The organism is Amycolatopsis sp. NPDC101161 (genome assembly GCF_044768185.1).
Classification (GTDB): Bacteria; Actinomycetota; Actinomycetes; order Mycobacteriales; family Pseudonocardiaceae; genus Amycolatopsis.
The window spans coordinates 490,916-936,165 of sequence record NZ_JBIWPI010000001.1 but is presented as its reverse complement, the minus strand read 5'-3'; the positions used below and the strand labels follow the sequence as shown (position 1 = coordinate 936,165).

Genomic DNA, 445,250 nt, shown 5'->3' with positions numbered 1-445,250 from the left:
CTCACCGCGCGGACGCACCGCGACCTCGGCGAGGTCGACACCGCCGCGAAGGTCGCCACCGCCGCGCTGGCCGAAGCGGGCGAAGACCCTTGGGCGACCGGCTGGGCCCTGCACGTGCTGAGCCTGGTGGCGATGATGCGCGGCGAGTGGGCCGAGGCGCTGCCGCTGTTCGACCGCGCGATGGCCACGGCCGCGGACGATCCCGCGCTCACCGACCTCGGACTGCTGCTGCGCATCAACCAGGCGGTCACCTTCGGCGCGCTCGACCGCTACCCGGAGGCGCTGGCCGCGGCCGAACGCGCTCGCGAACGGGCGGACCGCGCCGGCAGCGTCGTGCGGCTGACCCAGGCCCAGAGCGCGCTCGGCCAGCTGCTGCTGGGCAGCGGCCGGTGGGACGACGCCCTGGCCGAGGTGGACGTCGTCCCCGACGACCTCAAGGATCCGAGCGTGGCGTGCTGCGACCACGGCGTGGCCGCGATCATCCACTTCCACCGCGGCGAAACGGCCGCGGCGCACCGGCACCTGGAGTTGGCGGCCCCGTGCGCGGAGCGGATCGGCGGCCGGGTGGTCGAATCGCTGACGCTGGCGCGCGGCCACGCCTTCGAGCAGGCCGGCGAACCGGACCGGGCGCTCGCCGCGTTGACCGCCGCGCTCGCGGGCGAGGACGAAGGCGAGGGCCTGCTCGCGGACGCCGTCCGGCTGGCCGTGGAAACCGGCGACACCGCGACCGCGGACGGGATCGGGGCCCGGGTCCACGCGTTCACCGCCGGTGCGGAAGTCCCGCACCGGCAGGCGCTGCGGCTCCACTGCCGGGGAATGACGGAACGGGACGCCGCCGCGTTGCTGCGCGCGGCCGACGGCTACCGGGACGCGGGCCGTCCGCTCCCCCGCGCCCAGGCGCTGGAAGCCGCCGCGGCCGCGTTCGCCGAAGCCGGCGACCGCGGTTCGGCGCGGGCCGCGTTCACCCACGCGCTGGGCCTGTTCGAGGGCTTGGGCGCGCAGCGGGACGTGGCGCGGCTGCGCGCCCGCTTCCGGGCGCTGGGGATCCGGCGTGGCCCGACGGTGAAGCACCGCCAGGCCACGCACGGCTGGGAGAGCCTCACGCCGACCGAGACCAAGATCGCCGGCCTGGTGGTGGAAGGCCTGTCGAACCCGCAGATCGCGGCGCGGCTGTTCCTGTCCCCGCGCACGGTCGCCACGCACGTCTCGCACATCCTGGCCAAGCTCGGCGTGCACTCGCGCATCGACATCGCGCGGGAAGCGACCCGCAAGTCGGCGTCGGGCTGAGCGTTAGCGGGAGTGGCGGATCCGGCTCCACAGCGGCACGACGAACCACCACAGGGCGAACCAGCCCAGCGCACCGGCGGTGAACCACCCGGCGAGCGCGGGCCCGAGCGTGACGCTGAGGATCAGCAGCAGCGCGGAGCCGATGGAGAGCATCAGCAGCGTCAGCCCGTACAGGGCGAACCGGCTGGAGGCGTGCACGAGCTGCTGCTTGAGCCGCCGCTGGAACACCAGCCGGTGGAACGCGGCCGGCGCGATCAGCAACGCGGTGGCGGCGGCCCCGAGCACGAGCGCGGCCACGTAGACGCGCCGTTCGAACTCGGTCAGCGTCGCGAAGCGCGGCGTGAAGGCGACGGTGAGCAGGAACGCGAGCAGCAGCTGCACCCCGGTCTGCGCCACCCGCACTTCCTGCAGTATCTCGGCGTAGTTCCGGTCGAGCCGCTGGGTCGGGGTTTCGCGGCGCGCCGCGAAGTTCCACTGGTCGTGGGCATCCGGAGCCTCGCCGAGCGGCAGCCGGTCCGGGTGGGTCTTCTCGATCCCGTTCACCTTCATGCCGCAACGGTGCCGCGATCGCGGACGCGAGACATCAGTCGATCAGAGGATCTCGGAAGCCGGGTTCAGCCGGCAGCTGCCGGCGTTTCCGGAGCCGGGCCAAGTCCTCCCGCACCTCCGCGGGCAGCAGCTCGGCCATCTGCTCCGGCCGCAGCGGCAGGTCGAGGAGGCTGAGCTTGACGCGGCTGCGCTGGGCGTGCCGGCCCGGATCCAGGCGCACGACCTGGGCCGCGTCCGGGCGCAGGGTCGCCGTCAGCGGGGTGGCCGGCTCCAGGGGCCGCCACGCGTTGCCGTCGACGCGCAGCATCGGCGGCGCGCTGCCGGCCACTCCGCGCAGCGTGACGACGTCACGAGCCGGCAGCACTATCGAGCGGCTGACGCCCGACATCGACGCGACCGGCGTCACCGCCAGCACCTCCGCCGCCGGGGAGATCACCGGCCCGCCGGCCGCGTAGTTGTAGGCGGTCGAACCGGTCGGCGTGCTCAGGATCAGCGCGTCGCAGCGGTAGTACCCGAACTGCGTCCCGTCGACCAGCAGGTCGACCTCCACCGTCGCGCCGGGCTCGGCCCCGCCGACGACGACGTCGTTGAACGCGACCACGGCCGCGTCGCCCGCCGCCAGCGCGACGCAGCTGTGCGGTTCGACCTCGAAGTCCCCCGCCTGCAGCCGGTCGAGCGCCCCGGCGAGCTCCGCCGGGGTGATCTCGACCAGGAACCCGACGTTGCCGTAGTTCACCCCGAGCACCGGCACCGGCCGGTCCACGGCCAGCCGCAGCGCGCCCAGCATCGTCCCGTCCCCGCCGAGGCTGACGATGGCGTCGACCCCGGCCGCGAACGCGGCGTCGGACACCACCGCCACGCCGGCCCCGACCTGCGCGGCATCGGTTTCCCGCGCCACGAGCTCGACCCCGTGGCGCGCGGCGTGGGAGACGAGCACTTCGACGGAGTCGCGCACCGGCTTGCGGGGGTGCGCCACCACGCCGACTCGGGTGATCTCGGAGTCCGGCACCCGATCATTCTGGCCGCCCGGACGTGCGCGGCGCGACCGCGGGCCTACGAAGTGATCGAGGCCCCCGAGTCCGGCGCCTCCGCGTAGTCCGGCAGCTCGACACCGTTGAGCGCGCGCTCGACCAGGTCGGTGAGCGCCGCCATGTCGGGCTCCGGGGCCGGCTCGGCGTCCGGGTCGGGGATGCCCCGCATCTTCGCGTGCAGCCGGCCGATCTCCTGGTTCGCCTCGACGAACGGACGCATCCGCTCTTCGTACGCGGCGAACGCCACCGCCGGGTCCCACCCGGCGACGGCCAGCTCCCCGGCCAGCAGGTAGGCGCCGACCAGCGCCAGCCCGGTGCCCTGCCCGGACAGCGGCGACGAGCTGAACGCCGCGTCCCCGAGCAGCGCCACCCGGCCGTCCGACCAGCGGTCCAAAACGACCTGGGCGACCTGGTCGAGGTAGAAGTCGGGGCTGTCGTCCAGGTGCTCGAGCAGCTGCGGCGTCAGCCAGCCCAGACCGGCCACCCGCTCGCGCAGCAGGCGCTTCTGCCCTTCGACGTCGCGGTAGTCGACGGCGAAGTCGGGCGAGACGAAGGAGAACATGGCCATCGCGCGGGTGGCGTCCCCGATCGGCCGCAACATCGCCGAGCGCCCGGGTTCCTGGTGCTCGAGCACGTGGCGGTCGAGCCCGAACTCGTTGGGCACGCTGTAGAAGGCCAGCACGTGCCCGAGGTGCCGGACGCACTCGTCGTGCGGCCCGAAGACCATCCCTCGCAGCGCGGAGTGCAGCCCGTCCGCCCCGACCACCAGGTCGAAGCGCCGCCGGTCGCCGCTCGCGAAGACCACGTCGACGCCGTCGGCGTCCTGGGTGAGCTCGGCGATCCGGTCGTCGAAGACGTACTCGACACCGTCGCGCGTGTCGTCGTAGAGCACCTGCGACAGGTCCCCGCGCAGGATTTCGATCTCCGAGATGTAGCCGTCGCCGCCGTCGTCCTCGGCGCTGAAGGTCTCCAGCACGGTCCCGTCCGCGGCCACGGTGTGCGCGCCCGCGGTTTCGGTGCGAGCCGCGCGCACGGCCGCGTCCAGCCCCATCCGCCGGATGACTTCCCTGGTCACCCCGCGCGCGTCCACCGCCTGCCCACCGGGGCGCAGCCCGGGCGCCCGCTCCACGACGGTGACCTCGGCCCCCCGCCGGCGCAGCCAGTGGGCCAGCGCGGGCCCCGCGATGCTCGCCCCGGCCACCAGCACCTTGACTCCGGTCACTTGCGTCCCCCTGCTCATCGGTCCGGATCAGTGCCCGGATCGTATAGCGGTCGACGGCTTCAGCCGGCGGTTCCGGCGAACAGGCGGCCGCCGGCGATGAGGGAACCCGCCTGTTTCAGCGGCCGGACCCGGACGCTGACCTCGTACCCCTCGATGGCCCGCAGCTTCGCGATGCGCGTGGTCAGGTACCGGTAGAGACCGTCGGAATCCCGGCAGATCACGACGGCCATCAGGTTGTCCGGTCCGCTGACCGCGAGCGTCACGGCGACTTCGTCGTGCCGCGCGAGCTCCTCCCCGACCTCCTCCAGGTGCCGTGGGGCGACGCGGATCCACACGGTCGCGTGGGAGTGGTAGCCGAGCCGTTCGGGCAGCAGGTCGACGTCGTAGTACAGCGTGCCGGAGGACTCCAGGACCTCCAGGCGCCGCGCCACCCGGGTCTGGGTCCACCCCGTCTCGCGGGCGAGCCGCGAGTGGGCGGCCCGGCCGTCCCGGGCCAGCATCGCCAGCAGCGGCGCGTCCTCCGCGGCCGGCTCGACGGGCGGCCCGGTGACCGGCGGGAGCTCGGCGCGCAGGGCCTGCTCCTGCTCCGGGGTCAGGCGGCCGTCGTAGCCGGTCCAGTCCGAGGTGCCGGGCGGCCCGAACCGGTGCAGCAGCAGGTCGATCCGCACCCCGAGGACGGACACGGACTTCGGCAGCCGCTGCAGCAGGACGTCGGTGCCGGCGCCGGCCCGGACCAGGCACATGACCTCCGCGCCGCCGGAGGTGACGTGGGCGAACGAGACGTCGGAGCGCCGGGCGAGCGCGTCGGCGACGGCGTCGACGCGGTCGGGGCGGCACCGGATCCGGGCCACCCACTCGTCGTGGCGCCGCGAGGCCGGCGCGACCCGCCCGAGCACCCGCAGCACGCCGTCCCGGCGCAGCGCCTGGTAGCGGCGGGCGACCGTCTGCTCGGACACCCCGATCAGCTGCGCCAGGCGCCGGAAGGTGACCCGCGGATGGCACTGCAGTGCGTGGAGGACTTGCGTGTCGATCCGGTCGACCATGGAGGAATGGTCGCACGGTCGAGATCTATTTGGCGATAAATCGCGGTTTCCAGCTTCTTGATGGATGCGACGAGCCGTGGCCGCGCATGCTGGCCGAAGACACCTCGGACAAGGAGAAACCCTCGTGACGACCCTCGTGATCGGCGCCCGCGGGAGCATCGGGCGCCACGTCCTGGACCAACTGCGCGACGCGGGCGAGCCGGTCCGCGCCTCGGTGCGCGACCCCGCCGCGGCCGGGCTGCCGGGCGGCGTCCCGGTGGTCGCCGCCGACCTCGCCGCACCGGAGACGCTGCGGGCCGCGCTGGCCGGCGTGCGTCAGGTGTTCTTGTACGCCACCGCGGAAGGAACGGCGGCCTTCGCCGAAGCGGCGCTCGCGGCCGGGGTCGAGCACGTGGTGCTCCTGTCGTCCGGCAGTGTGCTGCTGCCGTCCGCCCGCGGGAACGCGGTGACCGAGCACCACCGCGGCATCGAGCGGATCTTCGGGACGTCCGGGCTGAAGTGGACGCCGATCCGGCCGCTGGTGCTGGCGAACAACGCGCTCGGCTGGGCGCGTCCGGTCCGCGAGACCGGCATCGTCCGACTGCTGCACGCCGACGCGGTCACCGCGCCGATCCACGAGCGCGACATCGCCGCGGTCGCGGTCGCGGCGCTGCTCGACCCCGGCACCGACGGCGTGACCGACCTGCTGACCGGCGGCGTGCTGATTTCCCAACGGCGTCAAGTCGAACTCCTCGCCGAGGCCGCCGGGCGGCCCATCCGGGTCGAGGAGCTCACGCCCGCCCAAGCCCAGCAGCACTTCGAGCGCTTCCAGCCGCCCGAGGTCGCGAAGTCGATCGTCCAGTTCATCACCGCTTCGGCGCGCGGCGAGTCACCGGCAACCTCGACGGCGCACCGGGTTCTGGGCCGCGAGCCGCGGTCGTTCGCGCAGTGGGCGGCCGAGCACGCCGGGGCGTTCGCATGAGCACGCGCGTCAGCACGGGCAAGGTCCTGCTCACGCTCAGCGCGGTGTGGTCGGCGTGCGGCTCGTACCGCTTCGACTGGAACGAAACCCACATCCACAACCCGGACTGGCCGCCGCACGCCAAGTTCCACAACGCGCAGACGATGAGCACGGGCGCGGTCCTCGGCGCGGCCGCGACGTACTTGCTGTGGGTCCGCCGCGGCCCGTGGACGAAGGCGCGCCTGCAGGTGGCAACAGCGGCGGCGTCGGTCTACTGGGTCACGCAGCTGTCGGCCACGCTGTACCCGGGCACGGCGTTGTTCGACCGGGCCCGCCCGGCCACCGGGGAAACCGAGCCACCTCGCTGGCGTGGACCGCAGACAGTGGTGGCCGGCGCGGCCTTGGCGGTCAACACGCTGTCGTACGCCCTCGAACGCCGCCAGCTCGGTTCGTGAGGCCGGCGGTCAGCCGCCGTGGGCGTGTTCGAAGGCCTCGCCCGGGTCGTGGCCTTCGAAGCCGTCCGGCCCGAAACCGTGCACGGCGCTCAGGACGATCGCCGCGGTGACGAAGAGTCCGATGAGGACGGTGGCGATGACCAGCAGCCGGCGGCGGCCGGGCGTGGGTTCCGGCGTCCGGCCGCGCAGCACGGCGAACTCCGCGGCGAGCGCCGCGCCCGCGGCGGCGAGGATCTGCCGCCACCCCACGGGGGAGCGCTGCTCCGGGGCGGGCAGGTCGGCGGTCACCGCGGCCAGTTCGTGCCGGTAGCGCAGCTCTTCCACCCGGCCCAGGCGCTCCTCGACCTCGGCCATCGTCAGCCGGCCTTCCCCGGCCGCGGCGCAGAGGGCGGCCCGGACCTGCTCACGTTCCGCATCCGAGCAGCGGATCCCTTCGGGCGCAGCGGTTCCCGGCGCGTTCTCGGTCATGATGTCCTCCTCCGCTTCGAAATGGACCCTCCCGAGGCTAACCGCGGAAAACCGGAACGGGCCGCCGCGATCGTTAATCTTCGATGAGAGTTCGGCTGCCCGGCGAGAACCTCAACTACAGTTACCGTGTGTCATCAGCAGCGGGACGAAGGGACGCCGGGTGCACTTGGTGATCGTCGACGACGAGACGGCCGTGCAGGACTCGCTGTCGCGCACGCTGCGGTTCGAGGGCTACACGGTCGCCACCGCGGGCGACGGCGCCGCCGGGCTCACCATGATCCGCGACGAGAACCCCGACGGCGTGCTGCTCGACGTCACGATGCCGGTGCTCGGCGGCCTCGAGGTGTGCCGGGTGCTGCGCGCGGAAGGCAACACCGTGCCGGTCCTCATGCTGACCGCGCGGACCGCCGTCACCGACCGGGTCGCCGGCCTCGACGCGGGCGCCGACGACTACCTCGTCAAGCCGTTCGCCCTGCAGGAACTGCTGGCCCGGGTCCGCGCGCTGCTGCGCCGCACCGAGTACCACGTCCCGCCCGCGCCGGCCGCGCCCGCGGTGCTGCGGTTCGCCGACGTCACCCTCGACCCGGCCACCCGCGAGGTCTTCCGCGGCGACCGCGCGCTGCACCTGACCCGCACCGAGTTCGCGATGCTCGAAACGTTCCTCCGCCACCCCCGGATCGTGCTCACCCGCTCGGTGATGTTCGAGAACGTCTGGGGCTACGACTTCGGGGCCGCGTCCAACGGGCTCGACGTCTACGTCAGCTACCTGCGCCGCAAGCTGGAGGCCGACGGCCGGTCCCGCCTGCTGCACACGGTGCGCGGCGTCGGCTACGTGCTGCGCGAGGAGCCGCTGTGAGGCGGCCCCGCTGGAAGACGCTGTCCCTGCGCGCCCGGCTCGGCGTCCTGGTGGCCGCCGCGGTCGCGCTCACCGTGGTGACGGTCTCGGCGATCTCCTGGGGCATCACCCGGGCCGACCTCTACGACCAGTTCGACGCCCGGCTGCAGTCCTACACCCAGCTCGCCGCGAAAGCCGCCACGCCGGAGGAAGCCCTCTCGACCCTGATCGCCACCACCGCCAAGCCCGGGCCCGACCGGCACAACGGCCTGACCGTCCAGTTCGACTCGGCCGCCGGCACGGTCATCGGAACCGCGGGCGCGATCCCGCGGCTCCCGCTCCCGCCGCCGGAAGCGCCGTACTCCGCCAGCCGGGCGGTCGACGTCCACCGCGACGAGGGCGACCGGTTCCGCATCTGGTCGGGTCCGCGGGCCGACGGGGGCACGGTCCAGGTCGCCCAGGACTCCGAAGACGTCGAGGACGCGCTGGGCCGGCTGGGTTTCTGGCTGCTCGTGGTGTCCGCCGCCGGGGTGCTCGGCGCCACGGTGGTCGGCCGGGCGGTCGCCCGCTCGGCACTCCAGCCTGTCGACGACCTCTCCTCCGCCGCCGAGAACGTGGCTCGCACGCAGGAGCTGTCGGCGGCGATCGACGTCACCGCGTCCGGCGAGATCGGGCGGCTGGCGACGTCGTTCAACGCGATGCTCTCCGCGCTGAGCCGCTCCCGCGACGAGCAGCGGCGGCTGGTCGAGGACGCCGGGCACGAGCTGCGGACGCCGTTGACGAGCCTGCGCAACAACATCGAGCTGCTGATCCACGCGGACGCGAACCCTCAGCGGCAGCTTTCGGCCGACGACCGCTCCCGGCTGCTGACCGACCTCGACACCCAGGCCGTCGAGCTGACGGCGTTGATCGGCGAGCTGGTCGAGCTGTCCACCGGGGAACGGCCGAGCGAAGCCGAGGAGCGCCTGGCCCTGGCCGACGTCGTCACCGCGGCCGTCGAACGCACCCGGTCGCGGTGGCCGAACGTCGTGTTCGAGGCCGAGCTGGCCGAGGCCGACGTGCTCGCCCGGCCGGCCGCGCTCGAGCGGGCGGTGCTGAACGTGCTCGACAACGCCGCCAAGTGGTCGCCGGCCGGGGGCAAGGTGCGGGTGACCATGTCGGTCGAGGGCGAGGCGGTGCGCGTCCGGGTCGACGACGAAGGTCCGGGCATCCCCGAGGCTGATCTGCCGCACGTGTTCGAGCGGTTCTACCGGGCCGACGCCGCCCGGGCGCTCCCGGGTTCGGGGCTGGGGCTGGCCATCGTCGAGCAGGTCGTCACCCAGCACGGCGGGCGGGCCACGGCCTCCCGGTCCGACGGCGGGGGCGCCCGGTTCGACCTCGTCTTCCCGCCGGCCGCTTCTTAAGGAAACCCCGCGCGATCTTCATCGAACTCTCATGGACGGTCAGCACTGTCTGAAGGGTGACGACACGGATCGCGCTCGCGCCGACGCTGACACTGGTCATGGCCGCGGTCGCGCAGGCGATCATCGCGGGGTTGACGTTCGGGTTCGCGGGCGACGTCAGCCCGTGGCGCGACCCGGTGAGCGACTACGCCTGGCACCGCGGCGGCCGGCCCCTGTTCACGGCGGCCATCCTGCTGCTGCTCGCCGCCGCGGCCGCGCTGGCGATCGCCGCGCGGCGGGCAGCTCTGCCGGTTAGCCCGCTGGTGAGCACGCTGTTCCTGCTGTGGGCGGCCGGGATGGCGGTGGTGCTGGTCTTCCGGAGCAACGTCAGCGCGGCGGAACCGACGGTGTCCGGCGAGATCCACCGCGCGGGCGGGGCGATGTTGTTCGCCAGCTTGCCGCTCGCGGCGTGGACGTTGAGCACACGGTTGCGCGCCGAGCCTCGCTGGTCAGGCGCGGCCCCGACCCTCCGGCGCGGCGCGCTGGCCGGAGTCGTGACGGCGGCCGCGTTCGGGACGGCGCAGGTGGTGGAGTGGCTTCCGGCCGGATTGCTCGAACGGGCGGCGCTGCTGGCGGAGTTCTTGATCGTGGCCACGATGGCGATCGCCTTGCGCCGCGCGGCGGGGGCGGTTGGTCCGGTCGAGGCGCCGATCGAAGCCGCGGTGGCCGAGTCTGGGCGGGCCGTCCGATGACCGCCATCGCCGCGCTGCTCGGCACGCCAAACGCAGCCGCAGTGGCCAAGCCCCGGCGGGGCCGCGCAATGACCGCCATCGCCGCGCTGTTCTGCACGCCGATCGAAACCCCAGTCGCCGAACCTCGGCGGGCCGTCCGATGACCGCCCTCGCCATCGCTTGCGCCCTCGTCGCTGCCGTGCTTTTCGCCGTCGCCGCTATCCGGCAGCATGCCGAAGTCACCGAGCTCGCCGTCGACGGCGCTCCCGGCCTGCGTGCCCTCGCCCGGCTGCTGCGCTCCCCCGGCTGGTGGGCCGGTACCGGCCTCGCGGTCGGCGGCAGTCTTCTCCACGTCGTCGCTCTCTCGCTGGCCCCGCTCCCGGTCGTCCAGCCGCTCGGGGTGTTCAGCCTGGTCCTGACCGTCCTTTTCGGACGGCGGGCCCGCGACCGCCGGGTCGTCACCGCGGTCGTGCTCGTCGTGGCGGGCATTGCCGGGTTCGTGGTCCTCTCGGCCTCGGCCACCCCCGCCACGACCATCAGCGCGGGGACGGCCGAAGTCGTTGCGGTGACCGGGTTCGCCGTCGCGGGGCTCGCCTGGTTCGCCCGGGCCGGGTGCGCCGCGCTCGCCGCCGCCGCGGCCGTCCTCTTCGGACTCGGCTCCTCGGTCGTGCACGCCGCCGCGTCGCAACCGCTCGTGACCGCGGTCCTCCTCGGTGGCCAGGCCCTGCTGCTGCTCGGCGCCGGTGGCGTGCTCCTGCACCGCGCCTACGCCGCCGGGTCCACCGCCGTCGTCGTCGGCACGACGACCGTGCTCGATCCGCTCACCGCCGTCGCCGTGGCCGCGCTGGCCTACGGCGAGGTTCCCCAGCCCGCGGCCGCGCTCGCCGCGGTCGTCGCTCTCGCCGGTGTGCGCGTGCTCGCCGGCGCCGTTCGGCACGTCCCACCGAAATCCGAGGAGAATCCCGTGCACCCGACCGGCCTTCGCGTTCTGATCGGCGCCGACACGTTCCCGCCCGACATCAACGGCGCCGCGTTCTTCGCCGAGCGCCTCGCCCGCGGCCTCGCCGGCCGCGGCCACGACGTCCACGTCGTCTGCCCCTCCGACGACGGCCCGGCCCGCACCGAGCCGCGCGACGGCTACACGATCCACCGGCTCCGCTCGCGCGCCATCCCCTTCCACGGCAACTACCGGTTCTGCACGCCCGGCGGCGCCCGGCCGGCGGTCGGCGAGATCCTGGACCGCGTCCGCCCGGACGTCGTCCACGTCCAAGCCCACTTCGGCGTCGGCCGCACCCTGCTCGAAGCCGCCGCCGAACGCGCTGTCCCCGGCATGGCCACCAACCACTTCATGCCGGACAACCTCCTCGGCTACACGCCGTTCCCCCGGCGCGTCAAGGACGCGCTCGCCCGCTGGGCCTGGAAGGACCTCGTGCGCGTCTACCGCGACGCCCGCATCATCACCACGCCGACCCCGCGCGCGGCCGAAGTCCTCGCGGGGATCGGCCTCGACCGGCCGGCCCAGGTCGTGTCGTGCGGCATCGACCTCGCCCACTACGCCGCACCGGCCCGCCCGGCCGACCGGCCGATGTCGGTCCTGTTCGTCGGCCGGCTCGACGCGGAGAAGAACATCGACCAGCTGCTGCGCGCCCTCGCGCCGCTGCCGCACGTCCGCGCCGACCTCGTCGGGGACGGCACCCGCCGCCGCGAGCTCGAAGACCTCGCCGCCGAGCTGGGCGTCGCCGGCCGCGTGACGTTCCACGGGTTCGTCCCCGACGCCGAGCTCGTGCACCGCTACGCCGCGGCCGACGTCTTCTGCATGCCGGGGACCGCCGAGCTGCAGAGCCTCGCCACGATGGAGGCCATGGCCGCGGGCCTCCCGGTCGTCGCCGCCGACGCGCTCGCCCTGCCCCACCTGGTCCACCACGGCGAAAACGGCTACCTGTTCACCCCGGGCGCGATCACGACGATCTCCCGGTGGCTCGCCGACCTGGCCGCCGACCCGGCCGCGCGCGCCCGCATGGGCGAGGCGTCCCGCACGATCATCGCCGGGCACGACATCGCCGGCGCGCTCGCGACTTTCGAGGCGCAATACCGGATCCTGGTCGGGCTCCCCGCGACGGCCACCGCCGACCAGGCGGCGTAACCGATCCGGGGCCGGCGTTCATACGTGGCGAGGCGCCAGCGCCGGGGTGAGGTCCAGGTGGACGCGGTAGTCGACGACTTGCTCGCCCGACAGCCAAATCACCGTCACACACGGCAGGGCCAGCGGCTTGCCCACCGGGGACTCCGTTTCGATCGTGAAGCGGCAGAACAGCTGGTCCTCCCCCACGAGCGCCACCTGGTCGACGACGTGCCGCACCCACGGCAGGGCCCCTGCCGCACCGGCCGTCGCCGCGGTGATCGCGGCGCGGCCGGTCAGCGGCTCGTCGTTGGCGAACACGTACGTCGCCTCCTCGGCGAACCACGACGCGAAGGCCGGCGCGTCCCCCGCGTCGACCGCCGCGCACATCTCGCGGACCATGCGTTCGTGGTTCACTTCTGCAGCGCCAAGCCGTAGCGGGTCATCACTTCCGCCACCAGCTCCATGTCGCGGCCCGGCGGCAGCTCGGACAGCTCGCGGTAGTAGTTCTCCAGCCCCGGCGGGGAAACCACCGCGATGACGCGCGTCTCCTCGTCGAACGGGTTGCGGAACACGTGCGGCACGCCGCGCGGCATCAGCAGCGAATCGCCCGGGCCGAGGACGTGCCGGACGCCGTCGAGCTCGACCTCGACGCGGCCCCGCACGCACGTGAACAGCTCGTCTTCGCGGCTGTGGATGTGGGTCGGCGGGCCGCCGAGGCCCGGCGGCACCACGTATTCGAACAGGGAGTACGCGCCTTTCGTGTCGGCGCCGGTGAGCCGGGCGTGGATGCCCAGCCCGATCGCGCCGAGGTTCGTTCCGTCGCCGGGGTGGATGACGCCGGTCGTGGTGTCCATTCGGGACTCCTTCCTACAGCGGGGCCGTGGCGGATTCGGGGGTCTTTTCCAGGCGCGCCAATACTTTCGGCGTCAGCGACCGGTACGCCGCCGGCGCGACCGGGTTCAGCCAGTGCGTGAAGCGGGTGAACCGGCCGAGCTGGACGCCGAGGTCGCCGAGCACCTCGTCGACGTTGTGGATGGAGAACGGGATGATCTTCGTGCCGCGGCAGTGGTGCGCGCCGGTCGCGACGTCCAGGAACGCCAGCTGCGCGACGACGTCTTCGCGCCGCGCGGCCTCGTCCGGCAGGGTCAGCGCCCCGTCGAGGTCGGCCGCGATCCACAGCGCCGCCATTTCGGCGTTGAGCGGGCTGAAGAACGACGAGTTGTAGCCGTTGAAGTACAGCCCCGGCACGCCGATCGGCTGGATCTGCCGGTACAGGAGGAAGTTCCGGCGCTCGTCGAACAGCCGCTCCTGCACGGCCGCCGGCAGGAACGGCACGCCCTGGGTGAACCCGGTCGCGCAGACGACCAGGTCGGCGGGCAGCGCGGTCCCGTCGGCCAGGTGCGCCACCGGGTGGCCGCCGTCGGCGGCGAGCCGGTCGATCACCTGGTCGCGGTGGACGCGGATCGAGCCGCCGGCCACGCCTTCGAAGAACCCCTCGGTGGCCAGGCCGATCGCGTTCTTGACGATGTCCTCCATCCGCCCGCGCGGCACCAGATCGTGCCGGGCGAGGCCGAACTGCCGCACCGACACCGACCCGATCGAGTTCAGCATCGCCCGCCGCAGCCGGTTTCCCGGGCCGTGCAAGAACTTCTCGAAGCCGCGCAGCCACCGGTAGCGGAACAGCGCCTCGCCCAGCCGCGTCAGCAGCAGCATCTTGAAGTTGAGGAACCCGGCGATCTTGCGCGGCACCTTCCACAGCAGCTGCCGGGCGACGACGTCGGTGCTCGCGGCGACACCGCTGATCGCGACCGTCACGTCGCAGGCGGACTTGCCGTAGCCGACGACGAGCACGTGCTTGCCCCGCGCGTCCTCGACGTCGTGGAAGTCCGAGCCGGCCAGCAGCCGCCCGCCGGCCGCCTCGAACTCCGCGCGGCCGGGGTAGTCCGGGAGCGCCGGCTCGCAGAACACGCCGTTCGCGACCACCACCCGGTCGAACCCCGCGGCCCCCTGCGCCGCGGTGGTCACCACCCACCGGCCGCCGTCGGGCACCACCGACGTCACCTCGGTGCCGAGCCGCAGGTGCGGCGTGACGCCGTACTCGTCGGCGTAGGCGGCGAGGTACTCCTGGATCTGCGCGCCCGTCGGCCATTCCGGGAACTCCCGCGGCATCGGGAAGTCCGAAAAGGAGTACTGCGCCTTCGGGCTCTGCGTGGTCAGCCCCGGGTAGCGGCGGGTCCGGCTCCACACCCCGCCGACGTCCGGGGCCTTGTCGAACACCTCGACGTCGTGGCCGGCCCGCAGCAGCACCTTGGCCGTCGTCAGCCCGGCGAGCCCGGCCCCGATGATCGCGACGCGCATGCTGCTCCTCCTCGTCGAGGCCTCCGGGCGGCGTGCCCGGCTCGGTGTGCGCCACAGCGTTCATCAGCGGACCGCCCCGGGCCAATCCGGAGTCCTAGTCACTGGGACCGCGGTACCGCCCACCGCCGCGCGGAGTAGGCGCGGCTGGCCGCGGCGGCCGCCATCCGCACCGCCGGCGCGATCCGGTCCGGCTGCACGGCGGCGCTCGGCCCGGTGACCGACAGGGCGGCCGTGACGTTGCCGGTGAAGTCGAAGATCGGCGCCGCAACGCAGCTGATGCCGGGGTTGCCCTCTTCGCGGTCGTAGGCCCAGCCACGCTCCTGGACGACGGCGAGCTCGCGGGCCAGCGCGTCCGCGGTGGTGATCGTGCGCGGGGTCCGCCGGGCCAGGCCGGCCGCGACGACGGCGTCGACCGTCTCCGCGTCCGCCCACGCGAGGATCGCCCGGCCGAGGCCCGAGCAGTGCGCCGGGATGAAGCCGCCGACCTGGTCGAGCATCGGCAGCGCGCGGTGCCCGCTGATCTTCTCGACGACCAGGATCCGCGTGCCCTCGAGCACGCCGAGCTGCACGGTCGTCTTGGCCGCCGCGTAGAGGTCCTGCAGGTAGGGCAGCACGGCTTCGCGCAGCTCGTGGCGCACCGGCACCAGGCCGGACAGCTCGAACAGGCGGGTGCCGATCCGGTACTTCTCCCCCGGCTTGTCCAGCCAGCCGAGCTCGATCATCCGGGCCGCGGTGCGGTGCACGGTCGAGCGCGGCAGACCGGAGCGTTCGACGAGCCGGGCGAGGGTGAGCTCGCGGTGGGTCGCGTCGAACGCGTCCAGCAGCGCGGCGGCCCGTTCGAGCGCGCCTGCTTTGTCGTTCCAGTCCCGGGCAGTGGGACTCATCCTTGGTCGCCGGGGGTCATGCGCCGAATGTAGGACACATCATGGAGACCAACCAGTCCTTCGCGAAGCGGCGCCGCGTCGCGCTCGTCGGCGGTGGCGCCGGCGGCATCGGCTCGGCGTGCGCGGCCGCGCTGCACGCGAGTGGCCACCGCGTGGTCCTCGCCGGGCGCACGGAGTCCACGCTCGCCGAGACCGCGCTCGAGCTCGGCCCCGGCGTCGGCTACGTCGTGTGCGACCTCGCGGACCCGGCCGCGGCGGCGGCCGCCGTGGAGCGCGTGCGCGAGCGGCACGGCACGCTCGACGTCCTGGTCGCCAACGCGGGCGGTCCCGCGCCGGGCCCGGTGTTCGACGTCCCCGCCGAGCAATGGCACCACGACCTCGACCTGCTGGTCCTCGGCCCCCTGGCGCTGCTGCGGGCCGCGCTGCCCGCCATGGCCGAGCGCGGGTTCGGCCGCGTCGTCGTGCTGACCTCGACGGCGGTGCGCCAGCCGCAGCCCGGGCTCGCCGCGTCGACCGTGCTGCGCTCGGCGACGACGTCGGCGGCGAAGCTGGCCGCGCTCGAGTACGCCGACCGGGGTGTCACCGTCAACTGCGTCGCTGTCGGTGCCACGCTCACCGAGCGGCGCCTCGAAGTGGTGCGCAGCCGGGCCGGCGCGGCCGGGATCGACGTCGCGAAGGCGATGGCCGAAGACCTCGCCGCCATCCCCGCCGGGCGAGCGGCGGCACCCCGCGAGGTCGCGGCCGCGGTGGCGTTCCTCGCGTCCCCCGAAGCGGGGTACGTCAACGGGACGGTGCTGACGGTCGACGGCGGCCGCACGGAATGCCCAGCCTGAAAGGTGCGCCCATGACCACGTCCGGACCCGGCTTCGCGATGCCCGACTTCCTCGCGAGCATCGGCCACGCCGTCCGCCCCGGCGGGCAGCGGCCGCTCGTCGTGCACGACGGCGAGCTCGAGGAGATCCCGCCCGGCGCCGTCCCGAACCCGACGTCGCTGCGGATCGCCGGGAAGCTGCCGACCACGACGTTCGAGCTCTTCCGGCAGGTCATCCCGGCCGGCGAAAGCTCGGACATGCAGCGCCACCACCACGAGACCGTCCACTTCGTCCTGTCGGGCGACGGGCACAGCGAGATCGAGGACGAGACCGTGTCGTGGACGACCGGCTCGTTCGTCTACACCCCGCCGTGGACGTGGCACCGGCACTACAACGACTCGGCGTCCCGGCCGGTCGAGTTCCTGACCATCGAAAACTCGCGGCTGCTGGGCCTGTTCGGGCTCGGCCGCCGCCAGAGCGCGGGCCTGGCGAGCATGGCCGAAGCCCGCGCCGGGCACCGGGAGGACCAGTGACGACCACCGGACGCGCCGCGCCGCCGATCCCCGACCACGTCGGGATCTGGGGCGAGCTGGGCGAGCTCGAACACACCCTGCGCTACGTCGACGTGCCGCTGGACGGGCAGCCGGTGCGGACGCGGGTGCTGCGGGCGGGGACCGGACCGGACCTGGTCCTGCTGCACGGCACCGGCGGGCACCTCGAGGCCTACGCCCGCGACCTGGCCGGCCTGGCGCGCGACTTCCGCGTCACGGCCTACGACATGGTCGGCCACGGCTGGTCGGACCTGCCGGACCGGCCGTACACGATCGACGTCCTCTCGGCCCACCTGGTGTCCCTTTTGGACGTTCTCGGCATCGAACGGACGCACCTGTCCGGGGAATCGCTCGGCGGCTGGGTGGTCGCCTGGACCGCCGCCCACCACCCGGACCGCGTCGAACGGCTCGTGCTGAACACCCCCGGGAACATCGCGAACAAGCCCGAGGTGATGGCGCGGATGCGGGACAGCACGATGGCGGCGGTGCTCGACCCCAGCGACGAGACGGTCCGCCGCCGCGTCGAATTCCTGTTCCACCACAAGGAGATGGTCACCGACGAGCTGGTGAACCTGCGCCGCCGGGTGTACTCCCGGCCCGGCTTCGTCCAGGCGATCACGAACACGCTGGTCCTGCAGGATCCCGCGGTGCGCAAGGACTTTGCCTGGGACCCGGCGTGGGTGTCGCGCGTGACGGCGCCGACGTTGCTGCTGTGGACCAGCCACGACCCGACCGGCGGGCTCGACGAGGCCGAGCTGCTGCTGGGCTGGCTGCCGGACGCGCGTCTGCACGTCATCGACGACGCCGGCCACTGGCCGCAGTGGGAGAAGGCCGGCGAGTTCCTCGACGTCCACCGCACGTGGCTGCTGACCGGGAAGGACCCGTCCTGATGGCCGAGATCGCGGGGTTCGCCGGGATGTCTCACAGTCCTTTCGCGACACTGCTGCCGCCGCCGGCCGCGGGTGGGCCGGGTGCGAAGTTCCTCGCGGACGCGTCGGTGGTGCGCCGCGCGGTGGAGGAGCTGGCCCCGGACGCGATCGTCGTGCTCGGCCCCGACCACTTCCACGGCAACTTCTACGACGTGATGCCGCCGTTCGTCCTCGGCGTCGAGCACGCGGCGGGCTTCGGGGACTTCGGCAGCACGGAAGGTCCGCTGCCGGTGGCGGGTCCGCTGGCGTGGTCTGTCCACAACGGACTGACCGAGTCGGGCTTCGACGTGTCGCTGTCGTATTCGCTGACGGTCGACCACGGGATCGTGCAGACGTACGAGATGCTGACCGGCGGCACGACGCTGCCGATGGTGCCCTTGGTCGTCAACACCGCGGCTCCGCCCTTGCCGTCGCTGCGGCGGTGCGTCGCGCTGGGCCGCGCGCTGGGCACGGCGCTGCGTTCGGCCGCGTTCCCCGGCCGGGTCCTGGTGGCGGCGAGCGGCGGGCTGTCGCATTGGCTGCCGTCCAACGACCCGCGCGAGGTGGCGGGCGAGCGCCGCGAGTCGTTGATCCACGGGAGAGCGGACGTCCGCGCGTTCGCGGCGGCGCGCGAACCACGGGTCCGGGCCATGGGCGGCGACCCGGCCGCCCGGGTGAACACGGAGTGGGACCGCTGGTTCTTGGACCGGCTGTCCGCTGACGACGCCGAGTCGGTGGCAAAGCTGGGCCACGAGGCGCTGGAGGAGGCGGCGGGCAGCGGGGGCCACGAGGTGCGTTGCTGGCTGATCGGCCAGGTGGCGGCGGGGAAGCCGTTGGTGTGGACGAGCTACGAGCCGGTGCCGGAGTGGATCACGGGCATGGGCATCGGGACGACCTTCCCGGTTGGCTGAGCAGGCCGAACAGCTCCACTCGCCCCCGACGGATCGACATCCGGCTGAACAGCCATCTCGCTGAGGTGGAACGCCGGCCACCGCGGGATTCCAGGCCGACCCGGGTTGACGGGCGTGGCCACGAAACTCGGCGCGACATCGTTTCGGTTGCCGACCCCAGCCACCCACGATTCGGTGATCCGCCGGAAAACGCGGCGAACAACTGAGCGAAACCCGGGTCCACCGTTTGCGGACTGTGCTCACGCCACACCCGGTAATAGCGTGGGCGTGGAGCGTGATGACTGTGGATCAATTCCCCCGGCGGGAACGGCTCGAAGTGGCACGCACCCGGGTGTCGCCCGGCGTCGTCGTTCTCGCCCTGGCCGGTGAACTCGACACGGCGACGGCCGCGCGGGTCACCCGCGCCACGGACGAAGTACTGGCCACCGGTGACCGGCCACCGGTCCTGATCGTCGACCTCTCCGCCGTCTCGTTCCTCTCCGTCGCCGGGGTCCGGGCGATCCATTCCGCGCACGACGCCGCCGGGCACCAGCGGTTCCGGGTGGTGACCGGTGAAAATCCGGGCGTGCGCGAATTCCTGCACGCCACCGGCTTCGACGCGGTGCTGAATTGCTACCGCTCCCGGAAAGCCGCACTCACCGCGGGCAGTCTCGCCGAGTTCGTCAACCGGGCGAAAGCCGTCCGGAACGCGGGCTGAGCGTTCCGGACGGACGCACACGCAACGGACGCACCCGTACCGGTCACGCCGGGATCGCGGGCCGCCGGTCCTGCTCGGCCGCCGGTTCGGCGTCGAGCTTCGCGGGCGGGGCGCCGCGGTGGAGGTCCGCTTCGGTCCGCACCTGGGTGCGGTTCGGGTTGGCGACGAGGCGCGGGGTGGAGTTCTCGTTCACGGCGGTCCTTTCGACTGCTTCCAGCCTGGTGACTACCCCGGCACCACCGCCTTGAACAGTGGTCAAGAGCACCTGTGGCGCGCGCCTCATCCTGCGAGTTGAGTGCACGCCTGTACACTCAATGGGCATGTCCACTATCCAAGCCGGCCGCGCCCCGGGTGGTGCGTGATGGCCGAAGTCGGGATGCGTCCCCCGGCGTCGCCGCTGCGGCGCCGGGCCCTGCGCGCGGTGCGCTGGCTCTTCACCCCGCTGCGGGCGGATGACTACCTCGAACTGATCAACCCCCTGTGGTCGACCCGTGAGCTGCGCGGACGCGTCGAACGGGTCGAGCCCGAACGCGGCGGGGCGGCCACCGTGCTGATCCGGCCGGGCTACGACTGGGTCGGGCACCGGCCGGGCCAGTACGTGCGCCTCGGCGTGGTCATCGACGGCGTCCACCACTGGCGGGCGTACTCGCTGACGTCCAGCCCGGACCGCGCCGACGGGCTGATCTCGATCACGCCGAAGAAGGTCGACGGCGGGGTCGTCTCGCCCTACCTCGTCAACCGGGCCCGGCCCGGCGAGCTCGTCCGGCTCGGCGAGGTCGAAGGGTCGTTCACCCTGCCGGAGCGGCTCGACCGCGGCCTGCTGTTCGTCACGGCCGGCAGCGGCATCACGCCGGTCATGAGCATGCTGCGGCACCTGGCGCCGGGTCCGGGACTGCGCGACGTCGTGCACGTCCACTCGGCGCGGGAGGCGGACGGCGTCATCTTCGGCGAAGAGCTGGCCGCGCTCGAAAAGCAGCACGAAGGCTTCCGGCTCGAGCTGCGCATCACCGGCCGGGACGGCCGGTTCACCCCCGCCGACCTGGCCACCCTGTGCCCGGACTGGCCGGAGCGGGACACCTACGCCTGCGGCCCCGGCGAGCTCCTCGACGCCCTGCGGGCGCACTGGAAGCAACACGGCGACGTCGACCGGCTCCACCACGAACGGTTCCAGCCGATCGTCGGCGGCGAAGGCGCCGAAGGAGCCGGCGGGACGGTGCACTTCGCCCACCGCAACGTCGACGCGGACTGCCCGCCCGGCACCCCCATCCTCGTCGCCGGCGAGGAAGCGGGCGTCGACATGCCGTTCGGCTGCCGGGTGGGGGTCTGCCACACGTGCGTGCTGCCGATCCGGGAGGGCCGGATCCGCGACCTGCGCACGAACGTCGTCAGCCGGAAGCAGAACGAGATCGTGCGCACCTGCGTGCACGGCGCCGAAGGCCGGGTCACGGTCGACCTCTGAACGGAGAAAGGAACCCATGTCCCCCACAACGCACCCGTTCGCCCACCTGAGCGCGGACCAGCTCGACGAGCTCGCCCGCGAGTTCGACGCCATCCACGACGAGGTGCGCGCCGACCTGGGCGAGCGCGATCGCCGGTACATCAAGGGCGTCATCCGGCTGCACCGCCAGATCGCGGTGGCCGGCCGGGCCCTGCTGCTCGGCTCCCGGTCCAAAGCGGCCTGGACGGCGGGCACCGGCTGCCTGGCGCTCGCCAAAATCCTGGAAAACATGGAGATCGGGCACAACGTCCTGCACGGCCAGTGGGACTGGATGAACGACCCCGCCATCCATTCGTCCACTTGGGACTGGGACACCGCCTCGACGGCCGCGGCGTGGAAGCACTCGCACAACTACATCCACCACACCTACACCAACATCCGCGGCAAGGACAAAGATCTCGGCTACGAGATCATGCGCATCGACCCGCACCAGAAGTGGCACCCCGCGTACCTGGCGCAGCCGCTGTACAACCTGCTCCTGATGGCCTTCTTCGAGTGGGGCGTCGCGGTGCACGACCTGGACGTCGAAGCCATCCGCGCCGGCGAGAAGCCGATGAAGGACGTGTGGCACGACCTCAAGGGCATCTCCGGCAAGGCCCGCGACCAGATCCTCAAGGACTACGTCGGCTGGCCGCTGGTGAGCGCGCTCGCCGCGACCGCCGTGGGCCGGCTCGTCAAACCCGAACCCCGCTCGCGGCGCCGGGTCCTGGCCGACCGCGCCCGCGGCCGCGGGTTCAAGGGCGCGGTGCGGGCCCAGCTCGCGGCCGTCCGGAAGGAGGGCGGCGGCACGTTCGCGGCGACGTTCTGGGCGGACTTCACCGCGAACATCATCCGCAACCTGTGGGCGCACTCGATCATCTTCTGCGGCCACTTCCCCGACCAGACCTACACGTTCAGCCAGGAGGAGGTCCGCGACGAAACCCGCGGCGGCTGGTACGTCCGGCAGCTCGTCGGCGCCGCGAACATCACCGGCTCCCCGCTGTTCCACCTGCTCAGCGGCAACCTCGGCTACCAGGTCGAGCACCACCTGTTCCCGGACATGCCCAGCAGCCGCTACGCCGAGATCGCGCCGCGGGTCCGGGACATCTGCCGGCGCTACGGCTTGCCGTACAACACCGGCCCGCTGTCCCGCCAGCTCGGCACGGTGCACCGCACGATCCTGCGGCTGGCGTTCCCGGGCGGGAAGCCGCGCCCGAAGCCCGGCCCCTACCAGGGCGACGAGGAGCTGGGACGCGCCGCCTGAGCGCCGGCCGGTTTCTCATGCGGGTGGGAACGCGTGTTTGGCCGGAGGTCGTCGTGGGCATCCCGGGGCCGAGTCGAGCCGGCACCGACCCCGGGTGCCGGCCTCTCGGAAAAGGAGCAACCCCACCGTGATCATCCTCGGCGTCATCCTGATCATCCTCGGTTTCGTGATCGGCATCCCCGTGCTGTACACGATCGGCATCGTGCTCGCGATCGCGGGCGTCGTGCTGGCCATCCTGGGCGGAACCGGGCGCAAGATCGGCGGTCGCGCGCACTGGTTCTGAGCCACCGCGGCAACAACAGCGGCCGGCCCGTCACCCGACGGGCCGGCCGCTGTGCGCGGTGGTCAATGACCGGCGCCGAGGACGATTTCCGCCCAGACGGTCTTCCCGGTGCTGCGCTGCCACTGCCCCCAGGACAAGCTAACGCCGGCGACCGCGCGCAATCCCCCGCCGCCACCGGCCCGGCGCACGCACGCGGTGTCCAGGCAGCCGTCGTCGACTTCGACGCACAGCCACCCGGGCCGGCGCAGTAACCGGACCTGCCGCGGGGGTTCGCCGTGGCGCAAGGCGTTGGTGACCAGCTCTTCGACGACCCACACGACGACGCGCCGCCGTTCGTCCGGCAGGTCCGCGAGGAGGCGGTCGGCCCAGGCGCGCACGGCGGCCACCTCCCCGAGATCGTCGGCCACCTCCAGCGCGACGACCCGGAGCTGCTCATCCGGAGGGGTGAGTTGGTGCGTCGTCATCGGCGGTCGCCTTTCGTCGTGGTCCACGGCGGGCGGTTCCGCCCGAGGGGGTATTACCCCGCGGACCCGTCGCGAACACGCGGCGTCAAGACGCGGCGATACCGCTCACCGGCGGTGCGGCGGGTTTCGTGGCGTCCCAGCCGTCCCAGTGGATGACCTGCTCCGCCTCCGGGCGCCGGGCGGGGCCGAACTTCTCCCCGCGCGTGAACGCCAGCGGCGTCAGGCACACCTGCTGCACGCTCTCGTAGGGAATGCCCAGCACCTCGGCGACGTCCTTCTCCCGCGCCAGGTGCATCGTCGTCCAGCAGGTGCCGAGGCCGCGCGCCCGCGCCGCGAGCATGAAGCTCCACGTCGCCGGGAGCACGCCGCCGAGCATCGACGCGCTCGTGAACGCCGGGCTGCCGTCCAGGCGGACGCCGTCGAGGCAGGCGATCACGATCGTGCCGACCTCGTGCAGGGCTCGTTCCAGGGCGTCGGCCGATCCCGCCGTGCGACGCTGGACTTCGGCGGCTTCCTCGCCCGCGACCTCGACCCGGCCGATGTAGCCGGCCGAAGCGCGGTAGGAGCTGAGGTAGATGTCGGAGTAGATGTCCGCGACCGCCGCCCGCCGGGCCGGGTCCCGCACCACCACGAACCTCGTGCGCGGCAGGTTGGACCCGGCCGGCGCCTGCAGGGCGAGGGTGACGCACTCGCGGATGAGGCTTTCGGGCACCTCGCGATCGGGGTCGAGCCGCTTGCGCACGGCACGGGTCGTGGACAGCACTTCGTCGGCGTCCATGGGGTGACCACTCTCCTGTCAACGGACGGGGGTGAGCACGGCGCGGCCGACGATCTCGCCGGCCCGCAGCCGGTCGAACACCTCGGGCGCGGCCGCCAGGCCGAACTCTTCGGTACGCACCGGCAGCAGCCCCTCGCGAGCGAGCGCGACCACCTCGGCCAGCTCGTCGCGCGATCCCCAGAACGGCAGCCGCACCCGGCTGCCGGCCGGCAGCGAACCGGGCTTCGTCACGGGCACGACTCCGCCGCCGCTGCCGACGATCACCAGGTCCCCGCCCTTGCGCAGCAAGGACGGCGCGAGGTCCGCGGTGCTCTGCGCGGCGGCGAAGTCGAACACGACGTCCGCGCCGCGGCCGCCGGTCGCGGCGCGGACCTCCCCGGCGCCGGAGCCGAGGGTCGCGGTGCGGTCGGCGCCCAGCGTCCGGGCCAGTTCGAGGGCCGGCTCCCGGATGTCGACGGCCACCACGGTCGCCCGCGTCCGGGCCCGCAGGATGCTCACGGCGACGTGGCCGAGGCCGCCGACGCCGATCACGACGGCCACCGCGTCCTCGCCGGCCAAGCGCGACAGCGACCCGGCGACGGCGTGGTACGACGTCAACCCCGCGTCCGCCAGGACGGCGGCGTGCGCGGGCTCCAGGCCCGCGCTCGGCACCAGCCGGGCGGCGTCGACGACGACGGCGTCCGCCATGCCGCCGTCCAAGCCCAGCCCGAAGCCCGTGGCCCCGCTCTCGTGGCCGTCGTCGCAGTAGTTCGTTTCCCCGCGGGCGCACCGGTCGCACCGCCCGCAGCCGACCGGCGCGTGCACCACGACCTCGTCCCCGGGCGCGAACTCGGGCACGCCGGGGCCGACCGCGGCCACGCGTCCGCAGATCTCGTGGCCGAAGGTGAACGGGAGGGGGTAGCCGAGTGCCTCCACGCGCTCGAGGACCGCCAGATCGGACCGGCACACGCCGGCCGCGAGCACGTCGAGCCGCACCTGCCCGGGGCCCGGCACGGGGGTGGCGACCTCGTCGAGCCGCGCGGTTCCCGGGCCGGTCAGCCGGAACGCCCGCATACCCGGTCCTCCTCACCGCGCAGGCGATCCGCGATCGCCGCCGCTTCGCGCCGCGCGAGCTTGCCGACGCGGTTCTGCGGTAGCGCGTCGACGCGGAAGACGTACTCCGGCCACTTGCCCTTCGTCAGGCCCTCGCGGTGGAGGTGGTCCTGCAGCGCGGGAACGTCCAGGTCTTCGCGCGCGGTCACCAGGAGCGCCGCGACGCGCTCGCCCAGCACCTCGTCGGCGACCGGCACCACGCACACCTGGTCGACCTCCGGGTGCCGCGCGATCGCGCTTTCGACCTCGGTGATGTCGATGTTGCGCCCGCCGCGGATGATGATGTCCTTCTCGCGGCCCTTCACGATCACCGAGCCGTCGGGCCGCAGCTCCATCAGGTCGCCGGTGGCCAGGAACCCGTCGTCGGTCAGCCGCGGACGCTCGACCGTCCCCTGGCGCGCGTACCCCAGGAACAGCGAGGGACCGCGGACCTGGGCGTGCCCCGCGACTCCCGCGGCCAGCGGGGCGCCGGTCTCGTCGACGACGCGGAGATCCGTGCCGGGGAACGGCTTTCCGTCGGTTCCGAGCCGCTGCTCCGCCGGGTCCGAAGGCGCCGGTGTGGTGTGCCCCAGGCACTCGGACATGCCGAACACCCGCAGGAACCGCGTGCCCAGCCGGCGTTCGGCCCGGCCGAGCGCGCCGGCGTCCATCGGGCCGCCGCCGACCGTCATCGCGGTCATCGCCGCGAGCGCGCCGTCGACGCCGTCCGCCGCGCCCATCTGCAGCGCCATGGTGGGGACGCACATGGTCCACCGGGCGTCGTGCCCGGCCATCAGCCGGACCGCGGCGCCCGGTTCCCACTTCTCCAGCAGGAGCATCGGGCCGCCGAGCAGGAGCGGCAGGTACAGGCCGAAGCAGACCGCCGCGGCCGACGACAGCGGCACCAGCGCGCCGACCGCGTCACCGGGCCGGAGCCCCACCGCGTCGATCGTGCAGCGGCTCGCGTAGCGGAGCGCGGCCTCGCTCTGCACCACGCCCTTGGCGCGGCCGGTCGAGCCGGACGTCAACCCGATGACCACGCCGCCCGCCCACCGGTCCGGCGCGCCCCGCTCGCCGACGGCGAGGCGCCAGCCGTCGAGGACCGGGCCGCCGGCCGGTTCGGTGTCCCAAGTGGACAGTGCCGCGGCGGACGCGACGACGACGTCCGGGGCGATGTCCTCACGCGCGGCGGCGAACTCTTCGCGCGTGCTGTGCCGGTTGATCAGCGCGAGCGTGCCGCCGAGCCGGCCGGCCGCCAGCGCGCCGACGACCGTGCGCCAGGTGTTGTCGGCCTGGATGAGCAGCGTGACGCCGGGTCCGGCCACTTCGGCCAGTACCTTCGCGAAGTCGTCCGCCGCCCCCAGGAGGGTGGCGAGCGTGTGCGGCCCGTCGGCGTCGATCGCCACCACCGCGTCGGGTGCGGTGCGCGCCCGCGCGTCGAGTTCCGCGACCAGTTCCCTCATCGCGGGAACATCTCGCGCTCGTCGCCGAGCAAGGCGATGCGCTTGCCCCGCATGGCGCCGACGTGGCGCACCGCGGCGTCCCACTCGGGGCTGGCGAGCGCGGCCCGGGCCGCGGCTTCGTCGTCGAAGGTGAGCACGGACAGGCCGTCCCAGCCTTCCGAGCGGGGCTCGAGCGCGCTCGACACGGCGGTGTGCCGCCAGGCGCGCAGGCCGGGCAGCGGGTAGGTCATTTCGGCGTGCTCGCCGCGCCACCACTCGATGAACCGCTCGTGGGTCCACTCGGGTGGGCGAGCGGCGAGCAGGACAAGGTTGAACATCGCAGCCTCCGTCGGGTGCGCCTGCCTCAGGCCGCGCCGATCTCCAGTTCCGGGGACCGGCCGATCATCAGCGAGACGACGTTGCCGTCTTCGTCGAGCCTCGCGGCCGCGACGAAGGTGGATTCGAACTCTTCGCCGCGGCGGGTCTGGCCCAGGACCAGCTCGTCCCGGCCGCGCGCCGAGCCGGTCAGGACGTGGTGGGTGAGCACGCCCTTCTCCCGCTGGGCCAGGTATCCCTCCATGGCCGCGCGGCCGCCCGCGAAGTCGGTCGCCGCGCCGCCCCCGGTGCCGAAGACGATCGAAAACCGGAAGTCCGGGGCGATCATGTCGAGGATGCCTTCGGGCCGGGCCGAGTCGATCGCGGCGAACCAGCGCTCCAGCGTCGGGGCGTCACTCATGCGGGACCACCTTCCGGCAGGGGGAAAATGCTGAACTCCGGGTGGAAGAAGACCTGGTAGCGCGCCACGCGCCCGGCCGGCGAGATCTCGGCGGCCGCGGAGAACGAGCCGGTCCCCCGGCCGTCGCCTTCGGTGATGAGGCCGTAGACCATCTCCAGCTCGCCGTCGACCCCGCGCCGGCGGACGTTGTGCCGGCGTCCCACGTCGGGCCGGGCGGTGATGTAGGCCGTCAGGTCGGCCAGGCCGGTCCCGCGGACCTCGTTGCCCGGCAACGCGATCAGGAACTCGACCCGCGGTTCCACCAGCTCGAGCGCGCTCAGCGGCTCAGGACCGTCCAGCCGCGCGTAATAGTCCTCGATGATCACTGCACCGGCCTCCTTGGCGGGGCATCGAACTGACCTGAAGTCAGTTCTGTTATTCCGACTCTAAACAGCCTTGAACTGGAGAGCAAGGACTTCCGGCCGCGCTCAGGCGGCCGGATCGGCCTCGGCGACCATCCGCACGCAGCACCCTTCGATGAACCCGGCGATGGCGTCGAGCTCGAGGGTCCCGCCCGGCCGGTACCAGCGCCACACCCCGACGATCATCCCCAGGATGCTGCGCGCCATGAGCAGCGGATCGCGGTCCGGGAACTCGCCGGTGGCGATGCCGCGCTCGAGCAGCTCCGCCCAGTTGTGTTCGATCTTCACGACGAGGGCGCGGCACGCCAGCCGTTCGTCTTCTTCGCGCTTCGACGCCCGTTCGTTGGCCAGCAAAGCGATGTTGGCCTGCAGGATCCGGTTCTGCTGCACCTCCGACGGCGGGATCGCGCAGGCGGCGGCCACCGCCGCGCGCAGCGCCGCCAACGCGGTGGGCGTGCCCTCGGTCGCTTCGCGGAACGCCCGGTCGGAGTTGCGCAGCCCGAGCCGCATGATCGTGAGCAGGCAGTGCGCCTTGGACTCGAAGTAGTGGTAGAGCGCCGTGTGCCCGATCCCGACCCGGTCGGCGATCTCGGCCCACTTGGTGGCCTCGTAGCCCACCTCGCCGAAGCACTCGACGGCGACCGCCAGGATGGCCGGCCGCTTGGAGCGCGGACCGTCCTCGGCTTCGGTCAAGGACTCAATGCTCACGATGGCTCTCCCTGGTGCGGCGACCGACCCCACTTTAGCCCGACCTCCTGAACCGGATTCAGGTCATTCGCCGGGCGGTGTGTTCCGCCGCCGCGATCCCGAAGACGACCGCGGGCGCGAGACCACCGGCGTAGGCGCGCACGTAGAGGCCGCCGATGTCGGAGCCCGCCGCGTACAAACCGGCCACCGGGGCCCCGCCGGCGCCCAGCACCCGGCCGGACGCGTCCACCTCGATCCCGGCGAAGGGGAACGTGATGGCGGGGGTGACCTCGATGACGTAGTACGGCGGCTCGTCGAGCGGCCGCGGGTCGAACCGCCGGCCGGGACCCTCGGGGACGTCACCGGCGGCGATCCGCGTCAGCTCTCCGGCAACGACGTCCCCCGCGTAGCCCCACTCGGGTGGCATCTCCGCGAAGTCGCCGGCGGACTCGGCGACGACGCACCGCCCGCCGCGCCGGCGGGCCAGCGCGAACTTGTCCGTGGCCGGGCCGCCCTCGACGTAGGCGCCGACGCCCCATTCGCGGTACCCGCGGGCGTCGGTGACCAGCAGGCCCCGGGCTTCCGGCTGGTCGAGCAGGGCCATCGTGGTCAGGTGGTCCCCCACGGTCTCGTCGACGAAGCGCTCGCCCTTCAGGTTGAAGAGCACGGCGTGTTCGCTGTAGTAGAGGGCCAGTTCCACGAAGAGGTCCGGGTCGAGCCGGACGCCGGCCGGGACCAGGTGCCCGTAGAAGCCCCCGCCGCGGTTGACGACCCGCCCGCCGGCTTCCCGGGCGAGCCGGAGCCCGTCGCCCCGGCTCGACGGGTTGGACCTCAGCTCGATCCGCTCGGCCTCGGGGTGGACCAGCTCCGCGCGCAGCCCGGGATCGGCCTGGAACCCGCCGGTGGCCAGCACGGTCGCGGCCGCGCGCACCTCCCGGTGCGTGCCGTCGGCGAGCGTCACGTCCGCGCCGGTGACCTCGCCGTCCGGCCCGGTCAGCAGCCGGTCGGTCCGCGCGCCGGTCACGATCTCGCCGGCGGCCGCGACCCGGCGGCGGCCGGCGTCGACGAACGACGCCGTGTCGAACTGGTGCCCAGTGCCGTGGCGCAGCACGGTGACGGGTGGTCCGTAGGGCACCCCGAGGTCGTCGAGCAGGGCCAGCGCGGCCGGGAAGCCGTCGACGACCGCGGCGGTCAGCGCCGGGTCGCCGTCCGGGTTCAGCGCGTGCATCGCCTCGGCCGTCACCCCCGTCCACAGGTAACCCGCGTGCAGCGCCGACCCGCCGAGCTGGGGCGCGCGCTCGACCAGCAGCACCCGCGACCCGAGCGCGACCGCCCGCGCGGCCGCGCTGAGACCGGCCATGCCGCCGCCGAGCACGAGCAGGTCGACGACGTCCGCGTCAGACCCCGATGGCGTCGAGGAGGGCATCTCCGTGACTCCCTTCGAAGAGGACCGCGCTGCTCAGCGCGCGCCGGACGTGCAGGTGGGCCGAATGCTCCCAGGTGAAGCCGATCCCGCCGTGCACCTGGACGTTCTCGTCGGCGACCCAGCGGTACGCCTGCCCGCACACGAGCGCCGCCGTCGCGGCCGCCCGGGCCGCCTCCGGCGTTCCTTCGGCGAGCTCGGCGGCCGCCCACAGGGACGCCGAGCGAGCCGCTTCGACCTGGACGGCCATGTCGGCGCACCGGTGCTTGACCGCCTGGAACGTGGCGATGGGCCGGCCGAACTGCAGCCGGGTGGCCGCGTAGCCCACCGCGGCCTCCATCGCCGCGGCGGCCCCGCCGGTCTGTTCACAAGCCAAGGCGGCCGACGCCCGGAGCAACACCCGTTCGAGGATTGGCGCGGCCGGGCCCAGCAGGACCGCCGGCGCGCTGTCGAAGGCCAGGGTCGCCAGCTGCCGGTTCGGATCGATGGCCCGCGACGGACGACGGCTGACTTCCGGGAGCGCGGCCTCGACCGCGAACATCGAGGGGCCATCGGCGGTTTCCGCCGTGACGAACACCAGGTCCGCCGTCGCGCCCTCCAGCACGAGGATCTTCTCCCCCGAGACGAACCAGTCCCCGCGCGCGTCCGCGACCGCGCGGGTCTGGCTGTGCTCGCGGTAGGCGAGGGTGGCGGTCGTCGTGCCGTCGAGCAAGGACGGGAGCAGATCCGTGCCCGGGGCGTGCAACAGGACGCCGACGCCGAGCACCGCCGTGGTGAACCACGGCAGCCGGGCCAGGGACCGGCCCAGCTCCTCCGCGACCACCGCGACCTCGCGGAACCCCGCGCCCGCCCCGCCGTGCTCCTCCGGGACGTCCAGCCCCACCAGGCCGAGCTCGCCGGCCAGCCGCCGCCAGGTCGCGGGGTCCCAGCCGTGCTCGGGGTCGCGCGTGGGTTCGACGTGCTTCAGCAGGAACTCCCGCACGACCGTCCGCAGTTCTTCGGCGTCGGCGTCCGGGGTGAGGCGCGGGCTCATGCGTGCTCCTCGAGAACGTCGGCGAAGCGGCGACGGGCTTCGGCCTGCCGGTTCGGCAGCGTGTACGGCGGGAACAAGCCGTCGTCGGGCTCCGTGCCGCGCAACAGCGCCTGGGCGAGGTTGACCTTGTGCACCTCGGTGGCGCCGTCGGCCAGTCCCATGTGGAAGGACTCCATGACCCACTTGCCGAACGGCAGCTCCTTCGAGATCCCGAGCGACCCGTGGATCTGGATCGCCCGCCCGGCGATGTCCGCCAGCACCTTCGGCATCGCGGCCTTCACCGCGGAGATGTCGGCGCGCACCTTCTTGTAGTCGTCGAACCGGTCGATCCGCCACGCGGTGCGCAGCACCAGCAGCCGGAACTGCTCCAGCTGGATCCACGAGTCGGCGATCATCTCCTGGACCAGCTGCTTGTCGGCGAGCCGGCCACCCCTCGAGGTCCGGGAGACCGCCCGGCGCTTCATCATGTCGAAGGCGGCCTGCACGAGCCCGACGGTGCGCATGGCGTGGTGGATCCGGCCACCGCCCAGCCGGGTCTGGGCGACCGCGAACGCCTCGCCCCGGCCGCCGAGCAGGTTCTCGGCGGGGATCCGCACGTCGGTGTAGCGCAGGTACTGGTGGGTGCCGACCGGCTCCTCGTGGCCCCACACGGAGACGTCGCGGACGCGCTCGATCCCCGGCGCGCCGGCCGGGACGACGAACATCGACATCGACTTGTGCGGCGGCGCCTCGGGTTCGGTCACCGCCATGACGATGAGGAACTCGGCGAACAAGGCGTGGCTGGAGAACCACTTCTCGCCGTTGATCACCCAGCTGTCGCCGTCGAGGCGCGCGGTCGTGCGGAAACCGGTCGGGTCGGAGCCACCGTGCGGCTCGGTCATGGAGAAGCACGACACGATCTCGCCGTCGACGAGCGGTTTCAGGTACGTCGCCTTCAGGTGCTCGCTGCCGTAGTGCGCCAGGATCTCGGCGTTGCCCGAATCGGGGGCCTGACAGCCGAACACCACCGGGCCGGAGTGGGTCCGGCCGAGCTTTTCGTTCAGCAGGGCCAGCCGCAGCTGCCCGAACCCCTTGCCGCCGAGCTCCGGGCCGAGGTGCGCCGCCCACAGGTTCCGATCGCGCACGCGCTGCTGCAACGGCTTGATGAGCGCGTTGCGCACCGGGTCGCGCGGGTTCCAGGCGTGCTCGACGACCTGGTCGACCGGTTCGACCTCCGTCCGGACGAAGTCCTCGACCCAGTCCAGTTCCGCCTGGACCTCGGGATCGGTTTCGAATCCCCAGCTCATGGGCCGCTCCTAACGCTTCAGCACCGTGCAGGCGGAGATGCCCGGTGCGCCGTAGACGTGGGTGAACCCGACCCGCGGGTCACCCGGGACCTGGTGCCCGCCCGCGTCGCCGCGCAGCTGGAGCACGTTCTCGAAGACCTGCCGCAGCCCGGACGCCCCGATGGGCTCGCCGTTGGCGATGCAGCCGCCGTCGGTGTTGACCGGCAGCGCGCCGCCGATCCCGGTGGCCCCGGCCCGGACCAGGCTCTCCTGTTCGCCGTCTTCGCAGAGCCCGGTTTCCGCGAGGTGCATCAGTTCGGCCCCCGCCTCGGTGTCCTGGATCTGCGCGATGTCCACTTCGGACGGTCCGATGCCCGCCCGCTCGAAGACCGCCGCCGAGGCTTCGACGGTGGGCGACTGAGCGCGCTCGGAGGCGATCCAGGGGGCGAAGACTTCGAACGAGCCGTAGCGCCGGCTGCGGAACTCGGCTGCGGCCAGGAACACCGGGCGGTCGGTGAAGGTGCGGGCTTTCTCCGCCCGGCACAGCACCAGCGCCACCGCGCCTTCCCCGGGTGAGCAGTACATGTACTGCGTCAGCGGGTGCGAGATCATCGGCGCGGCGGCGATCTCGGCCGCGCTCAGCTCCTTGCGCCGCCACGCCATCGGGTTGCGGGCGCCGTTGCGAAAGGACTTCTCGGCGATCAGCGCCAGCACGGCCGGGTCGATGCCGTGGTCGTGCAGGTAGCGCCGGATCTTCATGCCGAAGAACTGGGTCGTCACCATCAGGCCGGTTTCGCCGTACCAGGACCCGATCCCGTGTTCGGCCGGGTCGGTGTCGAACGCGCCCCGCGGGTGCTTGTCGAACCCGATCACGATGCCGACGTCGTGCTGCCCGGACCGGATGGCGGCCTCGGCGGCGATCAGCGCGCTGCCGCCGGTCGCGCACCCGTTGGCGACGTTGATGAACGGCAGCCCCGTCAGACCCAGCTCGGACACCAGGGTGTCCGCGTCCCCCGCGGAGTGGGAACCGCCGAAGCCGAACTGCATGTCGGAGAACTTCAGGCCCGCGTCACGCAGGGCCTCGCGCGCGGCGTGCACGGCCTGGGCCCGGCCGGACACGCCGTCCGTGCGGCCGAAGCGGTGCATGCCGATCCCGACGACGGCGACCTCAGACATGGTCGGCCGCCACGAAACCGAAGGTGTAGACGGGACGCCCGTCGGCGTCGTCGCGGAAGGGCACGAACATCAGCTCCATCTCCGTTCCGATCGTGAGCTCGGCGGGGTCGGCCGCGGCCAGCCGGGCCTCGACGATCAGCTGGCCGGGCAGGGCGACGTAACCGACGCCGTAGGGCTCGTACGCCTCGGATCCCGTGTACGGCGGTTTCGGGCGGAACCCCTGGACGGTCCACGACCAGAGCGTCCCGCGCCGCGCGAGGGCGACGTCGGCCATTTCCGAACCGGTGCACCGGGGACAGCCGTCCTGCCGGGGAAAGGTGTGGGCTCCGCAGTCCCGGCACCGGCTCCCCCGCAGCGCGGGGCCCTCGGGGGTCTCGATCAGGAGCGTGTCGTCGACGAAGTTCACGGCGCCGCCAGCCTTCCGCCGTCGACCGCGAGCAATGCGCCGGTGGTGTAGCTCGCGTGGGGCCCGCACAGGTACAGGGCCGCGCCGACGATCTCTTCGGGCCGCCCGACCCGGCCGGACGGCCAGGCCTTGGCCAGCTCGTCGACGGCGGCCATGTCCCAGGCCTTGCTGATGTCGGTGAGGAAGGGACCGGCGACGATGGTGTTGACCCGGACGGACGGGCCGTATTCCTGGGCGAACCCGGCCGTCAGCGTGTTGAGCGCGGACTTCGCGGCGGCGTAGACGAGGTCGTGGGCCGTCGGGCGGCCGGTGGCCATCGAGGAGATGTTCAGCATCACCCCGCCGCCGCGTCCGGCCATGCGGGCGCCGGCGAGGGCCAGCAAGCGGAACGGCCCCTTGAAGTTGACCGCGACGACCTTGTCGAACAGGGTTTCGCGGACTTCGGCCAGGCTCGGGTAGAGCGGCGCCATCCCGGCGTTGTTGACCAGGACGTCGACCGGGCCGAGCGCCTCCTCGACCTCGTCCAGCAGCCCCTCGAGCCGGTTCCAGTCGCCGACGTGCGCGGCGTGCGCGGTGATCTTCCGCCCGGTCGCCTCGGTGAGTTCTTCGGCGAGCGCGACGCAGTTGTCCCGTTTGCGGGACACCACGGCGACATCGGCGCCGGCCGCTGCGAAGGCGATGGCGATTTCCCGGCCGAGGCCGCGTGATCCGCCGGTGACCAGGGCGGTGCGGCCTTCGAGCGGCTGACCGCCCGTCCGCACCCTGGCGACGGCTTCCGTCGTGTTCACTTCGGGATGTCCTTCCAGGCGACGCCGCGATCGGCGCGCGGTTCCGGGGGGAGGCCGAGCAGGCGCTCGGCGATGATCGTGCGCTGCACTTCGTCCGAGCCGCCGGCGATGCGGTAGCCGGGTGCGCCGAGCACGTGCTCGGTCCAGCGGTAGCTGCCGTCGCCGAAGTCGGCGACGAGCCGCGGCCCCAGGACCGCCGCGGCGGCTTCGGAGACCAGCTTGAGCCGCTGCGCCCACGCCAGTTTGCGCAGGGAGCCGAGGGGCCCGGGTTCCCGGCCGGCCAGCCGCGACTCGCGGTCGCGCTGGGCGGACACGACGGCCACCTTTTCCGCCGCCCACACCTCGGCCAGCAGCCGGCGGACCTCCGGGTTGTTGACCCGGCCGAGCCGGCGGGCGTCGTCCAGCAGTTCGGCGAACCCGCCGCCGAGGTCCGCGTTGGCCCCGGAGTGGCCGCGCTCGAACCCCAGGGTCGCGAGCGTCACGGCCCAGCCGCCGCCGACGTCGCCGAGGCGCAGGGTGTCGGGGATCCGCACCTCGTCGAGGAAGACTTCGCAGAACGACGAACCACCCGACATCTGCCGCAACGGCCGCACGTCGACGCCCGGTGAGTCCATCGGCAGCAGGAAAGCCGTGAGCCCGCGGTGTTTCGGCACCTCGGGGTCGGTCCGGGTGATCAGCTCGCCCCACCCGGCGAACTGGGCGCCCGAGCTCCAGACCTTCTGCCCGGTCACGACCCACTCGTCGCCGTCGCGCACCGCGCGCGTGCCCAGGCCGGCGAGGTCGGACCCGGCGGACGGCTCGGAGAACAGCTGACAGGCCAAGGCATCGCCGCGCAACAGCGGCCGGACCAGAAGCTCTTTCTGTTCCGCGGTACCGAACATCTGCACGGTGGGGGCGATCAGCGCCGTGCTCACCGAGGTCAGCTCGTGCTGCCCCGGCGTCTCGAACTCCCGTTCCACTTCGGCGAACGCTTCTTCGTACAGCGGGGGGAGCCCGGCTCCCCCGTAGCCGGCGTCGAACTTCGTGCGCTGCCAGGCTTGGATGCGCTCGATGAGAGCGCGTTCCTCGTCGTGGGGAAGGTCGTGGAACACCGCCACCGAGCGTCGAGGCGCACCGTCGCGCCGGGGCAGCCGTTCGGCCAGCCAGGCGCGGGCGTCCTCGGTGAACTCGTCCAGCTCTTCGGTCATCGCGCGGTCCACCCTCCGTCGACGGCCAGCACTTGGCCGGTGCAGTACGTCGAGGCCGCCGAAGCCAGGAACAGCAAGGCGCCGTCGAGTTCGGCCGGCTCGCCCGGGCGGCGCACCATGGTGTTCCGCTCGATCCAGCGCAGGGACGCCTCGTCGTCGAACATCGCGTCGTTCATCTCCGTGCGGAACCACCCGGGTGCCAGGGCGTTGGCCCGGACTCCGTCGCGGCCCCAGTGCCCGGCGAGCTGCCTGGTCAAGCCGATGAGCCCGGCTTTCCCGGCCGCGTAGCTCGCTCCGCCGCGCGGTGCCGTCGAGACGACGCCGACGATCGAGCTCACGTTGACGATCGAGACCGGCTGCCCGGCCGCGGCCGCGGCGACGAGCTGGGCGAGGTGGAACGGGCCGACCAGGTTCGTGCCGAGCACGTCGGCGAACGCCTCGGGAGTTTCTTCGTGCGGGCGCGCTTTGCTGCCGGTGCCCGCGTTGTTGACCAGGATGTCGACGCGGCCGTCCCGCGCCACGACCCGCTCGACCATCGCCGCGCGGTCCGTGGCCAGCGAGACGTCGCACGGAACCGGTTGCACGCCGGGCACTTCGGCGGCGAGCCGGTCGAGCCGCTCCTTGCGGCGCGCGGACGCCCACACCGTCGCCCCCGCCGCGGCGAGCACGCGGGCGAACCGTTCGCCCAGCCCGGAAGACGCGCCCGTCACGATCGCGACGCGGCCCGTCAGGTCGAAGAGCTCGCCCGGAGTCGGGACCTTCATCGCCGCTCCCCCGCCAGCAGCCCGCGGGCGTCCGAAATCATCTTGGCGATCGTCGGCGGCAGCTGTTCCTGCACCGGGTCGTGGTGCGCTCCGCTGCGGTGCCGCACGAGGTTGTGGCCCATGATCGCCGCCATCTTCATCCGGCTCAGGGCTGCGAACCACGCCGCGTCGCGATCGTCGCCCGCCTTCCCGTACGCCTGGAGCAGCAGTTCCTCGGCCGGGAGACCGTCGACCGCTTGCCCGGCGCCAGGGAACAGCGTCCCGTCGGTGAACACCCCGAACCAGCCGAGGTCGACCCGCGGGTCGCCGATGCTCCAGATCTCCCAGTCGATGAGCGCGGTGGGTTCGAGCCCGTCGAACAGCACGTTGCCGAGGCGGAAGTCCCCGTGCACGAGGACGGGCTCGACCGCGCCGGGGACGTCGGCGACGAGCTCGGTGATCAGCTCCGCGCCCTGCGGCCGGAGGTCCTCCGGCACGGCGTGCATGGTGCGTGCCCACTTCTCGATCTCCGCTTCGAGCGTGGTCGCCTCGGGGACCGGACGGCCGCCCGCGGCCGCCGAACGCTCGATCTTCTCGACCGGAATCGAGTGGAGTGCGCCCAGCACCTCGGCGGCCGTGAGCATCCGCGCGTGGGCCAGCTCCGGATCGAGCGCCCGGCCCGGCTCGAGCACCGGCTCGACGGCTTCCCCGGCGGCGAGGTCCATCGCGAACCACGCCGGTTCCTCCGCGTCCACGGCCCGCACGGCGGGGACGGGCACGCCCGTCCCCGCCACCGCGTCGAGGATCGCGGCCTGCCGCAGCACGTCGTCGCGCCCGGCGGCCTTCCGCCCCGGGGGCACCGCCTTGACGACGTACCCGGATTCCGGGCCCCGGATGGCGTAGGTCAGCCCCGAGCGGCCGCCTTCCAGCACCGTCAACGGCTCGGCGGACGCGAGGCCGAGCGCGGTGCGCACGCGGGCGCCGAGCTCCGGGTCGGCGTCCGTCTCCACGGTGGATGTCCTCATCTCGGCGTCAGCGACCGGTCCACTTGGGTTCGCGCTTCTCGAGGAAGGCGGCGACCCCCTCGGCGGCGTCGTCGGAGTTCAGCGTGACCCCGACCGCGAGGTGCTCGAGGACCATGAGGGACGCGATGTCGGCGTCCAGGCCGCGGTCGATCGCCATCTTGGTCAGCTTGAGCTGGAACGGGCTCTTGTCGGTGAGGTGGCTGATGAACTCGTCGACCGTCGCGTCCAGCTCCGCGGCCGGCGCGCTCGCGTTGACCAGGTCGAACTCGTCCGCTTCCTTGCCGGACAGGAGCTTCCCGGTGAGCATGAGCTCCTTCGTCTTCCGGATGCCGAGCATGCGCGGGAGCCGGTAGATCGGCCCGGCGCCGCCGAAGAGCGCGCGGCGGATGTGGAAGTCGCCGATCTTCGCGGCCTCGTCGGCGATCGCGAAGTCGCACGAGATCATGACTTCGAAACCGCCGGCGGTGACGTACCCCTCGAGCACCGCCACGGACGGCTTCGACATGTTGTAGAGCCGGTCGCAGACCTTCGCCGAGACGACCGCGACGTCCATCGCGGTGCTCGTGCCGATGAAGTCGGCCTGCAGGCTGTCGAGGTCGAACCCCGAGGAGAAGGTGTTTTCGCGCCCGCGCACGACCACGACGCGCAGCTCCGCGTCGGCTTCGATCTCGGTGATGATCTCGTCGAGCCGGTGCAGCATCGGCACCGTGATGCAGTTGCGCTTGTGCGGCCGGTTGAACCAGATCCGCGCGATGTGCCCGTCCCGCTCGAACTGGATGTCGTCCTCGACTGCCATGGATCCTCCCAAACTGAACTGACTTCAACTCAGCTTGCACGCCGTCCGCAGCGTCGTCAAGACCGTTCCTGCTGAAACCCGTAGCGATCAGTCCACGCAGAGTCGCGTACTTGAACTGACCTCAGTTCAGATCTAGGGTGAGCCCGTCGCGGCGGCTGACCCCCGCGGCAGCCGATCCGCGCAAGCGCAAAGGAGCGCAGATGCCGACACCGTCGCTTCCCGACCAGGATCGAGTCGCCCGCAGAGCGGGTATCGCCGCCGCGGTCGGAACCGCCATCGAGTACTACGACTTCGCGATCTACGGCTACCTGGCCGTCGTGCTGGCCCCGCTGTTCTTCCCCGGCCAGCACGGGCTGCTCGGCGTGCTCAGCACGCTCGGCGTCGTCTCCAGCGGCTTCCTCGCCCGGCCGATCGGCGGGCTGATCTTCGGGCGGCTCGGGGACCGCCGCGGGCGCAAGACCGTCCTCATGGCGACGGTGACCCTCATGGGCATCGCCACCACGCTCACCGGCCTGCTGCCGACCTACAGCACCGCCGGGATCGCCGCCCCGATCCTGCTGACCGCGCTCCGCATCCTGCAAGGACTTTCCGCCGGCGGCGAGATCGGCGGCGCCGCGTCACTGTCGACGGAGTCGGCGCCGACGCGCAGCCGGGGCCTGTTCGGCTCCGCGACCGCGATCGGCATCTCCCTCGGCCTCGCCGCGGCCGCCGCCTCGGTGGGCACGCTCAGCGCCGTGACCAGCACGCAGCAGCTGAGCAGCTGGGGCTGGCGCATCCCCTTCCTGGTCGCCGCGCCGCTGCTGGTCCTCGCCGTCCTCTACCGCATGCGCGTCGAGGACTCCCCGCTGTTCCTCCGCATGGTGCGGGAACAGGCCCCGCCGAAGGCGCCGGTCACCGAGGTGCTGCGCCGGCACAAGGCGGGCCTCCTGCGCGTGGTCGGCATCGCGTACTCGACGCAGACCACCGGCGGCATCGCCTCGGTCTACCTCCTCGTCCACCTCTCCGCGGTCCTGCACTACCCGCTGACCGGCGCGCTGTGGCTGATCGTCCTCATCGTCCTGATGCCGCTCGCGCTGATCCCGTGGTCGGGCTCGCTCAGCGACCGCTTCGGCCGGCGGCGCATCCTCGCCGGGGCCATGACGGGTTTCGTGGTGCTGGCCGTGCCGTGCTTCTGGCTCATGCAACAGGGTTCGCTCGCGCTGGCCATCGTCGCCGCGCTCGTGCTGAACGTGCCCTTCAGCGTCCAGCAAGGCGTCATCTACGCCCAGTACGCCGAGCTCTTCCCGACGCGGGTCCGCTACACGGGCGTGTCCCTCGGCTTCAACATCGGTGGCGTGGTGGGCACCGGGATCGTCTCGGTCGTGACGACCTGGCTCGTCTCCACGACCGGGATCACCCTCGCCCCGGCGTTCTACATCATCTTCGCCGCGGTCGTGGGCCTGATCGTGGTCGCGACCATGCGGGAGACGGCGTCCGCCAAGCTCTCGGGCCGTGAAGACGAAGACACCGTCACGGAAAGGTCGACGTCGCGATCATGACCCGCACCCCGAACGGCCGGCTCGCCGGTCGCCGCCTGGTGGTGACCGGCGGCGCCGGCGGGATCGGCCTGGCCACCGCGCGCCGGCTCCTCGCCGACGGCGCGACCGTCACCGTGCTCGACCGGACCACCCTCGACGCGGTTCCCGAGCCGTTCAGCGTGGCGTGTGACGTCGCCTCGCCGGAGTCGGTGGCCGCGGCCATCGAGGACGCCGGGTCGCGGATGGGCGGCATCGACGGGATCGTCACGTGCGCCGGCGTGACCCATGGGTCCTCAGTGGAGGAAACGCCGTTCTCCGCGTGGGAGCGCCTGGTCGGCGTGAACCTCACCGGCACCTTCCTCTGCCTCCGGCAGGCGATCCCCCGCTTGCTCGAGAACGCCGAAAGCGCGATCGTCACGATCGGCTCGGTGGGCGCGCTCGTGGCGGCCGGGAGGTCGGCGGCCTACGACGCGACCAAGGGCGGCGTCCTGGCGCTCACCCGCAGCATCGCGGTCGAGTACGCCGACCGCGGGCTGCGCGCGAACTGCGTCTGCCCCGGGCTCGTCGCGACGGGCCTGGCGGCGAACAGCGTCGCGGACGCCGCGGGCCTGCGGGCGGACGTCCGCCCGACCGTCGCGGGCCGGGTGCGGCCGCCGGCCGAGCGGGCGGCCGACCCGGCGGAGATCGCCGCCGTCATCGCGTTCGCGCTGTCGGCGGACGCTTCGTTCGTCAACGGCGCCTGCCTCGCCGCCGACGGCGGCTACACCGCCGTCTGACCGCACGACCAAGGAGACCGAGTGCACCGATTCGAGAACCGGCGCGTGCTGCTGACCGGCGCGACCGGCGGCCTGGGCACGGCCATCGCCACCCGGCTGGCCGCCGAAGGCGCGTCCCTCGCGCTCAGCGACGTCGACGAGGCCGCCTGCAAGGACTTGGCGGACCGCCTCGGCGGCGACGCGGTGCCGGTCAAGCTCGACGTCGCCGCCGAAGCCGACTGGCCGGCGGCCCTGGAGGTCGTGCGCGAACGGTGGGGCGCGCTCCACGTCCTCGTGAACAACGCCGGCATCGGCAGCACCGGCACCGTCGAGACCGAAGAGCGGCACCGGTGGGACCAGGTCGTCGCGGTCGACCAGCTCGGCACCTGGCTCGGCATGAAACACGCGGGGCCCGCCATCGAGCGGGCGGGCGGCGGCGCGATCGTGAACGTGGGCTCGATCCTCGGCCGGACGGGCGGCCTCGCGAACAGCTTCTCCTACGCGGCGGCCAAAGGCGCGGTGCGGTCGATGACCATGAACGCCGCCCTGCACTGGGCCACCTCCGGCGTCCGGGTCAATTCCGTGGTCCCCGGCTTCATCGGCACGCGGCAGCTGCTGGACCGCTTCGCGAACACCGAGCGCCACACCGCGATGCTGGCGAACACGCCGATGGGCCGGCTGGGCCGCCCGGAGGAGGTCGCCGCCGCGGTCGCTTACCTGGCCAGCGACGATTCCGGCTACACCACCGGGTCCGATCTGTACGTCGACGGCGGCTGGAGCGCCCGGTGACCGCCGCGAGTCCACAGTGGAGCGAGCCGGGCTGCCACGAAGTGGCCGAAGGGGTCTACCGGATCCCGCTCCCCCTGCCGAACGACGCCCTGCGCGCGATCAACGTGTACGCGCTGACCGACGGCACCGACCTGGTCCTCATCGACTCGGGCTGGGCCCTCGCCGAGTCGCGCAAGCTGCTCGCCGAGGCACTCGCGACCCTCGGCGCGGAACTCGGCGACGTCCGGGAGTTCCTGATCACCCACATCCACCGCGACCACTACACACAGGCGGTGGCGCTGAGGCGGGAGTTCGGCACCAAGGTCTCCTTGGGCGTCGGCGAACGCCCCAGTTTGCGCCTGGTCGCCGACCCCGGCCTCGACCCGCTCCAGGCCCAGCTCGACGGCGTCCGCCTCGGCGGAGGCGCGGAACTCCTCGCCGGGCTTTCCGAGGAGCTGTCGGACGAGGAACCGGAAATCTGGGAGCCACCCGACGAGTGGCTGACCCCCGGCCGGCGTTCGGTGCTTCCCGGCCGGGAGCTCGAGGTCGTCGCCACCCCGGGCCACACCGACGGGCACGTGGTTTTCGTGGACGGCAAGGCGAACCTGCTGTTCTCGGGCGACCACGTGCTCCCCCACATCACGCCGTCCATCGGGTTCCAGGCCGCGGCCACCGAACTGCCGCTGAAGGACTACCTCGGCTCCCTGCGCGTGGTGCGGGAGATGCCGGACCGCCGGCTGCTGCCGGCCCACGGACCGGTCACCGAAAGCGTCCACGCCCGCGTCGACGAACTCCTGACGCACCACCGGGAACGGCTGGACTCGATCCTCGCGCTCGTCGCCGCCGGAGCCACGACGGCGTTCGAGACCGCGCTGCGGATGGGCTGGACCCGCCGGGCGCGCAAGCTGCCGGACCTGGACCCGTTCAACCGGATGCTGGCGGTCTTGGAAACGGGAGCGCACCTGGACGTGCTGACCGCGCAGGGCAAGCTCACGGCCACCGAGATCGACGGCGTCCGCTACTACCGGTGCGCCTGATCGCCGCCGCGCTCATCGCCACCCAGCTGCCCGGCGGCCCGATCCACGTCGACAAAGCGGCTCACCGACCGCGAACCGGGCTCCGAACCCGGCCGACCTCGGCTGCGCGGCCGGCGTGGCCCGCTGGGCCGCGGGCCGACCGGAAGGACCGCGGTCCAAGTCGGCCCCTACGGGCATTTCGTGCTGCGGCAGACGAGGGGCGCTCCCCTGTCACGCGGAGACGTCCGGTAACTGCGTCGCCGTTCTCGCGAGGATGTCCGCGGCCACCCGGTCGGGGACTTCGAGGTGCGGGCAGTGGCCGACGTCGGGGTACTCGACCAGGTCGGCGTCCGGCCGGCGGCTCCGCAGCTCCCGCGCCACCCTCGGCCCGGACACCGGATCACGCATCCCCCACAGGAACGACAAGGGCACCGGTGATTCCGTGAAAACCGGCTCGAAGCGGTCGCGGTGGGCCGCGCGCTCGGGGATGTAGCGCAGCAGCCGCGCCGTCAGGTCGGGGTCGGGGTGGCCCGCGCGCAACGCGCGGTAGTGCAGGGCGGCCAGCTCGGGGTCCAACGGGTGCCCGGGAGAGAAGATCCGGGACCAGGACCGGGTGAACTGCCGCTCGGTCAGGGAGCGGGCGAGCAGGCTCCCGAGCACCGGCCACAGCGACGCCCGCTGGATCAGCCGGGGCCGGTACTGGTCGGCGTACAGCCCCGCGTTCAGGAACACGCACCGGCCGACCTCGAACGGCAGGTCGCGGGCGAGGAGCTCCGAAGCCACGATGGCGCCGTAGTCGTAGGCCACCAGGGCGACCTTCGCCAAGCCGAGCGACTCGATCAGTGCCTGGGCGAGGTCGGCTTGCTCGAAGACGCTGTAGCGGTGCTTGCGGGGCTTCTCGGACGCGCCGTAGCCGAGGAAGTCGAACGTCACGACGGTGTGCCGGCGTGCCGCGAGCGGCTCCACCCGGGCCCACTCGAACGACGACGCGGGGAAGCCGTGCAGGAAAACCACCGGGCTTCCGCTTCCCGACACCCGGTGGAACACCGCGCGGGGCACGCCCCGGACCGGCACCGTGGTCGTCACGCCCTGCCGGTGCCATTCCGTCAGCTGGTCGGTCACGGCTTCACCCACTAACCTAGCGATCGTTAGGTTAAGGATCGGACGGGAGCCGGGCGGATGTCAAGGGAACCGAAGCGGCGGATGTCCGCGGCGAAGCGGCGCGAGGTGATCGTCGAGAGCGCGACCGAGGTGTTCGCCGAACGCGGGTACGACGGTGCGCCGATCGACGAGATCGCCCGCCGTTCGGGGATCTCGGCACCGGTGCTGTACGACCACTTCCCGTCGAAGCTCGCCCTGTTCCAGGAAGTGCTCGCCGCCGAGTACGCGCGGCTGCGCGCCGCCTGGCAGGTCACCTTCGCCGCCCCGGAGCCGCTGCGGCAGCGGTTCGCCGCCGCGCTCGACGCCTGGTTCGCGCACGTCGAGCAGCGCCGGAAGTCGATCCCCGTGCTGTTCCAGGTCGCCACCGCCGACGAAGGCGCCCGTCAGGCGCAGGTCGACGCCACGCGCGCGAGCCGGGCGGCGCTGGCCCCCTTCGTCACCGACGTCCTGGCGTCCGCCGAGTCCGAAGTGGACGAACTCGACACGGAGATGCTGATCGAGATCATCGCCGCCTCCCTGCGCGCCCTCGCGCTCTGGTGGCACGACCACCCCGCGGTGCCGCGCGTCAGGCTGGTGGACGCGGCGCTCGACGCCCTGTGGCCGGCCGTCGAACGGCGCTTACCACCGTCGTCGTGAGGGTCACCACGGCGAAATCCCGGTGGCGTCGAGGAAACTCCCGGTCGGATCCGCCGCGGTGAACCGCGCGGCCCGCACGATCGGCGCCGCGCCGGCCTCGACGGGCTGCACCCCCGGGAGCGAGTTCATGCCGGTCGCCGTGGGTCCGGGGTCGACGACGTTGATCCGCAGGCCCGGGTACGCCTTGGCGTACTGCACCGTCAGCATCGAGAGAGCCGCTTTCGACGCCGTGTAAGGGATTTCGACGAGCCGGGACTCCAGCCGGTCCGGGTCGTGGACGCGGCCGAACGATCCGGTGCCGCTGCCGACGTTGACGACGACGCCGTGGGCCGCCTTCTCCAGCAGGGGCAGGAAGGCGTGCATGACCCGGATGACGCCGGTGGTGTTGGTGTCGAAGACCGTCCGCGCGTAGGCGGCGGTCACCTCCGCCACCGGCTTCAGCTCCGGCCGGATGGCGGCGTTGTTGACGAGCACGTCGAGGTGGCCCTGTTCGCGCTCGACGAGCGCGGCCGCCTCGGCGACGGAGTCGTCGTCGGTGACGTCGAGGACAAGCGCCCGCGCTCCCAGCTTCGCCGCCGCTTCGGTGGCTTTGCCTTCGTCACGGGCAGCGAGGTAGAGGTCGAACCCGGCGGCGGCGAGCTGCTTGGCGGTTTCGAAGCCGAGGCCGCGGTTGGCCCCGGTCACCAGCGCGATGGGCAAGGAATTCCCTTTCATGCAAAGAAATCCGGATCAGAACGCGTACGGCCCGAACCGGCCCCACGCCACCACCGCCGCCAGGACCAGCAGCACCCCGCTCGGCACCAGCGCCGGGAACTCACGCCGCCGCAGGTGCAGCACGACGGCGCCGGCCATCACCAGCGCCAGGCCGGTCGCGGCGAAGGGGACGAGGATCGGCGCGACGCCGAGCACGGCGGGCAGGACCACGCCGAGGGCGCCGAGCACCTCCAGCACGCCGATCGCGTGCGGAGCCCAGGGCGGCGCGTCCGCGGCCCAAGCCTGCGCCGCGACGTACTTCTCGTGCGGCAAGGCGAGCTTGTACGCGCCGGAAAACAGGAAACCGGCGGCGACCAGGCCGGCCAGGAACCACAGAACGATGTTCACGACAGATAGTCTACTGAGCAGACGATCTACTTGGCAACTCATCCGTCTTGCAAGTCATCTCGGCCGCCACCTACCATCACGGGGGTGACGCCCCGAGCCTCCGAGCGCAAGCCGCCGGCCGACGAACCCCTCGGCCTGGACAGCGACCTGGGGTGGGCGCTGCGGGTGGTGTCCGGCGCGTTCCGCCGGACCGCCACGAGCTCCGTCGCCGCCTTGCCTGGCGGTCCCCGGGGGTACCTGGTGCTGATGGCGGTCGTGTCCGGGCCACCCCGTTCGCAGCTCGCGCTCGCCCAGCAGCTGACGCTGAACAAGACGGTGATGACCTACCTGCTCGACGACCTGGAAGCCGAGGGGTTGCTCACGCGGCAGCAGGACCCCGTCGACCGCCGGGCGCGTCAGGTGCTCATCACGGAGAAGGGAACGCGGGCGCTGAAGGAGGCCCGGGAGCGCCTAAGCAAGGCGGAGGCGCAACTGCTGGCCGATCTGGACCCGGCCGAGCAACAGCAGCTGCGGACGTTGCTGGAGCGGGTCGCGCGGACCGCCCCCCAAGACGGGGAAGACCCCGAAGACTGCCGTCTCCGAGGCTGACCTTCCGGCGCGGGGCTTTCGCCCGCGGGCTCAGATCTTGTAGAAGTCCGTGTAGTGGTTCGGCGAGAACCAGACCACGCCGGTCGTCAGGTCGACGATGATCCGGTACGCGTCGCGGGCCGCCCCGCAGGTGCGCGGGTAGACGTCGAACTCGCGGAACGAGTGGCCGGCCGGGAGCTCGCCTTCGCGGTTCTGGTAGGTGCCGCCCGCGTAGCTGCACTTGCCGCCGGGCCAGTCGTACCAGCCGCGGGTACCCGGGTAGCCCTTGGCCTGCCAGGTCGAGTTGGCCGAGCGTGCGTCGGTGCACCGCGACTGCGTGCAGGAGCTGTACACGGTGGCGTCGGCGGCGGGGGCGGCGACGCCGAGCACGGCGGCCACCGCGGTGACGGTGACGGCGAGCCGTTTCACGGTCCGGGAAAGCGTCAAGGCGGGCACGGAACCTCCTCGTCTCGTACGGGCACGGGAATGCTGGCCGACGCGCATCGCCGGAAGGGAACCGGGAACGTGCCGAACCGGTGAACTTCCGGCGACGTCCCGTGTCCCGCGCTCAGCGCAGCACGGCCGCCAGCAGGTCGGACCCCAGCGCCGTCAAGTCGGGCACGTTGACGGTGTACCGGACGTACCGCCCCTGCCGCCGCGGCGTGACCAGGCCCGCGCGCCGCAGGACCGCCAGGTGGCGGGAAACCTCCGGCGCCGACAGGTCCCACGCGTGGGCCAGCTCGCCGGTCGTGTGCGGGCCGCGGGCCAAGGTGCGCAGCAGCCGCAGCCGGACCGGGTGCGCCAGCGCCTCCAGCCGCAGCGTGACCGTCTCCAGCGGGACCGGCTCCGGCGCCGCGACCGGGTACTGCACCACCGGCTGCCACCCGGGCGCGTGCACCGCCACCAGGTGCGGGTGGCCGAAGACGCTGGGGAGGAACGTGACGCCGGCGCCGTCGGCCGTGATCGCGTTGTCCTGCAGCTTGTCCACGAGGATGCCGGTGCCGTCCGGGGCCAGGGTGACCGCGCCGGAGACCGACGCGAGCGCCGCTCCGATGCCCTGGCGCCGCAGCAAGTCGGTCTTCCGGCGCACGTCGGCGGCGAGGTGCCCGGCGACGCCTTGCCAGGCCGCGTCGAAGAACGCTTCGGCGCACTGCTCGAGGGTGTCCCGCACCCGCGCCCGCACGGCGGCCGGGTCCGCGAGCAGCCGTTCCGCGAACGCCTCTTGCAGCGCACCGCGGGCCTGGGCCAGGTCCAGGGCCCGCTCGCGGGCCGCCGCGTCCGCGAGTGGCGACGGCGCTCCGAAGTGGACGCGGTTGCTGCCGCACGTCGTGGTGAGCGCGGCGGTCACGTAGGTTTCGTCGTCGATCCGGTCCACGTCGTCCAGTTCCTCGGCCAGCGTCGGCCGGGGCCGGGCGGGCACCAGGAAGTCGGCTCGCGACGAGCGCCAGAGGAACTCCGCCTCCCGCAGCCGCTCGGCCAGTTCCGGCCGCAGCCCCGCCCAGACGTCCGCGGCCCAGCCGGCGAGCTGCGGGTGGTGCCCGGGTTCGGCCAGGACGTGCAGCATCGCCGTCAGCTCGGCCAGCGGCGAGGCCGCGAACCGCAGCCGCCCGGCCGGCAGTCCGCTGATGTCGATCCGCACGGTCATGCCCGCATTCTCGCTGGCCGCGCGGCCGGCGACGGCGCCGGTTGACGGAGTTCGTCAACCGGCGTGGCGGAACCGGTGGCCGAACGCACGGTGGACGCCATGACGACCCAGATCCGGCCGCGCGCCCTCGTCCGGGCTTCCGGCGGCCCCCGCTACGCCGTCGCGCTGGCCGTGGACGCGCTCGGCACCGGCCTGCTGCGCCCTTTCCTGCTGCTCTACGGGGTGCTGGTGCTGGGGCTGTCCGCGACGGCCACCGGCATCGCCATGACGGCCGGGGTCGTCGTGGGCCTCGGGTGCATGCCCGCGGTCGGCCGCCTGCTGGACCGCGGCGTGCGCAGCACCGCCGTGGCCGCGTCGATGCTCGTGCGGGTGCTGGGGGTCGCGCTGCTGCTCGTCACCCCCGCGGGCGACGTGGGGCTGTTCGCGACGGCGGCGCTCTTCCTGGGCATCGGCAACCAGGCGTGGCCGGCCGCCCACGCGGCGCTCGTGGCCACGGTCGCGCACGGACGCGACCGCGACGCCGCGCTCGCGGGCGGCCGCGCGCTGCGCAACGCCGGGCTCGGGGTGGGCGGGCTGCTCGCGACGGCGTGCCTGGCGGGCGGCGCCCCCGCGTTGCACGCACTGGCCGTCGGCACCGGGCTTGCCTACCTCGTCGCGGCGGCCTTGGCGTGGTCGGTCCACGTCCGCGCCCGGCCGGCGGCCACCCCGGCCGCCACCGGCGGACCCGCACCGCGGCTGCGCGGGCTCTTGGCCGCCAACGTCGTCTACGTCTTCTGCCTCAACGTCCCCGAAGTCGCGCTCCCGCTGATCCTGGTGACGCAGCTGCACGCGTCCCCGGTGTGGCCGGCGGCCGTCTTCGTGGCGAACACGGTGCTGGTGGTCACCCTGCAGGTGCCGGTCACCGTCCTGATGGCCCGCTTCGCCCGGCGGACCGCGCTGGCTCTCGGCGGCGTGGTGATCGCGGTGTCCTACCTCGGTTTCCTCGCCGTGACGCCGTGGGGCGCCCCGGCTGTCGCCGTGGTGTCGGTGGTCTGCACGCTCGGCGAGATCGTCTACGCGGGCAGCGCCACGGCGCTCGTGACCGCCCTCGCGCCGGACCACGTCCTGGGGCGCGCTCTCGCCCGCTTCCAGCTCTCCACGGGGTTCGGGTTGGCGGTCTCCCCCGCGGTCATCACCGCGCTCGCCGCCCGCGGCTCGGCCGTCCTGTGGGGCAGTCTCGCGGCGGCGACGCTCGTCTCGGCTTCCGCTGTCGCGACCGGGAAGGAGCGTTAGTTCGGCGGCTGCTGGTAGTAGTTGACGGGCCCCGGGTAGGGCGCGAAGGCGGCTCGCGCACGGCCGCTCTTGACGACCCCGATCGCGACCAGCAGCCAGGAAAGCACCGCGGCGCCGTCGAGCGGGACGCCCACGGCCAGGAAGATCACGTTGATGTCCGACGCGCTCAGGTGGTTGGCCCGGATCCACGACGGCGCGTTCAGCGAAACGAACTGCCACGCGATGCCCGCGACCGTCGTGACGAGCACGACGGCGAAGGCGGCAACGAGCAGACCGGAGACACCCCGGGCCCGTCCCTTGATGGAAAAGATCAGGCCGAGCACGCCGACGACGAGCAGCAGCACGCGCGGGATGACCTCGATGGTCGTCAACACCAGGGGCGTCATGCGTGGATCGTAAGCGGTGACGCCGTCCCGCGTGGCGCTTTCGGCGAAGGCGGGGTCAGCCTCGCCGGGCTCCACGGCCGAGACGATCCCGCCGAGCCGCAGCCCCCAGGATTACCCGGGCGAGGACGAGCCGGTCGTCCGGCCCGTGCGGATCGGCCGCACGGATCGGAGCCGAACTTCGCGCCACGGGTGACACCGCCGGCTACCGCGCGATCAGCTCCGCGAAGCGCTCCGGGCTGATGTTCCCGCCGCTGATGATCACCCCGATCCGGCCGGACGCGGCCACCTGCCCGTCCATCAGCGCGGCCAACCCCGTCGCTCCGCTGGGTTCCAGCACCAGCTTCAAGCGCTCGAACGCGAACCTCATCGCCTCGCGCACGGCGTCGTCGGACACCAACGCTATGTCGTCGACCAGGTTGCGGTTGATCGAGAACGTCAGCTCGCCCGGGATCGAAGCGGCCTGGCCGTCGGCGATGGTGCGCGGGACCGGGATCGAAACGCGTTCGCCCGCCTCGAGCGAACGCTTGGTGTCGTCCCCCTCCGCCGGTTCGACGCCGACGACGCGGATGCCCGGCTGCAGGGCCTTCGCGGCGGTCGAACTGCCCGCGATGAGACCGCCGCCGCCGACCGGGACGACCAGGGTGCCGACCGGGCCCGCGTCTTCGAGCAGTTCCAGCGCCGCGGTGCCCTGGCCGGCGATGACGTGCGGGTGCTCGTACGGCGGGATCAGCGCCAGCCCCCGCTCGGCCGCCAGCGCCTCGCCGAGCGCGACGCGGTCGCCCGTGTACCGGTCGTACGTGACGATCTCGGCGCCGTAGCCGCGGGTTGCGTCCACTTTGGACTTCGGGGTGTCCTCGGGGACGAGGATGACCGCGCTGCTCCCGAGTTCCCGGGCGGCGAGCGCGACGGCCTGGGCGTGGTTGCCCGACGAGTACGCGGCGATCCCCTTGGCCAGCTGCTCCGGCGAGAGCCGCGAGGCGGCGTTGTACGCGCCGCGGAACTTGAACGCCCCGATGCGCTGGAGGTTTTCGCACTTCATCAGGACTTCGGCGCCGACGAGGTCGTCGAGGGTGCGCGAGCGCACGACCGGGGTGCGGTGGGCGACGCCGGCCAGCCGGGCGGCGGCGTCGCGGATGTCGTCGAGGGTCACGGGCGGGGTCATGGTGCTCCTTCGGCGCGGATTTCGGCGAGGTAGGCGTAGGCGGAGGCGCGGGAGATGCCGATCCGGGCGGCGACCTGGGGCACCGCGCGCCGGACGGCGAAGACGCCGCGCCGGTTCAGGCTGCGGAAGAGCTCGAGGCGTTCCTCGCGGCTGAGCGCGGCCCACGGCTTGGCGAGACGCAGCTGGTGTTCGTCGACGATCGCGTCCACGACGGCGTCGACGTCGTCACCGAACGTCGTGGTCGGCGCTTCCGCGGCCGTCCCGACGTCGGCGAGCTCGCCGACGAGGGTCCGCAGCTGCCCGAGCGCGGTGACGTCGAGGTTGACGCACAGCGCGCCGAAGACCGCGCCGCCGCTGTCGCGCACCAGCATGGTCGAGGACTTCACGAGCTTCCCGGACGCGGTGCGGGTGACGTAGTTCAGCCGGTCCTCGGCGTCGTCCCCCTGCGCCAGCAGGCCCATGCCGATCTCGCTCATCGCCCCGCCGACGCTGCGTTCGGTGACCGAGCCGGCGATCGCCACCACCGACGCCTCCGGCCGGCGGAAGTCGTGGACGACGACTTCGCAGAAGGAGCCCAGGGTCGCGGCGATGCCGTCGGCGACCGGAGCCAGCGCGGCGAGGATGGCGTCCCGCTCAGACATCGCGCACCCGGGCGAGCGCTTCGACTTCGACGACACCGCCGTAGGGCAGCGACGCGGCACCGACGCAGCTGCGCGCGGGTCGAGGCTCGGCGAAGAACTCTTCGTAGACGCGGTTGAGGCCGACGCGATCGGCGACGTCGGTCAGGTAGACGACCACCTTGACCACATCCGCCCGGCTCGCCCCGACGGAGTGCAACGCGGCGTCGAGGTTGGCGAACGCCTGGGCGCATTCGGCATCGAAACCACCGGCCACCAGGGCGCCGGTTTCCGTCACGCCGAGCCGCCCGGACACCGCGACGAGGTCACCGCTGCGGAACGCGGCGGGATAGGGGTGTTCGCTGCTCACCAGACAGACTGTACAGAGCCTGGACGAACAGTCCAGATGACGCCGCTCACCTCAGGCCGGCGGCCAGTTCCGCAGCGCGACCTCGGCCACCCGCCGGAGGTCTTCCCGGGTCGCGCCGCCCGCCGCCTGCACGGCCAAGCCGTTCGCGATCGTCATGAGGTAGCGAGCGAGCAGCTCCGGCTCGGCGTCGGCCGAGCGGTGGGCGCCCGCAGCGCCTCGAGGATGTAGGCGCCGGGGCCTTCCGTGTAGCGCTGCAACACCAGGCGGAACAGGTCTTCTTTGTTGCCGTAGGCCGCGTACATGCTCTTGCGGGAGATGCCCATCGCCTCGGTCAGGTCGGCGAGACTGGCGCCCTCGTAGCCCTGCTCGGCTCGGCTCGGCTCGGCTCGGCTCGGCTCGGCTCGCTCCCAGAAGACCACCATGGCCTTCTGCAGCGCCGCCTCGGCACACGAGGGATCGGCCGGGCCACCGTCGCCGAAGGCGCGCACGTGTTCATCACCGGGCGGCGCGAGACCGAGTTGAAGGAGGCGGCCGAAACATCACGGACCCGGCCGACCTCGACCGCCTCTACGACGCGGTCGCAGCCCGCGGCCAAGGTCTGGACGTGCTCTTCGCCAACGCGGCCACCGCATCGTTCGCGACCATCGAGACGATCACCCCCGAAGACCTCGACCAGGTCCTCGGCGTCAACGTCAAGGGCACCGTTTTCACGGTCCAGAACGCCATCTCCCCCGGCCCGACCGACACCTCCGGCATCACCGAGCTGGTCGGCGAAGAGAACGCGTCGGCGTTCAAGGCGAACGAAGGCGCGCGGATCGCCCTCGGCCGGATCGGGCACGTGGACGAGGTCGCGGCCGCGGTGGCCTTCCTCGCGTCCGCCGACAGCAGTTTCATGCTGGGCGCCAACGTGTACGTCGACGGCGGGGAAACCAGCCCGTCACGCCGTCGGCGGGAAACCCCGCAGGGACAACGCCGACGGCGCCGGCAACGGCTCGTTCGCCGCGCCGGCGCGGAAGGACTGCAGCAGGTACGCGACCAACCGCCGGGACGCCGCGCCGTCGGCCGGCGCCGCCGTCACGAGGCCGCCGTGCGCCAGGAAGACCACCGCGAGGTCGGAGGGGCGGAAGTCGGGCCGCAGCGCCCCCGCCGCCTGTGCCCGGCAGACCAGCTCCGCCAGCCCGCGGTCGGCGCTGCCCCGCAGCTCCACGTGGGCCGCCGCGTCGTCCGGGAAGGCGGCCAGGAACGCGGCCGGGAAGCCCCGCTCCTCGCGCTGCAGCTCGCACACCGCCTCGACCAGCCGGCGGAACCCGCGCCACGGATCGGGATCGGCGAGCGCCTCGGCGAAAACCCGCGTGCAGGTTTTCATCTGCTGCGCGAACGCGGCCCGCACCAGGGCGTCGCGGTTCGGGAAACGCCGGTACAGCGTCGCCACGCCGACGCCCGCGCGCCGGGCCACGGTCGCCATGGGCGCGTCGATCCCGCGCTCGGCGAAGACCGCGCGGGCGGCGACCAGGAGGCGCTCCTGGTTGCGCCGCGCGTCCGCCCGCAGGTCGGGCCGGGCCGGTATCCGAGAAGGTGCCGCGGGCATTGTCTCTCACCTCGACCGAACCGGATGATCTCGTCCACTTGCGAGCCTACGCTCGCCGCCATGACCGACCGCACGATGAAAGCAGTGCTCTTCGACCGCTACGGCGACCCGGACGTCCTCTACGTCGGCCGGGTGCCGCGACCCGAGCCGGCACCGGGCGAAGTCCTGGTGCGGGTGCGCGCCTTCAGCGTCAACGGCGGCGAACTCGCCGCCCGCTCCGGGAAGCTCCGCCTCCTCACCGGCCGGAAGTTCCCGAAGCGCGTCGGGCTCGACTTCACCGGCGAGGTTGCGGCGCTCGGCACCGGGACGACGGCGTTCGCGATCGGCGACCGCGTCTGGGGCGTGCTGGCGCGCACCGCCGGTTTCGGCAGTGCCGCCGAATACGTGACGGTGCCGGCCGACCGGCTCGGTCCGGTCCCCGAGGGTCTGGACCTGGTGGCCGCCGCGGCGCTGCCGGTCGCGACCACAGCGGTGACCGCACTGCGGGACAAGGTCGCGCTGCGCCCCGGCGAACGGCTGCTCGTGCGGGGTGCGGCGGGCGGCGTCGGCAACGCCGCCGTCCAGCTCGGACGCGCGTACGGGGCCGAAGTCACGGCCTTGGCGCGCGCCGCCAACCTCGACTTCGTCCGCGGGCTCGGCGCCACGACGGCGCTGGACCACCGGAGCGTCCGGCTCCCGGAGCTGGGCCGGTTCGACGTCGTGCTGGACACCGCGGGCACCGGACTGCCGGACTTCCGGCGGCTGCTGGCCCCCGGCGGCCGCATGGTCACGATCGCCTTCGACCTCACCCGGCCGGTCCGCTCGCTGGGTTACCTCGCCGTGAGCGCCCGCCACGGACGCGGTCGCGTCCGCGCGTTCAGCGGAAATCCCCGGCGGACGGACTTCGACGACCTGGCCCGGCACGTGACCGAAGGGCAACTCGCCCCGGCGGTCGACCGGGTGTTCCCCTTGGCGGAGACGGCGGCAGCGCACCGCGCCCTGGAAGCCGGTGGTGTGCGGGGGAAGTACGTCGTGCGGGTCGACTGAACCCGGCGACTTCACGGCACGGGGACGGGCGGGGCGTCGAGGAGGCTCCGGTCACCGTCGGCACCGGAGGCCAGGGCGGCCGCCACGTCCTCGTGCGGGGTGCCGAGGCGGATCGCGCTCACCTCGTCCAGCCGGCGGTGGTGTTCCGCGCTCAGCTCGACGTCCAGCGCGGCGAGGTAGCCCTCCAGGTGGGCCGGGGTGCGGGGCCCGACGATCGGGATCATCGAGGTCCGCGCGGCGCGCTGCCGCAGCCACGCCAGCGCGACCTGGACCGGGCCCGTCCCCGCCTCCTCGGCGACGGCGAGGACGGCGTCGAGCACGTCGGCGCGCTGCCCCGTGACCGCCGGCCGGGCGCTGAGCCGCCCTCGCTCGCCGCGCTGGTACTTCCCCGTCAGCAGGCCGCCCGCCAGCGGCGAGTACGCGACGACACCGAGCCCGTGGGCCTGCGCCATCGGCAGGAGCTCCCGCTCCGCCGACCGTTCGGCCAGGCTGTACTCGGTCTGGATCCCGGCCAGCGGTCCGCCCCGGACCGCGGCGCCGGCGACCCGCCAGGCCGGGAAGTTCGACAGCCCGCCGTAGCGGATCTTCCCCGCCCGGACCAGGTCTTCGAAGCCGGCCAGGATCTCCGGCACCGGCGTGACGCCGTCCGGGAAGTGCGGCATGAAGACGTCGACGTAGTCCGTCTTCAGGCGCCGCAGGCTCTCCTCCAGGGAACGGATCATCGTCTTGCGGCTGTTGCCGGTGGTGCCCGGCCGGACGGCCGCCTGCCTGCTGCCGCCGTACTTGGTGATCAGCACGAAGTCGTCGCGCTCGCGGCCGAGGAGCTCGCCGAGGACGGTCTCGGCCTCGCCGTCCTGGTAGATGTTCGAGACGTCGAAGGTGGTACCGCCGGCCGCGACGAACGCGCCGAAGATCGCCTTCGCGCCCTCGACGCCCGCCGCGGTGGGCGCCGAGCCGAAGTTGGCCGTGCCCAGCACGTACTCCGAAACCCGCAACCCGGTCTGCCGTCCGAAAGTCCGGTAACGCACCCAAAGCCTCCTCGAGCCGGTATGGTGGCGACGTTAGCACAAAAAACGAATGGTCATTCTTTTATGCCGAGAGTCACCCAAGCCCACCTCGACGCCCGCCGCCGGCAGATCGTCGACGCCGCCCGCGCCCGCTTCGCCACGCACGGCTTCGCCCGGACGTCCATGACCGACCTCGTCGAAGCGTCCGGCCTGTCGGTCGGGGCGATCTACCGGTACTTCAAGGGCAAGGACGAGATCGTCGCCGCCATCTGCGAGCAGTCGAGCCAGGCGCTCCCCGCCGAGCTGACGGCCGAGTCCGTGCGCGGGTTCCTCGAGCACCTCCGCACCCTGGCCCGCGAGGAGGACCACGCCCGGCTGGTCGCGCAGATCTACGCCGAAGCCGCCGTCTCCCCGCCCCTCGCGGCCCTCGTCGACCGGCAGCTCGAAGACCTGCGCGCCGAGGTCGCCGCGCTCCTGCCCGAGCGCGAGCCGGCGGACGCGGCGCGGATCGCCGAAGCCTTCTTGGCCCTCTGCCACGGCTACACCCAGCAGCTCGCCGTCCGCGGCGACCTCGACCCCGCCCCCTTCACCGCGGCGCTGGTGGCGATCCTCGCGTCGTGACCGGCCCCACGGCAAAACGCTTTCCGGAACCGCGCTCCGGCGGGCTAAGCTGCGTTCGTGCCCCTCACCGTCCGCTTCGCCCGTGGCCGTCGGCAGCATGGCTGCCAGGCGCCCGCGCGACGCGTACGCGGACGCCGGGTGCGGTACGCGATCGGCTCCGAGGCGGGCCAGGTCGACGGGATGCGATGGCACCGGGTGCCGCGCGCCGCCCGGGCTCACTGACGACTTCGTGAGCCCGCGCGTTCGTGCGCTCCGGTGATCCCCGACCAGCCACGAACCACCCGGGACCTCCCGGGTCAGGAGCACCTCCACCATGGACTTCTTCTTCCCGGCCGCGCCGGGGACCTTTCCCAACGCCCAGGGGTACTTCGGTGCCTTCGGCGGCCAGTTCGTCCCGCAGGCGCTCGTCGCCGCCGTCGATCAGGTGGCGGCCGAATACGAACGGGCGAAAGCGGATCCCGCCTTCGTCGCCCGGTTCGAGGACCTGCTCGCCCACTACGTCGGGCGCCCGAGCGCCCTCACCGAGGTGCCGCGCTTCGCCGCGCACGCCGGGGGCGCGCGGGTCTTCCTCAAACGCGAAGACCTCAACCACACCGGCTCGCACAAGGTGAACAACGCGCTCGGCCAGGCGTTGCTGGCCCAGCGGATGGGCAAGACGCGCGTGATCGCCGAGACCGGCGCGGGCTCGCACGGCGTCGCGACCGCCACCGCGTGCGCGCTGACCGGCCTCGCCTGCACCGTCTACATGGGAGAGACGGACATCCGCCGCCAGGCGGTCAACGTGGCGCGGATGGAACTGCTCGGCGCCCGGGTCGTGCCGGTGACGTCGGGCTCGCGCACGCTCAAGGACGCCATCAACGAGACGTTCCGCGACTGGGTCGCCAACGTCGAGGACACGCACTACCTCTTCGGCACGGTCGCCGGGCCGCACCCGTTCCCGGCGATGATCCGCGACTTCCAGCGCGTCATCGGCGTCGAGGCCCGGCGCCAGCTCCTCGAGCGGACCGGCCGGCTGCCCGACGCCGCCATCGCCTGCGTGGGCGGCGGATCGAACGCGATCGGGTTGTTCCACGCGTTCCTCGACGACCCCGGGGTGCGCCTGATCGGCTGCGAAGCCGCCGGGCACGGCGTGGACAGCGGGGAGCACGCGGCGTCGCTGTCGGCGGGCGAACCCGGTGTCCTGCACGGCTCCCGCTCCTACGTCCTGCAGGACGACGAAGGCCAGATCCGGGAAGCCTGGTCGATCTCGGCCGGGCTCGACTACCCCGGCGTCGGCCCGGAGCACGCGCACCTGCACGACTCCGGCCGCGCCGACTACCGCCCGGTCACCGACGACGAAGCCATGCACGCGTTCCGGCTGCTCGCCTCGACCGAGGGGATCGTCCCCGCGATCGAAAGCGCGCACGCGCTGGCCGGGGCCCTGCAGGTCGGGGCCGAGCTGGGCCCGGACGCCCTCCTGCTGGTGAACCTCTCCGGCCGCGGCGACAAGGACATGGACACCGCGTCCGTCCACTTCGGACTGGAGAGTGCCCGATGAGCCGGCGGCTGCTCACCGACGCGCTCGCCCGGGCGAAGGAGGCCGGCCGGGCCGCGCTCATCGCGTACCTGCCCGCCGGCTTCCACACCGTCGACGGCGGGATCGCGGCCCTGCGGGCGACCCTCGACGCCGGCGCGGACGTCGTCGAAGTCGGCCTGCCCCACAGCGACCCGGTGCTGGACGGCCCGGTCATCCAGACCGCCGACGACATCGCGTTGCGCGGCGGCGTCCGGATCGCCGACGTCCTGCGCACGGTCCGCGAAGTCCACGCGGCCACGGGCAAGCCGGTGCTGGTGATGTCCTACTGGAACCCGGTGTCCCGCTACGGCGTCGAGCGGTTCGCGCGCGAGCTGGCCGATGCCGGTGGCTCGGGCTGTGTGCTGCCGGACCTGCCGGTGGCCGAGTCCGCCCAGTGGCGGCGCCACGCGGCGGCGCATGACCTGGCGACCGTGTTCGTGGTCGCGCCGAGCAGCACGGACGCGCAGCTGGCGGAGACCGCCGCGGCCGGCACCGGGTTCGTCTACGCGTCGGCGTTGATGGGCGTCACCGGGACGCGCGACTCGGTGGACGAGGCCGCCGCCGTCCTGACCCGCCGGCTGCGCGCGGTCACCGACCTGCCGGTGTGCGTCGGGATGGGGATCTCGGACGCCGCCCAGGCCGCCGAGGTCGCGGGGTTCGCCGACGGCGTGATCGTCGGGTCGGCCCTGGTGAACACGCTCCTGCACGCGGACGAGGCCGAGCTCGGACGGCTCACCGCCCGGCTCGCGGCGGGGGTGCGCGGCGGGGCCGGGTAGGTAGCCTCGGCACCATGGTCTTCGACTCGGCCCGGTTCGACCTGCGGCCGTACACCGGTTTCGAGACGGATCGCTTCGTGCGGCGGACGTTCTGCAGCTGGGAAGACGCGGGCTGGCGGTCGCTGCTCGTGCAGCGGTTCGAGCACATCCCGGTCGCCGAGGAGCTGGCGCTGCCCGCGGCCGCCGACCTGCACCTGGTGCTGCCGGTGTCGGGCCGGGCCGAGCTGGAGACGCGGGCCGGCGGCCGGGCCGTCCGCGATCGCTGGCTGCCCGGCCGGGTCCAGCTGGGCCTCCCGCACCAGGCCGTGGTCCGCCGCTACCGCGGGGACGCGGACATGCGCAGCGTCCAGGTGCACATCCCGCGCGACACCGTCGATTCGGCGGTGGCGCGGCTGGGTGGCGACGTCCCGGACTTCGAAGCCATGGCCGCGTCCGTCGCCGCCGGCGACCCGCTGCTCGAAGCCGCCGTCCGGGCGCTCGGGTCGCCGGGCGGCGCGGACGAGCTGTACGCCGAGTCCGCGGCCGCCTTCCTGGCCACGCACCTGCTGACCCGGCACGGGCGGCTGCGGCCCGGCGGCTCTCCCGGACGGGAGGACGCCCGCGTGCGCGCGGCGGTGGCGTTCTTGCGCGAGCGGCTGGCCGAGCCGGTCACGCTGGCCGACCTCGCCGGCGAGGTGCACCTGTCGGTCTACCACCTGGTCCGGGTGTTCCGGGCCGCGACCGGGCGGACCCCGCACCGGTTCCTCACCGAGCTGCGGGTCGAGGAAGCGAAGCGGCTGCTGCGCGAGACCGACCTGGCGCTCGAGCGCATCGCCCCGCGGTGCGGCTTCGCCAGTGCCGGCGCGCTGTCCGCCGCGTTCGTCCGGCACGTCGGCGCCCGCCCGTCGGCCTACCGCAATTCCTGACCGGTACACCGCAATTCCACGCCTGGGCCGCGCCCCGCTCCGGCCATAGCCTGCGGTCATGATCCAGCAGTCCTACGACGTCACCGCCGAATCCGCGGCGCCCCCCTCGGCCGTGTGGGCCTTGCTGCTCGACGCGCACAGCTGGCCGGCCTGGTCCCGCGTCGACGCCTTGGAGGCGACGCGCTCGACCGGTCTTTCCGCCGACGGCCGGGACGGCGTCGGCGCGGTGCGGGCGTTCCGGACCGGCAAGGTCGTCACCGAGGAACGGATCACCGCGCTCGAACCGGAACGCCGGTTCGCCTACGAGGGAGCCGAGAACCCGCAGCTGACGGACTACCGGGCGGCGATCGAGCTGGCGGAACTGCCCGGCGGCGGAACCCGGATCCGCTGGCACGGCACGTATTCGGCGCGCTTCGGCATGCACTGGTTCCTCAAACGCTACCTCCAGCGCTTCATGCGGGACATGGCGACCGGGCTGGCCGGGCACGCCGCCGCCCCGCGCTAGCGTCCGGCGGTCGCGGCGTCGAGGAACCGCTCCAGCTCGCCCCGGACGTCGGGCCCGGTCGGCTGGAACACGATCTCGGTGACGCCCTTCGCGGCGACCTCGGCCAGCCGCTCCCCGATCTGCTCGCGCGTGCCGGTCATCGTGACGTCCCGCAGCATCTTGTGGCCGCCGGCCTGCCACGCCGCTTGGTCGGCCTCCCCGAGTTCGACGCAGTGTCCACTGTGGACGGCGAGGTGCCGCTCCTCCGGCGGGGTCCGCTCCACCACCGCCAGCCACTCCGGGCCGCCCGGCAGTTCGCCCACGGCCGCGGGGCCACCGAACTCGTAGGCGCCGTGGTAGGCCAGTGCCCAGCCCGGTCCGGCGGCGAGACGCGCGTGCTCGGTGTCGGTGGCCTCCCCCTCGTCGAGCACCGTGCCCCAGACGAGGTAGGGCACCCATGAGTACTCGGTCGCGAACTCGGGCAGCTGCAGCGTCACGTACAGCCCGTCTCCGAGCTCCTTGGCCACTCGGTGTCCCTTCGGCCCCAATGCCCCGATCAGCACGGGGACGTCGACGGGCCGGGCGGGGGCGTGGCCACCGGGGTGCAGCATCCGCATCCGGGCCCCCTCCCACTCGACGACCTCGCCCCGCAGCAGACCGCGGTAGGCCCGGATGTAGGAGTCCATGAACGCCCAGGTGAGCGCGCGGTAGCCCATGGCGCGGCGGCCGGTGAAGCCGGTGCCGAAGGAGACCGCGACGCGGCCGGGCGCCAGCGCGGCGAGGGTGGCGGTCGCGGCGGCGTTGACCATCGGGTGCCGCAGGCTGGGCACCAGCACGCCGGGGCCGAGCCCGATCCGCTCGGTCCGCTCGGCGGCCAAGGCGAGCGTCATCCACACGTCGGGGCTCTGCTGCGGAGTGTCGTAGACCCACGCCCGCGCGTAGCCCAGTTCTTCGGCCACGGCGATGTGGTCCGGGGAGTCGAGTGCGGTGGGGAAAGCGCAGGAGACGTCCATGCGGGCCCTCCGGTTCGGCGGTCGGTTCAGGGCAGGCCGGCGTGCGGGACGTCGACCCCGACCGCGAGCAGCTGGGCCTCGCGGACCGGGCGCCGTTCGTGCTCGGCGAAGGACGGCGCCGCGCAGAGGTACAGCGTCCGCCCGTCGCCGCCGCCGAGCATGCAGGCGAAGACGCCGGTGCCGGCGTCGATCTCGTCGACGATCCGGCCGCCCTCCCGGACGCGCAGGACGCGGTTGTGGACGGCGTCCGCCACCCAGATCGCGCCCTCGGCGTCGGCGCAGATGCCGTCCGGCGCCACTTCGAGGGCCGCCACCGCTTCGCCGACGTCTTCGGTCCGCGGCGTCTCGCCGAACTGCGCCCACACGCGCCGCCCGCTCAGCTCGCCGTCCTCGCCGATGTCGAAGGCGGTCAGCCGCCCGGCGAAGGTCTCGGCGACGACCAGCACGCCGCCGGGCAGGATCACCATGCCGTTGGGGAACCCGAGGTCCTCGGCGGCGACGGCCACGCTCCCGTCCGGGTCGACGCGTGTCAGCGTGGTGTAGCGCAGGGGCGCGCCGCCCATGAGGTCGAAGCCGAAGTTGCCGACCCACGCGCGGCCGCGGTCGTCGACGACCATGTCGTTGAGCACCCCGGACACCACTCCGGACAGGTCGGCGTGCTCGGTCAGGTGCCCCGGCTCGTCGCGCACGAGGACGCGGTGGTCACGCATCGACACGACGAGCAGGCGCCCGTCGGGCAGGAACCCCAGGCCCGACGGCTGCCCGGGGACCTCGGCGACGACCTCGGCGCCACCGCGGTCGTCGATCGCCACGACTTTTTCGGTGTAGAAGTCCGAAACCCACAACCGGCCGTCGTGCCACCTGGGGCACTCGAGGTAGGAGAAGCCGTCGAGGACGACGGTCGGCGTGCTCTGTCCCATCGCGGCTCTCCTCAGGTCTTCGTCGACTGACTGAGCGCCCAGTTACCATGACTCCGGCACCGGGAAGTGTCAAGTCGAGGGGAGCTCGCGATGCCAGGGACAGAGCGCCGGCGCGGCGGCGGACCGCACCCGGCGGCGCGGCTCAAGACCGAGCTCGGCCCCGAAGCCGTCCCGGACGAGTTCTGGGGAGAGCACACCTCCCCGGTGGCGCGCGCGTTGCTGTCCTCGGCCGTGCAGTGCTTCGCCCGCAAGGGTTTCCACGCGACCACCACCCGCGACATCACCACCGTCGTCGGCCTCAGCCCCGGCTCGCTGTACGTGCACTTCGCCTCCAAAGAGGCCGTGCTGTTCCACATCGCGCGGACCGGGCACGAGCGCGCCCTCGCGGCGTTGACGGCCGAACCCGACGACGGCGACTCCGCGCGGCGCATCCGGCGGCTGGTGGCCGCGCACGTGTCGTGGCACGCGCGCCACCACACCGTGGCGAGGGTGTGCCAGTACGAGCTGGCCGCGCTCGAGCCGGCGCACCTGGAGGAGATCCTCGAACTCCGGCAGCGGTTTTCCGCGGTGGTGCGGACTACGGTGGAGAGCGGAGCCCACGAGGGCGTGTTCGACGTGCCCGACATCGACCGGTCGGTGCGCGCGATCCTGTCGCTCGGCATCGACCTGGTGCGCTGGTACCGGCTCGACGGCGCGGACTCCCCCGAAGCGCTCGGCGAGTCCTACGCCGAGCTGGCGGCCCGGATGCTGCGCACCCCTGCCGCCGGGTCGTCCACTCCGGACGGCGACGCGGTACGACCGGACGCGGGAACCGGAGCGCCCACCGGACGTCCTTGAGGTGACCCCGCTCCCCGGCCGGAAGGAACCGCGGGTTGTCCCTCTCCACGAGCCCGCCGCCGACCACGAGCGCGGTGACCGCGGAGGACGTGCCGCCGGAACCCCGCGGGCGCCCGCGGGACCGCCTGCGCCGGTGGTCGCTCGCGCTCGTCGTGGTCGCGCTGCTCGCGGAGATGGCGGCCGCGATGATCACCACGGCCGTCGCGCAGTCGCCGACGATCGACGAGCCGGTCTACGTGGGCACCGCCGTGGTCTACCTGGAGCAGCACAGCCTGCGGTACAACCCGGAACACCCGCCGCTGGGCAAGCTGCTCATCGCCACCGGCCTGGCCTTCGCCGACCTCCACCTCGACCCCGCCTTCACCGGCGACCAGACGCAGCTGGGCCGGCACGTCCTGTACGAGTCGGGCCACGACCCGGGCCGGCTGCTGCTCCTGGCGCGCTTGCCGGTGATCGTGCTCACCCTGCTCTTCGGCCTGGTCGTCTTCCTCTTCGCGCGCGACCTGACCGGCCCGGTCGGCGGGGTGACCGCACTCGCCCTCTACGCGTTCTCCCCCGACCTCATCGCGCACGGGTCCCTGGCCACCCTCGACGTCCCGGTGGCCGGCTTCGTGCTGACGTCGGCCTGGCTGCTGTGGCGGGCCCGGCGCCGCCCGGGCCGGTACCTCCCTTGGGCAGGGCTGGCCCTGGGCGCAGCCGTGGCCACGAAGATGAGTGCGCTGGCCGCGGTTCCGGTGCTGCTGCTCCTGGCCGTGCTGTCCGCGTGGCACGCCCGCGGGGCCGATGGTCCACAAAGGACGATCCGGCGGCTCGGCTTCGCGGTGGCGGCGGCGGTCGCCGTGGCCCTGATCGCGACCGCCGTGGTGTGGGCCGCCTACCTCGCCGTGGATCCGCGGCTGCGCTGGGCGCCGCCGCCGGGCCTGCCGGCCCCGCACGGCCTCCGCGCGCTCGCCGACGTCTTGCCGCTACCCCGGCCGTACCTCGACGGGATGCGCGTCCAGTTCGGCCTCGAGGACCAGGTCTGGAGCACCTTCCTGCTCGGCAGCTACCACGCGGGAGCGGTCTGGTACTACCTCCCGGTCGCGCTGCTGGTGAAGCTGCCGCTGGGCGCGCTGGCCCTCGGATCGGCCGGCGCGGTCGCGCTGGTGGCGATCCGCCGGCTGCGCCCGGCGGCGCCCTACGTGCTCGTCCCCGCGGTCGTGCTGCTGGCCGCGGCGATGACCAGCACTCGCGACCTCGGTGTCCGGTACGCGATCTTCGTGCCGATGTTCCTGGCGGTCGCGGCGGCGGCCCTGGTCGTCGTCCGCGCGCGATGGGCGCACGCCGCGGTGGCGGCCCTGGTCGTCTTCGCGGCGGTCAGTTCGCTGCGGACGTTCCCCTACTACCTGCCGTACTCGAACGAGGCGTTCGGCGGGCCGGCGCGGACCCACCTGCTCCTGCACGACTCGAACGTCGACTGGGGCCAGGACCTGGGCCGGCTGGCCGACCGGCTGAAGCGGAACCACCCCGGCGAGCGGGTTTGGCTCGTCTACAAGGGAAGTGGCGTGCCGTCCGCCTACGGAATCGACGCCGCCGACCCGCGCGGCGTGCCCCCGGACGAGGTGCACGGGCTGCTCGCCGTGTCGGATTCCGCCGTCGCCAAGGCGGACGACCGGCTGACGGCGCTGCTTTCCGGCAGCACCCCGATCGACGAGGTCGGCCACTCCATCACCCTCTACCGCCGGCCGTAGGGCTCCGTCCACTGAGGACGAACGGGCGTTGTCCCCCTCGCGAGCTACCCCGGCTGCTCGCTCCGGGGTGACGTTTTCCCCGTCCCGTTCTCGCTAACTTCGTCGCCGTAACGCGCCGGGGATCGGAAATGCCTGCCGGCGCCGGAAATCGGAGGGCGAGCACCATGCACCAGACACGAGGCCACCGGTTCGCCGCAGCCTGGGCGGTCACGACCCTGACCGTCCTCGGCGTGGCCGCCTGCGACAGCGCGGACGACGAAGACCCCGCATCGAGCGCGCCGCCGGCCGCGGCGCTCGCCTGGGGGCCGTGCCCGGCCGCGGCACCGGGCACGGCGCGCGATCCCCGGGTCACCTGCGCGAAGGTGAAGGTCCCCCTCGACTACGGCCGGCCGGACGGCAAGCCGGTCGAGGTGGTGATCTCGAAACTGGCCGCCACCGACCCGGCGAAGCGCCACGGCGTCCTGGTGCTGAACCCGGGTGGTCCGGCGCTGCCCAAGTCCGTCCTGGACGGCTACGACCTGATCGGCTTCGACGCGCGCGGCGTCGGCACCAGCACCCCGCAGAGCTGCGGGCTCGACTCCTCGTCAGCGCCGCCGGCTGATGGGTTCACCGGGACCGACCCCTACGTCAGCTCACGCGTGAAGCAGAAACGGCCCGCATCAGGCGCCCGGCTCGGCTCACGCGCTGACGAGCGTGGCGTCGCGCAGCTGACGGCGTGAGCTGATCCCGAGCTTGGTGAAGATCTTGCGCAGGTGCCATTCGACCGTGCGCGGGCTCAGGAACAACCGGGTGCCGATCTCGGGGTTCGAATAGCCTTCGGCCGCCAGGCGGGCGATCTGGAACTCCTGGGCGGTCAGCTCGCCGGCCGGCTCCGCCGTGCGTTTCCGCGCGGTCTCCCCGGTGGCCAGCAGCTCCCGCCGGGCCCGGTCGGCGAACGCCGTCAGCCCCATTCCGGCCAGCTGCTCGTGGGCCGTGTGCAGGTGCGCGCGGGCGTCCACGCGGCGGCCTTCGCGACGCAGCCATTCGCCGTACAGCAGGTGACCGCGGGCGAGGTCCACCCGCAGCGTCGTCTCCTCGAGCAACGCGATCGACTCGCGGAAGAGCCGGTCGGCGCCGGATCCGCTGCCGCCCAGCGCGCGCACGCGGGCGTCCATCCCCCGCGCTTCCGCGGTGCCGGCCGCCTCCGCCCGCTCGGACGACCGGGCCGCCGCGGCCCGGAGCTGCTCCTCGTCCCCGGTGCGCGAGGCCGCCTCGGCCAGTTCGGCGGTGGCGAGGCCCTGGAACCCCACCACGTCGTGGTCGAACACGCGGCGGGCGGCGGCCAGCGCGGCGTCGTGGCGGCCGAGGCCGTTGTACAGCACCGCCCGCCCGTAGTCGGCGAAGGTCACCAGCCGGAGCTGGCCGCGCGCCGACGCCTGCCGCGCGGTGTCGTCGAAGAGCTCCACCGCCCGTGCCTCCCGGCCGCGGAACGCCTCGAGCAGCATCGCGGCGTAGCCGACCGGCGCGTTGCCGGTCACGTCGGCGATCGCGCGGTCCTCTTCGGCCGACGCCGCCGCCGCGGTGAGCTCGCCCGCGATCAGCTCGTTGACCGCGAGGAAGTTGAGCGCGAACTGCAGCTGCACGAGGGCGCCGGCGTCGCGGGCGAGCTGGACCTGGCGCGCGGCGAACGCCCGCGCCGCCGCGAAGTCCGCCGCTTCGGTGGCGATCAGGCCGCCGGCCCGGTTGCCCAGCAGCCAGAGCACCCGCCCGGTGTGTTCGGCGCCGACGTCCAGTCCGCGGACGGCCGCCAAAGCCTCGGACAGCAGCGGGGCCGCCGCCCGGTAGCCGTCGGTGACCCGGGTGGCGAGGGCGTCCAGGACGAGGTCGACGGCGCGGGGCGGCACGGGCGCCGGAGGCGCGGCCAGGCCGGCCTCGGCCGCCGCGGCGAGCTCGGTCCGGTCCGCGCCGGCCCACAGGGCCGCCGCCAGCGCTTCCAGGTGCGTTTCCCGCGCCCGGTTCGCGTCGAACGGACCGAGCCGCTCGGCCGCGCGCAGCAGGAGCCGGGCCGCTTCGCCGCCGCGTCGCTGGTCGAACGCGATCTGTCCCCGCAGGTGCTCGGCTTCGGCGGCGCGCCCGGCGTCCGACGGCCCCGCTGCCACCGAGTCGAGGAGGCCGAGTGCTTCGTCGAGCGCGCCGGCGTCGCGCTTGACCGCGGCCGCCGCGAGTTCGCGGTCCGCGCGCCGGGCGGCGTCGGGCGTCAGGAGGGCCGCCTGTTCGAAGAACGCGGCCGCCGCGACCAGGCCACCGCGCGCCTGGGCCCGTCCCGCCGAGCGTTCGAGGTCGGCCGCGACGTCCTCGTCCGGGGAGACGGTCGCCTGCGCGCGGTGCCAGGCCCGGCGGTCGGGGTCCCGGTCCGGGTCGGTCACGTCCGCCAGGGCGCGGTGCACGTCCTGCCGGTCCTTCGCCGGCGCCGACCGGTAGACCGCCGACCGCACCAGCGGGTGGCGGAACCGGATCCGGCGGCCGAACTCGATCAGCCCGGTCGCCTCGGCCGCGGTCGCGGGGTCGGCGCCGAGCCCGAGCCGGCCCGCCGCGCCCCAGAGCAGGGTGGCGTCGCCGAGCGGCTCGGCGGCGGCGATGAGCAAGAGCCGCCGAGTGTCGGCGGGCAGCGGCTCCAGCTGCTTGACGAACGACTGCTCGATGCGCCCGGCGAGGGGCACCGCGCCGGGCGGCCCGACCCCGTCGGCCAGCTCGGCGGCCGTCCACGCGCGGGGCAGCTCCAGCAGGGCCAGCGGGTTGCCGTGGGTTTCGGCGATGATCCGGTCGCGGACGCGGCCGTCCAGCGGTCCCTTCAGCACCGAGGCCAGCAGCGCCTCCGACTCGGTCTCCTCCAGGCCGCCGACCGGGAGCTCCGGCAGCCCGGCCAGGTCGACGTCGCGGCCGGTCTCGCGCAGGGCGAAGACCACCACGATCCGCTCGGCGAGCAGCCGGCGGGCGACGAAGGCGAGGACCACCTCGGACATCCGGTCGAGCCACTGCGTGTCGTCGATCAGGCAGAGCAGCGGCTGGTCCTCGGCCACGTCGGCGAGCAGGGTCAGCACCGCCAGCCCGACCAGGAAGCGGGTCGGCCGGGCGCCGGAGCTCAGCCCGAACGCCGTGCCGAGCGCGTCGCGCTGGGGTTCGGGGAGGCGGTCGAGCCGGTCGAGGAACGGCGCGCACAGCTGGTGCAGCCCGGCGTAGGCCATCACCTGCTCCGATTCGACGCCCGCGGCGCGCGCGACCCGGAACCCCTTCGCCTGCGCCTGCGCGTACTCGAGGAGCGCGGTCTTGCCGATCCCGGCCTCGCCCCGCAGGACCAGCACCCGGCCCCGCTCGGACCGGGCGTCGGCCAGGAGGCGGTCGAGCGTGGCGCGCTCGGCGTGCCGGCCGATCAGCGCCGGTCCGGGCCCCGGCATGCGAACCTCCCACGGCCGACCCGGCGACGGCGGGACGACCGTGCCCTTTGCCCGAACGATAGCGCGGCGGGCGATCACCCGTCGTCGCGGACTCCCGCGTGCCGCGCCTCGACGGCCTTGGCGGTCTTGGCCAGTTCACCGCCGAGGACCCGCTTGCCCACGAGCCCGAGCAGGCCCCCGAGCAGCCGTCCCTTGAGGTTCTTGCCTTCCCGCACGACCACGGCGTCGATCCGGGTCGTCCCGTCCGCCAGCCGCGTGAAGGTGTAGGTGTGGCCCGAAGCGCCGCCCCAGGTGTTGGAGTCGGTGGTCTTCATCACGACGCGGGCCGGGTCGGACCAGTCGTAGCTCAGCCGCTCCCAGACGCCGCCCGAGCCTTCGGTGACGTCGGCGTGGCCGGGGCCCTGGTCGTGCACCCGCAGGTACTCGTTCGCGCTGCGGCCGAAGAGCTTCGCGCGCTCCGGACCGAAGTCCGTCAGCCCGGCGAGGAACAGCTCGGGGGACGCGGTGGTCAGCTGGCTGAGGTGGATCGTGGACATCTTCTTCGTTCTCCTCGGTGGTTTCAGGCGTCCTGGTGTTCGGCCATGTACTTCGCGTACCAGGCCGGCCACTGCTCGTCGTACTGGCCGGTTTCCTTTTCGTGCTCGCCGTGCGCGGCGGCGGCCTCGCGCAGCGCGTCTTCGAGCCGCTGGGTGGAGCCGTAGGTGACGCCGTCGACGCGTCCGGGCAGCCGGGTCGTGACTTCCTGCAGCTGCCAGGTGTTGCCGTCGGGGTCGCTGAAGGACGCGAACGAGGAGTAGGTGCCGCGGTCGGGGTGCACGCCCGGGGCGAAGGCACCGGTCTGGTCGCGGTGGAAGACCTCGCTGACGTCGGCGCCGTGGCCGGCGAGTTCTTTGCGGGCGGCGTCGATGTCGTCGACGACGAGGTAGGTGTTGCGTACCGCGCCCGGGGTGGCGTCGGTGATGCCGGTGCCGAAGTGGATCGAGGTCGGTGATCCCGGCGGGGTGAGCTGGACGATCCGGGAGGTGCCGAAGGTGATGTCGGCGTCTTCGCGCCAGCCGAGGGCCTTGTAGAAGTGTTTGGTCCGGTCGACGTCGGTGACGGGCAGGACGACGACTTCGAGTTTCATGTCCATGATCTGAACTCCTCGGTGTCCGGCGGCGGGGTTCGCCGCGCTGAGTTCAGAGTGGCTCGCGGCGGGCCCCGCTCGCCCCAGGGAGACACCCTGGTCGGCCCCGGGCCCGGGTCCCGGGCCGTCGCTGCGCGTACATCGGCTGTATACGCCGCGCTGGAGTGCGCGAGCTTCAACCCGGTCCACCCGCCGGCGCCCGCGGTCGTCGGGGCCGTCGTCGGCGGGGTGCACGGCTACGCGGCCGACCACGTGCGGAGCATCGAAATCGTCACCGCCGACGGCGAGTCCCGGGTCGGTTCGCGCACCTGGAGGCGGAGGAACTGCTGGCGCCGATGCGCGCGTCGGCTCCGGTCATTCTCGACCTCATCGCGGACAAGCCGTTCAGCGCGCCGGCGGAGATCCATCTGGACCCGGGCGGCCCGGTCAGGACGCGCGCCGGGAGCTGAGGAGCAGCAGGCACAGGATCGCGACTCCCGTCACCAGCCCGGCGACGAGGAGCATCGGGTCCAACGTGGGCCCAGTCGCCGCCACAGCCTGCTGGGCGACCGCCGGTGGCGCCGGCGACGAATCGGTGGCGCTGGGCGGTGCGGCCGCCGCCGACGTGGTCGGCGCCGTCGAGCTGCCCCGGGTCGCCGGAGCCGTCGGTTTTTGCTTCGCAGGAGCCTGCGCAGCCGTGGATCTCGGAGCGGGCGCGGACGTAGCGGCAGCCAACACCGTCACCGTAGCCCGCATGTCGGGGTGGACCGAGCAGTAGTACGCGTAGGTGCCGGGCGTCCGGAACGTGTAGCTCCAGCTCTGCCCCTGCGACAGCTGCGGGCTGCGGAACGAGACCGGCGCGCTGGTGGTCGTCGCGTCGTGCGGGGCCTGGTCGTGCTGCGTCCAGGTGACCGTGTCGCCGACGTGGACGGTGAGCGCGGCCGGGGAGAACGCGTAGCCCGCCATCATGACCTGTTGCGTGGCGGCCTGGGCGGGTGGCGCGGCGAACACCCCGTGGAGCAGGACGATCAGCCCGGCCGCGGCCAGCGAAACGGCGCGCCTCATCGGACGAACTCGGCGGCGATCTCGAGGTGGATCCGGCGGGCCGCGAGCAGCCGCGCGACGGGTCCGAGGCCGCGGGGCTTGCGGCGCGGCGCGGGCAGGGTTCCCTTGGCCCACAGCACGATCCGGTCGTCGTCGACGTGACGCAGGTCGCCTCGCAGATGCAGTTCGCGGGTCGCGCCGGCGACGTCGAGCTTGCCGGTGATGTCGATGGCGGGGTCGATCTCGATGTCCTCACTGGTGAAGGTGATGTCCGGGTGGTCGCCGGCGCGCAGGGCCCTGGTCAGCGCGCGCCGCAGCAGCTTGACGCTGGGCCGCAACGAAGTCGCGTCCAGCACGAGCACGAACTGCCGGCCGTCGACGTCGAAGTGGCCGCCGGTCGCGGTGAGACGGCCGCGCAGCACGGGCAGGCGCGCCAGGCGGATCGAAGGCTCGACGACGCAGCGGTCGCGACGCAGTGTGTGGGCCACGGCGCCGGGCGGGGACTCGCCGACGGCGGGCAGGACTTCGGTGTCGGGCATGGGGTCTCCGTCCGGGGTGCGGTGGCCCGCCCGGCCGGGCGGGCCACCGCGTCGGTCAGCAGCTGGCTTGGTTCAGCAGCGGCGTGAGCACGGTTTCGAGCCACACCGTGTGCGTCTTGATGTACTGGTCGAGGTTGAGCAGGTCGGTCACCTGCTGTCCCAGCGACGTTTCGAGGTGCGCGCTCTTGATGTGCGCGATGATCGGCGCGAGCGTGTCGGTGACGACCTTGTCCGCCGACCCGTCGAACGCCGGGGCGAGCACCGTTTCCAGCCACACCGTGTGGGTCTTGATGTACTGGTCGAGGTTCAGGATGTCCTGCACCTGCTGCCCCGGCGAGGTTTCCAGGTGCGCGCTCTTGATGTGGTCGAAAATCGGCTGCAGGACCGCCTTCGGCACGCACGAGCCGCCCCCGGCCGGGGTGGAGGGCATCGGCATCGAGTGGGTCGGTTCCGACGTCGGCGCGGACGTCGGGGCCGACGTCGGCGGGGCGCTGGTCGGGGCCGCGCCGGTGACGGTGACGGTGGCCTTCATGTCCGGGTGGATGGCGCAGTAGTAGGAGTAGGTCCCGGCCTTGGTGAAGGTGTGGCTGAAGGTCTGCCCGGTCTGCAGCGTCGGCGACGTGAACTTCTCCGGGCCGTCGGTGACGACGATGTTGTGCGGCGCGGTGTCGTGGTTGGTCCAGGTGACCGTGTCGCCGACCGAGATGGTCAGGCTCGCCGGACTGAACTTGTAGCCCATCGCCTCGACGGACTTCGTCGACGGCGCCGCGGCGGCCGCGGCGCCTCCCGCCTGTTCCTGGGACAGGCCTTGGTAGAGCGGGACGGCCAGCGGGCTCTGCTTGGCCAGCGCGGCGAGGTCGACGTTCGTGGCCGCCGCCGGTGCGGCCTGCTCGCTCTGCCCGCCGCGAAGCGTGGCGATGCTGAACAAGGCGGCCGCCAGGGCGACGATCGCGACGGCGACGGGCCAGTTCCGTCGTCGCCGCACCGCCTCCGGCTGCTCGGGGGTGGCGGGGCTGGGGTTGTCCACTGAGGACTCCTTTCGCGGGGTGTGATCAGCGGCCGGGGCTGGCCGTGACGAGGAAGCTCGCCGCGAGGAGGACCACGATGACGAGAGTGGTCTCCGCGGCGACGGAATAGACGAACGGGCGGACGGTGCCGGCGTCCCCGCGCAGGACGACGGCGAAGTCGAGACGGCGGCCGACCCAGCTGCGGCTGGCTTGCGCGGCGAGGAGCACGACGGCGAGCACGCCGAGCTTGACCAGCAGCGTCCGGCCGTAGGCGGTGCCGAAGATCCGGTCGACGCTGCCGACGGTCTGCCAGGCGAGCACGACACCCGCGGCGACGACCACGGCGACCGAGCTCATGGCGAGCTTCGAGTACCGCGGGATCACCGTGGCGAGTTCGCCGGGTTCACGGCGGGCCAGGACGCCGAAGAGCAGCACGGCCAGGCCGCCGATCCACGCGGAGGCTCCGGCGAGGTGGGCGAAGTCCGCGAGCTGGGTCAGCCACGGCGAGGTGCTCTCGACGGCGTGGCCGGTGAGGCCGGTCGTGCGCAGCAGCCCGAGCAGGACGGCGCCGGCGCCGACGCGCCAGGGCAACGCCGTCGCGGCGGCGTGGCCGCGTTGCAGCACCCAGGCCAGCACCACGCCGCCCAGCAGCCACAACAGGGCCCGGGCGAACCAGATCCGGCCGAACTGGCTGTCCAGCGCCTGGCCGAGCAGGTCCCAGGCCAGGAAGTCACCGGCGGGCCGTTGCGCGGCCCACGCCGCCTGCAGGCCGAGCCCGGCGAGCGTGCCGAGCAGGCCCAGCAGCCAGCCCGTCACCAGCACCGACCGGGCGCCCCGGTGGCCGGCGCCCGCGGGCCAGAGCACGGCCACGAACAGCAGTCCGCCGGCGAACAGGGTCAGGCCGGTGTAGTCGACGGTGCGCGCGAACACGTACCACGCCTTGACTTCGTCCACGCGTCACCGTCCACTCGCGACAGTGGCGGGCGCGACCCCGACGGAACCGGCGGGGACCATCGCGGGTTCGAGGCCGCCGCCGGCGGTGCGGCAGTAGCCGAGGACGAGTGCGCCGACCCCGTCCGGGCCGGTGACGCCGAGGCCGGTGGTCACGGCACCGAGGAGCGGCAGGCCGCCGACGGTGTCCAGGACCTGTTGCGCCGCACCGGGTTGACAGGCGGGGACGTCGGTCCCGGGCGGCGGCAGCGGCGGGGTCGTCGTCGGCTCCGGCGGGGAGGTCGGTTCGGGAGGTCCGGGATCCGAGGTCGGCGTCACGACAACGTCGGGGGGCATCGACGGCGCCGTCACGACCGGCTGGTCGCCGACCGGGACCGCGGGCAGCGGGGGAACCGGGACGTCCGACGGCGGCAGCGCGGACGGGAGTTGCTGCGTGCCCGGGGTTTCCGGGACCGGCTGGTGTCCGCCGTCCGCGACCACGGGCGGAGTGGCCGCGTCGGCGGAGCCGCCGGGGCGCAGGCCGATGCCGGATGCGTAGCCGACGACGACCACGACCGCGCCGGCCAGGCTCGCGGCGATGACGTGGTCACGGCGCAGTGCGGGTCCTCGCACGGTTTCGTCCTCCAAAGAACGGGAATTCGCCGGCCGGGAAAAGGAATCCGCCGGAATGCGCAAGCAAGGGAACGGGAGCGGGATGTGGGGAGCAGAAAACCAGCCGGCACGTTTCCGGGCGTGATCCTCACATGAAGCCCAGGTAAAGTCTTTGGGCCTTCTGGCGCACCGGCGCCGTGAGTTGCTACGCCGGACAGCGACTTCACTGCGCCGTTCGGGTGGAAGCGGCAGCGAACCAGTGGCGCAACCGCCCGTTTTGCCCGGTTCTCCATCGATGGTTCCAGTGGGCGGTGAGAATTGCTTAACGCAGCCGTTTCACGACGCCGATTGTCGTCCGCCGCTCACTCGCTACGGTTCGCGTATTCCCCGAATTCCCGAGAACGCGAGGACACCATGGCTGCCCGCTCGTCTTTGCCCGTCCGGATCGCCGCGGTGGTCGCGGCCGCCGGCTGCGCGGTCCTGCTGTACGCCCCCACGGCGGACGCGCACAGCGTCCTGGTCTCCAGCTCACCGGCCGCGGGCACGGCGATCACGACGTCCCCGGCCGAGGCGGTGCTCGTCTTCAACGAACCCGTGGAGAACTCGTTCACCGAGCTCGCGATCCTCGGCCCCGACGGCAAGTCGCACTGGGAGGCCGGGCCGGCCTCCGTTGTGGACGCGCGGGTCTCCGCGCCGCTGCGCCCGCTCGGCCCGGCCGGGACCTACGCGATCCGGTACCGCGTCACCTCCGCCGACGGCCACCCGGTCTCGGGTTCCGTCCCCTTCACGCTCACGGTCGCGGGATCGGGAGCGGCGGTGCCGGCGGCCGCGACGACGGCGAGCCCGGCCGGCGACAGCTCGATGCCGCTCTGGCCGTGGATTTCCGGTGGCGCGGTCCTACTCGGCACCGGCTTCGCGGTCGCCCGGCGCCTGGCACGCCCCACCGAACGGGCGACGAGTTCGACCCACTGAAACGAGCCGGCCCCGGCCTGGCGAAGGTCGCGCTTTCCCTCTGTCCACTGTGACGGGGCGGCCTTTTGGGGGATTTCCTTCGCAAGACTAAGCATTAGTCTGACGCCATGAACAAGCGCACGGTCTTGGACGCCACCCGCGAGCTCCTCCGCGAACTGGGCCTCACCACGGTTTTCGGCAACCCCGGCACCACCGAAGTCCCCTTCCTCACCGACTGGCCGGACGACTTCGACTACGTCCTCGGCCTCCAGGAGTCCGCCGTCGTCGCGATGGCCGACGCCTACTCGCAAGCCACCCGCGCGGCCGTGCTGGTCAACCTGCACTCCGCCGGCGGCGTGGGACACGGGCTCGGCAGCCTGTACACCGCCTACCGCAACCGGACGCCGCTGATCATCGTCGCCGGGCAGCAGACCCGGAACCTCCTCCCCCACGACCCCTTCCTCGGCGCCATCGACGCCCCCGACTTCCCCAAGCCCTACGTCAAGTGGTCCATCGAACCCGCCACCGCCGAAGACGTTCCCGCCGCGCTGGCCCGGGCCTACCACGTCGCGACCCAAGCGCCGTCCGGGCCGGTCTTCGTGTCCGTGCCGGCGGACGACTGGACGGCGACCACCGAGCGTCCGATCATCAGCCGTCCGCGCATCCGCGGCTTCGCGCCCGACCCCGAGGCGATCGACGAACTCGTCGCCGCCCTCGAAACGAGTGAAACTCCGGCGATCGTCGTCGGGAGCGCGGTCGACCAGGACGCCGCGGTCGCGGAAACCGTCGCGCTCGCCGAACGCCTCAAGGCCGGCGTGTACGTCGCGCCGATGTCGTCGCGCTGTTCCTTCCCGGAGAACCACGCGCTGTTCCAAGGCTTTCTCGAACCCGAACGCGGCGCCGTCTCCGACAAGCTCGCCGGGCACGACCTCGTCCTCGTGCTCGGGGCACCCGCCTTCACCTACCACGTCGACCGCGGACGCGGCGAAGCTCCGCTACCACCGTTGTTCATCCTCAGCGACGACGAGCAGATCCTCGCCCGGGCCTTCGAAGGCACCGCCATCCGCGCCACGCCGAAGCTCGGCGTCCGCGCCCTGCTGAACACGGTCGGGGAAAGTGCGCGGCCCGCGCCGGCGCCGCTGAAGCGGCCCGCGAAGCCGAGCGGGGAGACGCTCACCGGCGGGTTCGTCTACGCGACGCTCGCGGACTTGTTGCCGGACAACGCGATCGTCGTCGAAGAGGCACCCAGCCACCGCGGCGTCCTGCACGACCTCCTGCCGATCAAGGCGACCGACACGGGCTTCCTGACGGTCGCCAGCGGCACGCTCGGCTACGGCGTCCCGGGCGCGGTCGGCGCGGCGCTCGCCCGCCCGGACCGCAAGGTCGTCGGCGTCGTCGGCGACGGGTCCAGCATGTACGGCATCCAGGCCCTCTGGACGGCCGCGCGCCAGGAACTTCCGGTGACGATCCTGATCCTCGACAACACGGAGTACGCGGCGGTCCGCATCTTCGGCGACTCGATCGGCGGCGGCAAGCTGCCGGGCACCGAGCTGGGCGGCATCGACTTCGCGGCGCTGGCGTCGAGCATGGGCTGCCAGGGCGTGACGATCAGCGAGCCGGCCGGCCTGGTCCCGGCGTTGACCGCGGCCTTGGCCGACAACCGCCCGACGCTGGTGCACATCCGCGTCAAGTCGTCGGAAAAGTCGTTGTACTAGAGGGGAAAACCGACCGGGCCGGTCCGGTCGGCGACCTCTCGGGGTGAGAGGAAGCCGACCGGACCGGCCCGGTCGAGGAGCGTTTTCGCCGCGTCAGCTGCTCGCCTGCGGGGCGATCATCCCCGCGGCGTCGACGGACGACGTGATCGCGCCCATCTGGAGCATCAGGTCGGGGACCCGCTGGAGGCGCCGGGCGTCCAGCTTGACGCCGAAGCTGGGCAGGCTGAGCAGCTTGGCGGTGTCCTCGTCGATCTTGGCGTACTTGACCAGCAGCGGCTCGATCTTGGAGCGGTCCTTGTTGGTCTCACTGGTGGCCCGCTGCAGCGCGCGCTGGAAGGCGGCGAGGGTCTTCGGGTTCGCCTGCACCCACTTCTTGTTCGCGCCGTAGCCCGAAAGCGGGAAGTCCTGCGTGGCACCGGTGTTGACGTCGATCAGCGGGATCGCGCCGGCGGTCTTGGCGGCCTGCGAGATGAACGGCTCGGGCAGCAAAGCCGCGTCGACCTGGCCCTGCTGCAGCGCCGCGGCGACGTTCGGGAACGGGATCTGGACCCAGTTCACCTTGGTGATGTCGAGACCGTGGTCCTTCATGATGGACTTGACCAGCAGGTCGCTCGCGGTGTTCCGGGCGGTCATCGCGATCCGCTTGTTGGCCAGGTCGTTGACCGTCTTCACCGGCGAGTTCGGCACCGTGACGATCGCGATGGACTTCGGGCTGATCGAAGTCGCGTCCGCGACGAGCTGCAGGTCGGCCGAGCCGGTGTTCTTCGCGACGAAGAAAGGCATGTAGCTCGAGATAGCGATGTCGGTCTCGCCGGAAATCGCCTTCGTCATCGCCGCCTGGCCACTCGCGGCCACGACGGCTTCGACCTCGAGGCCCTCATCCTTGAAGTAGCCGCTGTCCTGAGCGAGCCACAAAGGCGCGGTGTCGACGGTGGGCAAGACGGCGACCTTGATCTTCGTCTTTTCCAGGCCGCCCCCGTTCGACGAGGCGCTCGAGTTGTCCGTGCCGAGCGCGCTGCAGCCGGTGAGGGCTGTGGCGGCTGCGACGGTGAGGGCGAGCCCGAGCACGGCGCGGCGAGTACGACCCCGGCCACTGCTCACGGCGGTTCCAAGCAAGGCCTGCTCCTTGAAGAGAAAGTAGCGGTTCGTGAACCGAACCCGGTGGGAGTGAGTGACCCATTTCCCAGAGTCACGCGGCACACTGTAGAGAAAATGACAGTCAGCTCACAATGGGGTCGATCAACACCCATGCGAGTGATCCGCGTCACTCTTTTAGCCTATGGCCTAGACAGACTGCTCCACTCGCCGCAACCACTCACTCAGCGTAAAGTCGAGTTTGCCAATGCACGACGAGACAGCCTTCCGGTGATCGAATTCGCCGAATTGAGCCGGCTGTCGAAACTGTCGAATAAACGCTCGCCACACTGCCGTGGTCGATCGGCGACGCCGGCAAAGTCCCCCGTCGCAAAAGGAGCACGCGTCGACGCTGACTCCCGCAGACCGCTCCCTCGTGCAGAAAGGGCCGGCCGTCCAACGCGAGTACGAGAAACTCGGCCGCGAGCACCTGACCGCGACGAGGTCGTCCCCGGCAGCACCCGGCCCGGACGCCTCGACGACCGGGTCTGCCGGTTCACCATGCACCAAGCAGCCCTCGCGCTACTCGACCTCGCCGACCACCCGATGCCCTTCTTCGACGAGCCACTCGCACCGCCGGCCAACCCCGACCGCCGTCCGTCCGCGGCGATGAAGGCGTGGCTCGCGACCACGGCGGCCGCCGACGCCTGTCGCACTCCACCACCGCACACGGCGGAACGCCGGCCGGTCAGCAGCTGCGTCTGGCGCTCACGAAAGCGGGCATGCTCCCTCCCCAAGAGCTATCCAGCTCGCCCAGCAACGTCGCCGTACCCGTTGCAGCAGCGGCGGTGCCCGCACACCGCGCTGCTGCAGATGCCGGTAGGCGACCGTGCTCGCGTCGAGGGCTCCCGTCGCCCCCGACCACCGAAGGACAGGAGGCGAGCCGTGATCAGCTCTGCCACTGCTTCGTTGTCGTCCATGATCGACGACCTGTCCGCGAGGTCCGCTCAACCGCTCTTCCACAGAGCACGGAACACGGAGCGGGACACTATTCAGAGGCCGGGTTCGGCGAGGTCAAGCGCCTGATCGGTGAGTCCGCCGGCATCATCCTCCAGATGCCGCCACGAGTAGCAGTGAGCGGCGCCGGAGGAGCCCAGCTCGATCTGCCTGATGGCCACTGTCTCGTCGTTGACGACGATCGCCTCCCGCAGCCAGCGAGCTCCCTCGTCAACCAGGCCTTCGTGTTCGGAGCTCTCGTCCAAAGACCGATACCACGCGACGGTTGCCCGGAATGCGATCTCGGCCTCCGGCGACCAGTTGTGTTGCACCGCCAGACGCCGGCAGTGCGCCTCCACGTCAGCCGGAAAATCGGTCATCACCGGAGTATTCCGGTGACACCACGCCTCACACTCTCATGCCGCTGTGCGAACGTTCTACGCCACGGTCGGCCGCGCCGTCACGGCGCAAGACAGGTCAGCGCTTCAGCAGCGAGCTGCCGGACCTCACACCAGCTACGGTCACCGAACCAAGCCGCATCCAAAGCCACGGCACCTTGACGATCCGACACGGCGACGACTGCAGCCACGACCGCGCGGATCACCTCAGCCTCAGCACCGTCGCGAAGAATCGTCCCGACAGACGCGACCGGATCCGCCGAATCCCACGCAGTGTCATCCACCAGCCAGTGAACTGCGTTCGTCACGTCGGGAAATCGCGGATCTCGACCCACACCCTCCAGCGCAGGAGGCTCTGCTGCGAGAACTCTGAGTGCGACGACCACGTCCTCGCGCCGCTCCGGCCATGAGACGTTCACCGGCCCATGGTGGCAGACCACGCACCGGTCCTCCGCTCCTTTTCCAGCATGCAGACCTCCCATCATGCCGAAGAGCGTGCGTAGGGAGTGCTGGATCCGGTCCGTGCTGCGGGAACTACCCGGCCGGTTCATCGAGGCGATTCAGGGCGTCGCGAAAGTTGCCGCTCCGGTGGAGGCTCGCCAGCGCGATGACCATGTGATCCAGGCCAGACTCACCGACGATCAAGCCGTCGGAGCACCAGAAGTAACCGCCCCCGCCGTACTCACCAGTCTCAGCCAATTCCGACACAAGACGTTCGACCTCGGCCAGGGTGAAAGATCGTCGCGCTCCAGCGAGAGCCGTCAGGCAAGCGAACTTCGGCATCGACATTCGACACCGCCTCGATTCGTTCGTCACCCCCGACCATGAAGGTCACCTCGAAGACCGACGTCCGGACTCGGTAGAACGGCCCGTCCCAGCCTTGAGCGATAACTGCGAACTCCACACCCTCCACGAGAAAAGAGCCTATCCGGCTGCTGTCCTCTCATGCCGCGAGTCGGTCGTTTATGCGTTGGCAGAAGGACGTGAAGGAAGTGAGCGCCGGTTGTTCTCCCAAGTGTGCCCCTCGGCCTCCGCGACGTCTTCCACCGCCTTGACCAGTACAGCTGCCGCGTCAGCGTTGTCGTACGGCGCGACGCGGTGCTTGAAGTGTGCGATCTGGCGTTCGATGGCGTAGCGGGCCCGGCTGCGAGAGATCCAGTTCTCCTGCCAGCGATACGTACTGCGAATGCCAGCCACGATCACCGCGGCAGTACCTACCGTGGCCCCGGCGACCGGCTGGTTCACGACAAGAGTGACCGCGGGGGTCAGCGCCGCCAGGACGAGATTCAACACCTCGCTGCGGTGTGACCACCGGCACGCCCGCGTCGCGCGAAGGCGGTACCACCGCCATTTCGCCATCACCGAAGCCGGGACCACAGGCTCGTCCCCGGCGGCGTCTTCGATCCAATGCGACTCCGCACCGCCGACGACTATGGCTGCCGACTCCCTGGTCAATGGCACCACCTCCCCCCGACAAGTCACGTTCCCTCGCCGCCGCGTTTCGACGCCGGCAGCTTCGTCGACAATCCGTGACCTGCACGAAGCCGACCCGAAGCAGAACGAGCCGCGACAGATGCCTGCAGTTAGCCAGAGAGCGACCATTCGCACATGCCGCTGATAGGTCGTTCGGAACGCGCGTCGACGCCGCGATCGATCTCGTCCTGGTGCCGTGCTCGCCGGCACTCCCGGTCATGGCGACCGGTGCCCAGCCCCCGGAAATTGGCCGAGCGCCGACTTTCACCTTCGGGAAAGACTCAGAGTGGTCGTGACCGGGCGCCACGCCCGAAACGAGGAGCCCTCATGAACCTTTTCAGCATCGCCGCTGCGGCCAGTCGAGCTCCGGCACGTCGTCGGTGTCCAGCCCGCACCACTGCTCGCCAAGAGCGCGCAGCGTGTCCGTGGCGCGGGCGATGTCCACGGCTGTCCACGGAAACGGATCCTGGCTGACCACGCCCCGCACTGCCGGTTGCGGAACCAGCCGGCGCGGCTCCACGGCCTTATGCAGCACCTCGACAGTGGTCAGCTCGCAGCCCTTGACCTGCAACACCGTGGCCGAGACCACGCGCGCGTCGTGCCGCGGCCGACCCGAGTAGACCCGCACGTTCTCGAACACCGCGCCCACGGCGATCGAACCAAACCGCCCTGGGCCCATCCCAGCTCCCGCTCGGTGGCGGCGTGCGCGAGATCGTGGGGCACCCACCATTTCCGCGAGTAGGACGGCAGCCACATCACCACCCCGCCCGGGCGCACCCACGCCGGAGACTCTCCCCGCGGCGCGCGACGGAGCTCGATCAACACCTCCGCAGCGCGCCCGATCACAAGCCCGGTTACCAGCAAAACAGGTCCAGTACGGTCGGCTCGAGCGAACCCTCATCACACCTGTTGATCACCAAAGCGCCCAGAACGACGACCATCCGCGCTCAGCTGGCACCACCAAAGCCAACTGACCGAGCCGCGATCGCTCACGCCGCTGCATAATGGCGCAATGTTGACGACGTTTCGGCCACGGTGGGTGTTGGCCTGGTTCTCCGCTGTCGTGAGCGGGGTCGTCGGAGGCGTCGTGGCGTTCGCGGCCCGCTTCGCGATGGGGTTCGTGTGGTCCGACGATCGAGTAGCCGGTCCCGTGGGTGCCATGGTAGTGGCGGCGGCCCTGATCGTGCTGCTCGTCTTGGTGCGGGTTCGCCGGCGACGGCTCAGCGTTACCGAGAGCGGCCTTGTCGCGCATCGAGATGGATACCGAGTCAGCGTGCGCTGGGACGATTTCGAGCAGGTCGTCACTAAACGGATGGGACCGTTCACGATCGACGTGCTCACCTTCCGCGCCGGTCATGTCGAACCGTCGTCGCGGCACCCGGTTCCGCGGAAGGTGTTCGCGGTCGGCGCGGACCGCATGATTCAGATCGGTGCTTACGACGTGCATTGGCGTGACGGCCTGGTCGGACAGATGACGGCACGGGTGACCGATCGGTAGTCGCCTGACGCAGGGCTGCCGAAGGCAGAGTGCCGGCCGCGCAATGAGGACGGCTACAAGCCCGACTGTTTCGCGCCAGCGGTCTTGACGAGCGGTACTCCGCACCGGCAGCCCCCGGGCCGGCAGGCCAACACGAGACGAGGCGGCGTCTCCCCTCGCCCCTCCTGCACAGCTCTGCCCGGCGGCACCGACGTCGGCGCAGCGGTCCTACCGAGAAGTCGCCAGCCATGGAGCATTCGGACCCGGCTCCGTATCACCGGCGGCGACTAATCATGCCCGCTGTCCAAGCCCAGGCTCACGGCTGACGTGACCTATGCCCCTCCTCCGGTGTTCGCACTTGCGCCGCTGCACAGTCGCAGTAGGGTGCACGGCGGGCACGTTCTGTCATCTCGACAGGACCTGGAGTAGGGGAAACACCATGCTTGACCTCGTGGCACCGTCATGACCGCACAACACCGCGACCTGCGGCAACTGCAGCACCAAGCCGCTGAACTCGACGCACGACTGGCAGCGACACGCCACACCGCGCGCTCGAGCGACCAACTCGTGACCGTCACCGTGACCGGCCAGGAAAAACTTCTCGACCTACGGATTGACGACCGTGCGCTGCACGGCGCGCACGTGCAGAAACTCGGATTCGACATCGTCGAAGCCGTCCGCAACGCTCGCGCCGCCGCACGGGCGTCGTCGCTGCCGCACCTCAACGCCCTCTTCGGCAAACAACCACCACCGCCGCCCCCGTCCGCCACCGGGCCGGCTGCGCCGCCGCAGGCCGCCGCACCCGAACCGGCCCGGCGCGCCGCCGCGCCGGAGGACGAGGAGAACTTCGCGGACCTCGACTTCCTCACCGACGACGAACCCGACGCCGGAGGTGGTCGCTGGTGAACAGCGAAGAACGCCTCTACCACCTCGCGAAGGAAATCGACGCACGCGTCGCCGCCGTCGAGCAGGCCGCGAAGACCGGGGAAAGCCTCCCGCTGGTCCTCGACATCGGAGCCGGTCTCGGCACGGTCACCGTCGACGGCTCGGGCGGCCTCGTCTCGATCGACCTCGCCCGCGACGCGGTCGCCGGGCAGACCGGCGTCAGCCTCGCCGGCCACGTCCTGCGCGCGATCACCAACGCCGAGTCCGCGGCAGCGACCCGCCGCAAGAACTTCGTCGACGACGCGGCCCAGGAGATCCGATGAGCAGCGGCAATTTCAACCCGTTCGGCAACGCCGCAGCCGGCACCGGGTTCGAGGTCTACCCCGAAGCCCTGCGCAAGGCCACCGACGACATCTACGCCGCCCGCGACAAGGTCGCCACGTTCAGCAGTCAGGATCTGGCCCAGATCGTCCTGCGCGACGACGACGTCGGGATGCTCGGTGTCATGGCGAACGTCGTGCACGTCTTCAACGAGACTGTCGCACAGATGAGAGACAAGACCGACAAGGGCGCCATGCAGCTGGAACGGCTCGCCGAAGCGCTCGACAAGGCCGCCGACTACTACGAGACCCAGGACGAGGCGGACTTCAAACGGCTGCGCGACCAGGAGAAGGGGCTCAACTGACCATGACGACACCACCGGTCACCCCGCCCGACCCTCGAGCGCAACCCCAGCCTTATCCCGAAGACGCCGACGCCAAGGTCCGGCAGATCGCTCAACTTTTCGGGCAGAACAACGTCCTGCGGCTGCTGGAAGACGTCCGCAACCGATTGCTCGGCAACGCGATGCAAGTCCAGTCCATGGCAATGGACTTCGCACAGAAGAAGAACCTCAGCGACGCCAGTGACGACGTCGCTCAAGCAGTCCTGGCCGTGGCCGGCACCTGGAGCGGCCGCGGCAAGGAACAGTTCGCCGGCTACGCCGAACTCGTCGGCAAGGCCCTCGACGGGCAGCAACAGGTCGTGGCGAGCATGTCCGGCATCCTCTCCGAGATCGCCGGCTGCGTCATCGACACCTACGCCAAAGCCATCGAGTTCATCGGCAACTGCGCCGTCGAACTGGGGAAAGTCGGCTACAAGACGATCATCGCGATCGCGACGGCCGAGATCCCCATCCTCGACGTCATCACCTCCAAGGAGGTGGTCGACACCGTCGCCGACGCGTTGTTCGACCTCGTCAAATCGGTCAGCGACCTGTTCGCGGAGGCCCAGAAGACCCTGGGAGGGTTCCAGAAACAGGCCATCGCCCTGGTGCAAGGCAACACCGACTTCCCGGACATGCCTGCTATGCAGAGCAACTCCGGTATCGACGACCAACGGCAATGGCGCGTCGACCCGTCGGCGGCGCCGGCATGAGGGCATCAGTGATCGCGTGCACGACACTTCTCTCGGCGAGCCTGCTCACCGCCTGCGGATCGTCGACACCGGAACGGATTCTCTCCACGCCGCCGGCGCCGGCACAGACCGGCGCCCCCCTGCCTTTGGACCAGGTCGACGCTCCCCTCGACTTGGCAAAGTTCGACTCCGACCCGTGCAGCCTGCTCACCAAGGAGCAGGCAGCCGCCGTCGTGGCCGACCCACCGAACGGGATGCAGCCATCCCCGCGGACCACCCTCCCCGCGTTCGGCTGCGCCTGGCCGAATCCGGCCGGCGCCCTGCTGGTGGCGTTGAAGCCGGTCCAGAGCCCGAAAACCCTCACTGAGCTCTCGACCTCCCCGCTGAAGAAGAACGGCGAACTGGAGCCGTGGACGGAGACGTCGATCAGCGGCCTTCCCGCCGTCGTCTACCACGAGTACAGAGCGCCCGGCGAATGCTCGGTCTCGGTCGAGGTCACCGAGCAGCAGATGCTGACTTTCGAAATCGAGGGCAGAGACCTTCGCAACAACTACTGGGACAACGACCGCTGCGGCGGTGTCGCGAAGATGGCCGAATTCGTGATCGGCAACCTCCGGCAGTGATGAACGTCCGATGATGGCCGGCCACGCCTGCGCCGGCCACGACGCTGCCCTGCCGATCATCGAGGGCACCGTGACCCGGCGCGAAGTCCAACGTCTGCCGTCCGACGCCATCCCGAGATCCCTGTGGCTCTGGCACTCCAGCATCGGCCCGACCGCGCCGCGGTCGATGCGGCCTGGCAGGCGTTCCTCCGCCGGTTCGACACACGTACTGATGAGCCACCGCGCGGTCATGCCGACGAGCAAACGGTTCGCATGATTCGTGGGCCACATCCAGGTCGCGTGAGACTGGCATCGTGGGAGGCCGGACGACGCGATGAGCACATCGAGGTTGTCCGCGGAACGAGACGCCCTGCGTCAAGAACTCACCGATCTCTGTGCGTGCTGTCGGTGAAGCTCTGGCTGCTCAAGCGTGAACCTGGTCCCGGCGCGCGCTTACGACGCTCAGCGTTGCATCCGATAAGGCGATCGTCGCCAAGGGTACGGGCGGATAATGGGTTGCTCGGGATGAGAAGCTCTCGTCCGTGTTGACGGTGCGTATGAACGATGTCGCAGCCAGCGCGCTCGAGGCGAGCGGGACCGGTGCTGTCATTCCGCCGGCCGAGCTCCCGCCCATGCTGCGCGAAATCCTCCGTGAGGGCGTCGTTCGGCGCGGCGAGGTCCTGCTGTTCGCGGGATATTCTGGTTGGGCTGACGAGCCCCCGGGCAGGTTTCCGGACCTGACGGGCTGGGAGTGCTTTGTCAGTAGCCTCCATCTTGACGATGCAGTGCCGGTCAAGGTCAGATCGTCGCCGGATGGTGAGCCGGTGATCTCCGAGGAAGACCAAGCATTGATGCTTCGGTACGGGCTTGGCTTCGCCTTGGAGGTGGTCCGGCTCGTGAACGAGCTGGACAAGCCGGTGGCAGTGCGCTGCATAATTGGTACGAACACCACGAACGGGACGTTCCGGTTCCATCGGGCGAGGCCAGGCGAGTCGTGGCTGATCGCTGACCTTGATTCCTACTCTCATGAATGGCCCGTCCAGAAGCTGATCGTGGTCGATAGCGGGCCAGCCAGCCTCGGCGGCATCCCATGGTGACAGCTGTGGCACCGGTGCTGCCGAAACCTCGTTGCGGCTGAAGCAGACACCCCAGTGGCCTGCCACCGCCGACAACCGTTGACCGCGATGGCTAGCCCGATCAACGCGATGCCCGCCACCGGGCAGGAACCGGCCCGTCCGGAACAAGCAAGGCGTCTGGCACAGCTACCCACCACCAACGGACGCACCGTCGTCCAGTTCTGCAACATCGGCCGCCCCGGCCCGCGCCTGCCCCTGGATGTCTGGGTCCACGACCCGATCGGGCTGACCAACCGACCGCCGCGCACTCCACCTGTACCCGGAACGCCGCAACGGCCACAACAAACAGGTCGGCAGTGTCTCGGACATCGACATCGGCGCGATCCGCGGCATGTTCGCCTGCTCACCTGATCGGGAATGCTCGATTCCGTCCTGGAACCGCTGACCCCGATCGATTCTGGCATGTCACTGCAACTGATACCTCGAGTCGGAGGACTTCGGGGACGGGACGAGTTCCAGGTCGCAGCACATCGCAGGCGCGCTGTCGTGCCGCATACCGCGCGTTCGCCACCGGCCCAGTCGATGAGAGCGTGATCATCGGCTTGGAGGTACGACTTCCACGACCTCGGCAAGTCCGACGATTCGGGCGCCCTCACGCATCGACAGCCGCAGACCTGGCCCGACAAGTGGCCAGAGATCAGGCATGAGCGGATGGAGTCGCACCGTCGCCCCTTCGCCCGGCGCGAGGGTCTTCACTGTCTCCAGCGTCAGAGGCGCGTCGTGGCTTTCCGGATGGACATCCGGCGGGAAGCCCCAGCGCGACCGGTAACCGGAGTGGATCGGGGTTCGGCGGCCTCCTTGGCTCGCGATCACGAGCCGCAATCGTGCGCGGATGTAGCCCCGCTCGGCTTCAGCGTCTGTCCATCGGTTGTGCTCATGATCAGGATCCACGCTGAGACTATGTCGTCCCCGCTCGCCCGTGCCGAATTCAGGGCGTTCAGCAGTTGCGCCTTATGCCCGACCAGTGCGTCCGGCTGCACCGCGTCGAACGTATCGAGCGGTGGCGTACTTGACTGCCCGGCGGACGGAGGATCGACCAGTCAAGAACGAACCTCCCGTGACATGGACCTCTGCACCGGTCCGCTCATCGAAGATCCGCACCGAGTAGAAGGGGCCGAAGAGATGGCGTAGCCGGACGCTGAAACGTGGGTCCAGCCCAGGCCACTCGTCACCCCGATGCACGGTCGAAGCATAGCCGAACAAACGTCTGAGCAACTGCTCATGCCGCTTATCGCGCGCTCACGTCCCATCATGCCGACGAGCGCGCGTCTGCCCTCGTGATCATCCGCCCCTCGTTGGCGTGATGCTCAGCAGCAAGTGGGTCGACAGGGTCGATGCGGCGGAGTGTGCGTTGATCTGGTTCCGCCGTTGGCGACGTAGTGGGCTCGCGCGGCGTCGAGGCTGATACGCCCGTTTGGACCGCCGCGGACTACAGCACTGTCGTGGTCGTCCTGCCCGTCGTCTTCCCACCCGCATTCGTCGCAGATTTCGTACCCGCCTCTCTCACGGAGAGTCAGATGCCCACAGCAGGGACAGGTGTAGGGCCCACCGTCGGGCGGTGCGACGACATCTCTCTGACTGGTGTAGTTCTAGAACCAGGCTGTCCGCTGGGCGATCAGCTCCTCGTCCGACAGCGACGGATCATCGCCCGGCCCCCGTACGACGGAGCGCCCGGGCTGGATCGCATCGCGAGTCTCCTCGGTTCGTTCGTCGGGCACACGACAAGGATGCTCGTTCGTATCCACTCTTGACGAGTTGTTTTCGCGGAATGGGCGCGTGATCAGACTCGGTGGCACGGTGCCGGTTCACCGGAGCTGCGCGGTGCTGCTCAGGTCAGCGAAGGCACTGCCACGCCGCTGATCGGCCGTTGCGACGTCCTCATGTGCCGATGAGCGGACGCTTTGGCAGCGCCGCGCAGCGTCGCCGCGATAGTGGCGGTGACCAAAGTCGGACCCCAGTCGCATGTGTCCGTGGCACCGCTGAGTCGTCGGGAAACTACATATGCCGACTTCGCTACTCTCGTCGACTGGCTGCGCTTGGTGTCTAGTCGTCCTGCACTGGGCGGAGGATCGGGTCAATCCCGGCAAGCTCGGCGATCAGCTTTTCCGCGCCACAGCGCACCTGCGCGTCAGGATCCCGGGCCAGCACCTCGCACACCCGCGCAGCGGCGTCCCGGTCCCGCGAGAACACCATGAACACGTCACGTACAGCGGTATGAATCCAGTCAATCTGGCTGGGAGTGTGATAGTCCGGGCCAATAGCGCCGAGCGCCGAGGCGACCACCTCAAGCCCGACTGGGTCTTGACGCCGGAGCAGGGCCTCCGCGGTCACGCGGGTGGCGAACGTGTCGCGGTCGTCCAGCACGAGTTCCAACAACGGGCCCCTGGCCTCAGGCATCTCGGCGAAACTGGCCAGGCTCCGCCCTGCGTCAGCCCTGTCGCGGTAGTCGGGGCTTCTCGCAAGCTCGATCAGCGCCGCGACCACAGCGCGTCTTGCCTCGCTGGTCATGGACGCAGTCTTCCGCGACCAACGCGAAACGCCCAGCCAATTTCCGCCCCAGCCACCGCACGCACGGCCTGCGCCCCACCAAGATGCTGATACGAGACCGTGGATGACGGCGCCTCATCGAGCGGGCTCCGTCTCCGACGTCCTGTCATGCCGAAGAGCGGCGGCGCCACCTGGCCGGCTCCAGGGCCTGACGAACGCTGCTGATCGGGCCCGTCGCCATTGCTCGGCTTCAGGCCGTCATCGTGAACCACGCGGCCGGCCGATCCGGGCTCGGCTCGCCCGCCGCGTCACGGATCCAGTTCTTCGATCCGCCGGGTGAGGTACCGCCGTTCCGCTTCCGTGGGCGCCAGTTCCAGTGCCTCCCGGTACGCCGCCACCGCGTCCCCGAGCCGGCCGAGTCGACGCAGGAAGTCCGCGCGGGTCGCAGGGAGCAGGTGGTAGCCCGCCAAGTGGCCCCCGGCCGCGAGGTCGTCGGTCAGGGCCAAGCCCGCCGCCGGGCCGTCGGCCATCGCCACCGCCACCGCCCGGTTCAGCTCGACCACCGGGGACGGGCTCAGCTTCGCCACCAGCTCGTACAGCCGGGCGATCCGGGCCCAGTCCGTGTCCTCGGCGCGGGACGCCGTCGCGTGGCACGCGGCGATCGCCGCTTGGAGTTGGTACGGGCCCGGCCGGCCGAGGGCCAGCGCGGTGTCCAGGACGCTGACACCCTCGTCGATCACCGCGCGGTCCCAGCGGGTGCGGTCCTGCTCGGCCAGGGTGACCAGGTCCCCCACGTCGTCGGTGCGAGTCGCGTGGCGGGCGTCGTGGAACAACATCAGAGCCAGCAACCCGCTCGCTTCCGGCGCGTCCGGCAGCAACCGGACGACGACGCGCGTGAGCCGGATCGCCTCTGCCGTCAGTGCCCGGCGGACCAGGTCGGCGCCCGCACTGGCCGAATAGCCTTCGTTGAACAGCAGGTAGAGCACGCCGAGCACGCCCGCCGTCCGCTCGGGCAGCAGGTCGGCCGACGGTACCCGGTACGGGATGCGGGCGTTGCGGATCTTCCGCTTGGCGCGCACGATCCGCTGCGCCATCGTCGCTTCCGGCACCAGGAACGCGCGAGCGATCTCCGGGGTCGTCAGGCCGGCGAGCGTCCGCAGCGTCAGCGCCACCTGCGCCTCCAGCGGCAGGGCCGGGTGGCAGCAGGTGAACATCAGCCGCAGCCGGTCGTCCGGGACGTCGTCCGGCTCCGGCGGCACCTCGTCACCCGCGGACGCCGTGACCGCGACGTCCCGCAGCCGGTTCGCCTCGGCGGCGCCGCGACGCAGCTTGTCCAGCGCCCGGTGGCGGGCGGTCGTCGTGAGCCACGCCCCGGGACGGCGCGGCACGCCGTCCCGGGGCCAGGTGTCCAGGGCCTTGGCGAACGCTTCCTGCGCGCACTCCTCGGCCAGGTCCCAGTCGCCGGTGACCCGGATCAGGGTGGCGACGACGCGGCCCCACTCACCGCGGAAGGCCTCGTCGACCGCCGCGCGGACGCTGTCCGTCACTCCCACACCGGGCGCAGCTCGATGGCACCGAACTTCGCGACCGGGTGCGCCGCCGCGATGTCGATCGCTTCGGCGAGGTCGGCGCAGTCGAGGATGTCGTATCCGGCGATCTGCTCCTTCGTCTCGGCGAACGGGCCGTCGGAGACGAACGTGCCGCCGTCCCGCGGCCACAGCGTCGTCGCGTCGGCGACCGACCTCAGCTGGCTGCCTTCGAGCCGCCGGGCGCCGGCTTCGGCGACCCAGTCGTCCGGGTGGTCTTCGGCGGTGCCGACGAGCTCGGGGTCGACGCACACCCACATCAGGAACTTCATCGCTCAGTCCTCCCCGAACGGCCGGATCTCGATGGGGAACCGCCCGGCGGCGGGGTGCGCGGACGCGATCGCGATGGCCTCGTCGAGGTCGTCGCACTCGACGACCTCGCAGCCGGCGATCCACTCCTTCGTCTCGGCGAACGGGCCGTCCGACGTCAGCCGCCGCCCGTCGCGCACCCGCACGGTCACGGCTTCGGCGGGTGGGTGCAGCAGCGTCCCGGCCCGGCGGGCGCCCCGCGCTTCGACGTCGCGCAGCCAGGCAACGAACTCGGGCTTGGCGTCGATCTCCGGCGGGCTGAACAGCTCCGCGCCGTCATCGCAGATCATCAGCATGTACCGCAAGACTCCTCCTGTTCGGCCGGTGAAGCTTCTCACCCACTCGACGCCGCCGCGGTCCGGAATCGACAGGTCCTCGAAAAGTTTTCCGGCGACCTGTCGATCCGGGCGAAGCGCGGCGTCGTCCTGGCGGAACCACCCGACGACCGGAGGAGCCGTCATGATCCCGATCAGCCAGACCGGACAGCTGTGGGCCGCCACCCACCAGGGCGAACGCGCCCGCCGCCGGGCCGAGGAACGCCTGGGCGAGCTGGTCGCCCGGTGGACGCGCCGCCGGCGTCCATCCACCGGGGAGCCGCGCGCTCCCTGGATCGGGCGGCTGCGGTGACGGCCGCGCGGTGCGCTGGCCGGCTTGGCTGGTCGGCTGCGTTCCCGTCCGCTCGTGCTCGGGCTGAACCGTTCCGGCGGCTGCACCGGCGGCTGCACCGGCTGCCGACCGAACTGTGGATCGCGATCGCGGACGAGACCGGTGCGCTATTCGGCCGCGCCGAGAACGAATGGTCGAGGGAGCAGATCGACGTCAGCCGAGTGCGGAGCGGGACGCGTGCCACGACGCCAAGAGCCGCAGCCGCTCCGCGTCGGGGCTGCCCGGCACGGCGGTGAACACCAGCATGACCGGTCCGGGGTTGCCGGGTAGCGGGTAGGTGTCCCAGTCCAGGACCATGTCGCCCACCGCGGGTACCCGAAAGGTCTTGGTGCCGCTCACCGAATCGCGGACGTCGTGGCGGGCCCACAACCGGCGGAACTCGGCGCTGCGGATGCTGAGCTCGCCGACGATCGCGGTGGCGCGGGGATGGGTGGGGTCGGTGGCGACGGCGGCACGCATCATGCCGATGTAGTCCAGCGCCTGCGTCTCCCAGTCCGGACAGCTCCGTTGCGCGGTCAGCGCATCGTCGAACAGCAGCAGAAGCATGTTGAGCCGGTCCGGCGGGTAGGTGCCCGGGTCGCCGAGCAGCGCCTCGGCCATCGAGTTCCAGTCGAGCAGGTCCAGGTGCCTGCCGAGGACGACCGCCGGGGTGTCGATCACCCGCAGCAGCCGGCGGGTGCGGTCCGGCACACGCTCCGGCTCGCGGATCACCGGGGTGGGCGCCGGGCGGCGGGCGGCGTGGCCCAGGGCGAACAGGTGCCGGCGTTCCTCGTCGCCGAGTCCGAGCGCGCCGGCGAGCGCCGCCAGGACGTCGTCGGACGGGCGGACGTCGCGGCCCTGCTCGATCCGCTGGTAGTAGTCGGTGCTCAGCCCGGCCAGCAGCGCGATCTCTTCGCGCCGCAGCCCGATGACCTTGCGCCTGCCACCCGGCTCCAGGCCGACGTCGTGTGACGCAACCGGGTGCGCCGGGCCCGCAGGAAATCCCCTAGTTCGCGAGCGAAGGGATGCGGACTGCTCATGCCCCCAGTGTGGCTGCTCCGCGGGTGCGCAGGGTAGTTCGCGCAGACCCAGGCAACCGAAACCGACCGAGACCGCCCGGACGAGTCCTAACGTCGTCGGCACAGCCACCCCGATGCCCTCCAGGAGCAGCAGATGACCGGATGGACCGCCGACCGCATCCCCGACCAGCACGGCCGCGTCGCCGTCGTGACCGGCGCGAACTCGGGCCTCGGCCTGGTCACCGCCACCGAACTGGCTCGCCACGGCGCCCACGTCGTCCTCGCCGTCCGCAACACCGCCGCCGGCGAGCAAGCCGCCCGCCGGATCGACGGCGACACCGAGGTGCGCGAGCTCGACCTGGCCTCCCTCGAATCGGTCCGCGCCTTCGCCGCCAAGCTGGCCGTCGACCACCCGGCGCTGGACCTGCTGGTCAACAACGCCGGGGTGGTCCTGCTCGGCCCGCGCCGCCGCACCTCGGCCGACGGCTTCGAGCTGCAGTTCGCGACCAACATGCTGGGCCACTTCGCCCTGACCGGCCTGCTGCTGGACAACCTGGCCGCGGCAAGGGAACCGCGGGTGGTCAACCTCAGCTCCATCACCCACAAGACCGCCGACCTGGACTTCGACGACCTGATGTTCGAACGCGGTTACCGGGCCGCCACCGCCTACGGCCGGTCGAAGCTCGCCACCACGATCTTCGGTCTCGAGCTGGACCGTCGTCTGCGCTCCGCGGGACTGCCGATCGCGAGCGTGCTGGCCCACCCCGGTCTCACCCGGACCAACCTGACCCCACGCGCCTGGGAACACCGTGGCCGGCTCGGGCTGGTGGTCGCGCGACTCGGTCTGCTGGCCACCCAGCCGGTGGAACGGGGCGCGCTGCCACAGCTGTATGCCGCCACCGCAGCCGGCGTGCAAGGCGGCCAGTTCTTCGGACCGGCCGGCCTCGCGGAGACGCGCGGCCGCGTCACCGAGGCTCGGCTCAGCCCGAAGGCGGCCGACCCGGCCATCGGCCGACGGCTCTGGGCGGCGGCCCGGAGACTGACCGGGGTCGAGTACCTCTGAACTCGACCAGCGGCCGACCGTCCGGACGCGCTCTCACACCGATGAGCAGCTGTTCGCGCCACCGTCGGCCTAGGTCGGCAAAGTGTGCGTAGAGCACGCTGGCGGTGACGTCCTCGCGACCTCGACGAAAACCAGTCCTCAGGTCCGGATGGCGGCCCGCTTAACGGTCTTGATCACCGGCGCGGTCTCGATGTGGGTGATGGCGGGCAGCGCGGCCACCCGGGTGGTCAGGTAGCGGTACAGCTCCTGCTGGTTCGCGCACACCACACTCGCGTACAGGTTCGTCGGCCCGGTCGTGGCGGCGGCGAACGCGATCTCCGGGTGCCCGGCCAGTGCCGCGCCGGCCTCCTCCAGGTGTGCGGGCGCGACCGAGAGCCAGAGCATGGTTCGCGAGCCGACACCGAACAGGTTTCCGTCCACGTCGATGTCCAGGTACAGCACACCGCGTTCGCGCAGCTCGGTCATCCGGCGCCGGACCGTCGTCGGTGACCAGCCGGTCAGCGCGGCCAGCCGCTCGACCTCGGTGCGGCCGTCGGTGGCCAGCGCGGCGAGGAGCTTGCGGTCGCCGTCGTCGAGCCGCACCGGCCCCGGCCGGTGCGGCACCGGGGGCGGGCGCAGCCGCTCGATCGCCTCGTCGCCCAACGAGCCGAGCTTGGCGATCAGGCTGTCCGGACCGCCGTAGTACGCGTGCAGCACGGAGTGAGCGGTCACCCCCTCCACGCGTGGGGTGCGGGGAAGCTTGGTCAGCAGCAACGCCTCGCTGTCGGCTTCGCTCTCGGTGCGGACCGTGCAGGTGATCTCCGTGCCTCCGGAGGTGATGCTCACCCAGGACGTGTCGGGGCGGCGGGCCAGCGCCTCGGCGACCGGGACCGACGCGGCGGGCGCGCACCGCACCCGCAGGAACCACAGCACCGCCCCCAGCGCCGTCGGGTCGACCCCACCGAGCACCCGCACCGCCCCCGCCGACCGCAACCGGGCGTACCGGCGGGCGATGGTGCGATCCGACACGCCGAGCACCTCGGCGATCGTGCTGAACGGGGCCCGGCCGTTGACCTGCAGAGCGTGCGCGAGCCGGCGATCCAGCTCGTCGTAGTCGGATTCCACCGGGCTCAGCCTAGTCAGCGTCGGATATCGACGACCTTGGGTCCGTTTCTGGCACCGCAGCGTCGGTGGGCGGAGCGTTGCGCTCGTCCTGATCGACACAACCAGGGGAGAAACGATGGACACCGATGTGCTCGTCGTCGGCGCCGGACCGACCGGCCTGACGCTGGCCAACGAACTGCGGCTGGCGGGGGTGCCGGCCGTCCTCGTCGACAAGCTGCCGCAGCGCAGCACGCTGTCGAAGGCAGGCGGCGTGCAATCCCGCACGCAGGAGGCGTTCGACCAGCGCGGACTGCTGGAACCGTTGCTGGCCACTGGAAACCACCCGGACGGTATCGCCCACTTCGCCGGCGTCACGCTCCCGCTCACCCGCGGCCGGCACCGCCACCCCTGGCGGTCCATCCCGCAGGTGGTGATCGAGGGATTCCTCGAGGAGCACCTTGCCGCACAAGGCATCCGCGTCCGGCGCGACCACGAACTGACCGGCCTCACCCAAGACGAGAACGGCGTCACCGCGACGTTCGCCGACGGCGGTGTTCTCCGCTCCCGGTACCTGGTCGCCGCCGACGGCGGCCGCAGCACGGTGCGGTCGCTGCTGGGGGCCGAGTTCCCCGGCAGGCCGGGCACGGTGACCACCGTCGCCGCCGACGTGCGGCTGGGCGGCGACGTCCAGGCGATGACGCACGCCCGCAGCGAAGCCGGGCACTGGGCGGCGGTGTTCCCGCTCGGTTCCGATCCGCAGGGCAGGCCGCTGCGCCGGCTCTCGCTGGGCGGACCCGGCCGGTCGCTGCCCCGCGAGGTCCCCGTCACCGAAGACGAGATCCGCGAAGGGCTGCGCGCGGTCTTCGGCTCCCGGGTGGAACTGCTCGAACTGCGTTACGCCCGCCGCATCACCAACGCGGCCCGGCAGGCCGCCCGGTACCGGCACGGACGGGTGTTCCTGGCCGGCGACGCCGCGCACGTCCACCTCCCGATCGGCGCGCAGGGCATGAACACCGGGATCCAGGACGCGCTCAACCTCGGGTGGAAACTCGGTGCCGCCGTGCACGGTTGGGCCCCGGAGCACCTGCTCGACACCTACCACACCGAACGCCACCCGGTCGCGGCCGCCGTGCTGCGCAACGTCCAGGCGCAGAGCCTGCTGATGGACCAGGAAAGCACCGGCAACCCGGACCTGGCGGCGGCCAAGGACCTGTTCGCGGACCTGACACGACTGCGTGCGGTGCAGTACCACCTCGACGACACGTTGTCCGGGATGGGCATCCGCTACCCGATGCCGGGCACCGAGGGCGAGCCGCTGGTCGGCCTGCCCGCGCCGGACCTGGACCTCGGCCCGATCCGGTCGCACGAGCTGCTGCGGCGCGGACGCGGCGTCCTGCTCGACCCGGCCGATCGGTTCGCCAAGGTCGCCGCCCTCTGGCCGGACCGCGTGGACCGCGCGGGCCAGGGCGCTGACGCCGAACCGATGCTCATCCGGCCGGACGGCTACGTGTGCTGGGCAGGCAACCCGGACGACCTCGAACCGGCGCTCGGCCACTGGTTCGGCGAGCCGCAGTGACCAGCGGCGCCCGGCCGCTCCCGGCCGGGCTCGCTCACCGGTTCGGCGACAAATGGCGAGGGCCGGTGTCAGAGCCATCTCGCGGTGAACAGGGTGGTCCCGCGGACCGGATCCACTTCCGTCCGCTCGGTCTCGGTGAACCCGAGCTTGGCCAGCACACGGCGAGAAGCGGTGTTCCAGTCCCAGACCGTGGCCCACAGCCGCCGGTGGCCGGACGATCTCGCCCAGTCCAGGACTGCCGATGAGGCTTCCGTCGCGTATCCCTGACACCAGACCCGGCGTAGCAGCTCGAACGCCAGTTCTGGCTCTCCATCAGGAACTCGTCCGCCGTTGACCAGGCCGCAGTGGCCGATGACGTCACCAATGGCCTTCCGCTCGACCGCCAGCAAACCGAGGGACGATGGCCGGTCGGTGCGGATCCTTTTCTCGAGTTCCTCGACCGTGGGGTGTCCGTCGGCGTCGATCCGGCGGTGCGGCGGCACCCGTGGATCGCGTTCGGCCCAAAGCTCGCGTTGGATGACAGCCTCGGCCACCCGCCACGGCCGGAGCAGCAGGCGGCTTGTCTCGAGCACAACCTCGTGTCCTTGCGTCAGCCCGGATGGCACGGCAGCAACTCTGTCACGGGCGGACGCGCGGTCATGCCGAGGTGAGTGAGTCCCGGTGTCGGGTCACCGGGACTCACTCGCCCGCTGGTATTAGCGTTTCCGGCCGTCAGCGCAGGAACTCGAGCAGCAGCGCGGTGAGCTCCCGCGGTCGTTCTTCGGTGAGCCAGTGGCCGGTGTCGGCCATTACCCGGGTCTCGACGTTCGACGCGTAGCCCTTCCACTGCGTACCGACGGCACCGCTCAACGCCTCTTCGCCACCGACGGCCAGGACCGGCATCTTCAGCATCCCCGCCCCACGGAACTTCTCGTTCTGGGCGATGTCGGTGTGCAGCGCTTGGTACATGTCCATCCACGCCTTGAACCGGCCGGGCTCGCGGAGGTATCGGGCGTAGAACTCGTAGTCGCCGGCGCCGAACGCACCGTCCACGGCCAGGTACTGCTCGATGAACCCCTTGACCAGCTCGAACTCGTGCCCACGGACCAGATCCTGAGCGAAGTCCTTCTGGAAGAATCCCAGGTGCCACGTCGAAAGCTCACCTTCGGGCGAGAAGGCCGGGAACGTGTAGAGGGACCGGTCGGGGATGGGCCCCTCCATCACCACCATCCTGCTGACCTCGGTGGGCCACATCGCGGCGTACGGGTAGGCGATCCACGCGCCGATGTCGTGGGCCACGATCTGGATGCCCTTGTCGAGGTTGAGGTGGGCGAGCAGCGTGTGGACGTCGTCAGCCAGCTGTGTCGTGTCGTAGCCGGTCTCCGGAACCGAGGAGTCACCGGTTCCGCGAAGGTCGACAGCGATCACGGTGTGGTTCTTGGCGAGGGCCTGAAGTTGCGGCTCCCACTCGGCGGACGTCTGCGGAAAACCGTGCAGGAGGACGACCGGTGAGCCGCTGCCTCCACGGAGGTAGTGCATCCGGAAACCGTTCACCCACGCGTAGTTCGACTGGTAGCCGATCGGCGGCCGGTGCGGCGATTCGGTGGTCCGGGCGGCGGCGCTCGACACGGCAGCCGACTCCGGCCTTGCGGTCACGGCGGCATCGGCCGAGACCAGGCCGGTCCCCACGACAGCGGTGACTGCAGTGATGGCGGCGACGACTGTTCTGGTCAGGACCGTCATTTTCTTTCTCATGTGTTCCCCTGAAAGTGTGATCGTCGGTCAGCGGTCGACGGCGGCCATGTTGGCTTCGTCGTAGCGGTCACCGGCGGCCGACTCCAGGTTGTTCAGCCGGGCGACCTGGGCCTCGGTGAATTCGATGCCGTCGGCGGCGGTGTTTTCCTCCAGGCGGTCGATGCGGGTGGTGCCGGGGATGGGGGCGATGTCGTCGCCCTGGGCGAGCAGCCAGGCGAGGGCGACCTGTGCGGGGGTGGCCCCGGCTTCGGCGGCGACGGCGGTGACCTCGTCGACGATGCGCAGGTTGAGTTCGAGGTTGCCGCCGGTGAATCGCGGGTTGGTGCGGCGCCAATCGTCGGCGTCGAGGCCGTCCAGGGAGCGGATGTTGCCGGTCAGGAACCCGTGGCCGAGCGGCGAGTACGGGACCAGGCCCACGCCGAGCTCTCGCAGGACCGGCAGAACCTCCGCTTCGGGGTCGCGGGTCCACAGCGAGTACTCGGATTGCACCGCGGCGAGCGGATGCACGGCGTGCGCGCGCCGGATCGTCGTGGGGCCCGCCTCGGACAGGCCGATGTGGCGGATCTTGCCCTCGGCGACCAGCTCGGCCAGGGCTCCGACGGTGTCCTCGATCGGGGTGTCCTGATCGACGCGGTGCTGGTAGTAGAGGTCGATGTGGTCGGTGCCCAGGCGCCGCAGCGATCCCTCGACGGCGACCCGGATGGAGGCCGGGGTGCTGTCCGGGCCGGGGCGCCCGGTGTGCGAGACGAGGCCGAACTTGGTGGCCAGCACGACTTCGTCCCGGCGCCCCTTGATGGCTCGGCCGACCAGCTCTTCGTTGACGAAGGGGCCGTAGACCTCGGCGGTGTCGAGGTGGGTGACGCCGAGGTCCAGGGCGTGCCGGATCGTGCGGATCGACTGGTCGTCCCGCCGGCCGGCTCCGGTGTAGAAGTCCGACATCCCCATCGCGCCGAGACCGATGCGGGAGATCTCCAGCCCTCCGAGCGAGGTGGTTTTCATCCTGGTGTCCATTTCTGACGTGAGGTCGACCGCTTTAAGTTCCGATCGGTACAGAACGCTAGCACATCAGGACCGTTCGGTACTAAAGTCTGGTACGAGGAGGATGCGCTATGAGTGGTTCGCGGAGCACAGCGTTCGGCCGCCCCCGGGAGTTCGACATCGACGAGGCGCTGGAGCGCGCCATGCAGGTGTTCTGGGCTCGGGGCTACGACGGCACGAGCCTGACGGATCTGACCGGTGCCATGGGGATCACCAAGTCGAGCATGTACGCCGCGTTCGGCAACAAGGAGGAGCTCTTCCGCAAGGCGGTGAAGCGCTACGCCGAGGGCCCCGCCTCCTACGCGACGCGCGCCCTGCACGAGCCCACGGCACGAGGGGTGGCCGAGGCGTTCCTTCGCGGAGCCGTCCGGACCACGACATCGCCCGGCGCCCCCGCCGGGTGCCTGTCCGTTCAGGGCGCACTGGCGCTGAGCGAGCAGGGCCGCCCGGCGCACGATGTGCTCGTCGACTGGCGCAACGACGCGGGCGTACGGCTCGAGGAGCGTTTCCGGCGGGCGGTCGACGAGGGCGACCTCGGGCCGGACGCCGATCCGAGGCGTCTCGCCCGGTTCATCATGACGATGGGCTTCGGCATCGCGGTCCAGGCCGCGAACGGCCTGGGGACCGCCGAACTCGACGAGATCGCCGCCACCGCGCTGCTCGCCTGGCCGGGCTGACGCCCCTGCACCTCATCTGAAGGTGAAGCGAAAGGAAGGCGATGGGCGAACCCGGAAAACGGCCGATCGGTGTCGGGATCGTGGGCCTGAGCGCGTCGGGAGGATGGGCGACCGGAGCACACCTGCCCGCGCTTTCGGCCGTCGACGGCCTGGAACTGACCGCTCTGGCGACGAGTTCCGAAGCCTCGGCGGTCGCGGCCGGCGCCGCGTTCGGGGTGCCCGGCTACGCATCGGTCCAGCAGCTCGCCGAGGACGAGAACGTCGACTTGGTGGTCGTCGCGGTCCAGGTGCCCAGGCATCGCGAGCTGATCTTGCCCGTGCTGGCGGCGGGAGTGCCGGTGCTCAGCGAGTGGCCGCTCGCCGTCGATTCGGCCGAGGCCGAAGAACTGCACCGAGCCGCCCGCGGGACGCGTACCTTCATCGGGCTCCAAGGGCGTTCCTCCCCCACCGCCCGCTGGCTGGCCGACCTCGTCGCCGGCGGATACGTGGGAAAGGTGCTGTCCGCGACGGTGCTGGCGGCATCGGTCGAGTGGGGCACCCCCGTCTCCGAGCGCATGCGGTACACGCTCGAGCGCGCACTCGGGGCCACGATGCTCACCATCGCCTTCGGGCACGCCATCGACCTGGTGTCCATGATCGTCGGCGAGTTGCAGGACGTAGTCGCTTCGACCGCGGTCCGGCGACCGCTCGTCCCGTTGGGCGGCACCGGCCGGACGGTCCCGATGACGGCCGAGGACCAGATCGCCGTCTCGGGCACGTTGCCGGGCGGAGCCGTTCTCTCCGCCCACCACCGCGGCGGAACGCTGTCGGGACCTGGCTTCTCCCTTCTCGTCGACGGCACCGAGGGAACCCTCGAGGTCACCGCCGCCACCGGGTACCCGCACCTCGGCCCCGCCAGGGTCCGCGGCTCGCGCGGTCGTGCCGGGCTGTCGGACTTGACCTTGCCCGACGGCTACGACGACTACCCTCAGCTGGCCGGAACACCGACGCACACCTTGGCGCACGCCTACGCGGCGATCCGCAACGATCTCACCCACGGCACCGCGACCGCCCCGGACTTCACCCACGCCGTCAAACGTCACCGGCTCCTGGACGCGATCGGCCGGTCAGCCGCCGAAGGACGACGAGTGTCTCTCCCCGGCCTCTGACACCGTCACACCGAACCCGATCCCGGGAGCACACAGGCGCAGCTGGACATCCGGGCGGCGGGAGACCGGCTGCTGTCGCCGGATCGTCGCGTTCTGGGACGAGGCCGTGTCCGCCGCGATGGGCGGGAGCCCTCAGCTTCAGCTGAGGCCTGGCCCAACAGGTCAACAACCACGATCGATATCAGGCCTGGCGGGCTGATGCGCCGCCCGCCCACACTGCCCGATGCTGACCTCCGCAGAGATCGAACGAACTGCAGGAGGTAGACATGTCCGTCACGGTGGGACTGCTGGTGACGCTGGAGGCGCAGCCGGGCAAGGAAGCCGACGTCGAGGAGTTCCTCAACGCCGGTCGTTCGCTGGTCGAGGACGAGCCGGCCACTTACCCGTGGTTCGCCGTCAAGCTCGGACCGACGACGTACGCGATCGTCGACTTCTTTCCCGACGACGCCGGCCGCACGGCCCATCTGCAGGGCAAGGTCGGCCAAGCGCTCGGGGAGAGGGCCGACGAGCTGTTCGCGAAGCCGCCCGACGTCGTGCAGCTCGATGTGCTGGCGTCGAAGCTGGCTTGAAGGCGATCAGACGATCTCGCGGCCTCCCCCGCCGGCCCCACGAGGTTCGTCGCGGGACGGCTGGGCGCCGGCCGGTGACGGCTTGTCCTGTTGGCCGGCTCCCACCGCGTGATCGACTTCGAGCGACCGAGGATCGCCACCGCGGCATCGTCCGCAAATCCATTCAAGCCGTTCGGTTCGTCCACGAACATCTCAGCTCCTGGCGCGTCCTCCGCTCGGGATCGCGATCTCAGAAGACACCGAGGCACCGTGTCACTGTGCGTCAACGCACTCTCATGCCGCTGGTCGTGTGCTTGCATCCGGCCATCCGGCCATCCTGGGGGCGCCGGCCCGCGACTCGGAACATCAGTGTCGCGGTCCGACCCAAACCGGCTCCCCCACGAACATCGAACAGCCCGCGCCTCAAGCGTCATACGGTTCGAACCTCGGTTCCTCACTGGGGAAATCTTCCGGGAAGATCGGCACCGGAAACGAACCATCGAGAGCCGCGGCCAGAAAAGCGACCAAGCCGCCGTCGAACCATACCCAGTTTGTCCCCCGTGCCTCATTGGCGACAACAGTCCAGCGCTCGGGATCGTCGCGCGGCCACCTTCGCCAGTAGACCGTGTCACCGTTGTCACTCAGCACAGCCGGCAGGAGCTCATCGTTGCTGAACGGAATCTCTTCGCCCCCGCCACGAAGGTAATCGAGCGTCCGGTTCATTCGTTCGATGCAGTGTTCGAGGCGGATCGCCTCGTGACCGGCGGTCGGCTGCAGGACGTGCAAGAAATCATCGAACACCCCAGGTCCATAGTGCCCGACCAACCACTTGTAGTCACTGGGCAATCCTGTGCCGATCCGCGTTTCCAGAGCCGCCCAGTCCACTGGTCCCGCCGAGGAACGCCGCGGCGGAGGGATGCGATGCGCCAGGTCATCATGCGTGGTCATGGAAATCCGGTCTCCCCACGGTTGTTTGTCGCAGTCAACCCCCGCTCCAAGGTGGTCGCCACCGCCATCCCTGCTGACCAGGGACTGCCGGTGGTCCCATCGATCGTCGGTACGCTCCTCCCGTGGCAGCGGAGGACAGTGCACCCCAGGTGTTTCCCAACCGGTTCGCCGACGCGGCCGGGCCGTCGTCGACCAGCCTCGACCGTGACCGGTGCAGGTGTGTGGGGCATTCGGTCGCGACCCGGCCGGCGACCGTCTCCTTCCACGACGACCGCCAGGACACCACGTCCGCGGGATGGCGGCATCTCCTGGCATTGATCGACGAGGCCGCAGCCGACGGTCGAACGGTGTTCAAACCCTTCGCCGAGATCACCGGTCCGGAGCGACAGCAGATCGTCACCCTGCCGCCCACGATCGCCAAGCTGAACGCGGTCAAGCACCTGGTGCTCTACGGCACGAACCTGGTACGCATCCCGCCAGAGATCGGCGCCATGACGAACCTCGAGATCTTCGAGCCCTACACCTCGCATCGACTGCACTGGTACCCGTACGAACTGACCCGCTGCGCACAACTCCGTCACAGCACTGTGAGCACGCGAGTGCTCTTCGGCAACGTCAAGTTCCGGCCGCCGTTCCCAGCCCTGCGCCCGGTCACCAGCCCCGATGACACGGACCTGAGCGCCCTGGCCCCCGGCGTGTGGGGCGCTGACGCAGTGAGAACCTGCAGCATCTGCGCCGGTCCGGTCGACCACGAGCTGCATCAGGTGTGGATATCCCGCCAGGTCGGCACCGACGTGCTACCGCTCCTGGTGAACGCGTGCTCAACGGCATGCGTGGCGGCGCTACCGGAGCCGAGCACCGGCTACATCCCGACACCGCACACCGGCGGCCCGGACATCGTCCAGCCCACCGGAAAGTCCGCGTTCTGAGGGATGCTCGCACCCGCGGCCCCACGTCCGGCCTGAACGAGGCGCCCGCCGACGACCATCAGAGTCCTCATCGACTCGAGATCGTTTCGTGGTATGTCCTGCCACGGCTCAACCCCAGGGCCCTGGCGATGGGCCGCCGGATCAGCGCGGTGGCGATCAGGTCGCCGACGCGGGGTGACACAGCCTCCCCGAGCAGCAGCATGTTGGCCGTGCGCGGCAACACGACCCGTCGTTTCCCGCGCCGGACCGCGGTGACCACAGCTCGCGCGACAGCGTCGGCGGACAGCGGAGTCATGTGCCGGAACGGCGGAGGCATCTCGGTTTCCGCGGCCTCGCGCAGCAGGTCGGTGGCGGTGAGGGCGGGATGGATCACCGAGACCCGGATACCGTCGCCGGCCACTTCTTGGCGAAGGCTGTCCGAGAACGCGGAGACCGCGTGCATGACGATCGCGTACGAGCCGAATCGGGCGAACGCTTTGCGTCCCATCACCGACGACATGTTGACGATCGCGCCCGACCTTTGCCGTCGAAATATCGGGAGTACGCGTTGCGTCACGTCGATCGCGCCGAAAAGGCTCGCTCGTAGTGTTTGCTGGACGTTGTCGGCAAATGCCGTCGAGTCGACCGTGCCGACCTTGCCGATTCCCGCGTTGTTCACCAGCACGTCGATTCGCTCGAATCGCGTGATCGCGCCGTCTACCAAGGCCGCTACGGCGTCGTGGTCGGTCACGTCGGTCGGTACTGACACCGCCTCCGAACCGAGTTCGCGGACTTCCTTCTCCACCAGAGCAAGGTGCTCGGCCGAGCGGGCCGCCAGCACCAGCCGCGCCCCCTCCCGGGCGAACGCCAGGGCGACGGCCCTGCCGATTCCTCGCGACGCCCCCGTCACCAGTACCACCTTACCCGCGAAATGAGATTTCATGCCCTTCCCTTTCTTGATGTATATACAACACGTGGTCAGTGAAACACGGCTGAGCCAACCCTGTTCGTCTAGCTGCCAGGCGGATAGCCCATATTGCTCGCGATCGCCTGAATCGCATTCGCACCGGCCGTTCCGAGAAGTTCCGTGGCCTGCCGCTGAGCCTGCCGCCACTGCGGCATCACGGACTCGATCTTGGCCCGGCCGGCACGGGTGAGCTCCACCTCACGTATCCCTTTCGCATCCGACGACAGGGCCTCGATCCAGCCGTGGTTCAGCAGCAGATTGACATTCCGGCTGACCGTGGACCTCTCCAGTTGCAGCACCTCACCCAGCTGCGAGGGCGCACACGGACCGACCATGCCCAGGGCGGCCAACAGGTTGACCTGGGCGATCGTCACATCGTGGCCACCGAGGGCACTGTCGTAGAGGCTCGTGAGAGCCCGGCCGATCAGCCGGACGCGCACCGCCAGGCAGTCGGTCACGATCTCCTCTACCGAAGAACTACTCATGGCAATATTGTTGTATATACATCAAGACTTGTCAACACCCCTCGGCCACATAGGCATGACGGTGGCGACCGCCGGCGTGGCGGAAGCCGGCTACTGGACAGCGGCCGAGGCCCGGGGCAAGGCATCGCTCCCCGGGCTCTGGAGATCACGCCGCAGTGGGCACTGCGCTCGTCCGATTGCGTCGCCTGGACCTGCTGCACGCGAAGAACAACCCAGCCTCCTGCCGGGTCGCGCAGAAATGCGGCTACGTCCTGCACGACCTGCTATCGCCGGCCTTCCCGACAACGCATACAGACCCCCCGGCAGAGCACGAAGCAAGAGACCACCTTGAGCGAAGCCGGCGCCGCTTTGGCGCACCAAGATCAGGATGTGACCCGAACGGGGTTCGACGGCAAGCGGCACATGAGCACGGTCGGCGGCTGTCAGGGCCTAGCCATGGATCGTGGTCCCGGCTAGGTGATCGTGCCGTTGGCTCGCGCACGCCAGAGCGTGGATCGTGCTTCGGGAGTGGTCAGTCGCGTCAGTCCGGCGGTTGCCGATCGGCGCAGTGACTCGTCCGCGCTGTCGAGTTGAGCGGTGAGTACCGGCAGCGCGGCTGGGGATTCGGCCCCTGCTATCAGTTCCAGCAGCCATCGGCGCAGCCCATGGTCCTGCCCTTCGTTCTCGAACTGCTCGATCAATCCGGCGATGTGCTCGGCGGCGTGGGCGCGCAGTTGGGCGAAGCCCTCTTCCTGCCGCTGCCGATCACGGCTGCGCATCGACCGCATCGCCGCGTCGAAGCCTCGAGTCATGCTCAGGAGCCTAACGGGCGTCACATCCGTGTGCTCTCGCGCAGGCACCGGAATTGAAAGGCGTGCGCGAGCTCCCGCATGCCGCTCATAGGTCGCTCGCCGGTACGCACGCTCATGCCGAAGAGCGGATCGCCGGTACGGCAGGGACTGCTCAGCCGGGCATCACCCGACGCCGGCCAGGTGCCGTCGAGATCAAGTCTTCGACGCGGACCCCGCGTACGGCGAGGCAATGCCGGATCCAGTCCTGTTGGTGCCGACTTCGACTGTCCCAGGTGAACTGCAACGCGTCCCGCGGACGGCGTGGACCATTCGGCCGCAACCCGGGCACGAGGTTGTCGCACACGTCCGCCAGCTCACGGATCTGCTGCTGGTAGTCACAGCCGGGGAAGAACTCGTCGCACATGCTTTCGCGTCGATGCGACATCGCCCTCATGAACAGAACCGATTCATGAACCACTACGACGATCGCGTCCGCGATCACGGACCGTCGGCCGGACTTGCCCCTCCACACGCGGCTCAGTCTTCCAGAACCGGGGTCCGGGTGCTCACCGGCGGATGTGCCAGAGTGCTCGGCCATGAACCATCTCGAACAGCTTCGGAGTACGGCGATCGAGCGCGGCATCCCGTCCGAAGCGGCCGACCGGATCGGCCGCTTTCTCCGTGTGGCGATCTGGGTGTGCAACGCCAACCGGTACGGCATCGGATCGGCCGAGCGGCACGGTGGCGTGGCCGGACAGAACGGCGGGCTGCCCCGCCTGCCGACCGGCACGGAATGGCCGTACGCCGACATCAGCGGCCTGGGCCGGTTGCCGCTTCCGTTCATCGCCTCGCTCGACTGCGCGAAGCTGCCGCGGGCCGACGGCCTCGAGCTCCCGGCGGACGGGTCGCTGCTGTTCTTCTTGGCGCACGAGCACGCTCTGCACGCGCACGACGAGCACCAGTTCGCACGGGTCGTCCACATTCCGGCCGGCACCGCCACCGTGCAGATCGAACAGCCACCGCCCCACGACGACGACTGGTTCGAATCGGGTTTCCTCCCGCCGCGGTCCGACCTCGTCGCTCTGGTCCAGCCGGAGATGCCGGGCTGGTTCGACGAACCCGGGAACCTCGAGTTCGAGTCGGACGTCGTCCAGCTGCAGGTAGGCGAGACCGCCCACCTCGAAGATCTCCGCACCTTGTTCAACGAGCTCTGGCCGCAGGTGACCACAGGCGCCGACCTCTACCTCGGCGGCTATTCGATGGAGTTGGGCATCGGCGAAAACGCCGAGTACGGCATGGCGGAGGACTCGATCGCGCATGACGTGCCGGACCGCGACCGGCTCGTGGAGGAGGAGACGACCCGGCTGATGAGCGAGTGGATACCGCTGGCCCAGTTCCAGCTGGCGGACCAAGTCCACGTCGGCCGCTTCCTGATCCGCCACGAAGACCTCGCCGCCCGGCGCTTCGACCGAGTTCGGTCGCTGACCATGTTCACGGAGTAGACGCGATGCCGCAGTCGGCGACTTCGGGGTTCTGGACCTCGGTCCAGACGCGGTTCAGCCCGGCTCGTTGCCGCGACGATCTGCTTGCGCCGGGCCGCCCTGCGTCAGGTCATCCGGGTCCGGCCGGTGCCTTGAATGTCGCGCGGTAGTCCTGTGGCCGGTGCCCGGCCAGGCGGGTGAAGATGGCGCTGAACGCCCCCGGGTCGCGATAGCCGACGTCGGCGGCGATGCCGGCGACTGTCCGCTCGGTGGTCTCGAGCAGGTGTTTCGCCTTGCGCACCCGCTCCGCCTGCAGGTATCCGAGCGGGGTCTGGCCGGTTTCGGCGCGGAACCGCCGCAGGAGCGTTCGCGTGCTGACGTGGAACGTCGCGGAGAGCAGCCCGAGGTCGTAGCGCTCGCGCATGTTCTGGTCCAGCCAGCGTTTGACGCCTTGCGAGAACCGGCTTCCGGTGGCCGGCAACAGTTCCCTGTCGACGTACGGAGCCTGGCTGGACCGCGCGTCGTCGACGAGCGCGACGCGCGCGGTGGCGCGGGCGACGCGGCTGCCGTTGTGCTCGCGGATGAGGCCGAGGGCGAAGTCGTACATCGCGCTGAACGCGCCGGTCGTCGTCACCCCACGGTCGGTGACCACGAGTTTCTCCGGCCTGACGGCGGTGCCGGGACACCGGTCTGCCAGCCGGTCGGCGAACAGCCACGAGGTCGTCGACTCCCGCCCGTCGAGCAGGCCGGCATCCGCCAGCAGGAACGCGCCGACACAGATCGAAACCAGCGCGACTCCCGATTGCGAACTGGATCGGATGGCTTCGATCTCCGGCCTGAGCGACGTGAGGGTCGCGTCCAGGTCGAGTCCGGGGTGCAGTTCGAACCCGGGTACGACAAGGACATCGACCTGCCGCACCGGCACGACCGCGATCGCCGCGCCGCCGGCCGCAACCACGCGCCGTCGCGGCGACAGGATCGACACGGCGTACAGCGGATTCCCGGTCGCGCTGGGCGCGGCGATGTGCGACGCCATCGTGAGGAGGTCGGGAACTCCGAAGACTTCCGACGCGAAACAGCCTGGGTAGGCGAGCACACCGACACGAAGCGGAGCCACCATGATGGCGAGATTACCCAGACATGTGGCGATCTCGCCACTGGCCGGACCGGCCACTCCGGCCCGACGATGCCGCTATGGCGATCACTGAACCACGAGCGGACAACGCTCTCGCGGACTTCTCGAAGCGGCTGGTCGACATCGAGGGCGTCAGCAAGACCGTCTACGTCGGCGGGTCCGGGCCGGCCGTCGTGCTGATGCCGGAGATGCCCGGCATCAGCCCGGACGTCGTCCGATTGGCGCGCTGGATTCGGGACGCGGGATTCACGGTCTACCTGCCGTCGCTGTTCGGCGTCGACGGCGCCTACCCCACCGTCGCCGACGGCGAGAGGGTCGTCCGCCGTGCTTGCGTCAGCGCCGAGTTCCGCGCGTTCGCCGGTGGCGGCACCAGCCCGGTCACGGTCTGGCTCCGAGGGTTGGCCAGGACCGCCATGGCCGAATGCGGCGGGCCCGGTGTGGGCGCGATCGGGCTGTGCTTCACCGGCAACTTCGCGCTCACCATGACACTCGAACCGGCTGTCATCGCGCCGGTGGTCAATCATCCTTCGCTGCCACTGGACGACCCCGCCGGGCTGGAGATCAGCGACGAGGACGCTGCGATGGTGCGCGAGCGCATCGAGCGTGACGGACTGAAGGTCCTCGCCTACCGTTTCGACAACGACCGGTGGTGCACCGGCCGGCGATTCGCCGCCTACCGGGCACTCCTGGGCGACGCGTTCGACGGACGCGTCATCCCGGGCGAGACGGCCAACCCCGCGCCACCCCCGTTCTTCCGTGACGTGGTCGGCTGCGCTCACAGCGTCGTCACGGCTCACCTCGTCGACCAGCACGGACACCCCACGCTGCGCGCCAGAGACGAGATCCTGGACTTCCTAGCCGAACGGCTCGGCCACGAAGAGCATTGATCGGCAGGCTCAGCCGCCGCTCCGGCCGCGGAGAACCCGCCGGCACGCCAACCCGACGACGGCGGCCAGCGCACCGGCCACGAGAGGCCACCACGTCCGGAGTTCCTGCTGGTGGATCAAGGTGACACCGGTGAACGAGATGATGAGGAATAGAACGAAAGTGCCGACGAAGTACTTTCCGTTCCGCCTCACCGATTCGCCTTCGCCCATCGCCTGCCTCGCTGTCGATCGATCGCAACCCGGGTCCCAGCGCCGATTGCCTACGGGTGGCAAGGGCCTGCGGTGCAAGCTTGTCATATGTGGCGCGTGCTGCGATGTCCGCTCATGCCGAAGAGCGTGCGCCCGTACCATCGCTTCGTGTGAAGCAGAGAGGGAAGCCGGAGGATCTCACGGATAGGCGGACAGCAGTCACAACGCTCTTCGAGGCCCACCGCAAAGCGCCGTTCCCGCGCCGGTGGCGGGGTGCCGACGTGGAAGGCATCGACATGGTGATGCTTGACGCAACCGCAGCCGGTTGTCTCTCCGTCTGGCTGGAACAAAAAGGTCTCGCGGACGACCGCGGATTGGCCGTCCTCGCCGAATGCGAACAGCGGCTCAATCGGGTCATCCCCGGGCTGGATGCCCATGGTCGCGAGTACTACCAACGACTTCTGGACATGACAGTACTGGTGCTGGAGACGAACCACCCATAGCAACGGGGAGTCCGGACGAGCGCCGCCTCGACGTGCGCGAAAGGGACTCGTGCCTCGATGCGGGGTGTGCGTTCGTGACGGCGTCGACCGCGGAAAAGTGGGGCGCGCCACCTCGGACGGTTCACTGTCCGGCGATCGCGAAACTGCCGTCGAGCTTGGCCACCAGGTTCACGGCCAAGCCGGGGGCGAGGTCGCGTGCCCATCGGGTGGCCGCGTCCAGGAAGCCAAGGAGGTCTTGGTGTGCGGTGTGCAACTGAGCGCTGACCACGTCCAAAGGGGCCGTGATCGCGCGCTCGATCGGGGGCAGATCCTCGCCGAGGCCGCCGTCGGGCCAGATGCGCACGGCGTTGTCGAGGTGCTCCACCCAGGGGGCCGGGCTGTGTCCGAGCCACGGCTGGCCACCGTCTGGCACAGCGGTCCATTCGCGCCAGCTCTCGAGCCCGCAGCAGCAACTCGGCGGGATGACGACTCCCGTCTGCGTTTCACGGGCCAGCAGACCACCCGAGGCGATCAAGCAGTCGGTCTCGACGATTGCCCGGAGCGCGGCGACAACGTCATCTGGATGTGCGGCAGCGGCATCAGAACACCGAGAATGCAAGACGGCCATCACGGTGCCGACGTCGAGTACGGACATACCCGCCGACACGCGGATCAAGGAGCGCCCGGCAGGGGCGGTGGTCGGCCAGAGGGTGAAACCGGCCGCGTCGGCCGCGTCGATCACCGGCTCCAGGACGAGCATGGATATCAGTCCTCACCGGCGATAGGTCGACACGCAACGACATTTGCGCTGATCCCCACGCGCTCGTATCCCGAAGACGGACGCACGTTCGGTATCCGCTTCTGCCGCGTCGAGGTCGCCCGTATGACTCGTGGCGTTCGTGCACCCGCACACCCAACGACCTCGGCCGACTCCGCAGGTGCTTCCCGGCCTCCGGTCACCGCTTAGGACGTGTCACGAGACGGGCGGCAACGCGAGCCAGTCCTGCCAGGTGATGTCGCGGCCCAGAAAGCGAGGCCGGCGAAAGGGCCAATCGCTGGCGATCCACTGCGGCACCAACGCATCGAGCGCACGCTCCACTTCGCTGCCGACGAGGTCGTCCACCACCCACCACGCCACCTCGCCGTCGGAACCGGTGCGCTCGGGCGGGTCGATGTAGACGCAGCCCAGGATCGCGGTCTCCTCTTCGTCCAGCAGCGCATAGTTGAACGACTGGTGCGCGGCTATCTCCTTCTCGTGCCGCAGCAGGTCGATGCGATCCTCTTCATAGGTCATCGTCTCCTTGGGCCAAGACCAGGCCGGACCGAAGATCCTCCACAAGCGCTCCTGGGAACCCATCACAGCGGGGTAATCCAGAGCAGTGTCCGCCTCGCGGATCGGCCGCAGGTGAAGCTCGGTGCCGGGCACGGGCGTGTACACGGGGTGGACGAAGTCGTCGGGCAGCCAGCTCATAGCTGCCGAGGCTACACACCTGGTCGCCGTGGCATTCGCGTGATCATTCACGAACACGCGCTCAGGCCGAACGGCTCGGCATCGAACCTCGTCCGCTTTCGGCCGGGCACCGCCCGCACCAGGCTTGATCCGCGTGTCGGGTCGGTCCTACTCTTCAGCGTCGATGGTTGCCGAGGAGGACCGATGCGAGGCGTCAACCGTGGCCGTGGCCACTTGGTGATCATCTCTTGTGCACTGTCCGCCGGCCTGCTCGCCGCGGCGAGCCCGGCAGCGGATGCGGCGCCCGGTGCACCGCGGTACTCCCCCGGTGCGCCGGGCGCCGGAGATCCGTACTTCCCCGACATGGGCAACGGCGGCTACGACGTCGGCCACTACGACATCCGGCTGGCGTTCCACCCCGAAACCGGGGCGATCGACGCGACCACGACGATCCTCGCCACGGCCACCCAGGACCTTTCTCGCTTCGACCTCGACTTCCAGGGGCCGCTGACGATCAGCAGGCTCTCGGTGAACGGCCAGAACGCCGCCTTCACCCGCAGCGGCGCCCAGGAACTGGTGATCACGCCGCCGCGCGGTCTGCGGAACGGCAGCACGTTCGTCGTCTCGGTGAGCTACGCCGGCGTCCCGCAGAAGATCGACGACCCCGCACTGGGCCTCTCCGGCTGGGTCGCCACCAAGGACGGCGCGGTCGCGCTCAACCAGCCGATCGGCGCGGCGACCTACTACCCGGTGAACGACACCCCCGACGACAAAGCGACCTACACCCAGACCATCACCGTCCCGACCGGACTCACCGTGCTGGCCAACGGCGAACCCGGGCCCACCACCACGCACGATCACCAGACCACCTTCCGCTGGGCCGTGAACCGGCCGATGGCCAGCGAGCTGAGCATGCTCGCGATCGGCGACTACGACGTCACCCGCGGCGTGACGGCCGGCGGCCTGCCGAACATCACCGCGATCGGCAAGTCGATCGACACCAAACCCGGTCAGGGCCAGGTGTTCAACCAGACCACGGCGCAGATCGTCCAGTGGGAATCCTCGGTGTACGGGCAGTACCCGTTCGACTCGACCGGCGGCATCCTCGCCGACGTCGGTGTCGACTACGCCCTCGAGACGCAGAGCCGGCCAGTATACGACCAGAGCGCCAGCGAGGTCGACGGCGACCTGCTCGCCCACGAACTCGGCCACCAGTGGTTCGGCGACAGCCTCACACCGGTGCACTGGTCGGACATCTGGCTCAACGAAGGCTTCGCGACCTATTCGGAGTGGCTCTACCAGGAGAAGTTCAACAACGTTCCCGTGCAGCAAACCTTCGCGAAAACGTACGCCGGAGAGAAGGACTGGAGCGGCGAAGTCGCCGACCCCGGACGTGATCACATCTTCGACGACCTGGTGTACAACCGCGGCGCGATGGCACTGCAGGCGCTGCGCGTGAAGATCGGCGACCGCGCCTTCTTCCGAGTGCTCACGCAGTGGCCGACGGCCAACCGGTACGGAAACGTCTCGACGCGGCAGTTCATCCAGTTCGTCGAGCGCCTGACCGGCCGCGACCTCGACTCGTTCTTCCACACCTGGCTCTACCAGCCGGGCAAGCCGAAACTCTGACCACGATTCGGCCGATCGCCAGGAGCTGGTGACTCACGCGGCCTTCAGCGCCGCTGACGCTCACGACGGTCGCGACCGGCGCAGACCGTCGAGCACGAGGGTGATCACGCCGTCGGCCTCGGCCCGCCAATCCGGGCGGTCGTGCGCCGCGCCGATGCCGTGCAGGGCCATCATCACGGCACCCGCAGGCACGTCGTCGCGGAGATGGCCGTCCCGCACGGCGGCGGCCACCAGATCGGTCACGGCCTGCTCCAGTGCCCGGCTGCCTTCGGCGAGGACGTCCGATCCGGTCGTCATGAGCGTGGCCAGCGTCCGCGCGAGGCCGTGGTGGGCGGCGAGGTAACCGACCATGCCCCGCAAGAAGGTCGCCAATGCCTCCGCCGCGGGCAGCGTGGCCTGCAGCTCGCGGGCGCGGCCGCAGAGCGTCGCGACTTCGTTGCGGTAGACGGCTTCGGCCAGCGCTTCTCGCGTGGGGAAATGGCGGTACAGCGTGCCCGTGCCCACGCCGGCCAGCCGGGCGAAGTCGTCGAAGCGCAGGTCGTAGAAGCTCCCGGCGGCGAAGATCTCCCGGGCTTTGGCCAGCACCGCCTCGCGGTTGCGCCGAGCGTCGGCGCGCAGCGGCTTGCCCGCACTGCCTTCCGTTGACAACCGGCGCTCGCCTCCCTACGTTGAGAAATGGAGATGACCTCCACTTTCATCATAGCCGACGAGGTGCGCGTGAAGATCCTCATGTTCGGCCGTGGCGTGATCGCCGCGGTGCACGGCTGGGCGCTGGAACAGGCCGGGCACGACGTCGAGTTCTACGTCCGGCCGGGCCGCGCGGCGGCCTACGGGGACGCGATGGACCTCGACCTGCTCGACGCGCGGAAGCGAATCCGGGGTGAGCGCGTCGTCCGGACGTGGCCGGTGCGTTACCGCGAGGAGCTGGCGCACGGCCACGACTTCGACTTGATCGTGCTGAGCGTGCAGCACCACCGCCTCACCGAGGCCGCGGCTTTTCTCGCGCCGCGCATCGGCAACGCGACGGTGCTGGTGTTCGGCAACGTCTGGGCCGAGCCGCTGGCCGCGATCGGCGACCTTCCCGCCGACCGGGTCGCGTGGGGGTTCCCGCAGTCCGGCGGCGGGTTCGGCGCGGACGGCGTGCTCCGCGCGACGATGCTGCCCGCCGCCGTCTTCGGGACCATCGACCGGCCGCCGACCGAGCGTGAACTGGCTGTGCGTCAGGCTTTTCGCGCGGCCGGGTTCCGGGTGCGGGAGCGGCCGGACTTCCGCGGCTGGCTGTGGCTCCACTTCGCGGCGAACGCGGGCCTGCACGCGCAGGGCCTGAGACGGGGCTCGCTCGCCGACCTGGCCGGCGCGACGGGCGACTTGCGCGAGGCGCTGCTGACCACCCGTGAGCTGCTGCCGCTGGTCGAGGCGCGCGGGATCGACCTGCGCCGGCACCGGGGTGCGATGCTGGGCTATCGCGCACCGACCTGGCTGACGGCGCCCGCGTTCGCCTGGCTGACCGCACATTTCGCCTTGGTACGCATGAGCTTCGCGACGCACTGCGACCCGGACGCCGAGGAACCGCGAGACGTCTGCCGGGACACCCTGGCGGAAGCACGGCGGCTGGGCGTCGCGGTGCCGCGGCTGGAAGCCGCCGAAAAGTACTTCGCCGCCAGCCGATGATCCGGTGGGCGAATTTCGTTGGTACGGCCGGACATACTGGACGCGTTGGTCGCCCGGCCGGCCGACCCCGAACTGATCGAGCCGGAAAACTGGCCGGAGCACACCGAGGCGCACAAGCGCCGACCCGGCCTGGCTGACCACCCTGGCGGCCCACCCGAACAGCCTGGTCCGCGCGATCGCGGTCGGAGCCCTCAGTTCCGGCCACGATCCCGCCCATCAGCCGGTCCTCGTGCAGGCCCTGTCCGACCCCGCCGCCGACGACGTGCAGGCCGCCCTGGAAGGCCTCACCGCGCAGTCCGCGGAGCAGGTGTTCGACCGGCTGGTCGCGCTGCTGAACGAGACGGACCGCGACCGGGCCTGGCTCGGCCGCGCCGCCGCCCAGCGCATCGCCGAGACGACTGGACGTCCTCGCCGACGCACTGGGTCAGGTGGACCACGGCGCCGCGCACGACATCACCCGCGCCCTGAGCCGTGCGGGCGACCTACGCGTCGCGCCGGTGCTGATCGAGCACCTCCGCTACCGCCGCCCGGGCCGCTTCGCCGTCGCGGAAGTGCTCGGCAACCTGCGCGTCGCCGAAGCGACCGGACCGCTCATCGACGTCCTGCGCGAGTCCGACGGCTACCAGTCGCTGCGCGTGGTGGAAGCGCTGGGCAAGCTGGAAGCACTCGCGAGAGCGCCCTGCTGGCGCTGAACCGGATCGGCGGCCCGGTGGCGACTCCGGCCGCTCTCAAGGCCGCCGACGATGTCCACCCCGTCGTCCGCGCTCGGGCCTACCGGATGCTGGCCAAGCACGGCGATCACCGCGCGCTCGGCCGGCTGACCGCCGCCTGCGACAGCCGGCACGTCCACACCGCCCTCACCGGCCTGGCCCGCCTGGCCGACGACTCGGTCGCGCCCACCTTGGTGCAGGTGTTGCTGACCACCGAAGAGCGGCGTGTCCGCAAGCTCGCCGGACGCACGAGCTTGTCCGATCGCGCGCAGCCGCGGCGCTCGGGCGGATCCCCCACGAGAAAACGCTCCCGTTGCTGACCGAGGCGTTGCGCGACCCCAGGCCCCGCGTCCGGGCCAACGCCGCGACCGCACTGGGCCGAACTTCGGCTGAGGGCCTGCGTTCCCTCCCCGCCGACGCCCTGTCCGACCCGCACCCCGCCGCCACCGCCGCCCTACGAACGACGGACACCTGACCGTCCTCTGTGGACGATCAGCTCGGCCGGATGGCCAGCAGAACGCGGCCGAACGGGCCGTCCTCGGCGAGGTGGCGTTGCGCCTGCGCGGCCTGCTCCAGCGGGAACACGCGGTCAACCAGGGGCGTGATCTCCTTGCGGGCGACCAGATCGAGCAACTGCTTGTTCGCGGCGTTGATCTGCTCCGCGGTGAACAGTGCGAACCGGAAGCCGTGGATGTGGGTGTTCTTCCAGATGAGGTCGGTGACGTCGATTTCGGTGCGGGTGCTCGCCGCATACCCGATGCTGACGAGGGTGCCGTCCACCGCCAGCGCGCCCAGCGCCGCGCCGGTCACGGAGCCGCCGACGCCGTCGAGGACGACGTCGACGCCGCGGCCGCCGGTCAGCCGGTGCACGCCGTCGCGCAGGGACTCGGTGGACAGGTCGATCACCTCGAACCCGAGCGCGCGGCCGCGTTCGGCCTTCGCGGTGGTCGTGGCCGTGGTGATCGCCGCGCCGGCGCCGAGCACCCGGGCGACGTCCACGCCGCCCTGCCCGACGCCTCCCCCGACACCGGGCGCGAGGACGGTCTGCCCGGGACGGAAGCCGGCGAGTTCGGCGAGCGCCAGGTACGCAGTGAGGTGGCCGGTCGCGGCGGTGAGCGCGGCCGCGGCGGTGTCGTCGACACCGTCCGGAACGGCCACCACGTGCCGCGGGTCGACGGCGATGTACTCGGCCCACGCGCCGTCGGCGCCCACGCCGTACCGGCCGCCGCTGAGGATGACGCGGGTGCCGGCCGGCACCCCGCTCGCGCCGGGCTCGGCGAGGACGCCCACGCCGAACCCGCCGGGCCGGATCGGCAGCGGTTTGACGGCCGCGGCGGGGAGTTTCCCGCGGCGGACGGTCTCTTCCAGCGGGTTCACGCCCGCGAAGGTGAGCCGCACGAGCGCCTGGCCATCGGCGGGGACCGGAACCGGGACGTCGACGGTTCTGAGGACGTCGTAGCCGCCGAACTCGTCGTACTGGATCGCGCGCATGGCGCCCCTTCTTTCGAAATAGGTGTTCAAGATTCGACTCTTTCGGTGCGTTGCCGCTCGCGGAAAGCGCGCAGATTGGCGGGGTTGCCGCAGACGCGCACGTCGTGCCAGGTGCCGCTGTTGTTGCGCGAGCGGTCGAAGAACGCGGCTTCGCACCGGTGGTTGCGGCAGGTTTTGAGACGGCGCCAGGTGTCGGCCGCCTGGGCCTCCGCGATCGCGATCAAAGCGACCGAAGCCAGGGCCCGCCAGCCGGTGCCCCGCGGTTCCGGCCGGACCCGGCCGTCCGACCCGAGGCGCAGCACCACCCCGGATTGGTGTTCCGGCGCGGGCGGTCCGTCCGCGCGCGCCACGTGGGCGTGCAGATCGACGCGGAGGTCGCGGAGGGGGTCGAGGTCGTCTTCGCCGAGGGTCACGGCGGGCAGGTCCTGACCGGTCTCCTCGGTCCAGGCAGCCAGGGCCCCGTCGGCCCAGCCCTGCGCCAACGCGACGTCGGCAAGCAGGTCGGGCTGCCGGGGACGGCCGGCGGACCGGGTGTTGAGCAGGTCGTGGACGAACCCCAGGCCACCCGGGGCCGGGGAGAGGTCGTAGCGCGCTGTTGCGGGCCAGGTCATGAAATAAGCATGGCTCTTTTACTTATTTCGTGCGCGAGTTTGTGCGCCAGGTCACCGCACTGCTCGGCCTCAGGTCAGCCCGTACTTACAATGAGGGTGACCGGAGCCGGCCATCCTGGGCGGTGGGGTCTGGGAGGATCACCGGATGACGATGTCGCTGTCGGCCGATCTCTGGCCGGATGTGCAGCCCGAGACCGCTCGCCGGTTGATGCTGGCCGGGGTCGAGGCCTTCGCCAAGCGGGGTTACCACGCCACCACCACGCGGGACATCGCCGGAGCCGCCGGGATGAGTCCGGCCGCCCTCTACGTGCACTTTCCGTCCAAGGCCGCGCTGCTGTTCGCCATCAGCCGGTACGGCCACGAGCAGACCCTCGCCCTCGTCGAGAACGTCGTCGCGAAGGAGTCGGATCCAGTCGAACGGATCCGGCTGATCGTCGAGGACTTCGTCGCCTGGCACGCGCGGCGCCACACCGTCGCCCGGGTCGTCCAGTACGAGCTGCAGGCCCTGCCCGAGCAGGAGTTCGCCGTGGTCGCCGAGCTGCGGCGGCGCATCGAGCGGATCGTCCGCGAGGTCATCGCCGACGGCGTCGAGGAGGGCGTCTTCACGGTCTCCGACGCGCACACCTCGGCCCGCGCGGTGCTTTCCCTCGGCGTCGACGTCGCCCGCTGGTACACCGAGCGCGCCCGCCAGACCCCGGCCGCACTCGGCAAGGAGTACGGCGACCTGGTGCTGCGCATGCTCGGCGCGTCGCGGCCCGACACGCCGGTCACCGGCTGAGCGATCGTGGTGCCGACGCCCGTGTCCAGGCCACGGCGGTGGGGACGGAACGTCCTCCTGGCCGCGCTGGGCCTCGCCCTCCTGGCCGCCTGCACCACCGTCTTCCCGGTGCTGATCGTGCGCGCCGAGGTCACCACCGCGCAGCTCACGGCGCTGTCGCCGGCCGACTACGTGAAAGCCGTCAACGACGCGCGGGCCACGCTCCTGCAGGGCGTCGCCGGAGCGGTTCTGCTCCTCGGCGCCTACGGCACGTGGCGCCAGCTGAGGCACAACGTGGACGACAGCCGGCAACAGCGGGAGATCGAACGCCAAGGCCAGATCACCGAGCGGTTCGGACGTTCGGTCGAGCTGCTCGGCCACGACAGCCTGTCCGCCCGGCTGGGCGGCGTCTACGCACTCGACCGGATCGCGTGGGAGTCCGCACGCGACCGGGAAGCCATCGTGCACGTCCTCGCCGCCCACGTGCGCACCCGGTCGCCGTGGCCACCGCCGGACGGCTCCGGGTACCCGGCGGATCAGCCGATCGACGCCACGCCGCCGCTGCGCGTCCGGGCCAGGGACGTCCAAGCCGCGCTCACGGTCCTGGGCCGGTGGGGCCCCACCGAGGACAGCAGCCGGTCCTGGCCGACCGCCGACCTGAGCCACGCCGACCTGCGGCTGGGGAATCTCGAGAACGCCCGGCTCTGGCGGGTCCGGCTCCACGGCGCGAACCTGGCCCAGGCCAACCTCTGTGGCGCGGACGTGCGCGGAACGGATCTGGAAGAGACCGTCGTCGACGGCACCGACTTCGAGGGCGCCCTGGCGGACGACACCACGTGGTGGCCCGCCGGCTTCGACCCCCTTTCGGCCGGGGTGCGCAACGGTGGGTGAACACACTCGACCGTGCCGCAATAGCGGACACAACCTGTCCGCTATCCCTGACACGCTGAGCGCATGACCACCGACACCGAACGCGACGACCTGATCGCCGAGTTCGCGACCGCCCGGGCCGCCCTCCGAGCCACCACCGACGGCCTCACCGACGAGCAAGCCGGCGCGACCCCGACCGTCAGTGCCCTCTGCCTCGGCGGGCTCCTCAAGCACGTCGCCTCGATGGAAGAAAGCTGGCTCCGCTTCGTCGTCGAAGGGCCGTCGGCCATGCGGTTCGACCTCCCCGACGGCGTGACCTGGGCCGACATCGTCACCGGGACCGCGCGCGAGTACCCGCGGTGGGTCGTCGACCACCAGAACGAGTTCGCCATGCAGCCCGGCGACACCCTCACGAAGATCCGGGCGCGCTACGAAGACGTCGCCAAGCGCAGTGACGACGTCATCCGGACCGTGCCCGACCTCTCCGTGACGCACCCGCTGCCCGACGCGCCGTGGGACCGGCCGGGGCAGCAGTGGACCGCGCGGCGGGCGATCCTGCACGTCATCGCCGAGACCGTGCAGCACGCCGGGCACGCCGACATCCTCCGCGAGACCCTCGACGGGCAGAAGTCCACGTGACCGTTCTCGGCACCGGCGCCCTCAACCGCGCGACGCTCGCCCGGCAGCTCCTGCTCGACCGCGCCGACCTGCCCGTGCACGACGCCGTCGCGCACCTCGGTGGCCTGCAGGCGCAAGAACCGCAGGAACCGTTCACCGGGCTGTGGTCGCGGCTGCGGAACTTCGACCCGGCGGCGCTGTCGGACCTGCTCACCGGACGGCGGGTCGTGCGGACGCACCTGATGCGCCGGACCGTCCACCTGCTCACCGCCGACGACGTCCTCGCCTGGCGGACGCGCTTCGACGCCATGCTGCGCCAGCGCGTCCTCGGCGTCTACCGGCGGGAGCTCGACGGCGTCGACCTCGAGGAACTCGAAGCAGCCGGGCTCGCCGTCCTGGCCGACGGCGAGCCGCGGTCGATGGGGGATCTCGCGCGGGCGGTCGCCGACCGGTGGCCGGCCGCCGGGCCGCGGCCGCTCGGCGAAATGCTGGTCGCCGCACTGATCCCCGTCGCGCAGCTGCCGCCGCGGGGGCTGTGGCGCGTCAAGGCCGGCGTGCGGAACCTGCCGCTGGCGACGTGGCTCGGCCGCGACGTCGACCCGCTCGATCCGGACGACGCCGTCGGGCGGACGCTCGTGCGGCGCTACCTGGCGGCGTACGGTCCGGCGGCGACCGCGGACGTGCGCGCGTGGTCCGGTCTGGCCGGGCTGCCGGCGGCGGTGAAAGCCGTCCGCGACGAGCTGGTGGTCTTCCGCGACGAGCGCGGCCGCGAACTGCTCGACCTGCCGGACGCGCCGCGCCCCGCCCCGGAGACGCCCGCCCCCGTGCGGTTCCTGCCGGCGTTCGACAACGCGATCCTCGGCTACGACGACCGGACCCGCGTGATCGACGACGCCCACCGCGGGCTCTCGGTGGCCGGCGAGCGGGTGGTGCTGGTCGACGGCCGGGTGTCGGCGACGTGGACGGTCGAGGACGACACCGTGACCGTGCGGCCCTTGCGAAAACTGGCCAAGACCGAACGCCGCGAGCTACTGGAAGAAGGCAGCGAGCTGGCGGCCTTCCTGAGCGACGGCGAAAGCGATTGCGTCCGGCTCGAAGCGGGCTAGCCGACCGCGCGGGCGAAGCGCTCCGACACCTCCCGCAGCCGTTCCACCAACCCCGGCGGGGCCTCCTCCACCACGAAGTCGTGCCCCCACTGCGCCAGGTAGTACGGGACCGTGTCCAGGGTGTTCGCCCCGGTCCGGACCCGGCAGCTGTGCTCGTCGATCGGCTCGACCGCCCCCGTCGTCGGCGGCACCCGCGCCGCCACCACCGCCGCGGGTGCCGCCACGCGCAGCACCAGCTGGTGCTGGTACGGCGCCGACGAGATCTGCCGCGACACGTACGCCGCCAGGTCGTCGGCCGGCGGTTCGCGCGGCGTGAACCGGAAGCTCGGCGCCGGCACCGCCGTGATCCGGTCGACCCGGAACGTGCGCCAGCCGGCCCGGTCCAGGTCGTACGCGACCAGGTACCAGCGCCGTCCCGTGTGGACCAGGCGCAGCGGCTCGACCGACCGCTCCGTCTCCGTGCCGGCGTGGTCGCCGTAGGGGAACCGCAGCCGCTCGTGGTCGCGGCAGGCCGCCGCGATCACCGTCAGCACCGACGCGTCCACCGTCGGGCCGCCACCCGGGAGCGACACCGTCGCCGCGCCCAGGGCGCTCACGCGTGGCCGCAACCGCGCCGGGAGCACCTGCTCCAGCTTCGCCAGCGCGCGCACGGACGTCTCCTCGATGCCGCTGACCGTGCCGCTCGCCGCCGTGCGCAGGCCGACCGCCACCGCGACCGCCTCGTCGTCGTCCAGCAGCAACGGCGGCAGCGCGGCCCCCGCGCCGAGCCGGTAGCCGCCGGCGACGCCGGGCGTCGCGTGCACCGGGTACCCCAGGGACCGCAGGCGTTCGACGTCGCGGCGGATCGTGCGGACGTCGACCTCCAGCCGCGACGCGAGGTCCGCGCCCGGCCAGTCGCGGCGAGCCTGCAGCAGCGACAGCAGCCTGAGCAGGCGTTCCGATGTCCCGTACATGGGACGCAGTGTGCCAGACATCGAGGACAGGATCGGTCCGCGATCCGCCGGAAGGTGCAGTTGAATCGTCAAACACTTGCCATGGACCGCGTCGGCCGGAAAGAGTGACGCATGCCGATCGACCCGGACGCCCTGCTGGCCGTCGCCCGTGAAGAAGCCGAGCTGGGCAAGGCCGAGGGCGGGGTGCCGATCGGGGCCGCGCTGTTCGACACCGCGGGCACCCTGCTCGGCCGCGGGCACAACCGGCGCGTGCAGGACGACGACCCGTCGATGCACGCGGAGACCTCGGCCTTCCGCAACGCCGGGCGCCGCCCGCACTACCGCGACACGATCATGGTCACGACGCTTTCGCCGTGCTGGTACTGCTCCGGGCTCGTCCGTCAGTTCGGGATCGGGCGCGTCATCATCGGCGAGGCGAAGACGTTCCACGGCGGGCACGACTGGCTCGCCGGGCTCGGCGTGGAGATCACCCTGCTCGACGACCCGGTCTGCACCGCGCTGATGACGGAGTTCATCGCCGCGCGCCCGGACCTGTGGTTCGAAGACATCGGGGTGGAGAAGTCCGAATAGGACAGGAGCCGGTATGCCGTCAACCGTTCCCCTCGTGGACCTCTCGCCGTGGTTCGCGGGCACGTCCGAGGGCCGGGCCGAGGTGGCGACGCGGATCGACGCGGCGCTGCGGGAGTCCGGGTTCCTGCTGGTCACCGGGCACGGCGTGCCGGACGACCTGCGCCGCCGGACGCGTGAGCTGGCGCGGGAGTTCTTCGCGCTGCCCGAAGACGTCAAGCAGCGCTACGCCGTCACCGTCGGCGGCCGCGGCTGGCTGCCGCCGGGCGTCGAGGCCAACGGCTACGCCGAGGGCACCGAGACTCCGCCGGACCTCAAGGAGTCGTTCTCCGCGGGCGCCGACCTCGGTGTCGGCGTCGCCGAGATCGACGGGTTCTGGTTCCAGCCCAACGTCTGGCCGGTCGAGGTCCCGGGCCTCGCCGAGACGGCGACCGAGTACATGCGCCGGATGCGCGCGCTGTCCGACCACCTCCTCGAGATCTTCGCGGCGGCGCTCGGCCTCGCCGAAAGCCACTTCACGCGGCACACCGCGCACCCGACGTACACGTTCAACATCAACTGGTACCCGCCGATGACCCACGTGGGCGCGCCGGAACCGGAGCAGTTCCGGATCGGCCCGCACACCGACTTCGGCACGGTCACGGTGCTCGACCGCCAGGACGGCGTCGGCGGCCTGCAGGTCTACACCGCCGACGGCGAGTGGGAGGACGCGCCGTTCCACCCGGACGCGTTCACGGTGAACATCGGCGACCTGATGGCCCGCTGGACGGGCGACCGCTGGCGGTCGACGCGCCACCGCGTCCTCCCCCCGGCGGCCACCGCCCCGGACGAGGACCTGGTGTCGCTGATCTTCTTCTACGAGACCGACCACGACGCGCGGATCACGTCACTGGCCCCACCCCTGGGCCGGACGACGTACCCGGAAGTGATCGCTTCGGACTACCTCCGCGAGAAGCTGAACGCGATCACGGTCACTCAATAGCAGATTTGCTTCGCGGTCGCGGCCGGGACCTTTTCGCACAATTCCCCCGTGCCGGCGTTCACCGGAACCCAGCTCCCGTTCCGGTGGGTGAAGAGAATGCGGCCACCGTCGATTTCGTTGGTGAAGTGCGCGAACGCCCACGGGGCGACGCAGTGGATGCGCTGCAGACCCTTGCCGTCGACGATCAGCGCGCCGGAAAACTTCTCGTCCGCCTTGAGCGCGGCTTCCAGCGCGGCCTTGGTCGCCGAGGCGCAGGCGTTGTCCTTGGCCGGTACCGGCTTCACGACCTGCGGGGACGTGGTGGCCTGCGCGGGCGCGGCGGCCGTGGTCGCGGCCGGCGTCGTCGTCGCGGGCTGCGTGCTCTGCCCGACGTCCGCATTCTGCTGACCGGTGCACGCCGAAAGCACGACCGCGGCCGCCACACCGGTTCCGGCCACGACGGCACGACGAAGTGAACGCATTTGTTCCCCCTGAATCCCCCGACGGCCCCTCGCCGCCTTCCTGCCATTCAAGACGCCCGGCGGTATGCCCGGTTGTACGCCTTCCCTAACGGAAGGATCACGACGCCGGTTCGGCGCAGATGGTCCGGTTCCGGCCCGCCGCCTTCGCGCGCAGCACCGCCGCCTCCGCCGCCAGCAGCGCGTCCGCCAGCTCCCCGCCGGGCGGGCAGCCCGCGACGCCGATCGACACCGTCACGCCGACGAACTGCGGGCCGTCGCCGGAGGCCTTCAGCGCCACCAGCGTCGAGGCGATCCGCAGCCGGATCCGCTCGGCGATCGCCATCGCGTCGAAGCGGCCGGTGCCGGGCAGCAGCACCGCGAACTCCTCGCCACCGGACCGGCCCACCAGATCGGCGGCGCGGACCTCGTCGCGCAGGGTGTCGGCGACCGCGCGCAGGACGGCGTCGCCGATGCGGGCGCCGTAGCGGTCGTTGAGCTGGCGGAAGTGGTCGAGGTCGAGCACCAGGACCGCCTGGCCGGGGCCGTGGCGGCCGAGCCGGTCCAGTTCGGCTTCGGCGGCGCCGCGCCACGACGCCGCCGTCAGCACGCCCGTGCCGGGGTCGAGGGTCACGTGGTCGCGGCGGCCGTGACCGAGCCCGCCGCGGTGCAGCACGACGGTGGCGCCGGCCAGCACCGGGACCAGCAGCGGCGCGGCCCCGACGGCCCAGGCGAGCGGCAGGGCGGACGCCGTCATCGCGGCGTCGAAGGCGTGGCCGGGAAGGGCCGCGCGGAGCCGGCGGGGGCCGTCGGCGGCAGTGACGAGCGCGGCGTTCACCGCCAGGAACACCACGCCGGCGACGGTCAACAGGGCGACGGTGCGGTTGTCGACGACCGCACCGAGCGGGCGGACGCCGGTCGCGGTGAGGAACGCGCCGGCGATGAGAGCGGCCAGCGCCGTCGCGGCGGCGCCGAACACCTGCCGGTACCCGGGTCTTCTGCGGACCCGGAACCACTGGTGCAGCGCGGAGAGCACGACCAGTGCGACGGCGAGGCCCGGCCGGAGCACGAGCACCCCGGCGAAGATCCACGGCGTGTCGACGCCGGGGCCGAGGAGGGTCTCCTCGCGGTGGCGCTCCACGGTCCGGGCGAGCTCGGCCGAGACCAGCATGCCGCCCAGGAGCAGCGCGAACGGCGTGAGCATGGCGGCGAGCGGCGGGAACCGCAGCGCCGCGAGCACGGCCGCGGCGACGGCGAGGACGTCGATCGCGACGAGGTAGAGGACCTGGCCGCGGCGCGGCAGCCGCCAGAGCGCCCAGCGCCGCGGCACGACGGCGGGCAGGATCCGGCCCGGGCGGCGTCCTCCGCCGGCGGCGACCGAATCCCCCACCATTTCGGCAAAGTAGCCGGAATGCCGGGCGGTGTCACTCCGCCTTCAGGGGAATCTCACACCGCCGACGCTCGGCACCCGCGCGCGCACGGTGAGTCATTTTCGCGACCGAAGGAGGGTTGACACGCAACATTGGTCTAGTCCACTGTGTGGTGGCACACAGCGCTCCTCCCGGGTTGATCCCGCCGCCTCAAACCGGAGGTGCTCCACTCGCACATTGGAGGACCCCCATGCAATCAGTGCGCCGTCTGGTGACCCTCGCGCTCGCGGCCGGAGCCGCGATGGCGACGGCGGTCGGTCTCGCCCCGCAGGCCATGGCCGCGGTCGACCCGGTGCTCGCGTCCCCGTACCTGTACCAGTGGGGCGGGCAGACGAGCCCGACCGCGGCGATGTCCGCGACCGGCGTGAAAGCGTTTACCCTCGCGTTCGTCCTGTCGGACGGCACCTGCAACCCGAAGTGGGACGGCAACCGTTCGCTGACCGGCTCCGACAAGACGATGATCCAGAACATCCGCAACGCGGGCGGGGACGTGATCCCGTCCTTCGGCGGCTGGTCCGGCACGAAGCTGGGCTCGAAGTGCACGTCGGCCTCGGCGCTGGCGGGCGCGTACCAGAAGGTGATCGACGCCTACGGTCTCAAGGCGATCGACCTCGACATCGAGAACACCGACGAGTTCCAGAACAACACGGTGCAGGACCGCATCCTCAACGCGGTCAAGCTGACCAAGCAGAAGAACCCGAACCTGAAGGTCGTCATCACCATCGGCACGACCACGACCGGCCCCGACTCGTGGGGCAAGCGCCTGATCAACCAGGCCAAGGCGATCGGCGCCCCGGTCGACGTCTGGTCCGTCATGCCGTTCGACTTCTCCAGCGGCGGTGACATGGCCGCGCACACGAAGTCCGCGGTCGACGGGCTGAAGAACCAGCTCAAGACCACGTTCGGCTGGAGCGACGACACCGCCTACCGGCACAGCGGCCTCTCCTCGATGAACGGCAAGACCGACAACGCGGGCGAGACGGTCACGGTGGCGAACTTCAACTCGATCCGCGGCTACGCGACCAGCCACCACCTGGCCCGCTTCACGTTCTGGGCCACCAACCGCGACTGCAGCGGCGGCGGCGAGTGCAGCGGCATCACGCAGGACAAGTACGCGTTCACGAAGATCGTCGCCGGGTACGCCGGCTGACACCGAGGCCCGTAGTGGGGCTGTCGGAGGCCCTCTCACCGGCATCGGGGCCGGTGAGAGGGTCTTCGCGGGGTACCGGTCAGCGGAAACCGTGCCGGTGAGCGGGCCCCGGATTCCGTCACACCGCCGAAACTTCCGTCACCTACCTTCGTCCCATGGCGAACTCCGAAGCGGCCGGTTACGGCGACAAGCTGGTCGCGGTCGAGCCCGGCGGGGTCGAGCCCGTCGCCGACGCCGACCGGCACGGCACACCCCGGCAGCTGGTCTGGACCTGGGCCTCGCCCAACCTCGAGTTCGCCACCGTCTTCGTCGGCGTCCTCGCCGTCACCGCCTTCGGGCTCTCCTTCACCCAGGCCGCGCTCGCCGCGGTCGTCGGGAACGGGCTCGGCGCCTTGGCCCACGGCGTCCTGAGCGCCCGCGGTCCGCGCTACGGCGTGCCGCAGATGGTGCTCGGGCGGGCCGCCTTCGGCTACCGCGGGAACGTGCTGCCCGCGGCGCTGATGTCGGTCATGGCCGGGGTCGGCTGGTTCGCCGTCAACAGTGTCAGCGGGGCCTTCGCGCTGGCCAGCCTCACCGGGCTCCCGACGCTCGCCTGCCTCGTGCTCGTCGTCGCGCTGCAGATCGTCGTCGCCTTCTTCGGGCACAACCTCGTGCAGGCGTACGAAAAGTACGTCTTCGCCGTCCTGGCCGTCGTGTTCGCCGCGGCCAGCGTGGTCGTCTTCGGCAAGGCCGGCGCGACCACCAACTCCGGCAGCGTGGGCGGGTTCCTGCTCGCCGTCGGGACGGCGTTCGGCTACACCGCCGGCTGGAACCCCTACGCCGCCGACTACACGCGCTACCTGCCGAAAACCGCGTCACCCCGCGCGATCGGCCTCTACGCCGGGAGTGGCCTGTTCCTTTCCACGACCGTCCTGATGCTCGCCGGCGCCGCCTCGACGACCATCGCGGGCCCGGCCGACGACAACCCGACGACGGCGTTCACCGGGCACCTGCCCGGTTTCCTCGCCGCCGCGACGCTGCTGGCGATCACGCTCGGCGCCGTCGCCGCGAACGTCCTCAACGTCTACTCGGGCGCGCTCGCCTTCCTCGCGCTCGGCGTCCGGCTGCCGCTGGCCTGGCGCCGCGCCGCCGTCGCGCTGGCGTTCGGCGCGGTCGGGTTCGTGCTGGCCTGGCTGGGGCTCGCCGACGCCGGGCACGCGTACGAGAACTTCCTGCTCGTGATCGCCTACTGGATCGGCCCGTGGCTCGGCGTGCTGCTGGCCGACCACCACCTGCGCCGCGGCACGGAGTTCGGCGACCTGCTCTTCGACAAGAACCACCGCAACGTCGCCGGGTTCACCGCGTTCCTCGTCGGGCTGGTGGTGTCCGTCGGGCTGTTCGCGAACCAGGCGCTCTACACCGCGCCGGTCCCGAAGGCGGTGCCCGGCACCGGCGACCTGACGTTCGCCGCCGGGTTCGTGCTCGCCGCCGGCACGTACCTCCTGCTGCGGCGTCAGCGCACCGGCGTGCCGTCGCGGCGGCAGCCGTAGGGGGAACAGCGGTTCCAGTCCCCGGTGGGCGACGGCAGGGTGACCGTGATCGTCGGCGACGGCTTCAGCTCGATCGTCACCGTCGGGGTCGGAGTCGGCGTCGGCGTCTTGCGCGCGTGCATCACCACCGGGGACGGCGTCGTCGTCTGAGTCGGCACGGCGACCGCCGTCGACGTCGGGACGCCCGTGGCCGGCTGCAGCTGCGGGAACTGCGTGGTTCCCGGGATGGGCTCGGGCCGCGACGCCAGGACGACCACCAGCCCGCCCAGCACCACCAGCACCGCCGCCGCCAGCGCGAGCCGGCCCGCCGCGCCGCGCGGCTCGTCGCCGGGGTCGCGCCGGGCGGCCGTCTCGGCCGACCGCGAGCCGGGCCGCCTCGGGCGCAGCCCGGCCTGCTGCAGCAGTTCGTCGACCGAAACCCGGTCCCGCCGCCTGCGCGCCCTGCGCGTCATGCACGACCTCCGCCCCATAGCTGATCGGGGTGGATATTAGGAAGCCGCGCCGGAATTGTAAACGCGCTGATCGCAGCGGTCTCGTTACCGTTCCGAGACATCCGGATCGCGTTCCCGGCCGTAGTCGTCAACGAGAGGCGAACCGCCGCAGGAGACCGGCCACGCGCCGGGTCACCGGGGTGAACTCCGGGAGCCGCAGCAACGCCAGCAAGCCGAACGGGACGGCCATCCCGAGCAAGGTCTGGACCGGCAGTTTCACCCACGCCCCCGCGATCTCGCCGAGGGAGCCGGGCACGGCGTAGCCGGCGAGCACCGCCGCCCCGACGCCGAGCGCGCTGACCGACAGCGTGATCAGCCCGACGCGCAGGGATCGCTTGCTGCGCAGGTGCCCGAGCCGGACCCACAGCCAGACCTGGCCGAGCACGGCACCGACGACGAACCCGGCGCCGTTGACGAGCATCACGCCGTAGACGATGTGCTCGCCGTCGAGCAATCCGCGGCACAGCAGCAGCAACGGGATCTTGACCGCGGTCATCACGAGCATGATGAGCGTGGGCGTGCGGGCGTCCTTCATCGCGTAGAACACCCGCAGCTGCAACATGACCAGCGCGAAGGGCAGCAGCCCGACGGCGGAGACGGCGAGCGTCTGGCCGAGCCGCTCGGCGTCGGCGAGGGTGCCGCGGCCCCAGGTGAAGATCGCGATGCCGACCGGCGTGCCGACGACGGCCAGCACGGCGGAGATCGGCACGAACAGCACCGTCGAGATGCGGGAGGCGAGCGAGAGGTCGCCGACGAGCGAGACCGTGTCGCCGTCGGCGGCGGCGCGGCTCATCCGCGGCATCAGCGCGGTGAGCAGCGAAACGCCGAGGATGCCGTACGGGAGCTGGAAGAGCAGGGACGCGTAGCTGTAGGCCGTGACGCCGCCGCTGCTGCCGTGCGTCAGCACGCGGGTGGTGACGACGAACCCGACGTGGCTGACCACGACGTAGCCGAGGATCCACGCGGCCAGCCCGCCGAACTCCTTGATCCGCGGGTCGAAACCCCAGCGCCAGCGGAACCGGAACCCGGTGCGCAGCAACGCGGGGATCAGCACCGCGGCCTGCACGACGATGCCGAGCGTGGTGCCGAGGCCGAGGACCAGCAGCTTCGGGTCGCCCATCCGGACCGGGTCGAGCGTCAGCTCCCCCGGCACGACGGCGAACACGACGAGCGTGCCGGTGACGACGACGTTGTTCAGCACCGGTGCCCAGGCCGGCGGGCCGAAGACGTTCTGCGCGTTGAGGATCGCCGAGAGCAGCGCGAAGAGGCCGTAGAAGAGGATCTGCGGCAGCAGCAGGTACGCGAGCGCGGTGGTCAGCGGCGGGTTGGCGGTCGCGGACGATTTGTCGACGTAGAGCGCGGTGAACAGCGGCGCGATGGCCACCGCGACGGCCGTGCCGACGGTGAGCAGCACCAGCGCCATCGTGATCAGCCGCTGCGTGTAGGCGCGGCCGCCGTCCGGGTCGTCCTGGGAGCGGACCAGCAGCGGCACCACGACGCTGGCGAGCACGCCGCCGAAGAGCAGTTCGAAGACGATGTTCGGCAGGGTGTTCGCGACGGTGAAGGAGTCGTTGACGACCCCGGTGCCGACGACGGCGGCGAGCAGCAGCTTCGCGACGAACCCGGTGATCCGGCTGACGGTCGAGGCGACGGCCATCCGGCCGCTCGAGCGGGCGAGCGACGAACCGGCGCCCTCGCCGCGGCCGGCGGAGACGGGCGAGGCGGGCGGCCGCGCGACGATCTGCGTGGCGAACTCGTCGTAGGGCCGCCGCGAGACGTCGGGGTCGCGGGTCGGCCAGTGGGCGCCGCGCAGCTCGCTGGGGAGGAAGACCGTCGCCTCGTCGTCGACCGGTGGTGGGGGTTCCGCCATGGCCCAAGCCTGCCAGGTCGGACGGGTTTCCGGCGCCTTCCCACCCGGACTGGTATTCCTATACCGGGACCGTGCTACGGTAGCGGTATAACTATACCGACCTGGTGGGACGCGAGGTTTTCGTGATCGAACTGAAGACGCCTGCGGAAGTCGACCGCATGCACGTGACGGGACGCTTCGTCGCCGAGATCCTCACCGAGGTCGGCCGGCTCGCCGATGTGGGCGTCAACCTGATGGACCTGGAACACCACGCGCGCGGGATGATCAAGCGGCGCGGCGCAGAGTCGTGCTACTGGGACTACGCGCCGTCGTTCGGCAAGGGTCCGTTCCGCAACGTGATCTGCCTGTCGGTCAACGACGCCGTCCTCCACGGCCTGCCGCACGACTACGTGCTGCGCGACGGCGACGTGCTCACCGCCGACCTCGCGGTCAGCATCGACGGGTGGGCGGCCGACTCGGCGCGCACGGTCATCGTCGGCACGCCCGCCGAGGAGGACCTGCGGATCATCCGCGCCACCGAAGAAGCCCTGGAAGCGGCGATCGAGGCGGCGCGCCCGGGCAACCGGCTGGGTGACATCTCCGCGGCGATCGGGGCGGTGGCACGCGAGTACGGCTACCCGGTCAACACCGAGTTCGGCGGGCACGGCATCGGCCGCACCATGCACGAGGACCTGCACGTTCCCAACAAGGGCGCGCCCGGGCGCGGGATGAAGCTCCGGCCGGGCCTGACGCTGGCGCTCGAACCCTGGTTCGCGCGCACGACCGACCGGATCGTCTACGACCCCGACGGCTGGACCATCCGGTCGGCCGACGGCTCCCGCACGGCCCACTCGGAGCACACGGTCGCCGTCACCGAAGGCGCCGCCCGCGTGCTCACGCGACGAGAGGGCGAATCGAACGGATGAGCGAACAACGACGGTGCGTGACGCGCGAGCAGGTGCTCAGGCGGCGACGGTGATCTCGAGTGCGGCCCGGCCGGCTTCGGTCAGTTCGGCGGGGACCCGGCCGGTGGCGGCTTCGGCGGCGGGGCGCAGGTAGCCACCGTGGGCGAGCGCGTGGGCCGTCATCTGATCGCAGCACGCGAATCCGTCGATGAAGAGGTCGGGCTCGCAGCTGCACGACATCTGCGCACGTCCAGCGGCCACCGCCTTCAGCATCGCCATCGCGCGGTGGGTGAGCTCGACTCCTGAACCGGACACCGGACTGCCTTCCTCTGCGGTCTTGCTACGTATAGTCATTCGCCCGTTGGGCCGATTGTGTTACTTACAACACTATGACGGTTCGGAGCAGGTTCGGGTTCCGGTGGGTCTCGGTTGGTGTCGGTGAACGGTTGGGGGGTCTCGGCGAGCGGTCGTTGGGCTTTGGGGCGGACGGTCGGTGGGCTTTGGACTTGCTCACTGCCCGCACGTTCAAAAGATGTCCTCGCCGGACGGGCAGGCTCTGGGATGGCCTCCGCTGTCTTCCTGCTTCTTGCAGGTGGTTGCTGGGTGGTCATCCCGTCGCCTGACCGAGGCCTATCACTTTGAGCCAGGCCCGCAAGCTTGCGCTCTCTTCTCGCGTTGATCTGTGGGTTGCGGGCCTGGCTCAAAGTGATTTAACGGCCTCAGGCGACGGGATGACCACCCAGCACTTCTCTCGGGGTCCCGAGCGGACTCACCGTCCGGCTCAGCCGAGCCTAAGCTCCAGTGTTCGCGCCCACTCCCTGATGATCTGCTTGCGGCGGCGGGCGTCGTCCGTGAGCAAGTTCGCCAAGCCCAGGCCGCGGCCCAGGTCGAGGGTGGCCTGGACCAGCTCGCGTACCCCTGGCCGGGACTCGTCCACGCCGAGGAGCTCCACCGCCACCCGGTGTGCCTCGCGGCCGACCCTCGCCTCCAGGGGCACCAGCACGTCACGCAGGGACTCGTCCGTCGCCGCCACCGCCCACAGCTGCAGGGCCGCTCGGAACAGCGGCCCGGTGTAGAGGTTCAGCACCATCTCGACCACGCGCTCGGTGCGGGACGGTCCGCTCGGCAGGTCGGCGGCCTGCGCGCGCAGCTCGTCGATCTGGGCCTCGCCGAGCAGGTCGACCGCCGCCACCACGAGGTCCTCGCGCGTCGGGAAGTGGTGCTGGGCCGCGCCGCGCGAGACGCCGGCGCGCTCGGCGATGGCGGCCACCGTGACGCCGTGCCAGCCGCGCTCGGCGAACCCGTCGAGCGCGGCCTCGATCAGCCGCCGCCGCGTCGTGCGGCTGCGTTCCTGCTGGGGTTCGCGGACGCCGGTCAAGCCGGTTCGACCCAGAAGTCGAGCTGCAGGTCTTCCTCCGCGGTGTCGCCGACGCGGTACTTCCCGAAGTCGGTGACGCCCTCGGCCCGCAGCACCTCGTCGTCGAGGAAGAAGTTGCCGGTGACCTCGCGGCTCGGCTTGGTCAGGATCGCGTACGCGGCGTCGGCCATGATCTCCGGCGTCCGGCTGCGCGACGCCAGCTCCGCCCCGACGACGTTGCGGATCGCCGCCGTGTCGATCGTGGTGCGCGGCCACAGCGAGTTGACCGCGACGCCGTCCTGGCGGAGTTCCGCCGCGAGCCCGACGGTCACCAGGCTCATCGAGTACTTCGCGATGCTGTACGCGAGGTGGCCGGCGGTGAACCACTTCTCGTCGAGGCTGATCGGCGGCGACAGCGTCAGGATGTGCGGGTTCATCCCCTGCCGGAGGTGCGGGATGGCCAGTTTGGACAGCAGGAACGTGCCGCGCGCGTTGATGTCCTGCATCAGGTCGTAGCGCTTCATGCTGACCTGCTCGGTCGGCGTCAGGTCGATCGCGCTGGCGTTGTTCACGACGATGTCGATGCCGCCGAACTGCTCGACGGTCTTCGCCACCGCGGCGGCGACACCGTCGTCGTCGCGGACGTCGCCGAGGATCGGCAGCGCTTGACCGCCCGCCTTCTCGATCGCCTCGGCCGCGGTGTAGATCGTGCCCGGCAGCTTCGGGTGCGGCTCGGCGGTCTTGGCCAGCAGCGCGATGTTGGCCCCATCGGCAGCCGCCCGGAGCGCGATCGCCTCGCCGATGCCGCGGCTGCCGCCCGACATGATGATCGTCTTGCCGTCCAAAGTAGACATGGCGACTCTCCTAGTAGGACTTGGGCAGGCCGAGGCTGTGCTGGCCGACGAAGTTGAGCACCATCTCGCGGCTCACCGGGGCGATCCGGCCGAGCCGGACGGCGGTGACGAGCGTGCCGAGGCCGTATTCGGTGGCGAGGCCGTTGCCGCCGTGGGTCTGCACAGCCTGGTCGGTCGCGCGGATGGCGACCTCGGCGGCGGCGTACTTGGCCATGTTGGCCGACTCCCCCGCACCGAAGTCGTCGCCGGAGTCGTAGAGCGACGCCGCTTTCTGCGTCATCAGCTTCGCCAGTTCCAGCTCGACCTTGATCTCGGCCAGGGGGTGTGCGAGGCCCTGGTGAGCGCCGATCGGCGTCCCCCAGACCTGGCGCTGGTTGGCGTAGGAGACGGCCTTGGCCAGCGCGTACCGGGCGATGCCGAGGGAGAACGACGCACCCATGATGCGTTCCGGGTTGAGGCCCGCGAACAGCTGCGCGATCGCCGCGTCCTCCTCGCCGACGAGCGCCTCGGCCGGGAGCTTGACGTCGTCGAGGAACAGCGAGAACTGGTTCTCCGGCGCGACGATGTCCATCGGGATCTTCGTGTACTCGAAGCCCGGGGTGCCGGTCGGCAGGATGAACAGCGCGGGCTTGAGCCGGCCGGTCTTCGAGTCCTCCATGCGGCCGACCACGAGCACCGCGTCGGCCTCGTCGACGCCGGAGATGTAGACCTTGCGTCCACTGAGGACCCAGCCGTCGCCGTCGCGCTTGGCCGTGGTGGTGATCTTGTGCGAGTTCGAGCCGGCGTCCGGCTCGGTGATCGCGAAGACCATCCGCTTGCTGCCGTCGGCGATGCCGGGCAGCCACTGCTTCTTCTGCTCGTCGGTGCCGAAGCGGGAGATGACGGTGCCGCAGATGGCCGGCGAGACGACCATCAGCAGCAGCGGCGAGCCCGCGGCGGCGAGCTCTTCGAGCACCGCGGCGAGGTCGGCGATGCCCGCGCCCCCGCCGCCGTACTCCTCGGGGATGTTGACGCCGAGGTAGCCCAGCCGCCCGGCCTCGTCCCAGAGTTCGTGCGTCTTCTCGTCCGCGCGGGCCTTGCGGGCGTAGTACTCGTGCCCGTACTTGGCGCCCAGCTCGGCGACGGCCTTGCGAAGCGCGATCCGCTCCTCCGGCTCGATGAAGTTCATGGCGTTCATTCTGCTTCTCCCACCACCGCGAGGATCGTGCCCACTTCGACCTGCTGTCCCACTGTCACCGGCAGTTCCGCGACCACGCCGTCGGCGGGGGCGGCGATCCGGTGTTCCATCTTCATCGCTTCGAGCCACAGCAGCGGGTCACCGGCCTTGACCGGGTCCCCGGCCTGCACGGCGAGCCGGACGACGGTGCCGGGCATCGGCGCGACCAGCGACCCGGCGGCCAGGGCCGCGTCCGGGTCGGCGAACCGCGGCTCGGCCTTGAGCGCCACGGAGCCGAGTGCGGAGTCCACATAGGACACGCCGTCGTGGCGGGCGACGTCGAACGCGCGTCGCACGCCGCCGATGTCCAGTACGACCCGACCCGCCTCGGCGCTGACCAGCTCGGCCTCGAAACCGTCGGCCTTCAGGCCGTTCCGCGTCAGCGAGTAGACGACCTCGTATTCGCGGTCGGCCACGGTGAACGCCTTGCGCTGCCCGGCCGACCGGACGTTGCGCCAGCCGCTGGGCAGCCTGCTCTGCGTGGTCGCCGACGCGCGGTTGCCCGCCGCGTCGGCCAGCGCCGCCGCGAGGGCCGAGAGCCGCTCGGTGTCGGGCGTGGCCAGCGGCGCGGCCAGGGTGTCGAGGCCGTGGCGGTCGAAGAACGCCGTGTCGGTCTCCCCCGCCAGGAAGGCTTCGTGACGCAGGATGGTGACCAGCAAGTCGCGGTTGGTGACGACGCCGTGGATCTTCGTCGCGGCGAGGGCCTTCGCGAGGCGCCGGGCGGCTTCGGCGCGGGTCGGTGCCCAGGTGATCACCTTGGCGAGCATCGGGTCGTAGTGGACACCCACCACCGAGCCGCTCTCGAAGCCGGAGTCGAGCCGCAGCCCGGCGCCTTCGGTGAACCGGCGGTCCACATCGGGCACTTCGAACGTGTGCAGTGTGCCGCTCTGGGGCTGCCAGTTTGCGGCCGGGTCTTCGGCGTAGAGCCGGACTTCGATGGAGTGTCCGACGGTCGGCGGCGGGTCGGCGGGCAGACGCTCGCCCTCCGCGATTCGCAGCTGCAGCGCGACGAGGTCGAGGCCGGTGACGTTCTCGGTGACCGGGTGCTCGACCTGCAGCCGCGTGTTCATCTCGAGGAAGTAGAACCGGCCGTCGGGCCCGGCGAGGAACTCGACCGTGCCCGCGCCGACGTAGTCGATCGCCTCGGCGGCTTTGCGCGCGGCGTCGAACAGCTCCTCGCGCATCGCGGCGTCGACGAACGGCGACGGCGCCTCTTCGACGACCTTCTGGTGGCGACGCTGGATGGAGCACTCCCGCTCCCCCACCGCCCACACCGTGCCGTGCTTGTCCGCGAGCACCTGGACTTCGATGTGGCGTCCGGTTTCCAGGTACCGCTCGCAGAAGACGGTCGGGTCGCCGAACGCGGACCCGGCCTCCGCGCTCGCGCCTTCCACCGCCTCGGCCAGCTCGTCGAGGGAGCGGACCACGCGCATCCCGCGCCCGCCACCCCCGGCGGATGCCTTGACCAGCAGCGGCAGGTCTTCCGAAGTCACCGAAGCCGGGTCCAGTTCGGACAGCACCGGGACACCGGCGGCGGCCATCAGCCGCTTGGACTCCACTTTGGAGCCCATCGTCTCGATGGCTTCCGGCGGCGGCCCGACCCACGTCAGCCCGGCGTCGAGGACGGCCCGCGCGAACGCGGCGTTCTCGGACAGGAAGCCGTAGCCGGGGTGGACGGCGTCGGCGCTGGTGTCGGCCGCGGCCTTCACCAGCAGCTCCGCGCGCAAGTACGTCTCGGACGGCGCGTTGCCGGGCAGCCGGACGGCCGCGTCGGCTTCCAGCGCATGGGGCGCGGCGGCATCGGCGTCGGAGAACACCGCCACCGTGCCGATCCCGGCGTCGCGGCAGCTCGAGAAGACGCGGCGGGCGATCTCGCCGCGGTTGGCGACCAGCAGGTTCTGGATCATCGCTCACTCACATCCGGAAGACGCCGAAGCCCTCGGCGCCCTTCACTGGTCCATTGTGGATCGCGGACAGGCTCAAGCCCAGCACGGTGCGGGTGTCGCGCGGGTCGATGATGCCGTCGTCGTAGAGCATGCCGGAGAGGAACATCGGCATCGACTCGGCTTCGATCTGGCCTTCCACCATGGCGCGCATGGCCTTGTCGTGCTCCTCGTTGTACTCCTGGCCGCGGCTCTCGGCGGCCGCGCGGGCCACGATGGACAGCACGCCGGCCAGCTGCGCCGGGCCCATCACCGCGGACTTCGCGCTCGGCCACGCGAACAGGAAGCGGGGATCGTAGGCGCGGCCGCACATCCCGTAGTGCCCGGCGCCGTAGGACGCTCCCATGAGGACGGACAGGTGCGGCACCTTCGAGTTCGACACGGCGTTGATCATCATCGCGCCGTGCTTGATGATGCCGCTCTGCTCGTACTCCTTGCCGACCATGTAGCCGGTCGTGTTGTGCAGGAACACCAGCGGCGTGTGGATCTGGTTGGCCAGCTGGATGAACTGCGCGGCCTTCTGCGACTCCTCGCCGAACAGCACACCCTGGGCGTTGGCCAGGACGCCGACCGGGTAGCCGTGGATGCTCGCCCAGCCGGTCACCAGCGAAGAGCCGTACAGCGGCTTGAACTCGTCGAAGTCGGAGCCGTCGACGACGCGGGCGATCACCTCGCGCGGGTCGAAGGGCACCTTGAGGTCGGTCGGGACGATGCCGAGCAGGTCCTCGGTGTCGTACAACGGCTCGGCGTAGTCCGGCTTCGGAGAAGGCCCCTGCTTGGTCCAGTTGAGCCGCTTGATGATGTTCCGCCCGAGGCGGATCGCGTCCTGCTCGTCGACGGCCAGGTAGTCGGCCAGGCCGGACGTCCGCGCGTGCATCTCGGCACCGCCGAGCGACTCGTCGTCGGACTCCTCGCCGGTCGCCATCTTGACCAGCGGCGGCCCGCCGAGGAACACCTTAGCGCGTTCCTTGACCATCACGACGTAGTCCGACATGCCCGGCAGGTACGCGCCACCGGCGGTCGAGTTGCCGAAGACCAGCGCGACCGTCGGGCAGCCCGCGGCCGAGGCCCGCGTGATGTCCCGGAAGATCCGGCCGCCGGGGATGAAGATCTCCTTCTGCGTCGGCAGGTCGGCGCCGCCGGACTCGACGAGGTTGATCGACGGCAGCCGGTTCTGCGCGGCGATGTCCGCGGCCCGGAAGCTCTTCTTCGTGGTCCAGGGGTTGCTGGCGCCGCCCTTGACCGTCGGGTCGCTGGCCGAGATCAGGCACTCGACGCCTTCGACGACGCCGATGCCGGTCACCAGGCTCGCGCCGACCCGGTAGTCGGTGCCCCACGCGGCCAGCGGCGACAGCTCCAGGAACGGCGAGTCCTGGTCGAGCAGCAGCTCGATCCGCTCGCGGGCGAGGAGCTTGCCACGCTTGCGGTGCCGCTCGACGTACTTCTCGCCGCCGCCCGCGACGGCCTTGGCCTGTTCGGCGTCGATTTCGGCGAGCTTCTCCAGCATCGCCTCGCGGTTCGCGCCGAACTCGGCGGCCCGCGTGTCCACAGTGGACCTCAAGGTAGTCACGAGGTGTATCCCAATCGCTTCGCGGCCAGGCCGGTGAGGATCTCGGTGGTGCCGCCGCCGATGCCGAGGATCCGGACGTCGCGGTAGTGGCGCTCCACTTCGGACTCGCGCATGTAGCCGAGCCCGCCGTGCAGCTGGACGGCCTCGTTGACCACCCATTCGGCGGCCTCGACGGCGGTGTTCTTGGCGAAACAGGCTTCGGCGATGACCTCTTCGCCCGAGACGTGCCGGATCGCGGCCTGCCGGGTGTAGGTCCGCGCGACGTCGACCTTGCGCGCCATCTCGGTGAGCTTGTGCTGGACGACCTGCCGCGAGATGAGCGGGCGGCCGAACGTCTCGCGCAGCCGGCACCAGTCGAGCGTCAGGTCGAGGGCTCGCTGGGCGTGCGCGTACGCCTGCACGGCCAGGGAAAGCCGCTCGGTGACGAACTGGGTGGCCACCTGCGCGAACCCGCTGTTCTCGGCCCCGATCAGGTTCTCCACCGGCACCCGGACGTCCACGTAGGACAGTTCGGCGGTGTCGGAGCAGAGCCAGCCCATCTTCTCGAGCTTGCGGGACACGGTGAACCCGGGCGTCCCGCGCTCGACGACGATCAGCGAAAGCCCGTGCGCGCCTTCGCCGCCGGTGCGCACGACCGTGGTGACGAAGTCCGCGCGGCAGCCGGAGGTGATGAACGTCTTGGCGCCGTTGATGACGTATTCGTCGCCCTCGCGGACGGCGGTGGTCCGGATCCCGGCGACGTCCGAGCCGCCGTCAGGCTCGGTGACGGCCAGCGAACCGATCTTGTCGCCGGCGAGCGTCGGGCGCACCCAGCGTTCGAGCTGCACCGGGTCGTTCGCTTCGGCGATGTGCGGGACGGCGATGCCGCAGGTGAACAGCGACGCGAAGAGGCCGCCGGAGCCGCCCGCGTAGTGCATCTCCTCGGCGACGACCAGGGCGTCGAGGTAGTTGCCGTCACCCCCGCCGACCTCCTCGGGGAAGGCGACGCCGAGCAGGCCCAGGTCACCGGCCTTGCGGTGCAGGTCGCGCGGCAGCTCGCCGGCGCGCTCCCAGTGGTCGAGGTGCGGCAGGACCTCCTGCTCGACGAACTTGCGCACGGTCTTGCGCAGCTCGGCCCGTTCGGGCGTCCGGAAGGGGTCGGTCACAGGAGCACCTCGGGGACGTCGATTTCACGGGAGCGCAGCCACTCGCCGAAGGCCTTGGCCTGCGGGTCGAACCGCGCCTGCGAGGCGACGCCCTCGCCGAGGATGCCCTCGACGACGAAGTTCATCGCCCACAGGTTGGGCAGCAGGTAGCGCGTCACCGGCAGGTCGGCGGTTTCGGGCAGCAGCAGCTTGAACTCGGCGACGGTCAGCCGGTGCACCAGCCACCGCCACGCCTCTTCCGACCGCACCCAGACGCCGAGGTTGGCGTTGCCGCCCTTGTCCCCGCTGCGGGCGCCGGCGACCGTACCCAGGGGAACGCGGCGCACGGGCCCGTGGTCGAGCGGCTCGGGCAGCGCGGGCTCGTCCACATCGGACAAGTCCAGAGTGGACGACGAAGGCGCTATGTCGACACGCATGCCGTCCGGCAGCACGGCGACGTGCGGCACCTTCCCCGCGTCCACGTAGGCCGCGGTGTAAACGCCGTACGGCGAGGCGTCGGAAGGGGGTGCGGTGACGTGGAAGCCCGGGTAGCTCGCCAGCGCCAGCTCGATGGCGGCGCCGGTAAACGCGCGGCCCGCGACCTTCGGGTCGGCGTCCTTGACGGCGACGTGCAGCAGCGCGCTGGCCGTCTGCTCGGTGTCGGCGTCCGCGTGGTCGGTGCGGGCGAGGGTCCACCGGACGTCGGCGGGGGGCCGGTCCTTCATGGACGCTTCGAGCTGTTCGCGCACCAGCGCGGCTTTCGCCTCGATGTCGAGTCCGGTGAGGACGAACGTCGTCTCGTTGCGGAACCCGCCGAGGGTGTTCAGCGCGACCTTCAGCGTCGGTGGCGGGGCTTCGCCGCGGACGCCGGAGATGCGGACCCGGTCGGGCCCGTCGTCCGACAAGGACAGCGTGTCGAACCGGGTGGTGACGTCCGGTCCGGCGTAGCGCGCGCCGGTGATTTCGTACAGCAGCTGCGCCCTGACCGTGCCGGTGTTCACCACTCCCCCGGTGCCCGGGTGCTTGGTGATGACGCTGGAGCCGTCGGCCTCGATCTCGGCGATCGGGAAGCCCGGCACGCCCAGGGAGTGCTCGGTGAAGAAGGCGTAGTTGCCGCCGGTGGCCTGGGCGCCGCATTCGATGACGTGCCCGGCGGCGACCGCGCCGGCGAGGGCATCGAAGTCGTCGCGGGCCCAGCCGTAGTGGGCGGCGGCCGGGCCGACGATGACCGAGGCGTCGGTGACGCGGCCGGTGACGACGACGTCGGCGCCCGCGTTCAGGCACTCGACGATGCCCCAGGCGCCGAGATAAGCGTTGGCGGTCAACGGTTTCCCGAGGTCCAGCTCGTCCGCGCGGGCCACGAGGTCGTCGCCTTCGACGTGCGCGATCTTGACGTCCAGGCCGAGCTTGGCCGCCAGTTCGCGGAGGGCGTCGGCCAGGCCGGCGGGGTTGAGCCCGCCCGCGTTGGCGACGATCTTGACGCCCTTTTCCCGCGCCAGCCCGAGGTTTTCCTCCATCTGGCGGAGGAACGTCTTGGCGTAGCCGCGGTTGGCGTCCTTCATCCGGTCGCGGCCGAGGATGAGCATGGTCAGCTCGGCGAGGTAGTCGCCGGTCAGGACGTCGAGCGGACCGCCGGTCAGCATCTCGCGGACCGCGGAGAACCGGTCGCCGTAGAAGCCGGACGCGTTGCCGATGCGGTAGGTCATGCGAACTGCCCCGGCTTCCGGCCTTCCCCGGGCGGCCCGGCGAAGGCCTGCGCGATGGTCAGCCATTCTTCGACGTCGGCGCCGTGCGCCACGAGATCCGTGTCGGCCGGGTGCCGCCGCTGCGTGACGACCAGGCAGAAGTCCAGCGCGCTGCCGGTCAGCTTCTGCTCGGCGTCCTCCGGGCCGAACGCCCAGGTGGAGCCGTCGGGCGCGGTCAGCTCGACACGGAACTCCTCGGCCGGCGGCGCGAGCGATTGGGTCAGGTAGGCGAAGTCGCGGGTGCGCGTGCCGAAGCGGGCGATGTGCCACAGCCGCGCGGTCGGCTCCCGCGTCAGGCCGAGGGCGTCGAAGACGTCCTGGCCGTGCGCCCAGGTCTCCATCATCCGCGCGGTCGCCATCGAGGCGGCGCTCATCGGCGGGCCGTACCAGGGCAGCTTCTGCCCTTCCGGCACGGCGGCGAGCGCTTCGGCCAGCGCCGCGCGCCCCGAACGCCAGTCTTCGAGGATCTCGCGCGGCGGCCGCTGCGCCCCGGCCGCGGCGCCGTCGTCGACGTAGGTCGCCCCGCCCTTGAGCAGCTCCTCGACCTCGGCCTGCCAGTCTTCCGGGTGGGCCGCCGCGATCAGCGCCTTCCGGTCGGTCCAGGCCAGGTGGGCGATCTGGTGCGCGATCGTCCACCCCACGGCCGGTGTTTCCCGTGCCCAGTCCGACGCGGGCAGGTCCGCCACCACGTCGTCGATCGTCCGTGTCTCCGCGTCGAGATCCCCGAGGATCACGCCGAGATCCGCCATCAGCCGCCTCCTTGCGTCCTGGCGCCCAGCGTCGCACCGGCCGCCGGAAAAATCAAGCACGCCTGATTGTTTCGCCCCGGACGCTGCGGACCCACTATTGACACCTTGCCAGTAGTGTCGGACTGCAATAGTTTCGTCGCATGGCCGACTACGCCGAGATCACCTACGCCGTCGCGGACCGGATCGCCACGGTGACGCTGAACCGCCCCGAGGCGCGCAACGGCTACACGATCCGGATGGCCGACGAGCTCGGCGACGCGATGGACCGCGCGGACCGCGACGAGGACGTCCGCGTGGTCGTGCTGACCGGCGCGGGCAAGGACTTCTGCGTCGGCGCGGACCTCTCGCAAGGCGGCTTCGACTTCGACCCGTCGACCGGCCCGGAAGCGGCGTGGCAGGAGCCCGCCGGCCGGTGCTCGAAGCGGATCTTCGCGATGAACAAGCCGGTGATCGCGGCGCTGCACGGTGCGGCGGTCGGCGCCGGCGTCACGATCACGCTGTCGTGCGACTACCGGCTCGCGTCGGAGGACTCCCGGTTCGGGTTCGTGTTCACGCGCCGCGGGATCTACCCCGAGGGCGCGTCGGCGTGGTTCCTCCCCCGGCTCGTCGGCATGGGCACGGCTCTCGACTGGATGATCAGCGGCCGGGTGTTCCCCGCGGCCGAGGCCCTCGAAAGGGGCTTGGTGCACCAGGTCTTCCCGGCGGGCACCGTGCTCGACGAGGCGTACGCACTGGCCCACGAGATCGTCGCGACGACGGCGCCGGTGTCGGTCGCGGTGACGCGCCAGCTGCTCTACCGGATGGCGAGCGCCGAATCGCCGTACCCGGTGCACGAACTCGACTCGAAGCTGATCGGCGGGCTCGGCGCGAGCCCGGACGCCGTCGAGGGCGTCATGTCGTTCCTGCAGAAGCGGCCGCCGGCGTTCGGCATGCACGTCGACAAGGACCTGCCGCCGTACCTCCCCTGGTTGGACGAATGAGCCTCTACCCGCCGCAGCCCTGGCACCTGACCGCCGACGCGCGCGTCTCGATCTGGCGGGTGCCGCCTTCTCAGCTGCCTCCCCCGCCGCCCGGCGCGTCGCCGCTGCTCGTCGCGGGCCAGGCGTCGGTGTTCACGGCGTGGATCGACTACATCCCGCCCGGGCAGATGGCCTACCACGAGCTGCTGGCCGCGGTCTCGATCAAGGCGCGCCGGGTTTCGTGCTCCATCACCGAGATCTGGGTCGACAGCGAGGAATCGCTGGCGGGCGGCCGCGAGCTCTGGGCGATCCCGAAGGACCTGGCGACCCTGAACTTCACCAGCGGCCCCGCCTTCACCGCGACCGCGGCCACGTCCGGCGACTGGATCGCGACGGCCGCCTTCAAGCGCCGCCCGGGCCTGCCGCTGCGCGTGCCGACGTCGTTCGAGGTGGTCCAGGAGCGCGACGGCCTGCTGCGCACCCCGGTGGGCGCGAAGATCCGCCCGCGCCCGGCGTCGGCGGACTGGAGCTTCAACCCGGACGGCCCCCTCGGCTACCTCGACGGGCGCCGCCCGGTGGCGAGCCTGGAACTCCCGGGCTCGCAGTTGCGTTTCGGCGCTTGAACCTACCTCCGCAAGCGCGTCCCCGCGGCGTGAACAGCACCTCTGGGTGATCACGTAACCCGCCAGGGTGAGAGCGCGACACGCCACCCCTTGGGTCCCGCGCGGGCGATCACCCCTACATGTAGTCTCTGGTGACCGGCAGCCCCCAGCGACGGGGAGACCGCTGCAGAGGGTGGCCGGGCAGCTTTGGAGAACCTGCAGCGCACGGCTTTGCGAGGCCGTGCGGCGATCGAACGCGCCCGAAAACTTGGAGACACGCATGTCAGTCGAAACCGGTCAGCGGCCCTCAGCCGCCGACACACCCACCGCGATCCGGGTCATCCGGCGGGACGGCAGCGTGTCGCCGTTCGACGCCGGGAAGATCTCGGTCGCGCTGACCAAGGCGTTCCTCGCGGTCGAAGGCGGCGACGCCGCCGCGTCCTCCCGCGTGCACCACGTCGTCGCCGAGCTGACCCAGCAGGTCGAGACGACCCTGCTGCGCCACGCCGGCCCCGAGACCGCCCTGCACATCGAGCAGATCCAGGACATCGTCGAGCTCGCCCTCATGCGCGGCGAGCACCACAAGGTCGCCCGCGCCTACGTCCTCTACCGCGAGGAGCGCAGCAAGGCCCGCGAGGCCGTCAAGCCCGCCGCCACCGAGGTCGCCCTGAACGTCAAGGGCACCGACGGCGTGCTGCGCCCGCTCGACTGGGCCCGCGTGTCCCACGTCGTGGGCGAGGCCGTCGCCGGGCTCGACGACGTCGAAGCCGAGCCGGTGCTGGCCGAGGCCAAGCGCAACCTCTACGACGGCATCAGCGCCGACGAGCTGGCCCTGGCCCAGGTCCTGGCCGCCCGCGTGCTCGTCGAGCAGGAGCCGAACTACTCCTACGTCTCCGCCCGCCTGCTGCTGGACAAGCTGCGCGGCGAGGCCCTGAGCTACCTGGCGAAGAAGCCGCGCCTGGCCAGCCAGGACGAGATGGCGACCGAGTACCCCGCGTACTTCCGCGCCTACCTGCGCCGCGCGATCGAGCTGGAGCTGGTCGACGCCGAGCTGCAGCGCTTCGACCTGGACAAGATCACCGCCGCGATCCGGCCCGAGCGCGACCTCGACTTCGGGTTCCTCGGCTTGCAGACGCTCTACGACCGGTACTTCCAGCACCACGACGGCACCCGCTTCGAGCTGCCGCAGGCGTTCTTCATGCGCGTCGCCATGGGTCTCGCGATCCGGGAAGACGACCGCGAAGCCCGCGCGATCGAGTTCTACGAGCTGCTGTCGAGCTTCCACTTCATGGCGTCCACGCCGACGCTGTTCAACTCGGGCACCACGCGCCCGCAGCTGTCGTCCTGCTTCCTGACCACGGTGGACGACGACCTGGACTCGATCTTCCAGGCCTACAAGAACAACGCGCTGCTGGCCAAGTACTCGGGCGGCCTCGGCAACGACTGGACCCCGGTCCGCGGCCTCGGCGCGCACATCAAGGGCACCAACGGCCAGTCGCAGGGCGTCGTGCCGTTCCTCAAGATCGCCAACGACACCGCCGTCGCCGTCAACCAGGGCGGCAAGCGCAAGGGCGCGGCCTGCGCGTACCTCGAGACCTGGCACGTGGACATCGAGGAGTTCCTCGACCTGCGCAAGAACACCGGTGACGACCGCCGCCGCACCCACGACATGAACACCGCGAACTGGGTGCCCGACGAGTTCCTCCGCCGCGTCGAGGCCAACGCCGAGTGGACGCTGTTCTCGCCGAACGAGACGCCGGACCTGCACGACCTGTACGGCAACGAGTTCGCCGCCCGCTACCGCGAGTACGAGGCGATGGCCGACCGCGGCGAGATCAAGGTGTTCCGCCGGATCCGCGCGGTCGACCTGTGGCGCCGCATGCTGACCATGCTGTTCGAGACCGGTCACCCGTGGATCACGTTCAAGGACCCGTGCAACCTGCGCTCGCCGCAGCAGCACGTCGGCGTCGTGCACTCGTCCAACCTGTGCACCGAGATCACGCTGAACACGACCACCGACGAGGTCGCGGTCTGCAACCTCGGCTCGGTGAACCTGCTCAAGCACGTCACCCCGGCCGGCCTGGACACCGAGCGGCTCGAGAAGACCGTGCGCACGGCCGTCCGCATGCTGGACAACGTGATCGACATCAACTTCTACACGATCCCGGAGGCGCGCCGCTCCAACCTGCGCCACCGCCCGGTGGGCCTGGGCATCATGGGCTTCCAGGACGCGCTGTTCGAGATCGGCGTCCCGTTCGCCTCCGAAGAGGCCGTCAAGTTCGCCGACGTCTCCATGGAGCACCTGTCCTACTACGCGATCTCGGCGTCGACCGACCTCGCCGAGGAGCGCGGGCAGTACCAGTCGTTCGAGGGATCGCTGTGGAGCAAGGGCATCCTGCCGATCGACTCGCTGCAGCTGCTCATCGACGCCCGCCAGGGTGACGGCCTCGACGTCGACACCTCGTCCACTTTGGACTGGGCGCCGCTGCGCGAGCGCGTCAAGACCGTCGGCATGCGCAACTCCAACGTGATGGCGATCGCGCCGACCGCGACGATCTCCAACATCTCCGGGGTCGGGCAGTCGATCGAGCCGCTGTTCCAGAACCTGTTCGTCAAGTCGAACATGTCCGGCGACTTCACCGTCGTGAACCCGCACCTGGTCAAGAGCCTCAAGGAGCGCGGGCTCTGGGACGAGGTCATGGTCAGCGACCTCAAGTACTTCGACGGCAGCCTCGGCCAGATCGACCGCGTCCCGGACGACCTGAAGGCGCTCTACGCGACGGCGTTCGAGATCGAGTCGAAGTGGATCGTCGACGCGGGTTCGGTGCGCCAGAAGTGGATCGACCAGGCGCAGTCGCTGAACCTGTACATCGCGGCGCCGAGCGGCCGCAAGCTCGACGAGCTGTACCGCTACGCGTGGCACAAGGGCCTCAAGACCACGTACTACCTGCGGGCGCAGTCCGCGACGCACGTGGAGAAGAGCACCCTGCGCGGCACCGACGGCAAGCTGAACGCCGTCTCGGCCACCCCGGCCCCGGCTCCCGCGGCGGCCGCCCCTGCGCCGGCGCCCGCACCGGCACCGACGCCGTCGCCGTCGCCCGCTCCGAAGCCGGCGCCGGACGTCGACTTCGTGGCCACCGAAGGCGCCGCCTGCCGCATCGACGACCCCGACTGCGAAGCCTGCCAGTAAGGAACCCGAGGAACATGACCAACGTGGAGACCACGGACGCGACCGGCCTCGGGGAGATCGAGGTCGGCGCCGCCCGGATCAACGTCGACGACAAGCGCATGATCAACGCGCGCGCCGACGTCAACCAGCTGCTGCCCATGAAGTACAAGTGGGCGTGGGAGAAGTACCTCGCCGGCTGCAACAACCACTGGATGCCGACCGAGGTCGCCATGCAGGCCGACATCGCGCTGTGGAAGTCGCCGGACGGCCTCACCGAGGACGAGCGGCAGATGCTCAAGCGCAACCTCGGCTTCTTCGCGACCGCGGAGTCGTTGGTGGCCAACAACATCGTGCTTGCGGTGTACCGGCAGATCACCAACCCCGAGTGCCGCCAGTACCTGCTGCGCCAGGCGTTCGAGGAGGCCGTGCACACGCACACCTTCCAGTACATCTGCGAGAGCCTCGGCCTGGTCGAGGGCGAGCTGTTCAACATGTACCGCGAGGTTCCGTCCATTTCGGACAAGGACGCGTGGGCGCTGAAGTACACGCAGAACCTGGAGAACCCGGACTTCGAGACCGGGACGCCGGAGGCCGACCAGGCGTTCCTGCGTGACCTCGTCGCGTTCTACGTGATCTTCGAGGGCATGTGGTTCTACACCGGCTTCGCGCAGATCCTGTCGCTGGGCCGCCGGAACAAAATGGTCGGCATCGCCGAGCAGTACCAGTACATCCTGCGCGACGAGTCGATCCACCTGAACTTCGGCATCGACTGCATCAACCAGATCAAGATCGAGAACCCGCACCTGTGGACCGAGGAGTTCCAGGCCGAGGTGCGCGGCATGCTGAAGGAGGCGTGCGAGCTCGAGGTCAACTACGCGCGCGACACGATGCCGCGCGGCATGCTCGGCCTGTCGGCACAGCTGTGCGAGCAGTACATGCACTTCATCACCGACCGCCGCGCGCAGCAGATCGGTCTCCAGCCGATCTTCGGCGAGACCGAGAACCCGTTCCCGTGGATGTCCGAGGCGATGGACCTGAAGAAGGAGAAGAACTTCTTCGAGACCCGCGTCATCGAGTACCAGTCGGGCGGCGCGCTCGACTGGGACTGAGGTCCCGCTGATGGGCCCGGCCACGCCTTTCGGGGCGTGGCCGGGCTTTTTCACGCCGCCGGGTCGATCCGGACCGTCGCGGCCCGGGCCTCGGGGCTCGCGACGAGCGCGTCGGATACGGGTCCGTACTTGCCGGCGAAGGCGGCGTCGAGACCGCCGGGCGGTTCGACGCCGGTCGTGAACGACACTGCGCGCGTGACTCCGCCCAGTTCGATCCGGCCGTGGCCGTGGTCGCGCGCCGCGCGGTACCAGCGGGAGCGGACGCCGCGGTAGGCGCGGACGTAGACCCCGCCGTCCACGACCGCCATGCCGATCTCGACGCCGGGCCCGTCCCCGGCCGTCAGGACGAGCGAGTAGCTCTCGGCGAGCCGGGCGAGGTCTTCGGGTGTCCAGGTGGTCATGGTTCCAGTGTGGAGCGTCCACGGCGTCGCGTGCGGGGGCAGGATCCTTCCCAGGCAGGAACTCTCGGCTTTTCCGCTCCTCGAGCCGGGGCGAAGGTGTCTTCATGACCAAGACCACCGTCACCTTCACCAGCGCCGGCATCGACATCGCGGCGCACCTCTACGTCCCCGAGGGCGCGGACGCCCCGCTGCCGGCGCTCGTCGTCGGGCACCCCGGGACCGGGGTCAAGGAGCAGACCTCCGGGACGTACGCGCGGCTGATGGCCGAACGCGGGTTCGTGACCCTGGCGTTCGACGCCGCTCACCAGGGCGAGTCCGGCGGGCTGCCGCGCGGCCTCGAAGACCCCGCCCAGCGGATCGAAGACTTCAAGGCCGCCGTCTCGTACCTCACCACCCGCCCCGAGGTCGACGCCGGCCGGATCGGGCTGCTCGGGATCTGCGCCTCCGGCGGGTACTCGCTCGCCGCCACCGGCGGTGACCACCGCGTCAAGGCCGTGGCGACCGTGTGCACCGCCGAACCCGCCCGCCAGTTCCGCTACGGCGCCGACGGCACCCAGGACCCGGCCGTCTTCCAGGGCCTGCTCGACGCCGCCGCCCAGGCGCGGACGGCCGCCGCCCGCGGTGAGGACCCCGGTGTGCTCACGATGTTCCCCGAGACGGCCGCGGAAGCCGGCGCGCTCGGCGGGCAGCACGGCGTCGAGGGCTGGGAGTACTACTGCGGTGCCCGCGGCCACCACGAGCGCTCGGCGAAGTTCCTGACCTGGGACAGCGTCGACAAGATGGCCGCGAGCGACGTCTTCCACGCCGTCCCGCTGATCGGCCCGCGCCCGATGCTGCAGATCCTCGGCGAGCGCGCCGTCACCGCGTGGATGGGCCTGGAGGCCCACCGGCGCGCGACCGGTCCCGCGGAGATCCACTGGATCGAGGGCGCGAGCCACGTCGACCTCTACGACAAGCGCGAGTACATCGACCTCGCCGTCGACAAGCTCGCCGGCTACTTCGGTCAGTACGTGTAGCGGCGCACCTTCTCCGGGTGGATCACCAGCCGGAGCTGGTCCACCGCCAGGATTCCCTCGAGATCCGCGGCCCGCTCCGGGTCGTCCAGGTCCCAGTAGCGCGCGGCCAGGCGTGACGCGAGTTCGTGCGCCCCACCGGGTTCGAGGGAAACCCGGCCCGTGGCCGACACCCACCGTTCGCGCTCCCCCACCGGCGCCGCCACGGTGAGCGACGCGCGCGGGTCGCGGCGCACCCGCCGGACCTTCGGCGAGTCCGGTTCCGTGAACAGCTGGATCGTGCCTTCGGCCGTCGCCTCGAACCACACCGGACGCGGCTCGCCGCCGGCCACCGTCAAGAAGCCGTGCAACGGCCGCCGGAGGAGTTCGAGGTCCTGATCAGTCAACGCGGTCATGACGTCGAGTCAACCCGGCCCGCTCGGACGATCCCATGGGTGAAACACCGGAACACCTACGCGATCGTCTAACGTCACCCTCGTGGACGCCTTCGGTGACCTCTTCCGCGACGTGCGGGCCCACGGCTCGCTGTTCGGCAGCTCGGCCCTCGCCCCGCCCTGGGCCCTGCACTTCGTCGACGGCGCGCCGCTGACCCTCTGCACGGTCCTCACCGGCGGCGGCTGGATCGTGCCGGACCACGGGACACCGGAACCACTGCGCGCCTACGACACGGTCGTCGTCCGCGGGCCGGCGACCTTCACCTTCGTCGACGAGCTCGGCACCACCGCCGAACCCGTGGCGTGCGGCGAGTTCTGCGCGGCGCCCGAGCTGGGCGGGACCCGGCACCGGCGCGGCTGGCACGACCCCGGCGACGGCTCGACGACCCTGATCACCGGCGCCTACCCCGTCCGCGGCGAGATCGGCCGCCGGCTGCTGGACGCCCTGCCCGTCGTGTTGCGCGTCGACGGCGGTGGCACCGGCGACGCCGTGCTGGACCACCTCGCGGCCGAGGTCGCCGTCGACGCGCCGGGCCAGCAGGTGGTGCTCGACCGGCTGCTGGACTGGATGCTCGTCTGCACGCTGCGCGAGTGGTTCGACCGGCCCGGCGGCGCGCCCCCGGCGTGGTGGACCGCCCAGCGCGACGCGGTGGTCGGCCAGGCCCTGCGGCTGCTGCACGCCGAACCGGCGGCGCCGTGGACGGTCGGCACGCTGGCCGCCCGCACCGGCGTGTCGCGCTCGACGCTGGCCAAGCGCTTCGGCGACCTGGTCGGCGAGCCGCCGCTGACCTACCTGACCCGCCACCGCATGGCGCTCGCGGCCGACCTCCTGGCCGAGCGCGCGACCGCGACCGTCGCGGAGGTCGCCCACGCCGTCGGGTACGCGGACGCGTTCTCGTTCAGCGCGGCGTTCAAGCGGGTCCGCGGCACGAACCCGTCCGAAGCCCGGCGCGCCGAGGTGCGGAACCGCTGACGGGCCGGCGCCCGGAAGCCACCCGAAAAGAGGACGCCCGACCTGTTGTCACATCGTCAACAAGGGTGCATCGTGGGGGGACAGCCGATCTCAGCGGGGAGATGGTCACTTTGCCGGGCACTGTCAGCCGAGCCGCCGAAGCGCTGCGCGAACGCGTTCCGCCCTTGACGGCGCTCCCCCTGCCGCACAAGGTCGACGAGCGCTGGCTGCAGTCGCGGTGGCCCGTCAAGGAGCTGGCGCCGCCGCCCGCGGGCAGCGGCCTCAAGCCCGTCCTCGGCGACGAAGGGCCGCCGGTCGTCGGGCACATGCTCGAGATGATGCGCTTCGGGCCCGCCTTCGGCCTGCGCCGCTACGAGCTCTACGGCCCGGTGTCGTGGACCGGCGGGTTCGGCCGCCGGATCGTCGCGCTGTCCGGGCCGGAGGCGACGCAGATCGCGCTCGTCAACAAGGACAAGGCGTTCTCGCAGGAGGGCTGGAAGTTCTTCATCGAGAAGTTCTTCGAGCGCGGCCTGATGCTGATGGACTTCGGCGAGCACCACCTGCACCGCCGGATCATGCAGGAGGCCTTCACCCGCCCGCGCCTGGCCGGCTACGTCGGCGAAATGGGCCCGGCCCTGCGCGAAGGCGTCGCGAGCTGGGGCTCGAACGAGCGCCCGCGGCTGTACTGGGCGCTCAAGCAGCTCACCCTCGACGTCGCGACGCGCGTGTTCATGGGCATGCGCAGCGGCGCCGACTCGCACCGGATCAACCGCGCGTTCGTCAGCTCCGTGCGCGCCGGTACCGCGCTGGTGCGCGTCCCGGTGCCCGGCGGGCGCTGGTCGGCGGGCCTGCACGGGCGGAAGGTGCTGGAGCGCTACTTCAGCGAAACCCTGCCCGCCAAACGGAAGTCGGACGGCGACGACCTCTTCACCGCCCTCTGCCACGCCACCACCGAGGACGGCGACCGCTTCACCGACACCGACATCGTCAACCACATGATCTTCCTGATGATGGCCGCGCACGACACGACGACCATCACCAGCAGCGCCATGGCGTACTACCTCGCCAAGCACCCCGAGTGGCAGGAGCGCGCCCGCGAGGAGTCCCTGGCCCTCGGCGACGACGTCCTCGACATCGAGGCGATCGACAAGCTCGAAACCCTGGACCTCGTGATGAAGGAGGCGCTGCGGCTCGTCGCGCCGGTGCCGTCGCTGACCCGCCAGACCGTCAAGGACACCGAGGTCCTCGGCCACTACATCCCCGCCGGCACGTTGTGCGGCGTCTCCCCCACGGTCAACCACTTCGCGCCCGAGTGCTGGACGAACCCCTTCGACTTCGACCCCGAGCGGTTCGCCGAGCCGCGGCGCGAGGACAAGTCGCACCGGATGGCGTGGATGCCGTTCGGGGGCGGCGCGCACAAGTGCATCGGGCTCCACTTCGGCAGCCTCGAGGTGAAGTTGCTGATGCACGAAATGCTGCGGGCGTACCGCTGGTCGGTTCCGGAGAGTTACACCGCGAAGTGGGACTACGTGTCCCTGCCGGTCCCCGCCGACGGTCTTCCGGTGCGGTTGACGCGTCGCTGACCCGGGCTCTGTCTGCCACTGCATACGCGGTGTGACAAAAAGTTACCGCATGTGGACATTCGTTCACTCGTTCAGCCGGTAGACACCCCGTTACGCGCATGATGGCGTGGCATCGGTCGCGGCCGAGGGGTACCTAGTGTGGGTTCATGATCCCCGACACCGTGGCTGAACTGGCCTGACCCGTGCGTGAAGAGGTGGAGTGTGCCTGAGCCCGGTGCCGCGCCAGGACTGCTGGACGTGGCGCGCAGGTGGGCGGCGACGTTGGCCGACACCAAAGGAGTAACACTTCCCCCGGAGGAGCTGGAGCCACTGCTTCTGGAGATCGCGCACGACGCGGTCGACCACGCCGGCCCGGGCCACGACGGCGCCCTGCACCGGTTCACGGCGCTGTACGCCGCGTCGCCGATGGGCATCGCGCTCGCGGACCCCGGCGGCGAGATCGTCGAGGCCAACCTCGCGCTCGGCCAGCTGCTCGGCTGCTCGCCGGAGAAGCTGCGCGGGCGCCACCTCACCGACCTCGGCTCGACCGACCACGACGTCTCGCGGCTCAAGGCGGGCCTCGAGCAGGTGCGCGGCGGCCGCGAGCGCTACCAGGAGCGGATGCTGCTCGACCACACCGAGGACGGGCAGCTCTGGACCGACGTCACCCTCGCCCGGCTGCCCGGCGACCGGCCGGGGTCGGTCTACCCGGTGCTGATGGTCTCCGACGCGAACGAGCTGCACCTGCTGCAGGAACGGCTGCTGCACCAGAACGTGCACGACCCGCTGACCGGGCTGCCCAACGCGTCGTCGTTCACCACCAAGCTCGAAGCGGCGCTCGGCGCCGGCGCGCGCGACGACATCGCGCTGATCTACCTCGACGTCGACGGCTTCAAGGTGGTCAACGACGGCCTCGGCGCCGGCGTCGGCGACCAGGTGCTGCGCGGGGTCGCGGGCAAGCTGTCGGCGGTGTTCACCGGCCACCACGACGGGTTCGTCGCGCGGCTGTCCGGCGACGGCTTCGCGGTGCTGCTGCGCGGCGAGCTGTCCGCCAGCGCGGTCGTCGAGCTCGTCGAACGCGCGCTGGAAGATCTGAACGAGCCGATCTACCTGGGCGGGCACGGCATCGGGGTCAGCGCGAGCGCGGGCATCGTGGTGCGCGCGGCCGTCGAGGGCGGCGCGGCGGAGCTGCTGCGGGCGGCGGAGATCGCGCTGCACCGGGCCAAGGAGGCCGGCAAGGCGCAGTGGATGCTGTTCGACCCCGAGCTGGACGCCCGCGACCGCGGCCGCTACCAGCTGGGCGCGGTGATCGCCGGGGCGCTGGAGAACGGCGAGTTCTCGCTCGTCTACCAGCCGACGGTGCGCCTGACCGACACCGAGCGCCTCGCCGCGGTCAACGCGGGCCTGCGCTGGAACCACCCGGAGAAGGGCGAGCTGGACTCGGACGAGTTCTACCCGCTGGCCCAGACGACGGGGATGACGGTGCCGTTGGGGCGCTGGCTCCTGGCGGAGTCCTTGGCGGCGACGGCCCGCTGGCGCGCCCGCTTCGGCGACGCGGCCCCGGACGTGTGCGTCCAGCTGCCCACGCGGCTGGCCATCGACCCGGACCTGGTCCTGCTGGTGAAGGAGCAGCTGGACAAGAACGAGCTGCCGGCGAACGCGCTGCGGCTGTGCACGAACCGCGACTCGATCCTCGACCCGCGCGGCGAGGTGCTGGACTCGTTCGCGGTGCTGTCCGACCTGGGCACGCAGCTGGTGCTGACGATCTCGGGCTCGGCGGACCTGGAGCTGATCCCCCGCCACCGGCTGCCGGTCCGCCACGTGATCCTGTCCGGCCCGGTGGTCGACGCGCTGGACACGGATTCGCCACCGGAGCCGGCGTTGCGCCACCTGACGCAGCTGGTGACGCGGGCGCGCGAGTTGAAGCTCCGAGTGGGAGCGGAGGGCGTCCGCACGCACGAGCAGGCGGCGAGGCTGCGGCAGCTGGGCGTGCTGGCGGCCCGGGGACCGTTCGTGAAGGACACGGCCACGGGCGACGAAGTCGACGAGCTGATCGCCCGCCACCCGGGCAGCTGACCAGCCGGGCTCGGGTGACCGGGGCAACGGCTCCCGGGCGGGCACGCCCCCTCACCGGCGCCCCCAAGCAAGCGAGCGCCGGGCCCGGTCGACCGGCGCCAGCGGCGGGGCCAGCGGCCCATCGGGCGAGCCGGCGCGGGTTCGGTCGCGGCAAGCCAGCACCGCCGGCCGAGCACGCCGCAACCAGCGCCCCTAACCGAGCGAGCGCCGGCTCGGTCGGCGCCCGCGTCCTGGCCGAGAGCCGCGGACCGGCGTGATCTCGACCCGCACTGACCAAGCCGGTGGAGCGGTGGCTCCGAACACCCGGCAGGATGGGTTCTGCCGCCGATGAGAAGGGACGTCCATGGACGCCGGAGACCTCGCCCCCGACTTCACGTTGCCCGATGACCAGGGCGCCGAGCGCACGCTGTCGGACTTCCTGGCCACCGGGCCGGTCGTGCTGTTCTTCTACCCCGCCGCGATGACCGGGGGCTGCACCGCCGAAAGCTGCCACTTCCGCGACCTCGCCGCCGAGTTCGCCGAGGTCGGCGCGCACCGGATCGGGATCAGCCCGGACGGCATCACCAAGCAGCGGCAGTTCTCCGAGGCCAACGGCTTCGACTACCCCCTGCTGTCCGATGTGGAGGGTGAAGTCGCGAAGCAGTTCGGCGTCTGGCGGAAGCTGCTGCCGCTGCACGCCAAGCGCGTCACGTTCGTGATCGGCGAAGACCGGAAGGTCCTCGAGAAGATCAAGAGCGAGCTGAACTTCACCGTGCACGCCGACCAGGCGCTCAAGGTGCTGCGGGAACGCAACAAGGTCTCCTGACCGCTCAGCGGCGGGGCGGCCAGACCCGCGGCGGCCGGCGCAGCCGCGTACCGGACGGCCACCCCCCGCGACGGCGCCCGTCGCGCCGACGAGCCCATGCCGGGGCTTCGTCGGCGCGCCGGCGTCTCGGGGGCCGAGTGGCGCGCTGTCGTTCGCACAGCCACCGGTGCCCCAGTTCGGTCCGGTAGATCAGGGTCTCCATCACGGCCGCTCCCAACGCCAAACGTGGTTGATGCCCGTGCACGACGGGGCGAGCGGCTTCTCGGCCGGCTCTTCGCGCACCTTCACGAAGCCGAGCCGCTCGGGCACCGCTCCACTTCGGACGTTCAGTTCGTCGTGCTTGATCTCGACGTAGCCCGCGCCCAGCCGGACCGCCTCGTCGGTGAGCAGCCGGGCCGCGCGGGTCATCAGGCCGCGGCCGGTGTGCCCGCGCGCGAGCCAGTAGCCGATCTCGATCCCGCCGTCGCGCTTCATCGTGCCGATGCCGCCGGCGATCGCGCCGTCGACGCGGATGGCGAAGTCGTGCGTTTCCCCGCTCTCCCAGTTCTTCCGGGTGCGCCGCAGGAACTCCGCGCTGTCTTCGGCGGTGTAGCCGCCGGTCGCCCAGATCAGCCAGGCGCCGAGGTGGTCGAGGGACCCGGCGACCGCCGCGGTGAGCTCCGGCTCGTCGGCGAACTCCCAGCGGGTCAGGGTGAAGCCGTCACCGGCGTAGGTCTCCTTCACGGCTTCTCCTTCCGCCAGACCTGCTTGACACCGACGCAAGATGGCGGCCGAACGCCATCGTAAGCGGGCTCCTTGCGCACCAAGGAGAACCCGAGCCGGGCCGGGATCGCTCCACTTCGGACGTTCGCCTCGTCGTGCTTGATCTCGACGTACCCCGCGCCGCGCGCGAACGCGTCCGAAACCAGCAGCGTCACCGCGCGGGTCACCAAACCGCGGCCGGTGAACTCCCGCGCGAGCCAGTAGCCGGTCTCGACGCCGCCCTCGCGGGTCATCACGCCGACACCGCCGGCGAGCGCGCCGGCCACCCGGATCGCCCACTCGTAGGACCGGCCGGTTTCCCAGTTCTCGTGCGTCAGCCGGAGGAACGCCGCCGCGTCGGACTCCGTGTAGCCGCCCACCGCCCACGGAACCCAGTCGGCCAGGTGCCCGCCGGACCCCGAGACCGCCGCCGCGACGGCCGAGCAGTCACCGGACTGCCAGCGGGTCAGCGAAAACTCGTCACGGGTGAACGTCTCGGCCGGGGTCTCCATGGCTCCCATGGTGCCCCGGCCGAGACGAAACCGCGTCCGAATTAATTGACGACGATGCTTTCCGGGATCTCCGTGTCGTTCTTCAGCGCGTCGAACAGCTGCTTCGACTTGGTCTTGTCCCAGTTCTCGGCAGAGCCGTTCGTGACCGGGACGGTCGTCGTCACCACGCCGCCGGAGGAGATGCCGCGCATCGCGATCGCCAGGCCCACCAGGTTGTGCACGTGGTCGCCCGAGTCCATCGTCAGCGCGTCCGGGCCGGAACCCAGCAGCGGGAAGAAGTGGAACGGGTTGAGCAGCGTGCCGGGGCTCGCGATCTGGCTCACCAGCGCGCCGATGAACTTGCGCTGGTTGGCGACGCGGTCGAGGTCCGACCGCGGCGTCGCGTCGCTGTGGCGCATGCGGACGAAGCCCAGCGCCGAGCGGCCGTCGAGCGTCTGGGGGCAGCCCGCCTTGATGCTGATCCCGGTGACGGTGTCGTTCATGTCCTTGTCGATGCACATGTCGACGCCGCCGATCGCGTCGACGATCTTGGCGAACCCGCCGAAGCCGATCTCCGCGTAGTGGTCGATGTGCAGCCCGGTGGCGCCTTCGACGGTCTGCGCGAGCAGCGTCGGGCCGCCCAGCGAGAACGCCGCGTTGATCTTGTTCGTGCCGTGGCCCGGGATCTTCACCTGGGAGTCGCGCGGCAGCGACAGCAGCGTCGGCTTGGTGGAGTTGTCCGGGAGGTGCGCGACCATGATCGTGTCGGTGCGCTGCCCGCCGCCCGCCGCGGCGACGTCGCCGGTGGCCAGGCGCTCCTCGTCGGCGGCCGTGAGGCCTTCGCGGCTGTCGGAGCCGACGATCAGCCAGTTGGTGCCGGACGCGGCGACCGGACGGCCCGAGTAGTCGGTCAGCGCGTCGACGCGCTTGATGGAGAACTCCAGGTAGACCCAGATGCCGGCGAGGAACACCACGAACACGAGCAGCAGCGTCAGCAGGATCCGGCCGAAGCCCCAGCGGCGCCGGCGCGGCGGCCGGGACGGCGGGTAGTCCTCGTCCGGGCGCGGAGGGTCACGCCGGGGCGGCGGGGGCGGCGCGTACTGGGGATCGTCCTCGCGCGTGCCCATCGGGCGGGTGCGCTCGTCGTACGGGCTGCGACCGCGACCGGGCAGCGGCATCATCTGCGCGCGCTGGTGGTCCCGGGGACGCGCGGGGGGCCGGGGCGGCATGCGGCGCCCGCCGTCGTCGCCACGGTACGTCATCTCCATCACCCAATCCGATCCGGACAAACTGTCGTCGTCAGTACACCGCACGTCCTCTACAGGAGGACGTCCGGCATCGGGTCGGGTTGTCCGGCGGGGTTACTTGCCGGTCGCCTCGTAGCCGAACTGGTGGACCTTGAGGTACCCGGAGCGGAACCCGGCCTCCGAGTAGGCCAGGTAGAACTCCCACATCCGGCGGAAGACGTCGTCGAACCCGAACCCGGCGATGTCGGTCCAGCGGTGCAGGAACCGTTCGCGCCACAACCGTAACGTGCGCGCGTAGTCTTGGCCGAACTCGCGCATCCCGGCCAGCTTGAGCCGGGTGTTCGCCTTGACGCCCTCCTCGACCGAGCGCACCGACGGGATGATGCCGCCCGGGAAGATGTACTTGTGGATCCAGGTGTAGGCGCGCGAAGCCGCCAGCATCCGGTCGTGGTCCATGGTGATGGCCTGCAGGCCGAACCGCCCGCCGGGGCGCAGCCGCTCCCCGATCGTGGCGTAGAACGCCGGCCAGTAGGACGCGCCGACAGCCTCGATCATCTCGACGCTGACCACGGCGTCGTACTGGCCGCTCGACTCGCGGTAGTCGCACAGCTTCACCTCGACGCGGTCCGAGAACCCGGCCGCGGCGATGCGCTCGGTGGCCAGCGCGCGCTGTTCCTCCGAAATGGTCAGGGACGTCACGTGCGCGCCGCGGGCGGCGGCGCGGATGGCGAGTTCACCCCATCCGGTACCGATTTCGAGGACTTCGCTGCCCTCGCGGACGCCGGCGTAGTCCAGCACGCTGTCGATCTTGCGGTGCTGGGCCGCGGTGAGGTCGTCACCGGGGCCGAACAGCGCCGAAGAGTACATCATCGACTCGTCGAGGAAGGCGCCGAAGAGGTCGTTCGACAGGTCGTAGTGCCGGTGGATGTTGGCGCGCGCGCCTTCGAGGGTGTTCTCCTCCGACGGCGGCTGCGTGCGCTCGGCGATCCGCCGGAACTTCTGCAGCACCGGCGGCACGAGCGTGGCCATCCGCTCGGCGAACGGCGTCAGCACCTCGGCCAGGTCGGACGCCGTCCAGTCGCCGGCCATGTAGGACTCGCCGAAGCCGATCTTGGCGTCGACGCCGAGGCGGTGGAAGAACGCCTCCGGCCGCAAAATCCGCATTTCGGGTGATTCCGGGCCACCGGCGCCGAGCACGGTGCCGTCCGGGAACGTCACCCGCAGGTCCAGCGGGCGGACGGCGCGGCGGAACAGGGTGGCGGCGATCCGGGCGCGCAGCGCGGACCGAGGCGGGCTCGCCAAGCCCGGCCAGCGGGATTGGTCGGGGATGTCCTGGGCGCGGTCAACACTCGAGGTGGTCACGGTTCTCCCTCCGGCAGGCCGGCTGCGCCGGTGATCGATCCTAGTCGCCGCACCCCCGCGGCGCGTTTCGCTGTATGCCCTGTTCGGGGCGGTCCTACACCGGTATTCGGAGCCGCTGCGGCCCCGGCGCGGCCCACGCGCCGCGGAGTTCGTCGCCGGCCTCCCCGGCGAGCACTTCCAGTGTGAAAGCAATCGTCAGCCGGGTCCACACGGACGACCGGCGCAGCATCGCGTGGCCTTCGTTCGCGATCTCGAACCGGGCGACGCGGGCGGCGACGCCCTCGGCGCGTTCGGCGAAGGCGTGCGACTCCACCGGGCTGGTCATCCGGTCGCCGGTGCCGTGCACGATGAGCACCGCCCGCCCGGCGACGGCGTCCACCGGCTCGCCCCGCGGCGTCCACGGCGCCAGCGCGCAGACCCCGCGCACCGCCGGGTCGCCGGCCACGCGCAGCGCCACCCGGCCGCCCATGGAGTGACCGACCAGCACGACGGGCAGGCCCGGGTGGTCGGCGTGGATGCGGTCGAGGGCCCAGCGGGCGTCGTCGACGGGGTCCATCGCGGGGGCGTTCCAGCCGTAGCGGCGGTTGCGCACCAGGCGCACCTCGACGCCGTGCTCGCGGCCGGCGCGGTGCAGGGCGCGCGCGATCGGCACCATCCGCAGGAAAGCGAGCTTCCAGGGCGCCACCCTGCCGGTGCCGCGCTCGGCGCCGCCGTGCAGCACGAGCACGACCGCTTCGGTCCGCCCGCGCGCCGGCCACACCGACACCGCCGGTTCCGCTTCGCTCACCCGCGTCCTCCCTGTCGCCCGCATCCGGGTCAACCGCACCCGCCCACCGGGCTATTCCACCGCGCACCACCATCTTCGCGGTAGATTCGGCGCCCGATCCCCTACGGAAGGGTGGGTGTGGTGAGCGCCACGAACATCTCGGGCAGCGTCGCGAAGCAGCTGGCGGACGTCGAGGAGGCCAACGCCGAGGCGGTGCGCGAAGCGGCGGATCTGGTGCTGGGGGTGATCCGGGCCGACGCACTGGTCTATACCGCGGGGGCGGGGCACTCGCTGGCGGCCGTCGCCGAGACGTTCTACCGGGCCGGCGGCCTGGCGTGCGTCTACCCGCTGTACCACCCGGACCTGCTGCCGCTGCACGGCGCGGTGAGCAGCACGCAGACCGAGCGGCGCACCGGTCTGGCCGCCGAAGTGCTGGCCGAGCGCGCGCCGGGCCCGGACGACGTGCTGGTGGTCTTCTCGACGTCCGGGTCCAACCCGTACCCGGTCGAGCTGTGCATCGAGGCCCGCGAGCGCGGGGCGGCGGTCATCGCGATCACGTCGCGGGCGTGCGTGGCGGCGGCGCCGAAGCGGTCGTCGAGCACCCTCGTGGAGCAGGGCACGGTGGTGCTGGACTCGCTGGTGATCCCCGGCGACGCGAGCTACCCGCCGGACGCGCCGCGCACCGCGCCGCTGTCCACTGTGGTCAACGCGTTCCTGTGGAACCTCGTGCTCGCCCAGGTCTACGACCGCGGGACGGCCGAGGGCCTCGACGTCCCGCTGTGGCGCAGCTCCAATGTGGAGGGTGGCGACGAGGCCAACGCGGCACTGCTGGCCAAGTACGGCGAGATCGTGCCGCGACTGCGCTGACTTGGTGGGAAAGCACCGGCCGGGCGCGCCTTGACGGGCGTGCCCGGCCGCTTTAACGTCAGCATACCGACTGGTCGGTGTGGACCGGTCGTCCCCGAGGAGGTCCGATGGACAGCGCCACGGCGACGGTGCACGGCGAGTGCGCGCCCGGTTTCGAACCGGTGCGCGCGGCCTTCGAAGAGAACTTCCGCTCCCGCGGTGAGCTGGGCGCGGCCTTCACCGCCATCCGCGACGGCGAAGTCGTGGTGGACCTGTGGGGCGGCTGGTCCGGTCCGGAGCGCACGGCCGAATGGCGGCCGGACACGCTCGCCAACGTGTGGTCGACGACCAAGGGCATGACGGCGATCTGCGCGCACAAGCTCGTCGACGCCGGCGAGCTGGACGTGGACGCGCCGGTCGCGAAGTACTGGCCCGAGTTCGCCGCGGCGGGCAAGGCCGAGGTCCCCGTGCGGTGGCTGCTCACCCACCGCTCCGGCGTGCCCGGGATCAGCCTGGACCGGCCCGTACGGGTCGAAGAGCTGTACGACTGGGACCTCATGACGTCGCTGCTGGCGGCGCAGGAACCGTTGTACGTGCCCGGTTCCGCGGGTGGCTACCACGCGCTGGCCTACGGCTGGCTCGTCGGCGAGGTCGTCCGGCGGATCGCCGGGCAGGGCATCCGGGAGTTCTTCGCCGAGCAGGTCGCCGGGCCGCTGGGCGCGGACTTCTCGATCGGCCTGGCCGACGACGCCGACCTGGACCGCTGCGCGACGCTCGTCGACCCCGTCATGACCGAGGAGATGGCGAACGCGCTGGCCACGGCGTTCGCCGCGGCCGGCCCGGTCGCCCAGGCCGCGCTGACCAACCCCCAGCTCGCGGGCCACCACGCGAACGAGCCGGCGTTCCGCCGCGCCGTGATGCCGGCGTTGAACGGCCACGGCACGGCCCGCGCGATCGCCACGATCTACGGGGCGCTGGCCACCGGCGACCTGCTGTCGGCGCCGACGCTGGCTCGCGCGCGGGAAAGCCAGGGCAAGGAGATCGACGCCGTGCTCGGCCTGCCGAACGAGTGGGGGCTCGGGTTCTACCTGGGCAGCGACGCCCGCGGCTTCGGCCCCAACCCGGCGGCCTTCGGTCACGACGGCCTCGGCGGCTCGACCGGCGGCGCGGATCCGGAGAACGGCATGTCGTTCGGCTACACGCTCAACCAGCTGGGACCGCTGATCCGCGACGACCCGCGAAAGATGGCGCTGGTCACCGCGGTCTACGAGAGCTTGGACGCGCAGAAGGGCTGACAGCGAGGTGGCGCGCGGGCACCCGCGCGCCACCCTCCCTGCTCACGCCACCGCCGGCTCCTCCTCCGCGAACTGCGTCGCGTGCAAAGTCGCGTACCGGCCGTTCAGCGCCAAGAGCTCCTCGTGCGTACCGCGTTCGACGATCTCCCCGTGCTCCAGCACCAGGATCCGGTCCGCCGCGCGAACCGTCGAGAGCCGGTGCGCGATCACCAGCGCCGTCCGCCCCGCGAGCGCGTGGGTCAACGCCTCGCCGACCGCCGCTTCGGACTCCGAGTCGAGGTGCGCCGTCGCCTCGTCCAGGATGACCACCTTCGGCTGCGCCAGGAGCAGCCGCGCGATCGTCAGCCGCTGGCGTTCGCCGCCGGAGAGCCGGTAGCCGCGCTCCCCCACCGTCGTGTCGAGGCCGTCGGGCAGCGAGCGCGCCAGCTCGCCGAGCCGCGCCCGATCCAGCGCCTCCCAGATCTCGTCGTCGGTGACGCCGGGACGCGCGTACGCGAGGTTGGCGCGGATCGTGTCGTGGAAGAGGTGCCCGTCCTGCGTCACGACGCCGACGGTCTCGCGCAGCGAAGCGAAACTCAGGTCCCGGACGTCCACATCGGACAGCCGCACCGCCCCGGAGTCGACGTCGTACAGCCGCGGCAGCAGCGACGCGATCGTCGACTTCCCCGCGCCGGACGACCCGACCAGCGCGACCATCTCCCCCGGCTCGGCGCGGAAGGAGATGCCGTGCAGCACCTCGTCGCCGCCGCGGTGGTCGAGCGTGGCGACGTCTTCCAGCGACGCCAGCGAGTACCGGTCCGCCGCCGGGTAGCCGAAGCGGACATCGGAGAACTCGACCGAGACCCCGGAAGACGGCGGCAGAGCACGCGCGTCCGGCTTCTCCTTGATCATCGGCTCCAGGTCCAGGACCTCGAAGACGCGCTCGAAGGACACCAGCGCGGTCATGACGTCGACGCGGACGTTGGCCAGCGCGGTCAGCGGCGCGTACAGCCGGGTCAGCAGCAGCGCCAGCGCGACGACGGTGCCCGGCGCGAGCTTGCCGGTCAGCGCGAGGTAGCCGCCGAGGCCGTAGACGAGCGCCTGCGCCAGTGCGGAAACCAGGGTCAGGCTGGTCATGAACCAGCGGGTCAGCATCGCGGTCCGGACGCCGATGTCGCGTACGCGCCCGGCGCGCAGCGCGAAGTCGTCCGCCTCCTGCACCGGACGGCCGAACAGCTTGACCAGGGTCGCGCCCGGCGCGGAGAACCGCTCGGTCATCTGCGTCGTCATGCCCGCGTTGAGGTTCGCGGCCTCGCGCTGCAGCCCGGCCATCCGGCGGCCGAGCCGGCGCGCCGGCAGCACGAAGATCGGCAGCAGCACCAGCGCGAGCACCGTGACCTGCCACGACAGCGTCAGCATCACGGCCAGCGACAGCGCCAGCTGGATCGTGTTGGTGACCAGGCCGGACAGCGTCGCGGTGAACGTCCGCTGCGCGCCGATGACGTCGTTGTTGAGCCGCGAGACCAGCGCGCCGGTGCGGGTGCGGGTGAAGAACGCGATCGGCATCCGCTGCACGTGCTCGAAGACCGCGCGGCGCAGGTCGAAGATGATGCCTTCGCCGATGCGCGCGGACTGCCAGCGTTCGACCAGGCCGAACCCGGCGTCGGCGATCGCCAGCGCGGCGATGACGACGGCGAGCCAGATGACCAGCGGCAGGTCACGGCCGCCGACGATCGCGTCGACCACCTTGCCCGCCAGCACCGGCGTCGTCACCGCGAGGACCGCCGAGATCACCGTCAGCACGAGGAAGGCCAGCAGCCGCCGCCAGTGCGGCCGGGCGAACCGCGCCACGCGTTTCAGCGTGCCGCGGCTCAGCCCCTTCGGCACGTCGTTGGCGCGCATCGCCGAGCTCAGCAGCGCCCAGGTGTTGTCCATGGGGAACCCCCAGTCTCAAAACCTCTACTATAACTGAGGTTTTCTCCGGATATGACCTGGACAACGCGGGCGTTGTCCGTTTGCTTCCCGCCGCCGTTCACTCCCCGCGAACAACGCGGTGCAGTGCGGCGCGCAACCGCTGCGCGTCCCCTTCGGCCAAGGGCTCCAGCAACTGTGCCTCAGCCTGCCGGGTGACGTCTTCGCCCGCCGCGCGGACCCGCTCGCCTTCGCCGGTCAGCGTCACCAGGCGCTTGCGGCGGTCGCCCGGCGCGACCTCGCGCCGGACCAGACCCTTCGCCTCCAGCTCGTCGACGAGCGCGACCATCGTCGTCCGGTCGATGCCCAGGCGGGCCGCGCCGTCCTGCTGCGACAGCGCCGGACCGTCGCCGAACAGCGTGAGCAGGGCGAGCTGGCGGCCGGTGATCCCCAGCGGCGCGTACAACGGCTCGGCCAGCTCGGCGAGCCGCAGCTGGGCGTGCTTGAGCAGGTAGCCGAGCCGCCGGGTGACAGCGGGCGGCGCTTCGAGGTCGCTGGACACGGGAGGACTCTACCCCTACGCTGACCGTCAGACTTACTGATGATTTGTAAGACTGATAATCAGGAGAGCATCATGGTCACGATCGGGCTCAAGCCACCCCAGCAGCACATCGGCGTCGCCGCGCTCCGCGAGGTCTGGGCCATCGCCGACGACGCCGGCTTCGACGGCTGCTGGGTGTTCGACCACCTCGCCCCGATGGGCCCCCACCGCACCGGCGACATCTTCGACGGCTGGACGCTCCTGGCCGCGATGGCCGAAGCGACGAAGCGGGTGCGCATCGGCTGCCTGGTCTCGGGGAACACGAACCGCCACCCGGGCACGCTGGCGAAGATCGCGGCGACCGTCGACCACCTGTCCGGCGGCCGGCTCGACGTCGGCCTCGGCGCCGGCGGCGACGCGCTCACCGACGCGATGATGGGCACGCCCACGCCGCCACCGGCCGAACGCGTCGAACGGCTCGCCGAGACGTGCGCGATCCTCGGTCTGCTGTGGACTCGCCCGGCGACGGACTTCGCCGGGCGGCACTACACGCTGACGGGCGCGGTCAGCGATCCGAAGCCGGTGCAGCCGAAACCGCCGCTGTGGCTGGGCAGCAGCGGCGAGAAGCGGGGCCTGCGGGTCGTGGCCGAACACGCCGACGTCTGGCTCAACGCGGCGTTGCCGGGCACGGAAATCGCGGAGCTGCAACGGCTTTCGCGCGTCCTCGACGAGCACTGCGCGGCGGCCGGCCGCGACCCGGCGGCGATCCGGCGGGCGGTGCAGTTCCGGCTGCCGTCCGATGCGGACAGTGCGCTGCGGCTCGCGCGGAGCTACACCGAGGCGGGCTTCACCGAGCTGGTGCTGATGCCGACCGGGCACGACGACGTCATGAAGGCGGCCGAAGCGGCGGCGGAACTGCTTCCCCGCCTGCGCGACGTCGGCTGAACCGGGCAGCGGGCCCCTCGGTAGCCTCAAGAGGTGGAAACGGAGGTGGGCCGGGCGCCCGCATGGCGGCGCGCGGCACGGCTCTTCACGGCTCCCGCGCGCGATGCCGGCCCGGCCGCCCTGCGCTGGGACCTGGGCTTCTACCTCGCCTGCCTGGCATTCGCGCTGCCAACGGCGCTCGTCGCCGAGTTCTACGGCTACCGCGTCTGGGGCAACTTCGCGACCGTCGCGTACGGCTTCGGCGCGCTGCACAGCGGGTGGCTGCTGCTGTCCGCACGCGCCGGCCGTACGCCGCACGGAGTACTCGGCTCGCGCTGGTGCGGCATCGCCGCCGTCGCCTTGTTGGCAATGATCCTTCCGTTGCTGCTTCTGGTGATCCGCCGCCTGACCGGGGTGGACTGGCTGATCACCCCGTTCTCCTGGGCCGCGCAACCCGAGGTCTGGGTGATCGAGCGGTCCGCGGATCTGCTGCTGCAGCACGGAACCCCGTACATCGACGTCACCGCGCTCAACCGGCCGCCCGAGGTCAACGACTACACCCCCTACGGCCCGGTCATGGCGGTCTTCGGCCTGCCGCGGGCGCTGTTCGGCGGCACGCCGCTGGGCGACGCGCTCACCGACGCCCGCTGGATGTTCGCCCTCGCCGCTTGCGCGTGCGTGCTGGGCACGTTGAAGCTGCTGAAGTGGCCGAAGGTGCCGGTGGGCGCCGCGCAGCTCGCGCTGGCCTGCCCGCTGACCGCGCTCACCTGGGCCGTCGCCGGGCCCGACCTGGCGATCGTCGGGATGTTGGTGCTCGCCTGCGCGCTCGCCGCCACCGGGCGGGTCGCGTGGTCGGGCCTGGTGCTGGCGCTGGTCGTCAGCGCGAAGCTCATCGTGGCGCCCGCGGCCGCGGTGCTGGCGGTGTTCGTGCTGGTGCGCGGCGGGAAGGGCCGGGACTGGCCCGCGGTGGGGCGGTTCGCCTCAGCGCTGGTGGCGACGACGGTCGCGCTGCACCTGCCCGTCTACCTGGTGGATCCGGCGGCGTTCGTCGAGCACGTCTTCCGGTTCCCCCTCGGGATGGGCGTCGTGCGGTCGCCCGCGGCGAGCCCGCTGCCGGGCCACCTCATCGCCGGACTCGGCGTGGCCGGCCAGGTGGCGGCGTTCGTGTTCGTCGGCGCCGCGGCCGTGGCCATGCTGGTCTGGCTGGTGCGCCGGCCCCCCGCGAACGGCTCCGGCGCAGTCCTGCGCATCGCCGTCGGACTCGGCGCGTTGATCCTGCTCACCCCGGCCACCCGCTACGGCTACCTGGTGTACCCGCTGGTCCTGCTCGGGGCCCACCTGGTGTTCCGCGTGGCCGAAGCTCCCGCTGCGCCCCCCGCGCAGCAGTCCTCGCCTACTTCTTCTTGACCCGGGTGGCCCCGCCGCGCCCCCGCAGCTGGACCCCGGACTCCGACAGGACCCGGTGCACGAACCCGTAGGAGCGGCCCGTCGACTCCGCCAGGGCCCGGATGCTGGACCCCTTCTCGTATTTCTTCTTCAGGTCAGCGGCCAGCTTGTCGCGCGTGTTGCCGGTGATCCGCGCGCCTTTCTTGAGATCAGCCACGTCGATCGCCTTCCCGCCGAGAGTGTTCTGGGCCACATATCGGCCCCTGCCGGGGCAATGATCGAACACTGAGCGCCGGATTGCCAGACGACAGCCGCAAAACAGCCGAAATTGCGATCACATTGGGCCATTCCAGTGCCGGGCGGTAGTGATCTTGCACCCGAATGGACGCATGGATCACGCGAGCTGGACAAGTTCCAGGTAGTCCGCCGACCAGTGGTCCTCGGTGCCGTCGGGCAGCAGGATGACCCGCTCCGGCTCGAGCGCCTCGACCGCGCCGGGGTCGTGCGTGACCAGCACGACAGCGCCGGCGAAACTGCGCAAAGCGTCCAGGACCTGGGCCCGGCTGGCCGGGTCGAGGTTGTTCGTCGGCTCGTCGAGCAGCAACACGTTGGCAGCGCTGGAGACCAGGCCGGCCAGCGCGAGCCGGGTCTTCTCGCCACCGGAAAGCGTCCCGGCGGGCTGGTCGAGTTGTTCGCCGGTGAAGAGGAAGGAGCCGAGCAGGTTCCGCAACTCCTGCGCGCCGGTGTCCGGCGAGAGATGTCGGATGTTTTCCCACACCGACGCATCATGATCAAGAGTTTCGTGTTCCTGAGCGTAATAGCCCAAACGCATTCCGTGACCCGGCACGATCTCGCCGGTGTCCGGAGTTTCCATTCCGCCGAGGAGGCGGAGCAAAGTCGTCTTTCCCGCGCCGTTCAGGCCGAGTACGACGACCTTCGAACCGCGGTCGATGGCGAGGTCGACGCCGGTGAAGATTTCGAGCGAGCCGTAGGACTTCGACAGACCCTCGGCGGTGAGCGGGGTGCGGCCGCAGGGCGCGGGGTCCGGGAACTTGATCCGGGCGACCTTGTCGGCCTGCCGGGTCTCGTCCAGAGCGGACAGCATCTGCTCGGCGCGGCGCGCCATGTTCTTGGCCGCCACGGCCTTCGTCGCCTTCGCGCCGAGTTTCGCGGCCTGCTGCTGCAGGGCCGACGCCTTCTTCTCGGCGTTGGCGCGCTCGCGGCGGCGGCGCTTCTCGTCGGTCGCGCGGGCGTCGAGGTAGCGCTGCCAGCCCATGTTGTACAGGTCGAGCTCGCCGCGGGTGGCGTCGAGGAACCAGACCTTGTTGACGACGTCGGCCAGCAGGTCGACGTCGTGGCTGATCACGACCAGGCCGCCGTCGTGCTGCTTGAGGAACCCGCGCAGCCAGTTGATGGAGTCAGCGTCGAGGTGGTTGGTCGGCTCGTCGAGCAGCAGGATCGTCTCGGACTTGCCGCCGGCGCCCGCTTCGGCCGCGGCGAACAGGATCCGGGCCAGCTCGACGCGGCGGCGCTGACCACCGGAGAGCGTCTGCAGCGTCTGGGCGAGGATGCGGTCGGCCAGGCCGAGGTTCGAGCAGATCCGCGCGGCTTCGCTCTCCGCGGCGTACCCGCCGAGCGAGGCGAAGCGCTCTTCGAGCCGGGCGTAGCGGTTGATGGCCTTGTCGCGCGCGGCTTCGTCGACGAGCTCGGCCATCGAGGCCTGGGCCTTCTCCATGTCGCGCATCAGCTTGTCGAGGCCGCGCGCGGACAGCACGCGGTCCTTCGCGGTGACCGAAAGATCACCTTCGCGCGGGTCCTGCGGCAGGTAGCCGAGCTCGCCGCTGCGGCGGACCTCGCCCGCGTGCGGCTCGCCTTCGCCGGCGAGGACCTTCAGCGAGGTGGTCTTGCCCGCGCCGTTGCGGCCGACGAGGCCGATGCGGTCGCCGGGCTGGATGCGGACGGTGACGCCGTTGAGCAGGATGCGCGAACCCGCGCGCAGCTCAAGGCCGGTGGCCGTGATCAAGGGAAACTCCCGTGGAAAGGGGGCGTACGGAGGACAGCATCAGGCGGCCGCGAAGGCCGCGGCGTCACTCCAGCTGGATATCCACGGAACCCAGTGTACGGGTCGGTGCCGAACGGTTTTTCCGGACGTGTGCGGTCTCACCCGTCGCGCAGCGTGACCTGCACCGACAGCGCCCGCGCGACGGCGTCCTCGAGGACGGCGTAGCTCGGCTCGCCGACGTCCAGCACGCGGGGTTCCGCGCGGGCGAACAGCGGCGCCAGCCGGCGGTCCTCGCGCAGCTCGTCGAGAGCCCGCCGGTCGCCGCCGAGCACGACGGCGTCCACTTCGGACAGTCGGGGCACCAAGACTTCGAAGACGTCCTTGGCCGCGTCCTGGAGCGCGTGCCGCGCCTGGCCCGCGCGACGCCGGGCGAAGCGCTGCTGCGACCAGCCGCCCGCGGCCGAGCGGCCCTGGACGAGGTGCCGGTCGGTGCGGGAGACCTCGATCCGGCCGTTCCGGGCGATGCCGACGCTGTGCCCGCCCCGGCGCACCAGCACGAGCGCGACGGTCCGCGGGCGGAGGGCGTGCGCGACGAGGGCGTCGACGGAAGGTTCTTCGAGGGGTCCGAAAGGGACGGTCGCGGTGGCGGTGGTGCCGTCGGCCGCGGTCACGCGGACTTCGCGCGGTTCGGCGTCGGTGGCGACGATCCCGCCGTGCGACGCGGCGAAGCGGGAGAACCAGCCGGCCAGCCGCTCGGGCGGGACCTCGACGGCGCGTCCGCCCCCGGAGACCTGCCGCGCTTTCGCCATGGGGAAAACGGTACGGGGCCGCCGCGATCACCGCGACGGCCCCGCACCGGACCACGACTGCTTACAGCGGGTGCACCGGGCCGTTGTTCGTGTAACCCCGCACGTTCGACGGCGCGCCGGGCGCCGGGGGCTGGACGAACCCGTTGATGTGCAGGGCGACCGAGCGGATGGAGCCGACGTCGCCGCCGGCCGCGTCCACCACGAAGAACGTCCAGGTGCCGTCGACCGCCGCGCCGGTCAGGTTGCCGGTCAGCGCCTGGGTCGGCCGCCACGTCCCGGTGAACGGCGCGTTGGCCGAGGTCACCGTGCTGAACGCGGCCGCGGCGTTGTCCGCGAAGACGACCTGGCACAGGTTCTTGCCGGAGCCGCCGTTGCGCTGGAACACCGTCGCCTTCGCACCCGAAGGCGCCGTCAGCGTGCCGACCAGATCACCGACGTACGAGTGGTTGAGCCCCACCGTCGTCGAGGTCGGGTCGGTGCTGCAGGTGCTGCCGTCCACCGAGAACGTCACCTTGGACGCGCGGCCGACCCCGGTGACCGGGATGGTCACCGACGCCCCGACCGGGCTGTTGTCCGGGATCGCCACCGGCGCGCCGGTGTAGGCGAAGTCCTGCGCGACCGGCGACGGGGTGCCGACCGGGAGCGAGAACGTCGACGTCGTCGGCGAGTGCGCGCCGGCGAAGCTGACGCGGGCGTTCAGCACGACCGGCACGCCGAGCTGCTGCGTCGCCGGGACGGTGATGGTGAAGTCGTTGACGCCGGTCTGTCCCGGGCTGATGGTGCCGTAGGACTTGGACCGCGGCGCCACCGTGACACCCGGGGTCGGGCTGGTGAGCACGACGCTGGTGGACACGGCGGTGCCGTCACCGTCATTCGTCACCGGCAGCGTCACCTTGGCCGTGTCGCCCGGGTCGAGGGACGAGCCGCCGTCGGCCGGGGTGACCGTCGGCTGCTTCGCCACCGCGAGGGGCTGCGGGCTGGCTCCGGTGTAGGCGAGCACCTTGTCCGCGAGGATGACGCCGGCGCCGGTGAAGTTGTCGCGGCCCGGGGCTTCGATGTCGACCGCGGTGTTGATCAGCGCCTCGCGCACCTCGGACGGCGGCAGGCCGGGGTTGCCCGAGAGCACGAGCGCCGCGATCGCCCCGGCGTGCGGAGCGGCGGCGGAGGTGCCGAAGAACGGGCTGAAGCCGGTCACGCTGGTCTGCACGCCGTCGGCCGCGGTGATCTCCGGCTTGTTCCGGACCTCACCACCGGTCGAGGAGACGTTGCCCGGGGTGATCGGGGTGCCGTCGGCCTCGTAGAACACCCGCCGCGGGCCGTCGGAGCTGAACCGCTCGGCCTTCGACGTGCTGCTGAACGAGCCCGGGAAAGGACCGGCCGGGTTGGCCGGGTCGCCCGGCTCGAGCGGCCGGCCGAACGCCGCGGCCGCCGGGGTGGCCGCCACGCTGAAGGCGTCGCGCGCGGCCGAGTGGCCGACCGTGACACCCGGGGTGTTGTACGCCTTGAGACCGTCCGCCGAGTCCTTGAACCGGCCGCGCAGCGCGGACAGCGACAGGTAGCGGTTCTGGCCGGAGAACTTCACGACGGCCAGGCGCAGCCCGGTGCCGCCGAAGATCGGCGTCTGCAGGATCTCGTACGGGTCCTGCGTGCCGTCCTGGACGTTCTGGCTGAAGCTGACCACGGCCCCCGCGGAGTTGAGCAGGTAGAGGTCGTAGTCGTTGGCCGAGTGCCCGAGCGGGTCGGACCAGTGCAGCGTCACCGGGACGCCGGCCGAGGAGGCGTCGGAAAGGGGCTCGTAGATCTGGGTGCCCGCGGCGCCGGCGAAGTTGTGCGCGGTGCCGGCGAACTTGCCGACCGACTTGCCGGAGTCGACGAAGTCGCCTTCCCAGTGCCCGGCGGTGCCGTCGGCGACGTTGCCCTCGTTGCCCGCCGACGAGAAGTACAGCGCGCCGTTCGCGGTCACGTCGTTCACGGCCTGGGCGATGATCCAGTCCTGGAACGGGGATTCCTTGAAGTAGATGACGTCGTCGACGATGACGTCGCAGTGCGACTCGAAGCGCAGCTTGCGGATGTTGTCCGCGAAGCTGGCGTCGGAGTTGAACGCCGAGGCGAAGCCGAGCGCGGCGTTGGGCGCGAGGTCGTGCATGATCTCGAGCATCGCGGTGCCCTCGTCGCCGCTGCCCTCCTGGCCGGCGATGACGTCGACGTTCGGCGGCAGCTCGCCCTTGGCCTGCGAGGCCGCGAGGGAGTCGACGCCGTCGGACAGCGCGCACGCCTTGACGCCGACGCCGGTGACGCCGAACTGCTGGCGCGCGATGTCGGCGTTGTGGGCGCGGTCGCCCTCACTGGTCACGGTGGCGGCCGCGGCGGCGCTGCGCTGCGTCTTCGCGGCGACCGCCTTCTGCAGCTCACCGGCGATGCGATCGGCCTTCTGCTGCTTGGTTTCGGTCTTGGCCGGCGTCGTCGCTGGGGTGGCCAGCTCGCGGGCGGTCATGGCCTGGTCGGCCTGCTCGACGCGCTGGACGTCGCCGCGCGCGGCGATGGCGGTGACCTGGTTCAGCGGCACCTCGGCGCGGACGCTGCCGTAGCGGTCCGACACCGCGCGGATGCCCGCTCCGGCCTTGGTCAGCGAGCCGATGAGGTCCGGGGTGACCTTGCTCGCGCGGATGTCGACCAGGACGGTCCCGGCCGGAGAGACGGCAGCCCCCGACTGCAGCGCGGTCAGCTGCTTGGCGACGCCCTTTTCGGCGACGAGCAGCTTGCTGTCCACTTTGGACTCGGCGGCCGAGCGGCCCGCCTTGACCGCCTGCAGGGCGGCGATCTGCTGTTGCGCGGTTTCGGTGAAGGTGTCCGGAGTGGACACCGAGGCGGCCCCCGCGACCGGCGGGGAAACCAGGCCGAGCGCGGCGAGCAAGGCCGCCGCCCCGGCCGTGAGCACTGTGGATCTCGATCTCGTGGAACGGGTACGACGCACGTGCGCCCTCCGATATCTCCAGGCGCGTGCCCCGACTCACGCTGACCGATGCCGGTGATCACCGGCAAGTTCCAGCTAAGTACTGTGAGTTCCGTGTGAGCAGCGGCCGTTCGAGTGACATCGGATGGAGAATTTCCCGAATGGACCGTAAGTCGTAGGCCGTTCAGCGGAACCGCACAACCGTTACAGGGCGAACGAAACGGACCAGCAGCGTCAAGCGGTACCACTGCACGGGATCGCCGGATCGGACAAGAACCGGACAGCCGTCGATCAGAGCACGAACGAGTCCGACCACGGCTGCGCGGCGCGGCCCGACAGCGCGTCCAAAAGGGTCACCGCCTGCTTGTCGGTCAGCGAAGCCACGAAGTCCACGACCGCGCGCCCGCGCGCCAAGCCGCGCACGGCGTCCGGACCGGACACCGGCTCCCCCGTCGCCCCGATCAGCAGCTCCGGCGCCGAGCGCGCCAGCTCCGTGTATTCGGCGTGCGCCAGCTCGACCAGGTCGTGCAGCCGCCGCGGCAGCCGGGAAACCTCGTCGCGGTCGGAAAGCCACGCGTCCAGCGCGTCCACCAGGCTGGACACGACCCCCGCCTGGCCGCGCTGGTGCAGCGCGAGGTCCGGGCGCAGCAGCACGAACCGGCGGTGCACGAACTTGAGCACCTGGACTTCGTGCCACTGCGCGGGCCGCAGCGAGACGTGGCCGGTGCGAGTGGACGGCGACGCGAGCACGACCACGCCGTCGACCAGGCGGGCGGTCCAGTTCGCGGAGAACGCCGCCGTCGCCTGCTCGGCTTCGATCGAGCCGTCGAACTCCCCGGCGAGCAACCCGTCGACCAGCTCCGCCCGCACCCGCGCGACGGCCGCGGCGAACGCGTCGTCGTCGACGATCCAGGCGTCCTTGACGTGCATGCGGCGGCGGACGCGCTCCAGCGAACGCCCCGGCCGCCGCAGTTCCGCGTGCAGTGTTTCGTCGTCGAGCGCGGCCAGCTCTTCCGCGTGCTCGAGCCACTCCCCCAGCTCCGCCGCGACCGGCGCGTGCTGCAGGACGCCGATGCGGTGGAAGTCCTGCAGGTCGTGGATGGCGTAGGCGATGTCGTCGGCGGTGTCCATCACGGACGCTTCGACCGTCTGCTGCCAGCTTTCGACGCGCCCCGCGAACGCCGCGCGCGCCTGCTCGAAGTCGTCGAGCTCGGTGGCGTAGGCGGAGAACTTGGCCGCGCCGGTGCCGGGCGCCTCGTCCGGCTCGGCGGCGCCGCGCGGCGGCACGGCCATCGCGGACGGGTGCGGCTCGGGGTGGTGCAGCCGCAGCCACGGGTACTTGAGGACGGCGGCGCGCACCGCCGTGGTGAGGTCGAGCCCGATCGCCGATGGGCCCCGCACGTCGGTCGTGGTGATGATGCGGAACGTCTGCGCGTTGCCCTCGAAGCCGTCGGCCAGGCCGAAGCGGTGCCGGGCGATGCGGTCGAGCGTCTGCTCGCCGAGGTGCCCGAACGGCGGGTGCCCGAGGTCGTGGGCGAGCGCGGCGGCCTCGGCGACGTCGGGGTCGCAGCCGCCCAGCTTGTCGGCCAGGCCGGCGTCGGGACCGGCGGTGATCCGCTCGGCGATGGCGCGGGCGACCTGCGCGACCTTCAGGCTGTGGGTCAGCCGGTTGTGCAGCAGGCCGGCGCCGCCGGCGCTGACCACCTGCGTCACCCCGCCGAGCCGGGCGAAGAACGGCGAAGCGGCGATGCGGTCGCGGTCGATCCGGAACGGGCTGGTCGCCAGGTCAGTGAACCCGCCGGCGTTGGAGACGGGGTCCCTGCGCACCACCCTGGGGTCGGTCTGCTCGCTGCCCTGATCCATGCGCCCGACCTTATCCGGCTTCACCCGAACGGCGGGCAGGCGCGTGGGTACCCCGGTCGTATGTCCCGAGCGATGGTCACGACGCTGGCAGCACTCGCGTTCGCCCTGGTCGCGTGCGGCGGCTCCCCGGCCGCCCCGGCGCGACCTCGGTGCCGGAGCCGAGTTCGACCTCGGCGGCGCGCATCAAGGTCCCGGACGTCTCCGGCATGAACCACCAGGACGCCCAGGACGCGATGCAGAAGGCCGGGCTCTACAACCTGCGCGAGGTCGACGGCACCGGCCGGGGCCGCGCGCTGGTCGTGGACCGCAACTGGGTCCAGACGGGCCAGGACCCGGCGCCCGGCACCGAGGTCCCGCCCGACGCGGTGATCACGCTGACCGCGGTCAAGTACACCGACCGCTAGGTGTAGGCCCACCGCTATCACGCTGAAGTTGCCGCAGGGAGGGCTGATCGCAGCTGCCGTCCGCGTCGCAACCCTGCCCGCACGCCCGAGCACGTGGTGCCGGGATTAGGCGGCTGCGCCGGCGCAAGTGGCTGGGCCCGGTCCAGTTCGGCGGTCGGCTCGGCCTGCCCGCCTCGACCGACCGCTAGGCCTCCGGCGGGGTCGTGTAGGCCTTCAGCGTGCGGTCGGCCGCCGCGCGGGCCTTCGCCGGGTCCGCGCCCGCCGCGACGTCGGCCTCGTACCAGGCCTCGTTCGACGCCGTCATGAACCGGATGCCCTCGGGCGACATCATCCAGGCCATCGCCGCCTCGGGGTCGACGGCCGTGCCCGGCGCGCGCAGGTGCAGGACCAGGCCGACCAGCGCCCCGTCCCAGCCGATGCCCACCGCGCCCGGGCCGAACTCGTCCCAGCGCTCGTCGACGTGGGCGACGTGCTCCAGCTCGAACCGGGTGCCCTCGCCTTCGGGCGTCAGGCGCACCTCGATCCAGCTGACGTTGCCGCCGAACTCCCACGTGGCGGCGAAGCTCTTCGGCGGGTCGCAGCGTTCGACCGTGCCGCCGGCGTTGCCCTCCAGCTGGTACTTCCCGCCGACCTTCAGCTCGCCGCTGACCGGCAGGAACCAGCGCGGGATGCGCTCGGGGTTCGTGCAGGCGTCCCACAGGTCGTCGACGCCGGTGTCGTAGACCTGGCTTATCGTCAGGACGCGGGCCTCCTTCCCCTCGAGCACCCGGTCGCCGAGCGTCCGGCGGACGGCGCTGATCTGGTGGCTGACCTCGATCACGGACGTTCTCCTTCTTCGGTGGTTCGCCGGGCGCGCTTGCCGCGGGCGATTTCGGTGGCCAGTGCGTCGAGCGGCGGGGTCCAGTACCGGCGGAACCGGTCGAGCCAGGCGTCGACGTCGCGCAGCGGGTCGTGCCCGACCGCGTACAACCGCCGCGTGCCGTCCTGGCGGACGACCGCGAAGCCGTTGTCCCGCAACACCTTCAGGTGCTGCGACACCGCGGGCTGCGAGATGCCGAACTCGGCCCGGATCACCTCGGTCACCGCACCGGCGGCCCGTTCGCCGTCGGCCAGCAGCTCGAGGATCCGGCGGCGGACCGGGTCGCCGAGGACGTCGAACGCGTGCACGTCGTCAAGCTACAAGCAGCGACTTATATAAGTCAACCGTGATCTAGTGGCGGACGTCACCCTGCGTTACTCCGATTCGGGTATCGGTGGTGAACATCAGTCGACATCGGTTTCGTTTCGCCGCCCGAGCCGCGACGATCGGGGCGTGAAGTCGCCACGCGCGGTCCGCTTCGCCTTCCAGCCGCTGTACAGCCTCCACACCGGGGGCGTCGTGGCTCACGAAGCGCTGGCCAGGCCGGGCCAGGGCACCGTCCCCGAGCTGCTCGCCCAGGCGCGCCGCGACGGCCGCCTCGCCGAGGTCGACCTCGGCCTCGCGATCGCCGCCGTCCGGCAGGACGAGACGACGCTCCCCCTGCACCTCAACCTCTCCGCGCGCACCCTCGCGGCACCGGCGGCGATGTACGAAGACCTCCTCGAAGAGCTCGGCGACGCCGGGCGCCGCACCCGCGACGTCGTCCTCGAGATCGGGCCGCCGTTCGCGCCGCTGCCGGCCGACCGCGCGCTGGCCGGGATGCGCGCGCTCACCGAACTCGGCTTCCGGCTCGCGCTCGACGGCCTCGGCCGCGGCGACCTGCCGCTCGGCCTGCTCGTCGACGCGCCCGTCGACCTGGTCAAGCTCGACCGCACGGTGCTGCGCGGGCTGCCGGACGACCAGGCGTCGGTCGCCGTCGTCGAGGCGCTGCTCCACTACACCAACCGCACCGGCACGCGGCTGGTCGCGACCGGCGTGGAGACCGACGCGCAGCTCGACGCCGTCCGCGGCCTCGGCGTCCGGATCGCGCAGGGGAACCTGCTGGCCCCGCCGACCGCCGCCGGTCCCGCCCCGGCGCTGCTCACGCGGCCCCAGCAGGCCACGCGCGCGCCGGGTCCGGCGCAGTGCGTCGGCGACTTCCTCCGGCCGGCCACGACGCTGCCGGAGTCCGCGACCTGCGACGAGGTCCGCGAGGTGCTGGCGGCCGCCGACGCGCCGTCGGGCGTCGTCGGGGTCGACGAGCTGAACCGGCCGCGCTGGTCGGTCGACCGGACGCGGTTCCTGGTCGCGGTCACCGGCCCGTACGGGCACGCGCTGCACGCGAAGCGCCCGGCGGCGCGGCTCGCGGACACCCCGCACACGATCGAGGCCCGCGCGGGCGCGATGGAGTTCCTCGAGCTGGTGACCGACGCCGACTGGGGCCGCACCGGCGACGACGTCGTGGTGGTCGACGAGGTCGGCCGCTGCCTCGGCGTGGTGCTGGTGACCGAGGTGGTGCGCGGGGTGGCCGAGGCGAAGGTCGAGGCCGCGGCGGCGCTGAACCCGCTGACCCGGCTGCCGGGCAGCGACACGGTGGCCCGCGACGTCGGCCGCCGCATCACGATCGGCGAGCCGTTCGTGGCGGCGTGGCTGGACATCGACGCGTTCAAGGCGGTCAACGACACGGCGGGCTTCGCGGCGGGCGACGACCTGATCCGCGAGCTGGGCGGCGCGCTGACGGCGTTGTCCGGGCAGCTGAGGCGCATGCGGGTGAGCCACGTGGGCGGCGACGACTTCCTGGTGGTCTGCGACGTCGACGAGATAGCGACGGTGGCGGGAGCGCTGCTGGACCGCCAGTGGACGGCGGACGGGATGCCGGTGACGGTGTCCCTGGCGACGCTGGTGTGCGCGAGCGGCTCGATCCGCTCGTACCAGGAGGCGTCCCGGCTGCTGGCGCCGTTGAAGAAGCGCGCGAAGGCGGTGCCGGGGTCGAGCTGGGTACTGAGCCGGCCGGGAGCGGACCGGGTGGAAGTGTTGCGGGGAATAGGAACCCGCGGTTTGCAGGCGGCGGCCGGTTAGCCGGCGAACGTCCGGATGGCGGTCCGGTAGGGGCCGTCCCTCGGCGTCTTTTGCTGCCCGGGCTCGGCATTCCAGTCGAGCAACGCGACCGTCACGCGCCACCGGCTCGCCGGCAGCGGGAGGTGCACGCCCGCCTCGGCGTCCACTTCCACGGGTTGCGCTCCCCTGCTCACTGTCCTGGCTCCGGGCGATGGTACGCACGCTTCCGGTTCGCCGCCCCGAGTCCTTCCCTCAGTTTCCACCGAGCGGGAGCTGAGCCTGGATCGCCGACACGGTCCACGTCACGTAGTCCTCGTGCGGCCAGCCGCACACCCCCACCAGGTGGTCATAAGCCTCGTGGGACGTGAGCAAGCCGATCGCGTCCGCCAGCCGGCCGGACGGCGGCACCCCCGCCTCCTCCAACCGTTCCACGATCTCCGCGCGACGCGCCACCGCCAGCTCCGCGCGGACCGCCGCCACCGCCGGGTCGGCCATCGCCGCCGTCGTGAACGCTCGCCAGATCGGCAGTGACCGGCGGACGCCCGACGCCAGCCTCGCGACCATCTCCGGCAGCTCCTCCAGCGTGCCTCGCCCCACGAGACGGTCCAGGTTCACCGCGTCCGGGTTGCCCGCGAAGCCGTCCCGGAACGCCGCCAGCAGCAAGTCCGCCTTGCGGCCCGTCTGCGTCACCGTCTCCAGGCTCACCTCCGCCGCGGCCGCGATCTGCCGCATGCTCGTACCCGCGTAGCCGTGCTCGGCGAACAGCCGCCCCGCCGTCGCGATCACGTGCGCGCGGGTCTGCCGGGCTCGCGCCGCGCGCACCGGTGACGAGTAGCGGCGCCGTTCGGGTATCGTCATCAATTGGATAGTACAGCGTATCGGTCAATCGAGGGGGAACCATGGCCCGCGTACTCGTCTGCGTCCAGCCGGCCCGGGGCCACGTCGGCCCGACCAAGCCGATCGTCGAAGCCCTGCTCGCCGACGGGCACGACGTCACCGTCGTCACCGGCGCGCGCTACCGGGAGGCGTTCGGAAAAGCCACCGTCAAACTCCTGCCGCCGGAAGCCGACTTCGACGAGACCGACCTCGACGGCTCCATCCCCGGCCGCGCCGGGAAACGCGGGCTGAAGCTCGCCCGGTTCGACCTCGCGAACTTCGTGAGCGCGATACCCGCCCAGCTGAGCGTCCTGGACCTCGACGTCGACGTCGTCCTGTGCGACCCGCTCTTCATGGCCGGCCTCGCCCTGGTCCGCCGCGAGCACCGGCCACGCGTGCTGGTGCTCGGGTTCCTGCCGTTCATGCCGCCGGTGCCGAGCGGCCCGAACAGCGCGTTCCTCAAGGTGCTCGCGCCCTGGGTGCTCGGATCGGCGCAGCGGCGAGCCCGCGAAGTGCTGGGCGAAGACCCCGGCCTGCTGTTCGCGAACTGGCCCCTGCGCAGCGACGGCGTCCTGCAGATGACCTGCCCGGGCTTCGAATACCCGCGCCCGAACGCGCCCCTGCACTTCATCGGCCCGACGACGGTCAGCGCGGCGGACGAGCACCCGCTGCCGCCGTGGTGGGCCGACCTCGACGGCTCCCGGCCGGTCGTGCACGTGACCCAGGGGACGGTGGCCAACGACGACCTGAGCCGGCTCGCCGAACCCGCGATCGACGCCCTGGCCGGGGAAAACGTGCTCGTCGTCGTGACGACGTGCGGCGGCACGCTGCGGCCCGGCCCGTTGCCGGCCAACGTCCGCGTCGCCGATTTCCTGCCCTACGACGACCTGCTCCCCCGCTGCGCCGCGGTCGTCACGAACGGCGGCTACGGCGGCGTCAACCACGCCCTCCGGTACGGCGTGCCGCTGGTCGTGGTCGGGGCCAGCGAGGACAAGCGCGAGGTCGCCACCCGCGTCACCTGGTCCGGCGCCGGGATCGGCCGCGCCCGCGCGTCGGCCTCGCCCAAGAAGCTCCGCCGCGACGTCCGCGCCGTCCTGGACGAGCCGCGCTACCGCGACCGGGCGAAGGAGCTGGCCGCCGAGATGGCGGCCGGGCCGTCGCTGGCCGAGGTGGTGGAGCTGATCACGGCGTAGGGTTCCCGGAATGACGCCGGACGCCGGAATCCACGCCGCGATCGAGGAGCACTGGGCCGCGTCCGAACGCGGCGACGTCGAGCAGGAGCACGCGATCTACGCCGCCGACGCGATCCTGGACTACCCCCAGTCCGGCGAGCGCTTCCGCGGCCGCGAGACCATTCAGGCACAGCGCGGCGGTCACCCGGCCGAGCGCCACTTCACGGTCCGCCGCATCCAGGGCCGGGGCGACCTCTGGGTCAGCGAGTGCGTGATCACCTACGACGGCGCGCCGACCCGCACGGTCAGCATCATGGAGTTCGCCGACGGGCTCGTGACCCGCGAAACGCAGTACTTCGCCGACCCGTTCCCGGCGGCGCCGTCGCGGGCGGCGCTGGCCGAGCCGATCCCCGGCGCTCAGGAGCCCTGAGCCGCGAACCGCTCGTCGACCTCCTCCGCCGTCAACCCGAAGTCCTCCAAGCGGTAGCGGTGCACCGGCTTCCGGTCCCCGGAACGGCTTTCCGAGTGCAACGCGGTCATCGCCGCGCGGGCCTCGTCCGTCAAGGACAGTCCGAAGTGGTCGTACACAGTGGACACCGTGCCGATCGGGTCGGCGACGAAGTCCTCGTACGCGACGTCGCAGAACTGGGCCGCGTCGTACCGGGTGCGGGCTTCACGGAACTCCTCCGCGCCACGAGCCCACAGCTCCAGCTGGGAACGGCCGATCACCTCGCCACGGAACTTCGTGGACCAGCCGTCCGCCGCTTTCTCCGCGAGGCTGCACATCGAGCCCATGATCGTGCTGGGCGCGCGGTGGGTCTGGATCACCAGCGCGTCCGGGTACGCCGCCATCAGCGCGTCCAGCGCGAACAGGTGGCTCGGGTTCTTGAGCACCCACCGCTTGCCCGTGTCCGGCAGCCCGATGAGCTGCAGGTTCCGCCGGTGCCGGGCGTAGGCGTCCGTCCAGTCCTGCTTCGCGAGCCAGCGCGAGTACCGCGGCACGTGCGCCAGGCACTCGAACGACACCGACCGCATCGACTGCCGCAGCAGCTGCCAGCACTCCTCCACCTGGTCCGCGGACATGTGGTGCACGCCCATGAACTCCGGGTGCTCGACGTGGTGCCGCTCGTAGCCGGCCTGGATGCCTTGGTAGACCGGGTTGTCCGGCCACGTCGCCCGCGGCGGCCGCGGCTGCGGGACCTCGGCGAGCCAGACCTCCAGGCCCTGGTGGCCGGGGTCCTCGGCGAGCAGCCGGTGCAGCGCGGTCGTGCCGGTGCGGGGCAGGCCGGTCACGAAGATCGGCCGCTCGATCGGGACGTCCGCCGAAGCGGGGTGCTGCTTCCAGCCCGCCTCGCTGAGCAGCCGGGCCACGAGCGCGCCGCGCAGCATCGCCCGGTGCACCTTGTTGCCGTACGGCGTGAGGTCCTCGTCCGCCTCGTACGCCTCCAGCAGCACGCGCAGGCCCTCGACGTACTCGTCCGCGCCGAAGTCGTCGAGCCCGGTGAGCTTGGTGGCCGACGCGTGCAGGTCCTCGACGGTGCCGACGTCTTCCCGGCCGGGACGCATGAAACCTCCTAGTGGTGGTACTCGCCGCCGTTGACGTCGAGGCACTGCCCGGTGATCGCGCGCGCCATCGGCGAGGCGAGGAACACCACGGCGTCGGCGATCTCGTCCGGCTCCGGCAGCTTGCGCAGGTCTATTGTGGACGCGGTCTCGGCGTACACCTCTTCGGGCGTGATGCCGCGTTCCTTGGCCAGGTAGGTGAAGTACCACTTGAGGTTCGGCGCCCAGATGTAGCCGGGCGCGACGGTGTTGACGCGGATCCCGTCCGGTCCGAGCTCGCTGGCGAGGCTCTGGGAAAGCGACAGCAGCGCCGACTTCGCCATCTTGTACGCGCCGAACGTGCGCCGCGAATGCCGCAGCACCGCGGAGTTGATCATCACCAGCGAGCCCTTGCTCTCCTTGAGCGCGGGCAGGAACAACCGGGTCAGCCGCAGCACCGAGATCCCGGCCGTCTCGAACCCGGCGCGGACGGCGTCGAGGTCCACAGTGGCCAGATCGGTCAGCGGCGGGACGGCGAAGGCGTTGTGCACCAACGCGTCCACCCGGCCGAACGCTTCGACGGCCTCGTTCACCAGGTTCGCGGCGGAGTCGGCCTCGTCGATGTCGGTCCGGACCGCGACGGCGCGGCGCCCGAGGTCGGTGACCTCCTTGGCGACCTCGGTCAGCCGCGACTCGGTGCGCGCGGCGAGCACGACGTCCGCGCCCGCCTCCGCGCTGCGCACGGCGATCGACCGGCCGAGCCCCGGGCCGATCCCGGAGACGACGACCACCTTGTCCCGCAACAGGTCCGCCACGCTCACCCCAGCATCCGGGCGGCGACGGCGTCCTGCCGGGCCGCGATCCGCGCCGACCACTCGGCCGGCGTCACGCGTGCTTCCTCGTGGAAGGGCAGCCGGTCCGGCAGCTCGTCCACCTTGACGACCTCGACGACCGGGCCGTCGTCCGGGCCGAGGTCCCGCGCGAGCCGCTGCCAGCGGATCTGGACGTACCCGCGGTCGTGCCCGGTGCGCTCCAGCCAGTTCGCCAGGCCGGGGTCGCGCTCGCTGATGACGAACCGGATCTTGCCGTCCGGGTCGACGCGGGCCTGGTCGGCGGTGAGGCTCGTCTGGTGGTTGATGTAGTCGAGCGAGACGTACCAGAGGCTGCCGAGCTGGATGCCCTGGTACGGCGCGTCCGCGCAGCGCGGCACGGTGACGATCATGGCCTCTTCGTCGCCGAGCTCGTAGTGCCCGGCGGAGGAGAACTGCGTGGTCAGGCCGCCCGGCGTCGAGCGCGGCTCGGTCATCGTGTTCACCGGCAGGTTGTCGTAGAACCACTTCGGGAAGGCCAGGAACGTCTTCAGCCGGCTCAGCAGGATCTTGCCGGTGACGCCGTAGCGCTTGGCCAGCGCCGAGCGGTCCGGCACCGGCGGCGCCTGGCCTGCCGTGTCGACGCACTGGATCCGGATCTCGCCGCGTTTCTCGGTCGCCCAGTCGCTGTGGACCTCGCGGACGACGAGCATCGACGAGCCCTCGCCGAGGACGAAGTAGTTCGGCCCCGGGTTCTCGCGCGCCGGGCCGAAGCGCAGCTCAAAGCGGCCGTCTTCGCCGATTTCGATGGCCCGGTCGTCGAACGCGGCGAGGCTGTCGGGCACGACCACCGGCGAGTAGTCGCCGTTGAGGATCTGGAAGCTCAAGTCGGCGGTGGTCCCGCGGACGCCGGTGACGACGTACTCGCGGTCGGCGCGGATGTTCGCGTTGAAGTACAACGTGTCCGGGTTGTCCAGGCCCATCTTCGTGTACGGCCCGGTGGACGCGGTGAAGTACGGGAAGTCGCGCTGGTAGGCCCAGGCCATCTGCAACGACGCGCGGATGCTCCCGGCGAGGTAGTCGTAGCCCTCCAGCAGACCCTGCTCGGTCTGCGCCGGCGGTGCTTCGGCGATCAGCTTCTCGGCCTCGGCGATCGCGTCGGCGAACGGCCGCGTCAATGAGAACTCGTTCTCGATCATGCGGGAACGGCCCAGCGGTTCGCGAGCAGCCGGAAGCCCGGGGTGTCCGCCCACGAGACCATCGACTCGTAGGTCCGGACGTACCCGATGTGCGTCATCCGCCAGGCGCCGTCGGCCTCCCGGCGGTAGGTGTCCTCGTAGAAGGCGGCACCCTCGATGATCACCTTGTGGTCGGGGACGATGACCTTGTCGGTGAACGACCACCGCCCGGTCGCGGTGTCGCCGTCGACCTCGATCTCGGGCTGACCTGCGTGGTGAACGGTGATGATGCCGTTGCCGAGGCTCTTGGTGAGGAACTCGACGATGGCGTCGCGCCCCTCGAAGTGCTTCCCGTCCTCCCCGGTGGCGCGGGTCCCGTAGTCGGCCGTGGCGTCGACGGTGAAGGTGTCGGCCACCTCGTCCCACTGCTTCAGGTCGACCGCGCGGAGGTAGCGGTACTTCAGCCGGCGGATCTCTTCGAGTACGACCAGGTCCATCGTCCCAGGATCGCGCACCGCTTGACCGATGACAAGAACATGTTCTACTTTTTTCCGGTGTCCGTGGCCTATGAGCTGTCCCACCTGGCCGCGCTCGAAGCGGAGGCAGTGCACGTCTTCCGTGAAGTCGCGGCGACCTTCGAACGTCCGGTGCTGCTGTTCTCCGGCGGCAAGGACTCGGTGGTGATGCTGCACGCCGCCGCGAAGGCGTTCTGGCCGGCGCCACTGCCCTTCCCCGTGCTGCACGTCGACACCGGCCACAACTTCGACGAAGTCATCCGGTTCCGCGACGAGACCGTCGCCTCCTTGAACCTCCGGCTGCTCGTCGCGAGCGTGCAGGACGACATCGACGCCGGCCGCGCCGTCGAGGAGACCGGGCCGCGGGCCAGCCGCAACCGGCTCCAGACCGTCACGCTGCTGCGCGCGATCCGCGAGGGCGGCTTCGACGCCGTGTTCGGCGGCGCCCGCCGCGACGAGGAGAAGGCGCGCGCGAAGGAGCGCGTGTTCAGCTTCCGCGACGAACACGGCCAGTGGGACCCGCGCGGGCAGCGCCCGGAGCTGTGGAACCTCTACAACGGCCGGCACCGGCGCGGCGAGCACATCCGTGTCTTCCCGCTGTCCAACTGGACCGAGCTGGACATCTGGCAGTACATCCGCGACGAACGGATCGCGCTGCCACCGCTGTACTACGCCCATCGCCGCGAGGTCGTCCAGCGCGACGGGATGCTGCTGGCGGCCACACGGTTCCTGTCCCTTGTGGACGGCGAGACGCCGTACGAGGCGACCGTGCGCTTCCGGACCGTCGGCGACGCCACCTGCACCGGGTGCGTCGAATCGTCGGCGGCGACACCGTCCGAAGTGGTCGCCGAGGTGGCCGCCACGCGCGTCACCGAACGCGGCGCGACCCGCGCCGACGACCGGATTTCCGAAGCAGGCATGGAAGACCGCAAGCGAGAGGGCTACTTCTGATGCAGCTGCTGCGGATCGCCACCGCGGGGAGCGTGGACGACGGGAAGTCCACCCTGATCGGCCGGCTGCTGTTCGACTCGAAGGCGATCTTCACCGACCAGCTCGCCGCCGTCGAACGCGCCAGCCGCGACCGCGGCGAGGACTACCCCGACCTCGCGCTGCTCACCGACGGCCTTCGCGCCGAACGCGAGCAGGGCATCACCATCGACGTCGCCCACCGCTACTTCGCCACGCCCAAACGCAAGTTCATCATCGCCGACACACCGGGGCACCTGCAGTACACGCGGAACATGGTGACCGGCGCGTCGACGGCCGACCTGGCGCTGGTCCTGGTGGACGCGCGCAAGGGCGTGCTGGAGCAGTCGCGGCGGCACGCGTTCCTCGCGTCGCTGCTCGGGATCGGGCACCTCGTGGTGTGCGTGAACAAGATGGACCTGGTCGGCTGGTCCCGAGAACGCTTCGACGAGATCCGCGAGGAGTTCCGCAGGTTCGCGATGAAGCTCGACGTCGCCGACCTGACGTTCGTGCCGGTTTCGGCGCTGCACGGCGACAACGTCGTGCACCGCAGCGCGAGCATGCCTTGGTACGAAGGGACTTCGCTGCTGCACCAGCTGGAAGAGGTGCACGTCGCCTCCGACCGGAACCTGATCGACGCGCGGTTCCCGGTGCAGTACGTGATCCGCCGGTCCGACTTCCGCGGCTACGCGGGCACCATCGCGGGCGGGGTGTTCAAGCCGGGCGACGAGGTCGTGGCGCTGCCGTCGGGGTTCACCTCCCGCGTGCGCGCGGTGTGGGGCCCGGGCGGGAAACCGCTTTCGGAGGCCTTCACCGGGCAGGCGGTCGCGGTCGAGCTGGCCGACGACCTGGACCTCGGGCGCGGCGCGATGCTGTGCCGCCCGGGCAACCGCGCGGAGTCGGCCCGCGAAGTCGACGCGATGGTGTGCTGGTTCTCGTCTCGTTCTTCGCTGACGCCAGGCGCTTCTTACGCGGTCCGGCACACGACGACCGAGACGCGCGGTTCGGTGGAGCGGCTGGAGTACCGCCTCGACGTGACGACGCTGCACCGTTCCGAGGCGGATTCCCTGTCGTTGAACGACATCGGCCGGATCCGGCTGCGCACGCGCGCGCCGCTGCTGTTCGACCCGTACCGCCGCAACCGCGCCACGGGCGGGTTCCTGCTGGTGGACGAGCACACGGGCGACACGGTGGCGGCGGGCATGATCACGGGCGCGGTCGCGTCCCCGGTCGTCTGGCACACGGCAGCGGTCCGCCGCGAGGACCGCCCTACGCGCGGCGCGACGGTCTGGCTGACGGGGTTGTCGGCGTCGGGCAAGTCGTCGGTGGCGGTGGAGCTGGAGCGCCGCTTGGTGGCGGCGGGCCGCCCGGCGTACCTGCTGGACGGCGACAACCTGCGGCACGGGTTGAACGCGGGGCTGGGGTTCAGCCCGGAGGACCGCGCGGAGAACGTGCGGAGGGTAGCGGAGGTGGCCCGGCTGTTCGCGGACGCGGGAGTGGTGGCGATCGCGTCCTTGATCAGCCCGTATGCAACCGACCGAGCTTCGGCGCGCGCGGTTTCCGGGGACCTGCCGTTCGTGGAGGTGTTCGTGGACACGCCGTTGGAGGTGTGCGAGGCACGCGACCCGAAGGGGATGTACGCGAAGGCGCGAGCGGGCGAGATCACCGGCTTCACGGGGATCGACGCGCCGTACGAGCGGCCTGAATCACCGGATCTGGTACTGCATCCGGACGACGGCGACCCGGCATCGATGGCGGCGGCGATCCAGGCCTTGCTCGACGACCTCGCCTGACGAGCATCCCGATACCGGCACGTTGCATGATCGAGATCGCGCGAAGGTGATCAAAGGCTAGATTACCGGCATGCGCTTTCTCGGGGGGATCCTCGCTGCCTGCCTGCTGACCGGTGTCGCCGCGTGTTCGGGCGGCGGCACGCCGGCGGCGGCCCCGCCGCCGGCAACGACGTCGGCGGCGCCCTCCAGCACGGTGAGCAAGCCGAAGACGACGGCCCCGACCTTCACGCCGGCGGCGTCACCGGCCAGCTTGACCGCGGCCTGCCCGTTCCTCAGCGCCGAGGAGATCATGCAGGCACTCGGCCGGTCGGTCACCGGCGGGTCGGCCGAGAGCGAGCCGGTGCAGACCGGAGTCGGCAAGGCCTACTCCTGCGATTACGGCAAAGGCCAGACTGGGGTCCTGTTCGTCTCCGCGGATTCCACGACGCCCGCGCAGTTCCTCGCGCGGGCGAAAAAGGACTGTGCGAACCCGGTGCCGCTGCCCGGGATCGGCGAAGCCGCGATGCACTGCGACCAGAAGGACCTCGGCCTGAAGATCGCGGTCGCCAAGCACAGCAAGGGCCAGGTGCGGACCGCGACGCTGTTCCTCACCCCCACGGGCAGCGAGAACACCTACACCACCCTCGCGAAGCTGCTGGCCGACCGGCTCTAGCAAGCCTCGACGACGAAGAACAAGAAGCTCGGAAAGGTGTCGAGCAAGTAGAAGTCGTTGGGGAACAGTTCACGTGCCTCCGGCACCGGGTGGGGTTCGCTGATCACGCAGACTCGGAAGCCCGCCGCGGTGAAGGCGTCGGTCATGGCGTGCAACGGCTTGTGCCAGAACGTCATCCGGGCCGCTTGGCCGTGCAGGTCGAACTCGTCGGTCCAGGTGTACTGCTCGAAGTAGTCGGGCCGCGGCCCGGTCTGGCGGTGGATCAAGTTGTTCATGAACGGGTGGTTGACCGACGCGATCAGCCGGCCGCCGGTCTTCAGCACGCGCCGGAACTCGGCGAGCGTCGGCGTCCAATCCCGCAGGTAGTGCAGCACGAGGGACGCGGTGACGTCGTCGAACGCGGCGTCGGGGAAGGGCAGCGGGTCGGCCAGATCGGCGACCCGCAGGTCCGCGTCGGCGCCGAGCCGCTTGCGCGCGTGTTCGAGCATCGCCGGGCTCTGGTCGACGCCGGTCACGACGGCACCTCGCTCGCGCAGCGCCGCGAACAGCGGGCCCGACCCGCACCCGGCGTCGAGGATCCGCCGTCCCGCCACGTCACCGGCGAGCGCGAGCGTCGCGGGCCGTTCGTAGTAGGCGTTCATGAGACTGGCGTCGTTCTCGGCGGTGTACGCCTCGGCGAAGGTGTCGTACGCGGGAACCCGGGTCATGCACTCCATAGTGCCCGAGTCAGCCCGCCGGGGCCACGAAGCCCGAGTCGTACGCCCGGATCACCGCCTGGGTCCGGTCGCGCGCTCCCAGTTTCGCCAGTACGTTGCCCACGTGGGTCTTCACCGTCTGGATCCCCACGTACAACTCGCCCGCAATCTCCACATTGGACAGTCCCGCCGCCATCAGCCGCAGCACTTCGCGCTCGCGCTCGGTCAGCCCGGCTCCTGCCAAGCCGTCGCCGGACGGGCCGTGGTGCGCCGCCAGGCGGCGGATCGCCGCCGGGAACAGCAGCGACTCGCCCGTCATCACCGTGCGGATCGCCGTCACGATCTCCTCCGGCCGCGCCCGCTTCAGCAGGAACCCGCTCGCGCCCGCGAGGAGCGCGTCGTACACGTAGTCGTCGTTCTCGAACGTCGTCACCACGACAACCTTCGGCGGGACGTCCACAGTGGACATCAGGTGCGCGGTGGCCCGGATCCCGTCCACCGCCGGCATCCGCACGTCCATCAGCACGACGTCCGGGCGCAGCCGCGCCACCAGGCCGGGCACCTCGGCGCCGTCGGCCGCTTCACCGACCACCGTCAGCCCGGGCTCGCTGTCGACGATCGCCCGCAGCCCGGCGCGGATCAGCGGCTCGTCGTCCACCAGCAGCACGCGCACGCTCAGCTCCCCCACGGCACCCGCACCTCGACCTCCCACCGCTCGTCCACCCGCCCGGCCGTCAGCTCGCCGCCGAGCACCGCGACCCGCTCGGTCATCCCGCGCACGCCGCGGCCGCCGCCGGTCCGTCCCGAGCCGCTCCCCAGCGGGTTGGTGACGCGGGCGACCAGCCCGTGCCCGGCAACGGAAAGCGCCACCGCCACCGGGACCCTACCGGCGTGCCGGACCGCGTTGGTCAGGCATTCCTGCAGGATCCGGTACACCTCGCGCGACACCACCGCCGGCACCGCGGCCAGGTCGCCGTCGATCGACGCGGTGACGTCGGTGCCGGCCAGCCGGGTCGTCTCGAGCAACGTCGGCAGCTCGGTCAGCGCCGGCCGCGGCGCCCGGGCCGCCGCCTCGTCCCGCAACAGCCCGAGGACGTGGTCGAGGTCGTCGAGAGCCGTGCGGGCGGACTCCTCGATCGCGCCGAGCGCGCGCTCGGTGAAGTCCGGGTCGGTGCGCAGCGTCCGCCGGGCGGCGCCCGCCTGGACGGTGACGACGCTCAGCGCGTGCCCGACCGAGTCGTGCAGTTCGCGGGCCAGCCGGTTGCGCTCGGCGAGCTGCCCGGTGCGCCGTTCCAGCTGGGCGATCCGGTCGGCGGCGGTCATCCCGAGCAGCCGCGCCGCGACCCGGCGCAGCACGCCGCCGACCGCCCACACGACGTAGACCAGCGCCACCACGCCCACCGCGAACACCACCGGCAGCCACACCGAAGGCCAGCCCGTCGGAACGGCGACCTCGCCACCATCGCCGGTCTGCACGAGGTGCCCGGTGAACACGGCACTGACCGACAGCCCGACCGCGACGGGCGCGGCGAGGCTGAAGAAGCTGACGACGAACCCGGTGACGACGTGCAGCACGAACATCCCGGCGGCCCGCCGCCGGCCCGGCCGGCTGCGGGGTTTCGCGGGCGCGTCCGGCACGGGGTCGTCGAGCAGCTCCCGGACGGCGGTGGACTCCAGGACGTGCACGGCGGGCAGGAACGCGGTCCCGGCGAGCACGAGCAGGGTGACGGCGCCCCCGATCACGACGGCCTGGTCGGCGGTGGTGACGAACGGCAGCACCGACGGCACGGCGATGGCGGAGAACAGCAGGTAGGGCACGCTGATCGCGCCGCCGAGGACGAGGTAGACCCACCGGCGGTAGGTCGCCTTGCTCGTCAGGGGGCGGAGGATGCGCACGGGCCGATCTTCGCAGCCGGCCGGCGCGGGCGCCTCCCTCTCGCGGTGGAGCCGGTCAGGACGTCGGCGTCACCACGGTGCGGCGGAAGTGGTCGAAGATGACCGACGTACGGACGTCGACGATCTCCTTGCGCTGGGTCAGCCGGTCGAGGACGAACCCGCTCAGCTCGTCGTTGTCCGCGACCGCGATGTGCAGCAGGAAGTCGTCGCTGCCGGACATCACGAACACCGACAGCACCTCGGGCAGGCCGGTCACGAACGCGCGGAACGACTCGATGACCGCGCGGTCGGGCGGCCGCAGCCGGACCGCCACCATCGCCTGCACGCCGCGGCCGATCTTCTTCAGGTCGACGTCGACGTGGTGCCCGCGCACGATGCCGCGCCGGGTCAGGTCCCGCACCCGCTCGAGGCAGGTCGACTGCGCGATGTGCAGGCGGCGGGCGAGCTCCTTGTTGGTCTGCTTCGCGTCCTCTTGGAGCAGGGTCAGCAGCGCCGCATCGAGTTCGTCCACCGGTGCCTCGTTCTCCCCCACAGCGAGCAGGATTCGGGATTTCGGCCACCTTACCGAATCGGCTGCGGAGTTCGTCGTGACAGCCCCGTCTGCTGGCTACCGTGACGCCATGATCACCAAATGTGCCATCGTGGTCAGCGAACAGCTGCCCACCGGTCTCGCGGCGAACGCCGCCGGCGTCCTCTCGGTGACCTTGGGCCACCGGGTCGGCGGCCTCGTCGGGGCCGACGTCGAGGATGCCGACGGCGTCGCCCATCCCGGCATCATCGCCACGCCGCTGCCGATCCTGACGGCGCCGCGAGCGCGGATAGCCGCCGTCGTGCGGGCCGCGGCCGACGACGGCGAGCTCTTCTTCGTCTCCTTCAGCGCGCTCGCGCAGAGCTGCCGGACCTACGAGGAGTACACCGGCCGGCTGGCGGCCACGGCGACCGCCGACCTCGACAGCGTCGGCGTCGCCGTGCACGGCCCCCGCAAGCGCGTCGACCGGCTGGTCGGCGCGCTCCCGCTGCTGCGCTGAGCGCCGTCAGCGGACCGTGGCCAGCGCCTCCGTGCGCGCCGCCACGAGGCCGTTCACCCACAACGACTGCACCTTCGCCGCTTCGGTCGCGTCCGGCTTGGCGTTCTTGCACGCCGTTCCCGGGCCGTGGCCGGACATCAGTTCGGTGCACGGGCCGGTGTAGTGGTCCGGCAGGCCCAGGTTGTGACCCAGTTCGTGCGCCGCGATGCGGGTCGGGTCGTAGCCCTCCGCGACCTGGCTCGTGTCCAGGTAGATGTCGCCGCGGCCGTGGCCGTTGGTGTTCGTGTACGAACCGCCGCTGTGGATCTCGTGGAACTTGATCGTCGCGCCCGTCGAGCGCTTGACGAGCTTCACGTCGGTGACCGCGGCGTTCCAGTTGGCCGCGCCCTGGTCGATCTGGGCGAGGTAGTCCGGGGCGCCCGACGAGCTGTAGTACAGCGTCGTGACGGTGGCCGCCGAGGCGGCCGGGGCGAATCCCAGCCCCACCGGGGCCACCAGGAGCAGGGCCGCGATCCGGCCGATCACGCGTCCGTTCATCGTGTCTCCTCATGTCCGTTTAGAGAACACTCAACCGTGGTTCGCGCGACCAGGTTAGAAGTCCACGGACACCCCGGCCACGGCCGAAAGTAGCTCCCTCGCCGGAGGGAGCCGCATCCCGCCGCCGCGTGAGCCGCCCGGGCGGGCCGGGGTGGTCTGCTCGTCCCATGGACATCCTGCTGGGCCTGCTGACCCTCCCGCTCTACGCGCTGGTGCTGTGGCCGCTGGTGGTCGCGTCCCGGCGGGTGCTCGGGGTGCGGATCGGCGCCGTCCGCGCGCTGTGCGGGGCCGCGTTCGGCTGGCTCGTCGCCGGCGGCATCGGCCGGGCGTTCCCGGTTTCCCTGCTGCACAACGGCGGGGCGGCCGTCGGGCTGCTGATCCCCTTGGCGGGCAGCGCTTTCCTGGCGACGCTGATCTTCCTGTTCGTCGCCGAGCTGGCCCTGCCGGGCGGGTTCCGGCCGCGGTCGCTGCGCGCCAAGCTCCGGCGCGCCCGCCGCTACTCGCAGATCAGCCGGATCGCGCTCAAGCACGGCCTCGGCCGCCACCTCGCCGGCCGCCGCGAACCCGGGGTCCGGCACGCCGAGCTCGCCCGGTCGCTGCGCCGCGCGCTGGAGGAGGGCGGCGTGACGTTCGTGAAGCTCGGCCAGCTGCTCTCGACGCGCGCGGACCTGCTGCTGCCGGTGTTCGTCGACGAGCTCGCGAAGCTGCAGGACCGGGTCGCGCCCGCGAAGGCCGACGCCGTGTGGGCCGTGCTCACCGAAGAGCTCGGCGGCTCGCCCGACGACGTCTTCGCCGAGTTCGACCCGGAACCGCTGGCCGCCGCGTCGGTCGCGCAGGTCTACCGGGCCCGGCTCCGCGGCGGCGAGGACGTCGTGGTCAAGGTGCAGCGCCCGGGGGTGCGGGAGCAGGCCGGACGCGACCTCGACATCGTCCGCCGGGTCGCCGCGGCCCTCGAGGAACGCGCGGACTGGGCGCGCTCGCTCGGGGTCGCCGAACTCGCCGACGGGTTCGCCGAAGCGCTGGCCGAGGAGCTCGACTTCACTATCGAAGCCCGCAACATCGCCGCCGTGGCCGCCACTTCGTGCCCGGACGTCGCGCTGCCGTCCGTCCACAAAGCACTGTCCACCGAGCGCGTGCTCGTCATGTCCCGATTGGACGGAAAGCCCCTGGAAACGGCCCCGGCGGCCGACCGCAAGCGGCTCGCGCGGGCGCTCCTGCGGTGCCTGCTCGACCAGGTGCTGATCGGCGGCGTCTTCCACGCCGACCCGCATCCGGGCAACCTCATGCTGCTGGCCGACGGCCGCCTGGGCCTGCTCGACTTCGGCTCGGTCGGCCGCCTCGACACCGGGCTGCGCGGCGGCCTGCAGAACCTGGTGCTGGCCCTCGACCGCGGCGACCCGGCGGCCCTGCGCGACGGGCTGCTGGAGATCGTCGACCGCACCGGCGACATCGACGAGCAGCGCCTCGACCGTGCGCTCGGCGCGCTCGTCGCCCGCCACTTCGGCCCCGGCCGCTCCCCCGGCCTCGACCTGTTCACCAGCCTGTTCCGGGTCGTCGCGGACTTCCGGCTGAGCGTGCCGCCGCCGGTCGCCGCGGTGTTCCGGGCGCTCGCCACCGTCGAAGGGACGCTCTCCGCGCTGGACCCCGCGTTCGACGTCCTGGCCGAGTCCCGCGCGTTCGCCGCCGAGCAGGTCGGCGCCCGGCTGCGGCCGGACTCGCTGCGCCACACCGCGCTCACCGAGGTCATGGCGCTGCTGCCGGTGCTGCGCCGCCTGCCCCGCCGCGTCGATCGCGTCGGCGCCGCACTGGAGGAGGGCCGGCTGTCGGTGAACGTCCGGCTGTTCTCCGACGAGCGCGACCGCGACGTCGTCACGACGCTCGTGCACGAGGTCCTGCTGGCGTTCGTCGGCGCGGCGACCGGGCTGATGGCCGTCCTGCTGCTGACCGGCACCGGCGGGCCGCGTGTCGTCGCCGACCTGACGCTGCACCAGGTGTTCGGCTACAACCTGCTGGTGATCAGCGCACTGGTGGGACTGCGGCTGCTCTTCGTCGTCTTCCGGCGCTCCGGACGGCGGTCACGATCAGCCCGATGAACCCGGCGGCGACCGCCACCACGCCACCGGCGAGCCACCAGCGCAGCCCGGTGAACGTGGTGTCTTCGAACGGCGCGCCGGGCAGTCCCGCGTCGGTGAACGCGGTCGTGCGGGGCAGCGGTGACGGGTGGACGACGGCTCCGGTGCCGACCACGAACCCCACGACGCCGGAAAGCCGCACGACCCCGCGGAACCGCGAATCGTCCGCGTTGCCGCGCTGGTCCCCGAGCACGAACACCTCACCCTCGTGCACGCGGGTGAGGTAGGGGGTGGTCACGACCGAGTCGTGCGCGTACTCGTCCTGGCTGAGGTAGTTCTCGGTGATCGGCTTGCCGTCGACGGACATGCGTCCGTCGGTGCAGCAGGCGACGGCGTCCCCGGCGACCGCGACGACCCGGAAGACCGAGAGCCCGGCGGAGTCCGGGTGGGCGAACGCGCCGCGGTCGAACATGACCAGGTCCCCGCGATGGACCTCCTCGCCGCGGAGGGCGCGGACGACGGCCGAGTTCCCCGGCTTCAAGGTGGGGCTCATCGCTGTGCCGGGGACCCGGTAGGCCCGGTAGTCGAGGATGGTCGTGCCCAGGCCGTAGGCCGCGGCACCGAGACCGAACAGCGTCACGGCAATCCACGCCACGAGAACCCAGGTGAACCGGCGCGGCTTCGGCGGTTCCGGCGGCGCGGGCGGGAACAGGAGTCCGGTCACGGTGATCTATCGGGCCGCCACCGGCTTCGTTACCCGGTCCGGGGCGCGTACATGATCACCGCGACCCCCGCCAGGCACAGCAGCGCGCCGATGACGTCGTAGCGGTCCGGGCGGTAACCGTCCGCGACCATCCCCCAGGTCAGCGAGCCCGCGACGAACACGCCGCCGTACGCGGCGAGGATGCGGCCGAAGTGGGCGTCCGGCTGGAGGGTCGCCACGAAGCCGTACACACCCAGCGCCAGGATCCCGCCGCCGATCCAGAGCCAGCCGCGGTGTTCGCGCACGCCCTGCCAGACCAGCCACGCGCCGCCGATTTCGCACACCGCCGCCGCGAGGAACAGGACGATCGAGCGCAGGACCACCCCGGGATACTAGCTCCCGTGCCGTTCACGCTGAGTCACCCGGCCGCCGTGCTCCCGCTGGCGAGACGTCCCCTAGTCCCCTCCGCGCTCGTGGCCGGGTCGGTCGCGCCGGACGTCTTCTGGTTCGTGCCGCGGCTGCCCGGCGTCGGCCTGACGAAGACGCACGAGTTCGCGTCGGTCCTCTGGCTCGACCCGCTGCTCGCCCTGGTCCTGCTGGCCGTGTTCCACGTCCTCCTGAAACGGCCGCTGCTGGCGCTGGCACCGTCCCCGCTGGCCGCGCGGCTCCCGCGGTGCTTCAGCTGGAAACGGCCGGGCTGGATCGCGCTCTCGCTCGTGCTCGGTGCCGCCACGCACGTCGGTTGGGACGCGTTCACCCACGAAAGCGGCGGGCTGCCCTTCCTGAAGATCCCGATCGTCACCGGCGTCGACGTCGGCCGGCTGATCCAGCTGGTCAGCACGATCGCCGGCGCCGCGGTGCTCGCCTGGTGGCTCGTGCGCTGGTACCGCACCGCGCCTGCGCGTCCGGTTCCGCCGGGCACGCGGCACCGCACGGCCGTCACCGCGTTCCTGGTGGTCGGCGCGCTCATCGGCGTCCTGGTGCAGGTGCTGCCGTTCCTGGCTCACCACGACCCGATGACCCGCGCGGGCGTCGTCGGCAACGCGACCTACCTGGCGGTCACCGGCGCCTGCAGCGGGTTCTTCGCCGCGCTCGTCCTGTACGCGCTGGCCTGGCACGCGCGGTATAGAGCGTTATACACAAAGCGGGCCACCTCGGAAGGTGACCCGCTCGATGTGCAGGAGATCAGACGGTGAAGCCGAGGGCGCGCAGCTGCTCGCGGCCGTCCTCGGTGATCTTCTCCGGGCCCCACGGCGGCATCCAGACCCAGTTGATCCGGAAGTCCTTGACCAGGCCGCCGCTGGTGAGCGCGGCGTTCGTCTGGTCCTCGATGACGTCCGTCAGCGGGCAGGCCGCGGACGTCAGCGTCATGTCGAGGGTCGCCGTGTTGTCCGGCTCGACGCGGATGTCGTAGACCAGGCCGAGGTCGACGACGTTGATCCCGAGCTCGGGGTCGACGACGTCGCGCATGGCTTCCTCGACGTCCTCGATCTTGGCGAGGTCGAGGTCCTGCTTCGCCGTCGTCTCGGCGTCGAGGTCGGCGGCGGTGCGGCCCTCACGAGCGGCAGTGGCGGTTTCTTCGGTCATGCTTCCTCAGCTCCACTGGTGGTCCGGGCGACGGCGTCCTTGAAAGCCATCCAGCCGAGGAGGGCGCACTTCACGCGGGCCGGGTACTTGGCGACGCCCGCGAAGGCTACCCCGTCCTCCAGCACGTCCTCGTCCGGCTCGACCTTTCCCTTGCCCTGCATCAGTTCCACGAAGGCGTCCATGGTGGTGAACGCCTCGTCGATCGTGTGGCCCACGACGAGATCCGTCATGACCGACGTCGAGGCCTGGCTGATCGAGCAGCCCTGGCCGTCGTAGGAGACGTCGGCGACCTTCCCGTCGTCGACCTTGACCCGCAGCGTCACCTCGTCGCCGCAGGTCGGGTTGACCTGGAACGACTCGGCGTCGAACGGGTCGCGCAGGCCGCGCCCGTGCGGGTTCTTGTAGTGGTCCAGGATGATCTCCTGGTACATGCTCTCCAGGTTCACCGCGCCACCCCGAAGAACTTCTGCGCCTCGCGGACCCCCGCGACCAGGGCGTCCACTTCGGACAGGTCGTTGTACAGGTAGAAGGACGCGCGCACGGTCGCCTGGGCGTTGCACGCGCGGTGCAGCGGCCACGCGCAGTGGTGGCCGACGCGGACGGCGATGCCGAGGCTGTCGAGCACCTGGCCGGCGTCGTGCGGGTGCACGCCGTCGATCACGAACGACACGGTCGCGCCGCGGTCCTTCAGGTCGGTCGGCCCGACGATCCGGACGCCCGGGATGGCGCCGATGCCCTCGATGGCCGCCGCGGCGAGCTCGTGCTCGTGCGCCGCGATCCGGTCCATGCCGATGGCCGAGAGGTAGTCGACGGCCGCGCCGAGGCCGATGGCCTGCGACGTCATCGGCACGCCGGCCTCGAACCGCTGCGGCGGCGGCGCGAAGGTCGAGCCCTCCATGCGGACCATCTCGATCATCGACCCGCCGGTCAGGAACGGCGGCATGGCCGACAGCAGCTCGGTGCGCCCGTAGAGCACGCCGATGCCGGACGGGCCGAGCATCTTGTGCCCGGAGAACGCGGCGAAGTCGACGCCGAGGGCGTGGAAGTCCACCGGGAAGTGCGGCACCGACTGGCAGGCGTCGAGCACGGTGAACGCGCCGACCGCCTTGGCCTTCTCGACCAGGAACTCGACCGGGTTGACCGTGCCGAGCACGTTCGACTGGTGGGCGAACGCGACCACCTTGGTGCGCGGCGTGATCAGCTCGTCCACATCGGACAGGTCGAGGCGGCCTTCCGGGGTCACCTTGAACCACTTCAGCGTCGCCCCGGTGCGCTGGCACAGCTGCTGCCACGGCACGAGGTTCGCGTGGTGCTCCATCTCGGTGACGACGATCTCGTCACCCGGGCCGACGACGAAACGCGCGGCTTCCGGGCCCGCGGTGGCGGCGTTGCCGAACGAGTAGGCGACCAGGTTGATCCCCTCGGTGGCGTTCTTGGTGAACACCAGCTCCTCGGGGTCGGCGCCGACGAACTCGGCGATCTTCGCCCGGGCGGACTCGTAGGCGTCGGTCGCTTCTTCGGACAGCTGGTGCGCGCCGCGGTGGACGGCGGCGTTCGACGTGACGACGTAGTGCCGTTCGGCGTCGAGCACCGCTTCCGGGCGTTGGGACGTCGCCCCGGAGTCCAGGTACACCAAGGGTTTCCCGTCGCGGACGGTGCGCGACAGGATGGGGAAGTCGGCCCTGAGGGCCGCCACGTCCAGTGGCAAAGAGCTGGCCGAGGTGGTGGTCATCGGGCCGACTCCTCTCATTCTCGGTGTGTACTGGCGGAAGTCAGAGCGCGGCGGGCTCGGGCTTGCCCACGTACTTGACGTAGCCGTTCTCCTCCAGCTCGTCCGCCAGCTCCTTGCCGCCCGACTCGACGATCTTGCCGCCGGCGAAGACGTGCACGAAGTCCGGCGTGATGTGCCGCAGGATCCGGGTGTAGTGCGTGATCAGCATGACGCCGACCTCGCTCGAAGCCTTGTACGCGTTCACGCCCTCGGAGACGACGCGCAGGGCGTCGACGTCGAGGCCGGAGTCGGTCTCGTCGAGGATGGCGAACTTCGGCTTGAGCAGCGCCAGCTGCAGGATCTCGTGGCGCTTCTTCTCGCCGCCGGAGAAGCCCTCGTTGACCGAGCGCTCGGCGAACTCCTGCGAGATCTCGAGCTTGCCCATCTCCTCCTTGACCTCCTTGACCCAGTGGCGCAGCTTGGGGGCCTCGCCACGGACCGCGGTGGCCGCGGTGCGGAGGAAGTTGGACATGGACACGCCCGGCACCTCGACCGGGTACTGCATCGCGAGGAACAGGCCCGCGCGGGCGCGCTCGTCGACGCTCATCTCGAGGACGTTCTCGCCGTCGAGGAGCACCTCGCCGGAGGTCACCTGGTACTTGGGGTGACCCGCGATGGCGTAGGACAGCGTGGACTTGCCCGAGCCGTTCGGGCCCATGATCGCGTGCGTCTCGCCCGACTTGATGGTCAGGTTGACACCCTTGAGGATCTCCTTGGCGCCCTCGTCGGTCGTGACCGAGGCGTGGAGGTCCTTGATTTCCAGCGTTGCCATGTCTTTTCTTTCCTGAAGTCTGGGGTGGACGGCGTCAGGCGCCAACGGCTTCGAGCTCGGCCTCGATCGCGGCTTCGAGGCGCTCGCGCACCTCGGGGACGTCGATCTTCACCAGGATCTCGTGGAAGAACCCGCGCACGACCAGGCGCCGCGCGGCTTCTTCGGCGATCCCGCGCGACTGGAGGTAGAACAACTGCTCGTCGTCGAACCTTCCCGTCGCGCTCGCGTGGCCGGCGCCTTCGATCTCGCCGGTCTCGATCTCGAGGTTCGGCACGGAGTCCGCGCGCGCCCCGGGCGTGAGCACCAGGTTGCGGTTGAACTCGTAGGTGTCGGTGGCCTCGGCCGCGGCGCGGATCAGCACGTCGCCGATCCAGACCGTGTGCGCGCCCTCGCCCTGCAGCGCGCCCTTGTAGCCCACGCGCGACTTGCAGTTGGGCACCGCGTGGTCGACGAAGAGGCGGTGCTCCTGGTGCTGGCCGCCGTCGGCGAAGTAGACGCCGAGCATGTCGACGTCGCCGCCCTTGTCGGTGAAGGTCGCCGTCGGCGAGACGCGGACCAGGTCACCGCCCAGGGTGATCACGGTGTGCCGCAGCGCGGCGTCGCGGCCCAGCTTCAGGTGCTGCTCGGAGACGTGCACCGCGTCGTCGGCCCAGTCCTGGACGCTGACCACGGTGACCTTGGCGCCGTCGCCGATGACGAACTCGACGTTGTCGGCGTAGGTGCCGGAGCCGACGTGGTCGAGCACGATCACGGCTTCGGCGAACGCCTCGGCGCGGACCTGCAGGTGCCCGTAGGCGACCTGGTCCTCGCCCGGGCCGTGGATGCGCAGCACGGACGGCTTCGACGCCTTCGTCTCCTTCGGCACCGTCACGACGGTGGCCTTCCGGAAGGACGAGTACGCCTGGGCGGCGATCCGGTCGCTCGGGACGCCGGCCTGGCCGAGCCGCGAGTCGTCGCGGCCGACGGTCTCGATGGTCAGCTCGGGCGCGGCGTCGGCTTCGAGGGTGATCTCGCCGGTGGCGACCGCGCTGCCGTCGTGCAGGCCGCGAAGGCGCTTCATCGGCGTGAAGCGCCAGTTCTCCTCACGGCCGCTCGGGACCTCGAAGGCCTCGACGTCGTAGGAGGTGAAGCGCTCCGCGCGGGAGGCGGCCGGGATGACCGCCCCCTCGCGGAGTCCTTCGGAAACGTTGTTCTCGGTAACCGACATGACTAGCCGACGGACCCTTCCATCTGGAGCTCGATCAGGCGGTTCAGCTCGAGCGCGTACTCCATCGGCAGCTCACGGGCGATCGGCTCCACGAAGCCGCGCACGATCATCGCCATCGCCTCGGCCTCGTCGAGACCGCGCGACATCAGGTAGAACAGCTGGTCCTCGCTGACCTTGGACACCGTGGCCTCGTGGCCCATGGACACCTCGTCGTTGCGGATGTCCACGTACGGGTACGTGTCCGACCGCGAGATGGTGTCGACGAGCAGCGCGTCGCAGACCACGCTGGAGCGCGAGTGGTGCGCCCGCTTCGCCACGCGGACCAGGCCGCGGTAGGAGGTGCGGCCGCCGCCGCGCGCCACCGACTTCGACACGATGGTCGAGGACGTGTGCGGCGCGAGGTGCTCCATCTTGGCGCCCGCGTCCTGGTGCTGGCCCTCGCCCGCGAACGCGACCGAAAGGACCTCACCCTTGGCGTGCTCGCCCATGAGGAAGACCGACGGGTACTTCATCGTCACCTTGGAACCGATGTTGCCGTCGATCCATTCCATGGTCGCGCCCTCTTCGCACTTGGCGCGCTTGGTGACCAGGTTGTAGACGTTGTTCGACCAGTTCTGGATGGTCGTGTAGCGGCAGCGGGCACCCTTCTTGACGATGATCTCCACGACCGCCGAGTGCAGCGAGTCGGACTGGTAGATCGGCGCCGTGCACCCCTCGACGTAGTGCACGTACGCACCTTCGTCGACGATGATCAGGGTGCGCTCGAACTGGCCCATGTTCTCGGTGTTGATCCGGAAGTAGGCCTGCAGCGGGATCTCGACGTGCACGCCCTTCGGCACGTAGATGAACGAGCCGCCGGACCACACCGCCGTGTTCAGCGCGGAGAACTTGTTGTCGCCGGCCGGGATGACCGAGCCGAAGTACTCCTGGAACAGCTCCGGGTGCTCCTTGAGCGCGGAGTCGGTGTCCAGGAACAGGACGCCCTGCTCCTCCAGGTCCTCGCGGATCTGGTGGTAGACGACCTCGGACTCGTACTGCGCGGCGACGCCGGCGACGAGGCGCTGCTTCTCCGCCTCGGGGATGCCGAGCTTGTCGTACGTGTTCTTGATGTCCTCGGGCAGGTCCTCCCAGGAGGTGGCCTGCTTCTCCGTGGACCGCACGAAGTACTTGATGTTCTCGAAGTCGATCCCGGAGAGGTCGGCCCCCCAGTTGGGCATGGGCTTCTTCTCGAAGAGCTTGAGCGCCTTGAGTCGCGCTTCGCGCATCCACTCCGGCTCGGACTTCTTCCCGGAGATGTCGGTGACGACATCCTCGTTCAGCCCGCGACGGGCGCTGGCGCCCGCCTCGTCGGAGTCGGCCCAGCCGAACGCGTACTTGCCAAGGGACTCGATGGTCTCTTCCTGGCTCAGTGGCGCGGTGGTGGGAGTGCGCTGCTCGGCAGCGGCAGTCATGCGGGTTTCCCTCCATTCGGGATCCGTGCTTCCTCCGGGGACCGCAGCGGGGCCGTCCTCGGAGGCTCTGTGCTTACCGGCTCGGGATGGGCCGGCTGACCCGCCGTGACGGGTACGTGGGTGGTGCACGCGGAGTCACCGCGCGCGATGGTCGCCAGCCGCTGGACGTGGGTGCCCAGCAGCTGCGCGAACGCCTCGGTCTCGGCCTCGCAGAGCTGCGGGAACTCCGCGGCCACGTGGGCGACCGGGCAGTGGTGCTGGCAGAGCTGGGCGCCCACGTTCTGACCCGGAGCCGGAGCACCGACCTGACGGGTCGACGCAGCGTAGCCCTCCCTGGTCAACGCGGTCGCGAGGGCCTCGGCGCGTGCCGCGGGATCACTCGATCCGGTGATCGCCGAGCGGTGCGGCCCGACCAGCTTCTCGATGCGGCGCTCGGCGAAGGCGCGGACGGCGTCTTCGCCGACGTGCTCGGCCAGGAAGCGGATGGCCGACACGGCCAGGTCGTCGTAGGCGTGCCCGAAGCGCGCGCGGCCGGGCTCGGTGAGGAGGAAGAGCTTGGCCGGACGACCCCGGCCTCGGGGTCCCCGGCGCGGCGCGTCCCGCGTCTCGGCCTCGCCGTCGGCGAGCAGCGCGTCGAGGTGCCGGCGGACGGCCGCCGGGCTGATCCCGAGCTGCTCGGCGACCACGACGGCGGTCATGGGACCCTGTTCCAGCAGCAGCCGGGCGACCTCGTGCCGGGTCTTGCCCTCGGCGCTGACCTGCGACGGGACGTGCGGGTTCGCAGCGCGGGGCATGTCGCCGCCCGCCTGGTCACCCGCCTCCGTCTTTTTCACAACACAAGTGTGTCTTATTTCCGGAGGACCCGCAAAGGCGGGGTCTTCGGCAGTGACCCGACTCACTCCGGGGCGGACCGATACCCTGCACGCGTGGCTGTGGGCGAACATCCTGCGCAGCAGGAACGGCAAGTGGCGGAGCTGGACACCGGGAGTGCCCACCCCGTCACGCTTTCGCCCGTCCGCCCGCTGGAGCCGCTGCCCCTGGAGGCCGACGAGCAGCGCGGCCTGAACGTCGTCCGCCGCTTCGGCACGGTCGGCTCGCTCTTCCTCGCCCTGGGGTCCCTGGGCGCCGGCGCCGCCCCGGTGATCAACCCGGTGCAGGAGATCCCGGTGCTGCGGCTGTTCACCCGGATCCCGACGGTGTCGCTGGCCATCGCCATCTCCGGGATGGGCATCCTCGTGCTCAGCTGGCTGATGCTCGGGAAGTTCGCCCGGCCCGACCGCGCCCGGCTCGCGTCGCAGGGCCAGCTCGCCCGCACCATCGCGCTGTGGGTGCTGCCGCTGCTGGTCATCCCGCCGCTGTTCTCCCGCGACGTCTACAGCTACCTCGCGCAGAGCGAGATCGTGCACCGCGGCATGGACCCGTACGTCCTCGGCCCGGCGCAGGCCCTCGGCGTCGCCGACCCGTTCACCGCGGGCGTGTCGAACATGTGGCGCGAGACGCCGGCGCCGTACGGGCCGCTGGTGCTGCGCCTCGGCGGCTGGCTGGCGCCGCTGGCCGGCAACAGCATCGCCGTCGGCGTGCTGCTGCAGCGGCTGCTCGCGCTCGCCGGCGTCGTCCTCATCGTCTGGGCGCTGCCCCGGCTGGCCCGCCGCTTCGGCGTCCAGCCCGCGACCGCGCTGTGGCTCGGCGCGCTGAACCCGCTGCTGATCTTCCACTTCGTCGCCGGCGCCCACAACGACGCGCTCGCCGTCGGCCTGATGCTCGCCGGCCTCGAGGTCGGCATCCGCCGGCTGCCGATCCGGGTGAAGGGCGACACGCCACCACCGCTCGCGCGCGGGGAACTGCTGTACATCGGCCTGGGCGTGGCGATCATCACCCTGGGCGTCGCAGTCAAGCTGCCCGCGGTGTTCGCGCTGCCGTTCTTCGCCGTCATGGTGGCGCGGCGCTGGCACGGCCGGCTCAAGGACCTCTTCTACGCGGGCGCGCCGATGGCGGCGTGGTTCGGCGTGGTCCTCGTCGCGGTGTGCTTCGGCACCGGGCTCGGCTTCGGCTGGGTCGGCGCGACGTTCAACACCCCCGGCCTGGTCCGCTCCTGGATCTCCCCCACCGCCGAGCTGGCCAACCTCTCCGGCGTCCTCGGCATCGCGCTCGGGCTCGGCAACCACACCAACGGCCTGGTCCCGATCCTCGGCGCGCTCGGCTACCTCATCGCCATCGCCATCACCGCGAAGTTCCTGTGGGACAGCTTCAAGTGGCGCTACCGGCCGATCATCGGCCTGGGCGTCTCCCTCGGCGCGGTGATGATCCTGCAGATCAACCTGCAGCCCTGGTACGTCCTGTGGGCGGTCATCCCGCTGGCCGCGGCGGCCGGGACGTCCCGGTTCCGGGTGGCCGCGGCGGTGCTGTCCGCCGCCCTGCCGTTCCTGCTGCCGCCGACCGGCAGCACCTTCGACGGCCGCCCGTACGTGCTGCCGTTCGCCTACGTCGCGGCGATCGTCGTGTGCGGCGGCGGGATGCTGGTCGTGCGACGGCTCGCTCCCGTCTTGCTCTCCAGGCCGTCCCCGCGGCTGCCCGCGCATGTCGAACCCGTATCGTGACCCGATGTGAGTGCCCCCGCCGTCGAGATCACCGGGCTGGTGAAAAGCTACGGCTCCACCCGCGCGGTCGACGGTCTCGACCTGCGGATGGAGCGCGGCAGCCTGCTCGCCCTGCTCGGTCCGAACGGGGCCGGCAAGACCACCACCGTCGAGATCTGCGAAGGCTTCCTCAAGCCTGACGCCGGTTCGGTGCGCGTGCTCGGCCTCGACCCCGTCCGCGAGTCGGCGCAGCTGCGTCCCCGCGTCGGGATCATGCCCCAGGGCGGCGGCGCCTACCCCGGCGTCCGCGCCGACGAGATGCTCAACCTGGTGGCCTCCTGCGCGGCGTCCCCGCTGGACCCGGCGTGGCTGCTGGACGTGCTCGGGCTGGCTTCGGTCCGGCGGACACCGTTCAAGCGCCTCTCCGGCGGGCAGCAGCAGCGGCTTTCGCTGGCGTGCGCCCTGGTCGGGCGGCCCGAGCTGGTGTTCCTGGACGAGCCGACGGCGGGCATGGACCCGCAGGCCCGCCGGCTGGTGTGGGACCTGCTGTCGGCGTTGCGCCGCGACGGCGTTTCGGTGCTGCTGACCACGCACCTGATGGAGGAAGCCGAGGCGCTGGCCGACACGGTGGTGATCGCTGACCACGGCAAGGTCGTCGTCTCGGGTGCGCCGCAGTCGCTGACGGTGGACGAGAGCGGCAACGCGGGCCTGCGGTTCAAGGCCCGCACGCGCCTCGACACGGAGCTGCTGACGGCGGCGCTGCCGGAGGGCTACGCGGTGCGCGAGTCGGCACCGGGCACGTACGTCGTGGTCGGCTCGGTCGACCCTCAGGTCGTGTCGACGGTCACGGCGTGGTGCGCCCAGCAGGGCGTCCTGCCGGAGGAGCTGCAGGTCGGCAAGCGGACGCTCGAAGAGGTCTTCCTGGAGCTGACCGGACGGGAGCTGCGGGCATGACTTCGTTCCCCGCCGGGACCTTCACCCCCGCACCGGGCCGCGGCTCGCTGGGCCGGATGCTGCGCACGCACGCCCGGGTCGAGGCGAGCCTGACCCTGCGCCACGGCGAGCAGGTGCTGCTGACGCTGCTGATCCCGCTGGCGTTGCTGATCGGGCTGTCGCTGCTGGACATCCTGCCGGCCTCCTCGCTGGGCTCGACGTCCAAAGTGGACTGGATCACGCCCCGCATCCTGGCGCTGGCGGTGATGTCGTCGGCGTTCACGGGCCAGGCGATCGCCCTGGGCTTCGACCGCCGCTACGGAGTGCTGAAGCGCCTGTCGGCGACGGCGTTGCCCCGGTGGCTGCTGGTGGCGGGCCGGCTCATCGCCGCGCTGGTGGTGGTCGTCCTGCAGTCGGTGATCATCGGCGTGGTGGCGGCGTTCCTCGGGTGGTCGCCGTCGGTGTCCGGTCTCCTGTCGGCGGTCCTGCTGCTGGTGCTGGGGACGCTGGCCTTCGGGGCGCTGGGCGTGCTGCTGGGCGGGGCGTTGCGCGCGGAAGCCGTGCTGGCGCTGGCGAACATCGTCTGGTTCGTGCTGCTGCTGGCGGGCGGGATCCTGCTGGCGCCGTCGTCGTTGCCTTCGGGGCTCGCCGCGGTGGTGGAACTGCTGCCGTCGGGTGCCTTGGCGGAGGGGATGCGAGCGGCGTTGGTCGACGGCTCGTTCGCCCCCGGGCCGATGCTGGTGTTGGCGGTGTGGGCGGTGCTGGCGGGAGCGGTGGCCTCGCGCACCACGAAACTCACCTGAGTCCGATCAGGACGGGTAGAAGTGACCTCACGGACGGCGTGCCGTCCTGAAAAGGTCATCCGGATCCGCATCCGGACCCCAGGGGGCAGCTTCACATGGTTTCGAAAACCCGCGTCTTCTTGATCATGCTGCTCCTGCTCGTGGTGGCGATCGGCGCGATCATCCTCCTGGTCAAGCTGGACGCGGGAGCGTTCTGGATCCGGACGGTTCCCCTCGCCGTGCTGGGCTTCGGGGCCGTCATCGCGCAGTCGATGGGCTGGTTCCAGAAGAAGGCCAAGAAAACCGAGTGACCTAGGTCCCTTGCGGCCGCGCCGCCGTTCTGGGCGCCGGGACCTGCCGAAAGCCCGTTTCCCGCGCGGTTCTACCATCGACGGCGTGCCGTTCACCAGCCTCGTCGCCCGCCTGCCGTTTCCGTCCGCCGCCGTGCAGCGGGCCGTCGGGATCGCCGCCGTCGTCGCGCAGGCGCTGATCGGCGTCACCGGCTCGATCGTGCGCGTCACCGGGTCCGGCCTCGGCTGCCCGACCTGGCCGCAGTGCGTCGCCGGCAGCCTGGTGCCCAAGCACGACTCCGGCATCGACGCGCTCAACCAGTGGATCGAGTTCGGCAACCGGCTGCTGACGGGTGTCGTCATCGTCGTCGCGGCCATCGCGGTCATCACGGCGTGGCGCGTGCAGGTCGACCACCCGTCCCGCACGCGCCTGGTGAAGCTGGCCTGGACGATGCCCGGCGGCGTCGTGCTGCAGGCCGTTGTCGGCGGGATGACCGTGCTCGCCAAGCTCGAGTGGTGGACCGTCGCGATCCACTTCCTCGCCACCACTCCCCTGGTGTGGCTCGCGGTCCTGCTGCTGCGCGCGTTCCGCGAGGGCGACGAGCCCGCGCGCTCGCTCGTCCCCGCGTCCGGCCGCGGCATCCTGGTGGCGCTGGCCGTGGTGATGTGGCTGGTCCTCGCGGCGGGCACGACGGTGACCGGCGCCGGCCCGCACAGCGGCGACATCAACACCCACCGCCTCGACGCCCCGGTGGAGTCGCTCGCCCAGGTCCACGGCGGGCTGCTGGTGCTCTACTTGCTGCTGCTCGCGGTGTTCGGCCTCCAGCTGATGCGCATCGGCGCGCCGAAGGGGCTCTGGCAGCGCTACATCGTGGTGTGGGTGGTCGCGGTGGCGCAGGGTGGGCTCGGTTCGCTGCAGTACGCGCTGGGCGTGCCGGAGGCGATGGTGTCGTTCCACGTCCTCGGCGCGATGGCGGTGATCATCGCGACGGCGTCGCTGTGGGTCGGCAGCCGCGACCGCGGCCCGGCGGTGTCGCTGACGGCGGCGCCTAAGGAACTCGCCACCGCCTGAGCAACCGGCGGCCACCCGGCCGTAACACCCTTCGGCTACGGTCCGCCCCATGACGACGCGCTCCGCGCCCAAGCCGCTCATCTCCCACCGCCGGGGCACCGGCGAGATGCTCGTGCTGAAGACGTTCCTGCTGGTGCCGTTCGCGGCGCTCCTGATCGCGGTCCCGCTGGTGTGGGGCTGGGGCATGACCTGGATCGACCTCGCGCTGGCGGCGGTGTTCTACGTGTTCGCGACGCTCGGCGTGACGGTCGGTTACCACCGCTACTTCACCCACGGTGCGTTCAAGGCGTCCCGGCCGTTGCGCGTGGCGCTGGCGATCGCGGGGAGCATGGCGGTCCAGGGATCGGTGATCTTCTGGGTGGCCAGCCACCGCCGTCACCACGCTTTCGCGGACCGCGAGGGGGATCCGCATTCGCCGTGGCTGTTCGGAACGTCCCCATCGGCCCTGCTGCGCGGCTTCTGGCACGCGCACATGGGATGGATGTTCTCGCGCGAGGTGACCAACGCGGACCGCTTCGCCCCGGACCTGGTGGCAGACCGCGACCTGCGGGTGGTGAACCGCTACTTCTGGCTGTGGATCACGTTGAGCTTGGCCCTGCCGGCGGTGTTGGGCGGGCTGCTGTCGTGGTCGTGGTGGGGCGTGGTGACGGCGTTCTTCTGGGCGGGGTTGGTCCGGATCGCGTTCCTGCACCACGTGTCCTGGTCGGTGAATTCGATTTGCCACCTGATCGGGGAGAGGCCGTTCGCTTCCCGCGACAAGGCGGCGAACTTTTGGCCTCTAGCCCTTTTGTCCATGGGCGAGTCTTGGCACAACTCTCATCACGCCGACCCGACTTGTGCTCGGCATGGGGTGTTGCGGGGGCAGGTCGATGTGTCGGCGCGGGTGATCCGGACCTTCGAGCAGCTCGGCTGGGCGACGGATGTCCGGTGGCCGAGGGCTGACCGGCTGGCCGCCAAGCGCTCAAGCACATCAGCTTAATACCCTCCCCGTTGACACGAAAGAGAGCTGACTCGCTCGATCGTGTCGCCGAGTTTCTCTTACGGTGAGCCAACTTCCCCATCACCGAAGGAGACCTCATGGACAAGCGCAGCAAGAACGACCGGCACGGAAAAGGCCGGCGCATCGCCGCGGGCGCGCTGATTCTCGTGGCGGCCGCAGCGCTCGCGCTCGGGGCAAACGTCCCGTGGCGCAAGGGGGGCGGCGGGGGCAACACCGGCAACTCCGTCGTCGCCGGCAACACCGTTGACTCCATCACTCTCGGAAGTGGCGGCAACACCAGCAGCTCATCCGCCATTTAAGGAAACGCCACTCGTGACCGATGTGACTTTCATCGGTCACGAGGTTTTCCATCTGAAGGCAATCCCGTAATCCTCCCGCGGATGACACCCGTCGACAAAGGTGTGCCGTACAAAGCCGTCCCCGACCTTAAGCAGGTGCGGATCACCGTCCGGCGGTTTCCGGGTCCGCTCGAACTCCAGCTGTTCTGCGTACCACCAGCAGGCCTCCGGAAGATGCTTCGCGTCGAAGGTCAGCTGGATCGTCAACCCTCCGGGCGCGATGCCGTGGTGGTCGATGCCCACGTTGAGCCACCTGCGTTCCTCGTCGAGCTGCTCGTCGAGCGCCTCGGAAACGAACGTGTAGCGCTCGCCCTTCCGCAGCGTCCGGCGAAAGCGCAAGCGCGCCTGGATCGGGTCGCCCGGGTGCGCCCAGGGTGACGCGACCACCCGGCACCCCCACAAGGCCGTCACCGGCAGGTTCGCCGGCTCGTGCTCCCAGCCGATCGCGGCGTGCGTGTCGTAGCCATCGACGCCGTCCTCGCAGGCGATGATGTCGCGTTCGGTGATGCGGCGCCGGATCGTCCGGCGATGCATCACCGCGGTGATGAGCATGCGCTCGATGAACACCGGCTGCGCCCCTCCGGATGCGGCACGGGCACACCAGGTCACGCGCTCGTCCGCTGCCCGGCCGATGTCGATGTACGGCGGCCAGTCCGGACCGTCCGCCAGCTTCTCCGCCATCCGACCCGCCAAGGCCGTGAGCGAGTCACTCCAAGCCTTGTTCATCGGCGTCGTCGTGGTGGGCGGCGGATCGCCGAAGACGCCCGGCAACAGCATCAACTGCCGGAAGCGGCCGCCCAACGTGTCCTTCCACGCCGTTCCGCCCGGCGCCGGCGGCACCCGGAACGCTGCCAGCAAGGCGTTGTGACGGCGAGAGGTCCCGGCCGCGCCGATCTCGTCGACCAGCAGGCCCCACACGGCGAACGCACGCATCTCGCGAGGCAACGACGCCGTCGGCGCCACCAGGGAACGAAGCACCGTCGCCGAGTCGCTCACCGGTTTGTCGATCGCTTCACGGAGGAAGCGAAGCGGTTCGCCGTCCTTGCGCTGCGCCAGCCAGCGCAGCGCCGCTTCGACTTCCGCGGGCGACGCCGCATCCTCAACCGGCTCGCTGCCCATCCCGATCGTCATGACGCCCTCCGCTACCCCGACGAAGATCGACAAATCCCCGGCAACGAGGAAAAATCCGGCGACAAAGAAAAATCCGGACCGGAAACGAAAGATCATTTCCGGTCGGGCCCACCGGCGGTCACCATTGCCTGGAGTGCACTAGTACACCGATAAAGGGGTAGCACAGTGACCAAGGGCGAGACAAGCAAACGAAGCCGCGGCCTGCGGGAACTGATCAAGGTCGGCCTGAGCGGAGTCGGCGGGCTCTACCTGCTCACCGGCTCGATCGCCGTGACCACGATCGGCGCCATCGTCGCCCTCGCGCTGGCCGCCGTGCGATGACTACGCCAGCTGCTGCCGCACCGCCGACGCGAACCGCGTCGCCGCGGCCGGGTCCGTCTGGCGGAAGCCCAGCGATGGCTCCGTCAGCTCCAGCTCCAGCAGCAACGGCTTGCCGTCCGCGCCGCGGACCAGGTCCACCCGCGCGTACAGCAGCTCCGCTCGCAGGATGCCCAGCAACGCCGACGCCGCGTCCAGGACGTCCTCCGCCAGCGCCACCGCGTCCGCGGGCGGCGAAGCCGGGGCCAGCTCCTCCGACAGGTACAGGCCCGATGAGTCCATTGTGGAACCCAGCATCGCGCCCTTGGAGAACGCGTGCGAATAGATTCCGCCCAGGTACACCAACGCCAGCTCGCCGTCGGTGTCCACATTGGACTGGTACGGCTGGATCAGCGCCGAGTGGCCCTCGGCGTGCAGGGAAGCCACGTGCGCGGAAGCATCAGCACCCGCGGCGAACTTCGCCGCGCCTCGGGAACCCGCGCCCACCGACGGCTTGACCACGAAGTCCGACGACGGGAAGCGAACCGGGTCGCCAGGAGAAACCAAGACCGTCGGCACCACCGCGACGCCCGCGTCGAGCAGCTCGACCAGGTACGACTTGTCCGTGTTCCACCGGACCACCGCCGCCGGGTTGAACAGCGCCGGCACCGACTCGCACCACGAGAGGAACGACTCACGTCGTGCCGCGTAGTCCCAGGTCGCCCGCAGGATCACGGCGTCGGCGGACGCGAAGTCGGCGTCGGAGTCCCAAGCCGCCCACGCCACCGAAAAGCCCAGCGAAGACAAAGCGGGCACCACGGCGTCGTCGTCGCCGTCGCCCGAAGGGAGCTCCGCGCAGCCGACCAGGATCGCGCTGGGGCTCACCGGCCCGCCATCTTGCGGCGGTGCTCCGGGCCGATCTTCGTCTGCTTGACCGTCTCCGCGTCCCACTCGGCCGGCGAGAGGTCCTCGACCGCCTCGATCAAGGCCGAACCGGTCTCGACGCTGGGCACCACGACGTCGCCCAGCGCGCCGTCGGCGCCGACCAGCACGACGCGCGCGCCCGCCCGGCCGATGTTCTCCACCACCGCGCGGGACGGCTTGCCGTGCGCCTTCACGAACTTGCGGGCCGCGCCCAGCTGCGCGCTGGTCGGCGGGACGACAGCTTCAGATGTTTCGGACACGTACCGAACCATAACCAAAGGAGCGCCGGAACGCGGAACAGCGTGGCGTCGGCCATAGTTGCACCGGGAGAACCCGACCCGAGGAGGACGCATGCCCACCGCAGTGCAGGTGACGAAGACCGGCGGCCCGGAAGTGCTCGAAGCGGCCGAAGTGGACGTCCCGGCCCCGCAGGCCGGCGAGCTGCTGGTGGACGTCGCCGCGGCCGGCGTCAACTACATCGACACCTACCAGCGGCAGGGCATCTACCCCATCGACCTGCCGTTCGTCCTCGGCCTCGAGGGCGCGGGCACGGTGGTCGAGGCCGGCGCCGACACGGGCTTCGACAAAGGTGACCGCGTCGCCTGGCAGGGCTCGCTCGGCAGCTACGCCGCGCGCAAGCTCGTCCCCGCGTCGATGGCGGTGAAGGTGCCCGAAGGCGTCTCCCTGGAGACCGCGGCCGCGACCATGCTGCAGGGCATGACCGCGCACTACCTGGTCGCCTCGACGTTCGAGGTCAAGCCGGGCCACGACGTGCTGGTGCACGCGGCCGCGGGCGGCGTCGGCCTGCTGCTGATCCAGCTGGCGAAGGCGCGCGGCGCCCGTGTGATCGGGACGGTGTCGACCGAGGAGAAGGAGAAGCTCGCCCGCGAAGCCGGCGCCGACGACGTGATCCGCTACGACCGCGACGACTTCGCGAAGCTCGCCCGCGAGCTGACGAACGGCGAGGGCGTCGACGTGGTCTACGACGGCGTCGGCAAGGACACCGTCGACGGCAGCCTCGCCAGCCTCAAGATCCGCGGCCTGCTGGCGCTGTTCGGCGCGGCCAGCGGCCCGGTCCCGCCGATCGACCCGCAGCGCCTCAACTCGGGCGGCTCGCTGTACCTGACCCGCCCGACGTCGGCGCACTACACGCGGACGCGCGAGGAGATCGACTGGCGGTCGCAGGAGCTGTTCGACGCGATCCAGGCGGGCGACCTGACCGTCCGGATCGGCGGCAAGTACCCGCTGGCCGACGCCCGCAAGGCCCACGAGGACCTGCAGGGGCGCAGGACGACCGGCAAGCTGCTGCTCATCCCGTGACGCACCGGGGGCCGCTCCGGAAACCCGCAGCGGCCCTCCCGCACGTCAGGCGACCGAGACGGCGTCGGTGACGAAGACCAGCGTCTCGTTCGGCTTGATGCCCTGGCCGCCCTGGCCGTACGCCAGGTCCGGCGGGATGATCAGCAGCCGGCGGGCGCCCTGCTTGATGCCCTCCAAGCCCTGGTCCCAGCCCGGGATGACCTCGCCCGCGCCGAGGTTCAGGTCGAACGTCTGGCCGCGGTCGAACGAGCTGTCCAGCTTCTGCTTGTCCGACCACGTCACCAGCAGGTAGTTCATCTTGAGCTTCTGACCGGACTTCGCGCCGGCGCCGGTGCCCTCGGACAGGTCCTTCGTGATCAGCTTCTTCGGCGGGTCGCAGTCGTCGGGAATGGTGATCGTCGGCACCTCGCCGAACTTCCCCGTCGTCTTGATGTCGTCCGCGGTGCACTCGCGGCCCTTGCTCTGGGGCGCCTGGGCGGCGTCCGACGACGGCGGCACCGACGGCCCGGCCGGGGCGGCGGCCTGGGTCTTGGCCTGCTGGCCGCACGCGGCCAGCGACAGCGCCGCCGCGGCGACGACCACGATCTTCCCGATCTTCTGCATGCGAGGCACCCTAGCCAAGCACGGAGAGTGCCGGGACGTCGTCACCCGTGGCGACCACGCCGAGCCGCCGCGTAGCGCGCGTCAGCGCCACGTACAGGTCGTTGAGCCCGCGCGGCGAACCCGCGACGACCTCGTCCGGCGCGACCAGCACCACCGAGTCGAACTCCAGGCCCTTCGACCGCTCGACGGTCAGCACGCTGAGCCGTTCGTCGTGGTCGGAAAGCCACGAAGACACTTCGTCGAAACGACCGCCCGGTACCAGGACCGCCACCGTGCCACCGTCCACTTCGGACAGCTCGCGCGCCACCAGCCCGGGCAGCTCCGCGGCCAGGGAAGCCGGGCGCGCCGACCACGGTGGCACCCCGGTCTCCCGCACCGACGACGGCGCCGACAGCTCCGGCGAAACCTCCGCGAGGACCCGGGCCGCGACCGCCATGATCTCGGCGGGCGTGCGGTAGTTCACGGTCAGCTCTTCGAGGCGCCACCGGTTTTCGACGTACGGCGAGAGCACCTCGCCCCACGACCGCGCGCCCCCGGCCGCGCCGGTCTGGGCGACGTCGCCGACCAGCGTCATCGACCGGTTCGGCGACCGGCGCATGAGCAGCCGCCAGTCCATCGCCGACAGCTCCTGGGCCTCGTCGACGATCACGTGCCCGAAGGTCCACGTCCGGTCCTGCGCGGCGCGCTGGGCGGCGGTCAGCTCGCTGCGCGCGACCTGGCGCTCGGCGAACAGCTCGGCGTCGAGGACGTCGGAGACGCGCAGCAGCTCTTCGTCGATGATCTCTTCGTCCTGCTCGAGGATGTCGAGCACGCCCTCGGCGTACGCGCGGTCTTCGCGCTCACGGCGTTTGCGCTCGACGCGGGCTTCGGTGTCGTCGACGCCGATCAGCTCGGCCAGCTCGTCGAGCAGTGGCACGTCGGCCGGCGTCCAGCGCGCGTCGCGGCCGCTCTCCAGGAGCGCACGGTCTTCGGGGGACAGCAGCTTGCGGGCCGCGCTGGAGAGCCGTTCGCGGTCGGCGAACAGGTCGTCGAGCACGCTTTCCGGGGTCAGCACCGGCCACAACTCGTTCAGCGCGGCGGCGATGTTCTCGTCGGCCGCCAGCTCGGCGCGGATGTCCTGCAGGTCTTGACCGTCCAGGAGGTCCTCCCCCAGCTTCCGGGCGGCCTGGCGGGTCAGCGCGTCGAGGACGTCGGAGACGAACAGGCGCCGCGCCGGGTTGTGCGGCCGCCGCGAACGGCGGGCGCGGGTCCGGGCGTCGGTGCAGGTCTTGCGGTCCAGCCGCAGCACGTCGTGCTCGTACTCGATCTCCATGACCGGCTCGGGCACGCGCTGGCGGTCGCGCACGGCGTTGGCCAGCACCTCGGCCATGACGAGCCGGCCCTTGACCTCGGTGGTCTCGCGGGACTCGACGCCGTCGGCGTCCAGGCCCGGGTAGAGCTGCCCGATGGTGGCCAGCAGCACGCCGGTCTCGCCGAGCGACGGCAGCACCTGGCCGATGTAGCGCAGGAACGTGCTGTTGGGCCCGACGACGAGCACCCCGCGCGTCGTGAGCTGCTGCCGGTGCGTGTAGAGCAGGTAGGCCGCGCGGTGCAGCGCGACGGCGGTCTTGCCGGTGCCGGGGCCGCCCTGGACGACCATGACGCCGCCGAGCGGGGCGCGGATGATGCGGTCCTGCTCGGCCTGGATGGTGGCGACGATGTCGCTCATCTCACCGGTGCGGCGCTGCTCCAGCGCGGCCAGCAGCGCGGCTTCGCCGGCCAGGCCGAGGTCCTGGCCCTGGTCGGCGGCGGTGAGGTCGAGGATCTCGTCGTCGAAGCCGGTGACCTTGCGGGTCAGCGACCGCAGGTGCCGCCGCCGGCGCACCCCTTCGGGGGAAGCAGCGGTGGCGAGGTAGAAGGGCCGCGCGACGGGCGCCCGCCAGTCGACGAGCAGCGGCCGGTAGTCGTCGTCCTCGTCGAACAGCCCGAGCCGGCCGATGTAGGTGGTCTCCTCGGCGCTTTCGGGGACGAAGTCGAGCCGCCCGAAGGCGAGGCCCTGTTCGACGGAGCCGAGCTGGGCCAGCCGGTCGGTGTAGAGCGTCGTGGCGACATCGCGCTCGGTGCGGGCCTGCGGGGTGCCGCCGGCCAGCTGCAAGGTCTCGTCGAGGCGGCGCTGGGCGTCGACGCGCTCGGCGTCGAGCTTCGCGTAGAGGGTGGTGACGTACGCCTGCTCGCGGGCGAGCTCGGCGGAGAAGTCGTCCGAGGAGACGGACAAGAGCATCCTGCTTTCGCCTCAAGGAAAAAGAGCCAACCGAGTCTAACGGCCCCCGCGGCGCGATCATTCCGCCCCGAGGGCGCAGTACGGGTAGACCTCGGTGCGAGCATCGTCACCGGTTGTCGGAGCGCCGACGTCCGGGATCACCCAGGTCTCCCGTTCTCCCGGTGAGCAGGACTGGCCGGCCGGGAGCTGCCGCTCGACGACGATCTCGGTGCCGTGGGTGTCCCGGAAGGTGAGCTGCATGCCGGCCCACCCGCTGTCACCCCCGATGATCCGCCCGGCGGGATCACGGAAGATCGCGGTGGTGGTACTGCTGTCCAGGGCCCGGCAGTTCGTGGACATCTCCCGGTAGTGGACGTCGACGTAGATCGGGTTGTCCGGGTAGTAGTGCCGGGTCTGGAGCGGGGTCGCCTTAACTGGACTGAGGCTGCCCACGGCGCCACTCGGCAACCAGGCGTTCGGGCCCACGACGGTCTCGACGGTGGCCACGCTCGCGTCCCGCTCGTAGGTGCCTTTCCCGGCGCCGATCCGCTGGCCGGGAAGGAGGAGGGGAACCTCGCTGGCGGTGACTTCCGGGAGTTCGTGGCGCGCGGCATCGAACAGCCGGAACTTCACCGGAACGCGGTAGGCGACGTCGGCGCTGGTGTTCTCCACCACGGCCCCGAGACTGACCAGACCGGACGGGCTCTGGCTGAATCCTTGGTCGACCACCTTGATGCCGCCCCCGGGTGTGGACACCGCCGGCGAACTCACGACTAACCGCTCGGGGATGGTGCAGCGGTCGCCCGATGCTCCACTGGTCCAAGGCAGCTTTCCGCCCGCGGCGAAGACGATCGCACCGAGGAGAACGACCGTGCCGAGTACTGCCAGGACACCCTTGCGGCTCATCCGTAGAACCGCGCCCTCAAAGCGCTGACCTGGGCCGGATGGGCCTGATTGCGCGCTCAGTCATGGCACCCTCCCGAGTAAGCCCGACCGCCGAAGTCTCGCACAGTGTTCGCGACTACACCGAGAGTTCCGCTAATCCGCCCCGAGAGCGCAGTACGGGTAGACCTCGCTGCCGGGCGGGAGCACCGCCGGCAGCTCCTTCTCCCCCGGCGCGCACGACACGCTCGCCGCGGGAAGCTCCTCGCTCCGCGAGATCCCGCCGGTTTCGCCTCGGTGGAGCACCACAGCTCCGCGGCTGGTCAGCGCCCGGCAGTTGGCCGACGTGTAGCGAACCCCGCCCGGAACCGGGGTGGCGGTGACCGGCGTGTAGCCGCCCAGGCTCTCCGGGGCCAGCCACACCACCGGGCCGAACGTCACCGGCCCGGCGCCCGCGACGGCCGTGCGCTGCCCCGGCGCGAGCAGCGGTACCTCGGCGCGCGTCGAACCGGCGGCCACCGGGATGCGGTACGCGAACTGGGCGCTGGTGTTCTCGACTACCGTCCCGGCCCCCTGCTCGACGACCCGGAGGTCACCGCCGCCGGGAGCCGCGTCGGGCGCGCCCGGGAGCGCGGTGATGCGGGACGGGATGGCGCAGGCCGTGCCGAGCAGCTCGTTCGTGTCCAGCGGCACCTTGCCGCGGCCGAGGAGGGCCAGCAGCCCGAACACGGCGACCGCGACCACGCCGACCCCGATCTTCTTGAGCATCGGGGTGCTCACGGGATACCGGTGCTCGAACTCGCGACGCGGTAGAGGTCACCGGCACGGCCGTAGTACGACCCCTCGACGACGGAGACCATGATGTGCGCTTCCGGCTGCCAGTACGCGCGCATTTCGCCCGCTTCCGCCGGGTAAGGCACCTCCCGCAGCGGCACACCTCGCTCGACGAGCAGCGCGCTGACCTCGGCGAAGGTCACCGTGCCGGGAAAAGCCCCGTAGCGCGCCCGGATCGCCGGGTTGACCAGCTCGGGGTCGCCGTACCGGAGCCGGTGGGCCTGGACCGAGAAGTGCGTACCCGCCCACGGGACCCCGGGGTCGGGGCGCTGCCAGAAGAACTCGACCATGCCGTGGTCGCGTCCCAAGGAGTACTTCGAGGGGTTGTCGCCGAAGTCGTCGCCGAGCAGCTCCGCCACCCGCTCGGGCGACCACGTGGGGTCGGCGCCCAGGACGGTTCCGGACTCGATGACGTCGGCGAAGAACTCCGCCGGGCTCAGAACGGCAGGCCGAGGGTGGGCAGGCCGATGGCCGAGTCCACCGCCAAGGCCACGAACACGATCATCAGGTACGTGTTCGACCGGTGGAACAGCGCCATCGGCTTCGTCTCTTCACCGCGCCGCACCGCCGCCTGGAGGCTGTGCGCGTAGAAGAGGAACCAGCCGCCCGCGAGGATCGCGAACGTGCCGTACAGCCAGGACGTCACCGGGAGCAGCAGCAGCGTCCACGCCACCATCACCCACGAGTAGATGACGATCTGGCGGGCGACGTGCTGGGCGGTGGCGACCACCGGCAGCATCGGGACGCCCGCGCGCTCGTAGTCGTCGCGGTACTTCATGCCCAGCGCCCACGTGTGCGGCGGCGTCCAGAAGAAGATGACGCCGAACATCACGAACGCCGGCCACTGCACGGTGCCGGTGACGGCCGCCCAGCCGATGACCACCGGCATGCAGCCCGCCGCGCCGCCCCAGACGACGTTCTGCGACGTGCGCCGCTTCAGGCCGAGCGTGTAGACGAAGATGTAGAAGAGGATCGTGGCCACGGCCAGCACGGCCGACAGCAGGTTGACCGTGAAGTAGAGCACCACGGCCGAGGCGACGCCCAGCACCAAGCCGAAGATCAGCGCGCCGCGGCGGGGCACCGAGTCCTTCACCAGCGGGCGGCGCTTCGTGCGGTTCATCACCTTGTCGATGTCCGCGTCGATCACGCAGTTGAGCGCGTTCGCGCTGCCCGCGGCCATCGTCCCGCCGACCAGCGTGGCCAGGACCAGCCACGGCGAGGGGATCTGACGGCCGGCGAGGAACATCGCCGGGATGGTGGTGACCAGGAGGAGCTCGATCACCCGCGGCTTCGCCAGCGCGGCGTAGGCGCCGACGACCCGGCGGAGGCTTCGCCGGTCACCGTGCGGTCGATCACCGGTCGGGTGCACGGCGCTGGTGTCTTCACTGCGTCCGTGCGCAGCGTTCACCAACGACATTTCACTCCCTGCGTCAGGTTCGGGCGGGTCCGTGCCGGAAGCCGTGGTGGAACGCCGGTCTGAACCCTCGAACGATGTTAGACGTGGTGAATCCCGTGGGTGATCGCGGGTCCTCGACCGGCCCAAGCACTAGGCTGGCCGCGACGGGCCGCGATTGCCCCTGCGCATGGCCGCGAGCAGGAATATCGTCCCTTCGGGATCGATTGAGATAAGTAGCCGCGCGTACGGGTAACCGGAACGAGGAAGACCAGCCGCAACCATCATGACCGGGAGTTGGAGTTCAGTGTCCGAAACCGCCACTACCAGCGAGAACAACCCACTCCTCCGGCGTAACGTCCCCGCCGACTGGACCGAGACCGACACCCGCGCCGTGGACACCGTCCGGGTGCTGGCCGCCGACGCCGTGGAAAACTGTGGCAGCGGCCACCCCGGCACCGCGATGAGCCTGGCGCCGCTGGCCTACACGCTCTTCCAGCGCACGCTGCGTCACGACCCCTCGGACCAGCACTGGCCGGGCCGCGACCGGTTCGTGCTGTCGGCCGGCCACTCGAGCCTGACGCTCTACATCCAGCTGTTCCTCGCCGGCTACGGCCTCGAGCTCGAGGACCTCAAGCAGCTGCGCAAGTGGGGATCCAAGACCCCGGGTCACCCGGAGTACCGCCACACCGACGGCGTCGAGACCACCACCGGGCCGCTGGGGCAGGGCCTGGCGAACGCCGTGGGCATGGCGATGGCCGCCCGCCGCGAGCGCGGCCTGCTCGACCCGGACGCCGCGCCCGGCGAGAGCATCTTCGACCACCACATCTTCGTGATCGCCTCCGACGGCGACATCGAAGAGGGCGTCACCTCCGAGGCCTCGTCGATCGCGGGCCGCCAGGAGCTGGGGAACCTGATCGTCTTCTACGACGACAACAAGATCTCGATCGAGGACGACACCAACATCGCGCTGTCCGAGGACACCGTGAAGCGCTACGAGGCCTACGGGTGGCACACCCAGGTCGTCGAGGGCGGAGAGGACGTCGTCGCGATCGAGGAGGCCATCAAGAACGCGAAGGCCGAGACGCAGCGGCCGTCCTTCATCGCGCTGCGGACCGTGATCGGCTACCCGGCCCCGAAGAAGATGGGCACCGGCAAGGCGCACGGCGCCGCGCTGGGCGCCGAAGAGGTCGCCGCCGTCAAGAAGATCCTCGGCTTCGACCCGGAGCAGACGTTCCAGGTCGAGGACGACGTGCTCAAGCACACCCGCCAGGCGCTCGAGCGCGGCAAGGCCGCGCACGCCGAGTGGCAGGAGAAGTACGAGGCCTGGGCCAAGGCCAACCCGGAGCGCAAGAAGCTCGGCGACCGGATGGCCACCCGCACGCTGCCCGAGGGCTTCGCCGACAACCTGCCGAAGTGGGAGCCGGACGCCAAGGGCATCGCGACCCGCAAGGCCTCCGGTGAGGTGCTCAACGCCCTCGCCGAGCCGCTGCCGGAGCTGTGGGGCGGTTCGGCCGACCTGGCCGAGAGCAACAACACGACGATGAAGGGCGCCGACTCGTTCGGTCCCGAGAAGGCCGCCACCGAGATGTGGCAGGCCACCCCGTACGGCCGGACGCTGCACTTCGGCGTCCGCGAGCACGCCATGGGCTCGATCCTCAACGGGATCGCGCTGCACGGCGGCACCCGCCCGTACGGCGCGACGTTCCTCATCTTCTCCGACTACATGCGCCCGCCGGTCCGGCTGGCCGCGCTGATGAAGGCGCCGGTCACCTACGTGTGGACGCACGACTCGATCGGCCTCGGCGAGGACGGGCCGACGCACCAGCCGATCGAGCAGCTCTCCGCGCTGCGCGCGATCCCGGGCCTCAACGTCGTCCGCCCGGCGGACGCCAACGAGACCGCGTACGCGTGGAAGGCCGTGCTGGAGGACATCCACCACCCGTCCGGCCTGGCGCTGACCCGCCAGAACGTGCCGGTGCTCGAGGGCACCAGCGCCGAGGGCGTCGCGAAGGGCGGCTACGTCCTGGCGGACTCGGACGGCACCCCGGACGTGATCCTGATGGCCACCGGCTCCGAGGTCCAGCTCGCCGTCGAGGCGAAGAAGACCCTCGAGGCCGACGGCGTCAAGGCGCGCGTCGTGTCCATGCCGTGCGTCGAGTGGTTCGACGCGCAGGACGCGGCCTACCGCGAATCCGTCATCCCGGCCGGTGTGAAGGCCCGCGTGTCCGTCGAGGCGGGCATCGCCCAGTCGTGGCACCGCTTCACCGGTGACGCCGGGGTGAACGTTTCGATCGAGCACTTCGGCGCCTCCGCCGATGCCGCCACACTGTTCCGTGAGTTCGGTTTCACCGCGGAAGCAGTCGTCGAGGCCGCGCGCCGCTCGATCGCCAACACCAAGAATTCCTGAAGGGGATGACGCAGCAAATGAGCACCGACAAGCTCGCGCAGCTGTCCGAGGCCGGCGTATCGATCTGGCTGGACGACCTTTCGCGTGAACGCCTGAACACCGGCAACCTCGCCGGCCTGATCCGCGACAAGCACGTCGTGGGCGTGACGACCAACCCGACGATCTTCGCCAACGCGATGTCGAAGGGCGAGGCGTACGACGAGCAGACGAAGGAGCTCGCCGCCCGCGGCGCCGACGTCGAGGCGACCATCCGGGAGCTGACGACGACCGACGTGCGCAACGCCGCGGACCTGTTCCGCGACATCTACACCGCCACCAAGGGCGTCGACGGCCGCGTCTCCATCGAGGTCGACCCGCGCCTGGCCAAGGACTCCGACCGGACCGTGGCCGAGGCGCAGGACCTGTGGAAGACCGTGGACCGGCCGAACGTGCTGATCAAGATCCCGGCCACCGAAGAGGGCCTGCCGGCCATCACCAAGACCCTGGCCGAGGGCATCAGCGTCAACGTCACGCTGATCTTCTCCGTCGAGCGGTACAAGGCGGTCATCGACGCCTTCTTCGCCGGTCTCGAGCAGGCGAAGGCCAACGGCCACGACCTGCGCGGGATCCACTCGGTCGCGTCGTTCTTCGTGTCCCGCGTGGACACCGAGATCGACAAGCGCCTGGACGCGATCGGCACCGACGAGGCCAAGGCCCTGCGCGGCAAGGCCGCCGTCGCCAACGCGCGGCTCGCCTACGCGGCCTTCCAGGAGCGCATCTCGACGGACCGCTGGAAGGCCCTCGCGGCCGAAGGCGCGAACGCGCAGCGCCCGCTGTGGGCCTCGACCGGCGTGAAGAACCCGGACTACTCCCCCACGCTCTACGTCGACCAGCTCGTGGTGAAGGACACCGTCAACACGATGCCGGAGAAGACCATGGACGCGGTCGCCGAGCACGCCGAGATCACCGGTGACCAGGTCACCGGCCGCGCCGCCGAGGCGCAGGAGGTCTTCGACAAGCTCGAGGCCGTCGGCATCGACATCACCGACGTGTTCCTGGTGCTGGAGAACGAGGGTGTCGAGAAGTTCGAGAAGTCGTGGACCGAGCTTCTGGAGACCGTGAACGGGCAGCTCGAGAAGGCGAAGGGCTGACGCACGACATGACGACAGGTGAGAAGACCGGCGTCGAGATCGTGGACGCCGCACTGGCGGAGCGCGCCGCGCCGCTGGCCGAGCAGCTGGTCAACGACCAGATCGCGTCGAAGCTGGCGGCGCAGGACGCGACGCTCTGGGGGCCGGAGGCCGAAGCCGAGGCGTCGATCCGGCTGTCCTGGACGACGCTGCACAAGTCGTCGCGGCCGCTGATCGGCGAGATCGAGGCGCTGCGGACCGAGCTGCGGTCCGAGGGCGTCGACCGCGTCGTGCTGGCCGGAATGGGCGGCTCGTCGCTGGCGCCGGAGGTGATCACCGCGACCGACGGCGTCGCGCTGACCGTCCTCGACACCACCGACCCCGGCCAGGTGGCCGACGCGCTGGCCGGCGACCTCGAGCGCACGGTGATCGTGGTGTCGTCGAAGTCGGGCGGCACCGTCGAGACCGACAGCCACCGGCGGATCTTCGCGAAAGCGTTCGCCGACGCGGGGATCGACGCGGCGCGGCGGATCGTGGTCGTCACCGACCCGGGCTCGCCGTTCCAGGAACTGTCCGAAAAGGAGGGTTATCGCAAGACCTTCCTCGCCGACCCGCACGTCGGCGGCCGCTATTCGGCGCTGACCGCGTTCGGGCTCGTCCCGGCCGGTCTCGCCGGCGCGGACGTCGCCCGGCTGCTCGACCAGGCCGCCTCGGTGGCCGACGAGCTGGCCGCGGACTCGGCGGACAACCCGGCGGTCAAGCTGGCCGCCGCGTGGGCCGCCGCGCACGAAACGGGCGCGGAGAAGGTCGTGCTGGCCGACACCGGCTCGGGCATCAAGGGATTCCCGGACTGGGCGGAGCAGCTGATCGCCGAGTCCACCGGCAAGCAGGGCACCGGCCTGCTGCCGGTCGCGGTCGAGGGCCCGGAGGCGCCCGGCTTCGCCGACGCCAAGTCCGACGCCACGCCCACCGCGGTCGGCAGCCCGCAGGGTGCGGCGAAGATCTCGGTCACCGGCTCGCTGGGCGCGCAGTTCCTGCTCTGGGAGTTCGCCACGGCGCTCGTCGGCCGGCTGCTCGGGATCAACCCGTTCGACCAGCCCGACGTGGAAGCGGCGAAGAAGGCGGCCCGCGCGCTGCTGGACGACCCGGAGAAGCTGAAGGGCGGCGAGACCCCGTCCAATGTGGACGGTCCGGTCGAGATCTTCGGATCCGACGGGGTGGCCACCGAGGGCAGCCTGACCGACGTGCTGGGCGCGTTCTTCGCTTCGGCGCCGGAAGCGGGCTACATCGCGGTCCAGGCCTACCTCGACCGCCTGGACGACGCCTCGGCGTCCCTGCTGCGCGGTGAGATCGCCAAACGCACCGGGCTGCAGACGACGTTCGGCTGGGGACCGCGGTTCCTGCACTCCACCGGCCAGTACCACAAGGGCGGGCACCAGAACGGCGTCTTCCTGCAGCTCACCGGCGCTGTCGAGCAGGACCTCGACGTCCCGGACCGGCCCTACACGCTGGGGCAGCTGCAGCACGCCCAAGCCCTGGGTGACGGGCAGGTGCTCGCCGAGCACGGCCGTCCGGTGCTGCGCCTGCACCTGACCGACCGGGCCGCGGGGCTCGCGGCGGTCGTCCGCGCGGTACAGGAGGTCGGCGCATGACGTGGAAGAACCCGCTGCGCGATCCGCGGGACAAGCGGCTCCCGCGCATCGCCGGGCCGTCCAGCCTGGTGATCTTCGGGGTCACCGGCGACCTGGCCCGCAAGAAGCTGATGCCCGCCATCTACGACCTGGCCAACCGCGGGCTGCTGCCCGCCGGCTTCTCGCTCGTCGGGTTCGCCCGGCGCGACTGGGAGCACCAGGACTTCGGCGAGCTCGTGCACGACTCGGTCAAGGAGCACGCGCGGACGCCGTTCAAGGAGTCGGTGTGGAACCGGCTCGCCGAAGGCATCCGGTTCGTCCAGGGCACCTTCGACGACGACGACGCCTTCGACCGGCTCGCGCAGACGATCAAGGACCTCGACGAGGAACGCGGCACCGGCGGCAACACCGCGTTCTACCTGTCGATCCCGCCCGGCGCCTTCCCGGTGGTGACCAAGCAGCTGGCCCGGTCCGGGCTGGCGCACGCCGACGAGAACACCTGGCGGCGCGTGGTCATCGAGAAGCCGTTCGGCCACGACCTCAAGAGCGCCGAAGAGCTGAACGCGATCGTCAACGACGTCTTCCCCGAGGAGTCGGTGTTCCGCATCGACCACTACCTCGGCAAGGAGACGGTGCAGAACATCCTGGCGCTGCGCTTCGCCAACCAGCTGTTCGAGCCGATCTGGAACGCCAACTTCGTCGACCACGTGCAGATCACCATGGCCGAGGACATCGGCCTCGGCGGCCGCGCGGGGTACTACGACGGCATCGGCGCGGCGCGCGACGTCATCCAGAACCACCTGCTGCAGCTGCTCGCCTTCACCGCGATGGAGGAGCCGCTGTCGTTCGACCCGCGGGCCCTGCGCGCGGAGAAGATCAAGGTGCTCTCGGGCACCAAACCGGTCGAGCCGTTCGACAAGACCACCGCGCGCGGCCAGTACACCGGCGGCTGGCAGGGCGGCATGAAGGTGCCCGGCCTGCTGCAGGAAGAGGGCTTCGCGAAGGACTCGAAGACCGAGACCTACGCCGCGGTGACCCTCGAGGTGCAGAGCCGCCGCTGGGCCGGGGTGCCGTTCTACCTGCGCACCGGCAAGCGGCTCGGCCGCCGCGTCACCGAGATCGCCATCGTGTTCAAGCGGGCGCCGCACCTGCCGTTCGACTCGACGTCGACCGAGGAGCTGGGGCAGAACGCCCTGGTCATCCGGGTCCAGCCGGACGAGGGCATCACGCTGCGGTTCGGCTCGAAGGTGCCGGGGACCACGATGGAGGTCCGCGACGTCACGATGGACTTCGGGTACGGGCACGCGTTCACCGAGTCCTCCCCCGAGGCCTACGAACGCCTGATCCTCGACGTCCTGCTCGGCGAGCCGTCGCTGTTCCCGGTGAACGAAGAGGTCGAGCTCTCCTGGAAGATCCTCGACCCGATCCTGGAGAACTGGGCCAAGGAAGGGTCGCCGGAGCAGTACCCGCCGGGCACCTGGGGCCCGCCGTCCGCCGACGAAATGCTGGAGCGCACCGGCCGGAAATGGAGGCGCCCGTGATCATCGACCTGCCGTCCACCACGACTTCGGCACTCAACAAGAAGCTGGTGGAGATCCGCGAACAGGGCGGGCAAGTCGCGCTCGGGCGGGTTCTGACGCTGGTGATCGTGGCCGACGACGACGCCAAGCTCGAAGAGGCCATCGAGGCGGCCAACGGCGCCAGCCGCGAGCACCCGTCCCGGGTGATCGTGGTGGCCAAGGGCGCCCGCACGGCCGCCCCGCGCATCGACGGCCAGATCCGGGTCGGCGGCGACGCCGGCGCGAGCGAGGTCATCGTGCTGCGCCTGTACGGCCCGCTGGCCGGGCAGGGCCAGAGCGCGGTGGTGCCGCTGCTGCTGCCGGACGCGCCGATCGTCTGCTGGTGGCCCGGGGCCGGTCCGAAGGACCCGGCGAACGACCCGCTCGGGGAGCTGGCCCAGCGCCGGATCACCGACTCCGCCGCGGAAAAGAACCCGGTGAAGGCGCTCACCACGCGCGCGAAGGCGTACACGGCCGGCGACACCGACCTGGCGTGGACCCGGCTGACCCGCTGGCGGGCGCAGCTGGTGTCGGCGCTGGACCTGCCGCCGTACGAGAAGGTCACCGGCGCGACGGTGACCGGCGAGGCCGACTCGCCGTCGACCGAGCTGCTGGCCGGCTGGCTGGCCGAGTACCTCAAGGTGCCGGTCAAGCGGGTCAAGAGCACGGGCGCGGCCGGGATCATCTCGGTGACCCTGAACCGCCGCTCGGGTCCGGTGGAGCTGCACCGGCCGGACGGCCGCGTCGGCACGCTGACCCAGCCGGGCCAGCCGACCCGCCGGATCGCGCTGCAGCGTCGCGACAACCAGGACTGCCTGATCGAGGAGCTGCGGCGCCTCGACCCGGACGAGGTGTACGAGACGTCGCTGCACGGCCTGGGCAAGATCACGTCCGGCACCAACGGCAAGACGGGGGCGCCGGCGAAGGCCGACGTCACGTCCCCGGCGGCCGCGGCGGCTGCTTCCGGTTCGAAGAAATGAGCAAGACGGAAGTAGTCGTCTACGCCAACCAGGACCTCCTGGCCGCCGCGGCGGCGGCCAGGCTGGTCACGCGGCTGGTGGACGTCCAGGCGGCCAAGGGCTCGGCCTCGCTGGTGCTGACCGGCGGCGGCACGGGCATCGCGGTGCTGTCGGAGCTGAGGGAGTCCTCGGCCCGCGACGCGATCGACTGGTCCCGCCTGGACATCTACTGGGGCGACGAGCGGTTCGTCCCGGCGGATTCGGACGAGCGGAACGAGAAGCAGGCCCGCGAAGCCCTGCTCGACCACGTCCCGCTGGACCCGAAGCGAGTCCACGCGATAGCGGCGTCCGACGGCGAGTTCGGGGACGACCCCGATGCGGCGGCGGAGGCTTACGCTTCGGTGCTGGCTTCCCAGGCCGGCCCGGAGGACCACGGCGACGTGCCGTCGTTCGACATCATGATGCTGGGTCTCGGCGGTGAAGGGCACACCGCGTCGGTGTTCCCGGAGTCGCCGGCGGTGTACGAAACCGAGCGGTCGGTGGTGGCGGTGCGCAATTGCCCGAAGCCGCCGCCGACGCGGATTTCGTTGACACTGCCGGCCATCCGGCGGGCCCAGGACGTGTGGTTGATGACGGCCGGGGCGGCGAAAGCGGACGCGGTGGCGTTGGCTCTGTCGGGAGCCGGTGAGGTCCAGCTGCCGGTGGCCGGGGCTCGCGGGCACCGCCGGACGTTGTGGCTGCTGGATCGGGCCGCGGCCGGGAAGCTGACGAAGGTGTACCAGCCGCCGACGGCTTGAGTTCGTTCTCGAAGGCCCCCTCGGTTCGCCGAGGGGGCCTTCGTTATGGGCGCTACTTCACGCGCCAGCCGCGCTCCAGGCAGCCGAAGATCTCCTCCGCGGCCCGGCGCGGGTTCTTCGCCGCCAGGATCAGCTCTCGCGAGGCCAGCGCGAACCGGGCCAGCGCCGCGCACGACACGTCGTCCTCCGGGGCCGCCACCTCCTCCGCGATCGCCCTCGCCAGCGCCGTCTCGTGGCGCATCCACATCCGGCGGGCGTAGTCGCGCAGGACCGGCGTGCTCTCGATCAGCCGGATGAACTCCGGGCTCGGGCCGCCGTCCGCGCTGTCCTGCAGCATGTGCTCGCGCAGCGCTTCCACGATCGAATGGCCCGGCGGCCGGCCGCGGACCGCCCGGACCAGCGCCGCCTCGATGTCGTCGTCCTGGTCGAACAGCAGCGCTTCCTTGCTCGGGAAGTACTTGAACAACGTCGTCACCGAGACGTCGGCGGCGTCGGCCACCTCCTTCACCCCGACCGCGTCGTAGCCGCGCTCCAGGAACAGCTCCAGCGCCGCGTCGGCCAGCGCCTGCCGGGTCTGCGCCTTCTTGCGCTCGCGGCGTCCGATCACTTCGGTCATGCGCCCATCCTACGTGATGGTGGACTCACTTCAAAAGTTAAGTCGTTGCACTTTTTGAGTCACTGTGCTTTTCTGGATCCAGACCGCCGGACTCGCCGGCGGCACCCACTTCCAGGGGGAAGCCATGAACTCCATCGCGATCGTCGGCGCCGGCCTCGGCGGGCTCGCCTGTGCGCGTGTCCTGCAGCTCCACGACATCGACGTCACCGTCTTCGAACAGGAAGCCTCGGCCGACGCCCGCCCCCAGGGCGGCACGCTCGACCTCCACGGCGACACCGGCCAGGTCGCCATGCACACCGCGCGGCTGCACGAACAGTTCCGCGCGCTGGCCCGCCCCGAAGGCCAGCAGATGCGGGCGGTCGACCCGCGCACCGGCGAAACCGTCTTCGACGAGAGCCCCGCCGAGGGCGACGACTTCCGCCCGGAGATCGACCGCGGCCAGCTCCGCGGCCTCCTGCTCGACTCCCTCTCCCCCGGCACGGTCCGCTGGGGCCGTCCGATCGCCGACGTCACCAAGACCGGCGAAGGCGCGCGCCTGACGTTCGCCGACGGCGCGGACCAGGACTTCGACCTGGTCGTCGGCGCGGACGGCGCGTGGTCCCGGGTCCGGCGCACCCTGACCGGCGTCCGGCCCGAGTACAGCGGCGTCACGTTCGTCGAGTTCGGCCTCGACGACGCCGACCACCGCCACCCGGCCCTGGCCGCGCTCACCGGCCAGGGGACGCTGATGACGAAGGTCGACGGCAACGCGCTCGTCGCGCAGCGCACCAGCACCGGCCACATCCGCTGCTACGCGACGTTCTACGCGCCCGAAGACTGGGCCACCGGGCTCGACTTCGCCGACACGGCGGCGGTGCGCGCACAGCTGCTCGAGCGCTACGCCGGCTGGCACCCGAGCGTGCTCGCGTTCCTGCACGAGCTCGACGGCGGGTTCACGCACCGGCCGCTGCAGGTCCTCCCGGTGCCGCACGCCTGGACCCACACCCCCGGCCTCACGCTGCTCGGTGACGCCGCACACCTGATGCCGCCGCTGGGCGTCGGCGCGAACCTGGCCCTGCTGGACGGCACCGAGCTCGCCACCGCGCTGGCGACGGCGCCGAGCGTCGGGGAAGCCGTCCGGACCTACGAGACCGGGATGCTGCCGAGGTCGATCGAGACGGCGAAGGCGTGCGCCACGGGCCTGCACGACCTGCTCGGCGACGACCTCCGGTCCATGGCGGCCTGATGACCCCTTGCCGGACGACCACACGTGGGTAACATGATTCCCACGATGTGGTCGTCTCGGTGCACAGTACGGAGCAGTACTCCCACTCTTGGTAGCACCCTTCCGCCGTCATACCCCGGACGGAGTAGTCGACTACGGAATTCGGACGCCGTAACTCCGACAACGGGTGAAACTTACCGTCTTCGTACGCGACCTCGTTAGCATCCGCACATTTGTCCGTTGCTGCGCGTCCCGATCGGGCCCTGAGCACCTCTCACCAACAAGTCCACAAGACGAATGGGGTCGCCAGCGATGAGTACAGAGGGACTCTCGATTCCAGGCATCTCGATCGCCGGCTCGGGGCCATCGGCCGCCGAGCGGGTGCGCAAGCGCGGGTTGAGCCTGTTCGGCTCGGTGCCGCGCCCCGCTGTGGTCACGTTCGCCATCGAGGCGGCCGCGGTCATCCTGGCCGTGCTCGACGTGTGGCTGGTGATCCCCGAGAAGGCCCAGCCCTATTCGATCTGGCTCTCCGGCGCCGCGTGCCTCGCGGTGGTGTTCCGCCGGAAGTTCCCGTTCCTCGCCGTGCTCGTCGCGGTCCCCGGCTTCCTGGCCGGCTGGGCGCAGCTGGCGTCGATGATCACGCTCGGCATGCTCGCCACCCGCCGTCAGCTGCACTGGCAGACGTGGGTCGGCGCGGCGCTGGTGTGGTGCTGCCGGTTCGTCCAGTGGCCGCTGGAGGACTTCGCCCAGCTCAGCTGGCGTGAACACATCCTCGACGGCATCTACGGCGTCCTCGTCGCCGGCATGCCGATCGCGATCGGCCTGCTCATCGGCGCGCGGGCCGAGGTTTCGAACAAGCTCGCCGAGCTGGCCACCAGCCGCGACCGCGAGCGCCGCTTCCACGCCGACGCCGTCCGCGCGGAGGAGCGCGCCCGGCTGGCGCGCGAAATGCACGACGTCGTCTCGCACCAGATCACGCTGATCGCGATGCAGGCCGGCGCGCTGCAGGCCCAGTCGACCGACGACCGGGCGCAGGAGACCGCGCAGGTCATCCGGACGCTCTCGAAGCGGACCCTGGAGGAGCTGCGGTCCCTGCTGAGCGTGCTGCGCGCGGGCGCCGACGACGACGGCCCGCGCCCCGGGATCAACGACCTCGACCGGCTGATCCGGACGTCGGAGGTCCCGGTGCACCTGTCGGTGGAGCACCTGCCGGAGGCGCTGCCGAACCAGGTGTCGGCGGCGGCGTACCGGACGGTCCAGGAGTGCCTGACGAACGTCCACAAGCACGCCCCGGGCGCGACGGCGACGATCCGCATCCAGGGCGAGCACGGAGCGCTCAAGATCGAGGTCCGCAACGAGCGAGCCCGCCGGACAGCGGAGGCCCTGCCCTCGGGCGGCCACGGGTTGACGGGCCTGGCCGAGCGGGCGCGGCTGCTGGGCGGGAGTTTCGAGACGTCCGGCACGGAGGACGGCGGGTTCCGCGTCCGGGCCCGGTACCCGCTGGACCGCTGAGGGCGGCCGCCGCCCCCCGGTAGCCAGTTTATCGGTGGGGTACGACGATTTCGGATTCGATGGAGCCGCGAACGGCGGATTCCGGACGGAATGGGCCGGGATTCGCCGTTCGCGGCTCTTTTCGTGCGGAACTGTCGGGGGTCGCCGGTAGCGTGGAAATCGGGGGCTGCTCACGCGGATTCGGCAGCTCCGGCGCGCGGCACCAGGAGTGAGTTCGGCCAGGTAGTAGGCGGCGCGGCGGGCGATCGCATCGCGTGGCGGCCCGAGGGACGTGAATACGCTTTGCCCGCGATCACCGTCTCCGGCCGCCGCCTTGCCGCGATGGCAGCAGCGGCTCGATCGCCGCCCACGCCTTGTCCGTCAACTCACCCGCGACGAACCAGTCCGGAACGCGCGAAAAACCACCCCGAGGTGACCCGGGGTGGCTCTCGGCCGCCGAAGTTAGATGATCTCCCGGCGCTGGCGCAGGCGCTCGAGGGCTTCGGCCAGGATGGCCTCGCCGTCGGCGTCGCTGCGCCGCTCCTTCACGTACGCCAGGTGTGTCTTGTAAGGCTCGGTCCGCGGTGCGGCCGGCGGGTTCTTCTCGTCCTGCCCGCCGGGGAGGCCGCAGCGCGGGCAGTCCCACTCGTCCGGGATCTCCGCGTCGAGCGCGAACGACGGCCGGGCTTCGTGGCCGTTGGCGCACCAGTAGCCGACCCGGCGCCGCGGCGCCGATTCTCCTCGTTCCGATTCGCCCGTAGGACCGGCACCCACCCGGGTGCCCCGAATCGCGTTACCGCCAACCATGAATCCTCACACCTAGGAATCGGCGGCGCGCCCCCCAATAGGCACGCCGAATCGCTGCGCTCCCCCGTCGTGACCCGGTCGCGATCGACGGCGGAACGCCGGACGCCTCACACCTTGAGCAGCAGACCCAGGCCCACGATGCTGATCAGCCAGACCGCGCCCAGCAGCAGGGTGATGCGGTCGAGGTTCTTCTCGGCCACGCTCGACCCGGCCAGGCTCGACTGCATCCCGCCGCCGAACAGCGACGACAGGCCACCGCCCCGGCCCCGGTGCAGCAGCACCGCGACCACCAGGAAGACGCTGGTGACGATCAACAGGATTTGCAGGAACAGCTTCATGTCATCCTCTGGGCTCTAGGAGAATGCAGGGGTACGGCATGGTCGTTTCCGACCACCACCGTACCCCTGGACTCGTCCACTGCTGTGTGACGGACCGGATACACAGGCTACCCGGTCGTGGCCTCGATCAGGGCAGCGGCCCGCCCGCGGCGAGTGCGCAGAGTTTCGTGAACTCCTCGCCGTCGAGGCTCGCTCCGCCGACCAGGGCACCGTCGATGTTCTCGCAGCCCACCAGCTCGCTGATGTTGCCCGACTTCACCGACCCCCCGTAGAGCACCCGGACGGACGAAGCGACCTCGTCGCCGTACTTCTCCTGGAGGGTCGCCCGGATGGCTTTGCAGACCTCTTCGGCGTCGGCCGATGAGGCGACCTTGCCGGTGCCGATCGCCCAGACCGGCTCGTACGCGACCACCACGTCCTTGACCTGCTCGGCCTTGAGGCCCTTCAGGCCCTCGATCAGCTGCGTCGTGGTGTGGTGGATGTGCTCGCCGGCCTCGCGGACCTCGAGCTTCTCCCCGATGCAGAGGATCGGCGTGATGCCGTGCTTGAGCGCGGCCTTGACCTTCTTGTTGACCAGCTCGTCGGTCTCGGCGTGGTACTCGCGCCGCTCCGAGTGCCCGACGGCGACGAACTTGCAGCCCAGCTTCGCCAGCATCAGGCCCGAGATGTCACCGGTGTAGGCGCCGGAGTCCTGCGGCGCGAGGTCCTGCGCACCGTAGGTGAGCGAGAGCTTGTCGCCGTCGACCAGGGTCTGCACGCTGCGGATGTCGGTGAACGGCGGCAGCACCGCCACGTCGACCTTCGCGTAGTACTTCTCCGGCAGCGCGAAGGCGATCTTCTGGACGAGCGCGATCGCCTCGAGGTGGTTCAGGTTCATCTTCCAGTTGCCGGCGATGAACGGCTTGCGTGCCACTAGTTCTTCTCCTCCAGGGCGACCTTTTCCAAGGCAGAGACGCCCGGCAGTTCCTTGCCTTCGAGGTACTCCAGCGAGGCACCGCCGCCGGTGGAGATGTGCGAGAAGCCGTCCTCGGGCAGCCCGAGCTGACGGACGGCCGCCGCCGAGTCGCCGCCGCCGACCACGGTGAACGCGTCGCTCTTCACGAGCGCCTCCGCGACGGCCCGGGTGCCGCCGGAGAACGCCTCGAACTCGAACACGCCCATCGGGCCGTTCCAGAACACGGTCTTGGCGTCGGCCAGCTTGCCGGCGAACAGCTCCCGGCTCTTCGGGCCGATGTCGAGGCCCTGGCGGTCGGCCGGGATGGCGGTGGCGTCGACGACCTCGTGCTCGGCGTCGGCCGAGAACTCCGTCGCGGCGAGCACGTCGACCGGCAGGACCAGTTCGACGCCGCGCTTCTCGGCTTCGGCGAGGAAGCCCTTGACCTGGTCGAGCTGGTCGGCCTGCAGCAGCGACTGGCCGACCTCGTGGCCCTGGGCCTTGAGGAACGTGTACGCCATGCCGCCGCCGATGAGCAGCCGGTCGACCTTGGTCAGCAGGTTCGCGATGACGCCGAGCTTGTCGGACACCTTCGCGCCGCCGAGGACGACCACGTAGGGCCGCTGGACGTCGTCGGTGAGCTTCTTCAGCACGTCCAGCTCGGCCAGCACCAGGCCGCCCGCGTACGCCGGGAGGACCGACGCGACCTCGTAGACCGAGGCCTGCTTGCGGTGGACGACGCCGAAGCCGTCGGAGACGAACGCGCCGCCCGGGACGAGCGCGCCCAGCTCGGCGGCCAGCTCGGAGCGGTCCACGGCGTCCTTGCTGGTCTCGCGCGCGTCGAAGCGCACGTTCTCCAGCAGGACGACACCGCCGTCGGCGAGGCCGCCGGTCAGCGCCTTCGCGGACTCGCCGACCAGGTCACCGGCCAGCGCGACCTCGGCGCCGAGCAGCTCCGAGAGCCGCTTCGCGACGGGCGCGAGGGTGTACTTCGGGTCCGGCTCGCCCTTCGGGCGGCCGAGGTGCGCCGTGACGACGACCTTGGCGCCCGCGTCGGCGAGCTTCTTGATCGTCGGCAGCGCCGCGCGGACCCGGCCGTCGTCGGTGATGCGCTCCCCGTCGAGCGGGACGTTCAGGTCGGACCGCACGAGTACGTACCGGCCCTGAACGCCCTCGCCCAGCAGGTCGTCGAGGTTCTTGACGCTCATCTGTTCAGGACAGCTTCGAACCGACGAGCTTGACCAGGTCGGCGAGGCGGTTGGAGTAGCCCCACTCGTTGTCGTACCAGCCGACGACCTTGACCTGGTTGCCGATGACCTTGGTCAGCGGCGCGTCGTAGATGCAGGACGCCGGGTCGGTGACGATGTCCGACGAGACGATCGGGTCCTCGTTGTAGCGCAGGTAGCCCGACAGCGCGCCCTCGGCGGCGGCCTTGTAGGCGGCGTTGACCTCTTCGAGGGTCGCGGCCTTGGTCAGGGTGACCGTGAGGTCGGTGGCCGAGCCGGTCGGCACCGGGACGCGCAGCGCGTAGCCGTCCAGCTTGCCCTGCAGCTCCGGCAGGACGAGGCCGATGGCCTTCGCGGCGCCGGTCGAGGTCGGCACGATGTTCAGCGCGGCGGCGCGGGCGCGGCGCATGTCCTTGTGCGGCGCGTCCTGCAGGTTCTGGTCCTGCGTGTACGCGTGGATCGTGGTCATCAGGCCCTGCTCGATGCCGAACGCGTCCTGCAGGACCTTGGCCAGCGGGCCGAGGCAGTTGGTGGTGCAGGAGGCGTTCGAGATGATGTTCTGCGAGCCGTCGTACTTGTCGTCGTTGACGCCGAGCACGATGGTGAGGTCCTCGCCCTTGGCGGGCGCGGAGATGATGACCTTCTTGGCACCGCCGGCGATGTGCGCCTTGGCGGCGTCGGCGTTGGTGAAGAAGCCGGTCGACTCGACCACGACGTCCACGCCCAGGTCGCCCCAGGGCAGGTTGGCCGGGTCGCGCTCGGCGAGGGCCTTGATGGTCTTGCCGTCGACGACGATGCCCTCGTCGCTGACGCTGACCTCACCCGGGAACCGGCCCAGGATGGAGTCGTACTTCAGCAGGTGGGCCATGGTCGCGACGTCGCCGAGGTCGTTGAACGCGACGACCTCGATGTCGTGGCCGCTGGCCTGCACGGCGCGGAAGAAGTTGCGGCCGATGCGGCCGAAGCCGTTGACACCTACGCGAACGGTCACTGCTGCCACTCCTCTGGGGATCGGCCGGGTGACCCGGCCGTGACTTGCGGGCTCGCGGCAACCCTAGCGTGCGGGCGCGCGCGTCCCTGACTGCCCTGACGAGACTTCCACCACTTGGCGAACGGGTCAAGAATCGATTAAGAAGCCGGGGGTGTGGTGGTGGGGTTTCGGGCGTGGGGCGGTCGGGGGTTGGGGTCTTGTTCGCGGGACCGGTTCCGGCTGGCTGTGGTGGGTGCGGGTGGGCGGGTCCCGGTGGGTCTGGTTGGGTGCTGTAACGATTCAGTCGATGGGGTGGAGTTGGGTGGTGAAAGGCTGGTTTGGAGAGGGGCTCGGGGCGGCTTTTGGAGGGGGGCGTGAGGTCTATGACTCGACCGATCCAGCGATAGGAGGGGCGGCCGCGGGGCAGGGTTGAAGGCGGGCCCGGCTCGGCAGGAGTCACCTCGGCAGGCACTCGCGGCCCATGGGCCCGACCGCAGCGGGGCTGGGCTCGGCGGACGCGGCTCGGCTCAGCCCGACTCGGCTCGGCCGGCTCGACTTAGCTTGGTTGGGCTCGGCTGGGCCCGGCTCGACCTCAGTCCAGCCCGGCTTGGCCCAACCTCGGGGCGGCTCGGCCCGGCTCAACCCGACCTCGGCCCCACTCGGCTCGGTCTGGCTCGGCTCAGCCCGACCTCCGCTCGGCTCAGCCAGACCTCGGCTCGGCTCGCCTCGGCCCGACCTCGGCTCGGCTCGGCTCGGCTCGGCCGAGCGTCATCCCACCTGAGCGGCAGTCCCCTCCCCTACGCCGTCAACTCGCGTTCGAGCGGCGTCCGGAACCGCGGCACCGCCCTCACTTCCCCATACCAACTCGCGCACCGGTCCGCCTCCGCCTCCACCCTCTCCGCGACCTCCGACCCCACGTCCTCCAACAGCCGGTACGCGATTTCGCCCGATGGTCGCTGCGCCCAGCCTCCGACTACCCGGCCGGATGCCCACACCGTCGGGCCGATGTTGCCGCTGCGGTCGAACAGCGCCGGCCGGTGCGGGCCCAAGAACCACTCTCGCTCCTGCCAGCCCATCGGGGTCGGGTCCAACGCCGGCAGGAACGCCACCCACGGCGACGGCTCGGGCACCGGCGGAAGGTCGTCCGCCAAGGCCACGCCGGGTACTCCCTCCAGGTCCACCTCCACCGGGGACACCGCAGCCAATGCCTTCTTCGTCTGCGCCGCCGTCCAGCCCGTCCACCAGCGCAGGTCCGACACCGGCGCCGGGCCGTACGCGTGCAGCCAGCGGCGGGCCAGCTCCGCCCGGGCCTCCTCCGCGTCCCACGACCGCAGCCCCGGCACCCAGGCGTCCAGCGGGTGCCACACGTACTGGCTGCTGAGCCAGCTGCCGCGGGGCCGGCCGCGGGCGATGCGGCCGTCGGCCGCCAGGAGGAACAGCACCCGGCTCGTCACGTTGCCGATCGCTTCGTACGGCTTCCCCGCCGCCATCAGCAGCTGCTGGCGCAACCTCGGCTCGTCCTCGCTCAGCTGCTGCGCCGTCGCCGAACCGCGGGCGCGCAACGCCGCCTCCACCGACTCCTCGACCTCCGCCAGCCACTTCCCCGGCTCCGGCACGTTCTCCGGATGCCCCTGCTGCCCGAGGTGCTGTTCGAGGAGCTTCCGCTGCTTGACGGCGATGTCCGCCGAGCACCCGGCCTGCACGAGCGCCGCCGTGTCCAGGGTCGTCACGAACACCGTGCGGCGCATGCCGAGCAGCCGCAGCAGCGTCCGGTCGTCGTACAACGCTTGCTCCACCAGGGAAATCCCCGGCGTCGCGAGCCGCGCGGACGCCGAGAGGTGCACCGTCGCCGGGTCGGTGGCGTGCAGGGCCACCACCCCGGTCACGGCGTCGGTGACCGTGGCCGCGGGCGCGGCCAGGTGGTGGCGGACCGCGAGACGGGCCCGGCGCTGCGCGGTGCTGATCGTCGGTGGAGGCACCCGCTGTTGATACCACCCGCCACCGACAAAAACCGCTGGTCGCCCGGTCCGGCCCGGGGATAGCCTCACGAAATGGTCTCCGGCGCGCACTTCGCGGCCTTCGCCGCGCTGACGTTCCTCATGGTCGTCGTCCCCGGGCCGAGCGTGCTGTTCACCATCAGCCGCGCGCTCACGGTCGGGCGCCGCGACGCGCTGCTCACCGTCGTGGGCAACTCCGCGGGTGTCTACACGCAGGTCGTCGCGGTCGCGTTCGGCCTCGGCGCGCTCGTGACGACGTCGGCCGCGGTCTTCACCGCCATCAAGATCGCCGGCGCGATCTACCTCGTCTACCTGGGCATCCAGGCGTTCCGCCACCGGCGCAAGCTCACCGAGGCCATGGCCGCCCGGGTGCGCGCGACGCCCGGCCGGCTTGTGACCGTGCTGCGCGACGGCTTCGTCGTCGGCTTCGCGAACCCGAAGTCGATCGTGTTCCTCGCCGCGCTGCTGCCCCAGTTCGTCGACCCGGCGGCCGGGTCCGTGCCGGTCCAGATGCTGCTGCTCGGCCTGTGCCTGCCGGCGATCGCGCTGGCCACCGACAGCGCGTGGGCGCTGGTCGCGGGCACGGCCCGCGCGTGGTTCGCCCGCTCGCCGAAGCGCCTGGAGATGGTCGGCGGCACCGGCGGGCTCGTGATGATCGGCCTCGGCACGACGCTGGCGTTCACCGGCCGGGGTGACTGAGCACCAGGTCCAGCAACCCCGGGAACGCGGCGTCGAATTCAGGGCGTCGCAAGCGGTTCAGCCGCCGCGGGCCTTCGTCGCGCTGCTCGATCAACCCTGCCGCGCGCAGGACCCCGAAGTGGTGGCTGAGCGTCGCCTTCGCCACCGGCAGGTCGAACGTGCCGCACGCCTTCGACCACTCCGGCACTTCGGCGAGCGAGCGCAGGATGCTGCGGCGCACGGGATCGGCGACCGCGGCGAGGGCGTCCTGCAAGGACACCTTCGCCGGGACGCCGTGGGTGAGGCCGCGGGCCCGCGCCGAGGTCACCGCACGGCCTCCGCGAGCGCCGGCCACCATTCGCGGGGCAGGTCACCGGCCGGGACGACGACCTGGTCCGCCCCCGCCGCCCGGTACTCGCGCAGCCGGGCGACGACCGTGTCGAGATCGCCGCGCACGGTCAGCCCGTCGACGAGGGAGTCCGAGAGGTCCGCGATGTCGGCGTCGGTGAAGCCCATGCGGCGGAAGTTGTTCGCGTAGCCCGGCATCCCGGCCAGGAACCGCAGGGAACCGGAACGGGCGCGATCGCGGGCCGTCGCCGCGTCGGACTCCGGAACGACGTTCAGCAGCACGATCAGCTGCCTCCCCGCGCCGAGGATCTCACGCGCCGAAGCGACGTAGTCCGTCGTCACCAGGAACGGGTACGCGCCGGCCGCGCGGTCCCGCGCCAGCTCCAGCATCTTCGGGCCGAGCGCCGAAAGGATCCGCGCGGACGCGGGGACGGTGTCGTCCAGCTCGTCGAGGTAGTCGTTCAGGGTGGCCAGCGGACGCGGGCCGTGGGCGCCGCCGAGGCCGACGACGAACCGCCCGGCCGGCAGGTCCGCGTACGCCCGGGCGACGTCGGCGGCGGGCACCCGGTCGACCGGCAGGATGCCGCTGGCCACCGGGATCTTCGCGGTCCCGTGGACGACATCGGTGATCAGCGGCAGGTTGCTGCCCTGCCCGCCCGGCAGCCAGAGCGCGGCGTACCCCAGCTCCTCCAGCTCGGTGGCGGCCGCGACGGTCTCCGGCCCGGTCGTGCCCAACGTGGCGCCCAGCGCCCCCAGGTTCGTCATGCGCCGGGCAACCACGGAACTCCGGAAGATGTTCCCGTCACGCCGTTTGTTCGTCCTCAGCGGAATCCGCGGGCGCTTCGGCCGGCCTCGTGAACATCCGGGTCGCCGACAGCCGCGCGACGCCGTCCGGGTCGCCCAGGTCGTCCAGGGAGTTGCGGATCGTCGAGTCCACCGACAGGTACTTGCGGCCCGCCCGCAGGTCGGCGTCGTTGCGCAGCCGCACGATCAGCGGGAACTCCGACAGCGCGCCCGCGTCGAACAGGCCCGTCGTGTAGATCAGCTGCACGCCCAGTGCTTCGGCGACCGCGCGCTGCAGCTCCAGGAGGTACCCGGCGGACGCGCGGCCGATCGGGTTGTCCAGGAACAGCACGCCCGAGTGCCGGTTGCGGACCTTGCCGCGGTTGTTGGCCCGCAGCGCGGCCAGCGTGCAGTAGAGGATGATCGCCGCGGTCAGCTGCTGGCCGCCGGAGAAGACGTCCCGGATCTCCGAGACGCGCTGGCGTTCGGTCCGCAGCACCGAGTCCGGCTTGAGCATGTCGACGCGGAAGCCCTTGGGCGCTGCCGCCCGGACGCCGCGCAGCACCAGGGAAAGCCCGTCTCGCTTGACGTCCCGGCCGTCCGCGGTCTTGCCGACGGCGGCCTCGTCGACGACCTCGCCGAGCTTCTCGGTGAGCGCGTTGTCCTCCAGCTCGGTGAACCGGATGCGCAGGAACTCCTGCCCGGACCAGTCGCCGAGGCCGTCCGGCAGCCGCGAGACGCGCTGGGCCGAGCGCAACGTCCGGAGCGCGCCGTCGACCATGCCCTGCAGGCGCGTGATGATGCCGCCGCGGTGCCGGTCGATCTGCGCGAGGTCGTCGGTGAGCGACCGCAGCCGCGGCCGCAGCGCCTCCGCCCACTCGGCGGCGTGCGCCGGGAGCTGGTCGCGCTTGACGGAGATGACCTGCTGGCGCACCGGCGTGCTCAGCTTCTCGAACCGCTTCTCCGTCGCGTACTGCGCGAGCTGGTCCGCGGCGGCGCGCACCCGCCGGTCGCCCGCGTCGGCGGCTTCCTGCGCCTGGCCGAGCGTCGCGTTGAGGCGGCTGTGCTGGGCGCGGGCGGTCTCGACGTCGCCGTCGTAGGCGTCGGCGTCCGTGTCGGTGACCAGGTGGGCCATCGACTCCGCGAGCAGCGCGAACCCGGACGCCGAACTGCGGGCCGACTCCAGCGTCGCCTCCGCCGCCGCCCGGCGTTCCTGCAGCTCTTCCCACTTGCGCGCGGCGGCCGAAGCTTCCAGGCCGGCCGCGTCGATCAGCTCCAAGCCGTGCTCGATGTCCCGCGGCTTCTCGCCGTTGACGCCGTTCTGCAGCGGCAGCGCGTCCAGCTCGGCGCGCCGCGTCGAGACGAGCCCGATCGCTTCGGTGCGCTCGTCTTCCAGGCCGTCGACGACGCGGCGGGCGCGCGCCAACGCGGCCGCGCGGGCGGACGCGTCGGAGCCGTCCGGCGTCTCCAGCAGCTCGGCCGCGCGGGCCCGGACCACCTCGTCCAGCGACTCCACGGCCGATCCCGCGGCCGCTTCGGCGGATTCGGCCTGCTCCAGCTCGGCGCGCAGGTCGCTGCCGACCTCGACCTTCGCGTACGACTCGGACGCCGACAAGTACGTCCGCCGCAGCGCGTCGACCGGTTCCGATGGCACCGGGCCCTCGGCGGCGTCGGCCGCGCCGGGCACCTCGGCGAGCTCGGCGCGCGCGGTGGTCGCGGTGCGGCGGTGGCCGTCGGCGGTGCGCTGCTCCTCCCCCGCCTGCTCGCGCAGCCGCGCGGCCTTGCCCGCCGCGTCGGCGGCCTGCAGGTCGGCGCGCTCGGCGACCTCGGTGGCGCGCTCGACGTCTTCGGTCCATTCGGTGATCCGCGCGCTGCGCGCACCCAGCTCGCCGAGCCGCCGCGCCTTCTCCTCGGCTTCGGCCGCGGCCGCGCGGAGCTCGGGGACGCGCTCTCGCAGCGACGCCGCTTTTTCGCTCAACCGCGCGAATTCCGCGTCGGCCTGCTCCAACGCCGTGCGCGCGGTCTCGCGGGCGGTGCGGGCCGCCTGGGCCTGCTCGGCCAGGGTCGCGACGGCGCCGGGCGGGTAGTCCTCGCGCCAGGTCGTGAGCTTCCACGTCAACGCGCCGTCCGCGGACAGCTTGGCGGACAACGACTCCAGTCGCCGCTGCCGCTCGGTGTGCCGCCGTGCGACGGCTTCCCGCTCGGCGTCGGCGGCTTCTTCGTCGTACATCGCGGGGTTCGGCGGCACGAGGAACTCGACGCCGGGCGCGGTGGGCGCCTCGGCCAGGAGTGCTTCGGTGGTGCCCACGGCGATGGTCGCGCTCGGCAGCAACCGTCGCTTGGTGAGCACTTCGCGGGCGCGGTCGACGTGCGCGGCGTCGTTCAACAGCACGCCGGACACCAGCTGCGGCAGGGTCTCCAGCACTTCGGCACGCCTACCGGCGTCCAGTTTGGACAGATAACGCCAGCCGGACCACGCGGTGATCCCGGCTTCCTCCAGCGCGTCGAGGGCGGCCTGGACGTCCTCCGGCGGCGGCAGCAGGCCACCGGATCCGAGCGCCGCCAGCGCGCGCTCGTCGGCGGACTCCTCCATCCGCAGCGCGGTCTGCTCCTTCTCGACGGCCGCGCTCGCCTCGCGCAGCCGTTCCAGCAGCACCGGCAGGTCGCTTTCGAGAGCGACGTCGTCGGCGCCGAGCAGCTCGATCAGGCGCCCCTCCGTGGCCAGCGCGTCGGTCCGGCGGTGGGCGCGGTCGAGGTCCTCGGTGGCGCGCTCGAAGCGGTCCTGGGTGGTGCCCGCGAGCTGGTGGGCCTCGTTCACGGCCCGTTGCGCCGCTTGGAGATCCGTGGCGACGCGGTCGAGTTCCTGCTCGCGCCGCGCGAGTTCGGCGGTGGCCGCTTCGGCGGCGCTGCGGGCGGCGCGAGACGCTTCGGCGACGTCGGCCCCCGACGGCAGCAGCCCGGCCCGCACGGCGTTCTGGACTTCTTCGCGCAGCTCGGTGATCCGCGCGGTCAGCCCGCGCGCCTCGGCCCGGCGACCGGCCGCGAGGTTGGCGGCTTCGTCGCGTTCGGTCTGCGCCTTCTCGGCTTCGGCCCGCAACGCGCCCGCGTGCGCCTCGGCCTTGTCGGCCTGGCGCTGGGCGTCCTGCGCCAGCGCGTGCAACCCGCGTGCGAGCGCCGAAGCGGCGTCGTTGCGCGCCTTCAGCGCCGGCCGCGCCTTCTCTTCGCGGCTGCCGACCAGTTCGCGCAGGTCCTTCGCCTTGCGAGCCGAGTTCAGCTGGTTGAGCACGGTCGCCGTCTCGCGCCACGCTTCGGCCTCGGTCTTCGCCGCAGCGAGTTCGGTGTCGACGCGCTTGCGGACCTCCTGGGCTTCGTCCAAGCGCAGCACGGCGACCAGGCGACGCAGCTCCGTGACGGCCGCGGCGAGCCGCCGGTGGTCGCCCTCGGCGAGCTTCTCCGCGGACTTGACCTCGGTGACGTGGTCCTCGAGCCCGGACAGCCGCGCGTTCTCGAGTTCGTTGCGCGCGACGACGCGGGCGGCGAGCGCGGCCATGTCGGCCTTCGCGGACTCGGCGATCTTCCGCGACTCCGCGGCGACGCCTTCTTCGGCGGCCAGCGGGCCCAGCAGGTCCAGGGCGCCGGCCACGAAGTCGCGTTCCGCCAGGAGATCCCCGCGTTGCGCCAGGTTGTGCGCGTACGTGGAAACGACCTCGGCGAGGTCCTTCGGCTCCTCTTCGGAGATCACTGCGCGCAGCAGGAACTCGACGAACGCGTCGTCGGTGCCGAAGGCGAACGCGTCCGCCGCCTCGCCTTCGCCGGCGTTCATCGCGCGCTGGTAGCGGAACAGCTCGGTGTCGAGGCCGAGCGTGTCGAGCCGGCCGGTCCACTCGTGGTGGCGGCGGGTCCAGGACAGCTCCAGCTCGGGCTCGGCCAGCTGGGCCGCGGCGAGCTTGTCGTGGAAGCCGGACATGGTGAGCAGCCGGCCGTCCTGGGTCATCGGCAGCGAATCGAGCCCCAGCGCGGCGGTCGGGCGGAAGCAGTACCAGGAGTCGGCGAGGTTCTCCGAGTCGGCGGACACGACGTGCCCGCGCCATTCGGAGACCTTGCCGGTGATGATCCGGTGCCCGCTCTCGACGTGCAGCCACTCCAGCACGACGTGCGAGACGTCCTTGGCGGCGACGAACTTCTCGAGCACCTTGGTGCTGGTGGTGCCGACGACCTGGCGCCGTCCCGGCAGCATCACCGAGAAGATCAGCTTGATGAGGACGGACTTGCCGCCGCCGTTCTCCAGGAACAGCACGCTGGCCGGCGACGGGCGGCGCAGCTCGGCCGGGCCCGTCGCGTGGATGCCGGCGCTGAACAGCGCGTCCTGCTGCGGGGCGGTGATCTTGGCGCCGACGCCGCTGAAGTCGAGCACGACATCCTGGTAGCGCGCACCCGCCGGGCCCACGGAATGCAGGCGGACCCGCGAAAGCTCGTACATCTACTCCCCTTTTACAGCGTGTCCGACGAGGTCGCGCGCAGCGTGCCCCCGGCGTTCGCGACGGCCACGACGTCGAGCGCGAGCAAGTCGTCGAAGGCGGCGTCGGCGGCGAGTTCCCGCACCTGGATCTGGTAGCGCGGCGTGGTCCGGTAGGTACCGCCCTGCTCGTCGCTCACCGGGACCAGGAAGCCCTGCTCGGCGAGGAAGCGCAGCGCGCGGGAGACCATGCCGCGGGTGGTGTCGGCGGCCAGCCGGCCGTCCTTGGTGGCCGCGGCCGCGGGCCGGCGGGTGTAGGCGCGCCAGGCCTGTTCCAGCTCGGGCGCGTCGGCCAGGGGGTCGTTGTTGGCCTCGGCCTGCGCGGCGCGTTCGTCGAGCATCCGGGCGGCTTCGCGGACCATCGCGTCGACCTGCTCGACGCTGACGCGGCCGATGTAGGTGTCGTTGGCGAGGTCGTCGGGACGCGGGTAGCCGAGCGCGGCGGTGGCGAGGTGGATGAGGCCGTGCAGGACCTTCTCCGTGTCGCGGCGCTCGCGGATCTTGGCCTGGCGGGCGTAGGAGTCCATCTTGATCTCGAAGACGGACTCGTCGGTGGCCGCCAGCACCGCGCCGGCCTGCTGGTTGACCTCGAGGACCATGAGCCCGAGCCCGGCGGCGACGGCGTGGGTGAGCGCCTTGAACGCGTTGTCCTCGCCGTAGCGGCGCACGAGGTCGCCGTACACGACGTCACGCGCGGGCAGCTGCTTCGGCCGCATGCCGAAGGCGACCAGCCGGGCCGCGGCTTCGGCGTCCACGCTGCTGTGGGACAGCGCCATTACGCGACTTCCTCTTCTTCGTCGGCACGCTCTACGGCGGCGGTGGACAGGAGCAGGTCGGCGCCGCCGAACTCCGGGTCGTCGAGGAGCGTGCCGTCGTCGACCGCGAGCAGCACGTGCCGGTCGCCTTGGCGGCGGGCCGCGCCGACCCCGGGACTGTAGGCGTGCACGGCGCGCAGCGCGACCAGGGCGGCGAGGCCGGGCTGGCGGCTGCGGCGGGCCTCTTCGAGCAGGCCGGAGAGCCGGCGCGGCACCTCGGGCAGGTCGAGGAGCTCGTCGGCGGCGCGCCAGACGTCGTCGCCGAAGCGGTCGGTGGTCTCCGCGGGCATCAGCTCCGGCTCGGGGATCTCCCCGACGAGCTGGTCGCGTTCCGGCGCGGGGCGCAGCAGCAGCGAGACCAGCGACGACAGCGACGGCACGACCGGCGCGGTGATCCCGGCGGCGGCGTGGAAGAAGTGCTCGACCGGGGCGACGGCGTCGGCCAGCGGCAGCCCGAGCGTCGGGACGAGGAGCTGGCCGAACAGGTCGAGCGTCGCGCGCTGGGGCGGGCCGGAGAACTGCTGGCGGTCCTGCTCCGCGCGAAAGACCGCGCCCGCGTCGGCGAGCCGGGACTGCAGGCGGGTGTGCCGGCGGATGCAGTCGCCGACGATGTCGACGAGCTCGGCGGCGCGGCGCTTGCGGTCGAGGTCCTCGGTCTCGTCGCGGGCGGTGGTGATGTTCTTGAGGATGGCGTTCTCGGCGCGGAAGCGGGCTTCGATGTGGCTCAGTGCGCTGTCGAGCAGCTCCGGGACCTCGCGTTCCCAGTCGACCGAGCGGACGTCGCGGCGGGTCGCGTCGAGCTTCGCCCGCAGGGTCTCGCCGTACTGGACGGTCCGGTAGCGGGCCTGCTCGGCGGCGAGCTTCGCGTCGGCCAGGCGGCCGCGGTTGATGAGGTTCTCGAGCTTGACCTCGGCGGCGATCTGGGCGGACTCGACGTCGGTGTCGAGGGCGCCGACGAGGACGTTGATGGCCTCGTCGGTGGCGCGGAGGTAGACCTCGCCGTCCGGGGCGGCCAGCTCGACGAGCAGCTTGAAGTCGAACTGGCGCCGCTGGTAGCCGCCGGGCCCGATCGAGCCGTAGACGCGCCGGAAGCCGCGGTCGGTCGTCCCGACGTTGATCAGGTTGTCCAGGACCCACTTGGCGACGCGGACGTGCTCCTCGGGCATCCGCGACGGCGCCTGCTGGGCGATGAAGGGCAGCAGCCGGTCGATGACCTGGTCGTGGCCGGCGCCGGTGTCGAAGTCCATGGCGATCGTGACCTGGTCGATCGTGTGCAGCGCGATCTCGGCCATCTGGTAGATCGTGGCGTCGGCCCAGTCGAGCTTCGCCTTGCGCGCGTCCAGGTCGTGCAGCGGCGCGGTGCAGGCCAGCGCCTTGAGGCGGCGCGTCAGCCCCTCGTCGGCCAGTCCTGTTCCCCCGGTGTCGTCTCGCACAGCAGGCCAGGCTAGTCGGCCACCCTCTGCGCACGCGCGGGTGACGGGCTAACGTCCCCCGCATGCGTGAGATGAGCCGTGACGAGTGGTGGAAGTTCGCGTCCGAAGGCACCCGGACCGGCATGCTGGGCCTGGTCAGGGCCAACGGCGCCCCGATCGTGACGCCGGTGTGGTTCCTGCTGAACGAGGGCCCGGACGGCGACGAGCTGATCTTCACGACGGGCACGGAGACGCTGAAGGGGAAGGCCATCGCCCGCGACGGCCGGATCTCCCTCGCGGTCGACGACCAGCAGCCGCCGTACTCGTACGTGCAGTTCAGCGCGGAGGCGCGGCTGACCCACGACTACGACGACATGCTCGAGTGGGCGACCCGCCTGGGCGCGCGGTACATGGGCGCCGAGCGCGGCGCGGAGTACGGGAAGCGCAACGCCGTCCCCGAGGAATCGCTCGTCCGGGCGAAGATCACCAAGGTCGTCGCGCGGGCCGAAATCGCCGGCTGACCTGGTTTCGCTGGTACTCTCGCCCGCGGGGGTGGGGGTCATGCTTCCGGGTGAGGACGACAGACGTGACGCCGTCAAGGCGATCCTGAGCTCCGGCCGGCGCGAGCTGGTCGCCGAGCTGGAACGGCTGGACGGCGGGGCCCGCTTCGGCCGCGGCCGGGTACGCCTGCTTGAGGACGGCGAGGTCTTCGAACGCGCCGGGATCTCCGTGACGTCGGCCGACGACAGCGACTTCTTCGCCACTGGGCTGTCGGTCGTGCTGCATCCGCGCAACCCCTGGGTCCCCGCGTTCCGGGCGGCCTTCCGGTACTGCGAATCCGGGGACGCCTGGTGGTTCGAGGGGTCCGCCGAACTCCTGCCGTGCTACGGCTTCGCCGAGGACGCGACCCACTTCCACCGGGTGCTCAAGACCCACTGCGACACGCTCGACCCGGCGTTCCACGCGCAGGCGAAGCGGGCCGCGGACGACCGGTTCCGGCTGCCGCACCGCGCCGAGCCGCACGGGATCGGCGGCATCGCCTTCGACCACCTCAGCCCGTCCGGGCCGCACGGCTGGCGGCGCGGGGCCGCGTTCACGGCGGCGGGCATCGCCGCCATCGCGCCCGCGTACCTCCCGATCGTCCGCCGGCGGCGGGAGCTGCCGTACGGCGAGCGCGAGCGGCAGTGGCAGCTGCACCGCCGCGGCCGGTTCGTGGAGTCCGCGCTCTTCCACGCGGCGTCGGCCACGCGGGCCGACGCCGAGGCCGTGCTGACGGCGCTGCCGCCGCTGGTCCAGTGGGACTCCGGGTTCACGCCGGAGCCGGGGAGCCCGGAAGCGGAGCTGGCCGCTTTCCTCGAACCGCGCGACTGGGCGGGCGAAACCGCGGCGTCGGACACCCGGATCGCCGGCTGACGCGCGAGCGCGCACCGGTCAGCGGGAAACCCTTCTTCACCAAGGGTGAGCGCCCGTGTCGAGTATTGACACGGCCCGCTCGGAGGGTGTGAGATCTGTCCCTATAGATAGGAAACTTTCCTAACTATTAGGTCCGAGTCCGGTGGTCCGCCGACCAGTTCCGCCCCGGTCACCCCCTGTCCCCCGACCCACGCAGGAGGCTCCCAGTGGCACCCCGTCCACCGTGGCGCGTGGTACTGGCCGGTACCGCCGTCGCGGCGCTCGGCCTCACCGCGCTCAGTCCGGTAAGCGCTTTCGCAGCGGACACCGACTACGAGTCCGAGAACGCCGTGATCTCCCAAGGCGTCGTCGAATCGAACCACGCCGGCTACTCCGGCACCGGGTTCGTCAACTTCGACAACGTCGTGGGCAGCTACGTCGAGTACTCCGTGAACGCCGCGCAGGCGGGCACGCACACCTTGACCTTCCGCTACGCCAACGGAACCGCCGACAACCGCCCGGTGAAGCTCGTCGTCGACGGCGGGGACAAGGGCACCGTCGACTTCCCCGGCACCGGCGCGTGGACGACGTGGAAGACCGTCACCGCGACCGTCCAGCTGACCGCCGGCGTCAACAAGGTCCGCACCACCGCGACCACCGCGAACGGCGGGCCGAACGCGGACAAGCTCACCGACACCTTCGTCTCGCCGGTCGACCCCGAGCCGCCGACGCCGCCGTCGAACCTCAAGGCGAGCAACATCCTGCCCACCGCGGCGACCTTCACCTGGACCGCCGCGACCGACAACGTCGGCGTCGTCCGCTACGAGATCAACCGCGGCGGCAACGTCCTCAAGACCGTCGACGGGAACACGACCAGCGCGACCGTCGACAACCTGACGCCGAACACCGCCTACGACATCTCCGTCGGCGCGTTCGACGCCGCGGGCAACCCGTCGCAGCAGAGCAACGTGGTCACCTTCACCACGCCGCCCAGCAACGACACCACTCCGCCGTCCGTGCCGGGCAACCTGCGCTCCACCGGCGTCACCGCGAACAGCGTTTCCTTGGCGTGGAACGCTTCCACCGACGACGGCGGCACGATCGCGGGCTACGACGTCTACCAGGGCGCCACCAAGGTCGCGACCACGACGTCCCTCGGGACGACGGTCACGGACCTGAACCCGAACACCTCGTACACCTTCACGGTCAAGGCGCGCGATCCCAACGGCAACAGCTCCGCGGCGAGCAACGCGGTCACCGTCAAGACGTCCGCTCCGGGCGGCGCAGGGGGCATCCCGGAGTACGACAAGGACATCGCGAAGGTCGACCTCGGCTGGTCGGTGGACTTCCTGCCGAGCGGCAACGCGCTGGTGACCGAACGGGACCGGTTCGAGGTCGTGCTCGTGACGCCGTCCGGCCAGAAGACGACGCTGGGCAAGGTGCCGGGCGTGGTCACGACCAGCGGTGAAGGCGGCCTGCTCGGCCTGGCGATCTCGCCGAACTGGTCGAGCGACCACGCGATCTACCTGTACCACACGGCATCCGGCGACAACCGGATCGTCAAGATGACCTACGACGGCAGCACGCTGTCCTCGACGTCGACGCCGGTGCTGACCGGGATCGCGAAGAACCGCTACCACAACGGCGGCCGGATCAAGTTCGGCCCGGACGGCAAGCTCTACGCCACCGTGGGCGATGCGAAGAACAGCGACAACGCGCAGAACAAGAGCTCGCTCAACGGGAAGATCCTGCGGCTGAACCCCGACGGCTCGGCGCCGAGCGACAACCCGTTCTACGCCACCGGCGGCAACGCCCGGTACGTCTGGAGCTACGGCCACCGCAACCCGCAGGGCCTGGCCTGGGACTCCCGCGGCCAGCTGTGGGCGGCGGAGTTCGGCGAGAGCAGCCAGGACGAGCTCAACCTCATCCAGAAGGGCGGCAACTACGGCTGGCCCAGCTGCGAGGGTACGCAGGGCAGCTGCAGCGGCTTCATCGCGCCGAAGAAGACCTGGCCGACGTCGCAGGCGGGCCCGTCCGGGATCGAGATCGTCAACGACTGGATCTACATCGCCGCCGTCACCGGCGAGCAGCTGTTCGCCACGCAGATCAACTCCGCGGGCACCGGCGTCGGCACCGTGTCGGCGCTGTTCTCCGGCCGCTGGGGCCGGCTGCGCTCGGTCACGAAGTCGCCGGACGGCGGGCTGTGGGTGACGTCGACGAACAACGACAAGAACGGCGGGACGCCGTCGGTGCTGGACAACGTGATCGTCCGGCTGAAGTTCCCCGGCGGTTCGACGCCGGGTGGCTTCAAGCTGACCAGCTCCGCGTTCGCCGACAACGCGACCATCCCGGACAAGTACACCTGCGCCGGCGACCACACGGCGGGCCAGGACCCGTCGCCGCCGCTCGCGTGGGGCGCGTCCACCGGCGCCAAGGCGTACGCGATCGTGTTCGCCGACGTCGCCAACAGCGGGAACAAGCTGCACTGGGCGATCTGGGACATCCCGGCCGCCACGACGTCGCTGCCGGAAGGACTCGGCGCGGGCTACACCGTGCCGAACCAAGGGGGCGCGAAACAGAAGGCGATGGGCAGCGGGGCGACCGCGCAGAAGTTCTTCGGCCCCTGTCCGGGCGGGTCCAGCCACCCGTACACGTTCACCCTCTACGCGCTGAACACCGCGACGGTCCCCGGCCTGAGCTCGTCTTCGACGATGGCCCAGATCGAGACGGCGATCAAGGGCGCGTCGACGGCGAACGTCGTGCTGCGCGGCAAGTCCAGCGCGGCCGCCTAGAAGCCGCGGCAGGGGTGACCGGAGCGGCGCCGGTCACCCCTGCCGCCCTCACCCCTGTTCGGTGAGCGTGCGCAGGTGCGCGTCGACGTCGAAGCCGTGTTCCTCCAGGCGGCGGCGGGCGAGCAGGAGCTCGTCGGGGGTGAACAGCTCCGAGTACTCCGTGCGGAGCATCGTCGCCTCCGAGCTGCGGCCGAGCTGGTTCTTCTCCCACAGGACGGTGAACCCGCCGGCGGTGCCGGCGCCGCGCAGCAGGAGCCGGGCCGCTTCGACGCCGCCGTGCTCGCGGACCATGCGCTCGAACTGCGCCGGCCGGTAGCCGTAGTCCTTGGCCAGGACCCGGCAGCCGTCGAGCAGGTCCTCGGTGAACCGCGCGGCGAGGCGGGGATCGGCCGGGAGGGGAGCGGCTGGTTCGGGCATGGGACACCTCTCGACGCGATGGCTTCCCTGATTAATCGCGAACGGGAGCGGTTTCGCTACGCCGTTCGGGCAGCCAATCCGTGAACACCACTCTGCGTGGGCAGAATACCGGACATAAGCGGCCAAACGGAACCTGTGGGTGGCCCCTGCCGCGCTGTCCGGCATGCGAACCGCGGTGCGCGGCGAGGTTCACGTCCACTGTGGACAGAGCTATGCGACGCGTTCGACGGCGACCTCGGCGCGCTTCGCCGGGCAGCGCGGCTCGTGACCTGGGGCGGCGGAGGTTCGAGCGGGCGGGCGTGGACCGCGTCGGCTGGATCGCCGACGGGTTGCGCGCGCCGGCGGCCGGCCACGCGCTGCCGCCGCCGTTCGACGACAGGAACACCAATGCCGGACGGGCGCCACGACAACGCCTTGCCGCAGGCCATGGCCTTCCCGGCGATCTTCGGCGCGGCGGAAGAAGATCCCCTCGAAGCGCTGGGCGCACGCTGTCGGCGGCCGCGGCGACGTTCAGGGACGAGCGGACGGCGGGATCACCAGCCGAACAGACCCGCCATGATCCGCGCGCAGCGGGCCGTCATCGCGGCCGCGTCTTCGTCCGGGCGGTCGATCCACCAGCTGATCAGCGAGTCGACCACGCCGGTCCAGACCTGGGCGATCGCCTCGATGTCGACCGGGTCGGCCAGCCCGCGGGATGTCATCAGCTGCGTCGCCCCCAGCAGTGCGAACGCGTCCAGGCGGTGCCGGTAGTCCGCCGCCGAGGCCGCGATGTCGCCCGTGGCCGGGACGGTTTCGTCGCGCAGGAGGCGCCACGCGTAGCGGTCGTGGTCGAACGTCGTGAAGATCGCCGAGAGCACCTTCAGCGGCATCTGGTCGGGCTCGCCGCCGGCCGCCATGGTCGTCGCGACGCCTTCGGTCAGCCGGTCGCCCGCGCGGTGCAGGCAGGCCAGGTAGAGCCCGTCCTTCGAGCCGAAGTACTGGTACAGCAACGGTTTCGTGACGCCGACCCGGCGCGCGATCTCGACCATCGACGCGCCCGCGTAGCCCGCCCGGCCGAACTCCTCGGTGCCGGCCACGACGAGCTGGGCCTCGCGCTCTTCGCGAGGCATCCCCTTGGTCCCGACCGCCCTTGACTCCGTCACACGCGAGAGCCTACCGTGCGTAAAGTGACCCAAGGGTAAGTTACCGTCAGGTCAGATCAAGGAGGCGACGTGGCCGAGTTCCTGGCGCACCTGCGCGACCCCGTGCTGTTCGCGATTCCGGTGTTCGTCCTGTTCGTGGCGATGGAGATCGTGGCGGTGCACGTGCTCGGCCACGACGACAACGTCGTCGGCTACAGCGTCGCCGACACCCGCACGAGCATGCTGATGGGCACCGTCGCGGTCGGCGTCAACGCGCTGTTCCGACTGGTGATGCTCTTCGTCTTCGCCGCGTTGTTCGAGCTGGCGCCGGTCAAGTTCGACCCGCGCGACTGGTGGACGTGGGTGCTCATGCTGCTTGGCCAGGAGCTGGTCTTCTACGCCTACCACCGCGCCAGCCACCGCGTCCGGCTGCTGTGGGCGGGCCACCAGGTCCACCACTCCAGCGAGCACTACAACTTCTCGACCGCGCTGCGCCAGAAGTGGACCCCGTACTTCCAGCTCCCCTTCTGGTCGGTGCTGGCGCTGTGCGGGATCCCGCCGTGGATGATCCTGACCGGCCTGTCGATCGACCTCGTCTACCAGTTCTTCGTGCACACCGAGAAGGTCGGCAAGCTGCCGCGCTGGTTCGAATACGTCTTCAACACCCCGTCGCACCACCGCGTCCACCACGGCAGCGACGAGGAGTACCTGGACGCCAACTACGGCGGCATCCTGATCATCTGGGACCGCATGTTCGGCAGCTTCGTGCCCGAGGGCAAGCGGCCGACGTACGGGCTGACGAAGAACATCGGCACGTACAACCTGCTGAAGGTCGGCTTCCACGAGTACGGCTCGATCCTGCGCGACCTGCGCGCGGCGACGACGTGGCGCGCCCGCGCGGGCTACGTGCTCGGCCCGCCCGGGTGGGCGCCCCGCACCACGACCGGCGCCGGAGCCGACGCGCTGCCCAGCAGTTTCAGCGCCGTCTCCGACGGCGAACCGGGCTCGGCCGTGTAGGCGATCAGGCGCTGGCCCGACGTGCCCGGGATGACGAGGTTTTCGAAGCTGAGCTCCACCTCGCCGACAACCGGGTGCAGCAGCAGCTTCACGCCGGACGTGCACGTGCGCACCGGGTGCCGGGCCCACAGCTTCGCGAACTCGTCGGAGTTCATCGTGAGCCCGCCGACGAGCTCGGCGAGCGCGCGGTCGTCGTGGTGGCGCCCGGCGACCAGGCGCAGCGACGCCACCGCCAGCTCGGCCTGCTCGCCCCAGTTCCGGTACAGCGCGCGGTACCGCTCGTCCAGGAACAGCATCCGGGTCAGGTTGGGCCGGGTCGCCGGGTCGTCCGGGCTCCCGGGCGCGAGGTGGGCCGCGAGCAGCGCGTGGCCCAGCTGGTTCCAGGCGAGGACGTCACCCCGCCGGTCCATGAGCACCGCCGGGACGTGGGTCATCGCCCCCAGCAGCTGCCGGGCCGACGCGCTCGCGTGGGTCACCCGCGGCGGCGCCGGACGACGGGACGACGGGGCCGGCCGCGCGAGGTCCTTCAGGTGGGCCGTCTCGTCTTCGGTGAGCCGCAGCGTGCGCGCGATCGCTTCCAGCGTGCTGTCGGAAGCGTTGCCGGCGCGGCCCTGCTCGAGCCGCGTGTAGTGGGTGATGCTGACGTTGGCGAGCGTCGCCAGCTCCTCCCGGCGCAGGCCGGTGACGCGGCGGCGGGCCGGGTGCGGCGTGATGCCGACGTCCTCCGGACGCAGCGCGGCGCGGCGCGACTTGAGGAAGTCGCCCAGCTCGGATGGGGCTGCCATGGACACCTCCGGTACTCACCCCCATGATGCCCGGGCCGGAAGCGAGGAGCCTGGTGCTGTCGTGACCACCCTCGTGCGGACGGGGCCGACCGGGGTTCTGGCTCGGGTTCCGGGTACCGGCGATCGTTCCGGGTGATCGACGAACCCCGCTGGAAGGGACTCCCGTGTCCGTCACCGAAATCGAGGCACCCGCCCGGCTCACGCCCCGGCTGCGGCTGGTGCTCGTCCTGCTGCTCGCCACGCAGTTCATGCTCGCCGTGGACTTCGCCATCCTGAACGTCGCGCTGCCGGTCATCGGCGGGAGTCTCGGCTTCTCGCTGGGCCACCTGCAGTGGATCGCGACGGCGTTCGCGCTGTGCGCGGCGGGTTTCACGCTGTTCTTCGGCCGGGTCGCGGACCTGTTCGGCCGGCGCCGGCTGTTCCTCGGCGGCCTGGTCGTCCTGGGCGCGGCCTCGGTGCTGGGCGGCCTCGCGCAGAACCCGGAGATGCTTATCGTGGCCCGCATCTTCCAGGGCCTGGCCACCGCCGCCGTGACGCCGGCCGCGCTGTCGCTGATGACGGTGTCGTTCCCGGAGGGCCCGCTGCGCCAGAAGGCGCTCGGCCTCAACGGCGCGCTGATGTCCAGCGGCTTCACCGCCGGCGCCGTCCTCGGCGGCGTGCTGACCGACCTGCTGTCGTGGCGGTGGGCGTTCTTCATCAACGTGCCCGTCGCGATCGCCGTGCTGCTCATCGCCCCGGCGGTGATCAACGAGTCCCGGCCCGACGAGCGCCCGAAGCTCGACGTGCCCGGCGCCATCACCGTCACGCTCGGCCTGCTGGCCATCATCTTCGGGCTGACCCAGGCGAGCGAGGAGGGCTGGGGCTCGGCGACCGTCCTCGGCTCGCTGGCGGCCGGCGTGGTGCTGCTGGTGTTGTTCCACGCAGTCGAGCGCAAGGTGTCCGCGCCGCTGGTGCCGCTCACCGTGCTCCGCAAGCGGTCGGTGGCCTGGGGCAACGTCGCGGGCCTGATCGCGTTCCTCACCGAGTGCTCGCTGGTGTTCCCGCTGACCCTCTACCTGCAGGAAGTGCTCGGCTTCTCCCCGCTCGCCGCGGGTCTGTCCTTCGGCGTGCTCGGCCTGGGCACGGTCACCGGCGGCGTCTTCGCCCCGAAGGTCATCGGCAAGGTCGGCAGCAAGCAGACGCTGATCATCGGCGGCATCCTGCAGACGGTGTTCACCGCGGCCCTGCTCGGCCTCGGCGACGACCGCTCGTGGATGGCACTGATGCTGATCGCCAGCTTCGCCGGCGGCGTCGGCAACATGCTCGTGATCGTGGGGTTCATGGTCACCGCCACCTCGGGGCTGGCCGACCACGAACAGGGCCTGGCCACCGGCCTCGCCACCATGACCCAGCAGGTCGGCATCACGATGGGCACGCCGATCATGAGCGTGGTGGTCACGTCCGCCGCGGCGGGCACCGGAGCCGCGGCCATCCTCGGTGGCCTGAAGGCGGCGATCGCGGTGAACGCCGCCATCGTGCTGCTCGGCCTCCTCACCAGCGCCCTGTTCCTGCGCGGCGATCGGTCCGCCGCGCGGTGACGGGGTGAGCGGGTCGGCCCCCCGTGCTCGGAACGGGGGGCCTCGACCGGTTTCCGGCGCGAGCCGCCGGTCAAGCGCGGTCGTGCAGCGTGACCTGGTACCCGTCGGGGTCGGCGAAGGTGAACGTCCGGCCGAACGGGCCGTCGATCGGCGCCGAAACGATCTTGTGGCCGTCGGCGACCAGCGCGTCGTGAATGGCCTGGACATCGGTGGCGTGGAGCCAGATCGCGGCACCGATGCCGGGCTGGGCGACGGACGCGAGATCGGTGCCCGGCACGACGTCGCGCAGGGCGAACGCGATCGGCTTCGTCTCGAAGACGACGGCGTGCGGCGGGCCGGCCGGGGAGCGGACGAGGCCGAGGTACTGCTCGTAGAACGCCTGCGAAGCCTTGAGGTCGCGCGCCTGGAGCGAGATGAAGTCGGGCCGGTGACGGGCATGGGGTGGTCCTCCCTTTCGTGTCAGTCTTCTGACACGCACCAACCTATGTCAGAATACTGACATGAGTCAAGACGAGCCCGGCGTCGACCTGAAGACGTCACTGGGCTACCTGCTGAAAGAGGCGTCGAGCGCGCTGCGCGCGGCCATGGAGGAAGTGCTGCGCCCGCTCGGGATGAGCGTGACGCACTACTCCTGCCTCGAGCTGCTGGCGCAACGGCCGGGCTTGTCGAACTCCGAGCTCGCGCGCGGCGCGTTCGTGACCCGGCAGACGATGAACGTGCTGCTCCAGACCCTGGAGCGGGACGGCTACGTGACCAGGCCCGCGGAGGCACCCGTCGGGAAGGCGCTGCCCACCCGGCTCACACCCCGCGGCCGGAAGAGCCTGGAGAAGGCGAGTGCCGCGGTCCGGTCCGTCGAGGACCGGATGCTGGACGGCATGACCGGGGCCGAGCAGGCGGCCGCGTTCCGGAGCCTGCAGAGCATGATCCGCTCCCTGCACGAGAGCCGCTGAAACCGCCTCTCGGGAAAGTCCCGGCGAAGAACCCCGCCGCGGGCGCGGAGGTCGCATGCGCCCGTCGCATCGGATATCATCGATACGTTCATGACCAGCGCGGAAGGCCGGCCCAGACATGCCCGTGACAGGCGACATCGCGGCCCTGCTCGAGCCCCTGAAGGCGCTCGCCAACCCGGTGCGGTTCGAGGTGCTCCAGTGGCTGCGCGAACCGGAGGAGCACTTCCCCGTCGACGCCGCCGTCGTCGACCCGCGCGAGGTCGGCGTCTGCGTCAGCCACATCCAGGCCAAGGCCGGGCTCGCGCAGTCCACCGTCTCCGCCTACATGGCGGTGCTGGAACGCGCGGGTCTCGTCCGGGCGACGCGAGTCGGGAAGTGGACCCACTACCGACGTGACGAAGAACGAATCGCCTCGTTCATCGAATCGTTCGGGCAGGAGCTGGGATCGCTTTCGGCCGGCCTGGCTTAGGCGCCGGCAGCCGGTGTGCCGGTCGTCAGCCGGCCGCGGACGTCACGCCGTGTCCCGCAGGTCGAGGGCGTTCTCCGGGCGCACCGCGGCCGGCAGGCTCGCCAGCGGCGGCTGCCGCGGGGACGTCAGGTCCGTCAGCACCAGCTCGCGCTCGACGCCGCTCTCCGACGACCCGCGCCGGAACTGCGCGAGCAGCGTCGCCGGCGGGATCGCGGTGACCAGGCGGCCGTAGTGCTCCAGGCGGTCGAACAACGTCTGCATGATCTGCCCGGACATCCGGCCCAGCGCCTGCGTGCTCTGGTGCCGGTGGGCGCGGTGGCCGAGGTCGACCTGGGCGAGCGCGTCGAGGCCGCGCAGCTCCAGCAGGTCGATCAGGTGGCCGATCTCGACGCCGTAGTTGACGACGAACGGGACGCTCTCCAGCACCTCGCGCCGCCCCGCGTACTCGCCGGCGAGGGGCTGCACGAACCCGGCCAGCTCCGGCCAGAACATGTTGAGCAGCGGCCGGGCGACGAGCTCGGTGACGCGGCCGCCGCCGTCCGCCTCGGTGCCGAGCGGGCGGTGGTAGAAGCCCTTGACGTAGGCGACGGACGGGTCCGTGAGCAGCGGGCCGAGCAGCCCGGTGACGTAGTCCGTGGTGAAGTCGTGGAGGTCGCCGTCGACGAAGACGACCAGGTCACCGGTCGTCGCGGCGACGCCCTTCCAGAGCGCTTCGCCCTTGCCCTGGTACGCCGGGAGGCCGGGGAAGACGGCGTCCTGCGCGACGACCCGGGCCCCGGCCGCGGCGGCGACTTCGGCGGTGGCGTCGGTGGAGTGGCTGTCGACGACGAGGATTTCGTCGACGAGCAGGCCCTGCAGCTCGTCCCGGATGGCGGTGATGATCGCGCCGACGGTGGCTTCCTCGTCACGGGCCGGGATGACGACGGACACGGTGGTGCCCCGCTTCGCGGCGACGAGGTCCTCGACGGTCCAGTCCCCCGCCTTGCTGCTGCGCCGGGCGAGCCAGGTGCCGACCTCCGGCGTCACGTGTGGGTGAGCGTTGCGCATGCTGTCCCCTTCCCTCGTTCGTCTCCGAGGTTCGGGGTGCCGCGTTTCGGCGACGGCGCCGGGGTGCTACCGCGGTGTTACGAAGTGGGGCGCCCGGTTAACGCGACGGGCCGAAAACCGGCTGACCGGCGCGGCTCCGCGGCCTAGGCTCGCCGCCGATGAGCCAGTACTTCCGCATCGACGGCCGGGACGTGTGGAACCCGTCCCACGGGCCCGCCACGGTGTTCACGCGCCTCGCCGAGGCGTTCGTCCCGCTGGCCGGGCCGTCGGGGATCGGGGTGACCCCCGGCGACCCCGACGACCACCCGATCGACGGCGCGGCCTTCGCGAAGTTCACCGACGCGCTGGTCGCCGAGTACCGCGCGACCTCGCACCCGATCCAGCGGGCGCTCCTGGAGGGGTTCGTGGCGACGGCGGCCGTGCTGGCGCGCCGGGCCGGGCTCGCGCTGCCCGCGCTCGACGGGCCGGCGGCGGTGTCGTCACGCGACGTCCCGGGTGGCGGAGCCGCCGGGCCCGACCGGCTCGCCGAGCTGATGGCCGGCTACGAGCGAGCGATGCCGGCGTGATCGAGCCGAACCGGCCGTTCCGCTGGGACCTCGTGCGCCCCGACCACCTCGGCTCGCTGGTGGACGGCCTGCCCGAGCCGGACCTGTGGTTCCTCGGCGACCTCGTCGAGTGCGCGGCCAAGGTGCTCGCGCGGTCCGGGAACGGCGAGCTGTACTTCGTCGGCCGGTCCGCGGACTCGGTGTTCGACCTGCTCGGCGGCGCCCTGCCGGACCCGGGGCGGCTGCACCAGCTGCCGCTGTCGACCGCGTCGATCGACAGCTGGTTCTCCGGCCGCCTCCACCCGGCCGAAGTGGCGCAGCTGCGCGCCAACCTGGCCGCGCACGGGCTGAGCCGGCTGTCCTCGCGCGCGGATCCCGGCCGATCGTCTTCGCCGACGTGGTGTCGACGGGCCGGACGATGGAGCAGCTGCTGGACATCCTGCGGGACTGGGCCGCCGACGACCGCGCGGACTGGCCCGCCGTCCGCCGCCGCCTCCGGATCGCCGGCCTGACGCGGCGCACGCACACCAGCCCGAACACGCATCGGTGGCAGCAGCACGCGGAGTGGGCGCGCGAGGTGACGATCCGGAACGTGTCGGTCGAGTCGCGTTGTTCAGCTACCTCGCGGACCGCCAGCCCAAGCTGACGCGATCGTTCGGCCGCGAATGGTGGGCGGCGCCGGAAGTCCGCGAGCCGGCCCGCGACGACCGCACCCGCCGGGCGCTGGCCGAGGCGGTGGCGATCGTCGAAACCGGCCGCACCCCGGCCGTGCGCGAACGACTGGCCCGGGTGCTCGAGCGCGAGCCGGCCATTTCCGAGCCGTGGCTGCGAGACCTCGTCAGGCGTCTTCCTCTTCCAGCATCTCCGGCGTGACCGCGGACTCCGTGTCCGGGATGTTCAGGTCCTTCGCCCGCTTGTCCGCCATCGCCAGGAGCCGGCGGATGCGGCCCGCCACCGCGTCCTTCGTCATCTGCGGGTCCGACAGCTGGCCCAGCTCCTCCAGCGATGCCTGCCGGTTCGACAGCCGGAGCTTGCCCGCCGCGAGCAGGTGGTCCGGGGCCGTGTCGCCGAGGATCTCCAGGGCTCGCTCCACCCGGGCCGCCGCCGCGACCGCCGCGCGGGCCGAGCGGCGCAGGTTCGCGTCGTCGAAGTTCGCCAGGCGGTTGGCCGTCGCGCGGACTTCGCGGCGCATCCGGCGCTCTTCCCACTGCAGGACGCTCGTGTGCGCGCCCAGGCGGGTCAGCAACGCGCCGATCGCGTCGCCGTCGCGGACCACCACCCGGTCGGCTCCGCGGACCTCACGCGACTTCGCCTGGATGCCCATCCGGCGCGCCGCGCCCACCAGGGCCAGCGCCGCCTCCGGGCCCGGGCACGTCACCTCGAGCGACGACGACCGGCCCGGTTCCGTCAGGGAACCGTGCGCGAGGAACGCGCCCCGCCACGCCGCTTCCGCGTCCGCCACGCCGCCGGACACCACGGCCGCGGGCAGCCCGCGCACCGGGCGGCCGCGCTGGTCGATCAGCCCGGTCTGGCGGGCCAGGCCCTCACCGTCCTTGACCACGCGCACGACGTACCGGGTGCCCTTGCGCAGGCCGCCGCTGGCGGTGATGACGTGGACGTCCGAATGGTGGCCGTACAGCTCGTGGATCTCCTTGCGCAGCCGTCGCGCGACCGAGCCCGTGTCCAGCTCCGCCTCCACGACCACCCGGCCGGCCACGATGTGCAGCCCGCCGGCGAAGCGGAGCAGTGACGCGACCTCCGCCCGGCGCGGCCCGATCTTCGTGATCTCCAGCCGGCTCAGCTCGTCCTTGACCGCGGCGGTCATCGCCATTGCTGCCCCTCCCTGCCTTTCGCTCCTCCCCCGTGCTCCCCGCCGAGACCGAGAGCCTCCCGCATGCACAACGCGAGCGCATCAGGATCATGCCGTCCCGCCACTTCGGGGTCGGCCACCGCCCCCAGGTGGGCCCGGCCCCCGAGCCGTTCCGCCGCGCGCCGGAGATTCGCCGGGTCGGGCACGGAATCGCGGTCCGCGATCACCGCGTCGACCCGCAGATCGGGCGCGTGCTCGAAGAGTACGTCCAGGTGCCGCTCCGGAGAGAATCCCGCGGTTTCCCCCGGCTGGGGGACAAGGTTGAGCACGAGCACCTTCGTCGCGGTGGTTTTCACGAGCGCGTCGTGCAGACCGGGCACCAGCAAATGAGGTAGAACGCTGGTGAACCACGAGCCCGGACCGAGGAAGACGACGTCGGCGTTCAGCACCGCTTCGACGGCTTCCTCGCACGCCAGCGGCGGCCGCCCCGAACCGCCGGGCGCGCGCAGGCTCACCCGCTGCACCTGCCCGGGCGTCGACGCCACCGCGACCTGCCCGCGGATCGTGCGCAGCGCCGCCGGGTTCTCGCTGTCCAGGCCGCTGACCTGCCCCTCGATTTCGAGGGGCTCCGGCGACATCGGCAGCACGCGGCCCGAGACGCCGATCAGCCGGCACGCCTCGTCGAGCGCGGCGACCGGGTCGCCGAGCACCTCGAACAGCCCGGCCAGCAGCAGGTTCCCCACCGCGTGGCCGGCCAGCGCGCCGTCGCCGCCGAAGCGGTGCTGGAACACCTCGGCCCACAGCGTCCCGCCGTCTTCCGCGGCGAACGCGGCGAAGGCCTGCCGGAGATCGCCCGGCGGCAGCAGCCCGAGCTCACGCCGTAGCCGGCCGGACGATCCGCCGTCGTCGGCCACGGTCACGACCGCGGTGACGTCGGGGGTCACCCGCCGCACCGCGGACAACGTGGCGTGCAGCCCGTGGCCGCCCCCGAGGGCGACCGCCCGCACGTTATTCACGACCAAGGTCGCGGTGCACCACCTTCACGGCCATACCGTCCTCTTTGGACAGACGCTGGGCGAGCTCCACGGACAGCGCCACGCTGCGGTGCTTGCCGCCGGTGCAGCCGACGGCGAGCGTCAGGTACCGCTTGCCCTCGCGCTTGTAGCCGGCGCCGATCAGCCGCAGCAGCTGGTGGTAGCGGTCCAGGAACTCCTCGGCGCCCTCCTGCGAGAGGACGTAGTTGCGGACCTCGCCGTCGAGGCCCGTGTGTTCGCGCAGCTCCGGGATCCAGAACGGGTTCGGCAGGAACCGGACGTCCATCACCAGGTCGGCGTCCATCGGCAGACCGTACTTGTAGCCGAAGGACAGCACGGTGACCCGGGTCTGCGTGCTCGCTTCCGAACCGAACGCGTCCTCGATCTTGGCGCGCAGGTCGTGCACCGACAGCGACGACGTGTCGAGCACGAGGTCGGCTTCTTCGCGCAGCGGCTCCAGCAGCGTCCGCTCCGCCGTGATGCCGTCGGCCAGCCGCCCGTCGCCCTGCATCGGGTGGCCGCGGCGGACGGCTTCGAAGCGCCGCACCAGCACCGCGTCGGTCGCCTCCAGGAACAGCACGCGCGGCTTGTAGCCCCGCGCGTCGAGGTCCTTGATGACCGAGGCGAGGTCGTCGGTGAACGCGCGCGAGCGCACGTCCATGACGACGGCCACCTTCGTGATCGCGCCGCGCGCCTGCGCGCCCAGCTCGACCATCGTCGCGATCAGCTCCGGGGGCAGGTTGTCGACGACGAACCAGCCCAGGTCCTCCAGGCACTTGGCCGCCGTGCTGCGGCCCGCCCCGGACAACCCGGACACGACCGCGACCTCCATGCCGGACCCGCGGATCTCCTCTTGCGCACTCACTGTCTTTCCCTACTCCCCTGCTTGTGTGCCGTTGCCCGCACCGGACTCCCCGGCCAGCGCGGCGACCACGGCTTCCGCGGTGCGCCTGCCGAAGCCGGGCACCGCCTCGATCTCCTCGATCCTGGCCTGCTTGAGCCTCTTCACCGAGCCGAAGTGCTTGATCAGGGCGGTACGGCGAGCCTGCCCCAGCCCGGGCACACTGTCCAATTCGGACGCCCGCAGCCGCTTGGAGCGCTTCTCGCGGTGGTAGGTGATGGCGAAGCGGTGGGCCTCATCGCGCAGCCGTTGCAGCAGGTACAGCCCCTCCGACGTCCGCGGCAGGATCACCGGGTCGGGGTCGGCGGGCAGCCACACCTCTTCGAGCCGCTTCGCCAGCCCGATCACGGAGATGTCGGTGATGCCGAGCTCGGCCAGCACGTCCGCGGCCGCCGTGGCCTGCGGGCCCGCGCCGTCGACGACCAGCAGGTTCGGCGGGTAGGCGAACTTCTTCGGCCGGCCGGTCTCCGGGTCGAGACCGGGCGTGCTCGTCTCCTCCGCCGTTTCCTTGAGGTAGCGGTGGAAGCGCCGGCGCACGACCTCGGCGATCGACGCCACATCGCCCTCTTCGGCCGCTTCGCGCAGCGCGAAGCGCCGGTACTCGGACTTGCGTGCGAGCCCGTCCTCGAAGACGACCAGCGACGCCACGACGTCGCTGCCCTGGATGTGGCTGATGTCGATGCACTCGATGCGCAGCGGCGCGGTGTCGAGGGCCAGGAACTCCTGCAGCTCGGTCAGCGCCGCCGACCGGGCCGTGAGGTCGCCGGCGCGGCGCAGCTTGTGCTGGGTGAACGCCTCCCCCGCGTTGCGCTCGACCGTCTCCGCGAGGGCCTTCTTGTCGCCGCGCTGCGGCACCCGCAGCTGCACCCGCGAGCCGCGCAGGCCGCTCAGCCACTCCGCGACCGCGTCGGCGTCCGCGGGCAGCTCCGGCACCAGCACCTCGCGCGGGACGACCGGGCCGGCGTCGACGTCGTCGCGGGCGTCCAGCTCGGCCTCGTCGCCGTAGAACTGCGTCAGGAAGTGGTCGACGAGCGCCGGGACGTCCATCTCCTCGGCCTTGTCGATCACCCAGCCGCGCTGGCCGCGGACCCGGCCGCCGCGCACGTGGAAGACCTGGACGGCGGCCTCGAGGTCGTCGTGGGCGAACGCCACGACGTCGGCGTCCGTGCCGTCGCCGAGCACGACGGCCTGCTTCTCCATGGCGCGGCGCAGCGCGCCGAGGTCGTCGCGCAGCCGGGCGGCGCGCTCGAACTCGAGCTCCGCGGACGCGGCCGCCATCTCGGTTTCCAGCCGCTTGATCATGACGTCGGTCTTGCCGGCGAGGAAGTCGCAGAAGTCCTCGACGATGTCGCGGTGCTCCTCGGCGGAGACGCGCCCGACGCACGGCGCGGAGCACTTGTCGATGTAGCCGAGCAGGCACGGGCGGCCGATCTGGCCGTGCCGCCGGAACACCCCGGCCGAGCAGGTGCGGGCCGGGAAGACGCGCAGGAGCAGGTCAAGCGTCTCGCGGATGGCCCACGCGTGCGCGTACGGCCCGAAGTAGCGGACGCCCTTCTTGCGCGCGCCGCGGTAGACGTGCAGCCGCGGGAACTCCTCGTTCAGCGTCACCGCGAGCACCGGGTAGCTCTTGTCGTCGCGGTAGCGGACGTTGAACCGCGGGTCGAACTCCTTGATCCAGTTGTACTCGAGCTGGAGGGCCTCGACCTCGGTGGTCACGACGGTCCACTCGACGCTCGCCGCCGTCGTCACCATCTGGCGCGTGCGCGGGTGCAGGCCGGAAAGGTCGGCGAAGTAGGAGTTCAGCCTGCTGCGCAGGCTTTTGGCCTTGCCGACGTAGATGACCCGCTTGGTCGCGTCGCGGAACTTGTACACGCCAGGGGCATCCGGGATGCTCCCCGGCGAGGGACGGTAGGTGGTCGGGTCAGCCACACTCACAGCCTATTTGCCACCACCGACAGTTCTCGCGCGCCCCCGGCCGCCCCGCCGGAAGTAGGGTGTTCGTCCGATTCCGACTTCGGTAGGTGTCGCCCCGGGTGAGCCGGTGGTTACTTTCCGACCGGCCCGATCGGGCCCCGTCCGAAAGGATCACCTCCGTGAGCTCTCTCCGTACCCTCGGCGCCGCGTGCACGGCCGCCGTCGCGCTGACCCTCGCGGGTGGCGCCGTCGCTTCCGCCGGCGTCCAGCCGAACATCGTCGGCGGCACGACCGCCCCCACCGTGTCGTGGGGCGCTCAGGTCTACGTGAACACGCCCGGGCGCGACTTCCAGGGCTTCAACTGCTCGGGCACGGTGATCGCCGCGCGCTGGGTGATGACGGCGGTGCACTGCCTCGACCAGGACGGGTCGGGCATGCACGTCAAGGTCGGCAGCAACACGCTGTTCTCGGGCACCGACATCGCGGTCGACGGGGAGTACGAGTCCCCCAACGGCGACATCGCGCTGCTGCACCTGGCGTCGGCGACGAGCGCGGCGCCGATCAAGCTGGGCAGCGCGGACCCGTCGACGGGCAGCACCAACCAGCTCTACGGCTGGGGCCGCACCACCCCGACCGGCCCGCCGGCGTCGGCCTTGAAGACGGCGAACGTCCAGGTGACCGGCCGTTCGACGGACGCGTACGGCGGCCGCGCGATCCAGAGCGTCGGGATCAACGGGTCGGCGTGGAAGGGCGACTCGGGCGGCCCCCAGGTGTCGGGCGGCGTGCAGGTGGGCGTCGCGTCGACGGTCCAGAACCAGAGCGGGACCAACACGCGCGGGACGAACAACTACGCGAGCGTGGCGTCGAGCCGGTCCTGGATCCGGACGACCGCGGGCGTGTGAGCTCCCGGGGCGGCGCTTCGGCGCCGCCCCGGTTTTGTCGGTGGCGTGTGGGATGCTCGCGGGCATGCGGATCGCCACCTGGAACGTGAACTCCATCGTCCCCCGCCTGCCCCGGGTGCTGGGCTTCCTGGAGGAGACGGCGCCGGACGTGCTGTGCCTGCAGGAGCTGAAGACCACGACGGAGAAGTTCCCGCTGGCCGAGGTCGAGGCGCTCGGGTACGAGGTGGCGGCGTACGGGCTCGGGCGCTGGAACGGCGTCGGGATCGTGTCGCGCGTGGGGTTGTCCGACGTGGTGCGCGGGCTGCCGGGCGAGCCGTCGTTCGAAGACGCCGCGGAGGCGCGGGCGATCGGCGCCACCTGCGGCGGCGTGCGGGTGTGGTCGGTGTACGTGCCCAACGGGCGTGAGCCGGACAACCCGCACTACGCGTACAAGCTGGAGTGGCTGGAGGCGCTGCGGTCGCTGGTTTCTTCGGAGCTGTCTTCCGCGCCCTTCGCGGTGCTGGGTGACTTCAACGTGGCACCGACGGACGCGGACGTGTGGGACATCGCGGTGTTCGCGGAGTCGACGCACGTGACTCCCCCGGAACGCGAGGCGTTGGCGCGCCTGCGGAAACTGGGGTTGTCGGACGTCTTCCCGCGGCCGCTGAAGTACGACCACCCGTTCACGTACTGGGACTACCGGGCCGGCAACTTCCCGAACAACAAGGGGATGCGGATCGACCTGGTGTACGGCAACGACGCGTTCACCTCGGCGGTGACGGATTCCTATGTGGACCGCAACGCCCGCAAGGGAAAGGGCCCGTCGGACCACGCGCCGATCGTGGTGGACCTGGACCTCTGACGCGCCGGTTCCCAGCCTGGGGCCGGACGCCCAGTGCGGCACCAGCCCGCCATGGGAAACGAAAGCTCCACGCGGCGCAGCGCGGGAGGCTCGGCACGTCGCCGCGTACGGTGATGCCGCCGGTTCGCGCTCACCGAGAATGTGCTGCCGTGGCTGTGGTGACCACCGTCGCCACAGCAGGAGACCCCACAGCGAAGCAGGACCCGCCGCATCAGCCGCCGGTGGCTGCGCGGTGCAGTTTTCGCAATGCCCGCACCGCTTCCACCGCTCGAGCCCGGTCCACCGCCTGGATCGCCATCACCGCGTGGTACTCGTCGTCCGGCAGCTCCAGCCGTGCCCACGAGGCGCCGTCCGGGAAGCTCACCGAAAGCACTTCCTGCCAGGCGAACCGGCGGGTGACGAGTACGTTCCGGACCTCGATGCCCTCTTCGTCCGCGCGGACCCGGGCGATCGCGAACAGCATCACGCCGCACGCCAGCAGGATGCCGATGCCGATCATCGCCGCCTGGTCGGACCGCTGGAAGTGGACGCCCGTGTCGCCGTTGCGCAGCAGCACCGCCACCACCACGAACACCGCCAGCAGCGCCACCGCCAGCACGCTGCACATGATCAGCGCACGGCGCGGGCGGATCACCAGGAGAGTCACACGAAACCCCGCTCGGTCCACGGCTGGCGCAGGCTCCGCAGCACGTGGGCCGTGTCCAGGGCCGCCACCGTCGCCTCGTAGCCCTTGTCTTCCTTCGCGCCCGGGCGGCCCGACCGGTCGACCGCCTGCTCGTGCGTGTCGCACGTCAGGACGCCGTTGCCGACCGGGGTGCTCTCGTCGAGCGCCACGCGGGTCAGGCCCGCCGTCACCGCGTCGCACACGTACTCGAAGTGCGGGGTGCCGCCGCGGATGACCACGCCGAGCGCCACCACCGCGTCGTGGTTGCGGGCCAGCGCCTGCACCACCACGGGGAGCTCGATCGCGCCCGCGACGTGGACGACCGTCGGGTCTTCCTCCAGCTCCGCCTCACGAGCCGCGACCAGCGCCCGCTCCAGGAGGACGTCGGTGATGTCCGAGTTCCACTTCGTGGCCACGATGCCGAGCTTGAGGGACTTGCAGCCGGTCAGGTCCAGGGAAACGTCGGGACGGCCGTCGCCGCTCACTGTGGTCCTCCATCCGCGTGCTCGGTGCCCGCGCCGACCTGGTCGTAGTGCTCCAGCTGGGCCAGGTCGTGGCCCATCCGGTCGCGCTTGGTCCGCAGGTAGCGCAGGTTCTCCGGGTTCGGCGAGATCGGCAGCGGCACCCGCCCGGTGACGCGCAGGCCGTAGCCCTCCAGGCCGATCCGCTTGGCCGGGTTGTTCGACAGCAGCCGCATGGTGCGGACGCCGAGGTCGCACAGGATCTGCGCGCCGGTGCCGTAGTCGCGGGCGTCGGCCGGGACGCCGAGGGCGAGGTTCGCGTCGACGGTGTCGGCACCGTCGTCCTGCAGCTGGTAGGCCTGCAGCTTGTGCAGCAGCCCGATGCCGCGGCCCTCGTGGCCGCGGATGTAGAGCACGACGCCGCGGCCCTCGGCCGCCACCGCTTCCAGGGCCGCTTCCAGCTGCGGGCCGCAGTCGCAGCGCAGCGAGCCGAAGACGTCGCCGGTCAGGCACTCGGAGTGGACGCGCACGAGGATGTCCTGGCCGTCGCCGATCTCGCCGTAGACGAACGCGACGTGCTCGATGCCGTCCAGCAGCGAGTCGTAGCCGACCGCGCGGAAAGTGCCCGCGGCCAGCGGGATCCGCGCCTCGGCGACGCGCTCGACCTGCTTCTCGGTGCGGCGGCGGTAGGCGATCAGGTCGGCGATGGTGATGATCGCGAGGTCGTGGTCGGCGGCGAACACCTCGAGCTCGTCCCGGCGCGCCATGTCGCCTTCGTCCTTCTGCGACACGATTTCGCAGAGCACGCCCGCCGGCGCGAGCCCGGCCATCCGGGCCAGGTCGACCGACGCCTCGGTGTGCCCGGGGCGCCGCAGCACGCCGCCCTCCTTCGCCCGCAGCGGCACGACGTGCCCGGGGCGGCGGAAGTCCTTCGCCGTGGACGCGGGGTCGGCCAGCAGCCGGATCGTGTGCGCGCGGTCGGCGGCGGAGATGCCGGTGCTGATGCCCTCGGCGGCGTCGACCGTGACGCTGTACGCGGTCCCGCGCGCGTCCTGGTTCGTGTGGTACATCGGCGGCAGGTCCAGCCGGTCGGCCTCGGCCTCGGTCAGCGCCACGCAGACGTAGCCCGAGGTGTAGCGGACCATGAACGCCAGCAGCTCCGGCGTCGCCTTCTCCGCGGCGAAGATGAGGTCGCCCTCGTTCTCGCGGTCTTCGTCGTCGACCACGACGACCGGCCGGCCCGCCGCGACGTCCGCGATCGCCCGTTCGATGGCGTCGGCGTCGAACACCGCCCCGGTGCCGCAGGGGGTCCAGCCCGCTTCGGGCTCTGCCGCACTCGACTCACTCATGACCGCTCCTCCGTGCCGCCGCCGTCCCGATTCTGCACCTGGTCGCGGATGTGTGCCTCGGCCAGCTTCTCCACGTACTTCGCGACCACGTCGACCTCGAGGTTGACCAGGTCGCCGGCTTCCCGGCCGCCGAGGGTGGTCATTTCGAGCGTGGTCGGGATCAACGCCACCTGGAACCGGTCGTCGGTGACGGCGGCGACGGTGAGGGAGATCCCGTCGACCGCGATCGAGCCCTTCTCGACCACGTACCGCGCGAGGTGCGCCGGCAGCGAGAAGGTCGTGACGCCGTTCTCGTCGCGGCCGAGGTACGTCCCGGTGCCGTCGACGTGGCCCTGCATGATGTGGCCGCCGAGCCGCCCGCCCGCGGGCGTGGCGCGTTCCAGGTTGACCCGGTCGCCGGTCGCGACCTTGGCCAGGCTCGAGCGCTGCAGCGTCTCGTTCACGACGTCGACGGTGAACTCGCCGCCGGCCACCTCGACGACCGTGAGGCACACCCCGCTGACCGCGATCGAGTCGCCGTGCCCGGCGTCGCTGGTGACCAGCGGGCCGCGTACGCGCAGCCGTGCCGCGTTGGTCAGCTGCTCGACCGCGGTGACCTCGCCGATCTCCTCGACTATGCCGGTGAACACGTCCGCTGCCTCCTTGTGAGCCGGTCTTCCCATCCAACACCCGCCGCGGCCCCGGGGCTTCCCCGGTGCCGCCGCGAGGTCAGCCCGCCCGGCCGCGGGCCGCCTGCTCGCGCAGCGCGGCGACCGCCTTGCCCGGGTCACCGGCGCCGTAGACGGCCGAGCCCGCGACGAAGCAGTCGACGCCCGCTTCGGCGGCCTGCTCGATGGTGTCGGTGTTGATCCCGCCGTCGATCTCGACGACCAGCTTGAGGTGCCCGGTGTCGACGAGCCGCCGCGCGGTGCGGACCTTGTCCAGGACCTCGGCGATGAACGACTGGCCGCCGAAGCCCGGTTCGACGGACATGATCAGCAGCGTGTCGTAGTGCTTGAGGACGTCCAGCCACGGCTCGAGCGCGGTGCCCGGCTTGAGCGACAGGCCTGCCTTCGCGCCCGCGGCGCGCAGGTTCTTCGCCAGCGCGACCGGGTCTTTCGCGGCCTCGGCGTGCACGGTGACGTTGTAGGCGCCGGCCTCGGCGTACCCGATCGCCCAGCGGTCCGGGTCGTCGATCATCAGGTGGCAGTCGATCGGCACGTCGGTGCTCTTCAGCAGCGCCTTCACCACGGGCAGGCCGAGGGTCAGGTTGGGCACGAAGTGCGCGTCCATGACGTCGACGTGGACCCAGTCGGCGCGGGTCTCCCCGGCGCCGGCCACGACGGCGATCTCCTCGCCGAGCCGGGCGAAGTCCGCGGACAGGATGCTGGGGGCGATCAGGGGTCGGTCTGCCACGTCCTGAGTGTAGGAGGAGCGTGCTAACGCTCACTAACCGGTTGTGACCAGGATCTGGCTCCGCGGAGGGAGGCGGCCGCCACACCGGCCGCCCTACGCTCGCCGCATGTCCGGATTCTTCCGCTCCCTGGCGAGGCTCGGCAGCTACCGCGCCCTCCCGTTCGCCGTCGCGGGTGCTCTGGTGATGGTGCCGGTGTCCCCCTTCGCCTTCGCCGCGGCGGTGTCCGTCGAAGCCGACTCCCGGGTGCGGGCGCTGCTCGCGCTGGTGGCCATGGCGGTGCTCACGGGCCTGCTGGGCCTGCTGGGGCCGGTGCGGCGCGCGGGGATCGGGCTGGCGAACCTCCTGCTCGGGACCACCGTCCCGGCGCCGGCCGGGCGCCCCGACGCGGGCTCGCGGCTGCGCTCGGGGCTGTGGCTCGCGCTGCACACGCTGCTGAGCGGCGTGCTGCTCACCGCGCTCGCGTTCCTCGGGCTCGGCCTGCTGGTCCCCGCGGTGTGGCTGGCCGGCGGGCAGGACCGGATCAGCCTGTTCTGGGACGACGTCCCGCTCGGCGGGTGGACGGTCCCGTTCGGTTTCATGCTGCTCTTCGGCGCGCTCGTGCTGGTCGCGGGCGCCACCCGCGCGTTCCGGGCCGGTGCGGAGGCGCTGCTGGGACCGTCCGACACCGAACGGGCGGCGCTCGCCGAGCGCCGCGCCGCCGTGCTCGCCCAGCGCAACCGGCTGGCCCGCGAGCTGCACGACTCGATCGGGCACACGCTGACGACGTCGACCATCCAGGCGGCCGCGGCGGCCGAGCTGGTCGAGGCCGACCCGGCCCAGGTGCGGCGCGCGCTCGGCACGATCGAAGAAGCGTCCCGATCCGCCCTCGAGGACCTCGACCACGTTCTCGGCCTGCTGCGCGAGGAACCGGCGGCGAAGGAGCCCACCCGGACGCTCGCCGAGGTGGACGTCCTCGCCGTGCGCGCCCGCGAAGCCGGGCTCGACGTCCGGTTGACCGTCACCGGGCCGGTCGCCGCGCTGCCCGCCGCCGTGTCGCGCGAGGGCTACCGGATCGTCCAGGAGGGCCTGACCAACGCGTTGCGCCACGCCGGCCCGGGCGCCGTCGACGTCCGCGTCGAAGCCGGACCGGAGCAGCTCGCGATCGCCGTCGTCAACGCGCTGCCCGGCGCCGGGCCGCGGCCGGGGCGGCGCGGGCTGGCCGGGCTCGCCGAGCGCGTCGAAGCCCTGCGCGGCGAGCTCGACGCGGGCCCGGACGGGCCGCGGTGGCGGCTGTCCGCGACGATCCCGCTGCGGGCGGGCGCGTGACGCCCACCGTCCTGCTCGCCGACGACGAGCCGCTCGTCCGCACCGGCCTGCGGGCGCTGCTGGAGCAGCAGGGCATCCCGGTGGTCGGCGAAGCGGCCGGCGGCGCCGAAGTGCTGCCCGCGGTGCGCCGCACCCGGCCGGACGTCGTGCTGATGGACGTCCGGATGCCCGGCACGGACGGCATCGAGGCGACCCGGCAGCTGCTCGCCGAGCTGGCCGAGCCGCCGAAGGTCCTCGTCGTCACGACGTTCGACAACGACGACTACGTGCACGAGGCGCTGCTGGCCGGCGCGAGCGGGTTCCTGCTGAAGCGGGCGCGCAAGGAGGAGATCGCGCACGCCGTCCGGACCGTCGCGACCGGGGAGTCGCTGCTGTTCCCCGAGGCGATCCGGCGGCTGGTGGCCGGCCGGGCGGCCGGCGGGCGGTACGCGCGGGCCGCGAAAACGCTCACCCGGCGCGAAGCCGAGGTGCTCCGGCTGGTCGCGCGCGGCCTGTCCAACCAGGACATCGCCGCCGAGCTGGTGATCAGCCTCGAGACCGTGAAGACCCACGTGGGCAACGTCTTCGGCAAGCTCGGCGCGGCCAACCGCAGCCAGGCGGTGGTCATGGCGTACGAATCGGGCGTCGTCCGGCCGGGGCACCTCGCCGGTTGATGACCGACGTGCTCCCGGTCACCCGCGGGAAGCCATGAGTTCGATCAGCGGCCACCCGGCGGTCACCTTCAGTCTCTTCGCACCACACATGCAGAAGGACTAATAGCGCGTGTCCGAAATCCGGGCAGTTATCCCCCGAAGTCCCCCAATGAGGAGAAACATGGCTTCGCTGTTCGCCGGCCGCCGCCGGTGGCTGGTCGCGGGCGCACTCGGCGCCGCATTGGTCGCCGCCGCCCCGGTCGCCTTCGCCACCAGCGGTTCCGACAACGCCGACGCGCGCTCGTCGGCCGGCACCGGTGATCGCACCAACGACGTCCGCTCTGCGATCCAGGGCGGGCACGCCCGCAACGTGATCCTGTTCCTCGGCGACGGCATGGGCCAGTCCGAGATCACCGCCGCCCGCAACTACGAACGCGGCGCCGCGGGCCGGCTCGCCATGGACGAGCTGCCGCTGACCGGTGACTACACCACCTACGCGGTCGAGCAGAACAACCCGGCCAAGCCGAACTACGTGACCGACTCGGCCGCGTCCGGCACCGGCTGGGCCACCGGCACCAAGACCTACAACGGCGCCATCTCCGTCGACGCGTACGGCAACGACGTCCCGACGATCCTGGAGATCGCCAAGCGCAACGGCCTGCGCACCGGCGACGTCACCACCGCCGAGGTCCAGGACGCGACCCCGGCCGTGCTCGGCGCGCACGTCGTCAGCCGCGACTGCAAGGGCCCGGTCGAGACGACCGCGAAGTGCGCGAAGAACGCCAAGGAGAACGGCGGCCTCGGCTCGATCTCCGAGCAGCTGGTGCAGACCCGCCCCGACGTCCTGCTGGGCGGTGGCGCGAAGTACTTCAACCAGCCGGTGACGGCCGGGAAGTTCAAGGGCAAGCCCGTGCTCGACCAGGCCAAGGCGGCCGGCTACACCGTCGTGAACACCGCGGCCGACCTGGCGAAGGCGCCGAAGGGCAAGCCGGTCCTCGGCCTGTTCGCCGAGGGCAACATGCCGGTCAACTGGACCGGCCCGGCGGCCGTGCACGGCGGCACCGCGCCCACCCGCTGCGCCCCGAACGCGAACCTGCCGAAGACCCAGCCGAAGCTGGCCGACCAGACCCGCAAGGCGCTCGAGCTGCTCGACGACCGCCGCAGCGACAAGGGCTTCTTCCTGCAGGTCGAGGGCGCGAGCATCGACAAGCAGGACCACGCGGCCGACCCGTGCGGCCAGATCGGCGAGACGATCGACTTCGACGCGGCCATCGCGGCGGGCACGGCGTTCGCCCGCAGCCACCCGGACACCCTGGTGCTGGTGACGGCCGACCACGGCCACAGCAGCCAGATCGTCGAGCCCACCGCCACCCCGGGCCTGACCGCGACGCTCGTCACCAACGAGGGCGCGAACATGACCCTGGCCTACGGCACCGCGGAGACCGGCGGCTCGCAGTCGCACACCGGTACCCAGGTGCGCATCGCGGGTCTCGGCCCGCAGGCGGCCAACATCGTCGGGCTGACCAACCAGACCGACCTGTTCGGCACCCTCAAGCGCGCGCTCAAGCTGCGCTGACCCGGTGGGGCAGGCCCCCGGAGGGTTCCGGCGGCCTGCCCCATGCCCCCTGGTGTCCCGGCTCCCTAGCGTGGGAGTACCGAGACACCAGGGGGTTCTTTCATGCGGAAGTCAGTGCGGATCGCCGCCGCCGGCACGCTGGTCGTGCTGCTCGCGGCGACCACGGCGGCGCCGGCGCTCGCGGCCGGTTCGGTGCAGGCGAGCTTGGACGTCGTCACCGCCCAGGACGGCGTACCGGGCGCGGAGGCGGTGATCCAGGACGGCCACCGGACGCGGGTGGTGCGCAGCGGCACGGGTGACGTCAAGACGGGGAAACCGTTCCCGCGCAACGGTTCTTTCCGCGCGGGCAGCGTCACGAAGTCGTTCGTGGCCACGGTCGTGCTGCAGCTGGTCGGCGAGGGCCGGGTGAAGCTGGACGCGCCGGTTTCGCGGTACCTGCCGGGGTTGCTGCCGGATCGGCGGATCACCGTCCGGCAGCTGCTGCAGCACACGAGCGGGCTGTACAACTACACCGACGACCTGGACCTGTCGGATCCGGAAGCCCTGCGCCACCGCGGTGCCGAGCCGGCCGAGCTGGTGGCGATGGCGCTGAAGCACCCGGCGTTGTTCCCGCCGGGCACGAGCTGGTCGTACTCCAACACGAACTACATCGTGGCCGGGATGCTCGCCGAGAAGGTGACCGGGCGCGCGCTGGGCGATCTGATCGCCCAGCGCATCACCCGCCCGCTCGGCCTGCGCGACACGTACTTGCCGCGCCGCGGAGACGAGCGGCTGCCGGACCCGCACGCGGTGGGCTACACGCCGGATCTGGTGGATTTCAGCGACTTCGACGCGACGATCGCCGGGGCGGCGGGCGGCCTGGTCTCGACCCCGGCCGACCTGGACCGGTTCTACGGAGCCCTGCTGGGAGGACGCCTGCTGCGCCCGGCGGAGCTGGCCGAGATGCGGCGGACGGTGCCGGCTCAGCTCGGCGTGCCGGGGGCCCGGTACGGGTTGGGGTTGGGGAGCATCCCGTTGTCGTGCGGGGATTTCTGGGGACACGAGGGCGGGATCATCGGCTTCACGAACCTGGCCGGTGTCGGTCCGGACGGCCGCCGGGTGACGGTGGTGCTGAACGAGAACCCGACCCCGGCCGAGACGAACGGCCACTTGCTGGCGGCGACGGACGCGGCGGCGTGTTCGTAGCCCGAAACTGTCGGTGCCACCCGGTAACGTGGAAAACGGGGGGCGCCCCCGCGGCCGACCTCAGGGCAGCAGGTCGAGGGCCTCGGTCCACGGGCGCCCGATGTCCAGCCGGTGCAGCGTCACCCCGGCTCCCGCGAGGGTGTCGAGGTGGCGCTGCCACGCCGGGTGGTACACCCGCGTGTCCTGGATCTGGTACGCCACCACCATCGTGATCCCCGGCGCGCCCAAGACGTCGCCCAGCACCGTCAGCGCCTGGTTGTCCGCGATCCCCAGCGCCAGTTTGGCCACCGAATTCGCCGACGCCGGCGCGAACAGGAACACCGACGGGTCCGGGTGGGGCCGCGGCTCCCCCGGCAACCGCGAGACGCTCCGCACCGGCAAATCGGTGCACGCGGCCACCTCGGCCAGCCCGCCCGTCGACTCCAGCCAGCGCGAAGCCGTCGGCGTCAACGTGATCGCCGGGCGCCAGCCGCGCTCGGCCGCGGGCCGGACCAGTTCGGCGGCGAAGCGGGTGTCCAGCCCGCCGCACGAACCGGCCACCAGCCCGAGATCCCTCACGGCTTGCGGAGCACGGCGCAGAACATCGCGTCGGTGCCGTGGCGGTGCGGCCACAGCTGGACGTACGGCCCGTCGCCCAGCTCCGGCACGCCCGGGAACAGCTCGCGCGCGTCCAGCACCTCGGCCTTCAACCGCCGCGCCGTCTCGCCGAACACGCCCTCGGTCTCGGCCAGGTGCGGCGAGCAGACGACGTACGTCAGCGCGCCGCCGGGCCGCAGCAGGTCGTAAGCCGCGGCGAGCAGCTCGCCCTGCAGCTTCGTCAGGTCCGCGACGTCGGACGGCTGGCGGCGCCACCGCGCCTCCGGCCGCCGCCGCAGGGCGCCGAGCCCGCTGCACGGCGCGTCGACCAGGATCCGGTCGTAGCCCGGCTCCAGCCCGGACTCGCGGCCGTCGGCGACGTGCACCTTCACCGGCAGGCCGCCCGTGGCCTTCTCGACCAGCTTCGCGCGGTGCGGCGCCTTCTCGACGGCGTCGACGGTCGCCCCGCTCAGCGCCGCCAGCGCGCCGAGCAGCGCGGCCTTGCCGCCGGGGCCCGCGCACAGGTCGAGCCACCGCTCGTCGGTGCCTTCGACGGGCACCTTCGTCGCGGCGATCGCGCACAGCTGGCTGCCCTCGTCCTGGACGGCGGCCAGCCGCTCGCGGACCGGCTCGGCGTCGGCCGGGTCGCCGGCGCCCGCGGGCAGGCGGACGCCGTAGGGCGAGTACGGCGCCGGGTCGCCGCCGGTGATCGCGGCCAGCTCGTCGGCGCTGATCTCGCCGGGCCGGGCGACCAGGTGCACCTCGGGCCGGGCGTCGTCGGCTTCCAACGCGGCCTTGAGGCCCGCGCCCTTGTCCCCCAGCGCTTCGGCGAACGACCGGGCGATCCAGCGCGGGTGCGCGGTGCGCAGCGCGTACGCGCCGATCGGGTCGGTGGAGTCGTCCGGCGCCAGCTCGTCCAGCCACGCGGCTTCGTCCTTTTCGGACACCTTGCGCATGATCGCGTTGGCGAAACCGGTGGCCCACGAACCGGCTTCCGCGCGCACGAGGTCCACAGTGGACGTCACGGCGGCGTGCTCGGGGATGCGCGTGCGCAGCAGCTGGTAGGCGCCGAGGCGCAGCGCGTCGAGCACCGCCGGGTCGGTCTGCGAGAGCGGACGCTCGGCGCAGGCCGCGATGACGGCGTCGAGCAGGCCCTGGGCCCGCGACGCGCCGTACGCGAGTTCGGTGGCCAGTGCCGCGTCACGGCCGGTGATCCGCCGCTCGCGCAGCAGGTCGGGCAGGACGAGGTTGGCGTACGCGTCCTTCGTGCGCACCGCCGCGAGGACGTCGAACGCGGCCTGCCGCGGCGCGTCGACCGCCGGCGGGCGGCGCGGGCCTTCCTTGCGCGGTGCCGGGCGGCCTCGCTGCGGCCGCGACGGACGTCGTTCCCTGTGGTCGTTCACCGGAGGCGTTCTCCCTGCTCGATGCGTGATCCGCGAGCCCAGTCGGTGGCCGCCATCCGTTTCTTGCCGGGTGCCTGGACCTCGCCGAGCCGCAACGGCTTCGTCGCCGTCCCGACCAGCACCCGCTTGCGTTCGACCACGATCTCGCCCGGCGGCGGGCCGGGTTCGTCGAGCACCGTGACCGGACCGAGCTTCAGCCGTTCCCCGCGGAACTCCGCCCACGCGCCCGGGTCCGGGGTGACCGACCGGATCTGCCGGTCGACCGCCGAGGCCGGGTCGGCGAAGGACACGCGCGCGTCCTCGACCGTCACCTTCGGCGCGTAGCTGATGCCCTCGGCGGGCTGGTCGCGGGCGACCAGGCTGCCGTCGGCCAGACCGTCCATGGTGGACAGCAGGAGCTTGGCCCCGGACTCCGCGAGCCGGCCGAGCAGGCCGCCCGCGGTGTCGGTCGCGCCGATCGCCTCGGTGACGACGCCGTAGACCGGGCCCGCGTCCAGCTCCTTGACGATCCGGAACGTCGAGGCGCCGGTGATCTCGTCGCCGGCGCGGATGGCGGCCTGCACCGGCGCCGCGCCCCGCCACGCGGGCAGCAGCGAGAAGTGCAGGTTCACCCAGCCGAGGCGCGGGATGTCGAGGGCGGCCTGCGGCAGCAGCGCGCCGTAAGCGACGACGGGACAGGCGTCCGGCGCCAGTTCGGCCAGGCGCGCGAGGAAGGCCGGGTCGCCGGCGCGCGCGGGCGTCAGGACCTCGATGCCGTGCTCGTCGGCGAGGGCGCCGACCGGCGACCGGACGACGCGGCGGCCGCGCCCGGCCTGGGCGTCGGGCCGGGTGACGACGGCGACGACCTCGTGCCGGCCGGAGTCGAGCAGGGCGCGCAGCGCGGGGACGGCCGGCTCGGGGGTGCCGGCGAAGACGAGCTTCATCGGCCCACCCCCGATGGGGAGGGTTCAGGTGGCTGGAACATCGGACCTGAGTCTAGAAGGCCCCCGTGATCGCGGCGCGCCCGCGCCCGCCGGTAAACGAGGCGACAGCCCGCCGGGGCCCGGTTAGCGTCGCCGCTATGCACGGACTGACGTGGCGCCCGCTCACCCGCGAAGACGCCCAGGCGGCGGCCGACCTGCTCAACGCCATGGAATCCGTGGACGGGATCGGCGAGCACTACACCGCCGACGACACCCTCCAGGAGCTGGTCGACCCGTACGCGGACCTGGAGCGCGGCAGTCTCGCGGCCTTCGACGGCGACGTCATGATCGGCTTCATGAAGATCCGCTACAAGCCGGCCGCGCAGGAGGTGCACCGGGTCTTCCTGGACGGCGGCGTCCATCCCGGCCATCGTCGCCGCGGTATCGGCACCCGGCTCGTCGAAGCCGGGGTCGCCGCCGCGCAGGTCCTGCACGCCCGGCACCACCCGGGCCTGCGGCTCGCGGTGGACGTCCACCGGCCCGGGCACATCGCCGGGCTGGCCGAGCTGATGCGGTCCCGGGGCTTCGCGCCGGTCCGGTACTTCCGGCGCATGGAGCACCCGCTGCGGGACGTCTCGCCGGTGCGAGCGCGGATCGAGCCGTGGTCGGCGGAGACCGACGAGGACTTCCGGCGGGTCCGGAACGCGGCTTTCGAGGACCACTGGGGCGCCGTGCCGATGCCGCCGGACATGTGGCGGAACAAGATCGTCAACCAGACGTTCCGCCCCGAGGTCAGCTTCCTGTTCCGGGACGCGGACGGGACGCCGGCGGGCCTGCTGGTGACGCTGTCGTGGGACGCCGACACCGAGGCCACCGGGATCCGCGACGCGCACTTCATGGTCGTCGGGACGCTCCCCGAGCACCGCAAGCGCGGCATCGCCGGCGCGCTGCTGGCGCACGCGTTGCGCGCCGCGGCGGAGCAGGGTTACGACCGGGCGAGCCTGGTCGTCGACTCGGCGAGCCCGTCCGGCGCTTCCGGGGTGTTCGAGAAGGCCGGGTTCGTGCCGAAGACGCGGTACATCCGCTGGGCGCTCGAACCCTGAGCCGGCGGTCGCCCGCCGGCTCAGGCCTCCGGGCTACCAGTGGGCCGGCCACACCACCTGCGCGGCGCCCTGGCCGCGGCGGACCGGTTCCGCCGCCGCCAGCCAGCGGCCGTCGCGCAGGTGCTCGACGCCGGTCGCCGCGCCGATCTCCGCCGGCGCCGTCGAGAAGCCCTGGCCGCGGGCCTTCAGGTCCGCCGTCTCCGGCTGGTCCAGGAACGCCTGCTCGACCTGGGCGGCCGCCGAGTTCCGCTGCGACGCCCGCGGCGCCGCGATCGCGTCCTCCAGGGACAGCCCGCGGTCGAGGCGGCCGAGGATCACCTGCAGCACCGTCGTGATGATCGACGCGCCGCCCGGCGAACCGGTCGCGAAGAACGGGCGGCCGTGGTCGAGCACGATCGTCGGCGCCATCGACGAGCGCGGCCGCTTGCCCGGGCCGGGCAGGTTCGGGTCGGGCACGCCCGGCGTCACCGGCGTGAACGAGAAGTCGGTCAGCTCGTTGTTGAGCAGGAACCCGCGGCCCGGCACGACGATGCCGCTGCCGCCCTCCTGCTCGATGGTCAGCGTGTAGGCGACGACGTTGCCCCACTTGTCGGCGACCGTGAGGTGCGTGGTGTTCTCGCCCTCGTACGGCGTCGGCGCGGCCGTCGTGCCCGCCGCGCACGGCGTGGGGTGCCTCGGGTCGGCCGGGGCGACCGGGCTGGTCGCGGCCTTGTCCTTCGAGATCAGGCACGCCCGCGAGTCGGCGAAGCGCTGGCTCAGCAGCTCCTTGGCCGGGACGTCGATGACGGCCGGGTCGCCGATCCAGCGGTTGCGGTCGGCGAAGGCGAACCGCGTCGACTCCAGGAAGTACTGCAGGTAGTCGGCCTTGCTCGCGTGCTCGAGGTCGAAGTTCTCGAGGATGTTGAGCGCCTCGCCGATGGTGAGCCCGCCGGAGGACGGCGCCGGCATGCCGTAGACGTCGAGGCCTTCGTAACGCGCGTGGGTCGGGTCGCGCTCGATGGCGCGGTAGGCGGCGAGGTCCTCGGTGCTCAGCTTGCCGGGACGCACGTTCAACGTCGAGGCGGGGTCCTTCGGCGGCTGCTGGACGGTCTTCGCGACGTCGGCGCCGATCGGGCCGCGGTACAGCGCGTCGACGCCCTGGCGTTCGAGCTGCGCGTAGGTGTTCGCGAGGTCGGGGTTGCGGAAGACGGTCCCGGGCACCGGCGGCGCGCCGCCGGGCAGGTACAGCGACCGCGTCGAGGGGAACGCGGCGAACCGCGCGGCGTTGTTCGAGACCTGGGTCTGGAACGTCTGGTCGACGACGAATCCCTTGCGCGCCAGGTCTTCCGCGGGCTTCAGCGACTTCGCCAGTGAGCGCGTCCCCCACTTGCGCAGGGCCTTGGACCAGGTCGCGGGCGTGCCGGGGACGCCGACGCTCAGCCCGCTCGTGACGGCGTCGGCGAACGGCAGCGGCTGGCCGTTTTCGACGAAGAGGTTCGCGTCGGCGGTCTTCGGCGCGGTCTCCCGGCCGTCGAGCGTGTGGACGCGATGGGTCTTGGCGTCGTAGTAGACGAAGAACCCGCCGCCGCCGACGCCGGCGGAGAACGGGTCGGTGACGCCGAGGGCGGCGGCGACCGCGACGGCCGCGTCGACGGCGTTCCCGCCGTCGCGCAGGACCTTGGTGCCGATCGCGGTGGCATCGGCGTCGATGCTGGCCACGGCGCCCCCGAACCCGACCGCGACCGGGGACTTCGGCGTCGGGGTGGCGGCGGAGGCCGGCCCGGCCGCGACGACGGTGGAGGCGAGCGCGGCGGTGGCGGCGAGGACGAGGACTCGGCGGCGTCTGAGCGGCGGCATGCGGGCGAGTCTGCCCCTCGGATCAAGCGCCTTCAAGACGCCAAAGGCGCGGATCGGGCGGATTCGCCCGGTTTGCCAAGATTTTACAAGTTTCCCCAGACTTCGAAATTGCTTCACATGGAGCAGTGACGTTGTGGTACTCGCTGTAACAGAATCATGCCGCGCGGCCTGCACACCGCGCATTCGCGAGGGCAACCGAAAGGAACAACCGAAGATGACTGCACCACGGAGATGGCGCCGCCTGCTCGGCGCCGCTGTCGCGGTTTCGGCCTCCCTGCTGGCCGTGACCGCCCCCGGCGCGTCGGCGGCGCCGGGCCTGCCGGACCAGGACGCTTCGAACAACCACGAGATGGGCGCGGCGATCCGCGCCCACGACGGAGTGGCCCCGGCGGGGCTGGCGCCGGCGTCGGTCGACGCGAGCGTCCCCGGCATCGACGTCAGCTCCTACCAGGGCAACGTCAACTGGGCGTCGTACTGGAGCGCGGGCAAGAAATTCGCCTACGTCAAGGCGACCGAGGGCACCGGCTACCAGAACGCGTACTTCAGCCAGCAGTACACGGGCTCGTACAACGTGGGCATGATCCGCGGCGCGTACCACTACGGCCGCCCGGACACCTCGGGCGGCGCGGCCCAGGCGGACTATTTCGTCGCCCACGGCGGCGGCTGGTCGAAGGACGGCAAAACCCTCCCGGGCACGCTCGACATCGAGTGGGGCCCGAACAACGCGTGCTACGGCAAGACGCCGGCCCAGATGGTGGCGTGGATCAAGGCGTTCAGCGACGAGTACCACGCGAAGACGACCCGCTGGCCGGTGATCTACACGGCAACGAGCTGGTGGAGCCAGTGCACCGCCAACACGGGCGACTTCAGCTCGACGAACCCGCTGTGGGTGGCGAGGTACGCGTCCTCGGCGGGGACGCTGCCGTACAACTGGGGTTTCTACACGTTCTGGCAGTACAGCTCTTCGCCCATTGACCAGGACCAGTTCAGCGCGGACATCACGCGGTTGAAGGTCCTGGCGACCGGCTGATTTCGAGGGGCCGGGAGCACGCGCTGTGCGTGCTCCCGACCCGGCACGGACTTCTGGTCCCGACTTCCGCGGGTTACGCGGCCGGCGCGGTCGGCGGAAGACTCGACCGCGTCACCCACGCCGTGGAGGGAAACCCGTGCGCCTGACCGCTCTGCTCCCCCTGCTCGCCGCCGTTCCGCTGTTCGCTTCCCCCGGGGTGGCCGCCGCCGCGCCCGGGTGCTTCGACTCTGCCGCGCCCCTCACCGTCGAAGAACAGCGCCTGAGCGCGACGCTTCCCGCTGGCGGGCCCGCCGTCGGCCCGGAGCTTGTCCGGCTGGCTGGCCTCGATCCCTTCGTCGCCGAGGTGAAGCACGACCTCTGCGCGGCGCGGACGCCGCGTCGGGCCGAACGCGTTGTCACGCAAGCCGGGGACCGGCTGTGGCGGACGGCCGTCGACCGCGCGCAGGGCCGGCGGCCGGATCTCGGGACGCTCGACCGGTTCGACGACCGGCCGCTCTACTGGGCGCGGCTGCAGCTCAGCAGCGCGATCCGTCAGTGGACGCCGGCGTTCCCCACGCGGCGGGACGCGCTGCTGACGGCGTTCGACCGCGGCTCGCGCGGCCTCGACGACGTCCGGTTCCCGCTCGGGAAGACGCGCCGGGTCATGGTGAGCGGCTTCGACCCGTTCCAGCTCGACGGCTCGGGCATCACCATCTCGAACCCGGCGGGAGCGTCGGCGCTGCAGCTGGACGGGCGCGTGCTCGACACGCCGGCCGGCCCGGCGGTCGTGCAGGCGGTGAGCTTCCCGGTCGTGTGGGGCTACTTCGACGAGGGAATCGTGGAAGCGGCGTACGGAACGGCGTTGCGCGACCGCGCCCGGCGGCCGGACGTGGTTATGACGATCAGCCAGGGCCGTCCGGGCCGCTTCGACGTCGAACGCTGGGCGGGTGCCTGGCGCGGCGGTTTCCCGGACAACAACAACGTTTCCGTGACGGGCGGGGTCCCGCCGGCCGCGGGCTGGCCCCAGCCGGACGTCCAGTTCATCGAGACCACGTTGCCGTACACGAAGATGCTGCAGGTGCCGGGCGCCTACCCGGTCAACTTCAACCAGGCGTTCTGCGTGTGGCCGGATTCCGCGCACCCGGGCGTGGGGACGCCGGTGTGCCGCTCGGACGCTCCGCTGCCGGGCGAAATCGCGCAGGCCGGTGGTGGCGGCAATTACCTGTCGAACGAATCGATGTTCCGCGCGAACCGGGTCCGTCTGGGACTGGGATTGACGTCGGTGGCGGGCGGGCACCTGCACACGCCGGTGCTGGGCCAGCCGACCGGCTTGACGGACCCGGCGTTCGAAGGCCGCCGCCAGGCGATCGCCGCCGAGGTGGTCGACCTGACGACCGCCGCGGCCGGCGGCGCGAGCCCGAAGGTTCCTCTGCCGGTGAAGGAATCCGCACGAGCGGCGCTGGATTCGTTGCCGGGCACGGTGTTGGGCCGCTGATCCGGCGGATTTCGCGCACCGGCCACGGATTCCGACTCCGCGGAGCGGATCAGATCAGGTCCAACGGGTCCAGCTGGATGCGAATCGGTTCCGTGGCCTTCTTCGCGTCCCGGCGGGCGGCCGCCGCGTGGATCGCCGACGACAGCGCCTTGCCCTCGGCGCGGGAAACCCTGACCAGCGCCCGTTCGCGAGATGCGTTGCCCTCCTCGTCCACCTCTCCCAGCGGCACCGGACCGAGCACCTCGCCGGACGGCGGCAACGGCAAGTCCGCCAGCAGCCCGGCCACCGCATCCGGGCTTCCCTCCACGCTCGCCATCCGCATCGCCGGGGGAAAGCCCAGCTCGCGTCGCTCCGCCAGCTCCTGACCCGCGTGCCACGCGGGATCCCAGCGCACCAGCGCCTGGACCACCGCCAAGCCCGCCTCGGCCCCGACGATCACCCGGCCACCGGAAGAACCGGGCCGCACCAACGCCGCCGCCGCCATCCAGCGGCGCAGCGTCTCCTCGCCCGCCCGCAAGTCCTGGCGGCCCAGCAACGCCCAGCCGTCCAGCAGCAGCGCCGCGCCGTAGCCGCCTTCGGCCACCGGCTCTGCCCCCGGTGTGCAGACCACCAGCGCCGGCTTGCCGGGGACCGACGCCAGGACCTCCGCCGCCCCCGATGTGCGGACCGGGATGCCCGGGAACGCGCGCCCCAGCTCTTCCGCCGTCCGCTTCGCACCCACGATCACCGCGCGCAGCCGCACCGAGCCGCACGCCGTGCAGCGGAACGCCGTCTCCGGGACGCCGCACCAGCGGCACGCCGGGGGCTTCGGCTGCCCGTCCACCGAACCGCCCGGCAGCGCCAGCGGCCCCGCGCACCGGCGGCAGTGGGCCGGCGTTCGGCAGTTTCCGCAAGCCAGCCCCGGGACGTACCCGCGCCGCGGGACCTGGATCAGTGCCGGGTGGCCCGCCGCGAACGCCTGGCGCGCCGCTTCGAACGCCACCGCCGGCAGGCGCGCCACCCGCGCCGCCTCGTCGCGGGCGACGTCGAAGTCCTCGCCGACCGGCGTGACGCGCGGGGCCGCGGACCGCAGCACCGTGCGGTCGGCCAGCACCGGCGCGGCCCAGCCCGACTCGACCAGCAGCTGCGCCTCGGCCGTCCGGGCGAACCCGCCGACCAGCAGCGACGCCTTCGCCGCGTGCGCGCGGTCCATCAGCACGTCCCGCACGTGCGGGTACGGCGCGTGCTGGTCGAGGTGCAGGTCGTCGCCGTCGTCCCAGACCACGAACAGGCCCGGGTCGTGCACCGGCGCGAACATCGCCGCCCGCGTGCCGACCACCACCCGCACCGCGCCGCGCAGCACCGCCAGCCAGCGCCGGTAGCGCTCCGCGGGCCCGAGGCCGGCGATCAGCGCCACGACGGCGTCCTCCCCCACGACCGCCGCGCACGCGTCGTGGACCCGGGTCAGGTCGCGGTGGTCCGGCACCACCAGCACCGCGCCCCGGCCCGACGCGGCCACCACGCCGGCGGCCTCGGCCAGCCGGCTCGGCCAGTCCTCGCCCGGCAGGGCCTGCCAGACGGCGTTCGCGGGCTTCCCCTCCCCCAGGGCCTCCAGGAACGCCGGACCGCGCTGGTAGCGCGCCCAGGCCGTCGTATCGGGCGCGTCCGGAGCAGCCGCGGGCGGCACGGCAGGCTCCGCTTCGGCCTTCGCGTGCCGGGGCGGGATCGCCAGGCGCAGGACGTCGGACAGCGTGCCGCCGTAGCGGTCGGCGACCGCCCGGCAGAGCGCGTGCAGCGACGGCGGCAGCACCGGCTCCGGCGAGGTGACGCGGTCGAGGAACGCCAGCTTGCTGCCGTAGTCGCTGGTCTCGCCGCGCTCGATCAGGTAGCCGTCGACGAGCTGCCCGGCGAACCGGACGCGCACCCGGCAGCCGGGCACGGCGGTCTCGTGCAGCTTCTCCGGCACGAGGTAGTCGAACGTGCGGTCCAGGTGCGCGAGGGGGATGTCGACGACGATCCGCGCGACGGGCCGCTCGGGCGCGGGCTTCTGCGCGCCCTTGGCCTTCGCGCCCGGCTTCGGCGGTTTCCGGGCACGCGAGGGGGCCGCCTTGGGGGCAGGCGGCGTCTCCGGGAGGTCCCAGAGAGCGGCGGGCTCGGAGCTACTCACGCCACGATCTCTACCAGACCCCTCCGACAGCCCGGACGCCAGGAAGGCCCACCCCGAGCTGCTCGGGGTGGGCCTTCACCGGATCGTGCGTCAGGCGCCGGCCGCGGCCTTCAGGGCCTCGGCGCGGGCGGTGCTCTCCCACGGCAGGTCGAGCTCGGGCCGGCCGAAGTGGCCGTACGCCGCCGTCGGGGCGTAGATCGGGCGCAGCAGGTCGAGGTCGCGGATGATCGCGGCGGGCCGCAGGTCGAAGACCTCGGTGATGGCCTGCTGGATCTTCGACGGGTCGACCGTCTCGGTCCCGAACGTCTCGACGAACAGGCCGACCGGGGCCGCCTTGCCGATCGCGTACGCGACCTGCACCTCGGTCCGCTGGGCCAGGCCCGCGGCGACGACGTTCTTGGCCACCCAGCGCATCGCGTACGCGGCGGAACGGTCGACCTTCGACGGGTCCTTGCCGGAGAACGCGCCGCCACCGTGGCGGGCCATGCCGCCGTAGGTGTCGACGATGATCTTGCGGCCGGTCAGGCCCGCGTCGCCCATCGGGCCGCCGATGACGAACCGGCCGGTCGGGTTGACCAGCAGCCGCGCGCCGGAGGTGTCGATGCCCAGGCCCTCGAGCTCGGGGCCGACGACGTGCTCCTTGACGTCGACGCTGAGCATCCGGTCGAGGTCGATGCCGTCGGCGTGCTGCGAGGACACGACGACCGTGTCGAGCCGGACCGGCTGGTCGCCGGCGTACTCGATGGTGACCTGGGTCTTGCCGTCCGGGCGCAGGTACGGCAGCACGCCGTCCTTGCGGACCGCGGTCAGCCGCTTCGACAGCCGGTGCGCGAGCGCGATCGGCAGCGGCATCAGCTCGGGGGTGTCCGAGCAGGCGTAGCCGAACATCAGGCCCTGGTCGCCGGCGCCCTGGCGGTTGATCTCGTCCTCGTCGGACTCGACCCGCGACTCGTAGGCGGTGTCGACGCCCTGCGCGATGTCGGCCGACTGGGAGCCGATCGCGACGTTGACGCCGCAGGAGTTGCCGTCGAAGCCCTTGGCCGAGGAGTCGTAGCCGATCTTCAGGATGACGTCGCGGACGATCGTGGGGATGTCGGCGTACGCCTCCGTGGTCACCTCGCCGGCGACGTGCACCTGGCCGGTGGTGATCAGGGTTTCGACCGCGACGCGGCTGCGCGGGTCCTTCGACAGCAGGCCGTCGAGGATCGAGTCGCTGATGGCGTCGCAAATCTTGTCGGGGTGCCCTTCGGTCACCGACTCCGAGGTGAACAATCTGCTGCTAGACGCGGTCACGGTGGCCGTCACTTCCTCACCTTGTCGTCGGATGCCCCGAAAGTTAGGCACCCCTTACCTGTGCAAGCGTACTGACTATCGCTCGGGGGACGGTCAACGCTTCATGAAGCTCACAACAGCGTCCCACAGAGTGGACGCCAGTTCAGCCTTCGCGCCGAGGGGTATGGGGATTTCCGTGCCGTCGGACCCGAGCAGCCAGCCCGAATTGTCCTCCGTGCCGAACGCCTTCCCGTCGCCGACGGCGTTCACCACCAGCAGATCCGCGCCTTTTCGCTTGAGCTTCACGCGGGCGTGGTCGAGGACGTCGCCGTGTTCGTCCCCCGTTTCCGCGGCGAATCCCACGACGACCTGACCGGGACGCCGGTTTCGCACCAATTCGGCGAGGATGTCGGCGTTGCGGTCGAGCGTGATCACCGGGTCGGGCTGGTCGTCCGACTTCTTGATCTTGTGGTCGGCCCGGTTCGCCGGCCGGAAGTCGGCGACGGCGGCGGCCATCACGACGACGTCGGCGCTCTCGGCCGCCGCGTGCACGGCCTGCCGCAGCTCCTCCGCTGTCGACACGTGCGAAACGGTCGCGCCCGCCGGGTCGGGCAGCGCGACGGTGTGCGCGGTGACCAGGGTGACCTCGGCGCCGCGCTGGGCGGCGACGCGGGCCAGCGCGTAGCCCTGCTTGCCGGACGAGCGGTTGCCGAGGTAGCGGACCGGGTCGAGGGGCTCGCGCGTGCCGCCGGCCGACACGACGACGCGGACGCCTTCGAGGTCGCGCGGGAGGGCGTCCGGGCGGGCCAGCAGCAGCTTGGCGAGGTCGACGATCTCGGCGGGGTTCGCGAGGCGGCCCTTGCCGGTGTCGACGCCGGTGAGGCGACCGGAGTCGGGCTCGGTGACGATGGCGCCGCGCGAGCGCAGCAGGGCCACGTTGTCGCGGGTCGCGGGGTGCTCCCACATCTCCGTGTGCATCGCCGGGAAGAAGGCGACCGGGCACCGGGCGGTGAGCAGGGTGTTCGTCAGCAGGTCGTCGGCGAGGCCGTGGGCGGCCTTGGCGAGGAGGTTCGCCGTGGCCGGGACGACCAGGACGAGGTCGGCTTCCTTGCCGACGCGGACGTGCTGGACCTCCGGTACCTCGGTGAACACGCCCGTGTGCACCGGGTGGCCGGAGAGGGCTTCGAAGGTGGCCGCGCCGACGAAGTTCAGCGCGGCTTCCGTGGGGACCACGCGGACGTCGTGACCGGACTCGGTCAGCCCGCGCAGGACCTCACAGGCCTTGTAGGCGGCGATCCCGCCGCCCACGCCCAGGACGACCTTGGGTTTACTCACCCTCGGTGTGCTCGAGCAGGCCGCCGTGGATCTCGCGCAGCGCGATCGAGAGCGGCTTCTCGCGCGGGCCCGGCTCGACGAGCGGGCCGACGTACTCGAGCAGGCCCTCGCCCAGCTGGGCGTAGTAGTCGTTGATCTGGCGGGCGCGCTTGGCCGAGTAGATCACCAGCGCGTACTTCGAGCTGACCTTCTCGAGCAGGTCGTCGATCGGGGGGTTGGTGATGCCCTCGAGCTCTTCGGTCAGGGTTACCTGGGTGGTCACGCGTGGTGCTCCGATTCGTCGGAAGACTGATCAGTTATCAAGTTTAGCAAGTGCTCGGCCGCCTCCCGCACGTCGGCGTTCACGAGGCGGTGGTCGAACTCCCCCGCCGCCGCCAGCTCGCGCTCCGCTTCGGCCAGCCGGGCCTGCACCGCGGCCTCGCTTTCGGTGCCGCGCCCGGTGAGCCGGCCGACCAGTTCCTCCCAGGACGGCGGCATCAGCATCACCAGCCGGGCCTCCGGCATCGCCGCGCGGACCTGGCGGGCGCCCTGCAGCTCGATCTCCAGGACGGCCGGGCGGCCCTCGGCGAGGGCCTTCTCGACGGGCTCGCGCGGGGTGCCGTAGCGGTTGCCCGCGAACTCGGCCCACTCCAGCAGCCTGCCGTCGGCGACCATGGCGTCGAACTCCGCCCGGTCGACGAAGTGGTAGTGCGCCCCGTCGATCTCACCGGGGCGTGCCTTGCGCGTGGTCACCGAGACGCTGAACCAGACGTCGGGCTCCAGCTTCCGCAGCTCGCCCACCACGCTCGACTTCCCGACCCCCGAAGGCCCCGATACGACGGTGAGCCGGTGCCGGGGGATGTCCCCCGCCACCGGCTCACTGCCGCGGTCGGTGCCCGGGTTCACCGGGTAGTCACGACCGGCGCCGTTCACTCGCCGCTGAACTCGGCCAGCAGCGCCTTGCGCTGCCGGTCGCCGAGGCCGCGAAGGCGACGGCTGGGGGCGATCTCCAGTCGTTCCATGGTCTGCTGCGCGCGGACCTTGCCGACGCCCGGGAGGGCCTCGAGCAGAGCCGAAACCTTCATCTTGCCGAGGACTTCGTTCTCCTCGGCCTGCTTCAGCACGTCGACCAGAGTGGTACCGCCCCGCTTCAGCCGCTCCTTCAGCTCAGCACGGATGCGGCGAGCGGCGGCGGCCTTCTCCAGCGCCGCAGCGCGCTGTTCCTCTGTCAGCTGGGGAAGTGCCACGTTTTCCTCCGGTAGTTCTCAAATCTGGGTGGGTGACGCGACGGTACCCACCCGTGAGCACCGGCCACAATGCGGGGGTGCCTGGTGGGACCCGGTTCCGGGCCCTGCTATTGGCCGTTTTCCTGCGGGTCGGCCAGCAGTTCGGCGACCCGTTCGACCGCTTGGCGCAAAGCCGCTTGCTCCGGACCGTGCTTCAGGATGTCCCGGGACGACGCGGGCAGCACGCCCGGCAGTCCCGCTCCGAAAAGCGCCTTCAAATCGGCCACAGTGGCTCCCTGGGCCCCGAAACCGGGCGCCAGCACCGGACCGTTCAGCCCGGAGAGATCCAGGTCCCCCGGCGCGATGGTGGCGCCGACGACGACCCCCACATCGCCGAGCGGTGCCGCGGATGCGTTGAGCGCCGCCGCGGAATCGACGATCGACTGGCCCACCGTGCGGCCGTCGGGGAGCTTCGCGTTCTGCACGGCGGCCGCTTCGGGGTTCGAAGTCCGCGCAAGCACGAAGATGCCGCGCCCCGCCGAGACGGCCGTTTCGGCGCATTGGGCCAAAGAGCCGAACCCGAGGTACGGCGAAACGGTGATCGCGTCGGCCGCGATCGCCGCCCCGTCGGCCACGTACGCGGCCGTGTACGCCGCCATCGTCGAGCCGATGTCGCCGCGCTTGACGTCCAGCAGCACCAGCGCACCCGCCTCGCGGGCCGTCTCGACGACCCGCTCCAGCACGCGGACGCCGGCCGCTCCGAAACTTTCGAAGAACGCCGACTGCGGCTTCACGACCGCCGCGCGGGCCGCCAGGACCTCCGTGGCGGACAGCGCGAACCGCTCCAGGCCCGACGCGTCGACCGGGAGCCCCCAGGCCTCGAGGAGGCCCGGGTGGGGGTCGATCCCGGCGCACAGCGGGCCCCGGGCCGCGACGGCCTTCGCCAGCCGCGCCCCGAACCGCTCCCGCGTGCTCACGACCGCGCCTTCAGCGCCGCCTGGAGCTCCTGCAGGGACTTGACCCCGATGTCGCCCCGGATCAGCGCTTCGATGCCGTGCACGGCCGCCGCGGCGCCCTGGACGGTCGTCACGCACGGGATGTCGCGGGACACCGCCGCGGTGCGGATTTCGTAACCGTCGACGCGCGGACCGCTGTTCCCGTAGGGAGTGTTGATCACCATGTCGACATCGCCCGCGAGGATGACGTCCACGATGTTCGGCTCGGCTTCGGTCGAACCCTCGTAGTGCTTGCGCACGACCGTGCACGCGACCCCGTTGCGCCGCAGCACTTCCGCGGTGCCGGACGTGGCGAGGATCTCGAACCCGAGGTCCGCCAGGCGCTTCACCGGGAAGACGAGCGAGCGCTTGTCGCGGTTGGCGACCGAGACGAACACGCGCCCGGACGTCGGCAGCGAGCCGTAGGCACCACTCTGCGACTTGGCGAACGCCTTGCCGAAGGAGACATCGACGCCCATCACCTCGCCGGTGGACTTCATCTCCGGGCCCAGCAAGGAATCCACGCCGTGGCCTTCCGGGGTGCGGAAGCGGTGGAAGGGCAGGACCGCTTCCTTGACCGCGACCGGCGAGTCGGCCGGCATCCGCCCGCCGTCGCCCTCGGCCGGCAGGACGCCGCTCGCGCGCAGGTCCTTGATCGTCGAGCCGGTCATGATCAGCGCGGCGGCCTTGGCCAGCGGCACGGCCGTCGCCTTGGACACGAACGGCACCGTGCGCGACGCGCGGGGGTTGGCCTCCAGGACGTACAGGACGTCGTCCTTGAGCGCGTACTGGACGTTCAGGAGCCCCCGCACGCCCACCCCGCGGGCGATCGCCTCGGTCGAGCGGCGGACAGCCTGCAGGTCCGTGTGCCCGAGCGTGATCGGCGGCAGCGCGCAGGAGGAGTCGCCGGAGTGGATCCCGGCCTCCTCGATGTGCTCCATGACGCCGCCGAGGTAGAGCTCCTCGCCGTCGAACAGCGCGTCGACGTCGATTTCGATGGCGTCGTCGAGGAAGCGGTCCACCAGCACCGGGTGCTCGGGGTTGATCTCCGTGGCGCGGCTGATGTAGCCGGCCAGGGTCTCCTCGTCGTAGACGATCTCCATGCCGCGGCCGCCGAGGACGTACGACGGCCGGACGAGCACCGGGTAGCCGATCTCGTCGGCGATCCGCTTGGCGCCCTCGAAGGACGTCGCCGTGCCGTAGCGCGGCGCGGGCAGCCCGGCGTCGGTGAGGACCTCGCCGAACGCGCCGCGGTCCTCGGCCAGGTTGATCGCCTCCGGCGGCGTCCCGACCACCGGCACGCCGGCGTCGGCGAGCCGCTTGGCCAGGCCCAGCGGGGTCTGGCCGCCGAGCTGGACGATGACGCCGGCGACCGTGCCGGACGCCTGCTCGGCGTGCACGACCTCGAGGACGTCCTCGAAGGACAGCGGCTCGAAGTACAGCCGGTCGGACGTGTCGTAGTCGGTGGACACGGTTTCCGGGTTGCAGTTGACCATGACGGCCTCGAACCCGGCCTCCCGCAACGCGATCGCCGCGTGCACGCAGGAGTAGTCGAACTCGATGCCCTGCCCGATCCGGTTCGGGCCGGAGCCGAGGATGAGCACCTTCGGCTTGTCGCCCTGCGCGGCCACTTCGGACTGCGCTTCCGGGTCGGACTCGTAGGCCGAGTAGTGGTACGGCGTCTTGGCCGCGAACTCGGCCGCGCAGGTGTCGACGGTCTTGAACACCGGCCGCACGCCGAGGCGGTGGCGCAGCGCGCGGACGCCGTCCTCGCCGGCCAGTTCCGGCCGCAGCGCGGCGATCTGGCGGTCCGAGAGCCCGGTGCGCTTGGCGCGGCGGAGCAGCTCCCCGTCCAGCACGGGCGCGTCGCGGACCTCGGCGCCGACCTCGCCGATGAGGGCGATCTGGTCGATGAACCACGGGTCGATGCCGGAGGCCTCGTGGACTTCCTGCACCGAAGCACCCAGCCGCAGCGCGCGTTCCACTTCGTACAGCCGGCCTTCGTGCGGCGTGCGCAGCGAGTCCAAAGTGGACTCCACGGTCGCGCCCCCGGGGTCGGGCAGCGTCCAGAACCCGGTCGCCTTCGTCTCGATCGACCGCATCACCTTGCCGAGCGCCTCGGGGAAGCTGCGGCCGAACGACATCGCCTCGCCGACGCTCTTCATCGTCGTGGTCAGCGTCGGGTCCGCGCCCGGGAACTTCTCGAAGGCGAACCGCGGCATCTTCACGACGACGTAGTCCAGCGCGGGCTCGAACGACGCCGGCGTCTCACCGGTGATGTCGTTCCGGATCTCATCGAGGGTGTAGCCGATGGCGAGCTTCGCGGCGATCTTGGCGATCGGGAAACCGGTCGCCTTCGACGCCAGCGCGGAGCTTCGCGAAACGCGGGGGTTCATCTCGATGACGACCATCCGGCCGTCGGCCGGGTTGATCGCGAACTGGATGTTGCAGCCGCCGGTGTCGACGCCGACCTCGCGCAGCACCGCGATGCCGACGTCGCGCATCACCTGGTACTCGCGGTCGGTGAGCGTCATGGTCGGGGCGACAGTGACCGAGTCGCCGGTGTGCACGCCCATCGCGTCGACGTTCTCGATCGAGCAGACGACCACGACGTTGTCGCTCTTGTCGCGCATCAGCTCGAGCTCGTACTCCTTCCAGCCGAGCACGCTCTCCTCGATGAGCACCTCGGTGACCGGGGACTCGGTGAGCCCGGTGGACGCGAGCCGCTCGAGGTCCTCGGGCGTGTGCGCCATGCCGGACCCGAGCCCGCCCATGGTGAACGACGGCCGGATGACGACCGGGAGCCCCAGCTCCTTGACGGTGTCGCGGACCTCGTCCATGTCGTGGCAGACGCGGGAGCGCGGGACCTCGGCGCCGATGGTGCGCACGATGTCCTTGAACTTCTGCCGGTCCTCGCCGCGCTGGATGGCGTCGATGTCGGCGCCGATCAGCTCGACGCCGTACTTGTCGAGCACGCCGCGCTCGTGCAGCGCGACCGCGCAGTTCAGCGCGGTCTGCCCGCCGAGGGTCGCCAGGATCGCGTCGGGGCGCTCTTCGGCGATGACCTTCTCGACGAAGTCCGGCGTGACCGGCTCGATGTAGGTGGCGTCGGCGAACTCGGGGTCGGTCATGATGGTGGCCGGGTTCGAGTTCACCAGGGAGACGCGCAGGCCTTCGCTGCGCAGCACCCGGCAGGCCTGGGTCCCGGAGTAGTCGAACTCCGCGGCCTGCCCGATCACGATCGGCCCGGAGCCGATCACCAGCACGTGCTGGATGTCCGTCCTCTTCGGCATCAGGCCTTCTTCTCCATGAGCGAAACGAAATCGTCGAACAGGGGGGCCGCGTCGTGCGGGCCGGCCGCGGCTTCGGGGTGGTACTGCACCGAGAACGCCGGGACGTCGAAGGCCCGCAGGCCCTCGACCGCGCCGTCGTTGGCGCAGTAGTGGCTGACCTGAGCCGCGCCGAAGGGCGACTCGAAGCGCTGCCCGGGCTCGCCTTCGAGGGCGAAGCCGTGGTTCTGCGCGGTGATCGCGACCCGCTGGGTCGCGACGTCGATCACCGGGATGTTGATGCCGCGGTGGCCGTAGCGCATCTTGTACGTCCCCAGGCCGAGCGCGCGGCCCAGGACCTGGTTGCCGAAGCAGATGCCGAACAGCGGGAGCTCGCGGCCGAGGACCTGCTTGGTCAGCTCGGTGGCGTGCGTCGTCGTGGCCGGGTCGCCCGGGCCGTTCGACAGGAAGACGCCGTCCGGCTCGACCGCCAGCAGCTCGTCCAGCGTCGACGTCGAGGGCAGCACGTGCACCTCGATGCCGCGCTTGACCATCTGGCGCGGGGTGTTGGACTTGATGCCCAGGTCCAGCGCGACGACCCGGAAGCGCGTCTCGCCCTCGGGCGAGATGACGTACGGCTTGGGCGTGGTGACCTGGCCCGCCAGGTCGGCGCCCTCCATCTTCGGGCTGGCCAGCACCTCGGCGACCATCTCGTCGACGGTGCCCAGCGCGTCGCCGGAGAAGACCCCGGCGCGCATCGCGCCGAGCTCGCGCAGGTGGCGGGTCAGCGAGCGGGTGTCGACCTCGGCGATGCCGACGACGCCCTGGTTCACCAGCTCCTCGTCCAGCGTGCGCTTGGAGCGCCAGTTGGACGGCGTGCGCGCGGGGTCGCGCACCACGTAGCCGTTGACCCAGATCTTCGAGGACTCGTCGTCCTCGTCGTTCCAGCCGGTGTTGCCGATCTGCGGCGCGGTCTGCACCACGATCTGCCCGTGGTAGGACGGGTCGGTCAGCGTCTCCTGGTAGCCGGTCATGCCGGTGCAGAACACCGCCTCGCCGAGGGTTCGCCCCTGCGCGCCGTAGGCAGCGCCGCGGAACACCCGGCCGTCTTCGAGTACCAGTGCGGCCTGAGCGCGCGCGTTCACTGGGCACCTCCCTTGATCTTGAGCTGTTCGATCCACTGTGGATAGTCGTCGAGGTCGTCGCCGCGGAAGCCGGTGTCCAGCTCGGCGTCGCCGAGCCGCCAGGTGAGCACCAGCAGCGCGTCGGTGCCCATCACCTTCCCGGCGATCTTCGTGTCCCGCCGGACGCCGGTGACGGCGTCGCGCGGGATCCAGAAGTCGGGCGCTCCCCCGCGTTCGACCGCGATCCCGTCGGCGTGCAGGCGCCACACCGCGCCGGTGCGCAGCCCCGCGCCGCGGGTGACGATCCGGTTCTGCCACTCCCCCGCGACCGTCGTCGCCAGGTAGACGCCGGTCGACTCCAGCAGCACCTCGCCGGTGTCTTCGGGGATGGCGGGGAACGGCGGCACCTGGGCGCTCTGCGAGCGGGACTTGCGCCGCCAGCCGACGTACATGCCCCAGAGGCAGAGCAGGAAGAAGGCGACGATCGCCAGCACCAGCCAAAGGCGTTCCATCAGCAGATCTTCCCGTCCCGGGCGGTGACCCGCCCGCGCAGCAGCGTGGCGGTCACCACGCCGGGCAGCCGCATTCCCTCGTACGGGGTGTTGGCCGCGATGCTGGCCAGCTCGGCGCCCCGGACCGTCCACCCGGCGTCCGGGTCGACGAGCGCCAGGTTCGCCGGCTCGCTGACCGCGATCGGCCGGCCCTGGTCGGCGAGGTTGCCGATCTCGGCCGGGCGCTCGCTCATCACGCGGGCGACGCCGCGCCAGTCGAGCAGGCCGGTGCGGACCATGGTTTCGGCCACGATCGACAGGGCCGTCTGGAGCCCCAGCATGCCCGGCCGGGCCGCGGTCCACTCGGTGTCCTTGTCCTGCACGGCGTGCGGCGCGTGGTCGGTGGCGACGCAGTCGATGACACCCTCGGCGAGCGCGGCCCGCAGCTTCTCGGCGTCGGACTCCGTGCGCAGCGGCGGGTTCACCTTGTTGACCGGGTCGTAGGTGGCCAGGCGCTCGTCGGTGAGCAGCAGGTGGTGCGGGGTGACCTCGGCCGACACCTTCGTGCCGCGGTCCTTCGCCCAGCGCAGCACGTCCGCCGTGCCCGACGTCGAGACGTGGCAGACGTGCAGCCGCGCGTTGGCGTGCAGTGCCAGGAGGCAGTCGCGGGCGACGATGGACTCCTCGGCGGCGGCGGGCCAGCCGGTGTAGCCCAGCCGGGCCGCGCGCTCGCCCTCGTGGGCCTGGGCGCCAACGGTCAGCCGCGGCTCCTCGGCGTGCTGGGCGATGACGGCGTCCAGTGCGGTCGAGTACTCCAGCGCGCGGCGCATGAGCAGCGGGTCGGCGACGCAGAGGCCGTCGTCGGAGAACACCGTCACCCGGGCCTGCGCGTTCGCCATGGTGCCCAGCTCGGCGAGCTTCTCGCCCTTGAGCCCGACGGTGACCGCGCCGACCGGGTGGACGTCGACCAGGCCGACCTCCTGCCCGCGGCGCCACACGTGGTCGACGACCACGGCGTTGTCGGCGACCGGGCTCGTGTTGGCCATGGCGAACACCGCGGTGTAGCCACCGAGCGCCGCGGCGGCCGAGCCGGTGTCGATGGTCTCGGTGTCCTCGCGGCCGGGTTCGCGCAGGTGGGTGTGCAGGTCGACGAAGCCGGGCAGCAGTACCTGACCGGCGGCTTCGATGATTTCGGCGTCTTCGGGTGCTTGGACGGTGCCGATCCCGGTGATCACCCCGTCCTCGATCAGGACGTCGACCGGGTCACCCTCGCCGTAGGGGCGGGCGCCCTTGATCACGGTGCTCACGCGGCGGCTCCTTCGCTGGCCAGGAGGTGGTAGAGGACCGCCATGCGCACGTGGACGCCGTTGCGGACCTGTTCGGTGATGGCCGAGGCTGGGGAGTCGGCGACCGCGCTCGCGATCTCCATCCCGCGCAGCATCGGGCCGGGGTGCAGCACGACCGCGTGGTCCGGCAGCAGCTTCTGCCGCTTTTCCGAGAGGCCGTACGCGATCGAGTACTCGCGGGCGCTCGGGAAGAACCCGCCGTGCATGCGTTCCGCCTGGACGCGCAGCATCATGACCGCGTCGACCGCGGGCAGCTCGGCGTCCAGGTCGTGCGAGACGGTGACCGGCAAGCTCTCGACGCCGTAGGGCAGCAGTGTCGGCGGCGCGACCAGCACCACCTCCGCGCCGAGCGCCGAGAGCAGGTGGATGTTCGAACGGGCGACGCGGCTGTGCAGGACGTCCCCGACGATCGCGACCCGGCGGTCCTTCAGCGAGCCGAGGCGCTCGCGCAGGGTCGCCGCGTCGAGCAGGGCCTGCGTCGGGTGCTCGTGGGTGCCGTCGCCGGCGTTGACCACCGAGGTGCCCGGCTCGGCCAGCCACTCCGAGAGCCGCTGGGCGGCGCCGCTGGCGGGGTGCCGGACGATCACGCAGTCGGCGCCCGCGGCGGCCAGCGTCAGGGCCGTGTCGCGCAGGGATTCGCCCTTGTTGACCGAGGAGCTGGACGCGGAGACGTTGATCACGTCCGCGCTCATCCACTTCCCGGCGATCTCGAACGACACCCGGGTGCGGGTCGAGTTCTCGTAGAACAGGGTGATCACCGTGCGGCCGCGCAGCGTCGGCAGCTTCTTGACCTCGCGGCCGAGCAGCGTGTGCTTCAGCTCGTCGGCGGTGTCGAGCACGGCCGTGGCGACCGCCGGGTCCAGGCCGTCGGTGGCGAGCAGGTGCTTCACGAGTCCTCTCCAGGGGCTTCCGACGGGCGCAGCAGCACCGCGTCGCGGCCGTCGATCTCGGCCAGCAGGACGGACACACCCTCGGTGCGCGCGGTCGGGACGTTCTTGCCCACGTAGTCGGCGCGGATCGGCAGCTCGCGGTGACCGCGGTCGACCAGCACGGCCAGCTGCACCGCGCGGGGGCGGCCGTGATCACGGAGGGCATCGAGCGCGGCCCGGATCGTCCGGCCGGAGAAGAGCACGTCGTCGACCAGGATCACCACGCGGTCGTCGATGCCGTCGGCGGGCAGCTGCGTCTGTTCGAGCGCGCGCGGCGGCCGGCGGCGGAGGTCGTCCCGGTAGAGGGTGATGTCGAGGGCGCCGGCGGGCGGGCGGACCCCGGAGAACTCGCCGATCTTGTCTGCCAGCCGGACGGCGAGCGGGGTGCCGCGGGACGGGATCCCGAGCAACACGGGCGGGGTAGTGCTTTCCGCACCGTTCGCGGTCTTTTCGATGACCTGATGGGCCATTCGGGCGATCGTGCGCGCGACATCGCCGGCCGTCAGGAGCTCGCGCTCCCCGGCCGAACCAGCCGCGCCACGCGGACGTGACGACACTTCGGACTCCTTCCCCGCCTCACCGGACGGGTCCTTAAAGGACGTCTGTTCCCCTGCTGGTCGGGGCTTTCCCACCGACAGTAGCAGGCACTTTGCTCAGTCTTACGGGTGGTGTGGCGTGATTCGCGGCAAGCTCGCGCTTGACCTGGTGACAACAATGCGTAACCATTACTCTGAGTATTCGACTCGAAGAGTCCCCTGGACCGGTCACCCCGACCGGGAGGGGGTGGAGAACGGAGAACGACCAGATGGGCGATTACGCCAAGGCGCTCGGGGCCAAGCTCCGCGGGATCCGCCAGCAGCAGGGCCTGTCCCTGCACGGGGTCGAGCAGAAGTCCGGTGGGCGCTGGAAGGCCGTCGTCGTCGGCTCGTACGAGCGTGGCGACCGTGCCGTCACGGTGCAGAAGCTGGCCGAGCTGGCCGACTTCTACGGTGTGCCGGTGGTCGAGCTGCTGCCCGAGGGCCGGGTCCCCTCCGGTGCCGAGCCCGCCACCAAGATCGTCATCAACCTCGAACGCCTGCAGCAGCTGCCGGCCGAGAAGGTGGGCCCGCTGGCCCGCTACGCGGCGACGATCCAGAGCCAGCGCGGCGACTACAACGGCAAGGTGCTCTCGATCCGCACCGAGGACCTGCGGTCCCTGGCGATCATCTACGACATGACCCCGGGCGAGCTGACCGAGCAGCTCATCGACTGGGGCGTCCTGCCGCCGGAGGCGCGTCCTTCCAAGGAGGACTGATCGCCGGATGTGCTGTGACCGACGCAGTGAGCGTTCCCGGCGGGGCACCGGAGACGCTCACTGACTCGTCGGGGGGCACGCAGCACCCGGATGTTCTTCTCTTCGTCAGAGCACGGCGCGGAGGCGGTCGGCGATCGTGCCGATCCGGCCCAGCACGCCGTTGACGAACCGCGGCGAGTCGTCCGTGGACAGCTCTTTCGCCAGGCCGACGGCCTCGTCGATCGCGACCGGGTCCGGCACGTCCTCGGCCCAGAGCAGCTCGTAGACCCCGACCCGCAGCACCGCGAGGTCGACCTTCGGCATCCGCTCCAGGGTCCAGCCCTGCGCGTGCTCGGCCAGCAGCTCGTCGATCTGCGCCTTCCGGGCGGTCACGCCCTCGACCAGGCTGATCGTGTAGTCCGCGATCGGGTCGACCTCGGTCGCGCCGACGCGGTCGGCCAGCAGCGTCACCGCGTCGGTGTCGCGCTGCACGGCCTCGTACAGCATTTCCACCGCGCGGCGGCGCGCCTGCCTGCGGCTGATCGCGCCGCCGCGGTTCGGGTGGGGCTTCGAAGTCGGCATCAGCTGGAGACGCGGCCCAGGTAACGGCCGTCGCGGGTGTCGACCTTGATCTTCTCGCCGGTGGACAGGAACAGCGGGACCTGGATCTCCGCGCCGGTCTCCAGCGTCGCCGGCTTGGTGCCGCCGGTCGAGCGGTCGCCCTGCAGGCCCGGGTCGGTGTGCTGGATGATGATCTCGACCGACGTCGGGAGCTCGACGTACAGCGGCTCGTTCTCGTGCACCGCGACCTGGACCTCGGTGTTCTCGAGCATGTAGTTGGCGTTGTCGCCGACGACCTCGGCCGGGACCGTGATCTGGTCGTAGGTGTCGCCGTCCATGAAGACGAAGTCGGCGCCGTCCTTGTACAGGTACGTCATGTTCCGGCGGTCCACCGTGGCCGTGTCGACCTTCGTGCCCGCGTTGAACGTCTTGTCGACCACCTTGCCGGTGAGCACGTGCTTGAGGGTCGTGCGCACGAAGGCGCCGCCCTTGCCCGGCTTGACGTGCTGGAACGCGGTGACGGTCCACAGCTGGCCCTCGAGGTTGAGGACGAGCCCGTTCTTCAGGTCGTTGGTCGTGGCCACGAGCTTGCAGTCTCCTGTGTCGATCTACGGTTCGCGGCCGCTGTCAGACGACCACGAGGTTCTTGGTGCTCAGGGTGAGGAGTTCGGGCTCCCCAGCCCGCACGACGAGCGTGTCCTCGATGCGCACGCCACCGCGCCCCGCGAGGTAGACGCCGGGCTCGACGGTGACCGCCATACCGGCGGACAGTGTACCGACGCCCGTGGCGGCGAAGCTGGGCGCCTCGTGGATCTGCAGGCCGACGCCGTGCCCGAGCCCGTGGGCGAAGTGCTCGCCGTGGCCCGCGTCCGCGATCACCTTCCGCGCCGCGGCGTCCACATCGGACACCTCGGCGCCCGGCACGACGGCGTCGACGCCGGCCGCCTGGGCGGCGTGCACGAGGTCGTACACCTCCCGCTGCCAGTCCGCGGGCTCGCCGAGGACGAAGGTGCGGGTCATGTCGGAGTGGTAGCCGTCGACGGTCGCGCCGAAGTCCATCTTCACGAAGTCGCCGCGCTTGAGCTCGGCGTGCGTCGGCTGGTGGTGCGGGATGGCCGAGTGCGCGCCGGCGGCGATGATGGAGGCGAAGCTGGGCTCGCTCGAGCCGTGCTCCAGCATCCGGTTCTCCAGGTCGCGGGCGATGTCCAGCTCGGTCCGCCCGGGGCGCAGGCCGCCCGCGGCGACGAGGTCGTCGAGCGCCCGGTCGGCGGCGGCGCACGCCTGGCGCAGCGCGTCGATCTCGGCCTCGTCCTTGACCAGGCGCAGCCGCTCGACGAGGCCGGGAGAGCGTTCGAGGGCCACGTCCTTCTTGAGGGCCTCGTACTCCTCGACGCTGACGTGCTGGCTCTCGAAGCCGACGCGGCCGTAGGTCTTGGCGTCCTTCGCGGCTCTGGCGACGAGGGCGGCGGCGCTGGCCCGGTCGACGACCTTGTCGAGGTCGGGCACCTCGGCGGCCGACTGGGTCGTGTAGCGGCCGTCGGTGCAGAACAGCGTCTTCGCGTCACCCTCGGCGTGCAGCAGCACGGCGGCGTTCGACCCGGTGAACCCGGTCAGGTAGCGGATGTTGAGCAGATCGGTGACCAGCAGCGCGTCCAGGCCGGCTTCGGTCAGAAGCCCGCGCAGCGCCGCCCGGCGTCGTCCATGGGTTTCAGGCACGGGCCCAGCCTAGTGGGCGCTTGCCGGGCAACTCGCCGGTAACCTGGCCTACACTCCGCAGGATGAGCGCTTGGGTGATCCGCGGACTCGGGATGGCGCTGCTGCACGGCGTGGCGCTGACGCTGCTGGCCAAGTACGCCGTCTACCACCCCACGGACCAGACGCTGATGACCTCGGTGGCCCTGGCGGTCTTGGTCGGCGCGGCGGCGCTGTGGAGCGCGTTGGACGCATGGCGGGGCCTGGCGGATCGCGGCCGCGCGTGGTTCATCGCGGCGCTGGTGGCGGGAGTCGTGTCGGGGATCCTGTACGTGATCGGCCGGGCGGTGTTCGTCGACCAGACGGGCGTTTCGGAGCTGGGTGGCGCGTTGACCGGCGGGGCGGCGTTTTCGGCGTTGCTGGTGCTGATCCCGGCGGGGCTGGGGCTGTTCGTCGGCGCGCGGATCGGGCGTGCCCGGCCGGTGGATGACGAGCCTCGCGAGGTGCCGTCGCCTCGGCCTCGTGATCGGGAGCCTTCGCCTTCGCCGCGCTCGCGCCGGCCGGTTGAGTCCTCCGGTGACGCGCCTTCGCCCCGACCCCGGCGGCGAGCTGAGCCGTCCGAGGAAGAAGCCTCGCCGCGGCCCCGACGGCTTGGCCAACGCAGCCGGGAACCCCGCGTCTAGCTGCTCATTGGCCGGCCCGGCCACCGCGCGCTCGCCTGACCAGACGCCCGCGAGCGCCGTGTCAGCCGACCAGTGAGGGGCCTTGCTGGGCGCCGTCCCACTGGGCGTCTGTCACCGGCTTCGTCGCCGAGCCGTTGCCGGCCACTATTGCGCCGTCCGGGATGCGCCAGAGGCGGCGGTCGTCGAGGACCAGTGCCAGGCCGCGGCCCGGGGCCTGGAGCGCGTCCGCGCCGGAGCGCAGCCGCGTTGCCACCGGGAGCGCCGCCACCTCGGGCGGCTCCTTCTCCAGCAACTCTCCCGCGAGGGCCGCCGCGACCCCGCGCCGGTCCACCCGCACCCGCTGCCCGGCGCGGACCAGGTCCATCGTGCGGTCGGGCGAGGGCATCGTCACGCCGTCGAACGTCGCGGCCACCCGGCTCGCGCTCGCGCAGGCCTGGCTGCCCACCAGGTCGAGCCCGTAGTGCCGCAGGTCGGTCGGCGCCCCGGCGGAGCCGATGACCGTCGCGCGCACGACGTCGAGCGGCACCCGGTCGCACGGCACGGCCGACGACAGCGGCGCGTGCCCGTCCGCGCGCCGAACCAGCCCCGGCCCTTCCTTCCACGGGCCCGGGATGACCACCGGCTTGTACGGGTTCTCGGTGAAGTCCGCGGTCCAGAACGTCAGCGTGGTCCCGGTGTCGGTCTCGTGCGCGATGACGAACGCGTCCAGCGCGCCCACCCACATCAGGTCCGCGCTGAACCCTTCGACGACCGAACGTCCGCGCGGCGCCGACGTCGTCGCGACCGGCACGAACCCGCCGACGTCGAGCGCCTGCACCCCGGAGCCGAACGCGGGATCGCGCGATCGGAGCACGAACTGCCCGGCCCCGTTCCACGCCGCGGCGCGGCCGGTGGTGTCGGTGAACATCAGGTAGAACCAGCCGTCGAGGTAGACGGCCGAGGGCTGGCCGGCGCCGTAGACGTTGTCGCGGTGGACGTCGTGCGACGGCCCGAGGATCGGTTTCCCGCCCGCGGCGCGGGTCCAGTGGACGCCGTCCGGGCTGGTCGCGAGCCCGACGGCGTTGCCGAGCGCGTGGTCGCCCGCCGCCCCGGTGTAGTAGAGGTAGTAGGTCGTGCCGACGCGCAGGACGGACGGGTCGCAGGTGTGCATGCCGTCGAACTGCCCGGGCGCCCCGGAGAAGACGGCGGCCGGGATCCCGCCCCCGGGCCCGGTGAACGGCCCGTCGATCGACTGGGCCTGGGCATAGAGGATGTCGTCGCCGGCGGGTCCGGCGCCACCGTACTGGCTGCACCACCACATCCGGGTCTGCCCGCGGTCGAGCATGACGGAGGGCCCGTAGTTGTAGACGGCGTCCGCCCCACCGGCGGCGATCACACCACCACTCTGCCGGGGGTCACCCGAAGCGAGCTTGACATCGACGGGCCGAGGCGGAGCGGAGGTCTTGCCGCCCGCGATGGCGGGTTTGTCCCCCGCGGCTTGGGGCTGGGCGTAACCCTCGGTGCACCCGGCGACGAGCAGCCCGGCCAGAACACTGGCGAGCAAGGCACGAGCGGGTCGCCGACCCCCACGACGAAACGGGTGCACGACATCGGAGTGTAGCGAGAGGCGACACGTACGGGTGACGGCACACCTGGTCGACGGTCGCTCGATCGCGGGCAAGATCGCGGGTGGGGCAAGGGTTTTCGGAGTGTGTGCCGGTCAGACCGGGTGGCCGGCCGCCGGGCGGTGGCCGGGTTCGTGCCGCCGGGGCCTCCGGTGCCGGGCGTCCCAGGCGTGGGTCAGTCCCCGGCCGGTGGGCCTTCGAGCGCGACCAGCTCGACCTCGAAACCCGCGTCGTTCTCGAGGTACGCCGCGTAGTGGGCCTCGCCGCCCGCGTACGGGTAGCGGTCGGCGAACATCCCGTGCCAGCCGTGGTCTGGTGCGCTCTCCACCAACGCGTCCACCTCGGCTCGGGTGGCCACGTGCAGCGCCAAGTGGTTCAGCCCCGGCCGCGTGCGCTCGTGCGTCGGAGCGCTCATCGCCGGGGACTCCTCGACCACCAAGTACGTGCCGCCGCGGCGCCAGCTGACTCCCGCCGGCCAGCGTTGGAACTCTCGCCAGCCCAGCTCGCCTAGCAACCAGCCCCAGCTCCGCTCCGCCTCGGCCAGGTCCGGCACCCACAGCTCGATGTGGTGCGGCCGCCCGTGGACCGGCGCCGTCGCGACCAGGACCCGGTGCAGGTCGCCGTAGTGGATTCCGCTGCCCACGTCGAGGAAACCCAAGCGCCCGGCCACTTTGCGGCTCGCCGCGTTGTTCTCGTGCACCAGGGCCCAGATGGCCGGGAGCCCGAGCGCGTCGAGGCCGTGGTCGAGCACCGCCCGGGCCGCCTCGGTCGCCAGCCCCTGGCCCGCGTGCGCGCTCGCGACGTAGTAGCCCAGCTCGGCGACCCCGCCCGGCAGCTCCGACGACGGCCGCAGGTGCGCGACGCCGATCACCTCGCCGTCGCGCTCGATCACCCAGTGGCCCTGGCCCGCCGGGCCGCGGTAGGACAGGCGGCGGTCGACCATCGCGCTCGCCGCGGCCGGGTCCGAAAAGTCCGCTGCGAAGAACCGGCTCATCTCCGGATCGGAGAACACCTTCACGACGGCTTCGCGGTCGGCCTCGACCAGCTGACGCAGCTTCAGCCGCGCCGTGGTCAGCTCCGGCAGCGTCATCCCGGGTGCGCGGCGAGCCACCGCAGGGCGAGCGGGTAGCCGTCGACGCCCAGGCCGGCGATCACCGCGGTCGCGATGTCCGACAGCACACTGTGGTGCCGGAACGCCTCCCGCTTGTGCACGTTCGAGATGTGCAGCTCGATCAGCGGCGCGGACAGCTGCGCCGCGGCGTCGCGCACCGCGATCGAGTAGTGCGTCCACGCGCCCGCGTTCAGCACCACCGGGTGGCCGCCGTCGGCCGCTTCGTGCAGCCAGCCGACCATCTCGCCCTCGTGGTCGGTCTGCCGGACCTCGACCTCGATGCCCAGCTCCTCCCCCGCCTCGACGCACAGCGCCGCGAGGTCGTCGTGAGTGGTCGAGCCGTACACCGACGGCTCGCGCTTGCCGAGCCGCCCGAGGTTGGGGCCGTTGAACACGAACGCCTTCACAGCAGCACGCTCCCGCCGGCCTTCGGAGCATCGGCGGCGATCGCCGAGTACGCGGCCGCCAGCAGCGACGGGTCCGGGCCCTCGAGCCGGCCGGGCTTGGCGAGGCCGTCGAGGACGACGAACCGCAGCACCCCCGACCGGGTCTTCTTGTCGCCCTTCATGGTTTCCAGCAGCTGCGGCAACGCGTCGGCGTCGTACGTCGTCGGCAGGCCGAGCAGCTTCAGCACGGCGGCGTGCCGCTCGGCGGTGGCGTCGTCGAGCCGTCCCGCGAGGCGCGCCAGCTCGGCGGCGAAGACCAGCCCGACGCTCACCGCGGCGCCGTGGCGCCACCGGTACCGCTCGCGGCGCTCGATGGCGTGGCCGAGCGTGTGGCCGTAGTTGAGGATCTCCCGCAGGTCCGACTCGCGCAGGTCGGCGGCGACGACGTCGGCCTTGACCTGGATCGACCGGCGGACCAGCTCGCCCAGCACCTCGCCGCTCGCGTCGAGCGCCGCGGCCGGGTCGGCCTCGATCAGCTCGAGGATCCGCGGGTCGGCGATGAAGCCGGTCTTCACGACCTCGGCCATCCCGGCGACGAGCTCGTTCGGTGGCAGCGTTTCCAGCGTCGCGAGGTCGACGAACACCGCGCTCGGCTCGTGGAACACCCCGACGAGGTTCTTGCCGGCCTCGGTGTTGATGCCGGTCTTGCCGCCGACGGCGGCGTCGACCATGCCGAGCAACGTCGTCGGGACGTTGACCAGCCGGACTCCGCGCATCCACGTGCCCGCGACGAACCCGGCGAGGTCGGTGACGGCGCCGCCGCCGAGCCCGACGACCACCCCGCGGCGGTCCAGCCCGATCCGGCCGAGCACCTCCCAGCAGAAGCTCGCGACGCTGAGCGCCTTGCCGTCCTCGGCGTCCGGGATTTCGACGCGGTGGGCGTCGAGCCCGGCCGCGATCAGCTCGTCGCGGATGGCCTCGGCCGTCGTGGTCAGCGTCGGCGGGTGGATCAGCGCGATCTTCGAGGCGTCGGCCAGCTGCGTGGTGAGGTCACCGAGCAGGCCGCGACCGACCACGACGTCGTAGGGATGGGCAGTGGCGACCGGGATGCGCACCGGATCGGACACGGGGTGATTCACTCCTTGGCTTCGGCGGGGGCGAGCCGCGCGGCGAGGTCCGCGACGATCTCGGCGGGCGTCCGGTCGTCGGTGACGACCTCGACGGTGGCGACCTCGCGGTAGACGGGCACCCGCTCGTCGAGCAGTTTCTTGAACGTGGCGCGGGGGTTCACCCCGGCCAGCAGCGGCCGCGCACTCGACAAGCCGGTGCGCTGCACGCCGGCGGCGAGGCCGACGTTGAGGAACACGACGGTGTGTTCGGCCAGCCGCGCCCGGGTGCCCGGGGTGAGCGGGGCGCCGCCGCCGAGGGACAGCACGCCGGCGTGCTCCGCGAGCGCCGTCGTGACCGCTTCTTCTTCCAGCGCGCGGAAAGCGGGTTCGCCGTCCTCCGCGAAGATGTCGGCGATGCTGCGCCCGGTGCGCGCGACGATGTCGTCGTCGCTGTCGCGGAATTCGACGCCGAGTGCCTTGGCGAGCAGCGGTCCGACCGTGCTCTTGCCCGAGCCGGGCGGGCCGACGACCACCGCGCGAGGGCTCACCAGCGCTCCTCGAGGGCCTTCAGGTACGCCTCGGCGTTGCGCTTGCTTTCGGCGAGGGAGTCGCCGCCGAACTTCTCGAGCGCGGCGTCGGCGAGGACGAGCGCCACGACCGACTCCAGCACGACACCGGCGCGCGGCACGGCGCAGACGTCCGAGCGCTGGTGGATCGCGACGGCCGGCTCGCCGGTCTTGACGTCCACTGTGGACAGTGCTTTGGGGACGGTCGAGATCGGCTTCATCGCGACGCGCACCCGCAGCGGCTCGCCGTTGGTGATGCCGCCTTCGAGGCCGCCCGCGCGGTTGGACCGGCGGGTGACGCCGACCGGGCCGGTGCCGCGGTCGATCTCGTCGTGCGCCTGGCTGCCCCAGCGGCGGGCGGTGGTGAAGCCGTCGCCGACCTCGACGCCCTTCATGGCCTGGACGCCCATCAGCGCGCCGGCGAGGCGGGCGTCGAGCCGCCGGTCCCAGTGGACGTGGGAGCCGAGGCCCGGCGGGAGGCCGTAGGCGAGGACCTCGATCACGCCGCCGACGGTGTCGCCCGCCTTCCGCACGGCGTCGACCTCGGCGACCATGGCGTCGGTGCCTTCCTGGCTGAAGGCGCGGACCGGACTCTCGTCGATGGCCGCGAGGTCTTCGGGTTTGGGCAGCGGCCCCTCGGGGGCGTCGGCCGCGCCGATCGAGACGACGTGGCTGAGGATTTCGACGCCGAGCAGTTGCTTCAGGTAGTTGCGCGCGACGGTGCCGAGCGCGGTCCGCGACGCCGTCTCGCGGGCGCTGGCCCGCTCGAGGACGGGGCGCGCTTCGTCGAAGCCGTACTTCTGCATGCCGGGCAGGTCGGCGTGGCCGGGGCGGGGGCGGGTGAGCGGTTCGTTGCGGGCGAGGCCTTCGAGGACCTGCGGGTCGACCGGGTCGGCCGCCATGACCTGCTCCCACTTGGGCCACTCGGCGTTCTCGATCTGGATCGCGACCGGGCCGCCCTGGGTGAGGCCGTGGCGGACGCCGCCGAGGAAGTCGATGTGGTCGGTCTCGAAGCCCATCCGCGGGCTGCGCCCGAAGCCCAGGCGGCGCCGGGCGAGCTGCTCGGTGACGTCGGCGGTGGTGACGCCGACGCCGGCGGGCATGCCTTCGAGCACGGCGGCCAGCGCGGGTCCGTGCGATTCACCTGCGGTGATCCAGCGCAACATGGGCTCAATCCTGTCACGGGGGCCGGGCGGGCCCGAAGAGTGTTCCGGTCATGGCGCACCCGGGAAGAGGGCGCACAGCCAGGTGGCGGCGAGGAGCGCCGGACCGTGGGGCACGCGGGGGCCGCTGAAGGGAGCAGCGGGACGCGGGGTGGGCGCTGGTCGGGAGGCTGACGCGGGGTTGCGGGTCGGGGCCGCTCGCGGGCAGGGTGCCGGTGGCGCGCCCCGGCGCCGGGCATGTGCCGGCGATGCAGGGCCAGCGGGGCGCAGGTCGGCCGTGGGGTGCGGGTTGGGCGCCGATCGCGAGGTGGCAGCGGGGTTCCGGCCGGGCGCGGGGTTGCGGGTCGGGACCGCTCGCGGGCTGGGCGCGGCCGGGCGCCGGGCAGCTGCCGGCGATGCAGGGCCGGTCAGGTGCAGGTTGGCCGCAGACTCCGCTGGCTGCGGGCTGGGTGCCGGTCGCGGACGGGTTGCCGATCTGGCGGCTTGCAGGTCGGCCGTGGGCTCCGCCGCTCGCGGGCTGGGTGCCGGTCGCGGATGGGGTGCTGATCTGGCGGGTTGCCGGTCGGCCGCGGGCTCCGCCGGGCGCGGGCTGGGCGCCGGTCGCGGGCTGGCGGGCTGTCGATCGACCGCAGGCTCCGCCAGCCGCCGGTCGACCGCAGCGGGGTGCCGAGCCGCCGCCCTGCGTGCTCGTGCGCTGGCTCGGGCTGCGTGGGCGAGCGCGAGGGCCAAGCTGAACACCGCTGCCAAGACCGCCGCCAACGCGAGCGCGGGCCAGCCAGACGCTCCCAAAACCATGCCCAGGCTGCCGGACAGCTTCACGTCTCCCGCGCCCAAGCTGCCCGGCGCCAAGCGGGCCACCAGCACGTGCGCGCCGCCGAACAAGACCAGTCCCGCAGCCGCGCGTACCGCCAAAGACGGGCCTCCGCCGCCGAAGGCCGCCGCGCCGGTCGCTGCCCCTAACAGCGGGTACGCCGGCAACGTCAAGATGTCCGGGAGGCGCAGGTGACGAAGGTCGGCCAAGGCCAGCGGGACCGCGATGACCGTCAGCGCCACCGGCACCGGCAGCCACCACGTCGGCCAGGCCCCGGCCAGCCAGCGTGCCGAGACCACCGTGACACCGAGAGCCGCCAGCATCGCCGCGAACCGACGCGGGATCGGGGCCCCGGCTCGGTCGAGGGCACGGGCCGTGACGGGCGCCGTGGTCAGCGCGGCGGCGAGGAGCAAGATCGTCGAGGACATGGCTCCAGGCTGCCGCCACCCGGCTGAGCTGGGCAAATGCCGGGCGTAGCGAAAGGACCGTTCGCGACGTTCCGCGCCGGTTTTCACTCCTGTGAGCGATACGAAAGCAAAGACCAGGGCTCGTCCGGGACCCCCTGCGTCCCGGACGAGCCCCACCCGTCACAACGTCAACCGCAGCAACGGGCGCCCGCTGCCCCCGCGTACCTCCAGCGCCGCCAGGTCGGTCCTCTTCAACGCCGTCCCGATCACGATGCGGGCCGTGTTGTCGGGCACCGCCTTCCACGTCGCCAGCTGCGTCTCGGCTCCCGACCGCGAGATCGCCACCAGGACGTACTCGCCGCTGCTGCGGTCGCCCGTGTAGCTGCACGACATGTCGACCTGGGTGCCCCAGTCGAACGCGTCGAGGCGGGCGTCCGCGCGGACCGGGAACGCGCCCAGCGCCGTCATCGCGATGCCCGGGGACGGGGCGGGCGCCGACGCCACCACCGCCAGCGCCACGCACGCCGACACCGCCAGCGCCGCCGAGGCCGACGTCACCGCCAACCGGATCCGGCGGCCACGACGGACCCTGCGGAGCACCTTCGGCAGCAGATCCGGCGGGGGCGCCGCCAGCTCGGGCGTGACCGCCGGCGCGTCGACCCTGGCCAGCAACCCCGGCAGCCCCGCCAGCTCGCGCACCGATGCCGCGCAGCGGTCGCACGTCCGCAGGTGCGCTTCGAACCGCTGGCGGTCCTCGGGGGACAGCGCCCCGAGGACGTACGCCGCGTCGAACGTCGCGAACGGGTCCTCGCTCACTGGGTCACCCCCCTCTCCTCGAGCACCAGGCGCAGGGCGCGCAACGCGTAGTGCGTGCGCGACTTGACCGTCCCTTCGGCCACGCCCAGGCGCGTCGCCGCGTCCGCTACGGAATAGCCCTGGAAGTAACACAGGAGCAGCACCTCGCGGTGCCGCTCCGACAGCTCGGCGAGCGCCTCGGCCACCAGCCAGCCCTGCACCGCGCGGTCGGTGCCGTCCGCGACCGCGCGTTCCGGCGGCTGGTCGGTGACCACCTCGGAGCGGGCCGACGCCGAGCGCCAGCCGTCGATCGCGATGCGCCGCGCGACCGTGAACAGCCACGCCCGCGCCGAACCCGTCGACTGGTCCAGCACCGTCGTCGACCGCCAGGCGCGCAGCAGCGTCTCCTGGACGACGTCCTCGGCCCGGATCCGGTCCCCGGACGTCAGGTGGAGCGCGTACGACCACAGCGCGGCGGCGTGCTCCTCGTGGAGCGCGCGCATCAACGCGTCTTCGGCGACTTCCCCCACGAACTCAGGCCGAGACCCGGCGCCGGTCCTTCACGAACAGCAGCGCGAGGCCGCCGACGATGCAGACCGCCTCGGTGATCACGCCCCAGTACTCCGGCTGGCTGTTGAACTGGTCGTGGTTCCCGGCGAACCCGACCGTCGCGGCCAGCACGTACGCGCCGAGCGTCAGGACGCCGAACCCGACCGCGCCCAGCGCCGGCAGCCAGTGCCGCCAGGCCAGCACCGCGATCGCGAGGACCAGGCCGCCGATCGCGTCGAGCAGGAACAACGGCCCGACGATGCCCGGGTAGTCCTCGGTCCACAAGAAGTAGTGCACGCCCGCCGAGCCGAGCAGCGCGGCCGCCACGACGATGCGTAGAACCCAACCCACCATGATCGTTCCTCCACTCCACACCCACTCGGGTACATACACGGAACAGGGGCCGATCGGGTTCACCGCGGATTGAACCGATGCGGTGTCGATCTCGTTCATTAGGGCATGACTGCCGAACTGCACTCCCGCCGCACCGTCCTGACCACGGGTGCCGCCGTCGCCGGTGCCGCCGTCGGCGCCGTCGCGCTCACCGCCTGCTCTTCGGACAACGCCAAGTCCGGCACCGCCCAGGCGCCGATCGCCGCCGGGACGCCGCTGGTCGCGCTCGCGGACGTCCCGGTCGGGCAGGCGAAGGCCGCCAAAGCGCCGGACGGCTCCGACGTGATCGTGGCCCGGACGTCCGAATCGGCCTGCGCCGCGTTCAGCGCGATCTGCACGCACCAGGGCTGCACGGTCGCACCGAAGGGCGCCGACCTCGTCTGCCCGTGCCACGGCTCGGTGTTCAACGCCCTCACCGGGGAGGTCAAGCAGGGCCCGGCGAACAAGCCGCTGCCGAGCGTGCCGGTGAAGGTCGAAAACGGGAAGGTCGTCGCCGGCTGACGAGCCGGGAACGCCGGAGAGCCCTTGTGGACGGTCCCCGTCCGCAAGGGCTCTCCGTGTGACAGAAGCGACTCAGGCGTCCCAACCGAACAGCTTCTCGCCGGCCGCGACATCGCGCTCGGCGTCCAAACCGGACAGAACGTCGGCCGAGGCGTCCAGCGCGACGACCGGGACGATCGCCGAATAGCCCGCCGCGGTCACCGCCTCCGGGTCCCAGCTGACGATCGGCTGCCCGGCCCGCACCTGCTCGCCCTTGACGACGTGCAGCGTGAAGCCTTCGCCCTTCTCCTTGACCGTGTCGATCCCGAGGTGCACCAGCACGGCCTTGCCGTCCTCGGTCGCGACGACGTAGGCGTGCGGGTGCAGCGTCGCGACGGTGCCGTCGACCGGCGCGACCGCGTCCGACCGACCGCCGGCGGGCTGCACGGCGATGCCCGGACCCACCATGGCCTGCGCGAACACCGGGTCCGGGACCTCGGTGATCGGCACCACGCGCCCGGCCACCGGGCTGAGGATCTCCAGGCTCACAGCAGGTCCTCGATGTCGCTGGCGATCGTGTCCGCCTCCGGCCCGACGATCACCTGCAGCGCCGTCGACCCCATCTTCACGACGCCCATCGCGCCGGCCTTCTTCAGCGCCGCTTCGTCGACGAGGCTCATGTCCTCGACCTCGCAGCGCAGCCGCGTGATGCAGCCCTCGATCTCGGTGAGGTTCCCCGTGCCGCCGAGTGCGGCGAGGATCTTTTCGGGCCTGTCATCCGCCATCGCGGTCTCCTTGATCACTGTTTGTTCCCAACCTGACGCGAACCGCGTGTCCACCTGTACTACGCCGTTCGTCGGCATGCACCCCGCCGCGGGCCACGAACGGATAACGGTGGTTGACACCCGTCCGCACGGCGGAGCATCCTGCCCCATCGGATCATTGGTCTAGACCGGAACGTACCAATGTTCCGGGCCGGATGCGAGCACCGGTCCCCCGGTGACAGGAGAACGAGGAGGGTGACGCCGATGAGCGCGGCCGCGCACGTCCCGCCACCCGACCGGGTCGTCAACGGGCCCACGCCCAAGCACGCCCAGCTGCGGGAGATCCTCCGCCGCACGGTGGAACGGGAACTCCCGCCCGGCGCGCCGATCCCGTCGGAACGCGAGCTCGCCCAGCGCTACGGCGTGTCGCGGCTCACGGTCAGATCGGCGATCGGCAAGCTGGTCGAGGAAGGGCTGCTCGCCCGCGTCCGGGGCAAGGGCACGTTCACCGCGGCCCGGCGGATGGAGCTGCAGCTCTACCTCATGTCGTTCACCGACGACATGCGGCGGCGCGGGCTCACCCCGACGACCGAGGTGGTCTCCGCGGCCACCGAGGTCCCGCCGACCGCATCGGCGCACGCCCTCGGCCTCACCGAGGGCGCCCCCGCGCACCACCTGGTGCGGTTGCGCCACGCCGACGGCGTGCCCCTGGCCGTCGAACGGGGCTGGTACCACGCGGGCCGGGCTCCCGGCCTGCTCGAGCTCGACCTGACCCAGTCCATCTACGCGCAGCTGGCCGAGACGTACGACGTGCGTCCCGACCAGGCGTGGCAGACGGTCTGGGCCGAAGGAGCGGACCGCGAGACGGCCCGGTTGCTCGGCATGCGCGCCGGCAGCCCCCTGCTCGTGTTCCGCCGGGTCTCCAGCGCAGGCGGGGACCCGATCGAAGACATCACGTCCTGGTACCGGGGAGATCACTACCAGGTGACCATGCAGTTGGACCGGAACACCCCGGAACCCGGTCAACCACCCCACTATGGAGGATCCAGATGAGCTCCACCACCGCGGAGGGGGCGAAGAAGAGCGGCAGCGGTCTCGCCGGTCTTCAGCGCTTCGGCCGTAGCCTCATGCTCCCGATCGCCGTGCTCCCGGCGGCGGGCATCCTGCTCCGGCTCGGCCAGGACGACATGCTCGGCAAGGACGGCCTCGGCTGGAACAAGGTCGCCTCGGTGCTGGCCGCCGGTGGCGGCACGCTGTTCAACTGGCTGCCGCTGCTGTTCGCGGTCGGCATCGCTGTCGGCTTCGCCAAGAAGGGCGACGGCTCGACCGCCGTCGCGGCGGTCGTCGGCTTCTTCGTCTTCAGCGCCGTCGTCCAGGTGTTCGCACCGCTGGCCGACCTGCCCGGCTACAAGGCGGGCGCGACCGAGCTGGCGCCGATCAAGTGGCCGTACTCGGTGCTGGCCGGTGTCGTGGTCGGCATCGTGGCGGCGCTGCTGTGGCAGAAGTACCACCGCATCAAGCTGCCCGCCTACCTGGCGTTCTTCGGTGGCCGCCGGTTCGTCCCGATCATCACCGCGGCCGTCATGGTCATCCTCGGCGTGATCTTCGGCCTGGTCTTCCACTGGGTCGACCAGGGCATCCAGGCCGCCGGTGACGCGGTCACCGCGTCCCCGATCGTCGGTGGCGGCATCTACGGCGCGCTGAACCGCCTGCTCATCCCGGTCGGTCTGCACCAGCTGCTGAACGTGCCGGTGTGGTTCATCTTCGACGGCGGCGACATCAACAACTTCGTCGCGGGCAAGATGTCGGCGGGTTCGTTCACCACGGGCTTCTTCCCGATCTTCATGTTCGCCCTGCCCGCCGCCGCGCTGGCGATCTGGCAGACGGCCCGCCCGGCGCAGAAGAAGGTCGTCGGCGGTGTGATGATCGCCGGTGCGCTGACCTCGTTCCTCACCGGTGTGACCGAGCCGATCGAGTTCTCGTTCATGTTCGTCGCGTGGCCGCTCTACCTGTTCCACGCGATCATGACCGGCACCTCGCTGGCGATCTGCAACGCGCTGGGCATCCACCAGAGCTTCAACTTCTCCGCCGGCGCGATCGACTACATCCTCAACTTCGGCGCCCCGGCGGCGCAGAAGCCGTGGCTGCTGATCCCGATCGGTCTCGTCTACGCCGTGATCTACTACGTGGTCTTCCGCTTCGCGATCACCAAGTGGAACCTGCGCACCCCGGGCCGCGAGGACGACTCGATCGAGTCGGACCTCGAGCGCACGGCCGCCGCGTAACATCCGTACCGACGTAAACCCCAGAAGCGAGAGGACGAACATGCCGGAGAAACGCGTCGCCGTGGCGAGCAAGGTGGGCCTGCACGCCAGGCCGGCCGCGCTGGTGGCGAAGGCGGCCGCGGCGCAACCCGTCGCGGTGCAGATCGCCAAGGCCGGCGGGAGCCCGGTGGCCGCCGGCAGCGTGCTCAACCTGATGACCCTCGCCGCCGGCTACGGCGACGAGGTCGTGATCAGCGCCGAGGGTGAGGGCGCCGAAGAGGCCGTGGAAGCGGTCGCCCAGCTGGTCGCCACCGACCTCGACGCCTGAGGTAGTACAACCGCGAAGGCCTTCGCACCGGTCCCCGACACCGGTGCGGAGGCCTTCGCGGCGTTTCGTAGGGTGGACGCATGGAGAGCGTGCGCCTGATCGACGAGTGGCCGGTGGACACCGCCGCGACGGCCGTGGTGACGGCGGACGGCACCGTCGCGGGCCGCCACGGCGACACCGCGCGGAAGTTCCGGCTGGCCTCGGTCAGCAAGCCGCTGACCGCCTACGCGGCGCTCATCGCGATCGAAGAGGGCGTCGTCGACCTGGACACCCCGGCCGGTCCCGAGGGCTCGACCGTGCGGCACCTGCTGGCCCACACCTCCGGTCTCGCGTTCGACGCGCACAAGGCCATGGCCGAGCCCGGCACCCGGCGGCTCTACTCCAACGCCGGGTTCGAAGAGCTCGCCGACGCGCTGGCCGAGCACTCCGGCATCCCCTTCGCCCAGTACCAGGCCGAAGCGCTGTTCGCCCCGCTCGGCATGACGAGCACCACGCTCGACGGCTCACCCGCCGCCGACGTCGTGTCCACTGTGGACGACCTGGCCGCGTTCGCCGCCGAGCTGCAGTCCCCCAAGCTGCTCGACCCGGCCACCGTCGCCGAGGCGACGAACGTCGTGTTCCCGGGCCTGTCCGGGGTGCTGCCCGGGTTCGGGCACCAGAAGCCCAACGACTGGGGCCTCGGCTTCGAGATCCGCGACCACAAGAGCCCGCACTGGACCGGCGCGAACAGCTCGCCGCGCACCTTCGGGCACTTCGGCCAGTCGGGCACGTTCCTCTGGGTCGACCCGGACGCGGGCGCGGCCTGCGTCGCGCTGACCGACCGCGCGTTCGGCCCGTGGGCCGCCGAGGTCTGGCCGCGCTACACCGACGCCGTCCTGGCGGAATTGAGCGCGTGAAGCCGCTCCTCCCCGCGCTGCTGCTCCTGCTCGCCGCCTGCAGCGCGCCCGCGGCCGCGCCCGCTCCCCCGTCGGCGTCCCCGGCCGCGGCCGCGGTCCCGCCGGCGCTCGGGACGAACGGCGCCGCCGTACCGGCCCTGCGCTGGACGCCGTGCCACGGGAAGTACCAGTGCGCGGCCGCGTCCGTGCCGCTGAGCTACCGCGAGCCGAAGGGCGAGTCGATCACGCTGTCGGTGATCCGGCTGCCGGCGAGCGACCCGGGACGGCGGCTCGGCTCGCTGTTCTTCAACTTCGGCGGACCGGGCACCGACGGCGTCGGCGAGCTGACGCGGTTCGCCGACCGCTACCCCGCCGAGGTCCGGGCCCGGTTCGACCTGGTGAGCTTCGACCCGCGCGGGATCGGCGGGTCCACGCCGATCAGCTGTCCGGGCGCCGACCACGTGCCCGCGCCGGGGTCGCCGCTGCGGCAGCCGGACGCGTTCTTCGCAGCGAGCACCGCGACCGGCCGGTCCTGCGCCGCCTCGGGAGCCTTGCTGAGCCACCTGTCGACGGCGAACGTGGCGCGCGACCTGGAGCTGCTGCGCCAGGCCGTCGGCGACGCGACGCTGAACTTCTACGGCTACTCCTACGGCACCTACCTGGGCGGCACGTACGCGAACCTGTTCCCGGACAAGGTGCGCGCGCTGGTCCTCGACGGCACGCTCGACCTGGTCGCGAACGCGACCGGCAAGCCGGGGCAGGAGAAGGAGCCGGTCGACGTCCGCGCCGACGTCGCCGGCGCGCAGCAGCAGGAGCTGGACCAGTTCTTCGCGGTGTGCGCGGCGGCGGGGCCCAAGTGCGCGTTCTCCGGCGGCGACCCGAAGGCGAAGTTCGCCGGGGTCTTCGCGCGGGCGTCGCGCACCACGGGCGTCGGATCGCTGATGCGGACGGTCGACAGCGCGCTGTACCAGTCCGGCCGGTGGAAGCGGCTCGCGCAGACCCTCGCGGCGATGCCGGCGGATTCCGGTGCCGCTTCGCCGGTGCTCGACCCGTACGTGCCGACGCACTCCGCGGCGTTCCTGGCGGTCCAGTGCGTCGACAGCGACAACCCCGGCTCACCCGTGGACTACGCGGCTCTGGCGGCTCGGGAAAGCGAGCGTCAGCCGTACTTCGGGCTGGGCTCGGTGTTCTCGATGGCCCAGTGCGTCGGCTGGCCCGCGCACGACGCCGACCGGTACACCGGGCCGTGGAACCGGGCGCGGAAGAACCCGATCCTGGTGCTGAACAACCGGTTCGACCCGGCGACGCCGTTGCACAACGCCCAGGCGACGGCGGCGGAGCTGGGTGACGGCCGGGTGCTCGTGGTCGACGGGTATGGCCACACGTCGCTGGACGCGCCGAGCGCGTGCGCTTCGGCGGCCGTGACGCGGTATCTGACGGACCTGGCGGCGCCCGCGGAAGGGACGACCTGCGCGCCGGACGCGGTCCCGTTCTCGTGAGTGGGAAACCGTGTTCTAACCCTGTTTCTCACTCACGACCAGCGAGCGCTCGCCGTTCAGCCGAACGGACGCCCTCACCAGGGTCTTTGGACCCTGCCCGGGGTGCTTTCCGGGTGGTGTCATGGTTCTCGTGCGGGCCCGCCGCCGGGCCGGTGCGGGGACCTCGGGCCCCGGCGGGCCGCACGCCTAACCCTCCATGACGCGGATCGGTTCCCCCGCCTGGTAGGCCGCGATGTCCTCGACCGCGTCGCCGTAGAAGATCTCGTACGTCTCGCGCGCGACGAACCCCAGGTGCGGGGTCAGGACCGCGTTGTCCATGGTCCTCAGTGGATGGTCGGCCGGGAACGGCTCGAGGTCGTAGACGTCCAGTGCCGCCGCCCGGATCTCCTTGCGCCGCAACGCGTCCACCAGTGCCGCCTCGTCGACGATCGGGCCGCGGGAGGTGTTCACCAGCACCGCGCTCGGCTTCATCGCGGCCAGCTCGGCCGCCCCGACCAGGCCGCGCGTGCGCCCGCTGAGCACCAGGTGGATCGACAGCACGTCCGAGCGGGCGAAGAGGTCCTCTTTGGACACCGCGGTCACGCCGTGCGGATCGGCCTTCTCCTGCGTGAGGTTCTGGCTCCAGGCGATGGTCTCCATGCCGAAGGCCTGCCCGATCTTCGCCGCGCCCGCCCCGAGGCGGCCGAGGCCGAGCAGGCCGAGCGTCTTGCCGTGCAGCATGGTCCCGACGGTCGTCTGCCAGCCGCCTTCGCGCATGGACCGGAACTCCTGCGGCAGGTTCCGCGCCGCGGCCAGGATCAGCGCCCACGTGTGCTCGGCGGTCGGCTCGCCGAGGTACCCGGTCCGCGACACGACGACGCCGTTGCGCTTCGCGGCCGGGACGTCGATGGCGGCGTTGCGCGGGCCGGTGCTGACCAGCAGTTCCAGGTCCGGCAGCCGGTCGAGCACCTCGGCCGGGAAGCGGGTGCGCTCGCGCATCGCGACGATCACTTCGAAGCCCTGCAGCTGCTCGACGACGTCGGTGAGCGGCTCGGTGAAGACGGTGATGTCGGCCTTCAGCGAGTCCCAGTCACCGAAGGTCAGAGCGACGTCCTGGTAGTCGTCGAGGATCGCGATGCGCATGTCCTCACCGTAGTGGCACGAAGTGGCCGGCACCGCCCCAGGGCTTGAACGTGTTCAAAAACAGGGCTACGGTCCTTCTTGAACACGTTCAAAAGAGGAGGAACCATGGACCGAGTAGTCGTCGCCTACGCGCTCTACCTGCTGATCAGCATCCCGCTGACCGTGCTGGTGGCCCGGACGCTGAGCAAGCACGGCCGCACTTTCCTGACCGAGGTCTTCGCCGACAGCCCCGCCCTGGCCAACGCCGTCAACCAGCTCCTGGTCGTCGGCTTCTACCTGGTCAGCCTGGGGTTCGTGACGCTCTTCCTGACCAGCCACGCCGACGTGACCAGCGCGCGGCAGGTGTTCGAGCTGCTTTCGGTGAAGGTCGGCGTCGTCGCGCTGATCCTCGGTGTGATGCACCTGACCAACGTGCTGGTCTTCAACGGCATCCGGCGCCGCCACCTGGCGCCGAAGCCCGAACCCCGGCCGCTGCCCGTGCCCTACCCCGGCATGCCGCAGGTGCCGCCCTTCCCCGCGCCCTGACGTGCCCGGCGCTAACGTGCCGCACGTGGCCAAGAGCGAGGAAACGCGGTCCCTGATCGTCACGACCGCGATGCGGCTGTTCACCGAGAACGGCTACGACCGCACGACGATGCGCGCGATCGCCGCCGAAGCGGGTGTCTCCGTCGGGAACGCGTACTACTACTTCTCGTCGAAGGAACAGCTCATCCAGGGCTTCTACGACGAGATCGCCCGGCAGCACCTCGACGAGGGCCGCGCCCGGATCGAGGGCGAAAGCGCCTTCGCGGTCCGGCTGAAGACCGTGCTGCTGTGCTGGCTGGACATCGCCGAGCCCTACCACCGCTTCGGCACGCAGTTCTTCGTCAACGCGGCCGACCCGGAGTCGCCGCTGAGCCCGTTCAGCGACGACTCCTCGGCCGCCCGCGAAGCGTCGATCGGCCTCATGCGCGAGGTCGTCGACGGCTCCGACGTCAAGCTCGACCCCGAGCTGCGCGACCAGCTGCCCGAACTGCTGTGGCTCTACCAGATGGGCGTGGTGCTGTACTGGATCCACGACCGCTCGGCCGGCACGAAGCGCAGCCGGATGCTGGTGGAGCGCAGCGTCCCGCTGATCGCGCGGGTGGCCGCGCTCTCCCGGCTGCGGGTGTTCCGCCCGGTCAGCCGGGAGATCGTCGACCTCATCCAGGACCTGGCTAAGCGGGACTGACCGCCCGGAAGTAGAGGAACCGCGGCTTGGTCCGCAGGTTCTCCGCCCACTTCGGGTCGGCTTCGGCCGCTTCCGGGACCGGCATCGGCTCGACCAGCTTGTCGACGGCGAAGCCCGCGTCGCGGACCGCCTGGAACGTCCAGCTCAGCGGGCGCCGGTAGAAGCGCACCCGCTGACCGGGCGGGAACTCGTCCTCCAGCAGCTCCACCTCGAAGTAGTTGTCCTTGTCGAACCAGTGCCAGTCCTCACCGGGGTGGTGCACCGAGAACACCAGCGCGCCACCGGGTTTCAGGACCCGGCGGAACTCCGCGAGCGCCGGCCCCCAGTCCTTGAGGTAGTGCAGCACGAGCGACGCCGTGATGACGTCGATCGAGCCCGGCTCGAGCGGGAGCGGCCGGGTCACGTCGGCGACTTCGAACCGCGCCACCTCTCCGAACTTCCGCTGCGCCGAGGAAACCATCCCCGCGCTCGCGTCGACGCCCAGGACGTCGGCGCCCCGCTCGGCCAGCAGCGCGCTCAGGTGCCCGGCCGCGCAGCCGACGTCCAGGACGCGCCGGCCCGACACGTCGCCGGCCAGGTCGAGGATCGCCGGGCGGTCGTACAGCGCGTTCGTGACGTTCTTCTCCGCGTGCTCGGCGTAGGCGTCGCTGAACGCGTCGTACTGCGCCGCCCGCGCCCGGCCGAGGATCTCTTCGATCACCTCGGTCTTCGCGTCGGCGTAGTTTTGGACGTACTTCCACTCCTTCGCGGCGAGTTCCCGCTTCTTCGCCGCGTACAGGTCACGCTCTTCCGGGTGCGCGCGCATCCGGTCGCGCAGGAGCCGGTAGCGCTCGGTCTGGCCGTTGCCGGGCGAGTACACGTGCAGGTTGACGTTGGTGTCCGGGCCCTTGAAGCAACGGTGCTTCTCCCAGTCCGGCTCGCGGATGACGAGCCGGTAGCCCGCCGCCTCCAACGCGGGGAGGTAGGTGTCCTCGTCGTCGGAATCCGGCACCACGAGCAGGATGTCGACGCACGGCTTGGCGCACAGGCCCGGCACCGACGTCGAGCCGACGTGCTCGAGGACGAGCACCTGGTCGCCGAGCACGGCCCGGATCCGCTCGGCCTCGCGCTCGAAGAGCTTCGGCCACTCCGGGTCGTAGTCGGCGAGCGTGACGGTCGAGTTGAGCTGCGGCGCTTCGCCGACCCAGATCCCCTGGATCTCGTCGTCGCTCAACGCGTCTTGGCTGGTCATTCCGGTTGACCCCCTTCTTCAAGGCAGTCGACCAGATTATCAACGCGCGCAAGCGATTTTCAGCTGATCGGCAGCGGCAGCAGGTTCCCGGTCGCTTCGCGCAGCGCGTCGCGCATCGCCGCGCGCGGGGCCGGCTGCCCGGTGAAGTGCTCGGCCTGCCCGAACGCCTGGTGCAGCAGCATGTCCAGCCCGGTCGCGAGCCGGCCGCCCCGCGCGGCGACGGCTTCGGCCAGCGGCGTCGGCCACGGGTGGTAGATGACGTCGAGGACGTGCGCGACGCCCGCCAGTTCGGCCACGTGCGGGCGGACCGCGTCCGGCGGCACGGTGTTCACCAGCACCGTCGCGGTGCCGAGGTCCGCGAAGTCCGTCTCGGACCAGCGAAGCACGTCGACGTCGAGCGAAGCCCGCTTCGCCGCGTCGAGCGTTTCGCCCGCCCGCGCGGGTTCCCGCACGACCAGCCGGACTTTCCGCACGCCGAGCGCCGCGAGCCCGACGACCGCCGCGGCCGCCGTGCCGCCCGCGCCGAGCACGACCGCGGTGTCCGACGGGCTCGGTTCGTAGCCGCCCGCCGCGCGCAGCGCCCCGGTGACGCCGTCGACGTCGGTGCAGTCCGCGAGCCAGCCCTTCGCCGTGCGGACCAGGGTGTTGGCCGCGCCGACCGCGGCCGCGCGCGGCGTCACCTCGTCGGCGTGGTCCAGCGCCGCGCGCTTGCCCGGCATGGTGACCGAGAGCCCGGCCCACTCCGGGCCGAGGCCGTCGACCAGGCCCGGCAGCTCGTCGGCGCCGGTCTCGATGCGCTCGTACGTCCAGCCGGTCAGGCCGAGCGCGGCGAACGCGGCGCCGTGCAGCACCGGCGACAGCGAGTGCGCCACCGGCCTCCCCAGCACGGCGGCGCGGCGAGGCTCAGAAGACACCACGTTGCTGGGCCAGCTTGACGTTCGCCTTGTGGTCGTCGAACGTGACCGCGAAGCAGGACAGGCCGTTCTTCTCGCACTTGACGAAGAACATCCAGTCGCCGGCCACCGGGTGCACCGCCGCCTGGATGGCGTCGGCGCTCGGCACCGAGATCGGCGTCGGGGTCAGCCCGGTGTTCTTGTAGGTGTTGTACGCGCCCGCTTTGTTCCGGTCGTCGTCGTTGGTCGCCAGGGTCGGCCGGTCCAGCACGTAGTTGACCGTCGAGTCCATCTGCAGCCGCATGTTGTTCGCCAGCCGGTTGTAGATGACCCGCGAGAGCTTCCCGAAGTCGGCCTTCACTGCTTCGCGTTCGATGATCGAGGCGATGATCAACGTCTGGTACGGCGTCATTCCGGGGCCGGTCGACTGCGGGCTCAGCCCGGCGTTCTGGATCGCCTCGGTCGAGCTGCGCACCAGCTGCCCGATGATCTCCTGCGCGGTCGCCCCGGGCCGGACGTCGTAGAGGCCCGGCGCGATCAGGCCTTCGAGCCGCCGGTCCTTGCGGTCGGCCTTGTTGGCGGGCTCGATCGCCCAGTCGGGCACGCCGAGCGTCTTGAGGTCGGCGCTGTCGACGACCTTGCGCAGGTCGTCGGCGGTCACGCAGGTGCTCTTGCCGTTGATCTGCGCGCAGGACGCCTTCGCCATCAGGCTGTACACGCCGGGCGTGACCTTGCCGTCGGGCTGGGTGATGTCGTCGAACTGCGTGTACGGCCGGATCTCCAGCTGGCCGACGCGCGAGGCCGCGTCGGTGATCCGGTCGACCGCGCTGGCCCCCGACATGTGCGACTTCATCACGTAGAAGCCGTGCTGGATCCGGGCCAGCTTCGGGTTTTCCTCACCGGCCTTGACGAACGCCTTGCTGCTGGCGACGACCCCGGCCGTGGTGAGCTTCGCGCCGATCGCCGACGTCGAATCGCCGTCGTCGACCTGGAACAGCACGTCCCCGTCGCCGGCGCCCTCGAAGTCGTCGTAGCCGAAGATCTTGTTGAAGCCGTAGTAGGCACCGCCGGCGAGCAGCACGATCACGACCAGCGCGGCGACCCAGCCGAAGGCGCGCTTGCCCTTCTTCTTCTTGCGAGGCTGTTCCGGCTCGTCGTCGTACTCGTCGTACTCCGCGTCGTCGTACTCGGCGTCGTCGTAGTCGTCGGCGTACTCGTCGTAGTCGTCGTACTCGGCTTCGTCGGCGAAGAACTCTTCGGGCTCTTCGTGCACCGGCTCCGGCTCGGTCTGGGCCGGGATGATGTCGGTCGGCGGGTCCTCGCGCACCGGCGGGGGCGGCGGGCGGCGGCGCCGCGGCGGCTCCAGCCCGGGTTCGGGCACGCCGACAGACCGGTCACCCGGCTGGACGGGCCGCCGAGGGGCTTCCGGGGCCCCGCGGCGGGGGTCGGCATCGGGGTCGAGCGCCGCGCGCCGCCGCTGCGACTCGCCGGCTTCGCCCGGATCGGGCGCGGTACGTCTGCGTCCCGCCAGTGGCTCGACGACCTCGGCCGGATCGGGCGCAGCACGCCGACGGCCGACCGGTGGCTCGACCGCCTCAGCTGGGTCGGGCGCGGCACGACGGCGTCCCGCCGGGGGCTCGGCCGCCTCGACCGGGTCGGGCTCGGCCCGGCGGCGGCGCCGGGGGGCCCGGCCTTCCTCCGGTGCGCCGCGCAGACGGGCGGCCTGTGCTTCGGCCGCCTCTTCCAGGTCGAGCATCGCCTGGTGCCGGCGGGCGGCGTCGGCTTCGGCCAGCTCTTCGGGACTCGGGCGGCGACGGCGGGCGTCGGCCTCGTCCGGGTTCGGCGCGGGACGGCGGCGGCGCGGCGGCTCTTCGGGGGCCGCGCGGCGGCGCCCGGGTTCCGGCGCCTCCGGAGCCGCCCGGCGGCGGCGCGGGGCCGGGGCGTCGGCACCGTCGTCGAGCCCGTGGCGGGCGCGGACGGGGGCCGAGCGCTCGGCTTCGCGGGGGTCGAAGTCGTCGTCGGCCGGGGGCAGCGTGCCCGGCGGCTCGAGGCGGCGACGGCGGCCGGACGGCGGTGCGTCGCGGCGGGGGTCGTAGCCCGGCTCGGGCCGCGCCCGGCGCGACGGCTGGGGCAGCTCGGGAGAGCCCTCATGCACCCCACTGCGCCGCGACGGCTGCGGAAGCTCCTGGTACCCGCTCGCGCGCGGGTCCTCGCGGTTCGGTGCGGGCCGGGACGGCGGCGGGGTGGCCGGTCCCGGTTCGCGGAGTCGCCTGCGCCCGCGAGGGGGCTCAGGTGGCTGGTCGTTCATCGGTCTCCCTCCCGGGCGCGGTGCGCAGCGGCGGCGTCGATCCAGGCCTGCAGGATCTCCACGGCGGCGGCCTGGTCGACCACCGCGCGCTGCTTGCGGCCTTTGACCCCGCGCTGGGAGAGGATGCGGGATGCGGTGACCGTGGTCAGCCGCTCGTCGCCCAGCCGGACCGGCACGGGCGCTATCCGCCCGGCCAGGCGTTCAGAATACGCGATCGCCAGCTCGGCCGCCGGTCCCTGGCGGTTGGCGAGCGTTCGCGGCAGGCCCACGATCACCTCGACCACCTCGTGCTCGGTGACGAGGGCGGCCAGCTGGTCCAGATCACTGTCGTCGGTCGCATCGCGGGAGAGGGTAACCAATGGCGAGGCGAGCACGGGGGCCGGATCGCTCAGCGCCACCCCGACCCGGACGGATCCGACATCCACTCCGAGCCGACGGCCGCGGCCCGGATCGTCCTCGCCAGGCCGATCCGGGCCGCGGTTTCCGCGGTTAACCAATGCCGGCAATCGCCGCGCGCAGGGCCGTGACCGCGTCGGACGCGCCGGCCGGGTTCGTGCCACCGCCCTGGGCCATGTCGGGCTTGCCGCCGCCCCGGCCGCCGATCTTCTCGGCGAAGGACGGGACGAGCTTGCCCGCGGCGATGCCCTTCTCCTGGGCCGCCTTGGTCGTCGCAACGACGAAGCTCAGCTTCTCGCCGGCCGGGGAGAACAGCGCCACCACGCCGGGCCGCGAGCCGAGCCGGCCGCGGATGTCCGAGGCGAGCGCGCGCAGGCCGTTGCCGTCGACGTCGGGGACGACCTCGGCCACGACCGTGACGCCGTTGACGTCCGCCGCCTTGTCGACCAGCGCGCCCGCCGAGCCCAGCACCTGCTGGGTCTTGAGCTGCGCGATCTCCTTCTCGGCGTTCTTCAGCCGGGTCAGGACGTCCTCGATGCGGCCGGGCAGCTGGTCCGACGGCACCTTGAAGGTGTTCGCCAGCTGCGAGACCAGCAGCTGCTCCTTGCGGACGTACTTCAGCGCGTCCGTGCCGACCAGCGCCTCGACGCGGTGGACGCCCGAGCCGATGGAGGCGTCGGAGACGAGCTTGACCAGGCCGAGCTGGCCGATCCGCTCGACGTGCGTGCCACCGCAGAGCTCGCGGGAGTAGTCGCCCATGTCGACCACGCGGACGTCGTTGCCGTACTTCTCGCCGAACAGCGCGACCGCGCCGAGCTCGAGGGCCTTGTCCTTGGTCGTGGTGTAGCTCTGCACCTCGACGTTGGTCTGCAGGTAGTCGTTGACCTCCTGCTCGACCTCGGTCAGCACGTCCGCCGACACCGAGCCCGGGGTGGTGAAGTCGAACCGCATGCGGCCCGGCGAGTTCAGCGAACCCGCCTGCGCCGCGCGCTTGCCGTACGCGCCGCGGACGGCCGCGTGCACCAGGTGCGTCGCGGAGTGCGAGCGCTCGATGGACAGGCGGCGGTGCGCGTCGACCGAGCCGGTCAGCTTGGTGTCCAGGCCGACCTCGCCCTCGGTGACCTCGACGCGGTGCACGTACAGGCCGGGGACGATCTTCTGGACGTCCAGGACCTTCAGCTCGACGCCGTCGCCGAGGAGCACGCCGGTGTCGGCGACCTGGCCACCGCTCTCGGCGTAGAACGGCGTCCGGTCGAGGACCAGCTCCGCCTTCTTGCCCGCGGAGACGCTGCGGACCGGCTGCCCGTCTTCGAGCAGCGCGACGACCTTCGCCTCGGCCTGCAGGTCGGTGTAGCCGAGGAACTCGGTCTCGCCGTGCTGCTCCAGGACCTTCCGGTACTCCGAGAGGTCGCCGTGGCCGGTCTTGCGGGCCGCCGCGTCCGCCTTCGCGCGGGTGCGCTGCTCGTTCATGAGCGTGCGGAAGCCGTCCTCGTCGACGGTCAGGCCCTGCTCGGCCGCCATCTCGAGGGTCAGGTCGATCGGGAAGCCGTAGGTGTCGTGCAGCTGGAACGCCTTGTCGCCGGCGAGCACGTCGCCGCCGCCGCGCTTGGTCTCCTCGGCCGCGAGGTCGAAGATGCGCGAACCGCTGGTCAGGGTCGAGAGGAAGGCCTCCTCCTCGATCCGGACGACCTCGCTGATGCGGTCGAAGCCGGAGACCAGCTCGGGGTAGGTCGGGCCCATCGTGTCGCGCACGACCTTCGCGAACTCCTGCAGCACCGGCTCCTGCACGCCCAGCAGGCGCGTCGAACGGACGATCCGGCGCAGGAGGCGGCGCAGCACGTAGCCGCGGCCGTCGTTGCCCGGGGTGACGCCGTCGCCGATCAGCATGACGCCGGTGCGGGCGTGGTCGGCGATGACGCGGAAGCGGACGTCGTCGGCGTGGTTGACGCCGTAACGCCGGCCCGAGAACTCCTCCGCGCGGCCGATGACCGGGCGGACGAGGTCGGTCTCGTAGACGTTCTCGACGCCCTGCAGGATCGTCGCGACGCGCTCGACGCCCATGCCGGTGTCGATGTTCTTCTTCGGCAGCACGCCGATCGGCTTGTGCCCGAGCTTGGGGCTCAGGTCGCCGCGGACGTCCTGCATGAAGACGAGGTTCCAGATCTCGATGTAGCGGTCCTCGTCCGCGACCGGGCCGCCTTCGCGGCCGTACGCCGGGCCGCGGTCGTAGTAGATCTCCGAGCACGGGCCGCCGGGACCGGGCACGCCCATGTCCCAGTAGTTGTCCTTGCCGTCGCGCTCCTGGATGCGCTCGCCCGGCAGGCCGGTGAGCTTGCGCCACAGCCCGGCCGCCTCGGCGTCGTCGTTGTAGACGGTCGCCCAGATCCGCTCCGGGTCGAGGCCGTAGCCGCCTTCGCTCTGGGGCTTGGTGATCAGCTCCCAGGCGAACTCGATGGCGCCTTCCTTGAAGTAGTCGCCGAAGGAGAAGTTGCCGGCCATCTGGAAGAACGTGTTGTGCCGGGTGGTCTTGCCGACCTCGTCGATGTCCGGCGTGCGCACGCACTTCTGCACGGAGGTCGCGCGCGGGTACGGCGGCGGCGCCTCACCGAGGAAGTACGGCTTGAACTGCACCATGCCGGCGTTGACGAACAGCAGGTTCGGGTCGTCGAGGATCAGCGGCGCGCTGGGCACGCGCGTGTGGCCCTTGCTCTCGAAATGGCGCAGGAAACGATCGGTGATTTCGTGTGTGTCCACGGGTCAGTCCTTGGTGGTGGCTGCGAACGAGGTCGGACGGCGGCGGCGGAAGGGTTCCGGGCAGGCCCGGATCAGCCTTCCGCCCGGCGAGCTCGCCGGACCGGGCGCCGGGCGGCGGCCGCGTGGCGCCCCTCGGCGCGGGGCGTGGTCACGCCCGTCCGCTCCTCGACCATGTCGTGCAACTCCTGCTCCCGCTCGTTCATGCCCGCGCGCACCTCGGCGCCGAACGAACCCACGGCGCCGGCCAGCTCGCGCACGGCGTCACCCAGGTTCGATGCTATCCCCGCCGGGGTGGCCTGACGAGCGGTTTCGGCGGCCTTGCGGGACAGCGCGACGCCCGCGACCACGCCGACGCCGAGCCAGAACAGCCGCTTCACTTGCCGGCCTTCTTCGCGGCCTTCAGCGCGTTCTTCTTCCGGCGCGCCCTGATCGCCTTGCTGAGCCCGTAGGACAGCGCCGCGGTCTTGACCAGCGGGCCGCCCAGCGTCGCGGTGAACACCGACGTCAGCGCGGAGACGTTCCCGGTGACCGCCTGCGCGTTCGACGTGATCCCGTCCACCCGCTCGAGCTGGGTGTTGACGTGCGTGATCGTCTGGTTCGCGCCGATCAGCAGCGGGTCGGTGTTGCTGTTGGTGCGCTCGATCGCCTCGGTGGCCGCGTCCAGCGTCTTGCCGAGCTTGATCAGCGGGATCGCCAGCAGGACGACCAGCACCACGAATGCTCCTGCGGCGATCAACGCGGCGATCTGCCCTGCCGACACGGGCCCTCCTCGGTTCACGGGTCTTGGGTGCCGATGAGGTTACCGCCTGGCCGGGTCCCCGACCGTGTCACCCCGCGCGGGCCGGAAAACGCGTCGACCCGGCGGTCTCGGGGCGGTACACCTGGGCGATGGGACACGACGGCGGACCGGTTTCGTTCAGGGTCCTTTCCGGGCCGGGCGGCACGGCGGCCGACGTGCTGGCCGCGTTGCCCGGCGCCGACCTGACGACGGTCCAGCTGGAGGTCGCGCGCCGCCGCGCGGCCCGGCTGTCCGGTCCCGACGTGCTGCGCCGCCACCGCGAAGACCGGTTCGCGGCGCCCAGCCCGTTGTCGTTCGCTTCGCTGCGGCGGGTCGAGGACGCGCTGCTCGGCACGGCCACCGGCTTCGACCTGGTGACCCTCTCGCCGCTCGTCCCGCTCGGCACGCATTCGGCGGTGGCCGGGGTGGCCCAGCACCGGGTGGTGCCGACCGGCCGCGGCACCGAGGTGGCCGCGGATCCCACGACGGGGTTGGCCCTGGAAGCGGCGGTCCGGCGCGCTTCGGCTTCCGTCGTCCGCCTGGCGACGGTGCAGCGGGTCGTGCGCGCCCAGCGGGTCGCGGCGGGGCTGTTCGCGCACTTCTCGCTGTTCGGCGCGGTGACGGCGGGCCGCGACACCGGCAACCTCGCGTTCGAACGGGCCGCGCTGGCCGAGCACGCGCGGCTGGTGGTCGCCGGGTGCCGCGCGCTGGGCGCGACGGACGTCTCGCTCGGGGTCACGGTGCTGGACCCGCGGTTCGAGGAGCTGCTCGACGCCGTCGAGGTGCCGGTCCACCCGTTCCCGGACCGCGAAGGTGGCCGAGGCGGGTACTACGAAGGGCTCTGCTTCAAGGTGTACGCGGCCTTCGGCGGTTCCCCGGCCGAAGTCGGCGACGGCGGCTTCACGCCGTGGACGCGGAAGCTCTTGGGCAACGCGAAGGAACGCCTCCTGACCAGCGCCCTGGGCGTGGACCGGCTCGCGACGCTCGTCTAACGCTCCTTCACGACCGCCCGGTAGAGCGCCGCCATGTCCTCGTCGCCGTGGCCCGCTTCCACCGCGGCTTCCAGGTGCGAGAGGACCGCGCGGGCGCCCGCGACGTCGACGTCGTCGCCCGCGGCCTCCACCACGAGCCGCGCGTCCTTCGCCGCCAAGCCCGCCGGGAACGACGGCGCGTAGTCGCCGGACAGCATCGCGGCGCCCTTCACGTGCGCGTAGCCGACGTCGAGTCCGCCGCCCTTGATCGTCTCCAGGAACAGCGCCGGGTCCAAGCCCAGCCCGGCGGCCAGGCCCAGGCTCTCCGCCGTGCCGTTGGTCAGCGCGAGCACCCAGGCGTTCATCACCAGCTTCAGCCGGCTGCCGTTGCCGGCCGGGCCGAGCCACCGCGTCTTCACGGCGACCGCGTCGAACACCGGCGTGGCCTTGGGCCGGGCTTCTTCCGGGCCGGACGCCAGGACCTGCAGCTGCGCCTGTTCCGCCGGCTGCCGCGTGCCGAGCACCGGCGCGTCCACGAAGACCACGCCCGCCTTCTCCGCCAGCGCGGCGAGCCGGTCGGTCCAGTCGAGGCCGACCGTGCTCATCTGCAGCCACAACGTGCCTGATGCGGGCGAAGCCGCTTCGAACGCTTCGGCCACCGCAGGTCCGTCGGCGAGCATCGTCACGAGGGTGTCCGCGCCTTCAGCCGCCGAGGCTGCCGAATCCGCGACCGCCGCGACGTCGGCGAGGGGCTCGGCTTTCGCCCGGGTCCGGTTCCAGACCCGGACGTCGAGGCCCGCCTTCGCGATGTTGGCCGCCATCGGCGCGCCCATGATTCCGGTTCCGAGAAACGCGACGCTCATGCTCTCCACATTCCCGGAGAATGCCCTCAGTAATCGCCGAGGAGGCAGAACGGGTGACCCGCCGGGTCGGCGTAGACGCGCCAGCCGCGCCCGCCGAGGTCGGGGTCGAGCAGCCGGCCGCCGTTCACCAGGACCGCGTGGTGCGATTCGCGGAAGTCGTCCACTTCGAAGTCGAGGTGGAACTGCTGCGGGCGCGCCGGGTCCGGCCAGCGCGGCGGCTGGTGGTCCGGCGCGCGCTGGAACCCGAGGACCATCCCGTTCACGTGCAGCGTCGACCAGTCCTCGTCGACCCGCCAGCGCGGGTCCGGCCGGTCCACCTCGCCGCCGAGCAGGGCCTGGTAGAACCGGGCGAGCACGGCCGGTTCCGGACAGTCCAGGACGATGCACTGCAGCGTCGCGGGCACGGGCACGCCTCCTGCCGTCGCCGGACCCGGTTTCCGGGCCACCCCGAGGAAGCGGAGTGTACGGAAGCCGATCATGCCGCCGTGCGCCGGTCACCGGTGCACGGCCGGGGCGGGGATTTTCCCGCCCCGGCCGCGTCGCTCAGGCGTCGCCGGCGTCCGCGCCGAGGCCCGTGGCGGTCGCGCGCGGCGCGACGCCGAACCCGGTGTGCAGGCCCGCCGTGCGGCGCACGGTGAAGCGGTCGATCTCGGCGCCGTCGTTGCGGAGCGTCCGCACGGTCAGCGTCGTCTTGCGGCCGAACCACGCGGGCTCGACGTCGATCGCGAGGAACGAGTAGCCGGTGTAGCGCACGCGCGACCAGCCGACCGTCTCCGTCTCCTTGCCGCCGCCGCGAACCCAGTGGTAGGAGGTGAATTCGCCGTCGAACGTGTCGGGCACCGGGAAGCTGTAGACACTCCGGCCCCCGCCGCCGCAGGTCGCGTAGACCGTGCCGTCGCGGTCCGGGTCGACGGTGTCGCCGATGGCCACCTTGCGCGTCACGCGGCCGCCGCGCAGGGCGTCGGTGCGCTCGTAGATGTGGTTGTGCCCGTTGACGACCAGGTCGACGTGGTACTGGTCGAACAGCGGCACCCACTCCTCCCGCACGCCGCCCTCGGACGCGTGCTGGTTGGTCGTCGAGTAGGCGCAGTGGTGGAAGAACACGACGATGAAGTCGACGTCCGGCTGCAGCCGCAGGTACCGCAGGCGGCGCTTGAGCCACGCGGTCTGCGAGCCGTGCGAGTAGCCGAGGTTCGCCGGGATCTCGTAGGAGACGTCGTTGGCGTCGAGGGAGATCACGCCGACGTTGCCGTAGATGAACGAGTACACGCTCGGGCAGTCCGCCGGGCCGCTGCCGGGGAAGTCCCAGCGCGCGGTCTGGCCGCCGTAGCCGTCGGGCGAGTACAGCGCCTCCATGTCGTGGTTGCCGGTGGTGACCATCCACGGCACCGACGCGGCGACGCCTTCGATCTGGTTGTAGTAGGCGTCCCAGACCTTCGGGTCGAACAGGTCGTGGCCGCCGTCGGCGACCGGGCCCGGCGGGAGGCCGGCGCCGCTCGGGTCGGCGTAGGCGATGTCGCCGGCGAGCAGGTGGAACCGCGGGTTCTGCTTCGCCACGGCGCCGTCCTGGGCCAGCGCGGTGGTGGAGACGCCCTGGTCGCCGAAGGCGGTGAAGGTGAACTTCCCGGCCGGGAAGCCGCGGGCGGGCGCGGTGGTGAAGGTCGAGAGCGCGGCGGCACCGCCGTCGCCCTTGGCCGGGTCGAAGCCGTCGTGGCCGACGGCGTAGGTGTAGGTCCGGCCCGGCGCGAGGCCGCACGCCTCGGCGTGCAGGTAGTACTGGTCGTAGGGCGCGATGACCCCGGCGACCTCGGAGTGCAGTGCGCGCGTTTCGGCCGGGATCCGGTGCCCCCACTGGATTCCGCGGCGGTCGTGGTGGTCGGCGACGCGCAGGAACGGGTTCTTCACCCGGGCGGGCACCTGCCACGCGACCCGGATGTCGGTCCGCGGGTTGCGGCCGAAGGCGAGGTGCCGGCCGGCGGGCGCGACCTTCCCGCCGTCGGCGTAGGCGGTGCCCGGCAGCAGGAGCGGGCCGGCGGCCAGCAGCGCGCCGGTCGCGGCCGCGCCCTTGAGCAGGGAGCGGCGGCTGAGGTAGTCGTGTTGCTCGGCCATGGTGAGGCGGGCGGCCAGGGCGTCGGGGACGCCGACTCTCGGGATTTCCATGCGCGGATGCTCGCCGACGGACGTGCCGGGCGACCGACGCCGAGACGAACGCGAGCGGTCGAGTTCCCCGGCCGCGGGTCAAGAGCTCCCCAAGCCGCCTTTACCTTTCGCCGCGGATCGTGCGGCGCAGCTTCGGGACGCGCTCGGCGAGGGTGCGCTCGGCACCGCGCTGCGTGGGCTCGTAGTAGTCCCGGCCGACCAGCTCGTCCGGCGGGTACTGCTGGGCCAGCACGCCTTCCGGGACGTTGTGCGGGTACCGGTAGCCCTGGGCGTTGCCGAGCTTCTTGGCGCCCGCGTAGTGCCCGTCCCGCAGCGGCGGCGGGACCGCGCCGGCCAGCCCGGCCCGGACGTCCGCCAGCGCCGCGTCGATGCTCGTGACGACCGCGTTCGACTTCGGCGCGGTGGCGAGGTGGATGGTCGCCTGCGCGAGCGCCAGCCGGCCTTCCGGCATGCCGATGAACTGCACGGCGTGCGCGGCCGCGACGGCCGCCTGCAGCGCGGTCGGGTCGGCCAGGCCGACGTCCTCGCTGGCGTGCACGACCAGCCGCCGCGCGAGGAACCGCGGGTCCTCCCCCGCTTCGATCATCCGGGCCAGGTAGTGCAGCGCGGCGTCCACATCGGACCCGCGGATCGACTTGATGAACGCGCTGATGACGTCGTAGTGCTGGTCGCCGTCGCGGTCGTAGCGGACCGCCGCCTTGTCCACAGTGGACTCGACGATGGCGAGGTCGATCGTCTTGGCCTCGGTGGCCGACGCGGCGTCCGCCGCGGCCTCCAGCGCGGTGAGCGCGCGGCGCGCGTCCCCGCCCGCGAGCCGGACGAGGTGGGCGCGCGCGTCGTCGGTCAGCGTCAGCTCGCCGCCGAGGCCGCGTTCGTCGGCCAGCGCGCGCTCGATCAGGTGGGTGATGTCCTCGTCGGTCAGCGGGCGCAGCTGCAGCACGAGCGAGCGCGACAACAGCGGCGAGACGACGGAGAACGACGGGTTCTCGGTGGTCGCCGCGACCAGCAGCACGGTGCGGTCCTCGACCGCGCCGAGCAGCGCGTCCTGCTGGGTCTTGGAGAACCGGTGCACCTCGTCGATGAACAGCACGGTGTTCTCGGCGTTGTACTGCCGGCGCCGCCGCGCCTCCTCGATGACGCCGCGCACCTCCTTGACGCCCGCCGAAAGCGCCGACATCGCGACGAACCGGCGTCCCGTCGCGATCGAGACCAGGTTGGCCAGCGTCGTCTTGCCCGTGCCGGGCGGGCCGTAGAGCAGCACCGACGCCGGCGCGGCGCCTTCGACGAGCCGCCGCAGCGGGGCGCCTTCGCGCAGCAGGTGCTGCTGGCCGACGACCTCCTCGAGCGAGCGCGGCCGCATCCGCACGGCCAGTGGCGAACTCGCCGGGTCCGCCTGCGGTTCGGCCGCGTTCGACGTCGTGCGCTCCGGCGGGGGCGCCACGTCGGCGTTCACGGTGAAGAGCTCGTCCTGTGCCACACCGATGACGTTAACCGACGGCACCGACAGAACCACTTGCCCCGGTCCCGCGATCGGCGCTACCGTCGAGATGACTGGTTGACCGAAAGTGCGATTCCGGTCAACAGGTCAAACTCTCAACGAACCAGCAGGTGGACGAACCCATGAGCCATCCCAACCGCGAGCGCGCCGACCGCATCCTGGACGCGGCGGGCGAGCTGCTGCTGCGCATGGGCTACCGGAAGGTGGCGGTCGACGACATCGCGCGCGCGGTCGGCATCGGCAAGGGCACCGTCTACCTGCACTGGCGCAACAAGGAACTGCTGTTCCAGGCGCTGATGATGCGCGAGTCGGCCGACCTGACCGACGAGATCCTGCAGGCGATCAAGGCCGATCCGGCGATGATCCTGCCGCACCGGATGATCTCGGCTTCGTTCCTCACCACGCACCGCCGTCCGCTGGTGATGGCGATGCTGCGCGGCAACGCCGAGATGTTCGGCTCGCTCGGCGACCTCGCCCTGAAGAAGCAGCAGGACGAGCTGCGCACGCAGTTCGAGGAGACCATGCTGCGGCACGGCCTGGTCCGGTCGGACATCCCGAACCTGTCCTTCGCGCTCAACGCCACGGCGGTCGGCTTCTACTTCGGCGGGACGCTGACCGACGAGTTCGACGGCATCTCGCCGGAGGCGAAGGCGGAAGCCCTCGCGCACGTCATCCGCACCGCGTTCGAGCCGGCCGGGGAGCCCGATCCCGCGGCGGTCGCGGACGTGGCGGCGGAACTGGGTTCGGCGCTCGAGGAGCTCGTCTCGGGCTACCGGAAAGGGATCTACGCACACGATCCCACCAAGGCCCCCGGCTGATCCCGGGGCCACACAGGGGAAAGAAGGGGCGGACATGACGACCACACAAGCGGACACCTGGGGACTCCACGAAGCCCAGTTCTGGCTGCGGGGGAAGCAGCCGGAGGAGCGGGTGCAGCACGCCGCCGACCTCGGGTTCTGGAACGTCTACGGGCACCCGGAGGCCGAAGAGGTGCTCCGCGACCCGGCGACGTACTCCTCGGACACCACCCGGCTGGTGCCGAAGGAGATGATGGCCGACGTCGACCCCGACGTCGACTTCGAGGAGATGCAGGCGGGCAACCTGCTGCAGCTGGACCCTCCGCTGCACAACAAGATGCGCAAGCTCGTCAGCCGCGCGTTCACCCCGAAGGTCGTCGCGGACCTGGAGCCGCGCATCGCCGCGGTGACGAACGAGATGCTCGACGCGGCGGGGTCCTCCGGCCGGCTGGAACTGGTCGAGGACCTGGCCTACCCGTTGCCGGTGATCGTCATCGCGGAGCTGCTGGGGGTCCCCGCGAGCGACCGGCACCTGTTCAAGGGCTGGGTGGACAAGCTGTTCAGCTCCTCGGAGCAGTTCTCGCTGAAGGACCAGACCGAGGGGCGGCAGGAGGCGGTCAAGAAGTCCCTCGAGGGGCAGAAGGCGCTCGTCGAGTACCTCGGCGGGCACGTCGACGAACGGCGGAAGCAGCCCCGGGAGGACCTGCTGACGAAGCTCGTCGAAGCCGAGCTCGACGGCGAGAAGCTGACCCGCAACGAGGTCGTCAACTTCGCCAACGTCCTGCTGCTGGCCGGGCACATCACCACCACGATGCTGCTCGGCAACGCGGTGCTGTGCCTGGACACGCACCCGGAGTGGGACGAGCGCGTGCGCGCCGACCGGTCGCTGGTGCCGCCGGTGATCGAGGAGTCGCTGCGGTACCTGTCGCCGTTCGCGGCGGTGGCCCGCGCGACGAACCGCGAGGTCGAGCTGGGCGGGACGACGGTGCCCGCGGACCAGATGCTGATGGTCTGGGTCGCGGCGGCCAACCGCGACGACCGCGTGTTCACCGACCCGGACGCGTTCAACCCGCTGCGCGACCCCAACCCGCACCTCGCGTTCGGCCGCGGAATCCACTTCTGCATCGGGGCGCCGCTCGCGCGGCTCGAAGGCCGGGTGGCGCTGAACATCCTGTTCGACCGCTATCCCGCGCTGCGCACGATCCCGGGTGAGCCGCCGAAGTTCCAGATCAACCCGAACATGACCGGGGTGCGGGAGCTGCCGCTCACCACCGCGTGAACCGGTTGCGCCCTGGGCGAAATCCCTCGCCCGGGGCGCTTGCCGTGCCCGAAGGTGGGGCGATGACGGTGGCGGTGCTGGCGGACATCCACGGCGTGCTCCCGGCGTTGGAGGCGGTGCTGGCCGAGCCGGACGTCGTCGCGGCGGAGAAGATCGTGCTGCTCGGCGACATGCTGGCCGGCCCGATGCCGGCGGAGACCCTGGACCGGCTCCTTTCGCTGGGCCCTCGAGCGGTGTGGGTGCGCGGCAACGCGGACCGCGAGCTGGCGGCGTCGGCGCGCGGGACCGGGAAGTTCGTGCCGGACCCGATCTTCCCGTGGGCGGCGCGGCAGCTGCGTCCCGCGGACCTGCCGGTGCTCGACGCACTGCCGCTGACGGTGTCGCTCGACGGCGTGCTGTTCTGCCACGCGACCCCGCGCGACGACACGGAAATCGTGCTCGTCGACAGCCCGCTGGAGCGGTGGGCGGAAGTCCTCGGCGGCGTCACGGAGGAGACGGTCGTCTGCGGGCACACGCACATGCCGTTCGTCCGGCTCGCCGACCGGCGGCTGGTGGTCAACCCCGGCAGCGTCGGGATGCCGTACGGCGCCCGGGGTGCGCACTGGGCGTTGCTCGGCGACGGAGTCCGGTTGCGGCGGACTGTTTACGACGTCGAGGAGGCGTGTCGCTTCCTTGTCGCGCGGTCGGGTTATCCCGGCATCGAGGAGTGGGCGGACTACTTCGTCCGCAACCCGGCTTCGGACGCCGAAGCGTTGCGCGTGTTCAGCGGGCGCGGAACGAGTTCCACATGATGACCGCGGCGTAGGGCAGGAACTCGCGGCCGCGGCGCCAGAGCCACGGGATTCCCTTGAGCACCAGCCACCCCACGTGCCCCGCGGCGCTCGGCTCGACCCCGCCGCCGCAGGTGAGGCTCACCGGCTCGGGCACGGCGAAGCCGGCTTCGGCGAGCAGGGCGGTGAAGCCGTCGGCGAGCAGGCGGTGGCCGAGTTCCGAGGGGTGCAGCCGGTCGACGCTCCAGACGGTGAGGTCGTAGGCGCCGGGGAGGCGGTCGAGGTCGAGGCAGGGGACGCCTTCGCGGGCGACGACCTCGTCGATGGCGGCGTTCAGATCGGCGACCCGGGCACTGAGGGCGCGCTTGAGCGAGGGCGGCAGGCGGAAGACCTTGCTGTGGTCGTGGAACCGGACGGGGACGACGGTGGTGTTCACCGCGCGGAGCCGGTGGATGACCTCGGTGAGGTCGGCGGCGATCCGGGCGGCGTCGAAGTCCGGCCGCAGGGTGTCGTTCATGCCGGCGACGAGCAGCGCGACATCAGGCCGGTGCGCGACGGCGGCGGGCACCTGTTCGGTGAGCACGCACCGCATCCGCGCGCCGGTGAAGGCGGGGTTGAGGTAGCCACCGGGCCCGACCCCGAGCGCAGCGGCGACGAGCGGGCCGACGCCCCGCCAGCCACCCCGCTTGGGCAAGGGATCCCCGAGCCCGACGGCGGTGGAGTCCCCGAGCACGACAAGCCGTTGGGCGTGCTTGAGCGCGGTGGCGGTGGTGGTCGCCGACGGGGCCGCTGGTACGACGGCCGGCACGGCGGCTGGCACGGCGGCTGGCACGGCCGCGAGCGCGGGGCGGGCGGGCCGGTGAGGTTCGGGAGTGACTTCGACACTGATCACGGTCACGCCCCCGACCATCGGCCACGGAGACTCACACCCGGTGAGGACGAGGTAACGCGCCTGGGACGGAGCGCCTAATTCTTGACGCTCACCTCACGTGGGCCGGAAATGTCCTGTTCGGGCAGGTGGGGTCGGGTCGAGCACCTCGCTCGGCGGGAAAGCGCCCCGCTTCGACGGGGAGTCGCCTCGCTGCTCGCGGTCGGGGTGTCCGCTGCACCTGCGCTTCGTGCGATTGGCGCCCCGCCGACAGCCCGCCCTCCCTGGGGGTGCCCCCGCTTTCAGCCTATCGGCGGCATCCGACCAAATCCGCGCGAAACTGCCCCAACCACTCCGCTCATTCACATCACGGCCGCCCTGTGGACAGCCGCACTTCCCGCAGTTCCGAGGTCTCCGCCGCCCACCCACGCACAATGGCGGAAGCCCGGCCCATGGTCTGCCCACCAGCGGCTTCGCTGACGTCTCAAATGATCTCATTGAGGACCTGAGTTCCAGATCCACCGATCGGCACGGGTGAAGGGCCCCTCATCGCGTACCGAGACGCGAAGGGCCGCTACACCACACCAGATGACACGAGGGAGTCCTTCAGCCGGCCAGCCGGTCTCGGCTGCGTGGGTTCGGAGATGGTCGCCGATCGGGGCGCCGGTTACCAAGCGGCCGAGAGCGCCCTTCCGGCAGCACGTCTGCGGCGCCACCCGCCGACCGACGCGGCCCGCCCTCCCTGGGGGCTGCCCCCGCTTTCAGCGTATCGGCGGCACCCGACAAAACCCGCGCAAAAGAGCCCCGACCACCCCGCCCATCCACATCACACCCGCCCTGTGGACAACCGCGTCACCTTCACCGGAAAGCCGGGTAGAACGCCAAATCCGCGTGCGGTCCCAACCGAGCCGCCAAGGCCGCCGCCACCCGGGCCGCGAACTCCGATACCGCCGTCATCCGGACGTACCCCGCGTGCTTGGCCAAATCGCGCCACCACGTCACCAGGGCCGCCTCGCGGCTCACCGGGGCCGCGTGCCGGGACAGGTCCAGCGAGCCCAGCTCCTCCCCCGTGATCAGCCACACCCGCAGCAGCTCGCTGGTCGTCAAGTGCGAGGCCAGCACGTCGTCGTCGGCGAAGGTGGGCCACACCCCCACCACCTCCGCGCGCCATGCCGCGACCATCGCTTCGCTCATGCCCGCCGGCAGGGCCAGCGCGTCCGGCCAGCTCGCGAACGGCAGCCTCAAGTGCGCCGCGTCGACCAGCGCCGACCGGACGCAGCCGAACTCGAAGTCCAGGAACCGGACGCTCTCGCCCGTCACCAGGTTGTTGTCCGGGCTCAGCTCCACCGGGCTGAACGCGCGGAACCCCGCCGACCGGGACTGCTCGAGCGCGTCCGCCACCTGCGTCAGCACCTCGTCCGGCGCCGGGATGCCGAGGCGCTCCTGGATGACCGCCGGCACCCGCGCGCACAGTTCGTCTTCACCGCGACCGTCGTTCTTCGCCGGGCCGCCGAGGCGGCGTAGCAACGCGTTGAAGTCGGCTTCGCGCCCTGCCGTGCTCGCGTGCAGGCGGCCCAGCGACCGCGCCCACGACAGCAGCGCGCGCTCGGCCGCGCGGGAGTCGCGGGCGTAGAGCTTGTCCTCCAGCGTCGGCGTGCGGCCTAGGTCCTCCAGCACCAGCACGCGGTCGCGGCCGTCGTGGGCCAGCAGCTCCGGGCACATCCGCTCGTCCGGCGCCAGCGCGGTGAACAGCTGGTAGCTGACCGCCTCCTGGGCGAACGGGTCGGCGCCCGAGGCCGGCTGGTCCGGGTAGTGCTTGATGACGAGCGTGCGCGGCAGCGCGAAGGACGACGACACCACGCGTGCCCGGACCACCGTGGCCGGCCCGCTCCCCGCGAGGTCCTCGGGCGCGACCAGCGTGATCGCACTGCCGAACCGGCGCGAAAGAACGGACTCGCCCGCCGCGACCGCCGCGGCGACGGCGAGCTGCTCGGCTCCTGCCCCGACCCCAGCGTCGCCGGAGGAGGAGGTGTCGACTGTCATTGTCACCGACCCTACTCGTGACTGAGCAACCATGACTACTGACATCCGGACAAGAAGTAGCCTCCCGTCCGGACCGGTCATCCCCGTGAAAGCGGACGCGTTCCCACCCGTGAACGTTGCCCATTCCGGCGCAGAGTCAACACAATGGCCGCTGCTGCAACGATTCCGAGAAGGTTGACGAGCAGCTGGCCGGCCGACTGGAGGCACCGGCTCCACTGCCCCACCAGCGCGGCCGACTTCGCCGACGACATGGCGAGCATCCCGGCGGCGCCGGCGAGCATCGCGACGACCAGGGACGGCACGCCGACGGAGAAGACGAAGTCGACGTCGTGGTTCCGCTCCAGCTGGAACGCCTCCTCGCCGAAGACGCCGGTCGCGCGCACGAGCAGCGCGCCACCGAGCTTCACGACCATCGCCAGCGGGAAGCCGACGCCCAGCGCCGCGCTCGCCCGGCGCAAGAGGTCCCCGCGGCGCAGGACCACGTCCGCGCCCTCGCCCGGGGCCGCCCCCTCCGCCCGGTCGGCGGCGTCGGACAGTGCGGTGTCGAGGGCTTCGAGCGTGATCCCGCCGGTGTGGTCGAGACCGAGCCCGCACAGCGCGTCGACGATTTCGTCCGCCGCCTCGCGCGCGATGTCGGCCTCGACCAGGTCACCCGGCGGTTCCACGGCGACGCCGCGGTGCGCGATCAGGTGTGCCGTCCCGGCGTGGGCCCGCAGGACGTCCAGCGCTTGCGCGGTGGCCTCCGGCGGGCACACGGCCCTGAGGTGCAGCACTAGTTCTGCGGGGGCGCGGCGGGCTTCGCGTCGATGCCGGCTTCCTTGCGCTGCTGCGGCGTGATCGGCGCCGGCGCCGCGGTCAGCGGGTCGTAGCCGCCGCCCGTCTTCGGGAACGCGATCACGTCACGCAGCGAGTCGGCCTTGGCCAGCAGCATGACGATGCGGTCCCAGCCGAACGCGATGCCGCCGTGCGGCGGCGGGCCGAACGCGAACGCGTCGAGCAGGAAGCCGAACTTCTCCTGCGCCTCCTCGTCGCTGAGGCCCATCAGGTTGAAGACGCGCTTCTGGACGTCGCCGCGGTGGATACGGATCGAGCCACCGCCGATCTCGTTGCCGTTGCAGACGATGTCGTAGGCGTAGGCCAGCGCGTTGCCCGGGTCCTGCTCGAACTTGTCGATCCACTCCGGGGTCGGCGAGGTGAACGCGTGGTGCACCGCGGTCCACTTGCCGGACCCGACGGCGACGTCGTCGCCGATGTCCTCGACCGGCGCGAACAGCGGCGCGTCGACGACCCACACGAACGACCAGGCGTTCTCGTCGATCAGGCCGAGCCGCTTGCCGATCTCGTCGCGCGCGGCGCCCAGCAGCGGCTGCGTGCTCGACGCCTTGCCCGCGGAGAAGAAGATGCAGTCGCCGGGCTTGGCGCCCGCCGCGGCGGCGACGTTCTCGCGCTCGGTCTCGGACAGGTTCTTCGCGACCGGGCCGCCCAGGGTGCCGTCCTCGTTGACGAGGATGTACGCGAGGCCGCGCGCGCCGCGCTGCTTCGCCCACTCCTGCCACGCGTCGAGCTGGCGGCGCGGCTGGTCGGCGCCGCCGGCCATCACGACCGCGCCGACGTACGGCGCCTGGAACACGCGGAACGGCGTGTCGGCGAAGAACTCCGTCATGTCGGTGATCTCGAGGTCGAAGCGCAGGTCCGGCTTGTCCGAGCCGTACTTGGCCATCGCCTCGTGGTAGGTGATGCGCGGGATCGGCCGCGGGATCTCGTGCCCGATCAGCTTCCACAGCGCGGAGACGATGTCCTCGCCGAGCTTGATGACGTCGTCCTGCTCGACGAAGCTCATCTCGATGTCGAGCTGGGTGAACTCGGGCTGGCGGTCGGCGCGGAAGTCTTCGTCGCGGTAGCAGCGCGCGATCTGGTAGTACCGCTCCATGCCGCCGACCATGAGCAGCTGCTTGAACAGCTGCGGCGACTGCGGCAGCGCGTACCAGGAGCCGGGCTTGAGCCGCGCGGGCACCAGGAAGTCGCGCGCGCCTTCGGGCGTCGAGCGGGTCATCGTCGGGGTCTCGATCTCGACGAAGTCCTGGTTGTGCAGCACCTCGCGCGCGGCGCGGCTGACCTCGCTGCGCAGGCGCATGGCCGCGGCCGGGCCGCTGCGGCGCAGGTCGAGGTAGCGGTGCTTGAGGCGGACCTCTTCGCCGACGTCGACGCGGTCGTCGATCGGGAACGGCAGCGGCGCGGCTTCGGAGAGGACCTCGAGCTGGGTCGCGAGGACCTCGATCTCGCCGGTGGGGATCTCGGCGTTCGCGTTGCCCTCGGGGCGCTTCGCGACCTCGCCGACGATCTTGACGCAGAACTCGGAGCGCAGGGCGTGCGCGCGCTCGGCCATCTCGCCTTCGCGGAAGACGACCTGGGCGACGCCGCTGGCGTCGCGGAGGTCGATGAAGATGACGCCGCCGTGATCGCGCCGCCGGGCCACCCATCCGGTGAGGGTGACGGTCTGTCCGGCCTGCCCGGCACGCAGGGTGCCGGCGTTGTGAGTGCGGAGCACTGCGACTGCTCTCCTTCGACCTGGGGTTATCGCTGTCCTGGAAGGCTAACGAACAACCCAGCGTACGACGTCGGCAGGCTTGGCTTGCGCTTGCGTGGTGGTCAGAGCACGAACTTCGGCCGGGTCTCCAGCGCCGCCACCAGCCGGTGGGCTTGGGCGAGGTAGGCGGCGACCTGGTAGACGCGGCCGCCGGGGTGGGCGACCAGCCAGCTCGCGGCCGCCGAGGCGGAGGCGAAGAACGGCTGGCCCGCGCAGGCGACGGCGTCGACGTGTTCGAGGCCGAAGCCCAGGTCGACCGCGGCGACGACGGCCGACGTCGGGTCGGCCTGCACGATCCCGTGCGCGGTGAGGTCGATCCGGATGCGGGTGCCGGTGACCGGGCAGGTCGCGGCCGCGTGCACGCGCTCGCCGGTGGCGATGGCCAGCAGGAACATGTCGACGGTGCCGTCGGGGCCGGCGCCGAGGGTGCCTTCGGCCGGGGCGAGGCGGTGGTGGGCGCCGCGGGGCGCGGGGCCGGTGCTGACGAGGTCGCGGTGGAGGGTGAAGCCGATGAGCTCGACGAGGCGGCGCGCTTCGAGGGGGGCGACGCCGACGGTCGCGGCGAGCCGTTCGACGCCGACGGGGTGGCGCCCGGCCCGGGTCAGCTTCAGGGCGGCCCACGCGAGCCGGGCGGCCGCGACCCGGTCGGTCTGCGAGGTCGTCATCGCCGCTCTCCCTTCCGCATCGATCCCTTCGACGTTAGGCGTCGGCGAGGCGGAGCGACAACGACACGATCGGACATTTTTCCGCAAGCCGCCGACTCGGCCGCGCAATCGGGTGAGGACTACGGCGAACGGCGCAGTTCGACCGGCCCCGGAGGCGGTTGGGTGACGGCTTCACCCACACGGCGGCCCGGCGGATGATCACGGACCGGCGCGGGCGGTTGTCCACAAAGGACAGCACGGCCGCGGCGGAGGGGGTTCGGATCGCGGCTCATGGCCATGAGGGGCACCTTCATGGCAAACCGAGGCGGGGCGGGCGCCGGTGAGACCCGCTCGGATCGTCGGCGCGGGCGGAGCTGTTCCGCCACCGCAACCCGACCCCCGGCGCACCCCCGCTCACAGCAACCGCAGCTGCTCCGCCGCCGGCACCTCGATCCGCGGCTCGGGCACCGCCTCCATCCCCCGCGAATCCTCCCCCCGGCTCCGCATCAGCCCGTGCCGCCTGAGCAACGGCGCCACCCGCTCGCCCAACCTCTCCCGATAAGCCTTCTGCACATAACTCCCCCGCGCGTACAACTCGCGGTACCTCGGCACCAGCTCCGGATACGTCCCCGCCAGCCAGCGGCCGAACCACTCGCGCGCGCCCGGGCGGAGGTGCAGGGGGATCACCGTCGCGCTCGTCGCGCCCGCTTCGGCCAGCTTGGCGAACAGCGCGTCGAGCGCCTCGGCCGAATCCGTCAGCCACGGCAGCACCGGGGCCACCAGCACCGAGCACGGCAACCCCGCGTCGCGGGCCTTGCGGATCAGCTCCAGCCGCGCCCGGGGGCTCGGCGTGCCCGGCTCGAGGCGGTGCTGCAGCTCGCCGTCCAGCAACGCCAGCGAGACCGCGAGCGACACCGGCACGTCGTGGGCCACCTCCTGCAGCAGCGGCAGGTCGCGCGCGAGCACCGTGCCCTTCGTCAGCACCGACAGCGGCGTTCCCGATCGGGCCAGGGCCGTGATGATCCCCGGCATCAGCCGGTAGCGGCCCTCCGCGCGCTGGTACGGGTCGGTGTTCGTGCCCATCGCCACCGGCTCGCGCCGCCACGACGGCCGTTTCAGCTGGGCCGCGAGCACTTCCGGCGCGTTGACCTTCACGACGACCTGCGTGTCGAAGTCGTGGCCGGCGTCGAACTCCAGGTACGTGTGGGTGTTCCGGGCGAAGCAGTTGTGGGACACCATGCCGTCGGCGATGAAGTCGCCGGTGCCGGTGGTGATGTCGAACAGCGGCAGCTGCAGGCCCAGCGGCTCGATCGCCTCGACGCGGCGGCGGCTCGCGCCGATCACCGCGCCGTCCAGCGACCGCTTCCACGCCACCGCCGGGTTGCCCACGTGCAGGAACCGCAGCACCTCCGCGGTCCCGCCGAGCAGCCGGACTTCCTGCCGCGCGGGGAACTTCGGCACTTCGTCGATCTGGTGCGCGAAGCCGAACCGGGTGAGCGCGGCGGCGAACGCCTCGATGATCTCGGGTTCGTCGTGCGCCACGGCGAGGACGCCGCGGCCGTAGTCGCCCGCGAGGTCGAAGACGCCGGCGAGGAACCCGCGCTGCCAGTGCGCGTCCGGGTCCGGCGGCACCTGGAGGAACCCGACGGACGCGCCGAAGTCGGGCAGGTACCCGAGGGCGCGGGTGGCCGCGTCCGCCTCCGCGGCGAACCCGCCGGAGCGCAGCATCCCGCACAGGTAGCCGGCCCGGTACCCGAGCGTCTCGTCCGGCGTCGGCTCGAACCGCCCGACGCCGATCAGCTCGGCGCCGGGTTCCAGGTGCGGCCGCTGCGCGGCGCCGAACTTGCTGCCGGTGACGTGCTTCCAGCCCTTGCTCGTGAGGAACCGGTGGTCGCCGCCGGCGACGAGCCGGGTGCCGTCTTCGAGCGTCACGCGGTAGGCGGCGCGCAGGGTCGTCCAGTGCGCTTCGACCCGGGTGGGCACCAGCCGCCGGGACGCGCCGTGGCCGCGGGTGCCGTAGATCTCGTCGCCGACCTTCAGCTCGGACAGCGCCCGCGTGCGGCCGTCGGCCAGCAGAATCTTCGTGCCGCCTTCGAGGCAGTACGTGCAGGCGTGCGAACAGCCGCGGTACGGGTTCACGGTCCAGTTGAAGGGGACGCCGGAGCCCGAGGGGACCTTGTTCAGCACCGAGCGCGCGTGCACCTCGTGAAAGGTGACGCCGTCGAACTCCGGTGACCGCACGGACCGCACCAGGCCCTCCAGCCCGGGCAGTGCCGGCTCACCCTCCCCCGCTCGCTGCCGATCCCATCGCACCGCGCCAGTCGAACATATGTTCTAGTCGAGTGTCAAACCGGTTCGCCGCAGGCGAATCGGCGTGGTGCGGGTGTGACTGCTGGGGCGGTTCAGGACGAGAAGCGGTCCAGCGCCCGGATCTTGTTGGTCGCGTCCAACGCGGCCACCTTGTACGCCTCCGACAGCGTCGGGTAGTTGAAGACCGCGTCCACCAGGTAGTCGACCGTGCCGCCGCAGCCCATCACCGCCTGTCCGATGTGGACCAGGTCCGTCGCGCCCGTGCCGAACACGTGCACCCCGAGCAGCTTCCGGTCCTTGGTGGACACCAGGAGCTTCAGCATCCCGTAGCTGTCGCCGGTGATCTGGCCGCGCGCCAGCTCGCGGTAACGCGCGATGCCGACCTCGTACGGCACCGACGACGACGTCAGCTGGGCCTCCGTCGAGCCGACGTACGAGATCTCCGGGATCGTGTAGATGCCGATCGGCTGCAGCGCGCCCAGGCCGTTCGCCGGTTCGCCGAACGCGTGGTACGCCGCCAGCCGGCCCTGGTCCATCGACGTCGCCGCGAGCGCCGGGAAGCCGATCACGTCGCCGACCGCGTACACGTGCGGGACCTCGGTGCGGTAGTGCTCGTCGACCACGAGCCGGCCGCGCTCGTCCGCCTGCAGGCCCGCCGCCTCCAGGGCCAGCTCGCCCGTCATGCCCTGGCGGCCCGCGGAGTACATGACGCCGTCGGCCGGGATGCGCTTGCCGCTGACCAGCGTCGTGATCGTCGCGTCGTCGGACACCGCGACGTCGGCGACCTTCTCGCCGAAGCGGAACGTGACGCCGAGGTCGCGCAGCTGGAACTTCAGCGACTCCACGATCTCCGGGTCGCAGAAGTCGAGCATCTGGTCGCGCTGCTCGACCACCGTGACGCGCGAGCCGAGCGCGGCGAACATCGACGCGTACTCGATCCCGATCACCCCGGCGCCCACCACGACCAGCGACGACGGGATCTGCTCGAGCCGCAGGATCTCGTCGGAGTCGAGCACGCGCGCGGCGTCGAAGTCCACCTGGGGCGGGCGCGCCGGGCGGGTGCCGGTGGCGATCACGACGTAGTCCGCGCTCAGCGTCCGGCGGTCGCCGGGGTGCTTGCTCTCGACGACCACCGTGTGCGGGTCGGCGAACGAGCCGGTGCCGGGGATCAGGTCGACGTGGTTGCGCAGCAGCTGCGCCCGCACGACCTGGACCTCGCGCCCGACGACGTGCTGCGTGCGCGCCAGCAGGTCGGCGATCGTGATGTCCTGCTTGACGCGGTAGCTCGCGCCGTAGAGCTCGCGCTGGTTCATGCCCGTCAGGTAGAGCACCGCTTCGCGCAGCGTCTTGGACGGGATCGTGCCCGTGTTGACGCACACCCCGCCGACCATGTCGTGCCGGTCCACGACCGCCACCCGCTTGCCCAGCTTCGCCGCGGCGATCGCGGCCTTCTGGCCGCCGGGGCCCGAACCGATGACGATGAGGTCGTACTCGTGCTCGCTCACGGTGTCGAGCCTGCGCACCCGGGCGCCCCGGCGCAACCCCCCGCCGGTGAAGATCCGCGCGCGGATCGGTTTCCGGGCTAGCGTGACCGGGTGCTGCGCGTCTCGCTGCTGGGCGAGCAGGTGATCGCCGACGACGCCACCGGCACCGTGCTGACGCGGTCGCCGCGCTCGGTCGCGCTCGTGGCCCACCTCGTCGTGCACGCCGGGCTGGCCCAGCCGCGCCGCCTGCTGGCCGGGCTGTTCTGGCCGGACTCCACCGACGCACAGGCGCTGACCAACCTCCGCCGCGAGCTGCACCAGCTGCGCCGCGTCCTCGGCGACCTGCCCTCGCTCGCCGTCACCGGGCAGGACCTGTGCTGGCGGGACACGCCGTCGAGCCGGGTGGACGTGCGGGAGTTCGACGTCGCCCGCCGGGCCGCGCTGGCCGCCGAAGACCCCGGCGAAGCCGTCGCCCACGCCCAGGCCGCGCTCGCGGCCTACCGCGGCGAGCTGCTGCCCGGCCTGGCCGACGACTGGGTCCTGGCGGCCCGCGCCGAGCTCGACCGCCAGTGCGTCGAGCTGTGCGACCTGATCTGCCGGACCCCCGCGGGCGACCCGGCCGCCGCGCTCGCCGCGGCCCGCCGCCGGATCCGCCTGCGCCCGCTCGAAGAGACCGGCTACCGGACGCTGATGGGGCTGCAGGCCGACGCCGGCGACCGCGCGGGCGCGGTGAGCACGTACCACCGGTGCGCGTCGGTCCTCGAACGCGAGCTCGGCGTCGTCCCGGCCGAGCCGACCCGCGCGGCGCTGCGCCGGCTGCTCGCCCGGCCCGGTCCCGAGGTCCGCCGCTCCGCGGCCACCGGGCTCGTCGGCCGGACGGCCGAGCTGGCCCGGCTCGGCCGGCGGTGGCACGCGGCCGCCGCGGGCCGCGCCGGGATCGTCCTCGTGCGTGGCGACGCCGGGGTCGGCAAGACGCGGCTCGTCACCGAGCTCGCCGGCCTGGCGCGCGCGGAAGGCGCCGTCGTGGCCACCGGCCGCTGCTTCGGCTCGGCCGGCCGGCTCCCGCTGGCGCCGGTGGCCGACTGGCTGCGCACCCCCGCGGTGCAGCGGGCGGCGGCGGCCCTCGACCCGGGGTGGCGCGCCGAAGTCGACCGGCTGCGGCCGGCCGCGCGCCCGGCCGGGGGCGGCCACCCGACGGTCGACGCGTGGCAGCGCCTGCGGTTCTTCGAAGGGCTCGCCCGCGCGCTCACCGCCGGCGGACGGCCGGTCCTGCTGGTGCTCGACAACGCGCAGTGGTGCGACGAGGAGACGGGCGCGTTCCTCGCGTTCTGCCTCGGTCTCCTGCCGGACGCGCCGCTGCTGGTCGCGGGAACCCTGCGCGACGGCGACCTCGACCCCGGCGTGGCCGCCTGGACCGGCCGGTTGCGCGACGACGGCAAGCTGACCGAGCTGCCGCTGCGCCCGTTCGACGCCGACGGCACCGCGCAGCTCGGCGAAGCGGTGGCCGGGCGCCCGTTGTCCGCGTCGGACCGCACGCTGCTGCACGCGGCCACCGGCGGGTTCCCGCTCTACGTCGTGGAAGCGTTGCGCACCAACGCTTCCCCGCCGTCCGGACGGCTGGACGGCGTGCTGCGGGCCCGCCTCGAACAGCCCGGCCCGGCGGCCCGCGAAGTCGCCGGGCTCGCCGCCGCGGCCGGCCGGGACTTCACCCTCGAGCTGCTCACCGAGGCGAGCGACCTCGACGCCGACACCGTCGTCGAGGCCGTCGACGAGCTGTGGCGGCGCCGGATCGTGCGCGAGGTCGGCGGCGGCTACGACTTCACCCACGACCTCCTGCGCGAGGCCGCCTACCAGCAGGTCAGCCCGCCGCGGCGGTGGCTGCTGCACCGGCGGCTGGCCCAGGGCCTGGAGCTGCTGCACGCCGAGGACCCCGACGCCGTGGCGGCGCAGCTGGCCGAGCAGTACGCCCGCGGCGGGCGGCCCGACCGGGCCGTCGAGCACTACCGGCGCGCCGCCGCCGTCGCGGCCCGGACGTTCGCCCACGCCGAGGCGATCCGGCTGCTGAAGGAGGCCCTCGACCTGGTCCGCGCGCGCCCGGCGAGCGGCAACCGCGACCGCGCCGAGCTCGACGTCCTCGAAGCGCTCGCCGGGCCGCTCAACGCCCACCAGGGCTACTCCTCCCTGGAGCTGCAACACGTCCTGGAACGGTCGCTCGCGCTCGCGGAGTCCTCGGGCGGCAAGGAGTCCGCGCTGACGGCGTTGCTGGAACTGTGGTCGTCGCGGTTCGTCCAGGGCCGGACGGCGGAAGCGCACCAAGCCGCCGAGCGGGCCCTCACGCTGCTCGTCCCCGGCACCAGCGCCGAGCAGGGCGGCTCGGCGCACTTCATCGTCGCGGGCTCCTCGCTGACCCTCGGGCACGACCCGGCCGAGGCGCTGCGACACTTCGAGCTGGGCGCCGAGCGCACGCGCGGGGCGTCGTCGTGGCCGATCGGCACCCGGCCGGACGTGCACGGCCCGGCCTGGGCCGCGCACGCCCACTGGCTGCTCGGCCACGACGACGCGGCCGTGGCGAGCAGTGCCGACGCGATCGCGCTGGCCCGCCGGATCGAGCAGCCGTACAGCCTGGCCATCGCGCTGGCGTACGCCGGGATCACCCACCAGATGCGCCGCGACCGGCCGGCCCTGTGGGCAGCCGTCTCGGAGCTGCACGCGCTGTGCGACCGGTACGGCTTCGCCTACTACCGCGAATGGGCGCTGGTGCTGGGCGGCTGGGCCCGCGGCGGCGCGGCCGGGCTGGCCGCGGCGCAGGAGGGCGTCGCGAACCTCAAGGCCGAGGGCTCGTTCGCCCGGATGCCGTACTGGCTGACGCTGGTCGCCGAGCTGGCGGACCCGGCCGCGGCCCGGGCGACGCTGGACGCCGCGCTCGCCGCCGGGGAGGCCCGCGACGACCGCTGGTGGCTGCCGGAGGTGCTTCGGCTGCGGGCGGCGCACGACGCCGATCCGGTCCCCCGCCTGCGGGCGGCCGCCGAGCTGGCCCGCGTCCAGGGCAGCGTCGCCCTGCGCCGGCGGGCGGAGGCGGACCTGAGCGTTCGGCTCGCGCCCTGACCGGCGCGAACGGACCGAACGCTGCGCGAACGCCGGGTGCCTACGTTCGCCTCGAACCGGGAAATCCGAGAGGGGCACCATGACCACCACCGCACTGCCGCACGAGGAACTGGCCACCGCGCTGCGCGGCGACCTCATCACGCCGGCCGACCCGGGCTACGACGAAGCCCGCGCGGTCTACAACGCCATGATCGACAAGCGGCCGGCGGCGATCGCCTACTGCCGCGACGCCGCCGACGTCGTCACCTGCGTCCGGTACGGGCGCGAACAGAGCCTGGACCTGGCCGTGCGCGGCGGCGGCCACAACGCGGGCGGCCTCGGCGTCGCCGACGGCGCCCTGGTCATCGACCTGTCCGGGCTGCGCAGCACCACGGTCGACCCGGTCGACCACACCGTCCGCGCCGACGCGGGGTGCACGTGGGGCGACGTCGACCACGCGACGGTCGCGTTCGGGATGGCGACGCCGTCGGGCATCATCTCCTCGACCGGCGTCGCGGGCCTGACGCTCGGCGGCGGCATCGGCTACCTGGCCCGCCGCTTCGGCCTGACGATCGACAACCTGCTCGGCGCGGACGTCGTGCTCGCGGACGGCTCGTTCGTGCACGCTTCGGAGTCTTCGCACCAGGACCTGTTCTGGGCCCTGCGCGGCGGGGGCGGCAACTTCGGCGTCGTCACGTCGTTCACCTTCCGCTGCCACGACATCGGCGAGCGCGGCGTGGTGATCGGCGGGCCGGTGCTCTACGACCTGGCCGACACGCCCGACGTGCTGCGCTGGTACCGCGAGCTGCTGCCGTCGCTGCCGGAGGAGCTGAACGGCTGGTTCGGGCTGATCACCATCCCGCCGGCGCCGCCGTTCCCGGAGGAGCTGTGGAGCCGCAAGGCGTGCGCCATCGTCTGGTGCTACACGGGCGCGCACGACAAGGCCGACGAGGTGCTGGCACCGGTCCGCTCGTTCGGGTCGCCGCTGCTGGTGGGGCTGCAGGACATGCCGTACACGGCGTTGCAGGGAGCGTTCGACGCGCTGTACCCGGCCGGGCTGCAGTGGTACTGGCGCGCGGACGTGTTCCACGAGATCTCCGACGCGGCGATCGACATCCACCTCAAGTACGGCGAAAACCTGCCGACGATGCATTCGTCGATGCACCTGTACCCGATCGACGGCGCGGCCAGCCGGGTGGCGCCGGACGCGACGGCGTTCCCGCACCGGTCGGGCGGCTGGTCGGGCGTGATCGTCGGGGTGGATCCGTCGCCGGAGCAGGCCGAAGCGATTTCGCAGTGGACGCGGGCGTACTGGGAGGAACTGCACCCGACGTCGGCGGGCGGGGCGTACGTCAACTTCATGATGGAGGAGGGCCAGGACCGGGTGAAGGCGTCGTACGGCGCGAACTACGACCGGCTGGCGGAGGTGAAGCGGCGGTACGACCCGGACAACGTCTTCCACGTCAACCAGAACATCCGCCCGGCGTAACCGGTCAGGAGCGCAGGGCGCCGCGGCGGCGCTGCCAGCCGGTGACCGTGTCCAGCCCGGACTCGATCTCTTCGGTGAGCAGCGCCGTCAGCTGCGCCGCGACGTCGGGGCCCAGCAGCTCCCCCACCCGGTCCATCGACGACAGCGCCTCCCACGGCGAACCCGCCAGCGAGTCCGAGACGACCCCCGGCTCCGGCGGCGTCAACCCTTCCTCCAGCCCGAACCGGCCGGCCGCCAGCAACGCCGCGACGACCAGGTGCGGCTGGGCGTCGGCGCCCGCGAAGCGGAACTCCAGCCGCGGATCCGACGGCGGCCCGGCCACCCGCACCGAGGCCGTCCGGTCGTCGTGGCCCCAGCGGACCTCGCGCGGCGAGAACGGCGCCGTCCGCAGCCGGACGTAGCTGTTCCACGTCGGCGCCCACACCGCCGTCAGCGCCCGCGCGTCGCGCAGGACACCCGCCAGGAACCCGCCCAGCAGGTCCGGCGGTGAACCGTCCACAGTGGACAGGGACAGGTGCACGTGGCCCGAGTTCCCCTGCCCGGGAAAGGGAGCGGCGAGGTAGGACGCCGTGACGTCGTGGCGGGCGGCGGCCCGGCGCACGAGCAGCTGCTGCAGCAGCACGTCGTCGCACGCGGCCAGGGCATCGCGGTGGCGCAGCACGACCTCGTACTGCCCCGGGTGGCATTCCGCGCGTGCCGACTCGACGCCGAGCCCGGCGTCGTGCACCGCGGTCCGCACGTCGGAAAGCAGCGGCGCCAGGCGCTCGGTGCCGCCGAGCGCGTAGTCGACGCCATGGGACGTCAGGGGCGACCCGGCGGCGTCGAGGAACACCACCTCGTGCTCGATGCCCACCGACGGCACCAGTCCCAGGCCTTCCAGCGCCGCGAGCTGGCCGCGCAGCACCTCGCGCGGGGCCAGTTCCGCGGCCTGACCGGACGGCCACTCGGCGTCGCACACCACCGCCCACGTCCGATCGCCCAGCGGGATCGCGGTCGCCGCGTCCGGGCGCGCGCGCAGATCGCCGAAGCCGTCGAGGTACCCGCCGAGCACGCCGGACTCCGGCAGCGGATCGCGCGACGGCGTCCACGCGAAGACGTAGCTGCAGATGCCGTACCCGTCGTCGAGCACCGACGCGGCGAACGGCGCGGCCAGCTCGACCGCGGCGAACCGCGCGTGCGGGTCCGGCACCAGCAGGAGCAGCCGGGCGCCGTCCTCCTCGAGGACACCGCGCAGCACCTCCGCGCCCGCCTCGGCGACCGCGCGCCGGGTGGCCAGCGACCGCGGGCCGGCCGGGCGCGCGAACGCCGTCACCACGCGCCGCCGGGATCCGGGGCGTGCAGGGGGTTCGGCACCCTGCCCCAGCGGACGTCGAACTCGTCGTCGCGTTCCACCTTGTCGAAGCCCTGGCCGGCGAAGTGCTCCCGGTTGAGCGTGACACGCTCGACGTCCGGCGCGAACAGCCGGCACGCGTCGAACCGGGCGGCGACGTCCGGGTTCTCGTCGCGGTAGCGGCCGACGACCTCCCGCACCGGCGCCCAGAACCGCGCCCGCGGCAGGCCGAGCTCGTCGAGCAGGACCTCCGCCCAGAACCGGAACTGCCCGGAGAACACCGAGCTGAACAGCGACTGGGCCAGCAGGTGCGCGGGCCAGCGCAGCATGTCCGCGGCCGCTTCGGGCGGGAGCGACTCGTAGCTCTCCAGCCGCTCGTCGAGCAGGTCGACGCCCTGGGCGAAGTCCTTGATCAGCACCCGTTGCGGGACGCCGGCGGCGTCGACGACCAGGACGAGGTTCTGGCCGTGCGGGCAGAACCCGACGCCGTGGCGCAGCAGCCACTGCAGCAACGGAGTGAGCAGCAGGTCGAACAGCCGCGTCAGCCACGCTTCCGCGTCACCGCCGCCGATCAGGTGCGCCAGCATCGAAACGCCGTCGGGGCCGCGGTAAGGCAGCGCGGCGAAGGAAATCGCGCGCTCGCCCTCGGTCAGCTGCGCGACCAGCGGCTCGCGCCACAACGCGCCCAGCGTCTCGTGGAACCGGTAGGGCAGCTCGTCCAGGTGCCCGAACAGCGGGTGCCGCACGGACACGCTCGCGACCTCGCCCAGCAGCCCGAACCGGTACTTCTCGCTGACCAGCGGGTCGGCGGCGCTGATCCGGCGCAGCCACGACGTCACCGACGGCCCGGCGAGCGTCGCCGCCGAGTTCAGCCCGCGGTAGACCAGCGTGTTCCGGACCGACACGGCGGTCTTGACGTCGTGCCGGCCCGGCGCGCTCACGTTGGCCAGGGTCCGGACCGTCTGGTGTGGACGGTAGGCGTCCGCGCTCTCGCCCAGGTCGACCATGACCCCGGTGGCGAGTTCGGCGGCGTAGAGCGTGCCGAGGATTTCGTCGGCCTGCCAGGGGTGGACCGGCACCCAGACGTAGTCCTCGGGCGCCCGCGCGGCGAACTCCGCCCGCTGCGCGCCGAGCTCGGCGTCGAGCAGCGCGTCCCGGCTCAGCTCGTCGACGCAGCGGAACTCGGCGTGCGCGGGGTGGACGGCGAACCAGCGCAACCGGACGTCGGAGCCGGCCTCCGGGGCGTAGCTCGCGCGGTCGCGGGCGGAGAACCCGACGCGGCCCTTGTTGAGCACCAGCCGCGGGTGGCCGGTCAGGTGCCCGTCGGCCACGTTGTAGTCCATTGCCGACAAATCGGCCGCGGTCGGCGCGCGGCGCAGGCGGGCAGCCTCGTTGGCGACCGTCGCCGTCAGCTCGGCCAGGACGTCGGCCAGCCGCAACCCGCTGAGCCCCAGCACCTCCCGCGCGTCCACGACGAGCGTGCGCGGGTCGGTGGCCGGCTCGCCGGAGCGGTACGCACTGCCCGGGACGACCGTCCACGCGTCGAAGGCGCCGCGTCGCGCCTGGAACGTGTAGACGACGTCGTCCGGCAGCTCCAGCCGCCAGGAGCCACCGTCCCCGACCGGCTCCAGCATGTGCTCGTAGGACAGCTCGCCGAGCATCTTGTGCACGATCAGGGCACCGGCCGCGCGCCAGGCGGCCGCTTCGTCGAGGGTCACTTCTCCTCCAGGCCGAACGTGGTGAAGGCGGTGCGGTCGGGCAGGTCGTGCACGGTCTTGCCGCACACGGCGTTGAGGATCACGGCCGCGCGCCAGGCGCCGAGGCCGAGGTCGGGCGCGCCGGGACCGTGGGTGTGCCGTTCGGCGTTCTGCACGAACAGCGCGCCGGGCACGTCGAGGGCGACGCGGTGGTCGGCGCCGACCACCAGGCGGCCGCGCGCGTCGCGCTGGACGGCGTCGCCGAGCCCGGCCAGCAGCGGCCCGGTCGGCGTCTCCGCGTAGCCGGTCGCGGCGACGACGGCGGCGGTGCGCAGGGTGGCGTCGCGCCCCTGTTGCGCGTGCCGGAGGCCCAGTTCGACCTCTCCGTCCACAAGGGACGCCGAGACGACTTCGACGCCGGGGGTGAGCACCGCGCCCGGGGGCCCGGCGATGCTGCGGCGGTACAGCTCGTCGTGGATCGCGCCGATCGTCTCGGTGTCGATCCCCTTGTACAGCTGCCATTGCGCGGGCAGGAGGCGGTCGCGGACCGCTTCGGGCAGGCCGTGGAAGTACGCGGTGTAGTCCGGGGTGAACTGCTCCAGCCCGAGCTTCGAGTACTCCATCGGCGCGAACGCGGGGGTCCGCGCGAGCCAGCGCACGCCGTCCACAGTGGACCGCGAGCGCAGCAGGTCGAGGACCACTTCGGCACCCGACTGCCCGGAGCCGACCACGGTGACGCTCTCGGCGGCGAGGAGTTCTTGCCGGTGCGTCAGGTAGTCGGCCGAGTGCAGCGCGAGCACGGCCGGATCGTCGACGAGGTCCTTCAGGGGCGCCGGCACCGACGGCACCGACCCGACGCCGAGCACGACGTTGTCCGCCAGCACCGGCTCGGCCCCGGTGATCGTCAGCTCGAAGGCGTCGCCCGCCCAGCGGATGCCGGTGACCTCGTGGCCGAACCGGCACGACGGCAGCCGGGCCGCCGCCCACCGGCCGTAGTCGTCGTACTCGACGCGCGGCATGTGGAACCGCTCGGCGAAGTAGAACGGCAGCAGCCGGCCGCGGTCGCGCAGGTAGTTGAGGAAGGAGAACGGGCTGGTCGGGTCGACCAGCGTCACCAGGTCGGCGAGGAACGGCACCTGCAGCGTCGCGCCGTCGACGAGCAGCCCCGGGTGCCAGCGGAACTCGGGGCGGGCGTCGAAGAACACCGCGTCCAGGCCGGCGACCGGGGCGGCCAGCGCCGCGAGCGAGAGGTTGAACGGCCCGATGCCGATGCCCGCGAGGTGGTGGCGCCTCACGAAGCGACCGGGCTTTCCCGGTGCGCGACGAGCTCGGCCGACGCCGTGGCGACGATCCGGTCGAGCAGCGGGCGGTAGTCCTCGGCGGTGGTGTGCGGGTGCAGCAGGGTCAGCTTGAGCCACAGCTGGCTTTCGCCGCCGGGACCGGTCGGCAGCGCGGCCCGGCCGATGACGGCGGTGCCCGCTTCCAGGAGCGCGCGGCGGACGCGGGCGACGAGCTCGTCGTCCCCGGTCTCGTCGGCGGCGACGGGCCGCAGCACGACGGTCGACAGCTCGGGCCGCCCCCAGAGGCGGAGGCCGGGGTGCCGCTCGACCCGCTCGGCGACCTCACCCGCGGTGGCGCAGCAGCGTTCGACGAGCGCGCCGAGGCCCTCGGTCCCGAGCGCGCGCAGGGTGACGGCCATCCGGAACGCGTCCGGCCGGCGCGAGGTCCGGATCGAGCGGCCGAGCAGGTCCGGCAGGCCGGCCTCAGTGTCGTCGTCGGCGTTGAGGTACTCGGCCCGGACGGTGAGAGCGGCGAGGTCCGCGGCCTCGCGGGCGGCGAACAGCCCGGCGGCGACCGGCTGCCAGCCGAACTTGTGCAGGTCGAGGGCGACGGAGTCGGCGAGGTCGAGCCCGGCGAGCTTGTCCTTGAGCGCGTCGCTGCACAGGGCGGTGCCGCCGTAGGCGGCGTCGACGTGCAGCCGGGCCCCTGCCCGGCGGCAGATTTCGGCGATTTCCGGCAGCGGGTCGAGGGTCCCGGTGTTGGTGGTCCCGGCGGTCGCGACGACGACGGTCCCCGGCCCGGCGACCTCCGCGAGGGCGTCGGGAATCATGCGGTCCCCTTCGCAGGGGACGACGATCGGCGCGGGCAGGCCGAGCAACCAGGCCGCGCGGGCGACACTGTGGTGGGCGTTCGCGCCGCAGACGCTCTGGAGGACGCCGTTTTCCCGCGCCAGGAGCAGGCCGAGCAGGTTCGATTCGGTGCCACCGGTGGTCACGACGGCGTCGGGGGTTTCGGCGGCGGGGTAGCACAACCGGGCGATCCCGGTGGTGAACTCGCGTTCGAGCTCGCTCGCGACGGGGGCTTGGTCCCAGGAATCCATGGAGGGGTTGAGCGCACTGGCGACGACATCGGCGGCCACGGCCACGGCGAGGGGCGGGCAGTGCAGGTGGGCGGCGCAGGCCGGATCGGCGGGATCCGCGGACCCGGCGGCGAGCAGCCGGCTCAGCTCCTCGAGGGCGGCTTCGGCGCCGACGCCGCGGCGGGGAAGAGTTGATGGGAGGGGCGCGGGTTCGGCGGCCGGCTTCCGGTCACGGCGCTCGGCTGCCGGTGCGGCAGCGAGGCTCGGCGCATCAGCCGGGCTCAGGCCACCACGCTCGGCGGCCGGGCGGGGCAAGGATCCGGCCCCCGGCACTGTGGGTTCGGGAGCAAGCGCGGCTGCCGAGGCCTGCGCCGGTGCGGCCCCGGCTCGGGCCGAGCCGTGCTCCGCGGTCGTCTCCAGGCCCGCGTGCCCGGCGGCCAGCTCGCCACCCTCCGCGACCAGCGCCGCCGCTACCGCGGCCGGGCCGCCGGCCGGGATGGGGCCGCCGCGTTCCGCGACTCCCGCCGCCATTCCGCGCAGTGCCGCCGGGATCAGCTCGCCGAGCCGTTGCGCGCCGCCGTCGCCCCCGGCCAGCCCGTCTCCGCGCATGTACCCGCCTTCCTTAGGGTTGCCTTGCCTACGCTGAGCAACAGTACGGCGACCGACGGCTGCCTGTCATCTGGCCCCGTCCAGGATGCTCGACCGGGTGGCGGGGACGCGTCGGCCATCGGGAGTAGGTTCACCGCGAGGAGGTGATCACGTGCCCCGGTGGGACGTCCTGGCGGCCATCGGCGCCGGCGGCGCGCTGGGCAGCCTCGCCCGCTACGGCCTGTCCGCGGCGCTCCCGCACGCCCGCGGCGAGTTCGCCGTCGCGACGCTGCTCACCAACGTCCTCGGCTGCCTGCTCATCGGCGTCCTGATGGCCCTGCTGACCACCACCGCCCGCCCCCACCACCTGCTCCGGCCGTTCCTCGGCGTCGGGATCCTCGGCGGCTTCACGACGTTCTCCACGTTCGTGACCGACACCCTCGACGCGGCGACGACCGGGCGGATACTGGGTTCGCTCGCCTACGCGCTGGCGTCGGTGGTGTTCTGCCTCGCGGCGGTGACCGCCGGCCTGACGGCGACCCGCGCGATCCGGAAGGGACGCTGATGGAAGGACCGGCCACCCGCCTGACGATCTACATCGGCGAAGACGACCACTGGCACCACAAGCCGCTCTACCACGAGATCGTCCGCCGGGCCCGCGACGCCGGCCTCGCGGGCGCCTCGGTGCTCCGCGGCGTCGAAGGCTACGGCGCGTCGTCGCTGATCCACACGACGCGGATCCTCTCGCTGTCGGAGGACCTGCCGGTGGTCATCGTGATCATCGACCGCGAGGAGAAGCTGCGCGCGTTCCTGCCGCAGCTGGACGAGCTGATCGGCGAAGGCCTGGTGACGCTCGACCAGGTCGAGGTGGTCCGCTACGTGGGGCGGGCGGAGTGACGCTCGTCCTGGTGGCCGTCGGCGGAGCGGCGGGGTCGATCCTGCGCTACCTGACCGACCGGCGGGTCCAGGCGTGGCGCGACTCCCCGTTCCCGTTCGGGACGCTGACGGTGAACATCGTGGGATCGTTCATCCTGGGCTTCCTGAGCGGCTGGCTCCTGCACGGCGCGGAGCCGTCGTCGGTGCGCGCGCTGGTGGCGGTGGGCTTCTGCGGCGGCCTCACGACGTTCTCGACGTTCGGCTACGAGACCGTCCGGCTGTTCCTGGAGAAGACGCGGCTGTACGCGGTGCTGAACGTCCTGGTGACGGTGGTCGCGGGCCTGGCTTCGGGAGCACTCGGGCTGCTCCTCGCGACCGCGGTCTTCGCCTAGCGGTCCGGCCGTCCGAGCCGCCGCTGCACCCGGCCGAGCGCGTCCTCAAGACGGCCGGCCCGGCCGTCTTCCCGCTCGGCGCGGCGTTCGACCTTCCACTCCACGTACTCGACGAGCGGGATGTCCGGCCACTTGCGCTTCACCTCGCGGCGTTTCCCCAGCAGCCGCAGCTCGGCCGCTTCGGCGCGGACCTCGTCCGGGTCGCCGGTCGCCGCCCGCAACGCCAGGCTTTCCCGCGCGCGGTTGGTGCGCCGCGCGAACGCCTTGCTGCGCGCCAGGTTCTTGCGCGACGACTTGTCGTTCTCGCCGTACGCGTCGCGCCGGTCCTTGAGGTAGCTGAGCCGCTTCTTCTCCGGCGGCGTCTTCCGTCTCATCCGTCCTCCTCCGGCGCCCAGGAAACACCCGGGCGCCGGAGGCGGCAACGGAATATCAGCGCGGCGCCAGGCCGCGCACCTGCTCGAAGGGGTCCCCGCCGGTCGGAAGCAGCGCGATGATCGGCGTCGTCAGGCCGTTGTCCACATAGGACTGGACCTGCTCCCGGCACGACTCCACGCTGCCGTGGATCACCAGCTCGTCGACGACCGAGTCCGGGATCACCTGGTTCGCCTTCTGCCGGTCCCCGGCCGCCCACGCCTCGTGCATCGGGGCCAGGGCCTCGCCGCGGCCGAGCCACTCGTGGAACGCCGCGTACACCGGGACCGTCAGGTAGCTCGAGATCAGCATCCGGCCCAGGCCACGCGCCGCCTCCGCGTCCTCCGTGGGGCAGACGAAGATCCGGGCCGCCAGCTCGACGTCCGGGCCGATCACCGACCGCACCTGGGGCACGTCCGAAGCCGCCAGCCAGTTCGTGATCGCGCCGTCGGCCTCGCGAGCCGCGAGGCGAAGCATGCCGGGTCGCAACGCCGCCAGCATGATCGACGGCGGCGGGTCGGCCGGGCGCTCCAGCCGGAACTTCGACACCGCGAACGTGTCGTACTTCTCGGTGACCTTCTCCCCCGCCAGCGCCGACCGCAGGAACCGCAGCGTGTCCCGCGTCCGCGCGAACGGTTCTTCGAAGGAGGCCGCGTTCCACTGGGAGACGATCACCGGGGACGACGCGCCGATGCCGAGGACGAACCGGCCGGGCGCCAGCTCCGCGACCGTCGCCGCCTGCATCGCCAGCAGGCCCGGGCCGCGCGTGTACACCGGGACGATCGCCGTGCCGAGGCGCAGCTGCGGCGCCCACTGCGAAGCCAGCACCAGCGGCGTGAACGCGTCGGTGCCCGCCGTCTCCGCCGTCCACGCGTCGGTGTAGCCCAGGTCCGGCAGCTGCTCGACCATCTCGCGGTGCGCCGTCAGCGGCACGCCGGTCAACGGGATCGTGAGGCCCCAGCGGCTCATGCGGTCTCCTTTTCGACGGCGGAAAGCTCACGCAGCAGCCAGTCGACCTGCGTGCGCATCAGGTTCTCCGCGACCTCTTCGGCCTGCGGTGTCATGTGGGTGGCGCCGGCCAGCGGCAGGAAGACGTGCGGCCGCCCCTTCGCCAGCAACGCCGACGACAGCCGCAACGAGTGCGCGACGAACACGTTGTCGTCGGCCAGCCCGTGCACGATCAGCAGCGCGCGGCTCAATTCCGCAGCACTTTCGATCAGCGAGTTGTGCGCGTAGCTCTCGACTTCGTCCTGTGGCTTGCCCAGGTACCGCTCGGTGTAGTGCGTGTCGTACAGCGACCAGTCGGTGACCGGCGCGCCCGCGACCGCCGCGTGGAACACGTCCGGCCGGCGCAGCACCGCCAGCGCCGACAGGTACCCGCCGTAGGACCAGCCCCGGATCGCGACGCGCTCCACATCCAGCTCCGGGAACCGAGCGGCCGCCGCTTGCAGCGCGTCCACCTGGTCCTGCAGCGTCACGTCGGCGAGGCGTCCGGCGATCTCGCGCTCCCACACCGCACCGCGGCCCGGCGTGCCGCGGCCGTCCGCGACGAGCACCGCGAAGCCCTGGTCGGCCAGCCACTGCGACGTCAGGAACGCGTTGCGGCTCTGCAGGACGCGCTGGGCGTGCGGGCCGCCGTACGGGTCGAGCAGCACCGGCAGCTTGCCCTCGCTCGGCTCGTACCCGCGCGGCAGGAGCAGCGTCGCGCGCAGCCCCCGCTCCCCCAGCGTCAGCCAGGTCAGGTTCGGCACGATGTCCGGGTCCACAGTGGACGCCTCGATCGACACCACCGGCGAGCCGTCGCGCAGCACCGAAACCCGGGGCCCGCTGTGTTCGAGGCTCCACGACGAAAGCACGGTGACCGCCGCGTTCCCGGACCCGACGTGCACGCCGTCCACAGTGGACAGACGGCGGATCGACGCGCCCTCGGTCCGGAACACGTGGATCTGCGTCGGGTCGTCTTCGGAGGCGCTGAACAGGATCTCCTCGCCGACGTCGAGGACGGCGCGCAGCTGCAGCCCGGCCGGCGTGACGGCCTCGCCGCCGACGAACAGCCGGTGGTCGCCGTCCACCATGCCCTCGACGACCAGGCGGCCGTCCGGCGTCCACGCCGGGACGCCGCCGACGATGTCGATCCATTGCTGGTCGGACGCGGTGTGCAGCACCGACGTCGAGCCGTCGGCGACGTCCAGGGCCAGGACGTCCATCCGCTTCTGGTCGCGCGGCTGCACGGCGAGCAGCGGCGCGCCGCCGGCCGACCAGTGCACCGAGGCCAGGTACTCCCACTCCCCCGGCGCGACGTCCACGCGGGAGCCGTCGAGGCCGAGCACGGAAAGCGAAACCAGCGCGTTCGTGGTGCCCGCGGCCGGGTACGCGACGACGTTGGCCGGGTTCTGCGGGTTGGCCGGGTCGGCGATGGTCCAGCGCGGCACCGGGCCGCGGTCGGAACGCTCGGCGAGGACGCTCCGGCCGTCCGGGGCCCACCAGTAGCCGCGGGTGCGGTCCATCTCCTCGGCCGCGATGAACTCGGCGAGGCCCCAGGCGATGTCCTCGCCGTCCTCCTCGACCAGCACGCGGTCGTCGCCGGTGGCCAGCTCCATGACGTGCAGCCGCCGGTTCTGCACGTACGCGACGTGCGTCCCGGTCGGGCTGGGCCGCGGGTCGATGACGGCGCCGTCGACGCGCAGCGTCACCTCGCCGGACGCGAGGTCCAGGGTGTAGAGCTTGCCCGAGAGCGAGAACGCGGCGACCGTGAAGCCCGCGTCGACTCCGTAGTGGACGACGCCACCGCCGGTTTCGCGGGCGCGTTCGCGCCGCGCGCGCTCCTCGGCGGGCAGCTCCTCCTCGCCGGGCAGCAGCTCGGCGGCGTCCACGAGCTTCGTCTCGGCGCCGGTCGCGAGGTCGGCCGACCAGAGGCTGTGCCGGGGGTCGGTGCCCGACTCCGCGCGCAGGAACAGCACGCGCGAGGCGTCCGGGGCGACCCGGAACTCCTTCGGCGCGCCGAGGGTGAAGCGCTGGGTCCGGGCCTGCTTGCGGAGGAACGGGAGGTCGTCGACATCGGTCACGTCCGCACTCTTTCAGACGATCACGCGGGTACGCCAACGCCCTTCAGCTTCGCCAGCTCCTCGGCGACGTCGTAGTCCGGCTCCGGGAACGTCGGCTTCAGCTCCGTGAGGGTTTCGATCAGCAGTTCGGCGACGGCCCAGTTCCGGTACCACTTGTGGTCGGCGGGCACGACGTACCAGGGAGCGTGGGCGGTCGACGTCTTCTTGAAGATGTCGGCGTAGGCCTCCTGGTAGGCCGGCCAGTGCGAGCGCGCCTCGAGGTCGCCCGGGTTGTACTTCCAGCGCTTCTCGGGCGTCACCAGCCGGGCCTTCAGCCGCTTGAGCTGCTCCTCCGGGGAGATGTGCAGGAACACCTTGACGACGGTCGTGCCCGCGTCCGTCAGCTCCTGCTCGAACGCGTTGATCTCGCCGTAGCGGCGGCGGCGCTCGGCCGCGGTCAGCAGCCCGGACACCCGCGGCACCAGGATGTCCTCGTAGTGCGAGCGGTCGAAGACGCCGATCTGGCCGGGCTTGGGCAGCTGCTTGCGGATCCGCCACAGGTAGTGGTGGCGCCGCTCGGCCGGCGTGGGCGCCTTGAACCCGGCGTAGTGGACACCCATCGGGTTGACCAGGCCGAGCACGTGCGAGACCGTGCCGCCCTTGCCGGAGGTGTCCATGCCCTGCAGCACCAGCAGCACGCTGCGCTGCCCGCCGCCGATGCCCTCGGCGTAGAGCGCCTCCTGCAGCGCCGACAACCGCTCGCCGGCGCTGTCGAGCTTCGCGACGGCCTTCGGCTTCTTGCCCGGCCCCACCGGGGTCGAACCCGGGTCCGGCAGCTCCGCGCCGACGCGCAGCGCGTCCCGGACCCGGCTTCCTGCGTCCTTCTTGGCCATCCAGCGAAGCTACCCGCTCAAGCCGCGGCTTTCTCGGCGAAGAGGTTCAACAGCGCGCCGTGCCCGCCCTCACCGGAGACGCCTTCGCGCACCTTGGCGCCGGTTTCGCCGTGCCGCTCGAAGCCGCGGTGCTCCAGTTCGACGCGGGTCGAGCGCGGGCCTTCTTCGACGAACCTGACCTCGATCTCACTGGCGTGCGCCGGGTCGGCGTCGATCCGCCAGTCGCCGTCGATGCGCCACGACAGGACCACCCGGGCGGGTGGCTCCCAGACGAGCACCTCGCCCCACTGGCACTCGGCGCCGTCCACGGTCTTCTCGTACCAGCGCCCGCCGGGCTTCGGCTCCAGGACAGCCTCGGCGAGGTCGGCTTCGCCCAGGTGGTGCTGCCGCGGCCACCAGCTGTCGAAGGCCTCGGTGTAGGTCTTGAACGCGTGCTCGCGCGAGCAGGCGACGGTGATCGTCTTGCGGATCGGTTCCAGGGTCATGACTGCTCCTCTTCGGTGGGTTCGGCGGTTTCGGTGGCTTCGGCGTGCTCGGCGAACGAGCGCAGCGCGTCCGACCACATCCGGTCGAGGTAGGCGCGCACCGCGGCGATGCCGTCGGGCTCGAGGCGGTACAGCCGCTTCGTGCCCTCGGCCCGGTCGGCGACCAGGCCGGCTTCCTTGAGCACCTTCAGGTGCTGGGAGACGGCCGGGCGGCTGATCGGCAGGTCCGCGGCCAGCTCGCCGACCGCGCGCGGCCCGGCGCGGAGCGCTTCGACGATCGCGCGCCGCGACGGGTCGGCCAGCGCGGCCAGCTGGTCGCTTCCGTAAGTCGCCACGAACCGTAAGTTACGGCTTACCGATGGGCTCGTCAACCGGCGCGCACTGTTTCGGGGGTGTTACCCGCGGATTGCGCAACGAAAGACGGGTGAAAGCAACGATTCCCGGCTGAACTCTGCGTCTTCTGCCTTTAACCTGAACGCATGACGACGTTCGCCGGCCGGGAGACCGCCGCCCCCACCGCCGCGAGCTTCATCGAGCTCGACGAGCGGTGGAGCACGCACAACTACCACCCCCTGCCCGTCGTGATCGCGGAAGCGTCCGGAGCTTCGGTGACCGACGTCGAAGGCCGCTCCTACCTGGACTTCCTGTCCGGCTACTCGGCCCTGAACTTCGGCCACCGCCACCCGGACCTGGTCGCCGCCGCCGTGGACCAGCTCGGCCGCGTCACGCTGACGTCGCGGGCGTTCCACCACGACCAGCTGGGCCTGTTCTGCCGCGAGCTGGCCGAGCTGACCGGCACCGAGCTGGTGCTGCCGATGAACTCCGGCGCCGAAGCCGTCGAGTCCGCGGTGAAGATCGCCCGGAAGTGGGCGCACCGGGTCAAGGGCGTGGCGGACGGCACCGCCGAGATCATCGTCGCGGGCTCGAACTTCCACGGCCGGACCACCACGATCGTGTCCTTCTCGACCGACGAGACCGCGCGCGCCGACTTCGGCCCGTTCACGCCGGGCTTCGTCACGGTGAAGTACGGCGACGCGGCCGCGCTGCGCGACGCGATCACCCCGCGCACCGCCGCGGTGCTGCTGGAGCCGGTGCAGGGCGAGGCCGGCGTGATCGTGCCGCCGGAGGGCTACTTCGCCGACGTCCGCGCGGCCTGCGACGAGCACGGCGTGCTGCTGATCGCCGACGAGATCCAGTCCGGCCTGGCCCGCACGGGCACGGTGCTGGCGCTGGACCACGAAGGCGTCCGCGCCGACGTGTACACCCTCGGCAAGGCCCTCGGCGGCGGCATCATGCCGGTGTCCGCGGTGGTCGGCCGCCGCGACGTGCTGGGCGTGCTGAAGCCGGGCGAGCACGGCTCGACGTTCGGCGGCAACCCCCTGGCCTGCGCGATCGGCCGCGCGGTGGTCAAGCTCCTCGCCACGGGCGAGTTCCAGCAGCGCTCGACGGAGCTGGGCGCGCACCTGCACGCACGGCTGAACTCGCTGATCGGCCACGGGCTGTCCGAGGTCCGCGGCCGCGGCCTGTGGGCGGGCCTCGACATCGCCCCGGGCGGGCCGTCGGGCCGCGAGGCGTCGGAAGCCCTGGCCGGGCGCGGCGTGCTGTGCAAGGAGACGCACGAGCGCACGCTGCGCGTGGCGCCGCCGCTGGTGATCACCCGCGAGGAGCTGGACCGCGGCATCGACGCGATCGCCGAGGTCATCCGCCCCTGAGACGCCGGATGCCGCCGGGTGAGCCTCCCGCCCCGGCGGCATCCGGAGCACAACTCGCCGAACCGGCCGGCCGCGCCCCACGACGATCGGGCGCGGAGGCCGGGCCTGCCTTGCCGCCGTGGTGCGCCAGCCCTCGCCGCCATGTCGCGGCAGTCCGCGCAACCCCGCCACCGTGGTGCGGCAGCCCTCGCAACCCCGCCGCCATGTCGCGACAGCCCGCGCCCCCTCGGCCGAACGCCCTCCCCCTCGCCGGCCCGCGCAGCTCGGCCGGGTGACCACCCTCGCCCCGGGAGCAGAACGTCCCCTTCGGACGTTGTGCCCGGTATGGGATTCGGGGAGCGCCCGCTGGTGGGCACGAACAGCGTCACACCGAGCGAGCTGTACGAGCAGGGGAAACAGCTCCGGCAAAAGGTCCCGGTCACCGCGCACGACCATGAAGCCGCCGGGGCGAACCGGCCGAGCGTGAAGCAGTACTTCCAAGTCAGCAACGCGGGACGCCTGCCGGAGCTGGTCGAACTCCGGCGCGAGCGCATGTCGGCATCGCCGTTCACCTTCTTCCGCGGCGCCGCCGGGCTGATGGGCGCCGACCTCGCCGGGACGCCGGACTCCGGGCTGACCGCCCAGCTCTGCGGCGACGCCCACGCCGCCAACTTCGGGCTCTACGGCACGCCCGAGGGCAAGATCGTGATGGACATCAACGACTTCGACGAGACCGTCCCGGGCCCGTGGGAGTGGGACCTCAAGCGGCTCGCCGCCAGCCTCGTGCTCGCCGGGCGCGAAGGCGGCATCGGCGAGGCCGGCTGCCGCGAGGCCGCCGAAGACGCCGTGAAGTCCTACCGGCGGACCATCCGCGCGCTGGCCGATCTGCCGTTCCTGCGGTCGTGGAACGCGTTGCCGGACTCCTCGGTGCTGTCGAAAGCCCGCGCGGACGAGCTGATCGACGACTTCGCCGACGCCGCCGAGAAGGCCCGCAAGAACGACAGCGCGAAGGTCGCCGCGAAGTGGACCGAGCGCGTCGACGACCACGAGACCGGCTTGGCGCGCCACCGGTTCGTCGAGGACCCGCCGGTCCTCACGCACGTCGACGACGACACCGCCGAAGCCGTCGCCGCCGGACTGGTGTCCTATGTGGACACCCTGCGCGAGTCGCGGCGGACGCTGATCGAGCGGTACCGGATCGCCGACGTCGCCTTCCGCGTGGTCGGCACGGGCAGCGTCGGGCTGCGCAGCTACGTCGCCCTCCTGCACGGAAACGACGACGAAGACCTTGTCCTGCAGGTGAAGCAGGCGGCGAAACCCGCGCTGGCGCCGTACCTCGACCTGCCGGCGGCGGACCACGAAGGACAGCGGATCGTCGACGGCGCCCGGCTGGTCCAGGCCGAAACGGACATCCTGCTGGGCTGGACCACGATCGACGGCGTCCCGTACATCGTCCGCCAGTTCCGCAACCTCAAGGGCGACATCGACCCGGCGGAGCTGGAGAAGGACCACCTCGACGACTACGGCCGGCTGGCCGGCGCATTGCTGGCCCGAGCCCACACGCGCTCGCTGCACCCGAAGCTGTTGGCGGGCTACTTCGCCGAGGACTCCGAACTGGACGAAGCCATGGGCGCGTACGCCGTGCGGTACGCCGACCGCACGGAAGCCGACCACACCGCTTTCACCCGGCGCTGAACAGCTCGACGACGTCGGCGGCACAGCCCCACGCCAGCGTGATCCCCGCCCCGCCGTGCCCGTAGCAGTGCACGACCTCACCGGTTCGCTCCAGCCGCACCACCGGCCGGAACGGGCGCAGCCCCACCGCCGACCGCAGCACCTCCGCGCCCTCCAACGCCGGCACCAGCTCGCGGCACCGGCGCACGATGTCCGCCGTCACGCCCGGGTTCGGGACCGTGTCGGCGCGGCCCGGCTCCTCCGTTCCGCCGCACACCACGTGCCCGCCGTGCGGGATGACGTACGTCACGCCCGGGCCCGTCTCGTCCACCACGAACTCCGGCAGGCCCGGGTCGGCCAGGTGCACGACCTGCCCGCCGATCGGGACCATCGAACCGTCGCCCGCCAACGGTCCCGCCCCCAGGCCCGCCGCGTTCACCACCGGACCCAGGCCGGCCAGCGAAGTCAGCGACCGGTGTTCGACCCGCACGCCCAGCGCGACCACCTGCGCCAGCAGCCACTCCAGGTACACCGGCATGTCGGCCAGCGCTGTCGTGAACACGAGCCGGTCGCCGTCGCGGGCCGGGTCGATCATCGCCCGGAGCCACTGCGGCTCCGGCTCCCCCGGCGCCAGCAGGACGCGGCCGCGGCGGAACCGCACCCCCGGCGCCTCCTGCGCCCGCAGGACGGCCAGGGTCTCCGCCGTCCAGCGCGCGATCCGCTTGTCCGGGCCGCGCACCGGCGGGTACAGCACCCCGCCCGCCACCGCCGACGTCGACTCCCCCGGGCCGGCCGCCGCGACGACCGTCACGTCGTGGCCCGCCCCGGCCAGCCGGTACGCGCAGCTCAGGCCGATGATCCCGGCCCCCGCCACCGTGATGTGCATTCCCGCATCGTGGCAGACAGCCGCACGACGGAGTCGCGGCTACCCTCGCGCGGGTGAGGACGATGTGGGTGCCGGCCGCGGTCTGCGGCCTGCTCGCGCTGCTGCTGGGTCTGCCGTTCGCCGGCGGGTCCACCCCGGGCGCGATCGACGCCGTGGTCGCCGGGTGGACGGCGCACCTGAGCCCCGGCGTGCTGCGCGCGCTGGTCTTCCCGACCGAGCCGTACGTCGTGTGCGCGCTCGGTGTCCTCGCCGTCGTCCTGTGCCTGCGCGCGGGCCGGAAACGGGAAGCCGCGCTCGCGCTCGCCGTGCCGCTGCTGGCGATCCTGCTGACCGCCGTCCTGCTCAAACCGCTGTACGACCGGTGGAAGAACGACACCCTCGTCTACCCGAGCGGCCACACCGTGAGCCTGGTCGCGGTGCTCACCGTGCTCGTGCTCGTCACGCGCAAGGCGTTCGTGGTGGTGCTGAGCGCGCTGGCGCTGCTCGCCGCCGCGGCCGGGCTGGTCGGCCTCGGCTACCACTACCTCACCGACGTCGCCGGCGGCACGCTGTTCGCGGTCGCCGTCGTGCTTGTCATGTGGCCGGTGCCGCGTCCCGCGCCAGCGCCGTCAGCCGGCTGACCGCGCGCAGGTACTTCTTGCGGTAGCCGCCGTTCACCATCTCCTCGGTGAACAGCGCCGGCAGCGGCTCGCCGGAGACGACCACCGGGATGGCCCGGTCGTAGAGCCGGTCGGCGAACGCGACCAGCCGCAGCGCCACGTTCTGGTCCGGCGCCGGGTGGACGTCCCGCAGGTGCACCCGGGTGACGCCGTCGAGCAGCCGCCCGTACCGGGAGGGGTGCAGCGAAGCCAGGTGCTCGACCAACGCGTCGAAGTCGTCCACAGTGGACCCTTCGTGCGCCGCGACGGACTCTTCGAGGACCTCCGGCGAAACCGGCGGCGGCGCGTCCGGCAGGCCGCGGTGGCGGTAGTCCGGGCCGTCGACGCGCACGACGCCGAACCGGGCCGAGAGCGTCTGGATCTCGCGCAGGAAGTCTTCGGCGGCGAACCGGCCTTCGCCGAGCTTCTCCGGGAGCGTGTTCGACGTCGCCGCGACGTACACGCCCGCGTCCATCAGCTCCTGCAGCAGCCGCGTGACCAGCGTGGTGTCGCCCGGGTCGTCCAGCTCGAACTCGTCGATGGCCAGGATCCGGTGCTCCGACAGGCGCCGCACGGCCTCCGCGAAGCCCAGCGCGCCGACCAGGTGCGTCAGCTCGACGAACGTCCCGTACGCCTTGGGCGAGGGCGCCGCGTGCCACGTCGAGGCGAGCAGGTGGGTCTTGCCGACGCCGAACCCGCCGTCGAGGTAGAGCCCCATCGGGCCGGCCGGCTCGGACGACCCGCCGAAGAGCTTGAAGCGCTTCTTCTCCTTGCGCGCCCCGACCTTGGCGGCGAACGCCGAGCAGGACTCCACCGCGGCGGCCTGGCTGGGCTCGTCCGGGTTGGGGATGTACGTCTCGAACCGGACGGCGTCGAAGCGCGGCGGCGGCACCAGAGCGCCGATCAGCTCGTCGGAAGACAGCTCGGGACGGCGGTCGGTGAGGTGCGCGGGCATGGTCGCAGAGCCTAACGGCGCGCCGCACCCCACCGGGTGGCGATGTCCCCCGGTCGAGACGCACTTCACGCCCGTGCTGGGATTGTCGGCGTGCGGAGCGTGTGGCCCTCTACGACGGGCGAGCTGACCGGGGTCGACCTCGAAGAGATCTACGCCTACCCGAAGGACCTCGACCGCCCGTGGGTGCAGGTCAACTTCGTCGCCTCGGCCGACGGCGCCGTCGAGGTCGACACGACCTCCGCCGGGCTGTCGCACGCCGCCGACCGCAAGGTCTTCCTGCTCGGGCGCGACCTCGCCGACGTGATCCTGGTCGGCGCCGGCACCGCCCGCGCCGAGGACTACCGCGGCGTGGTCGCGGGCCCGAAACGCCTCGACCGCCGTCGCCGGCTCGGCTTCGACACCGTTCCGCCGATCGCCGTCGTGACGCGCACCGCGGACCTCGACCCCGCGTCCCGGCTGTTCACCGAGACCGTCGTGCCCCCGATCGTGGTGACCACGGAGACCGCCGAGACGGGACCGCTGGAAGAGGCCGGGGCGGAGATCTTGCGGGCCGGGGACACCGAAGTCGACGTCCGGCGCGCGCTGGACCTGCTCGCCGCGCGCGGGCTGCGGCGCGTCGCGTGCGAGGGCGGGCCGCGGCTGTTCGCGCAGCTGGTCGAGGCCGATCTCGTCGACCAGCTGTGCCTGACGGTCGCGCCGCTGCTCGTGGCCGGTCCCGCGTCGCGGATCGCCGCGGGGCCGGTCGCCGTCCCGCGCCGGCTCGCGCTGGCCTCGATCCTGGTCGAGGACGGCTTCACGCTCCTGCGCTACCGCCGGGACGCCGGGTGAGCGACGACGCCGACCTGGTCTGCCGGGCCGCGGCCGGCGACGACGCCGCGTTCGGGGCGCTCGTGCGGCGGCACACGCCCCGGATGTACCGCGTCGCGCTGCGGATCACCGGCAGCGCGGCCGAAGCCGAGGACGTCGTGCAGGACTCGTGGCTCGCCGCGTGGCGCGCCCTTCCGGGCTTCCGGCACGAATCCGCCGTCTCGACGTGGCTCTACCGCGTGGTCACCAACAGCGCCCTCGCGCTCCTGCGCCGCCGCCGTCCGACGGTGTCGCTCGACGAGCCCGCCGATCGGTCCACTGTGGACACAGCGCTGCTCGCCGCCGCCGTCCCGGGCCCCGAAGGCCGGGTCGTGCGGGCCGAGGAGGTCGACGCGGTGCTGCGCGCGATCGGCCGGCTGGAGCTCTCGCAGCGGGTGCCGCTGGTGCTGCGCGAGCTGGAGGGGCTGAGCTACGAAGAGGTCGCCGAAGTGCTCGACGTGAACGTCGGTGCCTTGCGTTCCCGGCTGCACCGGGCCAGGGTGGCGCTGCTCGCCGAGTTGAGGGAGCGGTGATGGCCGAGCCACAGGACCCCGAGCGGGACCCCCGCTGGGACGCCGTGCGCGCGGCGGCCCGGCGCCGGGTGCCGACGCCGCCCGGGCTCGTCGAACGCGTGCTGCGGGCCGTCGCGCGCGGCCGCCGGACGGCCGTCGAGGTGCCCGGCGACGACGGCGACCTCCGCGTCGCGGAGAGCGTGGTCACCCGGCTGACCACGGCGATCGCCGGCGAACGGGCGCCGGACGGGGTGCGGGTTTCGGCCGTCGCGGTCGAGGACGACGCCGTGCAGCTGCTGGTGTCGGTGCGGTTCGGCGTCGCCGCCGACGAAGCCGCCGAAGCGCTGCGCCGGGAGGTCACCGCGGAGCTGGCTCGCCACCTCGGGACGCCGGCGACGGTGAACGTGCACGTCGTGGATGTCCACCGGGACTGACGTTCCCCCGATCGGGTGACCTTCCGTGAGGTTTGGCCGCCCGCGGGCATCGTACGGGCGAGAGACCGCCGCGAGAGGAGCCCGCACGCATGCACCCGGAACGGACCGAAAGCCCCGGCACGGTGACCCCGCTCAACGAGGAGGGCACCGCCGGCCGCACCACCATCTCCTCGCTGGTCGTGCAGAAGGTCGCCGGCCTGGCCACCCGCGAGGTCCCCGGGGTGCACGCCCTGGGCGGCGGCGGGGTGTCGCGCGCGATCGGCGCGCTGCGCGAGCGCATCCCCGGCTCCGGCACGGTGAGCACCACCGGCGTGGCCGTGGAGGTCGGCGAGAAGCAGACGGCGATCGACCTCGACGTCATCGTCGAGTACGGCGCGCGGATCGCCGACGTCGCCCGCGCGGTGCGGCGCAACGTGATCACGGCGGTCGAGCAGATCACCGGCCTCGAGGTGATCGAGGTGAACATTGCGGTCAACGACATCCACCTGCCCGGCGAAGAAGAAGCCGAATCGACGCGGGTGGAATGACCGGGCGCGGCGGGGACGATCCGGCGGGCCGGGCGGCCTTCCGGGCGTTCGTCCGCGCCCACCACCCGGACGTGGGCGGCGATCCGGCGGTGTTCGCCGAAGGCCTGGCCCGGTTCCGCGCCGGGGAGTCCGAAGTGGACTCCCGCTACGACGCCCCGGTGAGCTTCACCGCCCGCCGCCGCGGGTTCGCCGCGCTCGTCGCCCGCTTCCGCCGGCGGCCACCCCGGGTGCGCTGAGGTGCACCTTCCGCACGAAGGACCGTCCAAGGAGGACATGTGAACGCAACGCAGACCGGGCTCCTGGCCGGGCTGATCCTCGGCCTCGCCGCGTCCCAGGGGTTCACCGCGTTCCTGGTGACGCTGGCCGTCGGCATCATCGGCCTGGTCGCCGGCCGGGTCCTCGACGGCGAGCTCGACCTCGGCGAGCTCTTCGGCAAGGGCCGCGACAAGTGAGCCGCGTCCTGGACGTGCCGCGCGAGCTCGCCGAACCGGCCGAGCGCGGCACCCTCACCGTCGCCCACGCCGTGGTGCGCAAGGTCGCCCAGCACGCCGCCGACCAGGTCCCCGGCACCGCGAACGACGGCAAGAAGGGCGCCAAGGCGAAGGTCGGCGGGCTCGACAACGACGTCGACCTCGCGCTGGACCTCGCCCTGCAGTACCCCGCCCCGGTGCGGACCGTCGTCGGGGTCGTGCGCGAGAAGGTCACCGAAGAGGTCGAGCTGCTCACCGGCTACCACGTGCGGACCCTCGCCGTGACGGTGTCCGCGCTGCGGCCCGCGGTGGCGCCGAGGGTGCGGTAGCCGTGCGCCTGGTCGTCCGCCTCCTGTCGACCCTGCTCGGCCTGGCCTTCGCCGCCGCCGGGGCGGTGCTCGCCCTGGAAGTCGGCTGGCACTGGTGGCGCCCGGCCGCGGGCCCGCTGCTGGTGCCGTGGCCGCGCTGGCAGGCGCAGCTCGCGTCGCTGGGCTGGGACGCCTACGCGGTGCGCGTCGGCGCCGGCGTGCTCGCCGCCGCGGGCCTGGTCCTGCTGCTGTGCGCGGTGGCCGCCGGCAACCGCGCGGTCCGGCTGACCGACCCGGCCGGCGAGGTGAGCGTCTCGACGTCGCCGCGCTCGCTGGCCCGCCTGGTCGGGCTCACCGTGCGCGCGCAGGACAACGTCGCCGGCGCGACGGTCACCGCGAGCGCCCGCCGCGTCCGCGTCCGCGCGAAGAGCACGCTCGAAACCGAAGGCGAGCTGCGGCCGCGCCTGCTGGAGACGGTGTCCGCGCTGCTCGACGACGTCCCCCTCGCGCGGCGGCCGAAGGTCTCGGTCGTCGTCGACTCCCCGAAGGACCGCCGATGAGCAAGTCGGTCGCCGCGAAGGCGCTTTCCCGGTCGTACACGGGCGAACGCATTTGGGTGTTCCTCGTCGGGCTGCTGGCCCTGCTCGGCGGCGCGCTGGCCCTGGTGGTCGGCTTCGGCGTGCTGGGCGAGTTCCGCGGCCGCCGGCCGCTGCTCGACCCGATGGCGCTCGACTGGCTCGGCGGCCACGCCACGCCCGCCCGGATCGCCGCCATCGTGCTCGGAGTCCTGCTGCTCGCGGCCGGCCTGCGGGGCACCGTGCGCTCGCTGCGCCCGGAGCCGCGGCCCGACCTGGACCTCGACCGCACCGAGGGCGCCGAACTGGTCGTCACCGCCGCCGCGATCGCCGGCGCGGTCCAAGCCGACGCCGAACAGCTCGACGGCGTGAGCCGCGCCCGGGTCCGCGCCGTCGGCTCCCGGACGTCTCCCGCGTTGCGCATCACGCTGTGGCTGCACGAGGGCACCGACCTCAAGAGCGTCTGGGAAGACCTCGACGCCCGCGTGCTGACCAGGGCCCGGGACTCGCTCGGCCTCGACGTCCTGCCCACGGCCGTCCGCCTGGAGCTCGACACGAGCGCGGCGAAACGCGTGCGCTGAACGGCGTCTTTCCGCAGAATGCCCGCATGCCCCTACCGCTGCAGCCGCCGCTGAAGCCGATGCTCGCCAAGCCCGCGAAGGCCATCCCGGACTCCGGGGGCCTGCTGTTCGAACCGAAGTGGGACGGCTTCCGCTGCATCGTCTTCAAGGACGGCGACGAGCTGTACCTGCAGTCCCGCGCGGAAAAGCCGCTCAACCGGTACTTCCCGGAAGCCGTCGCGCGGCTGCTGGAGACGCTGCCGCCGCGGGTCGTGCTGGACGGCGAGCTCGTCGTCGCGCGCGGCGGGCGGCTGGACTTCGACGCCCTCACCGAGCGCATCCACCCCGCCGAAAGCCGGATCACGCTGCTGGCGGCCGAGCAGCCCGCCGAGTTCGTCGCCTTCGACGTCCTCGCCCTCGACGACGAGTCCCTGCTCGACGAACCGACGTCGGCGCGCCGCGAACGGCTCGTCGACCTGGCCGGCGACCGCTTCCCGCTGACCCCGGCGACCACCGACCCGGACACCGCGCGGCACTGGTTCGAGCTCTTCGAGGGCGCGGGCCTCGACGGCGTCATCGGCAAACCCCTCGACGAGCCGTACACGCCCGGCAAGCGGGTGATGGTCAAGTACAAGCACCTGCGCACCGCGGACTGCGTGCTCGCCGGGCTGCGCTGGCACGTCGACGGCGGCCCCGGCGAGCTCGTCGGTTCCTTCCTGCTGGGCCTGCACGACGACAAGGGCGTGCTGCACCACGTCGGCACGGTCGGGTCGTTCCCCAAGGAACGCCGTCGCGAACTCGCCGAGGAGCTGGCGCCGCTGGTCACCGACGGCGAAGACCACCCGTGGGGTGGCCGCGCGACCGGCGAGGCCCAGCGGATCCCCGGCGGCGTCACGCGCTGGCGCGCCACCGAACACGAATGGGTGCCGCTGCGGCCCGAGCGCGTCGTCGAGGTCGCCTACGAGAACACCGAAGGCGGTATGCCGTCGCGCTTCCGGCACAACGCGCGGTTCAAGCGCTGGCGACCCGACCGCGAACCCGCGTCCTGCGACTACAGCCAGCTCGACGAGCCCGCCCGCTACGACCTCGACGCCGTGTTCCGCGGCCAGGTCGTGCGGACCCGCTAACCCTCGTCCCACACCGGCCGTGCGAAGCTCGGCACCACCCTGCCTGTGATCTACGTGAGGACCTCGCCCGTGCGCCGCCGCCGTACCCGTCTCCTGGTCGCGCTGCTCGCCCTGGCCTCCGCCGCGGGCTGCGCCGCGGGGCCGTCGGTCCGCCCGGCGCTCGTGGAGAACGACGGGAAGACGACACCGGCGGCGCCCACCGGCACCCCGCCGGTGCCGCTGCCGCCGCTGGCCGAGCCGCAGTCGCCGTCGCTGCGGTGGGCCGACTGCGACGACGACACCCGGCAGCGGATCGGCACCCCGGCCGTGCCGGACAGCCTGCACTTCACCTGCGCCCGCGTCACCGCGCCGCTCGACGCGCCCGGCGAGGCCCGGCGGTCGGTGGTGCGGCTGCTGGCGCTGAAGGTGGGCACCGGGCCGATCCCGCTGGTCGTGGTCAACGACGTCGACGGCGAGCCGGGCACGGTGTACGCCGCGCGGCTGGCCGCGACCCTGCCGCCGGCGTTCCTGGAGAAGTTCTCACTGGTCGGGCTGGACCGGCGCGGCACCGGGCTCTCCGGCCCGGTCCAGTGCGTGCCCCCGGACATCCGGCACGACCTGATCGACGCCGACCCGGGGCAGGGCGACCTGCAGGACGTGCTGGACGCGGCGCGCAAGGCCGGTCAGCAGTGCGCGATCGAGCTGGACGACTCCCAGACCGCGCTGGACAGCTGGCGCGGTGCCGGTGACCTCGAAGAGCTGCGGAAGGCGCTGGGTTCGGACCGGCTCAACGCGCTCGGCCGCGGCGACGGCTCGAAGCTGCTGTCCGAGTACGCGGTGCGCTTCCCCGGCCAGGTCGGCCGGATGGTGCTCGACGGCGTCCCCGACCCGGGCCCGGACACCGCGGCGGTGCTCGACGCCGTCGCCGCCGGTGCCCAGACGACGTTGGACGCGTTCGCCGCGGACTGCGCGGCCCGCAAGTGCGCCCTGGGCGACCCGAAGGCGGCCCTGGCGGCGCTCACCGGGCAGCTGCGGACCGCGCCGCCGATGACCGACGACGCCGTCGCGTTCGGGCCGGGCGTGGCGATGTACGCGGTCTACTCGGGACTTTCGCAGCGCTCGCGGTGGCCGGAGCTGGCCGACGCGATCGTGGCGGCGCGGGGCGGGAACATCACGCCGCTGGCGGCGTTCGCGGCACCGGCGCTGCACGACTCGCGCGCGCAGCCGTCCCGGCTGGACGCGACGATCGCGACCCGCTGCAACGACAGCCAGACACGGCTTTCGTCCGACCAGCTCGACCAGGTCGTCGCCGGGATGCGGACGAAGTACCCGCAGTTCGGCACGGTCGTCGCCCAGCAGCTGGCGTGGTGCGGGCCGTGGCCGGTCCGCACCGAGCCGCTGCCCCCGGCGGGCGCGACGGGCGCCCCGCCGATCCTGGTGACGGCGACGGCGGCCGACCCGGTGACCCCGCAGGTGGGCAGCACCCGCGCGGCGGACCAGATGCCGACGGCGGTGACGATCACCTGGCAGGGCGCGGGCCACGGCGCGGTGGGCACGTCCCCGTGCGTCACGGAGGCAGCCCGGGCGTTCCTCGTGGACGGCAAGGTCCCGGCCGACGGCACCCTCTGCCCCGCCTGACCCCCTCGTGAGTGGGAAACCGGGTTCTAACCCGGTTTCCCACTCACGAGCGAGCGTCACTGGCGGTAGGACTCCACCTCGGAGACCGGGCGGGCCTGCGCGTCGTCGGGGTTCTCGTGGAACTCCGACTTGGCGCGCCGCTGGCGGAGCAGGTCCCAGCACTGGTCGAGCTGCTGCTCGACCGTGGTGAGGCGGTCCTTGTCGCCGCCGTTCAGCCCCACGCCGACCGAGCGCGACCGGAGTTCGTGCTCCTCGGCGATCAGCTCGTCGATCCGGCCCAGGATTTCGCCGTCGGCCATGTGTCCTCCTCTTCACGGGTGCTCGGGTGCAGACGCTACCCCGGACCCGGGAATTCCCGCCGCGTCCACTTCGTTGACCAGGGCATGAGCACCGTTGAGCTGACTGCCGAGAACTTCGACCAGACGGTAAACGACCACGAGTTCGTCCTGATCGACTTCTGGGCGAGCTGGTGCGGACCGTGCCGCCAGTTCGCGCCGGTCTACGAGAAGGCGTCCGAGAAGCACGACGACATCGTGTTCGCGAGCGTCGACACCGAAGCGCAGCAGCAGCTCGCCGCCGCCTTCGACGTCCGCTCCATCCCGACGCTGGCCATCATCCGCGACAAGACGCTGATCTACGCCCAGCCGGGCGCGCTGCCCGAGCCCGCCCTCGAAGAGCTCATCAAGCAGGCTCGCGAGGTCGACATGGACGAGGTCAAGCGCAAGGCCGCCGAAGCCGAGGCCGAAGAGGCCTGACCACCACCACACGGCGAAGGCCGCCCCGCGGGGCGGCCTTCGCCGTGTTCAGGAGCGGGTCGCGAGCCCGCGCAGGAAGAACGCCAGGTTCGCCGGGCGCTCGGCGAGCCGCCGCATGAAGTAGCCGTACCACTCGTCGCCGTAGGGCACGTAGACGCGCATGCGCGAGCCCGACGCGGCGATCCTCGCCTGCTCCTCCGGCCGGATGCCGTAGAGCATCTGGAACTCGTGGTCGTCGTCCTCGCGGCCGTTCTCCTCGGCCAGCGCGGCGGCGATCTCGATCATCCGCGGGTCGTGCGAGGCCACCATCGGGTAGCCCTGGCCCGCCATCAGGACGCGCAGGCAGCGGACGTAGGACTTGTCCACATCGGACTTCCCCTGGAACGCCACCGACTCCGGCTCGGCGTACGCGCCCTTGCACAGCCGCACGCGCGAACCCGGGCCCGACAGCTCCCGGCAGTCCTGCTCGGTGCGGCGCAGGTAGGCCTGCAGCACCGCGCCGACCCACGGGTACTCGCCGCGCAGCTCGCGCAGGATGCCGAGCGTCGAGTCCGTGGTGGTGTGGTCCTCCATGTCGAGCGTCACGGTCGCGCCGACCGCCTCGGCCGCCGCGCAGATCTTCCGCGCGTTTTCCAGGGCGACGTCCTCGCCGTTCGCCGGCAGGAACTGGCCCACCGCGGACAGCTTCACCGAGACGTCGGCGCCTTCGGCCAGCCCTTCGGCCGCCAGCGCCGACAACACGGCTTCGTAGGCCGCGACGGTCGCCGCCGCCTGCGCGGCGTCGGTCGTGTCCTCGCCCAGGTGGTCGAGGGTGATCCGCCGGCCGTCCGCGGCCAGTTCCCGGGCCACGCGGACGGCGTCGGCGGTCTCGGACCCGGCCACGAACCGGCGCACCACGGACCGCGTGGCGGGCACGGCCTCCACGAGCCGCCGGATGCCCTTCGAGCGGGCGGCGGCGAGCAACGGGGCACGCAACATGACGGTCTCCCCTCTCAGCCCTGGTGCGGGTAGCGCACGGAGGTCGGCGGGACGAAGGTCTCCTTGATGGAGCGCGGGCTGGTCCAGCGCTGCAGGTTGAAGATCGACCCGGCCTTGTCGTTGGTGCCCGAGGCCCGCGCGCCGCCGAACGGCTGCTGGCCGACGACGGCGCCGGTCGGCTTGTCGTTGACGTAGAAGTTGCCCGCGGCGAACCGCAGCGCCTCGGACGCCTTCGCCACGGCCGTGCGGTCGTTGGCGATGATCGCGCCGGTCAGGGCGTACGCGGCGGTCTCGTCGACGAGCTTGAGCACCGCGTCGAAGTCGCCGTCCTCGTAGACGTGCACCGACAGGATCGGGCCGAAGTACTCCGTCGAGAAGATCTCGTGCTTCGGGTTGTCCGAGACGAGGATCGTCGGCTGGACGAAGAAGCCGTCTTCGTCGTCGGCGGTGCCCCCGGTGAGGACCTCCACCGAAGCGTCGCTCTTGACGCGCTCGAACAGCTCCGCGTGCTTGGTGAACGCGCGCCGGTCGATCACCGCGCCGCCGAAGTGCGACAGGTCGGTGACGTCGCCGTAGGACAGCGCCTCGGTCTCGGAGACGAGACCGTCCTTCACCTGGTTCCAGGCGCTGCGCGGGATGTAGGCGCGCGAAGCGGCGGAGCACTTCTGGCCCTGGTACTCGAAAGCGCCGCGGACGAGCGCGGTCCGCAGGACGTCGACGTCGGCCGACGGGTGCGCGAGCACGAAGTCCTTGCCGCCGGTCTCGCCGACCAGCCGCGGGTAGGAGCGGTAGCCGGCGATGTTCGCGCCGACCGTGGCCCACAGGTGCTGGAACGTCGCGGTCGAGCCGGTGAAGTGGATGCCGGCCAGGTCGCGGTGGGTCAGGGCGACCTCGGAGACGGCCTTGCCGTCGCCCGGCAGCAGGTTGATGACGCCCGGCGGCAGGCCCGCCTCTTCGAGCAGCCGCATGGTGAGGTGCGCGGCGAACGACTGCGTCGGCGACGGCTTCCACAGGACCGTGTTGCCCATCAGCGCGGGCGCGGTCGGCAGGTTGCCGGCGATCGCGGTGAAGTTGAACGGCGTGATCGCGTAGACGAAGCCCTCGAGCGGGCGGTGCTCCATCCGGTTCCACACGCCCGGCGAGCTGACCGGCTGCTCGGTGAGCACGCGGCGGCCGAACTCGACGTTGAAGCGCCAGAAGTCGGCGAGCTCGCAGGCGGCGTCGATCTCGGCCTGGGTCGCGGTCTTGGACTGGCCGAGCATGGTGGCGGCGTTGAGGGTGGCGCGCCACGGGCCGGTCAGCAGGTCGGCGGCGCGCAGCAGGATCGCGGCGCGGTCGTCGTAGGACAGCGCGCGCCACTCGGGCGCGGCCTTCGCGGCGGCGGCGATGGCGTCGGTCGCGTCCTGCTGGGTCGCGCTGTGGATGGTGCCCAGGACGTGCCGGTGGTTGTGCGGCTGGACGACCTCGATCTTCTCGCCGCCGCCGGGGCGCTGCTCGCCCCCGACGGTGACCGTGAGGTCGACGGGTTCCGCCTGGCCCAGCCGCTTGAGCGCACCCTCGAGTTCCGCGCGCTCAGCGCTGCCCGGCGCATACGTGAGCACCGGCTCGTTCTTCGGGGCGGGGGTCTGGGTCACGGCGTCCACGGCGGCTCCTCTGCCTTTCCTCTACGTCCTTGATGCCCCGAACGGTAACTCCGGACACGTCGTGGCGGCTTGTTCGAACGGCTAAAATCGCTCGTATGATCTTGGCCGATCGGATAACCCCGCGATGACCTCGCTGCGCCACGTCCTGGCGACGCTGGGCGAGCCGCTGGTCGAGGTCGTCGTGGCCCCGCACGGCCTGGGCGTCCCGGTCGCCGACGTCGTGATCCTCGACCCCGAGGACCCCTTGGAGGCCTCCCCCGGCGACCTGGTGCTGGTGATCGGCGCGCGCGGCCGGGCGGCGGCACCCGCGATCCGCGCGGCCGGGCGCGGCGGGGCGGCCGCGGTGGCGGTCAAGGGCGCGACGGGCGCCGACGTCGCCGCCGACGCGGGCGTCGCGCTGCTGACGGTCGGTGCGGAGGCCCGCTGGGAGCAGGTCGAGTCACTGGCGCGAGGGGTCGTCGACGCGGCGCGCGCGGGCGGCGAGGCGGCCAGCGGGGAGGTCCTCGGCGACCTGTTCGCGCTGGCCCAGACCATCGCGACGCTCACCGGCGGCCTGGTCAGCATCGAGGACACGGCCAACCGCGTCCTCGCGTATTCGCGGGCGGGCGACGAGGTCGACGAGCTGCGGCGGCTGTCGATCCTCGGCCGCGAAGGCCCGGAACGCTACCTCGCGATGCTGCGCGAATGGGGCGTCTACCAGCGGCTGCGCGCCGGTGAGGGGATCGTCCGGATCGACGAGCGGCCCGAGCTGGGCATCCGCCGGCGCATCGCGGCCGGCATCCACGCGGGCAAGCAGCCGCTCGGCACGATCTGGGTCCAGGAGGGCGCGCAGCCGCTCACCGAACGCGCCGAGACGGCCCTGCTCGGCGCGAGCCGCACCCTCGCGCCGCGGCTGATCCGCGCCCGCACGCTGCCCAGCCCCGAACTGCGGCTGCGGGAGGACCTCCTCGCGAGCCTCCTGGAAGGGCGGCTGGACGCGGAGTCCGTCGCGGACGACATCGGCGCGGACCCGGCGCGGCCGGCCCAGGTGCTGGCGTTTTCCCTGGAGCGGCCGGACAACCGGCAGCTGCGGCGCGCCGAGCTGGTCCACCTGATCGCGGTGCACACGGCGGCCTACCGGCGCAGCGCGCTGGTGAGCGTGGTCGGCGGCCGCGTCTACGCGCTGCTGCCGGACCTGCCCGAGCATTCGGACGCGGCGGTGCTGGCGCTGGCCCGCGAGATCACCGGCACCGCGCGCCGCCACCTGGACGTCCCGGTCCGGGCGGCGCTGGGCGGGGTCGTGCCGCGGTTGTCCGACGTGGCCGCGTCGAGGGGCGACGCCGACCGCGTGCTGGCGGCGATGGCCCGCGGGCGCTGGGCCGCCGACGTCGCGTCGCTGGCCGACGTCCGCGCGGAGGTGCTGCTGTCGGAGGTGCTGGCGTTCCTCGGCGAGCAGCCCCGCATCCGCGACCCGCGGCTGGTTTCGCTCGTGGAGCACGACGCCGAGCACGGCGGGATCCTGGTGCCGGCGGTGCTGGCCTGGCTGGACGCGTTCGGCGACGTCCGCGCGGCGGCCCGCGTCCTCAACATCCACCCGAACACGGTCCGCTACCGCGTCCGGCGGGCGGCCGAAGTGTCCGGAGTGGACTTCGACGACCCCGCCCAGCGCATCCTCACCCAGCTGCAGCTGCGCCTCTAAATGGCTGGCGCGCGCTGTTAGCTTGGCCTCGTGCACCTCTTCACCCGTACTTGGGCGGCGCTGCACGCCGCGGTCGCCGACCTGTCCGCTGAAGACTTCTCCCGCCCGTCCGGCTGCCGGGGCTGGCTGGTCCGCGACCTCGTGTGCCACCTGATCGTCAACGCCCAGGACGTGCTGATCACCCTGGTGACCCCGGCCGGCACCGCACCGACCCACGACGCGATCACGTACTGGACGGTCACGGACGAGCCGCCGACCGGCGAAGACCCGGGGGACGCGGTGACCGTCCGCCTGGCGGCGGCGTACGGCGACCCGGCGCGGCTCCGGGCGCACTTGGACGACGTCGGCTCGGCCGCCGGACGGGCGGCGGAGCTGGCCGACCCCGGCCTCGCGGTGAGCACCCAGGACATGGTGCTGACGGTGGCCGACTTCCTCATGGTCTACTCACTGGAGTGGACGTTGCACCACCTGGACCTGATCGCCCACGTCCCGGGTGCGGAGCCCCCGCCCGCCGAGGGTCTGGCGCGGACGAGGGAGATGCTGGAGAAGATCACCGGGACGGCGTTCCCGGCGTCGTTCTCGGACACGGACGTCCTGCTGGTGGCGACGGGCCGCCGCTCGCCGACGGAGGCCGAGGCGGCGGAGCTGGGCGACCTGGCCGCGCGGCTGCCGTTCGTGCTCGGGTGAGGCAGGGCGCCCTGCCTCACCCGGCTCAGCTCACGCCTGCACCAGGCTGAACCGGCGGCGCTCCACGTCGATGGCTTCGATGCGGACCGTCACCCGGCTGCCCTGCTCGGGGACGCGGTCGGTCACGAGCAGGCCGTGCACGCCCGGCGCCACCTCGACGAACGCGCCGAACGGCAGCGTCCGCGCCACGACGCCGTCGAGCACCCCGCCCTCGGTGTGGGCGGCGACGAACTCCTGCCAGGGGGACATGCGGTTTCACCTCCTTCCCGCGCACGTTCCGGACTCGGAGAACGCGCGGGAGGCGGCGGGCCACGGGGCCGCCCGGAGGTCACGGCACAGCCGGGTACCCCGTCTGCTCACGGCTCGAGGCCGACCCGGCAGTCACGCCGGAAACCGTATCGCCGGCACCTGGAAATGCACCAGCCGTAATTCTCCGACGCGATATCCGGCTATCGGGAAATCAGCTCACACAAGCGCGGGAAGATCGGCCAGCCGGGCGAGGGAATCGAGCCGCGCGGATTGGTCGTACGCGGCCGTCGTCACCAAAATCTCGTCCGCGCCCGTGGCTGCGATCAATGCGCCGAGCCGGTCCCCGACTTCGGCCGCGGTGCCCGAAATCTGGCTGTCCAGGGTCTCTTCGAGCCGCCTGCGCTCGCGGTCGGTCATGGGCAGCGCCAGGACCTCCGACGGCGGCGACAGCGGCGGGAAGACGCCGTGGGAGCGCGAATACACCGTCGCCCAGGCCTCCGACACGAGCAGGCGGCGCGCGTCGGCCGCCGAGTCCGCCACCGCGATCACCGACGACACCACGACGTACGGCTCGCTCGCCCACGGGCCGGGCCGGAAGCCGTCCCGGTAGCGCGTCACGGCTTCGGCCAGCGCGCGTTCGCCGCGGACGGGCGCGATCACCAGCGGCAGCCCGAGCTCCGCGGCGAGGTCGGCGCCGGACCCGGTGGCCAGCAGGAACGGCGGCACGCGCAGGCCTTCGGCCGGGTAGGCGTGGACGCCGGGGTGCTCGCCCGCGAAGAACCCGAGCAGTTCCCGCACCTGCGCCCCGAAGTTGTCGGCCGCGTCCTTGCCGTGCCCCAGCGCCTCGCGGACGCCGGCGGTGAACCCGACCGACCGGCCGAGCCCCATGTCGATCCGGCCGGGGTACAGCGCTTCGAGCACGCCGAACTGCTCGGCGACGACCAGCGGCGGGTGGTTCGGCAGCATCACGCCACCGGTGCCGACGCGGATCCGGCTCGTCGCGCCCGCGACGGCGGCGGCCAGGACGGTCGGCGCGGACCCGGCGACCCCGGGCACGCCGTGGTGCTCGGACACCCAGAACCGGTGGTAGCCCAGCCGTTCGACGTCGGCGGCGAAGGCGACGGTGTCCCGCAGCGCCCGCGCGGTCCCGGCGTGCGGGCGCACGGGCGAGCGATCGAGCACGGAAAACCTCACGCCGGGTGCAACGCCCGGCGTCCGGCGGGATTCCCGTCAGGGGCGCCAGCGCTCGCTGTACTCCGGGTGGTCGGCGTAGGGCAGGGCCAGCAGGCGCAGCGTGAGGCACCAGTTGGAGCCGGCCTCGTCGGCGGGCACGTGGCAGGTCTCACACCAGTATTCGCTGCCGTAGAGCGGAAAACCGGGCACCTTCTCCGACACGGTGGTCCGGTGGGCGAGCAGGATCCGCCGCGTGGCTTCGATCTCGTTGATCATCTGGTTCACGACGTCGAGCTCGAGGTCGGTCAGCCCGCGGATCTTCTGCTCCACGGCGACCTTGGTCTCACCGCGGTTCATCGCCTCGCCGGCCTTCGCCTTGTTGACGGCCTGCATGATCAACGCCTGCCGCGCGCCGACGCGCGCGGCGAGGAATGCGATCAGGTCGTCCACGAAGGCCTCCCTCGAACTCGCCCCAGGACATGTCGTCGAGGAGTCGCCGATTCGGGACCGCACGTTACGCCGATCGTGGCGGTGGTCGAGACCACAGCGGCGGCCGTGCGAAATTTGTGACCCGAAAGGCGACAGCGGGCAGCGGGATGATCACTCCCCGTTTTCCGGCGTGACGTTCCGATGAAGTCCGGGCCGATTTGTTCCCCCGAAAGTGGCGCGCGGCACGGTTGTGGCCGTGATTACACGCGGTCCGATCGGCCTGCATTTCGGTACCGCTGAGTAACCCCGGCCGTGCGGCGCTCGTGGCCCTCGCGCTCGCGGCGGGTGTCGCGCCGGCGGTCGCCGTGGGCAAGGCGACCTCGAGCCCGGCCTTCGCAGCCCCGGCCACGACCGAGCCCGCCCTCCCCGAGCCCGCGGCCGAGCCGATCGAGACCGCCTGCACGCGGGGCGGCACGTCCTGCCGCGCCGACCGCTCGGCGATGAGCACCGAGCCGCGACCTCAGGACTCCGGGCGCGCCTTGCTGGGCTGGACCCGCTTCGGCTCCCCCGGCATCTTCGGGTAGTCCGGCGGGTACGGCATGTCCCCCAGCCCGTGGTCCCGCAGGTCCCGCTCGTACCACTCCAGCGCCGTCTCCAGGCCGAACGCCTCGGCGTCCATCCCCGCGTGCAGGTCGCCGTGGGACTCCAGGAACGCCGGGATCGTCAGCACGTCGAAGTCGTCCGCGTCGACCTCCGGCAGCAGGTCCCACGTCAACGGCGTCGACACCGTCGCCCGCGGGGTACCGCGGACCGACCAGCTCGACGCCACCGTGCGGTCGCGCGCCGCCTGGTTGTAGTCCAGGAACACGCGCCCTTCGCGCTCCTCCTTCCACCACGCGATCGTCGCCTTGCCCGGGATCCGCCGCTCGACCTCGCGGCCCAGCGCGATCACCGCGTGGCGGACCTGGACGAAGTCCCACTCCGGCCGGATCCGGACCAGCACGTGCACCCCGCGCCCGCCGGACGTCTTCGGGTAGCTCGTCAGCCCCGCGTCCGCCAGCACCTCGCGGACCACGAGCGCCACCTCGACCGCGTCCGCGAAGCCGGCCCGGTCCGGCGGGTCGACGTCGACGCGCAGCTCGTCCGGGTGGTCGACGTCGGGACGGCGGACCGGCCACGGGTGGAAGTCGAACGTCCCCAGGTTGGCCGCCCACGCGAACACCGCCGGCTCGGTCGGGCACACCTCGGCGGCCTTGCGGCCCGACGGGAAGGTGATCTCGGCCGTCTCCAGCCAGTCCGGCGCCCCCTTGGGCACGCGCTTGGCGTAGAACCACTCGCCTTCGACGCCGTCGACGTAGCGCTTCAGCGTCGTCGGCCGCTCGCCGATCGCGCGCAGCAGCGGCGCGCCGACGGTGATGTAGTGCTCGACGACCTGCCGCTTGGTGATGCCGCGCTGGGGGAAGTACACCTTGTCCGGGCTCGAGACGCGGACGGTCCGGCCGCCCACCTCGTACTCGACCGGGTCACCGTGCTTGGGCATGCGGCCACGCTAGCGGTGATCGCGCAAGGAGGGGCCCGCGAAACCGCCCGCCCGGCTGTCTTGAATGAGTTGTTCGGGGCGCCGGAGGTCCTGGACGACTCATTCAAGACACGCGGCAAGAGCCCGGGCCGGTGCGGCGGGAGGCCCGGGCGGACCAGCGTCGGGCGGCGGCGGGGTCCGGGGCGGGTCTGCCTCCGGCGCGGCGAGGGGTCCGGGGTCGAACCCAGCCTCCGGCACGGCGGGAGGCCCGGGCGGACCAGCGTCGGGCGCGGCGGGGCCCGGAGCGGGCCACCCTCCGGCGCGGCGAGGGGTCCTGGGCGGATCTGCCTCCGGCGCTGCGAGGACTCCGGGGTCGAACCCAGCCTCCGGCACGGCGGGAGCCCGGGCGAACCAGCCTCCGGCACGGCGAGAGGCCCAGGCAGACCAACCTCCAGCACGGCGCGAGGCCCAGGCAGACCAGCCCCCAGCACGGCGAGGGCGCGGCCAGACCGGCCCCGGCGCCCCGCCAAGCCCGGCCGGTAGGCTGGAGCGGGTGTCCGGCCGCACCAAGCTGATCGTCGCGCTCGCCGTTGTCGCGCTCTTCGTGGCCGCCGCGGTGCTGCTGCCGATCCCGGGTCCGGCCGAGCTGCGCGCCTGGGCCGCCGCCACCGGGCCCGCCACCCCGCTCGTGCTGCTCGTCGCCTACTCGCTGCTCACCGTCGCGCCCATCCCGCGCACTGTCTTCAACCTGGCCGCCGGCCTGCTCGTCGGGACCGCGGCCGGGATCACCATCGGCCTGGTCGCCACCACCATCGCCGCCGGCCTGTCCTTCGGGCTGGCCCGGCTGCTCGGCCGGGACCTGGTCACCCGCCACCTGCACCGGTCGGCCGTGCGGACCGTCAACGACCGGCTCTCCGGCGGCGGCGTCCTCGCGATCACGTCGCTGCGGCTGATCCCGGTCGTGCCGTTCGCGCCCTTCAGCTACCTCTGCGGGGTGTCCTCGGTGCGGCTGCTCCCCTACCTGGCCGGTACGCTGCTCGGAAGCGTGCCCGGCACCGTCGCCGTGGTCGTCCTCGGCGACGCCCTGACCGGCGACACGCCACCCGCGCTGCTCGCCTGCTACGGCGTGTTCGCGCTGGCCGGGGCGATCGGGCTGGTCAAGGTGTTCAAGAAGCGGGCACCGGCCGAAGCGGGTCCGCCGGACCCACTGGCTGACGCGAACAGCACGGGGCCGACCGCTACACTCGATCGGGTGCGCGAACCGGAAACGCGCTGAGCAGGGCCACCATCACCGGGAATTTCGTCAGGAGCAGTCGCCATCGACACCGGTCAGCTGATCGCGGGGCACTACCGCCTCGTCGAGCACATTGGTAGCGGTGCCATGGGAGTCGTGTGGCGCGCCACTGACGTGCGCCTCGAGCGCACCGTCGCGATCAAGCAGATCCTCCCCCAGCCGGGTGTCTCCGAGACCGAACGCGACAACATGCGCCAGCGCGCCATGCGCGAGGCGAAGAACGCGGCCCGGTTCCAGCACCCGAACGCCATCGTCGTGTTCGACATCGCCGAGCACAACGGCGACCCGTGCCTGGTGATGGAGTACCTCGACGGGCCCAGCCTCTCCACGATCCTGTCCGAGGAGGGCACCCTCCCGCTGGGCCGGGTCGCCCGGATCGGCGAGCAGGTCGCGTCCGCGCTGGTCGCCGCGCACCGCGCCGGGATCGTGCACCGCGACGTCAAGCCGGGCAACATCCTCATCGACGAGACCGGCACCGCGAAGATCACCGACTTCGGCATCTCGCGCGCGGCGGGCGACATGACGCTCACCGCCACCGGCCTCATCGGCGGCACCCCCGCCTACCTGGCGCCCGAGCTGGCCCGCGGCGCCGACCCGGTGCCCAGCTCCGACGTCTTCGCCCTCGGCGCGACCCTCTACCAGGCGATCGAGGGCACCACGCCGTACGGCAACACGACCAACCAGCTCGCGCTGCTCTACGCGGCCGCGAACGGCCAGATCAACCCGCCCGTGCAGGCCGGCGCGGCCACCGCGCTGCTGATGAGCCTGCTGCGCAGCGAGCCGGGCGAGCGGCCCAGCATGGCCGAGGCGCGTGAGCGGCTGGCCGCGCTGGCCCGCACCGAGCCGGGCGGCATGTCGGCGTCGCCGCCGCTGCTGTCGGGTGGCGCAGGCCGCAAGCCCGCCGCGCCCGCCGACGGCGGCGAGCGCCCGCCGTGGCAGCGCACCGACCAGAAGGCGCCGTCGTCGCCGCCGGTCGGCACGCCGGTGCCCGCGAACAAGGCGGCGTCGAACCCGCCGCGCCCGACCGCGGCGTTCATGCCGATGCGCTCGCCGGCCGCGCCGCCCAACACCCCGCCCAGACCGATGCCCGCGGCCGCGCCGTCGGCCAGGGCGCCCCAGTATTCGACGAACGCCCCGAAGCCGGACAACAAGCGCAAGTACGCGCTGCTGGCCGGCGGTGGCGCCGCGGTCGTCGTGGTCGCGGTCATCGTCTTCCTGGTGCTGAATTCCGGCAGCGGCGGCGGCACGGGCGGCACCACGAACGCCCAGTCGCCGGGTAACCAGCCGACCGCGGGGCAGAGCTCGCCCAAGACCTCCGGTCCGAGCAGCCCGGCGAACGTCCCCGCCGGCCTCAACAAGACCCCGACCGAATCGCCGGTGACCAACTACAGCGCGGCCGGCAACCTGATCATCGAATACTTCAGCGACCCCGCCGCGCACTGGGACATGCTCACCCCCGCCGCCCAGCAGGTCTACGGCGACCAGGGCAAGTACGCGGAGTACTGGGCCGAGAACAAGAAGAACATCAACGGTCCCACCAAGGCCCACGCCGACTCGGGCGGCAACGAGAGCGACGGCTCGCTCATCATGAACGTCAACGTGGGCGGCAGCCGCCCCGGTTACCGGCTGGTCAACGTGGGCGGCCGGACCCTGATCGACTCGAACACCGAGCTGGGTGGCTCGAACTCCGGCTACTGAGACTTAACGCGCCGCTGGTGGGTTCGCGGGCACCGATGGCCTACCGTGGAGGTATGGCCGACGACGGAGCTTCGCTGCCGGGCCAGAATCCTCGCTTCCACGAGGACCTGGTCGGCCTGGACCCGTACGACCCCGAGGCGCGGGCGTTCGCCGAGCACCTCGACCGGATCGAACGTGCCGGGCCGAACTACACCATCGAAGCCGCGCTGGACGGCGTGGCCGACTTCGCCGACTCCAGCAACCGCCTCGGCGGGCTGCGCTACTGGGTGTCGGCCCTCATCGTCGTCCTCATCGTGCTCGGCGTGATCGTGGCCGCATGGGACATCGTCGTGCACGCCCTCGCGTGGCTCGCGGCGTAACGTGGAACGGGTGAAAGGTATGAAACCCGTTGTCGGTGCGACCCCGCGCGTCGTGAAGTCCGAGCAGGAGTGGCGGGCGCAGCTCAGCCCCGACGAGTACGCCGTGCTCCGCCAAGCGGGGACCGAACGGCCCTTCACCGGCGAGTACACCGACACCAAGACCACCGGCGTCTACGAGTGCCGCGCCTGCGGTGCCGAGCTCTTCCGCAGCGACACGAAGTTCGAGAGCCACTGCGGGTGGCCGTCGTTCTTCGACCCGGCCGACTCCGACGCCGTGCTGCTGCGCGAAGACCGCACCATGGGCATGAAGCGGATCGAGGTGCTCTGCGGCTCCTGCCACAGCCACCTCGGGCACGTCTTCGAGGGCGAGGGTTACCCGACCCCGACCGACCAGCGGTACTGCATCAACTCGATTTCGCTGAAGCTCGTCCCCGAGTCGTAAGAAACCCGCCGGCCTAAATCCTCCTTAAGCCGACAACCCGCCGCCCTCCCTCGAACGTAGTCTCCGCACACGGACGAGGGAGGGCGGACTCATGACCGACACCTGGGGTATTCCCGGACCGGCGTTCGCGGGCCTCTACCTGGGCCTGCTGCTCCTGCCGGCGCTCGTCGCCGTCGCGTACCGCGGGTTCCTGCTGCGCGGCCGCCCGGGCGGCGCGCCGGAGCGGCCCGAAGAGCTGGCGGTGCTGACCGGCGGCCGGCGGCGCTTCGGCGAGTACGTCGTCGCGAGCCTGCTGGACCAGCAGGTCATCCGGATTTCGGGCAGCGGCTGGCTGAGCCGTGTCAAGGGCGCCGCGGCCGACGCCGTGGGCCGCGAAGCCCTCAGCCGGATCGGCAAGCACGGCTCGTCGGTCGAGCGGGTGTGCGACGCCGCCGCCGAGCACAAGACCGCCCATGAGCTCGAGGCCGCGCTGGTCGGCCGCGGGCTGCTCGCCGACCCGCGGAAAGCGCGCGCGACCTGGGTCGCGACCGCGGTGGCGTACTGGCTGGTGCTCGTCCTCGGCGTGGTCCGGCTGATCGCCGGGGCGAGCACCGGGCACCCGGTGGGGATCCTGCTGGGCCTGCTCGCGGTGGGCACCGTCGTCGCGATCGCCGTCACCGTCAAAGCGCGCAACCGGCCGCAGGTCAAGGCCACCTTCGCCGGCAAGGCGGCCGCCGAAGCCGCCCGCCGGGCCGGGACGCTCACGGCCGGCCCGGCCGGGACGGTCGCGGCGCACGGGCTGAGCGGCCACCCCGACCAGGCCGTCCGGGAGGCCGCCACCCAGGCCGCGCGGCACGCGGCCGTGCGGACGTCCAGCCGTCGCACCCGGTTCGCGGGCGCCGGCGGCGGGGTCGCCGTCGGCTACTGGGGCGGCAGCTCCTGCGGTGGTGGCGGCAGCTCCTGCGGTGGCGGGGGCGGCGGCTGCGGAGGGGGTGGCGGCGGGGGTTGCGGCGGTTGAAACGCCGACGCGACCAGCCGCGTCTCACAGCTACGGTAACCGCAACTCACTGAGGGGAGACGGGCGATGGACGACCCGTGGGGCATCTCCGGACCGGATTTCGTGGTCCTCTACATCGCACTGCTCATCGCCGTGCTGCTGGTCCGGCTCGTCGTGTCCGGCGTCGCCGCCAGCCGCGCGTTGCGGGCCAACACCGAGCAGCCGGGCCCGCCGCCGACCGTCTACCAGCTGGCGTTCCTCGCGGGCGGCCCCGACCGGGCCACCGACGCGGCGATCGCGGCGCTGGTCGAGCGCGGCCAGGTGCGCGTCAACAGCTACAAGCAGATCAGCCAGGCCGGCACGCGGCCGGCCGAGCCGCTGGAGCAGGCCGTGTTCGACGCGGCGCAGCTGAAGACGACGTCGACGATCCGCGGGTACGTCCGCGGCTCGGCCGCGATGCGGGCCCTGGAGGACGGCCTCGACCAGCGGGGCCTGCTGGCCTCGGCGGCCGCGAAGCGCCAGTCCCGGACGATCGGGCTCGTGCTGCAGCTGGCCGTGCTGGTGCTCGGCGTGGTGCGGCTGGCCAACGGCATCTCGCTGGGCCGCCCGGTCGGCGTCCTGGTGTTCCTGGTGCTGGTCGCGGCCGTGCTGACGATCGTGGCGGCGGTCCGGCGGTCCAAGACCGGGGCGCGGCAGCCCTCGGCCGCGGGGCACCGCGTGCTCGGCCAGGCGCGGGCGGCGTCGAGCGGTCCGCTGCCGGCCGGGATGCTGGCGGGCGGCGTGCTGCTCGGCGGCGCCGCGGCGGCGGTCGCCCTCGGCGGCTGGGCGATGTACCCGGACGAGGAGCTGAGCGCGGCGCTGGCCCCTCCGGTGACGTCGTTCGGCGGCGGCGGTTCGTCCGGCGGATCGTCCTGCAGCAGCGGGTCGTCGTGCTCGAGCTCGTCGTGCAGCAGCGGCTCTTCGTGTGGTTCTTCGTGCGGCGGAGGAGGCTGCGGTGGGTGAGCTCGGCATCGGGATCGGCTGGCGGCACGAGCTGGACCTGTCGATCGCCCGGCTGCCCGGCGTCGACTGGGTGGAGGTGGTCGCGGAGAACCTGCACGCCGACCACCTCCCGGAGACGCTCGTGGCCCTGCGCCGGCGCGGGCTGCCGGTGCTGCCGCACGCGGTTTCGCTGTCCCTGGGCGGCGCCGAGCCGCTCGACACCGGGCGCGTCCAGCACCTCGCGGAGATCGCGCGGGCCGTGGACGCGCCGCTGGTCAGCGACCACGTGTGCTTCGTCCGCGCGGGCGGGCTCGACTCGGGCCACCTGATGCCGCTGCCCCGCACCCGCGAGGCGCTCGACGTGCTGGTGGCGAACGTCCGGCTGGCCCAGTCCATTGTGGACGTACCGTTCGCGCTGGAGAACATCGCGGCGGTGCTGGACTGGCCGGACCACGAGCTGACCGAGGAGCAGTTCCTCACGGAGCTGACCGAGCGGACGGACTGCCGGCTGATCATCGACGTCGCCAACCTGTACGCGAACGCGCGCAACATCGGCACGGACCCGGTGAAGTTCCTGGACGGGATCCCGTGGGAGCGCTTGGCGTACGTGCACATGGCGGGTGGCATCGAGCGCGACGGCGTCTACCACGACACGCACGCGCACCCGGTGCTGCCGGAGGTGCTGTCGCTGCTGGCGGAGCTGCGGCGCCGCACGGACCCCCCGGGAGTGCTGCTGGAGCGCGACGACGACTACCCGACGGACGACGAGCTGGCCGCGGAGCTGGCGGCCCTGCGCGCGGCGGTGACGGCGTGAGCCGCGAGGATCTGGCGGTCCGGCAGGCGGAGCTGCTGCAGGCGCTGCTGAATTCCGGCCCGGCACCGGCGGGCTTCGACGCGTCGCGGTTGCGGGTGGAGGCGTCGGTGTTGCGACGCAAGCACGGTCGGGTGCTGGCGCATCAGCGCCCGGAGGTGGCGGAGGCGCTCGGCGAGCGGTTCGGGCCGTTGTTCGCGGAGTTCACCGCGGGGCGGCCGAAGCGGGACACCGAGCGGTCGGGGGCGTACGCGGACGAGTTCGTGACGTGGCTGATCGCGGGTGGGCATCTGCCGAAACCGAGGCGGGGCTTGGTGTCCCGCCTCCGGCGCCGCTGACAGCGGAGCCGTCACCTCTTCCGCCCCCAGAACGTCCGCGAAGGCTCGCAGGCCCGCCGGTCCGCACTTCTTGGCGATGTACATCGAAACCAAGCCGACGACGATGAAGCAGCCGAGAGCCGTGGCCGGAAACGTCCACAGTGAACCGAAACTCATCCCATGACATCTTTCGCTCACAGCGGTCCCGGAACCGCTCGAAATAGTCACTGCTGGGATTCAGTTGTCGTACCGCGCCTCGCCGAGGCGCAGCCCCAGGCCTGCTTCCCCGTGAGTTCGTTGCCGTTGCGGCAAGGCCCACGAGGTTCCCCGCGTTGCGCGGGGGCGTACGCGGACGAGTTCGTGACGTGGCTGGTCGCCGGGGGCCACTTGCCGAAACCGAGGCGGGGCTTGGTGTCCCGCCTCCGGCGCCGGTAGTCCCGAGGCGACCGGACCTGCCATCCGGGTGAATGGTGCGACGGCGACTCAACGCTTCCGCGGCCGAGGCGTGGATGGCGTGACGGGTCCGGACCGGCCGGGCCCGAAACGTCGAGGGGGACCTGCCGATATGACCATGAAGACCCACTTGCGGACCGGCTTGACGGCGGTCGCGGCGGCAGCCGGGCTGCTCCTGACCGGAGCGCCCGCGGCTTCCGCCACGACCTCCGTCTCGCACGACTTCTTCCTCTGGGGCGCTGATGGCGTCAGCTACTTCGACGGGGTCGCCACCTTCTCCAACCGCTCGGCCAACGTCTCGGGGACCTTCCACGCCGTCGGGTGCAAGCGGTTCTACGCCTCGGCGCACGCCGGCTCCACCCAGCTGGACATCAGGAGCACGAGCACCCACTGCAACGCCACCACATCGGAGAACATCCCGCTGAAGGCCGATGTCGTCGGCGGGGCGAACCGCATCCGCGTCGCCTTGACCGACCAAAACGGCCAGAACGGCACCGGTGGGGACATCTACCGCTGAGAGCGTTCGGGCGGGAGTGCGGCGAGCGGACCGGCCGCATTCCCGTCCGAGCAGGACCTCCTAAGGGGTCCAGGTCGGCTTGTCGACACCCGGCAGCCGCGTGCCGAAGTCCCAGTGCGGCTCCGCTCCCGGCAGGCCGCCCGCCATCCGGACGCGGGTCAGCCGGCCGTAGCCGCTGTCCGCCTCCTCCAGCAAGTCGCCGAAATCGACCGCCGCACCCGCGGGGTCCTTGCGGCCCAGCGAATCCAGCCACCGCGCCGTCCCGGCCAGCGACAGCCGGACCCGCCAGGTGCCGCCGTCCGTGACCTGACGCCGCAACGCCGTCATGATCGCCGCCGCCGCGAGCCAGCCCGTCGCGTGGTCCAGCGCCTGGACCGGCAACGGTGATGGCCCGTCCGGCGAGAACGCCATGCCGTTCGCCATCTGGACCAAGCTGTCGAACCCGCGCCGGCGCGCCCACGGCCCTTCCCAGCCGTACGCGCTCAAGTCCGCGATCACCAAACCTGGCCGCAGCTCAGCCAGCTCCGAAGCACCGAAGCCGATCCGCTCCAACGCGCCCGGGCGGAACGACTGGAGCAGCACGTCGGCCCGGCTGATCAGCTTCTTCAGCCGCGCCCGACCACCCTCGGTGTCGAGCGCGACGAACGCCGAACGCTTGCCTTGGTTCGTGTCGCGCACCAGCGCCTCGACCCGCGGGAGGTGCGCCGCGCCGACGTGCAGGACGTCCGCGCCGTGCGCCGCCAGCACCCGGCCGGCCACCGGGCCCGCCAGCACGTGCGTCAGCTCCAGCACCCGGACCCCGCCCAGCGGCCGGTCCGAGTAGAACAACGTCCGCTTGGGCGCGTCGCCCACCGGGGCCGACGAGACCAGCGGCAGTGAAGCCACGACGGAACCCTGCGGGTGCGCGGCCCACTCCTCCGGCGACCGCAGCTCGGCGGCCGCTCCCCCGGCGGAGACGACGGCGTGCTCGATCTCGCGCGCGGTCCGCCCGGCGACCGCCTTCGCGACCGCGTCGCGGGTGCCCGGCACGCCGAGGCCCCAGCACACCGCCGCTTCGTGCCGCGGGTAGTTGCAGTGCAGGCGGACCCAGCCGTCGGCCGCGCGGTAGTTGCCCGACAGCGGGGCCCACATCGACTCCGCGCCGACGCCGTCCACCCGCAGCAGCTGCTCGCTGTGGAACGCCGCCGCCGCGTGGCGCGTGTCCGCCGTGACGACGCCGGGGTCGATCTCGCGCAGCTTCAGCATCTCGCCGGCCGCCAGCGTGGCCGCCGCGATCGAAGCCGTGGCCGCCGCGGCCACCCGGTAGGGACCGGGCAGCACGTCTTCGGTGCCGGTCAGCTCGAAGGGGCCCGGCCGTGACTCGGTGAGGGCGACCCAGACGCCCTCCACTGCCTCGCGCACTACGGCAGCGCCGCGACGAGCTCGGCCGGCGGCACGCGCGTGCCCGTGTAGAACGGGATCTCTTCCCGCACGTGCAACCGCGCTTCGGTGCCGCGCAGGTGCCGCATCAGGTCGACGATCCGGTGCAGCTCGTCGGCCTCGAACGCGAGGATCCACTCGTAGTCGCCCAGCGCGAACGACGCGACGGTGTTCGCGCGCACGTCCGGGTAGTCGCGGGCTTCCTTGCCGTGGTCGGCCAGCATCTTGCGGCGGTCGGCGTCCGGCAGCAGGTACCACTCGTAGGACCGCACGAACGGGTAGACGCAGATGTACTTGCGCGCCTCTTCGCCTGCCAGGAACGCCGGGATGTGGCTCTTGTTGAACTCGGCCGGCCGGTGCAGCGCGGTCTGGCTCCAGACCGGCGTCGACGCGCGGCCGAGCGGGGTGCGCCGGAAGCCGGAGTAGGCCGCCTGCACCTGCTCGATCTCCTCGGCGTGCCACCAGATCATGTAGTCGGCGTCGGCGCGCAGCGCGGAGACGTCGTAGACACCCCGGACGACGACGCCCTTGGCCTCGAGACCGTCGAGGTACTCGGTCGTCTCGCGGCCCGCGGCCCCGCGGTCCTCACCCAGCCGGCCGGGCTCGATCCGGAAGACCGACCAGGTGGTGTAGCGGATGGTGTCGTTGAGCTCGTTGTAGTTGACCCGCGCCATGGTTCCATCCTGTCACCGCAGCCCCGGGAACGCCGCCACGGGGCCGGGTGAGCGCACTCACGCGGAAAGGTGGGCCGCGATCCGGTGCGCCGCCGCCTCGGCCGTCGCGACGCAGGCCGGCAGCCCGACGCCGTGCAGGGTCGCCCCCGCCACCGCGAGCCCCGGCACCCCGGCGACCGCCTTCTCGATCCGCTCCACGCGCTCGAGGTGCCCGGTGCCGTACTGCGGCAGGCCGCCGCCCCAGCGCGTCACCAGGGTCTCGATCGGCGCCGCCGTGACGCCCGTCAGCCGCGCGAGGTCGTCGCGGACCACGCGGACCAGCTCGACGTCGTCGGCCTGCAACGCGCCCAGCTCGCCGAACCGGCCCACCGAACCGCGGACCAGCACCGGCCCGGAGCCGAAGTGCCCCCACTTGCGCGAAGAGAACGTGAAGGCCTTCGCCGCGTACGGCACGCCCGAAGCGTCCCGTTCGCCTTGGCCGATGAGGATCCCCGACGCGTCGGGCAGCGCCGTTCCGGGCGGCAGCGCCAGCGCGACCACCGCCATCGACGCCAGCTCGACCTCGCCGAACGCCGCCGACGCCGCGGGCACCAGGTCGGCCAGCAGCCGCCGGGCCGAGGGCGCCGGAACCGCGAGCAGCACCGCGTCGGCTTCGATCGTGTTGTCCGCGGGCGCGTGCGCGGTCGGGTTCGCGCCGATCCGCAGCCGCCAGCCCGCGCCGTGCCGTTCGATGTCGCACACCGGCAGCCCGGTCCGCAGCTCGGCGCCGGACAGCTCGGTCAGCCGGTCGATGACCGTGCCCAGGCCGCCCGGGACCGTGCCGAACACCGGCGCCGTACCGGGCGACGCGGGCAGCTGCGCCTTCGCGGCCGCCGTCAGCGAGCCGGCGCCGGCGGCCACCGCCGCGGCCAGGCCCGGCATGGTCGCGCGCAGGCCCAAGCCGTCCGCGCCACCGGCGTAGACGCCGCCGAGCAGCGGGTCGACGAGCCGGTCGACCAGCTCGTCGCCGAACCGCTCGCGCAGCAGCGGCCCGAGCGGCAGGTCCCCGCTCGGCAGCCGCAGCTCGGGCAGCGACGGCTCGGCCTCGACGGCCCGCCGCCCCGCTTCCGACAGCACCCCGGCCACCGACTCCGCCGACGCCGGGACGCCCATGACGGTGCCCGGCGGCAGGCCGGTGACGCTGCCGCCGGCGTGGATCTTCGCGCGCGCCTTCGTCGGGTTCACGACGTCGAGCCCGAGCTCGCGGACCAGTCCGAGCATCTCGGGCCGGCGGACGAGGAACGCTTCCGCGCCGACGTCGTAGGGGACGCCGGCCAGCTCGGCCGTGCGCAGCTTCCCGCCGGGCGTCTTCGTCTTCTCGAAGACGACGATCTCGGCGGTGTCGCCCAGCAGGCGCCGCAGGCGGTACGCCGCGGTCAGCCCGGAGACACCGCCACCGACGACCGCGACGCGCGTCACAGCTCGTGCACCAGCTCGACCACGCGGGTCAGCACGTCCGGGTCGACGCCCGGCAGCACGCCGTGGCCCAGGTTGAAGATGTGGCCGTCGGCCGCCTTGCCCTCTTCGACGATGCGGCGGACCTCGGCTTCGAGCACCGGCCAGGACGCGTGCAGCAGCGCCGGGTCGAGGTTGCCCTGCACGACGGCGTGCCCACCGAGCCGGCGGACGGCTTCGTCCAGCGGGATCCGCCAGTCGACGCCGACGACGTCCGCGCCGGCGTCGCGCATCGCGGGCAGCAGCTCGCCGGTGCCGACGCCGAAGTGGATGCGCGGCACGCCGTAGGAGGCGACGCCCTCGAGGACCTTCGCCGAGTGCGGCAGCACGAACCGGCGGTAGTCCCGCTCGGACAGCGCGCCGGCCCAGGAGTCGAACAGCTGGACCGCGTCGACGCCGGCGTCGAGCTGCGCGCGCAGGAACGTCAGCGCGAGGTCGGCCAGGCGCCCGGCCAGCTCGTGCCAGACCTCCGGCGCCGAGTGCATCAGCGCCTTCGTGTGCTCGTGGTTGCGGCTCGGGCCGCCCTCGATGAGGTAGCTGGCCAGCGTGAACGGCGCGCCGGCGAAGCCGATCAGCGGCGTCTCGCCGAGGCGCTCGACCAGCAGCCCGACGCCGTCGGCGACCTTTTCGACCTGCTCCGGAGCCAGCTCCGGCAGGGCCTTCACCGCGGCGAGGTCGCGCACCGGCGCCGCGACCACCGGGCCGGTGCCGGGGACGATGTCGATGTCGACGCCCGCGGCCTTCAGCGGCACGACGATGTCGCTGAAGAGGATGGCCGCGTCGACGCCGTGCCGGCGGACCGGCTGCAGCGTGATCTCGGCGAGCATCTCGGGGTCGAAACAGGCGTCCAGCATCGGCACGCCCTCGCGCAGCGCGCGGTACTCGGGCAGCGAGCGGCCCGCCTGGCGCATGAACCAGACGGGCGTGCGGGCCGGGCGTCCGCCGCGCGCGGCGGCCAGGAACGGGGCTTCGGGCAGCTCGCGGCGCCCGGACGGGGCGGCCTGCTGCGGCAAGGGCGTGGTGGGTGACATCGCCGTCAATCGTGCCACGAGCCCGCCGGCGCCCTTCTCTCGGCGCGCCTGCGCCCGCAACGGGGCGTGCCCGCCCTAAAGTCGAAGCGTGACCGCGATGACGCCAGTGCCCGAACTCTTCCGTGAAGCAGTTTCGGCGCTGCAGTCCGTCCGGCCCCGCCGGGAGGTGCTGCTGGAGCCGATGCGGGCCCCGCAGCGGCTCGCGCCGTGGTCGTACGCGGTCAGCTGCGAAGTCGCCGGCCCCGCGGACGTGCTGGCCTCGGGCCGGCTGGTCCTCCTGCACGACCCGGACGGCCAGGACGGCTGGGACGGTGTCCTGCGCCTCGTCATGTACGTGCGCGCGGAGCTGGACCGGGAACTGGCGACGGACCCGTTCCTGCCGCAGGTCGGCTGGTCGTGGCTCACCGACGCCCTGGAGGTGTCGGGCGCGAGCTGGACGGCGCTGGGCGGCACGGTGACGGAGACGTCCTCGGCCCGCTTCGGCGACATCTCCGGCCCGGCCCGGACCGACGACCTGGAGCTGCGGGCGTCCTGGACCCCGACGGACGCGGAGCTGCTGCCGCACGGGCAGGCGTTCTGCCAGGTCATGGCGAGCGTGGTGGGCCTGCCGCCGGTCGGCGTGACGCTCTTCGGGCAGCGCCAGAGCTCCTGACGCACGGCGTTCGGGCAGCACAACCGAGCTCGTTCACGACCTGGCACGGCGAATTCGCACGACCGGGCAGCTTTGGCCCGCGCTGGAGGCGAAGGACCCTCGCGGTCGTCTCAGACGCGCCTCGCCGGACACGTGCCTCACCAGCCAGGAACGAGCCGGTCGTGCCGGGTCGCGCGGCGTTCGGGCGATCGTCGGCAACGAATCGGCAACGGCAGAGCGCCGCCGTCCGGTCCGTCAGGGTCCGCTTGTACGGATGTGAGCAAATCTCACGTCCACTGAACGCCGTTCACCCCGAACGGCCGCCCCAAGCGCCACCGGACGGACGAAGCCATCCGGACCAGCCCCGTACCCCACCGAGCCCCGCCCGCGGCTCTGAGGCCGTTTCACGTCTCCTCGTTCGTGACTCCGCGCGGTCACGCACCGCAACAAGATCAACTAGGGGCTCAGGAGCCCGAGACCACCTCCGGACGCCACGGACAGTCACCGAAAAGACCCGCCTCGAGGCTCGCCGGAAGCGGCCGACGGAGTTGATCATGCCCCGGCCGGGGCCACATTCCGACCCGCCGAGACCGCCATCCGGCCCCTGGTCACTAGGCGCACCGGCAGCTGCACACCTCATCTGCACGGCCATTTGGGCGCCGGTAACTTCTTTGCATCGTGTTCGCTGGGCTATCCGTTAACAACCGGCCGTGTACTAGCCCGATCGTGTTACTACGAACCCACTGAGTGACTGTTCGTTTGAGATAGATACCCATTCGATCCCCCCGCAACGGCCTCAGGGCGGCTACAGTGCCTTCGACGACACCACTTTCGGTCTAAAGCTGGCGCGGCTGAACGGCCGAAGGTCCCGGTGCCGGTCGGGGGGCACGACCGACTCCAGGGAGGTAGTGACGTGGCTACCGTCGGCATTTCTCAGGCCGTCCGATCCACGCCAGCCGGCGCGTTGCCGGCGAGCATGGTTCCGCACCCGCGGGAAGAGCTCTTTTCGGTATTGGTGGTCGACGACCACCCGCTGTTGAGGGAGGCAATCGCAGCAAGACTCGCACAGATGGGTGCGGGGACCGTCCACGAGGCCGCCACGGTGGCCGAGGCGAGGGCGCGAGCACAGGCCACCGGGCCTTGTGACCTGGCGATCCTCGATCTCGGGCTGCCGGACGGCAGCGGCATCGAGCTGGTTACGGAACTCCGTAGCCACGGCTGGCCGCGCGTGGTGGTACTCGCATCCTCGGACGACCCGTACGCGGTCCGCTCGGCCTTCCAGGCCGGGGCCCAGGCGTACCTGCTGAAGTCCGCGTCGCCGGTCGTCGTGACCGACGGCGTGCGGCGCGTGCTCGAAGGCGGCGTCTACGCCGACCCGAGCGTGGCTCCGGTGCTCGCCACCGGGACCCGCGTCGCGGGCACCGACAACACCCCCCGCGAGCTGTCCGCTCGTGAGGTGGAGGTGCTCCAGCTGGTCGCCGACGGGCAGTCCAACAAGGAGATCGGCGAGGAGCTTTCGCTCTCCGCTCTCACCGTCAAGTCCCACCTGTCCCGGATCGGGCGCAAGCTCGGCACGGGCGACCGGGCCCAGATGGTGGCGCTGGCCATGCGGGCCGGCGTGATCCGCTGACGCAAGCGAACAGCCCTGCGGGGCGGGCAGACCAGGCGCGGTATGCCCGTCCCGTAGGGTCGTCGGTTATGGGAAGTGCAGAGGCCGAGGACACCGGGATGGAGATCGAGTCCACGGGCGGCCCTGTGCTGCTACGCGAACCCGCCGAGGGCACGCCCCCGGTGATCACCGATCCGTCCGCGCTGGCCGAGGCCTGCGCGAGACTCGCCGCGGGCACCGGCGCGGTCGCCGTCGACACCGAACGCGCGTCCGGCTACCGGTACTGGCCCAAGGCCTACCTCGTGCAGCTGCGCCGCGAGGGTTCCGGCACGGTGCTGATCGACCCGATCGCCCTGGCCGACGACCTCCAGCCGCTGCGCGACGTCCTCAACGACCTGGAGTGGGTGCTGCACGCCGCCTCCCAGGACCTCCCCTGCCTGGCCGAGCTGGACCTGCGTCCGGCGGCGCTGTTCGACACCGAGCTGGCCGGGCGGCTGGCGGGCTACGAACGCGTGGCACTGGGGACCCTCGTCGAGCTGCTGCTCGGCTACACCCTCGAGAAGGGGCACAGCGCGGCGGACTGGTCCAAGCGGCCGCTGCCGGTCGACTGGCTCAACTACGCGGCCCTCGACGTCGAGCTGCTCGTCCAGCTGCGCGAAAAGCTGGAAGCGGAGCTGGGCGCCCAGGGCAAGCTGGAGTGGGCGCAGCAGGAGTTCGAGTACGTCCGCACCGCCCCGCCGCCCGGGCCGCGGGCCGAGCCGTGGCGCCGGACGTCCGGCGTGCACAAGATCCGCAACCCGCGCGGGCTGGCCGCGGTCCGCGAGCTGTGGCAGGCCCGCGACGAGCTGGCCCGCAAGCGCGACCGCGCCCCGAGCCGCATCCTGCCCGACAGCGCGATCATCAACGCGGTGACGGCCGACCCGAAGACCGTCGAGGAGCTGCAGGCGCTCCCGGTGTTCAGCGGCCGGGTCCAGCGCAAGTACACGGCGAGCTGGCTGCGGCACCTGCAGGCGGCCCGCGCGCTCCCGGCGTCGGAGCTGCCGTCGCCGTCGCAGCCGACGGACGGCCCGCCCCCGGTGAACCGCTGGGCGGACAAGGACCCGGACGCGGCGGCCCGGCTGGCGGCGGCCCGGGCCGGGCTGGCGGCGATCGCGGAGGACCGCCGGCTGCCGGTGGAGAACCTGCTGCTCCCGGACCTCGTGCGGCGGACGTGCTGGCGCCCGCCGGCGGAGACGGACGAAGAGTCGGTGGCCGAGGTCCTGCGCGCCGGCGGGGCGCGCCCCTGGCAGGTCGAGCTGACGGCGGCCGCGCTGAGCAAGGCGCTGCAGACCACGGCTTCCTGAACGGACAGTTCCGGGACAGTTCCGGCTGGGTCGCCGGAACCGCTCACCTTCGCTCTCGGGCTCCCCTAGGCTGCGCCGCGCAATGCCGCGACAGCGCCGAAGGTAGCTCGATGACCGATTTCATGTCCGATCAGCCCGCCGTCCAATGCTTTCTCAGCTTCACCCACGAAGATGACAGTTTTCTCAATTTCGTCACGCCGCTGAAGAGCTCCCTGGAAAAGTTCTGCGCGTCCGCGCACGGCCGCAAGATCGAAGTGTTCGTCGACCGCGAGAGCATCGGGTGGGGCGAGGACTGGCGGACGAAGATCCAGGACGGGCTCAACGCCGCGATGGTGTTCATCCCGGCCATCTCGATGAACTACTTCTACGAGAGCAGCGCCTGCCGCGAAGAGCTGACCGCCTTCTACGCCAAGGCGAACGAGCTCGGTCTCACCCAGCTGATCCTGCCGCTGATCGTGCTGGGCCACGAGCTGATCACCGGCCAGAGCGACGACGCGAACATCCGGATCATCGAAAAGCTCCAGTACGTCGACATCAAGCAGGCCGTGCTCGCCGGTTCCGGCACCGCCGAATGGCGGCGGACCATGGACCTGGTCGCGGACCGGTTGATCAAAGCGATCCGTTCCGCGGAAGCGACCTTGGAAAAGCTCAAGAAATGCGACCAGCTGCTGCTCGACGGGTTCGTTCCCGAAAAAGACGGACCCGGCCTGCAGGAATACAACGAAAACCTGACGAAGATCGGGGAACTGCTGGAGCGCCAGTTCGACGCGATCAGCCGGTCGCTGGACGACCTGGCCGACGAGATGCGCCAGGTGACCGGGGACGTCGCCGGGATGGCGCCCGACGCCATCAAGGCGCGGGTCGTGCGGGCCGCGGACACGATCAAGCCGATGGCGGTCACCATCCAGCAGGTCGGCACCGACTTCGAAGCGACCGTCGCCGAGACCGACTCGACGATCCGCTCGTACATGCGCCTGATGGACTCGCACATGACCCCGGAGCTGTTCGACCGGGCGCGCCGGGAGTACGACGAGTTCGTCGAGATGCTGGACGGCCTGCTGCAGCTGGACGTGCGGATCACCGAGTTCCTCACGCAGATCCGCCCGCTGGAGGCGATCAACGCTCCCCTGCGCGCGGCCATCCGGCCGCTGCGGGTCGGCGCCCAGTCGATCCAGCTGGGCATGCGCACGATGCGCGAGCTGTCGCGGATCATCAGCGACCTGCTGGCCGGACGCCCGGCACGACCGGCGCAGCTCGGCGGCCAGCCGCCGGCCCCGGTGCGCTGAGCCCGGGCCGGCGCTAATCGGCGAGCGTCGCCAGCAGGGTGTGCGCCTGGGCCCGCAGTTCGTCCGTCGGTTCCGGCAGCCCCACCAGCCGGACCACGCCGTCGGCCCCTTCGCGCACGTGGGCCTCGACGTCCAGCTCCGGGTCGTCCCGGCGGATCACCGCGATGCTCTCCACCAGCCCGAACACCAGGTCCGTCCGGATCCCGACCGACTCGGCGGCGACCCCGGCCGCCGCCACCAAGCTCCCGTACGCCGCCTTCAGGTCCGCCCGCTCGGCGCGGAACCGGGCCAGGTTGGGCGAGGAGACCTCGGGCAGCAGGTACAGCGCGCCCAGGTTGTGGCGGGCGCCGCCGAGCAGGCCGATGTCCGCGTACGCCAGCGCCCACAGCCGGACCGCCGCCGGGGCCGGGCCCGCGACGAGGCGGGCGGCCAGCTCCAGCGAGGGGCGGACCGTCTCGGCCAGCAGCGCCGCGAGGATGTCTTCCTTGGCCGGGAAGTGGTAGTAGAGCGACGCCTGGCGCAGGCCCGCGCGTTCGGCGATCGCCCGCGTCGTCGTCGCCGCGTAGCCGGCTCCCGTGAACAGCTCGCCCGCGGCGTCGAGCACCGCTTGCCGCGCGTCCGGCCGGTTCGCCGCCGCGCCGCTCGCCCTGGGCCTGCCGACCCCCGCCCCTTTGACCACGGCGGTGATCTTGCCAGGTCCGGCGCCCGGACACCCGCACCGACGTGCGGTTACCCCCGGATGTCGCCGTTGACGTCCCGTCGGCCGGGGCGTTAACGAGCCGCTAACACGCCGGAGATCATCACGTCGTGGCGGCGGCTTAATTTCTGTCAAGCGATCGAAACGAGGTCAGGAGCCCGCATGACGCCACCCGACGAACTCGCCGCCTTCGGCTACCGCCAGGAGCTACGCCGGTCGCTGGGCGGGTTTTCCGCCTTCGCCGCCGGGTTCTCCTTCGTCTCGATCCTCACGACCGTCTTCCAGCTCTTCGGCTTCGGCTACTCCTTCGGCGGACCGCTCTTCTTCTGGACGTGGCCGGTCGTCCTCGCCGGCCAGCTGCTCGTGGCCCTGAACTTCGCCGAGCTCGCCGCGCGCTACCCGCTCGCCGGATCCGTGTACCAGTGGGCGAAACAGCTCACCCGCGGGTTCCTCGGCTGGCTCGCCGGCTGGATGATGCTGCTCGGCTGCGTCGTCGCCCTCGCGGCCGCCGCGATCGCCCTGCAGGTCGTGCTGCCGTCGGTGTGGGACGGCTTCCAGCTCCTCGGCGGCGACCCGGCGGTGACGTCGCCGTCCGGCGCGGCCAACGCCGTGCTGCTCGGCACCCTGCTGCTCGTCTTCACCACGCTCGTCAACGCCGGCGGGGTCCGGCTGATGGCGCGGATCAACGACGTCGGGGTCGCGGCGGAGCTGCTCGGCGTCGTCGTGCTCGTCACCGGGCTCGGGCTGTTCGCCGTCCGCGGGCCGCAGGTCGTGCTGCACGACGCCCCCGGCACGAGCGCCGGGATCGGCGGCGTGCTCGCTTCGGCGCTCATGGCGGCGTACGTCCTCTACGGCTTCGACACCGCCGCCTCGGTCGCGGAGGAGACGAAGAACGCGCGGAAGACGGCGCCGCGCGCGGTGCTGCGGGCGGTGCTCGTGTCCGGGATCGGCGGGCTGGCCGTCGTGGTCACCGCGCTGATGGCCGCGCCGAGCCTGACCGACGGGCAGCTCGCCGGCCACGGCCTGCCGTACGTGATCACCGCCGTCTTCGGCGACACCCTCGGCCGCGTCTTCCTCGCCGACGTCGCGGTCGCCGTCATCGTCTGCACCTTGACCATCCAGACCGGCACGGTCCGGCTGATCTACGCGATGGCCCGCGACGGCGCGCTCCCCGCGTCCACCCGACTTTCGTCGGTGAGCCCGCGCACGGGGACGCCGGTCGCGCCGGCCCTGCTCTCCGGCGGGCTCGCGATCGGGCTGCTGCTGCTCAACTTCGGCAACCCGACGCTGTTCAGCACGATCACCGGCACGTCCGTGGTCGTCGTCTACCTGGCGTACCTGCTGGTCACCGGGCCCTTGCTGGTCCAGCGGCTGCGCGGGAAGTTCCCCGCGGAGCCGGGCCGGTTCTCCTTGGGGCGGTGGGGCGTTCCGCTGAACGGGGCAGCCGTGCTCTACGGGATCGCGATGATCGTCAACATCGGCTGGCCGCGGGCGGAGATCTACGACGTGACCGGTTCGGGCGCCCCCTGGATGCTGCTGTTCCCGATAGAGTTCGTCGGCGGCGCACTGGTGATCGGCTGGCTCTGCTGGCTGCGGCTGCGCCCCGCTCCCGCCCTCGAACCCGCGATCTGAGAGAGGACGTCCATGAGCACCACCGCCACCACCTACGGCGCCCGCGACCACGCCAGGGCCCAGGCCGGCACCGTGGTCGAAACGATGCCGTCGATCCCGGCGAGCACCTGGCCCGCTCCCCCACCCGGGGTGGCGCCCGAGGCGCTGACCTGGGCGGAGACCGTGGCCGGGGGCGGCTACACGCACAAGGTGCTGGCCCGCGGGACGCGGCTGCGGCTGACCGACGTCGAGGGCGACGCCTGCGCGCACGTGCTGCTGTTCAACGCCGACCAGCCGTGGGAGCGGCTGAACGTCGCCGATACCGTGAAGGTGCAGTGGAACGCCTACCTCGGCGAGAAGGTGGCGCTGCTGTCGGACCAGGCCCGGGTGCTCGCGACGATCGTCGCCGACTCGAGCGGACGGCACGACGCCCTGTGCGGGACGTCCACTGTGGACGGCAACACCGAGCACTACGGCGACGGCTCCCCGCAGGGCCCCTCCCCCGCCGGGCTGCCGCTGTTCACCTTGGCGGCGGCCAAGAACGGCCTCGCACCGCGGGACCTGCCGCCGAGCCTGTCGTTCTTCCAGGGCGTGCGGGTCCGGCCGGAAGGCGACCTGGAGTTCACCGGCTCCGCGGGCGCCGGGAAGTCCGTCGAGCTGCGGATCGAGCTGCCGTCGGTCGTGCTGGTCGCCAACGTGCCGCACCCGGTCGACCCGCGGCCGGACTACACCGTGACGAACCTCGAAGTCCTCGCGTGGCGCGACCACCCGTCCACTCCGGACAGTCCGGAGTGGACGCACTCGCCGGAAGCGCAGCGGGCGTTCGAGAACACCGCCGACTACCTGACCGCACGGGGGATCGCATGAGCACGGCGTACGAGTCCCGGCTGGAGCTGACGTTCGACGTCCCGGCGCGCGCCCCGTTCTCGACCGTGCTGAAGCGCGGCAGCGAGCTGGCGATCGTCGACCTGGGCGGCAACCAGGCCGTCGACTTCCTCTGCTACGACGCGAACGACACGGCCAAGCGCTACAGCGCCGCGGCCACGATCGCCGCGCAGCGCAACATCTTCCTGACCACGGGCAGCGTCCTGCGCACCCAGGAGGGCGCGCCGCTGCTGACCGTCGTCGCCGACACGTGCGGGCGCCACGACACGCTCGGCGGCGCGTGCAGCAAGGAGTCCAACAGCCTCCGCTACGGCCAGCACACCCGCTTCCAGCACGCCTGCGTCGAGAACTTCCTCATCGAAGGCGCGAAGTGGGGCCTGGGCAAGCGAGACCTGGTCAGCAACGTCAACTGGTACATGAACGTGCCGGTCGAGGAAGACGGCACGCTCGGCATCGTCGACGGGATCTCCGCGCCGGGCCTGGAGGTCCGGCTGCGCGCTGAGACCGACGTCCTCGTGCTCGTGTCGAACTGCCCGCAGATCAACAACCCCTGCAACGGGTTCGACCCGACGCCGGTCCGCATGTTCGTGACGTCCCCCGGGGGTAGCGAGTGAGGCTGCTCGTCGCCAACCGCGGCGAGATCGCGGTCCGGATCCTGCGCAGCGCCCGGGAACTGGGTCTCGAGACCGTCGCGGTGTACTCCGACGCCGACCGCCTCGCCCCGCACGTGCGGCTCGCCGGCCGGGCCGTGCGGCTCGGCCCGGCCCCCGCCGCCGAGAGCTACCTGCGGGCCGACGCGATCGTCCGGGCCGCCCTCGACACCAGCTGCGACGCCGTCCACCCCGGCTACGGCTTCCTGTCGGAGGACGCGGCGTTCGCCCGGGCCTGCGAGGACGCCGGGCTCGCGTTCGCCGGCCCGGCGCCGGAGCACCTGGAGGTGTTCGGCAGCAAGCACACCGCGCGCGAGGCGGCGATCGCGGCCGGGGTGCCGCTGCTGGCCGGCACCGGCCTGCTGTCCGATGTGGACGAAGCGCTGGCGCGCGCGGCGGACATCGGCTACCCGGTGATGCTCAAGGCGACCGGGGGCGGCGGCGGGATCGGCATGCGCGCCTGCTCGACGCCCGACGAGCTGCGCGAGGCGTGGGACAGCGTCCGCAGCGTCGCGGCCAAGAGCTTCGCGAACTCCGGCGTTTTCCTCGAGCGGCTGGTGCGCCGTGCCCGGCACGTCGAGGTCCAGGTGTTCGGCGACGGCTTCGGCGAGGTCCTGGCGCTGGGCACGCGCGACTGCTCGCTGCAGCGGCGCAACCAGAAGGTCGTCGAGGAGTGCCCGGCGCCGGACCTGCCCGCCGCCGTCCGCCGGCAGCTCGTCGACTCCGCCGTCGCGCTGTGCTCGTCCGTGCGGTACCGCTCCGCGGGCACGGTCGAGTACGTCTACGACCCCGAGCGCGAAGAGGCGGCGTTCCTCGAGGTCAACACCCGGCTGCAGGTCGAGCACCCGGTCACCGAGGCGGTGTACGGCGTCGACCTCGTCGCCTGGATGCTGCGCCTCGCCCAGGGCGACCGCGCGATGTTCCGCGCGGTGCCGGTGGCGCGCGGGCACGCCGTCGAGGCCCGGGTGTACGCCGAGGACCCGAGCGCCGGGCACCGGCCGAGCGCGGGCCTCGTCACGCGGGTCGCGCTGCCCGCCGGCGTCCGCGTGGACACCTGGGTCGAGCCGGGCACGACCGTCACCACGCACTACGACCCGTTGCTGGCCAAGGTGATCTGCACCGGCACCGACCGCGACGACGCCCTCGCGCGCCTGCGGGAAGCGCTCGCGACGACCCGCGTCGACGGCGTCCGCACCAACCTCGGGCAGCTGCGTGCGGCGGCCGCCGACGCGGCGTTCGGCGCGGCAGCGCACGACACGTCCACTTTGGACGGCATCGAGGACGCGGAGCCCCGGATCGACGTCGTGCGCGGCGGGACGATGACGACCGTGCAGGACTGGCCGGGCCGCACCGGGTTCTGGCACGTCGGGGTGCCGCCGAGCGGCCCGATGGACGACCGTTCGCTGCGGCTGGGCAACCTCGCGCTGGGCAACCCCGAGGGCGCGCCCGGCCTGGAGTGCACAGTGGACGGCGTGGCGCTGCGGTTCTCCCACGCCACCCAGGTGTGCGTGACCGGCGCGCCCACTACGGTGCTCGCCGACGGCGTCGAGGTTCCCTTGTGGACACCGATCGAGGTGCCCGCCGGCGGCACGCTCGACGTCCGGGCGTGCACGGCCGGCTTGCGCAGCTACGTGCTCGTCCGCGGCGGGGTCGACGTCCCGGCGTTCCTCGGCAGCGCGGCGACGTTCACCCTCGGCAAGTTCGGCGGGCACGGAGGCCGCGCGCTGGCCGTGGGCGACGTCCTGCGGCCCGGGCCCGAGCCCGCCGACCCGGTCGTCGGGCCGGTGGCCGACCGTCCGGACTTCGCCTCGCACTGGACGATCGGGGCGCTCGAAGGACCCCACGCGGCACCGGAGTTCTTCACCCCCGAAGACGTCGACACCTTCTACGCCACCGACTGGCAGGTGCACTTCAACTCCGCCCGCACCGGCGTCCGGCTCGTCGGGCCGCGGCCCCAATGGGCCCGCGCGGACGGCGGCGAGGCGGGCCTGCACCCGTCGAACATCCACGACACGCCGTACGCGATCGGCGCCGTCGACTACACCGGCGACCTGCCGATCCTGCTCGGCCCGGACGGGCCCAGCCTCGGCGGGTTCGTCTGCCCGGCGACGGTCGCCACCGGCGAGCGGTGGAAGCTCGGGCAGCTGCGGCCGGGCGACACCGTGCGGTTCGTGCCCATCGACACCGACCACGCGGCGGCGCTGCGGCAACGGCCCGCGACGGCCGTGACGTCCACTCGGGACAGTCGCCACGACGGCGGTGTCCTGGGCCGGCAGACGTCCACCGGCGACGAGCCGTCGGTCACCTACCGCCGCAGCGGGGACGACAACCTGCTCGTCGAGTACGGCGAGATGAAGCTCGACCTGGCGCTGCGGATGCGGGTGCACGCGCTCGGCGAGCGGCTGGCGGCCGAAGGCGTGCCGGGGATCGTCGACCTGACCCCGGGCATCCGGTCGCTGCAGGTGCACGTCGACCCGGACGCGCTGCCCGTCGGCAAGGCGCTGGGGCTGGTGCGGGAACTCGAGCGGGACCTGCCGCCGACCGCCGACCTCGAGGTGCCGAGCCGCAGCGTCCGGCTGCCGCTGTCGTGGGACGACCCGGCGACGCGCGAGGCGATCGAGCGGTACATGACCGGCGTGCGCGACGACGCGCCGTGGTGCCCGTGGAACATCGAGTTCATCCGGCGCGTCAACGGGCTGTCCACTGTGGACGACGTCTACCGCACGGTGTTCGACGCGGAGTACCTGGTACTCGGCCTCGGCGACGTCTACCTCGGCGCGCCGGTCGCGACGCCGCTGGACCCGCGGCACCGGCTCGTCACGACGAAGTACAACCCGGCGCGGACGTGGACCGCGGAGAACTCCGTCGGCATCGGCGGCGCCTACCTCTGCATCTACGGCATGGAAGGCCCCGGCGGCTACCAGTTCGTCGGGCGGACGGTCCAGGTGTGGAACAGCTGGCACGGCGGCGACCAGCCGTGGAACCTGCGGTTCTTCGACCGGATCTCCTGGTACCCGGTGTCGGCCGAGGAGCTCCTCGACCTGCGGGCGCAGAGCTCGTCCGGGCAGCTGGCGCTCGACACCAGTGACGGCACCTTCAAGCTGGCCGAGTACCAGAAGTTCCTGGCGGACAACGCGGACAGCATCGCCGCGTTCCGGGCGACGCAGTCGGCGGCGTTCGAGGCGGAGCGGCGCGCGTGGGCCGCGGCGGGCGAGTTCGACCCGAAGCCGGAACCGGTGACGCGGCCGCCGAAGCGGGTCGAAGCCCCGGAGGGCGGCCACGTCGTCGAGGCGCCGTTCGCGGCGACGGTGTGGCGGGTGGACGTCACCGCGGGCGAGCGCGTCGAGGACGCGCAGTCGCTGGTGACGCTGGAAGCGATGAAGACGGAGGCGCGGATCCCCGCGCCGGCCGGCGGTGAGGTGGTCGAAGTGCTCGTGTCCCCCGGTGACCAGGTCGCGCCCGGCACGCCGTTGGTGGTGCTGGGATGACCGCCATCGAGGAACGCGTGCGGGCCGCGTACCGGCGGATCGAGCAGGTGGACCGGCCGGAGATCTGGATCGACCTCCGGCCGGAAGCCGAGGTGCTCGCCGAAGCCGCGGCGCTGGAAGAGCGTGGGCTGCCGTTGTACGGCAAGCTCGTCGCGGTCAAGGGCAACATCGACGTCGCCGGGCTGCCGACCACGGCGGGGTGCCCGGCCTACGCGTACAAGCCGGAGGTGGACGCGCCGGTCGTCGCGCGGCTGCGGGCGGCCGGGGCGCTGGTGCTCGGCACGACCAACCTCGACCAGTTCGCGACCGGCCTGGTCGGGACGCGCAGCCCGTACGGCGCGGTCCGCAACGCCGTCGACCCGGCTTATGTTTCGGGCGGATCGAGTTCCGGGTCCGCGGTGGCGGTCGCCCTCGGGATCGCGGACCTGGCGCTGGGAACCGATACCGCGGGCTCCGGGAGGGTCCCGGCGGCGTTCAACGGGATCGTCGGGCTCAAGCCCACACCCGGGCTGCTGCCGACGGAAGGGGTCGTCCCGGCGTGCGCGAGCATCGACTGCGTGTCGCTGTTCGCGCGGACGGTCGAGGAAGCGTCGTTCGCGCTGACCTGCCTGGCCGAACCCGCGCAGGTCCACACGGGACGGTTCCGGCTGGGCGTGCCGTCGGAGCTGGGACCGTTGGCGGCTGGGTGGGCCGAGGCGTTCGAGGCCGCCGTCGCGGACTACGCCGCGGCCGGTGCCGAGGTGACCATTGTGGACACCGCACCGTTCCTGGAGGCGGCGGAACTGTTGTACGGCGGCGCGTTCGTGGCCGAGCGGTACACGGCGGTGGGCGAGTTCCTGGACGCGCATCCGGACGATGTGGACCCGGTGGTGCACGGCATCATCACCGGCGCCCGGGACATCCCGGCCCACCGGCTGTTCGCGGACCAGGCGAAGCTGGCCGGACTGCGGGCGGAGGCGCTGGCTGCGCTGGCCGGTGTCGACGCGCTGCTGTTCCCGACGACGACCGAGCACCCGACGATCGCGGAGGTCGCCGCGGACCCGGTCGCGGTCAACGCGCGGCTGGGCCGGTTCACCAACTCGACCAACCTGTTCGGGCTGTCCGCCTTGGCGGTCCCGGCGGGCACGGTGGCCGGGCGCCCGTTCGGCGTGATGCTGGTCGGCGCCCCGCACGACGACCTGAAGCTGGCGGCGTTGGCGGGCCTACGCGGCGAACGGGTCCCGCTGGTGGTGGTCGGCGCGCACCTGCGCGGGCAGCCGTTGAACCACGAGCTGACTTCGCGCGGCGGGCGGTTCGTCGCTTCGGTTTCCACCGCGGATGCGTACCGGCTGTTCGCGTTGGACACGGTGCCGCCGAAGCCGGGGCTGGTGCGAGTGGCGTCGGGCGGGGTCGCGATCGCGGCGGAGGTGTGGGACCTGCCCGTGCGGGGCTTCGGCGAGTTCGTGTCGCGGGTGCCATCGCCGCTGGCGATCGGGAAGGTGGAGCTGGCCGACGGCACCTGGGTGTCCGGCTTCCTGTGCGAACCGGCGGCGACGGAGGGAGCGGAGGACATCTCGTCGAAGGGCGGCTGGCTGGCGCACTTGGGATAAATCGGATGCGCGCCACCGGATACTGGGTGGGTGAACGTTTCTTCGTGCGGCCATCTCGCACCGGCCGCCGGGGCGCGCGTCTGCGCCCACCTCACCACCGACAACGGACCGGGCTGCTTCCGTGTGCTCACCGGCGTCGCGACCCGATACGACCTGCTGTGCCAAGCGTGTGCCGACGCCGAAACGCCCGAGTTGCTGGAAGCGTGTGTCGGCTGCTTCGAACGCGCTGAAAGCGTTGCCTACCTCGGCTGGCGCGGCGACCCCGGAATCCTCCGGCGAGACCGGGATCTCGGCGGCACCTGGACGACGACACCCTGCGCGATCACCCCGCTGAACGACCGGTGTCTCGCGCCGCTGCCGGACGGCTGGCTCGCGCTCACCGCGGCCGGCCTGGCCGGGACCGACGGCGAACCCCGGCTCGCCGGGCCGGTCGACCTGCCACCGGAGCCGCCGGAGGAGTGGGCCGGCCACGTCCGCGGCCCGGCCCTGTACACCTCCGGAGACGGCCGGTTCGCGGCCGTGGTCACCGACCACGGCCGCCACGGCGCGGTCGTCGACCTCGGTTCGGGTGTGGTGACCCTGGCACTGGACCGGCAGGACTACCACACCGAGACCACCCGGTTCCCCGTCGCGTTCGTCAACGCCGGGACCGGCCCGCTGGTCGTCACGGCGACGGACTGGAACCGGCTCGACGTCTTCGACGCCGCCACCGGGCGCCTGCTCACCGACCGCGTCACGACCCGCGAAGAGAATCCCGAGCACTACTTCGACTACTTCTTCGGCGCGCTGCTGCCGAGCCCGTCCGGGCGGTCCCTCCTCGTCGACGGCTGGGCTTGGCACCCGGTGGGGATCCCGCTGGCGCTCGACTTCCAGGCATGGCTCGCCGGTGATCGGCACGCGCCCGAACACGGTCGGATGCTCGCCGACCGCGGCTACTCCTGGAACACCCCGATGGCCTGGATCGGCGAGGACACCGTTGCTCTCCAAGGCATCGGCGACGACGAGCCGATGCTCGAAGGCGTCGAGTTGCGCGACGCCGGCGGCGACTCCCGGCTCGGGATGTTCGCCGGACCGGCCGGACCGATGTGGGGCCACGGCGGCCTGCTGTACGTCACCGCCGAAGCCGGCTTCGAGGTCTGGGACCCCGCCGACGGCGCCCGGATCGGCTTCGCGGAGGGCTTCCGCCCCACCGCGCACGACCCCGCGACCGGTGCCTTCGCCGAACTCCGTAACGATCAGCTGAGGATCTGGGCACCCGTCGGATAACAACGCTCCTCCCGGGGCAGAAGAACGCCGATGACCTCGGTGACGACCCCGGAGGCGGCATGACCACGGCAACCCGATCCCCGCAGAGCACGCTCGTCCACTCGTACCTGTTCCTCCGGCGGGCCATCGGGCTCATCGGCCTGGCCCTGCCGTTCGTCCTCATCTTCGGCAAGCAGGTCTTCGACGGCGGCGACCTCGCCGGCTCGCTCAGCGCGTACTACTACACCGACGTCCGGGACGTCTTCGTCGGCTCGATGTGCGCGGCCGGGGTGTTCCTGCTCGCTTACTACGGCCACGACTTCGCCGACAACGTCGCCAGCAGCGTCGCCGGCCTCGGCGCGATCGGGCTCGCGCTCTTCCCGACGACACCAGACCACGACGTGACGGCCTGGGACCGCACGTCGGGGGTGCTGCACCTGGTGTTCGCCGCGGTCTTCTTCCTGATGCTGGCCTACTTCTGCCTGCGCCTGTTCCCCCACGACGGCGAGCAGCCCGCGGGCGTCGGGATCGTCTACCGCGTCTGCGGCGTGGCGATCCTCGCGTGCCTGGTCCTCATCGCCGTCACCAAGGCGCTCGACCTGGTGCCGGAATGGCACCCGGCGCTGTGGCTGGAGAGCGTCGCCGTCTGGTCGTTCGGCGTGGCCTGGCTGCTCAAGGGCCAGACGCTCACCCCCAAGAGTGTGCCGTAGCCCACTCGACCGGGCCACAGCACTGGTTACCGGCGGGTAACAAGGGCTATCGTGCGGGCAAAGACCTCTACTTCATGGAGCATTCGTGGCCGCACCAGCAACGCCGCTCGCGCCGAACGCGCGGGGCGTGCGAAACGTCGCCTTCGTCGAGGGGGTACGCACCCCCTTCGGCAAGGCCGGCGACAAGGGCATCTACGCCGGGACCCGCGCCGACGACCTCGTCGTCAACGCCATCCGTGAGCTGCTGCGGCGGCACCCCGAACTGCCGCCCGAGCGCGTCGACGAGGTGGCCATCGCCGCCACCACGCAGATCGGCGACCAGGGCCTGACCATCGGCCGCACCGCCGCGCTGCTCGCCGGCCTGCCGAAGTCCGTCCCGGGCTTCGCCATCGACCGCATGTGCGCCGGCGCCATGACCGCCGTCACGTCCGTCGCGTCCGGCATCGGCTTCGGCGCCTACGACATCGCCATCGCCGGCGGCGTCGAGCACATGGGCCGCCACCCGATGGGCGAGGGCGTCGACCCGAACCCGCGGATCATCGCCGACAAGCTCGTCGACCCGACCGCGCTCGTCATGGGCCAGACCGCCGAGAACCTGCACGACCGGTTTCCCGCGATCACCAAGCAGCGCACCGACGCCTACGCCGCGCGCAGCCAGGAGCGCTACGCCGAGGCCGTCAAGACCGGCAAGATCGGCCCCGAGCTGGTCCCGGTCGCCACCCGCTCCAAGGAGCTGGGCTGGGGCCTGGCCACCGAGGACGAGCCGCCCCGCCCGGGCACCACGCTCGAAACCCTCGCGAACCTGAAGACGCCGTTCCGCCCGCACGGCCGGATCACCGCGGGCAACGCAGCCGGCCTCAACGACGGCGCGACCGCCTCGATCCTCGCCGACGAGGACACCGCCCGCGAGCTGGGCCTGCCGGTCGCCATGCGGCTGGTCGGCTACTCCTTCGCCGGCGTCGAGCCGGAGGTCATGGGCATCGGCCCGGTGCCGGCCACCGAGAAGCTGTTCAAGCGCACCGGCCTGTCCATCGACGACATCGGCCTGTTCGAGATCAACGAGGCCTTCGCCGTGCAGGTGCTGGCCTTCCTCGACCACTTCGGCATCGACGACGAAGACCCGCGCGTCAACCAGTGGGGCGGCGCCATCGCGTGCGGCCACCCGCTGGCCTCGTCCGGCGTCCGGCTCATGACGCAGCTGGCCCGCCAGTTCGCCGAGCGGCCCGACGTCCGGTACGGCATGACGACGATGTGCATCGGCATCGGCATGGGTGGCACCGTGATCTGGGAGAACCCGGCCTTCGAGGGGGCGAAGTAATGACTTTCACCGCAGAAGAAGCGAAGGCCGCTTTCCCGGACGAGGTCGTCACCAACGCCGTGACGCGGCTGGTGAAGGTGCCCGGGCTCGAGAAGCCCGTCGCGCTGATCACGCTCGACAACGGCCACGACCACACCCGGCCGAACACCTTCGGCCCGCAGGGGCTCGTGTCCCTGAACACCGCGCTGGACAAGGCTTTCGAGGCCGAGCCGGCCGCGATCGCCGTCACCGGCAAGCCGTTCATCTTCGCCGTCGGCGCCGACCTGTCCGGCGTCGAATCGGTGAGCGACCCCGAGCTGGCGCGCGAGATCGCCCAGACCGGGCACGACGTGTTCCGCCGGCTCACCGAGTCGAAGATCCCGACGTTCGGGTTCATCAACGGCGCGGTCATGGGCGGCGGCCTCGAGCTGGCGCTGTCCTGCCACTACCGGACGCTGTCGGAGAACACCGCCGCCATCGCGTTCCCCGAGGTCTTCCTCGGCCTGTTCCCGGGCTGGGGCGGCACGCAGCTGCTGCCGAACCTCATCGGCGCGGACGCGGCCGTCACGGTGATCATCGAGAACGCCCTGGCGCAGAACAAGATGCTCAACGTCAAGCAGACGGCCGAGCTCGGCATCGTCGACGCCGTCTTCGGCTCGGCCGACTACCTCGAGCAGTCGCTGCTGTGGCTGGCCAAGGTTGTCAACGGCGAAATCACCCCGGAGCGCCGCGAGATCGACCGCGGCTCGGGCTGGGACGCCGCCATCGCCCGCGCCAAGTCCCTTGTGGACGGTCGCACGCACGGCGCTTCGCCGGGCGCGACCAAGGCCGTCGAGCTGATGGAGCTGGCCCGCGAGAACGATCTCGACCGCGGCTACGCGGCCGAGACCGACGGCCTCGCCGAGCTGCTCATGTCCGACGTCCTGCGCGCCGGGCTGTACTCGTTCAACCTGGTCAACAAGCGCGCCAAGCGCCCGGCCGGCGCGCCGGACAAGTCCCTGGCGCGCAAGGTGAACAAGGTCGGCATCGTCGGCGCCGGCCTGATGGCCAGCCAGCTCGCGCTGCTGTTCGTGCGACGGCTGAAGGTGCCGGTCGTGCTGACCGACGTCGACCAGGAGCGCGTCGACAAGGGCGTCGGCTACGTCCACGCCGAGATCGACAAGCTCCTGAGCAAGAAGCGCGTGTCCCCGGACGGCGCCAACCGGCTCAAGGCGCTGGTTTCCGGCTCGCTCGACAAGGCCGCGTTCTCCGACGCCGACTTCGTCATCGAAGCCGTCTTCGAGGAGCTGGGCGTCAAGCAGCAGGTGTTCGCCGAGCTGGAGCAGCACGTCTCCGCCGAGGCGATCCTGGCGACGAACACCTCGTCGCTGTCGATCACCGCGATGGCGTCGAAGCTGCAGCACCCCGAGCGCGTCGTCGGCTTCCACTTCTTCAACCCGGTCGCCGTGCTGCCGCTGCTGGAGATCGTCCGCGGCGAGCAGACGGACGACGCTTCGCTCGCGACGGCGTTCTCGGTCGGCAAGCAGCTGAAGAAGTCCAGCGTGCTGGTCAAGGACGCGAGCGCGTTCGTCGTCAACCGGCTCCTGCTGCGCTTCCTCGGCGAGGTGCTGGTCACCGTCGACGAGGGCACGCCGTTCGACGTCGCCGACCGGGCCCTCGAGCCGCTGGGCCTGCCGATGACGCCGCTGACGCTGATGCAGCTCGTCGGCCCGGCCATCGCGCTGCACGTCGGCGAGACGCTGCACGAGGCGTTCCCGGACCGCTTCACCGTGTCCGACAACCTCGCCAAGTTCGTCAAGGCGGGCAAGAAGGGCGTCTGGGTCTGGGACGACAAGGGCAACCAGTCCGCCGACCCCGAAGTCGTCGAACTCTGGACGCAGGGCGACCGACCGTCCACTTCGGAGCAGGTGCGCGAGCGGGCGCTGTCCGCGATCGCCGAGGAGATCCGGATCATGCTCGACGAGGGCGTGGTCGCCGAGGCGCAGGACATCGACCTGTGCCTGATCCTCGGCGCGGGCTGGCCGTTCTGGAACGGCGGCATCACGCCGTACCTGGACCGCTCCGGCGTGTCCGAGCGCGTGAACGGCAAGCCGTTCCTCGCCCCGGGCGTCGCCTCGGTCCCGGCGCGCTAGTACTCGCCCTCACGAGGGCACTTCGGCGGCGGCGCGGTGAGTTTCAGCTGCGCCGCCGTCGCGTCGGAATCGATGACCGTCACCCGCTCAGCCTTGCGGAAGCGCGCGTGCAGCTCCTGCGCCCACGCCTTGAGGTCGGTGCCCGGGACGGCGAGCAGCGAGACCGACGGCGGGTCCACGAACACCCGCCGGACCTTCGGGTCGTCGCGCACCGCCGGCAGCGCCACCCGCAGCTCGGCGTCGGCGGGGAAGACCACGACGACGGCCGCGCACAGCGTGTGACCCGCCAGGGGCGCGGGGTTCGTGTCGACCGGCAGGTCCGGCGGCCGCTTCAAGGCCGCGACGCCGAAGGCCAGCCCCACCCCCGCGGCCAAGGCGAGCGCGACGGTCGGGGCGACCACGCGGACCAGCGGCTTGTCCTCCACGCCCAAGATCACAGCACACGTTGGCCGCCGGGACACCGCCCGTTCACCCCGGCGGCTTAGCGTCCGCGCGTGACCACCGACAGACGCCGGTTCCTCAAGGGTGCCGGGCTCGCGGCCGCCGCCGCGGGAATCCCCCTCCCCGATCCCGACGTCGACCTGAGCCGGTTGTGCGGCCGCTACCAGTGGCTGGTGGGCGACCACCACACGCACAGCCAGTACTCGTACGACGCGATGTACCGGATCGACCAGATCGCGCGCGGCGGCCGGGCGCACGGCGCCGACTGGATCGTCTTCACCGACCACGGGCACGCCGAGCACGAGAAGGTGTCGGTCGAACCGACGGAACAGGACTTCCTCGCCGCCCGGCGGAAGTACCCCGACCTGCTGCTGTGGCACGGCATGGAGTGGAACGTCCCGGGCGCCGAGCACGCGACGGTGTTCTTCCAGGCCGGTTCGGCGCAGGCGGCCAAGCTGCGCGAGTTCGAGCGGACCTTCGACTGGCGGCTGACGAACTCCGAGGCGTCGAGCCCGGCGAACGAGGCCCTCGCGCTGCGGGCGTTGCGCTGGCTGGCGGCGGAGGAACAGGCGAAGCGGATCCACGCGCCGGTCGTGCTGATCAACCACCCGCTGCGCAACGGCCGCGTCGCGCCGCACGAGCTGCGCGCCTACCGCGACGCCGCGCCGGACATCGTCATCGGCATGGAGGGCGCGCCCGGCGCGCAGGCCGACGGCTTCCCGAAACCACTCGGGAACGGCGGCGCCCGCGGCGGCTACGCGAACAGCCCCGGCCCGAACTCGTGGCCGGGCTTCCCGGCCGAGGCGTACCGGACGCACGGCGGCTGGGACTGGGCGACGGCGACGGTCGGCGGGCTGTGGGACTCGCTGCTCGCCGAGGGCAAGCCGTGGTGGGTCACCACGAACTCCGACTCGCACTACAACCGCGGCGACACGCTGGTCCGCCCGCAGGTGGCGGACGGCTGGTACGACACGCACGGCAAGTTCCCGGACCCGGTCGACACCGGCTCCCCGCAGCTGCTGGCGCCGTACGCGGACTTCTACCCCGGCGAGTTCAGCCGCACGTACGTCGGCGTGAAGCGGCGAAGCCTCGAAGGCGTCCTGGAAGGCCTGCGCGCCGGACGGGTCTGGGGCGTGCACGGCGGGCTCGTGCAGTCGCTCGAGGTCGGCGCGTTCGGCGACGGGGCCGCGGCGACGCTGGGCGGGAGGCTGCGGGTGCGGCGCGGTTCGGACGTCACGCTGACGCTCTCGGCCCGGCTCGCTTCACGTCCCAACGGCGGCGGCTCGGTGCCGCGACTGGCGCGGCTGGACGTCGTCGCGGGCCCGGTGACCGGCCCGGTCGCCGATCCGGACACGATGACCGCGCCGGGCACGCGGGTCGTCGAGTCGTTCGAACCGCGGTGGGCGCCCGGGCGGCAGGTGGTCTTCCGGCACACCTTCCGGAACGTGCGCTCGCCGTTCTACGCGCGGGTCCGCGGCTCGAACGGCGCTTCGGAGCCCACTCCGGACGTCATCGGGCAGGCAAACCCGTTCGAGGACTTGTGGATGTACGCGAACCCGATTTTCGTGGACGTGTGCTGAACGGAAGAGTGCTGCTCGTCCGGTCGATCATGATCGGGCTGCGATGGCTGCTGCGCCTGCCTTCGCCGGTGCTGCGCGTGCTCGCGGGCCGGCCGGTGGTCGTGGACGGGCGGCAGCCGGTGCCGACCGCGCGGATGCTGATGCGTGTCTCGCGGTTCGCGCCGTTCGACGCGCCGCACCGCAACGGCAGCCTCACGCGGGCCCGGGCCGAGCTGAACCTGGCGGGCGCGCTCGCGGGTGCGGGCATCTGCCCGGGCGTCCGGACGCGGGATTCGTCGTGGCCCGGGCCCGGCGGCCCGCTGCCGCTGCGGCGGTACGAACCGGCCGGGCTCCCGGTACCCGGGCCGGCGATCGTGTACTTCCACGGCGGCGGGTTCGTCCTCGGCAGCCTGGACACGCACGAGGGCGCGTGCCGGCTGCTGGCCGAAGAAGCCGGGGTGCGGGTGGTGTCGATGGGCTACCGGCTGGCCCCGGAACACCCGTTCCCGGCGGCGGCTTCCGATGCCGTGGCGGCGTTCGCCTTCGTCCACGAGCACGCGGCGGAGTTCGGCATCGACCCGGCCCGGCTCGCGGTGGGCGGCGACAGCAGCGGCGGCAACCTGGCGGCGGTGGTGGCCCACGCGGCGGCCCGCGGCGAGCTGCCCCGCCCGGCGTTCAGCCTGCTGCTCACCCCGGCGACGGACGCGCTCGGCGGGTCGGAGTCCCACCGGCGGTTCGGCTCGGGGTTCCGGCTGGACCGGGACGAATGGGCTTGGTACCGCGAGCAGTACGTGCGAGACCCGGCGCTGTACTCGGACCCGCGGGCGTCGGTGTTGTACGACGACGCCCTCGAAGGTCTCCCGCCGACGTACGTGGCCACGTGCGGCTTCGACCTGCTGCGCGACGAAGGCGAGGCGTACGCGGCCCGCCTGGCTTCGGCCGGGGTCCCGCTGGTGCACCGCCAGCACGAGGGTCAGCTGCACGGGTTCGCGAACCGGGTCGGCATCGACCCGGACGCCCGCGCGGCGATGCTCCACGCGGCGGGGGTGCTCCGCGCAGGTCTCGCCCTCGGCCGCTGACCGCTCAGCGGACGGGGAGGTGGACCGTCACGCCCAAGCCGCCGCCCACGATGGGTTCCGCCGTCACGCTTCCGCCGTGCGCCGCCACCGCCGCCCGGACGATCGACAGCCCCAGCCCCAGCCCCGCGCCCGACCGGGCCGTCCGCGCCACCCCGGCCCGGCGGAACGGCTCGAACAGCTCCGCCACCGTCGCCGGGTCCACCAGGCCGCCCGACGAACGCACCCGCAGCGTCGACCACTGCGGTCCCGGCTGGGTCATGACCTCCAGCCAGCCGCCCTCGACGTTGTGGCGGACCGCGTTCTCCAGCAGGTTGCCCGCGATCCGCTCCAGCAGCGCCGGGTCGCCGAACGCCGGCGCCGGGACCACCGCGAAGGTCGCCCGGATCCCGCGTTTCTCGGCTTCGAGCCGGACCGCGCGCCACGCGCGGTCGATCACCACGGCCAGGTCGACCGGCTCGCGGACGCCGAGCCCGGCGCCGTCGGTGCGGGCGAGCAGCAGCAGCGAGTTCACCAGCTGCCCGGCGCGTTCGGTCGCGTCGCGGACGACCCCGCCCATCCGGCGCAGCTCGGCTTCGTCGGCGTCGTCGTCGGCGAGGGTGACGTCGAGCTCCGTGCGGATCACCGACAACGGCGTCCGCAGCTCGTGGCTCGCGTTCGCGACGAAGTGGCGTTGCGCGTCGAACGCGGCCTGGAGCCGGTCGAGCATGTCGTCGAACGTCTCGGCCAGCACGGCCAGCTCGTCACGCGGGCGCACCGCGCCGATCCGCTCCCCAAGCGACTCGACCGACAGCCGCCGTGCAGTGCCGGTGATCTCCCGCAGCGGCAGCAGGACGCGGGAGGTGAACGTCCAGGCGAGGATCGCCGCGGCCGCCACCACCAGCAGGAACGCGATCGACCCGAACAGCAGCATCCGGTCGCGGGCGTGCACGCGCAGGTGCTCGGCGAGCGTCGAGGCGTCGACCGTGACGCCGTCGACGACGACCGTGCTGCCCGGCGGCATCTGCGGGACGGTGTCGAGCGAGTCCCGCACCAGCGTCCAGGCGAGCCAGAGCAGCAGCAGGCTGACCGCGGCGACCAGCACGGTCGCCAGCAGGGTGATCCGGGCGCGGAGGCTGCGGGTGCCCGGCAGGTTCACGCGCGCTGTGCGCCGGGTTCCGGCACCCGGTACCCGGATCCGACGACCGTCTCGATGATCCCCGGTTCGCCGAGCTTCTTGCGCAGCGTCATGACGGTGACCCGGACGGTCGTGGTGAAGGGGTCGGCGTTCTCGTCCCAGACGCGTTCGAGCAGCTCCTCGCTGCTGACCACGGATCCGGCGGCCTGCAGGAGGACCTCGAGGACGCCGAACTCCTTGCGCGTCAGCTCGACCGGCCCGCTCGCGCGCCGCACGGTCCGCTTGGCCGGGTCCAGCTCGACATCGCCGGCGGTGAGCAGCGGCGGCGCGGCCGGCGTGGCCCGCCGGCCGAGCGCCCGGACGCGGGCGACCAGCTCGGGGAAGGCGAACGGCTTGGCGAGGTAGTCGTCGGCGCCGAGGGAAAGCCCCTCGACGCGGTCGGACACCGAGCTGCTCGCGGTGAGCATCAGCACCCGGGTCAGCTCCCCGGACGCGACGATCTCCCGGCACAGCTCGTCCCCGGACATCCCGGGCAGGTCCCGGTCCAGCAACACGACGTCGTACCGCGTGACGGCGGCCTTCTCGTGCCCGTCGTCCCCGGTGAGCGCGACGTCCACCGCCATGCCTTCGCGGCGCAGGCCACGGGCGATCGCGTCGGCCAGGGGTTCTTCGTCCTCGACTACCAAAACTCGCACGAGCCCACAATCCCATATTTTCCTGAGAGTGCCCTTTAAGGACGTTATGCGTCCGGTGTGGCTTGGCTTTCGGGCCGGAAGTTCGCCAGCCGGAACCCGCTCGAGCGGCACCCGCTGCGAGCGCCGCTCAGCACGCCCGTTGCCGGGAGACCGGTTGAGCACGAGCTTGACGGTCACCGACTCGCCGGGTTCGAGAATCCGGAAGCCCTCTTGACCGGTGCCCACCGCTTCCAAAGCGACAACCAGGTTGAAGACCGGCATGTCACTGTGGTTCCGCACAGTGCCTTCGAGGTGCAAGGTCCGTCCACCGTTTCCCACGACATGCCGACCCGTCCTGGGGCGCATCGAGCGAACTGGCCGGCCGTTAGCCGTTGTGCCGCGAGTCGGCCCACCGCAGCGCGAACCACAGCCGCATCCGGACCTCCGGGTCCGCCAAATCCACCGCCAGCGCCTTCTCCACCTGCGCGATCCGGTGCCGGACGCTGTTGCGGTGCACCCCCAGCTCGGCCGCCGTCGGTTCCCACGCGCCGTGGTGGGCCAGCCACGTCCGCAGCGTCAGCACCAGTGACCGGTCCCCCGCGTGATCCAGCGCCACCAACGGCTCCAGGGCCTTCGCGGCGAACCCCCGGGATGCGTCCGGAGCCACCAAAGCGTCGAAATCCAGCGGCGAATCCCCCGCCACCACCGGGCGCCCCAGGGACTGGGCGCGTGCGAGCAGCAAGTCGACTTCGCCCTCGGACAGCCTGCCCGCCGGCGTCGGTGAGCCGACCGCCGCCAGCCAGCCGTGGGCACGCAGGTCCTCCAGCACCGCGCGCGGCGGCGCGGACCCGGCGATCGCCACGAACCGGCCGGGCAGCACCGAGACCAGCGGGGTGTCCAGCCGCGCCCGCAGCCAGTCCGGGCGCCGGGCCACCTCGTCCGGACCGCGCCGGTGGGCCGCCCCGGCGACCAGCCGGACGACCTCCGACCCCAGCACCGACCCGGCCGCGTCCCCGGGGGACACCCGGCCGAGCAGCAGGCCGGTGGCCGCCGCGCCCAGCTCGGCCGCGTCCGAGCCCGCGCGGCCGACCAGGCCCAGCAGGGCCGCGCCGACGGCGAGGATCGCCCGCTCGGCGCCGTCGAGCCGCCGGGGCCGGCCGACGACCACCAGGTGCGACGCCGTGGCCTGCGGGTACACCGGCTGGACGACGACGAAGCCGCCGTCGGCCTCGGTGGTCGCGCTCCGGATCCCGCTGCCCGCCCGCACGGTCGCCATCAGCTCCCGCACCGCCGCCGGCAGCGGCGTGGGCGCGTCGTGCGCCGAGGCCAGCACGTCCCCGGCGCCGACCAGGGCCACCCAGGACCGCAGCACCGCCGCCAGTGCCGACGTCAGCTCGCCAAGCCCGCCGCCCGCGGCGCGCGTGAGTGTCTCGCGCGCCGCCGTGATCCGCCGCTGTTCCCGCTGGCCGGCCTCGGTCAACGCCACCGAGACCGCCCGGTTGACCGCCAGGAACGGCGTGCGCGACGGCACCACCAGCAGCGGCAGCCCGCGCCGCGCGCACGCCCGGCGCAGGGGTTCCGGCAGGGTCTCGTGCACCGTCGGGGTGAGCCCGAACCCCAGCGCCGTGACGCCGGCGTCGCGCAGCCCGCGCACGTACCGGTCGATCTGCTCCGGCAGGTTGACCCCGGCGGTGAGGATCAGCTCTCCGCCCAGCAGGTAGGGCGCGGGATCCTGCAGCTCGCTCACGTGCGCCCAGCGCACCGGGGCATCCAACGCGCCCGGCCGCAGGGTTTCGGGGACGACGTCGAGCGCGAGCTCCCGGTTGCCGACCACGTCCCGTAACGGGACATTCACCTCCGTGGACAGTGAATCCGTGATCTGGGTCATTTCATCCCCAACGATGTCGACTTGGGGACGAATCGTCCCATGCCGAGGGGGTGGCGGGCGAATCTACGGTGGCCCGAAACCGACGTGAGGAGGACACCGTGACCGGCGACTACGCGGTGATCGCGCTGTACATCGCGGGAATGCTCGGGGTCGGCTGGTACGGCCTCCGGCTCGCGAAGACGAAGTCCGACTACCTGGTGGCCGGCCGGCGGCTGGGCTGGTTCATGTACTCCGGCACGATGTCGGCCGTCGTGCTCGGCGGCGCGTCGACCGTCGGCGGGGTGAAGCTCGGCTACACCTACGGCATCTCCGGCATGTGGCTGGTCGTCAGCATCGGCGTCGGCATCCTCGTGCTGCACGCGCTGTTCGCGCGGCGGCTGGTCCGGCTGAAGGTCTACACCGTCGGCGAGATGCTCGACCTGCGCTACGGCGGCCGCACCAGCGCGGTGTCCGGCGTCGTCATGTGGGGCTACACCTTGATGCTCACGGTCACCTCGACGCTGGCCTTCGCGACGATCTTCAAGGTGCTGTTCGACCTGCCGAACTGGGCCGGGATCGCCGTCGGCGGCTCGATCGTGGTGCTCTACTCGGTGCTCGGCGGCATGTGGTCGATCACGCTGACCGACATCGCCCAGTTCGTCATCAAGACGATCGGCATCCTGGTGATCCTGCTGCCGGTCGCCATCAGCTCCGCGGGCGGGTTCGACGGCATGAGCGCCAAGCTGGACGCGAGCTTCTTCAGCTTCACCTCGATCGGCACCGACACGATCATCACCTACTTCGTCATCTACACCTTCGGCCTGCTGATCGGCCAGGACATCTGGCAGCGCGTGTTCACCGCACGCACCCCGGCGATCGCGACGTCCGGCGGCATCACCTCCGGCGTCTACTGCCTGGTCTACGGTCTCGCCGGCGCCCTGATCGGCACCGCGGCGCACGCGCTGTACCCGGACATCGCGAGCGCGCAGGACGCCTTCGCGACGATCGTCGAGCGCCTGCTGCCCACCGGCGTCCGCGGCCTGGTGCTGGCCGCCGCGCTGTCGGCGATGATGTCGACCGCGAGCGGCGCGCTGATCGCCTGCTCGACCACGACGACGTCGGACCTGCTCTCCAAGCTGGGCCTGAAGAAGGGCGGCGAGGTCAGCCGCAACCGGCTCGCCACGCTCGTGCTGGGCCTGCTGGCCATCGGCATCGCGATGATCGTCGACGACGTCGTCAACGCGCTCACCATCGCCTACGACATCCTCGTCGGCGGTCTGCTGGTCGCGATCGTCGGCGCGCTGTTCTGGAAGCGCGGCACCCGGCAGGGCGCGTACGCGTCGATGGTCGCCGGCACGGTGTCCGTGGTCGCGTTCATGATCATCGACGGCGTCGACGCCAACACCCCGATCTACTGGGGCCTCGGCGCCAGCCTGGTCGTCTACCTGGCGGTCAGCTTCGCGACTCCGCGCACGGCCGACTCGATCCTTTCCGTCTGGACCCGCCGCCTGAGCGGCGAAGACACCACCACCACCGAGACCCGGGAACAGGAGCCCACCAGTGCCTAACATCGGACCCCTCGACTCGTCGCGCGTCCCCCGGTTCGCCGGCTTCGCGACCTTCGCGCGGCTGCCGCGGATCGACCAGGTCGAACGCGCCGACGTCGCCGTCGTCGGGGTGCCCTTCGACTCCGGCGTGTCCTACCGGCCCGGCGCGCGGTTCGGCCCGGCGGCCGTCCGCGAGGCGAGCCGGCTGCTGCGGCCGTACCACCCGGAGCTGGACGTCTCGCCGTTCGAAGAGAAGCAGGTCGTCGACGCGGGGGACATCGCGGTCAACCCGTTCAACATCGGCGAGGCGATCGAGACGCTGCAGCAGGAAGCCGAGGCGCTGCAAGCGAACGGGACGCGGCTGGTGACCGTCGGCGGCGACCACACGATCGCGCTGCCGCTCCTACGCGCCGCGGCGAAGAAGCACGGACCCGTTGCCCTGCTGCACTTCGACGCGCACCTCGACACCTGGGACACCTACTTCGGCGAGCCGTACACGCACGGCACGCCGTTCCGGCGGGCGTCGGAGGAAGGCATCCTCGACACGAGCGCGCTGTCGCACGTCGGCACGCGCGGGCCGCTCTACGGCAAGCGCGACCTCGAAGAGGACCGCCGGCTCGGCTTCGGCATCGTCACCTCCGGCGACGTCCTGCGCCGCGGCGTCGCCGAGACCGTCGACGCGCTGCGGCAGCGCATCGGCGACCGGCCGCTGTACGTCTCGGTCGACATCGACGTGCTCGACCCGGCCCACGCCCCCGGCACCGGGACGCCCGAGGCGGGCGGGATGACCAGCCGCGAGCTGCTGGAGATCCTGCGCGGGCTGCGCGACCTCAACCTGGTCGGCGCGGACGTCGTCGAGCTGGCCCCGGCCTACGACCACGCCGAGATCACCGCCATCGCGGCCTCCCACGTCGCCTATGACCTGGTCAGCCTGCTGTCGCTGGGGAAGGGCGAATGACCCGCATCGGCGGCGACGTCGTCGTCGAAACCCTCCGCGCGCTGGGCGCCGACACGGTGTTCGGCCTGCCCGGCCAGCACGCGCTGGGCCTGTTCGAAGCACTGCGACGCGCGGACGACCTGCGCGTGCTCAGCGGGCGCGTCGAGAACAACCTCGCCTTCGCCGCCGACGGGTTCGCCCGCGCGCGGCTCGCGGCGAACCCGGACGGGCCGGTGCCGGTGACGCCGCTGATCGTGTCGACGGGCCCGGGTGCGCTGCTGACGTTGGCTTCCCTGCAGGAGTCCCGGGCGGCGTCGGTGCCGGTGCTCGGCATCTCCAGCCAGGTCCCGGTCGCCGGCCTCGGCGGCGGCCGGCACGGCTACCTGCACGAGCTGCCCGACCAGCAGGCGAGCTTCCGGGACGTCGTGAAGTCGGTGCACGTCGTGCGGCGCGCGAGCCAGATCCCGACGGCACTGCGGGAGGCGTGGACGTCGGCCGCGACCGCGCCCTACGGCCCGGTGTGGGTCGAGATCCCCCAGGACGTGCTGCTCGGCCCGGCCGGGGTCCCGCCGATCACGTCGGTGTCGGCCGCTCCCCCGTTGCTGGAACCCCTTCCGGAGCTGGTCACCGCCGCGGCGGACCTCCTGGGCGCGGCGGCGAACCCGGTGATCCTCGCCGGCGGTGGAGCGCTGCGGTCCGGGGCGCACGCCGAGCTGACGGCCCTCGCGGAAGCGCTGCGCGCACCGGTGATCTCGACGTTCGGCGGCAAGGGCGTCTTCGGCTGGGACCACGAGCTGTCCGGGCGGTCGTGGCTGGAGGACTGGCACACCACGGAGTTCCTCGCCTCCGCGGATGTCCTGCTCGTGCTCGGTTCCGGGCTCGGCGAGCTGTCCAGCAACTACCGCGAGTTCGCCCCGCGCGGCCGGGTGATCCAGGTCGAGGCCGACCTCGGGAAGCTGGAGTCGAACTACCCCGCTCTCGGCATCCACGCCGACGTGCGGCTCACGCTGCAGGCGCTGCTGGAGTGGGTGCCGATGCGAGCGTCCGACGGCCGGGCCGAGAAGGCGGTTTCTTCGCTGGTGTCCGCGGTGGAGTCCCGGTTGGACGGTCAAGACCTGGCCACCGAACGGAAGCTGATCGACGACATCCGCGCGGCGCTGCCCGACGGCACGCAGACCTTCTGGGACATGACGATCGCCGCGTACTGGGCCTGGTCGGCGTGGAACCCCGAGGGCGCGCCGATCCACACGGCGCAGGGCGCGGGCGGCCTCGGCTACGGCCTGCCCGGCGCGCTCGGCGGCGCGGCGGCCGGCGGTCCGGCGCTCGCCGTGTCCGGTGACGGCGGCGCGATGTACGGCGTCGCCGAGCTGGCCACGGCGGTGCAGCACGGCCTCGACGTCACGTGGCTGATCATCGACGACGGCGGTTACGGCGTGCTGCGCGAGTACCTCACGGACGCGTTCGGCCGGACGACGGCCACCGAGCTGGCCCGGCCCGACTTCGTGGCGCTGGCTTCGTCGTTCGGCGTCCCCGCTCGTCTCTCCTCTTTGGACACCGTAGGAGCGGACCTCGCGGAGGCGCTGCGCACGCCGGGGCCGTCCGTCGTCGTCCTCCCCGCGTTGCTGAAGCTGTTCGCGCCGACCCACCTGGAGAAGGCATGACCCGCACGCTCGACCTGACCGACCCGGCGACCGGCGAGGTGTTCGGCACCAGTCCCGTCGCCTCGCAGTCCGATGTGGACACCGCCCTCGAAGCGGCCGCGCAAGCGTTTGCGGTGTGGCGGCGCAGCACCCCGGCGCAGCGGCAGCTGGCCCTGCTGAAGATCGCCGACGCTCTGGAGGCGCGCGCGTCGGAGTTCGCCGACCTCGAGGTGCGCGAAACCGGCAAGATCCGGTCGGTGGTGCTCGAAGAGGAGATCCCGGAGTGCGTGAGCGCGCTGCGGTTCTTCGCCGGGGCCGCGCGGCACCTGGAGGGCACCGCGGCCGGCGAGTACGCGCCGGGGCACACGTCGGTGATCCGCCGCGAGCCGATCGGCGTCTGCGCGCAGATCGCGCCGTGGAACTATCCGCTGATGATGGCGGTCTGGAAGATCGCGCCGGCGCTGGCCGCAGGCAACACGGTGGTGCTCAAGCCGGCCGAGACAACACCGTCGACGGCACTGCTGCTGGCCGAGGTCGCCGCGGAGTTCCTGCCTCCGGGATCGTTCACCGTGCTGACCGGCGACCGCGACACGGGCCGGGCGCTGGTCAAGCACCCGATCACCTCGCTCGTCTCGATCACCGGGTCGACGCGCGCGGGCATCGACGTCGCCACCGTCGCGGCCGCCGACCTCAAGCGCACCCACCTGGAGCTGGGCGGCAACGCGCCGCTGCTGGTCTTCCCGGACGTCGACCTCGCGGCGACGGCCGAGGGCATCGTGGGAGCGGCGTTCTACAACGCGGGCCAGGACTGCACGGCGGGCAGCCGGATCCTGGTGCACGCGTCGATCCACGACGACTTCGTCGCCGCACTGGCGAAGGTCGCCGCTGCGCAGACTCCGGGCGTCGACTACGGGCCGCTGAACAGCGCGGCGCAGTTCTCGCGCGTCGAGGGCCTGATCTCGCGGCTGCCGTCGCACGCGCGGATCGAAACCGGCGGCTCGCGCTTCGGCTCCACCGGCTTCTACTTCTCCCCCACCGTGGTCTCGGGGGTCCGCCAGGACGACGAGATCGTCCAGGAGGAGATCTTCGGCCCGGTCATCACGGTCCAGTCCTTTTCGGACGAAGCCGACGGCGTGTCGCTGGCCAACGGCGTCCCTTATGGACTGGCGTCGTCGGTCTGGACGAAGGACCTCGGCGTGGCCGCGCGGGTGTCGGCCGAGCTGGACTTCGGGTGCGTGTGGGTGAACACGCACGGGCCGCTGGTCGCGGAGATGCCGCACGGCGGGTTCGGCCACTCGGGTCACGGCAAGGATCTCTCGTCGTACGCGTTCGCCGAGTACACCCGCGTCAAGCACGTGATGACGAGGTTCGCATGAGCGAGAAGATCACGGAGGTCGAGCAGCACGGGCATCGCCCCGATCCCGCCGGAGGAGCAGACGTCGCGGCCGCGCGACCTGTTCCGGATGGCGTTCGGCGGCGCGAACACGTTCGCCACGATCATCCTGGGCACGCTCCCGATCGCGTACGGGCTGAGCTTCCGCGACGCGGCGCTGGCCACGGCGCTCGGGGTGGTCGTCGGCGGCCTGGTCCTGGCACCGATGGCGTTGTTCGGACCGCGCACGCGCACGAACAACGCGGTGTCGTCGGGCGCGCACTTCGGCGTGGTCGGCCGGTGCGTCGGCTCGTTCCTGTCGTTGTTGACGGCGATCACGTTCTTCGCGATCTCGGTGTGGGTGAGCGGCGACGCGGTGGCCGGCGCGGCGCAACGCCTGTTCGGCTTCGACGGCGGCGCGGTGCTGCGCGGCGTCGCGTACGGCGTGATCGCGATCGCGACGCTGGTGGTCTGCATCTACGGCTACCGGTTCATGCTGCTGGTGAACCGGATCGCGGTGGTGCTGGGAACGTTGATCATGCTCCTGGGCGTGGTGGCGTACGGCGGCTCGTTCGACCCGGGCTACGCGGGCACCGGAACGTACGCCCTGGGCACGTTCTGGCCGACGTTCACGCTGGCGGCGTTGACGGCCTTGGCGAACCCGATCTCGTTCGGCGCGTTCCTCGGCGACTGGGCCCGCTACATCCCCGCGCGCTACAGCAAGCGCTCTCTGCTGACGGCGCCATTCCTGGCCCAGGTGGCAACGCTGCTGCCGTTCGGCTTCGGCATCGCGACGGCAACGCTGGTCGCGAACCCGGCCGACTACATCACGGGCCTGACGGCGATTTCCCCGCTGTGGTACGCGATCCCGCTGATCGTGGTAGCCCTGATCGGCGGCCTGTCGACGGGAACGACGTCGTTGTACGGGACAGGGCTGGACTTCAGTTCGATCTTCCCCAAGCTGTCCCGCGTCCAGGCAACACTGCTGATCGGAACGCTGAGCGTGGCGTTCATCTTCGTCGGCAATTTCGTGCTGGACATGGTGTCGAGCATCAACGCGTTCGCAACGCTGATCGTGCTGTGCACGAGCCCGTGGATGGTGATCATGATGATCGGCTTCGTCCAGCGCCGCGGTTTCTACGACGTAGCGGACCTGCAGGTGTTCAACGAGGGCCGCAAGGGCGGAAGGTACTGGTTCACCCGAGGGGTGAACTGGCGAGCAATGGCGGCCTGGATCCCGGCGACAACACTGGGGTTGCTGTGCGCGAACACACCGATGATCGCAGGCCCGCTACGAGACGTGGCAGGCGGAGTGGACATAAGCTTGCTGGTCACCCTGGTAACAGCGGCGGTGGCGTATCCGGCACTGGTAAAGGTGTTCCCGGAGCCACCAGAGGTCTTCGCCCAGGTGCCCCAACCGGTAACCGAAGCCGTCCCGGCAGAGGCCTGAGCTGGTGGTCATCCCGTCGCCTGAGGCCCAGAAATCACTTTGAGCCAGGCCCGCAACCCACAGACCAAAGAGAGCGGAGATGCCAAGCTTGCGGGCCTGGCTCAAAGTGATAGGCCTCAATCAGGCGACGGGATGACCACCAGCGAGGCACGGTCATCCCAGAGCCTGCCCGTCCGGCGAGGACAGCTTTTCAGTTGCGATTGGCATCCTTGCGCGCAGGCTCCGAAGGAGAGCCAAGACGACCGGAAGCCCACTCGGTAACCCGACGAGCAACATCCTGAGCGGTCAACCCGATCCGCCCAAGCACCTCATCCCGGCTCCCCAAGTCATGAAAAGCCTGCGGCACAGCCAAATCCCGCAGCGGCACATCGCACTCAGCATCCCGGAAGAGAGCAGCCAAAGCCGACCCGAACCCCCCATGCCGCCCACTGTCCTCCACAGTCACGACAAGCTTGTGCTGCGAAGCCAACGCAACCAGCTCGGCCGGAACCGGAAGCACCCACCGAGGGTCAACCACGGTAACCCCAATACCCTGATCGGCAAGCCGATCCGCGGCCGCAAGACCCAGCGTCGCAAAGGCCCCGACAGTCACGAGCAGAACGTCAGCACCCTCAACAGGCCGACGCAGCACATCAACAGTGCCGATCCGCTCAACCGCCGTCACATCCGTACCGACCTTGCCCTTCGAGAACCGCAGCGCAGTCGGCCCATCGGAAACGGCAACCGCCTCACGCAGTTCTTCCCGCAGCGTCCCCGGATCCCGCGGAGCGGCCACGCGCATCCCCGGCACCATGCCGAGCAGCGACAGGTCCCACATCCCGTGGTGACTCGGCCCGTCCGGCCCGGTGATCCCGGCCCGGTCGAGCACCAGCGTCACCGGCAGGCGGTGCAGAGCGACATCCATCAGCACCTGGTCGAACGCGCGGTTGAGGAACGTCGAATAGATCGCGACGACCGGGTGCAGCCCACCCATCGCCAACCCCGCCGCCGACGTCACCGCGTGCTGCTCGGCGATGCCGACGTCGTACCACCGGTCCGGGAAGGCCTCGGCGAACTTGTCGAGCCCGGTCGAGCGCAGCATCGCCGCCGTGATCGCGACGACGTCCTCGCGCTCGGCACCGATCTTCGCGAGCTCGTCGCCGAACACGCCGGTCCAGCTCGGGCCCTTGACCGGCGGCAGGCCGGTCTCCGGGTCGATCGGGTCGGTCTGGTGCATCTGGTCGTGCTCGTTGTTGACCGCGGGCGCGTAACCGTGGCCCTTCTCGGTCACCACGTGCACGATCACCGCGCCGCCGAACGCCTTCGCGCTCTGCAGCGCCTTCTCCAGCGCCACCTGGTCGTGGCCGTCCACCGGGCCGAGGTACTTCAGGCCCAGGTCGGAGAACATCGCCTGCGGGCTGAGCGCGTCCTTCAGGCCGGCCTTCGCGGCGTGCAGCGCGGCGTAGATCGGCTTGCCGACGACCGGGGTGTGCCTGAGGATCTCGCGGCCGCCGTCGAGCAGGCGCTCGTAGCCGGGCTGCAGGCGCAGCGCGGCGAGGTGGTCGGCCAGGCCGCCGATGGTCGGCGAGTAGGAGCGGCCGTTGTCGTTGATGACGATGACGACCGGGCGCTCGCGGTGCGCGGCGATGTTGTTGAGCGCTTCCCAGCACATGCCGCCGGTGAGTGCGCCGTCGCCGACGACGGCGATCGCGTGCCGCCCGGCACCGTCCAGCGCGAACGCCTTCGCCAGGCCGTCCACATAGGACAGCCCGGAGGACGCGTGGCTGCTTTCGACCCAGTCGTGCTCACTCTCCGCGCGCGACGGGTAACCGGTGACGCCGCCGGTCTGGCGCAGCAGGTCGAAGCCCTCCGCGCGACCGGTGACGATCTTGTGCACGTAGGCCTGGTGCCCGACGTCCCAGACGATCGCGTCCCGCGGCGAGTCGAACACGCGGTGCAACGCCAGGGTGAGCTCGACGACGCCGAGGTTGGGCCCCAGGTGGCCGCCGGCGCGGCGGACCTTGTCGACGAGGAAGTCCCGGATCTCCGCGGCCAGTTCGCCGAGGTCCTCGACACTCATGCGCTTCAGGTCCGCCGGTCCGTCCAGGGACTCCAGCAACGTCACTCGTCTCCACCTCACTAGTTCGACACAGCCCGCGTCCGGCCCAGTCTACGGAGGACGGCCACCGCCCTTCCGCCCGCCGCGTCCGGCGTCACAGGCGGAGCGCGAGCACCCGTCATCTCCTGAGGTGAACCTCGTCTCCCCGCAGTGCTGTGGCGGTCACGCGGCGTGGCCACGAGAATGGGTTCCATGGCGGACTTCTTCATCGGCGGCGACTGGGTGGACGCGATCGGCGGCGGGCGCCGGGAGATCCGCTGCCCGGCCGACGGCTCCCCGGTCGCGACGGTCGCCGAAGGCACCGCCGCGGACACCGAGGCCGCCATCGCGGCGGCGCGCCGGGCGTTCGACAGCGGACCGTGGCCCAGCACGCCCGCCCACCTGCGCGGCGACCTGCTGCTGCGCACCGCGGACCTGCTGGACCGCGACGCGGAGGCGTTCGCCCGCGCGGAGTCGCTCGACACCGGCAAGCGGCTGGTCGAGAGCCGCTACGACATGGCCGACATCGCCGCCTGCCTGCGCTACTTCGGCAAGCTCGCGGCCCAGGACGCCGGGCGCGTCGTCGACACCGGCAACCCGGACGCGATCAGCCGGATCGTGCACGAGCCGGTCGGCGTCTGCGGGCTGATCACGCCGTGGAACTACCCGCTGCTGCAGACCGTGTGGAAGATCGCGCCGGCCCTGGCGGCGGGCAACACGTTCGTGCTCAAGCCCAGCGAGCTGACGCCGCACACCGCGATCCTGTTCATGAAGCTGCTGACCGAGGCGGGCCTGCCACCCGGCGTCGCGAACCTGGTGCTGGGCGCGGGCGCCGAGGTGGGCGCGCCGCTGGCGGCGCACCCGGACGTCGACCTCGTGTCGTTCACCGGCGGCCTGGCGACCGGCAAGGTGATCGCGGCCGCGGCCGCCGGGACGGTCAAGAAAGTGGCCCTGGAGCTGGGCGGGAAGAACCCGAACGTGGTGTTCGCCGACGCCGACTTCGAGACGGCGGTCGACTACGCGCTGACCGCGGTGTTCCTGCACTCAGGCCAGGTGTGCTCGGCGGGCACGCGGCTGATCGTGCAGCGGGAGTGGCACGACGAGTTCGTCGACGAGCTGGTGCGCCGCGCCGAGCGGATCCGGCTGGGCGGCCCGTTCGACCCGCACGCCGAGACGGGACCGCTGATCTCGGCGGCCCACCGGGAGAAGGTCGAGGCGTACGTGGCGGCGGCGCTGGCCGAGGGCGCGGTGCTGCGGACCGGCGGGCGCCGGCCCGAAGACCCGGCCCTGGCCGACGGCTTCTACTACCTGCCGACGATCCTGGACCAGGTGAAACAGGGCTCGTCGGCGGTGGTCGAGGAGTCGTTCGGGCCGGTGCTGACGGTCGAGACGTTCACCGACGAGGACGACGCCGTCCGCATCGCCAACGACACCCACTACGGCCTGGCCGGGGCGGTGTTCACGCAGGACGCGTCGCGGGCGCAGCGGGTGGCCGGGAGGCTGCGCCACGGGACGATCTGGATCAACGACTTCCACCCGTACCTGCCGCAGGCCGAGTGGGGCGGCTACAAGCAGTCCGGGTTCGGCCGCGAGCTGGGGCCGACGGGCCTGGGCGAGTACACCGAGGTCAAGCACATCTACCAGAACCTCCGGCCGGCACCGCAGCGCTGGTTCGCCGGCTGAGCCGTCGCCCGATCGGGATCCACCGAACGGCCCAGCGCCGGAAACGCGGTCGGAAAGGGAGTTTCCGCGTTTTATGCTGCGTGCGTGACGCGAGCTTGGCGGGGGCCACGAGCGGTGGCGACGGGGATCGCCGGCCTCGGCGTGATCGCCGGGCTGACCCTGCGCACGGCGGACTACCCGGGGGTGCTGCCCCCGGGCACGCCGGACCCCGAGCTGGATCTCGGCCTGCGCCTGGTCTGCGCGGCGGCGGTCCTGATCGCGGGCACGCTGGCGTACCTGGCGTTCGCGCGCCGCCAGGACGAGCCCCTGGCGATGGCGTCCCTGCCGGGGCTGGTGGTGACGGGCGTGGTCCTGCGGCACCTGGTGGTGACGCTCCCGGGCGTGACGCGCATCCAGCCGGCGGCGCGGGTGGTGCCCGGCGCCGGGGCGTGGGTGCTGCTGGCGTCGGGCATCGCGATGACGGCCGCCGGGCTGGCGGCGGCGTTCGCCGTGCGCCGGGCAGCCTGAACCCCTCGGCTCCGAGCGGTACCCAGCCGGGCGCTCGCGCGGTAAAGTCGTTTCATGCCGCAACGAAATGAAGACGCCGAGCTGGCCCGGGCCGTCATGGAGCTCATCGACCAGGGACACCGGCGGATTTCGCGGCGGATCGACCTGACCCGCGTCCGCGTGCTCGGGCTCCTCTCGGCCCGGGGCCCGCTGCGGCCGCGCGACATCGCCGCGGAGCTCGGCCTCACCGCGTCCGCGACCAGCCGGCACCTCACCGCGCTCGAGCGGGACGGCCACGTCGCCGTCGAGGCGGATCCGGCCGACTCGCGCACGTTCCTCGTGCGGGTCGCCCCGGCCGGCCAGGCCGAGATCGACGCCACCGTCGACGCCGGCGCCGCGGTGTTCGCGCAGGTCATCGCCGACTGGCCGGCCGAGGACGTCACCGCCGCGCGCGTCCTGATCACCCGCCTCAACGAAGCCTGGGCCCGCCGCGGCGACACCCCCGCCCCACCGGCCGGCCCGCGCTGGCAGCGAGCCCGCACGAAGGAGGACTGACCGTGGACGCGACCACCCGGACGCAGAGCGTGCCGAAGCCCGTCCAGGCCGCCCGGGCCCTGCTGGCCCTCGTCGGCCTCGGTCACCTCGTCATCGCGATCGTCATGGCCGCGCGTGAGGACGCGCTGCGAGACGGGATCACCGCCCAGCACCCGGACTTCGGCGCCGCCGAGGTCGCGCGGTCGGCCGACATCGCCGTGGTCTCCGGCGCCGTCTTCCACGGCCTGCTGCTCGTGCTTTGTGCCCTCCTGGTCGTCAAGCTGGCCTCGGGCCGGCCGTGGACGCGCCGGCTCGCGATCGTCTCCCAGCTGCTTTCGGTGGTCTTCGGCTTCGTCTCGTGGTCGTCGTCGCCGATGTTCCACGCCGTCATCCCGGTGATCGCCGCCGCGCAGCTCGCCGTCGTCGTCCTGGCGTGGGTGCCCCGGCCGGCGCGGGACTTCTTCACCCAGCGCTAGGCGTTCACCGCCTTCCGGCCGAGGAACGCCGCCAGCCGGTCCGCCGCCGTGGCGCCGGGCGGCGCCGCCGTTTCGGGCCCGAACGGCCCGCCCGGCTGCCGCGGCGTGTCCCCGAACCGCGCCCGCCACTGCTCCAGCGCCCGCGCCGCCAGCTCGGGCAGCAGGTCCGTCGAAGCGCCCGTCGCGTCGGCGATGTCCCAGCCGTGGACCACGTACTCGTTGACCCGCATGTGCACCAGGAACACCCCCGGCACCTCGCCGAGCGGGGTCGTCACCTTCCGCTCGAACAACCCGGGCGAAGCCAGCACCGCCCGGGCCGCCGCCACCGAAGCGGCGAACGCCTCGACCGGCGCGGATCCCAGGTAGTCCCCCTCCGGCGCCGGTGGACCCATCCCCGCCCAGAACGCCACCTTCGCGTTGCCGTGCGCCAAGTGGTTCACCACGGCACGCACGTCCCAGTCCGTGCACGCCGTGGGCGCGTCCCAGGACTCGATGCCGGACACCAGGCCGGTCACCGTCGAAGCCGCCAGATCGAAGTCGTCGAGTGGAGTCATGCGAGCAGTGTGACGATCACCACCGACAAAAACTCACGACAGCAGCGCCACGCACTCCACGTGGTGGGTCATCGGGAAGGCGTCGAACGCCCGCAGATCGGTCAAGCCGTAGCCGTGCGAAGCGAAAGTCGCCAGGTCACGGGCCAGTGCCGCGGGGTCGCACGCCACGTAGACGATCCGATCGGGTGAACCCGCGACGATCGACTCCACCACCGCCTTGCCCGCGCCCTTGCGCGGCGGGTCCAGCACCACGACGTCCACCGGCTTCTCGGCCGAGGCCAGCGCGTGCTCCACCCGCCCGGCCTGCCAGGACACCTGCGGCAGGTCGGCCAGGTTCTTCTCGCCGTCGGCGACCGCGCGCCGGCCGGACTCGACCGCCAGCACCCGGCCCGCCGGGCCGACCTGCGAGGCCAGCACCGACGCGAACAGCCCGACCCCGGCGTAGAGGTCCCAGGCCGTGCCGCCGGACGGGGCCTCCGCCCACTCCCCCACGACCGCCGCCAGCGTCGACGCCGCGTCCGGGTGGACCTGCCAGAAGCCGTGCGCGTCGAGGTGCCAGTCGCGGCCCGCCGCGTGCTGCACCGCCACCCCGCCGGCCAGCTGCCGCGCCCGGACCTTGCCGCGCACCGTCGACAGCTCGCGGACGTGCACGCCGCCGTCGCCGTCGCTGGTGACCTCCAGCTCACTGCCCGGCCGCCAGCGCCGCGCCAGGACGTCGTCGAGCTCGCCGGGGACCGCGATCGGGCAGTCCTCCAGGGCGACGACCCGGTGGCTGTGGTGCGCGCGCAGTCCCGCTCGCCCTTCCCCGTCGGCGACCAGCCGGACGCGGCTGCGCCAGTCCAGCGGCCCGCCGTCCAGGGCCTCGACGACGACCTCGCGTTCGATGCCCGCCAGCCGCTGCAGCTGCTCCGCCACCACGGCCGCCTTCAGCGAGCGCTGGTAGTCCGGGTCGGCGTGCTGCCAGTCGCAGCCGCCGCAGCCGCCCGGCACCGCGAGCGGGCACGGCGGCTCGACCCGGAACTCCGACGCCGAGAGCACCTCGATCGCGTCGCCGCGGCAGAACGAGCCGCCGTTGTCCTCGGTGACCTCGACCCGCACCTGTTCGCCCGGCAGCGCGTGCCGGACGAACACGACGCGACCTTCGGCTCGCGCCACGCAGTGGCCGCCGTGCGCCACGGCGCCGACCTCGACCTCGAGGACCCGGCCCAGCCAGCTCGTCATTCGGCCGGCTCCTTGGGCTTCGGCGCCGTGATCGGCTTGCCGTTGGGCGAGAAGCCGCGGCGGACGTCACCGGCCGCGGGCCGTTCGTTCCGGACGCGCGCGGCCGCCTTGGCCGACGACTCCAGCTGCCACGGCACGCTCGCCACGATCACGCCGGACTGGAACAGCAGGCGCCCCTTGAGCCGCAGCGCGCTCTGGTTGTGCAGCACCTGCTCCCACCAGTGCCCGACCACGTACTCCGGGATGAACACGGTGACGACGTTGCGCGGGTTGTCGCCGCGCACCCGCTTCACGTAGTCGAGGACCGGCTTCGTGATCTCGCGGTAGGGCGACTCGACGACCTTCAGCGGCACCTTGAAGTTGTGGGCGTCCCACTCGGCGGTGAGCCTTCGCGTGTCCGCATCGTCCACATTGACCGTCACGGCTTCGAGGACGTCCGGGCGCATCGCCTTGGCGTAGGCCAGCGCGCGCAGCGTCGGGCGGTGCAGCTTGGACACCAGGACGATCGCGTGGTTGCGCGAGGGCAGCACGGTCGGGGTGTCGCCGAGCTCCTTCAGCTCGTCGGCGACGCGGTCGTAGTGCCGCCGGATCGCCGTCATCAGCACGAAGATCGCCACCATCGCGGCGATCGCGATCCACGCGCCGAGCAGGAACTTGGTGATCAGCACGATCACCAGCACGACGCCGGTGCAGGTGAGGCCGACCGCGTTGACCGTCTGGGAGCGCCGCATCCGCCGCCGTGCGCCGGGGTCGGTTTCCTTGGCCAGCAACCGGTTCCAGTGCCGGATCATGCCGGCCTGGCTCACCGTGAACGACACGAACACGCCCACGATGTACAGCTGGATGAGCCGGGTGACCTCGGCGTCGAACGCGATGATCAGGACCAGCGCGAACGCCGCCAGGAACAGGATCCCGTTGGAGAACGCGAGCCGGTCGCCGCGGGTGTGCAGCTGCCGCGGCAGGTAGCGGTCCTGCGCGAGGATCGAGCCCAGCACCGGGAAGCCGTTGAACGCGGTGTTCGCGGCCAGCAGCAGGATGATGCCGGTGGAGAAGGAGATGTAGTAGAACGCCGGCGGGAAGTCGGCGAACACCGCGTGCGCGATCTGCGCGACGATCGTCTTCTGCTCGTAGCCCGCGGGCGCGCCGGCGAGCTGCCGCGCCGGGTCCTCGGCGAACTTGACGTCGGTGATCGAGGCCAGCGTGATGATGCCGACCAGCATGGTGACCGCGAGCAGGCCCATCATCAGCAGCGTGGTGGCCGCGTTCTTGGACTTGGGTTTCTGGAACGCCGGGACGCCGTTGCTGATCGCCTCGACCCCGGTCAGCGCCGCGGCGCCCGAGGAGAACGCCCGCAGCACCAGGAACGCGTACGCGACGCCCGCGAAGGTCCCCTCGGCGTTCAGCGTGAACCCGGCGCTCTCGGCCTTCATCTCGGTGCCGGTCGCCGCCTGCACCAGGCCCCACACGACCATGACCAGAATGCCCAGGATGAACCCGTAAGTCGGGATCGCGAAGGCCTTCCCCGACTCCCGGATGCCGCGCAGGTTCAGCGACGTCAGCACGACGACGATGACGACCGAGGCCAGCACCTTGTGCTGCGCCACCCACGGCACGGCGGACCCGATGTTGGCCACACCGGACGAAGTGGACACCGCGACGGTCAGCACGTAGTCGACGAGCAGCGCACTCGCCACGGTCAGCCCGAACTTCCCGCCCAGGTTGGTGGTGGCGACCTCGTAGTCGCCGCCGCCGCTCGGGTAGGCGTGGACGTTCTGCCGGTAGGACGCGACGACGACCAGCATGACGAGGGCGACCATGATGCCGATCCACGGCGCCAGCGCGTAGGCGGACAGGCCCGCCACGCTCAGCGTCAGGAAGATCTCTTCGGGCGCGTACGCCACGCTCGAGAGCGCGTCGGACGCGAAGATCGGCAGCGCGATGCGCTTGGGCAGCAGCGTGTGGGACAGCCGGTCACTGCGGAACGGGCGTCCGAGGACCAGGCGTTTCAGCACGGTCGGGAACTTCGACACCACGGAAGCCTAACCGCAGGGGGGCACGGTAGGTTCGGCGCTGGCATGTCGGGGTAGCAACGGACGGGTAACCGCCGAATGAGGAGGCAGGGCGTGCACGTGGTGATCATGGGATGCGGCCGGGTCGGCGCGTCCCTGGCCGCTGCGCTGGAGCGGCTCGGCCACGAGGTGGCCGTCATCGACAAGAGCCAGCAGGCGTTCCGGCGGCTCGGCAGCGACTTCCACGGCCAGCAGGTCGTCGGGGTCGGGTTCGACCGCAAGGTGCTGATCGAAGCGGGCATCGAGCGGGCCGGCGCGTTCGCCGCGGTGTCCAGCGGCGACAACTCGAACATCATCTCCGCGCGGGTCGCCCGCGAGAACTTCGGCATCGAGCACGTCGTCGCGCGGATCTACGACCACAAGCGGGCGGCCGTGTACGAGCGGCTGGGCATCCCGACGGTGGCGACCGTGCCGTGGACCACCGACCGGTTCCTGCGGACGCTGCTGCCGGACGGCGTGGCGTCGGCGTGGCGGGACCCGTCGGGCAACGTCGCGCTGCTGCAGCTGCCGCTGCACGAGGGCTGGGTCGGGCACTCGGTGAAGTCCCTGCAGGAGGCGTCCGGCGCGCGGGTGGCGTTCATCATGCGCTTCGGCACGCCGGTGCTGCCCGACAACAAGACCGTGGTCCAGGACGGCGACGACGTGTGGGTCGCCGCGCGTTCCGGCACCGTCAGCGACGTGACGAGTGTGGCCAACCGCGAACCGGAGGACGAGGCATGAGGGTCGCGATCGCCGGTGCGGGCGCGGTGGGGCGTTCCATCGCCAACGAGCTGATCGACGGCAGGCACCAGGTCATGCTCATCGAGCGGGAGGCCGACCAGTTCGAGCCGCACACCGTCGAGCAGGCCGACTGGGTGCTCGGGGACGCGTGCGAGGTGTCGATCCTGGAGGAGTCCGGGATCGAGCAGTGCGACGTCGTGATCGCCGCGACGGGCGACGACAAGGCGAACCTGGTCGTCTCGCTGCTGGCGAAGACGGAGTTCGCGGTCCGGCGCGTGGTGGCCCGGGTGAACAACCCGGCGAACGAGTGGCTGTTCACCGACGCGTGGGGCGTCGACGTGGCGGTCTCGACCCCCCGCATGCTCGCGGCGATGGTCGAGGAGGCGGTCAGCGTCGGCGACCTGGTCCGCTTGATGACGTTCCGGCAGAGCAACGCGAACCTGGTCGAGCTGACGCTGCCGGCGGAGACGCCGCTGGCGGGCAAGCCGGTGAGCGAGCTGACGCTGCCGCGCGACGCGGCTTTGGTGACGATCCTGCGGGGCGACCGGGTGATCGTGCCGCAGCCGGAGGACCCGCTCGAGCCGGGGGACGAGCTGTTGTTCGTCGCCACTGCGGATGTCGAGCCGGAGATCCGGACGGCGTTGGGGTACTGAGTCGACGAAGAAGGCCCCCGGCTTGTGCGCCGGGGGCCTTTCTCGTGGCTCGGAAACTGTCGGTGCCGACCGGGCTCAGGGCTCGGTCTCGCGCTGCCGGGCGAGCCACGGCCGCCGAAACTGTCGGTGCCCGCCGGTAACGTGAAAATCGGGGGCGCCCCTACGCGCGCGGGTTGTCGGCCTCGGGGACTTCGGCCGGAGGTCCGGGTGATACCCGCGCCGGCGCCGACGGGCCTTCGACCGCATGAATGACTCGTTCATGTCGTCCGAGCACCCCGCGCACCCGGCCTCAGCCCATCAGCCAGCGGTCTTGAATGAGTCATTCAAGACATCAGGGCGAAGGGAAAACTCAGGCTTCGGGGGCCGCGTACTTCTCGCGCAGCCGGGCTTCGACCTCGGCGTCCGACTCCGGCTTCGGCGTCGTCTCCTCCAGCGCCTTCAGCCGCTTGTCCGACCGCCGCACCGCCCACACCACCACCAGCAGCCCCAGCGCGTACAGCGGGTACCCCATCGCGATCTTCGCGAAGGCCAGCCAGCCGGTGTAGTCCTCCTGGTACAGCCACCGCTGGACGACGAACCGGGCGGCGAACACCAGTGCCAGCGCCAGCGTCGCGATGTCGTAGCCGTAGCGGGACGGCTTGTCCTTGCGCCACGCCTGGCCCGTGCCGTTCAGCACGTTCCACACCACGCCCGCGATCGGCCAGCGCACCAGCACCGACAGCACGAACACGCCGCAGTACACCAGGCTCGCGTAGATCCCGAAGAGGAAGAACCCCTTCGCCGACCCGGTGCGGTAGGCGATGAACGCCGCGATCGCGACGCCGAAGAAACCGGAGATCGCCGGCTGGAGGGGCTCCTTGCGGACCACCCTCAGCACGGTGATCGCCACCGCGCTGCCCACCGACGTCCAGATGGCCGCGGTCAGGCCGAAGAACGCGTTCGCCAGCACGAAGACGATCACCGGCACCGACGAGTAGATCAGGCCGGACACGCCGCCCATCTGCTCGAGCAGGGTCGGCTGCGGTTCTTCTTCCGCGTCGGTCTTCTTCTCGCTCGGGGCGGGTTCAGTCACGATGGGTGATCAACTCACTGGGCTCTGGAGCTCGTAATAGGGGTTGTACAGCACCTTCTGGCCGTCACGCTCGGCCATCCGGCCGCGCACCTTGATCGTCCGGCCAGGCTCGATGCCCGGGATCCGGCGGCGGCCGAGCCAGATTAGCGTCACGCCCTGTGTCCCGTCGAACAGCTCCGCCTCCAGCGTGGCGGCCTCGTTCGTCGGGCAGAGCTCCACGCTGCGGAGTCTCCCCATCACGGTGACCTCTTCGCCGGAACGGCAGTCGCAGGCCCGCTGCGCGCCCTCGGCGCCGGACCTCATGGACATCTCGTCGGCGTCGAGCTCGTCGACGTCGCTGGTCAGCTTGCGTACCAACCGGCTGAAGTAGCCGCCGTCTTTGGCGGACATAGGTGCTCCTGTGCTCCGGGGCCCCCGACATAAGTGCTTGCGGCCCGTGCGATTCCAGCGTACTGCGGTCCCCGCCAGGGAAACGCCTTTGCGCAAAGATCGCAACGTGACGTCCGCAATCGAAGTTCCCGCCGCGGTGCTCCTGCCCGGCACCGGCTCGGACGAGGTGTTCGTCCGCGCGGTCTTCGCCGGCCCGCTGCGCGCCCTCGGTGTCCCGCTCATCGCGCCACCGCCGCCGCCCGGTGCGGCGCTGGCGGACGGGTACCTGGCCACCCTCGACGCGCTCGCGGACGAACACGGCGAACTGCTCGTAGGCGGCATTTCGTTCGGCGCCCACCTCGCCGCGGAGTGGGCGGTCGCCAACCCGGGGCGTTGCGGGGGCCTGCTGGCCGCGCTCCCGGCCTGGAACGGCGTCCCGGGCTCAGCACCCGCGTCGCTGGCCGCGACGCTGTCCGCCGATCTGGTGGCCGGCTCCGGGGTCGACGCGGCGCTGGCGCAGACGGCGGGCAGCCCGGACTGGCTGCGGGCCGAACTGGACCGGGCGTGGCGCCGGCACGGCGCCGGGCTGGCCGACGGCCTGCGCGTCGCCGCGGGCCGGCCGTCCCCCACGCTCGGCGAGCTGGCGGCCCTCGACGTCCCGGCCGGGATCGGCACGTGCACCGACGACCCGATCCACCCGACGAAAGTCGCATCGGAGTGGGCCAACGCACTCCCCCGCGCCGTCCTCGGCGAGACGACGCTCACGGCGCTGGGCGCGGACCGCGAGTCCCTCGGCCGGGCGACCGTCCTCGCCTTCCTGCGGGCCCTCGAAACGCCATCAGGGGCACCTTCACGGCCGTGAAGGTGCCCCTGAGATGGGACGTGCTCAGCCCTGTTGCTGCTGGGCCGCGATGTGCTCGGCGACCGCCTCGGGCAGCGTGATGGTCAGCGGGGTGCGGACCGGCATCGGCGCGTCACCGCGGTCGACGATCGTGCGCCGCACGATCCCGCGCAGCACCTCGACCGCCGCCGCGGCCTCCGACTGCGGCCCGGCGATGACGCCGCGCAGCATCCAGCGCGGCCGGTCGACGCCGACGAAGCGCAGCGAGACGTCACCGACGATGGCCGAGATCTCCAGGCCCCACACGCCGCGGCCGATGTTGACCTTCGCGCCGTCGGCCCGCAGCTGCTCGGCCAGCTCGGTGCTGACCTCGCGCCACAGCCCGCCCGAGCGCGGCGCGGCGTAGGCGCTGACCGTGATCTGGCCCTGCTCGGTGACGACGTGCACGGCGCGCACGCCCTGCGTCTCGGGGTCCATCTCGACCTGCACCTGGGAACCGTCCGGCACCGGCACCTTCACCGAGCCGAGGTCGATCCGCGGGACGCCGTCGTCCTCGAAGTCCGCGACGTCGAACGGGCCGTCGGAGACGTCCGAGAGCTCCCCGTCCTCGTCGTACTCGTCGTCCTCGATCGTGTCGTCGGCCTCGGGCGCGGCGTGCCGTCCGGCGGACCCGCCCTCGGTCCGCCGCTTGCGTCCGAAAATCCCCACTACTTCTCCGTTCCTTCCCCCGTGCCGGCGCTCGCGGCGAGCGCCGGTGCTCCCAGTGTGGCGTGTCCACCCGTGGAGCCGTAGCCTCCGTCGCCCCGCTCGGTCGTGTCGAGCTCGGCGACCTCGACGAACACCGCGTGCTCGACCCGCTGCACGACGAGCTGCGCGATCCGGTCTCCGCGCGCGAGCTCCACCGGGTGGACCGGGTCGTGGTTGATCAGGCAGACCTTGATCTCCCCGCGGTAGCCCGCGTCGATCGTGCCCGGCGTGTTCACCACCGAGAGGCCGACCCGGGCGGCCAGGCCCGACCGCGGGTGGACGAACCCCGCGTACCCGGGCGGGAGGGCGATGGCGACGCCGGTGCCGACGACACCGCGTTCCCCGGGTTTCAGCACGATATCCGAGGTCGTGACGAGATCGGCGCCCGCGTCGCCCGGCCGGGCGTAGGCGGGCAGCGGGACTTCCGGGTCGAGCCGGGAGAGGAGTACCTGAACGCTGGACACGGGCGGCGAGATTACTCTCTACCCGTGGGTGAATCTGCGAAGACGGCACCGAGTGCCGCGGTCCGGCACTCCGAACGGCTGTACGTCCCGTGGTGGGGCTGGCCGCTGCCGGTGCTGGGCGCGATCCTGCTCGCGGCCGAGGTCGACATGGGCTACCCGGGCGTCCGGGCGTGGCTGCCGTACGTGATCGCGCTGCCGGTCGTCGTCGGGCTGATGCTGTCGCTCGGCCGGTCCAAGGTCCGCGTCACCGGCGGTGACGAGCCGGAGCTGTGGGTCGGCGACGCGCACCTGCCGCTGCGCTACGCCGGCGAGGTCGAGATCTTCGACAAGGAGACCAAGCGCAAGGCGCTGGGCCGCGACGGCGACCCCGCCGCCTACGTCCTGCACCGCGGCTGGGTGGGCCCGGTCGTGCGGATCCGGCTGACCGACCCGGCCGACCCGACGCCGTACTGGCTGTTCAGCACCCGGCACCCCGAGCGCATCGCCGAGCTGGTCAAGGGCGCCTGACCCGGAGCTCCGCCCCCTCGAGACATGGGAAGGGGGCCGGCCTGCCGGCCGGCCCCCTTGTCCCCAGCGCGCTTCGAGCCTCCCCCTTGGTGCCCTCGAGGCTCTCCGTCGCGTCTGTTCGTCCCCTGAACCCCTGTCCGAGATCCCGCGCGGTCAGGCGCAGTCGCGGCAGATCAGGCGTCCGCCGTTGTCCTCGGCCAGTCGGCTGCGGTGGTGCACCAGGAAGCACACGGAGCAGGTGAACTCGTCCGCCTGCTTCGGCACCACCTTCACGGTCATGTCCTCACCGGAAAGCCCGGAGAGGTCGGCACCCGGCAGCTCGAAGTTCTCGGCGGTCGCGTCCTCGTCGACGTCGACGACGCCGGACTGGTTCTCGTTCCGCCGGGCCTTGAGCTCCTCCAACGAGTCTTCGGCCAGCTCGTCGGCTTCGCTGCGGCGCGGAGCGTCGTAGTCGGTAGCCATGTGTCCCTCACCCCTGCGATCAGCTTGTGTAGTCGTTTTCCCGGACCCCCGGGTGCGCCCGTGAGTCCGCCGTGCCGCTGGTCAACGTTCCAGGGCCTCTGTTTGTGCCCGACGGCCGAAGTGACCGAGGTCTCTTCTTTATGGGCCTCTTCCTGCGGCCGGAGCCCGGGAAGGGTAGCTCACGCCCGCGACGGTTCTGCAACGAGTCAGACATTGCCGGGGAATCGTCACCCGACAGGGGGAACCCGCAGGTAAGACGCGGTGTCGTCCATTCGGGTTGCCCGCGGGTGGAGAACTTCACCGGCGGCCCGTGTCCGCTTGCCCCGGCCGGCCCCGGCGTGGTGCGATCGCCGCACGGGGATCGGCCGCGGGCGGGGCACGCGGCGACGAGCGGGCACGGATGTTCCGGCGGGTGACCCGGGACGGTGCGCGCCGGCCGCAGCGCCTAGGCTGAGCGGCCACGACGGTGCCGGGTTCGCACCGGCCGGGTTCGGTGTTCGGGAAGGGACGGGCAGGTGGCGTCGGGGAACGGCATCGGGGACCGTGGGGCGCGGCCGTATCGCAAGCACAAGCCGCTGCCGGCGCTGATCGTCATCGGTGTGCTCGCGCTCGGCGCGATCGTCGTCTGGATCAACGCGGCCGTCGGCAAGGGCGACGTCGACGAGGCCGTGAAGTGCGACCCGGCCGCGAGCCCGCCGCCGGGCGTCACGTTCAGCACCCTCCCCCACAACGCACTCGACGACCGCGCGCCGGTGCCGCCGGACAAGGTCGCGGTGAAGGTGCTCAACGCTTCGGGCACCCGCGGCCAGGGCGGCATCACGACCACCGCGCTCAAGGAGCTGGGGTTCACCGGAGCGGGTGACCCGGCCAACGACCCGGCCTACGAGGGCCGCGCGGCCAAGTGCCGCGGCCAGATCCGCTTCGGCGAGAACGGCGTCACGGCGGCCCGCACGCTCAGCCTGGTGGTCCCGTGCGCCGAGCTGGTCCAGGACAACCGCAAGGACGCGAGCGTCGACCTGGTGACGGGCACGCTGTTCGGCGACATCCGCCCGCGCGCGGAGGCCCGCCAGATCCTCACGCAGCTAGCCGACTGGTCCAAGGCCCACCAGGGCGGCGGCACGAACGAGCAGTCCGCGGGCGCGAAGGCCCCGGTCATCGACCCGACACTGCTGGCCTCGGCCCGCGACGTCGCCTGCTGAGCAGATCTGCCGCGCGCGGCAGATCTGGAAGTTCTGCTCCCGATGCGGCGGACCGGCAGCGCAGAGACCGGCCGCCACCAGCTTTCGGCGAGCGGAGCGCCGATGCCACAGGCGCCGCCACGAGCAGGCTCCGGCCATTGACCAGACACTGCTGGCGTCCGCCCGCGACGTCGCCTGCTGAGCGGGCGCCGCGGGGCGGTTGAGCGGCGCCACGTGGCCTGCTGAGCCGGTCCCGCGCGGGGCGGTGCTGGAAAGTTCCGGCCCCGATACGGCGGAACGGCCAGGAGCGCCGAGACACGGCTACCGCAAGAGCTTCCGGCGAGCGGAGGGCACCTCACCAGCGGCGCCGCGAGGGGCGCGAGGAGGCACAACCCGCGCGCGTAGAGGCGCCCCCGGTTTTCACGTTACCGGTGGGCACCGACAATTCGGCCGCACCGGGGTCCGCTCAGACCTCCGCCGCGCCGCAGTCGGCCAGTACCTTGCGCAGCGGGTCCGCGATCGACGGCGCCGCCGCGTACGTCGCGTCCGGGCCCAGCTCCGGGGCCGATCCCGGCAACCGCACCTGGGCGCCCGCCTCCGCGGCGATCAGGGCCCCCGCCGCCCAGTCCCAGCGGTGCAGGCCGTGCTCCACGTACGCGTCCAGCCAGCCCGCCGCCACCGCGCACAGGTCCAGCGATGCCGCCCCGTTGCGGCGGATGTCCCGGACCCGGCCCAGCAGCTCCGCCGCGAAGCGCGACTGGCGCGTCCGGCGCTCGGCCGAGTACGCGAAACCGGTCCCGACGAGCGTCAGCTCCAGCCGCGCCGGGGCCGACACCGACAGCCGGCGGTCGCCGAGGAACGCTCCCTGGCCACGCGCCGCCGACCAGACTCGGCCGCTCGCCGGCTCCACCACCGCGCCGGCCACCGACTCGCCGCCGACCTGCGCCGCCACCGACACCGCGAACCAGGGCAGGCCGTAGAGGAAGTTGACCGTCCCGTCGATCGGGTCGACGACCCACGTCACGCCGTCGCCGGCCGCGCCGCCGCCCTCTTCGCCCAGCACCGGCTCGCCCGGCCGCAGCGAAGCCAGCCGATCGCGCACGAGCCGCTCCGACTCGTGGTCCACCGCGGTGACGACGTCGGTGTCCGCGGACTTGGTGCCCACGTCCACCGCCCGGCCCCGGGCCATCCCCTCCCAGGCCTCGCGGACCAGCTCGGCGGCGTCCGTCGCGACCTGCACCGCGACGCTTTTCAGCAACGACTCGTCAACTCCCACGTCCGACATGTCACCACATCCGGTTAAAGTCTCCGAGGCAGGCTTCTGAATCGTGCGAGAAGGGACCACGTCCGTGGTGGAGGCGACCCGCCGAGGTTTCGGCATCGACATCGGCGGCAGCGGCATCAAGGGCGCCTTGGTCGACCTGGACAAGGGACAGCTCATCGGCGACCGGATCCGGATCGAGACGCCGAAGCCGTCCACCCCGTCGGCGGTGGCGGACGTCGTCCACGACGTCGTCACGCAGGCGGGCTGGGACGGCCCGGTCGGCGTGACGCTCCCGGCGGTCGTCAAGAAGGGCGTCGCGCACACCGCCGCCAACATCGACAAGCAGTGGATCGGCACCGACGCCGACGCCCTCTTCGCCAAGCGGCTCGGCCGCAGCGTCGACCAGGTCGCGATGCTCAACGACGCCGACGCGGCGGGCATGGCCGAGATCCGCTTCGGCGACCCGGTCGCGCGCCGGGGCGTCACCGCGCTGCTCACCTTCGGCACCGGCATCGGCAGCGCGGTGTTCCAGGACGGCAAGCTCGTCCCGAACACCGAGTTCGGCCACCTGGAGATCGACGGGCACGACGCGGAGAAGCGCGCGGCCGCCTCCGTGAAGGACAACGAGGGGCTCTCCTACCCCGAATGGGCCAAGCGCGTGCACCGTTATCTGACCGTGCTCGAAAACCTGATCTGGCCCGACCTGTTCATCGTCGGCGGCGGGGTCAGCAAGAAGGCCGAGAAATGGGTGCCGCTGCTGGACATCCGCACTCCGGTGCTGGTCGCGACGCTGCAGAACAACGCCGGGATCGTGGGTGCCGCGGCGGCCGCCGCGGAGGGCATCCAGCACTGAATCCGGCCCGAAACCGGGCCGGAGGGTGATCGCTTCGCGACGCATGCGCGTACCGTCGTTACAATGGAACACGGCCCACGGCTGCGGAGGCGAAAACCGCAGGCCGAGGCGTGATCCCCGAATGTGAGGCAGCAGTGGCACCCGTGCCGTTGCTCGTCATGATCGACCGCTGCGAAAGGGCGTAAGTGGCAGCCGCAAGAACCGCAACCCGAGGCGGGACGAAGACCGCGACCGCAGCCGGCGAGCCGGCCGAAGAGGCAGCCACCGGGACGGCGAAGCCAGCGGCGCGCAAGACCACCACCGCCAAGAAGGCGCCGGCCAAGAAGGCCCCGGCCAAGAAGCCCGCGGCCAAGGGCGCGAAGACCGAAGACGGCGAGCCGGACGGTCCCGGCGAGCTCGACGAGGCCGAACTCGACTCGCCCGACCTGTCGGACCTGGAAGAGGTCGAGGTCGACGTCGTCGACGAGACGGTCAACGACGAGCCGGACGCCGACTCGGCCGACGACGACGATGACGACGACGAGTCGGACGAGGAGACCCCGGCGCAGCGTCGCCGCGGCGCTGCCGCCGACAAGGCGGCGGCCGCCAAGAGCTCCGACAACCCGGACTTCGTCTGGGACGAGGAGGAGTCCGAGGCGCTGCGTCAGGCGCGCAAGGACGCCGAGCTCACCGCGTCCGCCGACTCCGTCCGCGCCTACCTCAAGCAGATCGGCAAGGTCGCGCTGCTGAACGCGGAGGAGGAGGTGGAGCTGGCCAAGCGGATCGAGGCCGGGCTCTACGCCGCCGAGCGCGTGCGCACCGCCGAGGAGGAGGGCGAGAAGCTCGTCACCCAGATGCGCCGCGATCTCAAGTGGATCGTGCGTGACGGCGAGCGCGCCAAGAACCACCTGCTGGAGGCGAACCTCCGGCTCGTGGTGTCGCTGGCCAAGCGCTACACCGGCCGCGGCATGGCGTTCCTGGACCTGATCCAGGAGGGCAACCTCGGCCTGATCCGCGCGGTGGAGAAGTTCGACTACACCAAGGGCTACAAGTTCTCGACGTACGCCACGTGGTGGATCCGCCAGGCGATCACCCGCGCGATGGCCGACCAGGCCCGCACCATCCGCATCCCGGTGCACATGGTCGAGGTCATCAACAAGCTCGGCCGCATACAGCGTGAGCTGCTCCAGGACCTCGGCCGCGAGCCGACCCCGGAAGAGCTGGCCAAGGAGATGGACATCTCCCCGGAGAAGGTCCTCGAGATCCAGCAGTACGCGCGTGAGCCGATCTCGCTCGACCAGACGATCGGCGACGAGGGCGACTCGCAGCTCGGTGACTTCATCGAAGACTCCGAAGCGGTCGTCGCGGTGGACGCGGTGTCGTTCACGCTGCTGCAGGACCAGCTCCAGTCGGTGCTGCAGACGCTGTCCGAGCGCGAGGCGGGCGTGGTCCGGCTGCGCTTCGGCCTCACGGACGGCCAGCCGCGCACGCTCGACGAGATCGGCCAGGTGTACGGGGTGACCCGGGAGCGCATCCGGCAGATCGAGTCGAAGACGATGTCGAAGCTGCGCCACCCGTCGCGGTCGCAGGTTCTGCGCGACTACCTGGACTGAGTTCCCGTACGGGACAACGGAAGAACCCCGCCACTCCGGTGGCGGGGTTCTTCCGCGTTTCAGGGGCGTCCGGTGAGCGTGGTCCACGGGACGTGGACCACCACGCGCTCCCGGAGCTGCTCGTTCAGCAGCCACAGCTCGCCCGTCGCCGGCCAGTACGACAGGTTCTGGCTGTTCACCGGGGCCTGGCCGGCCAGTCTCGACGTCGATACGCCGCCGACTCCGCCGTGCAGGCACGACGGGTGGTCACCCGACGCCCCCGCGTACTCCGGGCAGACTCCCGTCAGCACGAAGTAGCCGTCCCGTGACACCGCTCCCTGCATCCCCCACACCGGGGACGAGAACCCCTCGACCGCGTGCACCAGGCCGTCCGCCGACGTCTTGAGGCGGCCGGCCGCCGGGTCGAACGGCCAGCGCAGGACGCGGCCGCCCGCTTCGGGCGCGTGCTCGGCCGTCACGAACGTGGAATCGCTGTGGTCGAAGGAAAGCGTCGACAGGCACGGGCGCGCACCCGTCGCCGTCGTGCACGCTCCGCCGCCCGGGTACCAGTACGCGCCGATCTGCGGCATCGCGTAGTCGTAGTACGCCGCGTGGTACTTGCCGTCGGTGCCCAAGCCGACCGTGGCCGCGCTGTCGTCGACCTTCCAGAAGTGCGTCGTGTCGAACACGCGGATCAGGCCGCCCGTGGTCGCGACGAACAGCAGGTTGCCGGACCAGGTCATGCCGTGCCCGTGGCCGGCGACGGCCGCGAAGTCGGTATCGGACGTCGGTTCCACGAGCAGCACGTGCCGGTAGCCCAGGCCGCTCGCGTCCACAAAGGACAGCCGGACCAGCGTGTCGCCCGGCGTGTGCCACGACGTCGCCACGACGCGCTTGCCGCCCGCCGTCCCGGTCGCCGGGTCCGCGTCGCCCGAGCCGGTGAGGCCCTGCGGGATCCAGTCGTTGGTCTGGTCGTCGTTCGCGTCCTCCCAGCAGAACCCGGCGGGCTTCAGCGCGGCCGCGAGGTACGTGCCGTGGCAGAGCGGACGGGCCTTGCGGTTGGCGTCGCCGAGCACGGACGCCAGCCCGCGCGGCGGGAGTTTCCGGTCGAGCGCGGTGATCCGGCTGCTGTAGGTGGCGAAGGAGCCGCCGGGGGTCAGCTGGTAGGCGTCGACGCCGGTGAGGCGGGGGAAGTTCGCGGCGGCCTGGGCCGTCGTCGTCAGGCCGAGCAGCAGCAGCGCCACGAGGCCGAATACGAATCGCATGCCGGGAGCGTGCCGGGGACGCGTACACGGGCCGTACAAGTCAGGGCACGGCCAGGCCGCGCTCCCGCAGCGACTCCTCGACGCGCAGGCGTTCGATCTCGCGGTCCATGCCCTCGGGCAGCTCGGCGAGCCGGTGCGGGACGTCCACCTGGCGGCACGCCTGGGTGAGCAGCTCGTCGTAGGCCTGGCGGGTGCCGAGCCGCCGCGCGGCCGGGGTGCCGGACGGGTAGCCGGCCAGCAGCCGGTGCACCCGCCGCAGGTCCGCGGCGACGCGCTCGATCGGCGGCCCCTCGGGTTGCGGCTTCGCGCGCTTCTCACGGATCCGGTGGACCAGCCTGGGGACACGGAGGGCGCACCAGAACAGCACCGTGGGAGCGATGCAGACCACGGCGAAGAGGATCAGGTTCACGAGGACGCCGCCGGCGCCGGTCATGCACCGATGGTAAGCCCGCGCGGGGCCGCGGGCGGAGGGAATTTCCGCGCGGGCGGGGCGGCCGAGCGCGGCCGGTCGGCGGGCAGGGTGAGCGAGCGCGGCCAGTCCGCGGGCAGGGTGGGCGAGCGCGGCCGGTCGGCGGGCAGGGTGGGCGAGCGCGGCCGGTAGCCGGCATGCCCCCCACCGCGGACCGGGCCGCGCGGCTCAAGCGCCGGGGGTGGTGGGTTGCCCGGGACGCACCCCCCCCCGCGGGGGGGGGACGGGCGGTCGGGGGGCTCCGGGACGTCCACGGTC

Annotated in this window: 454 protein-coding genes and 5 pseudogenes (1 of these 459 cut by a window edge); 204 read left to right on the top strand and 255 right to left on the bottom strand. The window is 71.9% G+C overall.

Translation table 11 applies throughout. From position 1 onward, the window contains the following. Positions 1–1,287: the 3' end of an AAA family ATPase gene (locus tag ACIRSS_RS04695; RefSeq protein ID WP_400890495.1), read on the top strand. The gene continues 1,521 nt to the left of window position 1, outside the view; the window shows 1,287 of its 2,808 coding nt (coding positions 1,522–2,808); the start codon falls outside the window, past its left edge; it ends in the stop codon at positions 1,285–1,287. Positions 1,288–1,290: 3 nt separating this feature from the next. Here the strand turns inward: ACIRSS_RS04695 and ACIRSS_RS04690 are convergent, their stop codons facing one another. From ACIRSS_RS04690 to ACIRSS_RS04675, 4 genes are read right to left on the bottom strand one after another with little or no spacing between them, the layout of a single operon-like run. Next, positions 1,291–1,836, bottom strand: coding sequence for a DUF6328 family protein (locus tag ACIRSS_RS04690; RefSeq protein ID WP_400890494.1), 546 nt, complete (start codon positions 1,834–1,836; stop codon positions 1,291–1,293). 34 nt (positions 1,837–1,870) lie between these two features. Then, the gene (locus tag ACIRSS_RS04685; RefSeq protein ID WP_400890493.1) at positions 1,871–2,845 is read right to left on the bottom strand and encodes an NAD(+)/NADH kinase; all 975 of its coding nucleotides are present in this window, start codon (positions 2,843–2,845) and stop codon (positions 1,871–1,873) included. A gap of 44 nt (positions 2,846–2,889) precedes the next feature. Next, positions 2,890–4,089, bottom strand: a complete 1,200-nt coding sequence (locus tag ACIRSS_RS04680) for an FAD-dependent monooxygenase (protein WP_400890491.1) — start codon at positions 4,087–4,089, stop codon at positions 2,890–2,892. Between the two features lie 59 nt (positions 4,090–4,148). Continuing rightward, complete coding sequence (locus ACIRSS_RS04675) at positions 4,149–5,132, bottom strand: Lrp/AsnC family transcriptional regulator (protein ID WP_400890489.1); 984 nt, start codon at positions 5,130–5,132, stop codon at positions 4,149–4,151. Between the two features lie 124 nt (positions 5,133–5,256). Here ACIRSS_RS04675 and ACIRSS_RS04670 point away from each other — a divergent pair, with 124 nt between their 5' ends. Both ACIRSS_RS04670 and ACIRSS_RS04665 read left to right on the top strand, forming a co-directional pair. Further along, entirely contained in the window at positions 5,257–6,093 is an 837-nt protein-coding gene (locus ACIRSS_RS04670) for an NAD(P)H-binding protein (protein WP_400890487.1), read from the top strand. Further along, on the top strand, positions 6,090–6,527 hold the full coding sequence (locus ACIRSS_RS04665) for a DUF6640 family protein (protein WP_400890485.1): 438 nt from the start codon (positions 6,090–6,092) through the stop codon (positions 6,525–6,527). The genes ACIRSS_RS04670 and ACIRSS_RS04665 overlap by 4 nt, the downstream gene beginning before the upstream one ends. 9 nt (positions 6,528–6,536) lie before the next feature. Here ACIRSS_RS04665 and ACIRSS_RS04660 read toward each other — a convergent pair whose 3' ends face one another. Further along, positions 6,537–6,995: a DUF1707 domain-containing protein gene (locus ACIRSS_RS04660; RefSeq protein WP_400890483.1), complete on the bottom strand. Its 459-nt coding sequence runs from the start codon at positions 6,993–6,995 to the stop codon at positions 6,537–6,539. Between the two features lie 160 nt (positions 6,996–7,155). Here ACIRSS_RS04660 and ACIRSS_RS04655 point away from each other — a divergent pair, with 160 nt between their 5' ends. From ACIRSS_RS04655 to ACIRSS_RS04640, 4 genes are all read left to right on the top strand, one after another. Further along, positions 7,156–7,851 carry a response regulator transcription factor gene (locus ACIRSS_RS04655; protein WP_400890481.1) on the top strand — a complete coding sequence of 232 codons (696 nt, stop codon included), beginning with the start codon at positions 7,156–7,158 and terminating at the stop codon, positions 7,849–7,851. After that, positions 7,848–9,233: an ATP-binding protein gene (locus ACIRSS_RS04650; protein WP_400890480.1), complete on the top strand. Its 1,386-nt coding sequence runs from the start codon at positions 7,848–7,850 to the stop codon at positions 9,231–9,233. The genes ACIRSS_RS04655 and ACIRSS_RS04650 overlap by 4 nt, the downstream gene beginning before the upstream one ends. A 56-nt stretch (positions 9,234–9,289) precedes the next feature. Further along, complete coding sequence (locus ACIRSS_RS04645) at positions 9,290–9,964, top strand: DUF998 domain-containing protein (protein ID WP_400890478.1); 675 nt, start codon at positions 9,290–9,292, stop codon at positions 9,962–9,964. A gap of 139 nt (positions 9,965–10,103) precedes the next feature. After that, complete coding sequence (locus ACIRSS_RS04640; protein WP_400890476.1) at positions 10,104–12,086, top strand: glycosyltransferase family 4 protein; 1,983 nt, start codon at positions 10,104–10,106, stop codon at positions 12,084–12,086. 18 nt (positions 12,087–12,104) lie between these two features. On the opposite strand, the gene ACIRSS_RS04635 is transcribed toward ACIRSS_RS04640, so the two are convergent. The 4 genes from ACIRSS_RS04635 to ACIRSS_RS04620 all read right to left on the bottom strand — a co-directional run bounded on the left by ACIRSS_RS04635 (position 12,105) and on the right by ACIRSS_RS04620 (position 15,307). Further along, on the bottom strand, positions 12,105–12,479 hold the full coding sequence (locus ACIRSS_RS04635) for an SgcJ/EcaC family oxidoreductase (protein ID WP_400890474.1): 375 nt from the start codon (positions 12,477–12,479) through the stop codon (positions 12,105–12,107). Continuing rightward, the gene (locus tag ACIRSS_RS04630; RefSeq protein ID WP_400890472.1) at positions 12,476–12,919 is read right to left on the bottom strand and encodes a cupin domain-containing protein; all 444 of its coding nucleotides are present in this window, start codon (positions 12,917–12,919) and stop codon (positions 12,476–12,478) included. Before ACIRSS_RS04630 ends, ACIRSS_RS04635 begins: the two co-directional genes overlap by 4 nt. Before the next feature lie 13 nt (positions 12,920–12,932). Then, entirely contained in the window at positions 12,933–14,423 is a 1,491-nt protein-coding gene (locus ACIRSS_RS04625; RefSeq protein ID WP_400890470.1) for a flavin-containing monooxygenase, read from the bottom strand. Positions 14,424–14,521: 98 nt separating this feature from the next. Then, complete coding sequence (locus tag ACIRSS_RS04620; RefSeq protein ID WP_400890468.1) at positions 14,522–15,307, bottom strand: IclR family transcriptional regulator; 786 nt, start codon at positions 15,305–15,307, stop codon at positions 14,522–14,524. Between the two features lie 41 nt (positions 15,308–15,348). On the opposite strand from ACIRSS_RS04620, the gene ACIRSS_RS04615 reads away from it, so the two are divergent. From ACIRSS_RS04615 to ACIRSS_RS04595, 5 genes are all read left to right on the top strand, one after another. After that, complete coding sequence (locus ACIRSS_RS04615) at positions 15,349–16,140, top strand: SDR family oxidoreductase (RefSeq protein ID WP_400890466.1); 792 nt, start codon at positions 15,349–15,351, stop codon at positions 16,138–16,140. A gap of 11 nt (positions 16,141–16,151) precedes the next feature. Continuing rightward, positions 16,152–16,652: a cupin domain-containing protein gene (locus tag ACIRSS_RS04610; protein WP_400890464.1), complete on the top strand. Its 501-nt coding sequence runs from the start codon at positions 16,152–16,154 to the stop codon at positions 16,650–16,652. Next, a complete protein-coding gene (locus ACIRSS_RS04605; protein ID WP_400890462.1) occupies positions 16,649–17,560 on the top strand; it encodes an alpha/beta fold hydrolase in 912 nt (303 codons plus the stop codon). The genes ACIRSS_RS04610 and ACIRSS_RS04605 overlap by 4 nt, the downstream gene beginning before the upstream one ends. Next, the gene (locus ACIRSS_RS04600) at positions 17,560–18,489 is read left to right on the top strand and encodes a 2,3-dihydroxyphenylpropionate 1,2-dioxygenase (RefSeq protein WP_400890460.1); all 930 of its coding nucleotides are present in this window, start codon (positions 17,560–17,562) and stop codon (positions 18,487–18,489) included. Before ACIRSS_RS04605 ends, ACIRSS_RS04600 begins: the two co-directional genes overlap by 1 nt. Before the next feature lie 277 nt (positions 18,490–18,766). Then, positions 18,767–19,186: an STAS domain-containing protein gene (locus ACIRSS_RS04595; protein WP_400890458.1), complete on the top strand. Its 420-nt coding sequence runs from the start codon at positions 18,767–18,769 to the stop codon at positions 19,184–19,186. 43 nt (positions 19,187–19,229) lie between these two features. Here the strand turns inward: ACIRSS_RS04595 and ACIRSS_RS04590 are convergent, their stop codons facing one another. Further along, on the bottom strand, positions 19,230–19,379 hold the full coding sequence (locus ACIRSS_RS04590; RefSeq protein WP_400890456.1) for a hypothetical protein: 150 nt from the start codon (positions 19,377–19,379) through the stop codon (positions 19,230–19,232). A 168-nt stretch (positions 19,380–19,547) separates the two neighbouring features. On the opposite strand from ACIRSS_RS04590, the gene ACIRSS_RS04585 reads away from it, so the two are divergent. The 3 genes from ACIRSS_RS04585 (at position 19,548) to ACIRSS_RS04575 (ending at position 22,210) form a co-directional block, all read left to right on the top strand. Then, positions 19,548–20,645, top strand: a complete 1,098-nt coding sequence (locus ACIRSS_RS04585; RefSeq protein ID WP_400890454.1) for a ferredoxin reductase — start codon at positions 19,548–19,550, stop codon at positions 20,643–20,645. Between the two features lie 16 nt (positions 20,646–20,661). Then, positions 20,662–21,927 (top strand): fatty acid desaturase family protein, encoded by a 1,266-nt coding sequence (locus ACIRSS_RS04580; protein ID WP_400890450.1) that lies wholly within the window; start codon positions 20,662–20,664, stop codon positions 21,925–21,927. Positions 21,928–22,054: 127 nt separating this feature from the next. Then, entirely contained in the window at positions 22,055–22,210 is a 156-nt protein-coding gene (locus ACIRSS_RS04575; RefSeq protein WP_400890448.1) for a hypothetical protein, read from the top strand. Between the two features lie 62 nt (positions 22,211–22,272). On the opposite strand, the gene ACIRSS_RS04570 is transcribed toward ACIRSS_RS04575, so the two are convergent. The 18 genes from ACIRSS_RS04570 to ACIRSS_RS04485 form a co-directional block, all read right to left on the bottom strand. Continuing rightward, a complete protein-coding gene (locus tag ACIRSS_RS04570) occupies positions 22,273–22,674 on the bottom strand; it encodes an ATP-binding protein (RefSeq protein WP_400890446.1) in 402 nt (133 codons plus the stop codon). An 85-nt stretch (positions 22,675–22,759) separates the two neighbouring features. Next, the gene (locus tag ACIRSS_RS04565; protein ID WP_400890444.1) at positions 22,760–23,452 is read right to left on the bottom strand and encodes a nitroreductase family protein; all 693 of its coding nucleotides are present in this window, start codon (positions 23,450–23,452) and stop codon (positions 22,760–22,762) included. Positions 23,453–23,470: 18 nt separating this feature from the next. Then, a complete protein-coding gene (locus tag ACIRSS_RS04560) occupies positions 23,471–24,505 on the bottom strand; it encodes an alcohol dehydrogenase catalytic domain-containing protein (protein WP_400890442.1) in 1,035 nt (344 codons plus the stop codon). After that, on the bottom strand, positions 24,487–25,986 hold the full coding sequence (locus ACIRSS_RS04555; protein ID WP_400890440.1) for a class I adenylate-forming enzyme family protein: 1,500 nt from the start codon (positions 25,984–25,986) through the stop codon (positions 24,487–24,489). The genes ACIRSS_RS04560 and ACIRSS_RS04555 overlap by 19 nt, the downstream gene beginning before the upstream one ends. Continuing rightward, complete coding sequence (locus ACIRSS_RS04550) at positions 25,983–26,303, bottom strand: EthD family reductase (protein WP_400890438.1); 321 nt, start codon at positions 26,301–26,303, stop codon at positions 25,983–25,985. The genes ACIRSS_RS04555 and ACIRSS_RS04550 overlap by 4 nt, the downstream gene beginning before the upstream one ends. 26 nt (positions 26,304–26,329) lie before the next feature. Then, positions 26,330–26,701 (bottom strand): hypothetical protein, encoded by a 372-nt coding sequence (locus tag ACIRSS_RS04545; RefSeq protein WP_400890436.1) that lies wholly within the window; start codon positions 26,699–26,701, stop codon positions 26,330–26,332. Then, a complete protein-coding gene (locus tag ACIRSS_RS04540) occupies positions 26,698–27,066 on the bottom strand; it encodes a nuclear transport factor 2 family protein (RefSeq protein WP_400890434.1) in 369 nt (122 codons plus the stop codon). Before ACIRSS_RS04540 ends, ACIRSS_RS04545 begins: the two co-directional genes overlap by 4 nt. Before the next feature lie 102 nt (positions 27,067–27,168). After that, positions 27,169–27,810, bottom strand: coding sequence for a TetR family transcriptional regulator (locus ACIRSS_RS04535; RefSeq protein WP_400890432.1), 642 nt, complete (start codon positions 27,808–27,810; stop codon positions 27,169–27,171). Positions 27,811–27,868: 58 nt separating this feature from the next. Next, on the bottom strand, positions 27,869–29,215 hold the full coding sequence (locus ACIRSS_RS04530; protein WP_400890430.1) for an FAD-binding protein: 1,347 nt from the start codon (positions 29,213–29,215) through the stop codon (positions 27,869–27,871). Beyond that, positions 29,187–30,245 (bottom strand): acyl-CoA dehydrogenase family protein, encoded by a 1,059-nt coding sequence (locus ACIRSS_RS04525; protein ID WP_400890428.1) that lies wholly within the window; start codon positions 30,243–30,245, stop codon positions 29,187–29,189. Before ACIRSS_RS04525 ends, ACIRSS_RS04530 begins: the two co-directional genes overlap by 29 nt. Continuing rightward, positions 30,242–31,531, bottom strand: a complete 1,290-nt coding sequence (locus tag ACIRSS_RS04520) for an acyl-CoA dehydrogenase family protein (protein ID WP_400890426.1) — start codon at positions 31,529–31,531, stop codon at positions 30,242–30,244. Before ACIRSS_RS04520 ends, ACIRSS_RS04525 begins: the two co-directional genes overlap by 4 nt. Positions 31,532–31,540: 9 nt before the next feature. Next, positions 31,541–32,686, bottom strand: a complete 1,146-nt coding sequence (locus tag ACIRSS_RS04515; protein ID WP_400890424.1) for a thiolase family protein — start codon at positions 32,684–32,686, stop codon at positions 31,541–31,543. Beyond that, positions 32,679–33,092, bottom strand: coding sequence for a Zn-ribbon domain-containing OB-fold protein (locus tag ACIRSS_RS04510; RefSeq protein WP_400890422.1), 414 nt, complete (start codon positions 33,090–33,092; stop codon positions 32,679–32,681). The genes ACIRSS_RS04515 and ACIRSS_RS04510 overlap by 8 nt, the downstream gene beginning before the upstream one ends. Beyond that, positions 33,089–33,880, bottom strand: a complete 792-nt coding sequence (locus ACIRSS_RS04505; RefSeq protein WP_400890420.1) for an SDR family NAD(P)-dependent oxidoreductase — start codon at positions 33,878–33,880, stop codon at positions 33,089–33,091. Before ACIRSS_RS04505 ends, ACIRSS_RS04510 begins: the two co-directional genes overlap by 4 nt. Then, positions 33,877–35,067, bottom strand: a complete 1,191-nt coding sequence (locus tag ACIRSS_RS04500; RefSeq protein ID WP_400890419.1) for an acyl-CoA dehydrogenase family protein — start codon at positions 35,065–35,067, stop codon at positions 33,877–33,879. Before ACIRSS_RS04500 ends, ACIRSS_RS04505 begins: the two co-directional genes overlap by 4 nt. After that, positions 35,064–35,831 carry an SDR family NAD(P)-dependent oxidoreductase gene (locus ACIRSS_RS04495; RefSeq protein ID WP_400890417.1) on the bottom strand — a complete coding sequence of 256 codons (768 nt, stop codon included), beginning with the start codon at positions 35,829–35,831 and terminating at the stop codon, positions 35,064–35,066. Before ACIRSS_RS04495 ends, ACIRSS_RS04500 begins: the two co-directional genes overlap by 4 nt. Then, positions 35,828–36,820 (bottom strand): phosphotransferase family protein, encoded by a 993-nt coding sequence (locus tag ACIRSS_RS04490; protein WP_400890415.1) that lies wholly within the window; start codon positions 36,818–36,820, stop codon positions 35,828–35,830. Before ACIRSS_RS04490 ends, ACIRSS_RS04495 begins: the two co-directional genes overlap by 4 nt. A gap of 22 nt (positions 36,821–36,842) precedes the next feature. After that, positions 36,843–37,631 (bottom strand): enoyl-CoA hydratase/isomerase family protein, encoded by a 789-nt coding sequence (locus tag ACIRSS_RS04485; protein ID WP_400890413.1) that lies wholly within the window; start codon positions 37,629–37,631, stop codon positions 36,843–36,845. Positions 37,632–37,831: 200 nt separating this feature from the next. Here ACIRSS_RS04485 and ACIRSS_RS04480 point away from each other — a divergent pair, with 200 nt between their 5' ends. From ACIRSS_RS04480 to ACIRSS_RS04465, 4 genes are read left to right on the top strand one after another with little or no spacing between them, the layout of a single operon-like run. After that, complete coding sequence (locus ACIRSS_RS04480) at positions 37,832–39,169, top strand: MFS transporter (protein ID WP_400890411.1); 1,338 nt, start codon at positions 37,832–37,834, stop codon at positions 39,167–39,169. Then, complete coding sequence (locus ACIRSS_RS04475; RefSeq protein ID WP_400890409.1) at positions 39,166–39,924, top strand: SDR family NAD(P)-dependent oxidoreductase; 759 nt, start codon at positions 39,166–39,168, stop codon at positions 39,922–39,924. The genes ACIRSS_RS04480 and ACIRSS_RS04475 overlap by 4 nt, the downstream gene beginning before the upstream one ends. Positions 39,925–39,945: 21 nt before the next feature. Next, entirely contained in the window at positions 39,946–40,692 is a 747-nt protein-coding gene (locus ACIRSS_RS04470; protein WP_400890407.1) for an SDR family NAD(P)-dependent oxidoreductase, read from the top strand. Further along, complete coding sequence (locus ACIRSS_RS04465; protein WP_400890406.1) at positions 40,689–41,708, top strand: MBL fold metallo-hydrolase; 1,020 nt, start codon at positions 40,689–40,691, stop codon at positions 41,706–41,708. Before ACIRSS_RS04470 ends, ACIRSS_RS04465 begins: the two co-directional genes overlap by 4 nt. Before the next feature lie 210 nt (positions 41,709–41,918). On the opposite strand, the gene ACIRSS_RS04460 is transcribed toward ACIRSS_RS04465, so the two are convergent. Beyond that, positions 41,919–42,809 carry an alpha/beta fold hydrolase gene (locus tag ACIRSS_RS04460; RefSeq protein ID WP_400890404.1) on the bottom strand — a complete coding sequence of 297 codons (891 nt, stop codon included), beginning with the start codon at positions 42,807–42,809 and terminating at the stop codon, positions 41,919–41,921. A gap of 57 nt (positions 42,810–42,866) precedes the next feature. Here ACIRSS_RS04460 and ACIRSS_RS04455 point away from each other — a divergent pair, with 57 nt between their 5' ends. Next, positions 42,867–43,484, top strand: a complete 618-nt coding sequence (locus ACIRSS_RS04455) for a TetR/AcrR family transcriptional regulator (protein WP_400890402.1) — start codon at positions 42,867–42,869, stop codon at positions 43,482–43,484. A 3-nt stretch (positions 43,485–43,487) separates the two neighbouring features. On the opposite strand, the gene ACIRSS_RS04450 is transcribed toward ACIRSS_RS04455, so the two are convergent. Continuing rightward, on the bottom strand, positions 43,488–44,183 hold the full coding sequence (locus ACIRSS_RS04450; protein ID WP_400890400.1) for an SDR family NAD(P)-dependent oxidoreductase: 696 nt from the start codon (positions 44,181–44,183) through the stop codon (positions 43,488–43,490). Positions 44,184–44,213: 30 nt separating this feature from the next. Next, positions 44,214–44,585: a DoxX family protein gene (locus ACIRSS_RS04445; RefSeq protein ID WP_400890398.1), complete on the bottom strand. Its 372-nt coding sequence runs from the start codon at positions 44,583–44,585 to the stop codon at positions 44,214–44,216. A gap of 84 nt (positions 44,586–44,669) precedes the next feature. Between ACIRSS_RS04445 and ACIRSS_RS04440 the strand changes: the two genes are divergently transcribed. Further along, entirely contained in the window at positions 44,670–45,173 is a 504-nt protein-coding gene (locus tag ACIRSS_RS04440; RefSeq protein ID WP_400890396.1) for a MarR family winged helix-turn-helix transcriptional regulator, read from the top strand. Between the two features lie 30 nt (positions 45,174–45,203). On the opposite strand, the gene ACIRSS_RS04435 is transcribed toward ACIRSS_RS04440, so the two are convergent. Both ACIRSS_RS04435 and ACIRSS_RS04430 read right to left on the bottom strand, forming a co-directional pair. Next, a complete protein-coding gene (locus tag ACIRSS_RS04435) occupies positions 45,204–45,608 on the bottom strand; it encodes a ribonuclease domain-containing protein (RefSeq protein ID WP_400890394.1) in 405 nt (134 codons plus the stop codon). A 112-nt stretch (positions 45,609–45,720) separates the two neighbouring features. Continuing rightward, positions 45,721–46,797, bottom strand: coding sequence for a DUF5937 family protein (locus tag ACIRSS_RS04430; RefSeq protein ID WP_400890392.1), 1,077 nt, complete (start codon positions 46,795–46,797; stop codon positions 45,721–45,723). Between the two features lie 99 nt (positions 46,798–46,896). Between ACIRSS_RS04430 and ACIRSS_RS04425 the strand changes: the two genes are divergently transcribed. Then, positions 46,897–48,069: an MFS transporter gene (locus ACIRSS_RS04425; RefSeq protein WP_400890390.1), complete on the top strand. Its 1,173-nt coding sequence runs from the start codon at positions 46,897–46,899 to the stop codon at positions 48,067–48,069. Here the strand turns inward: ACIRSS_RS04425 and ACIRSS_RS04420 are convergent. The 5 genes from ACIRSS_RS04420 to ACIRSS_RS04400 all read right to left on the bottom strand — a co-directional run bounded on the left by ACIRSS_RS04420 (position 48,066) and on the right by ACIRSS_RS04400 (position 51,092). Continuing rightward, entirely contained in the window at positions 48,066–48,455 is a 390-nt protein-coding gene (locus tag ACIRSS_RS04420) for a hypothetical protein (protein WP_400890388.1), read from the bottom strand. The two genes, ACIRSS_RS04425 and ACIRSS_RS04420, sit on opposite strands and share 4 nt — an antisense overlap. 202 nt (positions 48,456–48,657) lie before the next feature. Then, a complete protein-coding gene (locus ACIRSS_RS04415) occupies positions 48,658–49,617 on the bottom strand; it encodes a pyridoxal-phosphate dependent enzyme (protein WP_400890386.1) in 960 nt (319 codons plus the stop codon). Next, positions 49,614–50,258 (bottom strand): transcriptional regulator, encoded by a 645-nt coding sequence (locus ACIRSS_RS04410; RefSeq protein WP_400890384.1) that lies wholly within the window; start codon positions 50,256–50,258, stop codon positions 49,614–49,616. Before ACIRSS_RS04410 ends, ACIRSS_RS04415 begins: the two co-directional genes overlap by 4 nt. Further along, positions 50,251–50,604 (bottom strand): RidA family protein, encoded by a 354-nt coding sequence (locus ACIRSS_RS04405; RefSeq protein WP_400890382.1) that lies wholly within the window; start codon positions 50,602–50,604, stop codon positions 50,251–50,253. The genes ACIRSS_RS04410 and ACIRSS_RS04405 overlap by 8 nt, the downstream gene beginning before the upstream one ends. Positions 50,605–50,756: 152 nt before the next feature. Beyond that, positions 50,757–51,092, bottom strand: coding sequence for a TetR/AcrR family transcriptional regulator (locus ACIRSS_RS04400; protein ID WP_400890380.1), 336 nt, complete (start codon positions 51,090–51,092; stop codon positions 50,757–50,759). A 50-nt stretch (positions 51,093–51,142) separates the two neighbouring features. Here ACIRSS_RS04400 and ACIRSS_RS04395 point away from each other — a divergent pair. Further along, positions 51,143–51,469 (top strand): annotated as a pseudogene (locus tag ACIRSS_RS04395) (SDR family oxidoreductase); the annotation flags it as partial. A gap of 72 nt (positions 51,470–51,541) precedes the next feature. On the opposite strand, the gene ACIRSS_RS04390 reads toward ACIRSS_RS04395, so the two are convergent. Then, positions 51,542–52,192 (bottom strand): TetR/AcrR family transcriptional regulator, encoded by a 651-nt coding sequence (locus tag ACIRSS_RS04390; protein WP_400890378.1) that lies wholly within the window; start codon positions 52,190–52,192, stop codon positions 51,542–51,544. A gap of 60 nt (positions 52,193–52,252) precedes the next feature. Here ACIRSS_RS04390 and ACIRSS_RS04385 point away from each other — a divergent pair, with 60 nt between their 5' ends. After that, entirely contained in the window at positions 52,253–53,218 is a 966-nt protein-coding gene (locus tag ACIRSS_RS04385; RefSeq protein ID WP_400890376.1) for an NAD(P)-dependent alcohol dehydrogenase, read from the top strand. 11 nt (positions 53,219–53,229) lie between these two features. Here ACIRSS_RS04385 and ACIRSS_RS04380 read toward each other — a convergent pair whose 3' ends face one another. Next, positions 53,230–54,246, bottom strand: a complete 1,017-nt coding sequence (locus tag ACIRSS_RS04380) for an aldo/keto reductase (RefSeq protein ID WP_400890374.1) — start codon at positions 54,244–54,246, stop codon at positions 53,230–53,232. A gap of 63 nt (positions 54,247–54,309) precedes the next feature. Here ACIRSS_RS04380 and ACIRSS_RS04375 point away from each other — a divergent pair, with 63 nt between their 5' ends. The 6 genes from ACIRSS_RS04375 (at position 54,310) to ACIRSS_RS04350 (ending at position 58,587) form a co-directional block, all read left to right on the top strand. After that, positions 54,310–54,846 (top strand): TetR/AcrR family transcriptional regulator, encoded by a 537-nt coding sequence (locus tag ACIRSS_RS04375; protein WP_400890372.1) that lies wholly within the window; start codon positions 54,310–54,312, stop codon positions 54,844–54,846. A gap of 57 nt (positions 54,847–54,903) precedes the next feature. Continuing rightward, positions 54,904–55,068 carry a tryptophan biosynthesis modulator TrpM gene (gene trpM, locus ACIRSS_RS04370; protein ID WP_400890370.1) on the top strand — a complete coding sequence of 55 codons (165 nt, stop codon included), beginning with the start codon at positions 54,904–54,906 and terminating at the stop codon, positions 55,066–55,068. A gap of 91 nt (positions 55,069–55,159) precedes the next feature. Further along, positions 55,160–56,383, top strand: a complete 1,224-nt coding sequence (gene trpB / locus ACIRSS_RS04365; protein WP_400890368.1) for a tryptophan synthase subunit beta — start codon at positions 55,160–55,162, stop codon at positions 56,381–56,383. Beyond that, positions 56,380–57,177 carry a tryptophan synthase subunit alpha gene (gene trpA, locus ACIRSS_RS04360; protein ID WP_400890366.1) on the top strand — a complete coding sequence of 266 codons (798 nt, stop codon included), beginning with the start codon at positions 56,380–56,382 and terminating at the stop codon, positions 57,175–57,177. The genes trpB and trpA overlap by 4 nt, the downstream gene beginning before the upstream one ends. Before the next feature lie 14 nt (positions 57,178–57,191). Further along, on the top strand, positions 57,192–58,082 hold the full coding sequence (locus tag ACIRSS_RS04355) for a helix-turn-helix domain-containing protein (RefSeq protein WP_400890364.1): 891 nt from the start codon (positions 57,192–57,194) through the stop codon (positions 58,080–58,082). Between the two features lie 58 nt (positions 58,083–58,140). Then, complete coding sequence (locus tag ACIRSS_RS04350) at positions 58,141–58,587, top strand: SRPBCC family protein (RefSeq protein WP_400890362.1); 447 nt, start codon at positions 58,141–58,143, stop codon at positions 58,585–58,587. Here ACIRSS_RS04350 and ACIRSS_RS04345 read toward each other — a convergent pair. Continuing rightward, positions 58,584–59,579 (bottom strand): LLM class flavin-dependent oxidoreductase, encoded by a 996-nt coding sequence (locus tag ACIRSS_RS04345; protein ID WP_400890360.1) that lies wholly within the window; start codon positions 59,577–59,579, stop codon positions 58,584–58,586. The two genes, ACIRSS_RS04350 and ACIRSS_RS04345, sit on opposite strands and share 4 nt — an antisense overlap. A gap of 26 nt (positions 59,580–59,605) precedes the next feature. Beyond that, complete coding sequence (locus ACIRSS_RS04340) at positions 59,606–60,499, bottom strand: SMP-30/gluconolactonase/LRE family protein (protein WP_400890358.1); 894 nt, start codon at positions 60,497–60,499, stop codon at positions 59,606–59,608. 90 nt (positions 60,500–60,589) lie between these two features. Here ACIRSS_RS04340 and ACIRSS_RS04335 point away from each other — a divergent pair, with 90 nt between their 5' ends. The 3 genes from ACIRSS_RS04335 to ACIRSS_RS04325 all read left to right on the top strand — a co-directional run bounded on the left by ACIRSS_RS04335 (position 60,590) and on the right by ACIRSS_RS04325 (position 63,785). Then, a complete protein-coding gene (locus ACIRSS_RS04335) occupies positions 60,590–61,336 on the top strand; it encodes a TetR/AcrR family transcriptional regulator (RefSeq protein WP_400890356.1) in 747 nt (248 codons plus the stop codon). Positions 61,337–61,371: 35 nt separating this feature from the next. Then, a complete protein-coding gene (locus ACIRSS_RS04330; protein ID WP_400890355.1) occupies positions 61,372–63,066 on the top strand; it encodes a phospholipid carrier-dependent glycosyltransferase in 1,695 nt (564 codons plus the stop codon). 164 nt (positions 63,067–63,230) lie between these two features. Continuing rightward, positions 63,231–63,785: a hypothetical protein gene (locus tag ACIRSS_RS04325; protein WP_400890353.1), complete on the top strand. Its 555-nt coding sequence runs from the start codon at positions 63,231–63,233 to the stop codon at positions 63,783–63,785. Here the strand turns inward: ACIRSS_RS04325 and ACIRSS_RS04320 are convergent. From ACIRSS_RS04320 to ACIRSS_RS04285, 8 genes are all read right to left on the bottom strand, one after another. Then, a complete protein-coding gene (locus ACIRSS_RS04320; RefSeq protein ID WP_400890351.1) occupies positions 63,744–66,500 on the bottom strand; it encodes an AAA family ATPase in 2,757 nt (918 codons plus the stop codon). The genes ACIRSS_RS04325 and ACIRSS_RS04320 overlap by 42 nt on opposite strands. Positions 66,501–66,574: 74 nt before the next feature. Beyond that, entirely contained in the window at positions 66,575–67,036 is a 462-nt protein-coding gene (locus ACIRSS_RS04315; RefSeq protein ID WP_400890349.1) for a hypothetical protein, read from the bottom strand. A gap of 23 nt (positions 67,037–67,059) precedes the next feature. Beyond that, a complete protein-coding gene (locus tag ACIRSS_RS04310) occupies positions 67,060–67,632 on the bottom strand; it encodes a VOC family protein (RefSeq protein ID WP_400890347.1) in 573 nt (190 codons plus the stop codon). A gap of 420 nt (positions 67,633–68,052) precedes the next feature. Further along, the gene (locus ACIRSS_RS04305) at positions 68,053–68,670 is read right to left on the bottom strand and encodes a plastocyanin/azurin family copper-binding protein (RefSeq protein WP_400890345.1); all 618 of its coding nucleotides are present in this window, start codon (positions 68,668–68,670) and stop codon (positions 68,053–68,055) included. Then, positions 68,667–69,188: a YceI family protein gene (locus tag ACIRSS_RS04300; protein WP_400890343.1), complete on the bottom strand. Its 522-nt coding sequence runs from the start codon at positions 69,186–69,188 to the stop codon at positions 68,667–68,669. Before ACIRSS_RS04300 ends, ACIRSS_RS04305 begins: the two co-directional genes overlap by 4 nt. Before the next feature lie 55 nt (positions 69,189–69,243). After that, on the bottom strand, positions 69,244–70,215 hold the full coding sequence (locus ACIRSS_RS04295; protein WP_400890341.1) for a plastocyanin/azurin family copper-binding protein: 972 nt from the start codon (positions 70,213–70,215) through the stop codon (positions 69,244–69,246). A gap of 25 nt (positions 70,216–70,240) precedes the next feature. Then, positions 70,241–71,149: a copper resistance D family protein gene (locus ACIRSS_RS04290; protein ID WP_400890339.1), complete on the bottom strand. Its 909-nt coding sequence runs from the start codon at positions 71,147–71,149 to the stop codon at positions 70,241–70,243. Positions 71,150–71,152: 3 nt separating this feature from the next. After that, positions 71,153–71,758: a hypothetical protein gene (locus tag ACIRSS_RS04285; RefSeq protein ID WP_400890337.1), complete on the bottom strand. Its 606-nt coding sequence runs from the start codon at positions 71,756–71,758 to the stop codon at positions 71,153–71,155. A gap of 393 nt (positions 71,759–72,151) precedes the next feature. Here ACIRSS_RS04285 and ACIRSS_RS04280 point away from each other — a divergent pair, with 393 nt between their 5' ends. Next, complete coding sequence (locus tag ACIRSS_RS04280) at positions 72,152–72,709, top strand: copper resistance protein CopC (RefSeq protein WP_400890335.1); 558 nt, start codon at positions 72,152–72,154, stop codon at positions 72,707–72,709. A 107-nt stretch (positions 72,710–72,816) separates the two neighbouring features. Continuing rightward, a complete protein-coding gene (gene mdlC, locus ACIRSS_RS04275; RefSeq protein ID WP_400890334.1) occupies positions 72,817–74,403 on the top strand; it encodes a benzoylformate decarboxylase in 1,587 nt (528 codons plus the stop codon). 93 nt (positions 74,404–74,496) lie between these two features. Here the strand turns inward: mdlC and ACIRSS_RS04270 are convergent, their stop codons facing one another. From ACIRSS_RS04270 to ACIRSS_RS04245, 6 genes are all read right to left on the bottom strand, one after another. Continuing rightward, positions 74,497–75,519, bottom strand: a complete 1,023-nt coding sequence (locus tag ACIRSS_RS04270; protein WP_400890332.1) for an ABC transporter substrate-binding protein — start codon at positions 75,517–75,519, stop codon at positions 74,497–74,499. Between the two features lie 1,010 nt (positions 75,520–76,529). Further along, positions 76,530–76,853, bottom strand: coding sequence for a hypothetical protein (locus ACIRSS_RS04265; protein ID WP_400890330.1), 324 nt, complete (start codon positions 76,851–76,853; stop codon positions 76,530–76,532). A gap of 80 nt (positions 76,854–76,933) precedes the next feature. Next, positions 76,934–77,290: a hypothetical protein gene (locus tag ACIRSS_RS04260; protein ID WP_400890328.1), complete on the bottom strand. Its 357-nt coding sequence runs from the start codon at positions 77,288–77,290 to the stop codon at positions 76,934–76,936. Between the two features lie 115 nt (positions 77,291–77,405). Further along, positions 77,406–77,654: a hypothetical protein gene (locus ACIRSS_RS04255; RefSeq protein ID WP_400890326.1), complete on the bottom strand. Its 249-nt coding sequence runs from the start codon at positions 77,652–77,654 to the stop codon at positions 77,406–77,408. A 180-nt stretch (positions 77,655–77,834) separates the two neighbouring features. After that, entirely contained in the window at positions 77,835–78,326 is a 492-nt protein-coding gene (locus tag ACIRSS_RS04250; RefSeq protein ID WP_400890324.1) for a DUF4231 domain-containing protein, read from the bottom strand. Positions 78,327–78,681: 355 nt separating this feature from the next. Beyond that, a complete protein-coding gene (locus ACIRSS_RS04245) occupies positions 78,682–78,984 on the bottom strand; it encodes a hypothetical protein (RefSeq protein ID WP_400890322.1) in 303 nt (100 codons plus the stop codon). A 447-nt stretch (positions 78,985–79,431) separates the two neighbouring features. Here ACIRSS_RS04245 and ACIRSS_RS04240 point away from each other — a divergent pair, with 447 nt between their 5' ends. The 7 genes from ACIRSS_RS04240 (at position 79,432) to ACIRSS_RS04210 (ending at position 83,800) form a co-directional block, all read left to right on the top strand. Beyond that, positions 79,432–79,842, top strand: a complete 411-nt coding sequence (locus ACIRSS_RS04240) for a hypothetical protein (RefSeq protein WP_400890320.1) — start codon at positions 79,432–79,434, stop codon at positions 79,840–79,842. Positions 79,843–80,283: 441 nt separating this feature from the next. Then, positions 80,284–80,727 carry a YbaB/EbfC family nucleoid-associated protein gene (locus ACIRSS_RS04235; RefSeq protein ID WP_400890318.1) on the top strand — a complete coding sequence of 148 codons (444 nt, stop codon included), beginning with the start codon at positions 80,284–80,286 and terminating at the stop codon, positions 80,725–80,727. After that, positions 80,724–81,029: a hypothetical protein gene (locus ACIRSS_RS04230; RefSeq protein WP_400890316.1), complete on the top strand. Its 306-nt coding sequence runs from the start codon at positions 80,724–80,726 to the stop codon at positions 81,027–81,029. Before ACIRSS_RS04235 ends, ACIRSS_RS04230 begins: the two co-directional genes overlap by 4 nt. Further along, positions 81,026–81,391, top strand: coding sequence for a hypothetical protein (locus ACIRSS_RS04225; RefSeq protein ID WP_400890314.1), 366 nt, complete (start codon positions 81,026–81,028; stop codon positions 81,389–81,391). Before ACIRSS_RS04230 ends, ACIRSS_RS04225 begins: the two co-directional genes overlap by 4 nt. Before the next feature lie 2 nt (positions 81,392–81,393). After that, complete coding sequence (locus ACIRSS_RS04220; protein WP_400890312.1) at positions 81,394–82,122, top strand: hypothetical protein; 729 nt, start codon at positions 81,394–81,396, stop codon at positions 82,120–82,122. A gap of 8 nt (positions 82,123–82,130) precedes the next feature. Next, the gene (locus tag ACIRSS_RS04215; RefSeq protein WP_400890310.1) at positions 82,131–82,724 is read left to right on the top strand and encodes a DUF3558 domain-containing protein; all 594 of its coding nucleotides are present in this window, start codon (positions 82,131–82,133) and stop codon (positions 82,722–82,724) included. A 521-nt stretch (positions 82,725–83,245) separates the two neighbouring features. Next, the gene (locus ACIRSS_RS04210; protein ID WP_400890308.1) at positions 83,246–83,800 is read left to right on the top strand and encodes a hypothetical protein; all 555 of its coding nucleotides are present in this window, start codon (positions 83,246–83,248) and stop codon (positions 83,798–83,800) included. Positions 83,801–84,373: 573 nt separating this feature from the next. On the opposite strand, the gene ACIRSS_RS04205 is transcribed toward ACIRSS_RS04210, so the two are convergent. The 6 genes and pseudogenes from ACIRSS_RS04205 to ACIRSS_RS04180 form a co-directional block, all read right to left on the bottom strand. Continuing rightward, positions 84,374–84,730: a hypothetical protein gene (locus ACIRSS_RS04205; protein WP_400890306.1), complete on the bottom strand. Its 357-nt coding sequence runs from the start codon at positions 84,728–84,730 to the stop codon at positions 84,374–84,376. A 416-nt stretch (positions 84,731–85,146) separates the two neighbouring features. Next, positions 85,147–85,368: pseudogene (locus ACIRSS_RS04200) on the bottom strand (CPCC family cysteine-rich protein); the annotation flags it as partial. 514 nt (positions 85,369–85,882) lie between these two features. Next, positions 85,883–86,347: a hypothetical protein gene (locus ACIRSS_RS04195; protein ID WP_400890304.1), complete on the bottom strand. Its 465-nt coding sequence runs from the start codon at positions 86,345–86,347 to the stop codon at positions 85,883–85,885. A gap of 287 nt (positions 86,348–86,634) precedes the next feature. Further along, positions 86,635–87,873, bottom strand: a complete 1,239-nt coding sequence (locus ACIRSS_RS04190; RefSeq protein WP_400890302.1) for an RNA polymerase sigma factor — start codon at positions 87,871–87,873, stop codon at positions 86,635–86,637. Further along, on the bottom strand, positions 87,870–88,184 hold the full coding sequence (locus ACIRSS_RS04185; protein ID WP_400890301.1) for a YciI family protein: 315 nt from the start codon (positions 88,182–88,184) through the stop codon (positions 87,870–87,872). Before ACIRSS_RS04185 ends, ACIRSS_RS04190 begins: the two co-directional genes overlap by 4 nt. A 3-nt stretch (positions 88,185–88,187) precedes the next feature. Further along, positions 88,188–88,526, bottom strand: coding sequence for a YciI family protein (locus ACIRSS_RS04180; protein WP_400890299.1), 339 nt, complete (start codon positions 88,524–88,526; stop codon positions 88,188–88,190). Positions 88,527–88,680: 154 nt separating this feature from the next. On the opposite strand from ACIRSS_RS04180, the gene ACIRSS_RS04175 reads away from it, so the two are divergent. Then, positions 88,681–88,848 carry a hypothetical protein gene (locus ACIRSS_RS04175; RefSeq protein WP_400890297.1) on the top strand — a complete coding sequence of 56 codons (168 nt, stop codon included), beginning with the start codon at positions 88,681–88,683 and terminating at the stop codon, positions 88,846–88,848. 192 nt (positions 88,849–89,040) lie between these two features. Here ACIRSS_RS04175 and ACIRSS_RS04170 read toward each other — a convergent pair whose 3' ends face one another. Further along, on the bottom strand, positions 89,041–90,015 hold the full coding sequence (locus tag ACIRSS_RS04170; RefSeq protein WP_400890295.1) for a helix-turn-helix domain-containing protein: 975 nt from the start codon (positions 90,013–90,015) through the stop codon (positions 89,041–89,043). 24 nt (positions 90,016–90,039) lie between these two features. Here ACIRSS_RS04170 and ACIRSS_RS04165 point away from each other — a divergent pair, with 24 nt between their 5' ends. Beyond that, entirely contained in the window at positions 90,040–90,948 is a 909-nt protein-coding gene (locus ACIRSS_RS04165; protein WP_400890293.1) for an oxidoreductase, read from the top strand. Positions 90,949–91,086: 138 nt separating this feature from the next. Here ACIRSS_RS04165 and ACIRSS_RS04160 read toward each other — a convergent pair whose 3' ends face one another. Beyond that, the gene (locus ACIRSS_RS04160) at positions 91,087–92,052 is read right to left on the bottom strand and encodes an Lrp/AsnC family transcriptional regulator (protein ID WP_400890291.1); all 966 of its coding nucleotides are present in this window, start codon (positions 92,050–92,052) and stop codon (positions 91,087–91,089) included. 115 nt (positions 92,053–92,167) lie between these two features. On the opposite strand from ACIRSS_RS04160, the gene ACIRSS_RS04155 reads away from it, so the two are divergent. Further along, complete coding sequence (locus ACIRSS_RS04155; RefSeq protein ID WP_400890289.1) at positions 92,168–93,607, top strand: FAD-dependent monooxygenase; 1,440 nt, start codon at positions 92,168–92,170, stop codon at positions 93,605–93,607. Positions 93,608–93,675: 68 nt separating this feature from the next. Here the strand turns inward: ACIRSS_RS04155 and ACIRSS_RS04150 are convergent, their stop codons facing one another. The 3 genes from ACIRSS_RS04150 to ACIRSS_RS04140 form a co-directional block, all read right to left on the bottom strand. Beyond that, on the bottom strand, positions 93,676–94,212 hold the full coding sequence (locus ACIRSS_RS04150; RefSeq protein WP_400890287.1) for a GNAT family N-acetyltransferase: 537 nt from the start codon (positions 94,210–94,212) through the stop codon (positions 93,676–93,678). A gap of 106 nt (positions 94,213–94,318) precedes the next feature. Continuing rightward, on the bottom strand, positions 94,319–95,242 hold the full coding sequence (locus tag ACIRSS_RS04145) for an alpha/beta fold hydrolase (RefSeq protein WP_400890285.1): 924 nt from the start codon (positions 95,240–95,242) through the stop codon (positions 94,319–94,321). 126 nt (positions 95,243–95,368) lie between these two features. Beyond that, a complete protein-coding gene (locus tag ACIRSS_RS04140) occupies positions 95,369–96,340 on the bottom strand; it encodes an aldo/keto reductase (RefSeq protein WP_400890283.1) in 972 nt (323 codons plus the stop codon). A 110-nt stretch (positions 96,341–96,450) separates the two neighbouring features. Between ACIRSS_RS04140 and ACIRSS_RS04135 the strand changes: the two genes are divergently transcribed. From ACIRSS_RS04135 to ACIRSS_RS04125, 3 genes are all read left to right on the top strand, one after another. Further along, on the top strand, positions 96,451–97,056 hold the full coding sequence (locus tag ACIRSS_RS04135; protein ID WP_400890281.1) for a TetR/AcrR family transcriptional regulator: 606 nt from the start codon (positions 96,451–96,453) through the stop codon (positions 97,054–97,056). A gap of 41 nt (positions 97,057–97,097) precedes the next feature. Next, positions 97,098–98,204, top strand: a complete 1,107-nt coding sequence (locus ACIRSS_RS04130) for a Gfo/Idh/MocA family protein (RefSeq protein ID WP_400890279.1) — start codon at positions 97,098–97,100, stop codon at positions 98,202–98,204. Positions 98,205–98,470: 266 nt separating this feature from the next. Next, positions 98,471–98,773, top strand: a complete 303-nt coding sequence (locus tag ACIRSS_RS04125) for a putative quinol monooxygenase (protein ID WP_400890277.1) — start codon at positions 98,471–98,473, stop codon at positions 98,771–98,773. Between the two features lie 402 nt (positions 98,774–99,175). On the opposite strand, the gene ACIRSS_RS04120 is transcribed toward ACIRSS_RS04125, so the two are convergent. Continuing rightward, entirely contained in the window at positions 99,176–99,700 is a 525-nt protein-coding gene (locus tag ACIRSS_RS04120; RefSeq protein WP_400890275.1) for a hypothetical protein, read from the bottom strand. Positions 99,701–99,822: 122 nt separating this feature from the next. Between ACIRSS_RS04120 and ACIRSS_RS04115 the strand changes: the two genes are divergently transcribed. After that, the gene (locus tag ACIRSS_RS04115) at positions 99,823–100,629 is read left to right on the top strand and encodes a leucine-rich repeat domain-containing protein (RefSeq protein ID WP_400890273.1); all 807 of its coding nucleotides are present in this window, start codon (positions 99,823–99,825) and stop codon (positions 100,627–100,629) included. A gap of 67 nt (positions 100,630–100,696) precedes the next feature. Here the strand turns inward: ACIRSS_RS04115 and ACIRSS_RS04110 are convergent, their stop codons facing one another. The 4 genes from ACIRSS_RS04110 to ACIRSS_RS04095 form a co-directional block, all read right to left on the bottom strand. Beyond that, entirely contained in the window at positions 100,697–101,518 is an 822-nt protein-coding gene (locus ACIRSS_RS04110; RefSeq protein WP_400890271.1) for an SDR family NAD(P)-dependent oxidoreductase, read from the bottom strand. Positions 101,519–101,619: 101 nt separating this feature from the next. Continuing rightward, on the bottom strand, positions 101,620–102,060 hold the full coding sequence (locus tag ACIRSS_RS04105) for a MarR family winged helix-turn-helix transcriptional regulator (protein WP_400890269.1): 441 nt from the start codon (positions 102,058–102,060) through the stop codon (positions 101,620–101,622). Positions 102,061–102,512: 452 nt separating this feature from the next. Then, positions 102,513–102,851 carry a hypothetical protein gene (locus tag ACIRSS_RS04100; RefSeq protein ID WP_400890267.1) on the bottom strand — a complete coding sequence of 113 codons (339 nt, stop codon included), beginning with the start codon at positions 102,849–102,851 and terminating at the stop codon, positions 102,513–102,515. A 151-nt stretch (positions 102,852–103,002) separates the two neighbouring features. After that, positions 103,003–103,332 carry a hypothetical protein gene (locus tag ACIRSS_RS04095; protein ID WP_400890265.1) on the bottom strand — a complete coding sequence of 110 codons (330 nt, stop codon included), beginning with the start codon at positions 103,330–103,332 and terminating at the stop codon, positions 103,003–103,005. Positions 103,333–103,426: 94 nt separating this feature from the next. Between ACIRSS_RS04095 and ACIRSS_RS04090 the strand changes: the two genes are divergently transcribed. Continuing rightward, positions 103,427–104,332 carry a DUF1963 domain-containing protein gene (locus ACIRSS_RS04090; RefSeq protein ID WP_400890263.1) on the top strand — a complete coding sequence of 302 codons (906 nt, stop codon included), beginning with the start codon at positions 103,427–103,429 and terminating at the stop codon, positions 104,330–104,332. A gap of 109 nt (positions 104,333–104,441) precedes the next feature. Here ACIRSS_RS04090 and ACIRSS_RS04085 read toward each other — a convergent pair whose 3' ends face one another. Continuing rightward, positions 104,442–105,485, bottom strand: a complete 1,044-nt coding sequence (locus ACIRSS_RS04085) for a GlxA family transcriptional regulator (protein WP_400890261.1) — start codon at positions 105,483–105,485, stop codon at positions 104,442–104,444. A gap of 20 nt (positions 105,486–105,505) precedes the next feature. On the opposite strand from ACIRSS_RS04085, the gene ACIRSS_RS04080 reads away from it, so the two are divergent. Next, positions 105,506–106,333 (top strand): dienelactone hydrolase family protein, encoded by an 828-nt coding sequence (locus tag ACIRSS_RS04080; RefSeq protein WP_400890259.1) that lies wholly within the window; start codon positions 105,506–105,508, stop codon positions 106,331–106,333. Between the two features lie 9 nt (positions 106,334–106,342). Here the strand turns inward: ACIRSS_RS04080 and ACIRSS_RS04075 are convergent, their stop codons facing one another. Then, a complete protein-coding gene (locus ACIRSS_RS04075; protein WP_400890257.1) occupies positions 106,343–106,543 on the bottom strand; it encodes a hypothetical protein in 201 nt (66 codons plus the stop codon). 260 nt (positions 106,544–106,803) lie between these two features. Between ACIRSS_RS04075 and ACIRSS_RS04070 the strand changes: the two genes are divergently transcribed. Beyond that, on the top strand, positions 106,804–107,025 hold the full coding sequence (locus ACIRSS_RS04070) for a hypothetical protein (protein WP_400890255.1): 222 nt from the start codon (positions 106,804–106,806) through the stop codon (positions 107,023–107,025). Positions 107,026–107,146: 121 nt separating this feature from the next. On the opposite strand, the gene ACIRSS_RS04065 is transcribed toward ACIRSS_RS04070, so the two are convergent. Both ACIRSS_RS04065 and ACIRSS_RS04060 read right to left on the bottom strand, forming a co-directional pair. Beyond that, entirely contained in the window at positions 107,147–107,764 is a 618-nt protein-coding gene (locus tag ACIRSS_RS04065; RefSeq protein WP_400890253.1) for a hypothetical protein, read from the bottom strand. Between the two features lie 213 nt (positions 107,765–107,977). Continuing rightward, positions 107,978–108,475 carry a GNAT family N-acetyltransferase gene (locus ACIRSS_RS04060; RefSeq protein ID WP_400890251.1) on the bottom strand — a complete coding sequence of 166 codons (498 nt, stop codon included), beginning with the start codon at positions 108,473–108,475 and terminating at the stop codon, positions 107,978–107,980. Positions 108,476–108,658: 183 nt separating this feature from the next. Between ACIRSS_RS04060 and ACIRSS_RS04055 the strand changes: the two genes are divergently transcribed. Next, complete coding sequence (locus ACIRSS_RS04055; protein ID WP_400890249.1) at positions 108,659–110,083, top strand: M1 family metallopeptidase; 1,425 nt, start codon at positions 108,659–108,661, stop codon at positions 110,081–110,083. A 60-nt stretch (positions 110,084–110,143) separates the two neighbouring features. Here ACIRSS_RS04055 and ACIRSS_RS04050 read toward each other — a convergent pair whose 3' ends face one another. Further along, the gene (locus ACIRSS_RS04050; RefSeq protein WP_400890247.1) at positions 110,144–110,731 is read right to left on the bottom strand and encodes a TetR/AcrR family transcriptional regulator; all 588 of its coding nucleotides are present in this window, start codon (positions 110,729–110,731) and stop codon (positions 110,144–110,146) included. Between the two features lie 69 nt (positions 110,732–110,800). Here ACIRSS_RS04050 and ACIRSS_RS04045 point away from each other — a divergent pair, with 69 nt between their 5' ends. The 5 genes and pseudogenes from ACIRSS_RS04045 (at position 110,801) to ACIRSS_RS04025 (ending at position 112,939) form a co-directional block, all read left to right on the top strand. Then, the gene (locus ACIRSS_RS04045) at positions 110,801–111,754 is read left to right on the top strand and encodes a ketopantoate reductase family protein (RefSeq protein ID WP_400893380.1); all 954 of its coding nucleotides are present in this window, start codon (positions 110,801–110,803) and stop codon (positions 111,752–111,754) included. A gap of 133 nt (positions 111,755–111,887) precedes the next feature. Continuing rightward, positions 111,888–112,106 (top strand): annotated as a pseudogene (locus tag ACIRSS_RS04040) (HEAT repeat domain-containing protein); the annotation flags it as partial. Between the two features lie 76 nt (positions 112,107–112,182). Next, positions 112,183–112,446 carry a hypothetical protein gene (locus ACIRSS_RS04035; protein WP_400890246.1) on the top strand — a complete coding sequence of 88 codons (264 nt, stop codon included), beginning with the start codon at positions 112,183–112,185 and terminating at the stop codon, positions 112,444–112,446. Positions 112,447–112,463: 17 nt separating this feature from the next. After that, positions 112,464–112,784: a HEAT repeat domain-containing protein gene (locus ACIRSS_RS04030; RefSeq protein ID WP_400890244.1), complete on the top strand. Its 321-nt coding sequence runs from the start codon at positions 112,464–112,466 to the stop codon at positions 112,782–112,784. Further along, positions 112,754–112,939, top strand: coding sequence for a HEAT repeat domain-containing protein (locus ACIRSS_RS04025; RefSeq protein WP_400893378.1), 186 nt, complete (start codon positions 112,754–112,756; stop codon positions 112,937–112,939). The genes ACIRSS_RS04030 and ACIRSS_RS04025 overlap by 31 nt, the downstream gene beginning before the upstream one ends. Before the next feature lie 17 nt (positions 112,940–112,956). Here ACIRSS_RS04025 and ACIRSS_RS04020 read toward each other — a convergent pair whose 3' ends face one another. Together ACIRSS_RS04020 and ACIRSS_RS04015 are read right to left on the bottom strand one after the other, a co-directional pair. Beyond that, the gene (locus tag ACIRSS_RS04020) at positions 112,957–113,955 is read right to left on the bottom strand and encodes a zinc-binding alcohol dehydrogenase family protein (protein ID WP_400890242.1); all 999 of its coding nucleotides are present in this window, start codon (positions 113,953–113,955) and stop codon (positions 112,957–112,959) included. 26 nt (positions 113,956–113,981) lie between these two features. Then, positions 113,982–114,566: a CGNR zinc finger domain-containing protein gene (locus ACIRSS_RS04015; protein ID WP_400890240.1), complete on the bottom strand. Its 585-nt coding sequence runs from the start codon at positions 114,564–114,566 to the stop codon at positions 113,982–113,984. A 145-nt stretch (positions 114,567–114,711) separates the two neighbouring features. Here ACIRSS_RS04015 and ACIRSS_RS04010 point away from each other — a divergent pair, with 145 nt between their 5' ends. The 4 genes from ACIRSS_RS04010 to ACIRSS_RS03995 all read left to right on the top strand — a co-directional run bounded on the left by ACIRSS_RS04010 (position 114,712) and on the right by ACIRSS_RS03995 (position 117,917). Then, positions 114,712–115,344 (top strand): TetR/AcrR family transcriptional regulator, encoded by a 633-nt coding sequence (locus ACIRSS_RS04010; RefSeq protein ID WP_400890238.1) that lies wholly within the window; start codon positions 114,712–114,714, stop codon positions 115,342–115,344. A 21-nt stretch (positions 115,345–115,365) separates the two neighbouring features. Further along, positions 115,366–116,214, top strand: a complete 849-nt coding sequence (locus ACIRSS_RS04005) for a pentapeptide repeat-containing protein (RefSeq protein ID WP_400890236.1) — start codon at positions 115,366–115,368, stop codon at positions 116,212–116,214. Positions 116,215–116,277: 63 nt separating this feature from the next. Then, positions 116,278–116,832, top strand: a complete 555-nt coding sequence (locus ACIRSS_RS04000) for a DinB family protein (RefSeq protein WP_400890235.1) — start codon at positions 116,278–116,280, stop codon at positions 116,830–116,832. After that, complete coding sequence (locus tag ACIRSS_RS03995; RefSeq protein WP_400890233.1) at positions 116,829–117,917, top strand: winged helix DNA-binding domain-containing protein; 1,089 nt, start codon at positions 116,829–116,831, stop codon at positions 117,915–117,917. Before ACIRSS_RS04000 ends, ACIRSS_RS03995 begins: the two co-directional genes overlap by 4 nt. On the opposite strand, the gene ACIRSS_RS03990 is transcribed toward ACIRSS_RS03995, so the two are convergent. Beyond that, on the bottom strand, positions 117,914–118,870 hold the full coding sequence (locus ACIRSS_RS03990) for a helix-turn-helix transcriptional regulator (RefSeq protein ID WP_400890231.1): 957 nt from the start codon (positions 118,868–118,870) through the stop codon (positions 117,914–117,916). The genes ACIRSS_RS03995 and ACIRSS_RS03990 overlap by 4 nt on opposite strands. Before the next feature lie 111 nt (positions 118,871–118,981). Here ACIRSS_RS03990 and ACIRSS_RS03985 point away from each other — a divergent pair, with 111 nt between their 5' ends. After that, positions 118,982–119,440: a nucleoside deaminase gene (locus tag ACIRSS_RS03985; protein ID WP_400890229.1), complete on the top strand. Its 459-nt coding sequence runs from the start codon at positions 118,982–118,984 to the stop codon at positions 119,438–119,440. 13 nt (positions 119,441–119,453) lie between these two features. Further along, positions 119,454–120,419: an isopenicillin N synthase family dioxygenase gene (locus ACIRSS_RS03980; protein WP_400890227.1), complete on the top strand. Its 966-nt coding sequence runs from the start codon at positions 119,454–119,456 to the stop codon at positions 120,417–120,419. Here the strand turns inward: ACIRSS_RS03980 and ACIRSS_RS03975 are convergent. Both ACIRSS_RS03975 and ACIRSS_RS03970 read right to left on the bottom strand, forming a co-directional pair. Beyond that, on the bottom strand, positions 120,413–120,856 hold the full coding sequence (locus ACIRSS_RS03975; RefSeq protein ID WP_400890225.1) for a hypothetical protein: 444 nt from the start codon (positions 120,854–120,856) through the stop codon (positions 120,413–120,415). The genes ACIRSS_RS03980 and ACIRSS_RS03975 overlap by 7 nt on opposite strands. 121 nt (positions 120,857–120,977) lie before the next feature. Beyond that, positions 120,978–122,249 carry a diguanylate cyclase gene (locus tag ACIRSS_RS03970; RefSeq protein ID WP_400890223.1) on the bottom strand — a complete coding sequence of 424 codons (1,272 nt, stop codon included), beginning with the start codon at positions 122,247–122,249 and terminating at the stop codon, positions 120,978–120,980. A 227-nt stretch (positions 122,250–122,476) separates the two neighbouring features. Between ACIRSS_RS03970 and ACIRSS_RS03965 the strand changes: the two genes are divergently transcribed. Both ACIRSS_RS03965 and ACIRSS_RS03960 read left to right on the top strand, forming a co-directional pair. Continuing rightward, positions 122,477–123,436 (top strand): chitinase, encoded by a 960-nt coding sequence (locus tag ACIRSS_RS03965; protein ID WP_400890221.1) that lies wholly within the window; start codon positions 122,477–122,479, stop codon positions 123,434–123,436. Positions 123,437–123,591: 155 nt separating this feature from the next. Further along, positions 123,592–124,965, top strand: a complete 1,374-nt coding sequence (locus ACIRSS_RS03960; protein ID WP_400890219.1) for a purine-cytosine permease family protein — start codon at positions 123,592–123,594, stop codon at positions 124,963–124,965. Here ACIRSS_RS03960 and ACIRSS_RS03955 read toward each other — a convergent pair. Together ACIRSS_RS03955 and murJ are read right to left on the bottom strand one after the other, a co-directional pair. Then, positions 124,929–125,417, bottom strand: coding sequence for a hypothetical protein (locus tag ACIRSS_RS03955; protein ID WP_400890217.1), 489 nt, complete (start codon positions 125,415–125,417; stop codon positions 124,929–124,931). The two genes, ACIRSS_RS03960 and ACIRSS_RS03955, sit on opposite strands and share 37 nt — an antisense overlap. Positions 125,418–125,544: 127 nt before the next feature. Continuing rightward, positions 125,545–127,326 carry a murein biosynthesis integral membrane protein MurJ gene (gene murJ / locus ACIRSS_RS03950; RefSeq protein WP_400890215.1) on the bottom strand — a complete coding sequence of 594 codons (1,782 nt, stop codon included), beginning with the start codon at positions 127,324–127,326 and terminating at the stop codon, positions 125,545–125,547. A 122-nt stretch (positions 127,327–127,448) separates the two neighbouring features. On the opposite strand from murJ, the gene map reads away from it, so the two are divergent. Next, the gene (gene map / locus ACIRSS_RS03945) at positions 127,449–128,231 is read left to right on the top strand and encodes a type I methionyl aminopeptidase (protein WP_400893376.1); all 783 of its coding nucleotides are present in this window, start codon (positions 127,449–127,451) and stop codon (positions 128,229–128,231) included. A gap of 36 nt (positions 128,232–128,267) precedes the next feature. On the opposite strand, the gene ACIRSS_RS03940 is transcribed toward map, so the two are convergent. The 9 genes from ACIRSS_RS03940 to ACIRSS_RS03900 form a co-directional block, all read right to left on the bottom strand. Further along, positions 128,268–128,525 (bottom strand): hypothetical protein, encoded by a 258-nt coding sequence (locus ACIRSS_RS03940; RefSeq protein ID WP_400890213.1) that lies wholly within the window; start codon positions 128,523–128,525, stop codon positions 128,268–128,270. 466 nt (positions 128,526–128,991) lie between these two features. Beyond that, the gene (locus ACIRSS_RS03935) at positions 128,992–129,588 is read right to left on the bottom strand and encodes a TetR/AcrR family transcriptional regulator (RefSeq protein WP_400890211.1); all 597 of its coding nucleotides are present in this window, start codon (positions 129,586–129,588) and stop codon (positions 128,992–128,994) included. Then, the gene (locus ACIRSS_RS03930; protein ID WP_400890209.1) at positions 129,585–130,421 is read right to left on the bottom strand and encodes an SDR family oxidoreductase; all 837 of its coding nucleotides are present in this window, start codon (positions 130,419–130,421) and stop codon (positions 129,585–129,587) included. Before ACIRSS_RS03930 ends, ACIRSS_RS03935 begins: the two co-directional genes overlap by 4 nt. A gap of 10 nt (positions 130,422–130,431) precedes the next feature. Further along, positions 130,432–131,598, bottom strand: a complete 1,167-nt coding sequence (locus tag ACIRSS_RS03925) for an acyl-CoA dehydrogenase family protein (protein WP_400890207.1) — start codon at positions 131,596–131,598, stop codon at positions 130,432–130,434. Beyond that, a complete protein-coding gene (locus tag ACIRSS_RS03920) occupies positions 131,595–133,544 on the bottom strand; it encodes an acetyl/propionyl/methylcrotonyl-CoA carboxylase subunit alpha (protein ID WP_400890205.1) in 1,950 nt (649 codons plus the stop codon). Before ACIRSS_RS03920 ends, ACIRSS_RS03925 begins: the two co-directional genes overlap by 4 nt. Positions 133,545–133,551: 7 nt before the next feature. Continuing rightward, positions 133,552–135,150, bottom strand: coding sequence for an acyl-CoA carboxylase subunit beta (locus tag ACIRSS_RS03915; protein WP_400890203.1), 1,599 nt, complete (start codon positions 135,148–135,150; stop codon positions 133,552–133,554). Then, positions 135,147–136,295 (bottom strand): acyl-CoA dehydrogenase family protein, encoded by a 1,149-nt coding sequence (locus tag ACIRSS_RS03910; protein WP_400890201.1) that lies wholly within the window; start codon positions 136,293–136,295, stop codon positions 135,147–135,149. The genes ACIRSS_RS03915 and ACIRSS_RS03910 overlap by 4 nt, the downstream gene beginning before the upstream one ends. After that, positions 136,292–137,980, bottom strand: a complete 1,689-nt coding sequence (locus tag ACIRSS_RS03905; protein WP_400890199.1) for an acyclic terpene utilization AtuA family protein — start codon at positions 137,978–137,980, stop codon at positions 136,292–136,294. The genes ACIRSS_RS03910 and ACIRSS_RS03905 overlap by 4 nt, the downstream gene beginning before the upstream one ends. After that, entirely contained in the window at positions 137,977–138,768 is a 792-nt protein-coding gene (locus tag ACIRSS_RS03900; RefSeq protein ID WP_400890197.1) for a TIGR03084 family metal-binding protein, read from the bottom strand. The genes ACIRSS_RS03905 and ACIRSS_RS03900 overlap by 4 nt, the downstream gene beginning before the upstream one ends. A gap of 140 nt (positions 138,769–138,908) precedes the next feature. On the opposite strand from ACIRSS_RS03900, the gene ACIRSS_RS03895 reads away from it, so the two are divergent. From ACIRSS_RS03895 to ACIRSS_RS03880, 4 genes are all read left to right on the top strand, one after another. Continuing rightward, positions 138,909–139,748 (top strand): enoyl-CoA hydratase-related protein, encoded by an 840-nt coding sequence (locus tag ACIRSS_RS03895; protein ID WP_400890195.1) that lies wholly within the window; start codon positions 138,909–138,911, stop codon positions 139,746–139,748. Beyond that, complete coding sequence (locus ACIRSS_RS03890; RefSeq protein ID WP_400890193.1) at positions 139,745–140,350, top strand: acetoacetate decarboxylase family protein; 606 nt, start codon at positions 139,745–139,747, stop codon at positions 140,348–140,350. The genes ACIRSS_RS03895 and ACIRSS_RS03890 overlap by 4 nt, the downstream gene beginning before the upstream one ends. Positions 140,351–140,609: 259 nt before the next feature. Continuing rightward, the gene (locus ACIRSS_RS03885; RefSeq protein WP_400890191.1) at positions 140,610–143,519 is read left to right on the top strand and encodes a ribonucleoside-diphosphate reductase subunit alpha; all 2,910 of its coding nucleotides are present in this window, start codon (positions 140,610–140,612) and stop codon (positions 143,517–143,519) included. A 14-nt stretch (positions 143,520–143,533) separates the two neighbouring features. Next, entirely contained in the window at positions 143,534–144,607 is a 1,074-nt protein-coding gene (locus ACIRSS_RS03880; protein WP_400890189.1) for a ribonucleotide-diphosphate reductase subunit beta, read from the top strand. A gap of 50 nt (positions 144,608–144,657) precedes the next feature. Here ACIRSS_RS03880 and ACIRSS_RS03875 read toward each other — a convergent pair whose 3' ends face one another. Continuing rightward, positions 144,658–145,008, bottom strand: coding sequence for a DUF2255 family protein (locus ACIRSS_RS03875; protein WP_400890187.1), 351 nt, complete (start codon positions 145,006–145,008; stop codon positions 144,658–144,660). A 104-nt stretch (positions 145,009–145,112) separates the two neighbouring features. On the opposite strand from ACIRSS_RS03875, the gene ACIRSS_RS03870 reads away from it, so the two are divergent. Continuing rightward, positions 145,113–146,024 carry an alpha/beta hydrolase gene (locus tag ACIRSS_RS03870; RefSeq protein WP_400890185.1) on the top strand — a complete coding sequence of 304 codons (912 nt, stop codon included), beginning with the start codon at positions 145,113–145,115 and terminating at the stop codon, positions 146,022–146,024. Here ACIRSS_RS03870 and ACIRSS_RS03865 read toward each other — a convergent pair. Beyond that, positions 146,012–146,416 carry a pyridoxamine 5'-phosphate oxidase family protein gene (locus ACIRSS_RS03865; protein WP_400890183.1) on the bottom strand — a complete coding sequence of 135 codons (405 nt, stop codon included), beginning with the start codon at positions 146,414–146,416 and terminating at the stop codon, positions 146,012–146,014. The two genes, ACIRSS_RS03870 and ACIRSS_RS03865, sit on opposite strands and share 13 nt — an antisense overlap. 82 nt (positions 146,417–146,498) lie before the next feature. Between ACIRSS_RS03865 and ACIRSS_RS03860 the strand changes: the two genes are divergently transcribed. The 4 genes from ACIRSS_RS03860 to ACIRSS_RS03845 all read left to right on the top strand — a co-directional run bounded on the left by ACIRSS_RS03860 (position 146,499) and on the right by ACIRSS_RS03845 (position 151,850). Further along, the gene (locus tag ACIRSS_RS03860; protein WP_400890181.1) at positions 146,499–147,428 is read left to right on the top strand and encodes an AraC family transcriptional regulator; all 930 of its coding nucleotides are present in this window, start codon (positions 146,499–146,501) and stop codon (positions 147,426–147,428) included. A gap of 101 nt (positions 147,429–147,529) precedes the next feature. Then, positions 147,530–148,990, top strand: a complete 1,461-nt coding sequence (locus ACIRSS_RS03855) for a cytochrome P450 (protein ID WP_400890179.1) — start codon at positions 147,530–147,532, stop codon at positions 148,988–148,990. 237 nt (positions 148,991–149,227) lie between these two features. Continuing rightward, positions 149,228–151,045, top strand: coding sequence for a putative bifunctional diguanylate cyclase/phosphodiesterase (locus ACIRSS_RS03850; RefSeq protein WP_400893374.1), 1,818 nt, complete (start codon positions 149,228–149,230; stop codon positions 151,043–151,045). A 343-nt stretch (positions 151,046–151,388) separates the two neighbouring features. Continuing rightward, positions 151,389–151,850: a peroxiredoxin gene (locus ACIRSS_RS03845; RefSeq protein WP_400890177.1), complete on the top strand. Its 462-nt coding sequence runs from the start codon at positions 151,389–151,391 to the stop codon at positions 151,848–151,850. 201 nt (positions 151,851–152,051) lie between these two features. Here the strand turns inward: ACIRSS_RS03845 and ACIRSS_RS03840 are convergent, their stop codons facing one another. The 5 genes from ACIRSS_RS03840 to ACIRSS_RS03820 form a co-directional block, all read right to left on the bottom strand. Further along, on the bottom strand, positions 152,052–152,573 hold the full coding sequence (locus ACIRSS_RS03840) for a GNAT family N-acetyltransferase (protein WP_400890175.1): 522 nt from the start codon (positions 152,571–152,573) through the stop codon (positions 152,052–152,054). Further along, complete coding sequence (locus tag ACIRSS_RS03835; protein WP_400890173.1) at positions 152,570–153,103, bottom strand: GNAT family N-acetyltransferase; 534 nt, start codon at positions 153,101–153,103, stop codon at positions 152,570–152,572. Before ACIRSS_RS03835 ends, ACIRSS_RS03840 begins: the two co-directional genes overlap by 4 nt. A gap of 41 nt (positions 153,104–153,144) precedes the next feature. Beyond that, positions 153,145–154,350: an LCP family protein gene (locus tag ACIRSS_RS03830; RefSeq protein ID WP_400890171.1), complete on the bottom strand. Its 1,206-nt coding sequence runs from the start codon at positions 154,348–154,350 to the stop codon at positions 153,145–153,147. 93 nt (positions 154,351–154,443) lie between these two features. Then, positions 154,444–155,691, bottom strand: coding sequence for a class I SAM-dependent methyltransferase (locus ACIRSS_RS03825; protein WP_400890170.1), 1,248 nt, complete (start codon positions 155,689–155,691; stop codon positions 154,444–154,446). Between the two features lie 94 nt (positions 155,692–155,785). Further along, positions 155,786–156,478 (bottom strand): alpha/beta hydrolase, encoded by a 693-nt coding sequence (locus ACIRSS_RS03820; protein WP_400890169.1) that lies wholly within the window; start codon positions 156,476–156,478, stop codon positions 155,786–155,788. Between the two features lie 117 nt (positions 156,479–156,595). Between ACIRSS_RS03820 and ACIRSS_RS03815 the strand changes: the two genes are divergently transcribed. Together ACIRSS_RS03815 and ACIRSS_RS03810 are read left to right on the top strand one after the other, a co-directional pair. Then, positions 156,596–157,324 carry an SIS domain-containing protein gene (locus ACIRSS_RS03815; RefSeq protein WP_400890168.1) on the top strand — a complete coding sequence of 243 codons (729 nt, stop codon included), beginning with the start codon at positions 156,596–156,598 and terminating at the stop codon, positions 157,322–157,324. Between the two features lie 107 nt (positions 157,325–157,431). Beyond that, positions 157,432–158,598 carry a serine hydrolase domain-containing protein gene (locus tag ACIRSS_RS03810; protein ID WP_400890166.1) on the top strand — a complete coding sequence of 389 codons (1,167 nt, stop codon included), beginning with the start codon at positions 157,432–157,434 and terminating at the stop codon, positions 158,596–158,598. Positions 158,599–158,640: 42 nt separating this feature from the next. Here ACIRSS_RS03810 and ACIRSS_RS03805 read toward each other — a convergent pair whose 3' ends face one another. Continuing rightward, positions 158,641–160,512 (bottom strand): ABC transporter ATP-binding protein, encoded by a 1,872-nt coding sequence (locus ACIRSS_RS03805; protein WP_400890164.1) that lies wholly within the window; start codon positions 160,510–160,512, stop codon positions 158,641–158,643. Positions 160,513–160,609: 97 nt separating this feature from the next. Beyond that, a complete protein-coding gene (locus ACIRSS_RS03800) occupies positions 160,610–161,050 on the bottom strand; it encodes a MarR family winged helix-turn-helix transcriptional regulator (protein ID WP_400890162.1) in 441 nt (146 codons plus the stop codon). 72 nt (positions 161,051–161,122) lie between these two features. On the opposite strand from ACIRSS_RS03800, the gene ACIRSS_RS03795 reads away from it, so the two are divergent. Together ACIRSS_RS03795 and ACIRSS_RS03790 are read left to right on the top strand one after the other, a co-directional pair. Then, positions 161,123–161,974, top strand: coding sequence for an LLM class flavin-dependent oxidoreductase (locus ACIRSS_RS03795; RefSeq protein WP_400890160.1), 852 nt, complete (start codon positions 161,123–161,125; stop codon positions 161,972–161,974). Between the two features lie 33 nt (positions 161,975–162,007). After that, the gene (locus ACIRSS_RS03790) at positions 162,008–163,360 is read left to right on the top strand and encodes a glycosyltransferase 87 family protein (protein ID WP_400890158.1); all 1,353 of its coding nucleotides are present in this window, start codon (positions 162,008–162,010) and stop codon (positions 163,358–163,360) included. Here the strand turns inward: ACIRSS_RS03790 and ACIRSS_RS03785 are convergent. The 5 genes from ACIRSS_RS03785 to ACIRSS_RS03765 form a co-directional block, all read right to left on the bottom strand. Then, on the bottom strand, positions 163,347–163,556 hold the full coding sequence (locus tag ACIRSS_RS03785; RefSeq protein ID WP_003071237.1) for a helix-turn-helix domain-containing protein: 210 nt from the start codon (positions 163,554–163,556) through the stop codon (positions 163,347–163,349). The two genes, ACIRSS_RS03790 and ACIRSS_RS03785, sit on opposite strands and share 14 nt — an antisense overlap. A 177-nt stretch (positions 163,557–163,733) precedes the next feature. After that, positions 163,734–165,362: an ABC-F family ATP-binding cassette domain-containing protein gene (locus tag ACIRSS_RS03780; protein WP_400890156.1), complete on the bottom strand. Its 1,629-nt coding sequence runs from the start codon at positions 165,360–165,362 to the stop codon at positions 163,734–163,736. A 137-nt stretch (positions 165,363–165,499) separates the two neighbouring features. Next, entirely contained in the window at positions 165,500–166,150 is a 651-nt protein-coding gene (locus ACIRSS_RS03775) for an acVLRF1 family peptidyl-tRNA hydrolase (RefSeq protein WP_400890154.1), read from the bottom strand. A gap of 61 nt (positions 166,151–166,211) precedes the next feature. Continuing rightward, on the bottom strand, positions 166,212–169,088 hold the full coding sequence (locus ACIRSS_RS03770) for a S8 family serine peptidase (RefSeq protein WP_400890152.1): 2,877 nt from the start codon (positions 169,086–169,088) through the stop codon (positions 166,212–166,214). Between the two features lie 306 nt (positions 169,089–169,394). After that, complete coding sequence (locus ACIRSS_RS03765; RefSeq protein ID WP_400890150.1) at positions 169,395–170,966, bottom strand: deoxyguanosinetriphosphate triphosphohydrolase family protein; 1,572 nt, start codon at positions 170,964–170,966, stop codon at positions 169,395–169,397. A gap of 113 nt (positions 170,967–171,079) precedes the next feature. Here ACIRSS_RS03765 and ACIRSS_RS03760 point away from each other — a divergent pair, with 113 nt between their 5' ends. Next, positions 171,080–171,370, top strand: a complete 291-nt coding sequence (locus ACIRSS_RS03760; protein WP_400890148.1) for a PASTA domain-containing protein — start codon at positions 171,080–171,082, stop codon at positions 171,368–171,370. A 184-nt stretch (positions 171,371–171,554) separates the two neighbouring features. Here ACIRSS_RS03760 and ACIRSS_RS03755 read toward each other — a convergent pair whose 3' ends face one another. Together ACIRSS_RS03755 and ACIRSS_RS03750 are read right to left on the bottom strand one after the other, a co-directional pair. Beyond that, positions 171,555–172,190: an SRPBCC family protein gene (locus tag ACIRSS_RS03755; protein ID WP_400890146.1), complete on the bottom strand. Its 636-nt coding sequence runs from the start codon at positions 172,188–172,190 to the stop codon at positions 171,555–171,557. Next, entirely contained in the window at positions 172,187–172,537 is a 351-nt protein-coding gene (locus ACIRSS_RS03750; RefSeq protein ID WP_400890144.1) for an ArsR/SmtB family transcription factor, read from the bottom strand. The genes ACIRSS_RS03755 and ACIRSS_RS03750 overlap by 4 nt, the downstream gene beginning before the upstream one ends. 145 nt (positions 172,538–172,682) lie before the next feature. On the opposite strand from ACIRSS_RS03750, the gene ACIRSS_RS03745 reads away from it, so the two are divergent. Then, entirely contained in the window at positions 172,683–174,347 is a 1,665-nt protein-coding gene (locus ACIRSS_RS03745; RefSeq protein WP_400890143.1) for a GGDEF domain-containing protein, read from the top strand. Here ACIRSS_RS03745 and ACIRSS_RS03740 read toward each other — a convergent pair. Together ACIRSS_RS03740 and ACIRSS_RS03735 are read right to left on the bottom strand one after the other, a co-directional pair. Further along, positions 174,344–174,499 (bottom strand): hypothetical protein, encoded by a 156-nt coding sequence (locus ACIRSS_RS03740; protein WP_400890142.1) that lies wholly within the window; start codon positions 174,497–174,499, stop codon positions 174,344–174,346. The genes ACIRSS_RS03745 and ACIRSS_RS03740 overlap by 4 nt on opposite strands. Before the next feature lie 79 nt (positions 174,500–174,578). Beyond that, positions 174,579–175,184, bottom strand: a complete 606-nt coding sequence (locus ACIRSS_RS03735) for a TetR/AcrR family transcriptional regulator (protein WP_400890141.1) — start codon at positions 175,182–175,184, stop codon at positions 174,579–174,581. Positions 175,185–175,225: 41 nt separating this feature from the next. On the opposite strand from ACIRSS_RS03735, the gene ACIRSS_RS03730 reads away from it, so the two are divergent. Then, positions 175,226–176,395 (top strand): glycosyltransferase, encoded by a 1,170-nt coding sequence (locus ACIRSS_RS03730; protein ID WP_400890140.1) that lies wholly within the window; start codon positions 175,226–175,228, stop codon positions 176,393–176,395. Positions 176,396–176,405: 10 nt separating this feature from the next. Further along, on the top strand, positions 176,406–176,804 hold the full coding sequence (locus tag ACIRSS_RS03725) for a nuclear transport factor 2 family protein (RefSeq protein WP_400890139.1): 399 nt from the start codon (positions 176,406–176,408) through the stop codon (positions 176,802–176,804). Here the strand turns inward: ACIRSS_RS03725 and ACIRSS_RS03720 are convergent. Genes ACIRSS_RS03720 through ACIRSS_RS03705 form a run of 4 tightly spaced genes read right to left on the bottom strand, consistent with a single transcriptional unit; the run spans position 176,792 to position 180,400 of the window. After that, on the bottom strand, positions 176,792–177,940 hold the full coding sequence (locus ACIRSS_RS03720; RefSeq protein WP_400890138.1) for a sulfotransferase family protein: 1,149 nt from the start codon (positions 177,938–177,940) through the stop codon (positions 176,792–176,794). The two genes, ACIRSS_RS03725 and ACIRSS_RS03720, sit on opposite strands and share 13 nt — an antisense overlap. A gap of 8 nt (positions 177,941–177,948) precedes the next feature. After that, the gene (locus ACIRSS_RS03715) at positions 177,949–178,731 is read right to left on the bottom strand and encodes an SDR family oxidoreductase (protein ID WP_400893372.1); all 783 of its coding nucleotides are present in this window, start codon (positions 178,729–178,731) and stop codon (positions 177,949–177,951) included. Between the two features lie 2 nt (positions 178,732–178,733). Then, a complete protein-coding gene (locus ACIRSS_RS03710) occupies positions 178,734–179,924 on the bottom strand; it encodes a hypothetical protein (RefSeq protein WP_400890137.1) in 1,191 nt (396 codons plus the stop codon). Then, on the bottom strand, positions 179,921–180,400 hold the full coding sequence (locus tag ACIRSS_RS03705) for a nuclear transport factor 2 family protein (RefSeq protein ID WP_400890136.1): 480 nt from the start codon (positions 180,398–180,400) through the stop codon (positions 179,921–179,923). Before ACIRSS_RS03705 ends, ACIRSS_RS03710 begins: the two co-directional genes overlap by 4 nt. A gap of 39 nt (positions 180,401–180,439) precedes the next feature. On the opposite strand from ACIRSS_RS03705, the gene cysD reads away from it, so the two are divergent. From cysD to ACIRSS_RS03690, 3 genes are all read left to right on the top strand, one after another. Beyond that, complete coding sequence (cysD, locus tag ACIRSS_RS03700; RefSeq protein ID WP_400890135.1) at positions 180,440–181,369, top strand: sulfate adenylyltransferase subunit CysD; 930 nt, start codon at positions 180,440–180,442, stop codon at positions 181,367–181,369. Then, the gene (gene cysC, locus ACIRSS_RS03695) at positions 181,369–183,177 is read left to right on the top strand and encodes an adenylyl-sulfate kinase (RefSeq protein WP_400890134.1); all 1,809 of its coding nucleotides are present in this window, start codon (positions 181,369–181,371) and stop codon (positions 183,175–183,177) included. The genes cysD and cysC overlap by 1 nt, the downstream gene beginning before the upstream one ends. A 70-nt stretch (positions 183,178–183,247) precedes the next feature. Beyond that, positions 183,248–183,829: a hypothetical protein gene (locus ACIRSS_RS03690; protein ID WP_400890133.1), complete on the top strand. Its 582-nt coding sequence runs from the start codon at positions 183,248–183,250 to the stop codon at positions 183,827–183,829. On the opposite strand, the gene ACIRSS_RS03685 is transcribed toward ACIRSS_RS03690, so the two are convergent. The 4 genes from ACIRSS_RS03685 to ACIRSS_RS03670 are packed head-to-tail and all read right to left on the bottom strand — an operon-like array spanning position 183,826 to position 186,931. Continuing rightward, on the bottom strand, positions 183,826–184,536 hold the full coding sequence (locus tag ACIRSS_RS03685) for a class I SAM-dependent methyltransferase (protein ID WP_400890132.1): 711 nt from the start codon (positions 184,534–184,536) through the stop codon (positions 183,826–183,828). The genes ACIRSS_RS03690 and ACIRSS_RS03685 overlap by 4 nt on opposite strands. A 19-nt stretch (positions 184,537–184,555) precedes the next feature. Continuing rightward, positions 184,556–185,203 (bottom strand): response regulator transcription factor, encoded by a 648-nt coding sequence (locus tag ACIRSS_RS03680; protein ID WP_400893370.1) that lies wholly within the window; start codon positions 185,201–185,203, stop codon positions 184,556–184,558. Further along, positions 185,200–186,420 (bottom strand): sensor histidine kinase, encoded by a 1,221-nt coding sequence (locus tag ACIRSS_RS03675; protein WP_400890131.1) that lies wholly within the window; start codon positions 186,418–186,420, stop codon positions 185,200–185,202. Before ACIRSS_RS03675 ends, ACIRSS_RS03680 begins: the two co-directional genes overlap by 4 nt. A gap of 55 nt (positions 186,421–186,475) precedes the next feature. Then, positions 186,476–186,931: an Lrp/AsnC family transcriptional regulator gene (locus ACIRSS_RS03670; RefSeq protein WP_400890129.1), complete on the bottom strand. Its 456-nt coding sequence runs from the start codon at positions 186,929–186,931 to the stop codon at positions 186,476–186,478. 109 nt (positions 186,932–187,040) lie between these two features. Between ACIRSS_RS03670 and ACIRSS_RS03665 the strand changes: the two genes are divergently transcribed. Then, positions 187,041–187,448 carry a DUF2000 domain-containing protein gene (locus tag ACIRSS_RS03665; protein WP_400890128.1) on the top strand — a complete coding sequence of 136 codons (408 nt, stop codon included), beginning with the start codon at positions 187,041–187,043 and terminating at the stop codon, positions 187,446–187,448. 6 nt (positions 187,449–187,454) lie between these two features. On the opposite strand, the gene ACIRSS_RS03660 is transcribed toward ACIRSS_RS03665, so the two are convergent. Further along, a complete protein-coding gene (locus tag ACIRSS_RS03660; RefSeq protein WP_400890126.1) occupies positions 187,455–187,985 on the bottom strand; it encodes a snapalysin family zinc-dependent metalloprotease in 531 nt (176 codons plus the stop codon). 167 nt (positions 187,986–188,152) lie between these two features. Here ACIRSS_RS03660 and ACIRSS_RS03655 point away from each other — a divergent pair, with 167 nt between their 5' ends. Further along, positions 188,153–190,078 carry an ABC1 kinase family protein gene (locus tag ACIRSS_RS03655; RefSeq protein ID WP_400890124.1) on the top strand — a complete coding sequence of 642 codons (1,926 nt, stop codon included), beginning with the start codon at positions 188,153–188,155 and terminating at the stop codon, positions 190,076–190,078. Here ACIRSS_RS03655 and lepB read toward each other — a convergent pair. Then, positions 190,002–190,781, bottom strand: coding sequence for a signal peptidase I (gene lepB / locus ACIRSS_RS03650; protein WP_400890122.1), 780 nt, complete (start codon positions 190,779–190,781; stop codon positions 190,002–190,004). The two genes, ACIRSS_RS03655 and lepB, sit on opposite strands and share 77 nt — an antisense overlap. 29 nt (positions 190,782–190,810) lie before the next feature. Beyond that, entirely contained in the window at positions 190,811–191,143 is a 333-nt protein-coding gene (locus ACIRSS_RS03645; RefSeq protein WP_400890120.1) for a YnfA family protein, read from the bottom strand. Between the two features lie 18 nt (positions 191,144–191,161). On the opposite strand from ACIRSS_RS03645, the gene ACIRSS_RS03640 reads away from it, so the two are divergent. Next, positions 191,162–191,956 (top strand): DUF4184 family protein, encoded by a 795-nt coding sequence (locus tag ACIRSS_RS03640; protein WP_400890118.1) that lies wholly within the window; start codon positions 191,162–191,164, stop codon positions 191,954–191,956. Here ACIRSS_RS03640 and ACIRSS_RS03635 read toward each other — a convergent pair. Genes ACIRSS_RS03635 through ACIRSS_RS03605 form a run of 7 tightly spaced genes read right to left on the bottom strand, consistent with a single transcriptional unit; the run spans position 191,946 to position 198,342 of the window. Continuing rightward, entirely contained in the window at positions 191,946–192,347 is a 402-nt protein-coding gene (locus ACIRSS_RS03635) for a metal-sulfur cluster assembly factor (protein ID WP_400890116.1), read from the bottom strand. The genes ACIRSS_RS03640 and ACIRSS_RS03635 overlap by 11 nt on opposite strands. Next, complete coding sequence (sufU, locus tag ACIRSS_RS03630) at positions 192,344–192,793, bottom strand: Fe-S cluster assembly sulfur transfer protein SufU (RefSeq protein ID WP_400890114.1); 450 nt, start codon at positions 192,791–192,793, stop codon at positions 192,344–192,346. Before sufU ends, ACIRSS_RS03635 begins: the two co-directional genes overlap by 4 nt. After that, entirely contained in the window at positions 192,790–194,079 is a 1,290-nt protein-coding gene (locus ACIRSS_RS03625) for a cysteine desulfurase (RefSeq protein WP_400890112.1), read from the bottom strand. The genes sufU and ACIRSS_RS03625 overlap by 4 nt, the downstream gene beginning before the upstream one ends. A gap of 40 nt (positions 194,080–194,119) precedes the next feature. Next, positions 194,120–194,890, bottom strand: coding sequence for a Fe-S cluster assembly ATPase SufC (gene sufC, locus ACIRSS_RS03620; RefSeq protein ID WP_086678000.1), 771 nt, complete (start codon positions 194,888–194,890; stop codon positions 194,120–194,122). A 34-nt stretch (positions 194,891–194,924) separates the two neighbouring features. Further along, a complete protein-coding gene (sufD, locus tag ACIRSS_RS03615) occupies positions 194,925–196,097 on the bottom strand; it encodes a Fe-S cluster assembly protein SufD (RefSeq protein ID WP_400890110.1) in 1,173 nt (390 codons plus the stop codon). Between the two features lie 2 nt (positions 196,098–196,099). Beyond that, positions 196,100–197,548 (bottom strand): Fe-S cluster assembly protein SufB, encoded by a 1,449-nt coding sequence (gene sufB / locus ACIRSS_RS03610; RefSeq protein ID WP_086678002.1) that lies wholly within the window; start codon positions 197,546–197,548, stop codon positions 196,100–196,102. Further along, on the bottom strand, positions 197,545–198,342 hold the full coding sequence (locus ACIRSS_RS03605; protein WP_400893368.1) for a helix-turn-helix transcriptional regulator: 798 nt from the start codon (positions 198,340–198,342) through the stop codon (positions 197,545–197,547). The genes sufB and ACIRSS_RS03605 overlap by 4 nt, the downstream gene beginning before the upstream one ends. Positions 198,343–198,513: 171 nt before the next feature. On the opposite strand from ACIRSS_RS03605, the gene mptB reads away from it, so the two are divergent. The 7 genes from mptB to ACIRSS_RS03570 all read left to right on the top strand — a co-directional run bounded on the left by mptB (position 198,514) and on the right by ACIRSS_RS03570 (position 204,500). Continuing rightward, positions 198,514–200,145 carry a polyprenol phosphomannose-dependent alpha 1,6 mannosyltransferase MptB gene (gene mptB, locus ACIRSS_RS03600; protein WP_400893366.1) on the top strand — a complete coding sequence of 544 codons (1,632 nt, stop codon included), beginning with the start codon at positions 198,514–198,516 and terminating at the stop codon, positions 200,143–200,145. Between the two features lie 6 nt (positions 200,146–200,151). After that, positions 200,152–201,078 (top strand): ABC transporter ATP-binding protein, encoded by a 927-nt coding sequence (locus ACIRSS_RS03595; RefSeq protein WP_400890108.1) that lies wholly within the window; start codon positions 200,152–200,154, stop codon positions 201,076–201,078. Further along, on the top strand, positions 201,075–201,860 hold the full coding sequence (locus ACIRSS_RS03590) for an ABC transporter permease (protein ID WP_400890106.1): 786 nt from the start codon (positions 201,075–201,077) through the stop codon (positions 201,858–201,860). The genes ACIRSS_RS03595 and ACIRSS_RS03590 overlap by 4 nt, the downstream gene beginning before the upstream one ends. A gap of 95 nt (positions 201,861–201,955) precedes the next feature. Then, positions 201,956–202,150, top strand: a complete 195-nt coding sequence (locus ACIRSS_RS03585) for a hypothetical protein (protein ID WP_400890104.1) — start codon at positions 201,956–201,958, stop codon at positions 202,148–202,150. A gap of 85 nt (positions 202,151–202,235) precedes the next feature. Then, positions 202,236–203,201: a heme A synthase gene (locus ACIRSS_RS03580; RefSeq protein ID WP_400890102.1), complete on the top strand. Its 966-nt coding sequence runs from the start codon at positions 202,236–202,238 to the stop codon at positions 203,199–203,201. Between the two features lie 49 nt (positions 203,202–203,250). Further along, positions 203,251–204,180, top strand: coding sequence for an acyl-CoA desaturase (locus ACIRSS_RS03575; protein WP_400890100.1), 930 nt, complete (start codon positions 203,251–203,253; stop codon positions 204,178–204,180). Between the two features lie 98 nt (positions 204,181–204,278). Further along, positions 204,279–204,500, top strand: coding sequence for a hypothetical protein (locus tag ACIRSS_RS03570; RefSeq protein WP_400890098.1), 222 nt, complete (start codon positions 204,279–204,281; stop codon positions 204,498–204,500). Positions 204,501–204,536: 36 nt separating this feature from the next. Here ACIRSS_RS03570 and ACIRSS_RS03565 read toward each other — a convergent pair whose 3' ends face one another. Then, positions 204,537–205,766, bottom strand: coding sequence for a hypothetical protein (locus tag ACIRSS_RS03565; RefSeq protein WP_400890096.1), 1,230 nt, complete (start codon positions 205,764–205,766; stop codon positions 204,537–204,539). Between the two features lie 69 nt (positions 205,767–205,835). Here ACIRSS_RS03565 and ACIRSS_RS03560 point away from each other — a divergent pair, with 69 nt between their 5' ends. Beyond that, positions 205,836–205,991: a hypothetical protein gene (locus ACIRSS_RS03560; RefSeq protein WP_400890094.1), complete on the top strand. Its 156-nt coding sequence runs from the start codon at positions 205,836–205,838 to the stop codon at positions 205,989–205,991. Here ACIRSS_RS03560 and ACIRSS_RS03555 read toward each other — a convergent pair whose 3' ends face one another. Next, on the bottom strand, positions 205,992–206,852 hold the full coding sequence (locus tag ACIRSS_RS03555; protein ID WP_400890092.1) for a RimK family alpha-L-glutamate ligase: 861 nt from the start codon (positions 206,850–206,852) through the stop codon (positions 205,992–205,994). Continuing rightward, positions 206,849–207,163: a hypothetical protein gene (locus ACIRSS_RS03550; RefSeq protein ID WP_400890090.1), complete on the bottom strand. Its 315-nt coding sequence runs from the start codon at positions 207,161–207,163 to the stop codon at positions 206,849–206,851. Before ACIRSS_RS03550 ends, ACIRSS_RS03555 begins: the two co-directional genes overlap by 4 nt. Before the next feature lie 79 nt (positions 207,164–207,242). Here ACIRSS_RS03550 and ACIRSS_RS03545 point away from each other — a divergent pair, with 79 nt between their 5' ends. Further along, positions 207,243–208,211, top strand: a complete 969-nt coding sequence (locus ACIRSS_RS03545) for a quinone oxidoreductase family protein (protein ID WP_400890088.1) — start codon at positions 207,243–207,245, stop codon at positions 208,209–208,211. 45 nt (positions 208,212–208,256) lie between these two features. Here ACIRSS_RS03545 and ACIRSS_RS03540 read toward each other — a convergent pair whose 3' ends face one another. From ACIRSS_RS03540 to ACIRSS_RS03515, 6 genes are all read right to left on the bottom strand, one after another. After that, a complete protein-coding gene (locus tag ACIRSS_RS03540) occupies positions 208,257–208,814 on the bottom strand; it encodes an FKBP-type peptidyl-prolyl cis-trans isomerase (RefSeq protein ID WP_400890086.1) in 558 nt (185 codons plus the stop codon). Between the two features lie 10 nt (positions 208,815–208,824). Further along, on the bottom strand, positions 208,825–211,074 hold the full coding sequence (locus ACIRSS_RS03535; protein ID WP_400890084.1) for a HelD family protein: 2,250 nt from the start codon (positions 211,072–211,074) through the stop codon (positions 208,825–208,827). Between the two features lie 57 nt (positions 211,075–211,131). Beyond that, positions 211,132–211,959, bottom strand: a complete 828-nt coding sequence (locus tag ACIRSS_RS03530) for a hypothetical protein (RefSeq protein WP_400890082.1) — start codon at positions 211,957–211,959, stop codon at positions 211,132–211,134. A 132-nt stretch (positions 211,960–212,091) separates the two neighbouring features. Beyond that, complete coding sequence (locus tag ACIRSS_RS03525) at positions 212,092–212,715, bottom strand: hypothetical protein (protein WP_400890080.1); 624 nt, start codon at positions 212,713–212,715, stop codon at positions 212,092–212,094. Beyond that, entirely contained in the window at positions 212,712–213,128 is a 417-nt protein-coding gene (locus tag ACIRSS_RS03520) for a hypothetical protein (protein ID WP_400890078.1), read from the bottom strand. Before ACIRSS_RS03520 ends, ACIRSS_RS03525 begins: the two co-directional genes overlap by 4 nt. 77 nt (positions 213,129–213,205) lie before the next feature. Beyond that, on the bottom strand, positions 213,206–214,186 hold the full coding sequence (locus ACIRSS_RS03515; RefSeq protein WP_400890076.1) for a heme o synthase: 981 nt from the start codon (positions 214,184–214,186) through the stop codon (positions 213,206–213,208). A gap of 283 nt (positions 214,187–214,469) precedes the next feature. Between ACIRSS_RS03515 and tkt the strand changes: the two genes are divergently transcribed. From tkt to pgl, 6 genes are read left to right on the top strand one after another with little or no spacing between them, the layout of a single operon-like run. After that, positions 214,470–216,572: a transketolase gene (tkt, locus tag ACIRSS_RS03510; RefSeq protein WP_400890074.1), complete on the top strand. Its 2,103-nt coding sequence runs from the start codon at positions 214,470–214,472 to the stop codon at positions 216,570–216,572. Between the two features lie 17 nt (positions 216,573–216,589). Beyond that, positions 216,590–217,702, top strand: a complete 1,113-nt coding sequence (gene tal, locus ACIRSS_RS03505) for a transaldolase (RefSeq protein WP_400890072.1) — start codon at positions 216,590–216,592, stop codon at positions 217,700–217,702. Positions 217,703–217,710: 8 nt separating this feature from the next. Then, positions 217,711–219,333 carry a glucose-6-phosphate isomerase gene (locus ACIRSS_RS03500; protein WP_400890070.1) on the top strand — a complete coding sequence of 541 codons (1,623 nt, stop codon included), beginning with the start codon at positions 217,711–217,713 and terminating at the stop codon, positions 219,331–219,333. Next, entirely contained in the window at positions 219,330–220,853 is a 1,524-nt protein-coding gene (gene zwf / locus ACIRSS_RS03495) for a glucose-6-phosphate dehydrogenase (RefSeq protein ID WP_400890068.1), read from the top strand. Before ACIRSS_RS03500 ends, zwf begins: the two co-directional genes overlap by 4 nt. After that, entirely contained in the window at positions 220,850–221,851 is a 1,002-nt protein-coding gene (gene opcA, locus ACIRSS_RS03490) for a glucose-6-phosphate dehydrogenase assembly protein OpcA (RefSeq protein WP_400890066.1), read from the top strand. The genes zwf and opcA overlap by 4 nt, the downstream gene beginning before the upstream one ends. Next, entirely contained in the window at positions 221,848–222,627 is a 780-nt protein-coding gene (gene pgl, locus ACIRSS_RS03485; RefSeq protein WP_400890064.1) for a 6-phosphogluconolactonase, read from the top strand. The genes opcA and pgl overlap by 4 nt, the downstream gene beginning before the upstream one ends. Positions 222,628–222,679: 52 nt before the next feature. On the opposite strand, the gene ACIRSS_RS03480 is transcribed toward pgl, so the two are convergent. Next, positions 222,680–223,243, bottom strand: coding sequence for a TetR/AcrR family transcriptional regulator (locus ACIRSS_RS03480; protein ID WP_400890062.1), 564 nt, complete (start codon positions 223,241–223,243; stop codon positions 222,680–222,682). A 124-nt stretch (positions 223,244–223,367) separates the two neighbouring features. On the opposite strand from ACIRSS_RS03480, the gene ACIRSS_RS03475 reads away from it, so the two are divergent. Both ACIRSS_RS03475 and ACIRSS_RS03470 read left to right on the top strand, forming a co-directional pair. Then, complete coding sequence (locus ACIRSS_RS03475; RefSeq protein ID WP_400890060.1) at positions 223,368–224,468, top strand: FAD-dependent oxidoreductase; 1,101 nt, start codon at positions 223,368–223,370, stop codon at positions 224,466–224,468. A gap of 291 nt (positions 224,469–224,759) precedes the next feature. Continuing rightward, on the top strand, positions 224,760–225,959 hold the full coding sequence (locus ACIRSS_RS03470; protein WP_400890058.1) for a sensor histidine kinase: 1,200 nt from the start codon (positions 224,760–224,762) through the stop codon (positions 225,957–225,959). Positions 225,960–226,400: 441 nt separating this feature from the next. Here ACIRSS_RS03470 and ACIRSS_RS03465 read toward each other — a convergent pair whose 3' ends face one another. From ACIRSS_RS03465 to ACIRSS_RS03440, 6 genes are all read right to left on the bottom strand, one after another. Continuing rightward, the gene (locus ACIRSS_RS03465; RefSeq protein WP_086671261.1) at positions 226,401–226,745 is read right to left on the bottom strand and encodes an RNA polymerase-binding protein RbpA; all 345 of its coding nucleotides are present in this window, start codon (positions 226,743–226,745) and stop codon (positions 226,401–226,403) included. Between the two features lie 107 nt (positions 226,746–226,852). Then, complete coding sequence (secG, locus tag ACIRSS_RS03460; RefSeq protein ID WP_086845181.1) at positions 226,853–227,083, bottom strand: preprotein translocase subunit SecG; 231 nt, start codon at positions 227,081–227,083, stop codon at positions 226,853–226,855. A 127-nt stretch (positions 227,084–227,210) separates the two neighbouring features. Beyond that, positions 227,211–227,996, bottom strand: a complete 786-nt coding sequence (gene tpiA, locus ACIRSS_RS03455) for a triose-phosphate isomerase (protein WP_400890056.1) — start codon at positions 227,994–227,996, stop codon at positions 227,211–227,213. Continuing rightward, positions 227,996–229,225: a phosphoglycerate kinase gene (locus tag ACIRSS_RS03450; RefSeq protein WP_400890054.1), complete on the bottom strand. Its 1,230-nt coding sequence runs from the start codon at positions 229,223–229,225 to the stop codon at positions 227,996–227,998. Before ACIRSS_RS03450 ends, tpiA begins: the two co-directional genes overlap by 1 nt. 4 nt (positions 229,226–229,229) lie before the next feature. Further along, positions 229,230–230,234: a type I glyceraldehyde-3-phosphate dehydrogenase gene (gap, locus tag ACIRSS_RS03445; protein WP_103336099.1), complete on the bottom strand. Its 1,005-nt coding sequence runs from the start codon at positions 230,232–230,234 to the stop codon at positions 229,230–229,232. A gap of 776 nt (positions 230,235–231,010) precedes the next feature. Next, positions 231,011–232,192: a winged helix DNA-binding domain-containing protein gene (locus ACIRSS_RS03440; protein WP_400890052.1), complete on the bottom strand. Its 1,182-nt coding sequence runs from the start codon at positions 232,190–232,192 to the stop codon at positions 231,011–231,013. Between the two features lie 72 nt (positions 232,193–232,264). On the opposite strand from ACIRSS_RS03440, the gene ACIRSS_RS03435 reads away from it, so the two are divergent. After that, positions 232,265–232,909 carry a LysE family translocator gene (locus tag ACIRSS_RS03435; RefSeq protein WP_400890050.1) on the top strand — a complete coding sequence of 215 codons (645 nt, stop codon included), beginning with the start codon at positions 232,265–232,267 and terminating at the stop codon, positions 232,907–232,909. Here ACIRSS_RS03435 and ACIRSS_RS03430 read toward each other — a convergent pair. From ACIRSS_RS03430 to ACIRSS_RS03410, 5 genes are read right to left on the bottom strand one after another with little or no spacing between them, the layout of a single operon-like run. Continuing rightward, on the bottom strand, positions 232,890–233,246 hold the full coding sequence (locus ACIRSS_RS03430; protein WP_400890048.1) for an ArsR/SmtB family transcription factor: 357 nt from the start codon (positions 233,244–233,246) through the stop codon (positions 232,890–232,892). The two genes, ACIRSS_RS03435 and ACIRSS_RS03430, sit on opposite strands and share 20 nt — an antisense overlap. Then, positions 233,213–234,001: a TIGR03620 family F420-dependent LLM class oxidoreductase gene (locus ACIRSS_RS03425; protein WP_400890046.1), complete on the bottom strand. Its 789-nt coding sequence runs from the start codon at positions 233,999–234,001 to the stop codon at positions 233,213–233,215. Before ACIRSS_RS03425 ends, ACIRSS_RS03430 begins: the two co-directional genes overlap by 34 nt. A 37-nt stretch (positions 234,002–234,038) precedes the next feature. Continuing rightward, a complete protein-coding gene (locus ACIRSS_RS03420; RefSeq protein WP_400890045.1) occupies positions 234,039–238,499 on the bottom strand; it encodes a hypothetical protein in 4,461 nt (1,486 codons plus the stop codon). An 11-nt stretch (positions 238,500–238,510) separates the two neighbouring features. Next, positions 238,511–239,311 carry a hypothetical protein gene (locus ACIRSS_RS03415; protein WP_400890043.1) on the bottom strand — a complete coding sequence of 267 codons (801 nt, stop codon included), beginning with the start codon at positions 239,309–239,311 and terminating at the stop codon, positions 238,511–238,513. Next, positions 239,311–240,783, bottom strand: coding sequence for a hypothetical protein (locus tag ACIRSS_RS03410; RefSeq protein WP_400890041.1), 1,473 nt, complete (start codon positions 240,781–240,783; stop codon positions 239,311–239,313). Before ACIRSS_RS03410 ends, ACIRSS_RS03415 begins: the two co-directional genes overlap by 1 nt. Positions 240,784–240,845: 62 nt before the next feature. On the opposite strand from ACIRSS_RS03410, the gene ACIRSS_RS03405 reads away from it, so the two are divergent. From ACIRSS_RS03405 to ACIRSS_RS03395, 3 genes are all read left to right on the top strand, one after another. Then, a complete protein-coding gene (locus ACIRSS_RS03405) occupies positions 240,846–241,283 on the top strand; it encodes a PPOX class F420-dependent oxidoreductase (RefSeq protein ID WP_400890039.1) in 438 nt (145 codons plus the stop codon). A gap of 40 nt (positions 241,284–241,323) precedes the next feature. Then, positions 241,324–242,175, top strand: coding sequence for a coproporphyrinogen III oxidase (locus tag ACIRSS_RS03400; protein ID WP_400890037.1), 852 nt, complete (start codon positions 241,324–241,326; stop codon positions 242,173–242,175). A gap of 206 nt (positions 242,176–242,381) precedes the next feature. Further along, positions 242,382–244,946: a PQQ-dependent sugar dehydrogenase gene (locus ACIRSS_RS03395; protein WP_400890035.1), complete on the top strand. Its 2,565-nt coding sequence runs from the start codon at positions 242,382–242,384 to the stop codon at positions 244,944–244,946. A gap of 48 nt (positions 244,947–244,994) precedes the next feature. On the opposite strand, the gene ACIRSS_RS03390 is transcribed toward ACIRSS_RS03395, so the two are convergent. Next, on the bottom strand, positions 244,995–245,363 hold the full coding sequence (locus tag ACIRSS_RS03390; RefSeq protein ID WP_400890033.1) for a hypothetical protein: 369 nt from the start codon (positions 245,361–245,363) through the stop codon (positions 244,995–244,997). A gap of 533 nt (positions 245,364–245,896) precedes the next feature. Then, on the bottom strand, positions 245,897–246,505 hold the full coding sequence (locus tag ACIRSS_RS03385) for a TetR/AcrR family transcriptional regulator (protein WP_400890031.1): 609 nt from the start codon (positions 246,503–246,505) through the stop codon (positions 245,897–245,899). A 69-nt stretch (positions 246,506–246,574) separates the two neighbouring features. On the opposite strand from ACIRSS_RS03385, the gene ACIRSS_RS03380 reads away from it, so the two are divergent. Then, positions 246,575–247,501 carry a sterol desaturase family protein gene (locus ACIRSS_RS03380; RefSeq protein WP_400890029.1) on the top strand — a complete coding sequence of 309 codons (927 nt, stop codon included), beginning with the start codon at positions 246,575–246,577 and terminating at the stop codon, positions 247,499–247,501. Here ACIRSS_RS03380 and ACIRSS_RS03375 read toward each other — a convergent pair. Beyond that, positions 247,387–248,286, bottom strand: a complete 900-nt coding sequence (locus ACIRSS_RS03375; protein ID WP_400890027.1) for a helix-turn-helix transcriptional regulator — start codon at positions 248,284–248,286, stop codon at positions 247,387–247,389. The two genes, ACIRSS_RS03380 and ACIRSS_RS03375, sit on opposite strands and share 115 nt — an antisense overlap. Positions 248,287–248,450: 164 nt before the next feature. Between ACIRSS_RS03375 and ACIRSS_RS03370 the strand changes: the two genes are divergently transcribed. Continuing rightward, entirely contained in the window at positions 248,451–249,863 is a 1,413-nt protein-coding gene (locus ACIRSS_RS03370) for an MFS transporter (RefSeq protein WP_400890025.1), read from the top strand. A gap of 70 nt (positions 249,864–249,933) precedes the next feature. Here ACIRSS_RS03370 and ACIRSS_RS03365 read toward each other — a convergent pair whose 3' ends face one another. Further along, positions 249,934–250,341 carry a VOC family protein gene (locus ACIRSS_RS03365; RefSeq protein ID WP_400890024.1) on the bottom strand — a complete coding sequence of 136 codons (408 nt, stop codon included), beginning with the start codon at positions 250,339–250,341 and terminating at the stop codon, positions 249,934–249,936. 22 nt (positions 250,342–250,363) lie between these two features. Here ACIRSS_RS03365 and ACIRSS_RS03360 point away from each other — a divergent pair, with 22 nt between their 5' ends. After that, on the top strand, positions 250,364–250,813 hold the full coding sequence (locus ACIRSS_RS03360; RefSeq protein WP_400890022.1) for a MarR family winged helix-turn-helix transcriptional regulator: 450 nt from the start codon (positions 250,364–250,366) through the stop codon (positions 250,811–250,813). Positions 250,814–250,931: 118 nt separating this feature from the next. Further along, a complete protein-coding gene (locus ACIRSS_RS03355; RefSeq protein ID WP_400890020.1) occupies positions 250,932–251,282 on the top strand; it encodes an ArsR/SmtB family transcription factor in 351 nt (116 codons plus the stop codon). 42 nt (positions 251,283–251,324) lie between these two features. On the opposite strand, the gene ACIRSS_RS03350 is transcribed toward ACIRSS_RS03355, so the two are convergent. Beyond that, positions 251,325–252,329: a glucosyl-3-phosphoglycerate synthase gene (locus ACIRSS_RS03350; RefSeq protein ID WP_400890018.1), complete on the bottom strand. Its 1,005-nt coding sequence runs from the start codon at positions 252,327–252,329 to the stop codon at positions 251,325–251,327. A gap of 158 nt (positions 252,330–252,487) precedes the next feature. Between ACIRSS_RS03350 and ACIRSS_RS03345 the strand changes: the two genes are divergently transcribed. The 3 genes from ACIRSS_RS03345 to ACIRSS_RS03335 all read left to right on the top strand — a co-directional run bounded on the left by ACIRSS_RS03345 (position 252,488) and on the right by ACIRSS_RS03335 (position 253,747). Further along, positions 252,488–252,895 (top strand): DUF6086 family protein, encoded by a 408-nt coding sequence (locus tag ACIRSS_RS03345; RefSeq protein ID WP_400890016.1) that lies wholly within the window; start codon positions 252,488–252,490, stop codon positions 252,893–252,895. Beyond that, a complete protein-coding gene (locus ACIRSS_RS03340) occupies positions 252,892–253,386 on the top strand; it encodes a hypothetical protein (protein WP_400890014.1) in 495 nt (164 codons plus the stop codon). The genes ACIRSS_RS03345 and ACIRSS_RS03340 overlap by 4 nt, the downstream gene beginning before the upstream one ends. A gap of 97 nt (positions 253,387–253,483) precedes the next feature. After that, positions 253,484–253,747, top strand: coding sequence for a hypothetical protein (locus ACIRSS_RS03335; RefSeq protein WP_400890012.1), 264 nt, complete (start codon positions 253,484–253,486; stop codon positions 253,745–253,747). Here ACIRSS_RS03335 and whiA read toward each other — a convergent pair. From whiA to uvrC, 4 genes are read right to left on the bottom strand one after another with little or no spacing between them, the layout of a single operon-like run. Continuing rightward, entirely contained in the window at positions 253,713–254,705 is a 993-nt protein-coding gene (whiA, locus tag ACIRSS_RS03330) for a DNA-binding protein WhiA (RefSeq protein WP_086671216.1), read from the bottom strand. The genes ACIRSS_RS03335 and whiA overlap by 35 nt on opposite strands. Next, positions 254,696–255,691: a uridine diphosphate-N-acetylglucosamine-binding protein YvcK gene (yvcK, locus tag ACIRSS_RS03325; RefSeq protein WP_400893364.1), complete on the bottom strand. Its 996-nt coding sequence runs from the start codon at positions 255,689–255,691 to the stop codon at positions 254,696–254,698. Before yvcK ends, whiA begins: the two co-directional genes overlap by 10 nt. 1 nt (position 255,692) lies before the next feature. Further along, a complete protein-coding gene (gene rapZ, locus ACIRSS_RS03320; RefSeq protein WP_003101350.1) occupies positions 255,693–256,550 on the bottom strand; it encodes an RNase adapter RapZ in 858 nt (285 codons plus the stop codon). A 42-nt stretch (positions 256,551–256,592) separates the two neighbouring features. Further along, positions 256,593–258,548: an excinuclease ABC subunit UvrC gene (uvrC, locus tag ACIRSS_RS03315; RefSeq protein WP_400890010.1), complete on the bottom strand. Its 1,956-nt coding sequence runs from the start codon at positions 258,546–258,548 to the stop codon at positions 256,593–256,595. Positions 258,549–258,712: 164 nt separating this feature from the next. Between uvrC and ACIRSS_RS03310 the strand changes: the two genes are divergently transcribed. Continuing rightward, positions 258,713–259,435 (top strand): S1 family peptidase, encoded by a 723-nt coding sequence (locus tag ACIRSS_RS03310; protein WP_400890008.1) that lies wholly within the window; start codon positions 258,713–258,715, stop codon positions 259,433–259,435. 64 nt (positions 259,436–259,499) lie between these two features. Next, positions 259,500–260,276, top strand: a complete 777-nt coding sequence (locus ACIRSS_RS03305) for an exodeoxyribonuclease III (protein ID WP_400890006.1) — start codon at positions 259,500–259,502, stop codon at positions 260,274–260,276. A 211-nt stretch (positions 260,277–260,487) separates the two neighbouring features. Here the strand turns inward: ACIRSS_RS03305 and ACIRSS_RS03300 are convergent, their stop codons facing one another. From ACIRSS_RS03300 to rpe, 5 genes are all read right to left on the bottom strand, one after another. Then, a complete protein-coding gene (locus ACIRSS_RS03300) occupies positions 260,488–260,883 on the bottom strand; it encodes a PH domain-containing protein (protein WP_400893362.1) in 396 nt (131 codons plus the stop codon). A gap of 35 nt (positions 260,884–260,918) precedes the next feature. Further along, positions 260,919–261,425 (bottom strand): 6,7-dimethyl-8-ribityllumazine synthase, encoded by a 507-nt coding sequence (ribH, locus tag ACIRSS_RS03295; RefSeq protein ID WP_400890004.1) that lies wholly within the window; start codon positions 261,423–261,425, stop codon positions 260,919–260,921. Then, positions 261,422–262,750, bottom strand: a complete 1,329-nt coding sequence (locus ACIRSS_RS03290; protein ID WP_400890002.1) for a bifunctional 3,4-dihydroxy-2-butanone-4-phosphate synthase/GTP cyclohydrolase II — start codon at positions 262,748–262,750, stop codon at positions 261,422–261,424. The genes ribH and ACIRSS_RS03290 overlap by 4 nt, the downstream gene beginning before the upstream one ends. Then, positions 262,747–263,379, bottom strand: coding sequence for a riboflavin synthase (locus tag ACIRSS_RS03285; protein WP_400890000.1), 633 nt, complete (start codon positions 263,377–263,379; stop codon positions 262,747–262,749). Before ACIRSS_RS03285 ends, ACIRSS_RS03290 begins: the two co-directional genes overlap by 4 nt. Positions 263,380–263,458: 79 nt before the next feature. Next, a complete protein-coding gene (rpe, locus tag ACIRSS_RS03280; protein ID WP_400893360.1) occupies positions 263,459–264,130 on the bottom strand; it encodes a ribulose-phosphate 3-epimerase in 672 nt (223 codons plus the stop codon). 121 nt (positions 264,131–264,251) lie between these two features. Between rpe and ACIRSS_RS03275 the strand changes: the two genes are divergently transcribed. From ACIRSS_RS03275 to ACIRSS_RS03260, 4 genes are all read left to right on the top strand, one after another. Continuing rightward, positions 264,252–265,451 carry a sensor histidine kinase gene (locus ACIRSS_RS03275; RefSeq protein WP_400889998.1) on the top strand — a complete coding sequence of 400 codons (1,200 nt, stop codon included), beginning with the start codon at positions 264,252–264,254 and terminating at the stop codon, positions 265,449–265,451. Continuing rightward, positions 265,448–266,104 carry a response regulator gene (locus ACIRSS_RS03270; RefSeq protein ID WP_400889996.1) on the top strand — a complete coding sequence of 219 codons (657 nt, stop codon included), beginning with the start codon at positions 265,448–265,450 and terminating at the stop codon, positions 266,102–266,104. The genes ACIRSS_RS03275 and ACIRSS_RS03270 overlap by 4 nt, the downstream gene beginning before the upstream one ends. A gap of 160 nt (positions 266,105–266,264) precedes the next feature. Next, positions 266,265–267,659, top strand: coding sequence for an alkaline phosphatase (phoA, locus tag ACIRSS_RS03265; RefSeq protein ID WP_400889994.1), 1,395 nt, complete (start codon positions 266,265–266,267; stop codon positions 267,657–267,659). Between the two features lie 102 nt (positions 267,660–267,761). Continuing rightward, positions 267,762–268,844, top strand: a complete 1,083-nt coding sequence (locus ACIRSS_RS03260; RefSeq protein WP_400889992.1) for a serine hydrolase domain-containing protein — start codon at positions 267,762–267,764, stop codon at positions 268,842–268,844. 60 nt (positions 268,845–268,904) lie between these two features. Here the strand turns inward: ACIRSS_RS03260 and ACIRSS_RS03255 are convergent, their stop codons facing one another. Genes ACIRSS_RS03255 through fmt form a run of 3 tightly spaced genes read right to left on the bottom strand, consistent with a single transcriptional unit; the run spans position 268,905 to position 271,746 of the window. Further along, entirely contained in the window at positions 268,905–269,402 is a 498-nt protein-coding gene (locus ACIRSS_RS03255) for a flavoprotein (protein WP_400889990.1), read from the bottom strand. Then, the gene (locus tag ACIRSS_RS03250) at positions 269,399–270,823 is read right to left on the bottom strand and encodes an RsmB/NOP family class I SAM-dependent RNA methyltransferase (protein WP_400889988.1); all 1,425 of its coding nucleotides are present in this window, start codon (positions 270,821–270,823) and stop codon (positions 269,399–269,401) included. Before ACIRSS_RS03250 ends, ACIRSS_RS03255 begins: the two co-directional genes overlap by 4 nt. Then, a complete protein-coding gene (gene fmt / locus ACIRSS_RS03245) occupies positions 270,820–271,746 on the bottom strand; it encodes a methionyl-tRNA formyltransferase (RefSeq protein WP_400889986.1) in 927 nt (308 codons plus the stop codon). Before fmt ends, ACIRSS_RS03250 begins: the two co-directional genes overlap by 4 nt. A 137-nt stretch (positions 271,747–271,883) precedes the next feature. Here fmt and ACIRSS_RS03240 point away from each other — a divergent pair, with 137 nt between their 5' ends. Continuing rightward, the gene (locus ACIRSS_RS03240; RefSeq protein WP_400889984.1) at positions 271,884–272,828 is read left to right on the top strand and encodes a GNAT family N-acetyltransferase; all 945 of its coding nucleotides are present in this window, start codon (positions 271,884–271,886) and stop codon (positions 272,826–272,828) included. Positions 272,829–272,861: 33 nt separating this feature from the next. Here the strand turns inward: ACIRSS_RS03240 and ggt are convergent, their stop codons facing one another. Next, a complete protein-coding gene (ggt, locus tag ACIRSS_RS03235) occupies positions 272,862–274,664 on the bottom strand; it encodes a gamma-glutamyltransferase (protein WP_400889982.1) in 1,803 nt (600 codons plus the stop codon). 214 nt (positions 274,665–274,878) lie between these two features. On the opposite strand from ggt, the gene ACIRSS_RS03230 reads away from it, so the two are divergent. Both ACIRSS_RS03230 and ACIRSS_RS03225 read left to right on the top strand, forming a co-directional pair. Then, entirely contained in the window at positions 274,879–275,694 is an 816-nt protein-coding gene (locus tag ACIRSS_RS03230; protein ID WP_400889980.1) for a lysozyme, read from the top strand. A 136-nt stretch (positions 275,695–275,830) separates the two neighbouring features. After that, positions 275,831–277,168 (top strand): hypothetical protein, encoded by a 1,338-nt coding sequence (locus ACIRSS_RS03225; RefSeq protein ID WP_400889978.1) that lies wholly within the window; start codon positions 275,831–275,833, stop codon positions 277,166–277,168. 49 nt (positions 277,169–277,217) lie between these two features. Here the strand turns inward: ACIRSS_RS03225 and ACIRSS_RS03220 are convergent, their stop codons facing one another. The 13 genes from ACIRSS_RS03220 to pyrR form a co-directional block, all read right to left on the bottom strand. After that, entirely contained in the window at positions 277,218–279,314 is a 2,097-nt protein-coding gene (locus ACIRSS_RS03220; RefSeq protein WP_400889976.1) for a primosomal protein N', read from the bottom strand. A gap of 90 nt (positions 279,315–279,404) precedes the next feature. Continuing rightward, a complete protein-coding gene (gene metK, locus ACIRSS_RS03215) occupies positions 279,405–280,607 on the bottom strand; it encodes a methionine adenosyltransferase (RefSeq protein ID WP_167379817.1) in 1,203 nt (400 codons plus the stop codon). Positions 280,608–280,700: 93 nt separating this feature from the next. Beyond that, on the bottom strand, positions 280,701–281,921 hold the full coding sequence (coaBC, locus tag ACIRSS_RS03210) for a bifunctional phosphopantothenoylcysteine decarboxylase/phosphopantothenate--cysteine ligase CoaBC (protein WP_400889974.1): 1,221 nt from the start codon (positions 281,919–281,921) through the stop codon (positions 280,701–280,703). Next, positions 281,914–282,183 carry a DNA-directed RNA polymerase subunit omega gene (rpoZ, locus tag ACIRSS_RS03205; RefSeq protein ID WP_308671079.1) on the bottom strand — a complete coding sequence of 90 codons (270 nt, stop codon included), beginning with the start codon at positions 282,181–282,183 and terminating at the stop codon, positions 281,914–281,916. The genes coaBC and rpoZ overlap by 8 nt, the downstream gene beginning before the upstream one ends. After that, a complete protein-coding gene (gene gmk / locus ACIRSS_RS03200) occupies positions 282,180–282,833 on the bottom strand; it encodes a guanylate kinase (RefSeq protein WP_400889972.1) in 654 nt (217 codons plus the stop codon). The genes rpoZ and gmk overlap by 4 nt, the downstream gene beginning before the upstream one ends. Further along, positions 282,830–283,147, bottom strand: coding sequence for an integration host factor, actinobacterial type (mihF, locus tag ACIRSS_RS03195; protein WP_003096398.1), 318 nt, complete (start codon positions 283,145–283,147; stop codon positions 282,830–282,832). The genes gmk and mihF overlap by 4 nt, the downstream gene beginning before the upstream one ends. A 107-nt stretch (positions 283,148–283,254) precedes the next feature. Beyond that, positions 283,255–284,103 carry an orotidine-5'-phosphate decarboxylase gene (pyrF, locus tag ACIRSS_RS03190; RefSeq protein ID WP_400889970.1) on the bottom strand — a complete coding sequence of 283 codons (849 nt, stop codon included), beginning with the start codon at positions 284,101–284,103 and terminating at the stop codon, positions 283,255–283,257. Further along, a complete protein-coding gene (carB, locus tag ACIRSS_RS03185; protein WP_400889968.1) occupies positions 284,100–287,414 on the bottom strand; it encodes a carbamoyl-phosphate synthase large subunit in 3,315 nt (1,104 codons plus the stop codon). The genes pyrF and carB overlap by 4 nt, the downstream gene beginning before the upstream one ends. Then, positions 287,414–288,535 carry a glutamine-hydrolyzing carbamoyl-phosphate synthase small subunit gene (gene carA / locus ACIRSS_RS03180; RefSeq protein WP_400889966.1) on the bottom strand — a complete coding sequence of 374 codons (1,122 nt, stop codon included), beginning with the start codon at positions 288,533–288,535 and terminating at the stop codon, positions 287,414–287,416. The genes carB and carA overlap by 1 nt, the downstream gene beginning before the upstream one ends. Next, positions 288,532–289,026 carry a transporter gene (locus tag ACIRSS_RS03175; RefSeq protein ID WP_400889964.1) on the bottom strand — a complete coding sequence of 165 codons (495 nt, stop codon included), beginning with the start codon at positions 289,024–289,026 and terminating at the stop codon, positions 288,532–288,534. The genes carA and ACIRSS_RS03175 overlap by 4 nt, the downstream gene beginning before the upstream one ends. Continuing rightward, on the bottom strand, positions 289,026–290,312 hold the full coding sequence (locus ACIRSS_RS03170; protein ID WP_400889962.1) for a dihydroorotase: 1,287 nt from the start codon (positions 290,310–290,312) through the stop codon (positions 289,026–289,028). The genes ACIRSS_RS03175 and ACIRSS_RS03170 overlap by 1 nt, the downstream gene beginning before the upstream one ends. Continuing rightward, positions 290,309–291,241: an aspartate carbamoyltransferase catalytic subunit gene (locus tag ACIRSS_RS03165; RefSeq protein ID WP_400880152.1), complete on the bottom strand. Its 933-nt coding sequence runs from the start codon at positions 291,239–291,241 to the stop codon at positions 290,309–290,311. The genes ACIRSS_RS03170 and ACIRSS_RS03165 overlap by 4 nt, the downstream gene beginning before the upstream one ends. Continuing rightward, complete coding sequence (gene pyrR / locus ACIRSS_RS03160) at positions 291,238–291,837, bottom strand: bifunctional pyr operon transcriptional regulator/uracil phosphoribosyltransferase PyrR (RefSeq protein WP_400889960.1); 600 nt, start codon at positions 291,835–291,837, stop codon at positions 291,238–291,240. Before pyrR ends, ACIRSS_RS03165 begins: the two co-directional genes overlap by 4 nt. A 248-nt stretch (positions 291,838–292,085) precedes the next feature. On the opposite strand from pyrR, the gene ACIRSS_RS03155 reads away from it, so the two are divergent. Continuing rightward, positions 292,086–292,574 carry a transcriptional regulator gene (locus ACIRSS_RS03155; RefSeq protein WP_003096372.1) on the top strand — a complete coding sequence of 163 codons (489 nt, stop codon included), beginning with the start codon at positions 292,086–292,088 and terminating at the stop codon, positions 292,572–292,574. 105 nt (positions 292,575–292,679) lie between these two features. Here ACIRSS_RS03155 and nusB read toward each other — a convergent pair whose 3' ends face one another. From nusB to ACIRSS_RS03140, 3 genes are read right to left on the bottom strand one after another with little or no spacing between them, the layout of a single operon-like run. After that, positions 292,680–293,135, bottom strand: coding sequence for a transcription antitermination factor NusB (gene nusB, locus ACIRSS_RS03150; protein ID WP_364249674.1), 456 nt, complete (start codon positions 293,133–293,135; stop codon positions 292,680–292,682). Further along, positions 293,135–293,698: an elongation factor P gene (efp, locus tag ACIRSS_RS03145; RefSeq protein ID WP_160703070.1), complete on the bottom strand. Its 564-nt coding sequence runs from the start codon at positions 293,696–293,698 to the stop codon at positions 293,135–293,137. Before efp ends, nusB begins: the two co-directional genes overlap by 1 nt. A gap of 43 nt (positions 293,699–293,741) precedes the next feature. Beyond that, positions 293,742–294,830, bottom strand: coding sequence for a M24 family metallopeptidase (locus ACIRSS_RS03140; RefSeq protein WP_400889958.1), 1,089 nt, complete (start codon positions 294,828–294,830; stop codon positions 293,742–293,744). Between the two features lie 92 nt (positions 294,831–294,922). On the opposite strand from ACIRSS_RS03140, the pseudogene ACIRSS_RS03135 reads away from it, so the two are divergent. Continuing rightward, a pseudogene (locus ACIRSS_RS03135) lies at positions 294,923–295,354 on the top strand (B-4DMT family transporter); the annotation flags it as partial. Positions 295,355–295,550: 196 nt separating this feature from the next. Here the strand turns inward: ACIRSS_RS03135 and ACIRSS_RS03130 are convergent. From ACIRSS_RS03130 to ACIRSS_RS03085, 10 genes are all read right to left on the bottom strand, one after another. After that, positions 295,551–297,032, bottom strand: coding sequence for a beta-xylosidase (locus tag ACIRSS_RS03130; protein WP_400889956.1), 1,482 nt, complete (start codon positions 297,030–297,032; stop codon positions 295,551–295,553). Positions 297,033–297,268: 236 nt separating this feature from the next. Then, on the bottom strand, positions 297,269–298,183 hold the full coding sequence (locus ACIRSS_RS03125; RefSeq protein ID WP_400889954.1) for a GNAT family N-acetyltransferase: 915 nt from the start codon (positions 298,181–298,183) through the stop codon (positions 297,269–297,271). Then, positions 298,180–298,611 (bottom strand): type II 3-dehydroquinate dehydratase, encoded by a 432-nt coding sequence (aroQ, locus tag ACIRSS_RS03120; protein WP_400889952.1) that lies wholly within the window; start codon positions 298,609–298,611, stop codon positions 298,180–298,182. The genes ACIRSS_RS03125 and aroQ overlap by 4 nt, the downstream gene beginning before the upstream one ends. Beyond that, positions 298,608–299,717: a 3-dehydroquinate synthase gene (gene aroB / locus ACIRSS_RS03115; RefSeq protein WP_400889950.1), complete on the bottom strand. Its 1,110-nt coding sequence runs from the start codon at positions 299,715–299,717 to the stop codon at positions 298,608–298,610. The genes aroQ and aroB overlap by 4 nt, the downstream gene beginning before the upstream one ends. 8 nt (positions 299,718–299,725) lie before the next feature. Next, positions 299,726–300,247 carry a shikimate kinase gene (locus ACIRSS_RS03110; protein WP_400889948.1) on the bottom strand — a complete coding sequence of 174 codons (522 nt, stop codon included), beginning with the start codon at positions 300,245–300,247 and terminating at the stop codon, positions 299,726–299,728. Beyond that, positions 300,244–301,431, bottom strand: coding sequence for a chorismate synthase (gene aroC / locus ACIRSS_RS03105; RefSeq protein ID WP_400889946.1), 1,188 nt, complete (start codon positions 301,429–301,431; stop codon positions 300,244–300,246). Before aroC ends, ACIRSS_RS03110 begins: the two co-directional genes overlap by 4 nt. A gap of 48 nt (positions 301,432–301,479) precedes the next feature. Further along, on the bottom strand, positions 301,480–302,562 hold the full coding sequence (locus ACIRSS_RS03100; RefSeq protein ID WP_400893358.1) for a prepilin peptidase: 1,083 nt from the start codon (positions 302,560–302,562) through the stop codon (positions 301,480–301,482). A 264-nt stretch (positions 302,563–302,826) separates the two neighbouring features. Further along, positions 302,827–303,462, bottom strand: a complete 636-nt coding sequence (locus ACIRSS_RS03095; protein WP_400889944.1) for an anti-sigma factor family protein — start codon at positions 303,460–303,462, stop codon at positions 302,827–302,829. Next, entirely contained in the window at positions 303,459–303,971 is a 513-nt protein-coding gene (locus ACIRSS_RS03090) for a sigma-70 family RNA polymerase sigma factor (protein WP_400889942.1), read from the bottom strand. Before ACIRSS_RS03090 ends, ACIRSS_RS03095 begins: the two co-directional genes overlap by 4 nt. A 4-nt stretch (positions 303,972–303,975) precedes the next feature. Continuing rightward, on the bottom strand, positions 303,976–304,344 hold the full coding sequence (locus ACIRSS_RS03085; protein WP_400889940.1) for a hypothetical protein: 369 nt from the start codon (positions 304,342–304,344) through the stop codon (positions 303,976–303,978). Between the two features lie 105 nt (positions 304,345–304,449). On the opposite strand from ACIRSS_RS03085, the gene ACIRSS_RS03080 reads away from it, so the two are divergent. Further along, positions 304,450–304,884, top strand: coding sequence for a ubiquinol-cytochrome c reductase iron-sulfur subunit (locus ACIRSS_RS03080; protein ID WP_400889938.1), 435 nt, complete (start codon positions 304,450–304,452; stop codon positions 304,882–304,884). Positions 304,885–304,956: 72 nt separating this feature from the next. Here the strand turns inward: ACIRSS_RS03080 and ACIRSS_RS03075 are convergent, their stop codons facing one another. Beyond that, positions 304,957–305,412: a PTS glucose transporter subunit IIA gene (locus ACIRSS_RS03075; protein ID WP_400889936.1), complete on the bottom strand. Its 456-nt coding sequence runs from the start codon at positions 305,410–305,412 to the stop codon at positions 304,957–304,959. After that, positions 305,409–305,648, bottom strand: coding sequence for a glucose PTS transporter subunit EIIB (locus ACIRSS_RS03070; RefSeq protein WP_400889934.1), 240 nt, complete (start codon positions 305,646–305,648; stop codon positions 305,409–305,411). The genes ACIRSS_RS03075 and ACIRSS_RS03070 overlap by 4 nt, the downstream gene beginning before the upstream one ends. Positions 305,649–305,891: 243 nt before the next feature. Between ACIRSS_RS03070 and ACIRSS_RS03065 the strand changes: the two genes are divergently transcribed. The 5 genes from ACIRSS_RS03065 to ACIRSS_RS03045 all read left to right on the top strand — a co-directional run bounded on the left by ACIRSS_RS03065 (position 305,892) and on the right by ACIRSS_RS03045 (position 310,593). Next, positions 305,892–306,680 (top strand): GntR family transcriptional regulator, encoded by a 789-nt coding sequence (locus ACIRSS_RS03065; RefSeq protein WP_086678278.1) that lies wholly within the window; start codon positions 305,892–305,894, stop codon positions 306,678–306,680. After that, a complete protein-coding gene (locus tag ACIRSS_RS03060; RefSeq protein WP_400889932.1) occupies positions 306,677–307,912 on the top strand; it encodes a PTS transporter subunit EIIC in 1,236 nt (411 codons plus the stop codon). The genes ACIRSS_RS03065 and ACIRSS_RS03060 overlap by 4 nt, the downstream gene beginning before the upstream one ends. 40 nt (positions 307,913–307,952) lie before the next feature. Then, positions 307,953–308,219 carry an HPr family phosphocarrier protein gene (locus tag ACIRSS_RS03055; protein ID WP_013224593.1) on the top strand — a complete coding sequence of 89 codons (267 nt, stop codon included), beginning with the start codon at positions 307,953–307,955 and terminating at the stop codon, positions 308,217–308,219. Positions 308,220–308,299: 80 nt separating this feature from the next. Then, entirely contained in the window at positions 308,300–309,115 is an 816-nt protein-coding gene (locus ACIRSS_RS03050; RefSeq protein ID WP_400889930.1) for a serine hydrolase domain-containing protein, read from the top strand. Next, positions 309,112–310,593, top strand: coding sequence for an alpha/beta hydrolase (locus ACIRSS_RS03045; RefSeq protein ID WP_400889928.1), 1,482 nt, complete (start codon positions 309,112–309,114; stop codon positions 310,591–310,593). Before ACIRSS_RS03050 ends, ACIRSS_RS03045 begins: the two co-directional genes overlap by 4 nt. Positions 310,594–310,779: 186 nt before the next feature. On the opposite strand, the gene ACIRSS_RS03040 is transcribed toward ACIRSS_RS03045, so the two are convergent. Next, positions 310,780–311,715 carry a D-2-hydroxyacid dehydrogenase family protein gene (locus ACIRSS_RS03040; protein WP_400889926.1) on the bottom strand — a complete coding sequence of 312 codons (936 nt, stop codon included), beginning with the start codon at positions 311,713–311,715 and terminating at the stop codon, positions 310,780–310,782. Positions 311,716–311,820: 105 nt separating this feature from the next. Between ACIRSS_RS03040 and ACIRSS_RS03035 the strand changes: the two genes are divergently transcribed. Both ACIRSS_RS03035 and ACIRSS_RS03030 read left to right on the top strand, forming a co-directional pair. Beyond that, complete coding sequence (locus ACIRSS_RS03035) at positions 311,821–312,240, top strand: hypothetical protein (protein ID WP_400889924.1); 420 nt, start codon at positions 311,821–311,823, stop codon at positions 312,238–312,240. A gap of 25 nt (positions 312,241–312,265) precedes the next feature. Next, positions 312,266–312,925 (top strand): TetR/AcrR family transcriptional regulator, encoded by a 660-nt coding sequence (locus ACIRSS_RS03030; protein WP_400889922.1) that lies wholly within the window; start codon positions 312,266–312,268, stop codon positions 312,923–312,925. On the opposite strand, the gene ACIRSS_RS03025 is transcribed toward ACIRSS_RS03030, so the two are convergent. The 7 genes from ACIRSS_RS03025 to ACIRSS_RS02995 all read right to left on the bottom strand — a co-directional run bounded on the left by ACIRSS_RS03025 (position 312,912) and on the right by ACIRSS_RS02995 (position 321,267). Further along, the gene (locus ACIRSS_RS03025; RefSeq protein ID WP_400889920.1) at positions 312,912–314,156 is read right to left on the bottom strand and encodes a GrpB family protein; all 1,245 of its coding nucleotides are present in this window, start codon (positions 314,154–314,156) and stop codon (positions 312,912–312,914) included. The two genes, ACIRSS_RS03030 and ACIRSS_RS03025, sit on opposite strands and share 14 nt — an antisense overlap. A gap of 59 nt (positions 314,157–314,215) precedes the next feature. Next, positions 314,216–315,043 (bottom strand): shikimate dehydrogenase, encoded by an 828-nt coding sequence (locus tag ACIRSS_RS03020; RefSeq protein WP_400893356.1) that lies wholly within the window; start codon positions 315,041–315,043, stop codon positions 314,216–314,218. Positions 315,044–315,059: 16 nt separating this feature from the next. Continuing rightward, positions 315,060–317,204, bottom strand: a complete 2,145-nt coding sequence (gene mltG / locus ACIRSS_RS03015) for an endolytic transglycosylase MltG (RefSeq protein ID WP_400889918.1) — start codon at positions 317,202–317,204, stop codon at positions 315,060–315,062. Positions 317,205–317,353: 149 nt separating this feature from the next. Further along, entirely contained in the window at positions 317,354–317,782 is a 429-nt protein-coding gene (gene ruvX, locus ACIRSS_RS03010; protein WP_315863291.1) for a Holliday junction resolvase RuvX, read from the bottom strand. A gap of 64 nt (positions 317,783–317,846) precedes the next feature. Next, the gene (gene alaS / locus ACIRSS_RS03005) at positions 317,847–320,507 is read right to left on the bottom strand and encodes an alanine--tRNA ligase (RefSeq protein ID WP_400889916.1); all 2,661 of its coding nucleotides are present in this window, start codon (positions 320,505–320,507) and stop codon (positions 317,847–317,849) included. Between the two features lie 71 nt (positions 320,508–320,578). Beyond that, a complete protein-coding gene (locus ACIRSS_RS03000; protein WP_400889914.1) occupies positions 320,579–320,884 on the bottom strand; it encodes a hypothetical protein in 306 nt (101 codons plus the stop codon). Further along, positions 320,881–321,267 carry a DUF948 domain-containing protein gene (locus tag ACIRSS_RS02995; protein WP_400889913.1) on the bottom strand — a complete coding sequence of 129 codons (387 nt, stop codon included), beginning with the start codon at positions 321,265–321,267 and terminating at the stop codon, positions 320,881–320,883. Before ACIRSS_RS02995 ends, ACIRSS_RS03000 begins: the two co-directional genes overlap by 4 nt. A gap of 128 nt (positions 321,268–321,395) precedes the next feature. Here ACIRSS_RS02995 and ACIRSS_RS02990 point away from each other — a divergent pair, with 128 nt between their 5' ends. After that, positions 321,396–322,277, top strand: coding sequence for a hypothetical protein (locus ACIRSS_RS02990; RefSeq protein WP_400889911.1), 882 nt, complete (start codon positions 321,396–321,398; stop codon positions 322,275–322,277). On the opposite strand, the gene ACIRSS_RS02985 is transcribed toward ACIRSS_RS02990, so the two are convergent. The 4 genes from ACIRSS_RS02985 to ACIRSS_RS02970 all read right to left on the bottom strand — a co-directional run bounded on the left by ACIRSS_RS02985 (position 322,274) and on the right by ACIRSS_RS02970 (position 326,756). After that, positions 322,274–323,119, bottom strand: a complete 846-nt coding sequence (locus tag ACIRSS_RS02985; protein ID WP_400889909.1) for an NAD(P)-dependent oxidoreductase — start codon at positions 323,117–323,119, stop codon at positions 322,274–322,276. The two genes, ACIRSS_RS02990 and ACIRSS_RS02985, sit on opposite strands and share 4 nt — an antisense overlap. 26 nt (positions 323,120–323,145) lie before the next feature. Then, entirely contained in the window at positions 323,146–323,523 is a 378-nt protein-coding gene (locus ACIRSS_RS02980) for a VOC family protein (protein ID WP_400889907.1), read from the bottom strand. 139 nt (positions 323,524–323,662) lie between these two features. Beyond that, on the bottom strand, positions 323,663–325,279 hold the full coding sequence (locus tag ACIRSS_RS02975; RefSeq protein WP_400889905.1) for a purple acid phosphatase family protein: 1,617 nt from the start codon (positions 325,277–325,279) through the stop codon (positions 323,663–323,665). A gap of 100 nt (positions 325,280–325,379) precedes the next feature. After that, positions 325,380–326,756 carry a replication-associated recombination protein A gene (locus ACIRSS_RS02970; RefSeq protein WP_400889903.1) on the bottom strand — a complete coding sequence of 459 codons (1,377 nt, stop codon included), beginning with the start codon at positions 326,754–326,756 and terminating at the stop codon, positions 325,380–325,382. 143 nt (positions 326,757–326,899) lie between these two features. Here ACIRSS_RS02970 and ACIRSS_RS02965 point away from each other — a divergent pair, with 143 nt between their 5' ends. From ACIRSS_RS02965 to ACIRSS_RS02955, 3 genes are all read left to right on the top strand, one after another. Then, positions 326,900–327,595, top strand: a complete 696-nt coding sequence (locus ACIRSS_RS02965; RefSeq protein WP_400889901.1) for a TetR/AcrR family transcriptional regulator — start codon at positions 326,900–326,902, stop codon at positions 327,593–327,595. 34 nt (positions 327,596–327,629) lie between these two features. Beyond that, positions 327,630–328,853, top strand: a complete 1,224-nt coding sequence (locus ACIRSS_RS02960) for a cytochrome P450 (RefSeq protein ID WP_400889899.1) — start codon at positions 327,630–327,632, stop codon at positions 328,851–328,853. 62 nt (positions 328,854–328,915) lie between these two features. Continuing rightward, a complete protein-coding gene (locus ACIRSS_RS02955) occupies positions 328,916–329,644 on the top strand; it encodes a metallophosphoesterase family protein (protein ID WP_400889897.1) in 729 nt (242 codons plus the stop codon). On the opposite strand, the gene ACIRSS_RS02950 is transcribed toward ACIRSS_RS02955, so the two are convergent. From ACIRSS_RS02950 to sthA, 7 genes are all read right to left on the bottom strand, one after another. Then, positions 329,616–330,533 (bottom strand): SGNH/GDSL hydrolase family protein, encoded by a 918-nt coding sequence (locus tag ACIRSS_RS02950; protein ID WP_400889895.1) that lies wholly within the window; start codon positions 330,531–330,533, stop codon positions 329,616–329,618. The genes ACIRSS_RS02955 and ACIRSS_RS02950 overlap by 29 nt on opposite strands. A gap of 816 nt (positions 330,534–331,349) precedes the next feature. Continuing rightward, complete coding sequence (locus tag ACIRSS_RS02945; RefSeq protein ID WP_400889893.1) at positions 331,350–332,534, bottom strand: phosphotransferase; 1,185 nt, start codon at positions 332,532–332,534, stop codon at positions 331,350–331,352. A gap of 77 nt (positions 332,535–332,611) precedes the next feature. Further along, positions 332,612–333,307 (bottom strand): DUF389 domain-containing protein, encoded by a 696-nt coding sequence (locus ACIRSS_RS02940; RefSeq protein WP_400889891.1) that lies wholly within the window; start codon positions 333,305–333,307, stop codon positions 332,612–332,614. After that, complete coding sequence (gene aspS / locus ACIRSS_RS02935; RefSeq protein WP_400889889.1) at positions 333,307–335,082, bottom strand: aspartate--tRNA ligase; 1,776 nt, start codon at positions 335,080–335,082, stop codon at positions 333,307–333,309. The genes ACIRSS_RS02940 and aspS overlap by 1 nt, the downstream gene beginning before the upstream one ends. 101 nt (positions 335,083–335,183) lie before the next feature. After that, complete coding sequence (merB, locus tag ACIRSS_RS02930; RefSeq protein ID WP_400889887.1) at positions 335,184–335,786, bottom strand: organomercurial lyase; 603 nt, start codon at positions 335,784–335,786, stop codon at positions 335,184–335,186. 393 nt (positions 335,787–336,179) lie between these two features. Next, on the bottom strand, positions 336,180–338,078 hold the full coding sequence (locus ACIRSS_RS02925) for an intein-containing Rv2578c family radical SAM protein (RefSeq protein ID WP_400889885.1): 1,899 nt from the start codon (positions 338,076–338,078) through the stop codon (positions 336,180–336,182). An 89-nt stretch (positions 338,079–338,167) separates the two neighbouring features. Next, positions 338,168–339,580, bottom strand: coding sequence for a Si-specific NAD(P)(+) transhydrogenase (sthA, locus tag ACIRSS_RS02920; RefSeq protein WP_400889883.1), 1,413 nt, complete (start codon positions 339,578–339,580; stop codon positions 338,168–338,170). A 90-nt stretch (positions 339,581–339,670) separates the two neighbouring features. Here sthA and ACIRSS_RS02915 point away from each other — a divergent pair, with 90 nt between their 5' ends. Together ACIRSS_RS02915 and ACIRSS_RS02910 are read left to right on the top strand one after the other, a co-directional pair. Beyond that, positions 339,671–342,664: an ATP-binding protein gene (locus tag ACIRSS_RS02915; RefSeq protein WP_400889881.1), complete on the top strand. Its 2,994-nt coding sequence runs from the start codon at positions 339,671–339,673 to the stop codon at positions 342,662–342,664. Between the two features lie 79 nt (positions 342,665–342,743). Then, the gene (locus ACIRSS_RS02910) at positions 342,744–344,132 is read left to right on the top strand and encodes an FAD-binding oxidoreductase (protein ID WP_400889879.1); all 1,389 of its coding nucleotides are present in this window, start codon (positions 342,744–342,746) and stop codon (positions 344,130–344,132) included. Positions 344,133–344,136: 4 nt separating this feature from the next. Here the strand turns inward: ACIRSS_RS02910 and ACIRSS_RS02905 are convergent, their stop codons facing one another. From ACIRSS_RS02905 to ACIRSS_RS02890, 4 genes are read right to left on the bottom strand one after another with little or no spacing between them, the layout of a single operon-like run. Then, positions 344,137–345,444 carry a glutamine synthetase gene (locus ACIRSS_RS02905; RefSeq protein WP_400893354.1) on the bottom strand — a complete coding sequence of 436 codons (1,308 nt, stop codon included), beginning with the start codon at positions 345,442–345,444 and terminating at the stop codon, positions 344,137–344,139. Continuing rightward, a complete protein-coding gene (locus ACIRSS_RS02900) occupies positions 345,441–347,180 on the bottom strand; it encodes an IucA/IucC family protein (protein WP_400889877.1) in 1,740 nt (579 codons plus the stop codon). Before ACIRSS_RS02900 ends, ACIRSS_RS02905 begins: the two co-directional genes overlap by 4 nt. Next, positions 347,177–348,454, bottom strand: coding sequence for a lysine N(6)-hydroxylase/L-ornithine N(5)-oxygenase family protein (locus ACIRSS_RS02895; protein ID WP_400889875.1), 1,278 nt, complete (start codon positions 348,452–348,454; stop codon positions 347,177–347,179). The genes ACIRSS_RS02900 and ACIRSS_RS02895 overlap by 4 nt, the downstream gene beginning before the upstream one ends. Continuing rightward, on the bottom strand, positions 348,451–350,127 hold the full coding sequence (locus ACIRSS_RS02890) for a pyridoxal phosphate-dependent decarboxylase family protein (RefSeq protein ID WP_400889873.1): 1,677 nt from the start codon (positions 350,125–350,127) through the stop codon (positions 348,451–348,453). The genes ACIRSS_RS02895 and ACIRSS_RS02890 overlap by 4 nt, the downstream gene beginning before the upstream one ends. Before the next feature lie 151 nt (positions 350,128–350,278). Here ACIRSS_RS02890 and ACIRSS_RS02885 point away from each other — a divergent pair, with 151 nt between their 5' ends. From ACIRSS_RS02885 to crcB, 3 genes are read left to right on the top strand one after another with little or no spacing between them, the layout of a single operon-like run. Next, entirely contained in the window at positions 350,279–350,671 is a 393-nt protein-coding gene (locus ACIRSS_RS02885; RefSeq protein ID WP_400889871.1) for a fluoride efflux transporter FluC, read from the top strand. Next, entirely contained in the window at positions 350,671–351,003 is a 333-nt protein-coding gene (locus ACIRSS_RS02880; protein WP_400889869.1) for a DUF190 domain-containing protein, read from the top strand. The genes ACIRSS_RS02885 and ACIRSS_RS02880 overlap by 1 nt, the downstream gene beginning before the upstream one ends. Then, entirely contained in the window at positions 351,000–351,374 is a 375-nt protein-coding gene (gene crcB / locus ACIRSS_RS02875; RefSeq protein ID WP_400889867.1) for a fluoride efflux transporter CrcB, read from the top strand. The genes ACIRSS_RS02880 and crcB overlap by 4 nt, the downstream gene beginning before the upstream one ends. Here the strand turns inward: crcB and ACIRSS_RS02870 are convergent. Genes ACIRSS_RS02870 through ACIRSS_RS02845 form a run of 6 tightly spaced genes read right to left on the bottom strand, consistent with a single transcriptional unit; the run spans position 351,371 to position 356,542 of the window. Beyond that, complete coding sequence (locus ACIRSS_RS02870) at positions 351,371–351,748, bottom strand: hypothetical protein (protein ID WP_400889865.1); 378 nt, start codon at positions 351,746–351,748, stop codon at positions 351,371–351,373. The two genes, crcB and ACIRSS_RS02870, sit on opposite strands and share 4 nt — an antisense overlap. Before the next feature lie 55 nt (positions 351,749–351,803). Then, on the bottom strand, positions 351,804–352,754 hold the full coding sequence (locus ACIRSS_RS02865) for an LLM class F420-dependent oxidoreductase (RefSeq protein ID WP_400889863.1): 951 nt from the start codon (positions 352,752–352,754) through the stop codon (positions 351,804–351,806). Further along, positions 352,751–354,850 carry a prolyl oligopeptidase family serine peptidase gene (locus ACIRSS_RS02860; RefSeq protein ID WP_400889861.1) on the bottom strand — a complete coding sequence of 700 codons (2,100 nt, stop codon included), beginning with the start codon at positions 354,848–354,850 and terminating at the stop codon, positions 352,751–352,753. The genes ACIRSS_RS02865 and ACIRSS_RS02860 overlap by 4 nt, the downstream gene beginning before the upstream one ends. Before the next feature lie 20 nt (positions 354,851–354,870). Further along, entirely contained in the window at positions 354,871–355,722 is an 852-nt protein-coding gene (locus ACIRSS_RS02855) for a polyphosphate kinase 2 family protein (protein ID WP_400889859.1), read from the bottom strand. A gap of 17 nt (positions 355,723–355,739) precedes the next feature. Then, entirely contained in the window at positions 355,740–356,207 is a 468-nt protein-coding gene (locus ACIRSS_RS02850; RefSeq protein WP_400889857.1) for an SRPBCC family protein, read from the bottom strand. Then, positions 356,204–356,542, bottom strand: coding sequence for an ArsR/SmtB family transcription factor (locus ACIRSS_RS02845; protein ID WP_400889855.1), 339 nt, complete (start codon positions 356,540–356,542; stop codon positions 356,204–356,206). The genes ACIRSS_RS02850 and ACIRSS_RS02845 overlap by 4 nt, the downstream gene beginning before the upstream one ends. 144 nt (positions 356,543–356,686) lie before the next feature. On the opposite strand from ACIRSS_RS02845, the gene rocD reads away from it, so the two are divergent. After that, complete coding sequence (rocD, locus tag ACIRSS_RS02840) at positions 356,687–357,919, top strand: ornithine--oxo-acid transaminase (protein WP_400889853.1); 1,233 nt, start codon at positions 356,687–356,689, stop codon at positions 357,917–357,919. 324 nt (positions 357,920–358,243) lie between these two features. Continuing rightward, positions 358,244–359,593 carry a DUF2252 domain-containing protein gene (locus tag ACIRSS_RS02835; RefSeq protein WP_400889851.1) on the top strand — a complete coding sequence of 450 codons (1,350 nt, stop codon included), beginning with the start codon at positions 358,244–358,246 and terminating at the stop codon, positions 359,591–359,593. On the opposite strand, the gene ACIRSS_RS02830 is transcribed toward ACIRSS_RS02835, so the two are convergent. Next, on the bottom strand, positions 359,580–360,458 hold the full coding sequence (locus ACIRSS_RS02830) for an FAD-dependent oxidoreductase (RefSeq protein ID WP_400889849.1): 879 nt from the start codon (positions 360,456–360,458) through the stop codon (positions 359,580–359,582). The two genes, ACIRSS_RS02835 and ACIRSS_RS02830, sit on opposite strands and share 14 nt — an antisense overlap. 62 nt (positions 360,459–360,520) lie before the next feature. On the opposite strand from ACIRSS_RS02830, the gene ACIRSS_RS02825 reads away from it, so the two are divergent. After that, the gene (locus tag ACIRSS_RS02825; RefSeq protein ID WP_400893352.1) at positions 360,521–361,078 is read left to right on the top strand and encodes a phosphatase PAP2 family protein; all 558 of its coding nucleotides are present in this window, start codon (positions 360,521–360,523) and stop codon (positions 361,076–361,078) included. Here ACIRSS_RS02825 and zapE read toward each other — a convergent pair. After that, the gene (gene zapE / locus ACIRSS_RS02820) at positions 361,032–362,051 is read right to left on the bottom strand and encodes a cell division protein ZapE (protein WP_400889847.1); all 1,020 of its coding nucleotides are present in this window, start codon (positions 362,049–362,051) and stop codon (positions 361,032–361,034) included. The two genes, ACIRSS_RS02825 and zapE, sit on opposite strands and share 47 nt — an antisense overlap. Before the next feature lie 90 nt (positions 362,052–362,141). Between zapE and ACIRSS_RS02815 the strand changes: the two genes are divergently transcribed. The 11 genes from ACIRSS_RS02815 (at position 362,142) to ACIRSS_RS02765 (ending at position 369,027) form a co-directional block, all read left to right on the top strand. Beyond that, the gene (locus ACIRSS_RS02815) at positions 362,142–362,879 is read left to right on the top strand and encodes a pyrimidine reductase family protein (protein WP_400889845.1); all 738 of its coding nucleotides are present in this window, start codon (positions 362,142–362,144) and stop codon (positions 362,877–362,879) included. Next, on the top strand, positions 362,876–363,430 hold the full coding sequence (locus ACIRSS_RS02810) for an RNA polymerase sigma factor (RefSeq protein ID WP_400889843.1): 555 nt from the start codon (positions 362,876–362,878) through the stop codon (positions 363,428–363,430). The genes ACIRSS_RS02815 and ACIRSS_RS02810 overlap by 4 nt, the downstream gene beginning before the upstream one ends. Next, entirely contained in the window at positions 363,430–363,843 is a 414-nt protein-coding gene (locus tag ACIRSS_RS02805) for an Asp23/Gls24 family envelope stress response protein (RefSeq protein ID WP_400889841.1), read from the top strand. Before ACIRSS_RS02810 ends, ACIRSS_RS02805 begins: the two co-directional genes overlap by 1 nt. Positions 363,844–363,932: 89 nt before the next feature. Continuing rightward, the gene (locus tag ACIRSS_RS02800) at positions 363,933–364,370 is read left to right on the top strand and encodes an Asp23/Gls24 family envelope stress response protein (RefSeq protein ID WP_400889839.1); all 438 of its coding nucleotides are present in this window, start codon (positions 363,933–363,935) and stop codon (positions 364,368–364,370) included. Continuing rightward, positions 364,367–364,606 carry a hypothetical protein gene (locus tag ACIRSS_RS02795; RefSeq protein ID WP_400889837.1) on the top strand — a complete coding sequence of 80 codons (240 nt, stop codon included), beginning with the start codon at positions 364,367–364,369 and terminating at the stop codon, positions 364,604–364,606. Before ACIRSS_RS02800 ends, ACIRSS_RS02795 begins: the two co-directional genes overlap by 4 nt. Positions 364,607–364,645: 39 nt before the next feature. Continuing rightward, entirely contained in the window at positions 364,646–364,822 is a 177-nt protein-coding gene (locus ACIRSS_RS02790) for a hypothetical protein (protein ID WP_086674141.1), read from the top strand. After that, entirely contained in the window at positions 364,819–365,169 is a 351-nt protein-coding gene (locus ACIRSS_RS02785; RefSeq protein ID WP_400889835.1) for a hypothetical protein, read from the top strand. The genes ACIRSS_RS02790 and ACIRSS_RS02785 overlap by 4 nt, the downstream gene beginning before the upstream one ends. Before the next feature lie 2 nt (positions 365,170–365,171). After that, positions 365,172–365,708, top strand: coding sequence for a DUF6286 domain-containing protein (locus ACIRSS_RS02780; RefSeq protein WP_400889833.1), 537 nt, complete (start codon positions 365,172–365,174; stop codon positions 365,706–365,708). Continuing rightward, positions 365,705–366,304 carry an alkaline shock response membrane anchor protein AmaP gene (locus ACIRSS_RS02775; RefSeq protein ID WP_400889831.1) on the top strand — a complete coding sequence of 200 codons (600 nt, stop codon included), beginning with the start codon at positions 365,705–365,707 and terminating at the stop codon, positions 366,302–366,304. Before ACIRSS_RS02780 ends, ACIRSS_RS02775 begins: the two co-directional genes overlap by 4 nt. A 26-nt stretch (positions 366,305–366,330) precedes the next feature. Further along, positions 366,331–367,410 (top strand): ATP-dependent DNA ligase, encoded by a 1,080-nt coding sequence (locus ACIRSS_RS02770; RefSeq protein WP_400889829.1) that lies wholly within the window; start codon positions 366,331–366,333, stop codon positions 367,408–367,410. A gap of 69 nt (positions 367,411–367,479) precedes the next feature. Next, positions 367,480–369,027 carry an alpha/beta hydrolase gene (locus ACIRSS_RS02765; protein WP_400889827.1) on the top strand — a complete coding sequence of 516 codons (1,548 nt, stop codon included), beginning with the start codon at positions 367,480–367,482 and terminating at the stop codon, positions 369,025–369,027. 56 nt (positions 369,028–369,083) lie between these two features. Here ACIRSS_RS02765 and ACIRSS_RS02760 read toward each other — a convergent pair whose 3' ends face one another. Next, on the bottom strand, positions 369,084–369,326 hold the full coding sequence (locus ACIRSS_RS02760; RefSeq protein WP_400889825.1) for a DUF2630 family protein: 243 nt from the start codon (positions 369,324–369,326) through the stop codon (positions 369,084–369,086). 84 nt (positions 369,327–369,410) lie between these two features. On the opposite strand from ACIRSS_RS02760, the gene trxA reads away from it, so the two are divergent. Then, positions 369,411–369,782: a thioredoxin gene (trxA, locus tag ACIRSS_RS02755; RefSeq protein WP_400889821.1), complete on the top strand. Its 372-nt coding sequence runs from the start codon at positions 369,411–369,413 to the stop codon at positions 369,780–369,782. A gap of 48 nt (positions 369,783–369,830) precedes the next feature. Here the strand turns inward: trxA and ACIRSS_RS02750 are convergent, their stop codons facing one another. Further along, complete coding sequence (locus ACIRSS_RS02750; RefSeq protein ID WP_400889819.1) at positions 369,831–370,760, bottom strand: proline dehydrogenase family protein; 930 nt, start codon at positions 370,758–370,760, stop codon at positions 369,831–369,833. A gap of 14 nt (positions 370,761–370,774) precedes the next feature. Continuing rightward, positions 370,775–372,403: an L-glutamate gamma-semialdehyde dehydrogenase gene (gene pruA / locus ACIRSS_RS02745; protein ID WP_400889817.1), complete on the bottom strand. Its 1,629-nt coding sequence runs from the start codon at positions 372,401–372,403 to the stop codon at positions 370,775–370,777. Between the two features lie 124 nt (positions 372,404–372,527). Between pruA and ACIRSS_RS02740 the strand changes: the two genes are divergently transcribed. Together ACIRSS_RS02740 and ACIRSS_RS02735 are read left to right on the top strand one after the other, a co-directional pair. Then, complete coding sequence (locus ACIRSS_RS02740; RefSeq protein WP_400889815.1) at positions 372,528–374,081, top strand: PucR family transcriptional regulator; 1,554 nt, start codon at positions 372,528–372,530, stop codon at positions 374,079–374,081. Positions 374,082–374,111: 30 nt separating this feature from the next. Continuing rightward, a complete protein-coding gene (locus ACIRSS_RS02735) occupies positions 374,112–374,768 on the top strand; it encodes a maleylpyruvate isomerase N-terminal domain-containing protein (protein WP_400889813.1) in 657 nt (218 codons plus the stop codon). Positions 374,769–374,798: 30 nt separating this feature from the next. Here the strand turns inward: ACIRSS_RS02735 and ACIRSS_RS02730 are convergent, their stop codons facing one another. The 3 genes from ACIRSS_RS02730 to ACIRSS_RS02720 form a co-directional block, all read right to left on the bottom strand. Next, positions 374,799–375,017, bottom strand: a complete 219-nt coding sequence (locus tag ACIRSS_RS02730) for a S1 RNA-binding domain-containing protein (RefSeq protein WP_400889811.1) — start codon at positions 375,015–375,017, stop codon at positions 374,799–374,801. Between the two features lie 216 nt (positions 375,018–375,233). Next, positions 375,234–376,199: an LLM class flavin-dependent oxidoreductase gene (locus ACIRSS_RS02725; protein ID WP_400889809.1), complete on the bottom strand. Its 966-nt coding sequence runs from the start codon at positions 376,197–376,199 to the stop codon at positions 375,234–375,236. 48 nt (positions 376,200–376,247) lie between these two features. Further along, positions 376,248–376,640: a DUF6221 family protein gene (locus tag ACIRSS_RS02720; RefSeq protein WP_003068867.1), complete on the bottom strand. Its 393-nt coding sequence runs from the start codon at positions 376,638–376,640 to the stop codon at positions 376,248–376,250. Between the two features lie 302 nt (positions 376,641–376,942). Here ACIRSS_RS02720 and ACIRSS_RS02715 point away from each other — a divergent pair, with 302 nt between their 5' ends. Then, complete coding sequence (locus ACIRSS_RS02715; RefSeq protein WP_400889807.1) at positions 376,943–377,203, top strand: hypothetical protein; 261 nt, start codon at positions 376,943–376,945, stop codon at positions 377,201–377,203. On the opposite strand, the gene ACIRSS_RS02710 is transcribed toward ACIRSS_RS02715, so the two are convergent. Then, positions 377,140–378,159 (bottom strand): DNA polymerase domain-containing protein, encoded by a 1,020-nt coding sequence (locus tag ACIRSS_RS02710; RefSeq protein ID WP_400889805.1) that lies wholly within the window; start codon positions 378,157–378,159, stop codon positions 377,140–377,142. The two genes, ACIRSS_RS02715 and ACIRSS_RS02710, sit on opposite strands and share 64 nt — an antisense overlap. Before the next feature lie 532 nt (positions 378,160–378,691). Here ACIRSS_RS02710 and ACIRSS_RS02705 point away from each other — a divergent pair. The 9 genes from ACIRSS_RS02705 to ACIRSS_RS02665 all read left to right on the top strand — a co-directional run bounded on the left by ACIRSS_RS02705 (position 378,692) and on the right by ACIRSS_RS02665 (position 385,986). After that, positions 378,692–379,414, top strand: a complete 723-nt coding sequence (locus tag ACIRSS_RS02705) for a TVP38/TMEM64 family protein (protein WP_400889803.1) — start codon at positions 378,692–378,694, stop codon at positions 379,412–379,414. Positions 379,415–379,519: 105 nt separating this feature from the next. Continuing rightward, complete coding sequence (locus ACIRSS_RS02700) at positions 379,520–381,130, top strand: protein kinase (protein ID WP_400889801.1); 1,611 nt, start codon at positions 379,520–379,522, stop codon at positions 381,128–381,130. 53 nt (positions 381,131–381,183) lie between these two features. Next, a complete protein-coding gene (locus ACIRSS_RS02695) occupies positions 381,184–381,489 on the top strand; it encodes a hypothetical protein (protein WP_400889799.1) in 306 nt (101 codons plus the stop codon). A gap of 19 nt (positions 381,490–381,508) precedes the next feature. Continuing rightward, positions 381,509–381,931: a peptide-methionine (R)-S-oxide reductase MsrB gene (msrB, locus tag ACIRSS_RS02690; RefSeq protein ID WP_086849491.1), complete on the top strand. Its 423-nt coding sequence runs from the start codon at positions 381,509–381,511 to the stop codon at positions 381,929–381,931. 91 nt (positions 381,932–382,022) lie between these two features. Then, positions 382,023–382,928, top strand: a complete 906-nt coding sequence (locus ACIRSS_RS02685) for a TIGR04222 domain-containing membrane protein (protein WP_400889796.1) — start codon at positions 382,023–382,025, stop codon at positions 382,926–382,928. A gap of 66 nt (positions 382,929–382,994) precedes the next feature. Beyond that, positions 382,995–383,909, top strand: coding sequence for a TIGR04222 domain-containing membrane protein (locus tag ACIRSS_RS02680; RefSeq protein WP_400889794.1), 915 nt, complete (start codon positions 382,995–382,997; stop codon positions 383,907–383,909). Continuing rightward, entirely contained in the window at positions 383,902–384,702 is an 801-nt protein-coding gene (locus ACIRSS_RS02675; RefSeq protein WP_400889792.1) for a DUF692 domain-containing protein, read from the top strand. Before ACIRSS_RS02680 ends, ACIRSS_RS02675 begins: the two co-directional genes overlap by 8 nt. Then, a complete protein-coding gene (locus ACIRSS_RS02670) occupies positions 384,699–385,037 on the top strand; it encodes a hypothetical protein (RefSeq protein WP_400889790.1) in 339 nt (112 codons plus the stop codon). The genes ACIRSS_RS02675 and ACIRSS_RS02670 overlap by 4 nt, the downstream gene beginning before the upstream one ends. 544 nt (positions 385,038–385,581) lie before the next feature. After that, positions 385,582–385,986: a hypothetical protein gene (locus tag ACIRSS_RS02665; protein ID WP_400889788.1), complete on the top strand. Its 405-nt coding sequence runs from the start codon at positions 385,582–385,584 to the stop codon at positions 385,984–385,986. A gap of 60 nt (positions 385,987–386,046) precedes the next feature. Here ACIRSS_RS02665 and ACIRSS_RS02660 read toward each other — a convergent pair whose 3' ends face one another. The 4 genes from ACIRSS_RS02660 to hemE are packed head-to-tail and all read right to left on the bottom strand — an operon-like array spanning position 386,047 to position 390,604. Further along, positions 386,047–387,387, bottom strand: a complete 1,341-nt coding sequence (locus ACIRSS_RS02660; protein WP_400889786.1) for a CoA transferase — start codon at positions 387,385–387,387, stop codon at positions 386,047–386,049. Then, positions 387,387–388,079, bottom strand: coding sequence for a hydrogen peroxide-dependent heme synthase (gene hemQ / locus ACIRSS_RS02655; protein WP_160697290.1), 693 nt, complete (start codon positions 388,077–388,079; stop codon positions 387,387–387,389). Before hemQ ends, ACIRSS_RS02660 begins: the two co-directional genes overlap by 1 nt. Before the next feature lie 57 nt (positions 388,080–388,136). Next, on the bottom strand, positions 388,137–389,537 hold the full coding sequence (gene hemG / locus ACIRSS_RS02650) for a protoporphyrinogen oxidase (protein ID WP_400889784.1): 1,401 nt from the start codon (positions 389,535–389,537) through the stop codon (positions 388,137–388,139). After that, the gene (gene hemE, locus ACIRSS_RS02645) at positions 389,534–390,604 is read right to left on the bottom strand and encodes a uroporphyrinogen decarboxylase (protein WP_400889782.1); all 1,071 of its coding nucleotides are present in this window, start codon (positions 390,602–390,604) and stop codon (positions 389,534–389,536) included. Before hemE ends, hemG begins: the two co-directional genes overlap by 4 nt. Positions 390,605–390,692: 88 nt before the next feature. Here hemE and ACIRSS_RS02640 point away from each other — a divergent pair, with 88 nt between their 5' ends. From ACIRSS_RS02640 to ACIRSS_RS02625, 4 genes are all read left to right on the top strand, one after another. Further along, a complete protein-coding gene (locus tag ACIRSS_RS02640; RefSeq protein WP_400889780.1) occupies positions 390,693–391,256 on the top strand; it encodes a DUF3000 domain-containing protein in 564 nt (187 codons plus the stop codon). 892 nt (positions 391,257–392,148) lie between these two features. Beyond that, positions 392,149–392,865 (top strand): response regulator transcription factor, encoded by a 717-nt coding sequence (locus tag ACIRSS_RS02635; RefSeq protein ID WP_033261886.1) that lies wholly within the window; start codon positions 392,149–392,151, stop codon positions 392,863–392,865. Between the two features lie 98 nt (positions 392,866–392,963). Next, positions 392,964–394,187, top strand: coding sequence for an HRDC domain-containing protein (locus ACIRSS_RS02630; protein WP_400893350.1), 1,224 nt, complete (start codon positions 392,964–392,966; stop codon positions 394,185–394,187). A 110-nt stretch (positions 394,188–394,297) separates the two neighbouring features. Next, positions 394,298–395,473: a toll/interleukin-1 receptor domain-containing protein gene (locus tag ACIRSS_RS02625; RefSeq protein ID WP_400889778.1), complete on the top strand. Its 1,176-nt coding sequence runs from the start codon at positions 394,298–394,300 to the stop codon at positions 395,471–395,473. A 13-nt stretch (positions 395,474–395,486) separates the two neighbouring features. On the opposite strand, the gene ACIRSS_RS02620 is transcribed toward ACIRSS_RS02625, so the two are convergent. Continuing rightward, on the bottom strand, positions 395,487–396,152 hold the full coding sequence (locus ACIRSS_RS02620) for a TetR/AcrR family transcriptional regulator (RefSeq protein ID WP_400889776.1): 666 nt from the start codon (positions 396,150–396,152) through the stop codon (positions 395,487–395,489). A 180-nt stretch (positions 396,153–396,332) separates the two neighbouring features. Here ACIRSS_RS02620 and ACIRSS_RS02615 point away from each other — a divergent pair, with 180 nt between their 5' ends. The 9 genes from ACIRSS_RS02615 (at position 396,333) to ACIRSS_RS02575 (ending at position 409,777) form a co-directional block, all read left to right on the top strand. Next, positions 396,333–397,802 (top strand): amino acid permease, encoded by a 1,470-nt coding sequence (locus tag ACIRSS_RS02615; RefSeq protein WP_400889774.1) that lies wholly within the window; start codon positions 396,333–396,335, stop codon positions 397,800–397,802. Positions 397,803–397,814: 12 nt separating this feature from the next. Beyond that, entirely contained in the window at positions 397,815–398,648 is an 834-nt protein-coding gene (locus tag ACIRSS_RS02610) for an urea amidolyase associated protein UAAP1 (RefSeq protein ID WP_400889772.1), read from the top strand. Then, complete coding sequence (locus tag ACIRSS_RS02605) at positions 398,645–399,280, top strand: urea amidolyase associated protein UAAP2 (RefSeq protein WP_400889770.1); 636 nt, start codon at positions 398,645–398,647, stop codon at positions 399,278–399,280. Before ACIRSS_RS02610 ends, ACIRSS_RS02605 begins: the two co-directional genes overlap by 4 nt. After that, positions 399,277–402,804, top strand: coding sequence for an urea carboxylase (gene uca, locus ACIRSS_RS02600; protein ID WP_400889768.1), 3,528 nt, complete (start codon positions 399,277–399,279; stop codon positions 402,802–402,804). The genes ACIRSS_RS02605 and uca overlap by 4 nt, the downstream gene beginning before the upstream one ends. Continuing rightward, entirely contained in the window at positions 402,801–404,393 is a 1,593-nt protein-coding gene (locus ACIRSS_RS02595; protein ID WP_400889766.1) for an allophanate hydrolase, read from the top strand. The genes uca and ACIRSS_RS02595 overlap by 4 nt, the downstream gene beginning before the upstream one ends. Positions 404,394–404,423: 30 nt before the next feature. After that, positions 404,424–405,659, top strand: coding sequence for a hypothetical protein (locus tag ACIRSS_RS02590; protein WP_400889764.1), 1,236 nt, complete (start codon positions 404,424–404,426; stop codon positions 405,657–405,659). A gap of 59 nt (positions 405,660–405,718) precedes the next feature. Beyond that, positions 405,719–406,348: a DUF998 domain-containing protein gene (locus tag ACIRSS_RS02585; protein ID WP_400889762.1), complete on the top strand. Its 630-nt coding sequence runs from the start codon at positions 405,719–405,721 to the stop codon at positions 406,346–406,348. A 127-nt stretch (positions 406,349–406,475) separates the two neighbouring features. Further along, positions 406,476–407,666 (top strand): thiolase family protein, encoded by a 1,191-nt coding sequence (locus ACIRSS_RS02580; RefSeq protein WP_160696750.1) that lies wholly within the window; start codon positions 406,476–406,478, stop codon positions 407,664–407,666. Further along, on the top strand, positions 407,666–409,777 hold the full coding sequence (locus ACIRSS_RS02575) for a 3-hydroxyacyl-CoA dehydrogenase NAD-binding domain-containing protein (RefSeq protein ID WP_400889760.1): 2,112 nt from the start codon (positions 407,666–407,668) through the stop codon (positions 409,775–409,777). Before ACIRSS_RS02580 ends, ACIRSS_RS02575 begins: the two co-directional genes overlap by 1 nt. Here the strand turns inward: ACIRSS_RS02575 and ACIRSS_RS02570 are convergent. Then, entirely contained in the window at positions 409,774–410,214 is a 441-nt protein-coding gene (locus ACIRSS_RS02570; RefSeq protein WP_400889758.1) for a hypothetical protein, read from the bottom strand. The genes ACIRSS_RS02575 and ACIRSS_RS02570 overlap by 4 nt on opposite strands. Before the next feature lie 57 nt (positions 410,215–410,271). Between ACIRSS_RS02570 and ACIRSS_RS02565 the strand changes: the two genes are divergently transcribed. Continuing rightward, positions 410,272–411,798 (top strand): twin-arginine translocation signal domain-containing protein, encoded by a 1,527-nt coding sequence (locus ACIRSS_RS02565; protein ID WP_400889756.1) that lies wholly within the window; start codon positions 410,272–410,274, stop codon positions 411,796–411,798. Further along, the gene (locus ACIRSS_RS02560; RefSeq protein WP_400889754.1) at positions 411,792–412,856 is read left to right on the top strand and encodes an alpha/beta hydrolase; all 1,065 of its coding nucleotides are present in this window, start codon (positions 411,792–411,794) and stop codon (positions 412,854–412,856) included. The genes ACIRSS_RS02565 and ACIRSS_RS02560 overlap by 7 nt, the downstream gene beginning before the upstream one ends. Before the next feature lie 4 nt (positions 412,857–412,860). Here ACIRSS_RS02560 and ACIRSS_RS02555 read toward each other — a convergent pair whose 3' ends face one another. The 3 genes from ACIRSS_RS02555 to ACIRSS_RS02545 form a co-directional block, all read right to left on the bottom strand. Beyond that, positions 412,861–413,991, bottom strand: coding sequence for a sensor histidine kinase (locus tag ACIRSS_RS02555; RefSeq protein ID WP_400889752.1), 1,131 nt, complete (start codon positions 413,989–413,991; stop codon positions 412,861–412,863). Beyond that, complete coding sequence (locus tag ACIRSS_RS02550) at positions 413,988–414,665, bottom strand: response regulator transcription factor (protein ID WP_372668141.1); 678 nt, start codon at positions 414,663–414,665, stop codon at positions 413,988–413,990. Before ACIRSS_RS02550 ends, ACIRSS_RS02555 begins: the two co-directional genes overlap by 4 nt. Positions 414,666–415,029: 364 nt before the next feature. Further along, the gene (locus ACIRSS_RS02545) at positions 415,030–416,532 is read right to left on the bottom strand and encodes a PucR family transcriptional regulator (protein WP_400889751.1); all 1,503 of its coding nucleotides are present in this window, start codon (positions 416,530–416,532) and stop codon (positions 415,030–415,032) included. A gap of 98 nt (positions 416,533–416,630) precedes the next feature. On the opposite strand from ACIRSS_RS02545, the gene ACIRSS_RS02540 reads away from it, so the two are divergent. From ACIRSS_RS02540 to ACIRSS_RS02520, 5 genes and pseudogenes are all read left to right on the top strand, one after another. Beyond that, a complete protein-coding gene (locus ACIRSS_RS02540; protein WP_400889749.1) occupies positions 416,631–418,079 on the top strand; it encodes a sodium:solute symporter in 1,449 nt (482 codons plus the stop codon). Further along, positions 418,072–419,016 (top strand): agmatinase, encoded by a 945-nt coding sequence (gene speB / locus ACIRSS_RS02535; protein ID WP_400889747.1) that lies wholly within the window; start codon positions 418,072–418,074, stop codon positions 419,014–419,016. The genes ACIRSS_RS02540 and speB overlap by 8 nt, the downstream gene beginning before the upstream one ends. Beyond that, complete coding sequence (locus ACIRSS_RS02530; RefSeq protein ID WP_400889745.1) at positions 419,013–420,656, top strand: thiamine pyrophosphate-binding protein; 1,644 nt, start codon at positions 419,013–419,015, stop codon at positions 420,654–420,656. Before speB ends, ACIRSS_RS02530 begins: the two co-directional genes overlap by 4 nt. Further along, entirely contained in the window at positions 420,653–422,011 is a 1,359-nt protein-coding gene (locus tag ACIRSS_RS02525) for an aminobutyraldehyde dehydrogenase (protein ID WP_400889743.1), read from the top strand. The genes ACIRSS_RS02530 and ACIRSS_RS02525 overlap by 4 nt, the downstream gene beginning before the upstream one ends. After that, a pseudogene (locus tag ACIRSS_RS02520) lies at positions 422,008–423,457 on the top strand (purine-cytosine permease family protein). Before ACIRSS_RS02525 ends, ACIRSS_RS02520 begins: the two are co-directional and overlap by 4 nt. A 190-nt stretch (positions 423,458–423,647) precedes the next feature. On the opposite strand, the gene dxs reads toward ACIRSS_RS02520, so the two are convergent. After that, entirely contained in the window at positions 423,648–425,561 is a 1,914-nt protein-coding gene (dxs, locus tag ACIRSS_RS02515) for a 1-deoxy-D-xylulose-5-phosphate synthase (protein WP_400889741.1), read from the bottom strand. 186 nt (positions 425,562–425,747) lie between these two features. Here dxs and ACIRSS_RS02510 point away from each other — a divergent pair, with 186 nt between their 5' ends. The 4 genes from ACIRSS_RS02510 (at position 425,748) to ACIRSS_RS02495 (ending at position 428,713) form a co-directional block, all read left to right on the top strand. After that, positions 425,748–427,217, top strand: a complete 1,470-nt coding sequence (locus tag ACIRSS_RS02510) for an aldehyde dehydrogenase family protein (RefSeq protein WP_400889739.1) — start codon at positions 425,748–425,750, stop codon at positions 427,215–427,217. Positions 427,218–427,301: 84 nt separating this feature from the next. Continuing rightward, positions 427,302–427,724 (top strand): hypothetical protein, encoded by a 423-nt coding sequence (locus ACIRSS_RS02505; protein WP_400889737.1) that lies wholly within the window; start codon positions 427,302–427,304, stop codon positions 427,722–427,724. 54 nt (positions 427,725–427,778) lie between these two features. After that, positions 427,779–428,258, top strand: a complete 480-nt coding sequence (locus ACIRSS_RS02500; protein WP_400889735.1) for a MarR family winged helix-turn-helix transcriptional regulator — start codon at positions 427,779–427,781, stop codon at positions 428,256–428,258. A 2-nt stretch (positions 428,259–428,260) separates the two neighbouring features. After that, on the top strand, positions 428,261–428,713 hold the full coding sequence (locus tag ACIRSS_RS02495; RefSeq protein ID WP_400889733.1) for a hypothetical protein: 453 nt from the start codon (positions 428,261–428,263) through the stop codon (positions 428,711–428,713). Here ACIRSS_RS02495 and ACIRSS_RS02490 read toward each other — a convergent pair. The 3 genes from ACIRSS_RS02490 to ACIRSS_RS02480 are packed head-to-tail and all read right to left on the bottom strand — an operon-like array spanning position 428,710 to position 432,518. Continuing rightward, entirely contained in the window at positions 428,710–429,267 is a 558-nt protein-coding gene (locus tag ACIRSS_RS02490; RefSeq protein ID WP_400889731.1) for a TIGR03086 family metal-binding protein, read from the bottom strand. The genes ACIRSS_RS02495 and ACIRSS_RS02490 overlap by 4 nt on opposite strands. Before the next feature lie 33 nt (positions 429,268–429,300). Further along, positions 429,301–430,488, bottom strand: a complete 1,188-nt coding sequence (locus ACIRSS_RS02485) for a class I SAM-dependent RNA methyltransferase (RefSeq protein ID WP_400889729.1) — start codon at positions 430,486–430,488, stop codon at positions 429,301–429,303. Next, the gene (locus ACIRSS_RS02480) at positions 430,485–432,518 is read right to left on the bottom strand and encodes an APC family permease (protein WP_400889727.1); all 2,034 of its coding nucleotides are present in this window, start codon (positions 432,516–432,518) and stop codon (positions 430,485–430,487) included. The genes ACIRSS_RS02485 and ACIRSS_RS02480 overlap by 4 nt, the downstream gene beginning before the upstream one ends. Positions 432,519–432,611: 93 nt before the next feature. Between ACIRSS_RS02480 and ACIRSS_RS02475 the strand changes: the two genes are divergently transcribed. Further along, on the top strand, positions 432,612–433,277 hold the full coding sequence (locus ACIRSS_RS02475; RefSeq protein ID WP_400889725.1) for a potassium channel family protein: 666 nt from the start codon (positions 432,612–432,614) through the stop codon (positions 433,275–433,277). Beyond that, positions 433,274–433,930 (top strand): TrkA family potassium uptake protein, encoded by a 657-nt coding sequence (locus tag ACIRSS_RS02470; protein ID WP_372668168.1) that lies wholly within the window; start codon positions 433,274–433,276, stop codon positions 433,928–433,930. The genes ACIRSS_RS02475 and ACIRSS_RS02470 overlap by 4 nt, the downstream gene beginning before the upstream one ends. 349 nt (positions 433,931–434,279) lie before the next feature. On the opposite strand, the gene ACIRSS_RS02465 is transcribed toward ACIRSS_RS02470, so the two are convergent. Continuing rightward, positions 434,280–435,002 (bottom strand): DUF3159 domain-containing protein, encoded by a 723-nt coding sequence (locus ACIRSS_RS02465; protein WP_400889723.1) that lies wholly within the window; start codon positions 435,000–435,002, stop codon positions 434,280–434,282. 9 nt (positions 435,003–435,011) lie between these two features. Beyond that, the gene (locus ACIRSS_RS02460) at positions 435,012–435,392 is read right to left on the bottom strand and encodes an OB-fold nucleic acid binding domain-containing protein (RefSeq protein ID WP_072480405.1); all 381 of its coding nucleotides are present in this window, start codon (positions 435,390–435,392) and stop codon (positions 435,012–435,014) included. 136 nt (positions 435,393–435,528) lie between these two features. Here ACIRSS_RS02460 and ACIRSS_RS02455 point away from each other — a divergent pair, with 136 nt between their 5' ends. Continuing rightward, positions 435,529–436,233: an alpha/beta fold hydrolase gene (locus ACIRSS_RS02455; protein ID WP_400893348.1), complete on the top strand. Its 705-nt coding sequence runs from the start codon at positions 435,529–435,531 to the stop codon at positions 436,231–436,233. A 24-nt stretch (positions 436,234–436,257) separates the two neighbouring features. Here ACIRSS_RS02455 and ACIRSS_RS02450 read toward each other — a convergent pair whose 3' ends face one another. Both ACIRSS_RS02450 and dut read right to left on the bottom strand, forming a co-directional pair. Next, entirely contained in the window at positions 436,258–436,920 is a 663-nt protein-coding gene (locus ACIRSS_RS02450; RefSeq protein ID WP_400889721.1) for a DUF3710 domain-containing protein, read from the bottom strand. Continuing rightward, the gene (gene dut / locus ACIRSS_RS02445) at positions 436,920–437,423 is read right to left on the bottom strand and encodes a dUTP diphosphatase (protein ID WP_400889719.1); all 504 of its coding nucleotides are present in this window, start codon (positions 437,421–437,423) and stop codon (positions 436,920–436,922) included. Before dut ends, ACIRSS_RS02450 begins: the two co-directional genes overlap by 1 nt. A 24-nt stretch (positions 437,424–437,447) precedes the next feature. Here dut and ACIRSS_RS02440 point away from each other — a divergent pair, with 24 nt between their 5' ends. After that, positions 437,448–437,930, top strand: coding sequence for a DUF3093 domain-containing protein (locus tag ACIRSS_RS02440; RefSeq protein ID WP_400889717.1), 483 nt, complete (start codon positions 437,448–437,450; stop codon positions 437,928–437,930). A gap of 153 nt (positions 437,931–438,083) precedes the next feature. Here the strand turns inward: ACIRSS_RS02440 and ACIRSS_RS02435 are convergent, their stop codons facing one another. Beyond that, the gene (locus ACIRSS_RS02435) at positions 438,084–438,392 is read right to left on the bottom strand and encodes a DUF4193 domain-containing protein (protein WP_013224476.1); all 309 of its coding nucleotides are present in this window, start codon (positions 438,390–438,392) and stop codon (positions 438,084–438,086) included. A 515-nt stretch (positions 438,393–438,907) separates the two neighbouring features. On the opposite strand from ACIRSS_RS02435, the gene cei reads away from it, so the two are divergent. After that, on the top strand, positions 438,908–439,591 hold the full coding sequence (cei, locus tag ACIRSS_RS02430; RefSeq protein WP_400889715.1) for an envelope integrity protein Cei: 684 nt from the start codon (positions 438,908–438,910) through the stop codon (positions 439,589–439,591). 445 nt (positions 439,592–440,036) lie between these two features. On the opposite strand, the gene ACIRSS_RS02425 is transcribed toward cei, so the two are convergent. Beyond that, the gene (locus tag ACIRSS_RS02425; protein ID WP_400889713.1) at positions 440,037–440,855 is read right to left on the bottom strand and encodes an inositol monophosphatase family protein; all 819 of its coding nucleotides are present in this window, start codon (positions 440,853–440,855) and stop codon (positions 440,037–440,039) included. Positions 440,856–440,919: 64 nt separating this feature from the next. Between ACIRSS_RS02425 and ppgK the strand changes: the two genes are divergently transcribed. Continuing rightward, entirely contained in the window at positions 440,920–441,687 is a 768-nt protein-coding gene (ppgK, locus tag ACIRSS_RS02420) for a polyphosphate--glucose phosphotransferase (protein ID WP_400893346.1), read from the top strand. A gap of 185 nt (positions 441,688–441,872) precedes the next feature. Beyond that, positions 441,873–443,279, top strand: a complete 1,407-nt coding sequence (locus tag ACIRSS_RS02415) for an RNA polymerase sigma factor (protein ID WP_400889711.1) — start codon at positions 441,873–441,875, stop codon at positions 443,277–443,279. 59 nt (positions 443,280–443,338) lie between these two features. On the opposite strand, the gene ACIRSS_RS02410 is transcribed toward ACIRSS_RS02415, so the two are convergent. Both ACIRSS_RS02410 and ACIRSS_RS02405 read right to left on the bottom strand, forming a co-directional pair. Beyond that, complete coding sequence (locus ACIRSS_RS02410) at positions 443,339–444,523, bottom strand: hypothetical protein (protein ID WP_400889709.1); 1,185 nt, start codon at positions 444,521–444,523, stop codon at positions 443,339–443,341. A 40-nt stretch (positions 444,524–444,563) separates the two neighbouring features. Beyond that, a complete protein-coding gene (locus ACIRSS_RS02405; RefSeq protein ID WP_400889707.1) occupies positions 444,564–444,956 on the bottom strand; it encodes a hypothetical protein in 393 nt (130 codons plus the stop codon). Positions 444,957–445,250 lie beyond the last annotated feature (294 nt).

What these genes read in the sequence shown, in the direction of transcription:
- ACIRSS_RS03875 (WP_400890187.1), bottom strand. Translation starts at nt 145,008, where the DNA reads ATGACCACCTGGACACCCGAAGACCTCGCCCGGCTCGCCGAGAGCTAC.
- ACIRSS_RS03880 (WP_400890189.1), top strand. Translation starts at nt 143,534, where the DNA reads ATGACCAACGTGGAGACCACGGACGCGACCGGCCTCGGGGAGATCGAG.
- ACIRSS_RS04625 (WP_400890470.1), bottom strand. Translation starts at nt 14,423, where the DNA reads ATGCGCGTCGCGATCATCGGGGCCGGGCTCGCCGGGCTGACGACGGCC.
- ACIRSS_RS04325 (WP_400890353.1), top strand. Translation starts at nt 63,231, where the DNA reads ATGCACCAGACACGAGGCCACCGGTTCGCCGCAGCCTGGGCGGTCACG.
- ACIRSS_RS02955 (WP_400889897.1), top strand. Translation starts at nt 328,916, where the DNA reads ATGACGGTGGCGGTGCTGGCGGACATCCACGGCGTGCTCCCGGCGTTG.
- ACIRSS_RS04520 (WP_400890426.1), bottom strand. Translation starts at nt 31,531, where the DNA reads ATGAGCTGGGGATTCGAAACCGATCCCGAGGTCCAGGCGGAACTGGAC.
- ACIRSS_RS03970 (WP_400890223.1), bottom strand. Translation starts at nt 122,249, where the DNA reads ATGGTGGGGGATTCGGTCGCCGCCGGCGGAGGACGCCGCCCGGGCCGG.
- ACIRSS_RS03585 (WP_400890104.1), top strand. Translation starts at nt 201,956, where the DNA reads ATGGTTTCGAAAACCCGCGTCTTCTTGATCATGCTGCTCCTGCTCGTG.
- ACIRSS_RS03480 (WP_400890062.1), bottom strand. Translation starts at nt 223,243, where the DNA reads ATGACCGAAGTGATCGGACGCCGCGAGCGCAAGAAGGCGCAGACCCGG.
- ACIRSS_RS04335 (WP_400890356.1), top strand. Translation starts at nt 60,590, where the DNA reads ATGCCAGGGACAGAGCGCCGGCGCGGCGGCGGACCGCACCCGGCGGCG.
- ACIRSS_RS02510 (WP_400889739.1), top strand. Translation starts at nt 425,748, where the DNA reads ATGGCGGACTTCTTCATCGGCGGCGACTGGGTGGACGCGATCGGCGGC.
- ACIRSS_RS03955 (WP_400890217.1), bottom strand. Translation starts at nt 125,417, where the DNA reads ATGACGCGCAGGGCGCGCAGGCGGCGGGACCGGGTTTCGGTCGACGAA.
- ACIRSS_RS04280 (WP_400890335.1), top strand. Translation starts at nt 72,152, where the DNA reads ATGGCTGCCCGCTCGTCTTTGCCCGTCCGGATCGCCGCGGTGGTCGCG.
- ACIRSS_RS04630 (WP_400890472.1), bottom strand. Translation starts at nt 12,919, where the DNA reads ATGGACACCACGACCGGCGTCATCCACCCCGGCGACGGAACGAACCTC.
- ACIRSS_RS04010 (WP_400890238.1), top strand. Translation starts at nt 114,712, where the DNA reads ATGACGATGTCGCTGTCGGCCGATCTCTGGCCGGATGTGCAGCCCGAG.
- ACIRSS_RS04130 (WP_400890279.1), top strand. Translation starts at nt 97,098, where the DNA reads ATGGGCGAACCCGGAAAACGGCCGATCGGTGTCGGGATCGTGGGCCTG.
- ACIRSS_RS04080 (WP_400890259.1), top strand. Translation starts at nt 105,506, where the DNA reads ATGGCGATCACTGAACCACGAGCGGACAACGCTCTCGCGGACTTCTCG.
- ACIRSS_RS03230 (WP_400889980.1), top strand. Translation starts at nt 274,879, where the DNA reads ATGACTGCACCACGGAGATGGCGCCGCCTGCTCGGCGCCGCTGTCGCG.
- ACIRSS_RS04385 (WP_400890376.1), top strand. Translation starts at nt 52,253, where the DNA reads ATGACCGACCGCACGATGAAAGCAGTGCTCTTCGACCGCTACGGCGAC.
- ACIRSS_RS03100 (WP_400893358.1), bottom strand. Translation starts at nt 302,562, where the DNA reads ATGCTGGCGGCTCTCGGTGTCACGGTGGTCTCGGCACGCTGGCTGGCC.
- ACIRSS_RS03805 (WP_400890164.1), bottom strand. Translation starts at nt 160,512, where the DNA reads ATGGACAACACCTGGGCGCTGCTGAGCTCGGCGATGCGCGCCAACGAC.
- ACIRSS_RS03040 (WP_400889926.1), bottom strand. Translation starts at nt 311,715, where the DNA reads ATGCGCATCGCGATCCTCGACGACTACCAGGACGTCGCTCTGACCTTC.
- ACIRSS_RS02910 (WP_400889879.1), top strand. Translation starts at nt 342,744, where the DNA reads ATGACCACCACCGCACTGCCGCACGAGGAACTGGCCACCGCGCTGCGC.
- ACIRSS_RS03930 (WP_400890209.1), bottom strand. Translation starts at nt 130,421, where the DNA reads ATGTCTACTTTGGACGGCAAGACGATCATCATGTCGGGCGGCAGCCGC.
- ACIRSS_RS04495 (WP_400890417.1), bottom strand. Translation starts at nt 35,831, where the DNA reads ATGAAGGTCCCGACTCCGGGCGAGCTCTTCGACCTGACGGGCCGCGTC.
- ACIRSS_RS04075 (WP_400890257.1), bottom strand. Translation starts at nt 106,543, where the DNA reads ATGGGCGAAGGCGAATCGGTGAGGCGGAACGGAAAGTACTTCGTCGGC.
- ACIRSS_RS04500 (WP_400890419.1), bottom strand. Translation starts at nt 35,067, where the DNA reads ATGACCGAAGAGCTGGACGAGTTCACCGAGGACGCCCGCGCCTGGCTG.
- ACIRSS_RS04690 (WP_400890494.1), bottom strand. Translation starts at nt 1,836, where the DNA reads ATGAAGGTGAACGGGATCGAGAAGACCCACCCGGACCGGCTGCCGCTC.
- ACIRSS_RS04545 (WP_400890436.1), bottom strand. Translation starts at nt 26,701, where the DNA reads ATGAGTGACGCCCCGACGCTGGAGCGCTGGTTCGCCGCGATCGACTCG.
- ACIRSS_RS02470 (WP_372668168.1), top strand. Translation starts at nt 433,274, where the DNA reads ATGAGGGTCGCGATCGCCGGTGCGGGCGCGGTGGGGCGTTCCATCGCC.
- ACIRSS_RS02870 (WP_400889865.1), bottom strand. Translation starts at nt 351,748, where the DNA reads ATGAGACGGAAGACGCCGCCGGAGAAGAAGCGGCTCAGCTACCTCAAG.
- tal (WP_400890072.1), top strand. Translation starts at nt 216,590, where the DNA reads ATGAGCACCGACAAGCTCGCGCAGCTGTCCGAGGCCGGCGTATCGATC.
- ACIRSS_RS03890 (WP_400890193.1), top strand. Translation starts at nt 139,745, where the DNA reads ATGAGCCTCTACCCGCCGCAGCCCTGGCACCTGACCGCCGACGCGCGC.
- zapE (WP_400889847.1), bottom strand. Translation starts at nt 362,051, where the DNA reads ATGCCCGCGCACCTCACCGACCGCCGTCCCGAGCTGTCTTCCGACGAG.
- ACIRSS_RS03060 (WP_400889932.1), top strand. Translation starts at nt 306,677, where the DNA reads ATGAGCTCCACCACCGCGGAGGGGGCGAAGAAGAGCGGCAGCGGTCTC.
- fmt (WP_400889986.1), bottom strand. Translation starts at nt 271,746, where the DNA reads ATGAAGCTCGTCTTCGCCGGCACCCCCGAGCCGGCCGTCCCCGCGCTG.
- ACIRSS_RS03900 (WP_400890197.1), bottom strand. Translation starts at nt 138,768, where the DNA reads ATGGCGGATCTCGGCGTGATCCTCGGGGATCTCGACGCGGAGACACGG.
- ACIRSS_RS02855 (WP_400889859.1), bottom strand. Translation starts at nt 355,722, where the DNA reads ATGGCCAAGAAGGACGCAGGAAGCCGGGTCCGGGACGCGCTGCGCGTC.
- ACIRSS_RS04410 (WP_400890384.1), bottom strand. Translation starts at nt 50,258, where the DNA reads ATGTCTGAGCGGGACGCCATCCTCGCCGCGCTGGCTCCGGTCGCCGAC.
- ACIRSS_RS04640 (WP_400890476.1), top strand. Translation starts at nt 10,104, where the DNA reads ATGACCGCCCTCGCCATCGCTTGCGCCCTCGTCGCTGCCGTGCTTTTC.
- ACIRSS_RS02615 (WP_400889774.1), top strand. Translation starts at nt 396,333, where the DNA reads ATGACGCCACCCGACGAACTCGCCGCCTTCGGCTACCGCCAGGAGCTA.
- ACIRSS_RS04565 (WP_400890444.1), bottom strand. Translation starts at nt 23,452, where the DNA reads ATGGACGCCGACGAAGTGCTGTCCACGACCCGTGCCGTGCGCAAGCGG.
- ACIRSS_RS02630 (WP_400893350.1), top strand. Translation starts at nt 392,964, where the DNA reads ATGGAGATCGAGTCCACGGGCGGCCCTGTGCTGCTACGCGAACCCGCC.
- ACIRSS_RS03665 (WP_400890128.1), top strand. Translation starts at nt 187,041, where the DNA reads ATGATCACCAAATGTGCCATCGTGGTCAGCGAACAGCTGCCCACCGGT.
- murJ (WP_400890215.1), bottom strand. Translation starts at nt 127,326, where the DNA reads ATGGCGGAACCCCCACCACCGGTCGACGACGAGGCGACGGTCTTCCTC.
- ACIRSS_RS03635 (WP_400890116.1), bottom strand. Translation starts at nt 192,347, where the DNA reads ATGACCGAAGAAACCGCCACTGCCGCTCGTGAGGGCCGCACCGCCGCC.
- ACIRSS_RS02685 (WP_400889796.1), top strand. Translation starts at nt 382,023, where the DNA reads ATGACCGACACCTGGGGTATTCCCGGACCGGCGTTCGCGGGCCTCTAC.
- ACIRSS_RS03175 (WP_400889964.1), bottom strand. Translation starts at nt 289,026, where the DNA reads ATGGAACGCCTTTGGCTGGTGCTGGCGATCGTCGCCTTCTTCCTGCTC.
- ACIRSS_RS04375 (WP_400890372.1), top strand. Translation starts at nt 54,310, where the DNA reads ATGCCGAGAGTCACCCAAGCCCACCTCGACGCCCGCCGCCGGCAGATC.
- ACIRSS_RS03775 (WP_400890154.1), bottom strand. Translation starts at nt 166,150, where the DNA reads ATGGCGAAAGCGCGGCAGGTCTCCGGGGGCGGACGCGCCGTCGAGGTC.
- ACIRSS_RS03795 (WP_400890160.1), top strand. Translation starts at nt 161,123, where the DNA reads ATGGTCACGATCGGGCTCAAGCCACCCCAGCAGCACATCGGCGTCGCC.
- ACIRSS_RS02950 (WP_400889895.1), bottom strand. Translation starts at nt 330,533, where the DNA reads ATGGTCGGGGGCGTGACCGTGATCAGTGTCGAAGTCACTCCCGAACCT.
- ACIRSS_RS04580 (WP_400890450.1), top strand. Translation starts at nt 20,662, where the DNA reads ATGTCCCCCACAACGCACCCGTTCGCCCACCTGAGCGCGGACCAGCTC.
- ACIRSS_RS02605 (WP_400889770.1), top strand. Translation starts at nt 398,645, where the DNA reads ATGAGCACGGCGTACGAGTCCCGGCTGGAGCTGACGTTCGACGTCCCG.
- ACIRSS_RS03515 (WP_400890076.1), bottom strand. Translation starts at nt 214,186, where the DNA reads ATGTCGTTGGTGAACGCTGCGCACGGACGCAGTGAAGACACCAGCGCC.
- ACIRSS_RS02795 (WP_400889837.1), top strand. Translation starts at nt 364,367, where the DNA reads ATGACCGGGCGCGGCGGGGACGATCCGGCGGGCCGGGCGGCCTTCCGG.
- ACIRSS_RS03685 (WP_400890132.1), bottom strand. Translation starts at nt 184,536, where the DNA reads ATGACCCGGGTTCCCGCGTACGACACCTTCGCCGAGGCGTACACCGCC.
- ACIRSS_RS03530 (WP_400890082.1), bottom strand. Translation starts at nt 211,959, where the DNA reads ATGAGCCGCAAGGGTGTCCTGGCAGTACTCGGCACGGTCGTTCTCCTC.
- ACIRSS_RS02990 (WP_400889911.1), top strand. Translation starts at nt 321,396, where the DNA reads ATGGGACACGACGGCGGACCGGTTTCGTTCAGGGTCCTTTCCGGGCCG.
- ACIRSS_RS02850 (WP_400889857.1), bottom strand. Translation starts at nt 356,207, where the DNA reads ATGACCCTGGAACCGATCCGCAAGACGATCACCGTCGCCTGCTCGCGC.
- ACIRSS_RS04135 (WP_400890281.1), top strand. Translation starts at nt 96,451, where the DNA reads ATGAGTGGTTCGCGGAGCACAGCGTTCGGCCGCCCCCGGGAGTTCGAC.
- ACIRSS_RS02945 (WP_400889893.1), bottom strand. Translation starts at nt 332,534, where the DNA reads ATGACAGTCGACACCTCCTCCTCCGGCGACGCTGGGGTCGGGGCAGGA.
- ACIRSS_RS03980 (WP_400890227.1), top strand. Translation starts at nt 119,454, where the DNA reads ATGCCGTCAACCGTTCCCCTCGTGGACCTCTCGCCGTGGTTCGCGGGC.
- ACIRSS_RS02530 (WP_400889745.1), top strand. Translation starts at nt 419,013, where the DNA reads ATGACCCGCATCGGCGGCGACGTCGTCGTCGAAACCCTCCGCGCGCTG.
- ACIRSS_RS04300 (WP_400890343.1), bottom strand. Translation starts at nt 69,188, where the DNA reads ATGCCCGACACCGAAGTCCTGCCCGCCGTCGGCGAGTCCCCGCCCGGC.
- ACIRSS_RS03240 (WP_400889984.1), top strand. Translation starts at nt 271,884, where the DNA reads ATGCACGGACTGACGTGGCGCCCGCTCACCCGCGAAGACGCCCAGGCG.
- ACIRSS_RS02760 (WP_400889825.1), bottom strand. Translation starts at nt 369,326, where the DNA reads ATGGCCGACGGCGAAATCCTGGGCCGGATCGACGAGCTGATCGCCGAG.
- ACIRSS_RS03305 (WP_400890006.1), top strand. Translation starts at nt 259,500, where the DNA reads ATGCGGATCGCCACCTGGAACGTGAACTCCATCGTCCCCCGCCTGCCC.
- ACIRSS_RS02460 (WP_072480405.1), bottom strand. Translation starts at nt 435,392, where the DNA reads ATGTCCGCCAAAGACGGCGGCTACTTCAGCCGGTTGGTACGCAAGCTG.
- ACIRSS_RS04175 (WP_400890297.1), top strand. Translation starts at nt 88,681, where the DNA reads ATGATCCCGATCAGCCAGACCGGACAGCTGTGGGCCGCCACCCACCAG.
- ACIRSS_RS04235 (WP_400890318.1), top strand. Translation starts at nt 80,284, where the DNA reads ATGACCGCACAACACCGCGACCTGCGGCAACTGCAGCACCAAGCCGCT.
- ACIRSS_RS04485 (WP_400890413.1), bottom strand. Translation starts at nt 37,631, where the DNA reads ATGGCAGTCGAGGACGACATCCAGTTCGAGCGGGACGGGCACATCGCG.
- ACIRSS_RS03655 (WP_400890124.1), top strand. Translation starts at nt 188,153, where the DNA reads ATGGACATCCTGCTGGGCCTGCTGACCCTCCCGCTCTACGCGCTGGTG.
- ACIRSS_RS04600 (WP_400890460.1), top strand. Translation starts at nt 17,560, where the DNA reads ATGGCCGAGATCGCGGGGTTCGCCGGGATGTCTCACAGTCCTTTCGCG.
- ACIRSS_RS04585 (WP_400890454.1), top strand. Translation starts at nt 19,548, where the DNA reads ATGGCCGAAGTCGGGATGCGTCCCCCGGCGTCGCCGCTGCGGCGCCGG.
- ACIRSS_RS04610 (WP_400890464.1), top strand. Translation starts at nt 16,152, where the DNA reads ATGACCACGTCCGGACCCGGCTTCGCGATGCCCGACTTCCTCGCGAGC.
- ACIRSS_RS04000 (WP_400890235.1), top strand. Translation starts at nt 116,278, where the DNA reads ATGACCACCGACACCGAACGCGACGACCTGATCGCCGAGTTCGCGACC.
- ACIRSS_RS02700 (WP_400889801.1), top strand. Translation starts at nt 379,520, where the DNA reads ATGGGAGTCGTGTGGCGCGCCACTGACGTGCGCCTCGAGCGCACCGTC.
- trpA (WP_400890366.1), top strand. Translation starts at nt 56,380, where the DNA reads ATGAGCCGGCGGCTGCTCACCGACGCGCTCGCCCGGGCGAAGGAGGCC.
- ACIRSS_RS04195 (WP_400890304.1), bottom strand. Translation starts at nt 86,347, where the DNA reads ATGACCAGCGAGGCAAGACGCGCTGTGGTCGCGGCGCTGATCGAGCTT.
- ACIRSS_RS03065 (WP_086678278.1), top strand. Translation starts at nt 305,892, where the DNA reads ATGAGCGCGGCCGCGCACGTCCCGCCACCCGACCGGGTCGTCAACGGG.
- secG (WP_086845181.1), bottom strand. Translation starts at nt 227,083, where the DNA reads ATGAAGCTGTTCCTGCAAATCCTGTTGATCGTCACCAGCGTCTTCCTG.
- ACIRSS_RS03960 (WP_400890219.1), top strand. Translation starts at nt 123,592, where the DNA reads ATGGCGAACTCCGAAGCGGCCGGTTACGGCGACAAGCTGGTCGCGGTC.
- ACIRSS_RS04120 (WP_400890275.1), bottom strand. Translation starts at nt 99,700, where the DNA reads ATGACCACGCATGATGACCTGGCGCATCGCATCCCTCCGCCGCGGCGT.
- ACIRSS_RS03415 (WP_400890043.1), bottom strand. Translation starts at nt 239,311, where the DNA reads ATGGCGCTGTCCCACAGCAGCGTGGACGCCGAAGCCGCGGCCCGGCTG.
- ACIRSS_RS03375 (WP_400890027.1), bottom strand. Translation starts at nt 248,286, where the DNA reads ATGGCAGCCCCATCCGAGCTGGGCGACTTCCTCAAGTCGCGCCGCGCC.
- ACIRSS_RS02425 (WP_400889713.1), bottom strand. Translation starts at nt 440,855, where the DNA reads ATGTCGGACGTGGGAGTTGACGAGTCGTTGCTGAAAAGCGTCGCGGTG.
- ACIRSS_RS02985 (WP_400889909.1), bottom strand. Translation starts at nt 323,119, where the DNA reads ATGAGCGTCGCGTTTCTCGGAACCGGAATCATGGGCGCGCCGATGGCG.
- ACIRSS_RS02975 (WP_400889905.1), bottom strand. Translation starts at nt 325,279, where the DNA reads ATGGAAATCCCGAGAGTCGGCGTCCCCGACGCCCTGGCCGCCCGCCTC.
- ACIRSS_RS03050 (WP_400889930.1), top strand. Translation starts at nt 308,300, where the DNA reads ATGGAGAGCGTGCGCCTGATCGACGAGTGGCCGGTGGACACCGCCGCG.
- ACIRSS_RS02405 (WP_400889707.1), bottom strand. Translation starts at nt 444,956, where the DNA reads ATGACCGGCGCCGGCGGCGTCCTCGTGAACCTGATCCTCTTCGCCGTG.
- ACIRSS_RS03855 (WP_400890179.1), top strand. Translation starts at nt 147,530, where the DNA reads ATGGTCACTTTGCCGGGCACTGTCAGCCGAGCCGCCGAAGCGCTGCGC.
- ACIRSS_RS03865 (WP_400890183.1), bottom strand. Translation starts at nt 146,416, where the DNA reads ATGACCGCGTTGACTGATCAGGACCTCGAACTCCTCCGGCGGCCGTTG.
- ACIRSS_RS04255 (WP_400890326.1), bottom strand. Translation starts at nt 77,654, where the DNA reads ATGCCGAAGTTCGCTTGCCTGACGGCTCTCGCTGGAGCGCGACGATCT.
- ACIRSS_RS04430 (WP_400890392.1), bottom strand. Translation starts at nt 46,797, where the DNA reads ATGACCGTGCGGATCGACATCAGCGGACTGCCGGCCGGGCGGCTGCGG.
- ACIRSS_RS04455 (WP_400890402.1), top strand. Translation starts at nt 42,867, where the DNA reads ATGTCAAGGGAACCGAAGCGGCGGATGTCCGCGGCGAAGCGGCGCGAG.
- ACIRSS_RS03450 (WP_400890054.1), bottom strand. Translation starts at nt 229,225, where the DNA reads ATGAGCGTCAAGAACCTCGACGACCTGCTGGGCGAGGGCGTTCAGGGC.
- ACIRSS_RS04560 (WP_400890442.1), bottom strand. Translation starts at nt 24,505, where the DNA reads ATGCGGGCGTTCCGGCTGACCGGCCCGGGAACCGCGCGGCTCGACGAG.
- ACIRSS_RS03260 (WP_400889992.1), top strand. Translation starts at nt 267,762, where the DNA reads ATGCGGAAGTCAGTGCGGATCGCCGCCGCCGGCACGCTGGTCGTGCTG.
- ACIRSS_RS03605 (WP_400893368.1), bottom strand. Translation starts at nt 198,342, where the DNA reads ATGCCCCGCGCTGCGAACCCGCACGTCCCGTCGCAGGTCAGCGCCGAG.
- ACIRSS_RS03895 (WP_400890195.1), top strand. Translation starts at nt 138,909, where the DNA reads ATGGCCGACTACGCCGAGATCACCTACGCCGTCGCGGACCGGATCGCC.
- ACIRSS_RS02880 (WP_400889869.1), top strand. Translation starts at nt 350,671, where the DNA reads ATGGAAGGACCGGCCACCCGCCTGACGATCTACATCGGCGAAGACGAC.
- ACIRSS_RS03690 (WP_400890133.1), top strand. Translation starts at nt 183,248, where the DNA reads ATGCGCTTTCTCGGGGGGATCCTCGCTGCCTGCCTGCTGACCGGTGTC.
- ACIRSS_RS03870 (WP_400890185.1), top strand. Translation starts at nt 145,113, where the DNA reads ATGACCAAGACCACCGTCACCTTCACCAGCGCCGGCATCGACATCGCG.
- ACIRSS_RS03810 (WP_400890166.1), top strand. Translation starts at nt 157,432, where the DNA reads ATGGACAGCGCCACGGCGACGGTGCACGGCGAGTGCGCGCCCGGTTTC.
- nusB (WP_364249674.1), bottom strand. Translation starts at nt 293,135, where the DNA reads ATGCCGACTTCGAAGCCCCACCCGAACCGCGGCGGCGCGATCAGCCGC.
- ACIRSS_RS03550 (WP_400890090.1), bottom strand. Translation starts at nt 207,163, where the DNA reads ATGGTTCGGTACGTGTCCGAAACATCTGAAGCTGTCGTCCCGCCGACC.
- ACIRSS_RS03965 (WP_400890221.1), top strand. Translation starts at nt 122,477, where the DNA reads ATGCAATCAGTGCGCCGTCTGGTGACCCTCGCGCTCGCGGCCGGAGCC.
- ACIRSS_RS02865 (WP_400889863.1), bottom strand. Translation starts at nt 352,754, where the DNA reads ATGAGCCGCTGGGGCCTCACGATCCCGTTGACCGGCGTGCCGCTGACG.
- zwf (WP_400890068.1), top strand. Translation starts at nt 219,330, where the DNA reads ATGACGTGGAAGAACCCGCTGCGCGATCCGCGGGACAAGCGGCTCCCG.
- ACIRSS_RS03355 (WP_400890020.1), top strand. Translation starts at nt 250,932, where the DNA reads ATGCCCGTGACAGGCGACATCGCGGCCCTGCTCGAGCCCCTGAAGGCG.
- ACIRSS_RS03290 (WP_400890002.1), bottom strand. Translation starts at nt 262,750, where the DNA reads ATGAGTGAGTCGAGTGCGGCAGAGCCCGAAGCGGGCTGGACCCCCTGC.
- ACIRSS_RS04220 (WP_400890312.1), top strand. Translation starts at nt 81,394, where the DNA reads ATGACGACACCACCGGTCACCCCGCCCGACCCTCGAGCGCAACCCCAG.
- ACIRSS_RS02695 (WP_400889799.1), top strand. Translation starts at nt 381,184, where the DNA reads ATGGCCGACGACGGAGCTTCGCTGCCGGGCCAGAATCCTCGCTTCCAC.
- ACIRSS_RS03985 (WP_400890229.1), top strand. Translation starts at nt 118,982, where the DNA reads ATGCCGATCGACCCGGACGCCCTGCTGGCCGTCGCCCGTGAAGAAGCC.
- ACIRSS_RS03425 (WP_400890046.1), bottom strand. Translation starts at nt 234,001, where the DNA reads ATGACGAACCTGGGGGCGCTGGGCGCCACGTTGGGCACGACCGGGCCG.
- ACIRSS_RS04615 (WP_400890466.1), top strand. Translation starts at nt 15,349, where the DNA reads ATGGAGACCAACCAGTCCTTCGCGAAGCGGCGCCGCGTCGCGCTCGTC.
- ACIRSS_RS03055 (WP_013224593.1), top strand. Translation starts at nt 307,953, where the DNA reads ATGCCGGAGAAACGCGTCGCCGTGGCGAGCAAGGTGGGCCTGCACGCC.
- ACIRSS_RS03830 (WP_400890171.1), bottom strand. Translation starts at nt 154,350, where the DNA reads ATGGAGATGACGTACCGTGGCGACGACGGCGGGCGCCGCATGCCGCCC.
- ACIRSS_RS02890 (WP_400889873.1), bottom strand. Translation starts at nt 350,127, where the DNA reads ATGCGCGGAGACGGGCTGGCCGGGGGCGACGGCGGCGCGCAACGGCTC.
- ACIRSS_RS03430 (WP_400890048.1), bottom strand. Translation starts at nt 233,246, where the DNA reads ATGGTGGCCGGCGCTCGCGGAGGCCGTGCGGTGACCTCGGCGCGGGCC.
- ACIRSS_RS03420 (WP_400890045.1), bottom strand. Translation starts at nt 238,499, where the DNA reads ATGTACGAGCTTTCGCGGGTCCGCCTGCATTCCGTGGGCCCGGCGGGT.
- ACIRSS_RS04570 (WP_400890446.1), bottom strand. Translation starts at nt 22,674, where the DNA reads ATGACGACGCACCAACTCACCCCTCCGGATGAGCAGCTCCGGGTCGTC.
- ACIRSS_RS02730 (WP_400889811.1), bottom strand. Translation starts at nt 375,017, where the DNA reads ATGTCCCCCTGGCAGGAGTTCGTCGCCGCCCACACCGAGGGCGGGGTG.
- rapZ (WP_003101350.1), bottom strand. Translation starts at nt 256,550, where the DNA reads ATGGAGGTCGCGGTCGTGTCCGGGTTGTCCGGGGCGGGCCGCAGCACG.
- ACIRSS_RS04660 (WP_400890483.1), bottom strand. Translation starts at nt 6,995, where the DNA reads ATGACCGAGAACGCGCCGGGAACCGCTGCGCCCGAAGGGATCCGCTGC.
- ACIRSS_RS02965 (WP_400889901.1), top strand. Translation starts at nt 326,900, where the DNA reads ATGAGCCATCCCAACCGCGAGCGCGCCGACCGCATCCTGGACGCGGCG.
- ACIRSS_RS02770 (WP_400889829.1), top strand. Translation starts at nt 366,331, where the DNA reads ATGCCCCTACCGCTGCAGCCGCCGCTGAAGCCGATGCTCGCCAAGCCC.
- ACIRSS_RS03570 (WP_400890098.1), top strand. Translation starts at nt 204,279, where the DNA reads ATGGACAAGCGCAGCAAGAACGACCGGCACGGAAAAGGCCGGCGCATC.
- ACIRSS_RS04060 (WP_400890251.1), bottom strand. Translation starts at nt 108,475, where the DNA reads ATGAGCTGGCTGCCCGACGACTTCGTCCACCCCGTGTACACGCCCGTG.
- ACIRSS_RS04345 (WP_400890360.1), bottom strand. Translation starts at nt 59,579, where the DNA reads ATGGACGTCTCCTGCGCTTTCCCCACCGCACTCGACTCCCCGGACCAC.
- ACIRSS_RS03275 (WP_400889998.1), top strand. Translation starts at nt 264,252, where the DNA reads ATGTCCGGATTCTTCCGCTCCCTGGCGAGGCTCGGCAGCTACCGCGCC.
- hemQ (WP_160697290.1), bottom strand. Translation starts at nt 388,079, where the DNA reads ATGGCGCGGGTCAACTACAACGAGCTCAACGACACCATCCGCTACACC.
- ACIRSS_RS03920 (WP_400890205.1), bottom strand. Translation starts at nt 133,544, where the DNA reads ATGATCCAGAACCTGCTGGTCGCCAACCGCGGCGAGATCGCCCGCCGC.
- ACIRSS_RS03575 (WP_400890100.1), top strand. Translation starts at nt 203,251, where the DNA reads ATGACGACGCGCTCCGCGCCCAAGCCGCTCATCTCCCACCGCCGGGGC.
- ACIRSS_RS04415 (WP_400890386.1), bottom strand. Translation starts at nt 49,617, where the DNA reads ATGACCCCGCCCGTGACCCTCGACGACATCCGCGACGCCGCCGCCCGG.
- phoA (WP_400889994.1), top strand. Translation starts at nt 266,265, where the DNA reads ATGGCTTCGCTGTTCGCCGGCCGCCGCCGGTGGCTGGTCGCGGGCGCA.
- ACIRSS_RS03730 (WP_400890140.1), top strand. Translation starts at nt 175,226, where the DNA reads ATGGCCCGCGTACTCGTCTGCGTCCAGCCGGCCCGGGGCCACGTCGGC.
- ACIRSS_RS02800 (WP_400889839.1), top strand. Translation starts at nt 363,933, where the DNA reads ATGCACCCGGAACGGACCGAAAGCCCCGGCACGGTGACCCCGCTCAAC.
- ACIRSS_RS04015 (WP_400890240.1), bottom strand. Translation starts at nt 114,566, where the DNA reads ATGACCTGGCCCGCAACAGCGCGCTACGACCTCTCCCCGGCCCCGGGT.
- ACIRSS_RS02680 (WP_400889794.1), top strand. Translation starts at nt 382,995, where the DNA reads ATGGACGACCCGTGGGGCATCTCCGGACCGGATTTCGTGGTCCTCTAC.
- ACIRSS_RS04675 (WP_400890489.1), bottom strand. Translation starts at nt 5,132, where the DNA reads ATGGTCGACCGGATCGACACGCAAGTCCTCCACGCACTGCAGTGCCAT.
- ACIRSS_RS02545 (WP_400889751.1), bottom strand. Translation starts at nt 416,532, where the DNA reads ATGACCCAGATCACGGATTCACTGTCCACGGAGGTGAATGTCCCGTTA.
- ACIRSS_RS03565 (WP_400890096.1), bottom strand. Translation starts at nt 205,766, where the DNA reads ATGATCTTTCGTTTCCGGTCCGGATTTTTCTTTGTCGCCGGATTTTTC.
- pgl (WP_400890064.1), top strand. Translation starts at nt 221,848, where the DNA reads ATGAGCAAGACGGAAGTAGTCGTCTACGCCAACCAGGACCTCCTGGCC.
- ACIRSS_RS04355 (WP_400890364.1), top strand. Translation starts at nt 57,192, where the DNA reads ATGGTCTTCGACTCGGCCCGGTTCGACCTGCGGCCGTACACCGGTTTC.
- ACIRSS_RS02525 (WP_400889743.1), top strand. Translation starts at nt 420,653, where the DNA reads ATGACCCGCACGCTCGACCTGACCGACCCGGCGACCGGCGAGGTGTTC.
- ACIRSS_RS03035 (WP_400889924.1), top strand. Translation starts at nt 311,821, where the DNA reads ATGGACCGAGTAGTCGTCGCCTACGCGCTCTACCTGCTGATCAGCATC.
- ACIRSS_RS02625 (WP_400889778.1), top strand. Translation starts at nt 394,298, where the DNA reads ATGACCGATTTCATGTCCGATCAGCCCGCCGTCCAATGCTTTCTCAGC.
- ggt (WP_400889982.1), bottom strand. Translation starts at nt 274,664, where the DNA reads ATGCCGCCGCTCAGACGCCGCCGAGTCCTCGTCCTCGCCGCCACCGCC.
- ACIRSS_RS02585 (WP_400889762.1), top strand. Translation starts at nt 405,719, where the DNA reads ATGACCACGGCAACCCGATCCCCGCAGAGCACGCTCGTCCACTCGTAC.
- trxA (WP_400889821.1), top strand. Translation starts at nt 369,411, where the DNA reads ATGAGCACCGTTGAGCTGACTGCCGAGAACTTCGACCAGACGGTAAAC.
- ACIRSS_RS02825 (WP_400893352.1), top strand. Translation starts at nt 360,521, where the DNA reads ATGTGGGTGCCGGCCGCGGTCTGCGGCCTGCTCGCGCTGCTGCTGGGT.
- ACIRSS_RS03360 (WP_400890022.1), top strand. Translation starts at nt 250,364, where the DNA reads ATGAGTCAAGACGAGCCCGGCGTCGACCTGAAGACGTCACTGGGCTAC.
- ACIRSS_RS04105 (WP_400890269.1), bottom strand. Translation starts at nt 102,060, where the DNA reads ATGAGTAGTTCTTCGGTAGAGGAGATCGTGACCGACTGCCTGGCGGTG.
- ACIRSS_RS04525 (WP_400890428.1), bottom strand. Translation starts at nt 30,245, where the DNA reads ATGAGCCCGCGCCTCACCCCGGACGCCGACGCCGAAGAACTGCGGACG.
- ACIRSS_RS02410 (WP_400889709.1), bottom strand. Translation starts at nt 444,523, where the DNA reads ATGCGATTCGTATTCGGCCTCGTGGCGCTGCTGCTGCTCGGCCTGACG.
- ACIRSS_RS04665 (WP_400890485.1), top strand. Translation starts at nt 6,090, where the DNA reads ATGAGCACGCGCGTCAGCACGGGCAAGGTCCTGCTCACGCTCAGCGCG.
- ACIRSS_RS03710 (WP_400890137.1), bottom strand. Translation starts at nt 179,924, where the DNA reads ATGATCGAGAACGAGTTCTCATTGACGCGGCCGTTCGCCGACGCGATC.
- ACIRSS_RS03590 (WP_400890106.1), top strand. Translation starts at nt 201,075, where the DNA reads ATGACTTCGTTCCCCGCCGGGACCTTCACCCCCGCACCGGGCCGCGGC.
- ACIRSS_RS04065 (WP_400890253.1), bottom strand. Translation starts at nt 107,764, where the DNA reads ATGCTCGTCCTGGAGCCGGTGATCGACGCGGCCGACGCGGCCGGTTTC.
- ACIRSS_RS03925 (WP_400890207.1), bottom strand. Translation starts at nt 131,598, where the DNA reads ATGAACGCCATGAACTTCATCGAGCCGGAGGAGCGGATCGCGCTTCGC.
- ACIRSS_RS04055 (WP_400890249.1), top strand. Translation starts at nt 108,659, where the DNA reads ATGCGAGGCGTCAACCGTGGCCGTGGCCACTTGGTGATCATCTCTTGT.
- ACIRSS_RS03545 (WP_400890088.1), top strand. Translation starts at nt 207,243, where the DNA reads ATGCCCACCGCAGTGCAGGTGACGAAGACCGGCGGCCCGGAAGTGCTC.
- sufD (WP_400890110.1), bottom strand. Translation starts at nt 196,097, where the DNA reads ATGTCGGTTACCGAGAACAACGTTTCCGAAGGACTCCGCGAGGGGGCG.
- ACIRSS_RS02830 (WP_400889849.1), bottom strand. Translation starts at nt 360,458, where the DNA reads ATGCACATCACGGTGGCGGGGGCCGGGATCATCGGCCTGAGCTGCGCG.
- ACIRSS_RS04310 (WP_400890347.1), bottom strand. Translation starts at nt 67,632, where the DNA reads ATGGACATGAAACTCGAAGTCGTCGTCCTGCCCGTCACCGACGTCGAC.
- ACIRSS_RS04425 (WP_400890390.1), top strand. Translation starts at nt 46,897, where the DNA reads ATGACGACCCAGATCCGGCCGCGCGCCCTCGTCCGGGCTTCCGGCGGC.
- ACIRSS_RS03625 (WP_400890112.1), bottom strand. Translation starts at nt 194,079, where the DNA reads ATGACCACCACCTCGGCCAGCTCTTTGCCACTGGACGTGGCGGCCCTC.
- ACIRSS_RS02835 (WP_400889851.1), top strand. Translation starts at nt 358,244, where the DNA reads ATGGGATTCGGGGAGCGCCCGCTGGTGGGCACGAACAGCGTCACACCG.
- ACIRSS_RS02500 (WP_400889735.1), top strand. Translation starts at nt 427,779, where the DNA reads ATGCCGCAACGAAATGAAGACGCCGAGCTGGCCCGGGCCGTCATGGAG.
- ACIRSS_RS04555 (WP_400890440.1), bottom strand. Translation starts at nt 25,986, where the DNA reads ATGAGGGAACTGGTCGCGGAACTCGACGCGCGGGCGCGCACCGCACCC.
- ACIRSS_RS04140 (WP_400890283.1), bottom strand. Translation starts at nt 96,340, where the DNA reads ATGAAAACCACCTCGCTCGGAGGGCTGGAGATCTCCCGCATCGGTCTC.
- ACIRSS_RS04315 (WP_400890349.1), bottom strand. Translation starts at nt 67,036, where the DNA reads ATGTCCACGATCCACCTCAGCCAGCTGACCACCGCGTCCCCCGAGCTG.
- ACIRSS_RS04390 (WP_400890378.1), bottom strand. Translation starts at nt 52,192, where the DNA reads ATGCCCGCGGCACCTTCTCGGATACCGGCCCGGCCCGACCTGCGGGCG.
- ACIRSS_RS03885 (WP_400890191.1), top strand. Translation starts at nt 140,610, where the DNA reads ATGTCAGTCGAAACCGGTCAGCGGCCCTCAGCCGCCGACACACCCACC.
- ACIRSS_RS03470 (WP_400890058.1), top strand. Translation starts at nt 224,760, where the DNA reads ATGAGTACAGAGGGACTCTCGATTCCAGGCATCTCGATCGCCGGCTCG.
- ACIRSS_RS03350 (WP_400890018.1), bottom strand. Translation starts at nt 252,329, where the DNA reads ATGCGCAACGCTCACCCACACGTGACGCCGGAGGTCGGCACCTGGCTC.
- ACIRSS_RS03405 (WP_400890039.1), top strand. Translation starts at nt 240,846, where the DNA reads ATGCGTGAGATGAGCCGTGACGAGTGGTGGAAGTTCGCGTCCGAAGGC.
- ACIRSS_RS03735 (WP_400890141.1), bottom strand. Translation starts at nt 175,184, where the DNA reads ATGACGATACCCGAACGGCGCCGCTACTCGTCACCGGTGCGCGCGGCG.
- ACIRSS_RS04165 (WP_400890293.1), top strand. Translation starts at nt 90,040, where the DNA reads ATGACCGGATGGACCGCCGACCGCATCCCCGACCAGCACGGCCGCGTC.
- ACIRSS_RS04320 (WP_400890351.1), bottom strand. Translation starts at nt 66,500, where the DNA reads ATGCCGGGGCCCGGACCGGCGCTGATCGGCCGGCACGCCGAGCGCGCC.
- ACIRSS_RS03725 (WP_400890139.1), top strand. Translation starts at nt 176,406, where the DNA reads ATGACGCCGGACGCCGGAATCCACGCCGCGATCGAGGAGCACTGGGCC.
- rocD (WP_400889853.1), top strand. Translation starts at nt 356,687, where the DNA reads ATGACGACGTTCGCCGGCCGGGAGACCGCCGCCCCCACCGCCGCGAGC.
- ACIRSS_RS04340 (WP_400890358.1), bottom strand. Translation starts at nt 60,499, where the DNA reads ATGGGACAGAGCACGCCGACCGTCGTCCTCGACGGCTTCTCCTACCTC.
- sufC (WP_086678000.1), bottom strand. Translation starts at nt 194,890, where the DNA reads ATGGCAACGCTGGAAATCAAGGACCTCCACGCCTCGGTCACGACCGAC.
- merB (WP_400889887.1), bottom strand. Translation starts at nt 335,786, where the DNA reads ATGACGACCTCGCAGACCGACCGGGTCGCGGCCGCCCGGCTCGCGTGG.
- ACIRSS_RS02490 (WP_400889731.1), bottom strand. Translation starts at nt 429,267, where the DNA reads ATGACTCCACTCGACGACTTCGATCTGGCGGCTTCGACGGTGACCGGC.
- ACIRSS_RS03500 (WP_400890070.1), top strand. Translation starts at nt 217,711, where the DNA reads ATGACGACAGGTGAGAAGACCGGCGTCGAGATCGTGGACGCCGCACTG.
- ACIRSS_RS03475 (WP_400890060.1), top strand. Translation starts at nt 223,368, where the DNA reads ATGAACTCCATCGCGATCGTCGGCGCCGGCCTCGGCGGGCTCGCCTGT.
- trpB (WP_400890368.1), top strand. Translation starts at nt 55,160, where the DNA reads ATGGACTTCTTCTTCCCGGCCGCGCCGGGGACCTTTCCCAACGCCCAG.
- ACIRSS_RS04225 (WP_400890314.1), top strand. Translation starts at nt 81,026, where the DNA reads ATGAGCAGCGGCAATTTCAACCCGTTCGGCAACGCCGCAGCCGGCACC.
- ACIRSS_RS02435 (WP_013224476.1), bottom strand. Translation starts at nt 438,392, where the DNA reads ATGGCTACCGACTACGACGCTCCGCGCCGCAGCGAAGCCGACGAGCTG.
- ACIRSS_RS03025 (WP_400889920.1), bottom strand. Translation starts at nt 314,156, where the DNA reads ATGACCAGCCAAGACGCGTTGAGCGACGACGAGATCCAGGGGATCTGG.
- ACIRSS_RS03085 (WP_400889940.1), bottom strand. Translation starts at nt 304,344, where the DNA reads ATGGTGGGTTGGGTTCTACGCATCGTCGTGGCGGCCGCGCTGCTCGGC.
- ACIRSS_RS02740 (WP_400889815.1), top strand. Translation starts at nt 372,528, where the DNA reads ATGACCTCGCTGCGCCACGTCCTGGCGACGCTGGGCGAGCCGCTGGTC.
- ACIRSS_RS03835 (WP_400890173.1), bottom strand. Translation starts at nt 153,103, where the DNA reads ATGGAGACCCCGGCCGAGACGTTCACCCGTGACGAGTTTTCGCTGACC.
- ACIRSS_RS04125 (WP_400890277.1), top strand. Translation starts at nt 98,471, where the DNA reads ATGTCCGTCACGGTGGGACTGCTGGTGACGCTGGAGGCGCAGCCGGGC.
- ACIRSS_RS03435 (WP_400890050.1), top strand. Translation starts at nt 232,265, where the DNA reads ATGGTCTCCGGCGCGCACTTCGCGGCCTTCGCCGCGCTGACGTTCCTC.
- hemE (WP_400889782.1), bottom strand. Translation starts at nt 390,604, where the DNA reads ATGTCACCCACCACGCCCTTGCCGCAGCAGGCCGCCCCGTCCGGGCGC.
- cysD (WP_400890135.1), top strand. Translation starts at nt 180,440, where the DNA reads ATGTTCTACTTTTTTCCGGTGTCCGTGGCCTATGAGCTGTCCCACCTG.
- ACIRSS_RS03905 (WP_400890199.1), bottom strand. Translation starts at nt 137,980, where the DNA reads ATGACCTACCGCATCGGCAACGCGTCCGGCTTCTACGGCGACCGGTTC.
- ACIRSS_RS04420 (WP_400890388.1), bottom strand. Translation starts at nt 48,455, where the DNA reads ATGACGCCCCTGGTGTTGACGACCATCGAGGTCATCCCGCGCGTGCTG.
- ACIRSS_RS02665 (WP_400889788.1), top strand. Translation starts at nt 385,582, where the DNA reads ATGACCATGAAGACCCACTTGCGGACCGGCTTGACGGCGGTCGCGGCG.
- ACIRSS_RS02710 (WP_400889805.1), bottom strand. Translation starts at nt 378,159, where the DNA reads ATGCCCAAGCACGGTGACCCGGTCGAGTACGAGGTGGGCGGCCGGACC.
- ACIRSS_RS04305 (WP_400890345.1), bottom strand. Translation starts at nt 68,670, where the DNA reads ATGAGGCGCGCCGTTTCGCTGGCCGCGGCCGGGCTGATCGTCCTGCTC.
- ACIRSS_RS03845 (WP_400890177.1), top strand. Translation starts at nt 151,389, where the DNA reads ATGGACGCCGGAGACCTCGCCCCCGACTTCACGTTGCCCGATGACCAG.
- ACIRSS_RS02595 (WP_400889766.1), top strand. Translation starts at nt 402,801, where the DNA reads ATGACCGCCATCGAGGAACGCGTGCGGGCCGCGTACCGGCGGATCGAG.
- ACIRSS_RS02610 (WP_400889772.1), top strand. Translation starts at nt 397,815, where the DNA reads ATGAGCACCACCGCCACCACCTACGGCGCCCGCGACCACGCCAGGGCC.
- ACIRSS_RS03155 (WP_003096372.1), top strand. Translation starts at nt 292,086, where the DNA reads ATGGGCGATTACGCCAAGGCGCTCGGGGCCAAGCTCCGCGGGATCCGC.
- ACIRSS_RS02750 (WP_400889819.1), bottom strand. Translation starts at nt 370,760, where the DNA reads ATGTTGCGTGCCCCGTTGCTCGCCGCCGCCCGCTCGAAGGGCATCCGG.
- ACIRSS_RS03660 (WP_400890126.1), bottom strand. Translation starts at nt 187,985, where the DNA reads ATGAACGGACGCGTGATCGGCCGGATCGCGGCCCTGCTCCTGGTGGCC.
- ACIRSS_RS03400 (WP_400890037.1), top strand. Translation starts at nt 241,324, where the DNA reads ATGCTTCCGGGTGAGGACGACAGACGTGACGCCGTCAAGGCGATCCTG.
- ACIRSS_RS03070 (WP_400889934.1), bottom strand. Translation starts at nt 305,648, where the DNA reads ATGGCGGATGACAGGCCCGAAAAGATCCTCGCCGCACTCGGCGGCACG.
- sufB (WP_086678002.1), bottom strand. Translation starts at nt 197,548, where the DNA reads ATGACTGCCGCTGCCGAGCAGCGCACTCCCACCACCGCGCCACTGAGC.
- ACIRSS_RS03125 (WP_400889954.1), bottom strand. Translation starts at nt 298,183, where the DNA reads ATGACGCTGCCGGAGCTGACCACGGCGCGGCTGAAGCTGCGTCAGCTG.
- ACIRSS_RS04185 (WP_400890301.1), bottom strand. Translation starts at nt 88,184, where the DNA reads ATGAAGTTCCTGATGTGGGTGTGCGTCGACCCCGAGCTCGTCGGCACC.
- ACIRSS_RS04550 (WP_400890438.1), bottom strand. Translation starts at nt 26,303, where the DNA reads ATGTTCAACCTTGTCCTGCTCGCCGCTCGCCCACCCGAGTGGACCCAC.
- ACIRSS_RS02485 (WP_400889729.1), bottom strand. Translation starts at nt 430,488, where the DNA reads ATGACGAGCTGGCTGGGCCGGGTCCTCGAGGTCGAGGTCGGCGCCGTG.
- ACIRSS_RS04155 (WP_400890289.1), top strand. Translation starts at nt 92,168, where the DNA reads ATGGACACCGATGTGCTCGTCGTCGGCGCCGGACCGACCGGCCTGACG.
- whiA (WP_086671216.1), bottom strand. Translation starts at nt 254,705, where the DNA reads ATGGCGATGACCGCCGCGGTCAAGGACGAGCTGAGCCGGCTGGAGATC.
- ACIRSS_RS03080 (WP_400889938.1), top strand. Translation starts at nt 304,450, where the DNA reads ATGACTGCCGAACTGCACTCCCGCCGCACCGTCCTGACCACGGGTGCC.
- ACIRSS_RS04530 (WP_400890430.1), bottom strand. Translation starts at nt 29,215, where the DNA reads ATGCCCTCCTCGACGCCATCGGGGTCTGACGCGGACGTCGTCGACCTG.
- ACIRSS_RS03390 (WP_400890033.1), bottom strand. Translation starts at nt 245,363, where the DNA reads ATGCCCGAACCAGCCGCTCCCCTCCCGGCCGATCCCCGCCTCGCCGCG.
- ACIRSS_RS03535 (WP_400890084.1), bottom strand. Translation starts at nt 211,074, where the DNA reads ATGCTCTTGTCCGTCTCCTCGGACGACTTCTCCGCCGAGCTCGCCCGC.
- ACIRSS_RS04350 (WP_400890362.1), top strand. Translation starts at nt 58,141, where the DNA reads ATGATCCAGCAGTCCTACGACGTCACCGCCGAATCCGCGGCGCCCCCC.
- ACIRSS_RS03990 (WP_400890231.1), bottom strand. Translation starts at nt 118,870, where the DNA reads ATGTACGGGACATCGGAACGCCTGCTCAGGCTGCTGTCGCTGCTGCAG.
- ACIRSS_RS02960 (WP_400889899.1), top strand. Translation starts at nt 327,630, where the DNA reads ATGACGACCACACAAGCGGACACCTGGGGACTCCACGAAGCCCAGTTC.
- ACIRSS_RS03465 (WP_086671261.1), bottom strand. Translation starts at nt 226,745, where the DNA reads ATGGTTGGCGGTAACGCGATTCGGGGCACCCGGGTGGGTGCCGGTCCT.
- ACIRSS_RS03720 (WP_400890138.1), bottom strand. Translation starts at nt 177,940, where the DNA reads ATGCGTCCCGGCCGGGAAGACGTCGGCACCGTCGAGGACCTGCACGCG.
- carB (WP_400889968.1), bottom strand. Translation starts at nt 287,414, where the DNA reads ATGCCGAAGAGGACGGACATCCAGCACGTGCTGGTGATCGGCTCCGGG.
- ACIRSS_RS04265 (WP_400890330.1), bottom strand. Translation starts at nt 76,853, where the DNA reads ATGACCGATTTTCCGGCTGACGTGGAGGCGCACTGCCGGCGTCTGGCG.
- mdlC (WP_400890334.1), top strand. Translation starts at nt 72,817, where the DNA reads ATGAACAAGCGCACGGTCTTGGACGCCACCCGCGAGCTCCTCCGCGAA.
- ACIRSS_RS03705 (WP_400890136.1), bottom strand. Translation starts at nt 180,400, where the DNA reads ATGGACCTGGTCGTACTCGAAGAGATCCGCCGGCTGAAGTACCGCTAC.
- msrB (WP_086849491.1), top strand. Translation starts at nt 381,509, where the DNA reads ATGAAACCCGTTGTCGGTGCGACCCCGCGCGTCGTGAAGTCCGAGCAG.
- ACIRSS_RS03765 (WP_400890150.1), bottom strand. Translation starts at nt 170,966, where the DNA reads ATGGATCAGGGCAGCGAGCAGACCGACCCCAGGGTGGTGCGCAGGGAC.
- ACIRSS_RS02805 (WP_400889841.1), top strand. Translation starts at nt 363,430, where the DNA reads ATGGCCGAGCCACAGGACCCCGAGCGGGACCCCCGCTGGGACGCCGTG.
- ACIRSS_RS03300 (WP_400893362.1), bottom strand. Translation starts at nt 260,883, where the DNA reads ATGTGCAGCGTGCTGGCGGTGGCGCTGCTGGCGGTGTTCGTGGTGGTG.
- ACIRSS_RS03345 (WP_400890016.1), top strand. Translation starts at nt 252,488, where the DNA reads ATGAGCCAGTACTTCCGCATCGACGGCCGGGACGTGTGGAACCCGTCC.
- ACIRSS_RS04480 (WP_400890411.1), top strand. Translation starts at nt 37,832, where the DNA reads ATGCCGACACCGTCGCTTCCCGACCAGGATCGAGTCGCCCGCAGAGCG.
- ACIRSS_RS04020 (WP_400890242.1), bottom strand. Translation starts at nt 113,955, where the DNA reads ATGCGCGCGATCCAGTACGACGAGTTCGGCGGCTACGACGTCCTCAGA.
- ACIRSS_RS04515 (WP_400890424.1), bottom strand. Translation starts at nt 32,686, where the DNA reads ATGTCTGAGGTCGCCGTCGTCGGGATCGGCATGCACCGCTTCGGCCGC.
- ACIRSS_RS03540 (WP_400890086.1), bottom strand. Translation starts at nt 208,814, where the DNA reads ATGCAGAAGATCGGGAAGATCGTGGTCGTCGCCGCGGCGGCGCTGTCG.
- ACIRSS_RS04595 (WP_400890458.1), top strand. Translation starts at nt 18,767, where the DNA reads ATGACTGTGGATCAATTCCCCCGGCGGGAACGGCTCGAAGTGGCACGC.
- ACIRSS_RS04090 (WP_400890263.1), top strand. Translation starts at nt 103,427, where the DNA reads ATGAACCATCTCGAACAGCTTCGGAGTACGGCGATCGAGCGCGGCATC.
- cysC (WP_400890134.1), top strand. Translation starts at nt 181,369, where the DNA reads ATGCAGCTGCTGCGGATCGCCACCGCGGGGAGCGTGGACGACGGGAAG.
- ACIRSS_RS04620 (WP_400890468.1), bottom strand. Translation starts at nt 15,307, where the DNA reads ATGAGTCCCACTGCCCGGGACTGGAACGACAAAGCAGGCGCGCTCGAA.
- ACIRSS_RS02775 (WP_400889831.1), top strand. Translation starts at nt 365,705, where the DNA reads ATGAGCAAGTCGGTCGCCGCGAAGGCGCTTTCCCGGTCGTACACGGGC.
- ACIRSS_RS04100 (WP_400890267.1), bottom strand. Translation starts at nt 102,851, where the DNA reads ATGACTCGAGGCTTCGACGCGGCGATGCGGTCGATGCGCAGCCGTGAT.
- ACIRSS_RS02575 (WP_400889760.1), top strand. Translation starts at nt 407,666, where the DNA reads ATGACTTTCACCGCAGAAGAAGCGAAGGCCGCTTTCCCGGACGAGGTC.
- aroC (WP_400889946.1), bottom strand. Translation starts at nt 301,431, where the DNA reads ATGTTGCGCTGGATCACCGCAGGTGAATCGCACGGACCCGCGCTGGCC.
- ACIRSS_RS04475 (WP_400890409.1), top strand. Translation starts at nt 39,166, where the DNA reads ATGACCCGCACCCCGAACGGCCGGCTCGCCGGTCGCCGCCTGGTGGTG.